The organism is Agromyces cerinus subsp. cerinus, from assembly GCF_900142065.1.
Classification (GTDB): domain Bacteria; phylum Actinomycetota; class Actinomycetes; order Actinomycetales; family Microbacteriaceae; genus Agromyces; species Agromyces cerinus.
The window spans coordinates 912,762-1,310,032 of sequence record NZ_FSRJ01000001.1 but is presented as its reverse complement, the minus strand read 5'-3'; the positions used below and the strand labels follow the sequence as shown (position 1 = coordinate 1,310,032).

Sequence of the window (397,271 nt, the reverse complement as noted above, 5' to 3'; positions counted from 1 at the left end):
AACGCCCGGACACATTCCGAACCCGGAAGCTAAGACTCGCAGCGCCGATGGTACTGCAGGGGGGACCCTGTGGGAGAGTAGGACACCGCCGGACAAACATTGAGGAGAGTGGCCACCCGAAGACGGGTGGCCATTCTTCGTTAACGGGGTACTTCACAAGGTGCCCCATTACGGTTGAGTCTCATGAGGACTCCACACACGACGGGACTATCGTGAGCGACTCCAAGAAGGACTCGGCAGACCAGGGACGACCTGAGCGGAGCGAACACCGCAGCGGCGGCAACGGGGCCGGCCGTCCAGCAGGCGCCCGCTCCGGTTCCGCTCCTGGAGATGGCGCTCCCGCCAAGAAGCCGTATGGTGACCGTGACGCGAAGAAGCCGTATGGTGACCGCGGTGCGTCGAAGCCCTATGGCGACCGCGACAACCGGAAGCCGTACGGTGACCGTGACGCGAAGAAGCCCTATGGCGACCGCGACAACCGCAAGCCGTACGGCGACCGTGACGCGAAGAAGCCCTATGGCGACCGCGACAACCGCAAGCCGTACGGCGACCGTGACGCGAAGCCGTATGGTGACCGCGGTGCGTCGAAGCCCTATGGCGACCGTGACGCGAAGAAGCCCTATGGCGACCGTGACAACCGCAAGCCGTACGGCGACCGTGACGCGAAGCCGTACGGTGACCGCGCTGCGTCGAAGCCCTATGGCGACCGCGATAACCGCAAGCCGTACGGTGACCGTGACGCGAAGAAGCCCTATGGCGACCGTGACAACCGGAAGCCGTACGGTGACCGTGACGCGAAGAAGCCCTATGGCGACCGCGACAACCGCAAGCCCTACGGCGACCGTGACGCGAAGAAGCCCTATGGCGACCGCGACAACCGCAAACCCTACGGCGATGCGCCGCGTGGCGGCCGCCCCGGTGGACGTGACGACCAGCCTGAAGCTCCCCGTGAGGTCCATGGAGCGCCCGACCTGCAGGTGCGGCCGCGCCACGACGACCCGTTCATCCCCGAGTCGATCGAGGCACGCGATCTCGACAAGGGCGCACGCGCCGAGCTGAAGACGCTGAGCAAGGAGAACGCCGACTGGGTCGCGCGGCACCTGGTGGCGGCATCCGAACTGCTCGACGACGACCCCGAGCTCGCGCACCAGCACGCGCTCTCGGCAGGACGTCGCGCCGGTCGCATCGCGGTCGTGCGCGAGACGCTGGCGATCACCGCCTACGCGACCGGCGACTTCGCGCTCGCGCTTCGCGAGCTGCGCACGTACCGCCGCATCTCGGGCAGCAACGACCAGCTGCCGCTCCTGGTCGACAGCGAGCGCGGCGTCGGCCGGCCCGACCGCGCCCTCGAGGTCGGCCGTGCGGTCGATCGCTCGACGCTTCCGCCGGCGGTGCAGGTCGGACTCGCGATCGCGATGTCGGGCGCCCGCCTCGACCTCGGTCAGCCCGAGATCGCCCTCGCCGAGCTCGAGATCCCGCAGCTCGACCCCGACCGTGCGTTCTCATACAGCCCCGCGCTCTTCTCGGCGTACGCCGAAGTGCTCGAGGAGCTGGGACGCGCCGACGAGGCCTCGAAGTGGCGGGCCCGTGCCGACCGCGCGGAAGCCGCACTCGGCGGCCCCGCGGAGGCGGAGTCGATCGAGATCTTCGAGGTGGAGCTCGAGGAGTCCGCTGACGAGGTCGACGAGACTGCGACGCCCGACGAGGTCGTCGAGAGCGAGTCCGTCGACGAGGTCGACGAGTCCGAGGCATCCGACGAGCCTGAAGCAGCGGATGCCACGGCGCAGGACGACATCGAGGTCGAGACCGAAGCTGCGGCAGGGACAGGGGCAGGGGCCGAAGCCGACTTCGACGGCGACCCGGGCGACGTGCTCGAGGACGACGTGCGCGAGGTGCTCGCTGCGCTCGAGGCCGACGAGAGCGAGGGCACGTCCGGTGGGACTGTTCCGCGCGAAGACTGAGCACACGACACCGCTCGACGGCGTCGACGCGGTGCTCGCCGACCTCGACGGCGTCGTCTACGCCGGCGCCCACGCGATTCCGCGCGCGGTCGAGAGCCTGAACCTCGCGAAGCGCGATCGGGCCGTCGGGTACATCACGAACAACGCGTCGCGAAGCGATGCATCCGTCGCCGGTCACCTGGCCGAACTCGGCCTCGAGGTCGTGCCGGCCGACGTCGTGACGTCGCCGCAGGCCGCCATGGCGCTGCTCGCCGAACAGGTGGCGCCGGGTGCGCTCGTGTTCGTCGTCGGGGGCGAGGGCATCACGACCGAGCTCGAGAAGCGCGGCTACCGCATCACCCGTTCCGCCGACGATGCGCCCGAGGCCGTCGTGCAGGGCTTCACGCCCGAGATCGGATGGCGCGAGCTCGCCGAGGCGTCCTTCGCGCTGACCGCTGGCGGCGCGGATGCCGCGACCCCGGGGATCCCGTGGATCGCGACCAACATGGACTGGACGATCCCCGTCGCACGCGGCATCGCGCCGGGCAACGGGACGCTCGTCTCCGCAGTCCACACGGCGGTCGGGCGATTCCCGCTCGTCGCGGGCAAGCCCGAGACGCCCATCTTCGACGAGGCCCGACGCCGGTTCGGCGCCGAACGACCGCTCATGGTCGGCGACCGGCTCGACACCGACATCCTCGGTGCCCGGCGCGCCGGCATGCTGAGCGCCCTCGTGCTCACCGGCATCGATCGGGCGAAGCAGGTGCTCGCTGCTCCCGAATCGAGCCGGCCCGACTTCATCCTCGCCGACCTCGACGGCCTCCACGCCTCGTACCCGGTGACGGAGCAGGTGCGCGGCGGGGTCACTCGGGTCGGCGCCGCCCGGGTGCGCGTCGCAGGCAACCGGGTCGAGATCGTCGACGACGGCGACGACCGGCTCGACCTGCTCCGTGCCGCGTGTGCGGCGATCTGGGGCTCGGGCATGGGCATCCACGTGCTCGACGTTCCGGCGCGGCTCTACAGCTGACCGGTCGGTCGTCGGCCTGCCGTCAGCGGCTCGGGGTAGCGTTGACCCGTGAGTACTGAACCCGATCGATCAGCAGCGGCCGAGACGACCCCGCCCGCATCCGATGGGGCTTCCTCGTCGGTGTCGGCCGTGCTCGCCGAGGTCGAGTCACGACCGCTCGCCGAGCGTGCAGCGGCGTATCAGTCCCTCGCCGACGACTTGCGCACTCAGCTCGAGCAGTCCGACCCGTCATTGCGCACCTGACGCATGACCGAACAACGCCTCGACGCGGCCCTCGCGGCGCGCGGACTCGCTCGCTCCCGAACCCATGCTGCAACGCTCATCGCCGCAGGTGTGGTGACGGTCGACGGCCGCCCCGTCGTCAAGTCCTCGGCGAAGGTGGGCGATGACGCGGTGCTCGCGGTCGCGGCATCCGATCACTATGTGAGTCGGGCGGCGCACAAGCTCATCGCCGGTCTCGACGGCTTCGGCGTCGACGTCGCCGGACGCATCGCGCTCGACGCGGGTGCCTCGACGGGCGGGTTCAGTCAGGTGCTGCTCGAGCGGGGCGCTCGAGCAGTGCTCGCCGTCGACGTCGGGCACGGTCAGCTCGCGCCCGAACTCGCCGACGTGCCGGGCCTCGTGCTCGTCGAGGGCTGCAACGTGCGCCACCTCGATGCTGCGCGCCTCGCGGAACTCACCGGGATCGCCGAGCAGCCGTCGCTCGTCGTCGCCGATCTCTCGTTCATCTCGCTCACGGTGGTGCTGCCCGCGCTGCGCGCCAGCGCGACCGACGACGCCGACTTCGTGCTGCTCGTCAAGCCGCAGTTCGAGGTGGGCCGCGGGGGAGTGCGCGAGGGCGTCGTGCGCGACGCCGGTCTCCGCTCCGAGGCGGTCTCGAACGTGCTCTGGGCGGCGTTCGACGCCGGGCTGGGCACGGCCGGGGTCCTGTCCTCCCCAATCGCCGGGGGACACGGAAACCTCGAATACCTCGTACATCTCAGCGCCGCGCGCGGGGTGAATCCGACAGAATGGTCACGTCGGGTCGACGAAGTGACGGGGAGGGCGAAGGCGTGAGTGACGCACGGCGCTTCCTGGTGGTCTCCCACACCGGTCGGCAGTCCGCCCTCGAGGCGACGAGCGAGGTCTGCACGCAGTTGCTCGCCGCCGGCGCGGTGCCGGTCATCGCGGCCGAGCACTGGGACGAGGTGCACGACTTCGTGCCCGAGCTCAACGGCTCGGTCGAACGATTCGAAGAGACCGACCCCACCGCCATCGAGCTCGTCATCGTGCTCGGCGGCGACGGCACGATCCTTCGGGCCGCCGAGATCATGCGCGACTATCCGGTGCCACTGCTCGGGGTGAACCTCGGGCATGTGGGCTTCCTCGCCGAGAGCGAGCGCGACGACCTCGGCTACACGATCGGTCGTGCACTGGCGCGCGACTACACGGTCGAAGAGCGCATGACGCTCGCCGTGCGCGCGAAGGTCGGCGACGCGGTCGTCTACGAGAGCTGGGCGCTCAACGAGGTCACCGTCGAGAAGGCCGAACGCGAGCGAATGCTCGAGGTCGTCATCGAGGTCGACCGTCGACCGCTCTCGTCGTTCGGCTGCGACGGCGTCGTGATGTCGACCCCGACCGGGTCGACGGCATACTCGTTCTCCGCCGGCGGGCCGATCGTCTGGCCGAGCCTCGAGGCCCTGCTGCTCGTGCCGCTCAGCGCGCACGCACTCTTCGCCCGCCCGCTCGTCGTCGGCCCCGAGTCGTCGCTCGCGGTCGAGATCCTGCAGCGCACCGAGGCATCCGCGGTCATCTGGTGCGACGGGCGGCGCACGTTCGACCTCCCGCCCGGTGCGCGCGTGATCGTGCGCAGGTCGACCGTTCCGGTGCGGCTCGCACGATTGCACGAGGCGCCGTTCACCGATCGCCTCGTCAACAAGTTCCAGCTCCCGGTCACCGGGTGGAGGGGCCCGGTCGGGCGTGAGTGAGGCAGAGAGTGATCGAGGGCTGCAGTGATTGAGGAGCTAGGCATTCGCGATCTCGGCGTCATCGCCGAGGCGACGCTTCCGCTCGGGGCCGGCTTCACAGCGGTGACGGGTGAGACCGGCGCCGGCAAGACGATGGTCGTGACCGCGCTCGGGCTGCTGCTCGGCTCGCGTTCCGACGCCGGCGCCGTGCGCGCCGGGGCGAAGCAGGCGTGGGTCGAAGGCCGCTGGCTCGTTCCCGACGACGGTGTCGTCGCCGAGCGCGTGGCGGAGACGGGCGGCGAGATCGAGGCGGGCGAGCTGCTGCTCGGCCGGTCGGTCTCGGCTGAGGGACGCAGTCGCGCAGTCGTCGGCGGCCGAAGCGCTCCCGTCGGGGTGCTCTCCGACCTCGGCGACGAACTCGTGGTCGTGCACGGCCAGGCCGACCAGCAGCGGCTCCGCTCGGCGGTCGCGCAGCGCGAGGCGCTCGATCGCTTCGCCGGGGCGAAGCTGCAGGCCGTGCTCGACGAGTACCGCGTGGCGTTCCACGCCTGGCGAACGGATGCCGCGGAGCTCGAGCGACTGCGAGCCGATCATGATACGCGCCTGCGTGAGGCCGAAGAGCTTCGCGCCGCGCTCGACGAGGTCGAAGCCGCCGACCCGCAACCAGGTGAAGACGTCGAGCTGCAGGAGCGCGCCGACAAACTCTCGAACCTCGAAGAGCTGCGGCTCGCCGCCGCGCAGGCCCGCGCGCTGATCTCGGCCGAAGACGTCGTCGACGACGTTCCCGACGCGGTCGCGCTCGTCGACGGGGCGCGCAGACAGCTCGAACGGGTCGCCGAACACGATGCCGCGCTGCAGCCGATCGGCGAGATGCTGACCAACGCGGGCTTCCTGCTCGCCGATGCGGCCGCCGAGCTCTCGGGATATCTCGCCGGCCTCGACGCCGACGGCGCGCGCGAGCTCGAGATCGTGCAGGAGCGTCGGGCCGTGCTCGGCGGCCTCGTGCGCCGTCACGGCGGCGGCCTCGACGAGGTGCTCGAGTTCCGGCGCACCGGCGGTCTGCGACTCGTCGAACTCGACAGCGACGACGAGCGCATCGAAGAGCTCGAGGCATCCGTCTCCGCGCTCGAGAACGACGTCGACCGACTCGCCGGCTCGCTCACCGAGCTGCGCACCGATGCGGCCGGCCGGCTCGCGACCGCGGTGACCGCCGAACTCTCGGCGCTCGCGATGCCCGACGCCCAGCTCGCGGTCGTCGTCGAGCCGACGGCCGAGGCGACGGCGCACGGCCGCGACGCCGTGTCGATCCTGCTGCGACCCCACCCGGGCGCCGAACCACGACCGGTGTCGCGCGGGGCCTCCGGCGGCGAGCTCTCACGAGTCATGCTGGCGATCGAGGTCGTCATCGCGGGCAGCGACCCGGTGCCGACGTTCGTCTTCGACGAGGTCGACGCCGGCGTCGGCGGCGCCGCCGCGATCGAGATCGGGCGACGACTCGCGCGTCTTGCCGAACGCTCGCAGGTCATCGTCGTGACCCACCTCGCACAGGTCGCCGCGTTCGCGACGAACCACTTGAGCGTGGTCAAGGGCACCGACGGCCAGGTGACCTCGTCGAGCGTGCGCCAGCTCGCGGGAGCCGAGCGAGAGGCCGAGATGGCCCGACTGCTGTCCGGGCTCGCCGATTCGGAGAGCGGACTCGCGCACGCGCGGGAGTTGTTGGAGATCGCCGCCGATCGCGCGGCGTGAGGCGAGGTCGACGACCGTGAACGAGCGGGATCGAAGCGATCCCGAGAAAAAGATGGGGGACCGCGTGGGGCATGTCGGGTCGAATGATCAGGAACGTGAGTTAGGCTATAAGCCCGTGGTGGATGAACGCGGAACAGCTCGTACGAGCACAGACAATCAGAACGACACGACCAAGCACATCTTCGTGACCGGTGGTGTCGTTTCTTCGTTGGGCAAGGGACTCACGGCGGCGAGTCTCGGCAATCTCCTGACTGCCAGGGGCCTCAGAGTCGTCATGCAGAAGCTCGATCCATATCTGAACGTGGATCCGGGCACGATGAACCCCTTCCAGCACGGCGAGGTCTTCGTGACCGACGACGGCGCTGAGACCGACCTCGACATCGGTCACTACGAGCGGTTCCTCGACATCAACCTGAGCCAGGCGGCGAACGTCACCACCGGCCAGATCTACTCGACGGTGATCGCCAAGGAGCGCCGCGGCGAGTACCTCGGCGACACGGTGCAGGTCATCCCGCACATCACCGACGAGATCAAGCGCCGCATGCGGCTGCAGGCCTCGGAGTCGCCGAAGCCCGATGTCATCATCACCGAGATCGGCGGCACCGTCGGCGACATCGAGTCGCAGCCGTTCATCGAGTCCGCCCGTCAGGTGCGGCACGAGCTCGGTCGCAAGAACGTCTTCTTCGTGCACGTCTCGCTCGTGCCCTTCATGGGCGCGTCGGGCGAGCAGAAGACGAAGCCCACACAGCACTCCGTCGCGGCCCTGCGCTCCATCGGCATCCAGCCCGACGCGCTCGTGCTGCGCAGCGACCGGCCCGTGACCGAGTCGAACAAGCGCAAGATCGCGCTCATGTGCGACGTCGACGAGCAGGCCGTCGTGAACGCGGTCGACGTGCCGTCGATCTACGACATCCCCACGATGCTGCACGACCAGGGTCTCGACGCCTACATCATCGACACCCTCGGTCTCGGCGAGAAGGCCGACGACGTCGACTGGTCGGGGTGGAGCGGCCTGCTCGACGTCGTGCACGACCCCAAGCACGAGGTCACGATCGGGCTCGTCGGCAAGTACATCGACCTGCCCGACGCCTACCTCTCGGTCACCGAGGCCCTGCGCGCCGGCGGATTCGCGAACGATGCCAAGGTCAACATCGAGTGGATCCCGTCCGACGAGTGCCAGACGCCCGAAGGAGCGCAGAAGCACCTCGCGCACCTCGACGGCATCTGCGTTCCCGGCGGCTTCGGCGTGCGCGGCATCGAGGGCAAGCTCGGCGCGCTGCTGTTCGCACGCGAGAACGCCATCCCGGTGCTCGGCCTCTGCCTCGGACTGCAGTGCATGGTCATCGAGTACTCGCGCAACGTCGCCGGGCTGCCCGGCGCGTCGTCGAGCGAGTTCGACCCCGACACGCAGTACCCGGTCATCGCGACCATGGAGGAGCAGGTCGAGATCATCGCCGGTGGCGACCTGGGCGGCACCATGCGCCTGGGCCTCTACCCGGCGAAGCTCGCCGAGGGCTCGATCGCGGCCGAGCTCTACGGCTCGACCGAGGTCTCCGAGCGTCACCGTCACCGATACGAGGTCAACAACTCCTACCGTGACCGCATCGCCGAAGCAGGTCTCTCGTTCTCGGGCATGTCGCCCGACCGGCACCTCGTCGAGTTCGTCGAGCTGCCGCGCGACGTGCACCCGTTCTACGTCGGCACGCAGGCGCACCCCGAGCTGCGCAGCCGCCCGAACGACGCCCACCCGCTGTTCCGCGGCCTCGTCGGTGCGGCGCTCGAGCGCCAGCAGGCGAGCAAGCTGTTCGACGACGTCAGCAATGGCTGACACTCACGACACCGGCATCGGCGGGCGGCGCGAGCCGCTCGCCGATGAACGGGTCGAGGTGCCCGTCGTCTCGAGCGAGCGGGTCTTCGAGGGTCGCGTGTGGGACGTCCGCCGCGACGCGTTCGAATTCGGCGGCGAGACCATCGTGCGCGAGTACATGGACCACACCGGCGCCGTCGGCGTGCTCGCACTCGACGACCACGATCGCGTGCTGCTGATCAAGCAGTACCGTCACCCCGTGCGCTCGCGCGACTGGGAGATCCCCGCCGGGCTCCTCGACATCGACGGCGAGCCGCCCCTGGCCGCCGCGAAGCGGGAGCTCGCAGAGGAGGCCGACCTCGAGGCATCCGACTGGGCGGTGCTCAGCGACTTCGCGACCTCGCCCGGCGGCAGCGACGAGCTGATCCGGGTGTACCTCGCGCGCGGGCTGACCGCGACGGCAGAGGCGTTCGCCCGAGAGGGCGAGGAGGCCGACATGGAGACCCGCTGGGTGCCGCTCGACGAGTGCGTCGACGCGGTGCTCGATCGTCGCATCCGCAACGCTCCGTTGGCGATCGCAGTGCTCGCCGCCGCAGCGGCACGTGCACGCGACTGGTCGAGCCTCGGTGCAGCGGATGCCCCGTGGCCCGGGCAGTCCATCGGCCGCACGGAACCTCCGCGACGATGACCAGAACCCCCGTCGACGACTACCTGCGGCATCTCGCCGTGGAACGGGGGCTCGCGCAGAACACGATCTCGTCGTATCGACGCGACCTCGCGATCTACGCCGACTGGCTCGCATCGCGCGGCATCGCCGGGCCGTCGGCGGCGACCGAGCAGGACCTCGGCGACTTCGTGCGCTTCCTCGGCGCCGACCGGGTGCCGCCGCTCGCGACCTCGTCGATCGCTCGCGTGCTGTCGTCCGTTCGCGGCCTGCACCGCTTCCTCGCCGAGGAGGGGCTGGTGGCGGCGGATGTCTCGCGCGACCTTCGCCCGCCGAAGCTGCCCATGCGGCTGCCCAAGGCGATCCCGGTCGACGACGTCGAAGCGCTGATCGCGGCCGCCGGCGGCGACGAGCCGACCGACCTGCGCGACACCGCCCTGCTCGAGGTGCTCTACGCGACCGGCGCACGCGTCTCGGAGGCCGTGTCGCTGAACGTCGACGACCTCGTCGATCAGGAGGTGGTGCGGCTCTTCGGCAAGGGCGGCAAGCAGCGCATCGTGCCGCTCGGCAGCTATGCACGGCGAGCGGTCGACGCCTACCTCGTGCGCGCCCGTCCGCTGCTCTCCGCTCGCGGCTCGGCGACGCCGGCGCTCTTCCTCGGCGTGCGCGGCAAAAGGATGTCGCGGCAGGCCGCCTGGGAGGCGATCCACGATGCCGCCGAGACGGCGGGGCTCGCGACATCCGTCTCGCCGCACACACTGCGGCACTCGTTCGCGACCCATCTGCTCGAAGGCGGCGCCGACGTGCGCGTCGTGCAGGAGCTCCTCGGCCACTCTTCAGTCGCCACCACGCAGATCTACACGCTCGTCACGGCGGACACACTCCGGGAGATGTACACCGCAGCCCACCCGCGTGCTCGCTAGAATCGACCAAGCACCCGCCCGGCCTCAGGAGAGAAGACGACACGTGACGCACCAGACGAACCACTCAGCGGACGGAATCGCAACGCCGCCAGAGCTCGGTCCCACTGGTCGTCCCTCTCGCGAGTTCCCCGAGCCCGCGACGCTCACCTCGCACGGCCCGGCACGCATCATCGCGCTCTGCAACCAGAAGGGCGGCGTCGGCAAGACGACCACGACGATCAACCTCGGCGCGACCCTCGCCGAGTACGGCCGCCGGGTGCTCGCGATCGACTTCGACCCGCAGGGCGCGCTCTCGGCCGGGCTCGGCGTGCCGACGCACGACGTGCCGACGATCTACGACCTGCTGCTCTCGCGCACGCTCGATCCCTCCGAGGTGATCCAGAAGACGAGTGTCGACGGTCTCGACGTGATCCCCGCGAACATCGACCTCTCGGCCGCCGAGGTGCACCTCGTCACGGAGGTCGCCCGTGAGCAGATCCTCGCGAGCGTGCTCCGCCGCGTCTCGGCCGACTACGACGTCATCCTCATCGACTGCCAGCCGTCGCTCGGCCTGCTCACCGTGAACGCGCTGACGGCCAGCCACGGCGTCGTCATCCCGCTCGAGTGCGAGTACTTCGCGCTGCGCGGCGTCGCGCTCCTGATCGAGACGATCGACAAGGTGCGCGACCGCCTGAATCCGGCGATCAAGCTCGACGGCATCCTCGCGACGATGTACGACTCCCGCACGCTGCACTCCCGTGAGGTGCTCGAGCGCGTCGTCGACGCGTTCGGCGACGAGGTGCTCGAGACGGTCATCACCCGCACCGTGAAGTTCCCCGACGCGAGCGTGGCCGGCACGCCGATCACCGAGTTCGCACCCGAGCACCAGGCGTCGCGGGCGTACCGTCAGCTCGCCAGGGAGCTGGTCTTCCGTGGCGCGGTCGCCTGAGGCGGCTTCGGCCCCCGAACAGCACGCGCCCGACGCGACGGTGTCGGCCGAAGACCATCACGCGCACGCGCGGTCGGATGACTCGGGCGCGACGGTGTCGGCCGAAGAGGGTCACGCGCACGCGCGGTCGGATGACTCGGACGCGACGGTGTCGGCCGAAGACCATCACGCGCACGCGCGGTCGGATGACTCGGGCGCGACGCCGGAAGCCATCGAGCCCGACGCGCCTGCGAACGAGGAACGCGGCTTCCGCGTCGCCCTCACGAACTTCGAGGGCCCGTTCGACCTGCTGCTCTCGCTCATCACCAAGCACGAGCTCGACATCACCGAGGTCTCGCTGTCGGCCGTGACCGACGAGTTCATCTCCTACCTGCGCGGCCTCGACTCCGAAGAGGAGCTCGATCGCGCCTCCGAGTTCCTCGTCGTGGCGGCGACGCTGCTCGACCTGAAGGTCGCCGGACTTCTTCCGCAGGGCGAGCTCGTCGACGCCGAGGACGTCGCACTGCTCGAGGCCCGCGACCTGCTGTTCGCCCGCCTGCTGCAGTACCGCGCCTTCAAGGAGGCGGCGCGCTGGTTCTCGGGCAACCTCGAGCGCGAGTCGCTGCGGCACGCCCGCAACGTGCGCCTCGAAGAGAAGTTCCGCCGGCGCGCACCCGAGCTCGTCTGGACCCTGTCGGCCGAAGACTTCGCCGCACTCGCGACCCTGGCGCTGACCCCGCGTGAGATCCCGGTCGTCGGCCTCGACCACCTGCACGCACCGCTCGTCTCGATCCGCGAGCAGGCCGCGCATGTCGTCGCCGTGCTCCGCCGTGGCGACCCCGTGACCTTCCGCCAGCTCATCGCCGGCGTCGGCCAGTCGGGAGTCGTCGTCGCACGATTCCTCGCCGTGCTCGAGCTCTATCGCCACGCCGCGATCGGCTTCGAGCAGCTCGAGCCGCTCGGCGAGCTGACACTGCGCTGGTCGGCCGAGAACTGGTCGGACGAGAACCTCGAGAGCCTGGGGGCTGACTATGACGAATGAGACGGATGTCGCGGCGACGGACGTGCCCGACGAGCAGGTCGCCGACGCGGCCAACGAGCCTGCGGTGAACGAGTCCGACGAGGCGAACGAGTCGGAGACGGGCGGCCCGGAGCTCTCGATCGTGACCCCGCTCGACGTGCCGGGCCAACCCCGCCTCGACCTCGACCGCGCCCTCGAGGCGATCCTCTTCATCGCCGACGAGCCGCAGAGCGTCGTGTCGCTCGCGGCAGCCGTCGCGCGCCCGGTCGCCGAGGTGCGCGCCGCGATCGCGCGGCTCCGAACCGACTACGACGGCGCCGGCGCGTCGGGCGAGCCGCGAACGGACGTTGCGGGGGAGGCCGAGCCGCGAAGCATCCGCCGCGGGTTCGAACTCCGCGAGGTCGGTGGCGGCTGGCGCTTCTACGTGCGCGCCGAGTACGACACCCTCGTGGCCGACTTCGTGCTCACGCAGTCGTCGACCAGGCTCTCGCAGGCGGCGCTCGAGACGCTGTCCGTGATCGCCTACAAGCAGCCGATCTCACGCTCCCAGGTCGCGTCGATCCGCGCGGTGAACGTCGACTCCGTCGTGCGCACGCTGCTCGGGCGCGGCCTCGTCACCGAGGTCGACACCGACCCCGAGACCGGTGCGATCCTCTACGGCACGACCGAGCTCCTGCTCACGAACCTCGGCATCAACTCGCTCGACGAGCTGCCACACATCTCGCCGTTGCTCGACGACGGCCAGGAAGGATTCGATTTTGACTGACGCAACCGGCTGGGGCGGCGAACCCGCCCCTGAGGGCGTACGACTGCAGAAGGTGCTCGCCGCTGCGGGCGTCGCGAGCCGACGAGTCTCGGAGCAGTACATCGCCGAGGGCCGCGTCGAGGTGAACGGCGAGATCGTCACCGAGCTCGGCCGCCGCATCGACCCCGAGACCGACCTCGTCGCGGTCGACGGCGTCGCCGTGCAGCTCGACCCCGCGAAGCGCTACTACATGCTGAACAAGCCGCGCGGCGTCGTTTCGTCGATGCGCGACGAGCAGGGCCGCCCCGACCTCACCCGCTTCACCGACGACCTCGAGGAACGGGTGTTCAACGTCGGCCGCCTCGACGCCGAGACGAGCGGCCTGCTGTTGCTCACGAACGACGGCGACCTCGCACACGTGCTCGCGCACCCGTCGTTCGGCGTCTCGAAGACGTACATCGCGAAGGTCACGGGCCGCGTCACTCCGCAGGTCATCCAGCAGCTGAAGAACGGCATCGAGCTCGACGACGGCCCCATCAAGGCCGACAAGGCGCGCATCCTGCAGCAGCAGGGCGACGACCGGCACTCGATGGTCGAGCTCACGCTCCACTCGGGCCGCAACCGCATCGTGCGCCGCATGCTCGACGCGGTGGGGCATCCGGTCGTCGACCTCGTGCGCCGCAGCTTCGGCCCGCTCAACCTCGGCACGCTCCGCTCGGGGCAGATGCGCGAGTTGACGAAGGTGGAGCGGGGCCAGCTGCTCACCATCTCCCGCGCCGCGGACGCTGGCCGGGAGGACGGCGCCGACCTGAACGAAGGTGAGTCGTGACCGAATCACGTCTGACGGGCCCGGTTCGCGTCGTCGGTGTGGGCCTGCTCGGTGCGAGCATCGGTCTCGGGCTGCGCGCCAAGGGCGTCGACGTGATCCTCGCCGACGCCTCGCCCACGCACCTCGCGATCGCGGTCGACTACGGCGCCGGCCGAGTCGCCGCCGTGGGTGATCGCCCGCAGCTCGTCGTCGTGTGCGTTCCGCCCGATGTCACGGCCGATGTCGTGGCGGCCGAACTCGACGCGTACCCCGAGGCGATCGTCACGGATGTCGCGAGCGTGAAGCTCGCGGTCTACGAGAACCTGAAGGCCCGTGGCGCCGACCTCTCGCGCTACATCGGCACGCACCCCATGGCCGGGCGCGAGCGCGGCGGCCCCATGTCGGGCCGCGCCGACCTCTTCGTCGGGCGCCCGTGGGTCGTGGCCGCCCACGGCGGCATCTCGTATCAAGACGGCTCGGCGATCGATGACCTGATCCTCGACCTCGGCGCCACGCTCGTCGAGCTCACGCCCGAGCAGCACGACGCCGCCGTCGCCCTCGTCTCGCACGTGCCGCAGGTCGTCTCGAGCCTCATGGCGCGGCGGCTCATCGACGCCCCGCACGCCTCGGTCAACCTCGCCGGTCAGGGCGTGCGCGACGTCACGCGGGTGGCTGCGAGCGACCCCGAACTCTGGGTGCAGATCCTCGGGCAGAACGCCGCGCCGGTCGCCGAGATCCTCCGCGGATACCGCGACGACCTCGACCGCTTCATCGACGCGCTCGACAACATGGACGCCCCGGGCGCCCGTCGCCGCATCGCCGAAGAGCTCTTCGGCGGCAACACCGGCGTCGAACGCCTGCCCGGCAAGCACGGCGTCGACCGTCGCTACTCGAGCCTCATCGTCATGATCGACGACCGGCCCGGGCAGCTCGCCCGGCTCTTCAACGACGTCGGCGAGGCCGGCGCCAACATCGAAGACCTGCGGCTCGAGCACTCGCCGGGCGCGCAGATCGGCCTCGCCGAGATCTCGGTGCTCCCCGAGGTGCAGCAGCACCTCACCGATGAGCTGGCCGCACGCGGCTGGCGGATTGCAGGTTGAACGTGTCACTGGTCATCCCGTTCGTCGTGGCCGTCGACGGCCCGGCAGGCAGCGGAAAGTCGAGCGTCTCGAAAGAGGTCGCACGCCGACTCGACTTCGGCTTCCTCGACACGGGCGCCGCGTACCGTGCGTTGGCGTGGCACGTCGAGGCATCCGGCATCGACACCGACGACGCGGCATCCGTCATCTCGTGCCTCGAGTCCTTCGACTACCGCATCGGCACCGACCCGACCGGCTACTCCGTGCACGTCGGCGAAGTCGACGTGACCGAGGCGATCCGCGACCCGCAGATCTCCGCCGTCGTGAGCGCCGTCGCCCGAGTGCCCGAGGTGCGTCGACACCTCATCGAGTTGTTCCGGTCGATCATGGCCGCGGTCGAGGCACCCGGCATCGTCGTCGAGGGCCGCGACATCACGACCGTCGTGGCGCCCGACGCCCCCGTTCGCATACTCCTCACAGCATCCGAAGCGGTTAGAATGAGCAGGCGCTCCGCCGAGCTGACCGGATCGTCGGTCGAAGCTGTGGGGGAGCAGCTGCGGAAGCGCGACGCGGCGGACTCCAAGGTCGTGGACTTCATGACCGCGGCAGACGGCGTCACCACCGTCGATTCCACGGAACTCGACTTCGACCAGACGGTCGATGCGGTGATCGGCGTGATCCGCGCAGCGCAACCCGCGCTCGCCCAGCGGCACGATGCCAGGGGCGCACAGATTTCAGAGGAGACACCATGACCGACCAGAGCGAAGAGTTCGACGCTCCCGACGACGACCTCGTCGAGCGTCTCGCCGGCGTCGACGACGAGCTCGCCGAGCAGCGCGCAGCCACGCTGCGCTCGGGGCTCGCCGACTACGCGCTCGACGACGACGACCTCGATGTGCTCGAGCTCTCGGAGGAGGGCGAGGAGGGCATCCGCTACCTCCCTGCGCTGCCCGTCATCGCGATCGTCGGTCGACCGAACGTCGGCAAGTCCGCGCTCGTCAACCGCATCCTCGGCCGGCGCGAAGCGGTCGTCGAAGACACCCCCGGTGTCACGCGCGACCGCGTCTCGTACAAGGGCGAGTACCTCGACCGTCGCTTCACGCTCGTCGACACCGGCGGCTGGGAGCCCGACGCGAAGGGCATCGACGCCTCGGTCGCCTTGCAGGCCGAGGTCGCCATCGAGCTCTGCGACGTCGTGCTCTTCGTCGTCGACGCGACGGTCGGCGCGACCTCGACCGACGAGCACGTCGTTCGGCTGCTCCGCAAGACCAAGAAGCCCGTCTTCCTGCTGGCCAACAAGGTCGACGATGCACGCCAGGAGCCCGAGGCCGCAGCGCTCTGGAACCTCGGCCTCGGCGAGCCCTACCCGGTCTCGGCACTGCACGGTCGCGGCGTCGCCGACATGCTCGAATCCGTCTTCAAGGTGCTGCCGCAGGTCTCGGCCGTCGCGAAGGACGAGTTCGGCGGCCCGCGCCGCGTCGCGATCCTCGGTCGCCCGAACGTCGGCAAGTCGAGCCTGCTGAACAAGTCGGCCGGCGAAGAGCGCGTCGTCGTGAACGAGCTGGCCGGCACCACGCGCGACCCGGTCGACGAGCAGATCGAACTCGGCGGCAAGATCTGGCGCTTCGTCGACACCGCCGGCATCCGTCGTCGCGTGCACCTGCAGCAGGGTGCCGACTTCTACGCCTCGCTCCGCACGCAGGCCGCGCTCGAGAAGGCCGAGGTCGCCGTCGTGCTGCTCGACGTCTCGGTGCCGATCTCCGAGCAGGATGTGCGCATCATCGACCTCGTGCTCGAGTCGGGCCGTGCGCTCGTGCTCGCGTACAACAAGTGGGATCTGCTCGACGACGAACGCCGCCGGTACCTCGAGCGCGAGATCGAGCAGGACCTGCACCACGTGGCGTGGGCGCCCCGCGTCAACATCTCGGCGAAGACCGGTCGTCACCTCGAGAAGCTCGTGCCCGCCCTCGAGACGGCGCTCGAGTCGTGGGACACCCGCATTCCCACGGGCAAGTTCAACGCGTTCCTCACGGAGCTCACGCAGGAGCACCCACACCCCGTGCGCGGCGGCAAGCAGCCCCGCGTGCTGTTCGGCACCCAGGCGGCCAGCCGCCCGCCGACATTCGTGCTCTTCACGACCGGGTTCCTCGACCCGGGCTACCGCCGGTTCATCCAGCGGCGCCTGCGCGAGATCTACGGCTTCGAGGGCTCGCCGATCGTCATCAACATGCGGGTGCGCGAGAAGCGCGACCGCTCGAAGTAGGTCACGGATGTCGCAGCGCCCGAGTCGCTCCCACGAGGGGAGCGGCTCGGGCGTTCGTCGTTCCTCCGAAGGTACGAGCGCGTGATGTACGTCACGATCCGAGTGAAGCCCGGCAGCCGCAAGGGGCCGCTCGTCGAGGAAGTCGAAGGCGACCCTGCAGCCTCCCTCATCGTGTTCGTACGTGAGCGGGCGGTCGACGGTGCCGCGAATGCCGGCGTCGTCGCGGCTCTCGCGACCCATTTCGCTGTGCCGCGGAGTCGCGTGCATATTCTGCGCGGGGAGTCGTCGCGTGTGAAGCGCGTGCGCATCGATTCGGACTGAACCGCACCGATCGCGGGGCGCCTACGATGGCCCCATGGCACACGTCGACGCGGACGATGACGTCGGTGCAGCCGTGCTGGCCGCACTTCGCGCGATCGCCGACCGCCTCGATGAGATCGAGCCGGCGGCCCTGGCCGACGAGGCCGATGCGGTGCATCGCCTGCGCACGACGGTGCGACGGCTTCGCAGCGTGCTGGTCGTCTACCGGCCGCTGTTGGAGGCCTCCTCGGTCGACGAGGTACGTCGTCGATATCGCACGCTCGGCCGGCGGCTCGGCTCGGTGCGCGACGTCGAGGTGCGGCTGCTCGTGGCCGAGGAGGCGCTGCAGGATGCCGCGAGTTCGGGGTTCTTCGACCCGGTCGTGCTCGTGCGGGTCACGGCCGGAATCGTTGCAGAGACGACCGAGTCGCACCAGCTGGCGCTCCGCAGGTTCGTGCAGCACGAGCGACTGCCGGGAGCTGCCCGGCGCCGTGCTGCGCTCGACGATCTGCTCGCGCAGCCGTTCGGGACCAGGCGGGAGGCGGCGGCTCGTCCGCCGCTCCCACCGCTCTCGCCGCTCCTCGCACGCGAGGCACGTCGCACCGCGACATGCGCATCCGGCGTGGATGCGAGCAGCGCTCCGGCGAGACTGCACGCGATGCGGAAGGCTGCTCGGCGGCTCCGGTACGCCGCGGAGGCGCTTGCCGAAGGCACCGGGGTGAACCTCGGTGGGTCGGCGCAGCGACTCGCGGCTGCAGGCGAGCGGATTCAGGATGTGCTCGGCGACCACCGAGACCAACTGCTGTTCGCCGAGTATCTGCGACGTGCGGCTTCGGTTGCGGCCCGACCTGACGAGGAGCGCAGCGTGCTCCAGGGACTCGCGGTCGCCGCCGAGCGGCGTGCGGCCCAGCGGGTCGCCGATCTGGAGCCCGCCGTGCGTGAGCTCCGCGGCGCCGAGCGCGGCCGGCTCGCGCTCTGACGCGCACCGCCTCGGAGCGCCCGGTCAGCCGGCCAGTTCGACCTGCATGATCGCGCGGTCGGGCCGGGGGCGCGCAACCTCGGTGAAGCCCGCATAGGTGAACATCGAGACCGTGCCGTGGAAGAGCGCATCGGGCGACACCTTGGCGCGGATCTTCGGGTCGACGGCGTAGGCCTCGACGACGCGGGCGCCGCCGTCGCGGGCGAAGTCGACCGCCGCTTCGGCGAGGGCGCGAGCGACGCCGCGACCTCGATGGTTTCGCGGCACGACGAAGCAGGAGACCGCCCACACGGCGTCGTCGTCGAAGTCGGGATGCTCGGTGCCGCCCTTGACGATGGTGCTCAGGCGAACCCTGGGGAGGTCGGTGCGAGGTTCGACGGCGCACCAGCCGACCGGTGTCTCGCCGTCGTAGGCGATGAGCCCGCGCCCGATGCCTGACGCGTTCAGCTGCTCTCGCAGCCGGTCGCGCAGCCCGTCGTCGCCGAACCGGCGCCAGTCGCTGCCCGGGATCTTGTACCACTGGCACCAGCAGTGCGCAGGATCGCCACGAGTGCCGAAGACGGCTTCGACATCGGTGAACGGGACTTCGCTCGCAGGGGCGACCCGGAGCCGGAGCGGCTCGAGGTCTTCGGTCACGTCGGTGATCACGATTCGAATGTAACGCCGACCACCGACATCCGCACCGGGGTTCTGTGCACTCGCTCCTGATCAATCGTGAACATAGGTAACAATGCAGTACCATCATGATATGACTCCCGAGATCACCGTGCTCGACCGGCTGCTCGAGGTCAGCGAGCTCTTCCAGAAGGACATGGCCAACGCGTTCGCCGGCACCCCGCTGACGCCGTCGCGCACCCGGCTGCTCTGGGAACTTGCCGCCACCGGCCCGTCGACGCAGCACGCACTCGCGACCCGGCTCGAGGTGAGCCCGCGCAACATCACGGGCCTCGTCGACGCGCTCGAGGCGGGCGGCTACGTCATGCGCTCGCCCCACCCGAGCGATCGGCGGGCGATCATCGTGTCGCTCGCGGCATCCGCTGAAGAATTCGTGCGCGACATGCAGCGCGACCACGCCGAGCTCTCGGCCGAACTGCTCGGCGCCGTCGCGCCCGCCGATCGCGATGCGCTGCTGCGGGGCGTCGAGGCGATCGCCGGGCGCCTGCGCGAGCTCATCGAAGCCGACGAGCAGCGCCGGGCGGCCGGCGAATCACGGGCGGCGGTGGGGGAGTGAGCACCGCGACCTCGGCGCGCGCCGAGGCATCCGTCTGGCAGCGCATCGGTTGGTTCCTGAAGCGCGCCCTGCTCATGGAGCTCAGCATCTATGCGAGCATCGGGCGGTTCGTCGCGCGACGGCCGGCGATCGGCCCCGGCGCCAGGGGGTTCGGGTTCCACAGACCGGTGATGACGATCCTGATGATCTTCATCGTGCTGTCGGCGGTCGAGATCCCGATCTTCGACCTCATCGTGCATCGCTGGCCCGCGGTGCGCATCACGCTGCTCGTGCTCGGCATCTGGGGGCTCACCTGGATGTTCGGGCTGCTGTGCTCGTACCTCATGCGTCCGCACACGGTCGGCCCCGATGGCATCCGCGTGCGCGCCGGACTCGAGACCGACATCGCGCTGAGCTGGGACGACATCGCCTCGGTCGCGCGGGGCCTGCGGGTCGACGAATCCAAGTCACCGAAGATCGTCGAGACGGATGCCTCGCGAACCCTCATGCTGCGCGTCAACAACGAGACCGATCTCGAGATCGAACTCGAACGCCCGACCATCGTGCGGCTGCCCGGGCACGGCGCCGCGGGCGGCGAGCAGGCCGTGACCGCGGTGCGCATCTGGGTCGACGACCCGGTCGCGTTCATGGACGAGGTGCGGAAGTACATCTGAGCCGGGCCTGCTCGATGCATCCGTCGGTCGAATTCGTACCCAATGGATGCCTCGCAGGCGCCCGTGTGTCACGAGCACCCCTTCGGATGCCGCTATGATGGTCAAGTTGTCTTCGGAGAAATCCGGTGGCATCGGGCTGTGGCGCAGCTTGGTAGCGCACTTGACTGGGGGTCAAGGGGTCGCAGGTTCAAATCCTGTCAGCCCGACCAGAAAGTCCCGGAAACCCTAGGGTTTCCGGGACTTCTGCGGTTTTTCCGGGACTTCTGCGGTTAAGGAGATCTGAGCCTCCCATGCCGAGCGTCGATCTCGCAGTGTTCGGGTCCGCGCAGCGATCCAATGGGCGCGCTGACGCAGTACGCCGATCTCCGCACAAGGCCGGCGCGGTCCGTCGGTGTGGGATCCTGCCACGCCTGTTAGCGACCGACTTCGGCTGTTGACTTCGCCGGCTCTCTTCGCAAGTATTCGCGCATGAGTGACAAGTCCGATTCCGAGCAGATCGACGACATCATCGCGCAGCAGAGCGGCTGGAAACAGGACGCGCTCGTCGCGCTTCGAGCTGCGATCATGGCCGCCGACCCCGCTGCCGTCGAGGTGGTCAAGTACAAGAAGCCCTCCAAACCGGAGGGAGTTCCGTTTTGGACGCATGACGGAGACGTCTGCTTCGTCGACGTGCTCAAGAGCGCGGTAAGGCTGACGTTCGCGAAGGGTGCCCGCATGGAAGGCAGCGATCTCTTCAACACCCGGCTGGACAGCAAAGTCGTCCGAGCCATCGACTACTTCGATGGAGACCGCGTGGACGAAGCGGCGGTCAAGGCGCTCGTGGCTGAGGCCGTGGAACTCAACGTCGCAGCCAGGTGACAGTGGTGACGGAAGAGCCGAACAGGTCACCCACGTCAGGCAATCGATCGCGACCTTCGCATTGCCTGACCCATTTGCACCGGCACGCGCCTGAATTCTCCATGGGTCGCAGGTTCAAATCCTGTCGGCCCGACCAGAAAAGTCCCGGAAACCTGAAGGTTTCCGGGACTTCTGCGGTTAAGCAGGTCTCGGTGAGCGGCGATTTCTTGCCGGGCCATTCTCCACTTGACCCCAGAAAGGGTGACACGGACACGAGCCACTCGATACCATCCGCGGATACGGTCACAATGGCCGGCGTGCGACAAGGAGGTCGACATGACACACGGAATCGGCAGGAGGTCGTTGATTACGGCCGCCGCCGTCATGGGCATGCTGGGATTCGCGGTGACTCCGGCCGCGGTTGCAGGCCCGGGGAACTCGGACGACGCTCCGTTCCGCGGGCGCATCGTGAGCATGCTCCAGCATATGAGCGTCGAAGAGAAGGTGGGTCAGCTCTTCGTCGTCGAGGTGTACGGGCGCGACGCCACGACTGTGACTGCCACCGCTGCCGCGAACAACCGGCGGCTGTACGGCGTCGATACTCCAGCGCAGGTCATCGACAAGTACAGGCCCGGCGGCGTCATCTACTTCACGACCCGCGGGCCCGACAACTTCGGCACTCCGACCCAGGTCGCGACCCTCTCGAACGGGCTGCAGACGGCGGCGACCGACCAGCCGGCCGGCATCCCCCTGCTCATCTCGACCGACCAGGAGGGCGGCGCCCTCGTCGCCCGGTTCGGCGCTCCGGCGACGCAGATGCCCGGGCAGATGCCGCTCGGCGCGAGCCGCTCGGCGGATCACGCGCACCGCTCGGCCGAAGTGATCGGTACCGAGCTCGCCGCGGTCGGCATCAACCAGGACTACGCGCCGGTCGCCGACGTCAACGTCAACCCGGCCAACCCGGTCATCGGCATCCGCTCGATCGGCGAAGACCCGCAGCTCGTCGCCGAGCTCGTCGCCGCCGAGGTCGACGGCTTCCACGACGGCGGCGTCGCGGCCGCCGCGAAGCATTTCCCGGGCCACGGCGACACGGCGACCGACAGCCACTTCGGACTCCCCGAGGTGACGCACACGCGCGAGCAGCTCGAGGCCATCGACCTGCCGCCGTTCCGGGCCGCGATCGCCGAAGGCGTCGACACGATCATGACCGCCCATGTGGTGCTGCGCTCGATCGACCCGAGCGGCGCCCCCGCCACGATGTCGGAGCCGATCCTCACGGGCCTCTTGCGTGAAGAGCTCGGCTACGACGGCCTCATCGTCACCGACGCGCTCGACATGCAGGGTGCCACGAGCACCTATCCGCCGAACGTCGCGCCCGTCGAGGCGTTCAAGGCGGGCGCCGACATGCTCGTGCTCCCACCCCAGATGGATGTCGCCTACGACGCCGTGCTCGACGCGGTGCTGAGCGGTGAGATCTCCGAGAAGCGACTCGACGAGTCGGTGTACCGCATCCTGCGGCTCAAGATGCAGCGCGGCCTCTTCGCGGACCCGTTCGTCGATGCCGCAGCCGCGGCCGCGATCGTCGGCGCACCCGCTCATGTCGCCGACGCGCAGACGATCACCGACGACACGACCACGCTCCTCAAGAACGACGCCGGCGTGCTGCCGCTCTCGAGCGAGCCGCGCGACGTGCTCGTCACCGGCTGGGGCGTCGCGACGACGTCGACCCTCGGAGGCACGATCGCCGCCCGTGGGCAGAGCGTCACGGTGCGCGAAACGGGGCTCACGCCGAGTGCGGCCGTGATTGCCGAGGTCGTTGCGGCGGCTGCGAACCACGACCTCGTCGTGGTCTCGACGAACAACGCGTCGAACGTCTCGGCGACGACCGGGCTGCCGACCGCGTCGGCCGCAGCCCAGCAGGCCTTCGTGCAGGCGCTCCTGGCAAGCGGCACGCCGGTAGTCGTGTCGGCGATGCGCAACCCGTATGACATCTCGGTCATGACGAACGTGCCGACGGCACTCGCGACCTACGGCTACACGGCGGCGTCGCTCGAGTCGCTCACGCGTGTGCTCTTCGGCGAGAACGACCCGGTCGGCAAGTTGCCCGTCACGATCCCGACGGCGGACCGTACCGGCGTGCTGTACCCGTTCGGCCACGGGCTCGGGTTCGACTGACGCGCTGACGCGCTGACGCGCGAGGGGTGAGTGGATGCCGCGTGGCATCCACTCACTCAGCGACGGGGCGACGCCGTCGGTCGGAGAGCGACGGGCCCGGGGCATCCGGTCTGTTCCACCTGATGACGACCTCGTAGGCTCTCTTCATGCGCAGCGTCCCGAACGGCCGCCTCCAGGTGGTCTGCGGCCCGATGTTCGCCGGTAAGTCCGAGGAGTTGCTGCGGCGCGTGCGCCGCGCGCAACTCGCCGGACTCGCCGTCGAGGTCGTCAACCACGCGCTTGACGATCGGCACGCCGCGGGCCGAGTGGCCTCGCATTCGGGGCTCAGCATCGCGTCCCGATCAGTGCCCGACGTCGGCTCGCTGGTAAAGCTGGTCGGCGATCGCGAGCTGGACCTGCTCGCGATCGATGAGGCGCAGTTCTTCGGGACGGAGCTCGTCCCGGCGGTGAGCAGACTGGTGCTCACCGGGATGTCGGTGGTCGTCGCCGGCCTCTGCGTGACGTTCGACGGCCGCCCATTCGAACCGCTTCCGGCGCTCATGGCGCTCGCCGAGGACGTCACGAAGCTCACGGCGGTGTGCACTGTCTGCGGGCAGGATGCCGCGTTCCATCAGCGGGTTCTCGCCGCCGACGTCGCGGACGCTCGCGTCGCGACCGCCGAGCATGTGGGCGGGATCGAGTCGTACCAGGCACGCTGTCGGCAGCACTTCGGCGAACGAGGCCGTCGCCCAGTGTGAAGAGTCACCCGAGTGCTGAACGCGGGAGCGTCAACGCGAGTCGCGATCTTCGTGCCCCATTTGATTCGACGGTGATCGAGGGGAAGGCGGTGGCGTTGCGTCGGGCCGGTCACGCCACTCGGTCTCGGCCAGTGCGTAGACCTCCGTGTCGGCCCAGCGGCCCTTGAACCAGATGTTCCCGACCAGGTGCGCCTCCTTGCGCATTCCGAGTCGACGGCAGAGCGCGACGGATGCCACATTCAGGGGATCCACCTCGGCGACGATGCGATGCAGGCCGATCGAGTCGAATCCCAGCCGAAGCACCTGCATCGCAGCCTCGGTGGCGTACCCCTGACCGGAATACCCGGGGTGGAATGCCCAGCCGATCGCGGCGCAGCCATGTTCGGCACGCTCGAGCATGAAGTAGAGGTCGCCGATCACGCGCGCATCACTCCGGTGTTCGACCGCGAGTTCGAGGAAGTCGCCATCGGATGCGAGGGTCGACTGCTCCGACCATTTCGCGATCCTGGCGGCGAGGGTCTCGCGATCGCGAGGCTCGTAGAGGAGGTACTCGCAGACGTCGGCGCGGGACTGGTAGGCGAGGATGTCACCGAGGTCCGCCTCACGCATGGTGCGGAGCCGGAGACGTTCGGTGAGAGATTCCTCGAACTTGAACGGGAGGCGGAAGACGGGACGCTCGCTCACCTCGCCGAGTCTAGATGGCACTCGCGGCGGACGACCGTGCACGCGGACGGAGGGCCAAGGAGTCGCAGGTTCAGATCCTGTCGGCCCGCCAGAGAGTCCCGGAACTCATGGGCTTCCGGGACTTCTGCATGTCCGCGATCGGGCGCTCCATCTCGCGCGCCGCCAGTTTCGTCGATCGATTCAGGACGCAGGTCGATGGCGGCCTTCGCTGCGGTGTCGCTATCGGTCGACGGCTTCGTACCGATCCAGCCAGAGCAGGGCACTCTGTTCGTCGTGGATGACGCCGTCGTCCTGCGCCCCGAGCGCTGCCGCGAGGATCGGCTTGAACCCCGGACCGGGCGTATACCCGCGCTCGATGAGGTGCTGACCGGTCAGGATGCCGGTTCGCGGCACCTCGCCGATGGTGGTGTCGGCCGCGACCTGCAACCACAGGTGTGCCGGGCTCGTTTTCGCTGATGGGCCGCGGCCGGCGCAGTCGGCGTCGACGACGCGCGCCCAGTCGCGGATGCTCGCACCCGCGCCGTTGGAGTCCAGACGGCGGATCAGGCGGCGCACCTGCGATGGTGAGGGCCGGTCGATGCCGACGTGCGACATGTGCTCACGCACGATCGGGAGGATTCGCATGACGAGCTGGTGCGGCGCCCCGATGCTGCGGAGGAATGCCGACGCGGGGGCGACGCCGGCGGCGGCGTGCCCGCGACTCGTGATGCGCCCGCCGGTGAGCTGCGTGTGCGTCACCTTGCCGAGATCGTGCACGAGTGCGCCGAGCACCGCCACCTCTCGGTCGGACGCGCTGAGGTCGTCTCGCTCCGCGTTCCGTGCGGCCTGCTCCGCCGCAAGGGCAAGGTGCGTCCAGACATCGCCCTCAGCATGCCAGCCCGGGTCCTGCTGGACTCCGCGGGTCGCGGCCAGTTCAGGGGAGAACCGGATCATGCCGGTGTCGGCGAGGGCCTGCATGGCGTTCGGCCAGTGCGTCCCTCGTCGGGCGAGCTTGCGCCATTCCTCCCAGACGCGCTCGGTCGAGACCACCATCCGGAGTCCGCCGGCACTCGCGATCGAGTCGGTCACGTCCTGGCACTCGGCGACCGTCTCGGGGGCGAGCCCGAAGCCGAAACGGCCCGCGAACTGGACAGCGCGAAGCACCCGCAACGGATCCTCGCGGAACGCCGAGGTCGTGTGACGCAGGATGCCGGCCTCGAGGTCGTCGGCGCCCCCGTACAGGTCGATGAGTTCGCCGTTGATCGGATCCCAGCCCATCGCGTTGATCGTGAAGTCGCGGCGGCCGAACGCCTCCTCGAGGCTGAGGCTCGAGTCGACGTGGATGTCGAACCCGCGGTGGCCCGCACCCGTCAGAGAGTCCCGGCGGGGGAATGACACGTCGAAGTCCTCACCGTCGACCTTGAGGGCGAGCACACCGAACGCCTGCCCGCGGTGGTCGACGGAGCCGAGCTTCGAGAGCCGAGCAGTGAGCTTCCGGATGTCGGTGAGCCCGTGGACTTCGATGTCCACGTCCTTGCCGGGACGGCCGAGGAGGGCGTCGCGCACGCAGCCGCCGACGAGGAGGGGCCGGCCGCCGGCATCCGCTATCGCGACGACGACGGCAGCGGCTGCCGGCGTCTGAGACACGAGGTCGATGCTGGTCACGGTTCTCCTGATCGGTGCGGCTTCTCGCCGGAGGTTCGCAGGCGAGGCACCTGTTCGGGATCGGCCAAGTGCGCCAGCTTAGAGCCGCCGGATGCCGCGCGTCGAGTGCGTACTCCGGCGATATCCCGTCATTCAGAAGGGCTCGGAACCCGGTTGAGCGACGAGCGCTGCTGTTCCGCGTACTGCGTGCCCCAGCGTGTCAACTCGCCGAGCAGCGGCGTCGCGCTGACTCCGAGTTCGCTCAGCCGGTACTCGACCTTCGGCGGCACCTGTCGGTACACCGTGCGCGTGATGAGGCCGTCCTCCTCGAGCTCGCGCAGCTGGCGGGTGAGCACGCGTGACGTCGGATCCTGCAGGAGTCGGCCGAGTTCCCCGAACCGCAGCACCTCGTGCTCGCCGAGGAGGGTGAGGATGCTCGGCTTCCAGGCCCCGCCGAGCACGGCGATCGACACCTCGGCGTCACACGAATCGGACCACTCGCGGACGATCCGTTCCGTCTTCTCCCTCATGGAGAGCTCCCTCCTGTCGGCCTCTGACAGTATCCAAAAGGTAAGTACGTGACAACTCTGTCGGTACTTGCACCTTCTGTCTGTACTTTACAGACTCGTGATGTGACTTCACCCACCGCCATCATCGATTCGCGCTCGACCCTTCGCCTCTGGCTCGCGATGGTTCCGCTGCTCCTGGGAATTCTCATCGGCGCGCTCGCGATCAGCAGCGTCTCCACCGCTCTTCCCCGAATACGTGCCGACCTGACCTTCACCGACACCGAGGGGCTCTGGTTCGTCGACATCTACTCCCTTTCGCTGGCCGCAACCCTCATCGTCGCCGCGCGGATCGGAGACGCGTTCGGTCGTAAGCGGATCGTCCTCATCGGCCTCGCGGGATTCGCGGTGCTCAACGCGGTCGGGGGCCTCGCGGACAGTGGGACCCTGCTCATCGTCATCCGCGGGCTGCTCGGTGTCGCCGAAGCATTCGTCGTCGCCGGAGTGGTCGCCACCATCGGCGCCAACTACCGGGCCAGGGAGCGCGTGCTGGCCTACGGGCTGTGGACGGCGACGTTCGGCGTGGGCAGCGCACTCGGTCCCGTCCTCGGCGGGCTGCTCTCGGACGGACCGGGGTGGCGCTGGCTGTTGCTGGGGAGCGTGCCGCTAGCGGTGCTCGCCGGGGTTCTCGCGTTCTGGCTGGTCCCGGACTCGCGCAGTTCCCGACCGCAGTCCTGGGACATCCCGAGCATCGTCTCCTCGATCGTCGCACTCGGCGCCCTCACGTTTGCGCTGCACGAGGCGCTCGCGGCGCCGGTGTCCGCCGCGGTAGCCGGTGCGATCGCCGTCGTGAGTCTCGTCTTCTTCATCGCGAGGCAACGACGGCTGAGCGAACCGCTCATCGATCTGCGACTGTTCGGGCTGCAGGGGTTCAGCCCCGCCATCGTCCGAGTCCTCGTCGCCAGCGGCGTCGCGTCCGGGTCCGTGCTGCTCGTGAGCCTGCATCTGCAGGACACGAGGGGCCAGAGCGCCGCGGATGCCGGACTCGCGATCCTGCCGCAGGCGGCGGCCATCGCGATCGGCGGGGTGGTCGCCCCGATCGCGCTTCGTTGGATGCGCGCACAGACACTCACGGTCGTAGCGCTTCTCCTGCAGGCCGCCGGCATGGGATGGCTCGTCATGGACCCGGAGCTCGTCGCGGTGCCACTGGCGTGCGTCGGCCTCGGATTCGGCATCGCTGGAACGCTTGCGGCGACCGCGTTGTTCGATGCGACCACAGACGACGACGCCGGCCAGGTCGGCGCGATCCAGGAGGTCGGCTTCGCGCTCGGCGGTGGGCTCGGCATCGCCATCCTCGGGACGATCGCTGCGGTCTCAGCCGGCGGATTCGCCACCGCCGTTCTCGTCGCGGCGATCGCGCTCGTCGCCGCGGCGATCCTCCCACTCGTGCGCCGGCGGACGGCGAGCGGTGCTCGAGCAACGCTCACGCCAGAAGCTCCTGACCACACGCCGATCGGCCCTGTGCAGCAAGTTCCTCAAGACTGAGTGCGGTTCCTCCCTCGGCCGCGTTCGGCCAGCGCAGGGGTTGAGCCGGCGAGCCGGATGTGGTCGGCTGGGTTCGGGGAAAGGGGTGCGACATGAACGACGACCCGTCTTGGACCAAAGTCGTGCAGGCAGTCGAGCCGGAGCCCGAGCTCAAGCGGGTACTCGGGCCCGGGCTGCTGCTCCTGTTCATCGTCGGGGACATCCTCGGCACGGGCATCTATGCGCTCACCGGCCAGGTCGCCGCCGAGGTCGGCGGCGCCGCCTGGCTGCCCTTCCTCCTCGCGTTCGCGGTGGCGACCGTGACCGCGTTCTCGTATCTCGAGCTCGTTACGAAGTACCCGCAGGCCGCCGGAGCGGCGCTGTACACGCACAAGGCGTTCGGCATCCACTTCTTCACCTTCATCGTGTGCTTCATCGTGATGACCTCGGGGATCACCTCGGCGTCGACGGCATCGCGTGCGTTCGCCGCGAACCTGCTCGTCGCCTTCGGAATCCCGGATGCCACGGTGTCGACGATGCTCATCGCGCTCGCGTTCATCGTGCTCATCATGCTCGTGAACCTGCGGGGCGTGAGTGAGAGCGTATGGCTGAACGTCTTCCTGACCCTCGTCGAGTTGTCGGGTCTGCTGCTCGTCATCCTCATCGGCATGTGGGCGATCGCCGGGGGCAACGCGGACTGGTCGCGGGTCGTTGCCTTCGACACGCCTGAAGACAAGGGCGTGCTGCTCGCGGTCAGCACGGCGACGTCACTGGCGTTCTTCGCCATGGTCGGCTTCGAGGACTCGGTCAACATGGCCGAGGAGACGAAGGACCCGAGCCGCATCTTCCCGAAGATGATGCTGAGCGGGCTCGGCATCGCGGCGGTGATCTACGTGCTGGTATCGATCACCGTGGTGGCGCTCGTGCCGATCGGGCAACTCGTCGGCAGCGAGACGCCGCTCGTGACCGCGGTCGAGGCCGCGGCGCCCGGCTTCCCGATCAACGACCTGCTCCCGTTCATCTCGATGTTCGCCGTCGCCAACACGGCCCTGATCAACATGATGATGGCGAGCCGCCTGCTGTACGGCATGAGTCGGCAGCAGGTGCTGCCGCCGTTCCTCGGCAAGGTCGCGCCGAGGCGCCAGACGCCCTGGGCTGCGATCCTGTTCACGAGCGCGCTCGCCGCGGGACTCATCGTCTACGTCTCACTCGACGCCGAGGGCTCGATCGTCGCCCTCCTCGGCGGCACGACGTCGCTGCTGCTGCTCACCGTGTTCGCGATCGTCAACGTGACCGTGCTGGTGCTGCGGCGGCAGCCTGTCGACCACAAGCACTTCCGCACGCCCTCGGCACTGCCGGTGATCGGGGCGATCACGTGCCTCTACCTGGTGTTCCCGTGGACCTCCGGCCGCCCGGCAGGGCAGTACGGAATCGCGCTCGGGCTCCTGGCGATCGGCGTCGTGCTGTGGATCGTCGAGCGCCTGTACACGGCCGCGCGTCGCCGTCGCGCTGAGGCGCCGACGCGGTCGACGTTCTGACGGAGTCGTGGCCTCATCGGTCGGATGAGAGAGCGCCGCCCGGATCCCGCGTTGCCGCAGGGGCTGCCCCGACGATCATCGGGGCAGCCCCTGCGAGTGGAGGCGTCCGAACTCACATCACGTGAATGAATGATCCCCAGCCGTTGCCGATCTGGATCGGCGCCGACAGGCCCGACCCGTTGTGCGGGTAGTACATGAGGTTGCCTGCCGCGTTGACACCCAGGACGTCGGCCTTGCCGTCGCCGCTGAAATCCGAGGCCCAGACGTGCTTGAACGTGCCCCAGCCGTTGCCGATCTGGATCGGGGCCGAGAGGCCCGTCCCGTTGTGCGGGTAGTACATGAGGTTTCCCTCGGCGTTGACACCGAGGACGTCGGCTGCGCCGTCACCGCTGAAGTCGGCCGCCATCACGTGCTTGAACGTGCCCCACCCGTTGCCGATCTGGATCGGGGCCGAGAGGCCCGTCCCGTTGTGCGGGTAGTACATGAGGTTTCCCTCGGCGTTGACACCGAGGACGTCGGCCTTGCCGTCGCCGCTGAAGTCGGCCGCCATCACGTGCTTGAACGCGCCCCACCCGTTGCCGATCTGAACGGGTGCCGACAGGCCCGTGCCGTTGTGCGGGTAGTACATGAGGTTTCCCTCGGCGTTGACACCGAGGACGTCGGCCTTGCCGTCGCCGCTGAAGTCGGCCGCCATCACGTGCTTGAACGTGCCCCAACCGTTGCCGATCTGAACGGGTGCCGACAGGCCCGATCCGTTGTGCGCGTAGTACATGAGGTTTCCCGCCGCGTTGACACCTAGGACGTCGGCTGCGCCATCGCCGCTGAAGTCCGAGACATTCACGCGAGGGGACTTCTCGCCTTCGTAGTCGACTCCAGCCGGGGTCCCTCCCCACTGCCAATGCCAGGGCTCGCTCGACCAGGTCTGGCTGAAACCGAAGCGACCGGCATTCGCCCGCATCCAGTCCATGTCGCGCGCCCAGATGTCGATCGCGGAGCCCCAGCCGTGAGACGACCTGCCCAGACCTGCGATCGGGACCGGCCCCTGCGGATCATCGATAAGCGCCTGCTGCATGGCCAGGTCGCGATACCCGCCGTCCGGCGAGGTGACGACCATGTTGAGCCCGATGTCTTGGCGACAGGCCGCGACCATACTCAACCAAGCACTCGCGCACGCCTTCTCGAGCGGGACGGAGCCACTGCTTCCCGGTACCCACGTGAGCGCAGAGGCAGGCAACTGTCCGTTCGGCCAATCGGCGAGTGCGGCAGGCGCCGCGAGTTGTTCGATCATTGCCGCCGCGCCCACCGCGATGGCACCGGCCAGCAGCGTCCGTCGTCCGATTCCGCCCTGAGTCTCCTGCATGACAGGCTCCCTTTCCACGGCGGAGGGTCCGCCGTAGTGCCACATCATGGCTTTCGCTCGACATCAAATAATCAGGATCAATGCTGATGCGATGTGCCGGATGCCGGGAGTAGTATCCGTTTTTCGGCCCGTTGAGGGTCTGTGCACAGCTTTCGAACCATGACCCGTTCAGTGCCCTATGGTCGTCTCCATGGGTTCGACAGCGACGGCGTATCTCACGGGTTTCGGCCGGTATCTTCCGGGAGAACCCGTCGACAACGACGGCATCGCATCGCGGCTCGGTGGCGACGATCCGGTCACCGAGCGGATCCGTCGTCGCATCCTCGACGCGAACGGCATCCGGCAGCGGCACTACGCACTCGACGAACACGGCGAACCCACCGAGCTCAATGAGGAGCTTGCCGTCAAGGCGCTCCGCGCGGCCTTCGACGACCGGGGCATCGACGCGGCCGACGTGCGAATGCTGGCCTGCGCGACGACGATGGGCGACGTGCTCGTGCCGGGCTTCGCATCGATGGTGCACGGGCGCCTCGGCGGTGGTCCGATGCAGCTGCTGTCGGCGTCGGGCGTCTGCGCGTCCGGACTCGCTGCGCTCGACGCGGCCGTCAGCAAGGTCAGGCTCGGCGACCATCCGCTCGTCGCGGTCGTGGGTTCCGAACTGTCCAGTCGCAGCCTGCGGCAGCGCCGCTTCGACGACATCCGTGCCGGCATGGACTCCCATTTCCTCCGCTGGATGCTCTCCGACGGCGCCGGCGCCGTCGTCGTCGAGTTCCAGCCGCACCCGAGCAAGCCGTCGCTGCGCGTCGACTGGGTGCGCCAGGTCTCGCTCGCGCATGAGCACGACGTGTGCATGCGGGCGGGCATGGACGGCATCGAGCCCGGCGTCGGCCACACCTGGCAGGATGTCGGCGTCGCCGAAGCCGAGGCAGGCGGCATGTTCGTGCTGCGGCAGGATGTCACGGTGCTCGACGAGCTCGCCGAGGCAGGAATCGAGCAGTTCGAGCAACTCGTCGACATCGGCCTCGTCGATGTGCATCATCTCGACCATGTGGTCTGCCACTACAGCACGAACGCGTTCCGCGATGCGGCGTTCGACGGGTTGCGCCGGCGCATCCCGTCACTCGACACCGAGAAGTGGTACTCGAACCTCGAGACCCGCGGCAACACCGGTTCGGCGAGCATCTTCATCGCCCTCGAGGAGGCCTGGAGCACCGGGCGCTTCCGCCCCGGGGAGACGATCCTGCTCGCCGTGCCCGAGTCGGGCCGATTCTCGTTCGCCTTCGCCCACCTCACCGTGGTCGCCCCACCCGATCAGCAAGGAGCACCGACATGACGACCGACACGACGACCGCCCCCACCGGCATGCCGTCCACCGACGAGGGCACGCTCTTCGAGCGGCTCGCCGAGGTGTGGGTCGAGCTCGAGGAGCACCTCGCGCGCGTGCCGGTGCTCATCCGCCTCGACGACGGCACGGTCACGATCGACGACTACCGGCGGCTGCTCTTCAACCTCCGACAGCAGGTCGTCGACGGGTCGCCGTGGATCTCACGTGCCGCATCGAACTTCGATATCGAGCACTTCGAGCTGCGTGCTGCGGCGATCCGCCACGCCGAGGAGGAGCACCGCGACTACCTCATGCTCGAACGCGACTACGTCGCGATCGGCGGCTCGCTCGCCGAACTGCGCGCCGGCCGCAAGAACATCGGCTCCGAAGCACTCTCGGGCTACATGTTCCACTACGCGGATCAGCCGAACCCGGTGGGCCTGCTCGGCGCGATGTTCATCATCGAAGGACTCGGCGCGAGGCGTGCCGCAGGGTGGGCCGGCAGGTTCCAGGAGGTGCTCGGGTTGGCAGACAGCCAGGTGCACTTCATGCAGTACCACCAGGAGGCCGACAGCGAGCACACCGGCGCTCTCGAGGCCATCCTCACCTCCGAGATGATCGATGACGCCGCGGCCGACGAGATCGTGCGCTGTGCACAGGTGGTCGCCCGGCTCTACGCACTGCAGCTGGAAGAACTGGACAGCTGAGATGACCGAGTCCGTGCGATCCGACCCGAGCATGTGGGAGGCGGTGGCGGTGGACCCCGCCGTGCCACTCGACCGAGCGGTCGTGCGGAAGATCATCGACGATCAGCGGCGCCTCTCGCGACGCTGGCTCTACCCGATCGCGCGGCCACTGTCGCGCATCCTGGTCGCCCTCATCTCGATCGTCAAGCGCGTGCTGCCGTTCCGCTGGATGCCGCTGACGACGATGGATCGACTGTGCATCTGGTATCTGAGGCGGTTCGTCTCACCCGACGCCGTCGAGCTGCTCATCCGGCACTTCGTCATCGAGACGAACCTCGTGAACTTCGTGCTCCGCAACACGGATGCCTCGATCCCACCGGTCACGCTGCGCCCGGTGAGTCTCGCCGAGCTCGGCGACCACGCGGTCGTCGAGCACGACGTCAATGTCTACGACGTGCTCATCGCCATCGACGGTGCACCGCTGGAGCCTCAGGAGCACCTCGACTTCGCGGAGCTCGACATCCCGCCGATCGATGCCGAACGGCGACGTCGCCGCCTGCTGCGACTCGACATCCAGACCGCGCTGTGCTTCATGAACATCCCGTTCTCCATGGCGCTCACGATGGAGGAGTACCGCCGGGCCGTGCACTCGATGCGCTTCGACGACTCGTTCCTCGAGATCCTCGCGGTGCTCTGCGACGACGACACGTTCCGCCACTGGAAGGTCGGCGAGCTGAGCCTCTGGATGGATTCCAACGTCGACGTGCCGCGCATGGTCTACCGGCACGCGCTCGTCTGCGAATACGCGCACGCGCACCTCGTCAAACTGGCCGGGGGAGCGTATCCGCGCCAGACCAGCGTGGAGTTCGACTGACATGTGGACCGGGTACTCGGCATTCGGTGAAGCAGATCGTTCCGGTCTTCCGGTCGGGCAGCAGCGCCTGTACGCAGTCCTCGATCTGAGGCAGGAAGTGAACTCGGGCGGATTCGACTCCTACTTCCGGTACTGGGGCGGCGACACGGCTGAGATCGCGCTGGACGCGCTGCCGGGACTGCTCGGCGACGAGTGGGCAGGGCTGCTGCGCGACGCGATGAGCCTGATGGGGACTCCGTATCCGCGCGCGTCGGACGATCGCGCTGCGATGCTCGACGCGGGAGACTTCGACGACGCGTTCGCAGCACTCGACGACCGGCTGTATCGACTCGAGGCCGTCGACGACGTCGACGGGAGACTCACCGCTCACTCGTACTGACGGTCGGCTTGGCGGGTACCTTCCCGAAGAGTCGGTCGGGTCGTATCGTCGAACTCGTCACACAGAGGAGGAATTCCGATGCGCAAGGTGACGTACTCGATGAGTGCCTCGCTCGACGGCTACATCGTCGGGCCCGACGGCGGGTTCGACTGGAGCGTCCCCGATGAGGACGTGTTCCGACTCTCCTTCGACGAGATACGAGGTGTCGGCGTCCACCTGATGGGTCGCAAGCTGTACGAGACGATGCTGTACTGGGAGACCGTCGATCCGGGCGACCTCGACGACTCGGAGCGCGAGTGGACCACGCTCTGGAACCCGCTCCCGAAGGTGGTGTTCTCCACGACGCTCACGGAGGTGCAGGGCAACTCACGTCTGGCTACTGGCAGCGTCGCGGAGGAGATCGAGCGGCTGCGAGCCGAGCCGGGAGACGGTGAGATCGCCATCGGCGGGGCGACCCTCGCCGCCGAGGTCGCCGCCCTCGGGCTGATCGACGAATACCGGGTCAGGGTCTATCCGGTGCTGGTCGGGGGTGGTATCCCGTTCTTCGAACAGCAGGAACGCCATGTGGATCTCGAGCTCCTCGAGAGTCGCGCATTCGACTCGGGGGTCGTCTACCTGCGGCATCGCGTCGTGCGCTAACACTGCAGGTCGCGCACCTCACGATCGATCCGCTCGCCGTCACCGCTGCGCATCCCAGGACCCGTTCCCTGTGAGCCCGGCATGGAGACCAAGACATCCCGCTGGGGCGCGAAGCTCACTGGCGACGCGATGAACGCTGCGGTCGCGATCAGGGCGAGCACCGTCAGGCCCGAACAGAATCGCGTCATGGCCGTGCCGGTTCGCTCGCCCAGCCGGCGGCGCACAACGGCGAGGAGGATGAGCCCGATCAGGCCGCCCGCGGTGTTGGTGATCAGATCGGTGACATCGGAACTGCCGACGGACAGTGCGTACTGGGCGACCTCGAGCGCGAGGCTCGCCCCGGCGATCGCGCAAGCGGCCTTCCACCACGGCCACGTCGGCGCGAGCAGACCGAGGTAGAGGCCGAATGGGATGAAGAGCACGATGTTCGCTATGACCTCGGATGGTGCGCTCGCCCCGTTGCAGTCGTCGGAGACGAACGGGACGAGCTTCACCTGGCCCAGCCCGCCGATGCCGATGTAGGGCACCTCGAGCTTCCACATGACGACCCAGACGAGCAGCGCGAGATACAGCGCGAAGAGCCCGGGCAGCAGGATGCCTCGACCTGCGCGCCTCGGCGCGCCTCGGGCGCTCGTCGGGCGCGGGGAACGGGGGAGCTGCTCGACGCTCACGGGGCGGAGCCCGACGGCATCGCGGGCAGCCGCACCGTCACGCGCATCCCGCCCTCGGGCCGGGCGACGATGGTGAGCGTGCCGTCGTGCGCCTGGGTGATGCTCTTGACGATCGCGAGGCCGAGCCCCACGCCGCCGTGGTCGCCGCGAATGCGTTCGGTGCCCCGTTGGAACGGTTCGGTGAGCGTGGTGATCAGCTGCGACGGCAGCTCGTCGCCGGTGTTCTCGACCGTGAGGGCGGCGAACCCGCCCTCGACGGACGTCGTGACCTTCGCGGTGCCGTGCTCGAGGAGGTTGTGCACGATGGCGTTGTGCAAAAGGTTGGTGGTCAACTGCAGCAGCAGCGCGCGGGAGCCGAGCGTGAGCGCGATGTCTCCGGATGTCTCGACCACGACGCTGCGCCGCTCGGCGATCGGCAGCAGCGTCTCGACGGCCTCCTCGGCGAGGAGCGAGAGGTCGACGGCCGTTCGGGTGAACGACCGCTGATCGGCCCGGCTGAGCAGGAGCAGTGCCTCGGTGAGGTCGATCGCCCGGGAGTTCACCGCGCTGAGACGGTCGATGAGTGCGGGGCTGACGTGATCGGGATCGCTGCGCGCGACCTCGAGCATGGTCTGCGTGATCGCGAGCGGGGTGCGCAGCTCGTGGGAGGCGTTGGCCGCGAATCGCTGCTGTTCGGCGACATGCGCCTCGAGCCGTGCGAGCATCGCGTCGAAGCTGTCGGCGAGTTCGCGGAACTCGTCGTTCCGGCCCTCCAAGTCGATGCGGTACGAGAGGGACCCGTCGGCCGCCTTGCGCGTGGCCTCCGTGATGCGATCCAGCGGCACCAGCATGCGGCCCGCGAGGAACCAGCCCCCGACCAGCCCGACGACCAGCAGGAACAGCAGCACCACGGTCACCACCGGACCGAATGCCCGGATGAGATCGCCCTGGCCGGGCACGAAACCGCCGATCGTCTGGACCGCATGAGTGGGCACGTAGCGCAGGATGTACAGCCATACCGCGGCCAACAGCAGCACGCTCGCGACCATCAGGAAGCCCGCGTAGCTGAGGGTCAGCTTGAGTCGGACGCTCATTCCCGGAGCCCTACTCATGCCGACCGGCCTCGCCCTGAGCGGCCGGCCCGATGTCGATGCGGTAGCCGACGCCAGGTACCGTGGCGATGACCCAAGGCTCGCCGAGTCGTTTCCGCAACGCCGAGACGGTGATGCGCACGGCGTTCGTGAAGGGGTCGGCGTTCTCGTCCCACGCCCGCTCCAACAGCTCTTCGGCGCTGATCACACCGCCCTCCGCGGCGACGAGGACCTCGAGCACGGCGAACTGCTTCCGTGTCAACGCGACGTATCGGCCGTCGCGGTAGACCTCGCGTCGGAATGGGTCGAGGCGCAGCCCGGCGATCTCGCGCACCGGCGGGCGGTTGTGCGCACGCCGGCGATCGAGCGCACGAAGCCTGAGCACGAGCTCCTGGAGTTCGAACGGCTTGGTCAGGTAGTCGTCAGCGCCGAGGCCGAACCCGGACGCCTTGTCGTCGAGGCGATCGGCGGCCGTCAACATCAGGATCGGCATGCCGCTGCCCGAGGCGACGATGCGCTCGGCGATCTCGTCGCCGGACGGGCCCGGGATGTCGCGGTCGAGCACGGCGATGTCGTAGGAGTTGATGCTCAACAGCTCGAGCGCGGTGTCCCCGTCGCCGGCGATGTCTGCCGCGATCGCCTCCAGGCGCAGACCATCGCGAATGGCCTCCGCCATGAACGGTTCGTCCTCGACCACCAGTACACGCATGCTGGCAATGCTAGGAGGCGCCGCATATCGCCGGCGTATCCGAAACCGGATACGGGCGGGCAACACGGGGCTGCGTTGACTGGCGGCATGAGTCACCATGCAACATCTCGCATTCGGTACCGCAGGATCCTCTGGGCTGCTGTGGTCCTCATCGCGATCGTCGTCGCGGTCACGATGATGGTCGGATCCCTCGCCAGATCGTTGGCCGCGACATCCGCCGGCCCAGCTGACACGCAGCCGCAGGGTGGCGTGGCGATGGCCGCTGCCGACGGGGCCGTCACCGAGGCCGACGGGGCGATGCCCGCCGGGGTGTCCGCCTTCGATGAGCAGCATCCCGGGATCGTCAACCTCGACCCCGACCTGCTGCAGGCCCTGCGCGATGCGGCGTCGGATGCGCGCGAGGACGGGATCGAGTTCGTCGTCAACAGCGGCTGGCGCTCGCCGGAGTACCAGGAGCAACTCCTCCGCGATGCCGTGGCCGACTACGGGTCCGAGCAGGAGGCCGCTCGATGGGTCGCGACCGCGGAGACCTCCGCTCACGTCGCCGGAGGCGCAGTGGACGTCGGGTCCTATGACGCGACCGACTGGCTGGCGGAACACGGCGCCCGATACGGACTGTGTCCGATCTACGACAACGAGCCGTGGCACTTCGAACTGCACCCGGAGGCGATCGATGAAGGTTGCCCGGCGAAGTACTTCGATCCCACGGAGGATCCGAGGATGCAGCAGTGACCGTCGGTCAGTCGGCCCACACCTCGTCGATCGGGATCCCGCGCCCGAGGATGTTCGATGCCGCCCGGTGCCCGGAGTACAGTGCCGCGGGCACTGTCGCCGGGTCGTCCGTCCAGGTCGCCTCGCCGGCGAGGTGGAGGACACCGCCGACGGGAGTCGCGAGATCGTCGTGGTCGGCCGTCGTGGAGCCGAGCGTCATGTAGGCGTACGAGCCGCGGGCGAACGGGTCGTCCTGCCACGCCGTGACATGCACCGTGCTCGGCCGGGTCACGCGCTCGCCGTAGAGCCTGCGCAGCTGCGCGAGCACGGACTCGACGACCCGCTCCTGGTCCCAGTCGCGCGTCGCCCGGGCTGCGGGCCCCGCGGCGAAGGTCAGGAGCGTGGGCGTGCCGTGCAGATCGGTGAGGTCGTACCAGGAGTGCCACCAGCGGCTCTCGGGCCCCTGCTGACGGATGGCGTAGACCTCGTCGTCCCAGAACTTCGTCGGGAACCGCAGGAAGACCTTCTCGAACGCGTTCATCTCGAGCCGGCCGAGTGCGCCCGCCACGGCGTCGGGCAGCGGCGGCTCGACGACGAACTCGGGCGACTGCAGCACGCCCACCGGCACCGTCACCACGGCGGTGTCGGCGCTGAACGCACCCTGGTCGGTCGTGACGACGACCCCGTCGGCCGACCACTGCACGAGGGAGACGATGTGCTCGAGGCGGACGTCGAGTCCGGCGGCGAGGCGCGCGGGGAGCCGGTCGTACCCGTCGGGGAACACGACCTCGACACCGTCGATGGAGTCGTCGTCGAGGCCGTGCGCGGCGAGATCCTCGATCCACGCCCCGTACTGCTCCTCGGCCCGGTGCTCGAGGAACTCGCGCACGCGCTGGACGCGCTCGACATCCCAGGCCTGCGCTGCAAGTGCCGCCTCGGTCACGTCGCGGTACGAGGCATCCGGTTCGGATGCCGCCACCACTCCGGCGAGCGCGGCGTCCACGGCGCGGATGTCGTCGGCGAAACGCCGAGCCGCGGCATCCGAGAGCCGCACGCCGTCGGGGTCGAAGTACGCGATGGGGCGGCTGTCGGGCTGGTACCCGCCGACCGTGAACTCGACCATCGGCATGCCGTACGCTTCGGCCGCCGCGGCGACCGGGCTGTCGGTGACGCCGTGGATCCACGAGGCGCCGAGGTCGGTGACGAGTCCGTCGCCGCGATCGGTCCAGACCCTGCCGCCCACGCGGTCGCGGGCCTCGAGCACCACGACCCGCCGGCCTGCCTTCGCCAGCAGCCGAGCGGCGGTGAGTCCCGCCACCCCCGCACCGATCACGATCGTGTCGACCTGGTCTCTCACCGATTCTCCTTCGAGCGGATGCCGCATACCTCCGACGCTATCGGTCGACGACGTCGCGCGTGACATGCGATCGACGTCTGGCATGTCCCCAGGTGAGGATGGAGGCATGGACTTCATGGAGATCCGCTTCGACCGGCAGCTCCCGGTGGATCGGGACGATGTCGAGGACGAGCTGAACGAGGCGCTGGACGGCATCGGCGAGGTGAGCGGCGCCGGATCCGGCGCATTCGGGGCGCACCTCGACGTCGACATCGATCCCGCGGCAGACCGCGACGAGGTGGTGAGACGAGTGCTGGACGTCCTCGTCGGACTCGGGCTGACGGGGTTGGCACGGATCCGCCCGGGCGACGGCACGGAGTGGATCGACGCCTGATGACCGACGAGGCGAACGTCGCATGGGTCGGAACGGGAGGCGGGCCGCTGATCGCCGTGCCCGAGTCGGTGCTCGAAGCCTGGACCGGGGCGGTCGATGAGGACGAGGATCTCGACGACGACGACGTCGAAGAGGAAGCCGGCGACTACGGGCGAGCCTGCGCGGTCACCGGGTATGCCGGGGTGATCGACGTCGGCGGTGCGTCCGTCCTCGTGCTCGGCGACGACCCGGCCCCCACGACGTTCGTCGCGGAGCACTCCCTGTTCCTCCGCAGGCTGGCCGCCGACAGCGAGGGAGCCGCGGTGGGTGCACTCGCGCGGGCGATGGAGGTTGCGAGGTGGGAGGAAGCGACGCCCTGGGAGGTATCGGGCCCCGTCGTGGTCTTCGACTCCGCCTACTCGGCGGTGGATCTCGGCAGCACCTCGTCGCTGCGCGTCGATCTCGCGCCCGGCCGCTACCGGGTGGACTCCGCCTCCGTCGAGCCCGACGACGACACCTGGCTCCTGCTGGTCAGGCTGTCTCCCGTGGCGTCGGTGTGACAGGGTGAAACGCATGATCATCGACGTTGTTCCCTCCGAAGGCGTGGGCCCGGTCCGAATCGGCATGACCATGGAGGAGGCGGAGCGTGCGCTCGCCACCATCGACGGGCACGATCCGCAGTCTGGGTTGCCGGCTCTCTACGACAGCGGCATGTCCATCGGACTCGAACCCGTACCCGGTGGAACGGTGGGCGCGATCGAGGTATCCCGTCCCTACGGCCCGGTGCGCGTCGAGTACCGCGGCATCGACCTGCTGGGCACGCCGGCCGCGCGAGTCGTGGAGCAGCTCTCCGAGCTCACGGAGCTCGAGGAGGACGAGGGCGGTCGCAGCTACACGGCTCCCGCGCTCCTGCTGTCGCTGTGGCGACCGTTCGTCGACGACGAGAACCCTGACGAAGAGCAGGGACACTACTTCCAGTCGGTTCTGGTCGCGCCGCCGGGCTACTACGACGGACCGAATGACTGAGCACCGACGGCGGGGGCTGCCCGGATGACGGCCGCCCGGCGATCTCCTGCCCGTGCTGCTGCTCAGTGGCGTTCTGACGATGTGGTGTGGCTGGATCATGTCCGGCTCCAGCCCGCAGATGCCGAGTGGCTCTCCGAGGTTCGGCGCCTGACGCTCTGGGCGGTGAAGGTCCCGCCGGGCCTCCTGGCAGCGCTGCCTCGACTGCAGTGGCTGGACATTCGCGGGGGCTCGGGGGTATCGATCGAGGTGGTCGACGAGTGCGCGAATCTGACGTACCTCGCCGTGAACCAGATACGCGGAGTGCATGATCTCTCCGCCCTCGGCCGTCAATCGAACCTTCGGTTGTTGAGCCTCTACGGGCTGCCGCAGGTGCATGAGCTTCCCTCGCTGGCCGAACTCGTGCACCTGCGACGCGTCGAGATCGGTTCGATGAAGGGGCTCTCCGGTTTGGGGCCGGTTCTCGAGGCTCCGTTCCTCGAGGAGGTGCTGCTCATGAAGGCCGTGGGCCTGTCGGACACGGACCCTGAAGCGATCGCGGCGCATCCGTCGATGCGGGCGTTCGAGTGGTCAGCTCTGGGCGGTGTGCCGGATGCCACGTGGGTGCCGGTGATGGATCGAGTGGGGCTGCCGTCGGCCACGGTCATGCACGCGTCGGACTGGTTCGATCGGAATCCGTGATCTGCCCGCCCCTCGGCCGCGGCCTGCGTCGGATCGGGCGATCGCAGGCCAGCGGCAGGGAGCGCGTTCAGTCGACGAGCCGCCGCGCAGCGTCGAGGCTGCCGAGCGCCGCGTCGGCGTCGACACGGGTGAGCGCGAACGTCGCGACGAGGAGGGCCGTGCAGGTCTCGGCGAGCCGATCGACCTCGTCGGCCGGTCGTCCGGGGTGTCTGGCCTCGATACCGTTGCGGACCGCTGCCTGCAGTTCGGCTCGATAGGCGGCGACCGACTCGCGCACGGCGTCGTCGTGGGCGATCGGCCCGCCGGCGGCGTTGATCAGCAGGCAGCCGTTCTCGGCGGTGAAGGAGTCGGCCAGTTCGAGTGCCGCACGCAGGCCGGAGAAGTACTCGACGATCGCATCGGGGGAGACCTGCGCGACCGTGAGCGGTCGCAGTCTCGGGCGGACGACCTCGTCGAGGTAGCTGCTCACTGCGGCGTCGAAGAGGCCGCGCTTGCTGTCGAAGGCGTTGTAGATGCTCGACCGCTTGAGCCCGGTCGCGGCTTCGAGGTCGGGAATCGAGGCGTCTTCGTACCCGTGCTGCCAGAAGACGGTGCGAGCGGCACGAACGACCTCTGCGGTGTCGAACGTCTGCTGGCGACCCATGTGCCGACTCCCTTTTTGTGTAACGGTCAGTCCAGTATATATTAGAACGGTCGGTACAAAATACGACCGTCAATGAACGCGCCCACCGGGCAGCAGGGAAACACAAATGGTCATCGCAGCACTCGTGCTCGCGGGCGTCGCAGCGCTCATCCACGTCTACATCTTCTCCCTGGAGTCGATCGCCTGGACGGGAGAGCGCGCCCGATCCACGTTCGGATTCACCGCGGACGAGGCGGCCACGATGAAGCTCCTCGCGTTCAACCAGGGGTTCTACAACCTGTTCCTCGCGATCGTCACGATCGCTGGCATCGTCTTCCTCGCAGCGGGGGCGGCATCGATCGGCGCGACCCTCGTCTTCGTCGGCGTCGGCTCCATGACGGCCGCCGCACTCGTGCTGCTCCTCTCCGCGCCGACGAAGCGCGCGGCGGCCCTCAAGCAGGGCACCGTGCCGCTGCTCGCCGTGATCGCGCTCGTCATCGGCCTGTCGATCTGACCGCGCACCGCGCCATCCGCTCACCCCTCAATCGAATCGGCTCCTGCAGCCGAGAAAGCGAAGCAAACCTTGTCGAACACCACCAGCACGCACATCCAGCTCATCGCCCGCCCCGAGGGATGGCCGACCCCGGCCGACTTCCGCGTCGCCACCGTCGCATACGGTGATCTGCAGCCCGGACAGATCCGCGTGCGGAACGAGTTCGTCTCGGTCGACCCGTACATGCGCGGTCGCATGAACGACGTGCGCAGCTACGTTGCGCCGTACGTACTCGGCGAGACCATCGCCGGTGGAGCGATCGGCCGAGTCGTGGCATCAGAGGCTGCAGCAATCCCCGTCGGCAGCGTCGTGCTGCACCAGCACGGCTGGTCCGACATCGTGCAGCACGACGCGACGACCTTCCGCGTCGTGCCAGAGCTCCCGGGAGTGCCGCTGTCGCTGTACCTCGGCACCCTCGGTATGACGGGCCTGACGGGCTACGTCGGCCTCACCGCGATCGCGGGCATGAAGCCGGGCGACACCGTCTTCATCTCGGGAGCCGCCGGTGCCGTCGGCACCGCCGCCGGGCAGATCGCGAAGCTCCTCGGAGCGGGCCGGGTCATCGGTTCGGCCGGCTCAGCCGAGAAGGTGCGCCTGTTGACCGAGAAGTACGGCTACGACGCCGCGTTCAACTACAAGGATGCCCCGGTGCGCGAGCAGCTCGCCGAGCTCGCCCCCGACGGGATCGACGTGTTCTTCGACAACGTCGGCGGCGACCACCTCGAGGCGGCCCTCGATGTCATGAACGACGGAGGCAGGATCGCCCTGTGCGGAGCGATCACGAGCTACAACACCACGGAGAAGGCGGTCGGCCCCGACAACCTGGCGAACATCATCACGCGGGGGCTGTCGGTCACGGGGTTCACCCTCGCGGCGTACCTCCACCTCGCGCCCGAGTTCAACGCCAAGATGACCGGATGGTTCTCGGAGGGCCGCATCGCCTACGACGAGACCATCGTCGACGGCATCGGCAACACCGTCGACGCGTTCCTCGACATGATGCGGGGCGCCAACACCGGCAAGATGCTCGTTCGCGTGGGCGGCGGTTCGGCGCAGAGTTGAGCCGAGCGAGCCCGACCTTCGGGCTCGCTCACACCCGTCAGAGCAAGAGGGCGACCCCGGTCACGGCGAGCCAGAGCGACCAGGCGATGTACGTGAACGGGGTGAGCACTGCGGCGAGTCTCCAGCCGTGCGGTTCGAACGGGCCGACGAACTCGAGCGAGCACACCGTGAGGACGGCGCCGATCACGATGCCGGCGATGCCGATGACCGGGTGCACCGCGTGGCTCTGCAGCAGAGCCACGCCCGACAGGATGCTCCAGAGACCGGTCAGGAGGAATCCCAAGTGCTCTCCGACGGCGACGCCGAGATATCGGTTGAACGACTGGAAGGCGACGTCGATCGCCGCACGCCGCGCGTCGGACGCGTCGGGCTCGGCATCGGCACGTGCCAGGTACGGCACGAGGAACGGCCACCGGATGAGACCGAGGAACTGCACGATCGCTGCGAGCACGCCGGCCGTGGCACCGGCCGCGAGAAGCGCAGGATCGGCGCCGTCCAGCCGAAATGCGAGCAGCACCGCGAGTGGCGCGAAGAGCACAGCCGTCAGTGCGAACCCCCACCAGAGGAGCACGAGGCTGGATCCGCCCGCGCGGAAGCGCGCGAGGATCTCCCGTGTCGGTCGGCGAAGGATGTCGGGGTAGTCGAAGATCTTCGCGAGAGCGGCGAACGCGAGGTTGAACGCGATCGGCAGCACGATCAGAAGAGTGCTCACGAGCTGCGACGTCGTCATCGATGCGCTCCCTCCGTGCGAACACCCTCAGTATGGTCCGGATGCCTCGCGTCCGCCCCGGTGCAGCGTCCGCCCGGTCACCGCGACCGAGTCGCGGTCAGCCGAACGATCGCTCCAGGCGGCTGAGTCCCTCGCGGATCGTGGCCGGTTCGTAGGTCGTGAACGAGAGGCGCAACGTCGCGGGATCGGGGCGCTCCGCGTAGAACGGCGCCCCGGGTACATAGGCGACCGACTGCCCGATCGCCGCCGAGAGGTGGCGAGTGCTGTCGTGCCCGGTCGGCAAAGTCACCCACACGAACATGCCGCCGTGCGGGGTGCTCCATGTGCTGCCCGTCGGGAGCGTCTGCGGCAGGGCGGCGAGCATCGCATCGCGGCGCTCGCCGTAGGCGGCGCGGATCCGCTCGAGCGAGGTCTCGAGTCCGCCGCCGGTCACGTAGTGCGCCGCGGCGGCCTGGTCGACGGTCGACGTGTGCAGGTCCGCGGCCTGCTTCGTCACGACGACGGTGGAGTGGATGTCGGTGCGGGTCCGGATCCAGCCGAGCCGGAGACCCGGGGCGAGCACCTTCGAGAAGCTGCCGACCGTGATGACGTGCTCGTTGGCGAAGCAGGCCAGATAGGGCAGCGGATCGCCCGAATAGCGCAGTTCTCGGTACGGCTCGTCTTCGATGATGCGGAACCCGTGCCGGGAGGCGAGTGCAGCGAGACCCTCGCGCGTCGTGATGCCGAGGCTGGTGCCGGTGGGGTTCTGGAACGTCGGCACCGTGTACATGAGCTTCGGGCGGTGCTGCTCGGCCAAGCGGTCCAGCGCGTCGAGGTCGATGCCGTCGGCGGTCGTGGGCACGCCGACGACTCGAGCCCCGGCGAGCGTGAAGGCCTGGAGTGCGGCGAGATAGCTCGGGCGCTCGACGAACACCGTGTCACCCGGGTCGAGCAATGACATCGCCAGCAGGCTGAGCGCCTGTTGCGAACCGGTCGTGACGAGGATCTCGTCGCGCGTCGTCGGCAGGCCCTGGGAGGTGTAGCGATCAGCGATGAACTCCCGAAGCGCCGGGTTGCCTTCGCTGGTCGAGTACTGCAGCCCGCCGGGTTGCCGCAGTGCCGCGTCGAAGGAGCGTCGGAGCCCGTCGAGGTCGAAGTGCTCGGGAGCCGGAAGGCCGCCGGCGAACGAGATGACGTCGGGGTTCTCGGTGAGCGCGAGGAGATCGCGCACCGGCGACCGCGTCGTGCCGCCGGAACGCTGCGACGGGCGGGGGAGTGCGGCTGAAACGGGCATGAGCACCTAACCGGCAGAGTGGGGGAACATCGGGATCTGGTGGCCGTCTCGATCGTGTCCCCGGCCGGGCGAGGCCGCCATCGTGGTCGGATGGAGTGCTCGTAGCTTTACGGTACAGAATGTATCGTATGGCGGCAACGGTGTTGGGGCGACCACGGCACGAGAGCATCGACCGGGCGATCCTCGACGCGGCGGCGCGGATCATCGAGGTCGAGAACTATCGGGCGCTCACCATCGGGCGGGTGGCGCAGGACGCCGCGACCACGCGTGCCGCCGTGTATCGGCGGTTCCGCACGACGGCCGAGCTCGCGATCGCGGTGCTGGGCGATCGCTTCGGCACCGATCCGGGCGTCGACACCGGCGATCTCGAAACCGATCTGCGGATGATCCAGCAGCATCGCCTCGAGCTGTTCACTCATCCCCTCATCGTGCGCGGGCTCCCGGGGTTGATCGACGACCTCTCGCTGCAGCCAGAAGCCGCCCGGCACTTCTCCGCTGACTTCCTCGGCCCTCGGCGCACGGCCACGACACGTGCCGTGCAGCGTGCGATGGATCGCGGGGCCGTCGATGCATCCGTCGACGTGGAGTGGATCAGCGATCTCCTGACCGGCCCGCTCCTGATGCGAGCGCTGCTTCCCGGCCTGCAGACGATCGACACGGCGCTGATCGAGCACACCATCAGCGCCGCCATGACCGAACTGGGCCGTCGGACGACGGGTTCAGGTGACGATGTCCTCGATGATCGAGGCCACGCCGATGAGGAACACCAATAGCCCGGCGACGATCCAGAGCCACTCGACTCGAGGCGTGAGACGCCTGCCCTGCTTCGCGACGCCGGGTGGTGGACGGTGGATCACCGGAGCCTCGCCGATGGCCTGCGTCACGTGAGTGGCGCCGAGCCGCTCGTCGCGCCAGCGCTCCCATCGCACCACCTGCTCGATCAGCGCATCGACGACGGAGAACAGCCAGCGCCATGTCGCCGGATCGAGGGTCGACAGGTCCTTGCGCGAGTACAGGAACAGGTGATCGTCGACGATCTCGACGTCGAGTTCCGCCACCGAGTCGATGAATCCGGCCATCACCTCGGGCGTGAACAGGGAGAGCGCGTCGGTCTCGTACCCGTCGGGGCAGTAGAGCTCGAAGTACTGGTCGAAATCGCCTTCGAGACGCAGCCTCTGGCTGCGCGCGAACTCGACGGGCAGGTTCCGGCGACCGAGCGCATTGTTGCCCTTCGCGTCGAGCACGATGTGCGGCAGCGACACCGGCAGCCGGACCGCGACGTATCCCCACCTGTGGCGTTCTCGGCTCTTGCCCTCGCCCGTCGTGGAGCGATGGTTGGCGATCGAGACCGGATGTCTCCCGCCCCGCGCCAGCACGTCGGAGGCGAGAGCCGTGCCGCTCGGCGTGAAGATCATTCCCGGCAGCGCGGGGCCCGGCTGCACCGGTGCATACGTCATGCCGTTCGCCGCAGCGAACCGGTGGAGACGGTACTGGCGCCGACCGGTGCGCCGGACGAGCGCGCGGACGACGAGCACCGCCGACACCGCGACGAACCCGAGATACGGCAGGAGCAGGAACCATGCGGCGAAGCCTTCGCCCGGGTCGGAGGGGGACAGCAGATCATCACCGAGCAACGACGTCCAGAAGACGAGCAGCACGAGGGCCGCCACGAGCAGCAGGCCGGTCGGCCAGAAGATCGCAGCGACGTTCGGCCGGATCGAGGGCGGCAAGCGATTCCGGAAGGCCGTCAGTGCTGCCCGGTCGATGCGCTCCTCGAGCGCCGTCGTGTCCAGGCGCGTCGCCGTGGACGCCGTCCCGCGCTCAACCATGGGTGCATTCTGTCGTCTCGGGCCGTCTCGGGCGGGCGGGAGCGCCGGGGCATCCGCTATTTGGTGCCCGTGAACGAGATTCCGCCGACGATGTGCTTCTGGGCGAAGAAGAACACGAGGATGCAGGGCAGGACGACGACGATCGAAGTCGCCATCAGCAGGCTCGTGTCGGTGCTGTTCGCATTCGAGAAGCCGGCGAGCGCCAGCGGGAACGTCTTCCACCGCTCCGTGTTCACGTAGATCGCCGGCGCCAGGAAGTTGTTCCATGAGGTCATGAACTGCAGCACGGCGGCGGCGACGATGATGGGCTGCGACAGCGGCAGGTAGATCGACCACCAGGTGCGGAACCAGCCCGCGCCATCGATCATGGCCGCGTCGGCGAGCGACTGCGGAAGTCGGAGATAGAACTGCCGGAACAAGAATATGAAGAAGGGCGAGCCGAACGCGGCCGGCAGGATGATCGGGTACAGCGAGTCCATCATGTCGAGTTCCCGGAAGAGGATGAACTGAGGCACGAGGGTCACCTCGCCGGGCAGGAGCATCGTCGCGAGTACGATGGCGAAGATGATGCCCGAGCCCGGAGCGGGGATGCGCGCGAAGGCGAAGCCGACCGCCGAGGAGGCGAGCACCGTGAAGAGCACCGGTAGCAGCGTCGCCAACAACGTGTTGCCGAGGTACTGCCAGAACGGGAATGACGAGAGCCCGTCGAGGTAATTGGACCACTCCCACTGCACGGGCCAGATCGTGATGCCGCCCTCGGCGACGCCCTGTCGGGTGCGGAGAGAGGTCGCGATCATCCAGAGAAATGGATATGCGAAGAGGAACGATCCGCCGACGAGCACGACGAACGCGATCGCCTTCGACGCCGGGCTCGCTTCGGTGGGACCGCCGCGCCGGCGCCTCGAACGCCGTGCTTCGGGTTCCTTCGATGCGATCGTGGTCTCGAGGATCTCATCGGGCATCGTGGTCACTTGCGCGCCCGCTTTCTCGCCTTGGCGTTGGTCGATTCGTAGTAGACCCAGAACGCGCTGCCTCGGAACACCAGCACCGTGATGAGCAGGATCATGACGAGCAGGATCCACGCGAGCGCAGACGCGTAGCCCATCTGGAAGAACTTGAATGCGTTGTTGTAGAGGTACAGCACGAAGAACAGCAGTGAGTCGTTGGGTCCGCCGCCCGACTGCGTGACGATGTACCCCTGCGTGAACGTCTGCATCGCTGCGATGAGACCGGTGATCGCGCCGAAGAAGATCACAGGGCTCATCTGCGGCAGCGTGATGTGCCAGAACCGGCGCATCGTGCTCGCGCCGTCGAGATGAGCCGCTTCGTACAGCTCGGTCGGAACGTCCTGCAGCCCGGCGAGATAGATCACCATGTTGCCGCCGACGGTCCAGAGGCTCATGATCACGACCGCCGGAAGCGCCCAGTTCGGGTCGGCGAACCAAGCCGGGCCGTCGATGCCCAGCACCGCGAGCACACCGTTGATGAGGCCGTAGTTGGGGTTGAACACCCAGAGGAAGAGCACGACGAGTGCGACGCCCGTGACGAGGCTCGGGAGGTACCAGACCGTGCGGAACACGTTGATGCCCGCGACTCGGAGGTTGAGGAGCAGTGCCACCGCGAGCGAGATGATCACCCCGAGCGGCACGCTCACCACGGCGTACGTCAGCGTCACCTGGATGGCTCGGTAGACCTTCGGGTCCTGCGCCGCCCTCACGTAGTTGTCGCCGCCCACGAACACGGGGTCGGAGATCAGGTCCCAGCTGTAGAACGAGAGCACCAACGAGTAGACCATCGGGCCCACGGTGAAGAAGAGGAATCCGAACACCCACGGCGAGATGAAGCACCAGAAGGCGGCGGTGGATCGTGCGACCCACCGCCGCCGAACGGCGATCCAGAGCGGAACGAGGAACACCGCGTACACGCACAGGAGGATGACGAGGAACGCGCCGATCGGGCGCAGCCCCTCAGGAAGCCCGACGGCGCCGAGCGCCTCCTCGATGGACGTGACGATGTCGTTCACGGATTTCGCTCCTCGCCCTGACTATTCGCCGTCGAGGATCGACTGGCACGTCTCGTTGAACTCGGCGAGCACGACGGCGGGGTCCTCGGATCCCGACCCCAGCGCGGTCCGCGAGTAGATCGCGTCGTCGAACTCGGCGCGGATCTGCGGATCCTTCGCCACGGCCGCCGAGATCGTCGACTGGTCGGTACCGACGATGAAGGCGTTGAGGTTCAACTCGGGCGCAGCGGCGAGGAAGCTGTCGATCGACTCCTCGACGACCGGAACGCCGAGCGAGGACTCGGCCGACGTCAGCAGGTCCTGCGCCTCGGGCGCGGTGCTCACGAACTCGGCGAAGGTGAGCGCCGCCTCGAGCTCGGCGCCGCTCGCGTCGGCGGAGATGCCGAGGCCGTTGATCTCCATCGGAGCGCCGCCGCCCGGCACCGGCACGAGTTCGATGTCCGCATCGTCCAACGCAGCGAGCTTGGCGATGTCCCAGGGGCCGAAGTCCGGCTGCATCGCCAGGCGCCCGATGCTGAGCCAGTCGAACATGTCCTGTCCTTCGGCGTCGAGCTGCGTCGGGGCGTATCCGTCTGGCGCCTGCGCGTCGATGATGAAGTCGGCGGTGTCAGCGGCGACGGGCTCATCGAGCAGGCAGCTGGTGCCGTCTGCGCTGTAGAACGAGCCGCCCATGGCGTTGAGCCATCCGTTGTACCAGAGGCGAGCGGAACCATAGATCTTGTCGGGCGCTGCTCCCTCGGTCAGCTTCTCGGCCGTCGCCGCGAACTCGTCCGTCGTCATCGGCGCGTCGGCGGCCGGGCGTTCGAGGCCCTTCGCATCGAAGAGGGCACCGTTGACGGCCATCACCTTGGGCTTGGCCACGAAGGGAATCGCCTTGTACTCACCGTCATACTTCATGCTGGCCGCGAAGTTCTCGGAGTAGTAGTCGGAGGGGTCGACTTCGACGGTCTGGTACGCGGCGGCGAAGCCGGGAAGCGAGGTATTCGACATCTGCGAGATCGTGGGTGCCTGCCCGCCCGCGATGGACGTCTGCAGTTTCTGCTCGTAGTCGCTCTGGATCCAGTTGAGCTCGACGTCGATGTCGGGATGTTCGTCCTCGAATGCCGCGACCATGGCCTTGAGCGTGGCCGCCTCCTGGTTGTTCCCCCAGTGGGCGAACGTGATGTTCGTGGTGCCGCTGGAATCCTCGGCGGCGCATCCGGTGGCGGCGACGGCAATCGTCGCGATGCAGGCCAGCGCCAGTGCTGATCTCTTCATGTCTTCCTCGACTCTCGGTTCATGTGTGCAGGGATGGTGCTGCGGGACGATCAGGTCCCGACACTCGCGGTCTCGCCGGGCGAGACGATTCGTTCGTGCACGTCGTGAGCAACTCGCGCCCGCCAGACGAGCGGAGCGGTGCCGCCGTGCACCGTGAGGGTCGAGCGCGTGCCGCCCTCGTGACGGATGTCGAGCCGATGATCCCGGTACGGCACGCCCCGTGCTTCGACATCGCCGTCGGGCAAGTGCGACCGCGTCTCGAGTACGCGCGGCGCGACGGCTCGGAGCCCGGTCAGCCCGCCGAGCAGGTGGGCGATGACCGAGAACGAGACCTCGGGGTAGTCGTCGCGCGAGTCGATCAGGTGACGGATCCACCTGATCGCCTCGGCATCGCGCCCGTAGGCGAAGAACGCTTCGGGAAGGTAGGTGAATGCCTCGATGTTCGGCGGAGGCGTCTCACGGAGGTTCGCGGCGACGAAGTCCAGATGACGCTGCGCGCGATCCGGAGCCATGAGCGACTTGACCGCGGGGAACCATGACGGCTCGAAGGCGAATTCGTGCGATGCCCCGCGGGCGGTGAACCCGGTGGCGTAGTGGCCCCGCGCCGAGTCCCACCACGAGTCCTCGAAGCGGGCCTGGATGTGCTCGGCTTCGCGCAACGCTGCGAGGCCGAGCGCTGAGCCATCGAACACGGTCGCGGCGCGGGCCAGTGCGGCCCACTGCGAGGCGATGCCGTCGCCGGCCACGCGCAGCCCCGGCCCTTTCGGGCCCTCGTTGTACGTCGCGGTTCCGGTGAAGATGTCACGGGTGCCGGATGCCCCTGCGATTCTCCAGCCGAACGGATCGTGCAATTCGGTGAACCGGGTCAGGGTGTTCTCATAGAAGGCCTGCATGGCCGGGTCGTCGAGGTATCGATCGTCGCCCGTCCACAGGTACATGTCGAGCGAACGCTCGACGAGTTCGAAGACCACGGGGGTCTCACGGACGAACCTGCGATCCGTCCGGTAGTCGATGCGGGCGGGCCGGCCGTCGAAGTGGAAGGACCAGAGCGGGAAGTACCGGCGCGCGGGCGTCGCCGAGGCGGCGAAGTGGCGCAGCATCGTGAAGTTCTCTTCATCGAGTCCGATGAAGTGCGCCCCGAGCGCCTGATGGGCGACGTCTCGGGAGTAGAACATCGGCCGATCGGTCAGCCCCGCCCAATACGACGGGAGCACGCCCGGGCGATCGGACTGTACCCAGTTCAGTGCGCGTTGCACCGCCCATTCGTACCCTTCGGCGAACCCGTCGATCGAGGAACTGAAGGTCGGTGCGAGTGCAGCGAGGGAAGGGGGCGTCGATGCCATGCAGTGAAACTAGCATCTACTGTGACATTGCTGCAAGAACTTACATCAATCAGTCATCAACCCTGTCAGAAGGAACTGCGGTCGAGCCGCGGACGATGAGCTCGGGTTCGAAAAGGAGTTCGCCGCGGTGCACGGTTCGGTGCTTCAGCAGGCGCGTCAGCACCGGCACGACGGCTTCCGCCAGTCGCTCGACCGGCTGCCGCACCGAGGTCAGCGGCGGGTCGGTGTAGTCGAGCGGGTAGACGTCGTCGTAGCCGACGATCGAGAGGTCCTCCGGAACGCGCAGTCCGCGTCGTCGAACGGCCCTGACGGCTCCCAGCGCGATCTCATCGCTCGCCCCGACGATCGCGGTCAGCGGTGAATCGTCGAGCAGCGCGTTCGTCGCGGAGATGCCGCCCTCGATGCTGTACTCATGGCGCACGACGTGGAACGGACCGTCGTCACCGCGCATCCGCAACGCGGCGATGAAGCCCTCCACGCGCAGCTCGCTGGGGCGGTTGCCGATCGGCCCGGCCGCCAGTCCGATGCGGCGGTGCCCGAGGCGCCAGAGGTGGTCGACCGCGAGCTCCGACGCCATCAGGTCGTTGGTCGACAGCGCAGGCGCCGGCACGCCGGGGAAGTTGCCGTTGATGCACACGAACGGGATGCCTCGGCTCGTGAGCAAGCGATGAACCGCCGGCTCCGCCTCTTCGAGGGTGTTGCTTGCGGAGACGAACACCACCCCGACCGCCCCGGCGTCGACCATCGCGCCGACGAAATCGAGCTCCTGGGTTCCGCCGACCGGCGCGGAGCAGATGACCGCACGCAGTCCTTGAAGCCCCAGGGCGGCGGCGATCCGATCGGCCAGGTGCGCGAAGAACGGATCCCGGAGGCCGGGGGTCACGAGCAGCACCAGGCTGCCGTGCGTCGCTCGTGTGTAGCCGACGCGGCGCATCGCCTCCTCGACCACGCGCCGGGTCTCCGAGGCGACGACCGAGGGGTTGTTGACCACTCTGCTCACCGTCGCCTCGCTGACTCCGGCCGCCTCAGCGACGGCACTCAGCCCGACCTTGGCCATTCGGCTCCCTTTCCACACGACAATCTTGTTCACTCGCGCTCGAGGTGGACGAGCACGGTCGTTTCCGGACGCAACGCCGGAATCTCCACACCCGATGCCATCAGGATGCTACCCGGCAGTGTCACGGGAACGGGGGAGAAGAGACCATACGCGCCGATGCCGTCGACCTCCGCCAGCTCGACCTCCGTGATTCCAGGCATCTCGGCGCGCACCCGGTACCGCGAGGTCGCATCGAGTCCCGGGAGTCGCAAGCGCAGCGTCGAGTCGGGCCCGTGCTCTGCGGCGACGATCGTGTAGAACGCCTCGGATCCGTCGGCGGCGACCACGCCGCGCACGACGGCGTCCTGGCCGGCACGGTCGCCGTTGACGACCTCGCCCGTGTGCAGCAGTTGCCGCAGGCCGACGTAGCGCTCGATCCATCCGCGGAGTTCGGCGAGCTCCTCGGGCGATGTTGTCGTGAGGTCCCATTCGATCCCGAGATGGCCGATGAGGGCCACTGCGGCACGGAACGGCAGCGAATGCGTTCTGCCGGTCGTGTGCGACGTCGGCGAGGCGATGTGCGATCCGATGAGTTCCGGGGGCAGCAGCAGGCCGGTGCCGGTCATGATCCGCATCCGATCGAGCGGGTCCATGTTGTCGGAGGCCCACACGCGATCGGTGTGCTCGATGACCCCGCGATCGACCCGGCCGCCGCCCGAGCTGCAGCTCTCGATCTCCAGGCCGGGGTGCGCGGCCCGGAGCTCGTCCATCAGTCGATACGTCGCCAAGGTCTGACGATGCACCGCGGGCGTGAGGTCGCGCCCGCTGCCGGCCTCGACGAGATCGCGGTTGTGGTCCCACTTGAGGTAGCCGATGCGCGAATCCGAGAGCAGCGTCGACAAGCGGTCCCTGAGGTACTCGTACGCCGCCGGATTGGTGAGGTCGAGCAGCTGCTGGTTGCGCCCCTCGATCGGCAGCGTGTCGCGTGCCCGCATGATCCAGTCGGGGTGTGCGCGCGCAACGTCGGAATCGACGTTGACCATCTCGGGCTCGACCCAGATGCCGAACTGCATGCCCAGTTCGGTGACGAGCGAGACGAGCGGGTCGAGGCCGTTCGGCCACACGGCGGGATCGGGGATCCAGTCGCCGAGGCCCGCGCGATCGTCGCGTCGACCGAGGAACCAGCCGTCGTCGAGCACGAACCGCTCGACCCCGAGGTCGGCTGCGACCGTGGCGAGCCGGGCGAGCTTGTCGAAGTCGTGGTCGAAGTAGACGGCCTCCCAGACGTTGAGGGTGACGGGACGCGGCGATCGCGGATGGTGCGGCCGGGCGCGCAGCGAGGCGTGGTGACGGGCTGCGACGCCGTCGAGACCCGTGCCGTAGGAGGCGTAGACGAGCGGCGATCGATACTCCTCGCCGGTCGCGAGCACGACCTCTCCGGGGAGGAGGAGTTCGCCGCCGCCGAGCACCGCGGCGCTCGACGTGCGCTCGAGGTAGTGCTCGTGATTGCCGCTGAAGCCGACATGCATCGACCAGACCTCGCCGTGGCGGAAGGTGAAGCCGGGGGTGCCGGCGCAGAGCAGCAGCGCCGCATCGAAGCCGGTGCGACCACGACGGGATTCACGCGAGTGCACGCCGTGGCCGACGGTGAACCGCTGCGGCCACCGCTCGTTGCCCCAGCGTCCGGTGAAGTCGAGCCCCTCGCTCGCATACGTCGGCACGGGGAGCACGAGTCGCAGCGCGTCGAGACGGTACGGGGCCGCCGAGGTGTTGCGGATCGTGGCCTGCATGGTCACGATTCCGGATGCCTCCATCTCAATGCAAAGGTCGAACTCGAGCGCCGCCCAGTCGTCGCGGGCGCGGATGTCGACCCGACCCGCTCCGCTCGAGACCGTGTCGTCGGCTGCGAGCACCCGGCCGTCGAGGGCGGTCTCGACCACGGTGAATCGCGGAGACCATGCGCCGCCGTCGCGGCTGCCGACCACGCCGGGCCTGCCGAACCATCCGTCGCCGTGCTCCGGAACGATGGTGAGTGCGTGTCGCGCGGCGGGGCCGCTCGTTGTGGCCACCTGCTCGGCGACGATGCACGCGATCTGGAGTTCGTCGGGCGTCAACTCGCCGAGCGCTCGGCCCCAGTGCGTCACCTCCGGCAGACCTGTGGAATGGATGCGCAGGAGCAACGAGACGCCGGCGGATGTCAGATGCACTACCGAAAGAGACATACTGCAAGTATCAAGCAAGATCCTGCATTGTTCCAGCAGGGGTTCAGCCTTTCACGCGGTCATGAATCCTCATGAGGCGCAATGGCCCTCAGCGCCGGGCGCGTGCCGCGAGCCTCGCGGCGAGGGCGGCGACGTCGGGCACGAACCACGCGGCATCGCCTCGGTTCGCATCCCGCACGAACGCGTCGAAGGCATCGTTCGCCGCCGTGTGCTCGGTCACGTCGCCCACGATCGCGACGCGCAGGCGGTAATCGCCGAACTTGCCGAGCACCTCGTCGGCGAAGCCGCTCGAGAGGTCGAAGAACCGTTCGTCGAGTCGTTCGACCGGGATCGCGATGAGGTTCGCCCGGTTCGACCAGGCGCCGCCGACCAGGTCGGAGGTGTCGTCATCGGTCGCGATCGTCGGGCCGTCGATGTCGAGACGATCGACGCGCACTCCATGGAGCTCTTCGATGGGCATGACCCCACGCTAGACCCGGCGTGCACGAAACGGCGCAGGAAACGGCGCAGCAGACGAGCGGATGCCGCGGGTGGCGTGCACCCGCGGCATCCGCTCGATTCTCGTTCGATCAGCCGAACGGCACCGCTTCGAGCACCGTGACCTGCACGGCGCGGTTCGGCGCCTGGTAGGTGACGGCGTCGCCGACGTAGTGCCCGGTGATCGCCGCGCCGAGCGGCGAGGTCGGCGAGTAGACGTCGAGGTCGACGGTCGAGTCGAGGTCGGCGAGCTCGCGGCTGCCGAGCAGGAAGCTCGTGGGCTCCGCGTCGTCGTCGAACCGCACCGTGATGCGCATGCCGGGCTCGACGAGCCCGTCGTCGGGCTTCAGGCCGACCTCGGCGTTGCGCACCATCGCACGAAGCTCGGTGGCTCGCGCCTGCTCGGTGTCGGTCAGCGTTCGGCCGGGCCGCGAGAGCTCGACGAGTTCCGCCTCGAGCCGCTCGAGCGCGGCCGGGGTCATCCACACGGATTCCGTGGTCATCGCGGAATTCCTCCCTTTCGGCGACCCCGCGGGGTCGTCTGGAACAGAACTTCCCAGCCTAGTCGAGTCGGCTCGAGAGGGATACCGCCTACTGGCTCAACCAGGCGATCAACGTGCCGATCGCGGTGAGGAGGATCAACGCGAGCAGTCCATAGCGCCGGAGCTGCACCGCGAGGAGCGCGACCGACGGGCGCCGGCGCGGTCTGCGCCGGCGCCGTGGCGCGCGAGGGGGTTCGGGCGGAGTGCTCAGCTGGCCCTCGGCACGATAAGGCCGTTGGTGGCGGTGCTGGCGGCCGCGAACCGCGCCTGCACGTCGGCCCAGTTCACGATCTCCCAGAAGGCCTTCACGTAGTCGGCGCGGACGTTCCGGTAGTCGAGGTAGTACGCGTGCTCCCAGACGTCGAGCTGCAGCAGCGGGGTGACGCCGAGCGGTGCGTTGCCCTGCTGGTCGAAGAGCTGGAAGATCACGGGGCGGGCGCCCACGCTGTCCCAGGCGAGCACCGCCCAGCCGGAGCCCTGCACGCCGAGCGCCGTCGCGGTGAAGTGCGCGCGGAACGCGTCGAACGAGCCGAAGCCGTCGTCGATCGCGGCAGCCAGCTCGCCCTCGGGGGAGCCGCCGCCGTCGGGCGACATGTTCTGCCAGAACACGCTGTGGTTGATGTGACCGCCGAGGTTGAACGCGAGGTCCTTCTCGAGCTTGTTCACGTTGGCGAGGTTGCCGCTCTCACGGGCCTCGGCGAGCTGCTCGAGCGCAGTGTTCGCGCCCGTGACATAGGCCTGGTGGTGCTTCGAGTGGTGCAGCTCCATGATCGTGGCCGAGATGTGCGGCTCGAGCGCCGAGTAGTCGTACGGCAGTTCTGGCAGTGAGTAGGCGGGCATCCGGATGCTTCCTTTCGGTGTGCCGATCGCGTGTGCGGTGCGGCGGGTGGCGGGAGTCAGAGTTCGGGGGCGGCGTGATCGAGGCGGTGGAAGCGGCGATCACGGTAGACGAGCGAGGGTGCCTGCTCGCCGAGGAACACGTCGAGCACTTCGGCGACGACGAGTGAGGACCCGCCGACCGGCACCACGTGCAGCGTACGACAGCGGAGCGCTGCCGGGGAGTCGGCGAGCCACGGCTCACCGGTCTCGAGACGCGACCAGCCCTGCTCGGGAGTGAAGCGGGGTTGGCCTGAGCGGGCGAAGGCGCGGGCGACGTCGACGTGGTGCGCGCCGAGGAAGTGCACGACGATGCTGTCGGCGGCGAGCAGTGCGCCGGCCGAGCCCGTGGCCCGGGTCACCGAGAACGACAGGGCGGCCGGCTCGGCCGAGACCGACGCGACGCTCGACGCGGTGAGGCCGACCGGGCCGTCGGGCGTCATACCGGTGATGAGCGCGACGCCGGCCGGGTGATCGCGGAACGCGGCCTTGAACGCGATGGCGGTGGCGACGTCGTCGCGCGTGGTCGCGGCATCCGTCATGCGTGCGCCTCCTGAGGTGGCAGCGCGGAGATGATCGGGTGGTCGAACGCCAGCAGCCCGGTCTTCGCCGCACCGCCGGGGGAACCGAGCGGCGACCGCGCCCCGACCGACACCTCGAAGAACTCGACGTTGGCCTTGTAGTAGTCGGCCCACACGTCGGGCAGGTCGTCTTCGTAGTAGATGGCCTCGACCGGGCACACGGGTTCGCACGCACCGCAGTCGACGCATTCGTCAGGATGGATGTAGAGCGAGCGCTCGCCCTCGTAGATGCAGTCGACGGGACACTCGTCGATGCATGCCTTGTCTTTCACGTCGACGCATGGCAGCGCGATCACATACGTCACCTGGCGGTCACCGACTTCACGAATCGCATGCCTCTACCGTAAAACCTCAAGTACCCTTGAAGTCAAAACGAGGGGGTCGGATGTCGCAGCATGACGCAGTCGAGGCCGAACCGGCAGCAGTCGGCAAGCACGCGCCCGACGAGCTGCTCACCGTCGGCGAGATGAGCCGGCGCACCGGGGTGGCGCCGTCAGCGCTGCGCTACTACGAGGACCTCGGGCTCATCGCCTCGCACCGCACCGACGGCAATCAACGGCGCTACCCGCGCCACATGCTGCGCCGGGTCTCGCTCATCTCGGTCGCGAAGCGACTCGGCATCCCGCTCTCCGACGTGCAGACCGCCTTCGAGAACGTGCCCCTCGACACGACCCCGAGCCACGAGGACTGGCAGCAGGCGTCGCGACGGTGGAAGCGGCAGCTCGAGCTGCGCCGGCAGGGCATCGAACAGCTCGAACGCGAGCTCACCGGATGCATCGGCTGCGGCTGCCTCTCGATGAAGGCGTGCCGACTGCTGAACCCCGACGACGAGCTCGGCGAGCACGGGTCGGGGCCGCAGCGGCTCTGACAGAGGTGGATTCGAGCGGGTCGTCGATGGTTCAGGCTCGTCGCCGAGATTCGGGATCGAGTAGGAACGCGCGCCGACCCGTCAGGCCGCGACGATGAGCCGCGTGACGTCGGCGAGCACATCGTGGTTGCTCGGAGCGTCGGCGCGGTCGGTGCGGGTCAGGATCGCGAGCGTCAGGGCCTCCTCGCCCGGACGCCAGATCACCCCGGCGTCGTTGACGACGCCGTAGCCGCCGAGACCGGTCTTGTCGGCGAGTTCGAACGGGGGCGTCAGGCCAGCGAGAATGCGCTTGCCCGAGGTCGTGTTCCGCAGCATCCACTCCTGGAGCCGCGCGGTGGTGAGGGCGCCGGCACCCTGGTCGATGAGCAGGAGTTGCAGGAGGAACGCGATGTCGTCGGGTGTCGACGTATCGCGCTCGTCGCCCGGCGTCGCCTCGTTGACCTGGGGTTCCGGACGGTCGAGTCGGGTTCGGTTCGCGCCGAGGGAGCGGGCGAAGGCCGTCACAGCCTGCGGGCCGCCGAGCTCCCGCAGCAGCAGGTTGCCGGCGGTGTTGTCGCTGTAGCGGATGGCGGCGTCGGCCATCTCCTCAGGGGTGGCCAGCCACGTGTCGCGATTCAGCCTCGTGTCCTTGCCGACGACGTCGGCCAGGGTGAACGGGATCGGCTTCGCCCAGTAGACGTCGTCGTAGCCCCGCGCCTGCACGAGGGCGCCCGCGGCGAGGGTCTTGAACACCGAGCACATCGGGAAGAGCTCGTCGCCGCGATACCTGAAGGCCCGCCGCGAGTCGTGCCACAGTGCGGTGACGCCGATGGTGACGGAGGTCGCCCGCTCCAGCTCAGCGATGGCCTCGGTCAGCCGCCGGTGGCCGCCGACCGCAGGCGCTGACGGCGCCGCGAACGCGGGCGTCGCCGAGAACGCCGCGGCTGCCGCGCCCGCCGTGGTGAGACCGCCGATGGCGAGCAGGGATCGTCGGGAGAGCTGGTTGGAGTTCGGTCGATTCGTCATGTCCGGGAGTCTGTCCGCGACCCGTTGATGCAGGCAAAGGCCGTATCGCCGTGATCGATGCGAGAATCGCATGCATGGCGCGACACCTCGATCTGCGGGCGGCGTGCGAGGCATTCGTGTCGGTCGCCGAGCGCGAGAGTTTCACGGCCGGTGCCATCGGTGCCGGCGTCACCCAATCCGTTGCCAGCCGGCGCATCGCGGCCCTCGAGCAGCACCTCGGCGCACGCCTCTTCGAACGCACCTCGCGCCGTGTGGTGCTGACGGAGTTCGGCCGGGGGGTGCTGCCGAGTGCGATCAAACTCGTCGACGCCGCGCTCGAACTCTCCGAGGACGCCGAGCGGTCGCATCGGCTTCCCGTGACGGTCGGCGTGCCGCACGCCTTCGAACCCGCCGTGGCCGCGGGGATCGCCGCTGCCGCAACGCGCCGGACGATGACCGTCGAGTTCGTGCCCGGCCTTCCGGCGGATCGCGAGGCGGCGTTCGCGGCCGGGCGCAGCTCGCTCAACCTCGAACCCGTCGCGCCCGATCGAGCCCGATGGGCGGCGGCACTCGGAGTCGGGGTCGGGGCGGACGTGCCGATCCGATCGGACGGTGACTTCTTCTTCTCCGAGCTCCGGCCGCGCCGCGGCATCCGCTCGCTCGTCAGAGTCTGGCTGGCGCCCGAAGACGACGTGCCGCACGTTCGCGACCGGCTCGAACGGGTGCGGAACGGCGCGGGACTCGCACCGGCCCAGCTGCGAACGGCGCCGTCGCTCATCACGGCGATGTCGGCGGGGCTGGGCGGAGGCGACCTGGTGCTCTGCACGAGCGCCGAGGCGCTCGCGTTCGGACTCCGCTGGCGAGCACTCGGTGATCTGCGTCTCGTGCGCGGGTACGCCCTCGCCGCACGCGAACGGGAACTCGGGTCGCGGTTCCTCGAGTTCGCCGGCCCGAGTCTCGCAGAGCTGCTGCAGTCCGCCCCGGTCGCCGTCGGCCGGGCCGAGACCCTGCCGACGCGGAGCGGAACGCATGAAGACTGATCGCGCCGTGCTCCGCGACGCCGCAGAGGTACTGAGCTCGGCAGGCCTCCGCGCATCGATCGTCGTGCGCGACCTCGGCAGCGGCCGGCAGCTGTCGATCGCGGCCGACGACCCCTACCCGCTCGCCTCCGTCGTGAAGCTGCCGCTCGCGCTCGCCGTGCTGCAGGGCATCGACGAGGGCCGGCTCGACCCGGCTCGGCCGGTGACCCTCGAACCGGCGGAGCGAACGCCCGGGCAGACGGGCTACTCCCGGTTCCAGCACCCGACCACCGTCTCGATCGAGGACCTGCTCTACATGGCCGTGTGCCTGAGCGACAACACGGCGGCGGACGCCCTGTTCGACCTCTGCCCTCCCGCTGAGGTCACGGCGTCACTCCGGGAGACGGGCATCGCCGGCATCACCGTGCGGCACTCGATCCTCGAACTGCACCGCACCCTCGCGAGCGTGCTGCCACCCGAGCAGATGCCGCAGGCGCTTGCGCTCGCCATCCGGGCATCGACTCGCGGCGGCGGGCACCTGATTCCCCAACTCGACGTGTCGAGCGCGAATGCGGGCACGGCGAGCGCCTGCGTCGACCTTCTCGATCGCATCTGGCGGTCGCCCTCGCTCGGCGGTCAGAAGAACCGGCTGCGCAGTCTGCTCGCGATGAACGTCATGCGGCAGCGACTCGCTCCCGACCTGGAGTCGGACGACGCGGCCTGGCATTCGAAGACCGGCACGTTCCTGCACCTGCGCCATGAGGTGGGCGTGCTCGAACACGCCGATGGCCGTGCGCTCGCCATCGCGGTGCTCAGCGAGTCATCCGTGCCGGCGCAGCGCCAACCCGCCGCCGAGCAGGCGCTGGGGCTCGCGGCGAAGCTGCTGCACGATCGGGTCCGCTCGGCCGCGGCCTGACGGCCGAGCGAACCCGCGCCGCATCAGCCTCCGAGCTCCTGCAGCTCGTCGAGACGCGGTGCCGGCACGACCGGGTCACCGGCGCCGTCGAAGACGCGCACCGGGCGCTCGGCGTTCCACTGCGGCCATCCGGGTTCGCCGGCGGTCGCGAAGGCGACCCACGCCGCGTGCATGGCCGAGGCGAGCGACTGCGGCGCGGATGCCCCGGCGAGCGCCACCGAGTCGGGCGCGGCGAGCCCGTCGAAGACGAACCCGAGCTCCACGGCGTGCGCCGCGCCGAGGTCGCGCACCGGGCTGCGCCACGCGAACTCGTAGACCCACGTCGGTGCGCCGGCCGTTGCCCGCGCATCCGCCACCCGGTACTCGGAACGTCGCAGCAGCACGTCCGTGAGGATCGCGCCGAACACCTCGCCGTGCTTCGCCCCGGGCCGGTTGGCGCGGTATCGGCGCACTGCGGTCGCGGAGATCTTCGCAGCGCGCCGGCCGATGGCCAGATGCAGGCGGGTGATCTTGTCCACAGCGCCGCTCGGTACGAGCCAGAGGCGGTACTCCTCCGTGGTCGTCCCGATGAGGAGCGGCACGTTCGACGAGGCGCCGGCCGCGAGGCGGTCGGCGGGGGATGCGGGCACGAGGTCGTCGTCGGCCGCGATGGTGAAGGCCGGACCGCCGCCGAGTGGCGAGCTGCCCGCGAGCACCTTGGCCTGCGCCGCCACGAGTCGATCGGGATCGATCGCCGCGAAGGCGTCGCGGGTGGCGGGAACGCCGAGTTCGCGGGCGATGAGCCCGGTGATCCTGCCGGCGTCGGCGGGGGACTTCACCTCGAGCGGACCGCTCATGACGATCGCCCGCTGCATCACCTCGCTCGCGACGGGCGACGCGGCAAGGGCCGCGACGGTCGCTCCGCCGGCGGACTGGCCGAAGACCGTGACACGGGCGGGGTCGCCGCCGAACGCGGCGATCTCGCGCTGCACCCAGCGGAGCGCGGCGAGCTGGTCGTGCAGGCCCAGGTTCAGGGGAGCGCCCTCGAGCACGGAGAATCCCTCGGTGCCGAGCCGGTAGTTGACCGAGACGAACACCACGCCGTCGCGGGCGAACGTCGTGCCGTCGTATCCGGGCAGCGCGTTCGACCCGTGCTTCAACGAGCCGCCGTGCATCCAGACCATGACGGGCAGCTGGGGGCCCGCGGCATCCGACGGCGCCCAGATGTTGACGTTCAGGATCTCGTCGCCCGGGATCGCGACGGTCGGCAGCAGCTCGCCGAGCGCACCGGCATAGGGCGCTTGCGGAGCGGTCGGTCCGAAGGCCGTCGCGTCGCGGACTCCCTGCCACGGCTCGACCGGTGCCGGCAGGCGGAACCGGCGCTCGCCGAAGGGCGCTGCGGCGTACGGAACACCGAGGTACCGGGCGATGCCGTCGGTGGTCTCGCCGCGGAGGGCGCCGATGGTGGTCTCGATGACACCCTCGAGGGGTGCCCGCTCGTCGCTGAGTGGTTGCACCAGCTCATCCTGCCGGTCGGGCGCCGGTTCGCGCTAGACGCAGTCGGCGGTTGCCGTCGCCGGATGAAGTCGAGCCCCGACGATCGATCGATCGCCGGGGCTCGAGTGGTGGGACGACTACGCCGCGGGCTCGCTGTCGCGCTTCGGCAGCTTCCATCCCGGCCGAACGAAGTGGCACGTGTAGCCGTTCGGGTACTTCTCCAGGTAGTCCTGGTGCTCGGGCTCGGCCTCCCAGAACGGGCCGGCGGGTGCGACCTCGGTCGTGGCCGGGCCCGGCCAGAGGCCCGAGGCGTCGACATCCGCGATGGTGTCGAGGGCGACGGCCTGCTGCTCGCCGCTCGTCGGGAAGATCGCCGAGCGGTAGCTCGTGCCGATGTCGTTGCCCTGGCGGTTCAGCGTCGACGGGTCGTGGATCTGGAAGAAGAACTCGAGGAGGTCGCGGTACGACTCGACCTCGGGGTCGAAGACGATCTCGATCGCCTCGGCATGGGTGCCGTGGTTGCGATAGGTCGCGTTCGGCACGTCGCCACCCGTGTAGCCGACGCGGGTGCTGATGACCCCGGGGCGCTTGCGGATCAGATCCTCCATGCCCCAGAAACAGCCGCCGGCGAGGATCGCGGTCTCGGTTCGTGCAGTCATCGTGCGTTCTCCTGGTTCTCGAACAGTGCGCGGTATCGACCGTAGCCCGCCTCGTCCAGCTCGGCGAGCGGAACGAAACGCAGGGCCGCGGAGTTCATGCAGTAGCGGAGCCCGCCGGCGTCGGCCGGGCCGTCGTCGAAGACGTGGCCGAGGTGGCTGTCGGCCCCGCTCGACCGCACCTCGACGCGCTTCATGAAGAGCGAGCGGTCGGTCTTCTCGGTGACGGCGTCGGGCTCGATCGGCTTCGTGAAGCTCGGCCAGCCCGATCGACTGTCGTACTTGTCGGTCGAGGCGAAGAGCGGCTGCCCCGAGACGACGTCGACGTAGATGCCGGGCTCGTGGTTGTTCCAGTACTCGTTGCGGAACGCCGGCTCGGTGCCGTCCTCCTGCGTGACCGAGTACTGCTTCGAGGTGAGGCGGGCGATGGCCTCGGGAGTCTTCCGGTAGTCCTGTGACACGTGGTCCTCCTGGTTCGGCGCCGCCGGCTGCGACGCTCACTGGAGAGAACAGCAGGGGGCGCGAGGCTGTTCCGGTTCGAGGGCCTGCCCGCTGTGGGTTTCCTGTGAGCGGATGCCGCGTCCAACGCCCATGACGACTGTGGGCCTCACGGTGACGGCGTCTCAGCCGCGGGGATCGTGAACGCTGCCGACGAAGAGCACAGCGCCGGTCTGACGGTCGCTGACGGTGAATGCGAACGGCCGGTCGACCCGGAGAGGCGGAGGTCCTGCGGACTCCGCCACGACCCCGCCCGTGACGGCCGCGGCCTCGGTGCCCCTCTCGTCGACCCGGATGTAGGTCTTCTGCACGACGGTGTCGAGGAACGGGTCGGCCGGCGACATCGGGGTGAAGTCCCCTCCTTCGAAAGCAGACACCATCCCGAGCGATTGAAGAACGGCTGTGAGGTTCGCGTCCCACTCGAGCTCGAAGCGCGGCAGTGCGATCTCGGAGAACGTGGCCGCCTCGAGGCCGTCGACCGCGTTCCGCCAGACCTCGGCGTCGAGGTCGTCGAGAAGCTCGTCGAGTGCCACGTCCTCGTCGGGCAGCAGCACCTCCATGCCGAAGCGCTCGTTGTCGCCATAGGGAAGCCGGAGCATCTGGAAGCCATCACCGAAGGAGGTCTCCACCTCGGCGGCGCTGCGATGCATGGTCGGCACCGCGACCGCATCGCCGCCGGCCAGGTCGAATGGCGCTTCCCTGGTGTCGTTCTCGTCGAATGCGGTGGTCCAGGTGCCCTGGAAGTACACGGTATTGAGCAACACGAGCACCGCCTGCGGATTGGGCAGACCGAGGTCCGCGGCGATCTCATCGATCAGCCCCTCGGTGCGTTCGTCGACCCAGTCGTCGATGGCGTCGGAGGCATCCTGCGAGCCGAGGTCGACCTCATCGAGCGTCGCCCCGTAGGTGGCCTGTACGAACGAGACATAGTCGTCCTCGAACGGATAGCCTTCGGCCGCCCACAGCGAGTTCGCGATCGCCAACGTGACGTCATCGGTACCGACCAGATCGGCGAGCAGAGCCGCGTACCGTGTGTCCCGGGGGCTGTCGAGGCCCAGTAGTTTGACCATCTCCTCGGCGTTGTCCCCACCGGCACCGGCGGCCACCATCGCCAGCAGCACCGACGCCGACAGCGGTGAGGTGACGGTGTTGGCACCATCATCTGCGACTGCGGTGTGCAGAGCGAAGCCGAAGGCGTTGACGCCACCGGCCGCCGCGGTAGCGTCTTCGGCCGAGAGGTTGCTCGCGAGATCGGCGTCCATGGTGTCGCCCGCGCCGCCGTCCGGCTGGCCAGCGACCCCGCCACAGGCGGCGAGGACGAGCGTGAGAGCCACAACGAGTCCGGCCCGCGACGCTGGCCTGTGTCCAGATACGCGGGACTCTGCAGCAGACGGAGCATGTCGGGTCATACCCAGACTCTGTCCAAGAGTTGGTGTTTCTTGCATGCTCCTGTCCACAGCGCGGTGGAACCTGCGTCGCAGATGACGCGGCGGCCGTCACACGCGGGGCGGCCCGCAACCGGATCGTTACGATTGCCGGGTGACTCAGGCCTCAGCGCAGACGGACCCCGCCTCGACCGACATCGAGGGTGCGGTGCGACCCGAGCGCTCGGTGCACCTGCTCGAAGCGCTCGCGCAGCGCGTCGTCATCGCCGACGGGGCGATGGGCACGATGCTGCAGGAACACGACCCGAGTCTCGACGACTACCAGCAGCTCGAGGGCTGCAACGAGATCCTGAACGTCAGCCGCCCCGACATCATCGGGCGGATCCACGACGCCTACTTCGAGACCGGCATCGACGCCGTCGAGACGAACACCTTCGGCGCGAACTGGTCGAACCTCTCCGACTACGGCATCGACGACCGCATCGAGGAGCTCGCCGCCGCGGGTGCCGCGATCGCGCGGGAGCGCGCAGAGGCCTGGCAGGCGCGCGACGGCCGCGAACGATGGGTCCTCGGGTCCATGGGGCCGGGCACGAAGCTGCCGAGCCTCGGGCACACGAGCTACGCGCACCTCAAGTCGACGTTCGCGCTGCAGGCCGAGGGCCTCATCCGCGGGGGCGCCGACGCCTTCCTCGTCGAGACCTCTCAAGACCTGCTGCAGACCAAGAGCGCCGTGAACGGCTGCAAGCAGGCGATCGCCGCGACCGGCGTGCGGCTGCCGATCTTCGTCGCGGTGACCGTCGAGACGACCGGCACCATGCTCATGGGCTCCGAGATCGGCGCGGCGCTCACGGCGCTCGAACCGCTCGGCGTCGATGCGATCGGCCTGAACTGCGCGACTGGGCCCGACGAGATGAGCGAGCACCTGCGCCACCTCTCGAAGTTCTCGAACGTGCCCGTCATGTGCATGCCGAACGCGGGCCTTCCCGTGCTCGGCGCGAACGGGGCGAGCTACCCGCTCACTCCAGAGGAGCTCGCGACCGCGCACGAGCAGTTCGTGCGCGAGTTCGGCCTGGGCCTCGTCGGCGGATGCTGCGGCACCACGCCGGCGCACATGAGCGCCGTCGTCGCGAGGCTGCGGGGCGCCGAGGCATCCGCTCGCCGCATCGAGGCCGACCCCGGCGTCGCGAGCCTCTACCAGCACGTCAGCTTCGAGCAGGAGAGCTCGTACCTCGCGATCGGCGAGCGCACGAACGCCAACGGGTCGAAGGCGTTCCGCGAGGCGATGCTCGACGAGCGGTGGGACGACTGCGTCGACATCGCCCGCAACCAGGTGCGCGACGGCGCGAACCTGCTCGACGTGTGCGTCGACTACGTGGGGCGCGACGGCGTCGCCGACATCCGCGAGGTCGTCTCCCGGCTCGCGAGCGCCTCGACGCTGCCGCTCGTGGTCGACTCGACCGAGCCGGCCGTGCTGCAGGCGGGGCTCGAGCTCATCGGAGGCCGACCCGTCGTCAACTCCGTGAACTTCGAGGACGGCGAGGGCGGCACGAGCCGCTTCGCCCGCATCATGCCGCTCGTGAAGGAGCACGGCGCCGCGGTGATCGCACTCACGATCGACGAGGAGGGCCAGGCGCGCACCGCCGAGAACAAGGTGCGGATCGCCTCACGGCTCGTCGACACGCTCGTGGGCGAGTGGGGCATGCGCGTCGACGACATCATCGTCGACGCCCTGACGTTCCCGATCGCGACGGGGCAGGAGGAGACGCGGCGCGACGCCATCGAGACGATCGATGCGATCCGGCAGATCACCGCGAAGTACCCGGGCATCAACACGACGCTCGGTGTCTCGAACGTGTCGTTCGGCCTGAACCCGGCGGCGCGATCAGTGCTGAACTCGGTGTTCCTGCACGAGGCGGTCGAGGCCGGCCTCACGAGCGCGATCGTCGACGCGGCCAAGATCGTGCCGCTCGCCTCGGTGCCCGAGGACCGCCGCAAGGTCGCCCTCGACCTCGTGTGGGACCGGCGCGAGTACGACGCCGACGGCACCCTCACCTACGACCCCCTCGTCGCGATGCTCGACCTCTTCGCGGGGGTCGACATGGCTGCGATCCGCGATGCTCGCGCCGCTGAGCTCGCCGCGCTGCCCGTGGGCGAGCGACTCGAGCGTCGCATCATCGACGGCGAGGCGAAGGGGCTCGACCTCGACCTCGACCTCGCCCGTGCCGGCGGGCTCACCGCGATCGACATCATCAACGTGCACCTGCTCGAGGGCATGAAGGTCGTCGGCGAGCGCTTCGGCTCGGGCGAGATGCAGTTGCCGTTCGTGTTGCAGTCGGCCGAGGTGATGAAGAGCGCCGTGGCCCTGCTCGAGCCGCACATGGAGAAGTCGTCCGCCGGCGGCAAGGGGAAGATGGTCATCGCCACCGTGCGCGGCGACGTGCACGACATCGGCAAGAACCTCGTCGACATCATCCTCTCGAACAACGGCTACGAGGTGATCAACCTCGGCATCAAGCAGCCCATCGCCGACATCATCAAGGCGGCCGAAGAGCACGACGCCGACGTGATCGGCATGTCGGGCCTGCTCGTGAAGTCGACCGTGGTGATGAAGGAGAACCTCGAGGAGCTGAACGCCAGGGGGCTCGCGAAGCGCTGGCCCGTCATCCTCGGCGGCGCCGCCCTGACCCGCACCTATGTCGAAGACGACCTCGCGGGTATCTTCGACGGCGAGGTGCGCTACGCCCGCGACGCCTTCGAGGGGCTCGCGCTCATGGAGCCGCTCGTCGCGATCGCCCGCGGCGCCGACCCGGCGACGGTCGGCCTGCCCGCCCTCAAGAAGCGCATCCACCGACCGGGACTGCTCACCGTCACCGAGCCCGAGGACATGCCGGCACGATCGGATGTCGCAGCCGACAACCCCGTGCCGACGCCGCCGTTCTGGGGCACCCGCATCGTGAAGGGCATCGCGCTCGCCGAATACTCCGCGTTCCTCGACGAACGCGCGACCTTCATGGGGCAGTGGGGACTGAAGCCGAGCCGAGCCGACGACGGCGCGAGCTACGACGAGCTCGTCGAGACCGAGGGGCGACCGCGACTTCGCTACTGGCTCGACCGCATCCTCGCCGAGGGGCTGCTCGACGCCTCGGTCGCCTACGGCTACTTCCCGGTCGTCGCCGACGGCGACGACATGGTCGTGCTGCACCACGGCGACGACCCCGACGGTCGGCTCGGCGCTGCGGGCCTGCTCGCCCCCGACGGCGGATCGGGCGGTGCGATCGGCAGCGACCGGCTGCGATTCCACTTCCCGCGCCAGCGCCGCGATCGGCACCTCTGTCTCGCCGACTTCGTTCGCTCGCGCGACGCCGGGCAGGTCGACGTCGTCGCCGTGCAGCTCGTGACCGCCGGGCAGCGGGTCAGCGAGGCGACCGCGACGATCTTCGCCGAGAACCGCTACCGCGACTACCTCGAGCTCAACGGCCTCGCCATGCAGCTCACCGAGGCGCTCGCCGAGTACTGGCACTCGCGGGTTCGCGACGAGCTCGGCCTCGGCGGCGAGGACCCCGATGACGTCGCAGGTCTCTTCAAGCTGCACTATCGCGGGGCGCGCTTCTCGCTCGGCTATCCTGCGTGCCCCGACATGGAGGACCGCCGCAAGGTCGTCGAGCTGCTGAAGCCCGAACGCATGGGCGTCGTGCTCTCGGAGGAGCTGCAGCTGCACCCCGAGCAGTCGACCGACGCGTTCGTCTTCCACCACCCCGAGGCGAAGTACTTCTCCGTCTGAGGTCGAGGTCGGCGGCGGAGGTCTACGGCCGCCGAGTCGCCCTGCGCTGCGAAGGCAGTTTCGCCCGCCGGAGCGAGGCGAGCACGGCGGGGCCGATCAGTGCGATGCCGATCACGGTCGTCACCGCGCGCACCGTGTCCCAGGTGAGCGTCGACGTCACGAGCGAGTAGAGCGCGAACGACGCGAGGTTCTCGCCGATCGGCGCCGCGCCGTCGTAGGAGATGTCGGTGCCCATGCCGAGGGCGAACGGCCAGAACCAGAGGTTCATCACGAGCCCGAACGCATAGGCGGCCACGACCCCGTATCCGGCGAGCATGGCGATCTCGAGGGCGGTCGCGCGGCGCACGGCCGCAACGGTCGCCGCCCGCGGGCGGATCGCCGGTAGCAGTCCGGCCCCCGCGGCCACCCAGGCGCACGCGAACATCTGGAACGGCGTCCATGGACCGATGCCGCCCCACAGCACCGACGACACGGCGATCGTGAGCATGCCGAGCAGGAACCCGAATCGGGCGCCGAACGCCCTCCCGGCCAGGATCAGCAGGACGAAGACGGCCTCGATGCCGCCGACGCCGGCTCCGGCGATGCGGATGCCGGCGCCGATGGCCGCGAGCACGCCGAGCAGCGCCACCGCCTTCGCCGAGTGCATCTGCCGATCGAGGGCGGCGAGCACGACGGCGATGACCGCGGGCAGCACCGCGAAGGCCACGAAGGGCGCAGCACGCTGGGCGTCGGCCGGCACCGCCGTCGCGACGAGCGGCCAGCCGAACGCGGCGAGGGCGAGCGTGCTGCCGGCGAGGAGCGCCACGGTGGTGGCGCGTTCGCGACGAACGGCGGCACGGTCTCCGCGGGCGCGGTCGTCGACGGCGACGTGCTGATCGGATCGCGGCGAGACGACGGTCACGCGATCACCTCCGCCGTGGTGCGCGGGGCCGGTGCCACCGCGCCCCGCACGATGGTGAGCTCGCGGCTCGCGAACCGGGCCGCGAACTCGCGGTCGTGCGTCGCGAACAGCACGACCCTGCCGTCTCGGGCGACCGTGACGAGTGCATCGCCCACGAGACGCCGAGCCGATGCGTCGAGCCCGCGCGCCGGTTCGTCGACGAGCAGCGCGGCAGGCGACGGGGCGAGCTGGATGGCGATCGCGAGGCACAACCGCTCGCCGGCGGAGAGGTCGCGAGGATGCCGCAGGAGCAGGCCCTCGCCGAGGTCGCGGCCGAGCAGCGCAGCGAGCGTCTGGGCGGTCGGCGTCGACGGCCGGTTCCGGCGGTCGGCACGGTGGCACTCGGCGGCGACGGTCGTGCTGAAGAAGAGGTCGTCGAACTGCTCGGGCACGAGCGTGATCGCACGTCGTCGGGCTGCCGGGTCGAGCGAAGCGACATCGACGCCGTCGATCGTGATGCCGCTCGGGGCATCCGGCACCGCCATCGCACTCAGCAGGCTGCTCTTGCCCGCGCCGTTCGCTCCGGTGATCGCGACGAGTTCGCCGGCCCGCAGCGTGAAACGGGCATCGCGCACTGCGACGGTGTCGCCATGCCGCGCGTCGAGTCCCTGCACCGAGACGAGCGGATGGCTCCGCTCCGTCACCGCCCGATCATCGCCGGCTGCAGTGCTCGCCGATGTCGAAGCGGGCGTCGGCGGGAGCATCGGCGCGTCGCCGATCGTGACCCGCCCACCGTCGATCTCGAGCCAGGTATCGGCGATGCGCTGCCACTCCGCGGTGCGATGCTCGGCCACGACGACGCAGGTGCCCGACTCGTGCGCGACCCGGTCGAGTACCTCGCAGACGAGCTCTCGCGCCGCCGTGTCGAGCTCGGCGAGGGGTTCGTCGACGAGCAGGAGGGCGGGGCGGGAGACGAGCGCCGCGGCGATCGCGACGAGCGTCGCCTCACCGGCGGAGAGCGCGGTGACCTGCCGGTCGAGGAGCCGCGCGATGCCGAGGTCGTCGGCCGTCTGCCGCACGCGCTCGTCGATGTGCGCGGCGTCGACGCCCTGCGTCGTCAGCGCGAAGCCGATCTCGTCATGCACCGTCTCCGCCACGAACGAGAGGCGAACCTGCTGGGCGACGACGCCGACGAAGCCGGCCGTCTCACGGGGCGGGAAGCGGCGACGATCGAGCCCGCCGATCTCCATGCTTCCGTCCTGCCGTCCACCCTCGAAGTGCTGGAAGAGACCGCTCATCGCGTCGAGCAGGCTCGACTTGCCCGAGCCCGTCGCGCCCGACACGATGGTCAGGCTGCCAGGGGCGAGCTCGAAGTCCACGTCGTCGAGGCGCCAGGCGCCGCCCTGGTCGAGCGAGGCCGCGGCGCACCGCACCGGTCGCTCGACGTCGGCGGTCGGCCGAGCGGATGCCGCGAACCCGCGCACCTCCATCGAGGCGGCGAGGGCGAGGGCCCGTTCGACCGTGTGCTCGAAGACCGGCACGAGGAGGGCCGCCGGCCCGCGTTCCCCGCGAAGGGCGGCAGCCCGACGCATCCGTCGCACCGACTGCGCGAGCGCCGGAGCGGTGGCCCAGGCGATGACGAGTGCCCGGGAGACGGCCCGGATCGGGCCGCGGGTCGCGCCGAGCACGAAGAGGCGCTGCACGTCGATGAGTGCGTTCAGCACGCCGAAGGCGAGGATGACGGCCGCGAACGGCAGCGCGCTGACGGCGGCGTTCCAGATGCCGCCGCTCGTGATCGGTCCGAAGAGCGCGATGTGGGCGAACGGGCCCTCGAGCGGAACGCGCGGCACGTCGAGGAGGAGCACTCCGCCGCCGGCTGCCCCGCCGAACACCATGCGATAGGCGACGCGCGACACCACGAACACCGCTGCGACGATCGCCGCCGCCCGCAGAGGTGCCGCGCGGTACCGCATCAGCCGGCCGGGGTCGGAGTCTCCGTGCCGGTCGTGTAGACGAGGCCGACCGTCTGTCCGGGCTCCAGTTCGAGGGTGCCGAGGCCTTCCTGTGCGTACTCCCACTCCGCCTCGGCCGACGGCTTCACCCAGAGCGCCCAGTAGGCGTAGGCGGGCGGCATCGACTGGCAGGACTCGACGAACGAGGCCTCGCCTGCGACCTCGACGGTCTCGTCGGGACCGGGCCGGTCGTTCACCCGGCAGACGATCGCGTCGCCCCACTCGACCGAACCCTCGGTCGTGACGCCGGCCTCGTCGAGCGCCGCGGTCGCGGCGATCGCGGATGCCGCGTCGACGCACTCCGATGCGCCCTCGGCGTCGAGCGTGCCGAAGTCGACGACCACGCCGACGCCCGCGCAGTCGGCGCCGGCTTCGGCGCTCGCCTCGGCGGTCGCCGCAGCGGTCGGATCGGTGGTCGTGGCGGGGGTCGCGGCGGCGCAGCCGCTCAACGCGAAGACGCCGACGAGGAGGAGGGAGATGAGGGGGGATCGCACGTCGACCACCCTACCGACGCCCGGTTCGCCGACCTCGCCGCGTGAAACACCCCGACATGAACGGGCGTGACACCTGTCACGAAGGGGTTGCGAACCCGAGGAACCCTTCGGTTAGTCTGTGCGGATTGGCTACTTCCCGCGGGCGGAAGGCGCTCGCGGATCGTCGCACGATGGGGGATCGGCCGGTGAGTCGCGTCCCCCGCTGGGGAGAAGCATGAGCGAAGCGTCCGGAGTCTCGACCACCGCACGGCCCACGACGGGCGGACCGACCGGACCATCGGCTCCACGCAGGCGCACACGACCCGGGCGCTGGCGTGCGGTGGCATCCGGAGCCTCCGTGCTCGCGCTGGCTGCCGTGGCGGGCACCGGTGTCATCACGAACGACACCGTCGCCGAACGCGCGGAGCAGGCGGCGGAACAGGTCGCCGAGACGGCGCAGCTCTCGGCGGCGACCGACCTCGACGCGAGCCAGTTGGACACCCACGGGGGCATTCTCACGGCGCGGGCCGCTCAGGACGCGGTCGATGCGCTGATCGCGGCGGACGCGGTGATCGCGGCAGCCGACGGCAAATCGGATGCCTCGGATCTCGAGGCATCCGTCGCCGCATTGAAGTCGTACGAACTCCTCGCGCCCGAGCGCGTCTTCGAGCTCGCCGACGCAGCTCGCGCCCACGCGGTCACCGTGCAGGCCGCGGTCGTCGAATTCGATCGCGTCGCGGCGGAGCAGGCAGCCGCGGCCAGACAGGCCGCAGCGGAGCAGGCGGCCGCCGAACGTGCAGCGGCCGAGCGCGAGGCGGCGACACCACCGGCGGGCGGCGGACCTGCGCCGGCGGCGCCCGCGAACCCGAGCGAGGCGCAGGTGATCGCCCGCGACATGATGGCTGCTCGCTACGGCTGGGGCGACGATCAGTTCGGCTGCATCGTCGAGCTCTGGAATCGGGAATCCGGCTGGAACGTCACCGCAGGCAGCCCGGCCGGCGCCTATGGGATCCCGCAGGCCCTGCCCGGGAGCAAGATGGCGTCGGCGGGCGCGGACTGGCAGACGAGCGCGGCCACGCAGATCAGTTGGGGGCTCGGTTACGTGGCCGGACGATACGGCACTCCGTGCGGTGCGTGGGCGCATTTCCAGGCGAACAACTGGTACTGATCCCTTCGTTGGGTCGATACATCAGCGTCCGGACCCGCCCCTCGATTTGGATGACTTTCACAGGGGAAGCTGAGGTTCTGTCCAGAAGGCCTCGGCAGACTGGCCACTTCGCCCGGGCGCCCCCGCTCGTGGAACGTCGACCAAGGGTCGTCCAGCGCTCTGCGCCGTGCCGATCCGCCTTGTGAAAGTCATGCAGAACCAGTCATCCACTTCTGAAAACAACCAGCCCGAAGCCCGCGAGACCGGAGCCCTCCGACCCAGGTCGCGTAGAAACCGCCCCGTCTGGAGGAGCGGTCCCATGCTCGCAGCGGGCGCCGTCGTCGCCGTCGGCGCCATGGTCGGCACCGGTTTCGCCGTGCAGTCCGCCGTCGCCGCGACGACCGACAGCATCGCCGAGACCGACGCCCTGCGCGACGCCGCGAACCTCGATGTGGAGCAGCTCGGCTCGCACGCCGGCATCCTCGAGGCGCGGGCCGTCAAGGCCGCGAACGACACCATCGCCGCTGCGAACGACACGATCGCGGCGGCGAAGGGCAAGGCCGACGCCACCGAGCTCGCCTCGTCCGTTGCGGCGCTCGGCAACTACCGGCTCCTCGCCCCCGAGCGCGTCTTCGAACTCGCCGACCGCACGGAAGCCCATGTCGCGCCGGTGCAGGCCGCTGTGGCGCAGGCCGACAAGATCGCCGCCGCGAAGCAGGCGGAGGCCGCGGCTGCCGCTGCTGCTGCGGCCGCAGCCGCCGCCGAGGCGGAGGCCGAAACGGAGTCGTCGGAGTCCTCGACCGGCTCGCGCCCGAGCGGCCCGGCGAACCCCAGCGGCGCCCAGGCGATCGCGCGCGACCTCATGGCCGCGCAGTACGGGTGGGGTGCCGACCAGTTCGGTTGCCTCGTGTCGCTCTGGGATCGCGAGTCCGGCTGGAACGTCTACGCCGAGAACTCCTCGAGCGGTGCGTACGGCATTCCGCAGGCCCTGCCCGGCAGCAAGATGGGCACGGCCGGCAGCGACTGGCAGACCAACCCCGCCACCCAGATCACCTGGGGCCTCGGCTACATCGCCGGCCGGTACGGCACGCCGTGCGGCGCGTGGGACCACTCGGAGTCTGCCGGCTGGTACTGATACCGAACGGATGATCGAACGGCGGCGACGTCGGGCCTCGAGCCCGTCGTCGTCGCCGTTCGGCGTTTCCGGCCGAATCGGCGGCACCGGCGTGGATCGTCGGCCCGCGGCAGCCGCGCATCGATAGCCTGACGGCATGAGCGAGCCCGGGGGAGACGGTCCGAACGCCGCGAAGCGGGGCGCGTTCGCCGGAATCATCGCGTTCGGCACGCGTGTCACGGCGTGGGCGCTCGAGCTGAAGCCGGCGCGCGCGTTCCTCCTCTACTTCGAACGCCACGGCCCCATGCTCGCCGACAGCGTGACGTACCGGGTGCTCTTCTCGATCTTCGCGGGCGTCTTCCTCGGCTTCGCGATCGCGGGCATCTGGCTCGCCGGAAATCCCGACGCCCTCGCCGCGCTCGTCGAGACGGTCGACGCCGCGATTCCCGGCCTCTTCGGCGAGGACGGACTGATCGCGGCCGGCGATCTCGTGCAGCCGCTCACGCTCAGCATCGCCGGCCTCCTCGCGCTCGTGGGTCTCGTCGGCGCCGCGATCGGCGCGATCGGGTCGCTCCGCACCGCCTTCCGTCGCCTCGGCTCCCAACCGGACGACCAGACCTTCTTCATCTGGGTCATGCTTCGCGATCTGCTCCTCGCGATCGGATTCGGCGCAGCCTTCGCCGCGGCCGCGGCCGTCACGGTCTTCAGCACGACGGCGCTCGGCACCATGCTCGGCTGGCTCGGCATCTCGAGTCACGACGCGGTCTTGGACGCCTCCTCCCGGTTCGTCACGATCGCGGTGACGTTCGTGATCGACGCGCTCCTGATCGCGGTCATGTTCCGCGTGCTCTCCGGCATGCGGCCGAGCGCCCGCTCGCTCTGGAGCGGATCGCTCCTCGGCGCCGTCGGTCTCTCGGTGCTGCAGGTGCTCTCCGGCCTCTTCGTCGGCGGGGCGACGAGCAATCCGCTGCTCGCCTCGTTCGGCTCGCTGATCGCCCTGCTCATCTGGCTGAACCTCTCGAGCCAGGCCATCCTCATCGCCGCGGCGTACATCGTGACCGGCGTCGACGACGAGCACGATCGCGTGCAGGCGCGGTACGGCGCTCCGACGCTGGCGATACGCCGGATGCAGCGGGCGGAGCGTCGGGCGACGGATGCCGCGGCCGAACTCGTCGCGGCTCGCGAAGCCGTCGAGAAGGAGCGTGCGGGCGGCTCGTGACGTGGGGCCTCCCGCCCGACAGAATGGGTGGATGCCGACCGTGCTGCAGTCCGTCCGCTCCGTGGTGTCGCCGTTGACCCGCACCCGGCTCTTCCGCTGGTGCGCACCTCGCGTGCTTCCGCCCATCGAGCGGGTGATCGCGGCGGTCTCGGGCGGGCGAGTGCAGCTCAGCGCATTGCTCGTGCCGTCGCTCGTGCTGCACACCACCGGTGCGAAGTCGGGCGAGCCCCGCGACTCCGCGCTCATGTACACACCCGACGGGCACGGCCGTGCGATCGTCGCCGGCACGAGTTTCGCCCGTGACCGGCACCCCGGCTGGACGTACAACCTGATCGCGCACCCCGACGCCGCGATCACGGTACGAGGGCGACGGATGCCGGTGCGCGCGAGTCGCATCGCCGATGACGAGCGAGACGCCGCATGGGCGCGCATCGAGGCGCAGTGGCCGGGGTACCGCGCCTACGAGCGGGAGTCGGGCCGGGTCGTGCGGCTCTTCCGCCTCCAGCCGGTCGCCGACCTGCGTCACGAGTCGATGTGACGCGCTGACGGGCGCGTGAACGCAGGCCGCGCTCAGCGCCACGCCGTACGCTTGGATCATGACGCGACGCCCGAGTGACCCGATCTACAGCACGGCGATCGTCGCCGGGCGTGCGCTGTTCGGCTTCTGGGGCTTGAAGCGCAGCGTGACCGGTGCCGAGCACGTGCCGACGACCGGCGGCGCGGTGCTCGCGATGACGCACTTCGGCTACTTCGAGTTCGCGCTCGTCGAGTGGGCGACGTGGCTCGCCAATCGCCGCCGCATCCGGTTCATGGGCAAGCAGAGCGTGTTCGACAAGCCGATCGTCGGGTCGATGCTGCGCAGCATGAAGCACATCCCGGTCGACATGAAGGCCGGCGCCGCCGCCTATGCCAAGGCCGTGACCGCGCTCCGCGACGGCGAGCTCCTCGGCGTCTTCCCCGAGGCGGGCGTCAGCGCCTCCTTCACCGTGCGCCAGCTCAAGACCGGCGCGGCACGACTCGCGGCCGAGGCCGGCGTGCCGATCATCCCGGTCGCCGTCTGGGGCGGCCACCGGCTGATGACCAAGGGCCACAAGGTGCGATTCTTCGAGCGGTTCGGGGTGCCGGTGAGCTTCGCGTTCGGCGAGCCGATCGCGGTCACGACCGACGAGGACCCGCACGCCGTGACCGAGCGACTGCGCGCGACCCTGCAGCGCATGGTCGACCGGTTGCAGGCCGAGTACCCGGTCGACGGCACCGGCAAGTGGTGGCAGCCGCGTTCACTCGGCGGCACCGCGCCGACGCCCGAAGCCGCGGCGGCCGCAGATGCGGCACGGGATGCCGCCCGCGAGGCGGCTCGCGCCGCGCGCCGCGAGCAGAGCTGAGCTGAGCTGAGCTGAGCTGAGCCGAGACATCCTCGACGCCGCGAGTTAGGCTCGAGGCATGTGCAGGAACATCCACACCCTCCACAATTTCGAGCCGGCGACCACCGACGACGAGGTGCACGCCGCGGCGCTGCAGTTCGTGCGCAAGGTGAGCGGTTCGACGAAGCCGTCGAAGGCGAACGCCGAGGCGTTCGATCGCGCCGTGGCTGAGATCGCGCACGTGACCCGCCACCTGCTCGACGACCTCGTGACCGCCGCACCGCCGAAGAACCGCGAAGAGGAGGCGGCCAAGGCCCGGGAGCGGGCGGCGCGCCGGTACGCGACGCAGGCGACGGCCCAGATCGCGTGACGCGCCGGGGCGCGGGAGCGCGGCACTCGCACGGGGAGTAGCGTCGCCTTCATGGCCGATGCCGTCACTCTCTCCGTCCCGGGTCCGCACGGCGATCGCGACGTGCGGATCTCGAGTCCGTCTCGTGTGCTCTGGCCCGAGGCGGGCATCACCAAACTCGACCTCGCCGAGTACTTCATCGCGGTGGGCGTGCCGTTCGTCGAGGCGAACGGCGACCGGCCGGTGTCGTTGCAGCGGTTCCCGGGCGGCGTCGACGGCGAGCAGTTCTTCTCGAAGAATCCGCCGAAGGGCGCGCCCGAGTGGGTGCGGTCGGTGCCGGTCACCTACCCCAGCGGGCGCACGCATCCGCAACTCGTCATCGACGAGCCGGCCGCAGCGGTCTGGGCGGCGCAGATGAACACGATCGTCTTCCACCCGTGGGCGTCCCGGGCCGAGAACCCCGACAACCCCGACCAGTTGCGCATCGACCTCGACCCGCAGCCCGGCACCGGGTTCGCCGAGGCGGTGCCCGTTGCAGTGGAGCTTCGGAAGCTGCTCGGCGAGGTCGGGCTCACGGCGTTCGTGAAGAGCTCGGGCAGTCGCGGCATCCACGTCTTCGCGCCCATCGAGCCCGAGCACGAGTTCCTCGACGTGCGGCACGCCGTCATCGCGCTCGGGCGCGAGCTCGAACGCCGCATGCCCGACGAGGTCACCACCAACTGGTGGAAGGAGGAGCGCGGCGACCGCATCTTCATCGACTACAACCAGGCGAACCGCGACCGCACGATGGCGGGCGCGTACTGCCCGCGCCCGCTGCCGACGGCCTCGGTGTCGTGCCCGCTCGACTGGGACGAGCTCGATTCGACCGATCCGGGCGACCACACGGTGCGCAGCGTGCCGGAGCGACTTCGCACCGTCGGCGACCCCTGGCACGGCATGCACGACTCGCCCGGGCGCATCGACACGCTGCTCGAGTGGTGGCAGCGCGATCTCGACGACGGTCTCGGCGAGCTGCCGTTCCCGCCCGACTTCCCGAAGATGCCGGGTGAACCGATGCGTGTGCAGCCGAGCCGGGCCAAGCAGCAGCCCTGACTCAGGTCCGCGCGAGCGGCAGTCCGGCGACCTCGGCGTACGACGGTGCCGCGGGCAGCGGGTTCGACGGCCGGTCGGCGGTGATCGCCTGGACTGCGGCGGAGACGGATCCGAGCGCCGTGCGGAACAGCAGCGAGCCGGTGCTGACGCGGGCGACGCCGAGTCGCCCGAGGTCGGCCGGGCGGAGCTCGGGCTGCACGAGCACGTTGAGCGGTGCCTCGATCGCGCCGCAGAGTGCGGCGATCGTCTGCGGCGCGAGCACGCCGGGCACGAAGATCCCGGATGCTCCTGCCGCCAGATATCGCCGGGCCCGGGCCACCGCGTCGTCGAAGCGGCCGGCGCCATCGTCCCCGTTCGACACCCAGTACCCGTCCGTGCGGGCGTTCAGGTAGAGCCCGGGCGCCGCGGAGGCGATCGCGGCGATCTTCGCCGCGGCGAGCTTCAGGTCGACGAGGTCGCCGTGTTCGGTCGAGTCCTCGATGTTCACGCCGACGCATCCGATCGCCGCGAGCTCGGCGGCGTATCGGCCGACCTGTTCGGGGTCGTCCGAGAAGCCGGCCTCGAGGTCGATGCTGAGCGAGATGCCGTGCGCTGCAGCAGCCCGCGCGAGCGCGAGCGTCTCGGCGGCGATCTCGCCGGCACCGTCGCGCTTTCCGGCGCCGATGGCAAGACCGAGGCTCGTCGTGCCGATCGCGCGATGACCGTCCGCGTGGAGCCAGCGCGCGGAGGCGAGGTCCCAGGCGTTCGGCAGCAGGAACGGGGCTCCCGGCCGGTGGAGGGCGCGGAACTCAGCGGGTGTCAGCATGGCGGACGGTCTCCTCGTCTCGGTCCGCGTCGGCGCGGAGGGTGTCGACGATCGCGGCGGCGATCGCGAGGGCGTGATGCGGCGCCGGGCAGGCTCTCGGACCAGCGCCGAAGGCCAGGATGCGGGCGGGTCGGTCGGCAGCGGCCTCGCAGTCGGCGCCGTCGAGGTGCAGCACGACGAGGGTCTCGCCCCCGCGTTCCGCGGGCACGAGTCGGCGCGTGACGGGCACGGGGGAGTCGTCGCGGAGCACGGATTCCAGCAGGGTCCGGGTCGAGACGGCCCCGTCCTGCGATCGAGCCAGTGCGAGAGCCCGCTCGACGAGCGTCGCCGTCGCGGCGTACGCCTGCACGAGGAGTTGCACGCGCAGGGCCCGCTCGTCGGGGTCGGTGCGCCCGGATGCCTCGAACAGCGCGATCACGGCCGCATCCGCCGCATCCGGGTCCGTCGTCTCACCGGTGGGGTAGGCGGACGCGACCGTGGCCACGAGTGTCGGCAGTGCGCTCGCTTCGGTGAAGCCGAGCGCCTCCGCGAGCACGGTGACGGGGATGCGCCCGGCAGGCGTACCCGCCAGGGCGTGCCGAACGGCGGCGGCCGCGAGGGCGTTCGGGTCGAGTCCGTCGAGCAGCGCATCGAGGCGAACCCGCCGGGCGTCGTGCTCGGCGCCGTTCACGAAGCGCGAGACCTCGGCGCGGAAGACGGTCAGCGGCGATGCCGAGTCGCGTGCTGCGACGGAGGCCTCGGGAACACGCGATGCGGGGTCGACGAGGATGCGTTCGACCGCGGCCCGTTCGATGATGTCGATCATGGTTCGACGCTATGCCCGGGACGCTTCGATGCCAGCCGAAGTGTCACCGACGTATCGTGGGGGCATGCACGGAGACGCCGATCTCGCCGAACCCGCCCGCCTCATGGGAGAGCCCGCCCGCGCCGCGATGCTCGTCGCGCTGCTGGACGGCCGATCGCTGCCGGCGAGCGAACTCGCCGGAATCGCGGGGGTCTCCGCATCGACTGCGAGCACCCACCTCGCCCAACTGCTCGCCGGCGGACTCGTGAGTGATCGCCGACTCGGCAGGCATCGGTACTTCACGCTCGCCGGCGCCGACGTCGCGAATGCCGTCGAAGCGCTGCAGCTGATCGCGCCGCGCCGGGCCGTCAGCTCGTACGCGCAGTCAGCCTCCGCGGAGCGGCTCGCCCTCGCGCGGTCGTGCTACGACCATTTCGCGGGACGGCTGGCGCTCGACCTCGCCGACGCGCTCGTGCGCGAAGGAGCGATCGCGCCGCTCGTCGCAGGGGAACCGGGCCGAGTGCTCGACCCGGGTGCGCCGCTCGCGGAGCGGCTCGGCCTCGCCGAGGGAGTCGGCGTCGCAGGCTCCTCCCGGCGACCCGCGCTGCGCGGATGCCTCGACTGGACCGAGCGCCGCCCGCACCTCGCCGGACGGCTCGGTGCCCACGTGCTCAGGCGCCTGATCGACGATGGCTGGGTGGGGCGCCGTCCGGGCGATCGTTCGCTGCGGGTGACCGACGAGGGCGAGCGGGAGTTCGCTGCGCTCGCTCGGGGCTGAGTTGGCAGCTCAGACCCGGGTGCGGCTCAGACCGGGTTGCCGGGCCGCCCGGCCACCGGGTGCATGTCGGCACCGATCGGCGACCGCGGTGCTCCGTGTACCTCGCGGTGCAGTCGTTCCATGCGTGCGTCGAGCTCGGCGGCCGTGTGCGCGGCATCCGTCAGCCCGTCGAGCAGTTCCTGGGGCACCCTGCGGTCGTACTTGTAGTAGATCTTGTGCTCGAGGCTCGCCCAGAAGTCCATGGCGATCGTGCGGATCTGCACCTCGACGGCCACGGGGTGCGCCCCGGTCGAGAGGAACACCGGCACCTCGACGATGACGTGCAGGCTCTGGTAGCCGTTGGACTTCGGCTCCTTGATGTAGTCCTTGACCCGCAGCACCCGGATGTCGCGCTGCGCGGTGAGCAGCTCGAAGATGCGGTACACGTCGGAGACGAAGCTGCAGGTCACCCGCACCCCGGCGATGTCGGTGATCGTGTCGCGGATCGTCTCGAACGTCGGGTCGATGCCCTTGCGCTGCATCTTGTCGATCACGCTGTCGAGGCTCTTCAACCGGCTCGAGATGTGTTCGATCGGGTTGTAGTCGTGCGTCTGGTTGAACTCCTCTCGCAGGATGGAGAGCTTCGTGATGACCTCGTCCATGCCGAACTTGTAGCGCAGCATGAAACGCTCGGTCTCGTCGCGGAGCGCCCGCATCTCATCGAGCGTCTGGCCGTCGATGGTCTCGAGCGTGCGCTGCGCGCGTGCCGTGAGCATTGGCGGGGCTGAGTGCCGGGTGGGCGGGGTGCCGTCGAGCGGGGTCACGGATGCCACGCTACGACGCGAATCTCTGCGTTTCCTTTGATCTGCGCCTGATCGGCAGTGCGTTCGCCGCTGGCGCACGCGTGGGCTCTCGGCGCGTCGCTACGCTCGGGAACATGACAGCTTGGCTCACCGTGGCTCCCGGCATCCATCAGCGACGGTACGACCCGTTCGACATCTCGATCGTCGTGATCGAGGGCGCCGACGGGCTGATGCTCGTCGACACCCGCGTGCAGCCCGGCGAGGCCGTCGAACTCGCGGCCGATGTCGCAGCGCGGTTCGACCGTCCGGTGCGCTGGGTCGTGAACACCCACGCGCATTTCGACCACACCTTCGGCAACCAGGTCTTCGGGCCGGGTACGGCCACCGATGCCGCGATCTACGGCCATTCGAACATCGCCGCCCATTTCGCCGAGTATGAGGGGCCGCGTCTCGCGGCGTGGCGTGCCGATCCGACGCGGGAGCCCGAGCGGCAGTGGGCCGACGTGGTGCTGACGCCCCCGACGCATCCGCTCGTCGAGCCCCTGATGCTGAACCTGGGCGACCGACTCGTCGAGCTGCGCCCGCAGCCGCCCGCGCACACCGACACCGATCTCGTGCTGTTCGTGCCCGACGAGCGGGTCTGGATCCTCGGCGACCTGATCGAGGAGTCCGGCCCGGTGATGTACGGCTCGGGCAGCTACCCGCTCGGCTGGCCGGGCGTGCTCGACGGCCTCGCCGCAGCGATGCGACCGAGTGACCGAGTGGTACCCGGGCACGGCCGGGTGGTCGATCGCGCGTTCGTGGAGCGGCAGGCTGCCGAGCTGCGGCTCATCGCCGATCGATTCCGCGCCGCTCACGACGCGGGGCTCACGCCGGCCGAGGCCCTCGCGGCGCACGACGACTGGTCGATCCCCGTCGATGCGCTCGGCGGCGCCGTCGAGCGCGCGTACCGGGCGCTCGACGCGCAGGGGGAGGCGCGGGCATGAACTCCGACGGTGATCCGTTCACGATCCACCTCTCCGACGTCGAGCTCGACGACCTCCGGGAACGACTCCGTCGCACCCGATTCGTCCACGCCAGCAGCAGCCGCCCATGGGCGGGCGGCGTCGATCCCGGCGCTCTCTCGGGCCTCGTCTCCGAGTGGGCAGAGGAGTTCGACTGGCGTTCGGTCGAGACGCGCCTGAACCGGCTCGACCACCGGCAGGCACTGGTGCAGGGCACCCGGGTGCACTTCGTTCGTGCGAGCGTCGGCGCGGCCGACGGCGAGACCGTCCCGCTGCTCGTCATGCACGGCTGGCCGTCGAGTTTCCTCGAGATGCTGCCGCTCGCCGATGCGCTCCAGGCGGCAGGCGAGAGGCACGGTCTCCGATTCGACCTCGTGATCCCGTCGATGCCCGGCTTCCTCTTCTCGGAGCTGCCCGATGCGCCGCTGACACGGGAGATCATGGCCGACCTGATGTCCGAGCTGATGCGCCAGCTCGTCGGCGAGGCGCGGTTCGGCGTCTTCGGCGGGGACATCGGCGGCACCGTTGCCGCGTGGATCGCCGCGAAGCACCCCGAACGAGTGCTCGGCCTCTACATGATCCATCCGCCCTTCCCATCGGAGTTCGCGGAGCCGTTGACGCCGGCGGAACGTGCGGTGCTCGAGGCAGAAGCCGAGTTCGACGAGGGCGATGGAGGCTACAGCGCCATCATGGGCACGCGGCCCGACACGGTCGGGGCGGCGCTCATCGACTCGCCGGCGGGGCTGCTCGCATGGATCATCGACAAGTTGCGCGACTGGAGCGACGCCGGCGGCGACCTCGAGCGTCGATTCGATCGAGCCACGCTCCTCACCCTCGCGACCTTGTACTGGTCGACCGGATCGATCGGCACCTCGTTCCGCCAGTACTTCGACTTCCCGGCGAACGCGCCGCGACCCGTGATCACCGTGCCGGCGGGGTTCACGCTCAGCGCCGAGGCGATCATCCGGGACATCCCCAAGAGCATCGCCGAACGGGCCTGCAGCGACATCAGGGTCTGGCATCCGGCGACTGCCGGCGGTCACTTCATGGCCCACGAAGAGCCCGAACTGCTCGCCGGCCATCTCGCGGCGTTCTTCGACGAGCACAGTCGTCCGCGCGGGAACTGACCGAACACGAAGGTGCGCCCTCGAGGCGTTCCCTCAGGGGCGATCGACCGCCGTCGACATCTCGAGTTCCGCACGGATCGCGGCGATCGCACGGTCGAGGGCCGCTTCGAAGCGATGGGGAGCCGGTGCTCCGTAACCCACGACCATGGCAGGCGCCCGCAGCACCGACGGGGCGCCGAGCCGGAAGGAGCCGAGTCCGTCGAACCGGACGCCGAGCCGCAGGGCGGCGGCTGCGACGCGGCGCTCGTCGACGTCGGTCGGCAACTCGATGAGGCAATGCAGGCCGGCGCGCATGCCGCTCACCCGGCATCCGCGGAGTTCTGCCGCGACGCGTACTTCGACGACCTCGCGGCGTGAACGATACTCGGCGCGACGCCGCCGTACGGTCCGGTCGTACTCGTGCGCCTGCATGAAGGCGTCGAGCGTCGACTGGTTCAGGAGGTCCGCGATGCCGTTCGCCGCGACGAGCTGCTCGTCGAACGCCCCGGCCAGACGGCCGGGCACGACCGCCCATCCGAGGCCCACCGCCGGCGCGAGGCTCTTCGACGCCGTGCCGAGGTAGGCGACCAGCTCGGGCGCGAGTGCCTGCAGCGCGCCGATCGCCCGCCGGTCGTAGCGGAACTCGCCGTCGTAGTCGTCTTCGATGACGAGGGCGCCGGTGCGTTCCGCCCAGGCGACGACGTCGAGCCGTCTGGACGCCGAGAGCGCGACCCCGGTCGGGAACTGGTGCGCCGGAGTCAGGAGCACGGCATCGACGGCCAGGCCGTCCAGGCCGTCGACGACGGCGCCGTCGGCATCGACGGGAACGGCCACGACCTCGAGTCCGGCCGCACGGAGGATCCCGCGGTGCGCCTCGTGGCCGTACTGCTCGACGGCGATGCGCCGGGCACCCTCGGCGACGAGGGTGCGCGCGACCACCGCCAACGCTGCGCCGAAGCCCCGGGTGACGGCGATCCGACCGCGCTCCGCCGCGACCCCGCGCGTCCGCGCGAGGTATTCGGCAAGCGTGTCCCTGAGCGCGGGGGAGCCTCGCGGCGGGCCGTACCCGAACGCGGATGCCGGCAGGTCGAGCGTCGCTCGCCGAGCGGCGGTCGCCCATTCGCGCCGTGGGAACGACGAGGAATCCGGAATGCCGCCGCGCAGGTCGAGACCGAGCTGCCGGACCGCGGGCGAGGGTTCGGCACCCGCTGCCGTCGCACCCCGGTCGCCGAAGCGCTCGGCGACCCAGGTGCCGGCGCCGACACGGGCCTCGAGCCATCCCTCTGCGACGAGCCGGCCGTAGACCTCGGCCACGACATTGCGGGCGATGCCGAGATCGGCGGCGAGGGTGCGGCTCGCGGGGAGCCGGGTTCCGCCGTCGAGGCGCCCGTCGCGCACGGCGGCGCGGAGCGTTTCCTCGAGCGATGCTGCCTTTCTGCGCCGATCGAGATCGAGGTGCAGATCGAGGCCTCGAATGGCCCATGATTCACCCATGGAAATGGACTGTAGCAGTGGGCCGTTCGCTTCGTAGCGTGGAGCCATGACCATCACAGACGCACTCGTCGACATCCCCGTCCGCCTCGACTTCGACGCGATCGTTCCGCGCTTCTCCCGGGCGGTCGCCTCGCTCGATCACGCCGCCACCGCCGAACTCGACCGGGTCGACTTCGACCCGCAGCTGCGCGAGATGGTGCGGCTCCGCGCCTCGCAGATCAACGGATGCGTCTACTGCGTCGACCTGCACGCGAAGGATGCGCGCACCGCCGGCGTATCGGAGCAGAAGCTGCACGCCGTCGCGGTCTGGCGCGATTCCGGGCTGTTCACCGCGGCGGAACGTGCAGCCCTTCACCTCACCGAGTCGATCACCCGGCTCTCGGAGACGCACGTGCCCGAGGAGGATCTCAGCGCCGCGACCGCCGTCTTCGGTGAGGATCGGACTGCCGCGCTCATCTCGCTCATCATCGTCATCAACGTCTGGGATGCCATCGGGGTGACCACGCGGTGCTGGCCCGTCGCTCGCGACGCGGCCTGACCCGGCACGACCCGATCTGGGATGATGCCGACATGACGGATGCCGCGCAGCCACCGGTCCTGCAACTCCGAGTCGTGATCGAGGCGGAGGACTACGAACGGGCGGTGGAGTTCTACCGCGACGCGCTCGGCATGCCGGAGCTCATGGCGTACGCCGAGGGCGGCGACGATCGGGTGACCATCCTCGAAGCGGGACGGGCGACCATCGAGATCGCGAACCCGACGCACAAGCGCGTGATCGACGAACTCGAGGCGGGCGGCCGGCCGAGCCAGCGGGTCCGGCTCGCCTTCGAGGTGGCCGATGGCGCCGGCACCACCAGGCGACTCGCCGATGCAGGGGCGACCGTCGTCGCCGAACCCGTCGAGACGCCGTGGCGCTCGCTCAACGCTCGGCTCGACGCGCCGGCCGGGCTGCAGATCACGGTCTTCGAAGAGCTCGAGGGCTCCGAGGAGCGGGCGCTGCGCGATGGCTTCGGCACGGACGCTGAGCGCGACTGAGCGGACCGACCCGCGTCAGAGCTCGCCGTCGACGTAGAACCAGCGTCCGCCCTCGCGGGTGAAGCGGCTGCGCTCGTGGAGCACGCCGCGCTCCTCGTCGGATCGGTACGAAGCGCGGAACTCGACCGTGCCGTGCCGGTCGAACGGGCCACCGCCCTCGGTGCCCAGGATGTCGAGTCGAACCCACCGGGTCTCGTCGTCGAGCTCGAGGTCTTCGGGTCGGGTGTCGGGGTGCCAACTCGCGCTGAGGTACGCGACGTCGCCGACCGCGAAGGCGGTGTAGCGGGAGCGCATGAGCCGTACCGCGGTCGGCGCGACGGAGTCGCCCGCGAGCAGGGGGCCGCAGCAGCTCCCGAAGACCTCGCCGCTGAGGCACGGGCACCGTTCGTCGGCGGCTGGACGGGGCGGGGGAGCGACGTTCGGCATCCTCCCAGTATCGCGGCCGCGGGGGGCCGTGCTCATGCTCTGCACAGGAAGAAATGAGGAACCCTTCAGAAACTCGGGGCAGAGTGTCTGACTTGTGCCCTCGCTCGGGGGCGTCCCCCAACCTGATCCGAGCAACCCAGAACCTATGCGCAACGAAACCACCACGCCCGAAACCGACACCGCCCCCGAAGCACGACACCCCCGCCGCAGCATCCGCAAGCGCCGCATCAGTCGCAAGCGGCTCATCGGCGCCGGCGCCGTCATCGCCGCCGGCCTCATCGTCGGCACCGGATTCACGGTGGAGTCCGCGATCAGCACCCAGGCGAGCATCGCCGAGACGACGGCGCTCTCGGAATCGACCGGCGTCCGTTCCGAACAGCTCGGCGCCTACAGCGCGATCGCCGAGGCCCGCACCCGCCACAGCGCGCAGGACACGCTGACGGCCGCCAACGCCACGCTCGCCGCGGTCGACGGCAAGGTCGACGCCAGCAGCCTCGCGGCATCCGTCGCCTCGCTCGGCGAGTACGAGCGCCTGCCGATCGACTCGATCGTCGACCTGACGAAGCAGACCCGCTCCGAGACCGAGAAGGCAGCTGCCGCGGCTGCCGCGTACGACCGCGCCCAGGCCGAGCGGGCCGCTGCCGCCGCCGAGGCGCTCGCCCGGGCGAACACGCCCGACGGCGCCCGAGCCACGGCTCGCTCGCTCGCCGCGTCGAAGTACGGCTGGGACGAATCGCAGTTCCAGTGCCTCGACCAGCTGTGGCAGAAGGAGTCGGGCTGGTCGTACACCGCCTACAACGCGTCGAGCGGCGCCACCGGCATCCCGCAGTCGCTGCCCGGCAGCAAGATGGCCACCGCCGGCTCCGACTGGCAGACCAACGCCGCGACCCAGATCAGCTGGGGGCTCGACTACATCGCCCGCGGCTACGGCAGCCCGTGCAGCGCGTGGTCGCACTCGCAGTCGATGAACTGGTACTGACCCCCGGGGATGTCGCGTAGGGTTGCCCGCACGGGGCCGCCCAGGCCTCCGATCAAAGGGCGTCATCCATGTCAGACAAGTCGCCGAAGAAGTCGTCATCCAAGACGGCTGCCAGCAAGTCCCTCAAAGAGAAGCGCGCCGACAAGAAGGCCAAGGTTGAGAACCGGTCCAACAGCGACGCTGTGACCGAGGCGACGCACCGCAAGCGCTGAACCGCAGCGGCGCCCGAGCGGGGCGACGGAATCCCCGTCGCATCGCACGGGCGTCGCGATGCAGCCCGGTGCCGCCGTTCAGGCCGTGCGAGGGTCGAGCAGGCCCGCCCGGTCGGGGTGCCGGTCGAACCATTCGCCCACGTACCAGCAACTCGGCACGATGCGCCGGGTCGAGTTCGCCTCGACGTCGTCGACCGCGAACTCGACGAGCTCGCCGGCCAGTCCGCTGCCGCGGTACGGAGGATTCGTGAACGTGCGGGTGAACGCGACCGAGTCGCCGAGCTCCCGATACTCGAGCACGCTCGCGATGTCGCCGTCGACCCGCAGCACGTATCGGCGGGCGTCGGGTTCGTGAGCGAGTTCGGTATGCACGTCGATCAGGCTACGCCGCGTGCGCTCACCGGCCGCGGAGGCGCTCGAGGTCTCGCCGTTCCCGTTTCGTGGGGCGTCCGGCACCGCGATCGCGCGTCGCGACGATCGCCACCGTCTCGCGCGGTGGCGGGGGAGGTGTGCGGTCGTCCACCGCCGTGGCCGCGACGGCCGCCGACACGCGCTTGACGAGCGTCTGCCGCACGACGAGCATTCGATCGAAGCCGTCGATGCGCACGCGCACCTCGTCGCCGGGCCGCACCGACTGGGCGGCCTTCGCGCGTTCGCCGTTCACCCGCACATGCCCGGCCCGGCACGCCGCCGTGGCCGAGGATCGCGTCTTGAACTGCCGCACCGCCCAGAGCCAGGCATCGACGCGCACGGGGGACTCGCCGTTCATGCCAACAGCCTACGGCGACCCGGCTCGGGATGATCGTGCGGCATGCTGGACTCATGAGCGGAGCGAGCGGCGACGAATGGGTCGTGGGCCCCGATGGAGCGAAGTACTGGGGCAGGTACGGGGCCGCGGGCCTGCTGGTCGTGAGCCCCGAGCGCGAGGTCCTGCTGCAGCATCGGGCGCTGTGGAGCCACTTCGGCGGCACTTGGGGCATGCCCGGGGGTGCGCGGCACGAGCACGAGAGCGCCGTCGAGGCGGCCGTCCGTGAGGCGGGTGAGGAGGCGGGTGTGCCACCGACGCTCCTCGAGGTGCGGTTCAGCACGGTGCTCGACCTCGGGTACTGGTCGTACACGACCGTCGTCGCCGATGCCGCTGAACGGTTCGCCCCGGTCGTCAGCGACCCCGAGAGCATCGAGCTGCGGTGGATCGCGATCGATCGGGTCACCGAGGTGCCGCTGCATCCGCGGTTCGCCGAAGCCTGGTCGGGCCTCGCGGCCCGCCTCTGAAGCCCCGTGTCAGGCGGTGCGCTCGTCGGCCGGTGACGCGGGCCGACGCGGAGGCCACGGCACGATCGGCGAGGTGCGGGCGCGATAGTCGTCGTAGTCGGGGTACTTCGACCGCGAGATCGACTCGGTGAAGATCGTCGACCCGATGAAGAGCGTCGTGAGCAGCACGGCGCCCGCGACGGACCAGTGCAGCCAGACGCCGGTCGCCGCGACCGCGAACCCGTAGAAGACCCACCACTGGGCCTGCTCGAAGAAGAAGTTGGGGTGCCGCGAGAAGCGGAACAGCCCGCTCTGCAGGAACCCGGGCTGCGGCGTGCGGCCGGCCGCACGCTCGGCTGCCTTCCACCGGTGGAACGCCCATTGCTGCTGGTCGGCCACCGTCTCCCCGGCGAGGAGGGCGAGGAACGCGATGGAGAGCACCACGTCGGCCCCACCGAGCGGAGCGCCGCCGGCGGCGAACACCGTGGCAGCCGGGAGGCAGAACAGCAGGATCACGGCGTTCTGGTAGATCGAGATGAACAGCAGGTTGAATGCGGCGAACCCGGCACGCGACATCCGACCGCGCAGCACCGCCCAGCGGTAGTCCTCCCCGCCGGGGCGGTACCCGCCCTTGCGAGCGAAATTGAAGGTCAAGCGGATGCCCCATGCCGAGACGAGCGCCGCCATGAGCACGAGTCGCCCGTCGAACCCCGACCAGACGGCGAACACCCACACGTAGACGATCGGTGCGATCGACCAGATGCGATCGACCCACGAGTACTCGCGGGTGGCGATCGAGGCGACCCACGTCGCGAGCGTGATCGCGGCGCAGATGACGAGACACACGACGAGCGGACCCATGGCGGCATTCTACGGATCGATAGGATCGGAACGTGGCTGGGGAACGCTCGGGGGAGGTCGGTTCGGAGATCTGGACGATCCCGAACATCCTCAGCATGCTCCGGCTGGCACTCGTTCCGGTCTTCCTGATCTTCATCGTGCGCGGCGACTACATGGTCTCGCTCGTCGTGCTCGTCGTCGCGAGCCTCTCCGACCTGCTCGACGGCTACCTCGCCCGCCGACTCGGCCAGGTGACCCGTCTCGGGCAGTTGCTCGATCCCGCCGCCGACCGGCTGTACATCTTCGCCGCGCTCGTGGGCCTCGCAGCCCAGGGACTCGTGCCCTGGTTCATCGTCATCGTCATCGTCGCCCGTGACGTCTTCCTGCTCGCCCTCGGCGTAGTGCTCGCCAACCACGGATTCGGGCCGCTGCCCGTGCATCAGCTCGGCAAGGTCGCGACGTTCGCGCTGTTCTTCGGCTTGCCGGTGATCATGCTCGGACTCGCATTCCCCGCCGTCGCCGCCATCAGTCAGCCGATCGGCTGGGCGATCACCCTCTGGGGTGCATTCCTGTACTGGTGGGCGGGTGTCATCTACGCGATCGAGACCGCCCGCGTCATCCGCATTCCGCGGGTGGCAGACGAGCCTCGATCGGATACGCTGGAACAGGGAGGTCAATGTGGCGGATAGCGACAACACTCAGGCCGGCAGTGCCGAGACCGGGAGCGAGCCTTCGACGACCACGTCGACGCACGCTGCGGTCGACGGGGCGACCGATACGACCATCGGCTTCAGCCGAGAGGCGGCCGCACAGCTGAGCGCGCTCGACGCCGACGTCACGGCCGAAGAGCAGGAGGCGATCGCCGCTCTGCCATCGGGTTCCGCGTTGCTCATCGTGCGTCGTGGGCCGAACAGCGGGGCGCGTTTCCTGCTCGACACCGACGTGACCGTCGTGGGTCGTCATCCCGACGCCGACATCTTCCTCGACGACGTGACGGTCTCCCGCAAGCATGCGGAGTTCGTGCGGCACCGCTCGGCGTTCGAGGTCCGCGACCTCAGCTCGCTGAACGGCACCTACTTCGACGGAGTGCGCATCGAGAAGGCGCTCCTGAGCGATGGTGCAGAGGTGCAGATCGGCAAGTTCCGACTCACGTTCTACGCCTCGCGGCGCGACCTGGCTCCGGTGGCGAGCGAATAGTGGCAGCTCCCGCTGCGTCCACGCGCGCGAGCGGCCAGGCGCCACTGCTGGGCATCGGTCAGGTGCTGGCACGGCTTCAGCCAGAGTTCCCCGAGCTCACGCCTTCGAAGCTGCGGTTCCTCGAAGAACAACGTCTCGTCGCCCCCGCCCGTACCGCGGCCGGCTACCGGAAGTTCTCGACGGCCGATGTCGAGCGCATCACGGTCGTGCTCTCCATGCAGCGCGACCAGTATCTGCCGCTCAAGGTGATCCGCACGCACCTCGAGGCGATCGACGCGGGTGAGACCCCGGCATTGCCCGGCGCCACCAGCGCTGCCGCGTTCCTCGCGGGCGCGCGCAGGTTCCGGCGCGATGAACTCATCGCGGAGGCCAAGGCGACGGCCGCACTGCTCGACGATGCGGTGTCGGCGTCGCTGCTGCCGGCGGCCGAGTACTACGGCGACGAGGCGCTCGGGGTGCTCCGCTCGCTCGTCGCCCTCCGGGCCGTGGGCATCGAACCGCGCCACCTCCGCGGCGTACGCGCAGCGGCCGAACGCGAAGCCGCGCTCGTGGAGCGGGCGATCGCGCCGTCACGACGAGCGGATGCCGCCGACAAGGCTCGAGCCGCGGAGCGCGGCCTCGAGCTCGCGGAGCATCTCGAGGCCGTGCATGCGAGTGTCGTTCGGGCCTCGCTCGGCCGTCTCACGCGATGATCTCGCGACACGCCGTGACGTTCGGCCGGATGTGTTCGACAGAGCCTGCCGCCCTCGGTAGCGTGGGACTCGCGCCGACGAGGTGCCGACGCGAGAGTGAGGGGCGGAACGGATGAGTGAGCTCGACCGGACTCCACGCTCGCGGTACGATCTCGGGTTGCTGTTCACCGATGGCATGCCCGAGCACGACGATGCAACGGGGTATCGCGGTGCGGTCGCGGCGCGTGCCGCGGGCATCAGCTACCGCCAGCTCGACTACTGGGCGCGCACGCAGCTCGTCGAGCCCACCGTGCGCAGCGCGGCCGGCTCCGGCTCGCAGCGGCTCTACGGATTCCGCGACATCCTCGTCTTGAAGCTCGTGAAGCGACTGCTCGACACCGGCATCTCCCTGCAGCAGATCCGTACCGCGGTGACCCAGTTGCGCGAAGCCGGCATCGACGACCTCGCCCAGACGACGCTCATGAGCGACGGCGCGAGTGTCTACCTCTGCACGTCCGACGACGAGGTCATCGACCTCGTCAACCGAGGTCAGGGCGTGTTCGGCATCGCAGTGGGCAAGGTGCTTCGCGAGGTGGAGTCGACGCTCGTCGAGATCGGTACGCAACCGGCCGACCCCATGGACGAACTCGCCGCGCGCCGCGGCGTGCGCTCGCGCAAGATCTCCTGAGTCCCGCCCCGCGCGGCTGACGCGTCGGCAGGATCAGTCATTGTCGTGCGTGGACGACCGGCGCCGCCCTCGTGTCCGGCTCGGAGGGTTCGGATCGTTCGGTCGTTGCCGTCGCGCCGTCTCCGCGCGCGTGGGCTGCGATCGCCGACCGCCCGCTGCGGTCAGGCGGTCGGAGTCGGAGCCTCGAGCGGCAAGCCGGCGAACTCGCCGATGCGGGCCGTGCGCAGCACTCGCTCGAGCAGCTGGTCGAAGTTCGACGACATCTCTTCGGCGCTCTCGCCGGGCCACATGTGCAGCGGCTTCGCGGCGCCCTGCGCCTGCTGGAGCGACGTGCGCTCGGGCAGTTGCGGGGAGAGCACGAGCGGGCCGAACATGTCGCGCAGCTCCTTGATGCGGAACTGGTGCTCGAGCGACTGCACTCGAGCACGGTTCACGATGATGCCGAGCGGCTGGAGTCGCGGCGAGAGGCCGCGCCGGATCTCCTCGATGGCGCGGAGTGCGCGGTCGGCCGCCGCGACGGAGAACAGCCCCGGCTCGGTCACGACGGCGACGCGGTCGCTCGCGGCCCATGCCGTGCGGGTCAGCGCGTTCAGCGACGGCGCGCAGTCGATGAGCACGAGCTCGTAGTCGGCCTCGACGTTGGCGAGCGCCTCTTCGAGCTTCCAGATGTCGCGGATCGACGGATGCGGTCCGTCGAAGTTGATCGCCGACGGGCTGCCGATCATGACATCGATCGTCGACTGCGGGTTCGAACGCGCCCAGCCGCTCGGAGCGATCGCCGAGCGCACGATCTTCTCCTTGGGGGAGGCGAGCACGTCGGCGACGTTGAGATGGCCGGCGACCTGGATGTCCATGCCGGTCGAGACGTCGGACTGGGGATCGAGATCGACCACGAGGGTGCGGACGCCGCGCGCGAACGCAGCCGACGCCAGCCCGAGGGTGACGGTGGTCTTGCCGACACCGCCCTTGAGAGAACTGACGCTGAGTACGTGCACGAACAGATACGTTACCTTTACTACTCGGGCGATACCTAAACGTTCGCTGTGGGGAATCCAGTCTGAAAGGTCTGCATGTTCACGAAGATCCTGGTTGCCAATCGCGGCGAGATCGCCATTCGAGCGTTCCGAGCCGCCGTCGAACTCGGTGCGAAGACGGTCGCGGTGTATCCGTTCGAAGACCGCAACTCCCTGCACCGGCTGAAGGCCGACGAGGCGTACCAGATCGGTGAGCCCGGGCACCCCGTGCGCGCCTACCTCGATGTCACCGAGATCATCCGCGTGGCGAAGCTGTCGGGCGCCGACGCGATCTACCCGGGCTACGGATTCCTCTCCGAGAACCCTGAGCTCGCACAGGCCGCGGAGGCCGCGGGCATCACCTTCATCGGCCCGCCCAAGCGCGTGCTCGAGATGGCGGGCAACAAGGTCACGGCGAAGGAGCACGCGATCGCAGCGGGCGTGCCCGTGCTGAAGTCGACGCCGCCGTCGCGCGACATCGACGAGCTCGTGGCCCAGGCCGACGAGGTCGGCTTCCCGATCTTCGCCAAGGCCGTCGCGGGCGGCGGCGGTCGCGGCATGCGCCGCGTGGCGACGAAGGACGACCTGCGCGCGGCGCTCGAAGAGGCCATGCGCGAGGCCGACAGCGCGTTCGGCGACCCGACCATGTTCCTCGAGCAAGCGGTGCTGCGGCCCCGCCACATCGAGGTCCAGGTGCTGGCGGATGCCTCGGGCGAGACCGTGCACCTGTTCGAGCGCGACTGCTCGGTGCAGCGCCGCCACCAGAAGGTCATCGAGATCGCTCCGGCCCCGAACCTCTCCGACGAGGTGCGGCAGTCGCTCTACCGCGACGCGATCGCGTTCGCGAAGTCGATCGGCTACGTCAACGCCGGCACCGTCGAGTTCCTGCTCGACACCGCCGGCGAGCGGGCCGGCGAGCACGTGTTCATCGAGATGAACCCGCGCATCCAGGTCGAGCACACGGTCACCGAAGAGGTCACCGACGTCGACCTCGTCGTCTCCCAGATCCGCATCGCCGCCGGGGAGTCGCTCGCCGACCTCGGCCTGCATCAGGACTCGATCCGGCTCCGCGGCGCCGCCCTCCAGTGCCGCATCACGACCGAGGACCCGACGGCCGGGTTCCGCCCCGACACGGGCAAGATCACCACCTATCGCTCGCCGGGCGGCGCCGGCATCCGCCTCGACGGCGGCACGATCAACCCGGGCGCCCAGATCAGCCCGCACTTCGATTCGATGCTCGCCAAGCTCACCTGCCGTGGGCGCGACTATCCGGCTGCGGTCGCCCGCGCGAAGCGCGCCCTCGCCGAGTTCCGCATCCGCGGCGTCTCGACGAACATCCCGTTCCTGCAGGCCGTGCTCGAAGACCCCGCGTTCGTCGCCGGCGACCTCAGCACCTCGTTCATCGACGAGCGTCCGCAGCTGCTGCGCGGCCGCGTCTCGAAGGACCGCGGCACCAAGATCCTCAACTGGCTCGCGGATGTCACGGTGAACCAGCCGAACGGACCGGCGCCGACGACCGTCAGCCCCGCCGAGAAGCTGCCCGCCATCGACCTCTCGTCGCCGGCGCCGGCGGGCTCGCGTCAGCGCCTCCTCGAACTCGGCCCGAAGGGCTTCGCCACCGCGCTGCGTGCGCAGACGCCGCTCGCCGTGACCGAGACCACGTTCCGCGACGCGCACCAGTCGCTGCTCGCGACCCGCGTGCGCACCCGCGACCTCGTGGCCGTCGCGCCCTACGTGGCCCGGATGACTCCCGAACTGCTCTCGGTCGAGGCGTGGGGCGGTGCGACGTACGACGTCGCTCTCCGCTTCCTCGGCGAAGACCCGTGGGAGCGCCTCGCTGCCCTTCGTGAGGCCCTGCCGAACATCAACATCCAGATGCTGCTCCGCGGACGCAACACGGTCGGCTACACGCCGTACCCGACCGAGGTGACCGACGCGTTCGTGCGCGAGGCCGCCTCGACCGGCGTCGACATCTTCCGCATCTTCGACGCGCTCAACGACGTCTCGCAGATGCGTCCGGCCATCGATTCGGTGCTCTCGACCGGCCACGCGGTGGCCGAGGTTGCGTTGTGTTACACGGGCGATCTGCTCGATCCGGCCGAAGATCTGTACACGCTCGACTACTACCTGTCGCTCGCCGAGCAGATCGTCGACGCCGGGGCGCACGTGCTCGCCATCAAGGACATGGCCGGCCTCCTGCGTCCTACGGCCGCTGAGAAGCTCGTCGGGGCGCTCCGGGAGCGATTCGACGTTCCCGTGCACCTGCACACGCACGACACCGCAGGCGGCCAGCTGGCGACGCTCCTGGCCGCGAGCCGCGCCGGCGTCGACGCCGTCGACGTCGCGAGCGCGCCCATGGCAGGCACCACCAGCCAGCCCTCGGCGTCGTCGCTCGTCGCCGCCCTCGCGCACACCGAGCGCGACACAGGGATCTCGCTCGACGCGGTCACCGACCTCGAGCCGTACTGGGAGGCCGTGCGCCGCCTGTACCGTCCGTTCGAGTCGGGCCTGCCCGGCCCCACGGGCCGCGTGTACCACCACGAGATCCCCGGTGGTCAGCTCTCGAACCTCCGTCAGCAGGCGATCGCGCTCGGCCTCGCCGACGACTTCGAGCTCATCGAGGACATGTACGCCGCGGCCGACCGGATCCTCGGCCGGGTGCCGAAGGTCACGCCGTCGTCGAAGGTGGTCGGCGACCTCGCCCTGCACCTCGCCGCCGTCAAGGCCGACCCCGACGACTTCGCGGCGAACCCCGAGAAGTACGACGTGCCCGACTCGGTGATCGGCTTCATGGCCGGTGAGCTGGGCGATCTGCCCGGCGGATGGCCCGAGCCGTTCCGCACGAAGGTGCTGGCGGGCAAGGACATCCGCATCGGCGTGACCGAGCTCACCGTCGAGCAGCGCGAGGCCCTCGAGGCCGACAGCGCGACCCGGCGGGCGACGCTGAACGCGTTGCTCTTCCCGGCCCCGACCCGCCAGTACGAGCAGATCCGCGAGCTGTTCGGCGACCTCTCGGTCGTCGACACCGCCGACTACCTGTACGGCCTGCGTCAGGGCGCCGAGCACGTCGTGGAGATCGCGACGGGCGTGCGGCTCTACGCCGGCCTCGAGGCGATCGGCGAGGCCGACGACAAGGGCATGCGCACGGTCATGACGATCCTGAACGGGCAGCTCCGTCCGGTCTTCGTGCGCGATCGCTCGATCGTCGTCGAGACCCGCGCGGCCGAGAAGGCGGATGCCTCGCAGCCCGGTCAGATCGCGGCGCCGTTCTCCGGCGTCGTGACCCTCCAGGTCGAGGCCGGTGCCGAGATCTCCGCAGGCCAGAGCGTCGCCTCCATCGAGGCGATGAAGATGGAGGCCGCCATCACCTCGCCGATCGCCGGTGTGGTCGAGCGCGTCGCGATCCCCAAGACGCAGCAGGTCGAGGCGGGTGACCTGCTCGTCGTGGTACGCCCGCGATAACGGGTGCGCCCGCGTTCGAAGGCGCGCCCGCGATAGGCTGGGAGCGGTTGGCACTGATGAGGAGGGGTATCGGTGACTGAAGACAAGTTCGATGATGACGCGGCGTCGCGCTTGGGGGCGGGCGCACGCACGTCCGCACTCGACCGCGGGCGCCGATCGACGGCACCCGGCGCGCATTCGGCCGACGACGCCGCGGCGAACCCGAGCGTTCGGGTCGACCTGCCACCGGCGCCGGTGCACGAGATGCCCGACGACGAGGTCGCCGTGGCGATCGACGACATCGCGGTGAACCCCGGCAGCCTCGTCGGCGGCGGCAGCAGCACGACCTCGGTCGAGGTCATCACCCCGGCTCTGGCCGGTGCCGGCTACCGGGGCGGTTCGCGCCGTGAGCCGTCGCCCTACAGTGCGCTGCTCGCCTCCGACGCGTCGAAGACCCGGCGCGAGCGCGTGAGCACCGACACCGGCAGCCATGTCGCCATCGTCGACGTCCCCGGCGACCCTGCGCTGCCGGCCGAGGTTCCCGAGACCGCGGACTCGCTCACCGCCGACCGGCTCATCGACCTGAACCGCACGACCCGGCCGGCGCCGCAGGGCGGCTTCAACCGGCTCGTCTACGAGGCCTCACTGCACCTCGTGAACCTCGGCGACTCGCCGAAGGTGCAGGCCTACAAGGCGATGAGCCAGCGCATCCAGCGGCGATTCGAGGGCGGCGCACGATTCGTGCCCGTGCTCACGCGCAAGGGCGGCGTCGGCAAGACGACGATCACCGCGCTCCTCGGCATGGCTCTCGCCGATGCCCGCGACGACCGCATCATCGCGATCGACGCCAACCCCGACCGCGGCACCCTCGCCGAGCGCGTCGACCGGCAGACCCGCGAGACGGTGCGCGACGTCGTGGCGAAGGCATCGTCGATCGGCGGCTACACCGACTTCTCGCGCTTCGTCTCGCGCGATGAGACGCGACTCGACATCCTCGCGTCCGACACCGATCCGACCCTCTCCGAGGCGTTCGACGACAACGACTACAACGTCGTCGCCGGCCTCGCGGCGCGGTACTACTCGATCGTGCTTACCGACTGCGGCACGGGCATCGTGCACTCGGTCATGCGGGCGACGCTGCAGCGCGCCGACTCCGTCGTGATCGTGTCGGGCGGCAGTGTCGACGAGGCGCGCCTGGCGTCCGAGACGCTGACGTGGCTCGAGGCCAACGGCTACGGCGAGCTCGTGCGCAACGCGGTCGTCGCGATCAACCTGGCCACGCAGGGCACGCACCTCGTGAAGGTCGACGAGATCGAAGCGCACTTCCAATCGAGGGTGCGCGAGATCGTTCGCATTCCCTACGACCCCCAGCTCGCCGCAGGTTCCGTCGTGAACTGGCACGAGCTGCGACCCGTCACCCAGCACGCGGCTCGAGAGCTCGCCGCGCTCGTGGTGGAAGGCATGCCCGCCGAGCGCGAGCACTGAAACGGAGAACCCTTGCCCGAACGCCCCATTCGCCTGTTCGGCGACCCCGTCTTGAAGACCGTCTCCGCCCCCGTCGAACAGGTCGACGATCGCGTGCGCGGGCTCGTCGCCGATCTGCTCGACAGCGTCAGGCTGCCCGGTCGTGCCGGCGTCGCGGCGTCCCAGATCGGCGTGAACCTGCGCGCGTTCAGCTACAACGTCGACGGCGAGGTCGGGTACATCCTGAACCCCGAGCTCGAGGTCTCAGGCGAGCAGGAACTCATCGACGAGGGATGCCTCTCGGTGCCGGGCCTCTGGCACAAGACGCCGCGGCATCCGTTCGCTCGAGTGCGGGGCATCGACCTCGACGGCAACGAGATCGAGCTGTCGGGCACCGGTCTCATGGCGCAGGCGCTGCAGCACGAGACCGACCACCTCGACGGACTCCTCTACCTCGACCGACTCGAGAAGGCGGAACGCCGCCTCGCGATGAAAGAGGTGCGCGAGTCGGACTGGTTCTGAGTCCCGACCGCATGACGAAAGGCCCCGCGGAATCCGCGGGGCCTTCGTTCATGTGCGAACGGCTCAGTGCACGATCGAGTGGCCCTCGGTCGCCGGGGCGCCGGAGTACATCGCCTCGATGTTCGGGCTGAAGTCCTCGAGGATGATGTTGCGCTTGATGCTGAGCTTCGGCGTCAGGTGGCCGCTGGCCTCGGTGAGCTCGGTCGAGAGGATGGTGAACTTGCGGATCGACTCCGCACGCGAGACCGTCTCGTTGGCGGCGTCGATGGCACGCTGCACCTCGGCGAGCACCGCCGGGTTGACGGTGGCCTCCTCGATCGTCATGCCGGCGTCTTCGCCGTTGTTGTTGAGCCACACCGGGAGCATCTCGGGGTCGAGCGTGACGAGCGCCGAGATGAACGGCTTCTTGTCGCCGACGACGACGACCTGACCGACGAGCGGGTTCGCGCGAATGGGGTCTTCGAGGGCGGCGGGGGAGACGTTCTTTCCACCGGCGGTGACGATGATCTCCTTCTTGCGGCCCGTGATGGTCAGGAACCCGTCGGCGTCGAAGGAGCCGATGTCACCCGTCTTGAACCATTCGCCGTCGAACGCCTCTGCCGTGGCCTCGGGGTTCTTCCAGTACTCCTTGAAGATGTCGATGCCCTTGATCTGCACCTCGCCGTCGTCGGCGAGTCGGACCGAGACGCCGGGAAGCGTGGGCCCGACGGTGCCGATCTTCGACTTGTTCGCCAGGTTCACCGTGGCGGGCGCGGTCGACTCGGTGAGGCCGTAGCCTTCGAGGATCGTGATGCCGAGCGCGTGGTAGAAGTGGCCGAGTCGCGGACCGAGCGGAGCGGAGCCCGACACGGCGTACTTGACGTTGCCGCCCATCGCAGCGCGGAGCTTCGACAGCACGAGCGTGTCGAGCACCTTGAACTTGAGCTTGAGGCCGAGGGGGACCGAGCCGGCCTCCTTCGCCATGGAGTAGGCGACGGCGGTCTCGGCGGCCGCGCGGAAGATCTTGCCCTTGCCGCCGGCTTCGGCCTTCTGCTCGGACGCGTTGTAGACCTTCTCGAACACGCGGGGCACGGCGAGGAGGAAGGTCGGCTTGAAGCTCGCGAGCGAGGGCAGCAGTTGCTTCGTGTCCGCCTGGTGGCCCACCCGCACTCCGGCGTGCACGGAGAGCACCGCGATGAATCGCGCGAACACGTGGGCCGTGGTGATGAAGAGGAGGGTCGACGCGCCGTTGGGGTCGAGCACGACCTCGTCGAGCGCGACCGCGGCATTGCGGGAGAGCTCGACGAAGTTCGAGTGCGTGAGCACGCAGCCCTTGGGCTTGCCGGTCGAGCCCGACGTGTAGATGAGCGTCGCGATGTCTGAGCCGACGGCGAGGTTGCGGCGTCGCTCGATCTCTTCATCGGCCACGTCGGTGCCGCCGGCGGCGAGCTTGTCGAGGTCGCCGAGGTCGATCTGCCAGACGTTGCGGATCGCGGGAAGGTCGGGGTGCACCTCGTCGAACCGGGCGAAGTGGTCGGGGGTCTCGACGATGACCGCGATCGAACCCGAGTCGCTGAGGTTCCAGCGCACCTGCGAGGGCGAGCTCGTCTCGTAGATCGGCACCAGCACGGCGCCCGCGAACCAGGTCGCGAAGTCGATCAGGGTCCACTCGTACCGGGTCTTGCACATCAGGCCGATCTTGTCGCCCGGCTGGATGCCGGCGGCGACGAGGCCCTTTGCGAGGGCGATCACCTGGTCGTAGAACTCCTTCGTCGTCACCGGCGACCAGCCGCCGTCGGCGGTGGGGAGTGAGAACAGCACGGAGTCGGGCGTCGCGGCGACGCGATCGACGAGCAGATCTGTGGTGTTCGCTTCAGGGTCGGCAGCGACCACTGGTGGGGTAGCGAATTCGATCACGGTAGCTCCTTCGGCACCGGGAGGGTTGCACGCGGCTCGGGCACCAGCGCGAACCTCGGCATTGGGGTCGATTACACTCTAGTCGTTGCTCGCGGCCGTCCCAGGTCTCAGCTCCATCACGCTTCGTCCCCCTTCTGAAAGGCAGCCTTCCGGTGCATGCGATCGGTATCGACATCGGTGGAACGAAGATCGCGGGCGCGATCGTCGACCAGCTCGGCAACATCGTCGCCAGCGACCGCGTCCCGACGCCCGCCGGTGATTCGGCGCTCCTCGAGGACGCGGTCGTGCAGATGATCGAGTCCCTCCGCGCTCGCGCAGAAGAGGAGATCGTCGCGATCGGCGTCGCCGCGGCAGGCTTCGTCGATGCGGCGCAGTCAACGGTCTACTACGCACCCAACATCGACTGGCGCAACGAACCGTTCCGCGAGAAGCTCGAGGCCAGGGTCGGCACCGCCGTAGTCGTCGACAACGACGCCAACGCTGCAGGCTGGGCGGAGTTCCGCTTCGGCGCCGGACGTCTCGTGAGCGACATGGTCATGCTCACCATCGGCACCGGCGTCGGCGGCGCGATCGTCGCGGGCGACCGCCTCTTCCGCGGCGGCTTCGGCGCGGGCGCCGAGCTCGGCCACCTGCGCGTCGTTCCCGACGGCCTCGCGTGCGGGTGCGGGCAGCGCGGATGCATCGAGCAGTACGGTTCCGGCCGTGCGCTGCTGCGCATGGCGAACGAGATCGCCGATGCCGGCGGCATCGGGCAGGGCCTCGCGCGCGTGCGATCCGAGCACGGCGAGCTCGACGGCCGGCTCGTCGGCGAGTTGATCGCCGCGGGCGACGCGGGCGCCATCGCGGCCGTGCGGCAGCTCGGGCACTGGCTGGGCCAGGCTGCGGCGAGCCTCTCGGCCGTGCTCGATCCGCAGCGCTTCGTCTTCGGCGGCGGCGTGGCCGTGGCGGGCGAGCTCCTGCTCGAACCGATCCGTGCCGCGTACCTCGACCACCTGCCGGCTCGCGGCTATCACCCCGAGCCCGACTTCGTGATCGCCGAACTCGTCAATGACGCCGGTGTGGTCGGCGCTGCCGACCTCGCCCGCGTGTGGGTCGCCGAGCACGCCTGAGTCCCGCGACGCTAGGCTGAGTCGGTGCTGAAGAGGGAAGGGGGGTTCCGTTGTTCTACTGGATCATGAAGAACCTCGTGATCGGTCCGATCCTCCTCTCGATCTTCCGGCCGTGGGTCGTCGGCCTCGAGAACGTGCCGAAAGAGGGCGCGGTCGTGCTCGCCTCGAACCACCTGTCGTTCATCGACTCGATCTTCCTGCCGCTCATCGTCGACCGCCCGGTCGTCTTCCTCGCCAAGAGCGAGTACTTCACGGGCAAGGGCCTCAAGGGCTGGGCGACGAAGGTCTTCTTCCAGGCGGCCGGCCAGCTGCCGATCGACCGTTCGGGCGGCAAGGCCTCCGAGGCGTCGCTCGAGACCGGTCTCCGGGTGCTCGGCGAGGGCAAGATCCTCGGCATCTACCCCGAGGGCACTCGCAGCCCCGACGGCAAGCTCTACCGCGGGCGCACGGGCGTCGCGCGCATGGTGCTCGAAGCGGGCGTTCCGGTGATCCCCGTCGCGATGATCGGCACCGAGCACGTCATGCCGATCGGCTCGCGACTGCCCAAGGTGCGGCGCATCGGCATCGTCCTCGGCGAGCCGGTGGACTTCAGCCGGTTCGAGGGGCTCGAGGGCGACCGGTTCGTGTTGCGTTCCGTGACGGACGAACTCGTCTACGACCTGCGCGGTCTGAGCGGCCAGGAGTACGTCGATGTGTACGCCAGTTCGGTGAAGGAGAAGCGGGCCGCGCAATCGCGATAGGCTCGTTCCGCGGGGACGCGACGTGCGTCGCCGTTTCTCTTTTCGGCGCCAAGTGCGCCCCGAACCCTCAGGACGTTCCCCGTGGTACAGCTCGTCGAGCCGGTCGTGAATGCAGATCCCTCCGTGATTGCCGGCCTCGACTATTGGCGCACGCTCCCCATCAAGCAGCAGCCGACGTGGCCCGACGTCGAGGCCGCGCACGCGGCATCCGCTGAGCTCGCGACCCTGCCGCCGCTCGTCTTCGCCGGCGAGGTCGACATCCTGCGCGACCGTCTGGCCGCCGCGTCGCGCGGCGAGGCGTTCCTGCTGCAGGGCGGCGACTGCGCCGAGACGTTCGCGGGTGCCACGGCCGACCAGATCCGCAACCGGGTGAAGACGGTGCTGCAGATGGCGGTCGTGCTCACGTACGGCGCGTCGATGCCGGTCGTGAAGATGGGCCGCATGGCGGGCCAGTTCGCCAAGCCCCGTTCGAGCGACACCGAGACCCGCGGCGACGTCACGCTGCCCGCGTACCGCGGCGACATCGTGAACGGCTACGACTTCACCCCCGAGTCGCGTGCGGCCGACCCCGCGCGCCTCATCAAGGGCTACCACACGGCGGCGTCGACGCTGAACCTCATCCGCGCCTTCACGCAGGGCGGGTTCGCCGACCTCCGTCAGGTGCACTCGTGGAACCAGGGATTCGCGGCGAACCCCGCGAACGCCCGCTACGAGAACATGGCGCGCGAGATCGACCGCGCGATCAAGTTCATGGAGGCCTGCGGCGCCGACTTCGAGGCGATCAAGCACACCGAGTTCTACACCGGTCACGAGGGCCTGCTCATGGACTACGAGCGCCCCATGACCCGCATCGACTCGCGCACGGGCACCCCGTACGACACCTCGAGCCACTTCATCTGGATCGGCGAGCGCACCCGTGAGCTCGACGGCGCGCACGTCGACTTCCTCTCGCGTGTGCGCAACCCGATCGGCGTGAAGCTCGGCCCGACGACGACGCCCGAGACGATGCTCGAACTCGTCGAGAAGCTCGACCCGCAGCGCGAGCCGGGTCGACTCACCTTCATCACCCGCATGGGCGCCGGCAAGATCCGCGATGCGCTGCCGCCCCTGCTCGAGGCGATCAAGGCGAGCGACGCCAACCCGCTGTGGGTCACCGACCCCATGCACGGCAACGGCATCACGACCCCAAACGGCTACAAGACGCGTCGCTTCGACGATGTCGTCGACGAGGTCAAGGGCTTCTTCGAGGCCCACCGCGACGCGGGCACGCACCCGGGCGGCATCCACGTGGAGCTCACGGGCGACGACGTCACCGAGTGCCTCGGCGGTTCCGAGCACATCGACGAGGAGACGTTGGCCACCCGGTACGAGTCGCTCTGCGACCCGCGGCTGAACCACATGCAGTCGCTCGAGCTCGCGTTCCTCGTGGCCGAGGAGCTCGCGGCGCGCTGACGCCCGGCACGATCGAGACGCGGAACGGCGGATGCCCCGAGGCATCCGCCGTTCTGCATATGTCCATCCGCCGTCCTGCATATGCATGGACGTGCAGGCAGAGACGGCCTGATCAGAGCGTGAGCTGACCGACGATCGTGATGGTCGATCCGCGCACGATCTTCTCTCCGGCGGGAGGATCCGACGAGGTCACCGTCGCCAGGTCGAGGAAGAGGTCGGGCAGGCTGTAGCTGACCTTGAACTCGGCCTTCTCGAGTTCGGCCTTCGCCTCGGACATGCTCTTGCCGACGATGTTCGGCACCTCGACGAGGTCTTGCCCCTTCGAGAGAGTCAGGTTGATCGTGTCGCCCTGGCGCACGACCTCGGTCGTCGGCTCTGCTGCGATGACGCTGCCGTCGGCGATCTCACCCGAGTTGTCGAACACGGGGTCGAGGTAGTCGAACTGCAGCCCGGCCTGGGTGAGCGCGGCCTCGGCATCGGCGCTGGGCATCGCGATCACATCGGGAATCGGGCCGGCCGAGACCACGAGCGTCAGTTCGCCGAGCTCGGGATACTCGGCGCCGACGGAGGTGCCTTCGGCATCGAGCACGTCGATGACGGTGTCGGCGGGCACGTCATCGGAGAACTGCAGCACGTTCGGCTCCACGACCGTGAAGTCCTTCAGCGTCGTGCGCGCGTCGGCCGACGGCGTGCCTCGAACCTCGGGGACGGGGAGTATCTGCGGGCCCAGTGAGACGAAGAGCGTGACGGTCGAGCCGCGCTGCGCCTGCTCGCCGCCCTCGGGGTCGGTGCCCGACACCTGTCCCTTCGGGATGACGGGGTCGTTGCGTTCGGCCGGCTCGACCGTGAATCCGGCCTTCTCGAGCACGTCGGTCGCGACGGCGGGCGCGAGCTTCGCCGTCTCGGGCACGGGGGCGAGGGCGCCGGGACCCGCGCCGAAGTACCAGCCGGTGCCGGCGGCGAGGCCGGTCAGCAGGAGCACCAGGGCGATGATCCAGTAGCCGCGACGCTTGCGGCGGTCGGCGCTCTTCGCGAGCGCCTCGGTGTCGTCGCCGTCGGATGCCTCGAGGGTCGCCGTCGCCGCGACCGGTGCCGCGCCGGCGCCGAGCACGCGGGTCTCCGCGGTCGCCGCAGCGGCGGGCAGTGCACCGGGCAGCACCATCGTCGCCTGCGTCTGCAGGGGGCGGTGCGACGAGCGGATCCCCGGTTCGACCTCGCGCAGGCGCTCGAGCATCTCGCGGGCATCGTTCGGGCGCGCCTCGGGGTCTCGGTTCGTGGCCCACAGCACGAGCTCGTCGAGCTCCACGGGCACCGCGGGATTCTTCGAGCTCGGCGTCGGTACCTGGTCGTTCGCGTGCTGGTAGGCGATCGCCATCGGCGCCTCGCCGACGTAGGGCTGCTCACCGGTGAGCATCTCGTACATCATGATGCCGACCGCGTAGATGTCGCTGCGGGCATCTGCCACGCCGCGGGTCACGAGCTCGGGGGAGAGGTAGGCGATCGTGCCGAGCAGCGCCTGGCCGGTGGCCGTGTTGGCGCTCGCGGCACGGGCGAGCCCGAAGTCGCCGAGCTTGATGCGGCCGTCGTCGGCGAGCAGCACGTTCTCGGGCTTCAGGTCGCGGTGCACGATGCCCGCCTTGTGCGCGGCGGCGAGACCGGCGAGCACGGCGTCCATGATGTCGACCGTCTGCTCGGGGGTGAGCTTCTTGTAGTCCTTGAGCAGTTCGCGCAGCGTGATGCCGGGCAGGTACTCCATGACGAGGTAGGCCATGTCGGCGTCTTGACCCTGGTCGAACACGTTCACGACGTTCGGGTGCGCGAGGCGTGCTGCCGAACGGGCCTCTTGCACGAAGCGGGTCTTGAAGGTGTTGTCGTCGGCGAGGTGGCCGTGCATGATCTTGATCGCGACGCGGCGCTCGAGGCGCAGGTCGGTCGCGAGGTAGACCGTGGCCATTCCGCCGCGGGCGATCCGGGAGCGCACCTGATAGCGGCCGTCGATGAGACGGCCGATCATGGGGTCGACAGGTGCAGTGGTCACTCTGAGAGTCTACGAAGAGGTATATGCCGGAACCGTTGCAAACGCCGACGGCGCGCCGATCGCAACCCCATCGTTAGCTCGGAGGCCCGGTCAGCCGAGTTCGGAGAGCCAGGCGCGCGCCGAGGCCTCCCACTTCGCGTAGTGGTCGGGGTGCGCGCTCTCCTGCACCGCCTGCGCCGCTTGCGTCACGGTGAGCGATTCCCATCCGGGGATGTCGAGCAGGCCGCGGGTGCGTCCGGCGTTGGGGTTGGCGGCGCCGCCGTAGAACGCCGTCGCGGCTCGCACGGGGTCGAGCACCTCGTCGACGGTGCCCCAGCCCTGGCTCGGTCGTTGCTGGAACAGGCCGAGGGAGTCGAGATCGCCGTACTCGGGATTCTTCAGGCCCGATTCCTGCGCCGCGGCTGCGAGGGCGATGACGATTCCCTGGTCGGGCACACCGAGTGAGCGCCCGACGTCGACGATGATGCGGGCGTTGCCGCGCATCTCGTCCGTGAGGGCGACGCTGACCGAGGCGACGCTGACGACGGCGACCGGTCGAGCGACCCGCAGCACCTGGCCGGCGCGGATCACCGCTGCGGTGTCGAGGCCGTTGATCGCGATGAGTTCCGCGACGTCGAGGTCGTGCCGTGCAGCGATGTCCCAGAGGGTGTCGCCATCGACGACGGTATACGTGTCAGCACTCGACGGCGCCGGCGAAACGGGTGCGGGCGCGGCGGGCGCCGGTGTCGCAGGGGCGGGAGCCGGGGCATCCGTGCCGCCCGGAGGCAGCACGATGGACTGCCCCGGGAAGATCAGGCTCTGCCGGCCGAGCCCGTTGGCGCTCAGCATCTCGTCGAGCGAGACGCCGTGGGCGGCGGCGATGCCGCTCATGGTGTCGCCGGCGACGACCGTGTGCCTGGGGAGTTCGGCGGCGACGGGCTCCGGTGCCGGGGCCGCGGTGCCGCTGCCGGGCAGCGCCAGGCGTTGACCGGGGAAGATCAGGCTCGACCAGCCGAGCCCGTTGAGCGCGAGGATGTCGGCGGTCGCCACGCCGTACCGTTCGGCGATGCTGCTGACCGTGTCGCCATCGCCCACGGTCACTTCGGATGGCACGGACGCGGCGGAGACGGTCGCCGATGCGGCGGCGTGGCGGGCGGGTCCGTCGTTCGAGGCCTTCGCCTTGGGCATGCGCTTGGCCGATTGCGGCGCCGCCTCTGCGGGCTGCGCGATGCCGAGCGTGACCGCGATGGTCGACACGACGGCGAGCGGCAGGGTGATCAGGCGACGGATGCCTCGGCGACGGTCGTCCACGTCGCGTGGACGCCGGCGCGGAAGGTCGATCGGGCCGTTCACGGTCTCGGCCTCATGCGTCATCGTTGCCCCCTTGCGCCCGACTCGGTACTCCCGGGCCCCCGCGGCCACCGTCGCATAGCGTGATGGGGGAGTCAAACACCTCGACGCGAGTCTCCGGAAGCGGGCGGAGGCGGCGCGCGCAGGCGCGTGTCGCGATCGATGGTTCCGCAAGATGCCCGGCTCGTGGCAGTCTTGGTACGTGACCGATGCTGCCGAAACCGACTGGCTGACCGTTCCCGACCTCGTCGAGATGCTCGGGCAGAGCCCGAGCCGCATTCGTCGACTCATCGACGACCGGCACCTGCTCGCCGCGCGCATCGACGGCGTGCTCAAGGTGCCGTCGGTGTTCCTGCGCGACGACGCTCCGCTGCCCGAACTGTACGGAACGGCGAACGTGCTCGCCGACAACGGCTTCACCGATGCCGAGGCGCTCGAGTGGATGCTCGCCGAAGAGGACAGCCTCGGCACGTCGCCGATCGCAGCGCTCCTCGCCGGGCGCAAGGCCGAGGTTCGCCGCGTGGCGCAGGCGCTCGCCTGAACTTCTGAGTCGCTGACCCCTGAGTCGCTGAGCGGCGTCAGCTCGTGCGGCGGGTGACCGCCCGTGCGAGCGAGCCGAGTTCTGCGCGCGCGTCCCTGCTGATCGGTGCGGCTTCGAGTGCCGCCACGGCCGTGGCGACATTCGAGGTGATGAGCGCCTCGACCTCGTCGACGGCGCCGCACTCGCGGATCGTCTGCTGCAGCATCCTGACCTGTTCGGGCGCGAGCTCGGGATCGCCGAGGAGCTCGTCGAGCAGGCGGCGCTGGCCGGGCGCGAGTCGCTCGCGGGCGATCGCGATGAGCATGGTGCGCTTGCCCTCGCGGAGGTCGTCGCCGCTCGGCTTGCCCGTGACCTCGGGGTCGCCGAACACGCCGAGCAGGTCGTCGCGCAACTGGTAGGCGATGCCGAGCGGCAGTCCGAATGCGCGGAGGGAGTCGAACTGCGCGGGGGAGGCGCCGGCGATGGCGCCGCCGATCACGAGCGGCGCCTCGACGCTGTACTTGGCCGACTTGTAGACGATGACTCGTTCGGCGCGGAGGCGCTGCTCGGATTCGGCCTGGCTCCGCCAGGCGCGCTCCTCGAGGATGTCGAGGTACTGACCGGCCGTGACCTCGGTGCGCATGCGCATGAACTCCGAGCGCGCCAGGCGTGCGGCGTCGCGGTCGGGGAGCGCCATGAGTCCCTCGTCGAGCAGTTCGTCGCTCCATCCGAGCAGCAGGTCGCCGAGGAGGATCGCCGATGCGCGACCGAATTCGGGCGACGATCCCGCCCAGCCCGAATCCGCGTGCAGTTGCTCGAAGAGGCGATGCCCCGACGGGGCGCCTCGCCGGGTGTCGGAGTTGTCGATGATGTCGTCGTGCAGCAGGGCCGCGGCGTGGAAGAGCTCGAGTGCGGATGCGGCGGAGACGACGGGGAACCTGTCGCGCCCGCCCTCGGCGGCGAACGGGTCGAACCCGCGCCCTCCGATCGCTTCCCAGCCCCAGTAGCAGAACAGAGCACGGAAGCGCTTGCCTCCGCTGAGAAACCGCCTTGAGAACGCGTCGAGCGGTTCGAGGTCGGGGCTGATCTCGCGGAGAATGGAAGTGCGTTCGGCGAGGAAATCCTCGATGCGTTCGTGCACCAAATCGACCAGTCGGGAACCGTGAGCCACCCGCCTAGCCTAGCGAGGCTGAGCGGGGCTAGAATGGACTCGGATGCGTCGATCCCGAGCCTGAGGGGAATGAGATGCCGCTTTCAGAGCAGGAGCAACGTCTTCTCGAGGAGATGGAGCGCAACCTCTATCGCAATGACGCCGACTTCGTGCAAGCGGTCGGCGGTGTTCGTGGTCGACGACCGAACTACCGGGCCATCGTGCTCGGAGTGCTGCTCGCCGTCGGCGGTGCCGGCGCGCTCATCGCCGGCGTGGCCTCGCAACTCCTCATCATCGGGGTCATCGGCTTCGCCCTCATGTTCGCCGGAGTGCTCGTCGCGATCACCCCGTCCAAGCGCGGCGCTGCAACCGCTGCCCCCGCAGAAGCGCCGGCCGCGAGCCGACGCGGTCGCGGCAGCTCGGGCGGCAGCTTCATGGATCGCATGAACGAGCGTTGGGATCGCCGCCAAGACGGCCAGGGCTGATCCCTCCACTTCACACCACCTGAACGGGTCGATCTTCGGATCGGCCCGTTTTTCGCGTCCCCGGGCGGCTCTCCGCCGTCATGGTCCGGCGCGGCACGCGGCATCCGCTGCCTGAGGCGCTGAATCGCGGCCGCGGTTCGGTGATTTCTGCCCCGATCCCTCCACTCCACTCCACCTGCTGCATCCCTGCATTCACGGCACTTTCGCATGCTCCGACACGCTGAAACGAGCGAATGTCGTTGATCAGTGGATGAGAGTGGAGTAAAGTGGGGTTACCTGGATTCTGGCCGGAGGAAAGGGGGTGGTGCGGTGTTCCTCGGTAGCTATGAACCAAAGCTCGATGAGAAGGGCCGCGTCATTCTTCCGGCGAAATTCCGGGAGGAGCTCTCGAGCGGCCTCGTGCTCACGCGCGGGCAGGAGCACTGCATCTATGTGTTCAGTGCGCGGGAGTTCGAGAGCATGAGCGACAAGATCCGCCAAGCCCCGGTAACGAGCAAGCAGGCGCGCGACTACATGCGCGTCTTCCTCTCGGGGGCTTCCGCGGAGACCCCCGACAAGCAGCATCGCGTCACCATCCCCGCCACGCTCCGCGCCTACGCGGGCCTCGACCGCGACCTCACGGTCATCGGAACGGGCAGCCGGGTGGAGATCTGGGACGCGACGGCATGGGCGAGCTACCTCGCCGAGCAAGAGGCGGCCTTCGCGGACACGGCGGAGGAGGTGATCCCCGGACTCTTCTAGTCCTCGGGCTCCGACCCCCAGCCGGCCGCGCCTGGTGCACTTCCCCGCATCAGGACGAACGGATGGGGATCGGAACCCGAGGCCACGAAGGCAAGGCGGAATCATGGACATCGAACGCATTCACACCCCGGTCATGCTCGAGCGCACGCTCGAGCTCCTGGCACCCGCCCTCGAGGCCGACGGCGCCGTGATGGTCGACGCGACCCTCGGCATGGGCGGCCACACCGCCGCGTTCCTCGAGCGGTTCCCGAAACTCACCGTCATCGGACTCGATCGCGACACCGACGCGCTCGGCATCGCCCGCGAGCGACTCGCGAAGTTCGGCGACCGCGCCCGCTTCGTGCACACGGTCTACGACGGCATCGTCGAGGCCGTTCGCAGCGAGGGGTTCCGCGAGGTGCAGGGCGTGCTCTTCGACCTCGGCGTCTCATCCCTGCAGCTCGACCGCGCCGAGCGCGGCTTCGCCTACTCGAAGGATGCGCCGCTCGACATGCGCATGGACTTCACGAGCGGCCGCACGGCGGCCGACGTGATCGCAGAGGAGAGCGAAGAGGAGCTGCGACGCATCTTCCTCGACTACGGCGAGGAGAAGCTCGCGGCGCGGTACGCCCGGGCGATCGTCCGAGCCAGGGCCGAAGCGCCGATCACGCGCTCGGCCGAACTCGTCGCGGTCATCCAGGCGGCGACGCCGGTGGCCGTGCAGCGTCAGGGGCACCCCGCCAAGCGGGTCTTCCAAGCGCTGCGCATCGAGGTCAACGAAGAGCTCTCCGTGCTCGAGCGGGCGATGCCCGCCGCACTCGACACGATCGCCGTCGGCGGCCGCATCGTCGTGCTGGCGTACCAGTCGCTCGAGGACCGGATCGTCAAGCGATCGCTCGCCGCAGCGTCGAGCTCGTCGGCTCCGGCCGGCCTGCCGATGGAGCTGCCCGAGCACCGCCCCGAGTTCAAGCTCCTCGTGCGAGGCGCCGAACTCGCGAGCGAAGACGAGCAGGCGGAGAACCCGCGGGCCAAGCCCGTGCGGCTTCGAGCCGCTGAGCGGGTTCGGAGGCCGGCATGAGCGCCGTGCAGGCCCAGTCCCTTCCCGCGCCCCGGCGGGTCGGGCCCGAGCGCCCGCAGCGTCGGCTCCGCCCCGCACCCGAGCGGGCTGCCCGGTCGAAGCCGCGGCTCGCCTACGCGGTCATCGCGCTCGGCGGCGTCGCGGTCATCATCGTCGCGCAGCTGCTGCTCTCGATCGCGGTGACGCAGGGCGCATACGAGATCGATGCGCTGCAGATGCAGCAGACCGTGCTCACCCGCGACGAGCAGAAGCTCTCCGAAGACCTCGACCGCGTCGAATCGCCCCAGTTCCTCGCCACGAAGGCCGAGGGGCTCGGCATGGTGCCGAACTCCGACCCGGTCTACCTCCGACTCTCCGACGGTGCCGTGCTCGGCGAGCCGACGGCGGCCGAGGGCGGCGCACGGGCATCCGCTCCGCTCGTCCCGAATGCGCTGATCGACGGCGTGCCGTCGAACGGCAAGGCACAGGCGGGGGAGACTCCGATCGGGGGAACTCCCGGTCAGGCTGAAGGCGCAGCATCCGAGGCTCCTGCAGGGGCTCCGGCGGCGCCCGTCGACGGCGGACTGCCGACGCCCGCCACGCACTGACCGTTCGACCGCTTGCGAGGACCCACTCGATGAACCGCACCAGCCGCCACCCGATGCGGCGGATCCTGCTCTCCGCTGCAGTGCTCCTGGCCCTGGTCGGCGTCTTCGTCGTCCGCCTCGTCGACATCCAGATCGTGCGCGCGGCCGAGCTCAACGAGCAGGCGCAGGACGCGCGTTCGGAGCCGGTCACCGTCTACGGCGCGCGCGGCGACATCGTCGACACGAACGGAAAGGTGCTCGCCGACAGCGTGATGCGCTACGACATCGCGCTCTCGCCCAAGCAGGCGACCAAGGGAGACGTGGTGCGCGAGGTGCCGGATCCCGACGATCCCACGAAGTCGAAAGAGGTCGACGTTCCGCTCGAGCAGATCGCGGCCGAACTCGGCGCGGTGGTCGGGCTCACGGGCGACCAGGTGCAGGGGATCATCAGCGCCGCACTCGCCGACGACCCGAACTCGGACTTCGCCTATGTGGCGAAGCTCGTCGACACCGAGACGTACGAGCAGGTGAAGGCGCTCGACATCCCCTGGGTCGAGCCGTACCAGCATCCGAGCCGGCGATACCCGAACGGTGCCGTCGCCGGCAACCTCGTGGGCTTCATCGACCCGGACGGCGTTCCCGTCGCAGGCCTCGAGCTCTCGGAGGACAAGTGCCTCGCGAGCGAGGACGGCAAGGTCAGCTACCTGCACAGCCTGCAGGACTGGGTGCGGATCCCCGGCACCGAGATCGTGCACAAGCAGGCGCACGACGGCGGCACGCTGAAGCTGACGATCGACACCGACCTCCAGTGGGCCGTGCAGCGCATCGCCGAGGCGCGGGTGCAGGAGACCGGCGCCGAGTGGGCGACCGTGACCGTGATGGAGGCGAAGACCGGGCGTCTGCTCGCCGTGGCGGACGTGCCGACCGTCGATCCGAACAATCCGTCCGCGACCGACGAGGACGATCGAGGATCCCGCTCGTTCACCGCGCCGTTCGAGCCGGGCTCGACGTTCAAGGCGCTCACCGCGGCATCCGTGATCAACGCGGGCCTCGCCGATCCCTTCAGCAAGATCACCGCGCCGTACCGCATCGTGTTCCCCAACGGGGCCAACATCAATGACAGTTCGAGCCACGAGGACCTGCGGCTGACGCTCACCGGTGTGCTGATCGAGTCCTCGAACACGGGGATGTCGCAGTTCGGCGAGCTGATGACCGACCGGGCGCGCTACGACGACATGCTGAAGTTCGGCCTCGGTGCTGAGACCGAGGTCGGCTTCCTCGCCGAGGAGCCCGGCGACCTGCACGGCGACCCCGACGAGGACTGGGACAACCAGACCAAGTACGCCACGATGTTCGGGCAGGGACTCACCACGACGGCGGTGCAGATCGCGAGCGTGTACCAGACCATCGCCAACGACGGTGTGCGCATGCCGGTCACCCTCGTCGACGGTTGCGTCAGCGACGACGGCACCGAGGAGACGACCCCGTCGAAGGGCGAGCGGGTGATCTCCTCCGAAGCCGCACGCGAGACGAGCGAGATGCTCGAGCGCGTCTACCAGGAGGCATGGCTCTCCGACGAATGGAACATCTCGGGCTACCGGGTCGCCGCGAAGACCGGCACGGCCCAGTTCCCCGACGGCGAAGGCGGGTACCGCAAGGAGTACCTCGTGTCGGTCTCGGGGTTCGCCCCGGCCGACGATCCGCAGTTCGTCGTTTCGGTGAGCATCATGAATCCCGTTAAGATGAATTCGTCCGCCGCATCCGCTCCCGTCTTCCAAGAGGTGATGAGCCAGGTGCTGAAGAAGTACCGGACTGTTCCATCCGGCGCCCCGGCGCCCGAGCTGCCAGCCACCTGGTGAGAAAGTTGGGTTCGTGACCGGAACGCCTCTCACGGCTCTCCGGCCGAAGCACCCGAGTCCCCGATCGCTTCCCGGCCTCGCCGAAGCGTTCGGATTCGCCGTGCTCGGCGAGATCGACGGTCTCGAGGTGACCGGAGCCGGCCTCTCCTCGAAGAGCGTCCAGCCCGGCGACCTGTACGTCGGGGTGCCCGGGCGCAACGCCCATGGCGCCGACTTCGCGGCATCCGCTCGTGAGGCGGGCGCCGTCGCGCTGCTCACCGATGCCGCGGGTGCGGAGCGCGCGGCCGATGCCGGCCTCCCGATCCTCGTGACCGACGACGTGCGCGCGGCGCTCGGCGAGGTCGCGGCGTGGATCCACCGCACCGCCGAGAACCCGGCGACGTTCTTCGCCGTCACCGGCACCAACGGCAAGACCAGCGTCGTCTACCTGCTGTACGGCATGCTCCGCCAGCTCGGCATCATGGCCGGCCTCACCTCCACGGCGGAGCGACGCATCGGCGATGAGGCCGTGACGAGCTCCCTCACGACTCCCGAGGCGAGCGAACTGCACGCACTGCTCGCCCGCATGCGCGAGGTCGACGTGCGCGCCGTCGGCATCGAGGTCTCCGCACAGGCGCTCTCGCGCCACCGCGTCGACGGGCTCGTCTTCGACGTCGTCGGGTTCACGAACCTGACGCACGACCACCTCGACGACTACACGTCGATGGACGAGTACTTCGAGGCGAAGCGCGAGCTGTTCCAGCCCGAGCGATCGCGACGCGGCGTGGTCACGGTCGACTCCGAGTGGGGCCGTCGCCTCGTCGCCGAGTCGCGCATTCCCGTGACGACCCTCACCACGGTCGACGGCGTCGAAGCCGACTGGCGCATCACGGTGCTCGAAGAGGGCGCCGACCACACCTCCTTCCGACTCGAGGGGCCCGGCGGTCGCCGGATCGAGACCCAGGTGCCGCTGCTCGGCTGGTACATGGCCGCCAACGCCGCCCTCGCGATCGTCATGCTCACCGAGGCCGGATACGACCTCGACCTCATCGGAGCCGCGCTCGAGCGCGACGGCGGCGTGCAGGCGTACATCCCGGGGCGTGCGGAGCGCATCTCGGGCGACCGCGGCCCGGTGGTCTACATCGACTACGGTCACAGCCCCGACGCGTTCCTGCAGACCCTCGGCGCGATCCGTCGTTCGACGGCGGGCCGGGTGGTCATGGTCTTCGGCGCCGACGGCGACCGCGACACCACGAAGCGCGCAGAGATGGGCGCGATCGCCGCCCGCGGCGCCGACGTGGTCGTCATCACCGATTTCCATCCGCGGTTCGAAGACCCTGCCTCCATCCGCGCCGCGCTCATCGCCGGCGCGCGCGAGGCGGTTCCCGAGCGCGAGATCCACGAGATCGCCGATCCGCGCGAGGCGTTCCGCGCTGCGCTCGCCCTGGCGGGCGAGGGCGATGCGATCCTCTACGCCGGACCCGGTCACGAGGACTACCACGAAGTGAAGGGCGTCAAGATCCCGTATTCCGCCAGAGATGATTCCCGCCAGGCGCTGCGCGATGCGGGGTGGCTCGCATGATCGCCATGACCTTGGCCGAGATCGCCTCGGCCGCCGCCGGCGTGCTCCGACTCGACGGCGCCCCTGCCACGCCCGACACCGTCATCGACGGCGTCGTGACGACCGATTCCCGAGAGGTCGGCGCAGGCGGCGTGTTCGTCGCCAAGCGCGGCGAGTTCGACGACGGCCACCGATTCGCCCCGGCCGCGGCCGAGCAGGGCGCCGCCCTGCTCATCGTCGAACACGCCCTCGACCTGCCGGTGCCGCAGATCGTCGTCGCCGATTCGGTCGACGCCCTCGGCGCGCTCGCGACCGAGGTCGTCCGCCGGGTGCGCGCCCTCGGGCGACTGCGCATCGTCGGCGTGACCGGCTCGAACGGCAAGACGACCACCAAGAACCTCCTGCGCACCGTGCTCGAGCGCGTCGGCCCGACCGTCGCGGCCCGGGCCTCGTTCAACAACGAGGTCGGCGCGCCGATCACGATGCTCGAGCTCACGAACGAGACCGAGTTCCTCGTCGCCGAGATGGGCGCCTCGGGCGTCGGCGAGATCGCGCGTCTGGTGCGCATGGCTCGGCCCGACGTCGGCATCGTGCTGAAGGTCGGCCTCGCCCACGCCGGCGAGTTCGGCGGCATCGAGCAGACCGTGCTGGCCAAGTCCGAGATGGTCACCGACCTCATCGAGACGGATGTCGCGGTGCTGAACGCCGACGACCCGCGCGTGGTGCCCATGGCGGGCCTCACCGCGGCGCGCGTCGTCTGGTTCGGATTCGGCGAGTCGGCTGACGTCCGGGCGACCGAGATCCGCGCCCACGCGCGCGGCACCGACTTCACCGTGACGATTCCGGGCGGCGAGTCCGCACGCGTGCAGTTCTCGGTGCTGGGGGAGCACCACGTCATGAACGCACTCGCGGCGATCGCGGCATCCGTCGAACTCGGAGTGCCGCTCGCCGCGGTCGTCACCGCGCTCGAGCAGGTGACCCTCGCCGAGCGCTGGCGCATGCAGGTCATGGGCGGTCGCGACGGCGTCACGATCATCAACGACGCCTACAACGCGAGCCCCGACTCGATGTCGGCCGCGCTGAAGACGCTCGCCCAGGTGAAGAACCCCGAGGCGCGCACGATCGCGGTGCTCGGAGAGATGAGCGAGCTCGGCGAGTTCTCGGGCGAGGAGCACGATCGCATCGGCCTGCTCGCGGTGCGGCTCGGCATCTCGCAACTCGTCGTGGTGGGAGCGGGCGCGCGACGCCTGCACATCACGGCGATCAACGAGGGCTCGTGGGACGGCGAATCCGCCTTCGTCGAGTCCGCAGACGAGGCATTCGACCTCGTCACGTCGTCCGTGCGCCCCGGCGACACGGTTTTGGTGAAATCGTCCAACTCGGCGGGTCTCCGCCTGCTGGGCGACCGACTGGGAGAATGGTTCGCGTGAGCGCTGTGCTGGAAATCGGCGAAGTCGGGCAGATGTCCGACCTGCCTCACGACCGACTGGGAGAATGGTTCGCGTGAGAGCACTGCTGACCGCTGGGGCGTTGTCGCTCGCCTTCACGCTGTTCCTGACCCCGCTGTTCATCCGGCTGTTCACACGGCTCGGGTGGGGGCAGTTCATCCGCGACGACGGGCCGCAGAGCCACCACGTCAAGCGCGGCACGCCCACCATGGGCGGCATCATCTTCATCCTGGGCACCCTGTTCGGGTACTTCGTGGCGACGCTGCTCGTCAGTGACGAGAAGCCGACGGCCACGGGACTGCTCGTGCTGTTCATGATGGTCGGGCTCGGCGTGGTCGGCTTCATCGACGACTTCCTGAAGACCCGCAAGAAGCAGAGCCTCGGACTCGGCGGCTGGGCGAAGGTCGCAGGGCAGGTGGTCATCGCCGGTGCCTTCGCACTGCTGGCTCTCCAGTTCCCGAACGATCGCGGCGTCACCCCCGCGGACACCAAGATCTCCTTCATCAGGGATCTGCCGCTCGACTTCATGGTGTTCGGCGCGGTCGTCGGCGTGATCCTCTACGTCGTCTGGATCTGCCTTCTCGCGGTCGGCACCTCGAACGCGGTCAACGTCACCGACGGGCTCGACGGGCTCGCCGGCGGCGCCTCGATCCTCGCGATCGGCTCGTTCGTCATCATCGGCTTCTGGCAGTTCAACCAGTCGTGCGCGTCGGTCGGCCTGAACCCGTCCGACGAGTACCGCTGCTACGACGTGCGCGACCCGCTCGACATCGCGATCGTGGCGACCGCGATCGTCGGCGGTCTCATCGGATTCCTCTGGTGGAACACGAACCCCGCGAAGATCTACATGGGCGACACCGGCTCGCTGGCGCTGGGCGGTGCGCTCGCGGCACTCGCGATCGTCAGCCGCACCGAGCTCCTCCTCCTGCTCATCGGCGGCCTCTTCGTGATCGAGACCGGTTCGGTCATCCTGCAGCGGGCGTACTTCAAGCTCTCGCACGGCAAGCGCATCTTCCTGATGAGTCCGATCCACCATCACTTCGAATTGAAGGGATGGGCGGAGGTCACGATCGTCGTGCGCTTCTGGATCATCGGCGGTCTGCTCGTGGCAGCGGGCGTCGGCGCCTTCTACTTCGAGTGGCTGCAGAGCTGATGACGGATGCCGCTTCGCCCGCCTCCGATCGTCTCGACTCGCTGACCAGCTGGAACGCCGACTGGCGCGGCCTCCGCGTCGTCGTCATGGGCCTCGGCGTCACGGGCTTCGCCGTCGCCGACACGCTGACCGAGCTCGGCGCGACCGTGCTCGTGGTCGCCCCGGAGGTCGACGACGACCGTGCGCGCATCCTCGAGGTGATCGGGGCCGGTCTGCTGCGGCATCCGCTCGACGCCGTGCCCGACGAGGTCGTCGACTTCGCACCCGAGCTGCTCGTGGCCTCGCCCGGTTTCCACCCCGATCACCCCGTGCTCACGTGGGCGGCCGACTCGTCGATCGCGGTCTGGGGCGACATCGAACTCGCCTGGCGGGTGCGCGACAAGGTCAACACCGCCGAGTGGATCCTCGTCACCGGCACCAACGGCAAGACGACGACCGTGCAGATGGCGGCGACGTTCCTCGCGGCCAACGGCCTGCGTGCGGCGCCGTGCGGCAACATCGGCGTGCCGGTGCTCGATGCCGTGCGCGATCCCGGCGGCTTCGACGTGCTCGTCGTCGAGCTCTCGAGTTACCAGCTGCACCATCTGCCGACGTCCGGCCCGGGTGCGCTGCACCCGTGGGCGAGCACGGTGCTGAACATCGCCGACGACCATCTCGACTGGCACGGCTCGTTCGAGGCGTACCGCGATGCCAAGGCGACCGTCTACGAGAACACGAAGGTCGCGTGCGTGTACAACCGCGCCGACGAGGCGACCCGACGCATGGTCGAGGACGCCGAGGTCGAAGAGGGCGCGCGCGCCATCGGCTTCGGGCTCGACGTGCCGGGGCCGAGCGACTTCGGCGTCGTCGAGGGCATCCTCTGCGACCGCGCCTTCCTCGACGACCGTCGCTCGGCGGCGCTCGAGATCATCACGCTCGACGAGCTGGAGCCCAGGGGACTCAGCGCGCCGCACGTGGTCGCCAACATCCTCGCGGCCTCCGCCCTCGCGCGCTCGTTCGGCGTGCCGGTCGGCGTGATCCACGACGCGCTCGGCTCGTTCCGTCTCGATGCGCACCGCATCGAGACGGTGGCGGTCTCCGGCGGCGTCCGTTGGGTCGACGACTCGAAGGCGACGAATCCGCACGCGGCCGAGGCGTCATTGCGTGCGTTCGGCACGGTCGTCTGGATCGTGGGCGGCCTGCTCAAGGGCGTGGATGCGGATGCGCTCGTGGCAGCCCATGTCGCACGCCTTCGCGCCGCGATCGTGATCGGCGTCGATCGCGCGGCGCTCGTCGCGGCGTTCCGCCGACACGCGCCCGAGGTGCCGCTCTTCGAAGTGGTCACGGATGACACTGAGACCGTGATGCCCGACGCGGTCGCGCTGGCTGCGGCGGTCGCTGAAGAGGGCGACACCGTACTCCTCGCGCCCGCTGCGGCGTCGATGGACCAGTTCGCCGACTACGGCGATCGCGGACGGCGGTTCCACGACGCGGTCGGATCGATGCTGGGAGGTGAGGCGGATGGCGACACCGCCCCGCGCGAACCGCTCCCCGGCGCCTGAGCGCACCGGCGTCTCGGCCTCCAGGATCCGTCTCGGTCGCGTCTTCCGCGTCGAGTCGGCCGACTACTTCCTGCTGCTCGGCACGACGCTCTTCCTGGTCGTCTTCGGGCTCGTGATGGTGCTCTCGGCCTCCGTCGTGCAGTCGCACCTCGAAGACGAGAGCTTCTATGCGCAGGCGTTGCGCCAGGGCCTCTTCGCGGTGTTCGGCATCCCGATCATGCTCATCGCGAGCCGCATGCCCGAGACGTTCTGGATGCGGATCGCCTGGCCGGCGCTGATCCTCTCCTGCATTCCGCAGCTCCTCGTCGTCGCGACGCCCCTCGGCGTCGAGAAGGGCGGCAACACGAACTGGCTCGAGATCGGCTCGGTGCAGTTCCAGCCTTCGGAGTTCATCAAGGTGGCCCTCGTGCTGTGGCTGGGCCTCATCGTCACCAAGAAAGAGGCGCAGCTCGGCGACTTCGTGCACGGGGTGCTGCCGATCGTGCTCGTCGGGGGCGGCGCGATCGGCCTCGTGCTGCTCGGCGGCGACCTGGGCACCGTCATGATCATGGGCGCGATGCTGCTCGGCGCACTCTTCCTCATCGGCGTGCGGCTGCGGCTGCTGCTGCCGCCGATCATCGCGGCCGGCGTGCTGTTCGCGATCGTCGCGGTCTCCAGCGAGAGTCGTATGCGCCGGATCACCTCCTTCCTCGACGCCGACTGCGCGAGTGGTGGCAGTGGCGACTCCGTCAGCGACTGCTGGCAGATCCAGCACGGTTCGTTCGCCCTCGCGAACGGCGGGGTCTTCGGGGTGGGCCTCGGCAACTCGGCCGCGAAGTGGTCGTGGCTGCCCGCGGCCGACAACGACTTCATCTTCGCGATCATCGGCGAGGAGCTCGGGCTGATCGGCGCGATCGTGGTCATCGCGATGTTCGTCGTGCTCGCGGTCGCGCTGGGGCGCGTGCTGCGCGGCGCGCGCACGCCGTTCGGTCGTGCGGCCACCGCTGCCGTGCTCGTGTGGATCATCGGGCAGGCGTGTGTCAATATCGGTGTCGTGCTCGGCGTCTTCCCCATCCTCGGTGTGCCGTTGCCGCTCGTCTCCGCGGGTGGCACGGCCTTGCTCACCACGCTCTTCGCGATCGGCATCGTGCTGTCGGTGGCACGCGATCCCGAAGCCCCGGCACGCGCCGCGGCACGTGCTGCGGCACGCAAGAGCGGTCGCGCCGCAGCATCGAGGGCTGCCCGATGACGACCTACCTCCTCGCCGGCGGCGGCACCGCCGGTCACGTGAACCCGCTGCTCGCGGTCGCCGACCGGTTGCGCGAGCGCGACCCCGAGGCATCCGTGCTCGTGCTCGGCACGGCCGAAGGCCTCGAGGCCCGGCTCGTGCCGGCCCGTGGCTACGAGCTCCTGACGATCGCGAAGGTGCCGTTCCCGCGCCGGCCGAACCGTGCGGCGGTGGCCTTCCCGGCGCGCTTCCGCGAATCGATCGCCGCGGTTCGCCGCATCATCGGCGACCGCGGCGTCGACGTCGTCGTGGGCTTCGGCGGCTACGTGTCGACCCCGGCGTACCTGGCCGCGCGACGCGCCGGTGTTCCGGTCGCGATCCACGAGGCGAACGCGCGCCCCGGGCTCGCGAACCGGCTGGGCGCCCGCTTCGCCGCGACCGTCGGCGTCGCCTTCGACGGCACGCCGCTGCCCGGCGCCCGGCTCGTCGGCATGCCGCTGCGCCGTGAGATCGAGACGCTCGATCCGGCCGCTCGCCGGGGCGAGGCGGCCGCCCATTTCGGCCTCGACGCCTCGCGACCCGTGCTCCTCGCCACCGGCGGGTCGCTCGGCGCCCGGCGCATCAACCGCACGATGGTCGACTCCGCAGACGCGATCACGGCAGCGGGATGGCAGGTGCTGCACGTCACCGGCGCGAAGTCCGAGGTCGTCGACCCCGACGTGGCCGACTACCGCATGGTCGAGTACGCCGACCGCATGGATCTCGCCCTCGCCGTCGCCGACGCCGCGGTCTCGCGGGCCGGAGCCGCCACGGTGTGCGAGCTCTCGGCGCTCGGCATCCCCGCCGCCTTCGTGCCGTACCCCGTCGGCAACGGCGAGCAGCGCTTCAACGCAGGCGGCGTGGTCTCCGCGGGCGGCGCGGTGCTCGTCGACGACGCCGACTTCGTGCCCGAGTGGGTCGACGCGACCCTGCTGCCGATGCTCTCCGACGCCGGGCGGCTCCGGGCCATGGGGGAGGCCGCGACGTCCGTCGGATTCCGCGACGGAACCGACCGCATGGTCGCCCTCGTCGACGAGGCACTCGGCGAGCCAGGCGGCACCGCCCCGTCGGGCGCGTAACGTTGAGTGAGCGGATGCCGCGACATCCGCTCGCACGAACCGGCGCCTTCGGCGTCCGCACCCCGTCCGCATCCCGACCGCAGCCAGGAAGAACGCAGCACCGTGACGATCAAGCCCGACCTCTCCGCCCAGATCCCCGCCGAACTCGGCGCCGTGCACTTCGTCGGCATCGGCGGTTCCGGCATGAGCGGCATCGCCCGGCTCATGCTCGGCGACGGGCACCGGGTCACCGGATCCGACGTTCGCGACTCCGCCAACATCGCAGCGCTCCGCGACCTCGGCGCCGAGATCGCGATCGGCCACGACGCCGCGAACCTCGCCGACGACATCGACACCGTGGTCGTGACCGGCGCGCTCTGGGAGGACAACCCCGAGTACCGACTCGCACTCGAGCGCGGCCTGCCGGTGCTGCACCGCTCGCTCGCCCTCGCCGCGCTCATCGCCGGTCGTCGACTCGTCTCGGTCGCGGGCGCACACGGCAAGACCACCTCGACCGGCATGATCGTCACCGGGCTCCTCGCGCTCGGCGAGGACCCCAACTTCGTCAACGGCGGCGTCATCGAGGGGCTCGGCGTCTCGTCGGCCGCGGGCGACGGCGAGCTGTTCGTCGTCGAGGCCGACGAGTCCGACGGCTCCTTCCTGCTCTACGACACCTCGGTCGCGCTCATCACGAACGTCGACCCCGACCACCTCGACCACTACGGCTCGCGCGAGGCCTTCGAGCAGGCGTTCGTGACGTTCGCCGACGGGGCGCGGGAGCTCGTCGTCGTCTCGTCCGACGACGCAGGCGCCAAGCGGATCACCGAGAAGCTCTCGCACGAGCACGTGGTCACGTTCGGCCAGGCGGCGGATGCCACGGTGCGCGTGCACTCGGTCGAGACCGACGGCCCCGTCTCCTTCGCCGTGGACTACGCGGGCGAGACCTACCGCGCCACGCTCCGCATCCCCGGCCTGCACAACGCGATCAACGCGGCGGGCGCCTTCGCGGTGCTCGTCGGCCTCGGCTTCGACCCCGAGGCATCCCTTGCGGGCATCGCCCGGTTCGCCGGCACCGGCCGGCGGTTCGAGCTGCACGGCACGGTCGGCGGCGTCAGCGTCTACGACGACTACGCGCACCACCCCACCGAGGTCGCGGCCGCGCTGGCCGCCGCCCGCACGGTGGTCGGCGAGGGCCGGATCATCGCGGTGCACCAACCCCACACCTACAGTCGCACGCAGACCTTCGCCAAGGAGTTCGCCGAGGTGCTCGAGCAGTACGCCGACGAGACGGTCGTGCTCGACGTCTACGGCGCGCGTGAAGACCCCGTGCCGGGTGTCACGGGCGCGCTCGTGAGCGAGCGGTTCGCCGACCCGGCGCACGTCGCCTTCGTACCCGACTGGCAGCAGGCCGCCGACTACACGGCGAGCATCGCCCGCGACGGCGACTTCGTGATCACGCTCGGCTGCGGCGACGTCTACCGCATCGTGCCCCAGCTGCTCGGCTCGCTCGAGCGCGAGCGCGGATGACACCGGAGCCCGCGTGAAACGGCCTCAGGGGTTCGACGGTCCGGCCGCACGTGCGCCGCGCGCACCTCTGCCGGCACCCGATGCCGTGCGATCGTCGGCGCCGGTCGCGCGTGCACCGCGCCCGGCACGGCCGACGCCCGATGCCGACCGCACCTCGACGGAGCCGATCGCGATCGTGGTCTCGACTCCGGTGACTCCGCTCGTGCCTGGCACGGTTCCGACCGTGCAGGCGGGCGGCGCATCGACGCGGCCGCCCGGTTCCGAGCGCGGCGACGCACCTGCCGCTCCCGCGCCTCCGAAGAGCGAGCGGGCGGCCAAGCGCGAGCTCGCCGCAGCGGGCCGTGAGCGTCGGAAGTACGAGCGCCAGGAGGTGCGGCGGTTCACGAAGCGCTCCCGTCGACGCCGAATCGTGTGGTCGGTGGTGCTCGGCGCGATCGCGGCGCTCGTCGTCGTCGTCGCGGTCGGCGCCTACTCGCCGCTCATGGCATTGCGCGAGGTTCGGGTCGAGGGCACCGCGCGCATCCCGGTCGCCGACGTGCAGGCGGCCTTCGACGATCAGCTCGGCACTCCGCTGCCGCTGATCGCGAGTGCCGACGTGCTCGCCGCACTCTCGGACTTCCCGCTCATCGAGACCTATTCGACCGAGACGATCCCGCCCGGCACCCTCGTCGTGCGCATCGTCGAGCGGGTGCCGGTCGGCGTCGTCGACACGGGCGAGGGGCTCGAGCTCGTCGACGCAGCAGGCGTCGTCATCGAGCGGCCGACGGAGCGACCCGACGGGCAACCGCTGATCGTCGCGGAGGGCGGCGTCGCCGGCGAGGGCTTCCGTGCCGCGGCCGCGGTCATCAGGAGCCTGCCGCCCGAGGTGCGCGGGCAACTCGTCGGTGCATCCGCGGCGACGGCCGACGACGTGCAGCTCGAGCTGTCGACCGGGGCCACCGTCGTCTGGGGGAGTGCCGAGCAGTCCGCCGCGAAGGCGGCCGTGCTCGCGAGACTCATGGTCGCGGCACCGCCCGACACGGTCGGCGAGTACGACGTGTCGTCGCCTGCGAGCGCCGTGACCCGGTAGTCGCAGCAGGAAATCGGGCGGTTCGCCGCTGATCCGCCCGGCGGTTCGCGACACGCGGGCGAGCCTTTCGCGGCGGAGGCCGTCGGGAGCCTACCGTCATCACAGGAATTGCATACTCAGCAAAACTTTAACCTTCGACTAGAGGTTCAGGGTTCAGAGTTCGCACGGAAGGCCGGTCATGTCGACAAACCAGAACTACCTCGCCGTCATCAAGGTCGTCGGTATCGGCGGCGGCGGTGTCAACGCCGTCAATCGCATGATCGAGCTCGGCCTGCGCGGCGTCGAGTTCATCGCGATCAACACCGATGCGCAGGCGCTGCTCATGTCGGACGCCGATGTGAAGCTCGACGTGGGGCGCGATCTCACTCGCGGCCTCGGCGCCGGCGCCGACCCCGAGGTCGGCCGTCGTGCCGCCGAAGACCACGCGGAGGAGATCGAGGAGGCGCTCGCGGGCGCCGACATGGTCTTCGTCACCGCAGGCGAGGGAGGCGGCACGGGCACCGGCGGCGCTCCGGTCGTCGCACGCATCGCGAAGTCGATCGGCGCGCTCACCATCGGTGTCGTCACGAAGCCGTTCGGCTTCGAGGGCAAGCGGCGCCAGACCCAGGCCGAACAGGGCGTCGCGCGCCTGAAGGAAGAGGTCGACACCCTCATCGTGGTGCCGAACGACCGCCTGCTCGAGATCAGCGACCGCGGCATCTCGATGCTCGAGGCCTTCGCCACGGCCGACCAGGTGCTGCTCGCCGGTGTCCAGGGCATCACGGACCTCATCACCACCCCAGGCCTCATCAACCTCGACTTCGCCGACGTGAAGTCGGTCATGCAGGGAGCGGGCTCCGCGCTCATGGGCATCGGGTCGTCGCGGGGGGCCGATCGTGCGATTAAGGCCGCAGAGCTCGCCGTCGCGAGCCCACTGCTCGAAGCCTCGATCGACGGCGCCCACGGCGTGCTGCTCTCGATCCAGGGCGGATCGAACCTCGGCATCTTCGAGATCAACGACGCCGCCCGGCTCGTGCAGGAGGCCGTGCACCCCGAGGCGAACATCATCTTCGGTGCCGTCATCGACGACACGCTCGGCGACGAGGTGCGCGTCACGGTCATCGCGGCCGGCTTCGACGGCGGCGAGCCGAACGCGAAGCCCGTCGAGGCGCGACGCACGAACTTCGTGCCCGCTGCCGTCGGCGCGGCGGTCGGAGGCGGGGCCATCTCGAGCGAGGCCGCCGATGTGATCGCCGAGATCGACATCGACGAGCTCGTCGAGACCGCGAACTGGGGCGAGGTCGAGACGGCTACGGCCGACCAGATCGTCTCGGACCCGGCGTTCGACACCGACGACGACGACCTCGACATCCCCGACTTCCTGAAGTGAGCGACGCGAGGCCGGCCGCCGACTCGCTGGCCGGGCGCCTCGCCGAGGTGACCGGTCAGGTGTCGGATGCCGCGCGCGACGCGGGTCGCGACCCCGGCGGGATCACGACGATCGTCGTCACCAAGTTCCATCCCGCATCGCTCGTGGAGCAGCTTGCGGCGCTGGGCGTGCGTGACGTGGGCGAGAACCGGCACCAGGAGGCGCAGGCGAAGGCGGCGGAGCTCGCTGCGCTCGACCTGCGCTGGCACTTCGTCGGGCAGCTGCAGAGCAAGAAGGCCCGTCAGGCGCGCGCCTACGCCGCGGCGATCCACTCGGTCGATCGTGCGGCCCTCGTGGATGCGCTGCGATCCGACGAGACATCCGTCGACTGCTTCGTGCAGGTGAACCTCACTGACGACGCCGGCAGGGGCGGGGTGGCCCCCGACGCGCTGGAGGCGCTCGTCGAGCACGTGCTCGAGACGCCCGGTCTCCGCCTGCGCGGGCTCATGGCGGTCGCACCGCTCGGCGAACCCGCGCGGCCCGCGTTCGCCCGCGTGCGCGCGATGTCCGAGCTGGTGCAGAAACTGGAGCCCAGCGCACGCGATCTGTCCATGGGGATGTCGCACGATTTTCGCGACGCGATCATGGAGGGTGCGACACACCTGAGAATCGGAACGGCAATCACCGGGAATCGGCCGGTCGCCGGTTAACCTCGAAGAGACGGAACACAGACGGAGGCAGCGATGTCGAACCCGCTCAAGAAGACGATGGTCTATCTCGGACTCGCCGATGAAGAGCTCGAAGAGGAGACCACGCAGGCACACGCGCCCGCACCGGTGACCCCGGTCGCGAACGCGGCGCCTGCACCGAGGACCGGTGCATCGGTCACACCGCTGCGCAAGAACCATGTCCAACCGAGCACACCGCAGGCGGAGATGAACGAGATCCTGACCGTCCACCCGCGTCAGTACCGTGACGCGCAGGTGATCGCCGAGTCCTTCCGTGAGGGAGTCCCCGTGATCATCAACCTCTCGCAGATGTCCGATGCCGACGCGCGGCGTCTCATCGACTTCGCGAGCGGCCTCTCGCAGGGGCTCTACGGAAAGATCGAGCGTGTGACGAGCAAGGTGTTCCTGCTCTCGCCCGCCCATGTGGTCGTCTCGGGGGAGACCGGCGAGAGTGAGGGCGACGTGGACGCGTCGTTCTTCACGCACGCGTAGCCCGTCGTGGGCGCGCTGGCCATCGTCTGGAACATCCTCTACATCCTGCTGCTCATCTACTTCTTCGTGATGTGGGGGCGGTTCGTATTGGACCTCGTACGCACCTTCAACCGCTCCTGGCGCCCTCGTGGCGCCTGGCTCGTGGTCGTCGAGGCGGTTTTCAGCCTCACCGATCCGCCGGTGCGCTTCTTCCGGCGGGTCGTTCCCCCGATCCGCATCGGCCAAGTCGCATTGGACCTGGGGTGGAGTCTGGCCATGCTCGTCGTGATCGTTGCGATGACCGTGGTGTCCCTATTGGCACAGGCGGCGACCGCGCCCGCCTGATGATCTCCTGCGAGGGATGAGGTCGAGACGATCGGCACTCACGACTCTGAGGATGTCTTTGCTACCGTTAGCTGAACGTGATCGAACAGTTCGACAGATTTGAGGGTGGAAAGCCATGGCGCTAACTCCGGAAGATGTGGTCAACAAGCGCTTCCAAGCGACGAAGTTCCGGGAAGGGTATGACCAAGACGAGGTCGACGACTTCCTCGACGAGGTCGTCGTAGAGCTTCGTCGACTGAACGGGGAGAATGAGGAGCTGCGTCAGCGGCTGTCCGCGGCCGAGGCCCGTGCTGCGGAGGCCGCCAAGGCTCCCGCCGCCGCTGCGCCGGCAGCTGCCGCGGTCTACACGGAGCCGGCGGCTCCGCCGCCCACGGTCGCCGTGCCGATGCAGCAGCCCGTCTCGCAGCAGTCGGACTTCGACGAGCAGGCGAGCACGACGAACCTCCTGCAGCTCGCTCGTCGTCTGCACGAGGAGCACGTCCGCGAGGGCGTCGAGAAGCGCGATGCGCTCATCGCCGAGGGCCACGCCACCGCGGCGCGAGTCGTCGCCGAGGCCGAGGCCAAGCAGCGCGCCCAGATCGGTGTGCTCGACCAGGAGCGCGTCGCGCTCGAGAAGCGCGTCGACGAGCTCCGCGTGTTCGAGCGCGACTACCGCGCGAAGCTCAAGAACTACATCGAGGGTCAGCTCCGCGAGCTCGACACTGCAGCGCCGGTGCAGGTCACCGGCAACCAGGGCTTCTCGTCGCCCGTGGGCATGTCCGCCGAACAGCCGGCACCGACGTTCCAGGGCTTTGGAGGCTGAGCGGGCCGCGAAGGTCGGCTCCACCACCGCCCTCCTGGTCGTGGCCGGCGCCGCATTCGCGGCGTACGGCCTCGACCAGCTGAGCAAGTTCCTCGTCGTCACGAACCTCTCCGAGGGTGAGGTCGTGCCGGTGCTCGGCTCGGTCCTCCAATGGCAGTTCGTTCGCAATCCCGGTGCGGCGTTCTCGCTCGCGAGCGGGATGACCTGGATCTTCACGATCCTCGCCGCGGGCGTGATCACCTTCATCGTGTGGTTCGCACGTCGCATCCGCTCGATCGCCTGGTCCGTCGTCTTCGGGCTGCTGCTCGGCGGCGTGCTGGGCAATCTCACCGACCGGCTCTTCCGGGAGCCGTCGTTCGGCCTCGGACACGTGGTCGACTACATCTCGACACCGTGGCTCATCCCTGCGATCTACAACGTCGCCGACATCGCGATCGTGTCGAGCATGGTGCTCTTCATGATCCTCACCATCCGCGGCATCGGCCTCGACGGTTCGCGAGAGCTGCGACCCGCCAAGCGCGACGCGGCCCAGACCGTGCAGAACGAGACGCCCGCCGCCACGGCGGAGGGCGACGTCCCGCTCCGCGAAGCCGCGACCGGAGCCTGATGGAACACCGTTCCTTCCCCGTTCCCGACGGGCTCGAGGGCGCGCGCGTCGACGCCGGCCTCGCGAAGCTCCTCGGCTTCTCGCGCACCCTCGCGGCCGACATCGCCTCGGCCGGCGGTGTCTCGCTCGACGGTGCATCCGTCGACAAGTCCGACCGGCTGCGCGCCGGCGCCTGGCTCGAGGTGAGCTGGGAGGAGCCGCGGGGCCTCACGATCGACCCGATCGCGGTGCCCGACCTCGGCATCATCCACGACGACGACGACCTCGTGGTCGTCGACAAGCCCGCCGGCGTCGCCGCGCATCCTTCGGTCGGCTGGAACGGGCCGACCGTCGTGGGTGCGCTCGCAGCCGCGGGCTTCCGCATCTCGACCTCCGGTGCTTCGGAGCGCCAGGGTGTCGTGCATCGACTCGACGCGGGCACCAGCGGCCTCATGGTCGTCGCGAAGTCGGAGCGCGCGTACACGGAGCTGAAGCGCCAGTTCCACGACCGCGAGGTGGAGAAGATCTACCACACGGTCGTGCAGGGCCACCCGGATCCGCTCGCCGGAACGATCGACGCGCCGGTCGGCCGCCACCCCCGTTCCGAGTGGAAGTTCGCGGTGACCGCCGAGGGCAAGCACGCCGTGACCCACTACGAGACCATCGAGGCGTTCCCCTACGCTTCGCTCCTCGAGGTGCACCTCGAGACCGGGCGCACGCACCAGATCCGGGTGCACATGGCTGCGCAGCGGCATCCGTGCGCGGGGGACTCGATGTACGGCGCCGACCCGACGCTCTCGTCGAAGCTCGGCCTCGAACGGCAGTGGCTCCACGCCAAGCAGCTCGCCTTCGCCCACCCCGCCGACGGCAGCTGGACGACGTTCGTGTCGGAGTATCCGGCCGACCTCGCGCACGCGCTCGGCGTGCTCCGCGGCGACTGAAACACCGTCTGCCGCGACCCCGACGTGGGAGGTCGCACGTAGACTTCGAAGACCCCCGAAACACACTCGCCGTACCCGATGAGGAGCCCAGTGGCCACCGATTCCTTCGTCCACCTGCACGTGCACAGCGAGTACTCGATGCTCGACGGCGCAGCGAGGGTGGGGGAGCTCATCCAGGCTGCGAAGGGCGAGGGAATGCCCGCGGTCGCGATCACCGACCACGGCAACGTGTTCGGCGCGTACGACTTCTGGAAGCAGGCGACCGACGCCGGTATCAAGCCGATCATCGGCACCGAGGCCTACATCACCCCGGGCACGGCGCGCGGCGACAAGACCAGGATCCGCTGGGGCAACGGCGGCGGCGACGACGTCTCGGGCTCGGGCGCGTACACGCACATGACGCTGCTCTCCGAGACCACCGAGGGCATGCACAACCTCTTCCGGCTCTCGAGCCGTGCGTCGATCGAGGGCTACTACTTCAAGCCGCGCATGGACCGCGAACTGCTGTCGATGTACTCGAATGGGCTCATCGCCACGACCGGCTGCCCGTCGGGCGAGGTGCAGACGCGCCTCAGGCTCGGGCAGTACGACGAAGCGGTGAAGGCGGCATCCGACTTCCGCGACATCTTCGGCAAAGAGAACTACTTCGCCGAGATCATGGACCACGGGCTCGGCATCGAGCGCCGCATCATGGAGGATCTGCACCGGCTGGCGAAGGACCTCGCGCTGCCGTTGGTGGCCACGAACGACCTGCACTACACGCACGCCGCCGATGCCAAGAGTCATGCCGCCCTGCTCTGCGTACAATCAGGCTCGACACTCGACGACCCCAACCGCTTCAAGTTCGATGCCGACGAGTTCTACCTGAAGACCGCCGCCGAGATGCGCCATGTCTTCCGCGACTACCCCGAGGCCTGCGACAACACCCTGCTCATCGCCGAGCGCGCCGACGTGAAGTTCAACACGAGCGCCAACTACATGCCGCGCTTCCCCGTGCCCGAGGGCGAGAGCGAAGACACCTGGTTCGTCAAGGAGGTCGACCGCGGCCTCGAGGTGCGCTACCCGAACGGCATCCCGGCCGAGGTGCGCAAGCAGGCCGACTACGAGGTCGGCGTCATCCTGCAGATGGGCTTCCCCGGCTACTTCCTCGTCGTCGCCGACTTCATCAACTGGTCGAAGAACAACGGCATCCGGGTCGGCCCCGGCCGTGGCTCCGGCGCCGGCTCGATGGCGGCGTACGCCATGCGCATCACCGACCTCGACCCGCTGCAGCACGGCCTCATCTTCGAGCGGTTCCTGAACCCCGACCGCGTCTCGATGCCCGACTTCGACGTCGACTTCGACGAGCGTCGGCGCGGCGAGGTCATCAGGTACGTCACCGAGAAGTACGGCGACGAGCGCGTCGCGCAGATCGTGACCTACGGCACGATCAAGGCGAAGCAGGCGCTCAAGGACTCGGGCCGCGTGCTCGGCTTCCCGTTCTCGATGGGCGAGAAGCTCACGAAGGCGATGCCGCCGGCGGTCATGGGCAAGGACATCCCGCTCACCGGCATCTTCGACACGAAGCATCCGCGGTACAAAGAGGCCTCCGACATCCGGGCGATCGTCGAGACCGATCCCGAGGCGAAGACCGTCTTCGAGACGGCGCTCGGCCTCGAGAACCTGAAGCGCCAGTGGGGCGTGCACGCGGCCGGCGTGATCATGTCGAGCGACCCGCTCGTCGACATCATCCCGATCATGAAGCGCGAACAAGACGGCCAGATCGTCACGCAGTTCGACTACCCGGCGTGCGAGTCGCTCGGCCTCATCAAGATGGACTTCCTGGGGCTGCGCAACCTCACCATCATCGACGACGCACTCGACAACATCGAGGCCAACCGCGGCCACCGTCCGGTGCTCGAAGACCTCGCGCTCGACGACCAGGGCGCCTACGACCTGCTCGCGAGAGGCGACACGCTCGGCGTGTTCCAGCTCGACGGCGGGCCGATGCGATCGCTGCTGCGTCAGATGAAGCCCGACAACTTCGAAGACATCTCGGCCGTCATCGCGCTCTACCGTCCGGGCCCCATGGGTGCGAACTCGCACATCAACTACGCGCTTCGCAAGAACGGCCTGCAGGAGATCACCCCGATCCACCCCGAGTTCGCTGAGTCGCTCCGGGAGATCCTCGACACGAGCTACGGCCTGATCATCTATCAGGAGCAGGTCATGGCGATCGCGCAGAAGGTCGCCGGGTTCTCGCTCGGCCAGGCCGACATCCTGCGCCGCGCGATGGGCAAGAAGAAGAAGTCCGAGCTCGACAAGCAGTACGAGGGCTTCTCCGGAGGCATGAAGGCCAACGGCTACTCCGATGCGGCGATCCAGAAGCTCTGGGAGATCCTGCTCCCGTTCTCGGACTACGCGTTCAACAAGGCGCACTCCGCCGCCTACGGCGTGCTGAGCTACTGGACCGCGTATCTCAAGGCGCACTATCCGGCCGAGTACATGGCGGCGCTGCTCACGAGTGTCGGCGACGCGCGTGACAAGCTCGCGCTCTATCTCAACGAATGCCGTCGCATGGGCATCAAGGTGCTGCCGCCCGACGTGAACGAGTCGATCGGCTACTTCGCCGCGGTCGGTGAAGACATCCGATTCGGACTCGGCGCCGTGCGCAACGTCGGCTTCAACGTGGTCGACGCGATCCGCGGTGCACGCGACTCAAAGGGCCGATTCGAGTCCTTCCACGACTTCCTGAAGAAGTCGCCGCTCCCGGTCGCGAACAAGCGCACGGTCGAGTCGCTCGTGAAGGCGGGCGCGTTCGACTCGCTCGGCCACACGCGTCGCTCGCTCGTCGAGATCCACGAGGGCGCGGTCGAGTCGGTCGTGAAGGAGAAGCGCGCCGAGGAGGTCGGCGACTTCGGCTTCGACTTCGACAGCCTCTTCGACGACGACGAACGGGATGCCGCGCCGTCGCTCGTGCCTGCGCGTCCGGAGTGGCCGAAGAAGCAGAAGCTGGCGTTCGAACGCGAGATGCTGGGACTCTACGTGTCCGAGCATCCGCTCGACGGACTCGAAGTGCCGCTCGCGAAGCACGCGTCGACGTCGATCCTCGATCTCACCACTTCGGATTCGACGCAGGATGCCGACACCGTCACGGTCGCGGGTCTCGTCACGAGCGTTCAGCACCGCATCGCGAAGGCCTCGGGCAACCAGTACGGCATGATCACGGTCGAGGACTTCTCGGGCGAGATCACGGTGATGTTCATGGGCAAGGCCTACCAGGAGTTCGCACCCGGCCTGCAGGCCGACTCGATCGTGGTCGTGCGCGGGCGGGTCAGCATGCGCGACGACGGCATGAACCTGCACGCCTACAGCGTGTTCACGCCCGAACTCGGCCAAGACGAGGAATCGGGCATCGTGAAGATCACGCTGCCCGACCAACGGGCGACGCAGGAGACGACCGAGGCGCTCCGAGAGGTGCTCGTACGCCACCACGGGGAGACCGAGGTTCGGATCACGCTGACGAAGGGCCGCGTCGGCCGCGTCTTCGAGGTCGGGCAGTACCCGGTCAAGGTGACCGCCGATCTCTACGGAGAGCTGAAGAGCCTGCTCGGGCCGAACTGCCTCGTGTGACGACGGCCCGGTACGCGGCGTGACACGTCGGTAGGCTGGAATCATCATGCTGCGCACCATCGATCTCCGTGGAACCCGCCCCTCGACGGCAGGGCTCCTCGCCCTCGTGCCCCGGGCGGCGACCGACGTCTCCGCGGCACTCGACGCCGCCCGCTCGATCATCGACGAGGTGCGCGAGCACGGTGAGACGGCGCTGCTCGACCAGGCCGAGCGCTTCGACGGAGTCCGTCCTTCGGCGGTGCGCGTTCCGGCCGACGAACTGGCGGCGGCGCTCGAGGGCCTCGCGCCCGAGATCCGCGCAGCGGCGCTCCAGACGATCGAGCGCGTCCGTGCGGCGAGCGAGGCCCAGGTGCCCGCTCCGCAGACGACCGTGCTCGCCGCCGGCGCCGTCGTCGAGCAGCGGTGGCAGCCCGTCGCCCGCGTCGGCCTCTACGTGCCGGGCGGCAAGGCGGTCTACCCGTCGAGCGTGATCATGAACGTCGTGCCCGCCCAGGTGGCGGGGGTGCGCTCGATCGCGCTCGCGTCACCGGCGCAGTCGGAGTTCGGCGGCCGCATCCACCCGACGATCGCGGGCATCGCAGCCCTCCTCGGCATCACCGAGGTCTACGCCATGGGCGGTGCCGGGGCGATCGGCGCCTTCGCGTACGGCGTCGAGGGCATCGGCCTCGAACCGGTGCAGCGCGTGACCGGCCCGGGCAACGTCTTCGTCGCAGCGGCCAAGCGCGTCGTGCAGAGCGTGACCGGCATCGATGCGGAGGCCGGACCGACCGACATCCTCGTCATCGCCGACGACAGCGCCGATCCCGACTTCGTCGCGGCCGACCTCGTGAGCCAGGCCGAGCACGACGAACTCGCCGCCGCGGTGCTCGTCACCGACTCGCCCGAGCTCGCGGCCCGGGTGGCCGAGCGCCTCGAGGCGCGCGTCACGGCCACCAAACACAGCGCACGGGTGCGCGAGGCGATCGACGGCGTGCAGTCGGCCGTCGTGCTCGTCGACGACCTCGAGCAGGCCGCCGACTTCGCGAACGCCTTCGGCCCCGAGCACCTCGAGATCCAGGTGCGCGACGTCGACGCCACGCTCGCCCGCATCGAGAACGCCGGTGCCATCTTCGTGGGCTCCTTCTCGCCGGTCAGCCTCGGCGACTACGCGGCGGGCTCGAACCACGTGCTGCCGACGGGCGGCCAGGCGCGCCATGCATCCGGGCTCTCGGCCGCCACATTCCTGCGTCCGCAGCAGGTCGTGCGCTACGACGAGCAGGCGCTGCGCGAGGTCGCCCCGGTGATCGCCGCGCTCTCGACGGAAGAAGACCTGCCCGCGCACGGCGAGGCCGTCACCGCCCGTTTCCCACGCTGACCACGATCCGATCCGTTCCGGGGAGACCTTCCCGTCGTCGTCGCGGCGGTCGGCGGGGCCCCGATCGCCGCCGCTAGGCTGGGAGCACCATGTACTGTCCCTTCTGCCGCCACCCCGACTCCCGAGTCATCGACTCCCGCACGAGCGATGACGGGCTCTCGATCCGGCGCCGTCGCCAGTGCCCCGAGTGCGGGCGCCGGTTCTCGACGACCGAGACGGCGAGTCTCGTCGTCATCAAGCGGTCCGGCGTGGTCGAGCCGTTCAGCCGCGAGAAGGTCGTGCTCGGCGTCAGGAAGGCGTGCCAGGGCCGCCCGGTGACCGACTCCGACCTCGCGGTGCTCGCGCAGAAGGTCGAGGAGACGATCCGCTCGACGGGTGCATCGCAGATCGAGGCGAACGACATCGGCCTCGCGATCCTGCCGCCGCTCCGTGAGCTCGACGAGGTCGCCTATCTCCGCTTCGCGAGCGTCTACCAGGCGTTCGATTCGCTCGACGATTTCGAATCCGCGATCGATCAGCTCCGTGAAGAGCACGGCCGTCTGCCGGCACGGCCGGTGGAGTGACGTCGGCCCGGCCGCTCCCACTCCGGTAGCCTGAGGCGCGATGTATCGACTTCTCTTCACCGCCTTCCTCTCCCACATGGACCCGGAAGACGCGCACCACCTCGCGTTCCGCGTCATCCGTGCGCTCCCGACGCTCGGGTTCGGCAAGCTCGTCGAGCGGTTCACCGCGCCCGACCCGTCGCTCGCGGTCGAGACGCTCGGCCTGCGCTTCCCGTCGCCCTTCGGCGTCGCCGCAGGCTTCGACAAGGACGGCTTCGCAGTGCGCGGGCTCGGCAACCTCGGATTCGGGCACGTCGAGGTCGGCACGATCACGGCGATCGCGCAACCCGGCAACCCGCGGCCGCGGCTCTTCCGCCTCGTGAGCGACCGCGCGCTCGTGAACCGCATGGGCTTCAACAACGGCGGTGCGGATGCCGCAGCCGGCCGTCTCTCGCGGCTGTCGCGTCGCACCGACCGTCCGGTGCTCGGCGTCAACATCGGCAAGAGCCGGGTCACCGCCGTCGAGGACGCGGTCGCCGACTACGAGCGGAGCGCGCGCGTGCTGGCGCCCTTCGCCGACTACCTCGTAGTCAACGTCAGCTCGCCCAACACCCCGGGACTGCGCGGCCTGCAGGAGATCGACTCCCTCGCACCGCTGCTCGAAACGGTGCGCGCCGCGGCCGGCGACACCCCGTTGCTCGTGAAGATCGCACCTGACCTCGACGACGCCGAGATCGTGCGCATCTGCGAGCTCGTCGAGCGGCTCGGCCTCGACGGCATCATCGCGACGAACACGACGATCTCCCGCGAGGGACTCCAGGCCGAGGCATCCGTCGTCGAAGCCATCGGCGCAGGCGGACTCTCGGGTGCGCCGCTCGCTGCACGGTCACTGGACGTGCTGCGACTCATCCGTGCGCAGGTGCCGGCCGAACTCTGCGTCGTCTCGGTCGGCGGCGTCGAGACCGCCGCCGACGTGCAGAACCGGCTCGATGCGGGAGCCACGCTCGTGCAGGGGTACTCGGCGTTCATCTACCGGGGGCCGTTCTGGGCGCGGCACGTCAATCGGGGCCTTGCGAAGTTCGCGCGGAGCCGCCGTTCGGCCGTCGCGGCGTAACCTCACCCGCCGCGCGCTGCCCGTCGCAGACGCCGGTGGTCAGAGCACGCGGGCGTTCAGAGCACGCCGAGGTCGGCGAGTCGGTCGGCGATCGTCGATCCGTCGTTCGCCGACACCCACGGCACGCCCGCGGCGTGCTGCTCGGTCCGGGTGCGGCCTCCGGCGAGCACGGCCTCGCCCTTCGACAGGCGGCGGATCGCGACGGCGGCGACCTTGTCGGGGTGCTCGAGCGCGAATCGCTCGTAGTGCTCCTCGTCGTGCTGGCCGTCATCGCCGATGAGCAGCCAGCGCACGTCGGGGAACTCCTCGGCGAGGCGCCGGAGGTTCTCCTGCTTGTGCTCCCGGCCGCTCCGGAACCAGCGGTCGTGCGTCGGCCCCCAGTCGGTGAGCAGGAGCGGACCCGCCGGGTAGAGGTTGCGGGAGAGGAATCGCGTGAGCGTCGGAGCGACGTTCCAGGCGCCCGTCGACAGATAGATGACGGGGGAGGCGGGATGCGAGCGAACGAGGCGTTCGAACAGCACGGCCATGCCCGGCGTCGGGATGCGCGCATGCTCGTCGAGCACGAAGGTGTTCCAGAAGGCCACGAGCGGCCGGGGGAGCGCCGTGACCATCACGGTGTCGTCGACGTCGGAGATGATGCCGAATCGCACCTCGGGTCCGACGATCCAGATCGGCGCCTCGACGGGCTCCGCCCCTTCGGTGTGCAGCGTCACGCGGTGCCAGCCGGGCTCGAGCGAGACCGGCACCTTCGTGTCGACGACCCCGCCGCGGTCGGCCAGCACCTCGATGCGCGTGCCGCCGACCTCGATCACCACGGGAACACCGCCCACGGGCACGCTCGTGAAGCTGCGCCATCCGCGAATGCCCTGCTCGCCTCTACGGCGACGGCGCTTCGAGGTCTCGTGTGGGTCGACCGGCTTGCTGAGCAGTACTCGGCAGAGGACGCGCACCCATTCGGTGGACCCGTAGCCGGTGTAGGGCACGATGGTCGGCCGGTGCCCGCGGCGCCGCGCCCAGCGCTCGCGGATCTCGTGCACGCGGTCTTCGAGGCGCGCGGCACGATGCCGGACCTGGCGCTCTCGTTGTCCGGCCGGAGGGGGGGAGCTCGCCGGCATCCACTCAGTCTGTCATGCGTCGACACCGCGTCGCGAAACGAGGGAGGCAGTGGTCGAACGGCCCGCGCCGCTCCGGGTAGAGTGGACGGGCAACTGAGGAGGTTCCGTGCCGAATGTCGACCTGATCCTGGGGGCCGATCCGAGCCGGAGACGCTCGATCCGCACCGAGCCGACCCAGCGACGCAGTACACAGCGCCTCGACGCGCTGCTCGATGCGGCGGCGGAGATCGTCGACGAGTCCGGGTTCGAGCGTCTGACCACGCAGATGGTCGCCGAGCGCGCCGGCGCCTCGATCGGCACGGTGTACCGCTACTTCCCCGACCGCGTCGCCGTGCTGTACGCACTTCGCGAGCGCTCGGTGCGGCGTTTCCGCGAGCGCATCGCCGACGACCTCGTCGACATCGACCTCGCCAACTGGTGGCACCTCATGGACGTGGCGATCGACGCCTGCGCCGCGATGTACCGCGACGAACCGGGCTTCAGCGTCGTGCACGCCGCGCGTCGTGAGACGCCCGAGGGCGACATCGAGCCCGAGCTCGCCCACCGACTGGCACGCCTCATCGAGGCGGAGTTCGGCGGCGACGACCTCGACCTCGCGGAGCTGCGCTTCCGCCTCGGCGTCTCGATCGAACTCGGAGACGCGCTCATCAGCCGCGCGTTCGAGCGCGACGAGGCCGGCGACGACCGCTACCTCGCCGAGGCGAAGCGCCTCGTGCACGACTACCTCGCCGAGCACCTCGGTGAGGCGCGAAGCGCCAGCAACGCGGCCTGACACTCCGGTCGGCGGCCGACGCGCCGCGTCGCGCTCGTTGCCTCTGCATGCGATTGGTGTTTGGCTGGAATCCTGTCCCGGTGAGCACCGGGCGTGGAATGAGGCAGCATGATCGAGTTCCGTGGCGTCACCAAGCAGTTCCCCGACGGCACCGTCGCGGTGGCGGGTGTCGACATCGTCGTCCCGCCGCGCAAGACGACCGTCTTCGTCGGCTCGTCGGGCTCCGGGAAGACGACGCTCCTGCGCATGATCAACCGCATGGTCGATCCGACCGCAGGGCAGGTGCTGATCGACGGCACGGATGTCGCGACGCTCGAGCCGGTGGGGCTGCGACGCGGCATCGGGTACGTGATGCAGAACTCGGGACTGCTGCCGCACCGGAAGGTGATCGACAACGTCGCGACGGTGCCGCTGCTCCGCGGTGAGAAGAAGGCCGTCGCCCACGCTCGCGCACTCGAGCTGCTCGACACGGTGGGGCTCGACCGCTCGCTCGCCGACAAGTACCCGAGCCAGCTCTCGGGCGGTCAACAGCAACGGGTGGGCGTCGCCCGCGGCCTCGCCGTCGACCCCAACATCCTGCTGATGGACGAACCGTTCGGCGCCGTCGACCCGATCGTGCGGGCTGAGCTGCAGCAGGAGCTCCTCCGCCTGCAGGGCGAGCTCGGCAAGACGGTCGTCTTCGTCACGCACGACATCGACGAGGCGTTCCTGCTGGGCGACCAGGTCGTGATCATGCAGCACGGCGGGCAGATCTCCCAGGCCGCGTCTCCGGCCGAGATCCTCGCGAATCCCGCCGACGACTTCGTCGCCGACTTCGTCGGGGCGAATCGCGGCAAGCGGGCGCTGCACCTGACCGAGGTCGACGGCCGCCGCATCGTCGTCGACGACGACGGACGGCCGGCGGGAGTGCTCGCCTCGTGAACTGGCTCTGGTCGAATCTCGACCTGGTCGGCGAACTGATGCTGACGCATCTGGCATTGTCGGTGCCCGCGATCATACTGAGCTTCGTGATCTCGGTTCCGATCGGATGGATCGCGCACCGGTACCGGTGGTCGCGAGGGGTGCTGCTCTCGCTCTGCGGCCTGCTCTACGCGATCCCGTCGCTCGCGCTGCTCATCGCGCTGCCGATCGTCACCGGGCAGCGCACCACCTCCCCGATCAACCTCGTGATCGCGCTGACGTTGTACGGCATCGCGGTGATCGTGCGCACCGCCGCCGACGCCTTCGACGCGGTGGAGCCCGATGTGCGCCAGTCGGCGACGGCCATCGGTTATTCGGCGGCGGGTCGGTTCTGGGGCGTCGAGCTGCCGCTCGCGGGGCCGGTGCTGCTGTCCGGCCTCCGGGTCGTGATCGTGAGCACGGTGAGTCTCGCCACCATCGGCGCCGTCATCGGCGTGCAGAGCCTCGGAAGCCTCTTCACCGATGGCCTGCAGCGGGGCATCCAGGCCGAGATCATCACGGGCATCGTGGCCACCATGGTGCTCGCCATCGGGCTCGATTGGGCGAGCGTGGCGATCGGCCGCATGCTGATGCCGTGGTGGCGGCCGAGCGCCGCGGAGCGTCGCCGCACCCTCGACCGCGTCGAGCGGGTGGACGCCGCATGAACCTCCTGCTCGACGGCATCGCCTGGATCCTCGACCCGGCCAACTGGACCGGGGTGGGGTCGATCCCCGAGCGCATCGCCCAGCATCTCGCGATCTCGGCGACCGTGCTCGTGATCTCAGCACTCATCGCCCTGCCGATCGGCACGCTGGTCGGGCACACCGGCCGCGGCAAGGAACTCGTCGTGACGGTCTCCGGCGGGTTGCGCGCGCTGCCGACACTGGGCCTGCTCACGCTCCTCGCGCTGTGGCTCGGCATCGGCCTGCAGGCACCGATCATCGCACTGGTCGTGCTCGCACTGCCGCCGCTGCTCGCCGGCGCCTACTCGGGGCTCGAGTCCGTCGATCGACGCACGGTCGACGCTGCGAGGGCGATGGGCATGCGCGAGGGGCAGATCATCGGCAAGGTCGAGGTGCCGCTCGGCATGCCGATCATCGTCGGCGGCATCCGCTCGGCCACGCTCCAGATCATCGCGACCGCGACGCTCGCCGCCTACATCGCCGACGACGGGCTCGGCCGCTTCATCTTCGCCGGACTGAAGACCCGCGACTACGCCGAGATGCTCGGCGGCTCGATCCTCGTGATCCTGCTCGCCCTCGCCATCGACGGCCTCTTCGCGATCATCCAGCGACTCGTCGTGCCCGCCGGTGTGCGGGCGACCAGAACCAGAGAGCTCCGCTCGCGGCCGCCCCGGCCACGAGCGGTCGTGGGGCGACCCATCACCGAAGGGAATCCAGAATGAACACCGCAGGAAAAGGCCGGCTCGTTGCACTCGCAGCGGTCGCGGTCGGGGCGACAGTGGCCCTGGCAGGGTGCGCGTCGGGCGATCCGCTGGACAGCGGATCGAGCACCGACGGCGCGTCGTCGGAGACGATCGTCGTCGGTTCGCAGGACTACTACTCCAACGAGATCATCGCCGAGATCTACGCGCAGGCGCTCGAGGAGAACGGCTTCACGGTCGATCGGCAGTTCCGCATCGGCCAGCGGGAGGTCTACATCCCCGAGATCGAAGCGGGCGAGATCGACGTGTTCCCCGAGTACACGGGCAATCTGCTCCAGTACTACGTGCCCGACACGACGGCGACGACGAGCGACGACGTCTACGCCGAACTCGAGACCTCGCTGCCCGAGGGCCTGCGTGTGCTCGACCAGTCGTCGGCGACCGATCAGGACTCGTACAACGTCACGAAGGAGTTCTCGGACGCCAACGGCGTGACGAGCCTCGCCGACCTCGCGAAGGTCACGACTCCGCTGACCCTCGGCGGCAACTCCGAGCTCGAGACGCGCCCGTACGGTCCCGAAGGGCTGAAGTCGGTCTACGGGGTCGACGTGGCCTTCACGCCGATCGAGGACAGCGGCGGCCCGCTCACCCTCAAGGCGCTCGTGGACGACCAGGTGCAGCTCGTGAACATCTACAGCGCCGACCCGAACATCAAGGCCAACGATCTCGTGACGCTCGAAGACCCCGAGGGGCTCTTCCTGGCATCGCATGTCGTGCCGGTCGTGAGCGAGAAGGTCACCGATGAGATCGCCGAGGTCATCAACACCGTGAGCGACGCGCTCACCGCCGAAGACCTCGTCGCGCTCAACGCGCTCAGCGTCGACGAGCAGCAGTCCGCCGACCAGATCGCGAAGGACTGGCTCGCCGAGAAGTCGCTGTTCTAGCGGTTCGCGTCGAGGTTCGAGGGGTCGGATGCCGCGGCATCCGGCCCTTCGCCGTCTTCGAGCGCCTCGTCGCCCGCCTCTGAGGGCGCCGGCGCCGGGGCATCCGTCGCCGTCATGTGCTTGGCCTCTGTGCGGACGAGCAGCTTCTTCACGCCCCAGGCGGCGGCGAGGAAGAGGGCGATGATGCCGACGAACAGGTACCCCGCCCAGTGCAGCTCGCGGCTCAGCTCGCGGTAGCTGCCGGCGGCGAGCCAGCCGACGGTCACGTACGAGAACGCCCAGATGACGCAGGCGGGGATCGTCCAGGCCATGAACTTGCGGTACCGCATCGAGCTCATGCCGACCGTGAGCGGGATGAGCGAATGCAGCACGGGCAGGAACCGTGAGATGAAGACCGCGGGACCGCCGCGGCGATCGAGGTAGCGTTCGGCCCGAGCCCAGTTCTCGTCGCCGATCTTGCGCCCGACCCACGAGCGGTGGATGTGCGGACCGAACCAACGGCCCAGCGCGAATCCGATGCTCTCGCCGATCAGTGCGCCGACGATGACGGTGATCGTGAGTGCGAAGTACTCGCCCACTCCGTCGACGGCCGTCGAGGCGACGATCACGATCGTGTCGCCCGGCACGACGAGGCCGATCAGCACCGACGTCTCGAGCAGCATGCCGAGCCCGGCGAGCAGGGTGCGGGCGATCGGGTCGACAGCCTGGACGGTGTCGAGGATCCAGTCGAGGATCTCGTTCATCGTTCGAGCGTACCGAGGAGCGCTGAACGACGGCATCAGACTGCGGACTGATTCGCCAGCGCAGCGGCTCGTACCGTGGTCGGGGTCAGGCGAGTGCGCCGAGTGTGGCGAGCAGCGCGACGATCGGCACGGCGACGATGATCGCTGCGCTCCACACGACGGCGGAGCCGGTGACCGGCCCCGAGAGCTGCTGCGGCTCGTCGAGGCGTGCGAGCCGCGCCTCGAGCATCGTGACGTCGGGAACGACCCCGCCGGAGTCGGCGTAGGCGCCGGGCTCTCCGCCGCTGCCGACCTGCAGCATCGCACGACGGAGTGCGTCGTCGTCGGACTCGCGACGGGCGCGATCGTCGGCGAGCATCTCGGCGAGGAGCGCGACCGACCGCTCGGCGCGGTTTGCGATCGGGAACCAGGGCAGGGCGCTGTGCCAGGCCCGGAACGCGAGCAGCACCAGGTGGTGCAGCTGGTCGAGGTGCGCGCGCTCGTGTGCGATGACGGCCCGGAGCTCGGCGTCGTCGAGCGCGTCGATGAGGCCGTCGGTGAGCACCGTCGCGGTGCGGATGCCCGGCACGCAGTAGGCGAGGGGCACCGGATGCGCGAGCACGCGGGTTCTCGGCTGACCCGGCATGGGGTCGCTGAGCAGGTCGATGAGCTGGTGCTGGCGGCGGCGTTCGCGTTCGGCGCGTACCGCCGTCAGCGCCAGGTTGAGCGCGAGGTGCAGCGCGAGTCCGGCGGCGAGCGTGAGGGCGGCGAGATGTACGACGCCGAACTCGGGCGGGATCGGGCCGGTGAAGAGATGGGGGAGCAGCGCACCGGCCGCGCCCAGGAGCGACCCGGCCGGCGACGCGCCGAAGACGAGCAGGCAGCCGATCATCGAGAGGCCGCCGCCGAGTGCGATCGCCTGCCAGAGTGCGAGGGCGATCGCGGGGGAGCGCGTGGGCCATGCCGCTCGCGACAGCACGAGGGGGATCGGCCAGGCGAGCAGCAGGGCGAACCCGCCGAGCAGCACGGCGACGGCGAGCATCGTCAGGAGCGCGAGAGATCGTCGAGCAGGCGCCGCAGCGTGGCGGCCTCGCCGGCGCTGACGGTGCCGACGAATCTGGCGAGCGCGGCATCGCGGTCGCTTGCGCGGTCGAGCACCTCGTGCATGAGCTCTGCGGTGTGCTCTTCGCGAGTGAGCAGCGCCCGGTAGCGGTGCGGGCGGGTGTCACGAGCTCGCGACACGAAGCCCTTGCGCTCGAGGCGCGACAGCACGGTCAACACGGTCGTCGTCGCGACGGCGCGGCCGGGCTCGCCTTCGCTGATGGCGAGGGCGTCGCGAAGTTCGTTCGCGGTGAGCGCGGCGTCGCGCGACCACAACACCTCCATCACGGAGCGTTCCAGTTCGCCGAGACTCGCCATACCTCCAGACTACCGTCGTCGGGCGATTTGTTCTACGCTTCGTAGAAGAAGGTTCTACCGCGTGTAGAACGTAGCGACATCACGACGCGATCCGCGTGTGAAAGGGGCATCCGTGAACGAGCTGCTGGATCCGCTGCTGCTCGCCCGATGGCAATTCGGGCTCACCACCGTCTACCACTTCCTGTTCGTCCCGATCACCATCGGCCTCGCCACCTCCACCGCCGTCTTCCAGACCGCGTGGTACCGCACCGGCAAGCTCGAGTACCTGAAGATCACGAAGTTCTTCGGCACGATCTTCCTCATCAACTTCGCCATGGGCGTCGTGACGGGCATCGTGCAGGAGTTCCAGTTCGGCATGAACTGGTCGGAGTACTCGCGCTTCGTCGGCGACGTCTTCGGCGCCCCGCTCGCGATGGAGGGCCTGCTCGCCTTCTTCTTCGAGGCCACGTTCATCGGACTCTGGATCTTCGGCTGGGACAAGCTGCCCCGCGGGCTCCACCTCGCGACGATCTGGTGCACGGCCATCGGCTCCATCGCATCGGCGTACTTCATCATCGCGGCGAACGCGTTCATGCAGAACCCGGTCGGGTACGAGATGAACGCCGAACGCGGTCGTGCGGAGCTCGTCGACATCGGTGCGCTACTCGCGAATCCGGTGGCGCTCGCGGCCTTCCCGCATACGATCGCGGCGAGCTTCATGGTCGCGGCCGGCCTCATCATCAGCGCCGCGGCCTGGCACCTCGCCCGCAACCAGCACCTCGACTCGATGCGTCCCGCGCTGAAGTTCGGCCTCTGGGTCATGGTCGGCTCCGGCATCCTCACGACCCTCTTCGGCGACCAGCTGAGCCTCGCCATGGTGGCGACCCAGCCGATGAAGATGGCCGCTGCCGAGGCGATGTACGACACCGCCTGCGGGGCGGATGCCTCGTTCTCGCTCTTCACCCTCGGCACACCCGACGGCACGAGCGAGCTCTTCTCCATCCGCGTGCCGTACCTGCTCTCGTTCCTCTCGACGCACACCTTCGACGGCTGCGTCGAGGGCATCAACGACCTCCAGGCGCAGTACACGGATCTCTACGGACCCGGCGACTACACGCCCATCATCTGGATCACCTACTGGGCGTTCCGCTGGATGATCGGCCTCGGTCTGCTCCACGTGCTCGTCGCCGTGGTCGGCCTCTGGGTCACCCGCAAGGGCCGCATGCCCAAGCAGGCATGGGTCTGGAAGGTCGCGATCTGGAGCTTCCCCCTCTCGCTCGCCGCCATGATCGTCGGCTGGATCTTCACCGAGATGGGCAGGCAACCCTGGATCGTGTTCAGCCTGCTGCCGACGGAATCCGCTGTCTCGCCGAACGTGACCGGACTCGACGTGCTCATCTCGCTCGTGGCGTTCACCCTGATCTACGGCATCCTCGCCGTCGTCGAGGTGCGCCTCATCATCCGGGCCATCAAGAAGGGCCCACCGGAGCTCGGCGAACCCGATCCCGAAACCGGCCGCGTCGAACCCGCCTCGACGGTCTACTAGGAGGACACACCATGGATCTCACAGTGCTCTGGTTCTGGATCGTCGCCTTCATGTTCGTCGGCTACTTCGTGCTCGACGGCTTCGACTTCGGCATCGGCATGTCCCTTCCGTTCCTCGGGAAGGACGACACCGACCGCCGTGTGCTCATCAACACGATCGGCCCGGTCTGGGACCTGAACGAGACGTGGGTGATCGTCGCGGGAGCGGCGCTCTTCGCCGCGTTCCCCGAGTGGTACGCCACGCTCTTCTCCGGCTTCTACCTCGCGTTGCTGCTCATCCTGCTCGCGCTCATCGCTCGCGGCGTCTCGTTCGAGTACCGCCACCAGCGACCGGAGTCGCGCTGGAAGAAGTGGTTCGACGGCATGATCGTCGTCGGGTCGGCGGTGCCGGCCCTCCTCTGGGGCGTCGCGTTCGCCAACATCGTGCAGGGCGTGCCGCTCGACGCCGACCACAACTACACGGGAACGCTCTTCGACCTGCTGAACCCGTACGCGCTGCTCGGCGGCGTCACGACCCTGCTGCTGTTCTTCACCCACGGCGTGGTGTTCGCCTCGCTGAAGACCGAGGGAGACCTGCGCGAGCGAGCGCGACGGCTCGCCACCAAGTCGGGTCTCATCACGATCGTCGTCGCCGCCTCGTTCCTCCTCTGGACCGGACTCGCCTTCGGCACGCTCTGGTTCTGGATCCTCGCGGCCGTCGCCGCGGTGGCACTCATCGGCGGGTGGATCGCGAACCTGCGCGGGGCGGAGGGCATCGCCTTCACCCTGCTCGCCGTCACGGTCGCCACCGCGGTGCTCGCCCTCTTCGCGGCGCTGTTCCCCGACGTGATGCCGGCGTCGAACGATCCGGCGAACAGCCTCACGATCGAGAACGCCTCGAGCACGACGTACACGCTCACCGTCATGAGTTGGGTCGCCGTGTTCTGCCTCCCGTTGGTGCTGTTGTACCAGGGCTGGACCTACTGGGTGTTCCGCAAGCGCGTCTCGCGTGCTTCGATCGAGGCGGCAGCGCACTAGGTGAGACCGCTCGATCCGCGGCTCCTCCGCCGCTCCCGCGCCGCCCGCGGCTTCCTCGCCGCGGGCGGCGCGCTCGCCCTCGTCCAGAGCGCCGCCATCGTGGCGTTCGCGTGGTCGCTCGCGTCCCTCGTGACCGGCTTCATCGACGGCATGTCGATGGCCGATGGCGTGCCGTTCCTCGTGCTGCTCGTCGCCGCGGCATCCGTTCGCGCCGTCGCGGCCTGGGTCTGGGACGTGGTGGGCTCCGCCGGCGCCACCCGGGTGAAGGCCGAGCTCCGGAGCGAACTGCTCACGGCGCTCGAGGCCGAGCCCGAGGGGCTTCCCGACTTCCCGACGGCGCGCATCGCGACCCTGCTCGGTCCGGGGCTCGACGCCCTCGACGCGTACTTCGGCCAGTACCTGCCGCAGCTCGTGTCGACGATCGTCGTCACTCCGATCCTCATCGCGATGGCGTGGATCGCCGACCCGCTGTCGGGGCTCGTGCTCGTGATCGTGCTGCCGCTCATCCCCGTCTTCATGGCGCTCATCGGCATGGCCACCCAGGTCGTGCAGCGGCGCCAGTGGGAGAGTCTCGCGTCGCTGTCGCGCGGGTTCCTCGAGGTCGTCGGAGGGCTGTCGACGCTGCTGCTCTTCCGCCGTGCCGAGCGCCAGACCGCACGGATCAGGGCGGTCACCGACGAGTACCGCTCGCACACCATGAAGGTGCTGCGCATCACCTTCCTCTCCGGGTTCACGCTCGAGTTCGCCGCCAGCCTCTCGGTCGCGCTCGTCGCCGTCTCGATCGGGCTCCGCCTCGTCGCGGGCGACATGATGCTGATCGCCGGGCTCTTCGTGCTGGTGCTCGCACCCGAGGTCTTCCTGCCGCTCCGCAACGTCGGCGCCGCCTTCCACGCGTCGACCGAGGGCGTCGCCGCGTCGGTCGACGCCTTCGACCTGCTCGACGCGGCCGAGCAGGCGGGCCGGGCTCCGGTTCGCGACACGGCTGCCGCCGCCGAGATTCCGGATGCCGGTTCGGGCCTGCAGCTCCGCGGCATCCGGGTCGTGCGGGGTGATCGGGTCGTGCTCGACGGCCTCGACCTCGAAGCAGGTCGCGGCGAACTCGTCGCGGTGACCGGGGAGAGCGGTTCGGGCAAGTCGAGCCTGTTCGCGGCGCTCCTCGGCTTCGTGCCGATCGAGGGCGCTGCGCAGCTCGACGGCTGGCGGCTCGGCGCCGGCGCCGGCGCTGACGCACGTTCGAAGGTCGCGTGGTCGGGGCAGGCTCCGGCGCTCCTCGCCGGAACGATCGCCTCGAACGTGCGCCTCGGCGACGAAGACGCCGACCCCGCGCTCTGCATGCGCGCATGCCGGCTCGCCGGCGTCGAGCTCGACCCCGAGCTGCGGCTCGGACCCGGCGGCTCGGGCCTGTCGGGCGGCCAGGCGCAGCGCGTCGCGACCGCCCGGGCGATCCATCGGCTGCTCGCCCGAGACGCTCCGCTGCTGCTGCTCGACGAGCCGAGCTCCGCGCAGGACGCCGACCGCGAGGCCGCCCTCGGCGACGCGCTTCGCGAACTCGCCGCCGAGGGGCGGATCGTCGTCGTCTCGACGCACCGCACCGCTTTCGCCGCCCGTGCCGATCGCATCGTCGAACTGGAGCCTGCGCATGTCTGATCCCGCGCGCGCCTTGCTGCGCCGCTCCATCCCGAGCCCGCGCCGGCTCCTGCCCGCCGTGCTGTTCGGCATCGGCTCCGCCGGGTCGACGATCGTGCTGCTCGCGTGCTCGGCCTGGCTGATCGCCCGTGCCGACGAACAGCCGCCCGTCCTGTACCTCTCGATGGCGATCGTCGGCGTGCGCGCGTTCGCGCTCGGCCGCTCGGTGTTCCGGTACCTCGAGCGGCTCACGGGCCATGACGCCTCGTTCCGGCAGCTCGCCACGATTCGTGCGGACGTGTTCGCGCGCATGCCGCCGATCGCCCCCGACGGCATCGCGGCGACGCGACGCGGTGATCTGCTCGATCGCTTCGTGAGCGATGTCGACGAGCTGCAGAACGTGCCGCTGCGGGCCGTGCAGCCGCTCGTGAGCGCGGCGATCGTGCTCGTGGCCGCCGTCATCGGCATCGGGTTCCTGGCCCCGGAGTCTGCTGTCGCCGTGCTGATCTGCCTCGTCGTTGGCATCGGTGCAGCGCTGCTCGTGCAGCAGCGAGCGGTCGCCCGCGCCGAGCGCACCACGGCACCGCTCCGCGGCGATCTCCAGGCGGCGATCGTCGAACACGTGCAGGCGCTCGACGTGCTCGTGGCCTTCGATGCCGCGGGCGCCGGGCGTCGACGCATCGACGAGCTCGGAGCCGAGTACGCCGGGGCGACCCGGACGCGCGCAGCGGCGACCGGCGTCGCGGCGGCGGCGATGAGCGCGATCGGCGGATTCGCCGTGGCCGCGAGCCTCGCTGCGGCGGTGCCCCTCCTGCAGGACGGCCGCATCGACGGGCCCACCTTCGCCGTGCTCTGCCTCGTGCCGCTCGCGATCGCCGAGATCGCGACTGCGGTGCCGCTCGCGGCGTCGTCGCTCCGGCTCGCGCGGGCGAGCGCTTCCCGGGTCGCCGGAGCGGTGCCCGACACCGTGCCTGCGGGCATCCCCGTCGTGCCGGAGTCTCCGGCGGCACCGCCGACGGGCGATGCGCCGCCGATGATCGAGCTGCGCGGCGTGCAGGCGAGCTGGCCGGAGCTCGCGAACCCCGAAGGCGCCGATCCCAGCGGCTCCGACGACGGCAGGGGAGCGGCCCTCACCCGGGTCGATCTCGCGATCGCGCCCGGCGAACGGCTCCTCGTGCGCGGCGGCTCAGGGGCGGGCAAGACCACGCTCGCCCACGTGCTCGTGCGCTTCCTCGACTATGCGGGCTCCTACCGACTCGGCGGTGTCGAAGCGTCGACCCTCGATCCCGCCGAGGTGCGCGGCATCGTCGGACTGGTCGAGCAACGGCCGTGGCTCTTCGATGAAGACGTGCGGCAGAACCTGATCTTCGCCCGCGACACCGCGAGCGACGAGGAGCTGCTCGAGGTGCTCGACCGCGTCGGGCTGCGCGGGTGGGTCGAGGAGCGCGGCGGACTCGACGCGAAGGTCGGCGAACGCGGCGCCCTCGTCTCGGGCGGGCAGGCGCAGCGACTCGCCCTGGCCAGGGCGATGCTCGCCCGATTCCCCGTGCTCGTGCTCGACGAGCCGACGGCGAGCGTCGACCCGGCGCGCGCCGTCGCGCTCCTTCGCGACCTGACCGACGCCGCGAGTCGCTCGGGCAGCAGCGTCGTGCTCATCTCGCACGCCCCGGTCGACCCCGCACTCGTCGATCGCGTCGTGACGATCGAAGACGGCCGCCTCCCGGCGATCTAGGCTGAGAGGATGCCGCGCCGCATCCGTCAGCTCACCCTGCCGGTGTGGCGCGACCCCGAAGCGGTCTTCCGCGCGTGCTTCGCTGAGTCGGAGCATGTCGTGTGGCTCGACGGGGGTGCGGATGCCACGTCGGGCTCGAGCGTCATCGCCGCGGCGCACCCCGGCACCGAGTTCGTCACGGCGGATGTGCGTCGCGGCACGGTCTCGAGGTCGCGGCCGGCGGCGTCGGATGCCTCGGCGCGGCTGTCGACCACGACGGCCGGCTCGATCTTCGACGTGCTCGGCGAGGTGCTCGCCGAGTACCGACCGGCACCGGGCGACGACGCCACCGAGGCCACCGAGGCCACCGAGGCCGGCGGCCCGATCGGCTGGTTCGGCTGGTTCAGCTACGAGCTCGGCGCGCAGCTGAACGAGGTCCCGGCGGCCGAAGCCGCAACGGCCGACGCCGCGTTCCTCTTCGTCGACCGCGCGATCGTCTTCGACCATTCCGCACGATCGATGCGGCTCGTCTGGCTGCACGATGACGCCGTCGAATCGTCGCCCGCCGACGCCTGGGTCGAGCAGCTCGCACGTGCGATCGACGGGCTCGACGCGGCATCCGTGCCACTGGCCTCGGCGGTTCCGCCGTCGACGAGTGCCGGCGCCGACCGCGCGCCGACGCGCTGGCGTCATGATCCGCAGCGCTACGAGCAGCTCATCGCCGAATGCCAGGCCGCGATCATCCGCGGCGACGCGTACCAGCTCTGCCTCACGAACCGGGTCGACGTCGACGTGCACCCTGATCCGGCCACCGCCTACCTGGCGCTCCGCGCCTCGAGCCCGAGCCATCACGGCGGGTACCTGCGCTTCGGGGACACCGCGCTGCTGAGCGCCTCGCCCGAGCAGTTCCTCCACGTCGAACCCGGAGGCATCGTCTCGACGAAGCCGATGAAGGGCACTCGGCCGCGAAGCGACGACCCCGAGGCCGACGCCGCCCTCCGCCGGGAGCTGCTCGCCAGCGAGAAGGAGCGCGCCGAGAACCTCATGATCGTCGACCTCATGCGCAACGACCTCGGCCGCATCGCCGAGCTCGGCACCGTCGAGGTGCCGAGCCTCCTCGACGTCGAGGAATACGCCCACGTGCACCAGCTGGTCTCGACGGTGACCGCGCGGCTGCGGCATCCGCTCACCGCGCTCGACGCCGTGCAGTCGGCGTTCCCGGCGGGCTCGATGACGGGCGCGCCGAAGCACAGCGCCATGACGATCCTGCACGGGCTCGAGCAGGGGCCGCGGGGGATCTACTCCGGGGCGTTCGGCTACCTCGGCGTCGACGGCGGCGCCGACCTCGCGATGGTGATCCGGTCGATCGTGCTCACACCCGATGGCGCCTCCATCGGCACCGGCGGCGGCATCACGGCGCTCTCGGTCGCCGCCGAGGAGGTCGAGGAGACCCGCATCAAGGCGCGCGCCCTGCTCGCGGTGCTCGGCGCGGAGATGCCCGCCTCGGAGTGAGTAGGCTTGATACCCGAGTGCGCCGTGATCCGGCGCGCCCGGAAGCCCTCCCCGAGCGATACACGATTGAGAGTCACGTGGCACACGACCAGGACCCAGCGCACGCCGACGCCGGCGCGTACGACTTCGCCGCAATCCAGGCGAAGTGGCTTCCCGTCTGGGATGAGTCCGAGCCGTTCCGTGCCGGGCTCCCCGGTGACACGAGGCCGCGCAAGTACATCCTCGACATGTTCCCCTACCCCTCGGGCGACCTGCACATGGGGCACGCCGAGGCGTTCGGCTACGGCGACACCGTGGCGCGCTACTGGCGCCACCAGGGCTTCGACGTGCTCCACCCGGTCGGCTGGGACTCTTTCGGGCTGCCCGCCGAGAACGCCGCCATCAAGCGCGGCATCGACCCGCGCGGTTGGACCTACGAGAACATCGAGCAGCAGAAGCGCTCGTTCCGCCAGTACGCGCCGTCGTTCGACTGGTCGCGTGAGCTCCACACCAGCGACCCCGAGTACTACAAGTGGAACCAGTGGCTGTTCCTGAAGCTCTACGAGCAGGGCATCGCCTACCGCAAGGCGGGCCAGGTCAACTGGTGCCCCAACGACCAGACGGTGCTCGCCAACGAGCAGGTCATCGACGGGCACTGCGAGCGCTGCGGCGCGGTCGTGACGAAGAAGGCCCTCACGCAGTGGTACTTCCGCGTCACCGACTACGCCGACCGGCTGCTCGACGACCTGAACCAGCTCGAGGGCGCCTGGCCCTCGAAGGTGCTGTCGATGCAGCGCAACTGGATCGGCCGCTCCTCCGGTGCCGACGTCGAGTTCGAGATCGAGGGGCGCGAGGAGCGCATCCCGGTCTTCACGACGCGCCCCGACACCCTGTTCGGAGCGACCTTCATGGTCGTCGCGCCCGATTCCGACCTCGCGGCAGAGCTCGCGAGCGGCGCGTCCGCCGAGGTGCGCATGCGCTTCCAGGACTACGTCGACTCGGTGCGCGCCGAGAGCGACATCGACCGTCTCGCGACCGACCGCCCGAAGACGGGCGTCTTCCTCGAGCGCTACGCGATCAACCCGGTCAACGGCGAGCGCCTGCCGATCTGGGCCGCCGACTACGTGCTCGCCGACTACGGCCACGGCGCGATCATGGCCGTGCCGGCGCACGACCAGCGCGACCTCGACTTCGCGCGCGCGTTCGACCTGCCCGTGCGTGTCGTCGTCGACACGAACGCTCCCGTCACGGGCGTGATCCCGGTGATCCCGCTCGACGAGAACGGCGACCCGTACCTGCCCGACGACCTCCCGCTCGAAGACCCGGCGTCGACGGGCGTCGCCCTCGCGGGCGAGGGCCGCCTCATCAACTCCGGCCCGCTCGACGGACTCTCGAAGTCCAACGCGATCCGCCGCGTGATCGAGCTCCTCGCCGAGCGCGGCCTCGGCCGCTCGTCGAAGAACTACCGCCTGCGCGACTGGCTGATCTCGCGCCAGCGCTATTGGGGCACGCCGATCCCGATCATCCACTGCCCCGATTGCGGCGAGGTGCCGGTTCCCGAGGCCGAGCTGCCGGTGCGACTGCCGGATGCCGCGGGGCTCGACCTGAAGCCGAAGGGCGCGAGCCCGCTCGGCGCCGCAGAAGACTGGGTCAACGTCGCGTGCCCGAACTGCGGGGGAGCGGCCCGCCGCGACTCCGACACGATGGACACCTTCGTGGACTCGTCGTGGTACTACCTGCGCTACCTCGACCCCAACAGCGACGAGCGTGCCTTCGACCCGGCCGAGGCCGAGAAGTGGGCGCCCGTCGACCAGTACGTCGGCGGCGTCGAGCACGCCATCCTGCACCTGCTGTACTCGCGCTTCATCACGAAGGTGCTCTTCGACCTCGGCTACCTGAGCTTCACCGAGCCGTTCACGTCGCTGCTCAACCAGGGCATGGTCATCATGGACGGCACCAAGATGTCGAAGTCCAAGGGCAACCTGGTGGAGTTCGCGAGCGAGCTGCGGGCGCACGGTGCCGACGCGCTGCGCGTCACGCTGGCGTTCGCGGGCCCGCCCGAAGACGACATCGACTGGGCCGATGTCTCTCCGGTCGGCGCATCGAAGTTCCTGGCCCGCGCCTGGCGCATCTCGGGTGAGGTCACGTCGAGCCCCGATGTCGAATGGAAGACGGGCGATGCGTCGCTCCGGCGGATCACGCACCGCCTGCTCGCCGATGCCCCTGGCCTCGTCGAGGCCTTCAAGTTCAACGTCGTCGTCGCGCGGCTCATGGAGCTCGTGAACGCGACGCGCAAGGCGATCGACTCCGGCGCGGGCGCCGGTGACGCCGCGGTGCGCGAGGCGGCAGAGGTCACCGCGATGATCCTCGACCTCTTCGCCCCGTTCACGGCCGAAGACATGTGGCAGCGCCTCGGCTACGAGCCGACCGTGGCACTCGTGCCGTGGCGCAAGGCCGACCCGGCACTCCTCGTCGAGGAGTCGGTGACCGCGGTCGTGCAGGTCGACGGCAAGGTGCGCGATCGACTCGAGGTGTCGCCGAAGATCTCGGGCGACGAGCTCGAGGCGATGGCGCGTGCGTCTGCAGCGGTCGTCCGCTCGATCGGCGAGCGTGAGATCGTCAACGTGATCGTGCGCGCGCCGCGTCTCGTGAACATCGCGACCCGGGGCTGATCGTGCGAACCCTCCCCGAGACGGGGAGGGTTCGACTCCCGGGTGCTCGCCGGCGATCAGCGCCGGACTGACAGCTGCCCGGTCACGACGGCAGGGCGAGTTCGAAGGCGCGGTGCATCTGCTCCGGTCGAGCGATCATGCACCGCATTCCGAGAGCCGCCGCACCGCCGTCGTCGTGCCACGAGTCGCCGATCATGACGCAGTGCCTCGGGTCGGCGCCGAGCGAGTCCGAGGCGAGTCGGAAGATCCGCGGATCGGGCTTCGCATACCCGACCTCATACGACAGGATCACCGCGTCGAACGCGGACGCGAGCCCCCAGCGATTCAAGGCGGGCCGGACATCCAGCGCGATGTTCGACACGACGGCCAGGGGCATCCCGATGGCGGAGGCGCGAGCGATGAATGCAGCGGCACCGGCGTTCAGCACCCACTGCTGAGGCATCGTCTCGTACAGGGATTCCGCGAGCTCGAGCGACGCACGATCGTCGCGGGAGATCGTCGACACGAATGCGTGCCGATGCGAGGTGGGGTCGAGGTCCCAGTCCAGTGTCGGGAACCGCTGCCTCGCGTCCACCCATACGTTCCGAATCCGATCGGAGAGCCCCGCGGACGGGTCGACGTCGTGGGGCACCCGCGTGCGCGCATCGGCGATCCACTCGTCGACCGATCGAGCGACGGCCAGGGTGCCGTGGAAATCGAGGAGCACCGCGCGCGGGTGACGGTGAGGTGGACGCGCTTCGGGACTCATGCCGCTCATTCTCCCGCGCTGCACGGCGGTCGGACATCCAGCGCGATCGGGATGTGAGCGAGGTCAGGCCCAGGACTGCTTCTGCGAGTCGACCAGGTGGATCACGTCTGACGGCGACGATATCCAGAACCCGTCGAACCCGGTGCCGAGGTCTTCGATCTCGTCGCGTCGCGCGATCCCGGCGTTCTCCAGCACCTCCGCTGCCGATCCGGTGTCGGAAGCCACCAGCTCGAGCCACACTTCGGCCTGCGAGAGCCCTGGACAATTGTCGATCCAGAGGTTGCAGGGGCCGAATTCGAATCCCGTGGCATCGCCGTCCGGTCCGGAGACCGCTGGGAGCTGCAGGATGTCGCGATAGAACCTGACCGTCGCCTCGTAGCGGTGCGGCGGCACCTTCAGGGCGACGTTGCGTCCGCCTGAGAACGCGGGATGCTGATCGGTCACGGTGTGCTCCTCGATACGAGTTGGTCTGACAGGTTGATGCAACCTTAGGGTTGCACCATCGCGAGTGCAACATTTGAGTTGCACCAAGGCGACGGAGGCTCGGGTTCCTCGCTGCGGGCGCGCGGCGAACGCCCATGCCCAGTTCGCGACGATCCATCCCTTCATCGACGGCAACGGCGGTACCGGCCGGGCGCGCTGCGAGCATTGGCGCTGCATCGAGGCCTGCGGAGAGAGGGGGCTTCTGAGCGACACTCCTCCTCGACAGCGGAGGAACCCCGGTCCGCTTGCACTGAGCTCTGCTGACCACAGCTCGAATGATGACGATCGTCGTAACGTGCGAGCATGCCCGCTCGCGATGCCGTCGACCCGTTGGCGGCGCTCGATCCCTCCGCCCGCCGCGCGAGCCCGCGCGTGCGTGTCGGCGTCGGCGCCGCCGTGGTGCTGTTCGTGCTGGCGGTGGCGGTGGCCGCGCTCATGTCGTTCGGTGCGGGTGGGGGTGGCGAGCAGGCGCGCATCGAGGCATCCGGGGACGGGCGAGCGGATGCCTCGGTCGACCCGTCGTCGACCGTGGGCGCGCCGTCGGTGCTCGTGCACGTGCTCGGCGCCGTCGTGCGGCCCGGGCTCGTCGAGCTCGACGCGGGTGCTCGGGTCGTCGATGCCATCGCGGCGGCGGGCGGTCTGACGCCCGACGCCGATCCCGCCGGGGTGAACCTCGCGCGTCCGCTCGTCGACGGCGAGCAACTCGCGGTGCCGGTGGTCGGCCAGGTGCCGCCGCCTGCTGCCGCGGGGGCGTCGGTGCCGGGCGCCGGCCCGGCCGACGGCCTCGTGCATCTGAACACCGCGGACCTCACCGAGCTCGACACGCTCCCGCGCATCGGACCGGCGCTCGCGCAACGCATCATCGACTGGCGCGACGCCAACGGTCCGTTCACGTCCATCGACCAACTGCTCGACGTCGCGGGCATCGGCGACGCCGTGTTCGCGGGCCTCGAGCCAGTCGTGGCACTCTGAGTGCGCGACCTCCGCCTGCTCCTGCCCGCGATGTTCGCGTGGCTGGCCGGATGGTGCGCCCTCGGCATCACCGGAGGCGCCTCGAGCGCCGCGCTCGTCGCCTGGGCGCTGTGGGCGGCGGCGTTCCTCGCTGTCGGCCTCGCCGTCATGGGAGTGCTGCGGGAGCGCCGACGACCCGCAGCGGGCGGCGCTGGCGCCGTCGGCGCACCGTTCGTTCGCGCGGCGGCGACGGCGCTCGTCGTGATTTCGGGCGGCGCCCTCGTGGCGAGCTCCGTGGCGCTCGGGCTCGGCGCGCGAGAGTCCTCTCCACTCGCCGACGCAGCCCAGGAGCATCGCACTGCCGAGGTCACGATCGAACTCACCGGTGCACCCCGGGTCATGCGCACGAACTGGTTCGCCGAGGGCGAGGCCCCGCCGCTCCGGGTCGACGGCAGGCTCGTCGGCATCGACGGTGCCGCGGCGCACGCGGTACCCGTGACGACGGCGCTCTCACTGCCCGCGGGCGAGCTGCAGCTCGGCGCCCGGGTCACGTTCTCGGCTCGTGTAACGGCATTGCCGGCCGAAGAGGGGGCGGCGTTCCGATTGGCGCCCGTGGGAGACATCCGCTCGGTGACGCTGCCGCCGCCGTGGCTCGCCTGGACCGTCGGCCTGCGCACCGGCTTCGCCGAGACCGCCGGCGCGCTCGGCGGCGACGGCGGCGCGCTCGTGCCCGGGCTCGCGATCGGCGACACGAGTGCGGTCGACGAGGGCCTCGACACAGCAATGAAGGCGGCGTCGCTCAGCCACCTGACGGCGGTCTCGGGGGCGAACTGCGCCATCGTGACCGCAGCGGCATTCGCCCTCGCCGCGCTGCTCGGCCTGCCTCGGCTGCTGCGTGTCGTCGTCGCCCTCGCGGCCCTCGCGGGGTTCGTGGTGCTCGTCACGCCCGAGGCGAGTGTCGTTCGCGCAGCGACGATGGCCGTCGTCGTGCTCGTGGCCGTCGCGGCGGGTCGACCGGGTGGCGGCACCGCCGCGCTCTCGCTCGCGGTCGTCGTGTTGCTGGTGGCCGACCCCTGGTACGCCCGCGACTACGGGTTCGCGCTGTCGGTGTTCGCGACGGCGGGGCTCCTGCTGCTCGCGCGGCCGCTCACCGTTGCGCTCGCACGCTGGATGCCGTTGCCCGTCGCCGCGGTCATCGGCGTGCCGCTCGCCGCCCAGCTGGCCTGCCAGCCGGTGCTCGTGCTGCTCGACCCGGCGCTCGCCCTCTACGGGGTGCCGGCGAATCTGCTCGCGGCGCCGGCGGCGCCCGTCGGCACGGTGGTCGGCCTCATCGGCTGCCTGCTCCTGCCGGTGCTGCCCTCGGTCGGGTTCGCGTGCCTGCAGCTCGCGTGGTTGCCCGCCTCGTGGATCGCGTTGCTCGCTCGGGCCTCATCGGCCATGCCCGCTGCCCGCCTCGAATGGCTGCCGGATGCCCCGGGCGCACTGCTCCTCGCGGCGTGCACGGCGATCGCGCTCTGGCTGCTCCTCGGGTCGCGGCGCCGGCGGCGAGTGCGTGGTGTCGCGGCCGCCGTGCTCATCGTGGCGATCGCCGTGCCCGTCGGACTCTTCGCGGGACGGCCGCTCATCGGTGCGGCGACGCGGCCGTTGGACTGGGATGTCGCTGCGTGCGACATCGGGCAGGGCGATGCGGTCCTCCTCCGCTCGGCCGAGGCGACGGCGCTGATCGACACCGGGCCGGATCCGGCCGCGCTCTCGCGGTGCCTGACGCTGCTGGGCATCACGCGCATCGATCTGCTCGTGTTGACGCACTGGGATGCCGATCATGCCGGGGGAGTGTCGGCGGTCGCCGGGCTCGTCGACACCGTGCTGCACGGGCCGCTCGACGGCGACCGGTCGACGCGTGCACTGGATCCGCTCGTCGCGGCGGGTGCTGAGTCGGTCGAGGTCGTCGCCGGCTTCGGCGGCACCCTCGGCGACGCACGCTGGCGCGTGGTGTGGCCTCGGCCCGACGCGCCGCCCGGCAACGATGCCAGCGTGGTGCTCGACGTCTCGACACCCGAGTACCGCGGCCTCTTCCTCGGCGACCTCGGTGAGGAGGCGCAGGCCCGGATGCTGCGCTCTGCGACGCTCGGCCCCGTCGATCTCGTGAAGGTCGCGCATCACGGCTCGGCCGACCAGAGTGAGCGCCTCTACGACGAACTCGGCGCGACGGTCGGCGTGATCGGGGTCGGCGCCGACAACGGCTACGGCCACCCGACCGACCGGCTCCTCGACCTGCTGCGTGCGAACGGCACGGCGGTGGTGCGCACCGACACGTCGGGCACCGCGCTGCTGACGACGGACGGCGGCGGATTCGATCTCTGGACCGAGCGGAGCGCCGTCGAGCAGTGAACCGCGAGTCGAATCTCAGTGGTGTCCCTGATGCGTTCCGAGGCGGCTTCATCGCCGGCCTCGAGTGCGCAGGAAATGCGGTCGTGGCCTGTGGAATCGCGGCTTCCGGGGGTCGGAGTTGTCGTAGGCTCGATCCCAGTTGTTCGGCGCGATGACCGCCGAGCGTCGAAGAATGGGGAACGCGCACATGGCGAACATGAACGTCACTTTCGGTGAACTGAACGCGAAGGCGGACCAGTTGGCTGTCGGCCGCGATGAGATCAATGCCACCCTCACGAAACTGCAGGGGCAGATCAACGCCCTCGTCGCCCAGGGATTCACCACCGACAAGGCATCGGGCGCGTTCGCAGAGGCGTACAACCGGTTCACCTCGGGTGCGACGAACACCATCGGCGGGCTCGACGACCTCGCGCTGTTCCTCCGCACGACGGCGACCACGCTCGGCGACGTCGACGCGCAGATCGCCTCGCGCATCGCACGCTGACGACTGGTACGTGCAGTGGTGATCCCTGAGCTTCGGGTATCGGACTCGCAGGTGCGGTCCGTTGCGGCGTGGCTCACGACGGCGCGCGAGGCGCTCGACTCGGTCTCGGAGACCGCGCCGAACACCGTATGGTTCGGAACGCCGGGCATCGCGTCCGTCGCGGCGGAGAACGACCGACTGCGAGCCGGGCACGCGGCGACCGTCGCCGCATCCCTTCGGGCCCTCGCCGGCACGACCCGCGACGGGCTGGACAGTCTCGACCTCGCGGAGGCGTCGCTCGTCAGGGCGCTCGCATGACCGGGCAGACCTGGTCCGATGACGATCCGGGTGCAGGCAGCGTCGCCGATATCCGAGCGTACGCGTGGTCGCTCTGGGCCCTGGTGATCGTGCTCCGAACCGGCGGTGCGACCGCGCTGAACAGCGCCATCCAACTCGCCGCCGACGGTTGGAACGGAAAGACCGCAGACGCTGTTCGGGGTGCGATGGCCACCCTGCAACCGGAGCCCGACCTGCTCGCCTCCCGTCTCGAGCACGAGACCAATGTCCTGCAGCGGTATGCGACCGACCTCGAAGAGATCCAGGCGCGCGTGCGGAGCGTGCGTGCCCGGCGCGACGAGGCTCAGGCGAAGGTGTGGTTCCTTGACTCGCAGGTGAGCTCGCTCCCCACGCCGACCGTGCTGCTCACGCCTGGCGAGGGAGCCGAGCAGGAGCGGCTCCGCGCCGACCTCTCCGAGGCCGAGGATTCACTCAGTACCGCGACGCGCGAATGGGCGGCCATCGTCGAAGCGCGGCTCATTGCGGACACCGTGTGCCGGTCCGGTCTGAGTGGTGCGGCCGCACGTGGCGGCGTCGCTGCGTCCACCGGCACCGCCGGCGGGAGTACTCCGCTCCTGCAGAGGCTCGCCCAGCTGACTCCGATGGAGCTCCTCACTCTCGCACGCACGCATCCTGAGCTCCTCGAGCAGCTGAGGACCAGCCCTCCCGAGGCGTCCGACGTCGCGGAATGGTGGGCGGGTCTCGGCGGCGAATACGACGATGCCGGTTCGTACATCCCCTCCGCGTTGCAGTCCGCGCTGATCGCCGCCGCTCCGGGAGTCATCGGCAACCTCGGCGGGGTCGCGTACGGTGCCCGTGACCAAGCCAACCGAATCTGGCTCGCCGCCCAGATTGCGGAGGCCGAAGCCGCAGTCGATCTCGCTGGCGCACTCGATCCGGGGCCGGGAGCAGCGGGGCAGCCGATGAACCAGTTCCACCTCGCCGCCGAGGGCGCACGAACGCGTCTCACGGCGCTCGAGAACATCGATGCCGCAGTGAACGGAACCCGAGACGAGGTGCAGCGACAGCTGATCGGCCTGACAGCGGATGTCCCTCCGCTCGCCCAGGTCTCGATCGGCAATCTTGACCTCGCCGAGAACGTCAGTTTCCTCGTCCCGGGCATGGGCACGACCACGACCGACGGCGTGGTCGGATGGGCGCGAGCGGGGCAGAACCTGTACGACATGCAGCTGTCCGTGGAGAGCGGCACACGGCATGCGGTGATCGCGTGGATCGGATACGAGACGCCGCCGGTGCCGGACACCGAGAACATGAACTTCGGAGTGCTGATGGGCGACTACGCACGAGCGGGCGGGGAGCGGCTCAATGTCGACATCGACGCATACAACGCCGTCTCGGGTACGCGCGAGACGCAGCTGAATGTGGTCGCGCACTCCTACGGGACCACCACGGCCGCCGACGCTCTGGCAGCCGCCGACCAGGGCGTCGATGCGTTCGTGATGATCGGCTCGGCAGGCATCGAACCATCGATCGAGTCGGTGCATGATCTGCATGCCGAGCTTGTCTTCGCGGGGCAGGCACGAGATGTCGCTCCGAAGCTCGAGGCGGGGCTCGGCGACGAATGGGCCTGGACCGGACGTGAGGGAAGCCACCGACTGAACCCGATGGACGAGAGCTTCGGGGCGACCCGGTTCGGCACCAACGGCGTTCCGGGAAGCCCTGACCTCAACGCGACCACCGCGCACGACCCGATGGTCCGCGGCGACGGCTACGGTTACCTCGAGAGCAACTCGGAGTCGCTGATGAACATCGCGCTTGCGACGACCCAGCAGTCCGCGGACCTGACGCTGCACGTTCCTCCGGAGTTGACGCCGTTCCAGCGCGGGCTCGTCACGCCGGCGTTCCCCGGTGGTGTGCCGATCCTGGTTTCTCCAACCGAGCTTGGTGGTGCGAAGTGACTCGTCTTCGAACAGGTCGTGCCGTGGTTTCCGCTGCCGCGATCATGCTGCTGCTCAGCGGGTGCGGCAGCGGCGACCGACCTGACCCGACATCGAGCGCGGAGGAACAGATGAGCCCTGAAGAGACACACGAGGCGCTCCGCGAGACCATGGAATCGACGATCGCATTCCTCGGCGGTCCCACAGGGTGGTCCCAGTATGTCGACAACCCTCCCGAGCAGTGCACGCTTCCCGACGGCACCGACGGGGTGACCTTCACCGCTCGACAGACCGGTCCTGGAGTCACCGATGCCGAAGCAACCGTCACCGGGCTCGAAACGCACTGGGAGAGCCTCGGGCTCTCGCCGGAACGGGTCGATTCGGCCCGAACGCAGATCGTGCTGTTCGGCTACGGCGGCCCGGTCAAGAGCATGGGCGCGTTCGTCGACGCGGAGCTGATCACCGTCTCCGGCGAAGCTCATTGCGTGCCCGGCGATTTCGCACAACTCCTCGACGAGCACCTCGACGCGAACTGACGGCGTGCGGAGGAGCGCGGCGTCGTCGGTGTCGGCGCCGGCCCGTAGACTCGAAGCGACGAATGGGAGGTGCGGTGGCATCGCGCGCAGGGGCATCGCCCAAGACGAAGGCGGCGATCCCGCAACTCGCCTGGCACGCGATCCGGCCGGCACCGGTGGTGCTCGTGACGGGCGCAGAAGACGTGCTCGCCGAGCGATCGATCACGATGCTGCGCGACTTCCTGCGTACCGAAGACCCGGCCCTCGAAGTGAGCGATCTCGAAGCCGACGGCTACCGGCGCGGCGAACTCATGACGCTCGCGAGCCCCTCGCTCTTCGGTGAGCCGCGCCTCATCCGGGTCAGCGCCGTCGAACGCGCGAGCGACGACTTCCTGCTCGATGCGCTCGACTACCTCTCCCAGACGGCCGAGTCCACGACCCTCGTGCTCCGCCACCGCAACGGCGTTCGCGGCAAGAAGCTCCTCGACGCGATTCGCGCCGGCGGCGGAGGCGGCATCGAGATCGTCTGCGCCGAACTCAAGAAAGACGCAGAGAAGCAGGACTTCGCCGCCGCCGAATTCCGCGCAGCGGGCCGCAAGATCAGCCCCGGCGCGTTGCGGGCGCTCGTCGGCGCGTTCAGCGACGATCTGCGCGAACTCTCAGCGGCCTGCCGGCAGCTGCTCGCCGATGCGCCATCCGACATCACCGAATCCGTCGTCGCGCGCTACTACGGTGGCCGCGTCGAGACCAACGCATTCGCGGTGGCCGACGCGGCGATCGCTGGACGGCACGGCGAGGCGCTCATCGCGCTCCGGCACGCGCTCGACAGCGGCGCCGACCCGGTGCCCATGGTCGCGGCGTTCGCCATGAAGGTACGCACGATGGCGAAGGTGTCGGGCACTCGAGGCGGCGGTGCCCAGCTCGCAGGTTCGCTGGGTCTCGCGCCATGGCAGGTCGACCGTGCGCGACGCGATCTCGCCGGCTGGACCGATGAAGGGCTCGGCAGGGCGATCGAGGCTCTCGCCGCCACTGATGCCGCGGTCAAGGGCGCCGAGCGAGACCCCGTGTTCGCTCTCGAACGGCTCGTCGGCGTCATCGCCTCGCGCGGCCGCGCGTGACGACTGCGGAGTTCGCGCGACCGCTGCTGCTGCGTACGGCTCCCATTTCCGTCGTCGAGTTCGTCACGTCGGTGCTCGGCGGCGGAATCGCGCGGGAGACGCCCGCCGCGGCGGGTTTCACTCCGTCCGTGGCATCCGTCGTCAGTGCGGCCTCGGGACGGCATGTATTCGTCAAGGCCGGCGCGGTCGGTGACGCTGGCGGTGACGCAGTGCGCGTCGGCGCTGAACTCGCCTCGACCATCGGTGATCTGGGGCCGCCGCTGCTGTCGTGGAGCGAGTCCGACGGGTGGGTGGTGGCCGTCTACGAACGCGTGCACGGCGCTGCGATCGCCGAGTGGAACCATGCCGACCTCGGGTCCCTCGCCGCTCTGTCGCATCATCTGCGCGAACGTCTGGATCCGAGTCCGGTTCGCGCCACCGAGCCGTACGCGCACGCGTTCGCGCCGCTCTTGGGCGCGTGGGAGGCGCTGCAACGACCTGCGACGGCGGCAACGGCATCCGTCGCCCATGTGCGACACCTGGACCTGCCCTACGGGCTCCGTGTCGAGACGCTCGCAGAGCTCGAGGCCGAATGGTTCGAGACGCTCGCTTCGGGCACGGCATTCCAACACGGCGACATCCGCCGCGACAACGTCATGCGCGAGCCTTCGGGCAGGCTCCGTCTGGTCGACTGGACGCATCGGTGGACGGCGCCGGGGTGGGCTGATTGGATCCGGCTCATTCCCGACATCGCCGCTGACGGATTCGACCCCGAGGCTGTGCTCGCAGCTTCGGCCTGGTCTGATGCCGATCCGCATGGCGTCGACGTGATGCTCGCGGGCCTCGCCGGGCGCTGCTGGCGCGACGGGCACGCGCCCGCCGTGCCGGGACTCCCGCAGCTCAGGCCGATGCAGTTGCTGCAGGGCGACATGACGCTGCGCTGGCTGGCGCGTCGCCTGTAGCGCCCCGCGCATGACGAAGGCCCCGACACATCCGTGCCGGGGCCTTCATCGAGTGCGTGTTCGCGTCAGAGCGCTGCGACCTGCTTCGCGAGAGCCGACTTGCGGTTCGCGGCCTGGTTCTTGTGGATGACGCCCTTGCTCGAAGCCTTGTCGAGCTTGCGCGTCGCGGCACGGAGGGCGGTCGTCGCCTTCTCCTTGTCGCCCGTGGAGATCGCGTCCTTCGCAGTGCGGATGACGGTCTTCAGCTCGCTCTTGACGGCCTTGTTGCGCTCCTGCGCCTTGAGGTTCGTGCGGTTGCGCTTGATCTGCGACTTGATGTTTGCCACGTGGAGTTCGTCTTTCGTTCTTGTGCGGGTACCGGATGTGCCGGGAAAGGTAGAGGGGCCTCACCGGCGAATCGTGCGGGGTGGGACCCACACGCAAGCCAACAGGCAACGATACCAGCTATGCGGGTGCGTCACCAACGTCCGCGCCTGCGAGTTGCCCGGGGAAACTCGGCGACCCTTCCGGCGGCGTGCCGGCCGGGCTGCGCCGCCGACGCTCGGCGGCGGCGCGCCGATCGAGTTCGGCGACGGCGCCGAGCACGGTCGCAGCGAAATCGTCGGGTCGGATGAGGCTCACGAGGTGCGTCGCGCGGGGAATGATGACGAGGTGGCCGTCTCTGGCGGCGCGCAGCATCCGGCGCTCCTCGAGACGGAAGTGGTCGAACCGGCCGTTCACGAGCCAGACCGGCACGTCGATCGCCGAGAGCGCTCCGACGGGGTCGAGATCACCGACGGCGCCGAGCACGGGTGCCATGACGTCGAGGGCGACGCCGCCCGCGAGCACGTCGTCGGCGGCCTCGGGGGAGAGGAAGAGCCGTGCCATCGCGTCGTTGAGGCCGCGACCGCGGTCGGGCATGCGGCCGATGATCGCTGCCAGTCGCCGGTAGCCGCCGAGCGGCGCACCCCGCGGGCGCGTGCTGCACGACGCCGCGACGAGCCCATCGAGGCGATCGGGGTTCCGAGCAGCGAACTCCAATGCGAGATATCCGCCGAGACTGAGCCCGACGAGCAGCCGGGGGATTGCGCGGTCGGTCGCGCCCGCAGCGACAGAGGGGTTCAGTGCAGCATCGATCGTCTGCAGCGCCGCTTCGATCGAGAAGGGCTCGCCGATCCTCGCGCCGTGTCCGGGCAGATCGATGGCGACGACATCGAGGTCGTGCGCACCGAGCAGCTCGAGCTGCCTGCGCCACATCGACGATGAGGTGCGGAGTCCGTGCACGAGCACGACGCGAGCGCGAGGCATCCGTCAGCCCGCCCTGATCGCACCCAGTTCGCGTGCCCTGGCGACCGCTGCGGTGCGCGAACCGACCCCGAGCTTGGTGAAGATGTGCACGAGGTGCGACTTGACAGTCGCCTCGCTGAGGAAGAGGGCGCGGCCGATCTCGCGATTGGTGCGGCCCTCCGCAACGAGCGAGAGCACTTCGGCCTCGCGCACCGTCAGCCGTTCGCCGCTCGCAAGCGACGCATCGAGTCGCGACGAGACTCCCGGGGCGAGCGCGGCGTCGCCGACCGCCGCGGCGTGCACGGCTGCGATGAGCTCGGCCGGCGGGGCATCCTTCAGCAGGTAGCCGCTCGCCCCGGCCTCGATCGCTCCGAGGATGTCGGCATCCGTGTCGTAGTTCGTCAGCACGAGCACTCGTGGCGAGCCCTTCCGCGAGCGGATGCGGCGGGTCGCCTCTGCACCCTGCATGGCGCCCGGGTACTGCAGGTCCATGAGCACGAGGTCGACAGCGGATGCCTCGGCCAGCCGCACCGCGTCTTCGGCCGTCGTGGCCTCGCCCACGACCTCGAGGTCGGGTTCGCTCTCGAGCATCGCGCGGATGCCGGCGCGCACGACGGGATGGTCGTCGCTGAGGAGGATGCGGATCATGGCCTCACCACCGGGATGCGGACGGAGATCGCCGTGCCGTCGCCGGGAGCCGACTCGATGTCGACGCTGCCGCCGAGGGCCGCAGCGCGCTGGCGGATGGCGCGGAGACCGAACCCGCCGGGACCTGCGTCGCCGGGCTGCGAGGCGTCGGCGTCGAGCGTTGACGACGTGCGGAACCCGACCCCGTCGTCGACGACGTCGAGCGCGATCTCGTCGCCGAGGTAGCTGAGCGTGACCGAGGCATGCGTGGCACCGGCGTGCTGCAGCACGTTCGCGAGCGACCCCTGCGCGATGCGGAGGAGGGCTGCGTCAGCCGCCATCGACAGCATCACGGGGTCGCCGCTCGTGGAGAACTCGACCCGGAGCGGCGTGCCGGACTGCATCGACTGCTCAGTGGTCGACTCGGTGAGGCGCCGGAGCGCCGACGGCAGGGTCTGCGCGTCGAGCGAGGGCGGCGCGAGCTCGCGGATGAAGCGGCGCGTCTCGCCGAGGTTCTGGGCGGCGGTCTCGCGGGCCAGCTTCAGCTTCTGCTGCGTGGGCTCGTCTGCGACATCGCGCTCCGCGGCGTGCAGCAGCATCTGGATGCTCGACAGGCCCTGCGCCACGGTGTCGTGGATCTCCTTCGCGAGGCGTTCACGCTCGGCGAGGGTGCCCGCCTCGCGGCTCGCGGCCGCGAGCTCCTCGCGTGTCGCCATGAGGTCGAGGATCAGAGCCTGACGCTCCTGCGTCTCCTGCGCCATGGCGCGATACCCGAGGCCGATCACGATGGCGACGCCGGCGCTGATCAGCGGGCCGAGGATCGAGCCGACCTCGAACCCGAGGTGGGTCGCCGTGCCCCAGACCGAGAGGCCGAAGGTCACGACGACGAGCGGCACCGCGATCGGCGCCGCGAGCACATGCAGCTCGAGGAAGAAGAGCGGGAAGGCGAGGAACGCCGCGTCGGGAGTCATGGCCGACATGCCGACCCACAGCACGAGCAGGCTGACGAGCCAGATCACCCGCGCCCAGGTCGGCAGGCTGCGGTGGGCGGTCGCGACGCCGGCTCCGTAGCAGGCGAGGAACGCGACGGCCAGCACCGTCACCCCGATCTCGTCGGGTGCGTCGTCGAGCAGCGCGCGCACGACCACGAAGAGCGTGAGGCCCACGACGAGCACGTGCAGGCCGAGTCGGAGCGCCGTGAACACCGGCCGCAGGGCCGATGGAGCGACGCGTTCGCTCGGGATCTGGATGACCGCCATGATGCTCCGAGCGTAGCCCGGGGGCGCGCCGCGGGGCATCCGTCGAAAGTCTGAAGCGAAGTCATGGGAGAATCGTCAGGATGTCCCCGAGAGCCACGAACCCGCCGGTGCCTGCTGCCACCGACCCCGCGCTGATCCGCAACTTCTGCATCATCGCGCACATCGACCACGGCAAGTCGACGCTCGCCGACCGCATGCTCGGTATCACGGGCGTCGTGAGCGATCGAGACATGCGCGCGCAGTACCTCGACCGCATGGACATCGAGCGTGAGCGCGGCATCACGATCAAGAGCCAAGCGGTGCGCATGCCGTGGCAGGTCGAGGGTTCCTCGTACGCGCTGAACATGATCGACACCCCCGGTCACGTCGACTTCAGCTACGAGGTCTCCCGCTCGCTCGCGGCGTGCGAGGGCGCGATCCTCCTCGTCGACGCGGCGCAGGGCATCGAGGCCCAGACGCTCGCGAACCTCTACCTCGCACTCGAGAACGACCTCGAGATCATCCCAGTGCTGAACAAGATCGACCTCCCGGCCGCCGAGCCCGAGAAGTACGCGAAGGAGCTCGCCGACCTCATCGGCGGTTCGCCCGACGACGTGCTCAAGGTCTCGGGCAAGACCGGCGTCGGCGTCGAAGCGCTGCTCGACCGTGTCGTCGAGCGCATTCCCGCCCCGGTCGGCGATGCGGATGCCCCGGCGCGCGCGATGATCTTCGATTCCGTCTACGACAGCTACCGCGGCGTCGTCACCTACGTGCGCATGATCGACGGCCACCTGAAGCCGCGCGAGCGCATTCAGATGATGTCCACGAGGGCGACCCACGAGATCCTCGAGATCGGCGTCAGCTCGCCCGAACCGACTCCCTCGAAGGGTCTCGGCATCGGCGAGGTCGGCTACCTGATCACCGGTGTGAAGGACGTGCGCCAGTCGAAGGTCGGTGACACGGTCACGACCGCCGCGAAGCCGGCGACCGAGGCGCTGCCCGGCTACACCGAGCCGCTGCCGATGGTCTTCTCGGGTCTCTACCCGATCGACGGCAGCGACTACCCCGAGCTCCGCGAGGCGCTCGACAAGCTGAAGCTCTCCGACGCCGCGCTCGTCTACGAGCCCGAGACCTCCGTCGCGCTGGGCTTCGGCTTCCGCTGCGGCTTCCTCGGCCTGCTGCACCTCGAGATCGTGACCGAGCGCCTCGAGCGCGAGTTCGGCCTCGACCTCATCGCCACCGCACCGTCGGTGATCTACGAGGTGACGACCGAAGACAAGAAGACGGTCACGGTCACGAACCCGAGCGAGTTCCCGACGGGGGCGAAGATCGTCGAGGTGCGCGAGCCCATGGTGCGCGCCGCGATCCTCGCGCCGAAGGACTACGTCGGCACGATCATGGAGCTCTGCCAGTCGCGTCGCGGCTCGCTCATCGGCATGGAGTACCTCGGTGAAGACCGGGTCGAGATCCGCTACAACATGCCGCTCGGCGAGATCGTGTTCGACTTCTTCGACCAGCTGAAGTCGAAGACCGCCGGCTACGCCTCGCTCGACTACGAGCCCACGGGCGACCAGGCCGCCGACCTCGTGAAGGTCGACATCCTGCTCCAGGGCGAGCAGGTCGACGCGTTCAGTGCGATCGTGCACCGCGACAAGGCATACGCCTACGGCGTGCTCATGACCGGACGCCTGCGCGAACTCATCCCGCGCCAGCAGTTCGAGGTGCCCATCCAGGCCGCGATCGGCGCCCGCATCATCGCGCGCGAGTCGATCCGCGCGATGCGGAAAGACGTGCTCGCCAAGTGCTACGGCGGTGACATCAGCCGGAAGCGCAAGCTCCTCGAGAAGCAGAAGGAGGGCAAGAAGCGCATGAAGATGGTCGGCCGCGTCGAGGTCCCTCAAGAGGCGTTCATCGCCGCGCTCTCGGGCGACGTCGAGAAGAAGGACAAGAAGTAGCCTCGGCCTCTACTTCCGAGGCGCTCCCGGCGCATATGCGCTGAGCCGCTCGCGGAGCGATCCGGTGTGCAGCTCGAAGAGATGCGCGTCGTCGTCGTAGAAGTAGATCGACTCGCCCTCGCCCGCGACGCGCGAGCGCGGCGGACGCTGCTCGAGGCCGAGCGCGTCGATCACGCGACGCAGCTCGTCGAGCGCGCCCGCGTCGACCTGGAACGCGACGTGATTGTACGAACGCGGCAACCCTCCGTCGCCCTGCATGATCGCGACCCACGTCGCCACCGGCTCTTCGCCGACGAGGAAGAAGCGCTCCTCAGAAAGGGAGAACCTCTCGGCGCCGCTGTCGTACACCCGTACCGCTCCGAGCACGCGCGTGAGGATCGTCTCCATGCGGTCGAGGTCGCTGACGATGAAGGTCACGTGGCTGAGGCCTGAACTGCCGATGAGAGGGGTGCTGTCTGCCATGCCTCCATTCTCGGAGACCTTGGCCCGAGCCATCGACGCCGACGGCGCCGAGCGCTAGCGTGGTCGCCGTCAGCGGGTGAAGCGTCGGACTGCATCGGGCGGTCGAGCGCACCCAGAAGGGGGCTGAGCATGGTCCGGATGCTGCGTCCGAGCGTGTTGCGGCCAGGCGACACCGTCGCCGTGGCGGCGCTCTCAGGCGGCCTCGACGCCGACGAGGTGGCGCTCTTCAGACGCGGCATCGCCGAACTCGAGGGACTCGGCTTCGTCGTGCAGGTCTCGCCGCTCGTCGAGATCGGGCGTCACTGGTGGTGGGGCGCGGCCCAACCCGCCGAGCTCGCGCGGGAGTTCAACCGACTGCTCCGCGACCCGCAGGTGCGCGCGATCTTCGCGCTCTCGGGCGGTCGCATGACGCTCGGCTACCTCGACCTGATCGACTACGCGGCCGTCGAGGCCGACCCCAAGCCGGTGATCGGGTTCAGCGACATCGATGTCGTGCTGCTCGCGCTGCACTCCCGCACGGGTCTCGTGGGCGTGCACGGCGATCTCGTGACCTTCGGGTACGGCGAATGGCAGGAGGCCGGTGCCGAACGGCGGCAGGAACTCGCCGACGTCTCGACCCGTCTGCTCACGAGCACGGCGCCCGTCGGCATGCTTCCTTCGGGCGGCGAGTGGGAGCGCTGGCACGGCGGGCGTGCGGTGGGCCCGCTGATCGGCGGCCTCCTGAACCGCCTCGTGCGCCTGCAGGCGACGCCGTTCGCGCTGCCGCCTGAACGCTTCGACGGCGCGATCCTGTTCTGGGAGGAAGTCGGCACCGCCACGTCGGCGGCCTGGAACGACCTGCACGTGCTCCGCCACGCCGGCATCCTCGATCGCATCGCGGGCATGCTCGTCGGCCCGATCGCCGACGTCGAGGTCACCGAAGGCGGCCCCGGGCTGCGCGAGATCGTGCTCGACGTGCTCGGCGACCGCGACATCCCCGTGCTCGCGAATCTCGAGATCGGCCACACCCCGCCGAACCTGCCGTTGCCGCTCGGCGTTCGGGCCCAGCTCGACGCGGATGCCACGACCCTCTCGCTGCTCGAATCGGCCGGCGTCGATCGCTGAGCCCCCGCCGAGGCACGTCATCACCAGAACGGACTCAGGCGACGTCCGTAGAATCGACTGTGCCTGTCGAGCCCGCATCGCATCAGACGCGTGCGCCCGGCAGGTGCCGCACCACAGGAAAGGCCCACGGATGACCCGCCGAAGCACCTTCACCGACCAATCGGTCACGTACGGCGCCATCGGGGCGACCCTCGCACCCGATCTGCTGCGCTACCCGCCTACCGGCTACCGCCCGTCCGAAGACGTGGTTCGCCTCGGCTCGGGCATCGAGCGGTTCGAGCGCGCCGCCGAGTCGCTCATGACGTGGGGCATCCAGCGCGGCTCGGGCTTCGAGATCGCCGACATCTCGACGGGCACGGGCGCCCAGTACCCGGGCATCGTCTACGACGTCGAAGGCGCCCCGCTCGCCGAACAGCCGGCCCCGCGCATCGAGGAGCGGTTCGGTGCCGACGGCATGCCCTATATCGCCGCCGGGATGACCGCGACACTCGAGCGCAAGAAGCGGATCGGCACGGAACAGATCCCCGTGCTCATCGTCTACGTGATCGACGAGCCCGAACGCATCGGCTTCGCCTACGGCACCACGGCTGAGGGCCCCGAGAGCGGCGAGGAGTCCTTCATCGTCGAGCACCGCGACGACGACACCGTATGGCTCACGATCCGGTCGATCTTCGCGACGACCGGCGTCACCGCGCCGATGCAGCGCAAGCGTCGTCGCGAGCTCACTCGCCTCGAGCTGCGGGCCCTGCACCCCGCCGGCGGCGTCTAGTCGTGGCATCCGCTCTGCCGCTCGGCGACCCGGCGCCCGCTGACGGGCTCCTGCCGGCGTCTGCCGCGGTCGGCGCCGCCGACCGCGCCTTCGGCGTGTACGTGCACGTGCCGTTCTGCCGGGTGCGCTGCGGGTACTGCGACTTCAACACCTACACTTCCGACGAGCTCCGAGGCGCGCGGCAGGTCGACTACGCCGACCACGCGATCGCCGAGATCCGGATGTCGCGGCAGATGCTCGAGGCATCCGCTGTGCCCGCTCGGCCCGCGATGACCGTCTTCTTCGGCGGCGGCACGCCGACCCTGCTGCCGGCCGCCGACCTCGTGCGCATGCTCGCTGCGGTTCGCGACGAGTTCGGCTTCGAGCCGGGCGCCGAGGTCACGACCGAGGCGAACCCCGACTCGGTCGGACCCGAAGACCTCGTGCGTCTCGCCGAGGGCGGCTTCACCCGCGTCTCGTTCGGCATGCAGTCGGCTGTGCCGCACGTGCTGGCCGCGCTCGACCGGACGCACGATCCGGCGCGAGTGCCGCTCGTCGTACGCTGGGCGCGCGACGCCGGGCTCGACGTCAGCCTCGACCTGATCTACGGCACGCCGGGGGAGTCGATCGACGACTGGCGTCGGAGCGTCGAGGCCGTCGTCGCCGAGCGACCCGACCATGTGAGCGCCTACGCGCTCATCGTCGAAGAGGGCACGAAGCTGGCCCGGCAGATCCGGCGCGGCGAGCTTGCCCAGCCCGACGACGACCTCGAGGCCGACATGTACGAGTTGGCCGACGACCTGCTCGCCTCGGCGGGCTACGAGTGGTACGAGGTCAGCAACTGGGCGACGGATGCCTCGCACCGATCGCGGCACAACCTCGGATACTGGCGCGGGGACGACTGGTGGGGTGTGGGTCCGGGTGCGCACAGCCACGTCGGCGGCGTGCGCTGGTGGAATGCGAAGCACCCCTCGGCCTATGCCGATCGAGTCACAGCCGGCGTCTCACCCGCGGTCGGCCGCGAGACGCTCGACGGCCCGACCCGAGAGGTCGAGCGCGTGCTGCTGCTCACCCGCATCCGCGAGGGCATCTCGGTCGGCTCATTGCACGCGGGAGGCCGTCATGCGGTCGCAGGCCTCATCGCCGACGGCCTCGTGGACGCGAAAGCCGCCCTCTCGGGAGTGGTGACACTCACCAGGAGAGGGCGGCTGCTCGCGGACGCCGTGGTGCGGCGCCTGCTCGACGATTCGTCGGAGCTCAGCTCACGAACTTGATCGAGAGCGGGTACGTGTAGGGCTGGCCCTGGTTGGCCTTCACCGCGGCGATGATGCTGAAGACGATCACGACGACGCCGATGGCGATGCTCAGGAAGATACCGATGATGAGGAACCAGAGGATCCCAGCGACGACTGACGCGATCGCCATGGTGATCTGGAAGTTCAGGGCGGTCGCGGTGTGCTCGCGCACGAACGGGCCCTTGTCCTTCAGCACCAGGTAGCCGATCAGGGCGGGGATGAAGCTGAAGAAGATGCCGCCGATGTGCACGAGCGTCGCCCAGAGCTTCTCGTCGGCCGGGCTGAGCTGCTGGCTCGGCTGCTCGTAGGGGTTGCCGGGAGGCGGGGGAGGCGGGGTTGCACCGGACATGATGTCTCCTTGGTCGGCTCGCCGTGAGGCGAGGTTCGGTCTCGTCGCCCGATGGGCGAAGTTCGAGGCACTCTCATGCTGGCACAGCAGAGCGCGCCGGGTGAAGACCCAGCCCGGCGCGCTCGGTGCCGGCCTGCTACTTGATGAGGCGGATGGCGAACGGGTAGCGGTAGTGCTGGCCGTCCTTCGCCTTGAGGAAGGCGATGATCGAGAAGACGACGCTCACGATCCAGGCGGCCCAGACGATGAAGACGCCGATGAGGATGACCGTGAGGATCGAGCCCACGACGTAGGCGATGAGGATCGTGATCTGGAAGTTCAGCGCCTCCTTCGCCTCGGTGTTCGTGAACGGGCCGCGATCCTTGAAGATCAGCCAGATGATGAGCGACGGGAGGAACCCGACCACGCCGCCGAGATGGGCGAAGGCACCCCACTGCACGTCCTGCTCCTGGGAGAGGGGTGCTGCTGCGGCCGCCTGCGGTGCGCCTGCAGGCGCCCCCTGCGGCGCGGCGGGCGGCGGAGTCGGCTGGGCGTCGGGATCGGGGGCAGGGGTGTTGGAATCGGTCATGGGGTGCGTGCCTTTCGGGGGCTCTCAGATGAACCGCATCTCGCGCGACGGGGGATCGCAGCCAGGGGGTGACTCGCGGGGGATACCCATAAGCTAGCGCCGCGCCCAGCGGCTGGCAACGGCCGTGTCACGGGATGGCGCGATATGATTAGCACTCACTCAGAACGAGTGCTAAACGATGGAGGGAAGCGAGGAAATGGTCTCCGAACGCAGCCTCGCGGTTCTGCGCGCGATCGTGCAGGACTATGTCGCGTCGCGCGAACCCGTCGGCTCGAAGTCGATCGTCGAGCGGCACGCCTTCGGCGTCTCCGCCGCGACGATCCGCAACGATATGGCACTGCTCGAAGAAGAAGAGCTGATCGCGGCCCCGCACACCTCGTCGGGCCGCATCCCGACCGACAAGGGCTACCGCGTCTTCGTCGACCAGCTCACCGACGTGCGGCCGCTCAGCGGCGCCCAACGGCAGGCCATCGAGACGTTCCTCGGCGAATCGAGCGACCTCGACGAACTGCTCGCGCGCACGGTGCGACTCATCGCCCAGCTCACCAATCAGCTCGCGGTCGTGCAGTATCCGAGCTTCGGCAGCGCGCGCGTGCGTCACGTCGAGCTCATCGCGCTGGCCCCCGAGCGGGTGCTGTGCATCCTCATCACCGACTCCGGGCAGGTCGAGCAGCGTCTCGCCGAACTCGAGGAGCCCGTCGACGAGCAGACGCTCGGCGACCTTCGCGTGCGACTCAACGAGATCGCCGGCGGCCGGGCGATGGCGGATGCCGCGGATGCGCTGTCGGGCGAGATCGACAACGTCGACCCGCGCCACGCGGCCGTGCTGCACACCCTCGCGGCGACGCTCGCCGAACAGGCCCGCGCGCAGCGGCAGGATCGCCTCGTGGTCGCCGGAGCGGCGAACCTCGTGCGCACCGAGCAGGACTTCGCCGGCTCCATCCTCGGCGTGATCGAGGCGATCGAAGAGCAGGTGGTGCTGCTGAAGCTCTTCGGCGAGATGGCGACCGACGAGCACGCCGTGACGGTGCGCATCGGGCGCGAGAACGCCTCGTTCGGCCTGGGCGAGACCTCGGTCGTCTCGAGCGCGTTCGCGATCCCGGGACGCGACATCTCGCGCCTCGGCATCGTCGGACCCACCCGCATGGACTACTCCCACAGCATGGCGGCCGTCCGCGCCGTCGCCCGTTACCTCTCCCGAACGCTCGGCGAGAACTGAACCCGCCGCCCGTCGCTTGCGACCGGCATCCGGCAATCGAAAGGACAAGCCCTCCGTGGCCGACCACTACGAGGTCCTCGGCGTCTCCCACGACGCAACCCCCGACGAGATCAAGAAGGCCTACCGCCGTCTCGCGCGCGAACTCCACCCCGACGTCAACCCGGGCGCCGAGGCATCCGAGCGCTTCAAATCGGTCACGCACGCGTACGACGTGCTCTCAGACCCGAAACAGCGCCAGCAGTACGACCTCGGCGACCAGGGCGGCTTCGGCGGCGGCCAGAACTTCGGCGGCTTCGGGGACATCTTCGAGACGTTCTTCGGGGCCGGCCAGCAGAGCCGCGGACCCCGCTCACGGCGTGAACGCGGTCAGGACGCGCTGCTGCGGGTCGAGGTGGGCCTCGACGAGGTCATCTTCGGCACGCACCGCGACATCGAGGTCGACACCGCGGTGACCTGCGAGACGTGTCACGGCTCGTGCTGCCAGCCGGGCACCTCGCCCGTCACGTGCGACATCTGCCACGGCACCGGGTCGATCCAGCGCTCGGTGCGCTCGCTCCTCGGCAATGTCATGACCTCGAGCCCCTGCGGCACCTGCCGCGGCTACGGCACCGTCATCGCGACGCCCTGCGTGACCTGCCAGGGTCAGGGCCGCGTGCGCGCCCGCCGCACCGTGCCGGTCGACATCCCCGCCGGCGTCGACACGGGCGTGCGCCTGCAGATGCCCGGCTCGGGTGAGGCCGGCCCCGCCGGCGGCCCCAACGGCGACCTCTACCTCGAGATCAAGGTCAAGAACCACGACGTCTTCAGCCGCAACGGCGATGACCTCCTCTGCACCCTCGAGGTCTCGATGACCGACGCGATCCTCGGCACGCACGCCAAGGTCGCCGCACTCGACGGCGATGTCGACGTCGAGCTCAAGCCCGGCCTCCAGAGCGGCGAGATCCTCACGGTGAAAGACCGGGGAGTCTCGCGGCTGCGCGGTTCCGGCCGCGGCGACCTCAAGGTCGGCATCCAGGTGGTCACGCCGACCAAGCTCTCGTCGAAGGAGCGCGACCTCATGCAGCAGTTCGCCGCATCGAAGAAGGCGCCCGCGCCCGAGCTCAGCCACTTCCAGCAGGGCATCTTCGCCCGCCTGCGCGACCGGTTCCTCGGTTAGGCGGATGCTGCGGTGAGCCACCTCTACCTCGACGAGTCGCTCGATCTCGCCGCCGTCGCGCCCGGCGCGACCGTGGCCCTCACGGGCGACGAGGCACGTCATGCCGTCACGGTCTCGCGAGTGCGGGCGGGTGAGCGCATCGCGATCGGCGACGGCCGCGGCACGCTCGTGCACGGCGCCGTGGCGTCGACCGGCGCCCGCGAGCTCGAGCTCGAGGTCGACGAGGTGCTCGTCGAAGAGGCGGCATCGCCGCGCATCACCCTCGTGCAGGCGCTTGCGAAGGGGGACCGCGACGAACTCGCCGTGCAGGCCGCGACCGAGCTCGGCGTCGACGCCATCGTGCCCTGGGCGGCGAGCCGCTCGGTCTCCCGCTGGGAGGGTCCGAAGGCCGAGAAGGGCCGTCAGCGATGGGCGACCATCGTGCGCGAAGCGGTCAAGCAGTCGATCCGCGCCTGGCTGCCGGCCGTCGCACCGGTCACGACGACCGGGCAGCTCGCCGAGCGCCTCGAGGGCCAGCGGATGCTGCTGCTCGAGCCGACCGCGACGGCGCTGCTCACCGACATCCGACCCGACGGGCGTGATCTCGCACTCGTCGTCGGCCCCGAGGGCGGCATCTCGCCGGCCGAGATCGAGCGGCTCGTCGCCGCCGGAGCCGAGCCCGTGCGGCTCGGGGCATCCGTGCTGCGCACCTCGACCGCGGGGCCGGCGGCGATCGCGGTGCTCAACGCCGCGCTCGGGCGGTGGTGAGGCATCCGTCGCTACGATGGAGTCATGACCGAGTCACGCGCAGAACCGACCCTCTTCGAGCGCATCGCCGCCCGTGAGATCCCCGCGCGCGTGGTCGCAGAGACCGATCGCGTCATCGCGTTCCACGACATCGCGCCGAAGGCGCCCGTGCACGTCGTCGTCACCCCGAAGTCGGGGGACTACCGTGACGTCGTCGAGCTCGCCGCGGGCGACCCGGGGTTGCTCGCCGAACTCGTCGAGGTCGCCAACGGCATCGCCGTCGAGCTCGCCGACGGCCAGTTCCGCCTCGTCTTCAACACCGGCGCCGCCGCGGGCCAGACGATCTTCCACGTGCACGCGCACGTCCTGGCCGGCGGCCTCGAGGAGGCCACGCTTGCCGGAGAGTGACCCGAACGGCGAATTCGCCGAAGCAGCGGCCCCGACGCCAGACGAGGAGCGGCTCGGCGTCGACTCGGACGAGGAGCGGCTCAGCATCGACGGCATCGCCATGGTGCGACTGCTCGGTCCGCAGGACCGCCTGCTCACCCAGGTGCAGCGCGAATATCCGGGCGTGCAGGTGCACGTGCGCGGCAATGAGATCGCCATTCGCGGCGACGACGAAGGGCGCATGCACGTGCGCCGACTCATCGAGGAACTGCTCGAGCTCGTGCGCAGCGGGCAGGACCCCACCCCCACCGAAGTGAGGAGCTCGGCCCGAATGCTCGACGCCGATCCCAATGCCAAGCCGTCCGAGCTGCTCGGGCAGGTCATCGTCTCGAGCCGGGGCAAGACCATCCGGCCGAAGACCGAGGGCCAGCGCCGCTACGTCGACGCCATCGATGAGCACACCATCGTCTTCGGCATCGGCCCCGCCGGCACCGGCAAGACGTATCTCGCGATGGCCAAGGCGGTGCAGGCGCTGCAACGCAAGGAGGTCAGCCGCATCATCCTGACGCGCCCGGCGGTCGAGGCCGGCGAGCGACTGGGCTTCCTGCCCGGCACGCTCACCGACAAGATCGACCCCTACCTGCGCCCGCTCTACGATGCCCTGAACGAAATGATGGACCCCGAGCTCGTGCCGAAGCTGCTCGCCTCGGGAACCATCGAGGTCGCCCCGCTGGCCTACATGCGCGGCCGCACCCTCAACGACTCGTTCGTCGTGCTCGACGAGGCGCAGAACACCTCGCCCGAGCAGATGAAGATGTTCCTCACCCGCCTCGGGTTCGGCTCGCGCATGGTCGTCACGGGCGACATCACCCAGGTCGACCTGCCGACGGGTTCCAGCGGCCTCCGGCTCGTCACGCGCATCCTCGACCACGTCGACGACATCGAGTTCGTGCGGCTCACGAGCGACGACGTCGTGCGGCACACCCTCGTCGGCCGCATCGTCGACGCCTACACCGAGTACGACCAGCGCCAGCAGGCGCAGCGCTTCGAGCGCGATCAGGCGCGCGAGTTCGCCAACCGCGCCGAGCGGCGCGGCGGCGGCCCCCGCGACCACCTGCCGAGGAAGGGCAAGGCATGAGCATCGAGATCAACAACGAGTCCGCGATCGAGGTCGACGAGGCCGCCATCCAACGGCTCGCCGTCTACGCGCTCGACGCCATGCACGTGCATCCCGACGCCGAGATCGCCATCGTGCTCGTCGACGAGGGCGCCATGGAACAGCTGCACGTGCAGTGGATGGACGAGCCCGGCCCGACCGACGTGCTGAGCTTCCCGATGGACGAGCTGCGCCCGGGCACCGATGACGCGCCGACCCCCGCCGGGCTGCTCGGCGACATCGTGCTGTGCCCGCAGGTCGCCGAGTCGCAGGCGCGCGCGGCGGGTCATCAGCTCATCGACGAGCTGCTGCTGCTGACGACCCACGGCATCCTCCACCTGCTCGGCTTCGACCACGCCGAGCCGGCAGAGGAGAAGGAGATGTTCGGCGTGCAGCGCGACATCCTCGTCGGATTCTCCATGCAGGAGCGGCGCCGCTGACCATGCAGCCCTGGCTCTTCCTCGGCGCGGCCTTCGTGCTCGTCGCGTTCGGCGGTCTCATGGCCGCCGTCGACTCGGCGATCGCGTCGAGCTCCCGCGCCGACGTGACGGAGCTCGCGCTCGAGTCGCGTGCGAAGCGATCGTTGCTCGCGATCGCCGACGACACCGGGGCGCACGTCAACGCGGTGAACTTCATGCGCATCATCGCGGAGACGACCGCGGCGGTGCTCGTGACCCTCGCCTTCGCGTCGTTCCTCGACAACGTGTGGCTCGTGCTGCTCTACTCGGCGCTCATCATGACCGCCGTCTCGTTCGTGCTCGTCGGCGCGAGTCCTCGCAGCGTCGGCCGTGTGAACGCCGAGACGGTGCTGCGATTGACGGCACCGCTCGTGCACTTCTTGCGGGTGCTGCTCGGCCCGCTCGCGGGCGCGCTCGTCTCGCTCGGCAATCGCGTGACGCCCGGCCGAATCCGCTTCGCGGGCGTCTCGAGCGAAGAGCAGCTGCTCAGCATGGTCGACGAGGCCACCGAGCTCGACGTGCTCGAAGAGGGCGATCGCGAGCTCATCCACTCGATCTTCGAGTTCAACGACACCGTCGTGCGCGAGGTCATGGTGCCCCGCACCGACATGGTCACGATCGAGGCCGCGGCGCATCTGCCGCACGCGATGGCCCTGTTCCTGAAGGCCGGGTACTCGCGCATCCCCGTGATCGAGCGCGATGCCGATGACGTCACGGGCGTGCTCTACCTGCGCGATCTCGCCCGACTCGGCTTCGAACGCCCGCTCGACGCCGAGGGGCTGACGGTCGGCGAGCTGGTGCGTCCGGCACTGTTCGTGCCCGAGTCGATGAAGGCCGACGCGCTGCTGCGCCGGATGCAGCTCGAGTCGAACCACCTCGCGATGGTGGTCGACGAGTACGGCGGCATCGCCGGCCTCGTCACCCTCGAAGACGTGATCGAGGAGCTCGTGGGCGACATCGCCGACGAGTACGACCGCGAGGCCGCCCAGGTCGAAGACCTCGGCGGTGGGCGGTTCCGCGTGAACGCGCGACTCCCGATCGACGAGCTCGGCGAACTCTTCGGGCTCGACATCGAAGACGACGACGTCGACTCGGTGGGCGGGCTGCTCGCGAAGGAGCTCGGGCGCCTCGCCCAGCCCGGCGAGCGGGTCACGGTCTCGGGGCTCGTGCTCGAGGCCGAGCGCACCGAAGGCAGACGCAAGCGCATCTCGACGATCCTCGTCGAGCGCGACCAGGCGCTCATCGACGTGCAGAGCGCGTTCGAGTCGAGCGACACCGATGGAAGGAACTCCCGTGGCTGAGTATCATGCCGGATTCGTCTCGTTCGTTGGACGGCCGAACGTCGGCAAGTCCACGCTCACCAACGCCCTCGTCGGTGAGAAGGTCGCGATCACCAGTTCGAAGCCGCAGACGACGCGCCGCGCCATCCGCGGCATCGTGCACCGCGAGCACGGCCAGATCATCCTCGTCGACACGCCGGGCCTGCACCGGCCGCGCACGCTGCTCGGCGAGCGGCTCAACGCGCTCGTGCAGTCGACCCTCGGCGACGTCGACGTCATCGCGTTCTGCGTGCCGGCGAACGAGCCGATCGGCCCGGGCGACCGCTTCATCAACGAGCAGCTCGACCAGTACCCGCGGGCCAAGAAGGTCGCGATCGTCACGAAGACGGATGCCGCGTCGAAGTCGAAGATCGCCGAGCACCTGCTCGCCGTCTCCGAGCTCCGCGAGTGGGCCGCGATCATCCCGGTCTCCGCCCCGCAGGGCGACCAGCTCGACGTGCTGGTCGACGAACTGCTCGCGCTCCTGCCCGAGTCCGACCAGCCGCTGTACCCGGCCGAGACGCTGACCGACGAGGACACGAGCGAGCGCATCGCCGAGTTCATCCGCGAGGCGGCACTCGAAGGCGTCTCCGACGAGCTTCCGCACTCGATCGCGGTCACGGTCGACGACATGGTCGAGCGCGAAGACAAGGACCTGCTCGAGATCTACGCGAACCTCTACGTCGAGCGCGACAGCCAGAAGGGCATCATCATCGGCAAGGGCGGTTCGCGACTGCGAGAGGTCGGCACCACCGCCCGCGCGCAGATCGAGGGGCTGCTCGGCCGCAAGGTGCACCTGGCGCTGCACGTGAAGGTCGCCAAAGAATGGCAGCGCGACCCGAAGCAGCTCGGCCGCCTCGGTTTCTGAGGCGTTCGACGTTCGACGCGGCCGTGAGGAGCCGGTCGTCCGGTTAACGCCGTGTACGACTCGAGGATGATTCCGGTCGCTCGCTGCGGTGCGCCGGCGCACGAGCGCGTACGGTGGATCGGTGCCCATGAGGATCAGCCGCGCGAAGCTCACGACCGACATCGTGCTCGCCGTCGTGTTCGGGTTCGTGTGCATGCCGTTCGCCGTGCTCGGCGAGTGGGCCGACATCGTCGCGCTGCTCGCGTTCTCGGCCGCCCTCGCGGTGCGCCGCGCTTCGCCCGCCTGGTCGCTCGGCCTCGCATGGGGTGGGGCGCTCATGCAGATGCTGTGGCTGCGGGACCTGCAGTTGTACGACGTCGCGGTGCTCGGGGTGCTGTACTCCACGGCCGCGCACGGCGGGCGCCTGGTGAAGTGGCTGGGCCTCGTCTCGGCCGGCGTCGGCGCCGTGTTCGCAACCGGCTACCTCGCGGTCGCGAAGCCGCTCATCGACAACGCCGGGTTCATCGGTCCGCAGGACACCGTCAGCATGGTCGTCCTGACGCTCGTGCTGTTCGTCGCATCCATCGCGGTGCTGGTGCTCTCGTGGACGGCAGGGCTCCTCGTGCGATCCGTGCGCGACACCCGCGAGGTGCGTCGCCGCGAGGAGGCCGCGAATCGCGAACGCGAACTCGTCGAGTACCGCTACGTGGTCGAGCAGGAGCGCAACCGCATCGCACGTGACATGCACGATGTCGTGGCGCATTCCCTCGCCGTCGTCATCGCTCAGGCCGACGGCGCCCGGTTCGCCGCACCGACCCGGCCCGAAGCGGCGGTCGACGCGCTCGGCACGATCGCCGGGGTCGCGCGCGGGGCGCTCGGCGACGTGCGCCTGCTCCTCGCCGAACTCCGTCATGACGAGGCCGGTGCCCCGCAGCCTGTGCTCGACGACCTCGACGGCCTGCTCGCCCAGGTGCGGGCGGCCGGGCTCGACCTCCGCTTCTCCGAGACCGGTCAGCGGTTGCCGCTCGGCACCGGTCATCAGATCGCGGTCTACCGCATCGCACAGGAAGGCCTCACCAATGCACTCCGTCACGGCGACGTCAGCGCACCCGTGCACCTCGGACTTGCCTGGGATGCCGACGGCGTCACGGTCTCGCTCGTGAACGCCAGGCGAGCGGATGCCGCGGCACCCGAGTCGCACGCCTTCCGGCACGGGATCCCGGGCATGCGCGAGCGTGCGCAGCTCACCGGCGGCACGCTGCTCGTCGAGGCCGGCGCCGACGCCATGTTCCGGGTCACCGCGCGCATCCCTGCGCAGGCGGGGCGACCCGCATGAGCGGCATCCGTGTGGCCCTCGTCGACGATCAGGCGCTGTTCCGCGCCGGGGTGCGCATGCTCATCGAGTCGCAGCCCGACCTCGAGGTCGTGGGCGAGGCGAGCGATGGCGGGGCCGCAGTCGAGCTCGCGCGTCGCGAGCGGCCCGACGTGGTGCTCATGGACGTGCGGATGCCGGTGCAGGACGGCATCGCCGCGACCGAGCAGATCCTCGCGGCGGCCGAGCGCGACGGCGTGGCGCCGCCGCGCATCCTCGTGCTGACGACCTTCGACCTCGACGAGAACGCGGCACGCGCGATTCGCGCCGGTGCGAGCGGCTTCGTGCTGAAGGACGCGGATCCCGAGTTCCTGCTCGCGGCGGTCCGCACGGTGCACCAGGGCAACCAGGTCATCGCGGCCGCCGCGACCCGGGCGCTGTTCGCGCACGTGGGAAGGGGGAGCGGCCGGCGGCCGGCGCCCGCCGCCTGGTCGGAGCTCACCCCCCGCGAACGCGAGATCTTCGCCCTCGCCGCGCGCGGGCTCAGCAACGGCGAGATCGCGGCATCCGAGTTCCTGTCGGAGGCGACGGTCAAGACGCACGTCAGCCGCATCCTCGCCAAGCTCGGACTGCGCGACCGCGTGCAGCTCGTCGTGTTCGCCTACGAGCACGAGCTGCCCGGCGCGCCCTGAGTCGTCCCCGAGCCCGACCCGGTCGCGGCCGGGTCATCCTGCAGGATGACCGCGAACCATCCGAGCGCCGGATGCCTCGCCCCATGGGCCATCCGTAGCGTCGAAGACATGCAGATCCAACCCTCTGACCTCGGCCTGATCGCCCGCGTCGCCGAACTCGGCAAGCGCTACGGAACCGGTGCGAGCACCGTCACCGCCCTCGACGACGTCTCGCTCGGTCTCCGCCGCGGCGAGTTCACCGCCATCATGGGCCCGTCGGGTTCGGGCAAGTCGACGCTCATGCACATCATGGCGGGGCTCGACTCGCCGTCGGCCGGTCAGGTGTGGCTCGGCGACACCGACATCACCGAGCTGTCCGACTCCGCGCTCACGGTGCTCCGTCGCCGCCGGATCGGCTTCATCTTCCAGTCGTTCAACCTCGTGCCGACGCTCGACGTACGCGGCAACGTGATGCTGCCGTTCGACCTCGACGGCCGCCGCCCGACGCGCGACGAGCAGGCGTGGATCGACGAGCTCTTCGACACGCTGGGCCTGCGACCTCGCATCGGCCACCGGCCGCATGAGCTCTCGGGCGGCCAGCAGCAGCGCGTGGCGATCGCCCGTGCCCTCGCCACCCGGCCCGACCTGGTCTTCGCCGACGAACCGACCGGCAACCTCGACTCGCGCACCGGGCGCGAGGTGCTCGGCCTGCTCGCCGCGGCGAGCGCGCGCTACGGCCAGTCGATCGCGATGGTCACGCACGACCCGGTCGCCGCGAGTCACGCCGACCGCATCCTGTACCTCGCCGACGGCCGCATCGTGCGGGACTCGGGTCGTTCGAGCGCCGAGGAGATCTCGTCGTTCATGCTCTCGATGGAGGTCGCGGCCTGATGCACACGCGACTGAAGGACCAGTGGCCGACGCTCCTCGTCGCCGCCCTCGCGGGCACCTTCGGGGTCGCGCTGCTGCACATCACGGGGCTGCTCGCAGCTGCGATCGCCGCCGACGACGTGACCGGCGAGAGCGCGACCGTCGCGCTGATGCTCGGCATCGTCGCCGTCGTCTTCATCGTGATCGCGGTCTACGTGAGCGCGATCGTGACGGCCAACACGGTCTCGACCGTCGTGGCCGGTCGCACACGGCTCATCGCGCTGCTGCGCCTGATCGGCTCGAGCGCCCGGGCTCAGCGCGCGCAGATCGCGCGTGAAGGGCTCCTGATCGGCCTCATCGGGGCGGTGATCGGCGTCGTCGCCGGCACCGCGATCGCCTTCGGCATCGAGCAGGTCGCCGTCGCGAACGACCTCATGCCCGCCACCGACTACGGCTACCTGAACGCGATGGTCGTGCTGCCGGCGATCGCCGTCGTGATCACCACGTGGCTCGCCTCGTGGGTCGGCTCGCGGCGGGTGCTGCGCGTGCGGCCGATCCAGGCCATCGGCAACGCCAACGAGCAGGACCGCGAGGAGCTCGGCCGTCGTCGCGGGCGCAACATCACCGCCCTCGTGCTGTTCGTCGTGGGCATCGGCCTACTGGTCGCCGGCGTGGTCTGGGGTCTGACCGAGCCGTACGGGGTGCTCGTCGGCATGATCGGCGGTCTCGTCTCGTTCACGGGCATCGTGCTCGGCGCCCACGTCGTGATGCCGCCGGTGCTGCGCCTCGTCGGCCGCCTCTTCGGTTCGTCGCCCGCCGCGCGACTCGCCGCGGAGAACGCGGTGCGTCACCCCGAGCGGAGCTCGCGCATGACCATCGGCCTCGTGATCGGCGTCACCCTCGTCACCACGTTCTCGGTGACGATGGAGTCGTACCGGGCGATGCTGGTCGCCGCGCAGCGCGCACAGCCCGAGATGTACGCGGGCATCGACGAGATGCTGAACGTCACCGTCGCGGTCTTCACGGTGCTCATCGGCTTCAGCGCCCTGATCGCCGCGATCGGCATGGTGAACACCCTGTCGCTCAGCGTCATGCAGCGCACGCGAGAGCTCGGCCTGCTGCGCGCGCTCGGCTTCGATCGCCGGCAGCTGCGCCACATGATCGTCGTCGAGAGCGCTGCGCTGACGCTCGCGGCCACCGTCACCGGCATCGCGCTCGGCTTCGGCTACGGCTGGGCGGGTGCGCAGGCGCTGCTCGGCGGCGCGCAGGGGGAGCCGACCTTCGTGCTCCCGGGCATCCCGTGGGCGCTGTTCGGCGGACTGCTCGTGGCGGCGGGCGTGTTGACGCTCGTGGCCTCCGTCGCCCCGGCACGGCGCGCCATGCGCGTCTCGCCGGTGGTCGCCCTCGCGGTCGACTAGGGAGCTGCATCGCGAGGTGCTGAGGGGAGCGGAACGAGCGGATGCGTCGGGGGAGGCATCCGCTCGTTCCGTCACATGTTGCGCGCCCGAACAGTGGTGGTGTTAGCCTTGGCGTGTGCTTCACGGCCTGCTTCTCCTTAGCTGCCGCAGCGAGTCCTAGTCTCAGGCCTCCCTCGCTGCGGAGTTCGTCGTCGGCTGAAACCCATCCGTAAGCGAGAAGAGCACCCCATGCAGAACACCCAGCAGCCGTCGTCGATGCCCGTGCATCGCTACCGACCGTTCCACGAGCAGATCCGCGTCGATCTGCCCGATCGCACTTGGCCGTCCAAGCGCATCGAGCAGGCACCGCGTTGGTGCGCCGTCGACCTGCGCGACGGCAACCAGGCCCTCATCGACCCGATGAGCCCCGAGCGCAAGCGCATCATGTTCGACCTCCTGGTCAAGATGGGCTACAAGGAGATCGAGGTCGGCTTCCCCTCGGCCAGCCAGACCGACTTCGACTTCGTGCGCAGCCTGATCGAAGGCAACGCGATTCCCGACGACGTCACCATCCAGGTGCTGACGCAGGCTCGCGACCACCTCATCGAGCGCACCTACGAGTCGATCGCCGGCGCGAAGCAGGCCATCGTGCACCTCTACAACTCGACGAGCATCCTGCAGCGCGAGGTCGTCTTCCGCACCGACCAGCAGGGCATCATCGACATCGCCCTGCACGGCGCGCGCAAGTGCCGCGAGATGGAAGCGACGATTCCGGGCACCACGGTCTACTACGAGTACTCGCCCGAGAGCTACACGGGCACCGAACTCGAGTTCGCGGTCGACGTCTGCAACCAGGTCATCGAGATCTTCGAGCCGACGCCCGAGCGCAAGGTCATCATCAACCTGCCCGCGACCGTCGAGATGGCCACGCCCAACGTCTACGCCGACTCGATCGAGTGGATGTCGCGGCACCTCGCGCACCGCGAGAACGTCATCCTCTCGCTGCACCCCCACAACGACCGCGGCACCGCGGTGGCCGCGGCCGAGCTCGGCTACCTGGCGGGCGCCGACCGCATCGAGGGCTGCCTCTTCGGCAACGGCGAGCGCACCGGCAACGTCGACCTTGTCGCCCTCGGCATCAACCTGTTCACGCAGGGCATCGACCCGCAGATCGACTTCTCCGACGTCGACGAGGTCAAGCGCACCGTCGAGTACTGCAACCAGCTGCCCGTACCCGAGCGTCACCCGTGGGCCGGCGACCTCGTCTACACGGCGTTCTCGGGCTCGCACCAGGACGCGATCAAGAAGGGCTTCGAGGCCATGGACGCAGAGGCGGACCGCCGCGGCGTGGGCCTCGGCGACCTCGAGTGGGCCGTGCCGTACCTGCCCGTCGACCCGCGCGACCTCGGCCGCAGCTACGAGGCCGTCATCCGCGTGAACTCGCAGTCGGGCAAGGGCGGCGTCGCCTACCTGCTGAAGACCGACCACGCGCTCGACCTGCCGCGCCGCCTCCAGATCGAGTTCTCGGGCGTCGTGCAGGCCAAGACCGATGCCGAGGGCGGCGAGGTCTCGAGCGACGAGATCTGGCGCGTCTTCAACGACGAGTACCTGCCCGCGCCGCAGGAGCGCCCCGACGAGAAGTGGGGCCGGTTCGAGTTGCTGTCGCTGCGCACCGAGAGCGCACTCGACGGCGTCGTCAACGTGCGGGTGGGCCTCCGCGACGGCGACGAGCGCGTCGAGGCCGACGCGAGCGGCAACGGCCCGATCTCCGCGTTCCTCGCGGTCATGGGCGCCGAGGGCGTCTCGGTGCAGCTGCGCGACTACGTCGAGCACACGCTCGCGGCGAGCGGCAACTCGCTGGCCGCGGCCTACGTCGAACTCGAGGTCGAGGGCCGCGTGCTCTGGGGCGTCGGCATCGACGCCGACATCTCGACCGCCTCGCTGAAGGCGGTCGTCTCGGCCGTCAACCGCGCGCTCCGCAGTGCGGTCGCCACCGAGGCCGAGCGCGAGGTCGTCGGGGTCTGAACGAATCGGATGCCGCGTGCACGGGCGTGCACGCGGCATCCGCTCGTTTCCGGGCGCGAGGGTCAGGCTCGGCGCCAGACCTTCCACGAGCCGAGCGCACGCTGCTCGGGCAGGCTCCAGCCGAAGCGCACGGAACCCAACCTGATCAAGGTGGTCACGACCACGCACGCGCTGCCTGCGATGACGACGTTCACGCCGAGCTCGACGAGCACGACGAGGAGCCCGGCACCGACGGTCGCAGCGATCGCGTAGAGCGAGCCGACGTGCATGAGCGCGATCGGCAGGTTGAGGGCGACGTCGCGCAGGATCGAGCCGCCGACGGCGGAGAGCACGCCGACGAACACGGCCGGCACCACTGGCGCTCCGAACGCGAGCGCCTTGGTCGTGCCGATCGCGCCGAAGAGCCCGATGGTGACGGCGTCGAGGGCGATGATGAGCCCATTGAGCCGGGTGAACACCCGCAGCAGCAGCATGCCGAGCAGGGCAGCCGCGGTCGCGACGGGGATGTACCAGTTGTCGAAGATCGCCGCGGGAGGCTGATTCAACAGCACGTCGCGCAGCAGACCGCCGCCGAGTCCGACGAGCACGCCGATCAGTGCGACGCCGAGCAGGTCGATGCGGCGCTCGGTGAGGCGGGCCGCGAACATCGCACCCTGGATGGCTCCGATCGCCACAGCCGTGAGGTCGAGCCAGAGGGGGATGACGAAGAGTGCGGAGCTCACGGCACCAGTGAATCACGCGCCGCGAGGAACTGCTCGAAGGTGACGGTCGTGGTCTGCGCTGCTGGCACGAGGGCGGCGCCCGAGCGGAATGCCCGGAACGTCGCACCGGGCAGGCGCAGCGGCATGATCGGGCGACGAGAGCCCCGGGCGGTGCGATACGCCTCGGCGAGCGAGCGGACCGTGCGCACCTCGGGGCCGCCGATGTCGGGCGCACGGCCGGACGGCGCTGTGTCGATGAGCTCGACGAGGCGGTCGACGAGTTCGCCGACGTCGATCGGCTGCAGGCTGATCGACGGTGCGACGAGTACGGGGGAGTACCGCTGCGCGTCGAGGAGCGACGTCACGAAGCTGTGGAACTGGGTCGCTCGGAGGATCGTGTGCGGCACCCCCGAGCCGGTCACGACCGACTCGGTCGCCAGCTTGCCGCGGTAGTACGGCAGCGGGTTGCGGTCGATGCCGACGATGGAGAGCAGCACGAGGTGCGCGCGTCGCTCTGGGCCGATCGCCTCGACGAGCGTCCGCGCGATCCCCGAGTCGTCGTGGTTCGTCGTCGCGAGGTGCACGATCGTGTCGACGCCGTCGACCGCTGCCTCGATGCCCGCTCCCGTCGCGAGGTCGCCGGTCACGAGGCCCGGTCCGCTGCGGCGACTCAGCGCCCGCACGATGTCGCCGCGATCGCGGAGCCGCTCGACGAGCCGGCGCCCGACCGTGCCGGTCGCTCCCGTGACGAGGATCTCTGCCATGCGCCCAGTCAAGCATGCAGGATCTGGTCGCCGCGGCATCCGCGGTGTGTGTGGACGGGTGTGGTTCGCGGATGGGTATTCGGGTCGCCGCGGCATCCGCGGTGTGTGTGGACGGGTGTGGTTCGCGGATGGGTAATCGGGTCGCCGCGGCATCCGCGGTGTGTGTGGACGGGTGTGGTTCGCGGATGGGTATTCGAGTCGCCGCGGCATCCGCTTCGGGTGGTTCGACCGCGCGGGGTGGGAGAATGAAGGGTGCCCGTGTACCGAGATGAAGCCGTCGTGCTCCGCACCCACAAGCTGGGCGAGGCCGACCGCATCGTCACCCTGCTGACCCGGCAGCACGGCAAGATCCGCGCCGTCGCCAAGGGCGTGCGGCGAACAGGGTCGAAGTTCGGGTCTCGGCTCGAGCCGTTCATGGTCGCCGACCTGCAGCTCTACGAGGGCCGGAGCCTCGACGTCGTGACGCAGGCCGAGTCGCTCGGCTCGTACGGCGCCCTCATCACGCAGGACTACTCGGCCTACACCGCCGCGAACGCCATGGTCGAGGCCGCCGACAAGCTCACCGAGGCCGAGGGCTCGCTGCAGCAGTACCTGCTGCTCGTCGGTGCACTGCGCTCGCTCTCACGACACGAGCACGGGGCGAGCCTCACGCTCGACTCCTACCTGCTGCGTGCCCTCGCCCTCGCGGGATGGGCGCCGAGCTTCCAGGACTGTGCACGCTGCGGCAAGGTCGGCGAGCACACGGCGGTCGTCGTGCAGCTCGGCGGCGTCGTCTGCGACGAGTGCGCCCCTCCGGGCACGCCGCGCATCGCCGGCTCGACCGTGGCGCTCCTCGGCGCACTGCTCGCCGGCGACTGGGCGTTCGCGAAGGCGTCGAGCGACCGCGATCGCGGCCAGGCCAGCGGCATCATCGCCGCCTACACCCAGTGGCACCTCGAGCGGGGCCTCCGCTCGCTGCCGCACGTATCCAGAGAGACGACCGCCCAGTGAGCCCGAAGCCCTACACCCACCGCGACGCCGTGCCCTACCGGCCGCTCGACTGGACGGGCATCTACCCGCCCGCGCTGCCGAAGGGGGCCGTGCCCGAGCACGTCGCCATCGTCATGGACGGCAACGGGCGCTGGGCGAACCGTCGCGGACTCACCCGCATCGAAGGGCACAAGGCCGGCGAGATCGCGCTGCTCGACGTCGTCGCCGGAGCCATTCAGGCGGGCGTGAAGCACCTCTCGGTGTACGCGTTCTCGACCGAGAACTGGAAGCGCTCGCCCGAGGAGGTGCGCTTCCTCATGGGCTACAACCGCGACGTGCTGCACAGACGGCGCGACCAGCTCAACGAGTGGGGCGTGCGCATCCGCTGGGCCGGGCGGCGCCCGCGTCTCTGGGCCTCGGTCATCAAGGAGCTGCAGGTCGCCGAGCAGCTGACGGCCGGCAACGACACACTGACCCTCACGATGTGCGTCAACTACGGCGGGCGCACCGAGATCGCCGACGCCGTGCGGTCGATCGCCGACGACGTGGCATCCGGTCGCCTGCGTCCTTCTGCCGTCTCGGAGAAGCTCATCGCGAAGCGGCTCTACGTGCCCGATCTGCCCGACGTGGACCTCTTCGTGCGCAGCTCGGGGGAGCAGCGCACCTCGAACTTCATGCTGTGGCAGTCGGCGTACGCCGAGATGGTGTTCCTCGACACGCTGTGGCCCGACTTCTCCCGGGTCGACCTGTGGCAGGCGATCGAGCTGTACGCGGGTCGCAACCGCCGCTTCGGCGGCGCGGTCGACGCGCCGACCGCCGGCTGACGCGCCTGAGGATCGCCGGCATCAGCCGAGGCCGAGCTCGATCACCAGCTTCCGTGCCTTGGTGAGCACCGCGCTCGAGCCAGGCCGGGCTGCGAGTTCCGCGAGCCCCGGCCACGAGGCGTCCTCTGCCGGGATCCGGCCCGCCGTTGCTGCGGCGCGCAGCAACGGTGCTCGAAGCAGCGAGACATCGAGCACACGGTTCAGCCACGACGGCGGCTTCGACTGGGACGCCGCGAAGCGGACGGATTCGGTGAGCAGCGGCCACAGCACCGGCAGCGCGCGCAGCTCGCGTTCGATCGACCCCATCATGCGCGCAGGGGAGATGTCAGGCAGCGGCAGCAGACGCGACGCGGCCAGGCGCACCGAATCGGCTGAGAACCGACGGCCCGCGACCATCGCGTCGACGCTGTAGCGCGACTCGACGTCGGAGCACAGGGACGCCAGCACGACCGCCACCATGAGCGTCGTCAGCGGAGGGACCGAGTCGCTGCTCGACGGGCCGTTCTTGGCGGCGCCGCGATCGCGGAACTCCGACGGGATGATCCGGCCGAGTGCGCCGTCCCACTGCAGCCATCGTCGTTCGTCACCCGCGATGGTGTCGGCGTCGAGCTGACCCTCGCGGTCGAGTGCGTACGACCAGGCCATGAGTGCCCGATACCGCACCTCGGGTGCTTCAGGCAGGCTGAACTCGATCGGCACGAAGCGTTTCGATCCGCGCATGTGCCATGACGAAGCGAGGTGCACGCCGTCGTCGATTGCGGGTCCCTCCCCGTCTCCGGCGGGCCAGACGGCATCGAGATCGACGGCGGGCTCCGGCGCAGCAGCGTCGATCTCGGCGTGCGCACTCAGTTCGGGGAGCTCGCCGACGAGCGCCTTCGCGGCGGCGACGGCACGCGAGGAGCCGGGACGGGCGGCGAGGGCACGGGTGTGCGGCAGGTCGAGCGTCGTCGGGTCGCCGATGCCCGAGGAGACGGCATCCTTCGCGGCGGGCAGCAGGGTGCCGATCGCCTCGACGACCTCCGCGGTGCCCGCCGTCATGCGAACCGCATCGAGCGACTCGCCGACGAAGCCGTCGAGCAGCGGCCAGACCACCGAGCCGAGCCCGGCCTCGCTCAGCTCCAGCGCGACGCGGGCGAGTTGCACGCCACCCGGGCCGCTCCGGCCGAGCAGGCCGAGATCGGCCACCCCCGGCCGCAGCAGCCCGCGGTCCCACGCCTCCAGCACTGCCTCGAACATGTCGGTGGCGGCCTTCGGGTGCGGTGAGCACAGACCGCAGAGCAGTCGTGCGGCGAGGCGCGGGGTGAGCGGCGCGTTGCGGCGCGCGAGCTGTCGCCACTCGAACCCGCTGCCGGCCTCGAGTCCATCGCCCGAGTAGGCGCCATCGCCCCATATCGGCAATTCGAGCGGAGTGCCCCAGCCGTACCTCGTCGTGTCGATGCGCCGTGGGAACTGGGCGAGCGATGCCGGCAGCGCGGTGACGGCACGACGCCAGTCGCCGTCCTCGTCCTGCACGAACGACGGCTCGAGCAATGGATCGAGCGCATATGCGCGCGCTGCCGGTCCGGCCGCGACCGTGATCCGTTCGCCGGACTGGAGCACGATGGGCACGTCCAGCGCGGCGAGGGCATCGAGGTGCCGCTGCTCGACGAGCGTCAGGTCGAGGCGGAGCAGCGCGAGGAACAGGTCCGCCTCACTCGCGGTGGCGCCCGTGTCGCGGTATTCCTGCAGACGCTCGACGAGGTCGTCCGGCGCGATCCGAAGGTCGTCCCACGACGGTGTGGACAGCAGCGCGGGAACCTCGCCGAGCCGTTGGACGACCACAGCTTCGCGCGCCGGCATCGGACCGAAGACCACATCGCTCCGCCAGTCGTCGTCGCCGGGTTGTACGAGCCGGTCGAGCAATCGGATGCGGGTACGGGCGACCCAGTCCGCAGCGGCGCTCGCTCCCGCCCGCCAGTTCGGCCTCAGTCCGCGGAGCGCGGCGCGCGCTGCCTCCGCATCCGCACGCGCGACCGCGTTCGCGAGCTCCAGGAAGCGGTCGACCTCCAGGTCTTCGGCGCCGTCCGGGCGCGAATACAGCACACCTGCGGCCTCGGCGAGTGCGGAAGGCGAGACATCCGGCAGCTGGAATCGCGGTACCGTCCACACCTCGGGTACGGGTTGCCACGCGGTCGAAGCGGTCTCGGTCTCGGTCTCCGGCAGGGTCTCGGTGGCGACGCCCCATCGCTCCCGGAGCGCCCTCGCCGCCTTCGCGAGCGTCCCGTCTCGTCCGGACTCGATCGGCGACAGGGCGATCACGGCGGTCTCGGCCGCTTCACCCGTGAGTGGCATCGAGCGGCGCAGCGCTGCGTCGAGCACGCTGCGTCGAGCGGCCTTGGACTTCGCCGCGAGCGAGAGCGAGAGCACGTCGGCGGCCTGGTACTCGTCGCCGAACTCGATGATCGTGGGCGCGAGGGCCGTGATCACCGGGGCTTCCGCGTGGCTGAGGGCTCCGAGGAGTGCGTCGGCCTGAGCGAGGAGCTCTGCGCCGGTCAGTGCCAGGGAATCGGTGAGGACTCCGGCCCAGACCTTGCGATCGCCGGGACGCTGGGCGGCGTCGAGCGCGGACAGCACGAGCGACACCGCTTCGTCGCGGTCGACCCAGCCCTGCTCGACCCCGGCGGCGACCACTGCGCCGAACGGTCCTGTTGCCGGCGCTCCCACGGCGACACCGGCGCGCAGGTGATCGATGAAACGCGATCGGATGACCTCGGCATCGATCGGGCCGCGAGCGGCCGGGTACAGCTCCGCCTCCAGACCGAGGGCGATGGCCGCATAGACGGCCCAGTCCTTCAGATACTCCACGCTCTCGGGCACGGGCAGCCCGTGAAGATGCATCAGGCGCACCGCACGACCGGCGTGCACCGATGTCGCATGCTCCCAGGGGCGTCGGTTGGAGCGGCACGCGCGGGAGGTGAAGGCGACCGCGAAGTCCGGGCCGCGCGTCGCGAGCACCTCGGTGGCGAGCTGATCGGGCACGGAGCCCGGCCCGCCGAGGACCGCCTCAGCACGTCGGGCATCCGCACCAACGCGGATCGCGAACAGCGCGAGCATTCCGTGGTCGGCATCGCCGACCACCGACTCGCGGGTGAGGGTGTTCCCCTCGGTGACCCACACGTCCCAGTCGCCGCGCTGCAGGCCGACGCGAGCCTCGCGCCGTTGCGCCTCGGTCCCGACCGGGAGCTCGAGCGCGACCGCTTGCCGGGCGTCGGCCCAGCCGAGGTCGCGGAACAGCTCGAGCGAGCGTGCGAGGGCGTCGGTCATCGGATCTCCTTCATCATGATCTGCACGGCGAGCACGTGCTTGCACGGTCCTCGATCGCCGCCCCCGGTGAGCTGCCACGTGCACGTGCAGCGTGCGGCGCCATCGGCTCCGCGGACGCTGTAGTCGGCGGGATCGTCGCGGGTGCCGGCGTGCACGAGCCATTCCCCGGGCTGCACGCCGGGCACGACGAGGTGCTGCGCGACGAGCCGACGCGCGGCGCTCACGCGAGGGTTGCCGCGGGTGACGCGCTCAGGGTCGTCGGGAAGCTCGCGGTGGAAGTGGGCGCGAGCGTGCACGTCCCAGCCGACACGGCCGGAGGCGGCGAGCACGGCGAGACCCGACTCGACTTCTGCCGTCGTGAGTCCGGATTCGAGGCGCAGCCGTTCGACGTCGATCACCGGTTCGAACGCCAGGAGCGCCGAGACGAGTGCCGCGTGTCCGGTGGCGTCGGGTTCGGCCAGCGCACTCACCAGCGAACCCTCGCCGGAGAACCCGCGCCATGCCTCCTCGGTGATGCCGAGCAGCAGGCGAGCGTGTCGGAGCTCCACCTCGAACGCCGTGGTGCCCGGCTCGCCGTCGGCGGGGCCGTACACGGTGAGCCCGGTCACGTGGGGGAGCAGCCGTTTCAGGGCGCTCAGGCGATGCAGACCGTGCACGTGGACCGCGCCTGGGATGCGCCGCGGTGCCATACGGAACCCCGAAGCGGTCGGTGCGAGCCAAGCGGCCGATCCCGCGGCGGTCGCCGCAGGGATCGAGGTCAGCAGCGTGCGGGCGGCGGCCCGGTCGAGCGTGAAGGCCCGCTCGAGTCGGCGGTGCATCTCCGCGACGTTGCCGAGCGCGTGGACCCAGCGATCCGGCATCTCGACCGGCCGCTCGGTCGCCGCAGCGGAGAGCGTGGCCACGGTCAACCCGTGCCGGCCGACGTCGAGATGGAACAGCTCGTTCCGGCCGATCGAGGCGAGTGCTCGTCGCGTGGCCATCCCGATGTCGACGTTGGTGGTTCCGCGGGCCACCTCACCGCCGTCGAGGCCGGAGCCGAGCACGTCGAGACGCGCGTACACGCTGTTGCAGGCCGAGAACACCTCTGCGCGCAGTCGATCGCCGTGGGCGGTGAGCACCGGGTCGCGCTGCGTGGTGGGGGTGTACTTGAAGTACCGGGTGGCGGTGATGTCGGCGAGCGACAGCAGTCCGCGCGCCAGCACTTGCGGCTCGGTCGCGAACCCGTGGAAGAAGCTCGGACTGGCGACCGTACCGTCGGGCGTGAGCGCTGGGGCGAGCGCGAGTTCGAGCCGATCCTGAGTCGCCGATGACGCCGTCGTGAACCCGCGAACACCCATGGGGATGAGGCTAGCGGAGGCCACCCCCGCAACGAGGCGCGGGGCAAGCCGAGCGGACCGGGCTTCGGACAGGGGATCAGCGGCGTCCGCGGCGACCCAGCACTCCGGCGAACAACGCGTGCAGGAGCGGCAGCGCCGAAGCGATCATCAGCGTCGTTCCGAGCACGGGGTTCGGCGCGACGAGCACTGCTCCGCCGATCAGCAGGGCGGCGAACAGCACGGCCGACACGACGCGGCGGGCGACGCCCTCGACTCGGTCGAGACGCCGTTCGAGACGTGAGGTGTCGAACGAGAGCCGCCCCTCGTCGGCCTTCGTGATGAGCGCGTCGACGCGCTGGGGCAGCCGCCAGAGGAGTCCGGCGCTCTTCATCGCCTCTGCGGCGAGATCCCGCGCGAGATCGCCGCGCTCCTCATCGAGGAGTCGGGCCGCATAGGGTTCGACGGCGTCCCAGACGTTGAACTCGGGGTCGAGTCCGCTGCACATGCCCGAGGTGAGCGCCATCGACCGGATCAGCAGCAGCAGGTGCTCGGGCAGCTGGAAGGGGAGCGAGCGCATGACATCGCCGAACTCCTCGCCGAACTCGCGGAACTCGCGCGGGTCGACGTGCTTCAGTTGGGCGAATCCCATGCCGCCGAACCGTGCGAAGAGCTGGGAGAGCGCGCGCTCGAGCTCGCCCGTCTCCGCCGAGGGCATGAGCACGCCGATCTCACGGGCGGCCTCGATCATGGCGCGACCGTCGCGGGCGGCGACGGCGATGACGAGCGCGCGAAGCCCCGAGCGCAGCTCGGTCGGAACCTCGGCCATCATGCCGAAGTCGACGAAGGTGAGCCGCCACGGGAGAGCCGACCCGCCCGGCACGTCGTCTCGGTCGCTCGCGCGGGGCAACGGCGTGACGAAGATGTTGCCGGGGTGCGGATCGGCATGGACGAAGCCGTGCGTGAAGACCTGGTCGAACATGATCTCGGCGAAGACCCGCGCCACGTCGGCCGGCGGGATGCCGGCGGCACGCAATGCGTCGGTGTCGTTGATCTTGATCGCCGTCACGTCTTCGAGGGTCAGCACCCGGCGGGTCGTCCGCTCCCACACCACGGCCGGGGCGTACACGCGGGCGTCGTCGGCGAACGACTCCGCGAAGCGCTCGGCACTCGCGGCCTCGTGCAGGTAGTCGATCTCCTCGAGGCTCGTCTGCGCGAACTCCTCGACGAGGGCCGGGGCATCCACCCGGTCGGAGACGATGCGCACCCGCCGCAACCAACCGGCGACACGGCGGAGGGCGGCGAGGTCTACGGCGACGATCTGGTCGATGCCCGGTCGCTGCACCTTGACGACGACGTCGTGGAGCCCGGTCTCCGCAGCATCGCCGTCGGAGAGCCGGGCGCGGTGCACCTGCCCGAGCGAGGCCGCCGCCACGGGCACCTCGTCGAACCGGTCGAAGATCCGCTCGAGGCGTGCGCCCAGCTCGGCCTCTGCGAGTTCGCGGATCGCGGGGAACGGCACCGGCGGCACTTCGTCCTGCAGGCCCTCGAGCTCCGAGGTGATCTCGGGCGGCAGCACGTCGAGGCGTGAGGAGAGGAACTGCCCGACCTTGATCATGAGCCCGCCGAGCTCGACCGCGAGTACGCGGAAGTCCTCGGCGAGCTTTCGGATGCGCCGTTCGCGCGTGTTCTCGGCGACACGGGCGAGGCCCAGCTTCGGCAGAGCGAGCTCGAACCACCAGAGTTGGATCAGTCGCCGGGCCGCGAACGACAGGATGCGGCGCGAGCGCGCACGGCGTGCACGGTCGCTCATCGAGCCATCCGCTCGCCGGTTGCTCGCAGTGGTAGCAGGGGCCGCACGTGTCAGCTCTGGGCGAGGATCGTGTACAGCGCGCGACGAGCATCGTCGAGCACCGTCACGGCCTGCTTCACCTGGTCGGGCGTTCCGCTGCGGCCGAGCTGCGCGGCGGCGGCGGCGAGCTCGACCGCGGCCTTCGAGAGCGCACGGTGCTGCTCGCTGCCGAGGGGCGACGACGACTCCCAAGGGGCAGGGCGGTCGGCGGAGCCCTCGACCTCGGCGCGGCCGAGGTCGGTGAGCGAGTACGTCTTGCGACCGCGGAGCTCCTCGGCGACGATCAGCTCTTCATCGGCCAGCAGCTGCAGCGTCGGGTAGACCGATCCGGCGCTCGGCTTCCACGAGCCGCCGCTGCGCTCCTCGATCTCCTGGATGATCTGGTAGCCGTGCATCGGCTGCTCGGCGAGGAGGGCCAGCACGGCCGCGCGCACATCGCCGCGCGCCATCCGCTTCACGCCCGGTCTTGGGTCGAAGGTGGAGCGAAGCTGCTCCATCGCCTCCCAGATCGCCGCTCCCGGGCTGCCTGCCCCGAAGCCGCGCTCACCACCGAAACCTGCTCCACCGAATCCGCCTGTCGGGCGTTGACCGTTCATGATGACCTCCCGGTTCACGACTGAGCGATAGTCAACGATATATCGCTATCGCGATGGAGGGAAGGGGTACGTCGCGGTCAGCCACGCTTCGGCCTCACGCGGATGCCGCAGCCGCACGACCTCGAGATGCGGGCGTCGGCTCGCGGCGTCGTCGACGAGGTCGCCCCGGCTGGCATGCGTGCTCCACGCCCAGCGGATGATGTGCTCGGGGTCGCTGAAGATCGTGGTCAGTGGCGGCTCGAGGTTGCCGTTCCAGAGCTCCTCGCGCCGCGTGCGGCGCCGCAGCGTTCGCACGACGACCTGCCGCATCACGCGGGCTCGCGAGTAGTCGAGGAAGAGCAGCGTCGTCGCCCGGTCGGCGAGGAGCTCCCGAACCGGGTCGTACTGCCACTCGGTCACCCAGTCGGGCTGGGACGTGAACGCCTCGACGTCGGCGACGAAGCTCGGGCGCGGCGTCCAGTCGGGGCCGTGGAACAGCGCGTCGATCTCCTGGAACGGCAGTCCGGATGCCGCGGCGATCCGGCGTGCGAGGGTCGACTTGCCTGCTCCACTCGTGCCCGCGACGAGGATGCGCTGCGGGGAGCGGTCGCGTGGGGCATCGGCGGCGTGGGGCATCCGTTCACCCTAAACCGGGCCGGCACGCGACGTCGCGGTCGACGACCCGCGCCTGAGCGGGAATACGGAGACCGAACCATCCGTTCGCCTACGTCGTGAGTGAACCCATCAAGATCGACATCTGGTCCGACATCGCGTGCCCGTGGTGCTACATCGGCAAGCGCCACCTCGAGAGCGGCATCGCCTCGCTCGGCGACGACGCACCCGAGGTCGATATCACCTACCACTCCTTCGAACTCGCACCCGACACCCCGGTGGACTTCGAGGGCTCCGAGATCGACTTCCTCGCCAAGCACAAGGGCATGCCCGCAGAGCGCGTGCAGCAGATGCTCGAACACGTGACGGGCGTCGCCGCGACCGCCGGACTCGACTACGACTTCGACGCGCTGCAGCACACCAAGACGCTGAAGGCGCACGAACTGCTGCACTTCGCCAAGGAGCAGGGCCTCCAGCTCGAGCTGACTGAGCGCCTGCTGCGCGCGTACTTCACCGAGGGCCGCCACGTCGGCCGCGTCGACGAGCTCGTCGAGCTCGGCGCCGAGATCGGCCTCGACGCCGACGCGGCACGCGAGGCGCTCGAGTCCGGTCGGTACGCCGCAGCGGTGCAGGCCGACATCGCCCAGGCGCAGGCCTACGGCATCAACGGCGTGCCGTTCTTCGTGATCGAGGGCAAATACGGCATCTCGGGCGCACAGCCTGCGGAGGTCTTCGCGCAGGCGCTCACGCAGATCGCCGGCGAGCGCGAGGGTGCCGTCGCGTGAGCGAGGTCGACACCGCGACGACGGATGCCGCGGCGCCCGCGCCCTTCGCCATGATCACGGGCGACCCGTCGGCCATGGTCTGCGAGGGCGACGTCTGCTTCATCCCCCCTGCCGGTTGAGCCTGTCGAAACCTGCTGGTTGAGCCTGTCGAACCTGCTGGTTGAGCCTGTCGAACCTGCTGGTTGAGCCTGTCGAAACCTGCTGGTTGAGCCTGTCGAAACCTGCTGGTCGAGCCTGTCGAAACCCCGGTCCCGACAGGCTCGACCCGCAGAAGCGGGCTCGCGACGACCGGAGCCTGCGCTACTCGGGGTCCGAGATGTCGGCCACGGTCGCGCCGAACGCGTCGATGAGTCGATCGGCGTCGACGAAGAGGCTGCGGCCGTGTTCGCCGGCGCCCATCGAGACGCGCCGGCCCGCGATCGAGGCGTCGGCGACGACGGGCCACGCCGTGGTCGAGCCCAGCGGCGTGATCGTGCCGCGCTCGTATCCGGTCGCGGCGAGCGCGAGCGAGGCGTCGGGCAGCTGCAGCTTGTTGACGCCGACGACGGCGCGCAACTTCGACCACGAGATCTTGCGGCCGCCCGGCACGAGGGCGAAGACGTAGGTGTCGTCGCTGCGCTTGACGACGAGCGACTTCACGATGTCGGCGGGCGTGATGCCCATGAGCGCGGCGGCCTCCTCGAGGCTGTTCGCGGCAGGACGCTCGATGATCTCGACCTCGAGGCCGCGTGCCGCGGCATCCGCTCGCACCCGGTCCGCACCCGTGAGCTCCGACATGTCGTCCTCCCCAGCCTCGTCCTCCGAGAATCCTAGGCGCGCACGGCCGAAGCGGGCGAGCGCGCCCCGATCTCTGGGAGAATCGACGGTGATGTCCTCAACCACCACGCTTCCAACGGGCCCGCTCACGATCGGCGGGCTCGAACTCGACGTGCCCGTCGTGCTCGCCCCCATGGCCGGCATCACGAACACGGCCTTCCGTCGCCTCTGCCGTGAGTTCGGCGCGGGCCTCTACGTCAGCGAGATGATCACCTCGCGCGCGCTCGTCGAGCGCACGCCCGAGTCGATGCGCCTCATCACGCACCACGAGTCCGAGACGCCGCGCTCCATTCAGCTCTACGGCGTCGATCCGAAGACCGTCTCAGAGGCGGTCACCATGCTCGTCGCCGAAGACCGGGCCGATCACATCGACCTGAACTTCGGATGCCCCGTGCCGAAGGTCACCCGCAAGGGCGGCGGTGCAGCACTGCCGTGGAAGAGCGGGCTCTTCCGCGACATCGTCGAGGGTGCGGTGCGCGCAGCCGGCGACATCCCGCTCACCATCAAGATGCGCAAGGGCATCGACGCCGACCACCTCACCTACCTCGAGGCCGGTCGCATCGCCGAGGGCGCGGGCGTCGCCGCGGTCGCGCTGCACGCGCGCACCGCCTCCGAGTTCTACTCGGGCCAGGCCGACTGGTCGGCCATCGGGCGGCTCAAAGAGACGGTGACGAGCGTGCCGGTGCTCGGCAACGGCGACATCTGGTCGGCCGACGACGCCCTCCGCATGGTCGCCGAGACCGGGTGCGACGGCGTCGTCGTCGGGCGCGGATGCCTCGGCCGCCCGTGGCTCTTCGGCGACCTCGCCGCGGCGTTCCGCGGCGAGTCGGCGAGTTTCCACCCGTCGCTCGGGCAGGTGGCGCAGACGTTCCGCCGGCACGCCGAGCTCCTCACCGAGTTCTTCGACAGCGAAGAGCGAGGGTGCCGCGACATCCGCAAGCACGTCGCCTGGTACTTCAAGGGCTATCCAGTCGGCGGCGACCTCCGTGCGCGTCTCGCGACGGTGGAGTCGCTCGTGCAGCTCGACGAGCTGCTCGGCACGCTCGACTGGTCGATGCCCTACCCGGGCGAGGGCGCCGAGGGTCCGCGCGGCCGCGCCGGCACCCCGAAGAAGCCCGCTCTGCCCGACGGCTGGCTCGACTCGCAGGAGCTCGCCGGCCACGACCGTGTCACCCTCGTGGACGCCGAACTCGACACGAGCGGCGGCTGAGCATGCGCGAACCACTCTTCGGCGGCTACGGGGCCACCGACACCGAACGCTGGCTCCCCGAAGAGCACTCCTCGCGGCGCAGCGACTTCGCTCGTGACCGGGCGCGGCTGCTGCACTCGAGTGCGCTCCGCCGCCTCGCGGCGAAGACGCAGGTGCTGAGCCCCACGGCGGGCCTCGACTTCGCCCGCAATCGCCTCACGCACTCGCTCGAGGTCGCGCAGGTCGGCCGCGAGCTCGCCTCGAGTCTCGGGCTCGACCCCGACGTCGTCGACACGGCCTGCCTCGCGCACGACCTCGGGCACCCGCCCTTCGGTCACAACGGCGAGAAGGCGCTCAACACGTGGGCGGCCGACATCGGCGGCTTCGAGGGCAACGCGCAGACGCTGCGGCTGCTCACCCGGCTCGAGCCCAAGGTCTTCGGGCCCGATGGCCGAAGCTACGGGCTCAACCTCACCCGTGCGAGTCTCGACGCGAGCTGCAAGTACCCGTGGCCCGAGGCGACGAGCGTCGCCGACCCATCCGGCCGCGCCAAGTTCGGCTTCTACCAGAGCGACACCGAGGTGTTCCGCTGGCTCCGCGCCGGCGCCCCCGAGCGCCGGCTCTGCATCGAGGCGCAGGTCATGGACCTCAGCGACGACATCGCCTACTCGGTGCACGACTTCGAAGACGCGATCGTCAACGGCTACATCGACGTCGCAGCGCTCGGCGCCCGGGTCGACCACGAGAGCCTCGTCACGTCGATGTACGAGTGGGTCGGCGGTTCGATCACCCACGACGAGCTCATCGCCGCGTTCGATCGACTCGATTCCCTCGACGGCTGGCTCGACACGTGGAACGGCAGCCGCTTCGACCAGGGCCGTCTGAAGAACCTCACGAGCCAGCTCATCGGCCGGTTCGCGCACGCCGCGACCACGGCGACCCGATCGGCGTTCCCGCTCGCGAGCCTCATCAGGTTCGACGCCGACGTCATCGTGCCCCGCGAGATCCAGGCCGAGATCGCGGTGCTGAAGGGCATCGTGGCGGCATACGTCATGTCGAAGAACACGCGCCAGCCGATCTACCACCAGCAGCGCGAGGTGCTGACGTCGCTCGCCGACGTGCTCCTCGCGGGAGGCGAGCAGCACCTCGATGCCGGGTTCGCCGAAGACTGGCGTGCTGCGGGTGACGACGCCGCGCGCAAGCGGGTCGTCGTCGACCAGGTCGCGAGCCTCACCGACCAGTCTGCCCTCGCCTGGTACGAGCGCCTCGTGCAGCAGTGACGAATCGAGCCTTCGGCCGTCGACGCCCCGCGGCGAACTAGGATGAGAGCCATGGCGGGCCGAATTCGACAGAGCGATGTCGATGAGGTGAAGGCCCGCACGAACATCGCCGACATCGTGGGCGAGCACGTCAGCCTGAAGTCGGCCGGCGTGGGTTCGATGAAGGGCCTCTGCCCCTTCCACGACGAGCGCAGCCCGAGCTTCCACGTGCGGCCGGGTCTCGGCTACTACCACTGCTTCGGCTGCGGCGAGTCGGGTGACGCCTACACGTTCCTGCAGCGCATGGACCACGTCTCGTTCACCGAGGCGGTCGAGCGGCTCGCCGGCCGTATCGGCTTCGAGCTGCACTACGAAGACGGCGGTCAGGCCTCCGACCACGGCAACCGCGCACGGCTCCTGGCCGCGAACCAGGCGGCCTCCGAGTTCTTCGTCGAGCGCCTCAGCGCCCCCGATGCCGAGGTCGGCCGACGGTTCCTCGGCGAGCGCGGCTTCGACGCCGAGGCCGCTCGGCGGTTCGGGGTCGGCTTCGCGCCGAAGAGCTGGGACGCCCTGACCGATCACCTCAAGGGGCGCGGGTTCACGACCGAGGAGCTGTCGGCGTCGGGTCTCGTCTCCCAAGGCGACCGAGGCGTCTACGACCGCTTCCGCGGCCGGCTCGTCTGGCCGATCCGCGACGTCACCGGCCAGACCGTCGGTTTCGGTGCACGGCGCCTGCTCGACGACGACAAGGGTCCCAAGTACCTGAACACCCCCGAGACCGCGATCTACCACAAGTCGCAGGTGCTCTACGGGCTCGATCTGGCCAAGCGCGACATCTCGAAGACGCACCGTGTCGTGGTGGTCGAGGGCTACACCGACGTCATGGCATGCCACCTCGCCGGAGTCACGACGGCGATCGCGACGTGCGGCACCTCGTTCGGCGTCGACCACATCAAGGTGCTGCGCCGCGTGCTCGGCGATGCCTCGGGCGTCGGCGAGGTCGTCTTCACGTTCGACGGCGATGCGGCCGGCCAGCAGGCGGCGATCCGCGCCTTCGGCGAAGAGCAGCGCTTCGCCGCCCAGACGTTCGTGGCCGTCGCCCCAGACGGGCTCGACCCCTGCGACCTGCGCCTCGCCCGCGGCGATGGCGCGGTGCGAACCCTCATCGAGTCGCGCACGCCGATGTTCGAGTTCGTCATCAAGCACACGCTGGCCCAGTACGACCTCGAGACGGTCGAGGGCCGGGTGGCCGCGCTGCGGGCGGCGGCGCCCGTCGTCGCCGACATCCGCGACCCCGCGCTGCGGCCCGGGTACACCCGAGAGCTCGCCCGCATGCTGGGCGTCGAGCTCGGCGAGGTCACGCGCGCGGTGCGGTCTGCGGCGAGCCGACCGAAGTCGGGGGAGTCGGGCGGCGGCCAGTCCGCGGCATCCGGCGCCTCAGGCGCAAGCGAGGCGGCGGATGCCCCTGAGCGCCCGTTCTCGATCACGCAGCTGCCGAACGACCCCGCGACCCGTCTCGAGCGCGATGCCCTCCAGGCGATGGTGCAGCACCCCGACACCGTCGGCGCCGACCTGCTCCGGCACGCGGTCGACTGCCGGTTCGGCAATCCCTCGCTCACGGTGATCCGCGACGGCATCGCCTCGGTGCTCGCCTCCGCCGACCCGCAGGTGCGCGTCGACCGCGTCATCGCCGAGGTGCCGGCGCCGTTCGCCAGCCTCGTGCAGCAGCTTGCCGTCGCACCGATGCCCCATCGCAACGAGACCGAGCTCACCGTCTACGTGCAGGGCGTGGTGGGCGCTCTCGTCGATCGCGAACTGCTGCGCCAGAAGTCCGAGCTGCTCGGGCGCCTGCAGCGCACCGACCGCAGCGATGTCGCCGCGTTCGCGGCACTGCAGCGCGCCCTCGTCGAGATCGAGACCGAGCGTCGGGCCCTCAGGGCCGACTGAGGGCCATCCGCACGAAGAGGCCCGCCGACGCGCATCCGTTGCGTCCAATGTTGCAGATCGGTAAACATTCTGCCGTGGAGCCGTCGCTCCAAGCACCGTTCCGAGGCCGTGTGCTACGTCTTGGGGATACGAAAACGCGTCTGCGCGCAGCGCAGCGCGATTCAGTCCTGACAGGAAGAGGTAGACGGATATGACATCCGCATCCAAGAACGGGCGGCGCGGCCTCGTCGCAGTGGCCGGTCTTTCGGCCGCAGCCCTCGCTCTCGCCGGCTGCGCGGCCGGCCAACCGGGCGACGACGCCTCCGGCAGCTCGATCACCATCGGCACGACCGACAAGGTGACCACGCTCGACCCGGCCGGCTCGTATGACAACGGCTCGCTCGCCGTGCAGACGCAGGTCTTCCCGTACCTGCTGAACACCGACTACCAGAGCACCGACGTCGTGCCCGACCTCGCCGAGTCGGCCGAGTTCACCTCGCCGACCGAGTACACGGTCAAGCTTCCCGCGGGCCTGAAGTGGGCGAACGGCAACGACCTCACCGCCGACGACGTGAAGTTCTCGTTCGACCGTCAGGTCGCGATCGCCGACCCCAACGGCGCCTCGAGCCTGCTGTACAACCTCGACAGCACCGAGGTCGTCGACGACACCACGGTCGTCTTCCACCTCAAGGCCGAGAACGACCAGGTCTTCCCGCTCATCCTCACGAGCTTCCCGGGCGCCATCGTCGACGACGAGGTCTTCGCGGCCGACGCGCTCACCCCCGACGACGACATCGTCGCGGCGAACGCGTTCGCGGGCCCGTACACGATCACGAGCTACGACTTCAACACGCTCATCTCGTTCAAGAAGAACCCCGAGTACAAGGGCCTCCTCGCCGAGGCGAAGACCGACACGGTCAACCTGAAGTACTACGCCGAGTCGTCGAACCTGAAGCTCGACGTGCAGGAGGGCGGCATCGACGTCGCCTACCGCAGCCTCTCCGCGACCGACATCGACGACCTCAAGGGCAACGACAAGGTCAACGTGGTCGAGGGTCCCGGCGGCGAGATCCGCTACATCGTCTTCAACTTCGACACGCAGCCGTACGGCGCGAAGACGCCCGAGGCCGACCCGGCCAAGGCACTCGCAGTGCGCCAGGCCGTCGCCGATCTCATCGACCGCGATGAGCTGGCCGACCAGGTCTACAAGGGCACCTACACGCCGCTGTACTCCTACGTGCCTGCCGGCATCGCGGGTGCGGTCGAGCCGCTCGTCGAGATGTACGGCGACGGCCAGGGTGCGCCCGACGCCGACAAGGCCGCCGAGCGTCTCACGGCTGCGGGCGTGACCACGCCGGTCGAGCTGAACCTGCAGTACTCGAACGACCACTACGGCCCCTCGTCGGCCGACGAGTACGCGCTCATCAAGGACCAGCTCGAGTCGACGGGCCTGTTCACGGTCAACCTGCAGACCACCGAGTGGGTGCAGTACTCCGAAGACCGCACGTCCGACGTGTACCCGGCCTACCAGCTGGGTTGGTTCCCCGACTACTCGGACGCCGACAACTACGTCACGCCGTTCTTCCTGATCGAGAACTTCCTCGGGAACCACTACGTGAACCAGGAGGTCAACGACCTGATCATCAAGCAGGCCTCCGAGCCCGACCCCGCAACCCGCACCGCCGACATCGAGGCGATCCAGGAGAAGGTGGCGGCCGACCTGTCGACCGTGCCGTACCTGCAGGGCGCTCAGGTCGCCGTGACGGGCACCGACGTGGAGGGCGCCGACGAGACGCTCGACGCTTCGTTCAAGTTCCGCTACGCAGCGCTGTCGAAGGGCTGAGCCGGCTGAACGGCTAGAGTCACTTCTACGCAAGGAACGGATGGCCCGCTCTCCGGAGCGGGCCATCCGCATTCGAGCCTCACCCGATTGGCGAACATTGACCTCAACGACGACGGCGCCCGCCAGTAGCGCGTCCCCCGCAAAACGGAGACCACCGAAGTCCTCCGGTGGTGGCCTCGGCCGCTACATCATCGTGCGGGCCCTCCTCATCATCCCGACGGTGTTCATCCTCGTCACCCTCGTCTTCGTGCTCATGCGCTCGACGGGTGACCCGATCACCGCGAAGCTCGGCGGCCAGCTCCCGGCCGACCAGCTCGCCGAGCGCATCCACGCCGCCGGCTACGACCGCCCGATCATCGTGCAGTACCTCGAGTACCTCGGACAGATCGCGACCGGCAACTTCGGCACGACGCTGACCGACAACCGCCCGGTCACCGAGATCCTCGTCACCTACGGCGCCGCCACCCTCGAGCTCGCGTTCTACGCGCTCCTCGTGGCCTTCGTCGTGGGCATCCCGTTCGGTCTGATCGCCGCGTACTTCCGCGACAAGGGCCAGGATGCTTCGCTGCGCGTGTTCGCCATCCTCTGCTACGCCACTCCGGTCTTCTTCTCCGGCCTGCTGCTGAAGCTCATCTTCTCGGTGTGGCTCGGCTGGCTGCCGGTCGCCGGCCGAGCTTCGGTCAGTGCGCAGCTCCAGATGGAGCTGTTGCCGAACAAGACGGGCCTCTACACGATCGACGCGATCATGACGGGGAACCCGGCGGTGCTCGGCGACGTGCTCGCGCACGCGGTGCTGCCCGCCATCGCGCTCGGCCTGCTCACCGCCGGGGTGTTCCTCCGGCTCGTGCGCACCAACGTCATCGGCACGCTCTCGACCGACTACGTCGACGCCGCGCGTTCACGCGGCGTGAGCGAGTACCGGCTCGTGCGCAAGCACGCGTACCGCCCCGCGCTCATCCCGATCATCACGGTCATCGGCCTGCAGATCGCGCTGCTCCTCGGCGGCGCAGTGCTGACCGAGACGACCTTCGAGTGGAAGGGCCTCGGGTTCATGCTCTCCGAGTACCTCCAGGCACGCGACTTCGTCGCGGTGCAGGGCATCGTCGCCCTGCTCGCCGTGATCGTGGCGCTCACCAACTTCATCGTCGACATCATCGCGGCGCTCATCGACCCGAGGGTGAGGTACTGACATGTCGACCGACACCGTCATCCAGCCGCCGAAGCGGCGCCTGCGCGACCGTCTTCCCGTCGTGCACCAGGTGCGCCAGAGCGTCGGCCTCCAGCGCGGCATGCTCGTCGTGGGCCTCGTGCTCACCGGCCTCTTCGTGCTCGTCGCGATCTTCGCGCCGCTCATCGCCCCGTTCGGCTTCGCGCAGTTGCGCGACCTCGAGGGTCCCTTCGGCAGCCAGCAGCCGCCGTCGGCCGAACACCTCTTCGGCACGACGGTCGGCGGCTACGACGTGCTCTCGCGCGTGCTGTGGGGCGCGCAGACCGCCCTGTACGTCATCGTCATCGCGGTGATCCTGTCGCTCTTCGCGGGCGTGCTGCTCGGCCTCGTCTCCGGCTACTTCGGCGGTTGGCTCGACCGCGTGCTCGTCGTGGTGTGCGACGCGATCTACGCCTTCCCATCGCTGCTGCTCGCGATCGTCATGGCGATCGTCATCTCGGGCGGCCAGTCGAACCTGTGGGGCGGCGTCTTCGCCGCGGCGATCTCGATCACGGTCGTGTTCATCCCGCAGTACTTCCGGGTGATCCGCGCCGAGACGGTGCGCATCAAGGCCGAGGCGTACGTCGAGTCGGCCAAGGTGCTCGGCGCCTCGAACGGCCGGGTCATGTTCCGCCACGTGCTGCGCAACGCCACCCGCACCCTGCCGCTGATCTTCACGCTGAACGCGTCCGAGGCAATCCTGACCCTCGCGGGCCTCGGCTTCCTCGGCTTCGGCATCGAGCCGACGGCGGCGGCGGAGTGGGGCTACGACCTCAACAAGGCGCTCTCCGACGTCTCGAGCGGCATCTGGTGGACGGCGCTCTACCCGGGCCTCGCGATCGTGCTCGTGGTGCTCGGCATCACGCTCGTCGGCGAGAGCCTGAACGACCTCGCCGACCCGCGCCTGCGCGGCCGTCGGCGCGTCGCGCAGGCATCCGGCGAGGTCGCCGAGACCTCGGTCGTTCCCGGCGGCACGCTGATCGCGGGTCCCGGAGGGCTCGCGGGTCTCGAAGACGGCGAATCATTCGACGAACACGGAATCGAGGTCCGCTCATGAGCACGGTCGTCAACATCGAGCGGCTCGGCGTCTCGTTCGCCACCGACGCCGGCGCCGTCAAGGCCGTCGACGACGTCTCGCTGAAGGTCGAGCGCGGCGAGGTCCTCGCGATCGTCGGCGAGTCGGGGTCGGGCAAGACCGTCACCGCGAAGACGATCCTCGGCCTGCTGCCCGATACGGCCACCGCGAGCGGCGCCGTCATCCTCTCGAACAAGGCCGGCACCGCCGAGAGCGACGTCGTGTCGCTCTCGAAGAAGCAGCTGCGTGCCGTCAGGGGCACGGATGTCGCGATGGTGTTCCAGGAGCCCTCGAGCGCCCTGAATCCCGTGTACACCGTCGGCTGGCAGATCATCGAAGGCCTCCGCGCCCACTCGTCGATCTCGGCGAAGGACGCGCGGGCGAAGGCGATCGAGATCCTCGGTCGGGTCGGCATCCCCGACCCCGAGCACCGCGTCGATCACTACCCGCACCAGTTCTCGGGAGGCCAGAAGCAGCGCATCGTCATCGCCATGGCCCTCGTGCTCGACCCCGGGCTCATCGTCGCCGACGAGCCGACCACGGCGCTCGACGTGACGGTGCAGGCCGAGATCCTTGATCTGCTCCGCCGTTGCCGCGACGAGTTCGGCATGGGCATCGTGCTCATCACGCACAACATGGGCGTCGTCGCCGACCTCGCCGACCGCGTGGCCGTGATGTACCAGGGCAAGGTGGTCGAAGAGGCCGACGCCAAGACGCTCTTCGCCTCGCCCCAGGCCGAGTACACGAAGGCACTGCTCGCCGCGGTGCCGTACGTCGGCACCGGCACGGCGAGCGCCATCGAACGCGCGGCGAAGCGACCGGCCGACTGGGTGGAGCAGACGCCAGTCGTCGAGGCATCCGGTCTCGAGATCGTCTACCCGGGCCGCTTCGGGAAGCCAGGATTCCAGGCCGTCGGCGGTGTCGACTTCGTGATCCGTCCGGGCGAAGTGCTCGGGCTCGTGGGGGAGTCGGGCTCGGGCAAGACCACCATCGGCCGTGCGATCGCGGGGCTGACGAAGGTCACGGGCGGTTCGCTGCGCGTGCTCGGTCACGAGATGAACGGGGTGCGCGAGCGCGAGTTCCGGCCCCTTCGCAGCCGCATCGGCTTCGTCTTCCAAGACCCCGCGTCGAGCTTCAACCCGCTGCTGACGATCGCCGAGTGCGTCGCCGAGCCCCTCGTGATCCACGGCAGGGCATCGAACCCGGCCGCGGCGCGCAAGCGGGTCGACGAACTGCTCGAGGCGGTGCAGCTGCCGAAGGCCTACGGCGACCGCTATCCGCATGAGCTCTCGGGCGGACAGCGCCAGCGCGCGAGCCTCGCCCGCGCGCTCGCGCTCGAGCCCGAACTCCTGATCGCAGACGAGCCCACCTCGGCGCTCGACGTCTCGGTGCAGGCCCGCGTGCTCGAGCTCTTCGCCGAGCTGCAGCGCGAGTTCGGCTTCGCCTCGCTCTTCATCAGCCACGACCTCGCCGTCGTCGACATCCTCGCCGATCGCATCGCCGTGCTCTACCGCGGCTCGCTGGTCGAGGAGGGCACGGGTGCCGAGGTGCTCGGCGCACCGCGCGACCCGTACACGCAACGACTGCTCGCGTCGCTGCCGGTTCCCGATCCGGTCGCCCAGGCCGAGCGCCGCGAAGAGCTTCGCCGGCTCCGGGAGGCAGTGTGATGCGTGGCGCCGCCCACGGCTACCCGATCGTGTTCGACGACCTGTCGGTCGAGTATCCGGCGAGGGGTCCGAGTCCCGCGCACGTCGCGCTGCACGGGCTGAGCCTCACCGTCGCGCCGGGGGAGGTGCTCGGGCTGCTCGGCAGCGCCGGCAGCGGCAAGAGCACCCTCGCCAAGCTGCTCTCGGGCGTCGCGTTCGACACGCGTGCGGCCGACGGCCGGCCGCTCATCACCGGCGGCGACGTCACTGTGCTCGGGCAGTCGCTCCGCCGCATCCCGAAGCGCAAGGTGCCCGAGTACCAGTTCCACGTCGGCTACCTCCCGCAGGACGCCGCGTCGACACTGCCCGCCGACCGCACCGTGGCCGAGATCATCGGCGAGCCGATCCTCGAGCGCGACCACCGGTACAACGCGCGTGCGCTGGCGACCCGGGTCGCCACGATGCTCGACGGGGTGCGGCTCTCGCTCGGCAAGCTCGACCTGTACCCGTACGAGCTCTCGGGCGGCCAACGGCAGCGGGTCGCGCTGGCCCGCGCGCTCGTGCTGGGTCCGGCGGTGCTCATCGCCGACGAACCCACGGCCGGCATCGATCTCACGGTGCGCGACGTCGTGGCGCAGCTGATCGGCGAGCTCCGGCACGAGCACACCTTCTCGGCAGTCATCATCAGCCACGACCTGCCCGTGCTGCGAAGCACCGCCGAGCGCGTCGCGGTGCTCGACCGGGGCCGGCTCGTCGCCATCGGCACGATCGATGAGGTGCTCGACGACCCGAAGCACCCGTACGTGAAGGCCCTGGCCGGTGCGCTCGACGCCGGACATGCCGTGATCGACGACCTCGATCTGGGTCCTTCGGTATGACGGATGCCGCGGCATCCGTAACGCGCGCACGGCACCACGTCGTGCTCGGCGCCGCCGACGGTCGTCATGCCGCCTCGACTCCGGTCGAGGCGGGGCCGGTGGCGATCCTGCCCGACGCCGGGCCGGCATTCGTCGACGCGGTCGAGCGGGCCGGGGGAGTCGTCGCCCCGCTGACCGCGGCGACGCGCGGACTCGTGTGGACCGCGGCATCCGGAAGCGACGATCTCGCCCGGGTGCTCGACGAGCATCCCGCGATCGGCTGGCTGCAGCTGCCGTGGGCCGGCGTCGACGCGTTCGCCGGGCTCATCGAGCGCGCCGCGGGCGACGGTCGGGTCTGGACGAGCGCGAAGGGCGCGTATGCGCAGCCCGTCGCCGAGCACGCGCTCATGCTCGTGCTCGCAGTGCTGCGCGAGCTCCCGAGGCGTGTGCGGGCGACGTCGTGGCAGGTCGACGAACTCGGCCGCACGCTCTACGGCGCGAATGTCGTGATCGTGGGCGCCGGCGGCATCGCCGTCGAACTCCTGCGCCTGCTCGCGCCGTTCGGGGCGCGCGTGACGGTCGTACGACGCAGCGCGGAGCCCGTGGTCGGGGCTGATCTCACGCTCCCGACGGCACGACTCGGCGAGGCGCTCGACGGCGCCGACGTCGTCGTGCTCGCAGCAGCCCTCACCGGCGACTCCCGCGGCCTGATCGGCGCGGCAGAGCTGCAGCGGATGCCTCGTGGCGCCGTGCTCGTCAACGTGGCGCGCGGCGGTCTCGTCGACACCGACGCGCTCGTCGATGCCCTGGAGTCGGGCCACCTCGGGGGAGCCGGGCTCGATGTCACCGATCCCGAACCGCTGCCCGCGGGACATCCGCTCTGGCAGGCGCCGAACTGCATCGTGACGCCGCACGTCGCCGACACCGAGGAGATGACGGTGCCGCTCTTCGCCGAGCGCATCTCGCAGAACGTGCGCGCGTTCCTCGGCGACGGGGGCTTCGAGGGCAGGATCGATCCCGTCGCGGGCTACTGATCCGGTGTCGTCGGGCTCGGCATTGTCGAGGCCGCCTCGGATTGGGACTCGGGCGAACCTTTTGCTAGAGTATCCATCGCTGAACAAGCGATCCTCCATAGCTCAATTGGCAGAGCAATCGGCTGTTAACCGGTAGGTTCTTGGTTCGAGTCCAAGTGGGGGAGCGACAAGCCCCGCATTCCATGTGAATGCGGGGCTTTTCTGTTGTCGGGCGATGCTGAGCCGTCATCGCCGCGCCGACGGGCTCCGCAGGCGTGCGTTCCTCGTCCGGCCAGATTCCGTTCACCCGATTGTTGGAGCATCTGCGTTCTACGAAGGAGCCTGATGCCCATCCCTCTCGCTATTCGACGTGCCCTCCTCCCGGTCTTCGCGCTGGTGCTCGTCGTCGTGGCCGCCGTCGTGCCCGCGGCCTCGGGCGCGGCGCACGGATTCTCCACGGTCGTCTACGTCGATGCGACCCCATCGGGCACCGCCGCGGTTCGCACGGAGATCGGTCTCGAGTACGACCTGCTCGTCGCTTCGGTGGCGGAGAGCGAAGACGTGCCGCAGCTCGTCGAGGAGGGGACGGCAGCGTTGGAGGCGGGGGAGGCGCCCACGGTTCTCGACGCGCATGCCGACGCCATCGTCGGCTATGTGACCGACCGTTTCGAGGTGAGTGCTGACGGGCGAGCCTGCGAACCCGCGCAGGTCGGCGCGTTCGGGATGATCGAACGGCATGACGTTCCCTACGCGCTCCTCACGCTCGACTTCGCGTGCGAGCCGGCTGCCACGCACGAGTTCCGCAGCACCCTGTTCCCGGACGAGGAACAGTTCGTGCGGAGCGCCGTCACGATCGTCGAGTACCGACTCGATGGGCGCACGAGCACCGCGACGCTGAATCGAGAGGCACCCGAGTTCGACACGGAACAGCCGATGCTCGAGCGCTTCTCGCACTACTTCGTCCTGGGCGCCGAGCACCTGCTGTACGGCATCGATCATCTGCTCTTCCTGCTCGCACTCATCGTCGGATCGCGGCGGCTTCGGGACGTGGTGTTCGCCGCGACGGCGTTCACGATCGCTCATTCGGTGACGTTCACGTGTGCAGCGCTCGGCGTCATCTCGGTTCCCGGGGCGATCGTCGAGCCGGTCATCGCGCTGTCGATCGCCGTGGTCGCGTCGTGGTACCTCTGGCGTGCACGTCGCGATCGGGCTGCGTCACTCGTCGTGCAGTCGGGCTGGAGGAACCTCGACACCGCCGACTGGGCCAGGCTCGCCGTGGTGTTCGGTTTCGGCCTCATGCACGGACTCGGGTTCGCCGGTGCGCTCGGTATCGACGAACCGTTCTCGTGGCCGCTCCTCTGGTCCTTGCTGGTGTTCAACCTGGGCATCGAAGCGGTGCAGGTCGGGATCATCGTCGTGCTGTTCCCGCTGCTCATGCTGTGGCGCCGTCAGGCGGCGACGGGTTCGATCGTCGGCAGCGCCATCGTCGCGGCAGGGGTCGCCGTCACGGGTCTCGTGTGGTTCGTGCAGCGCCTGCTCGGCATCGAGTGACCCTCTTGCGGTCCAGAGTGCGCCCCGATCGCGGCACGGCGCGGTGCGGCGGAGAGAGCCGGTTCTGCGCCGGTGAACTCCTGACGAACACTCAGTCAGCACGGGCCTTCAGCGCTCGTGCTGCCCATAACCTCACGTCTGTGAAAACTCGATTGCGGCTCACGGCCGCTTCCCTACTCGTTGCGCTCGCAACAGCGCTGGTCCCCGTACCGGCTTCCGCTCACGTCGGTGAGCATCAGGCAGAACTCGTGGTTCGCACGGGTTCGACATCGATGGCGGTGCTGACGTTGCCCGAGGGCATCGCCGGCGTCGACGTCGCTGCGGACTTCGTCGGGACTCGGGTGGCCGCACCCTGTCCGGCCGACGCGGTCGCGTATCCGGGCTCCGAGGTCGGCGCGCCCGGTGGCGTCGTCGTCGAGCTCAACTGGGCCTGCCGGGTGTCGGCGCTCGATCTCTCGTCGCTCGTCGATTCGGCTGGGCTGACTCGAGTGGTCACGGACTTCGACGGCATGACGGTGAATGCCGAGCCCTCGACGCCCGTGGTCGACGCCGGGGGCGCGCATCCGGTTGCACCGTCCATTCCGTTCCTCCTGGTGCTGCTCGCGGGCCTCGTGGCTGCGGCCGCCGTGGCGTTCGGAGTGTGGATGATGCGGTCTCGGAAGGTCCGAGCCGATGTGAGCACACGTCCGAACGCCCGTGGTTCGACGAGCGGACGCCCATGGCGCGCTCGTCGGGTCCGCGGCGTCGCCGGCGTACTGGTCGGCGCGCTCGTTCTGGCGTTGGTGCCGGGCTATGCCGCCACTGCGACCGAGGTGCCGGACGAACTGGTGCTCGTGACGCAGAATCCCAAGGAGGGCGATCCGCTGACGTTCAGCTACAAGACGGACACGCCGTCGTCGAAGAACTGGGTGGGGCTCTACCGGCCGGCTGACGTGCCCGGTCCCGTGGCCGCGACCATGTGGAAGTACACGGCCGGCCCATCCGGCACGGTCACCTTCGACAGCGGCGGCCTCTCGGCCGGCACCTGGAAGGCGCACTTCCTCGCCAACGACGGGTACGACCCGATCGTCGCTCCCATCACCTTCACCCTCGCGCCACGATCCACCGCCACCAAAGTGCCGGTCAGCGGAATCGTCTACACCGACCAGGACGCCGACGGCACACGTGACGACGGCGAGCCCGGCATGGCGGGGCTCTCGGTGACGGACGGCCAAGTCTGGGCCACGACCGATGAGAGCGGTCGGTACCAGATCGACATCGATCCCGCCCGCCGCGCGACCGACCTGGTCAGCGTCGTCTCGCCCGACGGCTTCACGCCGACCCTGCGCGACGACTTCGTGCCGCAGTTCTTCGCGAAGGTCGACACGAGCGGCTCCGCCGCCGAGGGCGTCGACCTCGGTCTCGTCCCCGACGAGCGCGCCTCCGACCCGACCGAGACGTGGCTGATGGTCTCCGACACCGAGGTCGTCGGATTCACCGACGAGGCAGCGGAGGGCTCTCTCGCGCAGTGGACAGAACGGGTCCGCACACTCTCCGAGGTGGACGACGCGAGCTTCACGATCACGACCGGTGACCTCACCGTGACCGACTACGCAGCGACGGAGCGACGGCAGAAGGGCTACGACGTTCTGCGCAACGGTCTGCGCGATGGAGGCCTCGGGCATCCGTTCTATCCCGTGATGGGCAATCACGACGTCGGCGGGCCGGCCGGCTCTTCGGGATACGGCGGCAGCATGGAGTTCTGGCGGCAGAACATGGGACCCGAGTGGTACTCGTTCGACCGCAACGGCCGCCATGTCGTGGTGCTCGAGGACAACTACGACGCACGCGGCCTCGCGCCGCAGCTCGCGTGGCTCAAGGAGGATCTCAAGCGTCACGCGGTCGGCAAGCAGGTGCTCGTCTTCGCGCACCGTTCCCTGTTCACGAAGTGGGGTCCGGGCGCCGGGATGCAGCCGATCGTCGATGAGCTCGCCCGATACGACACACGCATGTTCGCTGCCGGGCACAATCAGCAGGCGGAGTACCGGCGGGGTGCATTCGCCCGTTCGGTCGAGATCAACAACCAGGGCACGTATGGAATCGATGGTTCCCGCCCCGACTACAAGATCCTGGACTTCTCGGCCATCACCGATGACGAGTCGACGCCGGAGAATGAGGACCGCGGGCTCGTGTTCGGCACGCACCGGCAGTTCGAGATCGATGACGATGCCGCACTCGTGAGCCCGGGAGAGGGAGGTCGATTCGACGCGGGCAGTCCCGTTCCGGTGCAGGTCTACGCAGAGGACGACGGACGCACACCCGCTGCGGCCACGGTCACGGTGCATGACGCCAGAGGGCGGGTCGTCTGGACCGAGGAACTGGAGTTCGGCGGGGACCCAGCCGCACTCGGTCGCGAGAACTGCTATGCGGAGCCTGGCGGTGACGGGCCCGAACCATGCCCGCCGGCACGAATCTCCTGGACGCGCGCGGTGAGCGAGATCCCGTCACTCCGCGCCGGCGAGTACACCGCTGACGTCTCGGTGGTCGGCACCGACGGAAACGGATGGCCCGAGCGATCGACCTCGTTCAGCGTCACGAAGGCGGCAGACGAGCAACCTGCGTTCGACGGGGACTGGGTACGGCAGGGCGGAACGGAGGCTGGGCGCTCGTCGGCAGCGACGGATCCGGGCGCCGAACTCGACCTGCAGTGGGTCCAGAACACGGGTGAGCAGTTCAACCTCAATGGCTCGGTCATCGCCGACGGGCGAGTCATCGTCGCGTCGGAGGCATTCGATTCGCCCTACAGCATGATGCTGGCGTACGACGCCCGCACCGGTGCCGAGCTCTGGCGCACCTATCTGGATGGCGATGCGGAGTCGGCGCCTTCCCTGCACGAGGGCAAGGTGTACATCACGACGTCGAACGCACGGCTCTACGCGCTCGACGCCGAAACGGGAGCCGTCGTGTGGGAGACCATCGACGACGAGCACCGCCAGGAGACATCCGTGCGAAGGTACGGACGCGCCGGCGGACCCGTGAGCGTCTTCGACCTCCCTGCCGAGGGGCGCGCCGTCGCGGTGTACCAGGAATGGGGCAGTGTGATCTGCCGCGATGCGGCGGACGGCAGCAAGCTCCCCGGTGGGTTCTCCGCTCCGGGGGCATGGGGCGAGTTCCACAGCACGGCGGTGCGCGTGCCCGGGAGCAACCGTGCCTGGATGCACAGCGGGTCGAGCGAGACGCTCATCGGGTTCGACCTGTCGACCTGTCAGCGGACGAGCTCCACGGGCACGAACGGCGGCCTGCAGAGCATGTCGTCACCGGCGCTCACGGATCCCGAACAGGGCGAACCGAAGGTCGTGACGGTCACGAAGGACGGCGTCCGTGCGCATGATCCCGGTGACGGGCACGTGCTGTGGCACGCCGCCCTCTCCGGCGAGAAGTGCGAGCCCGGCCCGCCGCCGGTCACGAGTCCCGCGGTTCGCGGCGAGATCGCCTACGTCGCGGCGATCGACGGAGTCATCAGGGCATACGACACCGCGTCGGAGACCCCGAGCACCCCGATCTGGGCGACGGAGGTCGGGTACCTGCCTGGCGAGGCACCGTCGGACGACCCCGGACGGGCGGGATGCGGTGCCGGCGCGGTCGGGTCGCCTGCGATGCATCCGCTCGTCACCGAGTCCGTGGTCTACGCCGGGACGTGGGACGGCCGCCTGCTCGCCCTCGACCGGGCGAACGGTTCGCTGGTCGCCTCGTACGACCTCGGCGGCGGCGTCGCCTCGGCGCTCTCGGTGAGTGGCGACTGGCTATACGCGCTGACCGACGACGGATCGATCCATGCGTTCACCAAGAGGGCCGAACCTGCGCGGGAGCTCGCCATGGACGTGACAGCCGAGAGCCGTTGTGCCGGGCCGAAGGCGAAGCTGTCCGTCAAGGTGGTCAACGCCGAGGAGGTTCCGATCGACGTCTCGATCGCCACCGAGTTCGGCGACAAGTCGTTCGACGGCGTGGCGCCCGGAGAGAAGGCGTTCCACCCGTTCTCGACTCGGAAGCAGGTGCTTCCGGCCGGTGAGGTGACGGTGACGGCGACCGCGGAGATCGACGGGGAGGACGTCACCACCACCAGGTACGTGGAGTACGAGCGGAGGTCCTGCGGATAGATCCCGCTCTGTCGGGCGGTCGGCGCGGATGCGCCGACCGCCCGACGGTTCTTCACCCGTTGCAGCTCACTCGAGCTCGACGAGATCCTTCGCCATCCAGTGGTCGGCGTAGGGCGCGTCGCTGAACGCCGGCACTTCGCGGTATCCCGCGCGACCATACAGGCGTCTCGCTTCGACCAGATCACCCCGCACGTCGAGTCGCATCCGGCTTCGGCCTGCTCGCATCGCGACCCGCTCGACCTCGCCGATCAGGACCGCGCCGAGCCCGCGGCCCCGTGCCTCCGACGTGACGAAGACGCGTGTCAGTTCACCCGTCGCAGCATCGATGTAGCGCACCCCGGCGCATCCGAGCACTTCCTCGCCCTCGCGCGCGACGACGAACGCTCCGGTCTCGCCGCGCAGGTCGTCGCTCGGTTCCTCGGCGAGCGTCTCCTCGATCTCGGCTGCAGTTGCAGGACGCCCGTTGTAGCGGCCGATGATGTCGTCGTAGTACCGGCGGAGGATCTGGAGCGAGGCTTCGGTCGTCGGGTCGACCTGGACGAAGGTGAGCACCCGCCAACGCTAGCGGAGACCACTCGCGCCGCGTCCTGGGTGGCGACGTCCCGATATTCTGGAGGACGGAACAGGAGGGTCTGTGAACGAGCGCACCGCTGCCGACGCGACTGCCGCCGGCGACGGCGACGGCGAGGGCGACGGCGCTGAAGAGCGTTCGACGGCGGTCCGCGACAGTCTTGCCGTGGGACTCGCGACCGCGATCTACGGCGTCTCGTTCGGAGCGCTCTCGGTGGCCGCCGGCCTCGATATCTGGCAGACCTGTTTCCTCAGCCTCGTGATGTTCACGGGCGGATCGCAGTTCGCGCTCGTGGGCGTGCTCGCGAGCGGGGGAGTCGCAGCGGGCGGTTCCGCGATCGCGACAGCGGCGATGCTCGGCATCCGCAACGTCGTCTACGGCATGCGCATGAAGCCGATCGTCGACGATGTCGACCCGACCACCGGGCGCGGCAGCATCTGGCGGCGGATCGCCGCGGCCTGGGTCACCATCGACGAGTCGACGGCGGTGGCGCTGGCACAGCCGAACGATCGCGCGGCTCGCGTCGGCTTCTGGGTGACGGGCATCACGATCTTCGTCGGCTGGAACCTCACCACGCTCGCCGGTGCACTCATCGGCGATGCGATCGGCGACACGCGGGCATGGGGGCTGGATGCCGCGGCGGCCGCAGCATTCCTCGGCCTCCTGTGGCCTCGCCTCAAGCGGTTCCAGGCCGGTGCCGTCGCCGTGGCGGCGGCCGTCGTCGCGACCCTCACCACGCCGGTGCTCATGCCCGGCCTTCCGGTGCTGGTGGCCGCCGTGGTCGCGATCGTCGTCGGCTGGTTCAACCTCTTCGATCGGCGGCGGACGTCGTGACCACCTGGCACATCATCCTCATCGCGAGCGCCGCGACACTCGCGCTCAAGCTCGTCGGGCATCTTGTTCCCGCCGGATTCCTCGAGCGCGAGCGCCCTGCGCGCATCGCCGACCTCCTGACCGTTGCCCTGCTCGCCGCGCTCATCGCGGTGCAGACCCTCGGGGTCGGCCAGGAGATCGTGGTCGACGCGCGGGTGCCCGCGTTGATCGTCGCCGCGGCGCTCTACGCGCTCAGGGTGCCGTTCATCGTGGTCGTGGCGGTCGCCGCACTCGTCGCCGCCGGCATCCGCGCACTCGGATGAACCGGAGCCGCGCGGCATCCGCCGGCTTGTCGCTGCTCAGGCCTCGAGGTCGTCGACGCCCGGCATCCACTGCGCGCCGGGCTTGCCCCAGCCGAGCTTGCGGGTGATCTTCGCGACGATGCGCTGATCGCGCTCACCGAGACGGTCGGTGTAGAGCGTGCCGTCGAGGTGGTCGTACTCGTGCTGGAAGATGCGTGCGAGCCATCCCTCGGCCTCGATCTCGAATCGCTCGCCGTCGAGGTCGGTCGCGCGGAGGATCGCGCGGTCGGCGCGGCGCAGCCCGAATCGCTCGCCGGGGAAGGAGAGGCAGCCCTCCTCCTCGTCGATGTCGGGCTCGCCGGCGGGCGGCGGGGAGATCCAGAGCTCGGGGTTGATCGCCACACCTCGCCACCGCGTGCCGTCCTCGTCGACCCATCCGTAGGTGAAGAGTCGCAGCCCGACGCCGACCTGCGGGCCGGCGAGCCCGACGCCGGGCGCGGCGTCCATCGTCTCGAACATGTCGGCGACGAGGGTGCGGATCTCGTCGTCGATCTCCTCGATGGGGAGGGCGGGGGAATGCAGCACCGGGTCACCGGTGATTCGAATGGGGAGGACGGCCATTCGGCAAGGATATCCGGCACGGAACGGGTAGGGTCGATGCGTGGAACCGGACCTGAGCGACCTCACCGAGCAGATCGCACTCGACCCCACCCAGTTCATCGGGATCCCGCTCGCCCTCGTCGGCGCGGTGTTCCTCTCCCTCGGAGCGCAGTTCCAGCACCGAGGCGTGGTCAAGGTCGAGGCGCGCACCGTCGACAGCTTCGGCAAGGGGCTGAACTTCAAGCAACTGACGCTGCTGCTCGCCCGGCCCTCGTGGGTCCTCGGCACGGTCATGCTCGGGCTCGCGATCGTCTTCCAGCTCTCGAGCCTCTACTTCGCCCCGCTCATCGTGGTGCAGCCGCTCGGGGCCATCGCCCTCGTCATCACGTCGATCCTCAACTCGCGCATCAACCACGTGAAGCTGAATCGCAAGTCGATCACGGCGATCGTGATGTGCGTTGGCGGCGTGTTCCTCTTCGTCGGCGTCGCCGCGTTCACCGCGGTCGACAAGCCGGTCACCGAGAAGCAGCTCATCACGATCCTCATCATCCTCGCCGTCGTGCTCGCGGCCGCCGGCGTCACGTTCGCGCTGTTCCGCCAGCACATCCGTGCGATCTACTACGTGATCATGGCGGGCGTGCTCTACGGTTTCGTGGCCACCCTCGCCAAGGTCGTGATCGGCCGGGTGGAGCAGGGCGAGTTCGAGTGGCTCACCGCGCTCTGTCTGATCGGTCTGCTCGGCGCCGCCGCACTCGGTGCGTACTTCGTGCAGAACGCCTACGCGTCGGGCCCGCCCGACCTGGTCATCGCGGGGCTGACGGTCGTCGACCCGATGGTCGCCGTGGCGATCGGCATCGCGGTGCTCGGTGAGGCGTCGCAAGCGCCGCTCTGGGCGATCGGCGTGTTCATCGTGGCCGGCGTCATCGCGGTGTGGGGTGTCTTCCAACTGGCCCGCAATCATCCACAGACCCGCCTGTGAACTGAGCGGCCGCTGCTCCGACGACATGCGTGCACAGGGGAGCATCCGGTGCGCTGCGTAGACTATCGTCGGATTCAGTCCGCGCGTCGAGCCGCCTATCGCAGCGCCCCGATGCCCCGACGAGGGCCGATCGCCCTCGATCCCTTGAAATGGTGAGGAACAACCCCACGTGTCAGACACCCCCGGTGCGAGTACCCCCGGCACCGCCGGAGCCGAGAACGAGCGACCGCTCACGGTTCTGATCGGCGCCGACACCTTCGCGCCCAACGTCAACGGCGCCGCGCGTTTCGCCGAGCGCCTCGCCGCAGGCCTCGCCGAACGCGGTCACGACGTGCACGTCATGGCCCCCGCGGGCAACCGCAAGCACGGCACCTGGAAAGAGGTGCACGAGGGTCAGGAGATCACGGCGCACCGTCTGCGCAGCTGGCGCTGGTATCCGCACGACTGGCTGCGGTTCGCGCTCCCGTGGCGCATCCGGCAGAACAGCGCCAAGGTCATCGACCAGGTCAAGCCCGACGTCGTGCACTTCCAGTCGCACATCATCACGGGCCGCGGCCTCTCGGTCGAAGCGCAGAAGCGCGGCATCCGCATCATCGGCACCAACCACTTCATGCCCGAGAACATGCTCGAGTTCACGCTGCTGCCCGCGGCGTGGCAGGAGTGGGCCGTCGGCCTCGCCTGGAAGGCCGCGCGACGCACCTTCGGTCGCGCCGAGTCCGTGACGACGCCGACCCGCAAGGCCGCGCAGTTCCTCGAGAAGCACACCGGCCTGGTCGGCGTGCACGCGATCTCATGCGGCATCGACGCGCACAAGTACTCGCCCAACTGGGAGCCGCGCACGGAGAACCGCATCCTCTTCGTCGGTCGAGTCACCGGCGAGAAGCAGATCGACGTGCTCCTGCGAGCGCTCACCCTCCTTCCGAAGGAACTCGACGCCAAGGTCGAGATCGTCGGCGGCGGCGACCAGAAGAAGAACCTCGAACACCTCGCCGTCGAGCTCGGCATCGCCGACCGCGTCAAGTTCACCGGTTATGTGACCGACGACGAGCTCCGTGAGTCCTACCACCGCGCGTCGGTGCTCGCGATGCCCTCGATCGCCGAGCTGCAGAGCATCGTGACGATGGAGGCCATGGCCTCGGCACTGCCCGTCGTCGCAGCGAACGCGATGGCCCTTCCTCACCTCGTGCACGACGGCGAGAACGGGTACCTCTTCGAGCCCAGCAATGCCGAGGACCTCGCTGCGAAGCTCCGCATCGTGCTCGAGGCCTCGCCGGCCGAGTACCGAAGACTGAAGGAAGAGTCGATCCGGCTGATCGCCGCACACGACATCCAGCGCACGATCTCGACCTTCGAGAGTCTGTATCGTGGGAGGCCGGTGACCGATCCGGTCACCGACGTCGCGCCGGCCGCCACTCCCGAGTGACCCGGCGCGCGGGGCGGTAGCTCAGCTGGTCAGAGCAGTGGACTCATAATCCATCGGTCACGGGTTCAAGTCCCGTCCGCCCTACCGTAACAAGAACACCGTCTGGTCATGTGTTTTATCCTGACATGACGCACGCCTCGACGGTGGCGTCGGTCGATTCTCGATCCGAGTTCGCGTATATCCATCGTTTCTCCAACGTCTATTCACACGGGGCGGGCGAGGAGCGCCGTCGGTCCCCGGTGTCTGATAGCGATCGTTCATCGGTCCTCTGTGGCGAAGCAGTTCGAGTGGAACAATGCTTGGCGAGCTCGGCGGTAATTCGAGGACTGTGACCCGATGGACCCGTTCTCGCTAATCGCCGCAGTCGAAGCAGCCGGGTACTTCGCTGAGGTCGTCTATGCGATCGTCCAGGTCATCCGATCGATGGCGCTGAGCAATCTGGAGCGAGGATATTTCTGCTGAACGCAGCACGACTCCTTTGCACCTTCTCAAACAGCCCCACGACGCCGCAGAGCTGACCGTGGCACGACAGAAGGCTCCTCGCGTGACGCTCCGGAGGCGCCCTGTCGTGCAGCTAGCTCTGGTTGTCGATCGCCCACTTGATGAAGATGATGAGGGCTTGCACAGCCACCTTCACCCATCGCGTGGAACGCGCGCCACGAGCCACCTTCTTCTCCTTCTTGCTGGCCGTGCCATGTCTCTCACGACCGCTCTGTGAGAGAACAACGCGGGCTCGACGGCGGGCCTGACCATCTTGCGATGGATCCGATGCGAGCCTGTCTGACAACCAATTCGTCTTCGCCGGAGTGCAGCTTCGAATCCGCTGCAGATCCCTCGTGGTCCCTGCGGCGCCAGCCTGGAAGCATTTCGGCGTATTGTTGGCGCACCTGCTCGGACTTTCTACGTCGACGCAGCTAGGCTTCCCGACCATGAGACGACGGAACCCTCGCGCACGGGCGAGCGCACGTGCCTGGGCAGTGGCGCTCGGGCTCGCGGCCGCGTTCGTCTTCTCCAGCTGTAGCCTCCTCAACTCTCCGCCCCAGTCCGTGCGGTGGGCGGCCGACTCGATGGTCGATCAGTTCAACGCCCTCGATGGGGTCACAGAGGTGTCGACGGAGTACAGCTCGTTCGAGAAAGGCCCGACCGAAATGACGCCGCGTCGCGAGCGCGTGTGGTCAGTGCGGATCACCGTCGACGTCGAAGAAGACCTACCGGTGGCAGCCGAGGCGGGTGAGCACGGTGCACTCAGCGCGATCGCCACCGAGATCGAGCGGGCGATCGAGGAGGGAGCTGACCTGACAGCGGCAGTCACGCTCCAGATCCCCGCCGACGATGACGGCGCGCCAGCGTCGCTCGTGCTCGAGGGCATGGAGGACTGCCTCGAGTTCAGCACCCCGGCCGAGATGGCCGGGGCGGTCTCGCAGCTTCGCGGCGTCGACGGGGTCGGCGTGCTCGTCAGTTCAGAATCAGTGAGCACCGCCAGCGCTGTGACTCTAAGCCAGAGCGACCCGACCGCGGTCGTCGACGTCACGGATTCGTCCGAGGTGGATGAGGTGGTCGCTCGGATTGAGGAGCTCCCAGGCTTCGGCACAGGCCCCTTGAGCACAGTCGAGGTCCGTACTCGGTCCTCTGCGGAGGCCCCGGTCGCATTGAAGAGAATCAACGGCGAGAACGTGGTGTTCCCCATCACGACAGACTGCACGGGCGAAGCGCCCGAAGGCGATGATGCAGGTCTCGACGCTGCGCCAGCTGCACCGTTGGTGCTCGATGCCGCGTCGGCTGACGGCCGTGTCGCTGAGGATCGCGCGGCGGTAACGAGCTTCCTGGATGACGCCGGAGATGCTGCAGGCATACGCGGGGTCACCGACGTCGGGATCGCCATGTGCGAGACGGGAGTCGGCGAACAAGTCCAGGGCACCGCGGTCATCCCGATCTTCGAGATCGCCGACAGCGCCGACGACGGGTACGAAGCGGTCACCGCAGTGTGGACCGCAGCCGGCTTCACGCGAACCGACCGCGCCTCGGGGACAGACTTCTTCGCAGCGGCCGATCCGCAGGCGCTCGGCGCGGTCGAAGTCACCATCCGAGGCACGGCCGACGGCATCGTGATCCGCGCTTCCTCGGCGTGCGTGGTCACCGGCTGAGCAGCGCGCTCAGACCGGCGTTCGGCCGGCGCCAGGATCAAGCGAGACCCCCGCCGCCAGGGGAGGCACCTTCGGTTGACTCCTCGATCTGTCGTGCGGCGCTCCGCGATTGTGCAGACTGCCAGAGTTGGGACGCGGACGTGAGGTCGAGTTGCAGGTGCATGGTCGGCATTCGAACCGTTCACGTTTATCCAACGCTTATTCGATTCGAGCCTGGTCGAGCCTGGTCGAGCCTGGTCGAGTCGGTCCGAGGCATCCCGAGTAGTCTGAAAGGTGCAGTTTCAGGATCGGCGAGAAATCCCCGGTCATGTCGAGATCGGTCGAGCGGTTCGATGGACTCGGAGTCCGGGGGAGTAGTCCCGGGAGAGTCCATCGGTCACGGGTTCAAGTCCCGTCCGCCCTACTCGTTCGGAAACCACGTCTGATCAGGTATTTACTACTGCTTCCGTGAGTGGCACGTACTTGGATCGGGCACGGTTCGGCTGATCCTGAAATCGGGAGATCTTCATCGTGCAGCACCGGTGACTCGCCGACGCGATCGACCCGCATATCGCGGCACCCGCCCGCCGTAGCGCGCGTACTCGGCACCGAACCGGCGTCGGAGCTCGCGTTCCTCAACGACTGAGCCGCCGAAGTGCTCGACGAGGACTGCCGCAGGCAGCGTCGCAGCCACCCACGCGGATCCGCGCACCAAGCCGACACCGAGGTGGATGAGCCACCATCCTGCGTACATGGGGTGACGGCTGAAAGCGTACGGACCGGTGGTGACGAGAGCTTCAGGCTGCTCGAGTTGGAACTCCCCGGAAGTGCGGTGGCGACGCTCGACGAGCGCCCACACGTTCAGCGCGCACCCCGCGGCGAGCGCGGCGGCACCCGCAGCACGTCGGGGTGCGCGCGGGCCGGGCAACGGAACGGGGCGAACGTGGTCGAGCAGGAGGAGCGCGACGATGCCGATGGCCGACCCGGCCGGCAGCGGGAGATTCTGATAGATCGCTGTGGCGTGCTGGGCGATGTTGGACATCATCACACCCGCTCCGGATGCACAGGGCGTGGACCCTGCCGTTCCTGGGGCAGGATGCTCATGCCGAAGAGACCGGTCGACATGACGCCGGCGAACGCTGCGCCGTCCACGTATCCGACGCTACGGACTGCGCTTGGCCGCCGCAACGGATCGCCAGCCGCGAGGCGCACGAAATCCTCACCGAAGGACCCCGGAGGGGAATGTTTTGGCTCCCGCTGGCGGAACGGGTGGAAACAGGGGTAGCCTTTCGCACGAGATCCGCGGGGGCGGAATCTCGATTGTCGCCAGGTACGGGGGTGCCTGATGGACCTACGTGTAGCACGGCCTTTTGGCACGTCCGGTGGATCAAGACGCCCCATGTCGTCGAGCGAGGCTGCATGTGGCGCGACGGTGCGCGATGCACGTGTGTCGGCTGAAGCCGTTGCGACGGCCGAGGCGGTGCCACTGTTCGTGTCGTCGCACATCCTCCGGCGATCCCTCCAAAAGATCGAAAGGGAGAACCATGTGGGTTGGCTCGATACGACTTGGCGTAACGACGGCAGATCGTGCTGAAGCGGGAACTGATTCCCTCGTGACCGCAGACGTTCTTCGAAACGGAGTGCAACTCGTCCGGCTGCGGTTGGACTATGAGTACGAGGATGACTTGGAGCCGGGTGCATTCCGGAGCTATACCTATTCTCAACTGCCCCGGCGCAATGATCAGACCCCCGAGCTACCGGATGGCATCGGTCGGATTCCGATGCCATATCCGGATTATGGGTTGGAGTTCTCCGGTGGGCTAACCGGTCATATGAAGCTGCGGCTTCACATCCACGGTGATGACCTGTGGATCAAAGACAACGTCAGCATGGACATCCTTGAAGTCCGTCAGGTCGCGACGAGTTTCGACAGCATTGCTTGGCGTCAAGACAGCACCTGGAGCTATGTCGGCGACTGGACACAGGATGTGTCGATTTCCCAGGATCCCAGTGAGGGACCGAGCGTCTGGGTTCTCGCTCTCTAGCGCGGCCACACCGAACTAGGAGTTCACCCGGGCGGACGAGTAGAAGGGTGGGGCCATGTCCGCGTCCGAACGTATCGAGTACCTGTTGTTGCTACGGCGGCCGTCAGAATCCTCGCGGCGGGAGGTGTCCGGGCGAATTCGTGAAACTGGTGGCCGTGTGCTCGCGGAGTACGGGAACGTCGCCGTGGAAGCGCTCCTCACACGAGACCAGGTTGCGGCCGCGAATGACAGCGGCGCATTCCTAGCTCAGCTCAGTGGGCCGATGAGTCAGGAGCATCTCGCGAAGCTCAGCGACGAACAGCGCCGCGTGGTGGATCTCTGGAATGCGCGCCACACGAACCGCTTTCACCGGCTCGTCAAAGACAGGACCCTGCAGGGGCGCTCTTGGGCGTCCGAAGAACTGCAGCCGCCGCTTCCGTACAGCGTCATCGGCCCCGAGGACTTCCTCGATCTCGTGCACCGGTTCGAGCGGGAAGTCGGGGAGGCTGTTCTGCCGACTGATGCCGACAACGACGACCGCCAAGGACATCGCACGAACGCGGAGGGCTCGTTCGACGCTGAGAGCTTCCGTGAGTACGAGTCGCTGCTCGTGAAGCAGTACGGCGACGAGCGATTGGGGTATGAACTGGCGCGCCTCGCGGCTCGCCTCGGCCCTGCCTACTACGACGTCATCTTGCGGTTGCCCGAGGGCCTGATCCAGTTGATCATCGACCGGTTCTTTCGAGAAGCCGCCTGCTGGCGGATGACAGGCGAGATGGCGGTCGGTCTCGTATTCGTGGAATCGAGCCGAAGGGACGGTCCCAAGTTCACCACGGCCGAACGGAACGACATCTGCAACGAGGTGCTCACCGGCCTCAACTGGCTGGCGGCCGAACATCCCGGCGGCAACCTCACCTGGGTCTACGATTTCCAGTTCGTGAAGATCGACGTCGCCAACGGCAACGACGACTCGCTCGAGGGGTACTGGCGAGATCCTGCGATGGGCGAGGTGAGCTACAACGGCAACACGTACGCAGCCTCCTGGTCGGGCGTCGGCGACTACCGGGAAGACATGCGGTTGAGCAACCTCGCAGCTCATGCCTTGGTCATATTCATCACGCCCTACGGCAACGAATGGCACGCATACGCGTCGAGCGGTCGGATCACGCTTGCGCGACGAGACAACTGGGGCGGTTGGGGTCGCGGGAGCATCGACATGATCACTGCCCACGAAGCGAGCCATCTCTTCGGTGCCGCCGACGAGTACACCGGCAGCGGCACGCCATGCTCATCGTGTTCGACAACCCACGGGTGCGACCGCGTTCCGAACGGGAACTGCGGCGCGTGCGCCTCGCCACGACAGAGCTGCGCGATGGACGGCAACTCTCGTCGACTGTGCGGCTACACTCGCGGCCAAATCGGCTGGGGGCACCTGTTCGTAGAGTTGACGACCGCCGATGAGTTGTGGGCCGGCACTGATGACGACGTCTGGGTCGACATCGGCGATCATGTCTTCACGCTCGACACCTCCGATCACGACGATCGAGAACGCGGCAACCGTGAAGGATACCCGGTGTGGGCGCCATGGCTTCGCAGACAAGACGTCAGGCGGGTTCTCATTCGCAAGGGACCCGATGGCTCCGCTGGGGGTTGGAAGCTGTTGCGGGTACGCGTATGGACGGGTGGGCAGATCATCTGCGATTCGCGGCCGAATCGGTGGCTGGAAGACGATCACCGTTTCTGGCTCGGCTGTGTCACCGACCGAAACGTCCTGAACAGCCTCGTCGTGCGCGTGACAACTGCGGACGTCTCCTGGGCTGGAACCGACGACGACGTCACGCTCACGCTCGCCGGGCGCAGCTGGAACCTCGACAATGATGGTCGGAACGACTTCGAGCGCGGGAACACGGACACCTTCACCCTCGACCCCGGCACGGGGCTCCGAGTTTCGAGCCTTGCCTCCGTGCGGCTCCACAAGTCACCGGACGGCGTTGCAGGCGGCTGGAGGCTGCGGGGCGTCGAGATCGTGGCGAACGGGGCAACGATCTACAACAATCAGTCGATCAACCGCTGGCTGGAAGACGACACTCGCACCTGGTCCGCGGCCATCTAGTCCTGACCGACTCCGCGCCTCATTCGTGAGGTGGGCGACGCAGTCGCTTGGCGTCGGTGGGCGACTTCTTCGCTTCCAAGCGCCGTTCCTTGGCACCGCGACCCGGATTCGTCGACCGTCGCGACGGTGACGGCGGCCGGAGAGGGTCGGACACGACGGCGGCGAGCCGGGCGCGCCAGCATCCCTGTTGCGCAATTACGCACGGAGCTCGGATGCCGTGATCGTCAGTACTCCGTCGACGATGCGACTGCTCAGACGCTCGAGGAGTCGTTCTCGCAGGAGCGAGGAGAGGGTGGTCGAGCCTGCCACATTCCACACGGGTTCCGCTCGGGAGTCGGCAGTGTTCACTCCTTGCCCGCCGGGACCGGATGACCGCGAGAACCGCCAAGACAGCTCAGACCCGGGGATCGTGAGTCCTGAGTCCTGAGTCGATCCGAAGACCGGGACGGTGGGTTTCGGGCATGGATCCATCATCCTCGTTGCGCTCGAGATGCACGTGCAGACGGATCGGCCAACGCACGGCGTCCCCGCCCGTCGGCAACCTCGTCCGCTGTCACCCACGCACGGACATTCGGCCGGGGTACTTGAATCCCGGCTGCGGCGGGCGCACAGTGGAAGGAGCGAAAGCAGGAGGTCCGATGCGCGACTGGATTTCTCACCCCGATGTCATGCCGATTCTGTCCCCGGGGCGGCATCACTCGCCACGGCGTGGGGCCTGCTTCATGGAGTTCGCGTCGTACCTCGCGGGGGAGCGTTGGAGCGACCATCCTGCATGTACGCACCGCACCCTCGCGCATCTCGCGCGGATGGTGAACGACCGGGCGAGCGAAGCCGGCCGCGCCCGACTCACGCCGCTCATCCCGATGGTCATCGGCCTGACGAGCGATGACCCGCAGCTCGACGTCCTGCTCGCCGTGCGAGCCGCCAGCGCCGCCCTGCCCATCGCCGCCGAGGAGCGACAGCGTCCGCAGGCGGTCGGGGTGCGCGTCGCCCTCGGGGCCCTTGCGGAGCGTAACAACGAGCTCGCCGCGGAGTTTCGCGAACTGGCGCATGCCGCCCTCCGCGCCGCCCCAGCAGCCGATGCCTGGGCCGTCCAGTTCATGGAGGACGTCGGTCCGGGCAGCCCGGGCATGACGGTGCGGCAGTGCTGGGCTCTCATGAACAGCGCCGTCGACGGGATCGCGCAGGCGTGCGTCGCGGATCCCGATGATCGTCTCGTCGCCCTGCTCAGCGCTGCCGTGAACGATACAGTGCGCTTCGTGGGTGCCGATCGAGGTCGAACTCTGCAACGAGTGCATTCAGATCGCTTCGCCGGCACGGCGGTCGATCTCGCTTCGGTGAGTTGATTCGCGCACGCTCTTCAACCCAGGTGTGCATCCCGCTTCGGCTCAACTGTGGTGGCCCGGAGCAGCTTCCTCCTTCCGCAGTCGGTCGAAGGATTCTCGACCATCGTGCCGATTCAGGTGCCACGCCAGTGGCATATGGTCGCGCATTAGGATCACCCTTATGCGGCACGGATGGATCACGACGCTACGCCGTGACGGAAGCCCTCGAACGTCGCGAGTCTGGTTCGTCGAGAGTGGTGGCGGCATCTGGCTCGCAACGGCTGAAGCGAATCGCAAGGTTGCCGATATCCGCCGCGATGCCCGGTCGACGTTCGCGATCGAGGGGTGCCACGGGGCGCAGGCGATGACGGCGAGCATTGAACCGATCGACTCCGAGCTGGGGGTCCTGGCGTCGTTCAAGCGGGACTACGACGGATGGGATGCCGCCGACTCTGCAGTCGACGGACCGCGTGTGTTGATTCGGCTGACGCCTGCATCGCACGTCAGCCTCTAGCGATACGACGTTGGTCGAGCGGTCGCCAGCAGCGGTGTCGGTGCAGTCACGTGCGGCTGTCAGGTCCGTCGAAGAGGACAGCCTGCCTCGCCAAGGCCGCCGCGGCTCGCGTCGCACCCGGTTCGTTCGTCGCCACGTGTTCACTCGTGTTCGGACAGCTGCGGCGGCGACCATCCCGGATCGCGACCGAGTTGCGCAGCCCGCGAAACGGATGCTGCGCCGAAGCGATCGCGTACCGCGTCGAGCGCCGTGTCGAGGCGCACCCCGTCGTCCCAATCGATCGGCAGCTCCAGCTGGACGCTGTCGGTGCGCGCCACCTGCGACAGCGAGACACCGATCAGGGTGATGCCGCGCTCGGCGATCTCGGGCTGCGCGCCGGCCAGCAGCGCTCGGGCGACGGCGAGCAGCACTGCGGTGCGATCGGTCGGGGAGCGGAGCGTGCGCGATCGGGATGCCTTCACGAAGTCGCCGTAGCGAAGACGCAGCACGACCGTGCGGCACACCCGGTCTCCATCGCGGAGGCGGCGGGCGATCCGATCGACGATCTGGGTGAGGATGACGTCCAGTTCGTCGGCGGAGCGCAGGCGACTGCCGAGTGCACGCTGAGAGCCGATGGCGCTGCGGCGGCGCGTGGTGTCGACCGGGCGGGGATCCCGTAGCCGAGCCAGCGCGTGCAGATGCGCGCCGGTCGCCTTGCCGAGCAGCCTCTCTGCGGTCGCCGATTCGAGCTCCGCCAGTTGCCCGACCGTGCGAATGCCGAGCCGATGCAGCTTCTCGGCAGTCACTGCGCCGACTCCCCACAGTCGTTCCACCGGCAAGGGCAGCAGGAACGCCTCCTCCCGTTCGGGTTCGACGACCAGCAGCCCGTCGGGCTTGCTGACCGCGCTGGCGACCTTCGCGAGAAACTTGGTCCGCGCGATCCCGACCGAGATGGCCAACCCGACCTCGGCACGAACCCGCTCACGCAGTCGCATCGCGATCTGCTCGGGCGTGCCCGCGATGCGTCGGAGCCCCCCGACCTCCAGGAACGCCTCGTCGATGGAAAGCCCCTCCACAAGCGGCGTCGTGTCGCGGAAGATCGCGAACACGGCCCGGCTGGCCGCCGAGTATGCGTCCATCCGTGGCGGGACGACCACGACATCCGGGCAGAGGTCGCGCGCCTGCCGGCCGCCCATCGCCGTGCGCACACCACGAGCCTTCGCCTCGTAGCTCGCGGCCAGTACGACACCGCCGCCGACGACGACAGGCCGGCCGCGCAGCTCAGGCGCGTCGCGCTGCTCGACCGAGGCGTAGAACGCATCGAGATCCGCGTGCAGCACGGTCGCCTCGCCCCGCATCTCGTCCTCCAAACCGTTCGTCCGTACTGCGGATCGTCGCACGTACCGGCGACACGGGGCCCGGCTGCACCTCGAACCGGTGCGTGCCGTTCCCGCCGCGTCGGGAACGGTCGTGGAGCTCACCTGCTTCGGACCAATGCGCTACCTGATCGTTATCGTTCCGGCCGCGGAGGGCATCGCACGTCGCAATAGGCTTTCGGGATGCCTCGATTCATCGCGCCCGTCGCCCTGGCCGTTGCGGCCTCACTCGCCCTCGCAGGTTGCTCGAGCAACCCGGGGAACGATTCGCCGTCGGCGAGTGAAGCGCAGGAGCCGACTGCGGCCCCCGCCACCGGGGTGACCATCGAGGGGAGCGGGTACGCGTTCGTCGCGCCTGAGGGTTGGGAAGTGCCTGCCGACTTCTCGTTGCCCGGTGCCGACGTCATCGTCGCCGATCTGACGGACTCCGACGGATTCGCCGACAACGTCAACGTCTTCCTCTCGCCTGCAGGTGAGCTCACACCCGAGCGGGTCGAGTCGATGGGCGTCGTCGAACTCGAGGGGGCAGGTGCCACGGAGGTAACGGTCCGGGAGCGCATCGCGGTTTCGGGGTCGGAGTCTCCGCACATCTCGGCCGGGCTCTCGTCGAACGACGCGGACTACCTGATCGAGCAGTACTACGTGACTCAGGACGGGCAGACGTACGTCGTCACGTTCTCGTTCAGCCCGACCGTGTCGCAGCCCGACCGCGACGAGCTGTCCGAGTCCGTGCTCGCAACGTGGGACTGGGCGTAGAGCGCCCCAGTCCGTCTCCTTCGCGCCGACGCCCGCGCGGGGCATGTGCGCCCCGTGCAGGGCTACGCGGTCGGTGGCGCGTCATAGGCTTTCGCTGTGGCCAACCTCGATGATCTCCGCCGCACCGCTGCCGGGCTGCCCGGGAGCGAAGAGCGCGCGACGACGGGCGGCGCCGCCTGGTTCGTGCGCGGCAAGCTCTACGCCTGGGAGTGTCACCCGTGGCCGAGCATCCCCGACGAGATGCGTGCGATCATCGCGGCCGAACTCGTGGTCGGGGTGAAGGTCGCCGACCCCATCGACGCACTCGCCCTCGTCGAGATGGCTCCTGATGTGTTCCTGCGAACGACGACGCCCTGGGGCGAGCCGAAGGTCGCCTTCCGCATGGCCGATGTCGACGAGCAGCATCTCACCGAACTCGTGACCGAGGCGTGGAGAGTGCAGGCTCCGAAATACCTGCGGGCGCGATTCGACGAGGTCGGCCCTGAGAACGCCGGTCTGCCGTCACGAGGAGACTGATCCAGCCGGGCCATCGCTGATCGCCGCTGCGTTGTTCGGCGGCCCGGAGCATGGTGGGCGCGTCGACGCCGGCGGCACGTGTCAGCCTACGCAGGCTCCTCCTCGGGGATGCCGAGACCGCGAGGGAAGACGCTGTGGCGGAGCTGGGTCTCCATCGCCCCGATGATGTCCGCCATGTCGACCGCTGCGAGATCTGCGGGTTGCCACTCGGGCAGCACGTCCTGGTGGAGCGAGTCGGTGTTCTGCGCCACCAGTGCCTGCACGCCGGTGAACATGTCGGGCTGCGTTGTGAACCAGCGTGCCAGGCGCAGTTCGCGCTCGAGCGCCTCGCGGAGCGTTTCACCGTCTCGCGCTGCGCGCACCGAGCGCAGGGTCGCCGCGAGCGCCGTCGGCGAGAGCCGGAGCAGGGTGTCGGCAGCTGCGGCCGCATTCGCGGCAGCCTCGGGGTCGTTCGAATCGGCGGCGCGCAAGCCGGCAACCGCTTCGTCGTTCGAGAACGCCCAGAGGCGCTCGAGGATCGCACTGACGGAGTCCACGGCATAGCAGGCGTCGATCCAGTCACGACGGACGAGCACCGTCGATTCGCCGGGGTCGGCCGCGAATCGCCGGACCTTCTCATCGGGTGCGGTCACGTCATCGGCATCCTCCAGCGCCGCGGTCAACTCGCCGATCCACTCAGCGGGCACCATCACGTCGGCGAAGCCGAGGGCGATCGCGTCCGCCGCAGTCAGATCGACGGAGTTCAACGCCAGATACGTTCCGATCTCGCCCGGGGTGCGAGCGAGCCGCCAGGTCGCGCCTCCATCAGGCGCGAAGCCGTAGCCAGTCTCGGGCTGCCCGAGCTTCACCCGGTCGGTCACGACGCGGGTGGAGACGTGGCCGGCGAGCGAGATGCCGCCGCCCATCGTCATCCCGTGCATGATCGACACGATCGGCTTGGGGTACTCGGCGAGCTTCGCGATCAGACGGTACTCGTCGCGGAAGAAGACCGAGCCGATCGTCATGCCCTCGGCCGCACGAGCCAGGATCTCGCGGAAGTCGCCTCCCGCGCAGAATCCGTAGTCGCCGACACCGTCGAGCAGGATCGTCGAGACGGCGGGATCCTCTGCCCATCCGTCGAGCGCCTCGGTCATGGTTCGCATCATCTCGAGGTCGATCGCGTTGATCGACTCCGGACGGTTGAGACTCAGGTGGCCGAGATGGCCGACGATGACGGCGTAGACAGGCGTATGCACCTGCACAACGCTAACGGGCGTGAGCCTCCGGTGACGACTCGACGTGCCGGTCGAATGACTCGCTCGAACGTCTCGGTCGCGCTCGGTCGATCAGCGCGACCCGATCAGCGCGCTCGATCGCGATTCGCTCCGGTGCGCGCCCCGCGTCACTCGGGGATGTCCTTCAGCGTCTTCTCGACCGCACCCAAGCGTCCGTCGATGGTGTCGAGCTTGGCGAGGAGCTTCTCGTTGACCGCGGTGCTCTGCTCAACGGCCTTCGTCAGTTCGGTGTTCTTGCGGCCGAACATTCCGGCGATCGCCGTGATGCCCCATACGACGATTCCGGCGATCGCGATCCACGCGAACCAGGGAATGTATGCCAATCCGTCCATTTCAGGTCTCCGCCTCAGGGTCGTTCGCGACTGCCGCGGCGAGTGCGGCAGCGTCGATGGTGATGGCGAACGGCACGAGTTCGAAGAACTTGAGCGCTTTCCCGCCGTCGGACATCTCGAGGTGGCCGACGACGAAGCCCGCCTCCTCGAGTTTGGTGAGGTGCATGTACAGCAGCGCACGGCTCATACCGAGCCGACGCGCGAGCTCGCTCACATGGAGTGATTCCGCGTACAGCACGGCGATGATGCGCATGCGCTGCGGGCTGGCGATCGCCGCCAGTCGCGCGCTCAAGGACTCGGCGGTCGAAGCCGGGTTCACCGCCGCACCTTGCACATGTCAGAATTCTATTACACGTGCAAGGCTGCAGCCCAATTCGGATGTCGCGGAGCGCGTGCAACTCTTCGATGCGGGGTGGTCTGGCTCAGCCGAGAGGCTCGAACTCGTTGATACGCCAAGTCTGATCGAACCAGGGCTCGAGCGGGCCGTAGAGCCGGAGCAGCGGGAACCAGGCCTTACCGGGCACCGTCTCGATCCAGTTCGACTCCTTGCCTTCCGGAGCGGTCGGGCCGAAGTAGAGGTCGAACGACCCATCGTCGTTGGCCTGGAGCGTGCCGTCGTTGCTCGCGAGCGCGGGATACGGCGTCGACGGTACGACCAGCAGCGAACGCGTCTGCGTGTCGTAGATGTCGACGGCCCAGAAGTTCTTCGCCGGGGGATTCGCGTCGACGTGCAGGCGATAGCTGCGTGCGCCATCGAGCAACTGACCTTCGGCGTCGTGCACGGTGTAGGCGTATGCCGAGCCGGCCCCGATCTGCGCGTGCGCCATCGCCGGGGTGATGACGGTCGCGAGGTAGTGGAACTGCGTGCGCGCATCGAGCAATCGCGCGCCGTTCCTGACGAATTCGTAGCTGCCGCCGACGAAGCCGTTGCGCCACGAACCGTAGAGCACGGCGTCGGGGTCGCGCGGTTGATAGCCGACGGTTCGAGCGAGGCCGGCGGCGATCGGCGCCGCCAGCTCGAGGATGGCGCGCAGACGCGCATCGGGCGCGAAGGGCTGACCGCTCACGATGCCGATCGCGGCGAGCTGACCGGCACGTTCTGCGTCGAGAGCATCTGCCGGCTCCTCCTGAACCAGCTCGGCAACCTCTTCGTAGAACGAGTAGTCGTTCGCGTGCACGGTGTTGAACGGCGTCTCCGAGAGATTGACGAACTCGTTCTCTGCGGGGTTCGCCGCATCCGCGAGCGGGTAGATGCGCGTCTGCTTCATCGCGGGCACGCCGCCCAGAGCGCGCAGCACCACGAAGTTCGTGTACGTCGGTGTGCGGTAGACGAAGTAGCCGTCGGGCACCTCACCGTCATAGCCCGGCGGCAGGAACAGGTACTTGCCGCCGGCGCCGTGGTCGGGTCCGGCGATGCCCATGTCGGCGACGTACCGGAACCAGAAGTCGTCGACCACGCACAGCGACTGCGGCGGCGCCTCGATGACGGTCGGCCCCCACGCCTTCAGGTCGAGCATGGTCACGCCGTAGGTCGTCTCGGTGTTCGGCGTCAGGAACAAGGCCTTCGAGGTCGCCCGGGGCTCGGTGATGCCGATCTGCCGGGCCGAGGTGACGCCGGCGACGCGGAGGCCTGCGCGGAACGCAACGAGCGATGCTCCGGGAACGGCGTTCAGGAACACATCGATGGCTCGGATGAGGTCGAGTGCGTTGTACGCGGTCTCGACGGTCTCGGGCAGCGGCACCCCATCGAAGAAGTGCAGGTCGCCGAACGGCGACGCGACAGTGTCGGGTGTGCTCACCGAGGCCACGGCCTCCGCCATCTGGGCCGCGGTGAGTCCTGGACGCGTGTGCTCTGACATGTTCCCCCTTGATCGAACGTCTTCTCACCTTGGCAGTGGTGAGGGTCGAAGTCGGCCAAGGGGGCGGCGCGTCAGTCCGCCGTGGTGTCGGCTGCCTTCACGAGTTGCCCACCGGCGAGTCCGGCGAGGATCGAGCCGACGTCGAGCCCGGTCAGCGACTTGACGACCTCGGTGCCTTCGCCGAGCACCTGCCCGACCGTCTTCGTGATGGCGCTCGCGCCGTCGGTCGACACGACGGTGAGCGTCTTGATGTTCGAGATCGGCTCGGCTGCGGCGCGCACGATCTCGGGCAGGCGCGAGATGATCTCCTGCGCGAGGGCGGCCTCGCCGTACTTCTTCAGCGCCATGGCCTTGGCGTCGGTGGCCGCGGCCTCGGCGAGACCTTCGGCCTGGATCGCGGCCGCGCGGGCTTCACCATCGGCACGGATACCGGCGGCGAGCGCCACCTGACGGTCGCGCTCGGCTTCACCGGCGAAGCGCACCGAGGTGGCGGATGCCTCGGCGTCCTGCACCGCTGCGACCTTGTTCGCCTCGGCGATCTTCGTGCGCTTGTACGCCTCGGCCTCGGTGCTCGCGTTGGCGGCGTCGCGGAGGGCGGTGGCGCGCTGCACCTCGGCGTAGGCCTCGGCCTCGGCGGGCTTGCGGATCTCGATGTCGAGTCGCTCCTGCGTCACGAGCGCCTGCTCCGAGAGCGCGTCGCGCTCCTGCACGGCGACCAGCTTGTCCTGCTCGGCCTTCGCGAGCTGTCCGGATGCCTCGGCCTCGGCGTTGGCCCGATCGGTCTCGGCCTTGATCGTGGCCTGCTTCAGGCTGAGCGCCTTCTGCCGCTCTGCGACCTGCTCGGCGGCCTCGATGCGCGCGAACTCGCTGACCCGGGCGGCTTCGGCCTCGCTCACCTCGGCGACCTGGCGTGCGCGAGCGGCTTCGGCCCGGCCGAGGTTCGCGAGGTATTCGCTACCCGGCGTCGAGATGTCGGAGATGTTCAGCAGGTCGACCTGCAGGCCCTGTTCGACGAGGTCGGTCTTCGTCTCGGCGACCACGCGGTCGGAGAGGCTCTTGCGGTCGGAGATGATCTGTTCGATCGTCATGTCGCCGACGATCGAGCGCAGCGAGCCCTCGAGGGATTCCTTGATGATCTCGGTCAGCAGGCTCTGCTGCGAGAGGAATCGCTGGGCCGCCCGACGGACGCCGTCTTCGGTGCCGCTGACCTTGAAGTTGATCGACGCCTTGATGGCGATCTTGATGCGGTTCTTGTCGACGCCCTCGACGGTGATGCCGATCTGGCGCTGCTCGAGCGAGATCGCGAAGCCCTGCTGCAGGATCGGCCAGACGAAGGTGCGGCCGCCGATGACCACGCGCTGCGCCGACGACTGCTCGGGTGCGGCACGGCCGGCTCCGCGACCGACGATGACGAGCGCCTCGTTCGGCGGCACGCGGCGGATGCGGCGGGCGATGAACGTCAGCAGTGCGAGCAGCGCGATGACGATCGCGATGACCGAGATGACCTGGATCAGCAAGGGGGAGAGCATCGGGTTCCTTTCGGGAGGAGACGCAGGACGGGTGGTGCAGGGGGCTTCGGGTGGAGCAGGGGAGACGTGGGGGACGCGAGCGGAGGGCCGAGGTCAGCCCGCGACGACCTTGACGCGGCTGCCGGCGTGCTCGACGACGCGCACTCGGGCGCCTTCCGCGATCGGCTCGTCGGAGTACGCGAGGCGGCGCTCGAGCTCACCGGGGCCGTCGAGGCTGACCTCGCCGCCGGCGGTCGTGACATCCGATCGCGCGACGCCCGAGAGCCCCACCGCCGTGGCAGGCACCCCGTCGGAGCTCCGGGTGAGGTTGCGGATCGCGAGCACGCAGAGCAGGTATGCGGCCGCGGCCAGGACGATCGAGAGCACGTACACCCAGACGATCTCGAGTCCCATGCTGGCGACGAGGGCGCCGGAGGCGCCGAAGACGACCATGCCGACGGCGAGCGCCGTGCCCGACAGCGCGCCGTCGCCGATCTCGAGGTGGTCGAAGATGTCGCCGAGCACGAGCGAGATGACGAGGAGTACGAGGCCGATGCCTCCGACGATGAGGAACGGAAGGAGCATCGGGTGCCTCTCTGCGCGCGAAAACCCGGGCGAAGGGGGTGCTCGGGTCGACTCACCCTATCGGTCGTGCGCGCTCCGTGCAGCGCGGTCTCCACAGGGCGTCGGTGCGAGACGCCTGCACGGCGTCGTCGACGGTCACACGGCGTGCTGCTGCGGGATGAGGAGACGCTCGACCGCAGCATCGCCCCGGATGCGGCGCATGAGCGAGACGACCTCGTCGACGACGGCGACCGTGAGGCCGCGGCACACGATGCTGTGCGGCCCGAGGGCTTCGAGCCCGCCGGCCCTGATGCGGATGACCTCCCAGCCGACCTCGCGCAGCGCCTCGTCTTTCTCGAGGTCGGACGCCTCTTTCATGCCGAGGTGCGCCCGTCTCGAGCGACCGGGGTCGTCGTACTCGATGGCGATGCGCAACTGCGGCACGAGGATGTCGGGCCAGACCTCCTGCTTGCCGTAGAACATGCGCGCGATGCGCACGGCGTTGACACGATGGTGGAGGCGGATGCGTTCGCCGAGCAGCATGCGCAGCCGCTGCTCGACCTGGGAGGTGCCGAGTCGCAGCCCCGGTTTCATGAAGGCGATGCCCGCCTCGCGCCTCGCGCCGGGTGCTGCGGCGTTCGCCCGGCATTTCGCGCAGCTCGGGCCGGTGAGCACCTCGCCGACCGTGGCGGGGTATCGATCGTGACCGCGGGCGCAGCGCCATTCGTAGCTCGCTCCGATGCGCGTCTCTCGGGCGAGTGCGGCACGCTGCGGCGGTGCGACGCGCGAGAGCAGCTCGGCGCGCGAGCGCTGAGTCTCGTGCAGCAGCATGCAGAGGGGGCACACGCGGGCGAGTGCGACGGCCCCGGCGGCGCCCGGCTCGGCGCCGTGCCCGCACCGGAAGCTCACCGCGACCATCGGCGCCGCTCGCATTCGTTCATGGCTCCGATCATCGCCGCTGCCACCGACATGGTGCGGCTCGCCATGTCGGATGGACGGGCGAGAATGGGAGCATGCGGATCGTGGTCGGTGCGATGGGGCCCGGCCGGGTCGCACTGGTCGACCCCTCCGTCTCGAGCGCGCCGTTCGAGACGCTCGCACTGCACGAGTTCCCGAGCGTCGTGCGAGCCCTGGAGTCGGCCCACCGTCCCCGTTGGATCTGGGCGGACACGCGCCGCTGGTACCCCCGCCTCCTCGCCGACGGCGTGCGCGTCGAGCGCTGCCACGACCTCGTGCTCGCCTCCGCGATCGTTGACCATTCGACGGCGACGACGGCGGCTCGCGCCAGCGGAGTGCATCCCCGACCCGAGTGGCTGCCCATGGGGCCGGCAGAGGCGGGGCAGCCGGTGCCGGTCCTGCCCGCGGCATCCGCTGCGCACTCGGCGCTGTTCGACCTCGGCGACTTCGACGGCGAGGCGGATGCCGCGGCGCTCGAGCCGGCCACAGGCCCGCGCGACGTGCTCGGGGTGCCGGTCGACGACGTGCTCGCCGAGCACGCACGACAACTCGCCCTCGTCGCGGAGTCCGACCGGCCCGGTGCACTCCGCCTGCTGCTCGCGGCGGAATCCGCGGGCGCGCTCATCGGCGCCGAACTGCACGCCGCCGGGTTGCCGTGGCACCGCGGCGTGCACGAGCGTGTGCTCGAGACCGAGCTCGGCCCGAAGCCCGCGCCCGGTCGCAAACCCGCCCGCATGGAGGAGCTCGCGGCCGAGGTGCGCACCCTGCTCGGCGCCTCGGCGGTGAACCTCGACTCGCAGGTCGACCTGCTGAAGGCGCTGCGCCGCGCCGGAATCCCGGTCGAGTCGACGAGCCGCTGGGAGCTGCGCGAGCACGAGCACCCGGCGATCGAACCGCTCGTCGCCTACAAGAAGCTCGCCCGGCTGCTCAGCGCGAACGCGTGGTCGTGGCTCGACGAGTGGGTCGTCGACGGCCGGTTCCGACCCGACTACGTGCCCGGCGGCACAGCGACCGGGCGGTGGGCGACATCGGGCGGTGGGGCCCTGCAACTGCCGAAGAACGTGCGCAGCGCGGTCGTCGCCGACCCCGGATGGACGCTCGTCGTCGCCGACGCGGCGCAGCTCGAGCCGCGCGTGCTGGCCGGCCTGGCGCACGACGAGGCGATGGCCGCCGCGGGCCGGGGGCGCGACTTCTACAGCGGCATCGTCGGTGCGGGTGTCGTCGAGACCCGCGATCAGGCGAAGGTCGCGATCCTCGGCGCGATGTACGGGGCCACGACCGGCGAGAGCGGTCGGCTCGTGCCGCGCCTCGCCCGCGCCTACCCGCGCGCGATGGCGCTCGTCGACCGCGCGGCGGCCGAGGGGGAGCGCGGCGCCAGCGTCACCACCCTGCTCGGCAGGTCGTCGCCGCCTCCGGGCGCCGAATGGCGCGCGATCCAGTCCTTGGCGTCCCAGCCCGAGGCGACCTCGGCCGACGAACGACGTGCCCGCTCGCGCGCGCGCGACTGGGGTCGGTTCACCCGCAACTTCGTCGTGCAGGGCACCGCGGCCGAATGGGCGCTCTGCTGGATGGCTGGCCTGCGCTCGAGGCTCGCGGCGATCGCGGGCGATGCCGAGCCCGGTGCGATGGCGTCCCGCTCGGGTGCGGCATTCGAGCGGATGCCGCACCTCGTCTACTACCTCCACGACGAGATCATCGTGCACACCCCGGTCGAGCACGCTGATGCCGTCGCCGCCGCGGTCATGCAGTCCGCGACCGAGGCCGGCAGGCTGCTCTTCGTCGACTTCCCCGTGGAGTTCCCGCTCGACCTCGCGATCGTCGAGAGCTACGCCTCGGCCGACGCCTGAGCTTCGCCGGACTCGGCGGCGAGCGACTCGGGCTCGGCGGGCCGTGCCGACGGTCGCCTCCCTCGACGAGGCCGCTCCATGCGGGGGGCGAAGGCGAGATCGTGCCGGCCGGTGATCGCAGCGACTTCGTCGAGCCAGGCGAGCGCCGCGTGCGCACGTGCGGCCTCGGCAGCGGCCGCCAGCGCTGCAAGCCGAACGGAGGCACCTGCAGCGGGGTCGTGCTCACCGTCGACCACGGCGCGAGCGGATGCCTCGACCGCACGCTCCTGCCAGCGCAGACGCTCGGCCGCGACGACCGGGCCGACCTCGACGCTCGGCAGCGACGCCGCCACGAGCACCCGATCGACGGTCTCGTCCCACGCGTCGCTGCCCGAGGCATCCGTGCCGGCGAACCAGGCCGACGTCGCAGCGGTGCCCGCCTTCGTCGCACGATAGAGCGGGAGGCCGTCGTCGGTGGCACCCGCCGATTCGACGAGGCCCTGCTTGCCGAGGCGCTCGAGCGTCGCGTAGCTCTGGCCGACGTTGACGTCGCGCCGTCCACCGGTGCGCTCGGCGAGGTCGCCGTGCAACTGGAACCCGTACCCCGGCCCCGCGGCGAGCAGGGCCAGCAGTGCATCGCGAACAGCCATTCGTACTCCGATCGAAGTCAACGTTTCACCGAGTATATGGTTTCGCGTCTTGTCAATGAGGCTGATGCGGGGCATAATCGGCGATGACGGCTCGCTCGTCGACAACCGAATACCGTCATCTGTCCGTTGAGGTCGTTGGGGAAGACGCACCTCGAGAACGGAGTATGAGATGACGAAGAATGCCACGCGGGCAGTGCGCACCGCGCGAGGCGTGCTGTTCGTGCACTCCTCGCCGAGGGCGCTGTGTCCGCATGTCGAATGGGCCGCCGGCACCGCCCTCGGTGTCGCCGTGAACTTCGACTGGAACGAGCAGCCGGTGCTTCGCGGTGCAATGCGCGCGGAGTTCTACTGGGAGGGCGAGGCCGGCAGCGGCGCGAAGCTCGCTTCGGCACTGCGCGGCTGGGAGCAGCTGCGCTTCGAGGTGAGCGAGGACCCGACGCCCGGGTCCGACGGTGCGCGCTGGATGCACACGCCGGAGCTCGGCGTGTTCTTCGCCCAGACCGACACCGCGGGCAACACCGTGGTGCCCGAGGACCGCATCCGCTACGCGATGGACGTCGGCGGCACCGACCCCATCGAGTTGCACCGCGAGCTGCGCCTCGCCCTCGGCCAGGCCTGGGACGACGAACTCGAGCCCTTCCGTCATGCGAGCGACTTCGCCCCGGTCGTCTGGTTGCACCAGGTGGGCTGAGCGAACCTCGGTCCGCCGGCGGCGTGACGCGAAGTCGGATGACTCTTCCCGGCGGCGCATGAGCGAAACCCTCGGACCGTTCACGAGAAGACCCCGGCGCAGGGACTGCGACCGGGGTCTTCTCATGCGTGCGCCGGACGAGCCCGGAGCACGTCTACGGCGTGCGGATCGCGACGACGGCGTTGTGACCGCCGAAGCCGAACGAGTTGCTGATCGCGAGCTGCGGCCCGTCGCCGAGCGGCTGCGGCTCGCCGGAGACGCGCAGCGGGATCTCGGGATCCTGCGTGGTCAGGTTGATCGTCGGCGGCGCGAGGCGGTTCTGGAGCGCGAGAACGGTGAACACCGCTTCGAGCGCCCCGGTGCCGCCGAGCAGGTGCCCGGTGGACGCCTTCGTGGCGGAGACGGGGATCTCGTGCACGCGATCGCCGAAGACGTTGCGCAGCGCCGTGTACTCGGCGATGTCGCCGACGGGCGTGCTCGTCGCGTGGGCGTTGATGTGCGTCACGTCGTCGACCGTCGCACCGGCCTGCGCGAGTGCGTCGAGCACTGCTCGGCTCGCGCCGCGACCCTCGGGGTCGTTGGCCGTGATGTGGTACGAATCGGCGCTCACGGCGCCGCCCGCGAGCTCGGCGTAGATGCGTGCACCGCGCGCGAGGGCGTGCTCCTCGGTCTCGAGCACGAGGCTCGCGGCACCCTCGCCCATGACGAAGCCGTCGCGGTCGACGCTGTACGGGCGCGAGGCGTGCGCGGGGTCGTCGTTGCGCCGCGAGAGCGCCTGCATCGACGAGAACGACGCGAGGGTGATGGGGTGCACGGCGGACTCGGAACCGCCGGCGATGACGACGTCGGCATAGCCGAGCTGCAGGTGCTCGTAGGCGTTGGCGAGCGACTCGGTGCTCGACGCGCAGGCCGAGGCCACCGTGCGTGCGAACGCGCGCGCCTCGAAGTGCATCGAGATCGCAGCCGATGCGGCGTTCGGCATGAGCATCGGCACGGTCATGGGCAGCACTCGGCGGGGGCCGCGCTCGCGCAGCGTGTCCCAGGCGTCGAGCAGCGTCCAGATGCCGCCGATGCCGGTGGCGTAATCGACGCCGAGGCGTTCAGGGGCGACATCGGGTGAGCCGGCGTCGGCCCACGCCTCCTTCGCGGAGATCAGGGCGAACTGGCTCGACGGGTCGAGGCGCTTCGCGACCGGGCGCTCGAGCACCTCTTCAGGTCGAACCTTCGCCTCGGCGGCGAAGGTGACGGGCAGCTCGTACTTCGCGACCCAGTCGTGTTCGAGGGAGCGCGCACCGGACTCACCGGCGAGCAGGGCATTCCAGCTCTCAGGGGCGGTGCCGCCGAGCGGCGAGGTCGCACCGATGCCGGTGATGACGATCTTCTTGGTCATTCGAGAAACACTCCGATGGAGGGATTGGTCACACTGATCGAGCGGGCCGGGCGATCGCGCCGGCCCGCTCCACGCAGCTGCTAGGCCTGAGCCTTGACGATGAAGGTGACGGCGTCGCCGACGGTCTTCAGGTTCTTGACCTCTTCGTCGGGGATCTTCACGTCGAACTTCTCTTCGGCGTTGACGACGATCGTCATCATGGAGATCGAGTCGATGTCGAGGTCGTCGGTGAACGACTTGTCCAGCTCAACCGTGTCGGTCGCAATGCCGGTCTCGTCGTTGATGAGCTCGGCCAGGCCGGCAAGCACTTCTTCGGTGGACAATGCCATTGTTCTTCTCCTTGGGGGTGTCTCGTTTGACCGAGAGACAGTCTAGATGGACAGGGGGAGGTGGTTCAGGGAAGAACCACCACTTGGGCGCCGAACACGAGTCCGGCGCCGAAGCCGATCTGGAGGGCGAGGCCTCCGGAAAGTTCAGGGTGCTCCTCGAGCAGGCGGTGCGTCGCGAGCGGGATCGAGGCGGCGGAGGTGTTGCCCGTCGTCGCGATGTCGCGGGCGATCACGACGGTCTCGGGCAGCTTCAACTGCTTGGCGAACTCGTCGATGATGCGCATGTTCGCCTGGTGCGGGATGAAGGCGGCGAGGTCGTCGGACGTCACGCCCGCGGCATCCAGTGCCTGCTTCGCGACCTTCGCCATGTCCCACACGGCCCAGCGGAAGACCGTCTGGCCCTCTTGACGGAGCGTCGGCCATTCGGCCGCGCCGTCGCGGAACTCGGTGAGGGTGCCGTTCATGCCGACCGCGCCCGCCTTGGATCCGTCGGAGCCCCAGATCGTGCGCGCGATGCCGGGCGTCTCGCTCGGCCCGACGACGACGGCGCCGGCGCCGTCGCCGAGGAGGAACGAGATCGAGCGGTCGGTCGGGTCGACGACGTCGGAGAGCTTCTCGGCCCCGATGACGAGGGCGTAGGTCGCGGCACCCGAGCGGATCAGCGCATCGGCCTGCGCGACCGCGTACGCGTAGCCCGCGCAGGCGGCGTTCATGTCGTACGCCGCGGCAGGGTTCGCGCCGACGCGATCGGCGACGACAGCCGCCATCGACGGCGTCTGCTGCACATTGGAGATGGTCGCGATGATGACGAGATCGATGAGCTCGGGGGCGATTCCGGACTTCTCGATCGCCTCGCGCGCAGCGGTCGTGGCGAGGTCGGTCGCCGAGACGTCGGCGCCCGCACGCGTGCGGGTCACGATGCCCGTGCGCTGCTGGATCCACTCGTCGGACGAATCGATCGGGCCGATCAGGTCGGCGTTGGGCACCGCGTTCTCACCGCGGGCTGCGCCGACGGAGTAGAGGCGCGTGAAGGCAGGCCCGTGCGACTGCTGGAGGGTGGGATTCGTCATGCTCGGCTTTCTCAATTCGTCGCCGGCTCAGGCGTGCTGCTCGATGAGCTCGATCGCCGCCGACAGGTCTTCGGGAGTCTTGACGGCGATGGTGGGCACGCCCTTCAGGGCGCGCTTCGCCAGACCGACGAGCGCGCCGGCCGGGGCGAGCTCGATGATGCCGGTGACTCCTGCCGCCTGGAAGGACTCCATGCAGCGATCCCAGCGTACGGGGGAGGACACCTGGCCGACGAGCAGGTCGAGGAATGCGGCACCGGATGTCACGGCTGCGCCATCGCGGTTCGTCCAGAGGGGGAGCGTCGGATCGGCCGGTGCGAGGTCGGCCGCGACCGCTGCGAGACGGTCGACCGCCGGGCGCATGTAGCGCGTGTGGAAGGCGCCGGCGACCTGCAGCGGAATGACCCGCGAACCGGCCGGCGGCTCGGCCTTCAGCGCCTCGAGGGCGTCGAGCGCGCCGGCCACGACGATCTGGCCGCCGCCGTTGAAGTTGGCGGGCTCGAGGCCGAGCTCGTCGAGACGGGGGAGCAGGGCCGCCTCGTCGGCGCCGATGACCGCGCTCATGCCGGTCGGCACGAGCGCAGCGGCATCCGCCATGGCCCGGCCGCGCTCGGCGACGAAGCGGATCGCGTCGGTCTCGCTGAGCACGCCCGACCCGGCGGCAGCGGTGATCTCGCCGACCGAGTGGCCTGCGATGCCGCCGATGCGAGCAGCACGGCCGTCGGCCAGGAGTGAACCGAGCGTCAGGATGCCCGCCGCGACGATGAGCGGCTGCGCGATCGCGGTGTCGCGGATCGTGTCGGCATCAGCTTCGGTGCCGAAGTGCGCGAGATCGAGCCCCGCGGCATCGGACAGCACCGACAGCCGTTCGGCGTAGGCCGAATCGGCCAGCCAGGGAGCGAGGAATCCGGGGGTCTGAGAGCCCTGTCCAGGGCAGACGACGACGATCACCACCCCAGTCTGCCAACCGGCGCGCGACCCGGGGTGTGCACACGCGACAAGCTCTCGGCGGAAGCCTTGTACGAACGGTACAGAAGTGGGGTCAGTTGGTGGGTCGTCGGCGCGGGGCGAGCTCGTGATCGCTCATCGAGCCGATGATGAGGGCCGACTGCAGGATCAGCGCTTCGCGCGCACCCGTCGCGTCCCATCCGATCACGTCGGAGACGCGCTTCAGTCGATAGCGCACCGTGTTGGGGTGCACGAAGAGCTCACGTGCCGTCGCCTCGAGCGAGCGCCCGTTGTCGAGGTAGCTCCACAGCGTGGTGAGGAGTTCGGTCGAGTGGGCTTGCAACGGCCGATAGATGCGGTGCACGAGCGTCGCACGGGCGAGCGGGTCGCCGGCGAGCGCGCGCTCGGGAAGCAGGTCGTCGGCGTGCACCGGTCGGGGCGCGTGCCGCCAGGAGCGGGCGACGGCGAACCCGGCGAGTGCCGCCTTCGCGCTCTTCGAGGCGTCCACGAGGTTCGGCACGGCGTGGCCGAGCACGAGATGCCCAGGGCCGAAGTGCGGCTCGAGCTGGCTCGCGATCTCCATGAAGGTGAGCGCCGGGGCGGTGCCGATCGCGTCCTCGGCCTCGCGCGCGAGGGGGTCGGCACGACCGATCACGAGCACGAGGCGATTGCCCTGCACGCCGATCAGCACGTCGGCGTGCATGTGCCGAGCCGCCCGGCGCACGTGGTCGACGTCGAGCTGCTTCGGCGCCGTGCCCACGAGCACCGACACCTCGCCGTGGCCATGCCAGCCGAGGGCCGCGATGCGGCTCGGCAGTTCGTCGTCGGCCTCGCCCGAGAGGATCGAGTCGACGACGAGGGCTTCGAGACGGGCGTCCCAGAGGCCGCGCGCCTCGGCGGCGCGTGCGTAGACGTCGGCGGCCGCGAAGGCGATCTCCCGCGAATACAGGAGGATCGCCTCGCGCAGCGGCTCGCCGCCGTCTTTCACACGGTCTTCGACGACCTCGACCGTCACCCGGATGAGCTGCAGCGTCTGCTGCAGGCTCACCGAGCGGAGCAGCTCACGCGGAGCCGCTCCGAAGACGTCGGCAGCGATCCACGGCGTGGACCGCGGGTCGTCGAACCAGGCGACGAACGAGGAGATGCCGGCTTGGGCGACGAGGCCCACGGCGGAGCGGCGACTGGGTGGCATGTCGCCGTACCACGGCAACGTGTCTTCGAGACGCTTGAGCGTCGCCGTCGCGAGTTCGCCCGCGATGGTGCGCAACCATGCGAGCGTCTCCGCCTTCGTCTTGGGCCTCGTCGCCACCTCGTCGCCTGCTAGCTCTCTCCGCCGGCCGATCCGGTGGTGCCGGCGTTCACGTCGTGCAGGCGGTACTTCTCGATCGCCTGGGCGGGCAGTGAACGGTCGACCTCACCGCGGTCTGCGAGGAGTTCGAGCGTGCGGACGACGACCGACGGACCGTCGATCTTGAAGAAGCGACGCGCGGCGGGGCGCGTGTCGGAGAACCCGAAGTCGTCGGCGCCGAGCGTGGCGTACTCGCCCGGCACGTAGGCGCGGATCTGGTCGGGCACCGCGTGCATGAAGTCCGAGACGGCGACGAACGGGCCGTTCGCCCCCCCGAGCTTCTGCGTGAGGTACGGAACCCGGCGCTCGGCGTCGGGGTTCAGGAAGTTGTGCTCGTCGGCGGCGAGGCCGTCGCGGCGCAGCTCCGACCAGCTCGTGACCGACCAGACATCCGCCGACACGCCCCAGTCCTGTGCGAGGAGCTGCTGCGCCTCGAGGATCCACGGCACCGAGACGCCGGAGGCGAGGAGCTGGGCCTTGGGGCCGGCGACATCCGACGTGTTCAGGCGGTGGATGCCGCGGATGATGCCGTCGACGTCGACGCCCTCGGGCTCGACGGGCTGCACGAGCGGCTCGTTGTAGACCGTGAGGTAGTACATGACGTTCGGGTCGGCGTGCGAGCCGCCGTACATGCGCTCGAGTCCGGAGCGCATGATGTGCCCGATCTCGTAGCCGTAGGCCGCGTCGTACGAGACGACCGCCGGGTTGGTCGACGCGAGCAGTGGCGAGTGGCCGTCGGCGTGCTGGAGGCCCTCGCCGGTGAGCGTCGTGCGGCCGGCCGTGGCGCCGATGATGAACCCGCGGGCCATCTGGTCGCCGGCAGCCCACATCGCGTCGCCCGTGCGCTGGAAGCCGAACATCGAGTAGAAGACGTAGACCGGGATGAGCGGCTCGCCCTGCGTCGAGTACGAGGTGCCGACGTTCGTGAAGGCCGCCATGGCGCCGGCCTCGTTGATGCCGACGTGGATGATCTGGCCCTGCGGGCTCTCCTTGTAGGCGAGGAGGAGCTCGCGGTCGACCGAGGTGTAGTGCTGGCCGTTCGGGTTGTAGATCTTCGCGGTCGGGAAGAACGCGTCGATGCCGAAGGTGCGCGCCTCGTCGGGGATGATCGGCACGATGCGGTGGCCGAAGTCCTTCGAGCGGATCAGGTCCTTCAGCAGTCGCACGAACGCCATGGTCGTGGCGATCTCCTGCGTGCCGGAGCCCTTCTTGGCGATCGCGTACGCCGAGTCGTCGGGCAGCGAGATCGCCGTGTGGTTCGCACGGCGCTCGGGCAGGTAGCCGCCGAGCTCGCGACGACGCTCGTGCAGGTACTGGATCGCCTCGTCCTGGTCGCCGGGCGTGTAGTACGGCGGCAGGTAGGGGTTCTCCTCGAGCTGTGCGTCCGTGATCGGGATGCGCATCTGGTCGCGGAACGTCTTGAGGTTGTCGAGGGTCATCTTCTTCATCTGGTGGGTCGCGTTGCGCCCCTCGAAGGCCGGACCCAGGCCGTAGCCCTTGATCGTCTTCGCCAGGATGACCGTCGGCTGGCCCTTGTGCTCGCTCGCCGCTTTGAACGCGGCGTAGACCTTGCGGTAGTCGTGGCCACCGCGCTTCAGGCCCCACACCTCGTCGTCGGACAGGTGCGAGACGAGCTCGAGGGCGCGCGGGTCGCGGCCGAAGAAGTTCTCGCGCACATAGGCGCCCGACTCCGCCTTGTAGGTCTGGTAGTCGCCGTCGGGGGTGACGTTCATCAGGTTGCGGAGCGCACCGTCGTGGTCGCGGGCGAGCAGGTCGTCCCACTCGCGGCCCCAGACGACCTTGATGACGTTCCAGCCGGCACCGCGGAAGAAGCTTTCGAGCTCCTGGATGATCTTGCCGTTGCCGCGCACCGGGCCGTCGAGACGCTGCAGGTTGCAGTTGATCACGAAGTTCAGGTTGTCGAGACCCTCGTTCGCGGCGACCTGGAGCTGGCCGCGGCTCTCGACCTCGTCCATCTCGCCGTCGCCGAGGAACGCCCAGACCTGCTGGTCGCTGGCGTCCTTGATGCCGCGGTTCGTCAGGTACTTGTTGAGCTGCGCCTGGTAGATCGCGTTGATCGGTCCGAGACCCATCGACACGGTCGGGAACTGCCAGAACTCCGGCATGAGGCGCGGGTGCGGGTACGACGAGAGGCCGTTGGGCGCGTGCGACTTCTCTTGACGGAAGCCGTCGAGCTGGTCGGCCGACAGGCGGCCCTCGAGGAACGCGCGGGCGTAGGTGCCGGGGGAGGCGTGGCCCTGCACGAAGATCTGGTCGCCGCCGCCGGGGTGGTCCTGGCCGCGGAAGAAGTGGTTGAAGCCGACCTCGTAGAGGGCGGCCGACGAGGCGTACGTCGAGATGTGGCCGCCGACGGCGATGCCGGGGCGCTGCGCGCGGTGCACGAGCACTGCGGCGTTCCACCGGATCCAGGCGCGGTACCGGCGCTCGATCTCCTCATCGCCAGGGAACTCGGGCTCGTTCTCGGGAGCGATCGTGTTCAGGTAGTCGGTGGTCGGAACCATCGGCACGCCGAGGTGCAGTTCCTTGGAGCGCTTCAGCAGGCTCAGCATGATCTCTCGCGCGCGCTGGTGTCCCTTCTCTGCGACAAGCGCGTCAAGGGATTCAGCCCATTCGGAAGTCTCTTCCGGATCGGCGTCCATCGCCTCGACCGAGTAGGGATCCTGGTCGTTGACAGTCACACTCGACCTCTCTCTTCAGCAGATCGTGCCTGCGGGGTGTGGGATGTGCGCACGCCGAATGGGCCGGGTTCTCGGCCGGGTGGCACCACGCCATCCTAGTGATTCTATGCCTGCGAGGTGGGGGCTAGGCTGAGGCCTCGGTTCGACCGAACGTCCTGTGGAAGGAAGCCGCCCAGTGATCCTCGCCCCCGGCGCCGCTGCGCCCGACTTCACGCTCGTGAACCAGTTCGGCCAGCCCGTGCAGCTCTCGGAGCTCAGGGGCCGCGCCGTGGCGCTCGTGTTCTTCCCTCTGGCGTTCTCGGGCATCTGCCACGGCGAGCTCTGCGAACTTCGCGACAACATCGCCATGTTCGAGGGCCCGGATGTCGCGCTGCACGCGATCTCCGTCGACTCGAAGCACACCCTGCGCGCCTGGGCGGAGCGCGAGGGCTACGACTTCCCGCTGCTCGCCGACTTCTGGCCGCACGGCGCGGTCGCCGACTCGTACGGCGCGTTCGACGCGCGCACGGGGCTCGCCGACCGCGCGACGTTCCTGATCGACGCCGACGGGGTCGTCGCGGCGAGCTTCGCGACGCCCCGCGGTGAGGCCCGGTCGCTCGAGCAGTACCGAGCAGCGCTCGCGGCGCTCTGAGCGCGCCCCTGCGGCATCCGATCGCTCGTCTCGTGCGAGTCAGCCGAGGATGTTGACCGATCGTGCGATGACGAGCGCCAGGATCAGGAACCCGCCGAACGCCTGCAGCGCCATCAGGAGCTTGAACCGCGGCGACAGCGGCATCGCGTCGGTTGCGCTGAACGCCATCGAGTTCGAGAGCGCCGAATAGAAGTAGTCGACGAAGCGCGGCATCCAGTCGCGCACCGCCGACGAGCGTGCCGCGACCTCGGTGACCGCGTCGTCGTCCTCGTCCTGCGGGAACCGGAAGTCCGCGGGCGGCAGGTCGGCTCGCGCCGCCATCGTGCGCATGACCGGACCGCCCCGGTCGAGCTCCCAGTACAGCAACGTGAATCCGATCACGTTCGCGACCCAGACCTGCAACGCCGAGAGGAGCAGGCCGTGCGCGTCGTCCGCCCGGCCGACGGCCAGGGCCACGAGCAGGAACACGAGCGTGACCTGGTTCGCGACGACGAGGCCGCCCGCGAGGATGATCGACGTCCACTTCGTGAACGGGGTGAGCCGGGTGAGCCGGTGCGGATTCGCGATCACGAGCGGCACGAGCAGCGCCAGGCCGAAGACGACGACGACGAAACGCAGCGGGCCGAGGAACGCGTTCGGAAGCGCGGCGTAGAGCGCCAGCGCGATCACGAGCGCGACGACCGACGGCCATCGATGCTCCGACGGCGTGCTTCGGCTCGGATGCTGCTGCATCGGCTGCTCCATGGCCGTGAGTCTAGGCAGCTCGCGATAGCATGAGCGTGCGCCGCGCGCGGTCGCGGGCCTTTAGCTCAGTTGGTAGAGCGCCACGTTTACACCGTGGATGTCGTCGGTTCGAGCCCGGCAGGGCCCACTGAAGTCGAGGGGTCGTCGAAGCCCCTCGGCCGTCAGCCCGGTTGCAGTTCGTGAGGGTCAGCGCGGCGGCAGTTCGGCGATCGCGGCCCTGAGCTGCCCGGGATCGAGGCCGAGCGCCCACTCGGTGGCGTCGGTGACGAAGCGGGTGTACGCGTCGTGCTCGAACGCGCCGACGTCGTTGACGTACGCTCCGTAGCCATCGACGGCGACGAATATTCGAATGCACGCGTCGAACGGGTTCGCTCTGAATTCACCCGTCGAGACGCCGGCCTCGATGAGTTCGAGCAATCGCGCCCTGTCGAGCGCCTCCTGCTCGACGAGCGCGACGGCCAGAGCGGGAGTGAACCGGCAGAGGTGACGCGCGTTCAGCCAGAGTCGGGCGATGTCGCGACCCTCGGCGCTTTCGACGTGCTCGACCATTCGCGCGAGTCGTTCGAGCGGCGCACCGTGCTCGGGCACCAAGGCGTCGCGCTCATCTGCGACGGCCTGCACGAACGCGGCGATGACGAGGTCTTCGGCGACCGGGAAGTAGTGGGTGATCAGGCCGGGCCGAACGCCGAGTCGCTCGGCGACGGCGCGCAGGGTGATGCGCTCGAGCCCGTCGGCCAGCGCAACGCCGGCGGCTTCGCGCACGATTTCGGCTCGGCGCTCGCTCGGTGGCTTTCGCGAGCGCACGACCGGAGCACTTGACACCATGCGATTCATGTTATTGGATGAGCGACCAATAGCCAATTGGTCGCTCGACCAATAGTGGTGCCGCCTCGGCAGGTCGACGGCACTGGCTCCAGAACTCCGAGAGGATCCTCGTGCCAACCAGCACCGACCCGGCAACGTCGCCGGCCTTCGTCGACACCGCACGCCGCCCCGAGACGAGAGGCATCGAGCTGGTCAGCCCGTCCGACCGGCACGGCCGGGCTCGCGACCTGTTCTGGGTATGGGCCGCGCCCAATGTCAGCGTGTTGAACTTCACCATCGGCGCGACGATGATCCTGCTCGGCCTCGAGCTCTGGCAGGCGATCCTCGTGATCGTCGCCGGCTCGCTGCCGTGGGTGTTCCCGGGCATCCTCGCGATCGCCGGTCCCGCCGCCGGAACCTCCGGCTCGGTGATCACCCGCGCGCTGTACGGCGTCATCGGCAACAAGCTCGTCGTCGCGTTCACGGGCTGGCTCATCTCGGCGGTCTTCCTCGCCCTCAACTGGCTGGCGTCCTCGTTCATGGGGGCCGACCTGGTCGCCCAGGCGGGGCTCACCGACCCGGTCCTGGGGCCGGTGCTCGTCACGGTCGTCGTGTCGACGATCACGGTGCTCGTCGCGGTCTACGGGCATGCGCTCATCATCAAGAGCTACTCGGTGATCACCATCGTGCTGCTCGCGGTCTTCCTCGCCGTGACCGCGTTCATCCTGCCCCATGTCGACTGGAGCTACCGGGCGACGCAGCCGCTCGACGGCGTACCGCTCTGGTCGGCGATGACGATCGGCTTCACGATCCTCGCCTCGACGCCGCTCTCGTATGCCAACAGCCCAGACATCGCCCGCTACCTGCCGCGCGCGACGAGGCCCTCGCATATCATCGCCGCGACCGCTCTCGGCGGCGCCCTGCCCTGCATCTTCTTCACGATCGTCGGCGCCCTGCTGGCGACCGCCGTCAGCGATACGGCGATGGCCGCCGGCATCGAGACGGCCCTGCTCGACCTCCTGCCGGGGTGGCTCGGTCCGATCTTCGTCCTCGGTGTCATCGTGAACACCGTCGCCCTGAACGGCATGACCACCTACACGTCCAGCATGGCGCTGCAGGCGGTCGGCGTGCCGATCCGCCGCATCCCCTCCGCCATCGTCGTGGGCGCCATCGGCACGGCCCTCACGCTCTACCTGGTGATGTCGACGAACCTGCTCGACGCCGTGAACCTCATGCTGCAGTTCCTCGTGATCGTCTCCGCCCCGGCGATGGCGGTCTTCACGACCGACATCATCCTGCGCCGAAACCGCTACGACGGCGCCGCGCTCTTCGATGGGGATCGCGGCGGGCCGTTCTGGTACACGGGCGGCTGGAGCATCCCCGGCATCGGCGCGGTCGCCATCGGCGGGCTCGCGGCCGCGCTCTGCCTGTCGACCGACGTCTGGTCGGGTCCGATCTCCGAGGCGATGGGATACATCGACCTCTCGGTGCCGGCGGGCATGATCGTGGCGGCCGGCGTCTACTTCGGTCTCTCGAAGACCTCGCTCGGGCGGAGCGCGCTCCGATGAGCGTCGCGGATGCCGCCGACCACCCTGACGCCGCGAACGACGCGATCCGAACGGCCAGCGTGACCGGCCCCCACCCAAGCCGCTATCCCGGTGGGGCGGCCGGTCGGCCGCGCCTCGCCACCTGGCAGGAAGCGCCGGACAATCGCTGGGCATTCGCTCACCTCGGTGAGCTGGTGCCGACCGCGACGGTTGCCCGCAACCTGCCGGCCGCCCCGACCGACGCCACGGTGCGGCTCGACGCGCTGACCCCCGCGCTGCCCGAGCTGGAGGAGCGGCTCGAGCGGAGTTTCACCGATGCGTTCCTCGTGCTGCGCGGCGACGAGGTGCTCGCGGAGTACTACCGGCCGGGCTTCGCGCCCGACGGCCTCCACCTGTTGATGAGCGTCTCGAAGTCGCTCTGCGGGCTCGTCGTGGGCGCACTCATCGACGAAGACCGCATCGACGCCGAGCGGCCGGTGACCGCCTACGTGCCCGAGCTCGCCGGCTCGGTCTACGACGGGCCGAGTATCCGGCACGTGCTCGACATGCAGATCGCCATCGACTACGACGAGGACTACACGAATCCGGCCGCCGAGGTGCAGGCGCACGACCGCGCGGCGGGTTGGCGCGACCGAGGCGCCGGTGATCCCGATGACACGTACGCGTTTCTCACCACGCTCCGCGGCAGCGGTTCGCTCGGGGAGTTCCAGTATTGCTCGGCGAACACCGATGTGCTCGCTTGGGTCGTCGAGCGGGTCACGGGTCTGCGCTACAGCGACGCGCTGTCGGTGCACCTCTGGTCGAAGCTCGATGCGGATCATGACGCCACCATCACCGTGGACGCCGCCGGCTTCGGTTTCGCGAACGGCGGGGTCTCGTGCACGGCGCGGGACCTCGCACGGGTCGGTCGGCTCCTGCTCGATGGCGGACTCGCCCCGGGTGGCCGGGTCGTGTCGAAGGAGTGGACGAGTGCGATCCTCGACGGCGGCGACCGCGAGGCGATGACGTACGAGGGCTTCACCACGGCGTTCCCCGATGGTTCGTACACGAGCCAGTGGTGGTGCACGGGCAACGAACGCGGCAACGTCAGCGGCGTCGGCATCCACGGCCAGAACCTGTGGCTCGATCCACGGACGGATTCCGTGATCGTGAAGCTCTCAACCTGGCCCGAACCCGATACGGCGTACCGGCACGGGGTGCAGAACGAGTTGCTGCTCGACGTGAGCACGGCGCTCGACTCAATCGCCTGAGGTCTCGGTCGCCACGGAGGACCTGCCGACCGGCGAGAACCCGATCCTCGCCGCGTCCTTCGAGAAGGAGAGCGAGAAAGGTCACGTCGCGACGGGAACGCTCACGCTCTTCCACGGGGAGCGAGAGGTCGGCAGTGGCCCGATCCGGACCCAGCCCGGCACGTTCTCGCCGGCCGGCGAAGGACTCACGGTGGGCCGCGACAGCGGTGCGCCCGTGACCCACGACTATCCCGGCATCGCTCCCTGGCCGTTCATCGGTGGCGTCATCCAGAGAGTCCGAGTCGACGTCAGCGGCGAGCCGTTCATCGACCTCGAGCGCGAGGCGCAGGCCATGCTCATGCGCGAGTGACGCCGTCTTCCCGCGAGCTGACCGGGCCTTCCGGTCGGGTCGCCACCAATCGCACGCAGCAGTATCCGTCGCGCGGCGCGAGCACGGCTTCGCATTCGGAATCTCCGAGTCCCTCGACGGCCCCGCCCAGCAGCGCTGCGTTCGCCGCGCAGATCGTCGAGGTGTGGTTCTGCGCGACACGGTGGAACGGGCAGTTCGTGAGCAGCAGGCCGTCGGCACCGTCGTCGACGGGTGCGTAGCCGAGCCGATCCAGTACCTCGGTCATCGAGTCGGAGGCATTACCGAGTGCTCGACCGAGCCGCGCCGACACCCGCTCGAGCGTCGGACGGATGGGGGCGCCGCTGCGGTCGGATTCCTCGACGGCACGGCTCAACAGTTCCGCTGCGAGGTCGTAGTGCCGATCGGGGACCGACACCGAGATCTCGCCGGCGACGGTGCTGTAGAGCTTCGCGGGGCGACCGGCGCCGGGTCCGGACCGCCCGTTGCGCCGTTGGAACTCCGTGACGAGCAGTCCCGCCTCCACGAGGCGGTCGAGGTGGAAGGCCGCGGTTCCCCGTGCCATGCCGAGTGATCGGGCCGCCTCATCGCGCCCGACGGACTCGGGATGACGCGCCACGAACTCGTACAGGGCGCGTCGCTGCGGGTCTGCGATCGAGGCGACGGCCGCGAGATCGTTCTGGCGTGCCGAGTCGTCCATACGTGACAGCGTAGCTCTAAAACAGCATTCTTCTGCGAAAGAGATCAATCTAAAACAAGATTCGTTGACTTAAGAAATATCCGCTCGTACAGTCGAGAACATGAGATGCGATCGAGTCGCATCGAGAGGCGGGAGATCGTGACCAAGGCGCCGAGATTCGTCATCGTCGGCGGAGGACTCGCCGGCGCCACCGCGGCGAAGACACTCCGCGACGAGGGATTCAGCGGCGGCATCCACCTGATCGCGGCCGAGTCGCACCACCCGTACATCCGGCCGCCGTTGTCGAAGGACTACCTCGCTGGCACCGCCGAACGCGACTCGGTCTTCGTGGAGACTCCCGAGTGGTACCGCCGGCGCGACATCGACCTGCAGCTCGGTACCTCGGTGACGGCGCTCGACTCCGGCGCACAACGCGTGTCGCTCGACTCGGGTGGGTCGATCGAGTACGACGCACTGCTGCTCGCGACCGGGTCGACCGCCCGACGTCTCACGATTCCGGGCGCCGAGCTGCACGGGGTTCGCACCCTCCGCACGCTCGATGACTCCGAAGCGCTGCACGATGAGCTCGCGGGCGGCGGCCGACGACTCGTGCTGATCGGCTCGGGCTGGATCGGCATGGAGGTCGCCGCGACCGCGCGCACCCTCGGCAACGAGGTGACGATCCTCGAGCGCGACCCGGTGCCGCTCGCGAACGCGCTGGGCGACGAGCTCGGCGGCATGTTCGCCGAGCTGCACGTCGAGCACGGCGTGGAGCTGCGAACCTCCGTCGTCGTCACCGAGATCACGGGGGAGCAGGGTCGAGCCACCGGTGTCCGGCTCGACACCGGCGAGCGATTCGACGCCGACCTCGTGCTGGTCGGCGTCGGAGCGGTTCCGAACCTCGACCTGGCCCGCAACGCCGGCGCCGCGATCGGCTCGGGCGTGCTGACCGACGCGGCGCTCCGCACCGATCTGCCGAACGTGTACGCGGCGGGCGACATCACCGAGGCGTACCATCCGCTCGCAGAGATGAGGCTGCGGAGCGAGCACTGGGCCAACGCGCTGCACGGCGGTGCGGCCGCCGCCCGCTCGATGCTCGGGCTCGCGGTCACTTACGACGACATCCCGTACTTCTACACCGACCAGTACGACCTGGGCATGGAGTACTCGGGCTTCGGCCCGCTGAGCCGCGGCGCCGAGATCGTGTACCGCGGCGACCCGGCCGCCCGGGAGTTCATCTCGTTCTGGGTCTCCGGCGGCCGAGTGGTCGCGGGAATGAACGTCAACGTGTGGGACGTGAACGAGGCGGTGCAGGGCGTCATCCGGCGCGGCAACCCGGTCGACCCGGCGCGTCTCGCCGACGAGCGGATTCCGCTGGAGGAGCTGTGAGTCCCGCGATCGCACTCGAGCACACACGTACCGGAAGGCGATGACGGATGCCGCAGCAGACCGAGACCATCGAGGAGCCGAGGCTCGTGGCCGCAGCGGCCCTGGTCGCCGAGCGCGTCGCCTTCGAGGTCGAGACCGAGATCCCGACCGCCCACGGGCGCTTCCGGTTCCGCGCCTATCGCGACCTCGTCACGGGCGACGAGCACCTCGCGATCGTCTCGCTCGCGCCCGTGGTGCAGGGCGCCCTCGTCCGGGTGCACTCCGAGTGCCTGACGGGCGAGGTGTTCTCCTCCGAGAAGTGCGAATGCGGGCCGCAGCTCGATGCCGCCCTCGAGCGGATTGCCGACGGCGGAGTCGTCGTCTACCTGCGCGGGCACGAAGGTCGGGGCATCGGCCTCGTCGCCAAGCTCAAGGCCTATCGCCTGCAGCAGTCGGGCCTCGACACGCTCGACGCGAACCTCGCACTCGGCCTGCCGGCCGACGATCGCGAGTACGTGGCCGCCGCGGCGATCCTCGGCGATCTCGGCCTCCACTCCGTGCGGCTGCTCACGAACAACCCCGACAAGATCGCCCAGCTGACCGGTCACGGCATCGAGGTCGTCGAGCGCGTGCCGCTCGTGACGGGTGCAGCGCCCGCGAACCTCGCGTACCTCCGGGCGAAGCGCGACCGCATGGGACACCTGATTCCCGCCGACACGTGAGCGACCCCGGCACGCGCCGTGCCGTGCCGTGCCGCGCCGAGCCGCGGCGCCGCGCACGGCGAAGGTAGGCTGAGCGGGTGACCGCAACCCTCGCCGACCTCCTGACGACGATCGAACGTCTCTGGCCGATCGCGGGCGCTGAGTCGTGGGATTCCCCAGGACTCGTGACCGGCGATCCGGCCGCCCCGGTGCGGCGCGTGCTCTTCACGGTCGACACCGTCGTCGAGACCGTCGACGAGGCGATCGCCGAGGGCGCTGATCTCGTCATCGCCCACCACCCGTTGCTCCTGCGCGGAGTCACCTCGGTCGCCGAGGACCGCTACAAGGGCTCCCTGATCGCTCGGTTGATCCGCGCCGACTGCGCGCTGGTCACCGCCCATACGAACGCGGATGTCGTCGCCGACGGCACTTCAGCGGTGCTCGCCGACCGGCTCGGGCTCGTCGAGACGAAGCCCATCCAGCCGTCGACCGACCCCTCGCTCGGTCTCGGCCGCGTCGGTCGCCTGCCCGAACCCACGACCGTCGGCCGGCTCGCCCGGGTGCTCGCAGAGATCCTCCCCGCGACCGCGACCGGCGTTCGCGTCGCCGGCGGCTTCGACGACCCGGTCGAGACGGTCGCAGTCTGCGGCGGCGCCGGAGACTCGCTGCTCGGCGACCCCGCGGTTCGCGTCGCCGACGCGTACATCACGGCCGACCTCCGCCACCACCCTGCGTCCGAGGCGCGCGAGCAGGCGAAGCTCACGGGCGGCCCCGCGCTGCTCGACGTCTCCCATTGGGCGAGCGAATGGCTCTGGCTCGACGTCGCGGCCGCGCAGTTGCGCGCAGCCCACCCCGAGCTCACCGTCGTCGTCTCCGAGCTCCGCACCGATCCCTGGGATTTCCAGATCGTGCAGTGAACAGCAACCCCCGACCACCGTCCTCACCGACGACCCGATCCCACGAGGAGCACCACGTGAAGGCCAGCCCCGCCGAACAAGAACAGCTGTTGCGGCTCCAGTCGCTCGACACCCGCCTCGCGCAGCTCGCGCACAAGCTCGGGTCGCTGCCGCAGGCCGGCCGACTCGCCGAGTTCGCCGCCCGTGACCAGGCCGTGCGCGGCACGCGCGCCGAGGCGCTCGGCACCCTTGAAGACGCACGCGTCGAGCTGAAGCGCCTCGAGTCCGATGTCGCCGTCGTCGAAGCGCGCATCGCGCGTGACAGCGAGCGCCTGCAGCACACCTCATCGGTGAAGGACGTGTCGGCGCTCGAGGCCGAGCTGGTCTCACTCCGGCGCAGGCTGAACGACCTCGAAGAGCAGGAGCTCGTCGTCATGGAGCGCGTCGAGGAGGCCGACGTGGCCCTCTCCAGCATCGACCTGCAGCGCGACGCGATCGTCACCGAGGTCGCAGCCCTCGAGGCCGAGCGCGACGAGGCCGCCGGCGGTCTCGGCGTCGAGCGCGAGCAGACGGAGCGCGATCGCGCCGTCGTCGCCGAGGGTGTGGCCGAGCCGCTGCTCGCGTTCTACGAGCAGCGCCGTGTGCGCGGCGGGGGAGTCGGAGCAGCCCTCCTTCGCGCCCGCACGTGCGGCGGCTGCGGCATCACGCTCACGGGTTCCGACCTCGAGTCGGTGCGCCGTGCGGCCCCCGACGAGGTCGTGCTGTGCCCCGAGTGCGACCGCATCCTGGTGCGCACCGACGAGTCGGGCCTCTGAGCCGCGCTCCGATCCGACCATCGGCGGCCCGCCCGGATGCCGCGGCGATCCGGGCTCGGCCGCGACGGTAGACTCGAACCGCGAGTGGGTCGGCAAGACGGTCGCGTCGCACGGTCTCGATCGTGCGCCGAGGAACGTCCGGGCTCCACAGGGCAGGACGGTGGGTAACTCCCACCCGGGGCAACCCGCGAGACAGTGCCACAGAAAGCAGACCGCCCGGTGCGCAAGCGCCGGGTAAGGGTGAAACGGTGGGGTAAGAGCCCACCAGCGACCGCGGTGACGCGGTCGGCTCGGTAAACCTCGTCCGGAGCAAGGTCAGACAGGGAACGATGGGGCTGCCCGTCCCGTTCCCGGGTAGACCGCTGGAGGGCTGCGGCAACGTAGTCCCGAGAGAGATGGCCGTCCAGCCGGTGTCGCGAAAGCGCCCGGTGAACAGAACCCGGCGTATCAGCCGGCCCATTCGCACCCTTCCGCACACCGACCGGCCGCACCACCTCCCGTGCAGCGGGTTCGCCGGATCAGCGCCAGAAGTCGGCGAGCCGCGCGGCGAGTGCCAGGCCCTGATCGTGGCCTCCTCGCGCTGCAGGCAGGCGCGTCGCGGGATCCAGCGCATTGGCATTGAACACGTCACCCGCGCCGGCATCGGGGAAGACGGTCTCGACCTCGCTGCCCCCTGCGCGCAGTTCGTCGACCTGCGTCGCGAGATCCATGCCCCACTCGAGTGGGGTCCGCGACCGGCCGCCGAACGGCTCAAGCACCACGACTCGGTCGTATCCGGCCGCCAGATCGGTGTTGGAGCTGCGTCGATAGCCGCCGTTGAGGTAACGGCGCTCACCGATGCGGTACGGGATCATCGCCGAGGTGCTGGCGGCGACGGCGTCGACCAGGTCGATCCCGCTGCGACGGTCGAACACCACCGGCTGCCCGGTTCGGGCGTCGACGGCCGTGATGAACACGGGCTGCCGTGGCCAGTCATGGATGGGAAGCCGGGCCGCGACGATCTCGCGCCATCGAGCGGCGTCCGAGCCGTCGGACGCGTCCCGTTCGAGCGCCGCAGCGCCCATCCTGCGGCGCATGTCGGATGCATCCGCGGAGGACGCGATGATCTGGTCCGACCACTCCATGTAGCTCGGACCCGAGAGGCCCGGTGCGCGTCTCGCGCCGGAACCGACGGCGCCGGCCCGTGTTGGAGGCGTCTCGGCGAGGATGGCGGCATACAGCTCGTTCGGCCGTGCGCCGCTGGTGATCTGGGCAGCCACTGTCGACCCTGCCGAGGTGCCGATGATGAGGTCGGCATCGGTGAGATCGACGCCGGCCGCGGAAAAGCCTGCGATGAGCCCGAGTTGCCAGGCATTGCCTGCCGCCCCGGCGCCGGCGAGCACCAGGGCTCGAGTGTTCGTGGTGCTCGGTGAAGGTGTCGTGTTCATGGGAGTCGCCTTTCGCGATTGCGTGCGGGGGCGCTCCCATTGCGACTACGTCAGTCGCGCGATCGCGGACTGCGGGGGAGCACCCGTGCGGATACTGCGTACATGGGTCTCACCTCCAATCAGTCGATCACGATCACCGGCACGCTAGCACGGCGAGCGGCGAACCGCTCGAACGCGACTACACCGCGAGCGATGCCGCCCCGAGGATGCCGGCGTTGTTGCGGTGCACCGCCGGCACGATCGGCGTCTTCAGGTCGAGCAGGGGCAGGAACTGCGCGTGATGCTTCGACACGCCGCCGCCGACCACGAAGAGGTCGGGGGAGAAGATGAACTCGACGTGCGCATAGAACCGCTGCAGCCTGGCCGCCCACTCCGGCCACTCGAGCGAATCCCGTTCCATCGCCGAGTACGCGGCGTTCTTCTCGGCTTCGCGCCCGTCGAGCTCGATGTGCCCGAGCTCGGTGTTGGGTACGAGCACACCGTCGTAGAGGAACGCCGAGCCGATGCCGGTGCCGAGCGTCGTGAGGATGACGAGACCGTCGGCGTCGACCGCGGCGCCGTAGCGGGCCTCGGCGTAGCCGGCGGCATCCGCGTCGTTGATGAAGTGGATCTCGCGACCGAAGGCGTCTTCGAAGAGCTCCTCGGCGGGCAGGCCGATCCACTCCTTGGAGATGTTGGCCGCCGAGAGCGTGCGGCCGTGCTTGACGATCGCCGGGAAGCACACGCCGAGCGGGAGGTCGTCGCCGAACTCGTCGGAGAGGCCGGCGAGCAGTTCACCGGTCGCCGTCAGGATGTCGGCCGGGCGGCCGCCTTCGGGCGTCGCGACCTTGCGTCGTTCGGAGACGAGCTGCCCGGTGCCGAGGTCGACGACCGCGCCCTTGATGCCCGTGCCGCCGATGTCGATCCCGATCGCGTGCTGTGTCGCCATAGCGGCCACACTATCGCGGGGCCGTTCGGGTGCCGTTCAGGGAAGGGTCAGGATGTCGGCGCCTCGCTCGGTGACCACCAGCGTGTGCTCGAACTGGGCCGTGAGCGAACGATCACGCGTCACGACCGTCCAGTCGTCGGCCCACACATCCCATTCGATGCCGCCGAGGGTGAGCATCGGCTCGATCGTGAAGATCATTCCCGGCTCCATGACGGTGTCGAACTCGGGGGCGTCGTAATGGGGGATGATCAGCCCCGAGTGGAACGCGCGGCCGACCCCGTGGCCCGTGTAGTCGCGCACGACCCCGTATCCGAAGCGCTTCGCGTACGCCTCGATCGCCCGGCCGATCACGTTGACCTTGCGGCCGGGTGCGACGGCGCGGATGCCGCGGCGCAGCGCCTCACGGGTGCGCTCGACGAGCTGGACGGCCGCTTCGGTCGCCTCGCCCACCAGGAAGGTATGGTTGAGGTCGCCGTGGTACCCGTCGAGGTAGGCCGTGACGTCGATGTTCACGAGGTCGCCGTCGGCGAGCACGGTGTCGTCGGGGATGCCGTGGCAGATGACCTCGTTGACCGAGGTGCACGAGGACTTCGGGAAGCCGCGATAGCCGAGCGTCGACGGGTAGGCGCCATGCTCGACGACGTACTCGTGCGCGATGCGGTCGAGCTCATCGGTCGTGACGCCGGGGCGGATCGCCGCGGACGCCGCCTCGATCGCGCCCGCCGCGACACGCCCGGCCGCACGGACGCGCTCGACTTCTTCGGGCGTGTAGCGATCGCCGCCCGAGTACGCGACCGGCGCGCGCTTGCCCACGTACTCCGGTCGCGGGATCGAGGCGGGCACCGCGCGAAGCGGCGACAGACGGCCGGGGATCAGGTGGCCTGTGGCGTCCTTGGGCATAGGATCAGCCTATGGCCGAGGATGTCGAGCACATGTTCTGGTACAACCTGAACACCGGTGAGGTGGAGCAGGGATTCGTGTCGCCGTCGGTCGATCGGGTGGGGCCCTTCGAGACCCGCGCCGAGGCCGAACGGGCCCTCGAGATCCTGCGTGCGAACAGCGCGAAGTGGGCCGAGGAAGAGGCCGCCGAAGACTGAGCCCCTGCCGGTCGAGACAGAGGCTTCGACACGCTCAGCCGGCATCGCGGCTACTCGTACGAGTGCTCGGAGTTCGGGTACACGCCGGCTTCGACGTCGGTGCGCCATTCCTTCGCGGCAGCGCTCAGAATGCCCGAGAGATCGGCGTACTGCTTCACGAACTTCGGCACGCGACCGATCGTGAGGCCTGCCCAGTCGGTCCAGACGAGCAGTTGGCCGTCGGTGTGCGGGCCCGCCCCGACGCTGATCGTCGGGATGTCGAGGAGTTCCGTGACCTGCCGCGCGGCATCCGCCGGCACCATCTCGAGCACGACGGCGAACGCACCGGCGTCCTGCACGGCCTTGGCATCGGCGAGCAACCGCTTGACACCCTCGCCGCGGCCCTGGATGACGTGGCCGCCGAGGCCGTGCTCGCTCTGCGGCGTGTAGCCGATGTGCGCCATGACCGGGATGCCCGCACCCACGATGCGGCGGATCTGCTTGTGGCTGCGCTCACCGCCCTCGAGCTTCACGGCGTGCGCCCCGGTCTCCTTCATGAAGCGCACCGCGGTGTGCAGCGCGTCTTCAGGGCCGTTCTCGTACGAGCCGAACGGCATGTCGGCGACGACGAAGGCCCGCTTGACCGCACCGGCGACCGCGCGCGTGAGGGGGATCAGCTCGTCGATCGTGACGGGCAGCGTGGTCTCGTAGCCGAAGACGTTGTTGCCGGCCGAGTCGCCGACGAGCAGGAAGTCGATGCCGGCCTCGTCGAAGATGCGAGCGGTGAGCTGGTCGTAGCTCGTGAGCCCCGTGATCTTGATGCCGTCGCGCTTGGCGTTCTGGAAATGCCGGGTGCGCACGCGCTTCGGCCCTCCGGTCGCGGCGGCACCGCCGTAGGGGTTCTGCTCGGTGCCGGCCGACGTGTCGGATGCTGCGTTCTGGGGCTCGCCTGACATGGGGCAAGTCTGGCACACGCGACATCCGTCACCGCCTCGCGGGCGCGCGCGAGGCAGGACCGCGAGCCAGTACGCTGAGAAGTGCGAGAGAGGGTGTGGATGGATAAGCAGCGCGACTTCGTTCTTCGCACGATCGAGGAGCGAGGGGTCAAGTTCGTCAGACTCTGGTTCACCGACGTGGTCGGAACCCTGAAGTCGGTGGCGATCGCCCCCGCCGAGGTCGAGGGCGCCTTCACCGAGGGCATCGGATTCGACGGCTCGGCGATCGAGGGCCTCAGCCGCACCTTCGAGTCCGATCTGCTCGCCTATCCCGACCCGACGACGTTCCAGACGTTGCCGTGGCGCGGAGACATCGACCCCACCGCGCGCATGTTCTGCGACATCACGACGCCCGACGGCGAGCCCGCGGTCTCCGATCCGCGCAACGTGCTGAAGCGCACCCTCGCGCGTGCTGCCGATCGAGGCTTCACCTTCTACACGCACCCCGAGATCGAGTTCTACCTGCTCAAGTCGTCGAAGTACGGTGCCTCGGGCCCCGAGCCCGTCGACTCCGCCGGCTACTTCGACAACGTTCCCGGCGGCACCGCCCACGACTTCCGTCGTCGTTCGGTGCGCATGCTCGAAGACCTCGGCATCTCGGTCGAGTTCAGCCACCATGAGGCCGGGCCCGGTCAGAACGAGATCGACCTGCGCTACGCCGACGCGCTGACGACGGCCGACAACATCATGACCTTCCGCACCGTGATCAAAGAGGTCGCGATCGAGCAGGGCGTCTACGCGACGTTCATGCCGAAGCCCTTCTCCGGTCAGCCCGGTAGCGGCATGCACACCCACATGTCGCTCTTCGAAGGCGATGCCAACGCCTTCTACGAGGCCGGCGCGCAGTACCAGCTCTCCAAGGTCGGCCGGCAGTTCATCGCCGGTCTGCTGACCCACGCTCCCGAGATCACGGCCGTCACCAACCAGTTCGTGAACTCGTACAAGCGACTGTGGGGCGGTGTCGGTCCCGACAAGCTCGCCGAGGCGCCGAGCTTCGTGTGCTGGGGCCACAACAACCGCTCGGCGCTCGTGCGCGTGCCGTTGTACAAGCCCGGCAAGGGGCAGAGCGCTCGCGTCGAGTATCGAGCGATCGATTCGGCGGCGAACCCCTACCTCGCGTTCTCGCTGCTCCTCGCTGCGGGCATGAAGGGCATCGAAGAGGGCTACGAGCTCCCGCCCGAGGCCGAAGACGACGTGTGGGCGCTGACCGATCGCGAGCGACGGGCCCTCGGCTACGACCCGCTGCCCGCAAGCCTCGATCACGCGGTCCAGCTCATGGAGGAGTCGGAGCTCGTCGCCGAGACGCTCGGCGAGCAGGTGTTCAACTACGTGCTCGCGAACAAACGTGCCGAGTGGCGCGACTACCGCTCGGAGGTCACTCCGTTCGAGCTGAAGCGCAACCTCGAGATCCTCTGACGCATCGGATGTCTCGTCAGGCCCCCACGCTCGGAAGAGTCGCTCGTGCGGGCTTCGTCGAGCTGAGCGGCGCCGCAGCGGCGCTCGAATCGCTGTCGGCGTCCACCGGTGTCGCCGCGGACTCGCTGCTCGAGGTGTTCGCGCAGGCCGCCGACCCCGACGAGGCGCTCGCGGTCGTCGCGCGACTCCACGAACAGGCGCCGACCGAGCTCGCCGGCGTCCTCGATCATGAGAACGCCGCGGCGCGCCTGGTGCGACTCGTCGGAGCCTCGCGCGGATTCGCCGACTTCCTGCTGCGGCATCCGTCGGACCTCGCATCGTTCGCGCAGGTGCCGGTCGCTCCGCCGAGCGTCGCAGAGGCACGAGCATCGCTGCTCGCCGCGCTTGACGCGGTCACCGCCCCGCCGGCGGACCTCCCCGAAGCGGCGGCGAGGGCGATCCGCATCCGGTACCGACGGCTCCTCGCGGACATCGCGGTGTACGACCTCACCCGCGCCGACGCGGTCGACGTGGTCGACGTCGTGGCAGCCGGCCTCGCCGATCTGGCCGGCGCCACGCTCGATGCAGCGCTTGCGGCCGCTCGTCGCGTGATCGGGCGGGCACCGGGGGAGCCCGCAGCACCTGGACGGTACCCGGCCGCCGAGGTCGAGGCCACGCGGCTCGCCGTCATCGGCATGGGCAAGGCCGGGGCCCGTGAGCTCAACTACGTGAGCGACGTCGACGTCATCTTCGTCGCCGAATCCGCCGACGAAGACGTGGTCTCGACCGCGCGAGCGCTCGACATCGCCACCCGCCTCGCCATGCTGACGATGCGCATCATCGGCGAGCCCGGCATCGAGCCGCCGCTGTGGGAGGTCGACCCGAACCTCCGCCCCGAGGGCAAGGACGGCGCACTCGTGCGCACGCTCGAGTCGCACCTGCAGTACTACGACCGGTGGGCGAAGAGCTGGGAGTTCCAGGCACTCCTCAAGGCCCGCCCGCTCGCCGGCGACCTCGAGCTCGGCGGCCGATACATCGAGGGCGTCGCGCCGAAGGTGTGGTCGAGTTCGAGCCGAGAGGGCTTCGTCGAGTCAGTTCAGGCGATGCGCGAGCGCGTCACCGAGCACATCCCCGCCGACGAGGTCGACGTGCAGATCAAGCTCGGCCCGGGCGGCATCCGCGACATCGAGTTCACGGTGCAGCTGCTGCAGCTCGTGCACGGCGCCTCCGACGACGGCATCCACCAGCGCGGCACACTGCCCGCCCTCGCGGCACTCGCCGAGCTCGGCTATGTGGGCCGCGAGGAGGCGGCCGAGTTCGCGCGCGACTACCGGGTGCTGCGAGTGCTCGAGCACCGGGTGCAGCTCGAGCGGTTGCGCCGCACGCACCTCATGCCGCGCGACGAGCACCGACTTCGCGTGCTCGCCCGTGCCTCGGGGCTCGGCCGCACGGCCGATGAACTCATGGCGGTGTGGCACGCCACTCGCCAGCGCGTGCGCGGCCTGCACGAACGACTCTTCTACCGGCCGCTGCTGTCGGCGGTGGCATCGCTGCCCGCATCCGGTCTCGGACTCACGAGCGTGCAGGCCGAGGCCCGCCTCGCGGCGATCGGGTTCCGCGACCCGCGCGGTGCGCTCGCGCACATCGCGGCGCTCACCACCGGTGTGTCGCGGCGCGCGCAGATCCAGCGCAACCTCATGCCGGTGCTCATCTCCTGGTTCGCCGACGGCACCGACCCCGACTTCGGGCTGCTGTCGTTCCGGCGCCTCAGCGACACCCTCGGCACCACCCACTGGTATCTGCGGCTGCTCCGCGACTCCTCCGACGCGGCGCTGCGGCTCACGCGGGTGCTCTCGGGCTCCCGCTTCGCCGCCGAGTTGCTCGAGCGCAGCCCCGAATCGGTGGCCTGGCTCGAAGACCTCGACGAGCTGCGGCCGCGATCGATCGCCGCGCTCGAAGACGAAGGCCGGGCGGTGCTCCGTCGGCACGAGGAACCCGACGTCGCGGCCAAGATCTTCCGCGCCATCCGCCGCCGCGAGGTGCTGCGGCTCGCGCTCTCCGGAATCCTCGACGTCTGCACCGTCGAAGAACTCGGCCACGCCCTCAGCGACGTCACCGAGAACCACATCGCCGCCCTCGTCGCCGCGATCCGCGGCGGCGAGCCCGACGGTATCGAGTTCGCCGTGATCGGCATGGGCCGCTTCGGCGGCCGCGAGCTCGGCATCGGTTCCGACGCCGACATCATCTACGTCTACCGGGCGACGGATGCCGCGGCTGACGCCGCACATTCGCGGGCGCTGCGCATCGTCGCCGAACTCGTGCGTCTCAGCGAAGACGCGCGGCTGCCCTTCGACCTCGACGCCGACCTCCGCCCCGAGGGACGCAACGGCGTCGTCGCCCGCTCGCTCGACGCCTACCGTGCGTACTACGCGAGGTGGTCGCTGACGTGGGAGGCGCAGGCGCTGCTGCGAGCCCGCGGGGTGGCGGGCAACCTGCCGCTCATCGAGGAGTTCACCGACCTCGCTGACACCGTGCGCTATCCCGAGTCGATCAGCGAACGCGACGTGCGAGAGGTCAAGCGCATCAAGGCTCGCGTCGAGAACGAACGACTGCCGCAGGGAGCCGATCCGAACCGGCACCTGAAGCTCGGGCGCGGATCGCTCTCCGATGTCGAATGGTTCGTGCAGCTCATCCAACTGCAGCACGCCGCCGCCGTTCCCGCGCTGCGCACGACGTCGACGCTCGACGCCCTCGCCGCAGCGGTCGAGCACGGGCTCGTCGAGGCATCCGATGCCGAAACGCTGCGCGCCGCGTGGGTGTTCGCCTCGCGCGCCCGTTCGGCGCTCACCCTCTGGCTCGACCGCACCACCGACGTGCTGCCCGTCGAGCGATCGCAGCTCGAGGGCGTCGCCCGCATCATGGGCTACCCGCCTGGATCGGCGACACAGCTCGAACAGGACTATCTGCATGTCACCCGGCGCGCCCGCGCCGTCTTCGATCGCGGCTTCTACGGGGTCGAGCCCCGGCGTGAGCCGTCCATCGGCTGAGCGGCACCCGGATCTCGAGAGCGGCGACATGGTCGACCGGTCGTCGCGTCGCAACGTCGCCGGGAAACGACGAATGGGCCCGCCCCGCCGAAGCGGTGCGGGCCCATCCAGGCCGGATCCTTACGATTGCAGGGGGGATGCAGGTTCGGATCCTGGGGACTGCAGAGGGGGCTGCAGGATCAGACGCCGTAGTAGAGCTCGAACTCGAACGGGTGAGGACGCAGAGCCAGCGGCTTCAGCTCCTTCTCGCGCTTGAAGTCGATCCACGTCTCGATGAGCTCCTTGGTGAACACGCCGCCCTCGAGGAGGAAGTCGTGGTCGGCCTCGAGCGCCGCGAGGGCCTCGCCGAGCGAGCCGGGGACCTGCGGGATCGCCTTGGCCTCCTCGGGCGGGAGCTCGTAGAGGTCCTTGTCGACGGGCTCGTGCGGCTCGATGCGGTTCTTGATGCCGTCGAGGCCGGCCATGAGCTGCGCGGCGAACGCGAGGTAGGGGTTGCCCGAGGCATCCGGAGCGCGGAACTCGATGCGCTTGGCCTTCGGGTTGGTGCCGGTGATCGGGATGCGGATGGACGCCGAACGGTTGCCCGCCGAGTACACCAGGTTCACGGGCGCCTCGAAGCCGGGCACCAGACGGTGGTACGAGTTCACCGTCGGGTTCGTGAAGGCGAGCACCGCGGGGGCGTGCTTCAGCAGGCCGCCGATGTACCAGCGCGCGAGGTCGGAGAGACCGCCGTAGCCGGCCTCGTCGTAGAAGAGCGGCTTGCCCTCGCTCCAGAGCGACTGGTGGGTGTGCATGCCCGAGCCGTTGTCGCCGAAGATCGGCTTCGGCATGAACGTCGCCGTCTTGCCCCACTGCTCGGCGGTGTTCTTGACGATGTACTTGAACTTCAGGATGTCGTCGGCCGCGGCGACCATCGTGTCGAAGCGGTAGTTGATCTCCGCCTGGCCGCCGGTGCCCACCTCGTGGTGCGAGCGCTCGAGGATGAGGCCGGCGTCGATGAGCTTGAGGCAGATGTCGTCGCGCAGGTCGGCCTGCTTGTCGACGGGGGAGACGGGGAAGTAGCCGCCCTTGTAGGGGGTCTTGTTACCGAGGTTGCCGCCCTCTTCGACGCGGCCCGAGTTCCAGGCGCCCTCTTCGGAGTCGACCGAGTAGAAGCTCGAGTGCTGGTTGACCTCGTAGCGCACGTCGTCGAAGATGTAGAACTCGGCCTCGGGGGCGAAGAACGCGGTGTCGGCGATGCCGGTCGACGCGAGGTACTTCTCGGCCTTCTTGGCGACCTGACGCGGGTCCTTGGCGTAGATCTCGCCGTTGCGCGGGTTGTAGATGTCGAAGACCATGATGAGCGTGCGCTCGGCGCGGAACGCGTCGATGTACGCGGTCGTCACGTCGGGGATGAGCTGCATGTCGGACTCGTGGATGTTCGCGAAGCCGCGGATCGAGGAGCCGTCGAACAGCTGGCCGACGGTGAAGAACTCCTCATCGACGGTGGAAGCCGGGATGTTGAAGTGCTGCTGCACGCCCGGAAGATCGGTGAAGCGGATGTCGAGGAACTTGACATCCGTCTCCTTGATGAACTTGAGAACTTCGGACGAATCGCTGAACATGTTTGCGCAGTCTCCAAGAGGACTAGAACCGGACGGACTTTCACAGCCGGTAGCGACGCTAGCCGGGTGCCGTTTCCCTGCCGTGACCGGAATGTTTCGGCCATGTTACGCCCAGTTCGGCTCGGTAGACTCTTCTGGTGCCTGACTCGAAACCCCAGACCTTCGGAGACCTCGAGCCGAGTGGGTGGCCGGGGGAGCGGCTCGGACTGCCGAACGAGGGCCGCGGTTCCGTGGCTCGCGCCGGTCGCCGCATCGCCGCATTGCTCGTCGACTGGGCGAGCGCGATGCTGATCTCGCTGCTCTTCACCCCCTACGAGTCCGCCGCCTACACGTGGGTCACGCCGCTCGTGTTCGCCGTGCTGCAGATCGTCTTCATCCCGACCATCGGGGGCAGCCTCGGGCACCGTCTGCTGGGCATGCGGGTCATTCCGCTCGATGGCGGATGGATCGGCCTCAAGCGCCCGGTCGTGCGGACCGCGCTGCTCCTGCTCGTCATCCCCGCGCTCGTCTGGGACTCCGACCAGCGGGGCTTCCACGACAAGGTCGCGGGCACGGTGCTCATCCGGTACTAGAGGCGTTACGCTCCCCGCGGGCTCCGCAATCCGAGGACGGCCGCGAGTGGTTTCACCAGTGCGAGCTCACCGAACCGGTGGTCCTCGGCGCGGACGAGTCGCCCCGCGAGATCGGGCCGCAGCTTCCACAGGAAGGCTCGCCCCTTCTCGGCATGGAGCGAGTTGGACACGATCTTGATCGTGTCTGCATCCTCGATCAGCGGGATCGCGTTCCGGATGTTCTCCCACGTGGTGGCGCTGTCGCGGTCCAGCCGCATTGGACCCGTGTATCCGCGTCGGCGTGCGTAACTTGCCATCAGCTCGGCCTCCGGGGTGGCGCTGGCGACCCCACCGCCGCACAGCACGAGGACGCTTTCTCGGGCGCGCGGGTCTTGGGAGCGGAGTCCGGCGCGCACCCGATACCGATTCAGGGAGTTCGCGCGCCCGCCGCGATTCCGGTAGCCGAGCACGACGACCGCCTCCGTGGTGCCCGACCGCGCGTCGGAGCCGAGTCGCCGGCCGCTCGACCGCCGATGCACGAGCTCCGCCCATGCGACGAGGCCGATGACGGCAGCGATCGGAACAGCGAGAGGAAGCAGACGCACTCTGCGAGAGTACCGCCGCCACACGAACGAGAACGCGGCATCCGTCATGACGGATGCCGCGTTCGCTTCGTTCAGCGCCGGGTGATCAGCGCATCTTGCCGCGCTGGGGCCGAGCCTTCATCGGGTCGATGCCCTTCGGGATCGGCAGGGAGGTCTGGAGCGAGTTGAGCCGGTTGGAGACGGCAAGCACCTCGGGCTTGGTGAGCGCCTTCTTCGTCTTGCGGAGCGCCGCAGGGAGCTTGTGAAGGGCGATGGATCCCTCGTCATCGCCGACCGAGATCTGCATGACGGGAACGTTCGGCAGGATGCGGGTGACCTTGCGCTGCTCGTCGTCGAGCATGCGCTTCGTGCGCGAGACGGGACCCTCGCTGATGAGGGCGACGCCGCCACGGCCGACGGCACGGTACACGGCGTCCTGCGTCTTGCCGTTGACGGCGACGGGCATCTCGTTGCCGACCCATCCGCCGCGAAGGCCGCTGCGGAGCACCGCGCCGACCGCGCCGGGCTGGCCCTCGATCTGCGAGTAGGCGGCACGCTCGGCGCGACGGCCGAGGATGACGAGCGCGATGAGGAGGCCGGCGAGCACGCCCGCGACGACCCAGAGGGCGATCGTGAAGCCGTTGCCCTCGCTCAGCCAGAGCGCCAGGCCCAGGCCCACCAGCACGGGGGCGAGGAATCCGAGGAGCATCAGCCACTGCGCGGTGGAATCGTAGCGGCGGGTCATCTGGAAGACCTGCCACATCTGCTTCATGCGGCCGGGCTCCTTCTGAGCCTTCGATGCGTCCTTGGTGCGTGCCATGTTCTCAAGGATACCGGCGCGGAGGCCCGTCTCGGACCGCGATCTGCTCGCGGTCCGAGACGGCGGATGCCGCTAGCCGACCGCCTGCGCGAAGCCGAGCGACGCGTCGGCGAGATGCGAGAGCTCGGCGGGCAGTTCCCGCCCCTTCGCATGCATCGACTGCGCCCAGAGGCGACCCGCACGATACGAGGATCGAACGAGGGGACCGGCGAGCACGCCGAGGAAGCCGATCGCCTCGGCCTCCTCCTTGATCTCGACGAACTCCTCGGGACGCACCCAGCGCGCGACCGGTAGATGCCGGGGGCTCGGCCGCAGGTACTGGGTCACCGTGATGATGTCGGTGCCCGCATCGTGCAGGTCCTGCAGGGCCTGCGAGATCTCTCCCCGTTCCTCGCCCATGCCGAGGATGAGGTTCGACTTCGTGATGAGCCCGGCGTCGCGGCCCTGCGTGATCACGTCGAGCGACCGCTCGTAGCGGAAGGCAGGCCGGATGCGCTTGAAGATGCGCGGCACCGTCTCGACGTTGTGCGCGAAGACCTCGGGGCGTGCGTCGAACACCTGCTGCAGCAGTTCGGGCACTCCGTTGAAGTCGGGCACGAGGATCTCCACCCCGGTGCCGGGCGACTGGCGGTGGATCTCGCGGATCGTCTCGGCGTACAGCCAGGCGCCTCCGTCGGGCAGGTCGTCGCGGGCCACGCCCGTGACGGTCGAATACCGCAGTTGCATGCGCACCACGGACTCGCCGACGCGGCGAGGTTCGTCGGCGTCGAAGTCGGCCGGCCTGCCCGTGTCGATCTGGCAGAAGTCGCAGCGCCGGGTGCACTGCGAACCGCCGATGAGGAACGTCGCTTCACGGTCCTCCCAGCACTCGTAGATGTTGGGGCAGCCGGCCTCCTGGCACACGGTGTGCAGGTCCTCGCTCTTCACGAGCGACTGCAGTGCCCGGTACTCGGGCCCCATCTTCGCTCGCGTCTTGATCCACTCGGGCTTGCGTTCGATCGGCGTCTGGGCGTTGCGGACTTCGAGGCGCAGCATCTTGCGCCCCTCGGGTACCGTGCTCACGCGGCGATCGCCGCCTCGGCACGGAACCGCGCGGAGATCGGTTCGACGAGATCGGCCGGGGTCACGGTGCGACCCAGTTCGCGGCTGATCGTGGTCACTCCGGCATCGCGGATGCCGCAGGCGACGATGCGGTCGTAGGCGTCGAGCTCGTTGCTCGCGTTCAGGGCGAAGCCGTGCATGGTGACGCCGCTCTCGACGCGGATGCCGATGGCGGCGATCTTGTTCTCGCGTCCGGGCGGGCCGACCCAGACACCGGACCTGCCGTCGACGCGGTGCGACTCGAGGCCGATGTCGGCGAGCACGTCGATGAGGATGCCTTCGAGCCGCCGGACGTATCCGACGACGTCGATGGGCTCCGGCAGGCGCAGGATCGGATACCCGACGAGTTGGCCGGGGCCGTGCCAGGTGATCTTGCCGCCGCGGTCGACGTCGATGACGGGAGTCCCGTCGGTCGGCCGTTCCTCGGGCGCAGTGCGCTTGCCGGCGGTGTAGACGGAGGGGTGCTCCAGAAGGAGTACGGTGTCGGGGCGTTCGCCCCCGACAACCGCGCGATGGACGGCGCGCTGAAGGTCGAGACCCTCGATGTACGGCACGGAGTTGGCGCTTAGCCCCGTGACGACGATGTCGAGCATGGGAATCAGCTTAGGTCACTCCTCCTCGACAGCGGTCGTCGACGGCCTGGGCTCCCCAGCCGCCGGTGGGGCCCGGCCGGCGCGACGCCTCGCGAGCAAGCTGGTCGGCATGGTTCGATCCAGTAGGCGACGCCCCGACCATCGCTCCGGCTCCGGCTCGGAGGCTGCGACTCGCGACCCGCAGCCGCCAGCCCCATCGACCCTGGCCGGCTACCGCTTGCTCCGGCGCATCGCGTCGGGCGAGCGTGCCGACGTGTTCCTCGCCGCGGTCGACGGCACGGCCGACGACCCGGGGCCGCTCGTGGTCGTGCGGGTCTACGAGGCCACGGCGAACGGAGCGGCGATCGCCGTCGAGATCGCGGCGATGTCGACGGATGCCTCGGGGTCGCTGCCTGCGCTCCTCGACGTCGCGACCCTCGACGACGGGCGATGCGCACTCGCGGTCGAACGGCTGGCGGGCGGGCCGATCGCGCGGATCCTCGCGGATCGGCGCATCACCCCTGGCGAAGCGGTCACGATCCTCGCGCCGATAGCGGTCGCAGTCGGCGAACTCGCGCGCCGAGGGTTCGTGCACACCCGGCTGTCACCCGGCGACGTGCTGCTCGACGGGCGCGGGCGTCCGCGGCTCATCGGCCTCGGCGGACTCGAGCGGCTTCCCGCGGCGCCGCACGAGCGCAATCAGCTCCTTCGAACGGGTCACGTCGCCCTCGCCGACCTGGTCGGCGAGGTCATCGCAGCGACAGAGCGGCCCGCGGTGTTCGCTGCCGTCGACGAACTCATGCAGTCACGTCTCACGACACGGCCATTCACGCCGTGCGACGCCGAGCTCGAACGAGCACTCTTCGCCGCGGCAGAGCCCGCACCCGTCCGCGGCGTCGTCGTCGCCGCTCCACGGACGGGCCTGCCCTCACGGGCGACCGTGCCGCTCGAAGCCGTCCCGCAGGCCGTGCACGGCCACGACTCAGGCGAACTCGGTGCACCCGAACCGCTGGCACGCAGTAGGTTCTCCACCCTGCTCGACCTCGCGCAGTGGCCCGCGTTCCTGGCCGACGGGCGTCGCAGCGCCGAAGGCGCACCGACCGCCGCGACACCCGACCCGCCCGTCGGCGTCGGGAACCGAGTGCGTTCGGTTCTGCGCCGGCGCCGACCCGCCCTCATCGTCGGTTCCCTGGTCGGCGGGGGAGCGCTCGTGCTGCTCCTGACCCTGGTGCCTCCTCAGGCCGGCGGTGCCGTCTCCTCGAATGCCACGCCCGAGGCCGCTGTGAACACGACCGAGGTTCCCGAGGTGGTTCCGTCGGAGACGGCGGCCGCGCCCGACGATGCAACCGACGATGCGACTGCAGGCGATGACGTCGTGGCCGCAGTGCAGGCCCTGCTCGCCCGCCGCACGGAGTGCTTCGACCGGCTCGACCTGGCATGTCTGGAGGCGATCGTGCAGCCCGGCTCCGCCGCCGAAGCCGGCGAGGTCGCGGCGATGGGTGTCGCACGCGATGGGGGCGACGCGCCGCCGGCCTTCGATCCGGCCGGCATCGCCGTGGCGGCCGAGATGGGCTCGGCGGTACTCGTCACCGTCCCCTACGCGACCGCGGAACGGGAACCGGCCTCGCTCCTCGTGATGAGGGGCGAGGCCGGTTGGCGACTTCGAGAGATCTTCGGCTAGATGCCGAGGTCCGCCTCGAACGCACCCTCTTCGAGCCGCTGCTTGACGGCGGTGAGGAAGCGGGCGGCGTCGGCGCCGTCGATGATGCGGTGGTCGTACGAGAGCGCCAGGTAGACCATCGAGCGCACGGCGATCGCGTCGGCGCCGTCGGTCGAGACGACCACGGGCCGCTTCACGACGGTGCCGGTGCCGAGGATCGCCGACTGGGGCAGGAACACGACCGGGGTGTCGAACAGCGCGCCGCGCGAGCCGGTGTTCGTCAGGGTGAAGGTGCCCCCCGACAGCTCGTCGGGCTTCAGCTGGTTGTTGCGCGTGCGCTCGGCGAGATCGGCGATCTGCGCGGCGAGGCCGGCGATGTCGAGTTCGGCCGAATCGCGGATCACCGGGGTGAGCAGGCCGCGCTCTGTGTCGACCGCGATGCTCATGTTCTCTTGCGCCGGGTAGACGATGCTGTCGCCGTCGACGGTCGAGTTGATGATCGGGTAGGCGCGAAGGGCTTCGGCCGCTGCCATCGCGAAGAACGGCAGGAACGAGAGCTTGTTGCCGGTCTTGGCGAGGAAGTCGCCCTTGACCTTGTCGCGCAGACGCGCAACCCGGGTCACATCGACCTCGACGACCGTCGTGAGCTGAGCGGTCGACGTCATGGAGACGACGGCGCGCTCGGCGACGACCTTGCGCAGGCGCGTCATCGGCACGGTGGTGCCGCGCAACGGCGAGACCTCGAGCTCCTGGCGTGCCGGGGCGGCCTCAGCGGATGCCGCGGGCGCAGCGTTGGCCGAGATGACGTCCTGCTTGCGGATGCGACCGCCGACACCGGTGCCGGTGACGCTCGCGAGGTCGACGCCCTGCTCGTTCGCCAGCTTGCGGACGATCGGCGTGACGTAGCCCGCGGGGCCGGCGTGCGAGCCGCCGGTCGGCGCCGAGGGCGCTGCCGGCGCTGCGGGAGCGACCGGCTCGGCGACCGGAGCCGCCGGTGCCGCCGGGGCTGCGGGAGCGACCGGTGCTGCGGGAGCGACCGGTGCTGCCGGGGCGACGGGCTCTGCGACCGGAGCCGCCGGAGCAACCGGGGCCGCCGGGGCGACCGGCTCGGCGACCGGTGCCGCGGGGGCGACCGGAGCTGCAGGTGCGACCGGCTCGGCGACGGGCGCCGCCGGCGCCTGAACGACGGGCTCGGCGACCGGAGCCGCGGGTGCCACGGGCTCGGCAGGAGCTGCCGGAGCAGCCTCCGCCACGGGCGCTGCGGCCTCGGGAGCGGCCGGAGCAGCAGCAGCTGCACCCGAACCATCGCCGATCGTCACGAGCGCGGTGCCGACCTCGACGGTCTCGTCCTCCTGGACGAGAATCGCCTCGATGACACCCGCGACGGGCGACGGGATCTCGGTGTCGACCTTGTCGGTCGAGACCTCGAGCAGCGGCTCGTCGACCTCGACACGGTCGCCGACATTCTTCAGCCAGCGGGTGACCGTGCCCTCAGTGACACTCTCTCCGAGTGCCGGGAGGCTGACGGATTCGCTCATGCGCTTGTCTCCTTCACAGCGTGGGAACGCTTTCTAGCTTATTGCAGTCGTGGATGGGAACGCCGGGATCAGATGGCGTGGAGCGGCTTGCCGGCCAGCTTCAGCACGGCCTCGCCGAACGCCTCGCCCTGGGTCGGGTGAGCGTGGATGAACGGGGCGATGTCTTCGGGGTACGCCTCCCAGTTCACGGCGAGCTGCGCCTCGGCGATGAGTTCGCCGACACGGCCGCCGATCATGTGGACGCCGACGATCGGGCCCTCGTTCACGCGGACCACCTTGATCGAGCCGGAGGTGCCGAGGATCGAGCTCTTGCCGTTGCCGGCGAGGTTGTACTCGAACGAGGACACCTGGTCGGCGCCGAACTTCTCGGCGGCCTTCGCCTCGGTGTAGCCGACGGAGGCGACCTCGGGCTCGCAATAGGTGATCTTCGGGATGTTCACGTCTTCGACGACGATCGGGGCGAGGCCCGCGATCTCCTCGGCGATGAAGATGCCCTGCTGGTAGCTGCGGTGCGCGAGCTGCAGGCCGGGAACGATGTCGCCCGCGGCGTAGACGCCGGGGACGCTCGTCTCGAGGCGGTCGTTCGTGATGACGAAGCCGCGATCGATCGTGATGCCGGCCTCTTCGTAGCCGAGGTTCTGCGTGACCGGGCCACGGCCCACGGCGACGAGCAGGAGCTCGGCCTCGTAGGTGGTGCCGTTCTCGAGCGTCACCACGACGCCCTCGTCGTTCTGGGTCACGTTCTGGAAGCGCACGCCGAGCGAGTACTCGATGCCGCGCTTGCGGAACGCGCGCTCGAGCTGCTTCGAGATCGTCTCCTCCTCGTTGGGCACGAGGTGAGGCAGTGCCTCGATGATGGTGACGTCGGCGCCGAAGGAGTTCCAGACGCTCGCGAACTCGACGCCGATGACGCCGCCGCCGAGCACGGCGACCTTCTTGGGGATGAAGTCGAGCTCGAGGGCCTGCTCGCTCGTGATGACGCGGCCGCCGATCTCGAGGCCGGGGAGCGAGCGCGAGTAGGAACCCGTCGCGAGCACGACGTTCTTGCCGACGTAGCGGTCGTCGCCGACGGCCACGGTGTTCGCGCCGACGAGTCGGCCCTCACCGGCGACCACGGGGATGCCGCGCGCCTTCAGCAGGCCCTGCAGGCCCTTCCATTTGCTCGCGACGATGCCTTCGCGGTACGCCGAGACGCCCGCGATGTCGATGCCCTCGAAGGAGGTCTTGACGCCGTACTTCGCAGATTCGCGGGCCACCTCGGCCACCTCTGCCGAGTGCAGCAGGGCCTTCGTGGGGATGCACCCGCGGTGGAGACACGTGCCGCCGAGCTTGTCCTTCTCGATCACCACGGCGGTCATGCCGAGTTCGACGGCGCGGATCGCAGCGGCGTAACCGGCGCTGCCTCCGCCCAGGACGACAATGTCAAAGTTCTGCTCGGACAAACGCTCTCTCCCTTGCGCACCAGATCTGCGACACGGACTGCCCCCGGTTCGTTGCCGGGGCAGGGTGTATGGGCGAGGATCTCGCCCATACGACCTTACTACTCTGCGGCGAGCTGCTCGCCCAGGCGGACGAGCGTGCGAACCGCGACGCCGGTGGCGCCCGAACCGGTGAAGCCGTGGCCGGCCGCGGTGTTGTGCGAGGGGCCCGCGATGTCGAGGTGCGCCCAGGGGATGCGCGTCTCGGCGTCGTCGCGGCGGCCGACGAACTCCTGCAGGAAGACGCCCGCGAGGAGCATGCCGGGCACGGTCATGCCGAGCTTGGTGTTCGCGAGGTCGGCGACATCCGACTTCAGGTACGGCATGAGGTCGCGGGGGAGCGGCATCGGCCAGGTCGACTCGTCGACCGAGTCGGCGGCTGCGCGCACCTGCCCGACGAGGTCCTCATCGCCCATCAGACCCGCGATGCGGTGGCCGAGGGCGACCATCTGCGCGCCGGTGAGGGTCGCGACGTCGACGATCGCGTCGGGCTGCTCCTCGCTCGCCGCGACCAGGCCGTCGGCGAGCACGAGCCGGCCCTCCGCGTCGGTGTTGATCACCTCGACGGTCTTGCCGCCGCGGATCCGCAGCACGTCGTTCGGGCGCACGGCGGTCGAGGAGGGCAGGTTCTCGGCGATGCAGAGCCATCCGGTGACTCGGATGGGCACCTCGAGCTCGGCCAGGGCGACCATCGCCGAGAGCACCGCAGCAGCGCCGGCCATGTCGGTCTTCATGCCGACGAGTGCCGTCATGGGCTTCAGGGAGATTCCGCCCGAGTCGTACGTGATGCCCTTTCCGACGAGCGCGAGGTGAGCGGATGCCCCGGCCGGCGTGTAGTCGAGGCGCACGAGGCGCGGGCCGCGGCTCGACCCCTGGCCGACGGCGAGGATGCCGCCGAAGCCGTCGGCGGCGAGCGCCTGCTCGTCCCACACCTTCGAACCGATGCCGACGGCAGCAGCCGTCTCGACCGCGATCTCCGCGAGTCGCTCGGGGAACAGGTCGGCGGGCGGCATGTTGACGAGGTCCTTGGTGCGTGCCACGGCCGTGACGACCGCGCGAACCCGGTCGACGCCGATCGCGGACCCGTCGAACACGGAGTGCACCATGATGCTCGACGGCCGCGGCTTCGGGTCGGAACGGAATCCGTCGTAGCCGTACGCGCCGAGACCGGCACCTTCGAGGAGCGCGGCGGCCGCGTCGGCGTCGTCGGTCGGAACGGCGATCGCCACCGCGAGCTCGCCCTTCAGCTGGCGGAGCGCGCTGCCCGCAGCGAGGCGGAGGCTCGCGGCATCCGCTCGCTCTCCGACGCCGACGAGCGCGACGACGCGCGGGCCACCGGGGACGCCGGGGACGCGGATGAGTTCTTCGGCCGCACCGCTCACGTCGAGCGTGTCGAGCACGGGGGCAACCCAGTCGAAGCCGGCCTCGGCCAGGAGTTCCGGGCCGTCGGCACCCTTTCGGACGGCGAGCAGCACGACGTCGGCGTCGGAGACGGAAGCGGGGGAGTCGGTCACGGAGAGGGTGGGAACAGCCATGCGATCGATCGTACGTGTTCGCTCTCGGCATCACGTGGACGGGCGGCGATCCGGAGGAGCGTGCAACCGGCCTCAGTAGGCTGGGAGCATGCGAGACCCCCGCTCCCTGTACGAGCTGAACCCCGACGTGATCGTTCCCGCCGGGCTTCCGCTGGTCGCGGGCCTCACCGGCTACGCCGATGCGGGCGGAGCCGTCGCTCAGACCACCGAATACCTGCTCTCGACCCTCGACAGCACGGTCGTGGCATCCTTCGAGGCCGACGAGCTGCTCGACTACCGAGCGCGCCGACCGATCATCCTCTTCGAGGGCGACCACCTCGCCGACTACACGCCCCCGAGGCTGAGCCTCGACCTCGCGGTCGACGAGCTGGGCCAGCAGTTCCTGCTCCTCACCGGATTCGAGCCCGACTACCAGTGGCAGCGATTCAGTTCGGCCGTGCTCGACCTGATCGATCGACTCGGGGTGTCGTCGACCACCTGGATCAACTCGATCCCCATGCCCGTGCCGCACACGCGGCCCGTGGGCGTGACCGTGAGCGGCAACCGCTCCGAGCTCATCGATGCGATGTCGATCTGGCGTCCGACGACGCAGGTGCCCGCCAACGTGCTGCACCTCGTCGAGTTCCGGCTGCAGGAGCTCGACCACCCGACGACGGGTTTCGTACTGCTGATCCCGCACTACCTCTCCGACGCCGAGTACCCCTCGGCCGCGATCTCCGCGCTCGAGGCGATCAGCGCCGCGACCGGTCGCATCTTCCCGACCGACGCACTGCGCGAGCAGGGGCGGGACTTCATCGCCCGCATCGACGAGCAGGTGTCCGAGAATGCCGAGCTCGCGAAGCTCGTCGGCACGCTCGAGCAGCGGCACGACTCCTACATGGAGGGCACCACGCTCCGGTCGCCCCTGACCGACGAAGACGGCGAGCTGCCGTCGGCCGACGAGATCGCAGCCGAGCTCGAGAAGTTCCTCGCGTTCCGCCGCTCGAACGACGACGACACGCCGCGCGGACTCTGAGCAGGCGGGGAATGCCCCCGGTCGCCTCGATGTTGTAGCAACGGGAGAGCGGAGTCGGCCTCGAACGGGCGTGATGCGGTGCACAGGTCTGTATAATGGGGGCAGGACCCGTTCTGGCCCGCTGGCGTGGTGAAAGACCATGCCGATGCAGCGGACTTGACATGGGTCCTCATAGTGTCCGAAAACGACCGGACCGAGTGCATGAGCCGAGTCCGCGAGGGCACGCGGGCACAACGGTAGGAGAGGTTCAACGAATGGCAACGACGAAAGCCGCGACGGCTGCGAGCGAGGCGGAGAAGCCCGCTGCGAAGCGCGCGACCGCCGCGAAGTCGGCCGCCGCGAAGACGCCGGCGAAGGCCGCGGCCACCCCCGCGGCGAAGACGCCTCGCGCTACCACCGCGAAGACCGCGACCAAGCCCCGAGCCAAGGCGAAGGCGAAGAGCGACGACGATGAAGGCGAAGAGGTCGTCGACCTCGAGATCGCCGAGGGTGCCGAGGACTCGGCTGCCGACGGCGATGACGACGACACGAAGACCGTCGCAGTCGAGCCGCACCCCACCGGTGCCCTCGTGCTGCGCGCCGTCGACGACGAAGACGAGGTTCCGGTCTACTCGAGCGCCATCACCGGCGCGACGGCCGACCCCGTCAAGGACTACCTGAAGCAGATCGGAAAGGTCGCGCTCCTGAACGCGGCCGAAGAGGTCGAGCTCGCGATGCGCATCGAGGCGGGCCTGTTCGCCGAAGAGAAGCTCTCGCACATGACCGACGCCGAGAAGCGCTCGCAGCTCGGTCGTGAGCTGCAGTGGGTCGCGAAAGACGGCCAGCGCGCCAAGAGCCACCTGCTCGGCGCCAACCTCCGCCTCGTGGTCTCGCTCGCCAAGCGCTACACGGGTCGCGGCATGCAGTTCCTCGACCTCATCCAAGAGGGCAACCTCGGTCTCATCCGCGCCGTCGAGAAGTTCGACTACACCAAGGGCTTCAAGTTCTCGACGTACGCGACGTGGTGGATCCGTCAGGCGATCACCCGCGCCATGGCCGACCAGGCGCGCACCATCCGCATCCCGGTGCACATGGTCGAGGTCATCAACAAGCTCGCCCGCGTGCAGCGTCAGATGCTGCAGGACCTGGGCCGCGAGCCCACGCCCGAAGAGCTGAGCCGCGAGCTCGACATGACCCCCGAGAAGGTCATCGAGGTGCAGAAGTACGGCCGCGAGCCCATCTCGCTGCACACGCCCCTCGGTGAAGACGGCGACAGCGAGTTCGGCGACCTCATCGAGGACACCGAGGCGGTCGTACCGGCCGACGCGGTGGGCTTCACGATGCTGCAGAAGCAGCTCGAGTCGCTCCTCGACTCGCTGAGCGAGCGCGAGGCGGGCGTGATCCGCATGCGCTTCGGCCTCGGCGACGGCATGCCGAAGACCCTCGATCAGATCGGCGACACCTTCGGGGTCACGCGTGAGCGCATCCGCCAGATCGAGTCGAAGACGATGGCGAAGCTGCGTCACCCCTCGCGTTCGCAGTCGCTCCGCGACTACCTCGAGTAGGCCGCGAGTGCGCTACGCGCCGGCGATCCTCGTCGGCAGGCTCACCCGATTCGCCGCCCGGCTGCGCAAGCCCGGCGGCGGATCGGCTGTTCCCGGCCTCGTCGTCAACCGAATCGCCCCGAAATACCTGAAGCGCACGCTCTCGGGCTTCCCGCAGGGACTCGTCGTCGTCTCCGGATCGAGCGGCAAGTCGACGACGACCAAGATGCTCGTCGCGATCCTTCGCGCCCACGGCGTCGACGTGTTCACCAACCCGTCGACGGCGAACATCAGCCAGGGTCTGACCTCGGCACTGCTCGAGCAGGCCGATTGGCAGGGTCGCGTGCCCGGCGACGTCGCGGTGCTCGAGATGGACGAGGGCCACGGCGCCCTCGTCATGCAGGGCGTCGATGCGCGCGTCGTGTGCCTGACGAACGTCATGGTCGACCAGATCGACCGATTCCACGACTCCGAGATGGTCGCCTCCATGCTCGCGCGCATCGCGGCGCGCGCCGGCGAGTCGATCGTCGTGAACGCCGACGACGCCTACCTCGAGCGGCTCGCCGCCCGGGTGCAGCCCGGAGTCGCCGTGCACCGGTTCGGCGTCACCGACGCGGTGCTCGCGGCATCCCCGCGAGGCCTCGGGTACACCGAGACGAGCGACGTCCGCCTCTCGAGCGGCACCGACGTGCTCGTCGAGACGGTCGACGGCGCCTCCGCGGTGCTCGACGATGCCGGGGCATCCGTCTCGATCGGCCTGCCGGCACGCGGCGTGCACTACGCCGTGGACGCGGCGGCCGCGTACGCCACCGCGAAGGCGGTGCTCGGCGACCGCTTCTCGAGCTCGACCGCGGCCGACGCGCTGAGCGCGATCCCCGCCGTGTTCGGTCGTGGCGAGCGCACCACCGTTCGCGGCCATGACGTCGAGTTCGTGCTCGTGCAGAACCCGGCGAGCTACCAGCTCAACGTCGACAGCATCGCGCCGGGCACCGAGCAGATCATGTTCGCGATCGGTTCCGACGTGCGCGACCCCTCCTATTTCTGGCCGACGGATGCCGGTTCACTCGGCCGCGTCTCGATCGTGAGCGGCTCGAAGTCGGCCGAGGCCGCGCTCATGCTCGCCTACGACGGCGTCGAGATCGACCGCGTCGAGCCCGACCTCGGCACCGCCGTCGACGCGTTCCTGGCGATGCCGGCGCCCGCCTCCGGCGTCAAGACGATCGTCTTCACCGCCGACGCCATGCGCCGCACACGTGCCCACCTCGGACTCGCTGGAGCAGAATGACCCTCACGATCGTCTCGTTGCTTCCCCGACTCCAGAACACGAACGGCGACGCCGAGAACGCCCGGGTGCTCGCGACGCGTGCACGATGGGCCGGCCTCGACGCCACGGTCGTGGAGGCGGAGACGGCCGCGCAACTGCCGCCCCGCGTCGACGCGATCGTGCTCGGCTCGGGCAGCGACTCGTCGCTCGACGAGAGCCGCGAACTGCTCCTCACGATGCACGACGAGTTCCGCCGTTGGGGCACCGAGGGCGTTCCGATCCTCTCCATCGGCACCGGCTGGGAACTGCTCAGCTGGGGCATCGAACTCGCAAGCGGCCGGAGCATCGAGGGCCTCGGCATCCTGCCCGGCCGCTCGGTGCCTCGCGCGAACCGCGTGACCGGCGACGTCGTCGTGAAGAGTCCGCGCTTCGGCATGCTCGTCGGATTCGAGAACCACGCCCGCGACTACGTGGGCGCCGAGGCATCCCCGCTCGGCCGCATCCGTGCCGGGCACGGCAACGGCCGCGACTCCGGTCAGGAGGGCGCGGTCATGGGCGACGTCCACGGCACCCACCTCCACGGCCCGGTGCTCGCCAAGAACCCCGTGTTCGCCGATCGCCTGCTCGAGACCATGGCCGCTCGTGCCGGGCTCGAGTACGTCGTCGGCGAGCGTGCGCAGACCGTCGATGCCTACGCGTCGGCCGCTCGTGCCGCGCAGCTGGCCGCCGCAGGCGTCTCCGAGTCCTGACCGACCCGACGAGGTCGACGCGCGAGCCGGCAGATCGACGACGGCGAGCCGCGGCATCCGCTCGGCCCGCGCCGGCTCAGCGCCCGGAGACGACGAACGCCCCGGACGAGCCGGGGCGTTCGCGAAGTCGGTCGGTCAGCTGCGGTCGGCGAGCAGCTTGCTCGACTCGTCGTGCCAGCTGTGCGCGATCTGCGAGAGCTTCTCCTGGTGCTTGCGGCCGTGGTGGGCGCAGAACAGCAGTTCGCCGCTCGCGACGACGACGCGGATGTACGCCTGCGCGCCGCAGGCATCGCATCGATCGAGCGCGGTGAGCTCGTAAGGGGTCTCGAGTTCATCGACCGCACCGGTGGTCTCGGTGTACTGGGTCATGGCTCCTCCTTCGTCGCTCATGCGTGGTGTTCCGTTCATCAATGAAAACACGACTCCGGGCAGGTTCCTTCCGTTGGGCCGGGCATTTCGCTCAGCGCGTAGTGGCTGACCGGATGTGTCGGTGCAGCTCAGTAGGCTTGATCGACGTGAGCTCCGACTATTCCGCCCGCCATCTCTCCGTGCTCGAGGGCCTCGAGGCCGTGCGCAAGCGACCCGGCATGTACATCGGTTCGACCGACTCCCGGGGCCTCATGCACTGCCTCTGGGAGATCATCGACAACTCGGTCGACGAGTCGCTCGCGGGCCATGGCACCGAGATCGGCGTGACCCTCCACCCCGACGGCAGCGTCGAGGTGCGCGACCGTGCGCGCGGCATCCCGGTCGACATCGAGCCGAAGACCGGCCTGTCGGGCGTCGAGGTCGTGTTCACCAAGCTGCACGCGGGCGGCAAGTTCGGTTCCGGCTCCTACGCGGCCTCCGGCGGCCTCCACGGTGTCGGCGCATCCGTCGTCAATGCGCTCTCCGAACGTCTCGACGTCGAGGTCGACCGCGACGGCAAGACGTGGGCCATGTCGTTCCACCGGGGCGAGCCCGGCAACTTCGCCGATTCGGGCGCGCCGTCTCCCGACGCGCCGTTCACGCCGTTCGAGCAGCGCAGCGAGCTCCGGGTCGTCGGCAAGGTGGCCAAGGGCGTCACCGGCACGCGCATCCGCTACTGGGCCGATCGCCAGATCTTCACGAAGGGCGCCGAGTTCCAGACCGAAGAGCTGCTGGGTCGCGCGCGGCAGACGGCGTTCCTCGTTCCCGGGCTCGCAATCGACGTCAACGACGAGCGCGGCGAGACCCCGCACACGACCTCGTTCCAGTTCGATGGCGGCATCTCCGAGTTCGTCGAGCACCTCGCGACCGACGCCCCGCTCACCGATGTGTGGCGTCTGACCGGCACCGGCCACTTCACCGAGACCGTGCCCGTGCTCACCGAGGGCGGTGCGATGGTGCCGACGGAACTGAAGCGCGAGTGCGTGGTCGACATCGCCCTGCGTTGGGGCACCGGCTATGACACGGTCATCCGCTCGTTCGTGAACATCATCGCGACGCCCAAGGGCGGCACGCACCAGGCCGGCTTCGACCAGGGGCTCCTCAAGTTCCTGCGCCAGCAGGTCGAGCTGAACGCTCGACGCCTCAAGGCCGGCAACGACAAGCTCGAGAAGGACGACGTGCTCGCGGGACTCACCGCGGTGGTCACGGTGCGCCTGCCCGAGCCGCAGTTCGAGGGCCAGACGAAAGAGGTGCTCGGCACGCCCGCGGCGCGCTCCATCGTCTCGACCGTGCTGACGAAGGAGCTCGGAGCCCGCTTCACCTCCACGAAGCGCGACGACAAGAACCAGGCGGCCCTGCTGCTCGACAAGGTCGTCGCCGAGATGAAGTCGCGGATCTCCGCCCGTGCGCACAAAGAGACGCAGCGGCGCAAGAACGCGCTCGAGAGCTCGTCGCTGCCTGCGAAGCTCGTCGACTGCCGCTCGAACGACGTCTCGCACAGTGAGCTGTTCATCGTCGAGGGCGACTCCGCGCTCGGCACCGCCAAGCTCGCGCGCGACAGCGAGCACCAGGCGCTGCTGCCGATTCGCGGCAAGATCCTCAACGTGCAGAAGGCCAGCGTCGCCGACATGCTCGCGAACGCCGAGTGCGCGTCGATCATCCAGGTGATCGGTGCCGGCTCGGGCCGGAGCTTCGACCTCGAGGCCGCTCGCTACGGCAAGGTCATCCTCATGGCCGACGCCGACGTCGACGGCGCGCACATCCGCACACTGCTGCTCACCCTGTTCTTCCGCTACATGCGGCCGATGATCGAGCACGGCCGGGTGTTCGCCGCCGTGCCGCCGCTGCACCGGGTCGTCGTGATCAACCCCGGTTCGAAGCCGAACGAGACGATCTACACCTATTCGGAGGCCGAGCTCAAGGGGGTCCTCGCGACGCTCGACCGGCAGAAGAAGCGCTACCAGGACCCGATCCAGCGATACAAGGGCCTCGGCGAGATGGATGCCGATCAGCTCGCGACCACGACCATGGATCGCCGGCACCGCACACTGCGCCGGGTCGGCATCGGCGATGCCGAGAACGCCGGGCGCGTGTTCGAGCTGCTCATGGGCACGGATGTCGCGCCGCGCAAGGAGTTCATCATCGAGAGTTCCGACTCGCTCGAGCGCGACCGCATCGACGCGTGACCTTCGGCCGGCGGTCGGCCGGATGCTCTCGCCCCGCTTCATGACGAACCGCTGGGCCCAGTCGAATACGACCGAGCCCAGCGGACACTGATGATGCTCAGACGAGAGCGGTGACTCAGTTGCCGTAGAGGGCGACGGCCCCCGTACGGTCAGCGTTCGTCATCGACAGGTCGTCGGACGAACCGTTGCACTGCGGGTAGTGCATGATCGATGACGAGTCGTACGGCGTCAGCGGGCGCCAGTTGTTGTCTTCGAAGCAGGTGCCCGATTCGGGGCGCGTGTGCTCGTGCCGGAACCCGAGGGTGTGGCCGAGTTCGTGACCGAGGATGTTGGCCGGCGTCCAGGAGCCCGAGCTCCAGATCGAGTCGTCGATGAGCACGTTCTGCTGACGGTCGGGCGTGCTCGGGAAGAACGCACGGGCGATGTACTGCGAGGTCTGCACCGGCTCGACCGAGAACAGGACCGACTTGTTGCGCGTCGTGCACTGGCCGTCGGCGCTGCTCACGTACACGAAGTCGATCTTCGATGACGCGGACTCCCAGAGGGCCGCGCCGCTCGCCATCGCGTTGACGACGTCGGCGTGACGCGTGCCGAACTTCGTGCTGACGCAATAGGTGAGGTTGCCGATCTGCGAGGCCGACCACTTGTCGTCGGCGCCGTTGACCGTGTTGACGATGAGACCGTCGGTCGGCGTCTCGGGACCGACGAGCAGGTCGTAGAACTTCCGCAGGTCGCCCTTGTCCGAGATCACCTCGTCTCCGTTGACGATGTAGCTGCCATCGACGTCTCGGAAGGTCGATGACGCGAACTCCTGGTAGGAGGGAACGTCGGAGTCATCGAGCGGGGTTGCACCGGCGGCCGGGATTGCCGTGCCGACAGCGAGCGCGGCGGCCGCGGTGGCGGCCAGCGCGAGTGTTCTCGTGATTCGCATGCAGTGTGCTCCTTCTGAAATGAGCGATCTCCGTTCGCCTGGTCGGCGAGCGGCTTCGGATCCATGGCCGGCGTCGTTGCCTGCCCCCCGAAGTGGGGTCAACGTATCCTCTGCGATTCGAGCGTGTCAAGGATTTCCGGGCGCGCCGTGCGTCCGGCGCGGCGGACATCGGACGCCGCAGGGATGCGCCGCTCCGCAGCCGCGCCAGGAGTTCATCATCGAGCGCTCCGACTCGCAGCAGCGCGACCGCATGGACGCGTGTCGTATCACCGAGTCGTCGGTCGGATGTTCTGGTTCAGGTGGAAGACATTGCCGGGATCGTACGTGTCCTTGACGGCGGTCAATCGTGTCAGCTGATCGGCCGAGTACGCGCGCCGGAGCCCGGCGTCTCCATCGTCGCCGAGCACGTTGACGTACGCGCCGCTCGAGTAGTCGTCCATCGTGCTGGCGTAGCGTCGTGCGGCCGCCATCCGTGCCGTATCCTCGTCGGGCGAGCGCCAGCGGGAGGCGGCCACGAATTCGAACGCCGTGTCGCGTCTCGAGAACGCGGTGGCGTCGCCGGGTACGTCTGCGATGGCCCCGCCGTATGCCTGCAGACTCACGTCGGGCGAGAGTTCGTCATCGCGTTCGAGCAGCGCATCGATCAGGTCGTCGCCCAGCTCACGGAAGTAGTGTCCCTTCCAGTACCGACGCCATGCGTGGCCCTCGACGTCGTCTTCGCGCGTCTGCAACTCCAGGTAGCTGAGCGGATCGACCGAGCTCGAAGCGGGGGAGGCCGCCTGGTCGAGGCGCTGCTCGAGCTCGACGATGCGTGCACGCGCGTCGAGCGTGTCACCGACCCACACGAACCCGAGCGCCACCGTTCCGCCTGAGATCGTCGCAGTGAAGGTCGATTCGCGTGGCGCGTCGATGCTGAGGTCGCGCCAGGCGCGCATCGCCGTCGCGGCCGCCTCAGCGTCCGCGACATCCTCGATCGGATAGTGGAACTCGACGGCGATCGCGTCGCCGGGTTCTGGGTGAAGCGCGAACTCGAACGCGGTGACGACGCCGAAGTTGCCGCCGCCGCCGCGCAGCGCCCAGTCGAGTTCGCGGTGGGAGTCGCGGTCGACCCGCAGCAGCTCACCATCGGCCGTGACGAGCTCGAACGCGAGCACGTTGTCGCAGGCGAGCCCGAGCCGCCTCGCGAGCCAGCCCATTCCGCCACCGAGGGTGAGCCCGCCGACGCCGGTGTGCGAGACGTTCCCGGCCGTCGTGGCGAGGCCGTGCCGCTGCGTCGCCCGGTCGAGCGCGCCGAGGAGGGCGCCGCCCTGCACCCGTGCTCGGCGCCCGATCGCATCGACCTGCACGTCGCCCATCGGGCGCAGATCGAGCATGAGCCCGTCGTCGGGAACCGCGTGTCCGACGATGCCGTGTCCACCGCAGCGCACGCCGATGTCGAGATCGTTCTGCGTGCCGAACCGAATGGCTGTCGCGACGTCGGTCGCGTCGGCACAGCGCACGACGTAGCGCGGATGCCGGTCGATCATGCCGTTCCAGACCGTGCGGGCCTCGTCGTAGCCGTCGTCACCCGGTTCCATCACCGTGCCGGCGATGTCGTGCAGCGTCGCGCGCGCCATGAGGGCCCTCCCGTTCGCCCGAGAGCCGGCGCGAACGAGTGCGAGGTTCATCGGCCGGCACGGCCGAATATGCCCCTCGACGGTGCCCGCGTCAACCCCGACGAGCGCGGTCAGCCGATGCGCGTGCCGATCGCGCCGACGACGGCCTCGAGCGGCTGGCCCGAGGCGTCGCGCTTGGCGCCGCTGTCGGGCAGGATGCGAGCCGTGCCGTCCGGCCCGACGGCGAGGGCGGGGGAGCGACCGACCCAGGCGAGGTGCAATGCGTCTTCGCCCTTCAGGAAGCGTTGTGCGCGCACACCGCCGGTCGCGCGGCCCTTCGCGGGGAACTCCGCGAAATCGCTGACCTTGGCGCTGCCGGGGTCGGTGCCGAGCAGGGTGTCGGTCGTCGCGGCGATCGTGACGACGACCGCCTCGGGCACGTCGTCTGCGGCGATGCTGGTGAAGTGCACGACATGCGCACCGCTGCCGAGGTTGATACCGGCCATGCCGCCGGCGGGGCAGCCCTGGGGGCGCACCGTCGCAGCGGGGAACCGCAGCAGCTGGGCATCGCTCGCCACGAACACGAGTTCGTCGGTCTCATCGCCCTGCACGGCCCCGACGACCTCATCGCCGGCCTTCAGTCCGATGACCTCGAACTCGGGCTTGTTCGGGTAGGCGCCGGTGGCGACGCGCTTGACCACACCCTGCTTCGTGCCGAGGGCGATCGATCGATCGGCGTCGAGCGAGACGATCGCGAGCACCTTCTCGTCGCGGTTCGGCAGCGCGAGGTAGTCGCCGATCTTGACGCCGGCACCGAGCTGCACCGAGGTCGGCGGCAGCATCGGCAGGTCGACCGGCGTGAACCGGATGAGCCGGCCGAGGCTCGTGACGGCGCCGATCTCGGCCCGGCTCGTCGTGTCGAGCGTCGAGCGGATGGCGTCGTGCTTGCTGCGGCGAGCGGGCACGGTGATGACCGGCGCCCCCTCGTCGCCGACGGGCAGGTCGACGCGCGCGATGCGACCCGTGGCCGAGAGGAAGACCCGGCAGGGCACGTCGGCGACCTCGAGGATCGCAGCGGCGCGCTTTGCGGCAGCGCCGGCGATGCTCGGGCGGGCGTCCGTGAGGAGGGTGCGGCGCGGAGTGCCGAAGCGCTCGGCGATCTCGGCGAGCTCGTCGGAGACGAGCGCCTCGATGCGGTGCCGGCTCGAGAGCAGCGCCTCGAGCTCGGCGATCTCGGCGCGGAGCTTGTCGCGCTCGGCCTCGAGCTCGATGCGCGAGAACTTCGTGAGCCGGCGCAGCTGCAGTTCGAGGATGTAGTCGGCCTGCACCTGGCTGAGATCGAAGACCTCGATCAGGCGGGCACGGGCGGCGGCGGTGTCATCGCTGCCGCGGATGAGCTGGATGACCTCGTCGATGTCGAGGATCGCGATGAGCAGGCCGTCGACGAGGTGCAGGCGTTCGCGCCGGCGGGCGAGGCGGTATTCGGAGCGGCGGGTGACGACCGAGATGCGGTGCGCCACGTAGACCTGGAGGAGTTCGCGCAGGCCCAGCGTCTGGGGGCCGCCGTCGACGAGGGCGACGTTGTTGATGTTGAACGAGTCCTCGAGCGGCGTGAGCCGGTAGAGCTGCTCGAGCACCGCGTCGGGGCTGAAGCCCGTCTTGATGCCGATGACCAGTCGCAGCCCGTTGGTGCGGTCGGTGAGGTCCGTGACATCGGAGATGCCGTTGATCTTCTTGGCGTTGACGCCGTCCTTGATCTTCTCGATGACCTTCTCGGGGCCGACGAGATAGGGCAGCTCGGTGACGACGAGGCCGGTCTTGCGGGCCGTGATCGACTCGACGCTGACCTTGGCGCGGGTCTTGAAGCTGCCGCGACCGGTGGCGTACGCGTCTTTGATGCCCGAGAGACCCACGATGGTGCCGCCCGTGGGCAGGTCGGGGCCGGGCACGTACTCCATGAGCTCGTCGAGCGTGGCGTTCGGGTGCGCGATGAGGTGCCGCGCGGCGCCGACGACCTCGATGAGGTTGTGGGGGGCCATGTTGGTGGCCATGCCGACCGCGATGCCGCTCGCGCCGTTGACGAGCAGGTTCGGGTACGCCGCAGGAAGCACCTCGGGCTGGGTGAGCTGATTGTCGTAGTTCGGCACGAAGTCGACGACGTTCTCGTCGAGACCCTCGGTCATCGCGAGGGCGGGGGAGGCGAGGCGTGCCTCGGTGTAGCGCGATGCGGCGGGACCGTCGTCGAGCGAGCCGAAGTTGCCGTGACCGTCGATGAGCGGCACGCGCAGGGTGAAGGCCTGCGCCATGCGCACGAGGGTGTCGTAGATCGCCGTGTCGCCGTGCGGGTGGAGCTTTCCCATGACCTCGCCGACGACGCGCGCCGACTTCACGTGGCCGCGATCGGGCCGCAGGCCCATCTCGGTCATCTGGTACAGGATGCGCCGCTGCACGGGCTTCAGACCGTCGCGGGCGTCGGGAAGCGCTCGCGAGTAGATGACGGAATACGCGTACTCGAGGAACGAGCCCTGCATCTCAGCGGCGACGTCGACGTCTTCGATGCGCTCGACGATCGGGTCTTCGGCGGGCTGATTCTTTGCTCGGGTCATCCGTCGTCTCTGGGGCGGGCGTGGCATGCACGCGGGAAACAGGGGAGCGCCCGGCCTGTGCCAGACTGGGCGCGATGTCTGCCATGCTACCGGTGCCCGCCGACACCGCCCCGCGCCTTGCCGGGGTGCTCGGCAGTTCGATGTCGGCCCTGCAGGGCCTCCCGAACGATCTCGGCCTTCCGCGGGCGACAGCCGTCGTCGTCGTGCTCGTCGACGGGCTCGGCGCATCGAACATCCAGTCGCGAGCCGGGCACGCCAGGTTCCTCGCCTCCCGCATGGCCAAGCGCGACGTGCTCCGCACCGTGTTCCCGTCGACGACGGCGGCCTCGATCGCGACGTTCGCGACGGGCCGGTCTCCCGGTGAGCACGGCCTCGTGGGATACCGCGTGCTCGACGCAGCCCACGATCGCGTCGTCAACCAGCTGAGCGGATGGGACGCGGGCATGCCGCCCGAGACCTGGCAACGCCTGCCGACGCTCTTCGAGACGATGCGCGATGCCGGCATCCCGAGCTACGCGATCGGCGCCGCCCGATACTCCGACTCGGGCTTCACCCACGCGGTGCTCCGCGGGGCCGAGTACCGGCCCGGAGGTTCCATCGCCGACCGCTTCGCGGAAGCCGACCGCATCCTCGCGACCGGCGAGCGCGCGGTCGTCTACCTGTACGTGCCCGAGCTCGACCAGGCCGCGCACGCGCATGGCTGGGAATCCGACAGGTGGCTCGGCCAGCTCGAGACGCTCGACGCCGAACTGGCGGCATTCGAACGACGGATGCCCCGTGGCGCCGGCCTCCTCGTCACCGCCGACCACGGCGTGGTCGATGTGCCCGCGCATCGCCACGTCTTCATCGACGACCGGCCCGAACTCCTCGTCGGGGTGCGTCACGTCGGGGGAGAGCCGCGATGCGTCGCGCTGTACTTCGAACCGGGGCTCGAGGCATCCGCTCGCACCGCCCTGGTCGAGGGGTGGCGCGCCGCCGAGGGACACCGCTCGTGGGTGGTGAGCCGTGACGAGGCGATCGAGGCCGGACTGTACGGCGAGGTCGCCGACGAGGTGCGCGATCGCATCGGCGACATCATCATCGCGGCGCGCGCCGGCATCGCGTACTACGACCGCAGGGAGCCGAACCGTCAGGCCGAGGCGATGATCGGCCAGCACGGGTCGCTCAGCGACGAGGAGACCAGGGTTCCGCTCATCCGCGGGGGAGTGTTCAGCCGCGACTGATGCAGCGGCGGTTCACGGAACCTCGGGGCGGGCGATCGCGACGCCCCGAGGCATCCGTTCACTGGAGGTGCTGCCGGATCACTCGGGGTAGTTCCAGCGCTTGACCTGCGGCTTCGGCAGGCGCAGCGGGCGCAGCTGCAGTGCGCGCATCGCGGCGTACCAGCGCACGCGCTCGACCTTGTCGGCGCCGAACTTCGCGGCGAGCTTCTTCGTGAGGATGAAGCCCAGCACGATGACGTCGATGACCGCGACGAGGAAGAACGCCCACAGCGCCAGGATGCCGATTGACTGCACCTGGGCGCTCGGCACGAACGTCAGCAGGATGACCGCGAACATCACGGGGATGAGGATCTCGCCGATGCTGAACCGCGCGTCGACGTAGTCGCGCACGTACTTCTTCTGGGGGCCGCGGTCGCGGGCGGGCAAGTAGCGCTCGTCGCCGACCGCCATGCCGATGCGGGCGCGCTCGCGCGACTCCGCAGCCTTGGCGCGTGCCTGCTTCGCCGCCTCCTTGCGGTCGTTCGGCACGAGCGGCCGCTTGCGTGCCGCCTCCTGCTGCGCCCGGCTCGGCGTGGGCGCACCCTTGCCGGCCTTCAGGCGAGCCTGGGTCTCTTCGAGCGTCTCGGCGCTCGGTTCTTCGGTGTTGTTCGGGTTCTTGGCCACGGGATTCCTCGAATCGGTTCCCCTTAAGATTACCGGCATGACCGAGTCTCTTCCCGCCGCCGGCGGAACTTCCGACCCCACCTCCACGAGCGATGCGCTGCGCAGCGCCGTCGAAGCCGCCTTCCCCGCCACGATCGCCGATCTCACGCGCCTCGTGAAGATCCCCTCGGTGTCCTGGGCCGCGTTCGACGACGCCCACGTCGAGGCGAGTGCCGAGGCGGTCGCCGAACTCGTGCGCGGCCTCGGCGTCTTCGACCTCGTCGAGATCCGTCGCGCTGCGATCGGCGAGGGCGAGGGCGAGGGCGAGGGCGAGGATGCCCCGCTCGGCAAGCCGGCCGTCGTGGCGCGCCGTGCTGCGCGGAACGGCCGGCCCACGGTCCTCCTTTACGCGCACCACGACGTGCAGCCGCCCGGGGAGGACTCCGACTGGGAGTCGGCGCCGTTCGAGCCGACCCTCCGCGGCGATCGCCTGTACGGCCGCGGCGCCGCCGACGACAAGGCCGGGGTCATGGCGCACATCGGCGCCATCCGTGCACTCACCGAGGTGCTCGGCGCCGACTTCGACCTCGGCATCGCGCTCTTCATCGAGGGCGAGGAGGAGTCCGGCTCGCTCTCGTTCGCCAACTTCCTGCACGAGAACCGCGAACTGCTCGAAGCGGACGCGATCGTCGTCGCCGACTCCGGCAACTGGGACCTCGAGACGCCGGCGCTGACCGTCGCACTTCGCGGCGCGGTGGCCTTCCGCATGCGGGTGTCGACGCTCGGGCACGCCTCGCACTCGGGCATGTTCGGGGGAGCGGTCCCCGATGCCATGCTCGCCGCGATCCAGCTGCTCGCGACCCTCCACGACGCCGACGGTTCCGTCGCGGTCGACGGGCTGACCTCGGCCGACCTCGAGACGCCCGCCTACGACGAGGCGAAGCTCCGGGCGGAGACCGGCCTCCTCGACGGCGTCACGCCGATCGGTCGCGGTGAGATCCTCTCGCGCATCTGGGCGCAGCCGGCGATCACGGTGACGGGCATCGATGCGCCCACGGTGGCCAACGCCTCGAACACGCTCGTTCCGAGCGTCGCCGTGCGCGTGAGCGCCCGCGTCGCGCCGGGTCAGCGCGACGTCGACGCCCTCGCGGCGATCCGCTCCCACCTCGAGGCGCACGTTCCGTTCGGCGCGAAGCTCGAGTTCGACGCGGTCGAACTCGGCAATCCCTTCCTCGTCGACACCTCGGGCTGGGCGGTCGCGGAGTCGAACGCGGCCATGGCCGAGGCCTGGGGCAAGGAGCCCGTCGAGATCGGCGTGGGCGGCTCGATCCCCTTCATCGCCGAGCTCGTCGCGGAGTTCCCCGCCGCGCAGATCCTCGTGACCGGCGTCGAGGACCCCGACTCGCGTGCGCACAGCCCGAACGAGTCGCTGCACCTCGGCGTCTTCCAGCGCGCGCTGCTGAGCGAGGCCCTCTTCCTCGCGCGTCTCGACGCGCGGAGCGAGGATTCCTGAGAGCGGAGCCGGGATTCCTGAGAGAACGAGGATTCCTGAGAGCGGGCCGCCCCCGGGTGCCGTTCCTGCGGTTACCATGGAAGCAGGTTCCGCGTTCCCTGACGCACCGAGGAGAGACATGAGCGACACGATCACCGAGACCGCGCACGGCGTGAAGCTGAGCGACCCCGCCGCCGACAAGGTGCGCAGCCTCCTCGAGCAGGAGGGTCGCGACGACCTTCGACTGCGCGTCGCGGTGCAGCCGGGCGGCTGCTCGGGCCTCATCTACCAGCTCTACTTCGACGAGCGCCTGCTCGACGGCGATGCCGTCGTCGACTACGAGGGCGTCGAGGTCGTCGTCGACAAGATGAGCGTGCCGTACCTCGATGGCGCGTCGATCGACTTCGAGGACACGATCCAGAAGCAGGGCTTCACGATCGACAATCCGAACGCCGAAGGCAGCTGCGCGTGCGGTGACTCGTTCCACTGACGCACTCTGAACTGCTCCGAAGGGAGGTCGCGGAAAGCGACCTCCCTTCGGTGTTTTCACAGGTGGAGCCCGAAATCCGTGGTTCGACGCGCCCGACACCACGCCTGAGTGCACACCCCGGGGGTCGAGTCGGAGTAGGCTAGACAACGATCACCGCGCTTCACTGTGAAGCGCCTTCGAGTCTCCCGAAAGGTCACCGGTGCGCAACAACCGCCGTCTCCGATGGGCTGCAATCCCGATCGCAGCGTCGCTCAGTCTCGTCCTCGCAGGGTGCACGCAAGCCCAGCTGAACGGATTCCTCCCCGGATTCGTCGAGGGTGAGGCGCCGGTAACGAACCACACCGAGCGTGTCTCAGGCCTCTGGGTCACCTCGTGGATCGTGCTGCTGATCGTGGGTGTCATCACCTGGGGTCTGACGATCTGGGCCGTCATCGCCTACCGTCGCCGCAAGGGCCAGACCGGCCTCCCGGTGCAGCTGCGATACAACATGCCGATCGAGATCTTCTACACGGTCATCCCGCTGATCCTGGTGCTGGGCTTCTTCGCCTTCACCGCACGCGATCAGGCCGCGATCGAGCAGCGCTTCGCCGAAGAGGACATCGACGTCAAGGTCGAGGTCATCGCCAAGCAGTGGGCGTGGGACTTCAACTACGTCAATGAAGACGTCTACTCGCCCGGCATCCAGGGCCAGCTCTCCGAAGAGGGGCCCAAGGGCTCGCTCGTCCAGGAGGAGCTGCCGACCCTGTACCTGCCCGTCGGCGCCAACGTCGAGATCGAGCTCGAATCTCGCGACGTCATCCACTCGTTCTGGGTCGTGGACTTCCTCTACAAGAAGGACATGTACCCGGGTAAGACCAACTACATGTCGTTCGTGCCCGAGCGCGAAGGCACGTACGCCGGCAAGTGCGCCGAGCTCTGCGGTGAGTACCACTCGCTCATGCTCTTCAACGTCGAGGTCGTCTCGCAGGCCGAGTACGACGACTACATCGAGTCGCTTCGCGACGCCGGCCAGGAAGGCCAGCTGTCGAACGAGTACGACCGCAACCAGAACCTGCCCGGGACGGGCGCGCCCGAATTGAAAGAGGAGCACTAAGCCGCGATGAGCACTACGACCGCACCGGCTCGCCCCTCTGCGAGCACGCTTCCGTTCGGCGCCTCCAAGGTCGAACGCAAGGGCAACATCCTCGTCCGGTGGATCACGTCCACCGACCACAAGGTCATCGGGTACATGTACCTGATCACCGCGTTCATCTACTTCTGCATCGGCGGCGTCATGGCGCTGATCATCCGGGCGCAGCTCTTCGAGCCGGGCCTCGAGATCATCCAGACGCGTGAGCAGTACAACCAGCTCTTCACGATGCACGGCACGATCATGCTGCTGATGTTCGCGACCCCGCTGTTCGCGGGTTTCGCGAACGTGCTCATGCCGCTCCAGATCGGCGCGCCCGACGTGGCGTTCCCGCGTCTGAACGCCTTCGCGTACTGGCTCTTCAACTTCGGCTCGCTGATCGCCGTCGCCGGCTTCTTCACCCCGCAGGGTGCGGCGTCGTTCGGATGGTTCGCCTATCAGCCACTCGCATCGACGACGTTCTCGCCGGGTGTCGGCGGAAACCTCTGGATGGTCGGCCTCGGCCTCTCCGGCTTCGGTACCATTCTCGGCGCGGTGAACTTCATCACCACGATCATCACGATGCGGGCGCCCGGCATGACCATGTTCCGCATGCCGATCTTCACGTGGAACACCCTCGTGACCTCGATCCTCGTGCTCATGGCCTTCCCGGTACTCGCCGCGGCGATCCTCGCTGCAGCCGCAGACCGCATCTTCGGTGCCCATGTGTTCGACCCCGCAAACGGCGGCGTCATCCTGTGGCAGCACCTCTTCTGGTTCTTCGGCCACCCCGAGGTGTACATCATCGCGCTGCCGTTCTTCGGCATCGTCTCCGAGATCTTCCCGGTGTTCAGCCGTAAGCCGATCTTCGGCTACAAGACGCTGATCTACGCGACCATCGCGATCGCCGCGCTCTCGGTCACGGTGTGGGCTCACCACATGTACGTCACCGGTTCCGTGCTGCTGCCGTTCTTCGCCCTCATGACGATGCTCATCGCCGTGCCGACGGGCGTGAAGATCTTCAACTGGATCGGCACGATGTGGCGAGGCTCGATCACCTTCGAGACGCCGCTGATCTGGTCGCTCGGCTTCCTCATCACCTTCGTGTTCGGTGGCCTCACGGGCGTCATCCTCGCGTCGCCGCCCCTCGACTTCCACGTGTCCGACACGTACTTCGTCGTCGCGCACTTCCACTACGTGGTGTTCGGCACCGTCGTCTTCGCGATGTTCGCCGGCTTCTACTTCTGGTGGCCGAAGTGGACCGGCAAGATGCTGAACGAGACGCTCGGCAAGTGGCACTTCTGGCTGCTCTTCATCGGCTTCCACACGACATTCCTCATCCAGCACTGGCTCGGAGTCGTGGCGATGCCTCGCCGGTACTACTCGTACCTGCCTGAAGACAATATCACGTGGATGAACCAGCTGTCCACCATCGGTGCCGGCATCCTGGCGATCTCGATGATCCCGTTCTTCCTGAACGTGTACATCACCGCTCGTCGGGCTCCCAAGGTCACGGTCAACGACCCGTGGGGCTACGGCGGATCGCTCGAGTGGGCGACCAGCTGCCCGCCGCCGCGCCACAACTTCACGTCGATTCCGCGCATCCGTTCGGAGCGTCCCGCGTTCGACCTCAACCACCCCGAGGCCGGCATCCCGGTCGGCATCGGTCCGGCGAAGGACGCACCGCAGTCGCCAACGTATGACGCCGCTTCGGAGGAGATCAAGTAATGCGCGCCAACGTCAACCTCTTCTGGATCCTGACGGTCTTCCTCGCGATCGTCGCCGGCGTCTACATCGGCTGGAGCTGGGCCGACAACGCGTCGCACGGCCTCGATCACCCCGAGTGGGCAGGCACGGTTGCGATCACGCTGACGGCCGTGCTGAGCGCGTTCATCGCGTTCTACCTCGGTCGTGTGCACAAGGCGCAGGGTGCTGAGCTGCCCGAGGACCGTCTCGACGCGAACATCGACGACGGCGACGCCGAGCTCGGGTTCTTCAGCCCGTGGAGCTGGTGGCCGATCGTGCTCGCCGCTGCGGCAGCGCTGATGTTCCTCGGGCTCGCGGTCGGGTTCTGGATCTCCTTCATCGCCGTCGGACTCGGCGTGATCGCCCTCGTCGGCTGGGTCTACGAGTACTACCGCGGAAACTTCGCCCGCTGATCTCAGCTGGTCGACTGAACGGCCCCGTGCGCCTCGCGCACGGGGCCGTTTCGTGTCTCGGATGCGGCGGGCCCGGGTAGGAAGGCCGATGGCCGGAAGCCCAGGTCAGTCAGTGTCCATTCCGACAGACGGGAACGGCGAAGCGCGCGCGGGGGACGGACGGACCGACGACGCCCGCGCAGGGCCGGTCAGCGCGACGGCGCGGAGCCGTTCGACGCCGCCGTGCGGACGAACGCGACGACATCGACCGAGACGGTCACGGAGAGCTCGCCGGATGCATCGGCATCCACCGCGGCAGCACGGTGATGCGCGGCCGGCCCCATGTCCACGAGCAGCTCGCGCATCCGGGCATCGGTGACGAGGGGGTACTCCACCCGCGTCGAACCTGCCGCCGTGAAGCCCTCGGCCGTGAACTGGGCGGTGACGAGCTCGGCCTTGCCCTCGGGAACGTCGAGCGCCGCCCCCAGGCGTCGAAGCTCGAGGAAGTGATCGCCGCTCGGCACGACGACGAGCAGGAGCCCGCCTGTGCGCACGATGCGAGCGAATTCTGGAGGATTGCGCGGCGCGAAGACGTTGATGGCGACGTCTGCGCTGGCGTCGCGGATCGGGAGCGGTCTCCAGAGGTCGAGCACGACACCGGTGGATTCGGGCACGCCTCGCATGGCCATCCGGACGGCCGTCGGTGACCGGTCGGCGAGGAGGACCGAGTCGCCATCCACCGATGCCGACAGCCTGCGGGCGTAGTAGCCGGTGCCGCAGCCGAGATCCGCGATCCTCAGCCCGAGTCGGTCGCCGGGAACATCACCGGGCGACGGGAGGTGCGGGGGAGGAGCGCCCGGTACGCCGAGCTGCGTCGAGCCGCGCACGGATGCGGCGAGGGCGTCGACGATCGGGGCGTACGCTCCGGAGTCGAGGAGTTGGGAGCGCGCCTCGAGCATCTGCCGATCATCGCCGACGGTGCGAGGCGCTTTCGGGGGGAGCAGCGTGACGCTGCCGTGCTTGGCCAGGTCGAACCGATGACCCACCGCGCAGCCGAGCACGCGGTCGGTGACCGGTTCGAGGTCGTGAAAGCAGTTCGGGCACCGCAACCACGTCGAATCGATCGACATGGCGCGGTGCCCGAATCCGTCTGACGGGATCGTCAGTGGTGGGTGTCGTGGCCGGACTCGAGCTCGCCCTTCGAGACCGGCGCGATGCGGTCTTCGAAGAACCAACGCGAGAACGATGCGCGCAGACGCTGTCCGACGGTGATCTTGCCACGCGCGTTCGGACGGATCATGAGCGGTGCGTAGCTCTCGTAGCTGACGAGCTTCCAGCGGTCATACTCGTCGAGGGGCTGGTGCACCTCGATGAACTCGCCGCCGGGCAGCTTCACGATGCGCCCGGACTCGTAGCCGTGCAGCACGATCTCGCGGTCCTTCTTCTGCAGTGCGATGCAGACGCGCTTCGTGATGAAGTACGCGACGAACGGGCCGAGGATGACGACCGCCTGGAGTGCGTGGATGACGCCCTCCATGGTGAGCGAGAAGTGCGTCGCCAGGATGTCGGAGCTCGCTGCCGCCCAGAGGCCGGCGTAGAACGTGACACCTGCTGCACCGATCGCCGTGCGGGTCGGAGCGTTGCGAGGACGGTCGGCGATGTGGTGCTCGCGCTTGTCGCCCTTGACCCAGGCCTCGATGAACGGGTAGATCAGCACGGTCACGATGAAGATGCCGATCACGATCAGCGGCACGAGGATGTTGAACGACCACGTGCGGTCGAGCCAGACGAACTCCCAGCCCGGCGGGATCAGTCGCAGGGCGCCGTCGGCGAAGCCGATGTACCAGTCGGGCTGGGTACCGGCGGAGACGGGGGAGGGGTCGTACGGACCGTAGTTCCAGATCGGGTTGATCGTGAACATCGACGCGATGAGCGCGAGCACACCGAAGACGATGAAGAAGAACCCGCCGGCCTTTGCCGCGTAGATCGGGAGGATGGGCGGGCCGACCGCATTCTGCTGGGTCTTGCCCGGACCGGCGTACTGCGTGTGCTTGTGCACCACGACGAACACGAGGTGGAGCGCGACGAGCGCGACGACGAGAGCCGGCAGCAGCAGGATGTGCAGCGTGTAGAGACGGCCCACGATCTGGGTGCCGGGGAACTCGCCGCCGAAGAGCAGGAACGAGGTCCAGGTTCCGATCAGCGGGATGCCCTTGACCATGCCGTCGATGATGCGGAGGCCGTTGCCCGAGAGCAGGTCGTCGGGGAGCGAGTAGCCGGTGAAGCCCTCTGCCATCGCGAGGATGAAGAGGATGAAGCCGATCACCCAGTTCAGCTCGCGCGGCTTGCGGAACGCACCCGTGAAGAAGATGCGCAGCATGTGCAGGCCGATGGCGGCGACGAAGAGCAGCGCAGCCCAGTGGTGCATCTGGCGCACGAACAGGCCGCCACGGATGTCGAAGGAGATGTCGAGCGTGGACGCCATGGCGACCGACATCTCGACGCCCTTGAGCGGCACGTACGAGCCGTCGTAGTGCACCTCGACCATCGAGGCCTGGAAGAAGAACGTCAGGAAGGTGCCCGAGATGAGCACGACGACGAAGCTGAAGAGCGCGACCTCGCCGAGCAGGAACGACCAGTGGTCGGGGAAGGCCTTACGGCCGAGTTCCTTGACGAATCCCGCGATACTCGTGCGCTCGTTGACGTACACGGACGCAGCTGACGTGAACGACCGCTTCTGCGGCGCGGTTGCGGACGGTGCGGTGGTCAATTGCGCTCCCAGAAGCTCGGGCCGACGGGTTCGGTGAAGTCGTGCTGCGCGACGAGGTAGCCCTCGTCGTCAACCTCGATCGCAAGCTGCGGCAGGGGACGCGCTGCCGGGCCGAAGATGACTTCGCAGTTGTTCGCGACGTCGAACTGCGACTGGTGGCACGGGCACAGCAGGTGATGCGTGTGCTGCTCGTACAGTGCCACGGGGCATCCGACGTGCGTACAGATCTTGGAGTAGGCGACGATGCCCTCGTACGCCCAGTTCTCCTTGCCGGGCGCAGGGTTGAGCTCACTCGGCTCGAGGCGCATGAGCAGCACCGCTGCCTTGGCCTTCTCTTCGAGCTTGCCGTGCTCGAGGTCCTGCAGACCCTCGGGGATGACGTGGAACGCACTGCCGATGGTGACGTCGGCGGCCTTGATCGGCACGCCCGAAGGGTCGAGCGCGAGGCGCGTTCCCTTCTTCCACATCGTGTGGCTGAGCAGCTCGACGGGCATCTGGTCTTGAGGAGCGAAACCTCGGAAGAGCACGATGGCGGGAAGCGGGAAGACGAGCAGCGCACCGATGAGGCTGTTGCGGATCGCCGCGCGGCGGGTGAAGCCCGACTCGCGGTCGGCGTCGGCGAACACCTTGACGGCCGCCGCCTGCGTCTCGGGGGAGCCGCCGATGGGGTGGCGCTCGTCGACGAGTTCGACGTCGGCCATGATCGCCTTGCCCCAGTGCACCACGCCGAAGCCGATGGCGAGCAGGGCCAGGGTCGCACCGAGACCGAAGAACATGTTGTTCAGGCGGACCGCCCCGACGTCGTTCGACTCCATCGGGAACAGCATGTACGCAGCGATCGCCCAGACGCTTCCGAGGATCGACAGGTAGAACAGGGTGTAGACGGTGCGCTGGGCACGCTTCTCACGCTTGGGGTTCTCGTCGGTGACCCGAGGCCGGTGCGGCGGGAAGCCGGGGTTCTCGAACGAGTCGGCGGTGATGACCGCGGTTCCCGGCGAGACGGCAGTGTCGTGCGCGGCGTGCGACGAGTCGGCAGCGGCGAGCTCTGCGCCGCTGTGGTCGTCCTGTGCCATGGTTCTCCTTCTTCAGCTACTTCTGTGCCGGGGCGTGCGCTAGTTGGACTTCGCCGTGATCCACACGGTGATCGCGACGATTGCGCCGAGACCGAAGATCCAGATGAACAGACCCTCTGCGACCGGCCCGAGGGAGCCGAGTTCGATGCCGCCGGGCGAGCGGTTGTCCTGCAGATACTTGAGGTACGTGATGACGTCGCGCTTGTCTTCGGGCGAGATGTTGAGGTCGTTGAAGACGGGCATGTTCTGCGGGCCCGTGACCATGGCCTCGTAGATGTGCACGCCCGAGACATCCGTCAGCGGGGGAGCGAACTTGCCCTCGGTGAGCGCGCCGCCGGCGCCGGCCACGTTGTGGCACATCGCGCAGTTGATGCGGAAGAGCTCCGCGCCGTTCGCGGCGTCTCCGCCGCCGTTGACGAGGTGGTCGCTGGGGATGTCGGGGCCGGGGCCGAGCGAGGCGACGTAGTAAGCCAGCTGCTGGATCTGCTCGTCGGTGAACTGGACGGGCTTCTGCTGCGCCTGGGGGCCCTGCATCTGCATCGGCATGCGGCCGGTGCCGACCTGGAAGTCGACGGCCGCTGCGCCGACGCCGATGAGGCTGGGACCCTCGTCCGTGCCCTGGGCCGAAAGCCCGTGGCACGTGGCGCAGTTCGCCTGGAAGAGCTTCTTGCCCTCTTCGATGGTCTGCTGCGAGTTCGGGTCCACTTCGGCCTGCGCGGTGGTGCCGTTGCTCAGCGCGGCGTATGCACCGCCGGTGAAGACGAGGCCGAGCGCGAGGAGCGCGACGGTGGCGAGCGGGTGCCGGCGTCCGGTGCGTCGCTTCTGGCGAGTCATGGGTATCTTCCTGTTCACGGACATGCTGTGGTGACGCTCCTGATGCGACTTACTTGAGGACGTAGATGACGAAGAACAGTCCGATCCAGACCACGTCGACGAAGTGCCAGTAGTACGAGATGGCGATCGCGCTGGTCGCCTCACGGTGACCGAAGTTCTTGACCGCGAAGACGCGGCCGATCACGAAGAGGAACGCGATCAGACCACCGGTGACGTGCAGGGCGTGGAAGCCCGTCGTGAGGTAGAAGGCCGAGCCGTAGGCGTTGGAGTCGAGCGCGATGCCCTCGGACACCAGCGTCGCGTACTCCCAGACCTGGCCGGCGACGAAGACGCCACCCATGGCGTAGGTGAGGAAGAACCACTCCACCACGCCCCACTGGGTCGGCTTCCATCCGGTCGCGTACGGCTGCAGGCGCTCCGCTGCGAAGACGCCGAACTGGCACGTGACCGACGACAGCACGAGGATCAGCGTGTTCACCGCCGCGAACGGTACGTTCAGCCGCCCGGCCTCGAAGGTCCAGAGCTCGGGTGATGTCGACCGCAGCGTGAAGTAGATCGCGAAGAGTCCCGCGAAGAACATGACCTCGCTGCCGAGCCAGACGATCGTTCCCACCGCTACGGTGTTCGGTCGTTTGATCAGGGGCGCGCTCGCCTGATAAGTGATTGAGGTGCTCGTCACCCTCCCATTATGGCTGAAACGAGGGCTGAGTTTTCGTCATCCGGAGGAGTCGTGTCGCTCCTGTCGGGTAAGGCGAACCTAAGTTGCGCTGTGCAAAGGCCGCGAATCCGCCGTGAATCCCGCAGATAGGATCGACGCATGCCCGCAGGACAGAACTGGCCAGACATCTTGAATTCCCTTCTCGAAGGGTCCGATCTGAGTGTTTCGGATGCCGCGTGGTGCATGGAACAGGTCATGACGGGCGCGATCAGCGAGGCCCAGCTCGCCGGATTCCTCATCGCCCTCCGCGTGAAGGGGGAGACCGTCGACGAGATCGTGGGCTTCCGCGACGCGATCCTCGACCACGCCGTCGCCCTCCCGGTCGATCCGATGGCGCTCGACATCGTCGGCACCGGTGGCGATCGCTTCGGCACCGTCAACGTCTCGACGATGGCCTCGATCGTCGCCGCGGCATCCGGTGTGCCCGTGATCAAGCACGGCAATCGTGCCGCGAGCTCGTCGTCGGGCTCGTCGGACGTGCTCGCCGCACTCGGGCTCGACCTCGAGCTGCCGGCCGAGCGTGTCGCCGAGGTGCTCGGCCGGGCCGGCATCACCTTCGCGTACGCGGCGGCGTTCCACCCGGGATTCCGTCACGCCGGTCGCGTGCGCTCCGAGCTCGGTGTGCCCACCGTCTTCAACTTCCTCGGCCCGCTCGTGAACCCCGCCCGCCCCGAGGCATCCGCGGTCGGCGTGGCCCAGCTCGACCGGGTGCCGCTCATCGTCGGCGTCTTCCAGACCCGCGGCGCGACCGCGCTGGTCTTCCGTGGCGACGACGGCCTCGACGAGCTCACGACCACCGGCCACAGCCACGTCTGGGAGGTGTCCCTCGGCACCGTCAAAGAGCACGACCTCGACCCGCGCGACCTCGGGATCGCGCGCGCGACGATCGATCAGCTCGCGGGCGGCGACGCGCAGCACAACGCCGCCGTCGTGCACGACGTGCTCGCGGGCGCCCGCGGCCCGGTGCGCGACATCGTCGTGCTGAACGCCGCGGCCGGTCTCGTCTCCTTCGAGCTGGCGAAGGACCCGAGCCAGTTCCAGCGCGCCATCCTCGATCGGTTCACCGAGAAGATCGCCATCGCCGAGTCCGCGATCGACAGCGGTGCGGCCGCGCGCAAGCTCGAGCAGTGGATCGCGGCCACGAAGGCCTGATGACTCCTGCGCCCTGAGCCTGTCGAAGGGGGCCTTCCCGCTTCGACAGGCTCAGCGAGCACAGAACGTCACTTCACGTCGGCGTCGACCCAGTCGAAGGTCTTCGTGACGGCCTTCTTCCAGAGCCGGAGCTGACGGTCTCGCTCGGCGGGATCCATCGACGGCACCCAGCGGGAGTCCTCCTGCCAGTTCGCCCGCAGCTCGTCGAGGCTCGACCAGAACCCGACCGCGAGGCCCGCCGCGTAGGCCGCACCGAGTGCGGTGGTCTCTGCGACGACCGGGCGCACGACGGGCACGCCGAGGATGTCGGCCTGGAACTGCATGAGGGTGTTGTTGGCGATCATGCCGCCGTCCACCTTGAGCTCCGTCAGGTCGACGCCCGAGTCGGCGTTGACGGCGTCGAGCACCTCGCGCGTCTGGAACGCCGTCGCCTCGAGGGCCGCGCGGGCGATGTGGCCCTTGTTCACGAACCTCGTGAGGCCGACGAGCGCACCGCGGGCGTCAGGACGCCAGTACGGTGCGAACAGACCTGAGAACGCGGGCACGAAGTACGCCCCGCCGTTGTCCTCCACCGTCTTGGCGAGCGCCTCGACTTCGGGAGCGCTCGAGAACAGGCCGAGGTTGTCGCGGAGCCACTGGATGAGCGAACCCGTGACGGCGATCGAACCCTCGAGCGCGTAATGGGGAGCGGCGTCGCCGAGCTTGTACCCGAGCGTCGTGAGCAGTCCGTTCTTCGAGTGGACGATCTCCTCGCCCGTGTTGAAGATCAGGAAGTTGCCCGTGCCGTAGGTGTTCTTCGATTCGCCGGCGTCGAACGCGGCCTGGCCGAACGTGGCGGCCTGCTGGTCGCCGAGGATGCCGGCGACCGGGACCTCGCGGAGCAGGCTCGACGAGTGGGCGGTGCCGTAGACCTCGGAGGAGGACTTGATCTCGGGGAGCATCGACTTCGGCACGCCGAAGGCGGCGAGGATGTCGTCGTCCCAGGCGAGGGTCTCGAGGTCCATGAACATCGTGCGGCTGGCATTGGTGACGTCGGTCGCGTGCACGCCGCCGTCGACACCGCCCGTGAGGTTCCACAGCACCCAGGTGTCGGTCGTGCCGAACAGCAGGTCGCCGGCCTCGGCCTTCTCGCGTGCGCCGGGCACGTTCTCGAGGATCCAGACGATCTTCGTGCCCGAGAAGTAGGTCGCGAGTGGCAGGCCGACCTGCTGCTTGAACCGCTCGACGCCGCCGTCGGCAGCGAGGCGGTCGACGATCGGCTGCGTGCGGGTGTCCTGCCAGACGATCGCGTTGTAGACGGGGCGCCCGGTGTTCTTGTCCCAGACGACGGCGGTCTCGCGCTGGTTGGTGATGCCCACCGCGGCGATGTCGTGCCGGGTGAGATTGGCCTTGCCGAGGGCCTGGCCGATCACCTCACGCGTGTTGTCCCAGATCTGGGTGGCGTTGTGTTCGACCCAGCCGGCCTGCGGGAAGATCTGCTCGTGCTCGAGTTGTCCGGTCGAGATGATCGATCCGGCCTTGTCGAAGATGATCGCGCGCGACGAGGTCGTGCCCTGGTCGATCGCGAGGATGTAGTCGGCCATTCGGTTTCTCTCTCAATCTGCTCAGCCGGCCGAGACCGGCGGTCGTGCTGCGGATGACGCGGGGCCGGCCCGACGGACCGGCCCCGACGTCATCAGGTGATGATGGGCAGCAGCGGGATCGCCAGCCACCCGGCGAGCAAGCCGCCGATGACCGGGCCGACCACCGGCACCCACGAGTACGACCAGTCGCTGCCGCCCTTGCCGTGGATCGGCAGGATCGCATGGGCGATGCGCGGACCGAGGTCACGGGCCGGGTTGATCGCATAGCCCGTCGGGCCACCCAGCGAGACGCCGATACCGATCACCAGCAGCGCAACGGGCAGCGCACCGAGGGCCGCGAGGCCGCCGTCGCCCTGCCTGCCGCCGCCGAAGCCGATCACGACGAACACCAGCACGAAGGTGCCGATGATCTCGGTCACGAGGTTCCAGGCGTAGTTGCGGATGCCGGGGCCCGTCGAGAAGACGCCGAGCTTCGAGGCTGCCTGGGGCTCCTGATCGAAGTGCTGCTTGTAGGCGAGCCACACGATCACGGCGCCGATGATCGCTCCGATGAACTGCGCGCCGATGTAGGCGCTCACGGAGACGGGGTCGACCGGCACGGTGAGGCCGAGCGCAGCGTTGCCGAACTCGGTGGCGCCGTTGGCGACGAGACCGAGGGTGACGGCCGGGTTGATGTGCGCGCCCGACGCGTAGGCGACGATCACACCGGCGAAGACCGCGAGGCCCCAGCCGATCGTCACCATGAGGAATCCGCCGTTGAAGCCCTTCGTCTTGGCGAGGGCCACGTTGGCCACGACACCACAGCCGAGGAGCACGAGCATCGCGGTACCGACGAGCTCGCTGAGGAACAACACTCCGAGATTGTCCACGTTGACCATCCATCCTTTTCGCTAGCCCGAGGGCTTCGCCCAGGGGCGGAACACTGCCCACGATACTCAGACCGGGTACAGCGGGGAATGGGGTGAGTGAGATTTCGTGCTGCCCCTTACGGTTGGCAGCCTGTCGGGCGTAGGTTGGCGAGGGAAATGCTGCGTCGACGTCGCTGCACAGCTGCACGGCGCCCGGTGGCTGAGGGAAAGGGATGTCGTGAAGAAAATCATCAACGATCCCAAGCGGGTCGTCGACGAGTCGGTCGCCGGATTCGGCCTCGCCCATGCCGACATCGTTCGCGTCGAGTTCGATCCGATCCATGTCGTCCGCGCCGACGCGCCGATCTCCGGCAAGGTCGGCATCGTGAGCGGCGGCGGCAGCGGGCACGAGCCGCTGCACGCCGGCTACGTCGGCTTCGGCATGCTCGACGCCGCGGTGCCGGGAGCGGTGTTCACCTCGCCGACCCCTGATCCGATCGTCGCGGCGACGAAGGCGGTCGACGGCGGGGCGGGCGTGCTCCACATCGTGAAGAACTACACCGGCGACGTGCTCAACTTCGAGACGGCAGCGGACCTCGCGGCCGCAGACGGCATCGAAGTCCGGGCCGTCATCACGAATGACGACGTCGCGGTCAAGGACTCGCTCTACACCGCCGGCCGACGAGGCGTCGCCGGCACCGTGCTCGTCGAGAAGATCGCCGGTGCGGCAGCCGAACGGGGCGACTCGCTCGACGCGGTGGTCGCGGTGGCCGAGCGGGTGAACGCCAACGCCCGGTCGATGGGACTCGCCCTGACGCCGTGCATCGTGCCGCACGCAGGCGAGCCCAGCTTCACCCTCGCCGAGGACGAGATCGAGATCGGCATCGGCATCCACGGCGAACCCGGTCGCGAACGCGTCAAGCTCGAACCCGCAGATCGTCTCGTCGACCGGCTCCTCGAGCCGATCCTCGACGACCTGCCGTACGAGCGCGGCGAGCGCGCCCTGCTCTTCGTGAACGGCATGGGCGGCACGCCCCAGGTCGAGTTGTATCTCGCGTACCGCAGGGCCGCTGAGGTGCTGGAGGAACGCGGCATCCAGATCACCCGATCGCTCGTGGGCAACTTCATCACCGCCCTCGAGATGCAGGGCATGTCGATCACGTTGCTGAAGCTCGACGACGAGATGGTCGAATTGTGGGATGCCCCGGTGCAGACGGCTGCACTGCGGTGGGGCAGATAGAGAAGGATCGAAGGGGGAATCTCGGTGGGATTGGACATCACCTGGGCAGTGGACTGGGTCAGACGGAGCGCACAGGTGATCTCGGAGCACCGAGTCGAGTTGATCACGCTCGATCGTGAGATCGGCGACGGCGACCATGGCGAGAACATGGACCGGGGATTCCAGGCCGTGCTGCCGAAGCTCGACGACCTCGCTGCTGGTTCGACGCCCGGCGATGTGCTGAAACTCGTCGCGACGACGCTCATCTCCACGGTCGGCGGCGCGGCCGGTCCGCTCTACGGAACCGCATACCTGAAGGCCGCCGCCGCCGCAGGCAGCGCGGTGTCGCTCGACGGCCCGGCGATCGCCGCGATCCTCACGGCCGCGCGCGACGGCGTCGTGGCGCGCGGGAAGGCGGAGACCGGCGACAAGACGATGATCGACGCGTTGACTCCCGCCGTCGACGCAGCGGATGCCGCGGCCGCCGCGGGAGTCGACGCTGCAGGCGTCTTCGCCGCGGCCGCCGATGCGGCCGAGGCCGGTGCCCTCGCCACCGAGCCGCTCGTGGCGCGCAAGGGCCGCGCGAGCTATCTCGGCGAACGATCGGCCGGGCATCGCGACCCGGGGGCTGAGTCGAGTGCCTTGCTGCTCCGAGCGGCCGCTGATGCGGCGGCGGCATCAGCAGGTGCGTGACATGGCCACTCCGGAGAAGGTCGGCGTGCTCTTCGTCTCGCACTCGGCGGCGATCGCTGCAGGGCTCGTCGAGCTGGCGAGGCAGATGGCGCCGACGGCTGCGCTCGTCGCCGCGGGCGGCACCGATGACGGCCGCATCGGCACGAGCTTCGATCTCGTGACCGCCGGCATCGCCGAGGCCGACTCAGGACGTGGCGTGGTGGTGCTGTGCGATCTCGGCTCTGCGATCCTCACGGCCGAGACGGCCCTCGACTTCCTCGACGACGAGGTGCGCGAGCGGGTGCGCATCGTCGACGCGCCGCTCGTCGAAGGCGGGGTCGCCGCTGCGGTCGCGGCCGAAGCGGGGGATCCGCTGGACGTGGTCGTGGCGGCCGCCGAATCGGCACGAGGGCCGGCGATCGCGGCGAGCGCGGGTGCGACCACCGGAGCAGCGCCGGCGGATGTGGCGCCGACCGCCGCGGCGGCACCCGGCTACACCCGGAGCATTCGTCTGGTGAACTCCGACGGGCTGCACGCTCGGCCCGCCGCCGAGCTCGTGAAACTCGCGAGCACGTTCCCGCAGAAGGTCACCGTGAACGGCACCGATGCGAAGAGCCTGCTCGGCATCATGTCGCTCGGCCTCACGAAAGGCGCACAGGTCGACATCACGAGCAGGGACCTGAGCGGGCGCGAAGCGGTCGACGCCTTGGCGGCACTCGCGGAGTCGGGCTTCGGCGAAGCCTGAACGCCGTCGGTCAGTTGCCCCCGGCGACGCGGATGTCGGCGCCCGAGGTGTACGAGGCATCCGCTGAGAAGAGGTAGGCGACTGCACCGGCGATCTCGTGCGGCTCGCCTGCACGACGCATCGGGATGTTCGGAGCGCGCTCTTCAGGAGCGTTCGGCCGACCGGCCGCCGCATGGATCTCGGTGTGCGTCGTACCGGGGGAGACCGTGTTGACCCGCACGCCGACGGGGCCGAACTCCTTCGACGCGCCCGTCGTGAGCGCGTTCAGCGCAGCCTTGCTCATGGCGTAGGGGATGTACGTGTTCGGTGCGCCGCTGCGGGCCGCACCCGAGGAGATGTTCACGATACTGCCGCCTGCACCGCCTCGGTCGGTCGCCATGTGCGCGATCGCGGCCCGCGTGAGCACGATGGGTGCGAGCACGTTCACGCGGAAGAGCCCATCGCTCTCTTCGAGACTCGCGTCGAGGAAGCTCCCGATGCGCCCCGTGATGCCGGCGTTGTTGACGAGGCCGGTGATCCGCCCGAACTCGGCGATCGCCGCGGGAACGACCGTGGCCGTCGCCTCGAGGTCGGCGAGGTCGACCTGCAGCAGCAGCACCCGAGCACCGGATGACGCGCACCGGCGCGCGATCGCATCGGCTTCGTCACGTCGCTCGCGGTAGGTGAGCACGAGGTCGTGCCCGTCGGCCGCGAGGCGTTCGGCGATCGCTGCGCCGATTCCGCGGCTCGCGCCCGTGATGATCGTGACCTGGCGTGTGTCAGTGGCATCCGTCATGTGCCAAGCCTATTCGCGGTTGCCGTGCCGGATGCCGGGAATCGGCGCACTGGCAAGCCTCGGGCGGGCACTGGCGGAGCGGTGCGCAGCGGGCGTACCATCAGGCGCATGATGGCACGTGACGACGCGAGCCGAGATGACGGCAACGCATTCACCCACTTCTTCGACAAGGTCGACCGGGTGCTGGAGCCCGTGTTCAGCAACCCGCCGACTCCAGCGGATGAGGCGCCGCTCGAGCCGACCGACGGGAAGGCGTGTCCGATCTGCGGCCATCCCATGTTCGAGCACTTCATCGATCATTCGACGCCCAACACGGTGCTGGTCTGCCCGACCGCCGAGCGATTGCCCGAACACGAGGTCGACGGGCCCTACAACGAGCTCGGCATGCCGGCCACCGGCCGCCGGCTCGAGAAGTACGCCGAGCGTCACGCGAACGAGTAGGTGCACGCAGCGGCATCCAAGGCCTGAACGCCACCTGTTGCGGTTCCACGTGTCGCCGAAGGGACTGGCGGAGCGGTTCGTACTCGGATGCGCGCTCGAAGGTCGGTGAGGAGGCCAAACCGCAGGGCGCCTGATCGCCCACGGCGTCCGCCGTCACCAGGGCCGGGTGTCCTTGCCGTCGAGCCAGAGCCGGCCGATGCTGATCGGCGGCTCGGATGTCGTCTCGATGTTCTTGATGTCGACGGTCTCCCGGTGCTTGATGACTTGGGCGATCGCCATCGCGTGGCCGTGCCCGAGTGCGTACTCGGTCTTCAGCCATGCGACGACCTCGCCGGTCTTGGTGCCGGCGGCTCCGAATCCGCGTTCGTCGGCAAGCTCGATGAATCGGCGAGGCGTGAGGCCCGTCGAGGTCTCCACGTTGTCGAGATAGGTCTGCCCTTGCGACATGCTCGTGCTCCTTGTCAGTGTTTCGTGCTCAGTGTTCGTGCTTCGTATTCGTGCTTCGTGTTCGGTGCTTCAGTGCCGCGCGCTCGGGCGGTGCACGCTGAGCTGCACGCCGCGTTCGAGGGTGCGGGATTCGACGAGCTCGAGGTCGGCACGTGGCCCGTCGTAGGTGTCGAACAGTCGTCGACCCTCGCCGAGCACCACCGGGTGGGTGAGCAGGCGAAGCTCGTCGAGCAGGCCGTGGGCGATCAGGGATTCGACGAGGCGGATGCTCCCGGCCACGGTGATGCGCCCTTCACCAGTCGCCTTCAGCGCTGCGAGCTCGTCGAACCGGGTCACCTCGGTGTTGCGCCAGGTCGGCGAGTCGAGCGTGCTCGAGACGACGACCTTCGGCATCGCGTTCAGCTGGCGGGCGAGTGGCACGTCGTCGCTGCGATTCGGCCACGAGTCGGCGAACACCTCGTACGTGCGGCGCCCGAGCAGCAGAGCGGTTGCCTCGCCCTGTTCGCGTTGCACCTCGGCGAGCATCTCCTCACCCACCCAGGGGAAGTGCCAGGTCTCCGGCGCTTCGACGACGAGGTCGAGGCTCGCGAAGAGTTCGGCGGTGATCATCCTGTTCATGTCACGCACTCACAGCCATGGCGCGGAGCACGGGAGCGACCGCATCTGCAGGAAGCTGGTGGTCGCCCCCGGGCACGATGACGAGCTCACTGCCGGGCACGACATCGGCGAAGGCTGCAGCGCCGGTCCTGATGGACGGGAACGTCGATTCGCCGACCAGGACCGTGACGGGAACCGGGATCGGCACGAAGCGGTCGAGTGCGGCGAGATCGCCGGCCATGGTGCCGCCCATGATGCGCGCGTCGTATCGAAGCGTACCGGCGAACGGCTCCACCGCCGCGATGAACGGTGATGCCATCATCTGATCGACCATCTCCGAGGGCAGCCCGACCGCCTTCAGGGAGAAGTAGCGGAGCGCGCCGAGTCGATCGCCGTCCGCGGCGAAGGCATCGAGCCTCGCGATGTAGTCGGCCGGGATCGGCGGACGGGCGTCGTCGACGATGAACGGCGGCTCGAAGGCGGCGACCGCAGCTACCGGCACACCGGCGAGGGCGGCCTCGAGGGCGAGGACGGCGCCAGAGGACTCGCCGAGCAGGATCGCGGTGCCGCCGGCATGCTCGAGGAGCGCGGCGATGTCGTCGATCTCACGTTGGACGGCATATGTGTGGGCGTCGCCGCTTTCGCCACGACCGCGACGGTCGTAGGTGATGACGCGAAGCCCGCCGGTCGCGGCGAGGGCTGCGGCGCTGGGGGAGATGGCGCGGTACGCGGTCGCACCGTGCACGAGGATCACCGCCGGGGCATCGGTCGGGCCGAGGTCGTCGAATGCGATCTGCGTGCCATCTGCCGAGTGGACGAACTGGGTCATGAGAATCTTCCTCCTGTGAACGGTACCGTTCAGTACGGTACTGAGTGGTACAGTACTGACAGGTACCGGAGGAGTCAAGCCATGAACACCAATCCACGGGTCGAGGCGACTCGCGCTCGCATCTTGAACGCCGCGTTGGACGCATTCGTCCTCGACGGATACACGGGCGCGAGCACCGATGTGATCGCCGCAACGGCAGCAGCATCGAAGCAGACCGTCTACAAGTACTTCGGCGACAAGGAGGGGCTGTTCCGGGCGCTGATCTCCGATGTCGTCGACCGGGTGCACGACTCGATCGTGCGCCTCGACATCGACGCCTACGACGACGGGGAAGCGGTCGTGCGGGCACTTGCCCGACTCCTGAGCGCCTCGGTGCTCGATCGTCGGGTGCAACGATTCCGCCGACTCGTCATCGCCGAAGCTGCACGCTTCCCCGACATCGGCCGCGCCTACTACGAAGGGGCGTTCGAGCTCACCCTCGGCCACATGGCCGATCTGCTCGCCAGCGCGAGCGAGCGCGGCTGGCTGCACGTCGACGATCCGCGAATCGCGGCGAATCACCTGGCCGGTCTGCTGCTCTGGATCCCGAGCAACCGCATCATGATGACCGGGCGGTTCGACGCGATCACCGAAGCTGAGGTCGAGTCAGGGTTGGAATCCGGCGTCCGCGTCTTCTTGGCGGCGTATCGGGACTGACCTCGTGCGGGGAGCGCTGGCGGGGCCTGGTGTTCTTCCGCGCTACGAGGGCCGTCGCCTGAGTCGGTCCCGACATTTCGCGGCTGCTTCATCGACCGGTGGCGACCGAGCCGCACCGCATCGCTATCGGGTGCGACCGAGACTCACTCGTTCGACGACCTGCCAAGATCCTGGTTCCCTCGATCCCGCCATGAGGCTGAGAGACGCGACTCTCGTCGTGAGCGGAAGCCGAGGACGAATCGCATTCGCCGCAGCACGCATGAGTTCCGGATCGCCTCCATCGCCGATGGTCACATGAGGGATCACGTCGTCGTGTGCCCCGCCGTATGGGGAGCACTCGGGAAACGCGTCGACCACCTGGCGGATAAGGCGCTCGAACTTCTCCGGTTGCGACGGTGCGAGCCAGACCACCTGATCGGCGAACCAACCGAAATCGTCGAAGACGGCATCGAACGGGCTCACCTTCATCGCCAGGTCTTCGAGCCTCGACAGCGTGGTGTGATTCACCTCAGCCGGTCGCACGAACGGGTAGAGCATGGTGAGATGCGCCGGCATTCCCCACGCCCGGGAGGGGTCGAGCGCCTTCCGGTGGTCATCGAGGACCTCGTCGAACTCCGAGAGCTCGACAACGATCGCACTTTCGCGCTCGGCTGCCATGCACCAATCATCGCCTATGCCGTCGCTCGAGCAGGCTGCGGCCGAGGGGGGTCACGCGAAGTCGAACATCGGCGGGAAGGCGAACACCAGGATCGCCGCCCAGGCGAGGTAGACCGGGAGGTACGCGGTCTGCCACGACTCGACACGACCGAATGGCACGCGCCGACGCACGAAGCCGATCTGCAGCCAAGTGGCCCACGCGAGGTTGGCGAGAAGGATGAGGTTCAGCCCGAGTGACGCCGTCTTGTTCGCGCTGAATCCGAACTCGCCCGTGCGGGCGATCATCGCGACGAGCACGATGACATCGACGACGAGCGCTGCCACGAGCATGAGCACCTGCAGGCGATCGAACCAGCCGGGGGCAAGCGCGGGGTCGCGCGCCGAGATCGCGTACACGAGGAGCGCGACGACCACGACGAGCACGAGGTCGAAGGCGATGAGCAGCTCACGGCTGCCGCCGACGAGGTTCCACTGCATGACGGATGCCACGATGAGTGCAAGCATCATGAGCGTGAAGAGCGGAGTGAACACCTTCGTGAGCACCGGGGCGATGTTCTCGATGACGCGTTGCTTCGCGCCGACGAGCCAGGCGGAGACGAGCACCGCGCCCGCAGCCCCGCACGGCAGCACCCACTCGACGATGAACGGCGCGATGTCGACCTGGATCGACGCGAACACCGCGACGGTGAGCCCGCTCAGGGCGCCGCCCACGATCGCGATGAGCACGTAGTAGACGAGCCACTCACCGCTGAAACGCAGGAAGTCCATCCGAGTACGGTCGCTCCGCCAGGCACCGCCTGCGTCGACGATGCCCGTGACGAGCCAGAGTGCGACGATCGAGCCGATGGTCGCGAGCACCGCGGTGGCGGAGTTCTGCGTCGCGACCGTGACGGTCGAGGATCCTCCGTCGAACGGGTAGAGGTTCAGTGCGAGCGCCACGAGCGCGAAGGTCGCGGCGACGCCGAGCAGCGTGCCGATCGGCGGTCGCCGCCGCCAGGCGAACCATGCGGCCAGGAATGGCAGTACGAGGACGGCGATGTTCCGGAAGACGAGTTCCGGATCGCCGGTGAGCAGCTCGGTCGCCTTCACCGCGATCCCGGCGCCGACACCGAGCAGGAGGGCGATCGTGAGCCCGTTTGCGCGCCGCACGAACGGCATCGTGCCGTCCGAGGCATCCGTGCCCTCGGAGTCCGACGAGTCGTGGAGCACGAGCTGCTTCCACAGCCGACCCGAATGCTCGGCTGCATACTCGCGCGAGAGCTCGTCCATGCTGCCGAGGCGCTTGACCGCGATGAGGAACGCCTCGTCGTCGGTGAGCCCTGCTGCTGAGAGGGCGTCGACGCGATCGCGCAGGTGCGATTCGAGTTCGTCGACGTCACGGATGCTCAGGGCGTCGCGCCGCTCGATCCAGTCGCGCCACGAGGCGATGAGCTCGTCGAGGTGCGGGGCGTCTTCGGTGGTCATCGTTCAGCCCAACCCGAGTGCGAGGCGCGGCTGTCGGTTGTCGCCGTCGCCGGGCCAGACCTGGTCGAGCACGCCACCGACGATCGACCACTGCCGACGATGGTCGGCCAGCGTCGACGCGCCCTGGGCGCTCAGGCGATAGTGCTTGCGCGGCCGGCCGCCGGATGACTGACGCCACTCGGATTCGACGTGCCCGAGTCGCTCGAGCCGATGCAGCAGGGGATAGAGCATGCCGTCGCTCCACTCGAGCTCACCGGCCGAAAGCTCGGTGATCCGCTGCAGGATGGCGTACCCGTACGACTCGCCCTCGGCGAGGATCCCGAGGACCACCGGGGTGGCGGCTGCGGCCACCAGGTCTTTGCCGATACGCACGCGTGCTCCGATCGCGGCTCAGGGGATACCTTGAACATCTAGATACCTAGAGCTGCAAGGTATCACCCCAAGGCGCTCAACGCCACTGTGCGGATCGGCCCGTCTCGGGCTCCGCCGAGCTCAGTTCTGCATGTGCACCTGCTGGCCTTTGATCAGCGGGTATGAAGCAAGCGCGTTTCCGTCGAGGTCCTCCTTGTGCATGTCGACACCGCTCACTTGGCTGTTCTCGTAGGTCGTGTAGTAGTAGATGCCCTTGTCGGTGTTGCAGCACGACGAGTAGATCGTGATCTCGAACTTCCCGGGGGAGACCTCGACGCATCCCCGCTGCTGCGCAACCGACCCCAGGATCTGGAGGAACTGACTGATCGACTCCGACTCGGAGTCGCCCGACACCGAGTTCATCTTCGTGAAGGCCGCCTTGACGAAGCGAGATGCCGAAGACAGGTCTCCGGGGAGGCCGATCGCGCCCATTCCCCGGCTGTAGACGTCGAATTGCAGTTCGTCCGAGAAGTTCGTTTCGGGCGGGTTCTTCGACAGGTGCATGTAGTTGTTCAAGTTGAAGGACTGGATGTCGAAGGTCGGGTTGTTGGTGAGCACCCCGACGGGGTTGTCGTAGACCTTCAGCCCGTCCCTCACGCTCTCGACCGTGATGGATGTCGTTCTGTCGGAGATGATCCAGTGCAAGGGGGAGAGCGGGAAGGCGTCGCTGAAATCGATCTTCACGAGGTTCAGCGCCGAGAGGGCCGTCCTCACCTCGTCCACGGTCTCGAACTGCCCGAGGATCCAAGGGATGAACTCGAACGGAGTGATGTTCGTCTTGCCGTCCGCTTCGGGCTTGTAGTCGGCGTTCTCCGGGAAGTTGAGCCCTGCCATACTGAGGCCCTTCTCGTTCGTCGCGTCGTAATACAGCGGATAGCCGTCCGCGATGGTCGCCATCCCGATGATCGCGTGATGCGTCACGAGCGCAGGCGCCTTGCGGAACTCGAACGGGAAGTTCCGGGGTGTGATGGTGACCGTCTCGTTGTATGAGAACTCGAGGTCGAGATTTCGTCCGAAGTAGTGATCCCGCGTGGTGTAGCTCAGTCCGGTGCACATGAAAGCCCCCGCTCTCTGTGTTGTCGATCCGTTGATCGGTGGGCGCAACGCTAACCGGGGGAGCGATGCGCGGCCACCCCTTGCGCATTCGCCTGACCCGTGGGCACGCAACCGTGTTCGGGCAAGCTCGCATCCACCGGGTCCGCTAACATTCGGGCATGACGAACCCGGCTCCGATCGAAGACGTCCCCATCGGCGGTGAGGTCATCCGCCTTGGGCAGTTCGTGAAGTTCGCTGGGCTCCTCGACTCCGGTGGAGACGTGAAAGAGGCGATCATCGACGGCGAAGTGGCCGTGAACGGCGAGGTCGATCGACGACGCGGGCGGCAGTTGCAGCTCGGCGACATCGTCAGCTTCGACGGACGCAGGGTTCGCGTGTGCCCGTGAGGATGCCGCGGCGAAACGGCGGGGTCAGCTGACACGACCCAGTACCCATCCACGCATGCTCGCGGGGGAGCGGCATCGTTTTGCTCATGTGGGCCGGTATCGCATGGCGACCGCCCCCGACCGGAACTCATGGCGATCCACGAGCTCGAGCTGGATGCGCTCGCGCAGGCCGGCGAGCAACGTCGGCCCGCGTCCGGCAAGGACCGGCTGCACGAGGAACTCGTACTCGTCGATCAGTCCAAGATCAGCCAGCGCCAGGGGGAGCGTCACGCCACCGACCCACAGGCCCTCGCCTGGCTCCTGCTTGAGCCGCTGAACCGCCTGCCCCAAGTCGCCTCGTACCAGCTCGGCATTCCAATCGACTCCGCTCAGCGTGCTCGACACGACGTACTTCCTCGCCCGGTCGATGGTCTCGGCGAACGGCATCTGCCACTCATCCATCCAGTCAGGCCACCTGTCCATGGCAGGCTTCCGCCACGCCGACTCCATCATCTTGTAGGTCACCCGGCCGAACATTAGGGCATCGGCTCGCTCCATCTCAGCGGTCCAGTAGCGCATCGACTCCTCGTCCGGAGGGAGCCCTGCCTCGTGATGGCAGCACCCGTCGAGCGTGACGTTGATCGAGTAGCGAAGTGGTCTCATCTCAGTGCTCTCCCTTGATGCGCAGCGCGTTCTCGCCGGACCGACGGTCAGCCAGACCGCCTCTTCGTTGAACCGCTCATGGGCCGAGGATAGTCAGCCTCGCCGTCTCACGGCAGTGTCGGCGCACGAATCCGGATGCACACACCCGCCGAGTGTGTGTGCACGAGATCGCCTGTCGTCGGTTGTCACACGGACGGGTCCCAGGCTGCGAGCCGATCGAAGATACGACGGTCGCCTTCGAACTCAAGCGAATCCAGCGGTATGCGGCCGTAGAAGAACAGGACCAGGTCGCTGGCCGTGCCCCGGGCGGAGGCGTCGGCCGTGTCGGGGTCCTCGCCGGCAGCGGGCGCGAGGTGGGCGACTTGTGCTCCGTTGTGGGACAGCCGGAGGCGCCAGGATTGGCCCTCGGTGGCGTGGTAATCGACGATGGCGGGTTCGTATGGCCAGGCGACCGTCGTCGCGCAGAGGGTGAACTGGCAGTCGTCGAAGCCGTCGAGGGCGATCCGCTCCGGTACCGGCTGCGGGACACCCCCAGTGAGCTGGACGTCGTAGGTGTGCACCGCGATCTCGTGGAGCTGCCGCCGCGCCCAAGCCCCGGAGGTCTGCGGTGCCGGCGAATCCGCCCACCAGGTCCAGCAACCGCGATCCGGACCCGCCTCGCGCAGCACATTCGCCAGGTGTTCGACGGACTCGACCCACCAGGCCAGGAGGGCCTCGCGCTCCCGAGGTGCACCCGTGCCGCCTCCCCATACGGACTCCTCCGGCGGACCGTCCGCGGGCCCGGCGGCGACGATGGCGGCTGCCTTGCGGCGACCCATGCCCACGTGCTCCACGTGATCGAACAGCGTCCGCGCAGGATGGGTCGCCATCCGAACGTCGAGGCTGGGTGCCGCGGCCACCGCAGCGCGGAAGGCGGCCGACCTTTCGTCGATCAGCCGCAGCTGATCATGGAACGTGAGAATCTTGTGCACCCCGCCGTTCTACCACCGTGCTGTGAGAACCGGACAGCGATTGTCGCAGCCGACGTGGTGAGCTCGGCCGCGCCAGATCCCGTCTCGCGCCGACGGGGGAGCGGTGTGCGGTCGCGAGATTGCCGACGGGAGTCGCAATTGCGCTTCGGGCGGGACCTGGAGCGCGTGGCCCTCGCGAAACTCAGGCCGTCGACGCCGACGGTCGGGCCGTGGGGATCTCGGAGCCTTCCGCACCGTCTTGCCAGATGATGGCACTGATCCGCCAACCAGCTACCGTACGCACGAAGTGAGCTGCTTTTCGGCCCCAGCCGTCGGCCGACCGGCCATCCAGGGTGCCTGATTTGCTGTACAGGCTCCAACGCTGCGCGATGTCTCCGAAGATCCGCATCTCAGCGGTGACTTCCCGTTCGGAGAATCCCAGCAGACGCCCGCTGTTCAAGAGTGCCTCCCGCGGTTCGATGAAGCTCTCGACGTCATACCGATTGGCCACACCGTTCGCAGCAACCGCAATGATGGTGGCGCCGGGAAGGAACAGCTCTCGCAGCTCTGCGAGGTCGACCGGCTTCAGATCGGATGAGGAGAACGCGGCGAAGAAGGCGTATGCGATCGAGTCAAGCTCCATCTCGTCCCGTGCCAGTTGAGTAGTGGGCATTCGACCTCCAACCTGTAGCGGGTGACATGTTACCAACTTCGGGGTCGTGTGATATCTGCTCGGCGATCCCATCTGCAGAACCCGGCCAATCCTCTGACTGCACCCCAACCCGCGGGCATGCGGAACGACCCCGCCATCGGTGACCTCCCACCGACAAGGAACTCCACGATGGCGAGCTCGAGCGAGCCAGATCCCGCATTCCTGCAGATAGGGGATACACTTTCCGACATAATGTGCATTATCGGCTACCTCACCGGAGCTCCATCGAACGCTCAACCAATGCGACAGCATGTTCCCCGGAGAAGCACCATCAAACGCAAACCGACCGCACCTGCTGTCCCATGCGATCCGCTGCGTCGTTGCGTCAGTGAGAATGAGCCTAGGGAAAGATACGAATACCTCAGTTTCCGGCTCGGGCGCTAGATACTCGAGACGCTTCGTCGACACGTCGTCGAGATGGCCGGCTTGCCGAGGGTCTCGCCATTCAGTGTTACGAGCTGGAGCGCTCCTGGTTCACCCCAGGAAGCGGACTGCATTATCCGTTTTCGTGCGCTGAGCAGACGCTGCATCTACGCTCGAATCGTGATCGACTTCCTGATTGTTGTGAACGGCGTTCCGGGTGCGGGCAAGACGACACTGGCCGGTTCGCTCGCTCGAGAACTCGCGGTTCCTCTGATCGCGAAGGATGCGATCAAGGAGGCCCTCAGCGACGCGATGAACGTCTCGCTGCCGACATCGCAGCTGGGAGCGGTCGCCGCTGAGAACCTCTGGGCGATCGCAAGGATGCTCAGCGGAACGGTGATCGTCGAATCCTTCTGGGCGGCAGGTCGAGACGACTCGCATTTTCGTCGCGGCTTCGAGGCCCTGGGGGCACCGCGCGGCGTCGAGATCTGGTGCCATACATCGCTGGATATTGCACGGGAGCGATTCCTCACGCGTGATCGCCACGCTGCGCATGCCGATGCTGGGCGCCTTCCAGAGTGGGAGCTGCTCAGCTCATCCGCAGCTCCCATCACAGGCCTGCCCGTGATATCGGTCGAGACGACCACGGCGGTGGACGTGCCGCCATTGGCGGGGACACTGAGGGAGTACATCGCGCCCGGGGCGTTGAGTTGATCACAGATGTGGCGATTGATCATCTCTCGCTTCAGAAACGGTCGGACGTAGTCCAGGACGTCAATTGTCGATGAACAGGACGCCGCCGAGGTAAGCCCACTCCCGGAGAAACGCAGTTGCAAGCGCGAAGCCGAGTTGCTCGCCGTCGTCGCTGAAACTGATCCGAACAGCGAGGTCGACGCCTTCCGTCGGAAGTGCGATCGACTGATCCTTTGCTGCATGCGCGACGGATTCCAGCAGGCGATCGTGTTCGTGCTGTCGAACCCGCCAGTCCTCTCCCGGCACCCGGATCGCGTCGGCGAGATGGAGTATCCGATGGGTGTGCCCGCTTCGAGGCCGATCGAGTCGGCCGGTCACACCGAGTTCTCTTGCTCGGGCCTCGCTCTCGAACGTGTACGTGGCCGAGACGAGCAGACAGGGCCCTCGTTCGCCCATCACGACTTTTCCGAAGGCCAGATCAGCCGTTGGAAGGTTGCCGGAATGTCGAAGTGGTGAACGGCAATCGCCATCACGATGAAGATCACGTCGAGGAATCCGCAGACGGCCACGATCCCCCACAAGAACGGATGCATCGTCAGCGCGAACACGATCCCGACGACTACGAGCGCAGAGCAGAACACGACGTTGATCACCGAGCCGCGACGTCCGAGGGGACCGAGCAGGAAGTCTCTGCGAACCTCGGTCGTGATCATGGTTCTGGCGAGTTTGAACTCGGTCTCCGACCAGTTGCTTCCGTCCCACCATCGCAGCATGTCGCCGGCCAGCGGGTCGACGTACCAACCCGGCGCGGCTGAGTCGTGCGGCGGTGGAAGCGGATGCATGAACGAGATGATGGCAGATCGGCGTGGCCCGCGGAAGCACTGAGGCCGCTGAGAGCACTCCCCGCGCGGTGTCCTCCTTCGGGACGAGATTGCCGGTTCGTCTGGAGGACATCGCGTTGTGGTTGATTCCGGAGCCGCGACCGGGCCATACGTTTGCCCTGTGGATCTGAAATCGTCGCGACCGAGCTGGCTCCTTCTCCTTGCACCTGCTGCCGGAGTGGCCTACATCGTCCTGTGGTGGATCGCGGAGGCCGGACGCCTCGGGAATGCCCCGCTGGGGCCGATCGTGACCGTGCTGCCGTTCATCGCGTTCGGTCTCGCGATCGCGATCTCGCAGAGGTGGCCGGCCGTGGCCTTGGGCCTGATCGGTGCGGTTCTCGTGCTGCAACTGCTGGTGGAGAGCGCGAGATTCGGCAGCACCAGTTGGCCGGCGTATCTGCCGCTGCTGTACGCGATGTTCAACATCAGCGCCTTCGGCAGCGTCATCGTGCATTGGGTCTCGCTGCCCGTCGCCGTCGTCTACGCGGTGACCGTGACCCTGCTCCTGACCCTCCGTAGCTTCGGCGCAGCCGAGTGGCCGGTGCTGTACTCGCCGCAGTCCGCCCGCGACTATCAGCTCGGCGGCGAGTTCGAGGTCGTCGGAATGTTCGCTGCGGTTTGCGTGATCGCGGTCGGGCTCGCTGTCGGCGCGTGGTGCGCCGGGCTTGCCATGCGCATGGCCAGGCAGGCGATCGCCGTGCGCCGACATGCGCAGGCACTCGAACGCGATCTCGCGGTGGTCGAAGTCGAGTTGGTCGCCCTGTCGGAACGCGAGCAACTCGCCCAGGAGGTGCACGATGTGATGGCGCATTCGCTCGCTGTGATCGCCGCCCAGGCCGACGGCACGCGAATGACGGATGACTCGCTCTCGACGAGCTCGCGGAACGCGCTGAGCACGATCGCGGACACGGCCCGCGATGGGTTGACCGAACTCCGCCAGCTCCTGGACTCGGGCCCCGTACTCGGAGAAGCGGAACGTCCGAAGATCACCGATCTGCAAGCACTGCTGGATCGAGTACGTGCCGCGGGGATCGCCTGCGTGCACGCCGAGTTCGGCGAGAGCAAGCCGCTGTCCCCCATCCAACAGCTGAGCGTCTTCCGGATCGTGCAGGAGGCACTCACGAACGCGGTCCGGCACGCCGACACCGACGGCTCCACGACGGTCACGTTGGACTGGAGGGGGCCCGGTCTGGCGCTCATGATCGCGACACCGGCCTCCATGACGGGTGCGACTCGCCCGGGGCGCGGAATCCGTGGCATGCAGGAACGCGCGCAGATCGCCGGCGGCTGGCTCACCGCCTCCGTCGACGAGGGGGACGCGTTCATCGTCAACGCGTTCATCCCGGTCGACGAGCCCGCGAGGCCCACGAGACCTGAGATCGAGGCCGCCGTATGAGTGAACGCATCCGCGTCGCCATCGCAGACGACCATGTGCTGTTCTGCGCGGGCATCGAGATGATCATCCGGTCTCAACCGGACCTCGAGTTCGCCGGCACCGCGCACGACGGTGACGACGTCGTCACCCTTGCCGCGGAGGTGCACCCCGACGTCATCCTCATGGACATCCGCATGCCGAAGACCGACGGCATCACCGCCACCCGGAGAGTGCTGGTCGACTCCCCCGACTCACGAGTCATCGTGCTCACGACGCACCAGCGTCAGGAGGCGGTCGCGCACGCGATCGACGCCGGCGCTCACGGCTTCCTCATGAAGGACGCCAGGCCCGAACTGCTTCTGGCGGCGATTCGCACCGTGCACGAGGGGAACTCCGTCTACGCGCCCTCCACCACGCTCGCGCTCATCCGCGATCTGGCCCCCGCGGTGCGCGTCGAGCCGGACCAGCAGGCGATCGCCGCGCTGACGGCCCGAGAACGAGAGGTCTACCTCCTCGCGGCACGCGGCCTGTCGAACGCCGAGATCGCCGAATCCGCGTACATCGGCGAGACCACCGTCAAGTCGCACATCTCCAGCATCCTCGCGAAGCTCGACCTCGCCTCTCGGCTGCAGGTCGTCGCCCACGCCTACAATCACCACCTCGTCCAGTGAGGAGTCCGTCATGACCGATCCTGCGAGCGACCTGCCGCCGACCGAACCGATCGACATCAGCGCCTACCTGCCCGACCCGTACGACGAACCCTCCGGGTGATCCTCGAGACGTTGCCGATCGGAAGGGCTGGAGCAGGCCTAGACTGCCGCCATGAGCGACCTTCCTCCCGACATGGATGCGAGCGGATGGCTGACGCTCGGCATTCTCGCGGTCGTGCTCGTCGGTGGTGGCTTCATCGCAAGCTGGCTGAAGCGGCGACGCAGCACGACCTCGAGCCGGATGACCAAGCAGACCGACGCCGAAGTCGCTCGCCAGCACGCAATCGATGACGCAGAGCGACTCACGCGCAACCCGCGGGAGCGCTACTAACGCTCGACCGCCGGCTGGGGCCGAGCCCTCGGGTCAGTACGTTCGTTCGTTCAGAACGCTCGGCGAGCGGCACCGGCGGTGTGGGCCGCGGCAGTCGCTTCGCTGTGCGACCGTTCGCCGGGGATCGATGCGTCATGATCACCCGGGAGCCGTCGCGCACGTCGCGCTCGCACGACGAGGAAGACCGTGGCGCACGCGATCATGACGCCGAAACCCGCCAACCAGAACAGCAGTTCCATGCCGTTCGCCTCTCGTTGTCGTGAGCCTATTCCGTCGTCGGGCGGCACCGGAAGGTGATTTCTCGGAGGCTCAGCCGTATGGCACGGCACGGCAGGCGCCTTCGCGAGTCAGCCGTCGCTGCGCGCGCGATCGTAGGTGAGCGCGATGACGCCGTGCTCGCCGGTCACGTTGCTGCTGAGTTCCCACGTCGTGGCGGGCAGGCCCGCATCGAACAGACGCTCGCCACCCCCGAGGATCTCGGGGAACACCATGAACGAAAGCCGATCGACCCGGTCAGCGAGGAGCAGCGCCTTGATCACGCTCGCGCTTGCGAACACGACGATGTCGCCGCCCTCTTCGGCCTTCAACCGGTCGACGACGTTCTCGGCAGGCTCGTCGAAGACGCGGGTCCGGTCCCACGGCGCCTCGGTGAGCGTGCTCGACAGCACGACCTTCTCGGCGTCGCGCAGCCAGGCACCGTATGCCCGGTCACGCGGGTCCGCGTCATCCTGATCCGCGACGGCCGGCCAGTAGCTCATGAAGCCCTCGGCGTTCGTGCGGCCGAGCAGTGCCGTCGTGGCGGGCTCCCACAGCCGGGTCAGATGATCGCGCGAGACGTCGAGTGTCACGTACGGCATCGCCCAGCCGAAGTCCTGCGGACCGCCAGGACCGATGTAGGACCCGTCGATGCTGAGGCTGGTGTTGACGACGACTCGGCGTTGAGTGGAATTCATGCTTCTTCCTCACTGGTGTTCGCGTTCACCGCGACGATCGCGGCGAGATTGTCCACGCACTGGTCCCACCCGAGGCGGATGCCCGCGATGAACTCCGCTGATGGAATCGTGCTGTCGGTGATGCGCAGGCGCACCTCCAAGTCGGTCCACTCCCCCGCGTCGGCGAGCGTGTAGGTGTAGTGCGCGGTGAACGCCGAGCTGCCATCGGGCAGCAACGGGGAAAGCTCGAACTCGAGACGCTCGCTCGGCCTGACGGATTCGACGACGCCCTCGGCGCGGCCGATCGCCCCCTCTGCGCCCGTCGGATCATCGATGTCGGCGTACTCCTGCAGCAGGCGGTCACCGGGCCGCGCACCGAACTCGATGCGTGCGAGCCGAAGGTCCCTGGTCGTCCACCATTCGGCGATCAGTGCCGGGTCGGTGAGGTGGCTCCAGACCACCTCGCGGGAAGCCCGAAGCACACGACGGAACACGTATTCGCGTTCGTCCGCCCAGCCTTCGGCGGAAGCCGCTGCCGTCTCCGCGCCGATCGAGGCGATGTACTGATCGAAGGCATCGCGACCTGCTCGGTTGGTTTCAGCGTGGGCGGCCACCCTCCCCAGTTCGGCGACGACCGCGTGAAGCACCTCGGTCTGCAGCGCGTAGATGCGCCGCTGGCCCGACTTGCGCGAGATGACGAGCCCTGCGCGCTCCAACGTCTGCAAGTGCTTGCTGGCCTGAGGCTGGCGCAACCCGGTGAGCTCCCCCACGACGCCCACCGAGCGGGGGCGTTCCGCGAGGAGCTCGATGATGCGCCATCGGGCGGCGTCTGCGAGTGCCGCGAGCTGTTCGTACATGATCGCAAGTATTCACTACAACGAATATTCACGTCAAGGACTATTTTGGCCCCGACTCCCCCGTCGGGACGATCCCTGCTCAGGCGTCGTCGACCCGAGCGGCCGGCGCCGCGGCATCCGCTGTCGCAGACCAACTCGCCAGCATCTTCAGTGCGTCGGCCGAAACCGAGTTCGGCTCTGCCGTGAAGATCGAGAGCTTCAGCCCCGGATCAGCGGGGAGGTCCATCGCCTCGAAGCTCAGCTCCAGGTCACCGACGACGGGATGGTGGAGGCGCTTGACCCCGGTGCGATGGTGGCGCACGTTGTGGGCAGCCCAGAGCGTTCGGAACCGTTCACTACGGGTGGAGAGCTCGCCCACGAGGTCGGTGAGCCGCTTGTCGTACGGGTTGCGGCCGGCCTCGCCGCGGAGGGCCGCGACGACGTCCTGCGTCACGCGATCCCAGTCGGGGTAGAACTCCTGCGCGGCCGGGTCGAGGAACGCGAACCGCGCGCCGTTCGGCTGCGGCGCGGCGAAGACCACGGAATAGAGGGCCCGGCCGAGCGGATTCGCGGCGAGGTAGTCGGTGCGCGTGGTGCTGATGATGGCAGGCGCCTCGGTGATCGCATCGATGACGCGCTGCAGGCTCGGGCGCAGCTCCCCCGTCTTCGCGCGCGGGCGGCGCACGGTCGGCGACGCGTTGGCGGCACGGGCGAGGTCGAACAGGTGGGCGGACTCCGCATCGTCGAGCTGCAACGCCCTGGCGAGCGATTCGAGCACCGTGTCGGATGCCCCGGCGAGGGTGCCGCGCTCGAGGCGGGTGTAGTAGTCGACACTCACTCCGGCGAGCATCGCCACCTCTTCGCGGCGCAGTCCGGGCACCCGGCGATTGCCGCCGTACGCGGGCAGCCCGGCCTCATCGGGGGTGATGCGGGCGCGTCTCGTGCGAAGGAACTCGCGCACCTCGCTTCTGTTGTCCATGTCTCGAGGGTAGGCCGCCGCGCCGCGGGAAGGGAGGTACTGCCAGTACTCGGCACATCGTGAACTCCCACGCGAGCAGCGCCTGGTGTCTGATGGTGACATGGCTTCCATTCCTCTCACCCTCAACAACGGCGTCACGATGCCGGCGCTCGGCTTCGGCGTGTTCCAGACGCCGCCAGAGGTCACCACGCAGGCGGTCGAGACCGCCCTCGCAACGGGCTACCGACTCATCGACACGGCGGCCGCGTACGGGAACGAACGCGGCGTCGGCGCCGCCATCCGCAACTCCGGCCTCGACCGCGACGACGTCTTCATCGAGACCAAGGTCTGGATCAGCGACTACGGCTACGACGAGACGCTGCACGCATTCGAGAAGAGCGCCCGCAAGCTCGGGGTCGACACGATCGATCTGTTCATCCTCCACCAGGCGCTGCCGGGTGCGTTCGAGAGGACCGTCGACGCGTACCGCGCGCTCGAACGACTGCTCGCCGAGGGCCGGGTGCGCGCGATCGGTGTCAGCAACTTCATGCCCCGGCACCTCACGACGCTGCTCGAGCGCACCGAGGTCGTGCCGGCCGTCAACCAGGTCGAGGTGCACCCGTACTTCAGCCAGCCCGACGTGCAGGCGGCGGACGCCGAGCACGGCATCATCACCCAGGCGTGGTCCCCCATCGGCGGCATCACGTCGTATCGCGGCGACGCGGCCCGCAGCACCTTCAACGACCCGGTCATCGTCGGCATCGGCGAGCAGCACGGCAAGACGGCGGCGCAGGTGATGCTGCGGTGGCACCTGCAGCAGGGCCGCTCCGCGATCCCCAAGTCGGTGCGCCCCGAGCGCATCGCCGAGAACTTCGACGTCTTCGACTTCGAGCTCACCGATGAACAGCTCGCCGCCATCGACGCGCTCGACACCGGCGTGCGCGGCGGCCCCGAGCCCGAGGTCATCACGCTCGAGACCTTCGGGCGAGCCATCCCCGAAGACTGAGAACGCCTCGAAGGCGCCTCCCGTACGCTGTATCGGAGACCACGGATGCCTCGGAGATCACGATCTCCGAGGCATCCGCCCTGCGACAGCACGAGAGGCCCTCCCCCGTGGCGATGAAGAACAGCACGAAGATCCAGCTCGCGGTGATCGGAGGACTCGTGATCGCCGCCGTCGGGATCGTCTTCGCCGTCACCGCGAACCAGCCGCCTGCAGCGGCACCGGGAGCCGCAGCGCCGGCCACGCCGGTCGTGGCCGAGAACAGCCACCGCCTCGACGTCGCCGAGGACGGCAGCGTGACGTTCACCGAGTTCCTCGACTTCGAGTGCGAGGTGTGCGGCGCGGTCCACCCGTTCGTCGAAGAGCTCCGCGCGGACTACGCGGGCGAGGTGACCTTCGTGACGCGGTACTTCCCGATGCCCGGGCACACGAACTCCCGCACGGCCGCCATCGCCGTCGAGGCCGCCGCCCAGCAGGGCAAGTTCGAGGAGATGTACGACCGCATGTTCGAGACCCAGGCCGAGTGGGGCGAGCAGCAGGTGTCGAAGGCCGACGTCTTCCGCCAGTACGCCGCCGACCTCGGGCTCAACATGGCCGCCTACGACGAGGCGGTCGCCGACCCCGCCACCGAGGCGCGGGTGCAGTTCGACTTCGACGCGGCCGTGGCGCTCGGGGCCGAGGGAACGCCGACCATCTTCATCAACGACGAGCTCGTTCCGTTGACGTCTCCCGACGACATCCGCGCGGCCCTCGATCGCGCGGTCGCAGCGGCGGAGTAGTTCCGGGAGACGCGGGTCAGCGCGCCTCCTGGATGCGGATCATGTTGCCCGCGGGGTCACGCACCGCGCAGTCGCGAACGCCCCACCCCTGATCGGCGGGCGCCTGGACGATCTCGGCGTCCGCTTCGCGCAGCCGTGCGAACACGGCATCGAGATCATCGGTGGCGAGGAGAATGCCTGCGTAGGTGCCCTTCGCCATCATCTCGACGATGAGTTCCCGCTCATCGTCGGTGATGCCGGGGTCGGCCGCAGGCGGTTCGAGCACGATCGAGGTGCCGGGCTGCCCGACCGGCCCGACGGTGACCCAGCGCATCCCTTCGAACTCCACATCGCTGCGGACCTCGAATCCGAGGGCGTCGCGGTAGAAGGCCACGGATGCATCGGGGTCCGCGTGCGGCAGGAAACTCGAGTGAATCGTGATGTCCATGGCGTCACGCTAGCCGTCCGGTGTCGCCGCCGCTTCTCGATTCCTGCGCAGATGCCACGCGGATCAGGCGACCGGCTCCACGATCGACCGCTCGCCGGGGATGCCTGCCTCGACGAGCAGCGGTTGCGTCGATCCCGGCCGCCGCTCGCGGTAGCGGCCGAACGTCATCGGGAGCCCTTCGGCGATCGACGGGTCGGCCGCGTTCATCACCTGCAGGTGCACGTGCGGCTCGGTCGAGTTGCCGGAGTTGCCGCACTCGGCGATCGGCTGCCCGCTCGCGACCCTGTCGCCCACGGCGACGCGGATCGACCCGAGACGCAGGTGCGCCAGCGAGACGAAGGCTCCGCCGCCGGGAATCGCGATGGTCACGGTGTTGCCCGCGATCGCGTTCACGCCTTGTCGCAACCGCCCCGCCTGGCCGAGCGCATACGGCACGAGGGCGAGCTGCGACCGCCTGCCGTCGTGATCGAGCTCGCCGTCATGGACGGCGGCGACCACGCCGTCGACCGGCGCGAGGATGGGCTGCCCGAATCCGAGGAACCGCTCCGCCGGCTCCGTCGAGAGGAACGTGCGCCAGTCGCGCCGGTCCGACGAGCGTCCCTTCAGATCGACCGCGACGAAGTCGATGGCATACCGCTCGCCGAAGAGGTCGACCCCGTGGCTCGGCACCCTTCGTGCCGGGCTGTTCTGCGTCATCCACGTCCCGGTGAACGGCAGGGCAAGCAGCTTTTCGGCCATGGTCAGATCCTGTCAGTCACCCCGGGTCGCGGACGAGAGCTCGAAGATTCGGGCGTCAAGGACAGCACACCGTCGTCCTGCGACATCCGAAGACTCGCGGATTCACATCCGACACTCAGGCGGCAGACGGCCATAGCCTGATCCCTGCACGGCACCCGCCGCCCCCAGAAAGGACACAACAATGTCTACGTCGCAACCCACCGGGGTCTTCGCGTCATTCTCGCTCGACGCATCGTCACTCACGAAGTCGGCGATCAACACCATCCGCGCGACGCTCGGCATCAGCGGCGCCGTCGCGCTCATCTTCGGCATCCTCATCACCTTCTGGCCGAAGGACTCCGCCGTCGTGATCACGGTGCTGTTCGGCATCTACTTCCTGATCGCCGGCATCGCCTACCTCGGTCTCGGCATCTTCTCGAAGGGCATCTCGGGCGGCGCGAGAACACTCGACATCATCCTGGGCCTGCTCTTCGTGATCGGCGGCATCATCGTGCTCGCCAACCCGAGCGAGTCGGCCGTCTTCTTCGGCATCTTCCTCGGCATCCTCGTCGGCATCCTCTGGATCGTCGAGGGAATCGTCGCGCTGGCCCAGTCGAGTGACGCAGGCTCGCGAGGATGGGCGATCTTCTTCGGCATCCTGAGCATCGTGGCCGGCATCGTGGTGCTGTTCTCGCCGCTGTGGGGAATCGCGATCCTCTTCGTGATCGCCGGCATCAGCCTCATCGTGCTCGGCATCGTGCAGATCGTGCGCGCGTTCACCTTCGGACGCGGCGTCACCCCCGCTGCCGAATAGTCCGAACGTACGCGAAAGCCCGCCGAAGCTATTGCTTCGGCGGGCTTTCGCCGTCTCAGGCGCGCTCGCTCAGGCGAGTTGCCTCACGGCGCCTGTGCTCAGGCGTCGCCCTCGCGGGCGAAGCCCGAGGTGTCGCCGACGTAGCGGGTGTTGCCTGCGGGCACCGGCTCGACCGCGGCCGAGGCGACCTCGGCGGCGAACTCGGCGACGTTGAACAGCCGGCCCGCGTCCTGCTTGCGGGCCTCGATCGCTCCGGGGTTCGCGCGCTCGAGCAGGGTCGCCGTGATGGTGCCCTCGATCATGTCTCCCGAGACGACGACGAATTCGAACCCGGCGGCCTCGAGCTCGGGCAGCTTCGCGCGAAGCGCGTCTTCGCCGGCGCGCTTCGAGAGCGCGACGGCCTCGTACTCGGGCATCGTCGGCGTCGTACGGATGAAGTGCGCCTGGTGGCTCGTGACGAACACGATGCGGGCACCGGGCGCGAGGTGCGGAAGCGCGCCCTCGACGACGTTGACCTGCGCGTCGCGGTTCAGGCGCATCGCGTAGTCCTCGCCCATTCCCGTCTCCATGCCGCCCGAGGCGTTGAGCACGAGGACGTCGATCGGGCCGAGCTCTGCGACGGCCCGTTCGAACATCGAGGCGACGGATGCCGCGTCGGTGAGGTCTGCACCGACGGCGATGGCGGTGCCGCCCGCCTCGGTGATCTCGGCGACGACCTTCTCTGCGCGGGGGGCCTTGCTGCGGTAGTTGATGACAACGGATGCCCCGGCAGCTGCGAGGTAGCGGGCGGTGTCGGCGCCGATTCCGCGCGAGGAGCCGGTGACGAGAGCGACGCGGCCGTCGAGAGATTCGGGGGCGAGCGGGTTGGTCACAGGGAACTCCTCGGGGCTTGACGGACGTGGTCCGCGCGAAAGACGCGAACCGAGACTATCAACTCCGGAGGCGCGACCCACTGGGTCAACCGCCCTGATAGTTTCGGTACAGACCGTGCGAAGGAGAACGAATTGGATGTGCTGACCCAGTACGCGTGGATCGTGTGGCTCGTGTTGATCCTCGCGTTCGCGACCATCGAGGTGTTCACGCTCGAGATGACGTTCCTCATGCTCGCACTCGGCAGCGTCGCCGGTCTGCTCTCCGGTCTGTTCGGCATCCCCTGGTGGGCCCAGTTCATCATCGCCGCGCTCGTCGCGGTCGCACTGATCCTGCTGCTCCGGCCACCGCTGCTGCGGATGCTTCGTCGTGGCGGCGATCCGACGCGCAGCAACATCGACGCACTCATCGGAGCCGATGGCCAGGTCGTGCGCACCGTGACGCCCGCCGGCGGTCAGGTGCGCCTGCAGAACGGCGACGTGTGGACGGCTCGGCTGTCGCCCATCACGGAGCAAGCGGATGTCGCGGTCGGCGAGCGGGTGCTCGTGACCGGTATCGACGGAGCGACGGCGGTCGTCGTTCCGGTGGAGAGGAGCACTGGGGCTTGATGGACGTTTCCGGCATCATCGCGACGATCGTCGTCGTCGCGATCGTCATCTTCGTCATCGTCGTGTTGGCGAAGTCGATCCGCATCATCCCCCAGGCGTACTCGGGCGTGGTCGAGCGGCTCGGCCGCTACCACAAGACCCTCAGCCCGGGGCTCAACATCCTGGTGCCGTTCATCGATCGCCTGCGCCCCCTCGTCGACATGCGCGAGACCGTCGTCTCCTTCCCCCCGCAGCCGGTCATCACCGAAGACAACCTCGTCGTCTCGATCGACACGGTGGTCTACTTCCAGGTCACCGACGCCCGGGCCGCGACGTACGAGATCGCGAACTACCTCGGCGCCGTCGAGCAGCTCACGACCACGACGCTGCGAAACGTGGTCGGCGGCCTGAACCTCGAAGAGGCGCTCACCTCCCGCGACAACATCAACGGGCAGCTCCGCATCGTGCTCGATGAGGCGACCGGCAAGTGGGGCATCCGCGTCGGACGCGTCGAGCTCAAGGCGATCGACCCGCCCCACTCCATCCAGGACTCGATGGAGAAGCAGATGCGCGCCGAGCGCGACCGCCGTGCCCTCATCCTCACCGCCGAGGGCACCAAGCAGTCCGCGATCCTCACGGCGGAGGGCGCCCGACAGGCCGCCATCCTCGAAGCCGAGGGCGATGCGAAGGCCGCGGTGCTGCGCGCCCAGGGTGAAGCCGAGGCGATCCTCACCGTCTTCGACGCCATCCACAAGGGCGACGCCGACCCGAAGCTGCTCGGGTACCAGTACCTGCAGATGCTCCCCCAGATCGCGCAGGGCGAGTCGAACAAGCTCTGGATCGTGCCGAGCGAACTGACCGAGGCGCTGAAGGGCATCGGCAAGGCGTTCACCCCGACTGCGCCCCCACAGGCGACGGAAGCCCCCGGGGCGACCGGCCCGCGTCTCTGACGGCAGGTCCGTGGCCACCACCTACTTCGAGCCGACGAGGCCGCGAGTGCTCGCGCACCGCGGCCTCGCGCTCGACGCACCCGAGAACACCCTCCTCGCCTTCGCCAAGGCCGTCGCGATCGGAGCCGAGTACGTCGAGACCGACGTGCACGTGAGCGCCGACGGCGTCGCGGTCGTGGCACACGATCCGACGCTCGAACGCGTCGCCGATCGCGCCGTCGAGGTCTCCCAGCTCACCATGGCCGAGCTGCGGCGCATCGACCTCGGGCACGGCCAGGGCTTCTGCACCCTCGAGGAGGCGCTCGACGCCTTCCCACAGACCCGGTTCAACATCGACGTGAAGATCGAGGGCGCGGTCGAGGCGACCGTCGCGTCGGTCTCGAAGGTGCGCGCCGGTTCCCGGGTGCTGCTCACGAGCTTCTCGGAGAGCCGTCGCCGGCGACTCGCCGCGCTCGTGCCCGATGCCGCGACCTCGGCCGGCGGCGCCGGAGTCATCCGCACCCGACTGGCATCGCTCACCGGCTCGACGCGGGCTGTGACCCGCGCGCTGCGGGGCGCGCGCGCCCTGCAGGTGCCCGAGAAGATCGGCCCGCTGCCGCTCGTGACCCCGCGATTCGTCGCCGCCGCGCACCGCGCGAACGCCGAGGTCCACGTCTGGACCATCAACGACTCCGCCGACATGGCACGGCTGCTCGACCTCGGCGTCGACGGTCTCGTGACCGACCGCGCCGACCTCGCGCTCCCTCTCATCGCAGCAAGAAGCTGAGAATTCCCCGGTAAACCTCAGGCTCCGGAAAGGGAATGCCCAGCTTGATCGTTTAGACATGGAGACGAGCGAGAGGAGTACGCCATGGCGGACAGGAGCCTTCGAGGCATGCGCATCGGCGCACAGAGCCTGCAGAGTGAAGACGGCGTGGTGTTCGCAGACCGTGCGGAGTACACCTATCGCTGCGAGACCTGCGGACGCGAGACCGTGATGACGTTCTCGACCGAGGCCGAGCTGCCCGAGTCGTGGGAGTGCAAGCACTGCGGAGCATCCGCTGTGCTGCTCGTGGACTCGAAGCCGGTCGAGATCGACCGCTCGGGCGAGAAGGTCGCCCGCACCCACTGGGACATGCTGCTCGAGCGACGCACGCGCGCCGAGCTCGAAGAGCTGCTCGAGGAGCGGCTCAGCTATCTTCGCGCCCGTCGCGGCCAGAAGATCGGCGCCTAGGCGGCATCCGCAGCGATGGCGTCGTCATCGCCGCCGCGGTCGCGAGACCGTCGGCGTGCGATGACCCCGGCGGCGATCAGTGCCGCCAGTGAACCGATCACGATCACCATCGGCACGCTCGAGCCGAGCACGACCGACGGCGTGAGTCCGTCGCGCAGTTCGACGTCGGTGACCATCGCACCCTGCTCGTAGGCGGGCAGCGAGTCGATCGTGCGACCCGAGGGGTCGATCACCTGGCTCGTGCCGACGGTCGAGATGTTCACGACCGAGCGACCCGTCTCGATCGCCCGGAGCCGAGCGATCGCGAGTTGCTGCTCGTTCTCATCGGTGCCCCGGAAGTCGGCGTTGTTCGTCTGGAACATGTAGAGCTGCGCGCCGTCGCGTGCGCCCTCCCAGATGACGTCGTCGTAGATGACGTCGAAGCAGATCGCGAGCCCGGTGACGGCGTCGCCGAGGTCGAACACCGGGGCGTTCGTGCCCGGGGTGTAGCCGCGCTGCACGAGGCCGATCAGGTCGGGTGCGAGCGAGTACCAGAAGTCACGATCGGGGATGTACTCGCCGAAGGGCACCGGGTGCCGCTTGTCGTACATCTCGACGGCGCCCTCCCCCGCACGCCACAGCATCGAGGTGTTGAAGTACTCGTCGTCGCGCATGGTCACCGTGTTGAGCACGACCGGCGCATCGAGTTCTTCGCTCAACCGATCGAAGATGCCGGCGACCGACTCGCTGCGCGTCGGGTCGATGTCGGAACCGCCCTCGGGCCAGAGCAGCACGTCGATGCCGGGCTCGTCGAGGATCGGCTCGGTCGCGGCAAGCTGCGCGGCGAGCACGTCGCCGGGTTCGCGCTCGTCGAAGTACCCGGCCGGTCCGTCGCCCTGCACGCTCGCGACGCGGAGGTCCCCCGCCGGCGCCGTCTGCCAAGCGGGCACCAGCATCGCGACGGCGAGCAGCCCGACGACCGGCAGCACGGTGACCGGCCGGCGCCAACCCGCGAGCCGCACCCACTCGATGATTCCGGCCACGATGGCGACCATCACGAAGCTCAGCCCCGTCGAACCTGCCCACGACACGACTTGGGCGAACGGGCTCTCGGACTGGCTGAGTGCCGCCCGGCCCCACGGGAATCCGCCGTAGGGCATGGTGCCGCTCGCAGCCTCGCGCACGCACCAGAGACCTGCGACCAGCAGCGGCAGCGCGACCAGGCGTATCCACCGCGAGTCGCTCACACGCGGCAACCACCGGTACGCGAGCGCGATCAGCACGCCCCCGCCCGCGACGAAGAGGGACTCGAGGATCGAGAGCGCGAGCCACGGCACCGGACCGAGGTAGAGCGAGGTCCACGAGACCTGCAGCATGTAGAACGAGAGCCCGAAGACCAGACCCACGAGGGCGGCTCCCCAGGACGACCGCCCGACGAGGCTGATCAGTGCGAGCGCGATGCCGACGAACGCGAGCGGCCAGATGCTCGCACCCGGAAAGCCGAGGTCGTAAGCGAACCCGCCTGCAGCCGCGGCGAGCACCGCGCCCCAGAGCGGCAGCATGGGTCGATGGGTCTTCTCGGGCACCAGATCAGCCTAAGCGACCGATGGGCGCGCTCACGCGGGTGCGCCGTACGCGACGACCCCGCGCCGCACGGCGTCGATCGCGGACCGTGCCGTCGCCCCGAGTTCGGCATCGGCGACGATCGACACCTGGTCGAGCAGATCGACCACCTGCTTCGACAGGCGCACGAAGTCGCCCGCCGCGAGCTCGGTGTCGGCGAGCACCGTTCCGAGACTCGTGCCGCGAGCCCACGCGTGCATCGCCGACGCCAGCGCAGGCGAGGGCACCTCGCTGCCGGGAAGTCGATGGTCGCGCTCGACGTCGTCGAGCACCGCCCAGGTGTCGGCCGTGCGTTCGAACGCCTCACGGAACCGGCCACGGGGCAGCCGGTACTCGACGTTGCTGTCGTCGCGGCGCGGCTCGTAGACGAGCGATGCCGCCATCGCGGCGATGCCGGCCTCGTCGAGGCCGTCCCAGAGGCCCCGCCGCAGGCACTCGGCCACGAGCAGGTCGCGTTCACCGTAGATGCGCTTCAGGATGCGCCCCGACGAGGTGGAGACGAGGGCCCCGGATGCGTCGCGGTCGAGGTAGCCGAGCGACTCGAGCACCTCGGTGACCCGGTCGAAGCGCTTCGCGACCTGGCCGGTTCGGGTGCGGATCTGACGGGAGAGCTGCTCGTGCTCGGTCTTCAGCCGCCACCAGCGCTCGGCCCAGCGGGCGTGCGATTCGCGCTCGGCGCAGCCGTGGCAGGGATGGGCGCGCATCGCCTTGCGCGCGTCCGTGAGGTCGCGCTGCATGCGATCGCGCTGCGCATGCGTCGGGTTGCCCTTCGACGACTGCCGCTCGATCTCGCCGATGCGGCGCCGGAGGGCGGCGTACTCGCCGAAGTCGCCGAGGTGGCAGCGCATCGCCTGCTCGAAGCCCGCCATCGACTCCTCCTGCTTGCGGAGGGTGCGGGCGAGGTCGACCACGGCACGGTCGGCCTGGAACTGCGCGAACGAGAGCTCGAGGATCTGGCGGGTGCGCTCACGGCCGAACTGGTCGATGAGGTTGACGGCCATGTTGTACGTGGGCCGGAAGCTCGAGTTGAGCGGGTAGCTGCGCCGTGAGGCGAGCGCGGCGACGGCTTCGGGATCGAGGCCGTCGACCCACTGGATGACCGAATGGCCCTCGACGTCGATGCCGCGGCGACCGGCGCGACCGGTGAGCTGGGTGTACTCCCCCGGCGTGATCGGCACCCTCGCCTCGCCGTTGAACTTCTCGAGCTTCTCGAGCACCACCGAACGAGCCGGCATGTTGACGCCGAGGGCGAGCGTCTCGGTCGCGAAGACGACCTTCAGGAGCTTCAGCTGGAACAGCTCCTCGACGATCTCCTTGAACGCCGGGAGCATGCCCGCATGGTGGGCGGCGACGCCGCGCTCGAGACCCTCGAGCCACTCCCAGTAGCCGAGCACCGCGAGATCCTCGTCGCGGAGCATCCGGGCCCGGGACTCCACGATCTGCCGGATCTCAGCGCGCTCCGCGGATTCGGTGAGACGGATGCCGCTGCGCAGCACTTGGCGCACCGCCTGATCGCACCCGGCGCGCGAGAAGATGAACACGATCGCGGGCAGCAGGTTCTTGCCCTGCAGCATCGCGACGACCTCGGGGCGGTCCGCCCGACCGTTGCCCGCCCGGACGTCGCGGTGATACCTGCCCCGGTCGCCACCGCGTTGCCCGCGAGTCGAGCGACCGGAGATCGATCGCCCGCCCGCCCGCGCGAGCTGCTTGAGCTCCGGGTTCACCCGATTCGTCGATGCCTGTCCCGAGGAGTCGAAGAGGTCGAGCATCTTCGACTTCACGATCACGTGCTGTTCGAGCGGCACGGGCCGCTCCTCGGAGACGATGACGTCGGTGTCGCCGCGCACGGCCTGCAGCCAGTCGCCGAACTCCTCGGCGTTCGAGACCGTGGCCGACAGGGAGACGAGGCGCACCGCCTCGGGGAGGTGGATGATGACCTCCTCCCAGACGGCCCCGCGGAAGCGATCGGCGAGGTAGTGCACCTCGTCCATCACCACGTACGCGAGACGATCGAGCAGCGGCGAGTCGGCGTACAGCATGTTGCGCAGCACCTCGGTCGTCATCACGACGATGCGCGCACCCGAGTTGACGTTCGTGTCTCCGGTGAGAAGGCCGACCGACTCGGCGCCCCAGGTGTCGACGAACTCCTGGTACTTCTGGTTCGAGAGCGCCTTGATCGGGGTCGTGTAGAAGACCTTCGCGCCCTGCTCCTGCATGGCGAGGAACACCGCGAACTCGGCGATGATCGTCTTGCCCGCGCCGGTCGGCGCGGCGACGAGCACGCTGCGCCCATCGTCCAGCGCGCCGCAGGCGGCGAGCTGGAACGGATCGAGGTCGAATCGCTGACCCGCGACGAAGTCGGCGAGACGCGGCTGGCTGCGTTGCTGACGGGAGAGCGCGTAACGCTCGGCCGGCGAGAGGCTCATCACCCCTCCAGCCTAGACAGGCTCCCCGAATTCGAGCAGGTTGCGGCGCGCGACACGACGATCATGCAGGTGCGCGAGGAACCAAGCCGCGAAGTAGAGCACGATCATCGGAATGGCGAGCATGAACATCGAGACGACATCGGCCGACGGCGTCGCGATCGCGGTGAACAGCACGATCACGAGGATCGCCACTCGCCACGACTTGATGATCGACGCGGCACTGATCACACCGGCGAAGTTCAGCAGCACGATGAACACCGGCACCACGAAGGCGACGCCGATCGCGACGACGAGCTTCAGCACGAAGTCGATGTACTCCTTCGCCGTGAGCAGCGACAGCGCGTCACCCGGCACGAAGCTCGTCATGAGCTTCACGATGTTCGGCAGCACGAACCATCCGGCTGCGCAGCCCGCGAAGAACAACGGGATCGCGGTCGCGAAGAAGGCGAGCGTGAACCGCCGTTCCTTCTTGTTGAGCCCCGGAACGAGGAACGCGAAGATCTGGTACAGCCAGACCGGACTCGAGATCACCAGGCCGATCGTGAAGGCGATCTGCAGTCGCAGGTCGAACGCGCTCGAGATCGTCGGGAAGACGATCGCCGTCTCGGTGCCCTGGGCCTCGGCGACGTTGTGCACGGGGGCCTGAATCGCTTCCCAGACGAGGACGTCGGTCAGCCACCAGCCGAGCACACCGCCCACCACAATCGCGATCGCGGAGATGAAGAGGCGCTTGCGGAGCTCGATCAGATGCTGACCGAGCGACATCCGCTTCTCGCGGTCCTTCTCACCGCGATCTTTCACCGCGGTCACCGTGGTCAGGAGTTCTTGCCGGAATCCGGGGCGTCGGCCTTCGGCGTCTCGTCGGTCGCGTCGGGATCGGTCTTGTCGGAACGAACCTCGGTCTTGAGGATCTTCATCGACTGTCCGAGGCTACGGGCGAGCGCGGGAAGCTTGGGAGCTCCGAAGAGCAACAGGATGACCACGAGGATGATCAGCGCGTGCCAACCAGTGAAGCCTTGCCACATGGGGGTTCGTCCGTTTCGTCAGTGAGGGTGACGACAGTCTACCTGTCGTCGATGTCAGGCTGGTCCCGCCCGACATCGGAGGGTACGGGTTCAGCGTAGCCTGCCAAGCCCGCTGCCGCCCACTCCGCGACGACGGCTCGAGCCTCGGCCGGCGACACGACGGTCACGAGGCCGGGAAGTCCGGCGACGAGGCGCTTGAGACCGTGCACGTGCGCCAGGCGCAACGTCACCCGCAGACGCCCGTCGACCTGTTCGGTGCGAGCGTCGGCGAGGTAGTCGGCGAGCAGCGGCAACGTCTCGGGGGCGACGTCGACGACCACGTCGAGGTCGGAGTCCGAGCTCTGGAAGAGCGTGTCGGGCACCGTGCGGTCGGAGTGGTCTTCGATCGCAGTGTCGGAGACGAGTAGTTCGCTCATGCGGTCGACCCGGAAGTTCCGCACGTCTTCGCGCGTGTGGCAATAGGCCTGCAGGTACCAGTCGGCGTCCTGCGAGAGGATGCGCAGCGGGTCGACGCGTCGACGCCCCGCGACGCCGAGCGCGTTGCGGTAGTCGAACTCGAGCTGACGGCCGCCCGTCACGGCCTCGCGGATCAGGGCCAGCGAGGCATCCGCTTCGGTCTCCGCGACCGCCAGACGGCTGGGTGCAGCGGATGCCCCGGCCGTGAGCTTGGCCATGAGCGAGGCGAGCGAGGCCCTGCCGGCGTTCTCGGGCGATGCCGAGAGGTACTGCAGACCGGCGATGAGCGCCGCCGCCTCACGGGCCGACAGTCGCGGTGCATCGTCGATCGCGACGTGATGCACGATGACGATCACGTCGTCTTCCTCGAAGGCGTCCCAGTCGATGTCGAACAGGTCGTTCGGCTGGTACGTGCCGGTCTCGCCGGGCAGCCCGGACGTCGCGATGAGTCGCACGGCGTGGCGGATCTCGTCTTCGGTGAGCCCGAAGTGGGCCGCCGCCTCGTCGACGTCGACGACGCGCTGTTCGAGTAGATACGGCACGAAGGAAAGCAGGAAGACGAGCTTGTCGGGCGCCTTCAACGGCTTCGAGCGCTTGGCCATCAGGACTGCCCCTCCCCTGCTGTTTCGTCCGAGACGTCGCGGTGTGCGGCTGCGACGGCGCGGAGCCGGTCGCGAACGGCATCGCGCAGCATCACCGGCGACAGCACGCGGACCTCGGGACCGTATGCGGCGAGTTCGTCGGCGAACACCGCGGCATCCGTGTAGTGCAGGCGGATGACCCCGGCATCTTCATCGCCCTCGATCGCGCGCTTGCCGAGCCGCACCTCTGCGTCGCTGCCGCCGGTGACCGCGAGGTCGGCGACGTTGCGCTCGTGCAGCTCCTGCAGCTCGGCGATGATGCGGTCTTGAACGCCGAGCGGCGGCGCCTCGAAACTCGAGCCGGGCACCGGCGTCACGTCGCCAATGATGCGCGAGAGCAGGAAGGTGCGGGGGCCGGCGGCGTCGTGATCGTACGCATGCAGGTGCCACCGGCCGTCGTGGAGCACGACGGCGAGCGGGTCGACCGTGCGCCGGCGCGGCTCGGCCTCACCGGGCTTGAAGTAACCGAACCGCACCGACTGGCGACGGTCGAGCGCCTGTCGCAGCGGCTCGAACGCCGTGTCGCGCACGCGCAGTCGCGGTGCATAGCCGATCACCGGTTCACGTGGCTCGATGCCGAGGGAACGGAGCTTCGTGAGCGCGCGCTGCGAGTCGGCCGAGAGCGACGCTTCGCGCCAGACCTCGGCGGCGAGCCCGAGGAGCGCGAGCTCGTCGGGCGTGAACCGCACCTCATCGGGCAGGTCGTACTGGCCCTTGGGGATCCGGTAGCGCAGCGCCTGGTTGTCGCCGGGGCGATCGGGCGATTCGACGGTCTCGAGCGGGATGCCGAGCTCGCGGATGTCGTCTTTGTCACGCTCGAACTGGCGCTCGAGATTCGCATTCTGACCGGCGGAATCGAATCGCTCGGCGTAGCCGCGCACCGTCGACAGGATCTCGGACTTCAGCAGACCCGTCTCGGTTGCGAGCAATGCGAGCACGAGGCTGAACAAGCGGTCCTCGACCGGGATCTTCGACTCGCCCTTGTTCACTCCGCCGCTCGCCACACGTGCGATCTTACTGAACCGCGGTGACGGCGAGGGCCGCCTCGACGGGCTCAGATCACGCCCAGGATGTCGATGACGTAAAAGAGCGTGGAACCTGCGGGAACCGAGGCGTTCCCTTGGTCGCCGAAGCCGGCACTCGGCGGCACCACGACCGCGACCTGCGAACCGACCTTCTGCCCGATGACCGCTTCCGAGAAGCCCGCGGGCATCTGGCCGCCCTCGCCGTCGGTGACGGTGACGATGGTCGGGGCGCCCTTCTCCCAGGTCGAGTCGAACACGTCGCTCTCGTCCCAGGTGACGCTGGTGTAGTGCACGACCACGGCGTCACCGGATTCCACGACCTCGCCCGAACCCTCTTTCAGGACCTCCACCTGGGTGGTCTCGAAGGGAGCGGCCTTCGGCACCGTGATGCCGGGGCGGCCGTCGGGTGCGAGCACCACGGCGGGGAAGCCGTCGCGGCTGAGCCGCACCGCACCGTCGGCGCGCGGCATGAATGCGCGCTGCACGTCGAAGACCGCCACGACGCTGTCGCCGCCTTCTGCGCTCGTGGGGTCGTCCGACGGCCGGATGGCCTCTTCGGACGGCGCAACCACGACGACCCGAGATCCTTCGCGGGCGCAGCTCAGCCCCTTCGTGAAGGCCGTCAACGTGTCGCCGCCGACCGCGAGCGGGACGGGCTCACCGTCGTAGCCGACGGACTGCACCGATTCACCGGTCGTACCGTTGAAGAGCGACGCGCCGAGCAGCACGATCTGACCCTCCTGGAGGAGCTCGCCGTCGCCCTCGATGACCTCGGTGCACTGCGTCTCGTCGGGCTCGAGCGGCGTCGGGAACGTGACGCGAGGCGTGTCGCCGAAGTCGCCCTTCACCGTGACTGCGTCGGAGGAATCACCGGATCCCGCCTCGGGGGCGGGCGCCGAAGCGCAACCCGACAACGTCAGGGCGATGATGCCGGCCGTGGCGATGAGCGCGAATGACGAGCGCACTGATCCTCGATTCTTGGGTGATCGGTGATGGGCGTTGAAAGCCTACCCGCCCTGACCGGCGGGTTCCGTCTCGGGCGAGTCGTCGGTCGTCGACGTCGGCGCGGACTCGTCGCCGGCGCGCGAGCGGGTGGCCGCGGCATCCGCCTGCCTGACGCGCTTGCGCAGGCTCTTGTCGCTCACGTTGCGCTCGCCGAGCGCGCCGGGGGTCCAGGCCTCGACGTCTTCATCGCTGAACTCGGTCTTCGAGGCGCGACGCTTCAGCTCGGGCAGGATCGTGTCGGGCGCCAGTCGCCGGGCGGTGATGAGGAAGCCCGTGTGCGCGATCATGCGGTGGTCGGGGCGCACGGCGAGACCCTGCACGTGCCAGCCGCGCACCATCGTCTCGGACGACTGCGGCTCGGTGTACTCCCCCGTGGCGCGGATCGCCTCGGCGACCCGCGAGAGCTGAGTGGCCGTGGCGATGTAGCAGAGCAGCACGCCGCCGGGCTTCAGCGCGGCGGAGACGGACTCGAGGCACTCCCACGGGGCGAGCATGTCGAGCACGACACGGTCGACGGATGCCTCGTCGACCGTCTCGGGCAGCACCTCCGCCAGGTCGCCGAGGGTGATCGACCAATTCTCGGGGTCGGCGCCGTGGAAGGTGGCGACGTTGCCGCGTGCGACGCTCGCGAAGTCGTCGCGTCGCTCGAAGGAGTACAGATGACCGGCCGGGCCGATGGCGCGAAGCAGCCAGAGCGAGAGCGCGCCGGAGCCGACGCCGGCCTCGACCACGCGTGCGCCCGGGAAGATGTCGGCCTGCGCGAGGATCTGCGCGGCGTCCTTCGGGTAGACGATCGCCGCGCCGCGCGGCATCGACATCACGAAGTCGGTGAGCAGCGGGCGAAGGGCCAGGTACTCGACGCCGGCCTGGTTCGCGACGACGGAGCCGTCGGGTCGGCCGATCAGGTCGTCGTGCGCGAGCAACCCCTTGTGCGAGTGGAAGTGCTGGCCCGGCTGGAGCGTGATCGTGTGCAGGCGCCCCTTGGGCCCCGTCAGTTGCACGCGGTCGCCGACCCGGAACGGGCCGCTCTGCTCGCCTCTGCTCTCGATCATGCCGTGACCTCGCGAATCGTCAGGAGTGCGGCGACGTCGTCGACGGTCGTGCCGTCGAGCGTCGGCCACAGTGCGGCGGCCGGCAGGCCGTCGAGCGGGATGAAGTTCGGCACGGCGAGGGCGATCGCCCCCGACGCGTGCGCCGAGGCGAGGCCCGTGGGCGAGTCCTCGATGGCGACGCAGTCGACGATGTCGACGCCGAGCTGCGTTGCGGCGGTGAGGTACGGCTCGGGGTGCGGCTTCGCGTTCTCGACGCTGTCGCCGGAGACGATCAGGTCGAACGCCTCGAACGGGATGGCCGCGACGATGTCGTCGGCCATCGACCGGACCGACATGGTCACGAGTGCGGTGGGCACGGATGCCTCGCGCAGCGCCTGCAGCAGCTCGCGCGCCCCGGGTCGCCACGGCACGCCGTGCTCCTCGAGTTGCTCGCGCACCCGTTCGGTGAGGCGGTTCACGATCGTGTCGGCGTCGAGGTCGACGCCCTTCGCCTGGAAGTAGGCCGCGCCGTCCCAGAGGCCGCTGCCGACGAGTTCGAGCGCGTCGTCGTGACTCCACGGGAGTCCGAAGGCCTCCATCAGTTCCGTCTCTGCGGCCATCCAGTACTGCTCGGTGTCGACAAGGGTGCCGTCCATGTCCCAGAGGACTGCGGCGGGGAGGCGAGTGGTCACAACCGACAAGTCTACGGGCACGGCCTATTGTGGAGGTGAACCCGGAGATCCGGGGCGGGAAGCGGGGCACCAGGAGTGAATCAGCCGGCCGGTTTCGAGGGCGGAAGGCTGCTCGTCGTCGCATTCGAAGGATGGAACGACGCCGGAGAGGCGGCGACCGGGGCGGCCAAGCTCCTCGTCGAGCGCCTCGGTCTGGTCGAGATCGCCGCGGTCGACCCCGAGCTCTACTTCGACTACCAGTTCACCCGCCCCACGATCGTGCTCGGTGACGACGGCACACGCCGACTCGAGTGGCCGGGTGCCGCGGTCATGGGCCCGGGCGGCCTCCCGGCATCCGATGAGGACGACGACCGGGTCACGGGCCCCGGCGCTGAAACCCTGCACGTGCTGCTCGGCGCCGAGCCCGCCCGCAGCTGGAAGGGATTCGCCGCCGAGCTCGTCGATGCCGCCCTCGCCGCCGACATCGAGGGCATCGTGCTGCTCGGCGCGATGCTCGCCGACGCGCCGCACACCCGGCCACTGTCGGTCTTCGCCTCGAGCGAGAACCCCGAGGTGCGTTCGGCACTCGGCGTCGAACGCTCGACCTACGAGGGCCCCGTCGGCATTCTCAGCGTCATCGCCGACCAGGCCGAGCGCGCCGGCATCCCCACGGTCTCGCTCTGGGCGTCGGTGCCGCACTACGTGCACAACGCGCCGTCGCCGAAGGCGGTCCTGGCCCTGCTCGGCAAGGTCGAGGAGCTCACCGGGCTCTCCATCCCCCGCGGCAGCCTCGAGGTCGACGCGAAGGCCTGGGAGGCCGGCGTCGACGCCCTCGCCGCCGAAGACGACGAGATGGCCGGCTACATCACCCAGCTCGAGCAGGCGCGCGACGCGGTCGACGCGCCCGAGGCGAGCGGCGAGGCCATCGCGCAGGAGTTCGAGCGCTACCTCCGCCGTCGCGGCGAGGAGCCGGGCGGCCGCGCCGACGGACGCGGCGAGGGGCCGCGCTGAGCGCACGCGCGGCCGCGAGTCGCTGCTGCCACGCGGCATCCGCTCGTTCGCGCTGAGCGGGCAGGCGGTCGACGACTAGGCGCTGATCGCACCGGTGCTCAGCAGCACCAGGATCGTCGTGCCGAGCAGCACTCGGTAGATCACGAACGGCAGGAAGCTGCGCTTGGAGATGTAGCTCATGAAGAACGCGATCACGAGCAGGCCGACGACGAACGCGACGAGCGTGGCCGCCGCCGTCTCGAGCGGTCCGTAGACGCTCGGCTCGTCGAGGCTCTTGACGAGCTGGAAGAACCCGCTGCCGAAGACCGCGGGGATCGCCAGCAGGAAGGCGTAACGCGCCGCTGCGGCACGCTCGTAGCCCAGGAAGAGCCCCATCGTGATGGTGCCGCCCGAACGCGAGACACCGGGAATGAGCGAGAGCGACTGCGCGAGGCCGAAGAAGATGCCGTGCGGCACCGTGAGGTCTTCGAGCTTGCGGCGCTTCGCACCCGCCCAGTCGGCGAGTCCGAGGATGAGGCCGAACACGATGAGCATCGTTCCGACGATCCAGAGCGAGCGCAGGCTCGTCTCGATCTGATCCTGGAACAGGATGCCGAGCACGACGATCGGCACCGAGCCGATGATGATGAGCCAGCCCATGCGCGCATCGGGGTCATTGCGCGGAACTCGGCCGGTGAACGAGCCGAACCAGTGCGAGACGATGCGCACGATGTCGCGCCAGAAGAAGACCACGACCGCGGTCTCGGTGCCGAGCTGCGTGATCGCGGTGAACGCTGCCCCTGGGTCCTGCGCTCCCGGCAGGAACTCCCCCAGGATGCGCAGGTGCGCGCTCGAGGAGATCGGCAGGAACTCGGTGAGCCCCTGAACCAGGCCGAGGATGAGCGCTTCGATCACGTGGTGCATCCGCCTTCCGCCCCCGCACAAGCAGGAGGACTGAGTTCGGTCGATAGTCGATGAGGAGGTCGCGCAGTGCCCGCCTGCCGAAGACCGACCCGTTCGGTCAGTAGTCGAGCAGGAGGTCGCGCAAGACCTGCCTACCGAAGACTAATGCGTCGAGCGGGACCCGCTCGTCAACACCGTGGAACATCGCCGGGAAGTCCAAGCCTTCTGGCAGCCTCAGCGGCGCGAAGCCGTAGCCGGCGATGCCGAGCCGACTGAGCGCCTTGTTGTCGGTGCCGCCCGAGAGCAGGTACGGGAAGACGGGGGCACCGGGATCGTGCACCCCGAGCGTGTGCTTCACTGCGTCGACGAGGGCACCGGATGTCGCGGCCTCGAGCCCGACGTCTCGGTGCACGATCTCGACCTCGACCTCTTCGCCGACGAGCGCACGCACCTCGGCGAGCACCGCCTCCTCCTCGCCGGGCAGGGTGCGGATGTCGACGAGCGCCTCGGCGCGGTCGGGGATGACGTTGTGCTTGTAGCCCGCGGTGAGGAGCGTGGGGTTCGTCGTCGTGCGCAGGGTCGCGGTGATGAAGCCCGACGCCGAACCGGTGGCGAGTGCGAGCTCGTCGGGCGAGACCTGCTCGGGGTCGACGCCGAGCACGCCCGCGATCTCGCCGAGGAGCTCGCGGGTGGTGTCGGTGAGCCGCACCGGCCACTCGGTGCGGCCGAGCGTGGCGATCGCCTCGGCGAGCTTCGTGATCGCGTTGTCGCGGATGAGCCGCGACCCGTGGGCGGCGGTGCCCTTCGCGACGAGGCGCACCCAGAGCAGCGACTTCTCGCCGGTCTGCAGCAGGTAGGCGCGACGGCCGTCGACGGTGATCGAGTAGCCGCCGACCTCGCTGATCGCCTCGGTGGCGCCCTCGAAGAGCTCGGGGTGGTGGTCGACGAGCCAGCCCGATCCCGCGCCTCCCCCGGCCTCCTCATCGGCGAAGAAGGCGACGACGAGGTCGCGCGCCGGCTGCGAGCCCGAGCCGATGATGTCGCCGAGGGCGGTCAGCATCATCGCGTCCATGTCCTTCATGTCGACGGCGCCGCGGCCCCACAGCATGCCGTCGCGCACCTCGCCCGCGAACGGGTCGACGCTCCAGTTGCGCGCGTCGGCCGGCACGACGTCGAGGTGGCCGTGCACGACCAGGGCGGGCTTGGACGAATCGCGGCCGGGCACGCGGGCGACGACGCTCGTGCGACGCGGCTCGGGTTCGAAGAGCTGCGGGGCGAGTCCGAGCGCCGCCAGTCGCGCCTCGACGTACTCGGCGGCCTCGCGCTCGCCGTTGGCCCTGCCTTCGCCGTAGTTCGAGGTGTCGAAGCGGATCAGGTCGCGCGCGACGATCGCGGTCTCGTCGAGTTCTGTATCGGAAGGGGTGCCAGGGGGAGACGGGGCCATGCCCTTCACGGTAGCCGGGGCACCCGTGGTTGGCCACCGTGGTCGAAGGCACCTCTGAAACCGTGCTAATGTCTTCTCTCGGGCCACCGAGTGATCGGAACGGCCTGACACGAGCGCGGGTGGCGGAAATGGCAGACGCGCTAGCTTGAGGTGCTAGTGCCCTAACGGGCGTGGGGGTTCAAGTCCCCCCTCGCGCACGCTTGTGTCGAGAAGGCCGGATCAGTTTACTGATTCGGCCTTTTCGCATTTCCGGGCCTGGTTTCCGGAGTCGGTGCGAAATTTTCTTTTTCTCTTTTTCACCCTCATCCGATGTCTGTCACGAGATCGTCCGATGTTCTGGACGGTCGGCACTGCCGACTTGCCGTATTCGAACATGTGTTCGAAACTGTGAGGGTGACCATGACCGCTCCCCTCGCTCCGGCCGATGCGCCATCGCGCGTCGAGGAGCTGCAGGCGCGCATCCGGGGCATGCAGGCGACGCGGCTCGATTCGAAGACGGTGCCCACGCATCCGGCATTCGAGCAGGTGCTGCCCGGCGGCAGCCTCCGCGAGGGCACGGTCGTCTCGGTCGAGGGGTCGACGACCCTGCTCATGGCACTGCTCGCCGGTCCCTCGGCGAGCGGCCGCTGGGTCGCGGTGGCCGGCATGCCCGAGTTCGGCGTCGAGGCGGCATCGCGGTTCGGCATCGACCTCGAGCGACTCGCGCTCGTGCCCGACCCCGGGCGGCAATGGCTCGCCGTGGTCGCGGCGCTCGCCGACGTCATCCCCGTGGTCGCCGTGCGGCCGGTCGGCCGGGTCTCCCCAGCCGAGGCGTCGCGGCTGACCGCACGCCTCAGGCAGCGCGGCACCGTGCTGCTCGTCGCCGGCCAGTGGCCGGGCAGCGACGCGAGCCTCGGCGTCGAGACGAGCGACTGGCACGGGCTCGAACTCGGACACGGGCACCTCAGCGACCGCGACGTCGTCGTCTCGGCAGGCGGGCGCGGAGAGTTCGGCCGCCGAGGCCGTTCACGACTCCGACTGCCCGGGCGCTCACTCGAGTTCGGCGTCGCGCCAGATGCGGCGCCGCCCTCCGGCGAATCCACGCCGTTGGGCGAACCGGTGCGCCTCGACGAGTACGTTCGGCGGGCCGTCTGATGGCGGTCGACCTCGTGCACGTCGATCCCACCCGCACGATCGTGCTCTGGTGCCCCGACTGGCCGGTGTTCGCGGCCTGCCGCGAATCGGGGCTCGATCCCGATGCATCCGTCGCCCTCACCGAGGGCGGGCAGATCTACGCCTGTTCCGCCGCAGCCCGCCGCGACGGCGTGGTGCGGGGCCTGAAGCTCCGCGAGGCGCAGTACCGCTCCCCCGGGCTCGCCCTGCTCGACTACGACGCCTCGCTCGACGTGCGCGTCTTCGAGCCGGTCGTGCGGCGGGTCGAAGAGACCGTGCCCGGAGTGCAGCTCATCCGCCCGGGCACGCTCGCCATGCGGGCCCGCGGCCCGGCGCGGTACTACGGCGGTGAGGATGCCGCGGCGCGGGCACTGCTCGACACCGTCGCCGCACTCGACGTGGTGGGCGCGCGGGTGGGCATCGCCGACGGGCCGTTCGCGGCCGAGCAGGCTGCTCGGGCGGCGAGCGGGTCCCCCGTGGGCATCGTCGAGCCCGGGGCATCCGCTGCCTTCATCGCACCGCTGCCGGTGCGCCTCGTCGTCGACGCCCGCATCGGCACCCTGCTGAACCGCCTCGGGGTGCGCACCCTCGGCGAGTTCGCGGCCCTGCCAGAGGCCGACGTGCGTCGCAGGTTCGGCGCGGCGGGCGCCTTCGCGCACGATCGCGCTGCCGGGCGGGAGCACACCAGGGTGCTCGCCCGCACCCCGCCGCCCGAGTTCGAGGTCGCGCAGGAGTTCGAGCCGCCGCTCGACCGCATCGACCAGCTCGCCTTCGTCTTCCGGGTGAAGGCCGACGAGTTCATCGATCGCATGCGTACGAGACGACTCGTGTGCACCGGCATCCGCGTCGAGATCGACGACGAGGCCGGCGGGCACTCCAGCCGCAGCTGGCTGCACCCGCGCTGGTTCACCCCGGCCGACGTCGTCGACCGCGTGCGCTGGCAGTTGCAGGGCGCCGGCACCGCCGACAGCGCGCTCACCTCGCCGATCGTGCGCCTGCGCGTCGTACCCGAGCGCATCGACTCGACCGGCAACCACGAAGAGGGGCTCTGGGGCGGCGGGCCCGACGAGCGCGTGCATCACGGGCTCACGCGCGTGCAGAGCATGCTCGGCCACGACGCGGTCGTCACGGCCGCGATCGGCGGCGGCCGCATGCTCGCCGACCGGCAGGTGCTCGTGCCCTGGGGCGATCGGGCTCCCGAACGCGCCGGGGCGGGTCCCGGTGCGGGCGCACCGTGGCCCGGCAGCCTGCCGGCGCTCGCCCCGGCGAGCGTGTTCCGCGAGCGACTGCCGATCGGACTGTTCGACGGCGGTGGTGCGGTCGTCGAGATCGACGCCCGCGGAGTGATCTCGGCCAAGCCCGAGCGTTTCGCGCTCGCCGGCGCCGCACCCGCACCCGTGCGGGCCTGGGCCGGCCCCTGGCCGGTCGTCGAACGCTGGTGGGACGCCGAACACGCACGGCGCGTGCACCGGTTCCAGATCGTCGACGACGACGGCTGCGCGTGGCTGCTCGTGCGCGACGACGCGGGCTGGTGGGCCGAGGCGAGGTACGACTGAGCCCGGCGGGCAGTGAGGGCGAACGGGCGGAACGAGGGGGTGACTGATGGGATGGAACAATCCGGGCATTCCGTGGTCGGAGCTCGAGCGCAAGCTCTCCGACGAGCGCCGGCCGAGTGCGCCGGGTGCGCCCAAGACCATCGGCGACGGCGGCGACTCGCCCGCGTGGAGCCGCAAACGACACCCGTACCGTCCATCGGAGGGGCTCGCGGCCCCGACCGGGCCGGTCGTGCCCTACGCCGAGCTGCACGCGCACTCGAACTTCAGCTTCCTCGACGGCGCCTCATCGCCCGAGCAGCTCGTCGAGGAGGCGCAGCGCCTGGGGCTCACGGGGCTCGCCATGACCGACCACGACGGCTTCTACGGCATCGTGCACTTCGCCGAGGCCGCCGAGAGCTTCCCCGAGTTGCAGACGGTCTTCGGCGCCGAGCTCTCGCTCGGGCTGCAGGGGCCGCAGAACGGCTTCGCCGACCCCGAGGGCGAGCACCTGCTCGTGCTCGCCCGGCGCGAGACGGGCTACCACCGGCTCGCCGGCGCGATCACCGACGCCCAGCTCGCCGGCGGAGAGAAGGGGCGGCCGGTGTACTCCCTCGAAGCACTCGCCGAACGCGCTGACGGCGAGTGGGTCGTGCCGACCGGGTGCCGCAAGGGCGCCGTGCGCCGTGCGCTCGCCGAGGGTGGGGCCGATTCCGCGGCGCGCGAGCTCGACCGCCTCATCGCGCTCTTCGGGCGTGACAACGTCGTCGTCGAGCTCTTCGACCACGGACATCCCTTCGACCAGGACGCCAACGACGCGCTCGCCGGCCTCGCCGAGCGAGCCGGCCTGCCGCTCCTCGCGACGAACGCCGTGCACTACGCGACGCCGCCCGAGCATCGCCTCGCGGCCGCCCTCGCCGCGGTGCGTGCCCGGCGCAGCCTCGACGAGCTCGACGGGTGGCTGCCGGCCTCCGACCAGCTGCACCTGCGCAGCGGCGCCGAGATGGCCGCCAGGTTCGCCCGCTACCCCGGCGCCGTCGCGCGCTCGGTGACGCTCGCGAACGACCTCGCCTTCACCCTGCGCAGCGCCCGCCCGAAGCTGCCGAAGCAGGACGTGCCCGAGGGGCACACGCCGATGAGCTGGCTGCGGGTGCTCGTCTGGCAGGGCGCCGAAGAGCTCTACCCCGGCGTGCCGCAGCACGTGCGCGAGCGGCTCGAACGCGAGCTCGACGTCATCGAGCTGAAGGACTTCTCGGGCTATTTCCTGATCGTGCACGACATCGTGGCCGAGGCGCGTCGCCGCGGCATCCTCTGCCAGGGTCGCGGCTCTGCGGCGAACTCGGCGGTCTGCTACGCCCTGCGCATCACCGCGGTCGACTCGATCGGGTACCGGCTGCCCTTCGAACGGTTCCTCTCCGCGCTCCGCGACGAGGAGCCCGACATCGACGTCGACTTCGATTCCGACCGCCGCGAGGAGATCATCCAGTACGTCTACGCGAAGTACGGCAGGCAGAACGCGGCGCAGGTCGCGAACGTCATCAGCTACCGGCCGAAGGTCGCCGTGCGCGACATGGCGAAGGCGCTCGGCTACTCCACCGGTCAACAGGACGCCTGGTCGCGGCAGGTCGAGCGCTGGGGCGCCGTCGTCGAGACCGACGATCACGACATCCCCGACGCCGTGGTGGAGCTCGCGGGGCAGGTGCTCACCTTCCCGCGCCACCTCGGCATCCACTCGGGCGGCATGGTGCTCACCGATCGCCCCGTCGGCGAGGTGGTGCCGATCGAGCACGCCCGCAAGGAGAATCGCACCGTGGTGCAGTGGGACAAAGACGACTGCGCCTGGATGGGCCTCGTGAAGTTCGACCTGCTCGGCCTCGGCATGCTCGCGGCCCTGCAGTACACCTTCGACCTCGTTCGCGAGTCGACGGGCGAGGTGTGGGAGCTCGCGAGCCTGCCGAAAGAAGAGGGGGCGGTCTACGACATGCTCTGCCGCGCCGACTCGATCGGCGTGTTCCAGGTCGAGAGCCGAGCGCAGATGGGCACGCTCCCCCGGCTGAAGCCCCGGTGCTTCTACGATCTCGTGGTCGAAATCGCGCTCATCCGACCCGGTCCGGTGCAGGGCGGTGCGGTGCATCCGTACATCCGTCGGCGCACCGGCGAAGAGACCGTCACCTACCTGCATCCGAAGCTCGAGCCCGTGCTCGAACGCACGCTGGGCGTGCCGCTCTTCCAGGAACAGCTCATGCAGATGGCGGTGGCGGTCGGCAACTGCAGCGCCGCCGACGCCGACCTGCTGCGGCGCGCCATGGGCTCCAAGCGCGGGGTCGAGAAGATCGAGCGACTGAAGGCGAAGCTCTACGCCGGCATGGCCGAGAACGGCATCGAGCCCGAGGTTGCCGACTCGATCTACGAGAAGATCGAGGCCTTCGCGAACTTCGGCTTCGCCGAGAGCCACGCGCTGAGCTTCGGGCTGCTCGTCTACGCGAGCTCGTGGCTGAAGCTGCACTACCCGGCCGCGTTCCTCGCGGCGCTGCTCCGCGCCCAGCCCATGGGCTTCTACTCGCCGCAGACGCTCACCGCCGACGCGCGGCGGCACGGGGTGGCGGTGCTGCGGCCCGACATCCTGCGGTCGGGGGTGCACGCCGGGCTCGAGGCCGCAGGCGAGTCCGGCGATGCCGACTCCGGCCTCGGCGACGGATGCCGCGCGCCCACCGGTCTCGACACGTGCAGCGAAGCCGTGCAACCGCCCGTCGGCCCCTTCGAGCGGCGCGCCCCCGATCGCGGCGCCGAGCATCGCCGTGACGGCGCATTCGCGGTGCGACTCGGTCTCGCCGACGTCTCCTCGATCGGGCAGGCCGTTGCCGAACGGCTCGTCGCCGAACGCGAGGCCCGCGGCCCCTACCGCGACATGGCCGACGTCTCACGTCGGGGCGCGCTCGACGCCGCGCAACTCGAGGCGCTCGCCGCGGCCGGGGCGTTCGACGGCTTCGGACTCGAGCGGCGCGAGGCGCTCTGGATGGCCGGCGAGGCTGCGCTCGACCGCGAGGAGTACCTCGCGGGCTCCGTCGTCGTCGTGCAGCCACCGCTGCTGCCGATGCTGAGCCCGGCCGAGCAGGTCGTCTACGACCTCTGGGCAACGGGCATCTCTCCCGACGACCACCCCATCAGGCATGTGCGCGAACGGCTCGACGAGCGCGGGGTCATCCGCATCGACCTGCTGCAACAGGCGGAGTCGGGGCGACGCATCGAGGTGGGCGGGGTGGTCACGCACCGGCAGCGGCCCGCGACGGCCAGCGGCATCACCTTCCTCAACCTGGAAGACGAGTCGGGCACGCTGAACGTCATCGCGGGCGTCGGAGTGTGGAACCGCTACCGGCGCATCGCCCGCGAGGCGCCCGCGATGATCGTGCGCGGCATGCTCGAACGCTCGCACGAGGGCGTCACCAACCTCGTCGCCGATCGATTCGAGCCCCTCACCGTGTCGGCGCCGCATCGGTCGCGCGACTTCCGCTGATCCCGTGACACTCCAGCAGGAATACCCTGAGGTCGTGGACAGACGCGATCCACGGCGATCGACGCGAGGCGGCGGCAGATGACCGGCCGGCCGGCACGGACCCGACTGTTCACGCGCGCATTCATCGCACTGGGGATCGCGGAGCTCTGCTACTTCACGGCCGCGGGCATCGCGATCTTCGCGCTTCCGCTCTACGTCACCGGCCCGATCGGCGGCGACGAGGCGTGGGCGGGGCTGGCGTTCGGCGCATTCGCCCTGACGGCGCTCATCCTGCGCCCGCTCGCCGGACGACTCGCGGACAATTACGGGCGACTCCCGCTGCTCGTGGGCGGCGCGCTGATCGCCGCGACGAGCCTCGGGCTGATCGCCCTGGCCGACGACCTCGTGACGGTCATCGCACTGCGGCTCCTCGCTGGTGTCGCCGAGGCGGCGTTCTTCGTGGCGGGGTTCGCCGCGCTCGCCGACCTCGCACCCGAGGAACGCCTCGGCGAGGCGCTGTCGTACAACTCGCTCGGGCTCTACCTCGGCATCGCGCTCGGGCCGCCGCTCGGGCAGGCGCTCGTCTCGCTCGGCGGGTACCCGTTCGCCTGGGCGGGCGGCGCAGCACTCGCTGCGCTCGCGGCCGGGCTCTCGCTGCTCGTGGGTGAGACCAGGGAGGACGCTGCGCCCGCAGAATCCGACCGTCGGCTGATCCATCGTCCGGCCCTGCCGATCGCGCTCGGCTTCCTGGCCTCGCTCGTCGCGATGGGCGGCTTCCTGGCCTTCGCCTCCCTCCACGCCGTGCAGGTGGGGCTCGAGAACCCGAGTCTCGCGTTGTTCAGCTACGGCGGCGTCGTCGTGGTGTGCCGCATCGCCTTCGCGCGGGTTCCCGATCGGCTGCCGCCGCTCGCGCTCGGTGCTGCGGCGCTCGTCACGATCGGTCTCGGTCTCGTGCTCGTGGCGTCGTGGCCATCGCCGGCAGGACTCATCGCCGGCGCGGGAGTCGTAGCCGTCGGGGTCGCGTTCAGTACTCCGGCGTTCTTCGCCGCGATCTTCGCGACGGCGTCGCCGGCGCAGCGCGGCGTGGCATCCGGCACCGCGAGTGCGGCGATCGATCTGGGACTCGGGATCGGACCGATCGCGTTGGGCCTCGTCGCCGACGCGGGCGGCATCCCATGGGCGTTCGGCGTCGGAGCGGTCGTCGCCGTCGCCGGGGCGTTCTGGACGCTCGCGCTCCGGCGTCGCGGTGCCGGATCCGCTCGCGTGGCGGCGTCCTGACGCGTCGCCGAGTCGCTCGACGGGCCGACCGCGGCCCGGGTCGCCGCGACGCCGTGTGTCGACGCCGGGCTCGCCCCGCGGCATCCGCTAGCCTCGATCGGTGCCCGCGACGCCTCCTGATTCCTTCCGCAGCGATCCCCACGACCGATACGGCGGCGATGTGCTCGCCGGCGACTGGAAGGCACGCGGGCGCAAGGTGATCCCGACCGTCGAGGCCGAACGCGACCTCGTCGTCGAACTCGCCGAGAACGGGTTCTGCGGTGCCGTCATCGGCATCGAGAAGGACATCGTCGTGCTCGAGGACCGATTCGGCGCGAAGCGCATGTTCCCGCTCGGCCACGGCTTCCTCGTCGACGGCGAGGCAGTGCAGCTCGTCGCGCCGAAGCCGAAGGCACCCGTCGGGCGACTTCGGACGGCATCGGGCTCGTTCGCCGTCGAATCCTCGCCCGCACGAGTCGCCCTGCCGAGCCGCATCTTCGTCGAGGGACGCCACGATGCCGAACTCGTCGAGAAGGTCTGGGGTGCCGACCTCCGCATCGAAGGCGTCGTCGTCGAATACCTCGAGGGCGTCGACGTGCTCGCCGACGTGCTCGCCGAGTTCCGCCCCGGCCCCGCCCGCAAGGCCGGTGTGCTCGTCGACCACCTCGTGCCCGGCTCGAAGGAGCAGCGCATCGCCGACGCCGTCATGCGCGGCCCGCACGGGGCGAACGTGCTCGTGGTCGGGCATCCGTTCATCGACATCTGGCAGGGCGTGAAGCCGGCCCGTCTCGGCAAGGAGTCGTGGCCCGTCATCCCGCGGGGCACGGAGTGGAAGCACGGCGTCTGCGACGCGTTCGGCTGGCCGCACGCCGAGCAGGCCGACATCGCGCGGGCCTGGCAGCACATCCTCGGCCGGGTGCGCGGCTACGGCGACCTCGAGCCCGCCCTGCTCGGCCGGGTCGAGGAACTCATCGACTTCGTGACCGCACCCGCCGGCTGACGACGAGGCCGGCCCCTCCGCTGGCGACCGGTCGGTCGCGACGACTCAGATCGAGAAGCCGCCGTCGCTCATGATCAGCTGGCCCGTGATCCAGCGGGCCTCGTCGGAGACCAGGAAACGCACGAGGCGCGCGGCGTCGTCGGGCGTGCCGAGCCGGCCGCTCGGCTGCGCGGCGGTGAGCGCCGTGCGCGTCTCATCGTCCATCCAGCCGGTGTCGACCGGGCCGGGGTTCACGAGGTTCGCCGTGATGCCCAGCGGAGCGAGCTCCCGCCCGGCCGCGATCACGATGCGATCGAGCGCGCCCTTGCTCGCGCCGTAAGGCACGTTGCCGACGACGTGATCGCTCGTGAGCGCGACGACCCGGCCGCCGGCGCTCGGCACCTGCGCGGCGAACGCCCGCAGCAGTAACCACGACGCACGGGCGTTGACCGCGAGGTGCCGGTCGAAGCTCTCGAGCGTGGTGTCGAGGATCCCCGAGTCCACGCTCTCCGCGTGCGAGAGCACGAGCGCGCTGATCGGTCCGAGTTCAGCGGATGCCTCGGCCACGAGCCGTGCGGGCACCGACGGGTCGGCGAGGTCGGCGTCGAGGGCGATCGTGCGCGCACCGAGACCGTGGAGCTCGGCCACGAGTGCCGCGGGATCGCGATCGGGGTCGCCGCCCAGCGACATTCGCCGGTCGTAGTCGCCGAAGTGACTGAACGCGACGTCCCAGCCGTCGGCGGCGAGCGTGGTGGCGATCGCCCAGGCGATGCCGTTGCTGCGGCCGGCGCCGGTGAGCAGCGCGACGGGTCGTGACATGGAACTCCTACGCGATGGTGGTGCCGAAGGCGAGGCCGAGGACGTACGTGACCGCCGCGGCGCCGAGGCCGATGCCGAGCTGGCGGAGTGCCCGCTTCAGCGGCGAGGCCCCCGAGAGCAGGCCGACGATCGCACCGGTCGCGAGCAGGGCGATGCTCACGAGCACCGTCGCCGTCAGGATCGCCGGGAGGCCCGTCATGCCGAAGAGGTACGGCAGCACGGGGATCAGCGCGCCCGAGGCGAAGAAGCAGAAGCTCGAGATCGCGGCCGAGAGGCCGGTGCCGACGGCCTCGTCGTCGTGTTCGACGACGCTGAGCGCGTCGGTCGGCGCCTGCACCTGTTCGGCCGCATGCACGCGGGCGACGACGAGTGCGGCGTGGTCGACGGCCTCCTGCTCGTCCATGCCGCGCGCGCGGTAGACGAGGGCGAGCTCATTGGCGCCGATGTCGAGGTCGGGCAGCGCCTCACGGGCGGACGGGTCGGGGGCGGATGCCTCCAGCAGCTCACGCTGCGACCGCACCGAGACGTACTCCCCCGCGCCCATCGACAGGGCGCCGGCGAGCAGGCCGGCGACGCCGGTGAAGAGCACGACCGCTGCCGGCACACCGGTGGCCCCGATGCCGAGCACGAGTGCGAGGTTCGAGACGAGCCCGTCGTTGGCGCCGAACACCGCGGCGCGGAACGTGCCGGCGAGACGGCGGCGGCCACGTGAGGCGAGCCCGCGCACGACCTCGCCGTGGATGCGCTCGTCGGCCGCCATCGCCGGGGTGGCGTCGGGGTCGGTGGCGTACGGGGAACGGGCCTCGGCGCGCTGCGCGAGCGCGAGCACGAAGATCGAGCCGAATCGGCGGGCGAGCGCCCCGAGCAGGCGGGTGCGCACATCGGCGCGAGGCATGCCGCTGTCGTCGCCGCCGAGCAGGCCGAGCCAGTGCGCCTCGTGACGGCCCTCTGCTGCGGCGAGGGCGAGGAGGATGTCGCGCTCCTCGCCGTCGCGCCGTGCCGCGAGTTCGCGGTAGACGGCGGCCTCCGCCCGTTCATCGGCGAGGTAGCGCCGCCATCTCGCCCGGTCGGCGGCAGTGCCCGCCGGCTGCTCGTCGTTCATGGTGCTCCCGTCCATCGCGGGCGCCCGGCTGTCGCGGCCTGAGCTCGTCCCGCGCCATCGCATGCGGCCGCTCCGGCGGCCTCAGCCACGCTATCGGGCAGGGCGGGCACGATCGCCGGATTCGCCCCGATTGGCAGGTTTTCGGAGCGCCGAACCGGGGTCAGCCGACGAGCTTGTTCCAACCGTCGCCGTCGGCGTGCTCGAAGATCAGGTTCGTCTCGGTGTGCGCGACGGCAGGGTGCCCGGTGAGGTAGTTGAGCACGAACTCGCGCAGCTCTTCGGCATCGCGCGCCGCGACGTGGATCAGGTAGTCCTCGGCGCCGGCCATGTGGAAGACGCCGATCACGCCCGGCAGGTGCGGCACGGCTTGGCGGAACGCGTCGATCTCGCTGCGGTCGTGCTTGACGAGACGGATCGCGATGAGGGCCTGCAGCGAGACGCCGAGCGAGGCGAGGTCGACGTCGACCCGGTACCCGCGCACCGTGCCGAGGGTCTGCAGCCGCCGGAGGCGGAGCGATACGGTGGATTCGGCGACTCCGACCTCGGCGGCGAGGGCGGCACCCGAGGCACGGGCATTGGTCGAGAGCGCCTGGAGCAGTGCCCGGTCGACGCGGTCGAGTTCCGGCTTCTGCGCCACGGTGGTCTCCTCAAGGGTCGAGAATGCAGAATATTCGAGATTTCGAGCGTATCGCATCGAACCTTCACGTTGGTTTGCTGTATGTCACAGATTCTGCTTGATTCGAGCCATGCAGACATCGTCGTCGCACCTCGAGACCCGCGCCGTCCACGGCGGAATGACGGGCGTTCGAGAGAGCGGATCCCATGTGCCAGTGATCGACTTCTCCACCACGAACCCGCTCGGCGACGTCGAGACCGGCGGCGCCTCCTACGAGGAGCTCGCGACGGGCCACGACCTCGGCGAAGGCCGATCGGCGGTGTACCAGCGACTCTGGCAGCCGGGTGTCGCTCGCTTCGAGGAGTCGCTCGCCGGGCTCGAGGGCACGGAAGGCGCGGTGGCGTTCGCGAGCGGCATGGCCGCGCTCGCCGCGACGCTCATCGCCACGGCGTCCGCCGGTCGACCGCACATCGTCGCGGTGCGCCCGCTCTACGGCGGCACCGACCACGTGCTCGCGAGCGGACTGCTCGGCACCGAGGTGACCTGGACGGATGCCGCCGGCATCGCAGGAGCCATCCGGCCCGACACCGGGCTCGTCGTTATCGAGACGCCCGCGAACCCGACGCTCGAACTCCTCGACATCCGGGCGGTGGCGGATGCCGCAGGCGACGTGCCGGTGCTCGTCGACAACACCTTCGCGACCCCGGTGCTGCAGCGCCCGGTCGAACACGGCGCGACCCTCGTGCTGCACAGCGCGACCAAGTACCTCGGCGGCCACGGCGACGTGATGGGCGGCGTCGTCGCGGCCGATGCGAACTGGGTCGAGCGGCTGCGCCAGGTGCGTGCGCTGACCGGCGGCCTGCTGCACCCGATGGGCGCGTACCTCCTGCACCGAGGGCTCCGCACCCTTCCGCTCCGCGTCCGCGCACAGCAGGCGACCGCGGCAGTGCTCGCCGAGCGCCTGCTGAGCCACCCCGCGGTCGCGAGCGTGCACTATCCGGGCCTGCCGGGCCAGGATCCTTCCGGTCTGATCGGCCGCCAGCTCGAGGGACCCGGCTCGATCATCGCGCTCGACCTCGTCGGCGGATACGACGCCGCCGCGAGATTCACCGAGTCCTGCGAGCTCGTCACGCACGCCGTGTCGCTCGGCGGCGTCGACTCGCTCGTGCAGCACCCGGCGTCATTGACCCACCGACCCGTCGCCGGCGAGGCGAAGCCGGGCGCGGGCATCGTGCGCCTCGCGATCGGGCTCGAGCATGTGGACGACCTCACGGACGACCTCATGGCGGCGCTCGACCGGGCGGCGGAGCTCGGCGGGCTCGACGATGCCGTCACCGGCGACGCCTCCCCCGACCGGGAAGCGGTGAACGCGCACTGAGCGACTCCCGTTCCGGCGCGCACTGAGCGAGTCCCGGCTCAGTCGCGCGCCGGCTCGGGTGCCGGCGTCGAGGCCGTGTGCACGGGGTTCCTGATGCCGATCCACGACACGATGCCGCCGATCACGAGGAAGCCCGCGGTCGCGATCGCGGCGCGGTGGAACCCGGTGACGTCGAGCTGCGTGCCGACGATCACGCCGATCGAGGCGATCGCGACGAGACCCGCGATGCGCGCGACGGCGTTGTTGACGGCGGAGCCGATGCCGGCGCGGGCCGGATCGACCGCGCCCAGGATCGCCGCGGTGAGCGGCGCGACGGTCATCGCCATGCCGAGCCCCATCACGATGATGCCGGGCAGCAGCTGCGTCCAGTACGACACCTCGGTCGTGACGGTGAGGGTGAGCAGGTATCCGAGCGCCACGGTGATCGGGCCGAGCGTCATGAAGATGCGCGGCCCGAATCGGGTGGACAGCCCGCCGAACCAGGAGCCCAGGAGGACGATCATGATCGTCGGCGGCAATGTCGCGAGCCCGGCGGCCGTCGCTGAGAAGCCCGCGTACTCCTGCAGGAAGATCGTGATCGCGAACGGTCCGAGCGAGAACGCGGCGTAGATGAAGAGCGTGGCGAGGTTGCCCGCGGCGAAGTTGCGTGCTCGGAAGAGGCTGAGCGGCAGCATCGGTTGCGGCGCCCGGTTCTCCCACCAGACGAACGCGATCAGTGCGACCAGACCCACGACGAGCGGAATGTAGACGACCGGCGACGACCAGCCGAACCGGCCCTGCTCGATGAGCGCGAAGACCGTGCCGCCGAGGCCGACCACGCCGAGCGAGGCACCCAGCCAGTCGATGCGCTCCTTCGCGGGGTTCGGGGCGTCGCGACCGAGCGCGTGCATGAAGACGAGTGCGAAGGCGATCGGCAGCAGGTTGATCCAGAAGACGAGGCGCCACGAGACGAGGTCGACGAGCAGGCCGCCGAGGAGCGGTCCGACGAGGAACGCGACGGTGGTCCACGCCGTCCAGCGCCCGATCGCCTTGCCCTGCTGGGCGGCCGGGAAGGTCGCGATGATGAGTGCGAGCGAGCTCGGCACGAGCAGGGCACCCGCAGCTCCTTGCAGCCCTCGACCGATGACGAAGACGAGCCCGTCGGGTGCGACGGCGCAGAGCACCGACGTGGCGGCGAAGCCGTAGAGACCGATGCGGATGATGCGCAGCCGCCCGTAGGAGTCGGACAGCGAGCCCGCGAGCAGGATGAGCGAACCGAGGGTCAGCAGGTAGGCGTCGACCGCCCACTGCTGCAGGGCGAGCCCGCCGCCGAGCTCCGCCTCGATCGCGGGGAGCGCGACGTTGATCACTGCACCGTCGAGGAACGCGATGAAGGCGACGACGATGGCGACGACGAGCACCCGGGAGCGGCGTTCCATACCCGTCATGCTAGACCCGCGCCGGAGGGCGACAGCGGCCGGCACTCGGCCGCCGCCGCCCGAGCAGCGGACTCGTCAGGCGGCCAGCCAGACGTCCGGCCCGAACACCTCGTAGTGGATGTCGGTGGCCGGGATGCCGGCGCTGATGGCCTGCGAGCGGATGGAACGCATGAAGGGCAGCGGTCCGCAGAGGTACACCTTCGCGCCGGCCGGCAGTTCGATGCCGTTCAGGTCCATGAAGCCGGTCTCGGCGTCCACGCCCGTCGCGGCCTCTTCCAGCCAGAGCTGCAGTTCCGCGTTGGGAAGCCGGTCCACGGCCGAGCGCATCTGCCCTTCGAGGGCCCAGTTCTCGGCGCGCTGCTCGGCGTGCAGCACGAGGACCCGGCGGCCGGAGACCTGCTGCGCGAGGGACTGCAGGATGGACGCGCTCGGGGTGCAGCCGATGCCCGCGGTGGCGAGCACGATCGGGGCATCGGAGTCGTCGAGCTCGATGTCGCCGTAGGGGTTGGACAGCTCGACGACGTCACCGACGTTCACCGAGCCGTGCAGGAACGGCGACACCTCCCCGCCCTCGTCGAGCTTGGTCGTGAACACCCGCTCGGTGAGCGAGTCCACACTGTCGGACAGCGAATACTGGCGGGCCTGACGCAGGCCGTCGGCGAGGCGCACGCGCACGGAGACGTACTGGCCGGGGGTGGCGCGAGTGACGGGAGTGCTGTCGGCCGGCGTCAGCCGGAACGTGACCGATCCCGCACCGGCGGCCTCCTTCGCAGTGACGCGCCACTTCGTCCACATCTCGCCGTTCGCCTGCTGGGCGTAGAGGCCCTTCTCGAGCTTGATCAGCGCATCGGCCATGAGCCAGTAGACCTCGGTCCAGGCGTCCGCCACCTCGGGTGTGACGGCCTCGCCCAGATCTTCGGCGATGGCGGCGAAGAGGTGCTCGTAGACGATCGGGTAGCCCGACTCGGGGATGCCGAGCGAGGTGTGCTTGTTCGCGATGCGCGCGAGCACGGCCTCCGGCAGCGTGCCCGGGTGGGCGAGGAGATGTGTGGCGAAAGCGGCGATGCTGCCGGCGAGTGCTCGCTGCTGCGTGCCGTTCTGCTGGTTGGCGCGGCTGAACATGCCGTCCATCAGTTCGGGATGGGCGGCGAACAGCCGGCGGTAGAACTTCGGCGTGATCTCGTCGATGCGTCCCGCGATGACGGGCAGTGTGGCCTCGATGACGGGGCGGGACTTCTCAGACAGCATCGTTTCTCCTTCGAGCGTCGAACCGGTACGTGATGGCCGGCTTCCGCTCTATTTCTACACGCTGTAGAAAACATGTCCAAATCGCTTCCGCCCACCCGCGGCGGGCGGGATCAGCGACTGGCGAGCCGCTTGCGCAGGAACTCGATGCGCGCCTGCAGCTGCGTCACCGTGGCCTGCGCGACCGCGGGACCGCCGCAGACCCGGCGGAGCTCGTTGTGCACCTGCGAGTGCGCGTCGCCCGTGTGGCGCGCCCAGAGCCCGACGAGACTGTTGAGCAGCGACCGCTGCTCTTTGAGCGTGCGGAAGAGCGCGACCGGTTCGGGAGTCTCGTCGGCGACGACGTGCTTCCGCCGCTCCCCCGCGCGTCGCGCCTGACGCGCCTGACGGTGCCGCAGCAGCTCGGAGACCTGCTCGGGCTCGAGGATGCCGGGGATGCCGATGAAGTCGAACTCCTCGTCGCTGCCGGGCTCGGCCAGCGTGCCGAACTCGGTGCCGTCGTAGAGCACGCGGTCGAACGAGGCATCCGAACCGATCGCCTCCCAGGTGCCGAACTCCAACTGCTCTTCGGAGGCGCGCTCCTCGCGGTTGGCCGACTCGAGCAGGCTGTCGTCGAGGCCGTCGTCGTCATCATCGCCGCCGCGCCGATCGAGGGCGTGATCGCGCTCGAGCTCCATCTGCGACGCGAGGTTCATCAGGGTGGGCACGTTGGGCAGGAAGACCGAGGCCGTCTCACCGCGGCGACGGGCCCGCACGAAGCGGCCGATCGCCTGGGCGAAGAAGAGCGGCGTCGACGCGCTCGTGGCGTAGACGCCGACCGCGAGCCGCGGCACGTCGACGCCCTCGGACACCATGCGCACGGCGACCATCCACCGGCTGGTGTTCGCCGAGAACTCCTCGATGCGCGAGCTCGCCTCCTTCTCGTCGGAGAGCACGATCGTCACCTTCTCGCCGCAGATCTGTTCGAGGATCTGCGCGTAGGCGCGGGCGACGGTCTGGTCGGTCGCGATGACGAGGCCGCCCGCGTCGGGGATGCCGTGGCGCACCTCGGTGAGGCGGCGATCGGCGGCGGCGAGCACGGCGGGAATCCACTCGCCGCTCGGTTCGAGCGCCGTACGCCACGCCGACGAGGTGATGTCCTTCGTGTTGTCCTCGCCGAGCTTGGCCTCCATCTCGTCGCCGGCCTTCGTGCGCCAGCGCATGTGGCCCGCGTAGACCATGAAGAGCACCGGGCGCACGACGCCGTCGGCGAGGGCGCGGCCGTATCCGTAGTTGTAGTCGGACCTCGAGAGACGCACCCCCTGGGCGTCGGGAACGTAGTCCACGAACGGAATGGGAGCGGTGTCGGAGCGGAACGGCGTGCCGGTCAGGGACAGCCGCTTCTCGGCGCGTTCGAAGGCCTCGCGGATCGCATCGCCCCACGAGAGCGTGTCGCCGCCGTGATGCACCTCGTCGAGGATGACGAGGGTCTTGCCCGACATCGTCACCTCGCGGTGCAGCCCCGGCCGCATCGCGACCTGCGCGTACGTGACGGCGACCCCGTGGTAGTGGCGGGCGGTGCGACCGTGGGCGTTGCGGAAGTCGGGGTCGAGCCGGATCCCGGCACGCGCCGCGGCATCCGCCCACTGCCGTTTCAGGTGGTCGGTCGGCGCCACCACGGTGATGCGGTCGATGATGCGCCGCGCCCGCAGCTCGGCCGCGAGTCGCAGGGCGAACGTCGTCTTGCCGGCGCCCGGCGTCGCAGCGGCGAGGAAGTCGCGAGGCAGTTCGTTGAGATACTGCTCGAGGGCCTCGGCCTGCCATGCACGGAGCTTCGATGCCGTTCCCCACGCGGCGCGTTCGGGGAAGGATGGTGAGAGGTGCTCGGCGGCTGACGTGCCCGGTTGGGGGCCGAAAGGGATCGCAGTACTCACTGGATCCGAGCGTAGCGGAGCCACCCGACATCCCCGAACCGGGATCGAGTTGGCACAATGGAGGAATGGTCACGCAGCAGCATCCCTGGTCGCGCTACGTCGCCCTCGGCGACTCGTTCACGGAAGGCATCGGCGACCCCGAGCCGGGCGCGCCCGGCGGTCACCGCGGCTGGGCCGACCGAGTCGCCGAAGAACTGGCCCAGGGCACCGAGGACTTCGCGTACGCGAACCTCGCCGTGCGCGGCAAGCTCATCCAGCAGATCATCGACGAGCAGATCGAGCCCGCACTCGCGCTGCGCCCCGACCTCATCACGATCTCGGCGGGCGGCAACGACGTCATCCGCCCGCGCACCGACCCCGACGAGATCGCAGCGCGTTTCGAGTACGCGATCGAGCGGCTCTCCCGCGACCACGCCACGATCGTCATCTTCACCGGCGTCGACGTCGGCTTCTCCCCCGTGTTCCGCGGCATCCGCGGCAAGGTCGCGATCTACAACGAGAACCTGCGCACGATCGCCGCGAGGTACGACTGCATCGTCGCCGACCAGTGGGCGCTCACCGCCATTCAGGACCAGCGGATGTGGGCTCCCGACCGCCTGCACCTGAACTCGCTCGGCCACCACACCGTCGCACGCATGGTCATCGACGCGCTGAACGTCGAGCACGAACTCGAGCCGCTGCGACCCGAGCCCCTGCCGTCGAGCACGTGGCGTCAGGCGCGCGTCGACGACCTCTCGTGGGCACGCGAGTACCTCGTGCCGTGGGTGGTGCGACGCATCCGCCACCAGTCGTCGGGCGACCTCATCAGCGCCAAGCGACCGGATGCCGCGCCGTACGCGTCGCCCGAGTAGACCAGCCGCCGCCCGGCGGGCACTGTCGAGGGGCAGGGCTCAGTCGAGCGCGCCCGGATTCGAGAGGCGCCACCACGTCCCGGGGTCGTCGATCCCGGCATCGAGCACGAGCGGCACGCTGATCTCCTGCGTGCCGGCGCGAACGATCGCGGTGCCGACCTGCTCGCCCCGCTCGGCGAGCGTGACGGGTTCGGCCTGCACCTCGACGTCGACGGGCGTGTCGCTCCACACGACGACGGTGGCGCCGTCGGCGGTGCGGGCCCGGGCGGTCTCGCCCCACGGCGTCGTGTACTCCGCGAGCACCTGATTCGCCTCGAGCGGCGCGACCTCGTGGAATCCCGGGGCGACGGAGTCGAGCAGTGCGGCGATGGCCTCGTCGAGCACGGAGTGGTTCTCGCCGCCGAGGAGCACGCCGACCACGGTCACCGTCGAGGCGCCGACGGCGTAATCGGCCGTGAAGAGCAGGTTCGCCGCGTCATCCGTCGTGCCGGTCTTCATGCCGTCGACGCCGTGCGTGCCGAGCAGCTTGTTCGAGTTCTTCAGGGTGCCGATCTCGGGGATATCGACGCTCTTCGACGCGACGATGGCCGCGATCGTCGGGTCGCGAAGCGCGATCTCGCCGAGGAGCACCATGTCGGCCGCCGTGCCGAGGTTGTCGTCGGAGATGCCGCTCGAGTCGACCACGTGCGTGTTCGCGAGGCCGTTCGCGGCGAGCCATGCGTTGGCCTTCTCGACGAGCGCCTGCTCGGAGCCGAAGGCCCAGTTCGCGATGGAGATGCCGTAGTTGTTGCCCGAGGGGATGAGGAGCGCCTCGAGGCTCTCCTTGAGGCTCAGGGTCGCGCCCGCCTCGACGGGGGCCACCGAGCCGTTCTGGGCGACCATGTCCCAGTAGATGTCGACATCGGCGTCGGTGTACTCGATGTCGGGCCCGCTCTCACCCGCGGGGATCGGGTGCTCGGCGAGCACCGTGAGCGCGGTGATGACCTTCGTGATGCTCGCCATCGGCATGGGGGTCGACTCGTTGCCCGTGGCCAGGAGTCCGTCGAACCCGACGGCGCCGACGGCGTAGGCGCCGAAGCCGGGCAGCGAGAGCTGCTGCGGGGCCGCGGCGACCGGCTCGGGGTCGGTGACCTGCGGGGCGGCGGCGGGCACGGCGGCACCGAGCGCATTGGCCGTGTACACGCCGCCCGTGGTGAGGAGGGCGATGACGACCGCGAGCGTGCTGAAGACGACGATGCGCCGGCGTCGATACACCTTCGCCTTCGCCGCCTGAGCTTCGAGGTCGGTCATGACCGGACCTCGCCGGAGGGCGCGACCGCTTCCGGCAGCGCGACCGCGTAGAGCACGACCGCGGCGGCGGCCGCGACGTTCAGCGAGTCGACGCCGTGGCGCATGGGAATCGTCACGACGGAGTCGGCGGCCTCGAGCGCCGTTCGGCTGAGGCCGTCTCCCTCGGCGCCGAAGACGAGTGCGAGCCGCTCGGGCGCGTCGGCCGCGAGATCGGGCAGCGAGACGGCCTCGTCGGCGAGGGCGAGGGCCGCGATGGTGAAGCCGTGCGCGTGCAGCAGCTCGGCCGCCTCGGGCCATTCGGGCAGGCGGGTCCACGGCACCTGGAACACGGTGCCCATGCTCACCCGCACGCTCCGCCGGTAGAGCGGGTCTGCGCAGCGCGGGCTGACCAGCACCGCGTCCGCGCCCAGGGCGGCGACGCTCCTGAAAATGGCTCCGACATTCGTGTGGTCGACGATGTCCTCGAGCACGACGACCCGCCGCGCCCCCGCGAGGAGCTCGGCCGGATCGGCGAGCACCGGGCGCTCGAAGGCCGCCAGGGCGCCGCGGTGCACCCGGTATCCGGTGATCGCCTCGAGCTGGTCGGGGTCGGCGAGGTGCACGGGGATGTCGAACGGCGCGAGCACCGGCTCGAGGCCCGCGAGCCACTTCTCCTCCATCAGCACCGAGCGCGGGCGATGGCCCGCGCCGATCGCCCGGCGGATGACCTTCGCCGATTCGGCGATGTACAGGCCCTGTTCGGGCTCGTGGGCGCTGCGCAGCGCGACGTCGGTGAGCCGGGCGTAATCGGCCACCGCATCGGATGCCGCGTCGCGGACTCGTTCGATGTGCATGCGTCTCCTCACCCTCCAGCCTGCCAGTGCCGGAAACATTCCGGAAAACGGACACGTCTAGACTCGGCAGCATCGTGGAAGGGAGAGTCGCGTGAGCACTGATACCGAGGCTCCGGTCGAAGCCGAACCGCAGCTCGCCGAGGCGATCGAACTCCTCCGCGGCGCGCGCATCGCGGCGCTCACCGGGGCAGGGGTCAGCACCGATTCGGGCATCCCCGACTATCGCGGCGAAGGGGCGCCGGTGCGCACGCCGATGACGGTGCAGACCTTCCTCGCCTCCGAGCAGGCGCGCAAGCGCTACTGGGCGGGCAGCCACCTCGGCTGGCGCAGCTTCGGCAGCGCGGTGCCGAACCGGGGCCACCTCGCCCTCGCCGACCTCGAGGCGCGCGGCAACGTCAGCGGCGTGATCACGCAGAACGTCGACGGGCTGCACCGCCGCGCCGGCAACCGGCACGTCATCGAACTGCACGGCAGCATGGACCGCGTGCTCTGCCTCACCTGCGGCCAGCACTACGCTCGGCAGGCGGTCGCTGCACGGCTCGAGGAGCTGAATCCCGAGATCGACCTCGAGACCGCGATCCGACCGGCCCCCGACGGCGATGTCGAGGTCGACGACGTCGATGCGATGGTGATCCCCGCGTGCACCGTGTGCGGCGGCATCCTGAAACCCGATGTGGTCTTCTTCGGCGAGTTCGTGCCGTCCGACCGATTCCAGGCCGCCGCCTCGCTCGTGCAGGGCGCCGACGTGCTGCTCGTCGCCGGCTCGTCGCTCGTCGTGAACTCGGGCATGCGACTCATCGAGCAGGCGCGGCGCAAGCGCCTGCCGATCGTCATCATCAACCGCGGACTCACGAAGGGCGACGGCCGCGCAGCCGTCAAGGTCGAGGCGGGCGCGAGCGAGACCCTCGTCGCGATCGCCGCCGCCCTCGATTCGTGAGCGCTGCGGTCGTTCTGGAAGAGTTGACGACATGACGGATGCCGCCACCGACGCCACTCGCCCCGACGCGGTGCTCATCGCCCTCGTACGCCACGGCGAGACCGAGTGGAACCGTCAGCGGCGCATCCAGGGCACGACCGACATCCCGTTGAACGACACCGGTCGGCTCCAGGCTGCGCAGACCGGCGAGCAGCTCGCGAGCGAGCGATGGGACGCCGTCTACGGCACGACGCTCTCGCGCGCAGCGGAGACGGCTCAGATCATCGCTCGCCGGCTCGAGCTGCCCGAGCCCCGGCTCGTCGCCGCCCTCGCCGAACGCGCCCACGGCGCACTCGAAGGTCTCGACCACGCCGGCAGAGCCGCGGTCGAGGCGCAGGCGGCGACCATCGAGGGACTCGAACCGCGCTCGACCGTGATCGCGCGCTCGACCGCAGCCCTCGCCGAGATCGCGGCGGAGCACCCCGGCGGCTCGGTCGTCGTGGTCTCCCACGGCGGCGTGATCCACTCGCTCATGCTGCACCTCAGCGACTGGACGCTGCCGGGCGCCGGCTACGCGGTCGCCAACGGCTCGGTGCACCTCGTGCGATTCGAGGCCGGCGAGCTGCAGCTCGTCGAGCCCGAGGCGCTCACGGGCACCGACGCGTAGCGGATCCGCACACGGCACGGCCACGCCGAGATGCTCGGGCGCGCGCCGCATGCGGTGCCGCGACATCGGCGGAAGACGGCGTCAGCCGACCCGTCGGCGCCGACGCCGGCGGTTGCCGGCGACGGTCGACTGCATGAGCGCGAGCAGGCGGTCGGCCGACGCCGACCAGTTGTACCGGGCGGCCACGCCCACGCCTGCCTCGGATCGTCGTTCCCACTCCCCCTGGCGTTCGAGCGACCAGAGCGCTGCGACGAGCGACTCGGGGTTCTCGGGGTCGAAGTAGACGGCGGCGTCGCCGCCGATCTCACGGAAGATCGGGATGTCGCTGACGACCACGGGCGTGCCGAGCCGCATCGCCTCGACGAGCGGGATGCCGAAGCCCTCGGCCTTCGACGCGTGCACGAGTGCGGTCGCACCCGAGAGCAACTCGGCGTACGCGGAATCGGTCACGCCGTCGTGGAAGACGAGCCGAGCCTGCGGTGCGAGGCGCGTGAGGCGCGACCGTTCGTCGGCGCTGATGCGGCTGAGCAGGTGCAGTTCGTGGTCGGGGAGCGCGGCGACGGCGCGCACGAGCGTGTCGACGTTCTTGTAGGGCATGTACGAGCCCATGTAGACGAGCCGGTGACCCTCGGGACGCATGCGCGGCAGGGCGGGAGTGCCGAGGTCGTCGGCGGCGTTCGGCACGACGGTGACGGGCCGGTCGGTCAGGTGGTGCTCGTGGATCAGCCCCGCCGTGGTCTCGGAGACGGTGACGACCTGGTCGGCGCGGTTCAGCAGCATGCGCTGCGGCCACCAGGCGAGGTGGTACAGACGCCAGAGCAGGCGCACCGGAGCCGGCAGGTCGCGCGGCGGCGTGCGGTTCTCGTAGTAGATCAGGTCGTGCAGGGTCAGCAGCAGCTTGTAGTCGCGACCCCACGAGCCCATCGTCTGCATCGGCGTGAAGACGACGTCGGGCCGCAGTCGCTTGACCTGCAGGGCGACGAGCGGCTCGCGGATGCTCGTGGGCGAGCTCACGAGCTGCCACGGCAGCTCGGGCAGCATGGCGAGCTGGCGGTGGTCGCTCACGAGCATGGTGATCGGATGCCGCCTGCCGAGCTCGGTCACGATGCCCGCCGTGAACCGGCTGATGCCGTCGTGCTGCCCGATGCGGGTGTAACGGCAGTCGACGACGATCCTCACGCGCGCGCCCCGGCGCCGAGGAACGTCAGGATGCGTGACGCCGCGTCGCCGGGCGTCTCGTAGTGGATCAGGTGGCCGACCTCGGGGATCACCTCGAGCGTCGCGTCGGGGAAGAGCGTGACGAGTCGGTGCTGCGCCGCGATGGGGGTGACGTCGTCGCGTTCGGCGGCGACGAGGAGCGTCGGCACCGCGATGTCGGCGGCGTACTCGCTGACGTCGTTGCTGACGGAGGCCTGGAACGCCTCGAGCACGGCGTCGCGGTCGCCGAACGCCGAGAAGTACTGGTCGTGCTGGTCGTGGATGAAGCGGCGGAGCGACTTCGACCGGGTCTTGGCCATCGTCACGCTCATCACGCGCACGACGACGCCGTTGCGCAGCAGTGCGAAGCCGGCGCGCTCGGGCAGCGCGGCCGCGGTGCGGTAGTAGAGGACCGCGAGCCGGGTCATGATGCCTCGGGGGCCCTCGAGCGCCGGGGCGCCGATCGGGTTGACGAGCACGAGGCGCTCGGGTGCGAGACCACGGGCGACCGCGGCCGACGAGACGATCGAGCCGAACGAGTGGCCGAGCAGGGCGTACGGCCCCGTGATGCCCACGGCGTCGATGAACGCGCCGAGCCAGTCGGCGTACGCCTCGATGTCGTGCGGGCGACCGGCGAAGGTCGCCGACTCGCCGAAGCCCGGCAGGTCGGGCGAGATGATGCGGAAGCCGGGCAGTTGGGCGACGACGGGCTCGAGGCCGTGGTGATCGCCGCGGAAGCCGTGCACGAGCACGAGCACGGGGGCGTCGGCCTCGCCGTACTCCCACCAGGCCGTCTCGGTGCCGTCGACGTCGACGCGGTGCGCTCGCACGGGGATGCGAGCGAGTTGCTCGGCGTACGGAGAGGTGATCATCCCTGCCATTCTATGGCGCGGTGCTGGGCGCCTCCCGCTCACTGTGGAGAGCCGATACGCCTCGGATGCCGCCGACACGCGCCACTGCGCGACCCCGATGACGGAGGCCGACCATAGCCTGACGACATGGATCTTCTGGGTGGCCACTGGGCCGACACGCTCGCCGTCTTCGACCTCGAGACGACGGGCATCGACGTCGACACGTGCCGCATCGTGACGGCCCACGTCGGCGTGATCGGTGCCTCGGGCGAGGTGCTCGAGCAGCACGAGTGGCTCGTCGACCCTGGCGTGGAGATCCCGACCGCGGCCTCCCTCATCCACGGCGTCAGCACCGAACGTGCCCGGCTCGAGGGGCAGTCGGCCGTCAGTGCGGTCGCCGAGATCATCGGCGCCCTGACGGATGCCGCGGCGCGGGGACTGCCGATCGTGGCCTACAACGCCGCCTACGACCTCACGATCCTCGACCGCGAGGCGTCGCGCTACGGCATCGATCCCCTGCCCGTCCCCGGCGCCGTGATCGACCCGCTCGTCATCGACAAGGCGGTCGACAAGTACCGGCGCGGCAAGCGCACGCTCTCCGCGACCGCCGAGCACTACGGCGTCGTGCTCGACGACGCCCACGACGCCGGTGCCGACGCCGTGGCCGCCGGCCGCGTCGCCCAGGCCATCGCCCGCACCTTCCCCGAGCTCGCCGCGACCGCCGTCGCCGAACTGCACGCTCGACAGGTCGACTGGAGCCGCGAGCAGGCCGAGAGCTACCAGGCGTGGCGCCGCAAGAACGGCGAGCCCAAGTTCACGACGTCAGGCGTCTGGCCGGTGCGCTGACCCGACGTTCGGCTCTTCCTGCTCACGAATCCTCGAGTAGACGAACAGGTCGCGCCGCTCCGAGCGGATCACCCGCCACGATCTGAGCAACCCCTCGCGCTCGAAGCCGGCCGCCTCCGCGGCCTTCCAGGAGCTCGTGTTCCAGGGCTCGACGAACAGCTCGAGACGCTCGAACGATGGCAGGCTCCATGCCCACTCGCCGAGCGCGCGTAGCGCGGCGCTCGCGCGACCGTGTCCGCGGGCCGACTCGACGATCCAGTAGCCGATACTGGCGCGCCCCGGGTCGTCGCGCACGGGCCAGAGTCCGATCTGGCCGATGGCGCGATCGTCGGCGTCGGCGATCGCGAACGAGTAGCCCGTGCCCGAGCGCAGACGTCGATGCTGGCGTGCGATGTACGCGAGGGCGCCGCGGCGGTCGGCGTTCCGCGGCACGGTCGTGAGGTCGGGAATGAGCGGGTCGCGCGACGCCTCGCGCACCGTCTCGACGTCATCGTCACGGAACGCGCGGAGCACGACTCCCGTGCCGGTCACCGCAGCGGGCAGCGTGAGCGCCCGTGGCATGCTCCTGCGTCGGCGCGATGGTCCCGGCATCCGGCGACGCTAACACGATGCCCGCTGCGGCCGCTCGCCGAACCCTGGGCGTACGACGAAGGCCCCGCCATCGGCGGGGCCTTCGCGGTACGACAGTGCTTACGCGCCGAAGTTCTTGAAGCGCTGGTTGAACTTCTCGACGCGACCGGCCGAGTCCATGATGCGCTGCTTGCCCGTGTAGAACGGGTGCGACTCCGACGAGATCTCGACGTCGATGACCGGGTAGGTCTCACCGTCGAGCTCGATCGTCTTGTCGCTCGTCGCCGTCGAGCGGGTGAGGAACGTGGCGCCCGAAGCGAGGTCGCGGAAGACGATCGCGTTGTACTCGGGGTGGATGTCGGTCTTCATGGAGACTTCCTTGGATTTCAGCTGGTGAAGCATTCGGACGGTGGATACGAAACCTGCGCTCACGCAGGGAAGAAAGGCGGCCCACGGGCCAGCTATCGATCTTAGCAGAGTCGACAGCGAAGTGCGGTCACACGGCGCGAGCCGCGTATCGACCGTCGGTCTCGGTCAGTTCGATCTTCATGTCGAACGTCTTCGAGAGGTTCTCGGCGGTGAGCGCCTCCGCGAGCGGACCCGCGGTGACGATGCCGCCCTTCTGCAGCAGCAGGGCGTGCGTGAAGCCGACGGGGATCTCTTCGACGTGGTGAGTGACCATCACGATCGCGGGAGAGGCCGACGATGCGGCATAGCCGCCGAGCAGCGCGACGAGCTCTTCGCGGGCACCGAGGTCGAGGCTCGCGGCCGGCTCGTCGAGGAGCAGCAGTTCGGGGTCGGTCATGACCGATCGAGCGATCTGCACGCGCTTCTGCTCGCCGTCGGAGAGGCTGCCGAACCGGCGGTCGGCGAAGCCTTCGAGGCCCCACTCCGAGAGCACGCGCTGCGCACGACGCAGGTCGATCGCCTCGTACTCCTCGTTCCAGCGGCCGGTGACCGAGTACGCCGCGGTGAGCACGACGTCGATCACGGTCTCGTTGCGCGGGATCTTGCGGGCCATCGCCGTCGAGGCGAAGCCGATCATGGGGCGCAGCTCGAAGACGTCGACCTTGCCGAGCGCCTCCTGCAGCACATCGGCCGTGCCCGAGGTCGGGTGCATCGCCGCGGCTGCGATCTGCAGCAGCGTCGTCTTGCCCGCGCCGTTCGGCCCGAGGATGACCCAGCGTTCGTCGGAGGCGACGCTCCAGTTGACGGAGTCGAGGATCGTGTTGCCATCGCGGACCACCGACACATCGTGGAACTGCAGAACCGTGCTCGCCATGCGTCCAATGCTATCGGCAGCGCGGAGGTCACTCGGCGCACCCGACTCGCCGCGCGCGTCGACGCGGGTCACCGAGCGAGCACCCGGCTGTACAGCTCGAGCGTGCGTTCGGCGATCGCCGCCCAGCCGAACTCGGTCTCGGCGCGGCGGCGCCCGGCCGCCCCCATCTCGGCCGCCCGCACCGGGTCGCTCACCACGGTCGTGAGCGCCGCCGCCAGATCGGCGACGAACCGATCGGGATCGACGGGCGTGCCGGTGCCGTCGTCGAGCTGCTCGATCGGCACGAGCATTCCCGTGACACCGTCGGCGACGACTTCGGGAATGCCGCCCGTCGCGGTGCCGACGACCGGAGCACCACAGGCCATCGCCTCGAGGTTCACGATGCCGAGGGGCTCGTAGACCGAAGGGCACACGAAGGTCGTGGCTGCCGTGAGGAGGGCGGAGAGCTCGCTGCGCGGCAGATGCCGGTCGATCCACACGACGCCGTCGCGTTCGGTGCGCAACTCGTCGACGAGCGAGGTGACCTCCGCCATGATCTCCTCGGTGTCCGGCGCGCCGGCGCAGAGCACGAGCTGCACGTCATCGGGCAGCAACCGCGCCGCCCGCAGCAGGTAGGGCAGCCCCTTCTGCCGGGTGATGCGGCCGACGAAGATCACCGAAGGTCGATCGGGGTCGACGCCCAGCGACCGCACGACGTCGTGGTCGCGGTGCGGAGCCCAGTCGTCGAGGTCGATGCCGTTGTACACGACCTCGACCCTGCTCGGGTCGATCGAGGGGTAGGAGCGAAGGATGTCGCGGCGCATGCCCTTGCTCACCGCGATGACCGCATCGGCGTCTTCGAAGGCGGCGCGCTCGACCCAAGACGAGAGCCGGTAGCCGCCACCGAGTTGCTCGGCCTTCCACGGCCGCAGCGGCTCGAGGCTGTGCGCCGTCACGACGTGCGGCACGCCGTGCAGGCGCTTCGCCGTGAAGCCCGCGAAGTTCGCGTACCAGGTGTGCGAGTGCACGAGATCGGCCCCGGCCGCGTCGCCGGCCATGAGCAGGTCGACGCCCATCGTGCCGAGCGCAGCGTTCGCCGCAGCGAACTCGGGCGGCGTCGGATAGCCGAAGGTTCCCGCTTCGTCGCGCGGCGCACCGAAGCACCGCACCTGCACGTCGATGCTCGAGCGCAGCGCTCGAACGAGCTCGGCGACGTGCACACCGGCACCGCCGTAGACCTCGGGTGGGTACTCGCGGGTGAGCAGGTCGACGCGCATGCTGCAAACGTAGCGCAGCAGCATCCGTCACGTCCCGACTCGACGGCCCACCGGCGGCCCGCGCTGACTACAGTTGTGGCATGGCGACGCGCAAGGTATTCGGCATCGTCCTCGCCGGCGGCGAGGGCAAGCGACTCATGCCCCTGACGGAGGACCGCGCGAAGCCGGCGGTGCCGTTCGGCGGGCAATACCGACTGATCGACTTCGCGCTCTCGAATCTGCTGAATTCGGGGCTGCGACAGATCGTCGTGCTCACCCAGTACAAGTCGCACAGCCTCGACCGGCACGTGTCGCAGACCTGGCGGATGAGCGGGCTCCTGAACTCCTACGTCGCGTCGGTGCCGGCGCAGCAGCGCCTCGGCAAGCGCTGGTTCTCGGGATCGGCCGACGCCATCCTGCAGAGCCTCAACCTCATCTACGACGAGCAGCCCGACATCATCGTGGTCGTCGGTGCCGACCACGTGTACCGCATGGACTTCAGCCAGATGATCGACGCGCACATCGAGTCGGGCGCCGCGGCGACCGTCGCCGCGATCCGCCAGCCGATCGGACTCGCCGACCAGTTCGGCGTCATCGAGGTCGATGCCGCCCATCCCGGCCGCATCCACCGGTTCCTCGAGAAGCCCGCCGATCCGGTCGGACTCCCCGACTCCCCCGGTGAGGTGCTGGCCTCGATGGGCAACTACGTGTTCGACGCCGATGCCCTCATCGACGCCGTGCTGCGCGACGGAGAGCGCACGGACTCGAGCCACGACATGGGCGGCGACATCATCCCGGCCTTCGTGGCGCAGGGCGCCGCGGGCGTCTACGACCTGCAGCGCAACGAGGTGCCCGGGTCGACCGATCGCGACCGGTACTACTGGCGCGACGTCGGAACCATCGACTCGTTCTTCGAGGCGCATCAAGACCTCATCTCGGTGCTGCCCGTCTTCAACCTCTACAACCGGGAGTGGCCCATCTTCAGCCAGCAGCTGAACTCGCCGCCGGCGAAGTTCACCCGCGACGCCCGCGGCACCCTCGGCACGGTCATCGACTCGATCGTCTCGCTCGGCTCCGTCATCTCGGGCGCCCACGTCGAACGCAGCGTCATCGGGCCGTGGGCGAAGGTCGGCTCCGGCGCGCACGTCTCCGACTCGATCCTCTTCGACCGGGCGCGCATCGACGCCCGAGCGACCGTGCAACGGGCGATCCTCGACAAGGAGGTCATCGTCGAGGCGGGAGCGCGCATCGGAGTCGACCGGGCCGAAGACATCGCCAGGGGGTTCATCGTGACCGACAGCGGGATCACCGTCGTGGGCAAGGGCTCGCGCGTCCGGGCCACCGCGTGAGCGCCGGCACCACCGGCCGCGCGAGCGGCCCCCTCGTCGTGCTCGACGCCGACTCGACCCTCATCCGCGAAGAGGCGATCGAACTGCTGGCCGAGGCCGCGGGCACCCTCGAACACGTCGCCGCCGTCACCGAGCGAGCCATGCGCGGGGAGCTCGACTTCGCCGAGAGCCTGCGCGAGCGGGTCGCGACCCTCGCGGGCCTCGACGTCTCGGTGCTCGCGGCTGCACGCGAGCGGATGACGCCCACTCCCGGCGTGCAGGAGCTCATCGACGGCGTGCATGCGGCCGGCGGGCGCGTCGGCGTCGTCTCCGGCGGCTTCCACGAGCTGCTCGCCCCGCTCGCCGAACGTCTCGGCCTCGACTTCTGCCGGGCGAACCGACTCGAGATCACGGGCGGCCGGCTCACCGGCCGGGTCGACGGCCCGATCATCGATGCCGCCGCCAAGGCCGTCGCGCTCGCCGAGTGGGCGGAGGCCGGCGGCATCCCGATCGGGCGCACCGTCGCGGTGGGCGACGGCGCGAACGACCTGCAGATGCTCGACCGAGCCGCGCTCGGCATCGCCTTCTGCGCGAAGCCGATCGTGCGAGCGCAGGCGGACCTGGTGATCGACCGTCCCGACCTGTCGTCGGTGCTCTCGGTGCTCGGCCTTCGCGGGTGAGCCGCGGGGTGCCGCTCGTTGACCCCTGTGCGCGCCGCGGCGTAGCATCGCGGCATGGCTGAGGTCGAGGGTGCGCGCTCAGCGCAGCCGGTGATCGTCGGCGTGGTACCCGGTCAGCCCGCCGACGTCGTGAAGCAGGCCGCCATCTTCGCGAGTCGGTTCGGAACCGAGTTGGTCTGCGCATACGTCAACCCCGCGCGCTATCCGGTCGAGGAGGCCGCGGACGGATCGGTCGAGAGCGCCTCGCTCGATCCCGACTTCGCCGACGACCATGAGACGGTGTTCGACGAATCGCTGGCCCGTACGCTGCGGGATCTCCTCGCGACGACCGCCGTGCCCTGGCGCACGCTCGCGCTCGCCGGCGATGTCGCCGGCGCTCTCGGGCACCTCGCCGAGACGCTCGATGCCGCCATGATCGTCGTGGGCGCGCACGATCACTCACTCGGCGGGAGCCTGCGCGAATTCTTCAGTCGTTCGGTCGGCGCGCAACTGGCGCACCGCCAACCGCGACCGATCGTCATCGTTCCCGTATCGCATCGCGCAGCGTCCGAGCCCGGCCGCGGAACCGACTCGTGACGGATGCACTGCCGCCCCACCTCCGGTGGACCGCCATCGCACTCGTCGTGACCGGAGGCATGGCCGGGTCTGCAGCACGCGCAGGGCTCGCGCTGGCGATCCCCACGGTCGCAGAGGTGCCGATCGCCATCGCGCTCGTCAACATCGTCGGTGCCTTCCTGCTCGGCTGCCTCTCTTCCATGCTCGAGCGCCGGGGCCCCGCGGACGCATCGGCCGCGCAGCTCCGCCTCCTCCTCGGCACGGGGTTCTGCGGCGGGTTCACCACGTACAGCGCGCTCGCCAACGACACCGTCGTGCTCGCGGTGAACGGTGGGGTCGGCGCAGCAATGCTCTACGCGCTCGGCACCCTGCTGGTCGGCGGGCTCGCCACCTGGGCCGGGATCGTGGTCGGAATCGGACTCGGCGGAAGCCGGCGCCCCGGTCGGGGTGGTGAACCCGCATGACGCTTCCGCTCTTCCTCCTGGTCGTCGTCGGGGGCGGGCTCGGCGCCGGCGTGCGCTTCGTGCTCGACGGTCTCATCCGGTCACGGGTCCGCACCGCGTTCCCCTGGGCGACGACGGTCATCAACGTGTCGGGTTCCTTCGCGCTCGGCCTCATCATCGGCGCAACCCTCACGAACCTGCTGTCCCCCGAGCTCGCGCTCGTGCTCGGAACCGGGTTCCTCGGCGGCTACACGACCTTCAGCACCGCGAGTTACGAGACGGTGCAGCTCGTCCGACAGCGACGATTCGCCGCCTCGTTCGTCAGCGGGGTGCTGATGCTCGTGCTCTCGCTCGCGGCCGCAGGCCTCGGGCTCTGGCTCGGCAGCGCCTTCTGACCGCTCCGGAGCGTTGAGTGGTTCGGTGCGAACCGACGATGGTGTCGTACGCCACGAACAGGACCTTCTCCACGAACAGCGGGTGGTTGGCGGGCTTGACTCGTGCCGAACCGGCCCATGTATTCTTGTCCGCACATAGTTGTCGAGCAAAGGAGCGAGACGAAGATATGCGGCACATGCAGAGCACGTGGAAGGTGATCATCGGCGCAGCTGCGGGCGCGTTGATGATCGGAACGACGACGATATCGGCGCAGGCGGCACCGCCCGATGGCGCGCACAGGCCCCCGCAGGTGCAAGCGCAGTCCGACAGCTCTCGTCATCACGCCGCGGCGTCGGTGGCTGCGCTGGTGGACTTCTACAACCCGGGGAACGGACGGTTCGATCCGGGCCCCTCATGGTGGCAGACCGGGAACTCGCTGCAGGTGGTGCTGGACTTCGAGCAGCGAGCGAACGACACGTCCTATCTCCCGCTGGTCGAAGAGGCCGTGACGAAACTGCGGGCTCCGCAGGACTGGTGGCCGCAGGGCGGCGGTGAGTTCCGGACCGACTCCACCGACGACACGGGATGGTACGCGTTGGCGATGGTGCGCCTGTACGAACTCACGGGGAAGACCGAGTACCTCGACATCGCCAAGCTCGATGAGGCGTACATGCGCGACTACTGGGACGACCGCTGCGGTGGCGGGATCGTCTGGGACATCCCATCGAACAGCTACAAGAACGCCATCAGCAACTCGCTGTACCTCAAGTTGACGGCTTCCCTCCACAACGCCATCCCCGGGGACACGTTCTACCTCTCCCGTGCGGTCGAGGAATGGGAGTGGTTCAAGGCGAGCGGCATGATCAATTCGGAGCATCTGGTCAACGATGGACTCCGAGACGACTGCACGAGCAACGGCGGTACGACCTGGACCTACAACCAGGGCTCGCTGATCGGTGGTCTGGTCGAGCTCGCTGAGGCAACGGGTGACCGCAGTCTGCTCACCGAGGCGCGGGCGATCGCAGATGCCACGCTCTCGAGCCCCGCGTTGGCGCCGGGAGGCGTGCTGACGGAGCCGTGCGAGCCGACCCGGTGCAACACGGACCAGTCGGCGTTCAAGGGAATCTTCGCGCGCAACCTCGCGGAACTGGACGACGTGCTGCCGGGCCATCCGTACAAGAAGTGGCTGAAGAACCAGGCCGAGCTCGCCTACTCCGTCGACCGGAATGCTGCGAACCAGTTCGGTCTGTCGTGGGGTGGACCGTTCGATCGTGCCGATATCGGCCGGCAGGACTCCGGGACCTCGCTGATGGTCGCCGCGCTCTGACGGACGGGATGGGCGGCCGGTTCGTGATGACCGGTCGCCCATGCGCTCAGCGCGTTCTGGCCTCCGCGGCGCCCGGTCAGCCCTGCGGCGCTTCCTGCAGGGTCACGGTCGTGGTCGATGGAGTGCCGTCGCGGAGGTACCCGATCTCGACCTCGTCGCCGATCTGAGCCTGCAGCGTGATCGCCGTCAGCGCCTCGGTGTCGGTCGCCGGTTCGCCATTGACCGTCAGGATGATGTCGCCGGCCTTGATCCCCGCTTCGTCAGCCGGCCCGCCCGCGACGACCGAGGCGACGTACAGGCCGCCGTCGACTCCGAAGTCCGCGGCAGCATTCTCGGGGATCGCGACGACGGACACTCCGAAGTACGGGTAGGTCGCGCTGCCGGTCGAGATGAGCTGGTCGACGATCGACATCGCGCGATCGACCGGCACCGCGAATCCGATGCCCACGCTGCCGCCGCCCGCTTCGCCCGCCTCGTTCGGCACGGTGGCGATCGCGGTGTTGATGCCGATCAGGCGCCCGTCGCAGTCGACGAGCGGCCCGCCCGAGTTGCCCGGGTTGATCGCGGCATCCGTCTGGATGGCCCCGGTCAGGATCGTCGTCTCGTCACCGTCGCCCGGCACCGTCACCTCGCGCCCGAGTGCGCTGACGATGCCCGCGGTCACCGACCCCGAGAGGCCGAGCGGGGCGCCGAGTGCGACGACCGGCTGCCCCACGACGACGTTCGCCGAGCTGCCCACCTCGATCGTCGGCAATGCAGACGGGTGGTCGACCTTGAGCACGGCGATGTCGGCCCGCGGATCCCGGCCGATGAGTGTCGCGGGTGCGGTCTCGCCGCTGCTGTACAGCACGGCGATCTCGCCGCCGTCGGCGGCGACGGAGATCACGTGGTTGTTCGTGACGATGTACCCGTCTTCGCTGATGATCTCGCCGGTGCCCACGCCGCCCTCGGAGCCATCGCTCGCAGAGATGGTCACGACGGCAGGCAGCACCGACTCCGAGACCTGTGTCGCATCGCAGACGCCGCCATCGGCGACGGGCGCAGATGCAACCTCAGGCGCCGCAGAGGGCTCAGGACTCGCGAGGTTCCGACCGAGCAGGCCGCCGAGGAATCCCGCGATCAGCCCGAGGACGACCGCGATCACCACGACGATCCAGATCCATCCGCGACCCGGCTTGGCGGCCGGCTGCTTCGGCGGTTCGACGTGCTCCGACATGGCTCCCCCTCGCGCATGCTCGCCGCTGCAGCACCGGGAGGCGTCTCGCAATGCGATTCATCGTTCCCCCGAACTGAATCTGCATCGGATGTCGAATCTCGACCCGAGTGAGCCCCAGTCTGCCCCCCGCGCCTCGCAGAGGTCAATGGCGGGGGTCGTGACCGATCGGCGCGCTAGTGCCCCATGCCGAGTCCGCCGTCGACGGGGATGACGGCACCCGAGATGTACCCGGCGTCGTCGCTCGCGAGCCAGGTCACGACCTTCGCGACCTCTTCGGGTGCTGCGAAACGACCGAGCGGGATGCTCTTCTTGTACTCGGCCTGCTGCGCCTCGGGCAGTTCATCGGTCATGTCGGTCTCGATGAATCCCGGCGCCACGACGTTGGCGGTGATGTTGCGCGCGCCGAGCTCACGGGTGAGCGAGCGGGCCATGCCGACGAGTCCCGCCTTCGACGCCGAGTAGTTGACCTGGCCGGCCGAGCCGTAGAGGCCGACGACGCTCGAGATGAGCACGATGCGACCGAAGCGCGCCTTCAGCATGCCCTTGGATGCGCGCTTGACGACGCGGAAGGCGCCGGTCAGGTTGGTGTCGATGACGCTCGTGAAATCGTCTTCGCTCATGCGGAGCAGCAGCATGTCGCGCGTGATGCCGGCGTTCGCGACGACGACCTCGACCGGGCCGAGGGCCGCTTCGACCTCGGTGAAGGCGGCGTCGACGGATGCCGCGTCGGTGACGTCGGCCCGAACGGTGAGCGAGCCCTCGGGCCCCTCTCCCGAGCGGGCGGTCACGGCCACACGGTGGCCCTGGGCGATGAACTCGCGGGCGATCGCGAAACCGATTCCCCGGTTGCCACCGGTCACGAGAACGGTGCGGCTCGTCGTCATGCGTTGCTTCTCCTTCTGGCATCGGGCCGATCGGCCCGTTTCAGCTTAGAGGCTCGTGTATTCGAGGCATCCGTTGCCCGCCGACCGACGTAGGCTTGATGCAAGAGGAGTGCCGCAGGACCACGGCGACCATCATGAAGCAGCAGCAGTCGATCACCACGCTGCCGCCTTCGCCCGAAGCGGAGCGGCGGGCGCGCATGATCAAGTACTCGATCGCGATGTCGATCCGTGTGCTCTGCGTCATCGGACTGCTCTTCGCTCGCGGCTGGTGGCTCGCGGTGTTCGCCGCAGGCGCGATCTTCCTCCCGTACTTCGCGGTGGTGATCGCGAACGTGCAGGGCTCGGGCAGGCAGCGCGCGGTGCTCCGCCCCGGTGGCCTGCTGCGTCGCACTCCCCCGCCTGCAGCCTCGTCTGCGGCCTCATCTGCAGCCTCGTCTGCGGCCGATCCGACGGACTCGGCGAACGCGGAACCGCGATCGACGCCGCACGACGATCAGGCCCGTCACGACGAACGCGGCGCCGCATGATCGGTGGACTGGGCGCGTCGCCCGACCACGGCACCTGCTCGCGCGCGCAATGCCGGCAACCCGCGCTGTGGCGCATCGACTGGCGCAACCCTCGCATCCACACCGGCGACCGCGGCAAGACCTGGCTCGCGTGCGACGAGCACGTCGACTACCTGCGCGGGTTCCTCGAGGCGCGCTCGTTCCCGGTCGCGGTCGCCGCCTTCGCAGACATCCACGAGCCGCGGCCCGACGCCGCAGACGGAGACGACGAGTGAACGACTGGCGATTCCTGTTGCACCGGCGTTGGGCGGGCTACCTGCTGCTCACCGTCGTCTTCGCGATCGTCTGCTCGGCGCTCGGCTCCTGGCAGTTCAACCGGCGCACCGAGGCGCTCGCCGAAGTCGCGCGCATCGACGCCAACTACGACGCGGCGGCCGTGCCGGTCGCCGAAGCGCTGCCCGACCCCGAGGCCTTCGACATCGATCAGCGCTGGCAGGTGGTCGCACTGTCCGGCGAGTACCTCGCCGATGAGGAGGTCGTCGTGCGGAACCGTCCGTTCGAGGGCAGCTCGGGCTTCCAGGTGATCACGCCGTTCCGGCTCGATGACGGCACGGTGTTCATGGTCGATCGCGGCTGGATCGCGCAGAACTCGGAGGGCCGGCCGAGCGAGGTGCCTGCGCCGCCGAGCGGGCACGTCGAGATCGAGGCCCGCCTGAAGGCCGGCGAAGGGCGCATCGACGGGCGCACGTCGACGGGCAGCGAGTTCGCGACGATCGACCTCGAAGAGCTCTCGGAGCGGGTCGGCGAACCGAGTTACACCGCGGCGTACGGCGTGCTCGTGCAGTCGGGCTCCGACGCCGACGAACCGCCGCTGGCGGCGGCACGCCCCGAACGCGACGAAGGTCCGCACCTCTCGTACGCATTGCAGTGGTACGTCTTCGCCATCATGGGCTTCGTCGGCCTCGCCTGGGCGGCGAACCAGGAGCGCAAGGCGCTCGCAGAGACATCCGGTTCGACGGATGCCGCGACTCGCGCGGCCCGAAAGCCGAAGCAGAAGCGGCGAGACGCCGACGCAGACCTCGAGGACGGCGTGCTCGACCGGCGCTGACCGAGCCGAGCACGCTCGCGGCTAGGCCAGCTCGATGAGCTCCTGGTACTCGCGGCTCCAATGGTCTTCGGTGCCGTCGGGCATGATGAGCACGCGCTCGGGGTTCAGCGCCTCGACGGCGCCCGGGTCGTGCGAGACGAGCACGACCGAACCCTCGTAGTGCGCGAGGGCGTCGAGGATCTCGGCGCGGCTCGCGGGGTCGAGGTTGTTCGTCGGTTCGTCGAGGAGCAGCACGTTGGCACCCGAGACGACGATCATCGCGAGCGCGAGACGCGTCTTCTCGCCGCCGGAGAGCACGCCGGCCGCCTTGTGCACGTCGTCGCCCGTGAAGAGGAACGAACCGAGCACCTTGCGCGCCTCGGTCTCGGTGAGGTTCGGCGATGCGCTGACCATGTTCTGGAGCACCGAGCGCTTGACGTCGATCGTCTCGTGCTCCTGCGCGTAGTAGCCGACGCGCAGGCCGTGGCCCGCATCGACGACGCCGGTGTCGGGCTTGTCGACGCCCGCGAGGATGCGGAGGAGCGTCGTCTTGCCGGCACCGTTCAGGCCGATGATGACGACCTTCGAACCGCGGTCGATCGCGAGATCGACCGCCGTGAAGATCTCGAGCGAGCCGTAGCTCTTCGAGAGGTCGGACGCCGTGATGGGCGTGCGACCGCAGGGCGCCGGGGTCGGGAAGCGGAGCTTGGCGACGCGGTCGACGGTGCGCACCTCTTCGAGACCGGCCAGCAGCTTCTCGGCACGGGCGACCATCTGGTGCGCCGCTGCCGCCTTCGAGGCCTTCGCACCGAACTTGGCCGCCTGGAGCTGCAGCACACCGGCCTTCTTCTCGGCGTTCATGCGCTCTTTCTTGCGACGCTCCTCGTCGGCGGCGCGCTGGCGCTGGTAGTGCTTCCAGCCCATGTTGTAGATGTCGATCGCGGAGCGGTTCGCGTCGAGGTAGAACACCCGGTTCACGACCTCGCCGACGAGCACGACATCGTGGGAGATCACGATGACGCCGCCCCGGTAGTTCTTCAGGAACTCGCGGAGCCAGACGACGGAGTCGGCGTCGAGGTGGTTCGTCGGTTCGTCGAGGATCATCGTCTCGGCGTCGGAGAAGAGGATGCGAGCGAGCTCGATACGGCGTCGCTGGCCGCCGGAGAGCGTCTTCAGCGGCTGGTCGAGGATGCGGTCGGGCAGGTTCAGGTTCGAGGCGATCGAGGCTGCCTCGGCCTCGGCGGCGTACCCGCCGAGTGCGTTGAAGCGGTCGGTGAGATTGCCGTACTTCTTCATGGCGCGTTCGGCGACTGCCGGGTCCGCGTCGCCCATGCTCAGGGACGCCTCATGCATGCCGAGCGCGATCTGGCCGAGTCCGCGTGCATCGAGGATGCGCGTGCGGGCGAGCATCTCGGGGTCGCCGGAGCGCGGGTCCTGCGGCAGGTAGCCGATCTCGCCGCTGCGCTCGATCCGGCCGCCGGTGGGCAGCGTCTCGCCCGCGAGCGTCTTCGTGAGAGTGGTCTTTCCGGCGCCGTTCCGGCCGACGAGGCCGATCTTGTCGCCGTCGGAGACGCGGAAGTCGACGTGCTCCATCAGCACGCGCGCACCGATGCGGATCTCGAGATCATGGACGGCGAGCACGGGGGTTCCTCCGAAACGAACGGGGTGGGATGGCGTGCCGAGCGGCACAGCCTCCCAGTCTATCCCGCCCGGCGTGGCTCCGTGGCGGCATGGCCGCACCACAGCGGATGTCTCAGGCTTCCGCCAGACTCGGAGCATGCCGAATCTCGCCAGCGACGCGCGCGTTCGCGCTGCCCGACTCGACTCGCACGGGCTCGCATCGGGCCTGCCCTCGATCGCTGCAGCGGTGCGACGCCTCGGCGCCGTGCAGGCGCAGGACTTCGCCGCCGCGAAGTGGGTGCTCGGCGCGCGGGTGCGCGGCTCGGTCGCCGCCGACGTCGATGCCGCCATCGAGTCGCGCGAGGTGCTCCGGTCGTGGCCGATGCGCGGCACGCTCCACCTCGTGCCCGCCGAGGCACTGCGCGACATCCTCGTGATCACGGGCCCGCGCATCCTGCAGAAGGCCACGGCGACCCACCGGGAGCTCGAGCTCGACGCCGAGGTCTACTCGGCCGCCCGCGGCATCGCGGAGCGCGAACTCGAGGGCGGCCGCTCGCTCTCCCGCGACGAACTGCAGGTCGCCTGGCAGGCTGCCGGCATCTCGACGGCCGGGCAGCGCGGCTACCACCTCATCTGGTGGCTCGCTCACGATGGGGTGCTCTGCTGCGGGCCGGCGGAGGGACGCGGTGGTCAGCGATTCGTGCTGCTCGACGAGTGGTCGCCCCGCGTCGCACCGCCGAAGACGCGCGAGGAGACGCTGACCGCCCTGTTCGTCGACTATGTGAGGGGGCACGGACCGGCGACCGTGCAGGACTTCGCGTGGTGGAGCGGACTCACGCTGACCGATGCGCGTGCCGCCCTCGCCGATGCGGGCGACGGAGTCGTCGCGTTCGATGACGAGCGGTTCGTCGTCGCCGAGCCGTCGTCGGGCTCGCGGGCGACGCGCGCCTCGGGCCGTCATGCGCTCGCGGCGTTCGACGAGTACTACCTCGGGTATCGCGATCGCGGCCCGGTCTGCGACCCGGCGCATGCGCCGCGGGTGGTCCCCGGCGGCAACGGCGTGTTCCAGCCGACCCTCGTGCAGAACGGCCGGGTCGTCGGTCTGTGGCGAAAGGTGGAGCGGGCGCGGGCGACCTCCGTGACGATCGACGGGTTCGACGGCCCGCTCGACCCCGACTCGTTCACGCCCCGCCTTCGCGAGTGGGCGCGGTTCTGGGGCAGAGAGCTCGGCGAGGTGACCGCGCTCGACTGAGACGAGCGCCGCGTCATCCGCGGTGTCGGCACGCACGCCGCTGTGCCCATGCACGCGAACGGCGGCCGTGCAGAGTGCACGGCCGCCGTTCAGAGGAGCGTCGGGACTACTGCTCGAGTGCGGCCTGCAGCTCGAGGGTGATCGTCACCTGGTCGCCGAGCAGCACGCCGCCGGTCTCGAGCGCTGCGTTGTACTGCAGGCCGAAGTCCTCGCGGTTGACGACGGTCTTCGCCGTGGCGCCGCCCTTGTAGTTGCCGTAGGGGTCGCCGCCGAAGCCGCCGAAGTCGAAGTCGAAGGTGACCGGCTTCGTGATGCCGCGAATCGTGAGGTCGCCGTCGACCTTGAAGTCGCCCTTCTCGACACGCACGCCGGTCGAGACGAAGTCGATCGTCGGGTAGGTCTCGGCCTCGAAGAAGTCGCCGGTGCGCAGGTGCGCGTCGCGGTTCGGCTCGTTCGTGGTGACCGAGGCGACCTCGGCCGACGCGGTGACGCTCGAGTCGAGCGGGTTCTCGGCCGTGACGAACGTCGCGGTGAAGCGCTCGAACTTGCCCTTGACCTTGCTGATCATGATGTGGCGGATGCTGAAGCCGACCTCGCTGTGAGTGGGGTCGATGTTCCAGGTGCCAGCGCGGTAGCCGGGGATCTCGATCGTCGGTGCAGTCGTCGTCATGTTGGGCGGTCTCCCGTGTTCGGTGTCGTGGCGGCCGTTCGGCCACGACTATGCAAACGCATGGAGCGACGCGGTATTCCCGCCGGGCGGAGATCTTTCAGAGAATTCTCGGGTTCAGTTCGCGAGCGTCCGGCGCAGGGTAAGCACCCGCTCGGCCGCGTCGTCGAGCTGCGCCTCGGTGATGCGCCCCGAGTGCACGGCTCCGACGATCGACCCGACGAGGCCGTCGATCGAGATGCCCATCGACGCAGGATCCGACGGGAGCACGTAGAGCAGCAGATCGGCTCCGGCCGCCACGGCGCGCACGGCGTTCTCCCCCGGATCCGCGTACTCGGGAAGGCCGTTGTGCTGCAGCATCAGCATGTCGTCGGTCACGACGACGCCGTCGAAGCCGAGTTCGTCACGCAGCACGCGGTGCCACTCGGGCGAGAGCGATGCCGGGGCCGCGTCCACCGCGGGGTAGCTGAGGTGACCCGTCATGATCAGTTCGGCGCCGGCATCGATGCCGCTCGCGAACGGCAGCGCCGGGCCGGCACGCCATTCGTCGATCGTCAACGGCGCGGTCGGCACGCTCGAATGCGAATCGCCCGGCGCCGCCCCGTGACCCGGGAAGTGCTTGAGCGTGCTCGCGACGACGCCCTGCTCCCCGGTGACGGCACCGGCCACCCGATCGGCCGAGCCACCGGGGTCGGTGCCGAGCACACGCCCGAAGATGAACGAGTCGGGATCGGCGGTGACGTCGGCGACGATGCCGAAGTTCACGTTCACGCCGCTCTGGGCGAGCACCGCAGCCCGGGCCGCGAATGCCGCCTGTGCGGCTGCAGGCGCCTCGGCTCGCAGGCTGTCCGCGGCCGCGGCGCCGTCCCAGGGCAGTCGCTGCACCTCGCCGCCCTCCTCGTCGATGCCGATCAGCACGGGAGCCTCCGCATCCGTCTGCACGGCCGCGGTGAGCGCGCCGAGCTCGGTCGGCCCCGACGGCACGTTGTCGCCCATGAGGATGAGTCCGGAGACCCCGGCGTCGACGTACGCGCGCAGTGGTGCCGGGTCGGTGCCCGGTGCGTGCACCATGAGCAGCGCCGCCGCCTTCTGTTCGACGGTGAGCTGCGACATCCGCTCGTCGACCCACTCGGCGATCGGATCGGTCGGGGTCGGGGTCGGGGTCGACGTCGGTTCCGCCGGAGACGCCGTCTCACCGCTGCCCGAAGGGCCCGCGCACGCCGTCAGCGCGAACAGCGCCGCCGTCATGAGGAGCGGCAGTCGTGCAGTTCGGATGGCGCGCATTCGAACGACTCTACGGCGCGTGTCCGAACGAGCGCCGAGAGCCGCGGTGGGTAGACTCGCCGCCTCGAAGGGGGTCTCGTGCGAACTCGACCGAGGTGCGCGGCGGCGGCGGCACTCCTCGCCGCAGCACTCATGCTGCCCGTAGCCCCTGCGTTCGGCGAGGACTACCCCAGTTGGGACGAGGTGGTCGCCGCCAAGCAGGACGTGGCGGCGCGCGAGGCCGAGGCCACGCGGATCAGCGGTCTCGTCGCCTCGCTCGAGACGACCGCCGCGACCCTCGGCGACGCCGCCGTGGCGGCGGCCGGCGCATCCGCCGCAGCAACGGCGGCGCACGCAGCGGCCGAGCAGCGCGCCGAGTCCCTCGCAACGGCGGCAGCGGCAGCCGAGGCGGAGGCCATCGCCTCGGGCGAACGACTCGGGCGGGTCGGCGCCGTGCTCGCCCGCTCGGGCGGAGCGGATGTCACGCTGCGGCTGCTGTTCGACGACGACGCCTCGACCGATCTCCTGCAGGGACTCTCCCGCGCGGCGCAGCTCACGAACGTCTACGGCGGCATCGCCGATCGCGCCGAAGCGGCGAAGGCGGAGTCGGCATCGCTCTCGGCGCAGGCGGACGTCGCCGAGCAGGAGCGATCGCGGCTGGCGGAGGCGGCGGCCGAGGCCGCCGCAGCAGCCGAGTCTGCGCATGCGGCCGCCGAGGCCGAGCTCGCCGAGCAGCGGGTCGTGGTCGACACGCTGTATGCGCAGCTCGCGAGCCTGCGCGACAGCACGGCGGCGATCGAGCGGCGGTACCGCACCGGCGAGCAGCTTCGACTGGCGGAGGAGGAACGGCAGCGCGCCGCCGAGGCGGCGAGCGGCGAATCGGTCGACGTGGGCAGCGCACCACCGCCGGGAGTCGTCGTCGACACCTCCGGCGCGAAGGCCTATGCGGCAGGCGCCGTAGCACGCTACGGCTGGGGTTCAGGCGAGTACCAGTGCCTCCTGAACCTGTGGACCCGCGAGTCGAGTTGGCGGGCCGACGCCTACAACGCCTCGAGCGGCGCGTACGGCATTCCGCAGTCACTGCCGGGCAGCAAGATGGCCAGCGCGGGTGCGGATTGGCGCACGAACGCCGCCACGCAGATCGAGTGGGGTCTCTCGTACATCGCCGATCGCTACGGTGCACCGTGCGGCGCCTGGGCGCACTCGGAGCGGTTCAACTGGTACTAGCGCTACAACTGGTAGTGATGCATGCCGACACCAACGACCACGAACTCGCAGTGTTCCGGCGCCACGGCGCCGAGGGCGTGCTGCTCCTCGGCGGCGGCGCCGCGATCCTGCTGCAGCTCGCCGACCCCCGCGTCGCGCGCGGTGTGGCCCAGCACAGCGGATTCCGCGAACGCCCGCTCGAGCGTCTGATCGGCACCCTCGACTACGTCTACGCGATCGGCTTCGGCGACGAGCAGCTCGCCGCTGAAGCGGTGCGCGCCGTGAACCGTCGTCACGCGCCGGTGCGCGGCGACGCCCAGGGCGGACAGCCGGCCTACAACGCATTCGACGCCGACGCCCAGCGGTGGGTCGCCTCGACGCTCCTGGCCGTCGCGCTCGAGCTGCACGAGCGTCTCGAGGGCCCCCTGCCCGCAGCAACCGCCGACATCATCGTTCGGGGATACGCGCCGCTCGGCACGCGGCTCCAGTCCGCGGGCGAGGGGTGGCCCGAGAGCCGCGTCGAGTTCGACGCCTGGTGGACGGAACGACTGGGCGCGCTCGAGGTCGGCGACGAGGCCCGCACGGTCGCGAGGAGCCTGTTGACCGGCGCATCCGCTCTGCCCCCCGGCGCCGGACTGCTGCTGCCGCCCGTGCGCCTCATGACGGCCGCCCTGCTGCCGGCATCCGTCCGGGCGGCCTACGGGTTCCGCTGGACACCACGGGTCGAACGCGTCGCCAACGGATGGCTCGACGCGATCGCCGCCGTCTGGCCGTTGCTGCCCAGGGTGGTCAGGCACGCGCCGATGCACGCATCCCTCCGCCGCGCGACGCGTCGCAGCCGGTACGCTGGAACCGAGCAACGAGGACGAGGATGACCCAGTCAGTACCGCACCGCAATGATGCGCTCGACAGTATCGACCGCAGCATCGTCGCCGAGCTGAGCCGCGACGGCCGGCTCTCGGTGCGAACCCTCGCTGAACGCGTGCACATCTCACGCACCGCCGCCCACAACCGGGTGCAGCAATTGCAGCAGCGCGGCGTCATCACGGGCTTCGGCGCCCACATCGACCGCAAGGCGATCGGCCTGAACATCTCGGCACTCGTCGTGGTGCGCATCGGCGAGGTCTCGTGGGAGGAGATCGCGGCGAAGCTCGCGACGCTGCCGTTCGTCGAGAAGGTCCAGGCCGTCTCGGGCGACATCGACATCATCCTCACGGTGAGCGCGCCCGACCACGAGCAGTTGAGCCAGGCGATCCTCCGCGACATCCACGACATGCCGGGTGTCGTGTCGACCCGGTCGCACCTGATCCTCGCCGAGATCGAGGGTCATCCCCCGGCGCAGACGCTGGACATCTGGCGCACCTGACGCCCTCCGCGGCGGACGAACGGCCTCGCTTTCGAGCCCGCCGAGCCGTTCGTTCACGGTTGCTCGGGCGTTCCTCCGCGGCGCGCCAGAGTGTCCGACGATGAGGTCATGAGCCTCAATGTCGAGCATGCGTCCGTCCGCACCCTGCCGAGCGAGAAACCCCTGCGCCTCCTCGACAACGCCGGTCATGCGGTCACCGGTTCCGCGACCGGCGGGTTCGGTCTGCCCGACACCGAGACGCTGCTCGAGCTGTACCGCAAGATGGTCGTCGCCCGTCGATTCGACGTGCAGGTCACCGCACTCACGAAGCAGGGACGCCTCGCCACCTACCCCTCGGCCTACGGCCAGGAGGCCTGCGAGATCGGGGCCGTGGCGGCGCTGACCACCGAGGACTGGCTGTTCCCGACGTACCGCGACAGCATCGCGCTGCTCACCCGCGGCATCGAGCCCGCCGACATCCTGCAGTCGTTCCGAGGCGATTGGCACAACGGCTAGGACCAGCACGCGCACCGCACCGCCGCGCAGGCCACGCCGCTGGCGACGCAGGCGCTGCACGCCGTCGGCCTCTCGCACGCGGCGCGCCTCCGGCACGACCCGATCGTTGCGCTGACCTTCCTCGGTGACGGCGCCACGAGCGAGGGCGACGCGCACGAGGCCTTCAACTTCGCGGCGGTCTGGCAGACCCCGACGGTCTTCGTCGTGCAGAACAACCAGTTCGCGATCAGCGTGCCCCTCGAGCGGCAGACCCGCGCGGCGACGCTCGCCGACAAGGCGGTCGGCTACGGCATGCCCGGCTACCACGTCGACGGCAACGACATCGCCGCGATGTACGCCGTCACCACTGCCGCGGTCGAACGGGCCCGGAACGGCGGCGGCCCGACGCTCATCGAGGGCGTGACCTATCGCATCGAGGCGCACACGAACTCCGACGACCCCAGCCGCTACCGCGCTGCACGCGACGTCGAGCACTGGAAGCGCCGCGACCCGATCGAGCGCCTCGAGAAGTTCCTCGTCTCCGAGGGCGCGCTCACCGAGGCCATGCGCACCGAGATCACGGATGCCGCCGAGGCCCTCGCCGCCCGCACGCGCGACGTCATGACGACCGAGGCCGAGCTCGACCCGCTCGAACTCTTCGACCACGTCTACGGGCGCGACCGCACTGCGCTCCTCGAGCAGCGTGCATCGCTCGAGGCCGAGATCGCCGCCGGCGCGTTCGCGAGCCACGAGGGGGCGGCACGATGACCGCGACCGCGACGAGCACCCACGCCGCCGAGGCATCCGCTGCACCGACGCAGCTGACGATGGCCGGCGCCCTGAACGCCGCGCTTCGCGACGCCATGGCGGCCGACGACCGCGTCATCGTCTACGGCGAGGACGTGGGACCCCTCGGCGGCGTGTTCCGCGTCACCGACGGCTTGCAGGCCGAGTTCGGCGAGGATCGCATCTGGGACTCACCGCTCGCCGAGTCGGGCATCATCGGCACCGCGGTGGGCATGGCGATGTACGGCATGCGCCCCGTCGTCGAGATGCAGTTCGACGCCTTCAGCTACCCGGCGTTCGAACAGATGGTCTCGCACGTCGCGAAGATGCGGAACCGCACCAAGGGCCGCGTCACGCTGCCCATGGTCGTCCGCATCCCCTGTGCCGGAGCGATCGGCGGCGTCGAGCACCACTCCGACTCCTCCGAGTCGTATTGGGCGTCGACGCCCGGCCTGACCGTCGTGATGCCCTCGAACCCCGCCGATGCCTACTCGATGCTGCGCGAGGCGATCGAGAGCGACGACCCCGTCGTCTTCATGGAGCCGAAGAGCCGCTACTGGTCGAAGGCGCCGCTCGCCCTGCCCGTCACGACCGCGCCGATGGACCGCGCCGAGGTCGTGCGCGAGGGCACCGACGTGACGCTCATCGGCTACGGCCCGACGGTGCGCACCGCACTCGAGGCCGCCGAGGCGGCCGCCGCCGAAGGCCTCTCGATCGAGGTCGTCGACCTCCGCAGCCTCTCCCCCTTCGACGACGAGACCGTCGGCGCCTCCGTGCGCAAGACCTCGCGTGCCGCCGTCATCCACGAGGCCGCGCAGTTCGGCGGCTACGGCGCCGAGGTCGCCGCACGGGTGACCGAACGCAACTTCCATCACCTCGCTGCGCCGGTGCTGCGCATCGCGGGCTTCGACATCCCGTTCCCCTCGCCGAAGCTCGAGGAGTACCACCTGCCGACCGCCGACCGCGTGCTCGCCGCGCTCGACACCTGGGAGTGGGACGCATGAGCCGCGAGTTCATCCTCCCCGACCTCGGCGAGGGCCTCACCGAGGCCGAGATCGTCGCCTGGCTCGTCGCCCCGGGCGACGAGGTGGCGATCGACCAGGTCGTCGTCGAGCTCGAATCGGCCAAGTCGGTCGTGCAGCTACCGACGCCGTTCGCCGGTGTCGTCGAGTCCCTCGGCGGCGAGGTCGGCGAGGTGCTGCACGCCGGCACCGTGTTGCTGACGCTCGGCGGCGGTGCCGAGGTTCCGGATGTCGCGGAGCCCGCCGAACCCGGCATCGTGACGAGCGAGACCGCGCTCGCCGAGGAGTCGGGCGCCGTGCTGATCGGCTACGGCACCCGGCAGTCGACCGTCACCAAGCGGGCGGCCTCGGCGCCGGCGCGCTTCGGTCGACGCGGTGGCGGAGTCGGTGCCAGCGGTGGCGGTGCTGCTGCTTCGTCCGGTCCCCGTTCGAACGGCACGGCCAGGCTCGACGCCGCACGCCGCTCCCCCGTCGTCTCCCCGATCGTGCGCCGCCTCGCCCGCGAGCACGGCTTCGACGCGAGCCAGCTGCTCGGCTCGGGCCACGACCATCTCGTGATGCGACGCGACGTCGAGTCGTTCATCGCCGAGCAGGAGGCTCCGACCTCGGCAGCTGCTGCTGCGGCATCCGCTGCACCATCGGCCCCGACACCCGCTGCCGCGCCCATCCCCGAGCGCGACGGCGACCGCCGCGTGCCGCTCGACCGAATGGCCCGCGCCGCCGCCGCCCACTTCTCCCGCTCACGCCGGGAGATCCCCGAGGCGACCGTCTGGATGGACGTCGACGCGACCGGCCTGCTGGCCGCACGCCGACAGCTCCAGGAGGCGACCGGCGAACGGTTCGGCTTCACCGCCCTCATCGCCCGGTTCGTCGTCGCAGGGCTCGCGAAGCACCCGGCGCTCAACGCGAGCTACAACGCCGAGCGTGAAGAGCTGGTCTACCACTCGGCAGTAAACCTCGGCCTCGCCGCACAGACCCCGCGAGGACTCCTCGTGCCCGTCGTGCATGGTGCCGAGCGGATGCCGCTGCGCTCGCTGCGCGACGCGATCACGGCCCGTACCGAGGAGGCCGCCACCGGTGTCTTCCCGCCATCGGCGCTGACCGGCGGCACCTTCACGCTCAACAACTACGGCACGCTCGGCGTCGACGGTTCGGCAGCGATCATCAATCACCCCGAGGCGGCGATGCTCGGTGTCGGCCGGTTCATCGAGCGCCCATGGGTCGTCGACGGCGCCCTGGCCGTGCGCACCGTGACGGAACTGACGCTCTCATTCGACCACCGTGTGTGCGACGGCGCCGAGGCCGCGGCCTTCCTCACCTTCGTGGCGCGATGCGTCGAGCGCCCCGTGTCGGTGCTCGCCGAACTCTGAATCCGGAGCGGCGTCGCCCGGTGCGACGTCGCGATCGCCTCGGGATCAGAAGAAGTCGTCGGGAGTGCCCGCGGCGCGCTCGACGTCGCGGGTGTCCTGCGCCCCGGCCTTGAGCTTCGCGACCGCGACACGGAGTCCGGACTCCATCTGCGCCGCCCATGCGTCGGACTCGCGAGCGGTCTGCTCGGCGGCACGGGCGCGAGCCTCGCTCGCCTCGGCGGCGTTGCGCGCGTCCTTCACCTGTCGGAGCGCGAGCGAGATGCCGTAGTACGCCGCGACCATGGTGGCGATCGGCGCTGCGATGATCGCGAGCGCGCTGATCGCGGGACCGGTGGGGCTGAAGGCGATCAGCAGCGCGAAGGCGAGGAAGAGCGCGACGATCGCGGCGAGCACAACGAGCATGAAGCGCAGGTCGCCGCTCCACTTGCCTCGTTCGGCCGGTTCCTTCTGCGCTGGTGCCGACGACGGCTCGTCATCGAGCGCCGGCGCGAAGTTCGGCAGCACCGGAGTACCGGCTGCCCTGTCATCGGTCGGACGTGTGTACGCGTCGGACATTCGTGCTCCGCTCCCCTAGGCATTCGGATCAACCCCCCAATTGTGGGCCGGGTCCGCGTACGGGTCAAGGTGCCGCGCGGCACGCCTCGGAAGCCGGTCGTCCGGAGTTCAGGCGGCCTGGGCCTCCGCGAGCCCCGCTTCGATCGCGGCGATCACGGCAGGGTCGTCGGGCTGCGTCGTCGGCCGGAAGCGCTGCACCCCACCGCCCGGCTGCACCACGAACTTCTCGAAGTTCCACTTCACGCGACCGGCCTTGCCGTTCGCGTCTGCCACCGAGGTCAGTTCGGCGTAGAGCGGATGCCGGTTGCGCCCGTTGACCTTGACCTTCTCCATCAGCGGGAAGCTGACCCCGTACGTCATGGAGCAGAACTCCTTGATGTCGTCGCCGCTGCCGGGCTCCTGCCCGGCGAACTGGTTGCACGGGAAGCCGAGCACCGTGAACCCGCGATCCCCGTACTCGCGCTGCAACGCCTCGAGCTTCTCGTACTGAGGCGTGAGGCCGCATTTCGATGCGACGTTGACGATCATCACGACCTGATCGGCGTACTCCGCGAGGGAGGTGGGTTCGCCATCGATCGTCGTGAGGGGAATGTCTCTGATGTCCACACCCTGATCGTATGTCCGGCGCC

At 69.4% G+C, this 397,271-nt stretch carries 385 protein-coding genes, 5 tRNA genes, 1 rRNA gene, 1 other RNA gene and 4 pseudogenes; 233 read left to right on the top strand and 163 right to left on the bottom strand.

The window, feature by feature from the left end; translation table 11 throughout:
- The 19 genes from rrf to BUR99_RS05980 all read left to right on the top strand — a co-directional run.
- Positions 1-94, top strand: a 5S ribosomal RNA gene (rrf, locus tag BUR99_RS06065); the annotation flags it as partial.
- A gap of 118 nt (positions 95-212) precedes the next feature.
- The gene (locus tag BUR99_RS20505) at positions 213-1,961 is read left to right on the top strand and encodes a primosomal protein (protein ID WP_234980746.1); all 1,749 of its coding nucleotides are present in this window, start codon (positions 213-215) and stop codon (positions 1,959-1,961) included.
- Positions 1,936-2,967 carry an HAD-IIA family hydrolase gene (locus tag BUR99_RS06055; RefSeq protein WP_074259356.1) on the top strand — a complete coding sequence of 344 codons (1,032 nt, stop codon included), beginning with the start codon at positions 1,936-1,938 and terminating at the stop codon, positions 2,965-2,967. Before BUR99_RS20505 ends, BUR99_RS06055 begins: the two co-directional genes overlap by 26 nt.
- 48 nt (positions 2,968-3,015) lie before the next feature.
- Positions 3,016-3,210: a hypothetical protein gene (locus BUR99_RS19885; RefSeq protein WP_143231471.1), complete on the top strand. Its 195-nt coding sequence runs from the start codon at positions 3,016-3,018 to the stop codon at positions 3,208-3,210.
- Positions 3,211-3,213: 3 nt separating this feature from the next.
- The gene (locus BUR99_RS06050) at positions 3,214-4,023 is read left to right on the top strand and encodes a TlyA family RNA methyltransferase (RefSeq protein WP_074259355.1); all 810 of its coding nucleotides are present in this window, start codon (positions 3,214-3,216) and stop codon (positions 4,021-4,023) included.
- A complete protein-coding gene (locus BUR99_RS06045) occupies positions 3,978-4,934 on the top strand; it encodes an NAD kinase (RefSeq protein WP_074259354.1) in 957 nt (318 codons plus the stop codon). The genes BUR99_RS06050 and BUR99_RS06045 overlap by 46 nt, the downstream gene beginning before the upstream one ends.
- Positions 4,935-4,958: 24 nt before the next feature.
- On the top strand, positions 4,959-6,659 hold the full coding sequence (gene recN, locus BUR99_RS06040; RefSeq protein ID WP_074259353.1) for a DNA repair protein RecN: 1,701 nt from the start codon (positions 4,959-4,961) through the stop codon (positions 6,657-6,659).
- A gap of 52 nt (positions 6,660-6,711) precedes the next feature.
- Positions 6,712-8,487, top strand: coding sequence for a CTP synthase (locus BUR99_RS06035; RefSeq protein ID WP_084183635.1), 1,776 nt, complete (start codon positions 6,712-6,714; stop codon positions 8,485-8,487).
- Complete coding sequence (locus BUR99_RS06030; protein ID WP_074259351.1) at positions 8,480-9,154, top strand: NUDIX domain-containing protein; 675 nt, start codon at positions 8,480-8,482, stop codon at positions 9,152-9,154. Before BUR99_RS06035 ends, BUR99_RS06030 begins: the two co-directional genes overlap by 8 nt.
- The gene (xerD, locus tag BUR99_RS06025) at positions 9,151-10,053 is read left to right on the top strand and encodes a site-specific tyrosine recombinase XerD (protein ID WP_074259350.1); all 903 of its coding nucleotides are present in this window, start codon (positions 9,151-9,153) and stop codon (positions 10,051-10,053) included. Before BUR99_RS06030 ends, xerD begins: the two co-directional genes overlap by 4 nt.
- Positions 10,054-10,096: 43 nt before the next feature.
- Complete coding sequence (locus tag BUR99_RS06020) at positions 10,097-10,981, top strand: ParA family protein (RefSeq protein ID WP_074259349.1); 885 nt, start codon at positions 10,097-10,099, stop codon at positions 10,979-10,981.
- Positions 10,982-11,192: 211 nt separating this feature from the next.
- Positions 11,193-12,002, top strand: a complete 810-nt coding sequence (locus tag BUR99_RS06015; protein ID WP_074259520.1) for a segregation and condensation protein A — start codon at positions 11,193-11,195, stop codon at positions 12,000-12,002.
- On the top strand, positions 11,992-12,747 hold the full coding sequence (scpB, locus tag BUR99_RS06010) for an SMC-Scp complex subunit ScpB (protein ID WP_084183633.1): 756 nt from the start codon (positions 11,992-11,994) through the stop codon (positions 12,745-12,747). The genes BUR99_RS06015 and scpB overlap by 11 nt, the downstream gene beginning before the upstream one ends.
- A complete protein-coding gene (locus BUR99_RS06005) occupies positions 12,740-13,555 on the top strand; it encodes a pseudouridine synthase (protein WP_074259348.1) in 816 nt (271 codons plus the stop codon). The genes scpB and BUR99_RS06005 overlap by 8 nt, the downstream gene beginning before the upstream one ends.
- Complete coding sequence (locus BUR99_RS06000; RefSeq protein WP_074259347.1) at positions 13,552-14,634, top strand: prephenate dehydrogenase; 1,083 nt, start codon at positions 13,552-13,554, stop codon at positions 14,632-14,634. Before BUR99_RS06005 ends, BUR99_RS06000 begins: the two co-directional genes overlap by 4 nt.
- Complete coding sequence (gene cmk / locus BUR99_RS05995) at positions 14,631-15,365, top strand: (d)CMP kinase (RefSeq protein WP_234980745.1); 735 nt, start codon at positions 14,631-14,633, stop codon at positions 15,363-15,365. Before BUR99_RS06000 ends, cmk begins: the two co-directional genes overlap by 4 nt.
- Positions 15,362-16,876, top strand: coding sequence for a ribosome biogenesis GTPase Der (gene der / locus BUR99_RS05990; protein WP_074259346.1), 1,515 nt, complete (start codon positions 15,362-15,364; stop codon positions 16,874-16,876). Before cmk ends, der begins: the two co-directional genes overlap by 4 nt.
- 84 nt (positions 16,877-16,960) lie before the next feature.
- Positions 16,961-17,197: a DUF167 domain-containing protein gene (locus tag BUR99_RS05985; RefSeq protein WP_074259345.1), complete on the top strand. Its 237-nt coding sequence runs from the start codon at positions 16,961-16,963 to the stop codon at positions 17,195-17,197.
- Between the two features lie 34 nt (positions 17,198-17,231).
- On the top strand, positions 17,232-18,155 hold the full coding sequence (locus tag BUR99_RS05980) for a CHAD domain-containing protein (protein ID WP_074259344.1): 924 nt from the start codon (positions 17,232-17,234) through the stop codon (positions 18,153-18,155).
- Between the two features lie 24 nt (positions 18,156-18,179).
- On the opposite strand, the gene BUR99_RS05975 is transcribed toward BUR99_RS05980, so the two are convergent.
- Positions 18,180-18,803, bottom strand: a complete 624-nt coding sequence (locus BUR99_RS05975; RefSeq protein ID WP_159440954.1) for a GNAT family N-acetyltransferase — start codon at positions 18,801-18,803, stop codon at positions 18,180-18,182.
- A gap of 100 nt (positions 18,804-18,903) precedes the next feature.
- Between BUR99_RS05975 and BUR99_RS05970 the strand changes: the two genes are divergently transcribed.
- From BUR99_RS05970 to BUR99_RS05945, 6 genes are all read left to right on the top strand, one after another.
- Positions 18,904-19,386 (top strand): MarR family winged helix-turn-helix transcriptional regulator, encoded by a 483-nt coding sequence (locus BUR99_RS05970; protein WP_074259343.1) that lies wholly within the window; start codon positions 18,904-18,906, stop codon positions 19,384-19,386.
- Positions 19,383-20,039 carry a hypothetical protein gene (locus BUR99_RS05965; protein WP_084183629.1) on the top strand — a complete coding sequence of 219 codons (657 nt, stop codon included), beginning with the start codon at positions 19,383-19,385 and terminating at the stop codon, positions 20,037-20,039. Before BUR99_RS05970 ends, BUR99_RS05965 begins: the two co-directional genes overlap by 4 nt.
- Before the next feature lie 132 nt (positions 20,040-20,171).
- Positions 20,172-20,248: transfer RNA gene (locus BUR99_RS05960), tRNA-Pro, on the top strand.
- A gap of 259 nt (positions 20,249-20,507) precedes the next feature.
- Complete coding sequence (locus tag BUR99_RS05955; RefSeq protein ID WP_074259342.1) at positions 20,508-20,897, top strand: DUF1801 domain-containing protein; 390 nt, start codon at positions 20,508-20,510, stop codon at positions 20,895-20,897.
- A 465-nt stretch (positions 20,898-21,362) separates the two neighbouring features.
- Positions 21,363-23,051 carry a glycoside hydrolase family 3 protein gene (locus BUR99_RS05950; protein ID WP_234980744.1) on the top strand — a complete coding sequence of 563 codons (1,689 nt, stop codon included), beginning with the start codon at positions 21,363-21,365 and terminating at the stop codon, positions 23,049-23,051.
- Between the two features lie 146 nt (positions 23,052-23,197).
- Entirely contained in the window at positions 23,198-23,788 is a 591-nt protein-coding gene (locus BUR99_RS05945; RefSeq protein ID WP_074259340.1) for a thymidine kinase, read from the top strand.
- Positions 23,789-23,818: 30 nt separating this feature from the next.
- On the opposite strand, the gene BUR99_RS05940 is transcribed toward BUR99_RS05945, so the two are convergent.
- The 3 genes from BUR99_RS05940 to BUR99_RS05930 form a co-directional block, all read right to left on the bottom strand.
- Complete coding sequence (locus BUR99_RS05940) at positions 23,819-24,472, bottom strand: GNAT family N-acetyltransferase (RefSeq protein ID WP_074259339.1); 654 nt, start codon at positions 24,470-24,472, stop codon at positions 23,819-23,821.
- 219 nt (positions 24,473-24,691) lie between these two features.
- Positions 24,692-26,116 (bottom strand): CCA tRNA nucleotidyltransferase, encoded by a 1,425-nt coding sequence (locus BUR99_RS05935; protein WP_084183627.1) that lies wholly within the window; start codon positions 26,114-26,116, stop codon positions 24,692-24,694.
- 128 nt (positions 26,117-26,244) lie between these two features.
- Entirely contained in the window at positions 26,245-26,625 is a 381-nt protein-coding gene (locus BUR99_RS05930; protein ID WP_074259338.1) for a winged helix-turn-helix transcriptional regulator, read from the bottom strand.
- A gap of 102 nt (positions 26,626-26,727) precedes the next feature.
- Between BUR99_RS05930 and BUR99_RS05925 the strand changes: the two genes are divergently transcribed.
- Positions 26,728-28,146: an MFS transporter gene (locus BUR99_RS05925; protein ID WP_074259337.1), complete on the top strand. Its 1,419-nt coding sequence runs from the start codon at positions 26,728-26,730 to the stop codon at positions 28,144-28,146.
- A 92-nt stretch (positions 28,147-28,238) separates the two neighbouring features.
- Positions 28,239-29,663 (top strand): APC family permease, encoded by a 1,425-nt coding sequence (locus BUR99_RS05920; protein WP_074259336.1) that lies wholly within the window; start codon positions 28,239-28,241, stop codon positions 29,661-29,663.
- A 112-nt stretch (positions 29,664-29,775) separates the two neighbouring features.
- Here the strand turns inward: BUR99_RS05920 and BUR99_RS05915 are convergent, their stop codons facing one another.
- Entirely contained in the window at positions 29,776-31,023 is a 1,248-nt protein-coding gene (locus BUR99_RS05915) for an FG-GAP-like repeat-containing protein (RefSeq protein ID WP_074259335.1), read from the bottom strand.
- A 190-nt stretch (positions 31,024-31,213) separates the two neighbouring features.
- Here BUR99_RS05915 and BUR99_RS20405 point away from each other — a divergent pair, with 190 nt between their 5' ends.
- The 5 genes from BUR99_RS20405 to BUR99_RS05890 all read left to right on the top strand — a co-directional run bounded on the left by BUR99_RS20405 (position 31,214) and on the right by BUR99_RS05890 (position 34,925).
- The gene (locus tag BUR99_RS20405) at positions 31,214-32,356 is read left to right on the top strand and encodes a 3-oxoacyl-[acyl-carrier-protein] synthase III C-terminal domain-containing protein (protein ID WP_074259514.1); all 1,143 of its coding nucleotides are present in this window, start codon (positions 31,214-31,216) and stop codon (positions 32,354-32,356) included.
- Positions 32,353-33,054, top strand: a complete 702-nt coding sequence (locus tag BUR99_RS20400) for an iron-containing redox enzyme family protein (RefSeq protein WP_074259334.1) — start codon at positions 32,353-32,355, stop codon at positions 33,052-33,054. Before BUR99_RS20405 ends, BUR99_RS20400 begins: the two co-directional genes overlap by 4 nt.
- Position 33,055: 1 nt before the next feature.
- Entirely contained in the window at positions 33,056-33,907 is an 852-nt protein-coding gene (locus tag BUR99_RS05900) for a DUF6999 family protein (RefSeq protein WP_074259333.1), read from the top strand.
- 1 nt (position 33,908) lies between these two features.
- Complete coding sequence (locus BUR99_RS05895) at positions 33,909-34,286, top strand: DMP19 family protein (RefSeq protein WP_074259332.1); 378 nt, start codon at positions 33,909-33,911, stop codon at positions 34,284-34,286.
- Positions 34,287-34,364: 78 nt separating this feature from the next.
- Positions 34,365-34,925: a dihydrofolate reductase family protein gene (locus BUR99_RS05890; protein ID WP_074259331.1), complete on the top strand. Its 561-nt coding sequence runs from the start codon at positions 34,365-34,367 to the stop codon at positions 34,923-34,925.
- Here the strand turns inward: BUR99_RS05890 and BUR99_RS05885 are convergent.
- The 3 genes from BUR99_RS05885 to BUR99_RS05875 are packed head-to-tail and all read right to left on the bottom strand — an operon-like array spanning position 34,922 to position 37,375.
- Entirely contained in the window at positions 34,922-35,596 is a 675-nt protein-coding gene (locus tag BUR99_RS05885) for a VanZ family protein (RefSeq protein WP_074259330.1), read from the bottom strand. The genes BUR99_RS05890 and BUR99_RS05885 overlap by 4 nt on opposite strands.
- The gene (locus BUR99_RS05880) at positions 35,593-36,669 is read right to left on the bottom strand and encodes a sensor histidine kinase (RefSeq protein ID WP_327077884.1); all 1,077 of its coding nucleotides are present in this window, start codon (positions 36,667-36,669) and stop codon (positions 35,593-35,595) included. Before BUR99_RS05880 ends, BUR99_RS05885 begins: the two co-directional genes overlap by 4 nt.
- 10 nt (positions 36,670-36,679) lie before the next feature.
- Positions 36,680-37,375 (bottom strand): response regulator transcription factor, encoded by a 696-nt coding sequence (locus BUR99_RS05875; protein ID WP_074259328.1) that lies wholly within the window; start codon positions 37,373-37,375, stop codon positions 36,680-36,682.
- An 87-nt stretch (positions 37,376-37,462) separates the two neighbouring features.
- Between BUR99_RS05875 and BUR99_RS05870 the strand changes: the two genes are divergently transcribed.
- Positions 37,463-38,107 carry a M15 family metallopeptidase gene (locus tag BUR99_RS05870; protein ID WP_074259327.1) on the top strand — a complete coding sequence of 215 codons (645 nt, stop codon included), beginning with the start codon at positions 37,463-37,465 and terminating at the stop codon, positions 38,105-38,107.
- 7 nt (positions 38,108-38,114) lie between these two features.
- Here BUR99_RS05870 and BUR99_RS05865 read toward each other — a convergent pair whose 3' ends face one another.
- On the bottom strand, positions 38,115-39,470 hold the full coding sequence (locus tag BUR99_RS05865) for a flavin monoamine oxidase family protein (protein WP_074259326.1): 1,356 nt from the start codon (positions 39,468-39,470) through the stop codon (positions 38,115-38,117).
- 88 nt (positions 39,471-39,558) lie between these two features.
- Between BUR99_RS05865 and BUR99_RS05860 the strand changes: the two genes are divergently transcribed.
- The 4 genes from BUR99_RS05860 to BUR99_RS05845 are packed head-to-tail and all read left to right on the top strand — an operon-like array spanning position 39,559 to position 41,499.
- Positions 39,559-39,816, top strand: coding sequence for a hypothetical protein (locus BUR99_RS05860; protein WP_200802671.1), 258 nt, complete (start codon positions 39,559-39,561; stop codon positions 39,814-39,816).
- Entirely contained in the window at positions 39,816-40,355 is a 540-nt protein-coding gene (locus BUR99_RS05855; RefSeq protein WP_074259324.1) for an Imm21 family immunity protein, read from the top strand. The genes BUR99_RS05860 and BUR99_RS05855 overlap by 1 nt, the downstream gene beginning before the upstream one ends.
- A gap of 13 nt (positions 40,356-40,368) precedes the next feature.
- Positions 40,369-40,821, top strand: coding sequence for a hypothetical protein (locus BUR99_RS05850; RefSeq protein ID WP_074259323.1), 453 nt, complete (start codon positions 40,369-40,371; stop codon positions 40,819-40,821).
- A gap of 24 nt (positions 40,822-40,845) precedes the next feature.
- Entirely contained in the window at positions 40,846-41,499 is a 654-nt protein-coding gene (locus BUR99_RS05845) for a leucine-rich repeat domain-containing protein (RefSeq protein WP_074259322.1), read from the top strand.
- Between the two features lie 67 nt (positions 41,500-41,566).
- On the opposite strand, the gene BUR99_RS05840 is transcribed toward BUR99_RS05845, so the two are convergent.
- Positions 41,567-42,142: a TetR/AcrR family transcriptional regulator gene (locus tag BUR99_RS05840; protein WP_074259321.1), complete on the bottom strand. Its 576-nt coding sequence runs from the start codon at positions 42,140-42,142 to the stop codon at positions 41,567-41,569.
- Positions 42,143-42,248: 106 nt separating this feature from the next.
- Between BUR99_RS05840 and BUR99_RS05835 the strand changes: the two genes are divergently transcribed.
- Positions 42,249-42,635 (top strand): DUF1304 domain-containing protein, encoded by a 387-nt coding sequence (locus BUR99_RS05835; protein WP_074259320.1) that lies wholly within the window; start codon positions 42,249-42,251, stop codon positions 42,633-42,635.
- A 69-nt stretch (positions 42,636-42,704) separates the two neighbouring features.
- On the top strand, positions 42,705-43,736 hold the full coding sequence (locus BUR99_RS05830) for an NADP-dependent oxidoreductase (RefSeq protein ID WP_074259319.1): 1,032 nt from the start codon (positions 42,705-42,707) through the stop codon (positions 43,734-43,736).
- A gap of 37 nt (positions 43,737-43,773) precedes the next feature.
- Here BUR99_RS05830 and BUR99_RS05825 read toward each other — a convergent pair whose 3' ends face one another.
- Positions 43,774-44,466 (bottom strand): DUF4386 domain-containing protein, encoded by a 693-nt coding sequence (locus BUR99_RS05825; protein WP_074259318.1) that lies wholly within the window; start codon positions 44,464-44,466, stop codon positions 43,774-43,776.
- Positions 44,467-44,563: 97 nt separating this feature from the next.
- Entirely contained in the window at positions 44,564-45,739 is a 1,176-nt protein-coding gene (locus BUR99_RS05820; protein WP_074259317.1) for an aminotransferase-like domain-containing protein, read from the bottom strand.
- Between the two features lie 128 nt (positions 45,740-45,867).
- Here BUR99_RS05820 and BUR99_RS05815 point away from each other — a divergent pair, with 128 nt between their 5' ends.
- Entirely contained in the window at positions 45,868-46,512 is a 645-nt protein-coding gene (locus BUR99_RS05815; protein WP_074259316.1) for a TetR/AcrR family transcriptional regulator, read from the top strand.
- On the opposite strand, the gene BUR99_RS05810 is transcribed toward BUR99_RS05815, so the two are convergent.
- From BUR99_RS05810 to fdxA, 12 genes are all read right to left on the bottom strand, one after another.
- On the bottom strand, positions 46,459-47,568 hold the full coding sequence (locus BUR99_RS05810; protein WP_074259315.1) for a hypothetical protein: 1,110 nt from the start codon (positions 47,566-47,568) through the stop codon (positions 46,459-46,461). The genes BUR99_RS05815 and BUR99_RS05810 overlap by 54 nt on opposite strands.
- 56 nt (positions 47,569-47,624) lie before the next feature.
- Positions 47,625-48,530 (bottom strand): carbohydrate ABC transporter permease, encoded by a 906-nt coding sequence (locus tag BUR99_RS05805; RefSeq protein WP_234980763.1) that lies wholly within the window; start codon positions 48,528-48,530, stop codon positions 47,625-47,627.
- 5 nt (positions 48,531-48,535) lie between these two features.
- Positions 48,536-49,591 (bottom strand): carbohydrate ABC transporter permease, encoded by a 1,056-nt coding sequence (locus BUR99_RS05800; RefSeq protein ID WP_200802670.1) that lies wholly within the window; start codon positions 49,589-49,591, stop codon positions 48,536-48,538.
- Between the two features lie 21 nt (positions 49,592-49,612).
- Positions 49,613-50,848, bottom strand: a complete 1,236-nt coding sequence (locus BUR99_RS05795; protein WP_074259313.1) for an extracellular solute-binding protein — start codon at positions 50,846-50,848, stop codon at positions 49,613-49,615.
- A gap of 50 nt (positions 50,849-50,898) precedes the next feature.
- Positions 50,899-52,191, bottom strand: a complete 1,293-nt coding sequence (locus tag BUR99_RS05790) for a hypothetical protein (protein ID WP_074259312.1) — start codon at positions 52,189-52,191, stop codon at positions 50,899-50,901.
- A gap of 49 nt (positions 52,192-52,240) precedes the next feature.
- Positions 52,241-53,248 carry a LacI family DNA-binding transcriptional regulator gene (locus BUR99_RS05785; protein ID WP_074259311.1) on the bottom strand — a complete coding sequence of 336 codons (1,008 nt, stop codon included), beginning with the start codon at positions 53,246-53,248 and terminating at the stop codon, positions 52,241-52,243.
- Positions 53,249-53,277: 29 nt separating this feature from the next.
- Positions 53,278-55,449 carry an alpha-galactosidase gene (locus tag BUR99_RS05780; RefSeq protein ID WP_143231467.1) on the bottom strand — a complete coding sequence of 724 codons (2,172 nt, stop codon included), beginning with the start codon at positions 55,447-55,449 and terminating at the stop codon, positions 53,278-53,280.
- Between the two features lie 88 nt (positions 55,450-55,537).
- Positions 55,538-55,909, bottom strand: coding sequence for a DUF4180 domain-containing protein (locus BUR99_RS05775; protein ID WP_074259309.1), 372 nt, complete (start codon positions 55,907-55,909; stop codon positions 55,538-55,540).
- A 109-nt stretch (positions 55,910-56,018) separates the two neighbouring features.
- Positions 56,019-56,429: a GreA/GreB family elongation factor gene (locus BUR99_RS05770; RefSeq protein ID WP_074259308.1), complete on the bottom strand. Its 411-nt coding sequence runs from the start codon at positions 56,427-56,429 to the stop codon at positions 56,019-56,021.
- A gap of 246 nt (positions 56,430-56,675) precedes the next feature.
- On the bottom strand, positions 56,676-57,308 hold the full coding sequence (locus BUR99_RS05765) for a superoxide dismutase (protein ID WP_074259307.1): 633 nt from the start codon (positions 57,306-57,308) through the stop codon (positions 56,676-56,678).
- A 56-nt stretch (positions 57,309-57,364) separates the two neighbouring features.
- Positions 57,365-57,886, bottom strand: a complete 522-nt coding sequence (locus BUR99_RS05760) for a flavin reductase family protein (protein ID WP_074259306.1) — start codon at positions 57,884-57,886, stop codon at positions 57,365-57,367.
- Positions 57,883-58,230 carry a ferredoxin gene (gene fdxA, locus BUR99_RS05755; RefSeq protein ID WP_074259305.1) on the bottom strand — a complete coding sequence of 116 codons (348 nt, stop codon included), beginning with the start codon at positions 58,228-58,230 and terminating at the stop codon, positions 57,883-57,885. Before fdxA ends, BUR99_RS05760 begins: the two co-directional genes overlap by 4 nt.
- Before the next feature lie 80 nt (positions 58,231-58,310).
- Here fdxA and soxR point away from each other — a divergent pair, with 80 nt between their 5' ends.
- On the top strand, positions 58,311-58,793 hold the full coding sequence (gene soxR / locus BUR99_RS05750) for a redox-sensitive transcriptional activator SoxR (RefSeq protein ID WP_074259304.1): 483 nt from the start codon (positions 58,311-58,313) through the stop codon (positions 58,791-58,793).
- Positions 58,794-58,874: 81 nt separating this feature from the next.
- Here soxR and bla read toward each other — a convergent pair whose 3' ends face one another.
- On the bottom strand, positions 58,875-59,798 hold the full coding sequence (gene bla, locus BUR99_RS05745) for a class A beta-lactamase (RefSeq protein WP_074259303.1): 924 nt from the start codon (positions 59,796-59,798) through the stop codon (positions 58,875-58,877).
- A 74-nt stretch (positions 59,799-59,872) separates the two neighbouring features.
- Between bla and BUR99_RS19880 the strand changes: the two genes are divergently transcribed.
- Entirely contained in the window at positions 59,873-60,817 is a 945-nt protein-coding gene (locus tag BUR99_RS19880) for a LysR family transcriptional regulator (protein WP_074259302.1), read from the top strand.
- Positions 60,807-61,712, top strand: a complete 906-nt coding sequence (locus BUR99_RS05735; protein WP_074259301.1) for a serine hydrolase — start codon at positions 60,807-60,809, stop codon at positions 61,710-61,712. Before BUR99_RS19880 ends, BUR99_RS05735 begins: the two co-directional genes overlap by 11 nt.
- 23 nt (positions 61,713-61,735) lie before the next feature.
- Here BUR99_RS05735 and BUR99_RS05730 read toward each other — a convergent pair whose 3' ends face one another.
- The 4 genes from BUR99_RS05730 to BUR99_RS05715 form a co-directional block, all read right to left on the bottom strand.
- Positions 61,736-63,208: a carboxylesterase/lipase family protein gene (locus BUR99_RS05730; protein ID WP_143231465.1), complete on the bottom strand. Its 1,473-nt coding sequence runs from the start codon at positions 63,206-63,208 to the stop codon at positions 61,736-61,738.
- 117 nt (positions 63,209-63,325) lie between these two features.
- Complete coding sequence (msrA, locus tag BUR99_RS05725) at positions 63,326-63,847, bottom strand: peptide-methionine (S)-S-oxide reductase MsrA (protein WP_074259300.1); 522 nt, start codon at positions 63,845-63,847, stop codon at positions 63,326-63,328.
- Complete coding sequence (gene msrB, locus BUR99_RS05720; RefSeq protein ID WP_074259299.1) at positions 63,844-64,305, bottom strand: peptide-methionine (R)-S-oxide reductase MsrB; 462 nt, start codon at positions 64,303-64,305, stop codon at positions 63,844-63,846. The genes msrA and msrB overlap by 4 nt, the downstream gene beginning before the upstream one ends.
- 162 nt (positions 64,306-64,467) lie before the next feature.
- Positions 64,468-65,676, bottom strand: a complete 1,209-nt coding sequence (locus BUR99_RS05715; RefSeq protein WP_074259298.1) for a serpin family protein — start codon at positions 65,674-65,676, stop codon at positions 64,468-64,470.
- Between the two features lie 259 nt (positions 65,677-65,935).
- Here BUR99_RS05715 and metH point away from each other — a divergent pair, with 259 nt between their 5' ends.
- On the top strand, positions 65,936-69,508 hold the full coding sequence (metH, locus tag BUR99_RS05710; protein WP_394327832.1) for a methionine synthase: 3,573 nt from the start codon (positions 65,936-65,938) through the stop codon (positions 69,506-69,508).
- 22 nt (positions 69,509-69,530) lie between these two features.
- Here the strand turns inward: metH and BUR99_RS05705 are convergent, their stop codons facing one another.
- Genes BUR99_RS05705 through BUR99_RS05695 form a run of 3 tightly spaced genes read right to left on the bottom strand, consistent with a single transcriptional unit; the run spans position 69,531 to position 72,894 of the window.
- A complete protein-coding gene (locus BUR99_RS05705) occupies positions 69,531-70,409 on the bottom strand; it encodes a hypothetical protein (RefSeq protein ID WP_074259296.1) in 879 nt (292 codons plus the stop codon).
- Positions 70,406-72,361 (bottom strand): ATP-binding cassette domain-containing protein, encoded by a 1,956-nt coding sequence (locus BUR99_RS05700; RefSeq protein ID WP_074259295.1) that lies wholly within the window; start codon positions 72,359-72,361, stop codon positions 70,406-70,408. The genes BUR99_RS05705 and BUR99_RS05700 overlap by 4 nt, the downstream gene beginning before the upstream one ends.
- Entirely contained in the window at positions 72,361-72,894 is a 534-nt protein-coding gene (locus BUR99_RS05695; protein ID WP_143231463.1) for a hypothetical protein, read from the bottom strand. The genes BUR99_RS05700 and BUR99_RS05695 overlap by 1 nt, the downstream gene beginning before the upstream one ends.
- Before the next feature lie 214 nt (positions 72,895-73,108).
- Between BUR99_RS05695 and BUR99_RS20395 the strand changes: the two genes are divergently transcribed.
- From BUR99_RS20395 to ligD, 7 genes are all read left to right on the top strand, one after another.
- Positions 73,109-74,041, top strand: coding sequence for an aggregation-promoting factor C-terminal-like domain-containing protein (locus tag BUR99_RS20395; protein ID WP_200802669.1), 933 nt, complete (start codon positions 73,109-73,111; stop codon positions 74,039-74,041).
- A gap of 298 nt (positions 74,042-74,339) precedes the next feature.
- Positions 74,340-75,155, top strand: a complete 816-nt coding sequence (locus BUR99_RS20500; RefSeq protein WP_074259292.1) for an aggregation-promoting factor C-terminal-like domain-containing protein — start codon at positions 74,340-74,342, stop codon at positions 75,153-75,155.
- Positions 75,156-75,291: 136 nt separating this feature from the next.
- Positions 75,292-76,353, top strand: coding sequence for a YihY/virulence factor BrkB family protein (locus BUR99_RS05680; protein ID WP_084183615.1), 1,062 nt, complete (start codon positions 75,292-75,294; stop codon positions 76,351-76,353).
- A 31-nt stretch (positions 76,354-76,384) separates the two neighbouring features.
- Positions 76,385-76,891 carry a nitroreductase family deazaflavin-dependent oxidoreductase gene (locus BUR99_RS05675; protein ID WP_074259291.1) on the top strand — a complete coding sequence of 169 codons (507 nt, stop codon included), beginning with the start codon at positions 76,385-76,387 and terminating at the stop codon, positions 76,889-76,891.
- Positions 76,892-76,949: 58 nt separating this feature from the next.
- Positions 76,950-77,735 carry a lysophospholipid acyltransferase family protein gene (locus BUR99_RS05670; protein ID WP_074259290.1) on the top strand — a complete coding sequence of 262 codons (786 nt, stop codon included), beginning with the start codon at positions 76,950-76,952 and terminating at the stop codon, positions 77,733-77,735.
- A 58-nt stretch (positions 77,736-77,793) separates the two neighbouring features.
- Positions 77,794-78,084 carry a DUF2277 domain-containing protein gene (locus BUR99_RS05665; protein ID WP_074259289.1) on the top strand — a complete coding sequence of 97 codons (291 nt, stop codon included), beginning with the start codon at positions 77,794-77,796 and terminating at the stop codon, positions 78,082-78,084.
- A gap of 51 nt (positions 78,085-78,135) precedes the next feature.
- A complete protein-coding gene (ligD, locus tag BUR99_RS05660; RefSeq protein ID WP_200802668.1) occupies positions 78,136-79,155 on the top strand; it encodes a non-homologous end-joining DNA ligase in 1,020 nt (339 codons plus the stop codon).
- Position 79,156: 1 nt separating this feature from the next.
- Here the strand turns inward: ligD and BUR99_RS05655 are convergent, their stop codons facing one another.
- Together BUR99_RS05655 and BUR99_RS05650 are read right to left on the bottom strand one after the other, a co-directional pair.
- On the bottom strand, positions 79,157-79,960 hold the full coding sequence (locus BUR99_RS05655; protein ID WP_074259288.1) for an isocitrate lyase/PEP mutase family protein: 804 nt from the start codon (positions 79,958-79,960) through the stop codon (positions 79,157-79,159).
- On the bottom strand, positions 79,944-80,765 hold the full coding sequence (locus BUR99_RS05650; RefSeq protein ID WP_074259287.1) for a hypothetical protein: 822 nt from the start codon (positions 80,763-80,765) through the stop codon (positions 79,944-79,946). Before BUR99_RS05650 ends, BUR99_RS05655 begins: the two co-directional genes overlap by 17 nt.
- Before the next feature lie 64 nt (positions 80,766-80,829).
- On the opposite strand from BUR99_RS05650, the gene BUR99_RS05645 reads away from it, so the two are divergent.
- Positions 80,830-81,522: an ArsR/SmtB family transcription factor gene (locus BUR99_RS05645; RefSeq protein ID WP_074259286.1), complete on the top strand. Its 693-nt coding sequence runs from the start codon at positions 80,830-80,832 to the stop codon at positions 81,520-81,522.
- A 26-nt stretch (positions 81,523-81,548) separates the two neighbouring features.
- Here the strand turns inward: BUR99_RS05645 and BUR99_RS05640 are convergent, their stop codons facing one another.
- A complete protein-coding gene (locus tag BUR99_RS05640; RefSeq protein ID WP_074259285.1) occupies positions 81,549-82,277 on the bottom strand; it encodes a GTP pyrophosphokinase in 729 nt (242 codons plus the stop codon).
- Positions 82,278-82,438: 161 nt separating this feature from the next.
- Between BUR99_RS05640 and BUR99_RS05635 the strand changes: the two genes are divergently transcribed.
- Together BUR99_RS05635 and BUR99_RS05630 are read left to right on the top strand one after the other, a co-directional pair.
- Positions 82,439-83,290 (top strand): MBL fold metallo-hydrolase, encoded by an 852-nt coding sequence (locus BUR99_RS05635; RefSeq protein WP_074259284.1) that lies wholly within the window; start codon positions 82,439-82,441, stop codon positions 83,288-83,290.
- Positions 83,287-84,435, top strand: a complete 1,149-nt coding sequence (locus tag BUR99_RS05630) for an epoxide hydrolase family protein (protein WP_074259283.1) — start codon at positions 83,287-83,289, stop codon at positions 84,433-84,435. Before BUR99_RS05635 ends, BUR99_RS05630 begins: the two co-directional genes overlap by 4 nt.
- 33 nt (positions 84,436-84,468) lie before the next feature.
- Here BUR99_RS05630 and pdxR read toward each other — a convergent pair whose 3' ends face one another.
- Positions 84,469-85,908 carry a MocR-like pyridoxine biosynthesis transcription factor PdxR gene (pdxR, locus tag BUR99_RS05625; RefSeq protein WP_074259282.1) on the bottom strand — a complete coding sequence of 480 codons (1,440 nt, stop codon included), beginning with the start codon at positions 85,906-85,908 and terminating at the stop codon, positions 84,469-84,471.
- Between the two features lie 46 nt (positions 85,909-85,954).
- Here pdxR and BUR99_RS05620 point away from each other — a divergent pair, with 46 nt between their 5' ends.
- On the top strand, positions 85,955-86,446 hold the full coding sequence (locus BUR99_RS05620; RefSeq protein WP_074259281.1) for a carboxymuconolactone decarboxylase family protein: 492 nt from the start codon (positions 85,955-85,957) through the stop codon (positions 86,444-86,446).
- Positions 86,447-86,478: 32 nt separating this feature from the next.
- Entirely contained in the window at positions 86,479-86,943 is a 465-nt protein-coding gene (locus tag BUR99_RS05615) for a VOC family protein (protein ID WP_074259509.1), read from the top strand.
- Positions 86,944-86,958: 15 nt separating this feature from the next.
- Here BUR99_RS05615 and BUR99_RS05610 read toward each other — a convergent pair whose 3' ends face one another.
- Complete coding sequence (locus BUR99_RS05610; RefSeq protein ID WP_074259280.1) at positions 86,959-87,369, bottom strand: YchJ family protein; 411 nt, start codon at positions 87,367-87,369, stop codon at positions 86,959-86,961.
- A gap of 145 nt (positions 87,370-87,514) precedes the next feature.
- Between BUR99_RS05610 and BUR99_RS05605 the strand changes: the two genes are divergently transcribed.
- The gene (locus BUR99_RS05605; protein ID WP_143231458.1) at positions 87,515-88,348 is read left to right on the top strand and encodes an aggregation-promoting factor C-terminal-like domain-containing protein; all 834 of its coding nucleotides are present in this window, start codon (positions 87,515-87,517) and stop codon (positions 88,346-88,348) included.
- Positions 88,349-88,416: 68 nt separating this feature from the next.
- Positions 88,417-88,560 carry a hypothetical protein gene (locus tag BUR99_RS20390; RefSeq protein WP_200802667.1) on the top strand — a complete coding sequence of 48 codons (144 nt, stop codon included), beginning with the start codon at positions 88,417-88,419 and terminating at the stop codon, positions 88,558-88,560.
- 78 nt (positions 88,561-88,638) lie between these two features.
- Here BUR99_RS20390 and BUR99_RS05600 read toward each other — a convergent pair whose 3' ends face one another.
- Entirely contained in the window at positions 88,639-88,932 is a 294-nt protein-coding gene (locus BUR99_RS05600) for a GNAT family N-acetyltransferase (RefSeq protein WP_074259279.1), read from the bottom strand.
- A gap of 25 nt (positions 88,933-88,957) precedes the next feature.
- Positions 88,958-89,329 carry an RNA-binding S4 domain-containing protein gene (locus BUR99_RS05595; protein ID WP_074259278.1) on the bottom strand — a complete coding sequence of 124 codons (372 nt, stop codon included), beginning with the start codon at positions 89,327-89,329 and terminating at the stop codon, positions 88,958-88,960.
- A 53-nt stretch (positions 89,330-89,382) separates the two neighbouring features.
- On the opposite strand from BUR99_RS05595, the gene BUR99_RS05590 reads away from it, so the two are divergent.
- Positions 89,383-89,832 carry an NUDIX domain-containing protein gene (locus BUR99_RS05590; RefSeq protein WP_074259507.1) on the top strand — a complete coding sequence of 150 codons (450 nt, stop codon included), beginning with the start codon at positions 89,383-89,385 and terminating at the stop codon, positions 89,830-89,832.
- A 9-nt stretch (positions 89,833-89,841) separates the two neighbouring features.
- Here BUR99_RS05590 and BUR99_RS05585 read toward each other — a convergent pair whose 3' ends face one another.
- Positions 89,842-90,672, bottom strand: a complete 831-nt coding sequence (locus tag BUR99_RS05585; RefSeq protein WP_074259277.1) for a DUF1295 domain-containing protein — start codon at positions 90,670-90,672, stop codon at positions 89,842-89,844.
- 32 nt (positions 90,673-90,704) lie between these two features.
- Here BUR99_RS05585 and BUR99_RS05580 point away from each other — a divergent pair, with 32 nt between their 5' ends.
- From BUR99_RS05580 to BUR99_RS05565, 4 genes are all read left to right on the top strand, one after another.
- The gene (locus tag BUR99_RS05580) at positions 90,705-91,340 is read left to right on the top strand and encodes a CDP-alcohol phosphatidyltransferase family protein (protein WP_074259276.1); all 636 of its coding nucleotides are present in this window, start codon (positions 90,705-90,707) and stop codon (positions 91,338-91,340) included.
- Positions 91,330-91,848, top strand: a complete 519-nt coding sequence (locus BUR99_RS05575; protein WP_074259275.1) for an FHA domain-containing protein — start codon at positions 91,330-91,332, stop codon at positions 91,846-91,848. Before BUR99_RS05580 ends, BUR99_RS05575 begins: the two co-directional genes overlap by 11 nt.
- A complete protein-coding gene (gene ftsR / locus BUR99_RS05570) occupies positions 91,845-92,540 on the top strand; it encodes a transcriptional regulator FtsR (protein ID WP_074259274.1) in 696 nt (231 codons plus the stop codon). Before BUR99_RS05575 ends, ftsR begins: the two co-directional genes overlap by 4 nt.
- Before the next feature lie 112 nt (positions 92,541-92,652).
- Positions 92,653-93,207: a MerR family transcriptional regulator gene (locus tag BUR99_RS05565; protein ID WP_074259273.1), complete on the top strand. Its 555-nt coding sequence runs from the start codon at positions 92,653-92,655 to the stop codon at positions 93,205-93,207.
- A gap of 161 nt (positions 93,208-93,368) precedes the next feature.
- On the opposite strand, the gene BUR99_RS05560 is transcribed toward BUR99_RS05565, so the two are convergent.
- Positions 93,369-94,202, bottom strand: a complete 834-nt coding sequence (locus BUR99_RS05560; RefSeq protein ID WP_074259272.1) for a ParA family protein — start codon at positions 94,200-94,202, stop codon at positions 93,369-93,371.
- A gap of 75 nt (positions 94,203-94,277) precedes the next feature.
- On the opposite strand from BUR99_RS05560, the gene BUR99_RS05555 reads away from it, so the two are divergent.
- The 3 genes from BUR99_RS05555 (at position 94,278) to def (BUR99_RS05545) (ending at position 99,647) form a co-directional block, all read left to right on the top strand.
- On the top strand, positions 94,278-97,682 hold the full coding sequence (locus BUR99_RS05555) for a pyruvate carboxylase (protein ID WP_074259271.1): 3,405 nt from the start codon (positions 94,278-94,280) through the stop codon (positions 97,680-97,682).
- Positions 97,683-97,754: 72 nt separating this feature from the next.
- Entirely contained in the window at positions 97,755-99,146 is a 1,392-nt protein-coding gene (locus BUR99_RS05550; RefSeq protein ID WP_234980740.1) for a MinD/ParA family ATP-binding protein, read from the top strand.
- 12 nt (positions 99,147-99,158) lie between these two features.
- Positions 99,159-99,647, top strand: coding sequence for a peptide deformylase (def, locus tag BUR99_RS05545; protein ID WP_074259270.1), 489 nt, complete (start codon positions 99,159-99,161; stop codon positions 99,645-99,647).
- Between the two features lie 63 nt (positions 99,648-99,710).
- Here the strand turns inward: def (BUR99_RS05545) and BUR99_RS05540 are convergent, their stop codons facing one another.
- A complete protein-coding gene (locus BUR99_RS05540) occupies positions 99,711-101,543 on the bottom strand; it encodes an AMP-dependent synthetase/ligase (RefSeq protein WP_074259269.1) in 1,833 nt (610 codons plus the stop codon).
- Between the two features lie 152 nt (positions 101,544-101,695).
- On the opposite strand from BUR99_RS05540, the gene BUR99_RS05535 reads away from it, so the two are divergent.
- The 3 genes from BUR99_RS05535 (at position 101,696) to BUR99_RS05525 (ending at position 104,844) form a co-directional block, all read left to right on the top strand.
- On the top strand, positions 101,696-102,652 hold the full coding sequence (locus BUR99_RS05535; RefSeq protein ID WP_074259268.1) for an ROK family glucokinase: 957 nt from the start codon (positions 101,696-101,698) through the stop codon (positions 102,650-102,652).
- A gap of 50 nt (positions 102,653-102,702) precedes the next feature.
- Complete coding sequence (locus tag BUR99_RS05530; RefSeq protein WP_074259267.1) at positions 102,703-103,392, top strand: lysophospholipid acyltransferase family protein; 690 nt, start codon at positions 102,703-102,705, stop codon at positions 103,390-103,392.
- A gap of 123 nt (positions 103,393-103,515) precedes the next feature.
- Entirely contained in the window at positions 103,516-104,844 is a 1,329-nt protein-coding gene (locus tag BUR99_RS05525; RefSeq protein WP_143231514.1) for a class II 3-deoxy-7-phosphoheptulonate synthase, read from the top strand.
- A 112-nt stretch (positions 104,845-104,956) separates the two neighbouring features.
- On the opposite strand, the gene pknB is transcribed toward BUR99_RS05525, so the two are convergent.
- On the bottom strand, positions 104,957-106,882 hold the full coding sequence (pknB, locus tag BUR99_RS05520) for a Stk1 family PASTA domain-containing Ser/Thr kinase (protein ID WP_074259265.1): 1,926 nt from the start codon (positions 106,880-106,882) through the stop codon (positions 104,957-104,959).
- A gap of 90 nt (positions 106,883-106,972) precedes the next feature.
- The gene (locus BUR99_RS05515; RefSeq protein ID WP_234980739.1) at positions 106,973-108,235 is read right to left on the bottom strand and encodes a muramidase family protein; all 1,263 of its coding nucleotides are present in this window, start codon (positions 108,233-108,235) and stop codon (positions 106,973-106,975) included.
- Positions 108,236-108,413: 178 nt separating this feature from the next.
- Between BUR99_RS05515 and BUR99_RS05510 the strand changes: the two genes are divergently transcribed.
- Positions 108,414-108,752: an Rv2175c family DNA-binding protein gene (locus BUR99_RS05510; RefSeq protein ID WP_074259504.1), complete on the top strand. Its 339-nt coding sequence runs from the start codon at positions 108,414-108,416 to the stop codon at positions 108,750-108,752.
- A gap of 37 nt (positions 108,753-108,789) precedes the next feature.
- Here BUR99_RS05510 and BUR99_RS05505 read toward each other — a convergent pair whose 3' ends face one another.
- Positions 108,790-109,902, bottom strand: a complete 1,113-nt coding sequence (locus tag BUR99_RS05505; protein ID WP_074259264.1) for a polyprenyl synthetase family protein — start codon at positions 109,900-109,902, stop codon at positions 108,790-108,792.
- A gap of 74 nt (positions 109,903-109,976) precedes the next feature.
- Between BUR99_RS05505 and BUR99_RS05500 the strand changes: the two genes are divergently transcribed.
- From BUR99_RS05500 to BUR99_RS05380, 24 genes are all read left to right on the top strand, one after another.
- Complete coding sequence (locus BUR99_RS05500) at positions 109,977-110,366, top strand: DUF3040 domain-containing protein (protein WP_074259263.1); 390 nt, start codon at positions 109,977-109,979, stop codon at positions 110,364-110,366.
- 309 nt (positions 110,367-110,675) lie between these two features.
- Positions 110,676-111,107 (top strand): division/cell wall cluster transcriptional repressor MraZ, encoded by a 432-nt coding sequence (gene mraZ / locus BUR99_RS05495; protein ID WP_056651561.1) that lies wholly within the window; start codon positions 110,676-110,678, stop codon positions 111,105-111,107.
- Positions 111,108-111,210: 103 nt separating this feature from the next.
- The gene (gene rsmH, locus BUR99_RS05490) at positions 111,211-112,164 is read left to right on the top strand and encodes a 16S rRNA (cytosine(1402)-N(4))-methyltransferase RsmH (RefSeq protein WP_074259262.1); all 954 of its coding nucleotides are present in this window, start codon (positions 111,211-111,213) and stop codon (positions 112,162-112,164) included.
- Positions 112,161-112,751 carry a cell division protein FtsL gene (locus BUR99_RS05485; protein ID WP_074259261.1) on the top strand — a complete coding sequence of 197 codons (591 nt, stop codon included), beginning with the start codon at positions 112,161-112,163 and terminating at the stop codon, positions 112,749-112,751. Before rsmH ends, BUR99_RS05485 begins: the two co-directional genes overlap by 4 nt.
- 29 nt (positions 112,752-112,780) lie before the next feature.
- The gene (locus BUR99_RS05480; protein WP_074259260.1) at positions 112,781-114,589 is read left to right on the top strand and encodes a peptidoglycan D,D-transpeptidase FtsI family protein; all 1,809 of its coding nucleotides are present in this window, start codon (positions 112,781-112,783) and stop codon (positions 114,587-114,589) included.
- 13 nt (positions 114,590-114,602) lie between these two features.
- Entirely contained in the window at positions 114,603-116,150 is a 1,548-nt protein-coding gene (locus BUR99_RS05475; RefSeq protein ID WP_074259259.1) for a Mur ligase family protein, read from the top strand.
- Positions 116,147-117,559: a UDP-N-acetylmuramoyl-tripeptide--D-alanyl-D-alanine ligase gene (locus tag BUR99_RS05470; RefSeq protein ID WP_074259258.1), complete on the top strand. Its 1,413-nt coding sequence runs from the start codon at positions 116,147-116,149 to the stop codon at positions 117,557-117,559. Before BUR99_RS05475 ends, BUR99_RS05470 begins: the two co-directional genes overlap by 4 nt.
- Positions 117,560-117,632: 73 nt before the next feature.
- Complete coding sequence (mraY, locus tag BUR99_RS05465) at positions 117,633-118,730, top strand: phospho-N-acetylmuramoyl-pentapeptide-transferase (protein WP_074259503.1); 1,098 nt, start codon at positions 117,633-117,635, stop codon at positions 118,728-118,730.
- Positions 118,730-120,271, top strand: coding sequence for a UDP-N-acetylmuramoyl-L-alanine--D-glutamate ligase (murD, locus tag BUR99_RS05460; RefSeq protein ID WP_074259257.1), 1,542 nt, complete (start codon positions 118,730-118,732; stop codon positions 120,269-120,271). The genes mraY and murD overlap by 1 nt, the downstream gene beginning before the upstream one ends.
- Positions 120,231-121,499: a putative lipid II flippase FtsW gene (gene ftsW / locus BUR99_RS05455; RefSeq protein ID WP_074259256.1), complete on the top strand. Its 1,269-nt coding sequence runs from the start codon at positions 120,231-120,233 to the stop codon at positions 121,497-121,499. Before murD ends, ftsW begins: the two co-directional genes overlap by 41 nt.
- A complete protein-coding gene (locus BUR99_RS05450) occupies positions 121,496-122,596 on the top strand; it encodes a UDP-N-acetylglucosamine--N-acetylmuramyl-(pentapeptide) pyrophosphoryl-undecaprenol N-acetylglucosamine transferase (RefSeq protein ID WP_074259255.1) in 1,101 nt (366 codons plus the stop codon). The genes ftsW and BUR99_RS05450 overlap by 4 nt, the downstream gene beginning before the upstream one ends.
- Positions 122,597-122,698: 102 nt before the next feature.
- Positions 122,699-124,102 (top strand): UDP-N-acetylmuramate--L-alanine ligase, encoded by a 1,404-nt coding sequence (gene murC / locus BUR99_RS05445; RefSeq protein ID WP_074259254.1) that lies wholly within the window; start codon positions 122,699-122,701, stop codon positions 124,100-124,102.
- Positions 124,103-124,115: 13 nt separating this feature from the next.
- Positions 124,116-125,171: a cell division protein FtsQ/DivIB gene (locus BUR99_RS05435; protein WP_234980738.1), complete on the top strand. Its 1,056-nt coding sequence runs from the start codon at positions 124,116-124,118 to the stop codon at positions 125,169-125,171.
- 178 nt (positions 125,172-125,349) lie between these two features.
- Positions 125,350-126,540 carry a cell division protein FtsZ gene (gene ftsZ / locus BUR99_RS05430; protein WP_074259252.1) on the top strand — a complete coding sequence of 397 codons (1,191 nt, stop codon included), beginning with the start codon at positions 125,350-125,352 and terminating at the stop codon, positions 126,538-126,540.
- 47 nt (positions 126,541-126,587) lie between these two features.
- Positions 126,588-127,229 (top strand): YggS family pyridoxal phosphate-dependent enzyme, encoded by a 642-nt coding sequence (locus BUR99_RS05425; RefSeq protein WP_143231456.1) that lies wholly within the window; start codon positions 126,588-126,590, stop codon positions 127,227-127,229.
- Between the two features lie 33 nt (positions 127,230-127,262).
- Entirely contained in the window at positions 127,263-127,739 is a 477-nt protein-coding gene (locus BUR99_RS05420) for a cell division protein SepF (protein WP_074259250.1), read from the top strand.
- Positions 127,740-127,745: 6 nt separating this feature from the next.
- Positions 127,746-128,063: a YggT family protein gene (locus BUR99_RS05415; RefSeq protein WP_143231454.1), complete on the top strand. Its 318-nt coding sequence runs from the start codon at positions 127,746-127,748 to the stop codon at positions 128,061-128,063.
- A 115-nt stretch (positions 128,064-128,178) separates the two neighbouring features.
- Positions 128,179-128,865, top strand: a complete 687-nt coding sequence (locus BUR99_RS05410; RefSeq protein WP_074259249.1) for a DivIVA domain-containing protein — start codon at positions 128,179-128,181, stop codon at positions 128,863-128,865.
- On the top strand, positions 128,855-129,472 hold the full coding sequence (lspA, locus tag BUR99_RS19870) for a signal peptidase II (RefSeq protein WP_074259248.1): 618 nt from the start codon (positions 128,855-128,857) through the stop codon (positions 129,470-129,472). The genes BUR99_RS05410 and lspA overlap by 11 nt, the downstream gene beginning before the upstream one ends.
- The gene (locus BUR99_RS05400) at positions 129,472-130,392 is read left to right on the top strand and encodes an RluA family pseudouridine synthase (protein WP_074259247.1); all 921 of its coding nucleotides are present in this window, start codon (positions 129,472-129,474) and stop codon (positions 130,390-130,392) included. The genes lspA and BUR99_RS05400 overlap by 1 nt, the downstream gene beginning before the upstream one ends.
- A 78-nt stretch (positions 130,393-130,470) precedes the next feature.
- The gene (gene dnaE / locus BUR99_RS05395; RefSeq protein WP_074259246.1) at positions 130,471-134,004 is read left to right on the top strand and encodes a DNA polymerase III subunit alpha; all 3,534 of its coding nucleotides are present in this window, start codon (positions 130,471-130,473) and stop codon (positions 134,002-134,004) included.
- A 46-nt stretch (positions 134,005-134,050) separates the two neighbouring features.
- Positions 134,051-135,358: a histidinol dehydrogenase gene (hisD, locus tag BUR99_RS05390; protein WP_074259245.1), complete on the top strand. Its 1,308-nt coding sequence runs from the start codon at positions 134,051-134,053 to the stop codon at positions 135,356-135,358.
- An 89-nt stretch (positions 135,359-135,447) separates the two neighbouring features.
- Complete coding sequence (gene nrdR, locus BUR99_RS05385; RefSeq protein ID WP_056008298.1) at positions 135,448-135,921, top strand: transcriptional regulator NrdR; 474 nt, start codon at positions 135,448-135,450, stop codon at positions 135,919-135,921.
- A 40-nt stretch (positions 135,922-135,961) separates the two neighbouring features.
- The gene (locus BUR99_RS05380) at positions 135,962-137,014 is read left to right on the top strand and encodes a quinone-dependent dihydroorotate dehydrogenase (protein WP_074259244.1); all 1,053 of its coding nucleotides are present in this window, start codon (positions 135,962-135,964) and stop codon (positions 137,012-137,014) included.
- Positions 137,015-137,070: 56 nt separating this feature from the next.
- Here BUR99_RS05380 and BUR99_RS05375 read toward each other — a convergent pair whose 3' ends face one another.
- Positions 137,071-138,129, bottom strand: coding sequence for an App1 family protein (locus BUR99_RS05375; RefSeq protein ID WP_074259243.1), 1,059 nt, complete (start codon positions 138,127-138,129; stop codon positions 137,071-137,073).
- A gap of 106 nt (positions 138,130-138,235) precedes the next feature.
- Between BUR99_RS05375 and BUR99_RS05370 the strand changes: the two genes are divergently transcribed.
- From BUR99_RS05370 to BUR99_RS05350, 5 genes are all read left to right on the top strand, one after another.
- A complete protein-coding gene (locus tag BUR99_RS05370) occupies positions 138,236-138,901 on the top strand; it encodes a TetR/AcrR family transcriptional regulator (RefSeq protein WP_074259242.1) in 666 nt (221 codons plus the stop codon).
- A 108-nt stretch (positions 138,902-139,009) separates the two neighbouring features.
- Complete coding sequence (locus tag BUR99_RS05365; RefSeq protein WP_074259241.1) at positions 139,010-139,822, top strand: ABC transporter ATP-binding protein; 813 nt, start codon at positions 139,010-139,012, stop codon at positions 139,820-139,822.
- On the top strand, positions 139,819-140,505 hold the full coding sequence (locus BUR99_RS05360) for an ABC transporter permease (RefSeq protein WP_074259240.1): 687 nt from the start codon (positions 139,819-139,821) through the stop codon (positions 140,503-140,505). The genes BUR99_RS05365 and BUR99_RS05360 overlap by 4 nt, the downstream gene beginning before the upstream one ends.
- Positions 140,502-141,245, top strand: a complete 744-nt coding sequence (locus BUR99_RS05355) for an ABC transporter permease (protein WP_074259239.1) — start codon at positions 140,502-140,504, stop codon at positions 141,243-141,245. The genes BUR99_RS05360 and BUR99_RS05355 overlap by 4 nt, the downstream gene beginning before the upstream one ends.
- Positions 141,242-142,168, top strand: coding sequence for an ABC transporter substrate-binding protein (locus tag BUR99_RS05350; protein ID WP_074259238.1), 927 nt, complete (start codon positions 141,242-141,244; stop codon positions 142,166-142,168). The genes BUR99_RS05355 and BUR99_RS05350 overlap by 4 nt, the downstream gene beginning before the upstream one ends.
- On the opposite strand, the gene BUR99_RS05345 is transcribed toward BUR99_RS05350, so the two are convergent.
- The 3 genes from BUR99_RS05345 to BUR99_RS05335 form a co-directional block, all read right to left on the bottom strand.
- Positions 142,165-142,911, bottom strand: a complete 747-nt coding sequence (locus BUR99_RS05345) for a DedA family protein (RefSeq protein ID WP_074259237.1) — start codon at positions 142,909-142,911, stop codon at positions 142,165-142,167. The genes BUR99_RS05350 and BUR99_RS05345 overlap by 4 nt on opposite strands.
- Before the next feature lie 85 nt (positions 142,912-142,996).
- On the bottom strand, positions 142,997-143,932 hold the full coding sequence (locus BUR99_RS05340) for a M56 family metallopeptidase (RefSeq protein ID WP_074259236.1): 936 nt from the start codon (positions 143,930-143,932) through the stop codon (positions 142,997-142,999).
- Positions 143,933-143,934: 2 nt separating this feature from the next.
- The gene (locus BUR99_RS05335; protein WP_074259235.1) at positions 143,935-144,309 is read right to left on the bottom strand and encodes a BlaI/MecI/CopY family transcriptional regulator; all 375 of its coding nucleotides are present in this window, start codon (positions 144,307-144,309) and stop codon (positions 143,935-143,937) included.
- A 112-nt stretch (positions 144,310-144,421) separates the two neighbouring features.
- Here BUR99_RS05335 and BUR99_RS05330 point away from each other — a divergent pair, with 112 nt between their 5' ends.
- The 6 genes from BUR99_RS05330 (at position 144,422) to leuS (ending at position 154,350) form a co-directional block, all read left to right on the top strand.
- On the top strand, positions 144,422-145,834 hold the full coding sequence (locus BUR99_RS05330) for a cytochrome ubiquinol oxidase subunit I (RefSeq protein ID WP_074259234.1): 1,413 nt from the start codon (positions 144,422-144,424) through the stop codon (positions 145,832-145,834).
- An 11-nt stretch (positions 145,835-145,845) separates the two neighbouring features.
- The gene (cydB, locus tag BUR99_RS05325; RefSeq protein WP_074259233.1) at positions 145,846-146,850 is read left to right on the top strand and encodes a cytochrome d ubiquinol oxidase subunit II; all 1,005 of its coding nucleotides are present in this window, start codon (positions 145,846-145,848) and stop codon (positions 146,848-146,850) included.
- Entirely contained in the window at positions 146,851-148,497 is a 1,647-nt protein-coding gene (gene cydD, locus BUR99_RS05320) for a thiol reductant ABC exporter subunit CydD (RefSeq protein WP_074259232.1), read from the top strand.
- A complete protein-coding gene (cydC, locus tag BUR99_RS05315; protein WP_074259500.1) occupies positions 148,490-150,208 on the top strand; it encodes a thiol reductant ABC exporter subunit CydC in 1,719 nt (572 codons plus the stop codon). Before cydD ends, cydC begins: the two co-directional genes overlap by 8 nt.
- Positions 150,209-150,217: 9 nt before the next feature.
- Positions 150,218-151,699 (top strand): aminodeoxychorismate synthase component I, encoded by a 1,482-nt coding sequence (gene pabB, locus BUR99_RS05310; RefSeq protein WP_074259231.1) that lies wholly within the window; start codon positions 150,218-150,220, stop codon positions 151,697-151,699.
- Positions 151,700-151,776: 77 nt separating this feature from the next.
- Positions 151,777-154,350 (top strand): leucine--tRNA ligase, encoded by a 2,574-nt coding sequence (gene leuS, locus BUR99_RS05305; RefSeq protein ID WP_074259230.1) that lies wholly within the window; start codon positions 151,777-151,779, stop codon positions 154,348-154,350.
- An 82-nt stretch (positions 154,351-154,432) separates the two neighbouring features.
- Here the strand turns inward: leuS and BUR99_RS05300 are convergent, their stop codons facing one another.
- Together BUR99_RS05300 and BUR99_RS05295 are read right to left on the bottom strand one after the other, a co-directional pair.
- Complete coding sequence (locus tag BUR99_RS05300) at positions 154,433-155,098, bottom strand: HAD family hydrolase (protein ID WP_159440953.1); 666 nt, start codon at positions 155,096-155,098, stop codon at positions 154,433-154,435.
- A 63-nt stretch (positions 155,099-155,161) separates the two neighbouring features.
- Complete coding sequence (locus BUR99_RS05295) at positions 155,162-155,542, bottom strand: VOC family protein (RefSeq protein WP_074259228.1); 381 nt, start codon at positions 155,540-155,542, stop codon at positions 155,162-155,164.
- A 64-nt stretch (positions 155,543-155,606) separates the two neighbouring features.
- On the opposite strand from BUR99_RS05295, the pseudogene BUR99_RS20610 reads away from it, so the two are divergent.
- The 9 genes and pseudogenes from BUR99_RS20610 to BUR99_RS05250 form a co-directional block, all read left to right on the top strand.
- Positions 155,607-155,726: pseudogene (locus BUR99_RS20610) on the top strand (Fic family protein); the annotation flags it as partial.
- A 158-nt stretch (positions 155,727-155,884) separates the two neighbouring features.
- Positions 155,885-156,553, top strand: a complete 669-nt coding sequence (locus tag BUR99_RS05285; RefSeq protein WP_074259227.1) for a ComEA family DNA-binding protein — start codon at positions 155,885-155,887, stop codon at positions 156,551-156,553.
- The gene (locus tag BUR99_RS05280; RefSeq protein WP_084183605.1) at positions 156,554-158,923 is read left to right on the top strand and encodes a ComEC/Rec2 family competence protein; all 2,370 of its coding nucleotides are present in this window, start codon (positions 156,554-156,556) and stop codon (positions 158,921-158,923) included.
- 196 nt (positions 158,924-159,119) lie between these two features.
- Complete coding sequence (locus tag BUR99_RS05275) at positions 159,120-159,407, top strand: WXG100 family type VII secretion target (RefSeq protein ID WP_234980737.1); 288 nt, start codon at positions 159,120-159,122, stop codon at positions 159,405-159,407.
- 51 nt (positions 159,408-159,458) lie between these two features.
- Positions 159,459-159,704, top strand: coding sequence for a hypothetical protein (locus tag BUR99_RS20215; RefSeq protein WP_159440952.1), 246 nt, complete (start codon positions 159,459-159,461; stop codon positions 159,702-159,704).
- A complete protein-coding gene (locus tag BUR99_RS05265; RefSeq protein WP_074259225.1) occupies positions 159,701-161,641 on the top strand; it encodes an alpha/beta hydrolase in 1,941 nt (646 codons plus the stop codon). Before BUR99_RS20215 ends, BUR99_RS05265 begins: the two co-directional genes overlap by 4 nt.
- A gap of 110 nt (positions 161,642-161,751) precedes the next feature.
- Positions 161,752-162,156 carry a hypothetical protein gene (locus tag BUR99_RS05260; RefSeq protein ID WP_143231451.1) on the top strand — a complete coding sequence of 135 codons (405 nt, stop codon included), beginning with the start codon at positions 161,752-161,754 and terminating at the stop codon, positions 162,154-162,156.
- A gap of 62 nt (positions 162,157-162,218) precedes the next feature.
- On the top strand, positions 162,219-163,253 hold the full coding sequence (holA, locus tag BUR99_RS05255; protein ID WP_074259223.1) for a DNA polymerase III subunit delta: 1,035 nt from the start codon (positions 162,219-162,221) through the stop codon (positions 163,251-163,253).
- Positions 163,250-164,194: an aminoglycoside phosphotransferase family protein gene (locus tag BUR99_RS05250; RefSeq protein ID WP_074259222.1), complete on the top strand. Its 945-nt coding sequence runs from the start codon at positions 163,250-163,252 to the stop codon at positions 164,192-164,194. The genes holA and BUR99_RS05250 overlap by 4 nt, the downstream gene beginning before the upstream one ends.
- 65 nt (positions 164,195-164,259) lie before the next feature.
- Here the strand turns inward: BUR99_RS05250 and rpsT are convergent, their stop codons facing one another.
- The 4 genes from rpsT to BUR99_RS05230 form a co-directional block, all read right to left on the bottom strand.
- Positions 164,260-164,520: a 30S ribosomal protein S20 gene (rpsT, locus tag BUR99_RS05245; RefSeq protein WP_074259221.1), complete on the bottom strand. Its 261-nt coding sequence runs from the start codon at positions 164,518-164,520 to the stop codon at positions 164,260-164,262.
- 118 nt (positions 164,521-164,638) lie between these two features.
- Positions 164,639-165,481, bottom strand: coding sequence for an alpha/beta fold hydrolase (locus BUR99_RS05240; protein ID WP_074259220.1), 843 nt, complete (start codon positions 165,479-165,481; stop codon positions 164,639-164,641).
- A gap of 3 nt (positions 165,482-165,484) precedes the next feature.
- Complete coding sequence (locus BUR99_RS05235) at positions 165,485-166,108, bottom strand: response regulator (RefSeq protein WP_074259219.1); 624 nt, start codon at positions 166,106-166,108, stop codon at positions 165,485-165,487.
- Positions 166,105-167,346 (bottom strand): sensor histidine kinase, encoded by a 1,242-nt coding sequence (locus BUR99_RS05230; protein ID WP_074259497.1) that lies wholly within the window; start codon positions 167,344-167,346, stop codon positions 166,105-166,107. The genes BUR99_RS05235 and BUR99_RS05230 overlap by 4 nt, the downstream gene beginning before the upstream one ends.
- 80 nt (positions 167,347-167,426) lie before the next feature.
- Here BUR99_RS05230 and lepA point away from each other — a divergent pair, with 80 nt between their 5' ends.
- Positions 167,427-169,280 (top strand): translation elongation factor 4, encoded by a 1,854-nt coding sequence (lepA, locus tag BUR99_RS05225; RefSeq protein ID WP_074259218.1) that lies wholly within the window; start codon positions 167,427-167,429, stop codon positions 169,278-169,280.
- 9 nt (positions 169,281-169,289) lie between these two features.
- On the opposite strand, the gene fosX is transcribed toward lepA, so the two are convergent.
- On the bottom strand, positions 169,290-169,742 hold the full coding sequence (fosX, locus tag BUR99_RS05220; RefSeq protein ID WP_074259217.1) for a FosX/FosE/FosI family fosfomycin resistance hydrolase: 453 nt from the start codon (positions 169,740-169,742) through the stop codon (positions 169,290-169,292).
- A 138-nt stretch (positions 169,743-169,880) separates the two neighbouring features.
- On the opposite strand from fosX, the gene BUR99_RS05215 reads away from it, so the two are divergent.
- The 3 genes from BUR99_RS05215 to hemW all read left to right on the top strand — a co-directional run bounded on the left by BUR99_RS05215 (position 169,881) and on the right by hemW (position 172,868).
- Complete coding sequence (locus BUR99_RS05215; protein ID WP_200802664.1) at positions 169,881-170,846, top strand: S66 peptidase family protein; 966 nt, start codon at positions 169,881-169,883, stop codon at positions 170,844-170,846.
- Between the two features lie 130 nt (positions 170,847-170,976).
- Positions 170,977-171,615 (top strand): DUF1990 family protein, encoded by a 639-nt coding sequence (locus tag BUR99_RS05210; RefSeq protein ID WP_074259215.1) that lies wholly within the window; start codon positions 170,977-170,979, stop codon positions 171,613-171,615.
- A 2-nt stretch (positions 171,616-171,617) separates the two neighbouring features.
- A complete protein-coding gene (hemW, locus tag BUR99_RS05205; protein WP_074259214.1) occupies positions 171,618-172,868 on the top strand; it encodes a radical SAM family heme chaperone HemW in 1,251 nt (416 codons plus the stop codon).
- Here hemW and BUR99_RS05200 read toward each other — a convergent pair.
- Entirely contained in the window at positions 172,852-173,238 is a 387-nt protein-coding gene (locus BUR99_RS05200) for a DUF4870 domain-containing protein (RefSeq protein ID WP_074259213.1), read from the bottom strand. The two genes, hemW and BUR99_RS05200, sit on opposite strands and share 17 nt — an antisense overlap.
- Positions 173,239-173,374: 136 nt before the next feature.
- Positions 173,375-173,806, bottom strand: a complete 432-nt coding sequence (locus BUR99_RS05195) for a DUF4870 domain-containing protein (protein ID WP_074259212.1) — start codon at positions 173,804-173,806, stop codon at positions 173,375-173,377.
- Positions 173,807-174,002: 196 nt separating this feature from the next.
- Between BUR99_RS05195 and hrcA the strand changes: the two genes are divergently transcribed.
- The 13 genes from hrcA to leuA all read left to right on the top strand — a co-directional run bounded on the left by hrcA (position 174,003) and on the right by leuA (position 187,349).
- Positions 174,003-175,025, top strand: coding sequence for a heat-inducible transcriptional repressor HrcA (gene hrcA / locus BUR99_RS05190; protein ID WP_074259211.1), 1,023 nt, complete (start codon positions 174,003-174,005; stop codon positions 175,023-175,025).
- Positions 175,026-175,080: 55 nt separating this feature from the next.
- On the top strand, positions 175,081-176,181 hold the full coding sequence (gene dnaJ, locus BUR99_RS05185; protein ID WP_074259210.1) for a molecular chaperone DnaJ: 1,101 nt from the start codon (positions 175,081-175,083) through the stop codon (positions 176,179-176,181).
- Positions 176,182-176,193: 12 nt separating this feature from the next.
- A complete protein-coding gene (locus BUR99_RS05180) occupies positions 176,194-176,928 on the top strand; it encodes a 16S rRNA (uracil(1498)-N(3))-methyltransferase (protein ID WP_074259209.1) in 735 nt (244 codons plus the stop codon).
- 24 nt (positions 176,929-176,952) lie between these two features.
- A complete protein-coding gene (locus BUR99_RS05175) occupies positions 176,953-177,315 on the top strand; it encodes an HIT domain-containing protein (protein WP_074259208.1) in 363 nt (120 codons plus the stop codon).
- 100 nt (positions 177,316-177,415) lie between these two features.
- Positions 177,416-178,432, top strand: coding sequence for a PhoH family protein (locus BUR99_RS05170; RefSeq protein ID WP_074259496.1), 1,017 nt, complete (start codon positions 177,416-177,418; stop codon positions 178,430-178,432).
- Positions 178,429-178,890, top strand: a complete 462-nt coding sequence (gene ybeY / locus BUR99_RS05165; protein ID WP_074259207.1) for an rRNA maturation RNase YbeY — start codon at positions 178,429-178,431, stop codon at positions 178,888-178,890. The genes BUR99_RS05170 and ybeY overlap by 4 nt, the downstream gene beginning before the upstream one ends.
- Before the next feature lie 2 nt (positions 178,891-178,892).
- On the top strand, positions 178,893-180,209 hold the full coding sequence (locus BUR99_RS05160) for a hemolysin family protein (RefSeq protein WP_074259206.1): 1,317 nt from the start codon (positions 178,893-178,895) through the stop codon (positions 180,207-180,209).
- Positions 180,202-181,095, top strand: a complete 894-nt coding sequence (gene era, locus BUR99_RS05155) for a GTPase Era (RefSeq protein WP_234980735.1) — start codon at positions 180,202-180,204, stop codon at positions 181,093-181,095. The genes BUR99_RS05160 and era overlap by 8 nt, the downstream gene beginning before the upstream one ends.
- Before the next feature lie 127 nt (positions 181,096-181,222).
- The gene (locus BUR99_RS05150) at positions 181,223-182,410 is read left to right on the top strand and encodes a sensor histidine kinase (protein ID WP_074259495.1); all 1,188 of its coding nucleotides are present in this window, start codon (positions 181,223-181,225) and stop codon (positions 182,408-182,410) included.
- Positions 182,407-183,078 carry a response regulator gene (locus BUR99_RS05145; RefSeq protein ID WP_074259204.1) on the top strand — a complete coding sequence of 224 codons (672 nt, stop codon included), beginning with the start codon at positions 182,407-182,409 and terminating at the stop codon, positions 183,076-183,078. Before BUR99_RS05150 ends, BUR99_RS05145 begins: the two co-directional genes overlap by 4 nt.
- A 108-nt stretch (positions 183,079-183,186) precedes the next feature.
- On the top strand, positions 183,187-183,948 hold the full coding sequence (locus tag BUR99_RS05140; RefSeq protein WP_056649635.1) for an ABC transporter ATP-binding protein: 762 nt from the start codon (positions 183,187-183,189) through the stop codon (positions 183,946-183,948).
- Positions 183,948-185,345, top strand: a complete 1,398-nt coding sequence (locus BUR99_RS05135; RefSeq protein ID WP_074259203.1) for an ABC transporter permease — start codon at positions 183,948-183,950, stop codon at positions 185,343-185,345. The genes BUR99_RS05140 and BUR99_RS05135 overlap by 1 nt, the downstream gene beginning before the upstream one ends.
- Before the next feature lie 228 nt (positions 185,346-185,573).
- The gene (gene leuA, locus BUR99_RS05130) at positions 185,574-187,349 is read left to right on the top strand and encodes a 2-isopropylmalate synthase (RefSeq protein WP_074259202.1); all 1,776 of its coding nucleotides are present in this window, start codon (positions 185,574-185,576) and stop codon (positions 187,347-187,349) included.
- Between the two features lie 62 nt (positions 187,350-187,411).
- Here leuA and BUR99_RS05125 read toward each other — a convergent pair whose 3' ends face one another.
- Both BUR99_RS05125 and BUR99_RS05120 read right to left on the bottom strand, forming a co-directional pair.
- Entirely contained in the window at positions 187,412-188,071 is a 660-nt protein-coding gene (locus BUR99_RS05125) for a trimeric intracellular cation channel family protein (protein WP_074259201.1), read from the bottom strand.
- Positions 188,068-188,814, bottom strand: a complete 747-nt coding sequence (locus BUR99_RS05120) for an SDR family oxidoreductase (RefSeq protein WP_074259200.1) — start codon at positions 188,812-188,814, stop codon at positions 188,068-188,070. Before BUR99_RS05120 ends, BUR99_RS05125 begins: the two co-directional genes overlap by 4 nt.
- Before the next feature lie 252 nt (positions 188,815-189,066).
- On the opposite strand from BUR99_RS05120, the gene recO reads away from it, so the two are divergent.
- Together recO and BUR99_RS05110 are read left to right on the top strand one after the other, a co-directional pair.
- Entirely contained in the window at positions 189,067-189,804 is a 738-nt protein-coding gene (gene recO / locus BUR99_RS05115; RefSeq protein ID WP_074259199.1) for a DNA repair protein RecO, read from the top strand.
- Positions 189,801-190,607, top strand: a complete 807-nt coding sequence (locus BUR99_RS05110) for an isoprenyl transferase (protein ID WP_074259198.1) — start codon at positions 189,801-189,803, stop codon at positions 190,605-190,607. The genes recO and BUR99_RS05110 overlap by 4 nt, the downstream gene beginning before the upstream one ends.
- Positions 190,608-190,628: 21 nt before the next feature.
- On the opposite strand, the gene BUR99_RS05105 is transcribed toward BUR99_RS05110, so the two are convergent.
- The 5 genes from BUR99_RS05105 to BUR99_RS05085 form a co-directional block, all read right to left on the bottom strand.
- Positions 190,629-193,910: a DUF7824 domain-containing protein gene (locus tag BUR99_RS05105; protein ID WP_074259197.1), complete on the bottom strand. Its 3,282-nt coding sequence runs from the start codon at positions 193,908-193,910 to the stop codon at positions 190,629-190,631.
- A complete protein-coding gene (locus BUR99_RS05100; RefSeq protein ID WP_074259196.1) occupies positions 193,907-195,247 on the bottom strand; it encodes an SWIM zinc finger family protein in 1,341 nt (446 codons plus the stop codon). Before BUR99_RS05100 ends, BUR99_RS05105 begins: the two co-directional genes overlap by 4 nt.
- A 76-nt stretch (positions 195,248-195,323) precedes the next feature.
- Positions 195,324-197,036, bottom strand: coding sequence for an ABC1 kinase family protein (locus BUR99_RS05095; RefSeq protein WP_074259195.1), 1,713 nt, complete (start codon positions 197,034-197,036; stop codon positions 195,324-195,326).
- Between the two features lie 50 nt (positions 197,037-197,086).
- Positions 197,087-197,671 (bottom strand): PadR family transcriptional regulator, encoded by a 585-nt coding sequence (locus BUR99_RS05090; protein WP_074259494.1) that lies wholly within the window; start codon positions 197,669-197,671, stop codon positions 197,087-197,089.
- Between the two features lie 45 nt (positions 197,672-197,716).
- Positions 197,717-198,286: a P-loop NTPase family protein gene (locus tag BUR99_RS05085; RefSeq protein WP_074259194.1), complete on the bottom strand. Its 570-nt coding sequence runs from the start codon at positions 198,284-198,286 to the stop codon at positions 197,717-197,719.
- 95 nt (positions 198,287-198,381) lie between these two features.
- Here BUR99_RS05085 and BUR99_RS05080 point away from each other — a divergent pair, with 95 nt between their 5' ends.
- Both BUR99_RS05080 and BUR99_RS20605 read left to right on the top strand, forming a co-directional pair.
- Positions 198,382-199,047 carry a DsbA family oxidoreductase gene (locus BUR99_RS05080; protein WP_074259193.1) on the top strand — a complete coding sequence of 222 codons (666 nt, stop codon included), beginning with the start codon at positions 198,382-198,384 and terminating at the stop codon, positions 199,045-199,047.
- Positions 199,044-199,166, top strand: coding sequence for a hypothetical protein (locus BUR99_RS20605; protein ID WP_268754819.1), 123 nt, complete (start codon positions 199,044-199,046; stop codon positions 199,164-199,166). Before BUR99_RS05080 ends, BUR99_RS20605 begins: the two co-directional genes overlap by 4 nt.
- 181 nt (positions 199,167-199,347) lie before the next feature.
- On the opposite strand, the gene BUR99_RS05075 is transcribed toward BUR99_RS20605, so the two are convergent.
- Positions 199,348-199,824, bottom strand: a complete 477-nt coding sequence (locus BUR99_RS05075) for an aminoacyl-tRNA deacylase (protein WP_074259192.1) — start codon at positions 199,822-199,824, stop codon at positions 199,348-199,350.
- 91 nt (positions 199,825-199,915) lie between these two features.
- Between BUR99_RS05075 and dusB the strand changes: the two genes are divergently transcribed.
- From dusB to BUR99_RS05015, 12 genes are all read left to right on the top strand, one after another.
- Complete coding sequence (dusB, locus tag BUR99_RS05070) at positions 199,916-201,073, top strand: tRNA dihydrouridine synthase DusB (RefSeq protein ID WP_074259191.1); 1,158 nt, start codon at positions 199,916-199,918, stop codon at positions 201,071-201,073.
- A gap of 2 nt (positions 201,074-201,075) precedes the next feature.
- Positions 201,076-202,332, top strand: coding sequence for a deoxyguanosinetriphosphate triphosphohydrolase (locus tag BUR99_RS05065; RefSeq protein ID WP_074259190.1), 1,257 nt, complete (start codon positions 201,076-201,078; stop codon positions 202,330-202,332).
- 51 nt (positions 202,333-202,383) lie between these two features.
- Positions 202,384-204,258, top strand: a complete 1,875-nt coding sequence (gene dnaG / locus BUR99_RS05060) for a DNA primase (RefSeq protein ID WP_074259189.1) — start codon at positions 202,384-202,386, stop codon at positions 204,256-204,258.
- A gap of 190 nt (positions 204,259-204,448) precedes the next feature.
- Entirely contained in the window at positions 204,449-206,080 is a 1,632-nt protein-coding gene (locus BUR99_RS05055; protein ID WP_074259188.1) for an ABC transporter substrate-binding protein, read from the top strand.
- 97 nt (positions 206,081-206,177) lie between these two features.
- Positions 206,178-207,269, top strand: a complete 1,092-nt coding sequence (locus BUR99_RS05050; RefSeq protein ID WP_074259187.1) for an ABC transporter permease — start codon at positions 206,178-206,180, stop codon at positions 207,267-207,269.
- Between the two features lies 1 nt (position 207,270).
- The gene (locus tag BUR99_RS05045; protein WP_074259186.1) at positions 207,271-208,344 is read left to right on the top strand and encodes an ABC transporter permease; all 1,074 of its coding nucleotides are present in this window, start codon (positions 207,271-207,273) and stop codon (positions 208,342-208,344) included.
- The gene (locus tag BUR99_RS05040) at positions 208,341-210,029 is read left to right on the top strand and encodes an ABC transporter ATP-binding protein (protein WP_074259185.1); all 1,689 of its coding nucleotides are present in this window, start codon (positions 208,341-208,343) and stop codon (positions 210,027-210,029) included. The genes BUR99_RS05045 and BUR99_RS05040 overlap by 4 nt, the downstream gene beginning before the upstream one ends.
- The gene (locus BUR99_RS05035) at positions 210,029-210,886 is read left to right on the top strand and encodes an ATP-binding cassette domain-containing protein (RefSeq protein WP_074259184.1); all 858 of its coding nucleotides are present in this window, start codon (positions 210,029-210,031) and stop codon (positions 210,884-210,886) included. Before BUR99_RS05040 ends, BUR99_RS05035 begins: the two co-directional genes overlap by 1 nt.
- Positions 210,883-211,899, top strand: a complete 1,017-nt coding sequence (locus tag BUR99_RS05030) for a D-isomer specific 2-hydroxyacid dehydrogenase family protein (protein WP_084183599.1) — start codon at positions 210,883-210,885, stop codon at positions 211,897-211,899. The genes BUR99_RS05035 and BUR99_RS05030 overlap by 4 nt, the downstream gene beginning before the upstream one ends.
- A 91-nt stretch (positions 211,900-211,990) precedes the next feature.
- Positions 211,991-212,063: transfer RNA gene (locus tag BUR99_RS05025), tRNA-Asn, on the top strand.
- 160 nt (positions 212,064-212,223) lie between these two features.
- Positions 212,224-213,429, top strand: a complete 1,206-nt coding sequence (locus BUR99_RS05020; RefSeq protein WP_074259183.1) for a HupE/UreJ family protein — start codon at positions 212,224-212,226, stop codon at positions 213,427-213,429.
- Positions 213,430-213,677: 248 nt separating this feature from the next.
- Positions 213,678-217,565, top strand: coding sequence for an outer membrane protein assembly factor BamB family protein (locus tag BUR99_RS05015; RefSeq protein WP_200802663.1), 3,888 nt, complete (start codon positions 213,678-213,680; stop codon positions 217,563-217,565).
- A 66-nt stretch (positions 217,566-217,631) separates the two neighbouring features.
- Here the strand turns inward: BUR99_RS05015 and BUR99_RS05010 are convergent, their stop codons facing one another.
- Entirely contained in the window at positions 217,632-218,117 is a 486-nt protein-coding gene (locus BUR99_RS05010) for a GNAT family N-acetyltransferase (RefSeq protein ID WP_074259181.1), read from the bottom strand.
- A gap of 184 nt (positions 218,118-218,301) precedes the next feature.
- Here BUR99_RS05010 and BUR99_RS05005 point away from each other — a divergent pair, with 184 nt between their 5' ends.
- Positions 218,302-218,970, top strand: coding sequence for an AzlC family ABC transporter permease (locus tag BUR99_RS05005; protein ID WP_074259492.1), 669 nt, complete (start codon positions 218,302-218,304; stop codon positions 218,968-218,970).
- Entirely contained in the window at positions 218,967-219,272 is a 306-nt protein-coding gene (locus tag BUR99_RS05000) for an AzlD domain-containing protein (protein WP_074259180.1), read from the top strand. Before BUR99_RS05005 ends, BUR99_RS05000 begins: the two co-directional genes overlap by 4 nt.
- A gap of 36 nt (positions 219,273-219,308) precedes the next feature.
- Here the strand turns inward: BUR99_RS05000 and def (BUR99_RS04995) are convergent, their stop codons facing one another.
- Entirely contained in the window at positions 219,309-219,872 is a 564-nt protein-coding gene (gene def, locus BUR99_RS04995; RefSeq protein WP_074259179.1) for a peptide deformylase, read from the bottom strand.
- Between the two features lie 40 nt (positions 219,873-219,912).
- Here def (BUR99_RS04995) and BUR99_RS04990 point away from each other — a divergent pair, with 40 nt between their 5' ends.
- The 4 genes from BUR99_RS04990 (at position 219,913) to BUR99_RS04975 (ending at position 224,397) form a co-directional block, all read left to right on the top strand.
- Positions 219,913-220,830, top strand: coding sequence for a DMT family transporter (locus BUR99_RS04990; protein ID WP_074259178.1), 918 nt, complete (start codon positions 219,913-219,915; stop codon positions 220,828-220,830).
- A 169-nt stretch (positions 220,831-220,999) separates the two neighbouring features.
- Positions 221,000-222,253, top strand: a complete 1,254-nt coding sequence (locus BUR99_RS04985) for a glycosyltransferase (RefSeq protein ID WP_074259177.1) — start codon at positions 221,000-221,002, stop codon at positions 222,251-222,253.
- Positions 222,254-222,263: 10 nt separating this feature from the next.
- Positions 222,264-222,337: transfer RNA gene (locus tag BUR99_RS04980), tRNA-Ile, on the top strand.
- Positions 222,338-223,230: 893 nt separating this feature from the next.
- Positions 223,231-224,397: a hypothetical protein gene (locus tag BUR99_RS04975; protein WP_074259176.1), complete on the top strand. Its 1,167-nt coding sequence runs from the start codon at positions 223,231-223,233 to the stop codon at positions 224,395-224,397.
- Between the two features lie 505 nt (positions 224,398-224,902).
- On the opposite strand, the gene BUR99_RS04970 is transcribed toward BUR99_RS04975, so the two are convergent.
- A complete protein-coding gene (locus tag BUR99_RS04970) occupies positions 224,903-225,418 on the bottom strand; it encodes a methyltransferase family protein (protein ID WP_234980734.1) in 516 nt (171 codons plus the stop codon).
- Between the two features lie 571 nt (positions 225,419-225,989).
- Between BUR99_RS04970 and BUR99_RS04965 the strand changes: the two genes are divergently transcribed.
- The 4 genes from BUR99_RS04965 (at position 225,990) to BUR99_RS04945 (ending at position 230,352) form a co-directional block, all read left to right on the top strand.
- A complete protein-coding gene (locus BUR99_RS04965) occupies positions 225,990-226,421 on the top strand; it encodes a hypothetical protein (protein WP_143231447.1) in 432 nt (143 codons plus the stop codon).
- A gap of 55 nt (positions 226,422-226,476) precedes the next feature.
- On the top strand, positions 226,477-228,513 hold the full coding sequence (locus BUR99_RS04960) for a PLAT/LH2 domain-containing protein (protein ID WP_084183595.1): 2,037 nt from the start codon (positions 226,477-226,479) through the stop codon (positions 228,511-228,513).
- A 638-nt stretch (positions 228,514-229,151) separates the two neighbouring features.
- Entirely contained in the window at positions 229,152-229,859 is a 708-nt protein-coding gene (locus BUR99_RS04950; protein ID WP_143231445.1) for a hypothetical protein, read from the top strand.
- A 160-nt stretch (positions 229,860-230,019) separates the two neighbouring features.
- Positions 230,020-230,352, top strand: coding sequence for a pyridoxamine 5'-phosphate oxidase family protein (locus BUR99_RS04945; protein ID WP_074259173.1), 333 nt, complete (start codon positions 230,020-230,022; stop codon positions 230,350-230,352).
- 140 nt (positions 230,353-230,492) lie between these two features.
- Here the strand turns inward: BUR99_RS04945 and dinB are convergent, their stop codons facing one another.
- The gene (gene dinB, locus BUR99_RS04940) at positions 230,493-231,689 is read right to left on the bottom strand and encodes a DNA polymerase IV (protein WP_074259489.1); all 1,197 of its coding nucleotides are present in this window, start codon (positions 231,687-231,689) and stop codon (positions 230,493-230,495) included.
- Positions 231,690-231,890: 201 nt separating this feature from the next.
- Here dinB and BUR99_RS04935 point away from each other — a divergent pair, with 201 nt between their 5' ends.
- The gene (locus BUR99_RS04935) at positions 231,891-232,463 is read left to right on the top strand and encodes a hypothetical protein (RefSeq protein WP_074259172.1); all 573 of its coding nucleotides are present in this window, start codon (positions 231,891-231,893) and stop codon (positions 232,461-232,463) included.
- A 96-nt stretch (positions 232,464-232,559) separates the two neighbouring features.
- Complete coding sequence (locus tag BUR99_RS04930; protein WP_074259171.1) at positions 232,560-232,979, top strand: MmcQ/YjbR family DNA-binding protein; 420 nt, start codon at positions 232,560-232,562, stop codon at positions 232,977-232,979.
- Between the two features lie 86 nt (positions 232,980-233,065).
- Here the strand turns inward: BUR99_RS04930 and BUR99_RS04925 are convergent, their stop codons facing one another.
- The 7 genes from BUR99_RS04925 to BUR99_RS04895 form a co-directional block, all read right to left on the bottom strand.
- Positions 233,066-234,214 (bottom strand): enoyl-CoA hydratase/isomerase family protein, encoded by a 1,149-nt coding sequence (locus BUR99_RS04925; RefSeq protein WP_234980733.1) that lies wholly within the window; start codon positions 234,212-234,214, stop codon positions 233,066-233,068.
- 146 nt (positions 234,215-234,360) lie between these two features.
- Entirely contained in the window at positions 234,361-234,585 is a 225-nt protein-coding gene (locus BUR99_RS04920; RefSeq protein WP_074259169.1) for a hypothetical protein, read from the bottom strand.
- Between the two features lies 1 nt (position 234,586).
- Positions 234,587-234,904 (bottom strand): ArsR/SmtB family transcription factor, encoded by a 318-nt coding sequence (locus tag BUR99_RS04915; protein WP_074259168.1) that lies wholly within the window; start codon positions 234,902-234,904, stop codon positions 234,587-234,589.
- A 103-nt stretch (positions 234,905-235,007) separates the two neighbouring features.
- Positions 235,008-236,444, bottom strand: a complete 1,437-nt coding sequence (locus BUR99_RS04910; protein WP_084183589.1) for a DUF1254 domain-containing protein — start codon at positions 236,442-236,444, stop codon at positions 235,008-235,010.
- A 71-nt stretch (positions 236,445-236,515) separates the two neighbouring features.
- A complete protein-coding gene (locus BUR99_RS04905) occupies positions 236,516-237,973 on the bottom strand; it encodes a flotillin family protein (RefSeq protein ID WP_074259167.1) in 1,458 nt (485 codons plus the stop codon).
- Positions 237,974-238,066: 93 nt separating this feature from the next.
- The gene (locus BUR99_RS04900; RefSeq protein WP_074259166.1) at positions 238,067-238,537 is read right to left on the bottom strand and encodes an NfeD family protein; all 471 of its coding nucleotides are present in this window, start codon (positions 238,535-238,537) and stop codon (positions 238,067-238,069) included.
- 135 nt (positions 238,538-238,672) lie between these two features.
- Positions 238,673-239,449 (bottom strand): hypothetical protein, encoded by a 777-nt coding sequence (locus tag BUR99_RS04895; RefSeq protein ID WP_143231443.1) that lies wholly within the window; start codon positions 239,447-239,449, stop codon positions 238,673-238,675.
- An 80-nt stretch (positions 239,450-239,529) separates the two neighbouring features.
- Here BUR99_RS04895 and BUR99_RS04890 point away from each other — a divergent pair, with 80 nt between their 5' ends.
- A complete protein-coding gene (locus BUR99_RS04890; RefSeq protein ID WP_074259164.1) occupies positions 239,530-241,320 on the top strand; it encodes a bifunctional 3'-5' exonuclease/DNA polymerase in 1,791 nt (596 codons plus the stop codon).
- Here BUR99_RS04890 and BUR99_RS04885 read toward each other — a convergent pair.
- Entirely contained in the window at positions 241,299-241,949 is a 651-nt protein-coding gene (locus BUR99_RS04885) for a PadR family transcriptional regulator (RefSeq protein WP_074259163.1), read from the bottom strand. The two genes, BUR99_RS04890 and BUR99_RS04885, sit on opposite strands and share 22 nt — an antisense overlap.
- Before the next feature lie 169 nt (positions 241,950-242,118).
- Between BUR99_RS04885 and BUR99_RS04880 the strand changes: the two genes are divergently transcribed.
- On the top strand, positions 242,119-242,640 hold the full coding sequence (locus BUR99_RS04880; protein WP_074259162.1) for a DUF3145 domain-containing protein: 522 nt from the start codon (positions 242,119-242,121) through the stop codon (positions 242,638-242,640).
- Positions 242,641-242,794: 154 nt separating this feature from the next.
- Here BUR99_RS04880 and BUR99_RS04875 read toward each other — a convergent pair whose 3' ends face one another.
- The 6 genes from BUR99_RS04875 to aceE all read right to left on the bottom strand — a co-directional run bounded on the left by BUR99_RS04875 (position 242,795) and on the right by aceE (position 250,421).
- Positions 242,795-244,030 carry a beta-ketoacyl-[acyl-carrier-protein] synthase family protein gene (locus BUR99_RS04875; RefSeq protein WP_074259161.1) on the bottom strand — a complete coding sequence of 412 codons (1,236 nt, stop codon included), beginning with the start codon at positions 244,028-244,030 and terminating at the stop codon, positions 242,795-242,797.
- Positions 244,031-244,110: 80 nt separating this feature from the next.
- Entirely contained in the window at positions 244,111-244,359 is a 249-nt protein-coding gene (locus BUR99_RS04870; RefSeq protein WP_056008597.1) for an acyl carrier protein, read from the bottom strand.
- A 65-nt stretch (positions 244,360-244,424) separates the two neighbouring features.
- Positions 244,425-245,429, bottom strand: coding sequence for a beta-ketoacyl-ACP synthase III (locus BUR99_RS04865; protein ID WP_074259160.1), 1,005 nt, complete (start codon positions 245,427-245,429; stop codon positions 244,425-244,427).
- A 27-nt stretch (positions 245,430-245,456) separates the two neighbouring features.
- Entirely contained in the window at positions 245,457-246,377 is a 921-nt protein-coding gene (locus tag BUR99_RS04860) for an ACP S-malonyltransferase (protein WP_074259487.1), read from the bottom strand.
- A 91-nt stretch (positions 246,378-246,468) separates the two neighbouring features.
- Positions 246,469-247,683, bottom strand: coding sequence for a PucR family transcriptional regulator (locus BUR99_RS04855; protein WP_074259159.1), 1,215 nt, complete (start codon positions 247,681-247,683; stop codon positions 246,469-246,471).
- Between the two features lie 11 nt (positions 247,684-247,694).
- Positions 247,695-250,421: a pyruvate dehydrogenase (acetyl-transferring), homodimeric type gene (gene aceE, locus BUR99_RS04850; RefSeq protein ID WP_074259158.1), complete on the bottom strand. Its 2,727-nt coding sequence runs from the start codon at positions 250,419-250,421 to the stop codon at positions 247,695-247,697.
- A gap of 175 nt (positions 250,422-250,596) precedes the next feature.
- Here aceE and BUR99_RS04845 point away from each other — a divergent pair, with 175 nt between their 5' ends.
- Positions 250,597-251,052, top strand: a complete 456-nt coding sequence (locus tag BUR99_RS04845) for a peroxiredoxin (protein ID WP_394327829.1) — start codon at positions 250,597-250,599, stop codon at positions 251,050-251,052.
- Between the two features lie 39 nt (positions 251,053-251,091).
- Here BUR99_RS04845 and BUR99_RS04840 read toward each other — a convergent pair whose 3' ends face one another.
- Positions 251,092-251,796, bottom strand: a complete 705-nt coding sequence (locus BUR99_RS04840) for a hypothetical protein (protein ID WP_234980732.1) — start codon at positions 251,794-251,796, stop codon at positions 251,092-251,094.
- 54 nt (positions 251,797-251,850) lie between these two features.
- Here BUR99_RS04840 and BUR99_RS04835 point away from each other — a divergent pair.
- Positions 251,851-251,923: transfer RNA gene (locus BUR99_RS04835), tRNA-Val, on the top strand.
- 59 nt (positions 251,924-251,982) lie between these two features.
- Here the strand turns inward: BUR99_RS04835 and BUR99_RS04830 are convergent.
- Positions 251,983-252,558, bottom strand: coding sequence for a TetR family transcriptional regulator (locus tag BUR99_RS04830; RefSeq protein ID WP_327077883.1), 576 nt, complete (start codon positions 252,556-252,558; stop codon positions 251,983-251,985).
- A gap of 173 nt (positions 252,559-252,731) precedes the next feature.
- Here BUR99_RS04830 and BUR99_RS04825 point away from each other — a divergent pair, with 173 nt between their 5' ends.
- The 3 genes from BUR99_RS04825 (at position 252,732) to BUR99_RS20210 (ending at position 255,746) form a co-directional block, all read left to right on the top strand.
- Positions 252,732-254,168, top strand: a complete 1,437-nt coding sequence (locus BUR99_RS04825; protein WP_074259156.1) for a purine-cytosine permease family protein — start codon at positions 252,732-252,734, stop codon at positions 254,166-254,168.
- Positions 254,165-255,397 carry a serine hydrolase domain-containing protein gene (locus BUR99_RS04820; RefSeq protein WP_084183585.1) on the top strand — a complete coding sequence of 411 codons (1,233 nt, stop codon included), beginning with the start codon at positions 254,165-254,167 and terminating at the stop codon, positions 255,395-255,397. The genes BUR99_RS04825 and BUR99_RS04820 overlap by 4 nt, the downstream gene beginning before the upstream one ends.
- Before the next feature lie 190 nt (positions 255,398-255,587).
- A complete protein-coding gene (locus BUR99_RS20210; RefSeq protein WP_159440951.1) occupies positions 255,588-255,746 on the top strand; it encodes a hypothetical protein in 159 nt (52 codons plus the stop codon).
- Here BUR99_RS20210 and BUR99_RS04815 read toward each other — a convergent pair.
- Positions 255,733-256,443: a helix-turn-helix transcriptional regulator gene (locus BUR99_RS04815; protein ID WP_074259155.1), complete on the bottom strand. Its 711-nt coding sequence runs from the start codon at positions 256,441-256,443 to the stop codon at positions 255,733-255,735. The genes BUR99_RS20210 and BUR99_RS04815 overlap by 14 nt on opposite strands.
- Positions 256,444-256,581: 138 nt before the next feature.
- Here BUR99_RS04815 and BUR99_RS04810 point away from each other — a divergent pair, with 138 nt between their 5' ends.
- From BUR99_RS04810 to rnpB, 5 genes and pseudogenes are all read left to right on the top strand, one after another.
- Positions 256,582-257,811, top strand: coding sequence for an NAD(P)/FAD-dependent oxidoreductase (locus tag BUR99_RS04810; RefSeq protein ID WP_234980731.1), 1,230 nt, complete (start codon positions 256,582-256,584; stop codon positions 257,809-257,811).
- A 71-nt stretch (positions 257,812-257,882) separates the two neighbouring features.
- Positions 257,883-258,512: pseudogene (gene ribA, locus BUR99_RS04805) on the top strand (GTP cyclohydrolase II); the annotation flags it as partial.
- A 77-nt stretch (positions 258,513-258,589) separates the two neighbouring features.
- Positions 258,590-259,408 (top strand): Nif3-like dinuclear metal center hexameric protein, encoded by an 819-nt coding sequence (locus tag BUR99_RS04800; protein ID WP_074259153.1) that lies wholly within the window; start codon positions 258,590-258,592, stop codon positions 259,406-259,408.
- A 56-nt stretch (positions 259,409-259,464) separates the two neighbouring features.
- Positions 259,465-260,202, top strand: a complete 738-nt coding sequence (locus BUR99_RS04795; protein WP_074259152.1) for a zinc ribbon domain-containing protein — start codon at positions 259,465-259,467, stop codon at positions 260,200-260,202.
- A gap of 85 nt (positions 260,203-260,287) precedes the next feature.
- An RNA gene (gene rnpB / locus BUR99_RS04790) (RNase P RNA component class A) lies at positions 260,288-260,665 on the top strand.
- 55 nt (positions 260,666-260,720) lie between these two features.
- Here rnpB and BUR99_RS04785 read toward each other — a convergent pair.
- The 3 genes from BUR99_RS04785 to map all read right to left on the bottom strand — a co-directional run bounded on the left by BUR99_RS04785 (position 260,721) and on the right by map (position 263,457).
- On the bottom strand, positions 260,721-261,629 hold the full coding sequence (locus BUR99_RS04785; RefSeq protein WP_074259151.1) for a patatin-like phospholipase family protein: 909 nt from the start codon (positions 261,627-261,629) through the stop codon (positions 260,721-260,723).
- A 178-nt stretch (positions 261,630-261,807) separates the two neighbouring features.
- Positions 261,808-262,557 carry a polyphosphate--glucose phosphotransferase gene (gene ppgK / locus BUR99_RS04780; RefSeq protein ID WP_074259150.1) on the bottom strand — a complete coding sequence of 250 codons (750 nt, stop codon included), beginning with the start codon at positions 262,555-262,557 and terminating at the stop codon, positions 261,808-261,810.
- 36 nt (positions 262,558-262,593) lie between these two features.
- Entirely contained in the window at positions 262,594-263,457 is an 864-nt protein-coding gene (gene map / locus BUR99_RS04775; protein ID WP_074259149.1) for a type I methionyl aminopeptidase, read from the bottom strand.
- Between the two features lie 11 nt (positions 263,458-263,468).
- Between map and BUR99_RS04770 the strand changes: the two genes are divergently transcribed.
- Positions 263,469-263,654 (top strand): SPOR domain-containing protein, encoded by a 186-nt coding sequence (locus tag BUR99_RS04770; protein WP_056008634.1) that lies wholly within the window; start codon positions 263,469-263,471, stop codon positions 263,652-263,654.
- Positions 263,655-263,704: 50 nt separating this feature from the next.
- On the opposite strand, the gene panB is transcribed toward BUR99_RS04770, so the two are convergent.
- Entirely contained in the window at positions 263,705-264,589 is an 885-nt protein-coding gene (panB, locus tag BUR99_RS04765) for a 3-methyl-2-oxobutanoate hydroxymethyltransferase (RefSeq protein WP_074259148.1), read from the bottom strand.
- Positions 264,590-264,688: 99 nt separating this feature from the next.
- Between panB and BUR99_RS04760 the strand changes: the two genes are divergently transcribed.
- A complete protein-coding gene (locus BUR99_RS04760) occupies positions 264,689-266,044 on the top strand; it encodes a glutamine synthetase family protein (protein WP_074259147.1) in 1,356 nt (451 codons plus the stop codon).
- Positions 266,045-266,052: 8 nt separating this feature from the next.
- Positions 266,053-269,070 (top strand): bifunctional [glutamine synthetase] adenylyltransferase/[glutamine synthetase]-adenylyl-L-tyrosine phosphorylase, encoded by a 3,018-nt coding sequence (locus BUR99_RS04755; protein WP_074259146.1) that lies wholly within the window; start codon positions 266,053-266,055, stop codon positions 269,068-269,070.
- A gap of 179 nt (positions 269,071-269,249) precedes the next feature.
- Here the strand turns inward: BUR99_RS04755 and glnA are convergent, their stop codons facing one another.
- On the bottom strand, positions 269,250-270,674 hold the full coding sequence (glnA, locus tag BUR99_RS04750; protein ID WP_074259145.1) for a type I glutamate--ammonia ligase: 1,425 nt from the start codon (positions 270,672-270,674) through the stop codon (positions 269,250-269,252).
- Positions 270,675-270,811: 137 nt separating this feature from the next.
- Here glnA and BUR99_RS04745 point away from each other — a divergent pair, with 137 nt between their 5' ends.
- Positions 270,812-271,246 (top strand): RDD family protein, encoded by a 435-nt coding sequence (locus tag BUR99_RS04745; protein ID WP_074259144.1) that lies wholly within the window; start codon positions 270,812-270,814, stop codon positions 271,244-271,246.
- 5 nt (positions 271,247-271,251) lie between these two features.
- Here the strand turns inward: BUR99_RS04745 and BUR99_RS04740 are convergent, their stop codons facing one another.
- The 4 genes from BUR99_RS04740 to lipB form a co-directional block, all read right to left on the bottom strand.
- Positions 271,252-271,695 carry an ElyC/SanA/YdcF family protein gene (locus BUR99_RS04740; RefSeq protein ID WP_074259482.1) on the bottom strand — a complete coding sequence of 148 codons (444 nt, stop codon included), beginning with the start codon at positions 271,693-271,695 and terminating at the stop codon, positions 271,252-271,254.
- A 220-nt stretch (positions 271,696-271,915) separates the two neighbouring features.
- Complete coding sequence (locus BUR99_RS04735; RefSeq protein WP_074259143.1) at positions 271,916-272,629, bottom strand: DUF4191 domain-containing protein; 714 nt, start codon at positions 272,627-272,629, stop codon at positions 271,916-271,918.
- 72 nt (positions 272,630-272,701) lie between these two features.
- On the bottom strand, positions 272,702-273,691 hold the full coding sequence (gene lipA / locus BUR99_RS04730; RefSeq protein WP_074259142.1) for a lipoyl synthase: 990 nt from the start codon (positions 273,689-273,691) through the stop codon (positions 272,702-272,704).
- Positions 273,688-274,323, bottom strand: coding sequence for a lipoyl(octanoyl) transferase LipB (gene lipB / locus BUR99_RS04725; RefSeq protein ID WP_074259141.1), 636 nt, complete (start codon positions 274,321-274,323; stop codon positions 273,688-273,690). Before lipB ends, lipA begins: the two co-directional genes overlap by 4 nt.
- Positions 274,324-274,540: 217 nt before the next feature.
- Here lipB and BUR99_RS04720 point away from each other — a divergent pair, with 217 nt between their 5' ends.
- Positions 274,541-275,983, top strand: a complete 1,443-nt coding sequence (locus BUR99_RS04720; RefSeq protein ID WP_074259140.1) for a serine/threonine-protein kinase — start codon at positions 274,541-274,543, stop codon at positions 275,981-275,983.
- On the opposite strand, the gene BUR99_RS04715 is transcribed toward BUR99_RS04720, so the two are convergent.
- The 3 genes from BUR99_RS04715 to BUR99_RS04705 form a co-directional block, all read right to left on the bottom strand.
- The gene (locus BUR99_RS04715; protein WP_074259139.1) at positions 275,980-277,500 is read right to left on the bottom strand and encodes a 2-oxo acid dehydrogenase subunit E2; all 1,521 of its coding nucleotides are present in this window, start codon (positions 277,498-277,500) and stop codon (positions 275,980-275,982) included. The genes BUR99_RS04720 and BUR99_RS04715 overlap by 4 nt on opposite strands.
- Positions 277,501-277,568: 68 nt before the next feature.
- Positions 277,569-278,942: a dihydrolipoyl dehydrogenase gene (gene lpdA, locus BUR99_RS04710; RefSeq protein ID WP_074259138.1), complete on the bottom strand. Its 1,374-nt coding sequence runs from the start codon at positions 278,940-278,942 to the stop codon at positions 277,569-277,571.
- 98 nt (positions 278,943-279,040) lie between these two features.
- Positions 279,041-280,513 (bottom strand): leucyl aminopeptidase, encoded by a 1,473-nt coding sequence (locus BUR99_RS04705; protein ID WP_074259137.1) that lies wholly within the window; start codon positions 280,511-280,513, stop codon positions 279,041-279,043.
- Positions 280,514-280,601: 88 nt separating this feature from the next.
- Between BUR99_RS04705 and BUR99_RS04700 the strand changes: the two genes are divergently transcribed.
- The 4 genes from BUR99_RS04700 to BUR99_RS04685 all read left to right on the top strand — a co-directional run bounded on the left by BUR99_RS04700 (position 280,602) and on the right by BUR99_RS04685 (position 285,064).
- On the top strand, positions 280,602-281,528 hold the full coding sequence (locus BUR99_RS04700) for a proteasome assembly chaperone family protein (RefSeq protein ID WP_074259136.1): 927 nt from the start codon (positions 280,602-280,604) through the stop codon (positions 281,526-281,528).
- A gap of 254 nt (positions 281,529-281,782) precedes the next feature.
- Entirely contained in the window at positions 281,783-283,072 is a 1,290-nt protein-coding gene (locus BUR99_RS04695; protein ID WP_074259135.1) for an RNA polymerase sigma factor, read from the top strand.
- 7 nt (positions 283,073-283,079) lie between these two features.
- On the top strand, positions 283,080-284,336 hold the full coding sequence (locus tag BUR99_RS04690; RefSeq protein WP_074259134.1) for a Mur ligase family protein: 1,257 nt from the start codon (positions 283,080-283,082) through the stop codon (positions 284,334-284,336).
- A complete protein-coding gene (locus tag BUR99_RS04685; RefSeq protein ID WP_074259133.1) occupies positions 284,333-285,064 on the top strand; it encodes a type 1 glutamine amidotransferase in 732 nt (243 codons plus the stop codon). The genes BUR99_RS04690 and BUR99_RS04685 overlap by 4 nt, the downstream gene beginning before the upstream one ends.
- A 135-nt stretch (positions 285,065-285,199) precedes the next feature.
- On the opposite strand, the gene BUR99_RS04680 is transcribed toward BUR99_RS04685, so the two are convergent.
- Positions 285,200-285,433, bottom strand: a complete 234-nt coding sequence (locus BUR99_RS04680) for a DUF7455 domain-containing protein (protein ID WP_056008697.1) — start codon at positions 285,431-285,433, stop codon at positions 285,200-285,202.
- A 146-nt stretch (positions 285,434-285,579) separates the two neighbouring features.
- Here BUR99_RS04680 and BUR99_RS04675 point away from each other — a divergent pair, with 146 nt between their 5' ends.
- Positions 285,580-287,658 carry a DNA gyrase/topoisomerase IV subunit B gene (locus tag BUR99_RS04675; RefSeq protein WP_234980729.1) on the top strand — a complete coding sequence of 693 codons (2,079 nt, stop codon included), beginning with the start codon at positions 285,580-285,582 and terminating at the stop codon, positions 287,656-287,658.
- Positions 287,659-287,773: 115 nt separating this feature from the next.
- Here BUR99_RS04675 and BUR99_RS04670 read toward each other — a convergent pair whose 3' ends face one another.
- The 3 genes from BUR99_RS04670 to BUR99_RS04660 form a co-directional block, all read right to left on the bottom strand.
- On the bottom strand, positions 287,774-288,589 hold the full coding sequence (locus tag BUR99_RS04670; RefSeq protein ID WP_074259131.1) for a M57 family metalloprotease: 816 nt from the start codon (positions 288,587-288,589) through the stop codon (positions 287,774-287,776).
- A 266-nt stretch (positions 288,590-288,855) separates the two neighbouring features.
- The gene (locus BUR99_RS04665; protein ID WP_074259481.1) at positions 288,856-290,205 is read right to left on the bottom strand and encodes an FAD-binding oxidoreductase; all 1,350 of its coding nucleotides are present in this window, start codon (positions 290,203-290,205) and stop codon (positions 288,856-288,858) included.
- A gap of 110 nt (positions 290,206-290,315) precedes the next feature.
- The gene (locus BUR99_RS04660; protein WP_074259130.1) at positions 290,316-292,790 is read right to left on the bottom strand and encodes a DNA gyrase/topoisomerase IV subunit A; all 2,475 of its coding nucleotides are present in this window, start codon (positions 292,788-292,790) and stop codon (positions 290,316-290,318) included.
- Between the two features lie 74 nt (positions 292,791-292,864).
- Here BUR99_RS04660 and BUR99_RS04655 point away from each other — a divergent pair, with 74 nt between their 5' ends.
- Complete coding sequence (locus BUR99_RS04655) at positions 292,865-294,013, top strand: alkaline phosphatase family protein (protein WP_074259129.1); 1,149 nt, start codon at positions 292,865-292,867, stop codon at positions 294,011-294,013.
- Between the two features lie 78 nt (positions 294,014-294,091).
- Here BUR99_RS04655 and BUR99_RS04650 read toward each other — a convergent pair whose 3' ends face one another.
- Positions 294,092-294,676 (bottom strand): DUF3043 domain-containing protein, encoded by a 585-nt coding sequence (locus BUR99_RS04650; RefSeq protein ID WP_074259128.1) that lies wholly within the window; start codon positions 294,674-294,676, stop codon positions 294,092-294,094.
- Positions 294,677-294,713: 37 nt separating this feature from the next.
- Between BUR99_RS04650 and BUR99_RS04645 the strand changes: the two genes are divergently transcribed.
- The 5 genes from BUR99_RS04645 to BUR99_RS04625 all read left to right on the top strand — a co-directional run bounded on the left by BUR99_RS04645 (position 294,714) and on the right by BUR99_RS04625 (position 299,904).
- A complete protein-coding gene (locus BUR99_RS04645; RefSeq protein WP_074259127.1) occupies positions 294,714-296,168 on the top strand; it encodes a dipeptidase in 1,455 nt (484 codons plus the stop codon).
- A 118-nt stretch (positions 296,169-296,286) separates the two neighbouring features.
- Complete coding sequence (erpA, locus tag BUR99_RS04640; RefSeq protein ID WP_074259126.1) at positions 296,287-296,637, top strand: iron-sulfur cluster insertion protein ErpA; 351 nt, start codon at positions 296,287-296,289, stop codon at positions 296,635-296,637.
- A gap of 199 nt (positions 296,638-296,836) precedes the next feature.
- Complete coding sequence (gene ctaC / locus BUR99_RS04635) at positions 296,837-297,730, top strand: aa3-type cytochrome oxidase subunit II (RefSeq protein ID WP_074259125.1); 894 nt, start codon at positions 296,837-296,839, stop codon at positions 297,728-297,730.
- 6 nt (positions 297,731-297,736) lie between these two features.
- Positions 297,737-299,473 carry an aa3-type cytochrome oxidase subunit I gene (gene ctaD / locus BUR99_RS04630; RefSeq protein WP_074259124.1) on the top strand — a complete coding sequence of 579 codons (1,737 nt, stop codon included), beginning with the start codon at positions 297,737-297,739 and terminating at the stop codon, positions 299,471-299,473.
- Entirely contained in the window at positions 299,473-299,904 is a 432-nt protein-coding gene (locus BUR99_RS04625) for a cytochrome c oxidase subunit 4 (RefSeq protein WP_074259123.1), read from the top strand. Before ctaD ends, BUR99_RS04625 begins: the two co-directional genes overlap by 1 nt.
- 188 nt (positions 299,905-300,092) lie before the next feature.
- On the opposite strand, the gene BUR99_RS04620 is transcribed toward BUR99_RS04625, so the two are convergent.
- The 6 genes and pseudogenes from BUR99_RS04620 to ctaE form a co-directional block, all read right to left on the bottom strand.
- Positions 300,093-300,842, bottom strand: coding sequence for a methyltransferase domain-containing protein (locus BUR99_RS04620; protein WP_159440950.1), 750 nt, complete (start codon positions 300,840-300,842; stop codon positions 300,093-300,095).
- Positions 300,843-300,887: 45 nt separating this feature from the next.
- Positions 300,888-301,013 (bottom strand): annotated as a pseudogene (locus BUR99_RS20665) (putative RNA methyltransferase); the annotation flags it as partial.
- Between the two features lie 32 nt (positions 301,014-301,045).
- Entirely contained in the window at positions 301,046-302,653 is a 1,608-nt protein-coding gene (qcrB, locus tag BUR99_RS04615) for a cytochrome bc1 complex cytochrome b subunit (RefSeq protein WP_074259121.1), read from the bottom strand.
- Positions 302,650-303,726, bottom strand: coding sequence for a cytochrome bc1 complex Rieske iron-sulfur subunit (qcrA, locus tag BUR99_RS04610; RefSeq protein ID WP_074259120.1), 1,077 nt, complete (start codon positions 303,724-303,726; stop codon positions 302,650-302,652). The genes qcrB and qcrA overlap by 4 nt, the downstream gene beginning before the upstream one ends.
- A 39-nt stretch (positions 303,727-303,765) precedes the next feature.
- Positions 303,766-304,560, bottom strand: a complete 795-nt coding sequence (gene qcrC, locus BUR99_RS04605; RefSeq protein WP_074259119.1) for a cytochrome bc1 complex diheme cytochrome c subunit — start codon at positions 304,558-304,560, stop codon at positions 303,766-303,768.
- A 49-nt stretch (positions 304,561-304,609) separates the two neighbouring features.
- Complete coding sequence (gene ctaE, locus BUR99_RS04600; protein WP_074259118.1) at positions 304,610-305,239, bottom strand: aa3-type cytochrome oxidase subunit III; 630 nt, start codon at positions 305,237-305,239, stop codon at positions 304,610-304,612.
- A gap of 138 nt (positions 305,240-305,377) precedes the next feature.
- On the opposite strand from ctaE, the gene trpD reads away from it, so the two are divergent.
- Positions 305,378-306,430: an anthranilate phosphoribosyltransferase gene (gene trpD, locus BUR99_RS04595; protein ID WP_074259117.1), complete on the top strand. Its 1,053-nt coding sequence runs from the start codon at positions 305,378-305,380 to the stop codon at positions 306,428-306,430.
- Positions 306,431-306,498: 68 nt separating this feature from the next.
- Here trpD and glpK read toward each other — a convergent pair whose 3' ends face one another.
- A complete protein-coding gene (gene glpK / locus BUR99_RS04590) occupies positions 306,499-308,013 on the bottom strand; it encodes a glycerol kinase GlpK (RefSeq protein ID WP_074259116.1) in 1,515 nt (504 codons plus the stop codon).
- Positions 308,014-308,105: 92 nt separating this feature from the next.
- Positions 308,106-308,834: an MIP/aquaporin family protein gene (locus tag BUR99_RS04585; RefSeq protein WP_394327831.1), complete on the bottom strand. Its 729-nt coding sequence runs from the start codon at positions 308,832-308,834 to the stop codon at positions 308,106-308,108.
- A gap of 265 nt (positions 308,835-309,099) precedes the next feature.
- Between BUR99_RS04585 and dhaK the strand changes: the two genes are divergently transcribed.
- The 3 genes from dhaK to dhaM are packed head-to-tail and all read left to right on the top strand — an operon-like array spanning position 309,100 to position 311,497.
- Entirely contained in the window at positions 309,100-310,101 is a 1,002-nt protein-coding gene (gene dhaK / locus BUR99_RS04580) for a dihydroxyacetone kinase subunit DhaK (RefSeq protein ID WP_074259114.1), read from the top strand.
- Positions 310,102-310,125: 24 nt separating this feature from the next.
- Positions 310,126-310,773, top strand: coding sequence for a dihydroxyacetone kinase subunit DhaL (gene dhaL, locus BUR99_RS04575; protein ID WP_074259113.1), 648 nt, complete (start codon positions 310,126-310,128; stop codon positions 310,771-310,773).
- 1 nt (position 310,774) lies between these two features.
- Complete coding sequence (gene dhaM / locus BUR99_RS04570; protein ID WP_074259480.1) at positions 310,775-311,497, top strand: dihydroxyacetone kinase phosphoryl donor subunit DhaM; 723 nt, start codon at positions 310,775-310,777, stop codon at positions 311,495-311,497.
- A 10-nt stretch (positions 311,498-311,507) separates the two neighbouring features.
- Here dhaM and BUR99_RS04565 read toward each other — a convergent pair whose 3' ends face one another.
- Positions 311,508-312,272, bottom strand: a complete 765-nt coding sequence (locus BUR99_RS04565; protein ID WP_074259112.1) for an SDR family NAD(P)-dependent oxidoreductase — start codon at positions 312,270-312,272, stop codon at positions 311,508-311,510.
- Positions 312,273-312,380: 108 nt separating this feature from the next.
- Between BUR99_RS04565 and BUR99_RS04560 the strand changes: the two genes are divergently transcribed.
- Positions 312,381-312,713 (top strand): hypothetical protein, encoded by a 333-nt coding sequence (locus BUR99_RS04560; protein ID WP_074259111.1) that lies wholly within the window; start codon positions 312,381-312,383, stop codon positions 312,711-312,713.
- A gap of 153 nt (positions 312,714-312,866) precedes the next feature.
- Here the strand turns inward: BUR99_RS04560 and BUR99_RS04555 are convergent, their stop codons facing one another.
- From BUR99_RS04555 to BUR99_RS04545, 3 genes are all read right to left on the bottom strand, one after another.
- A complete protein-coding gene (locus BUR99_RS04555; RefSeq protein ID WP_074259110.1) occupies positions 312,867-313,160 on the bottom strand; it encodes a DUF4287 domain-containing protein in 294 nt (97 codons plus the stop codon).
- A gap of 69 nt (positions 313,161-313,229) precedes the next feature.
- Complete coding sequence (locus BUR99_RS04550) at positions 313,230-313,769, bottom strand: dihydrofolate reductase family protein (RefSeq protein ID WP_159440949.1); 540 nt, start codon at positions 313,767-313,769, stop codon at positions 313,230-313,232.
- Between the two features lie 10 nt (positions 313,770-313,779).
- Complete coding sequence (locus BUR99_RS04545) at positions 313,780-314,586, bottom strand: alpha/beta fold hydrolase (RefSeq protein ID WP_074259108.1); 807 nt, start codon at positions 314,584-314,586, stop codon at positions 313,780-313,782.
- An 81-nt stretch (positions 314,587-314,667) separates the two neighbouring features.
- On the opposite strand from BUR99_RS04545, the gene BUR99_RS04540 reads away from it, so the two are divergent.
- Positions 314,668-315,282 carry a TetR/AcrR family transcriptional regulator gene (locus BUR99_RS04540; protein WP_074259107.1) on the top strand — a complete coding sequence of 205 codons (615 nt, stop codon included), beginning with the start codon at positions 314,668-314,670 and terminating at the stop codon, positions 315,280-315,282.
- 123 nt (positions 315,283-315,405) lie between these two features.
- Here the strand turns inward: BUR99_RS04540 and BUR99_RS04535 are convergent, their stop codons facing one another.
- From BUR99_RS04535 to bsh, 4 genes are all read right to left on the bottom strand, one after another.
- Complete coding sequence (locus BUR99_RS04535; RefSeq protein ID WP_074259106.1) at positions 315,406-315,939, bottom strand: 2'-5' RNA ligase family protein; 534 nt, start codon at positions 315,937-315,939, stop codon at positions 315,406-315,408.
- 51 nt (positions 315,940-315,990) lie between these two features.
- On the bottom strand, positions 315,991-317,403 hold the full coding sequence (locus tag BUR99_RS04530) for a permease prefix domain 1-containing protein (RefSeq protein ID WP_074259105.1): 1,413 nt from the start codon (positions 317,401-317,403) through the stop codon (positions 315,991-315,993).
- Between the two features lie 3 nt (positions 317,404-317,406).
- The gene (locus tag BUR99_RS04525; protein ID WP_074259104.1) at positions 317,407-317,775 is read right to left on the bottom strand and encodes a PadR family transcriptional regulator; all 369 of its coding nucleotides are present in this window, start codon (positions 317,773-317,775) and stop codon (positions 317,407-317,409) included.
- A gap of 120 nt (positions 317,776-317,895) precedes the next feature.
- Positions 317,896-318,981 carry a choloylglycine hydrolase gene (gene bsh / locus BUR99_RS04520; RefSeq protein ID WP_327077881.1) on the bottom strand — a complete coding sequence of 362 codons (1,086 nt, stop codon included), beginning with the start codon at positions 318,979-318,981 and terminating at the stop codon, positions 317,896-317,898.
- 47 nt (positions 318,982-319,028) lie between these two features.
- Between bsh and BUR99_RS04515 the strand changes: the two genes are divergently transcribed.
- Entirely contained in the window at positions 319,029-319,256 is a 228-nt protein-coding gene (locus BUR99_RS04515; RefSeq protein WP_074259102.1) for an RNA-binding S4 domain-containing protein, read from the top strand.
- A gap of 84 nt (positions 319,257-319,340) precedes the next feature.
- Here the strand turns inward: BUR99_RS04515 and BUR99_RS04510 are convergent, their stop codons facing one another.
- The 3 genes from BUR99_RS04510 to BUR99_RS04500 all read right to left on the bottom strand — a co-directional run bounded on the left by BUR99_RS04510 (position 319,341) and on the right by BUR99_RS04500 (position 321,521).
- Positions 319,341-319,898, bottom strand: a complete 558-nt coding sequence (locus tag BUR99_RS04510) for a dihydrofolate reductase family protein (protein ID WP_074259101.1) — start codon at positions 319,896-319,898, stop codon at positions 319,341-319,343.
- Between the two features lie 185 nt (positions 319,899-320,083).
- Positions 320,084-320,869, bottom strand: a complete 786-nt coding sequence (locus tag BUR99_RS04505) for a maleylpyruvate isomerase N-terminal domain-containing protein (protein ID WP_074259100.1) — start codon at positions 320,867-320,869, stop codon at positions 320,084-320,086.
- 181 nt (positions 320,870-321,050) lie between these two features.
- Positions 321,051-321,521 (bottom strand): nuclear transport factor 2 family protein, encoded by a 471-nt coding sequence (locus BUR99_RS04500; RefSeq protein ID WP_074259099.1) that lies wholly within the window; start codon positions 321,519-321,521, stop codon positions 321,051-321,053.
- Between the two features lie 582 nt (positions 321,522-322,103).
- Here BUR99_RS04500 and BUR99_RS04495 point away from each other — a divergent pair.
- Entirely contained in the window at positions 322,104-322,637 is a 534-nt protein-coding gene (locus BUR99_RS04495) for a P-loop nucleotide/nucleoside kinase family protein (RefSeq protein ID WP_159440948.1), read from the top strand.
- 60 nt (positions 322,638-322,697) lie between these two features.
- Here BUR99_RS04495 and BUR99_RS04490 read toward each other — a convergent pair whose 3' ends face one another.
- Together BUR99_RS04490 and BUR99_RS04485 are read right to left on the bottom strand one after the other, a co-directional pair.
- Complete coding sequence (locus BUR99_RS04490; RefSeq protein ID WP_143231437.1) at positions 322,698-322,994, bottom strand: hypothetical protein; 297 nt, start codon at positions 322,992-322,994, stop codon at positions 322,698-322,700.
- A gap of 77 nt (positions 322,995-323,071) precedes the next feature.
- Positions 323,072-323,458 (bottom strand): DUF2510 domain-containing protein, encoded by a 387-nt coding sequence (locus BUR99_RS04485; RefSeq protein ID WP_074259097.1) that lies wholly within the window; start codon positions 323,456-323,458, stop codon positions 323,072-323,074.
- A gap of 217 nt (positions 323,459-323,675) precedes the next feature.
- Between BUR99_RS04485 and BUR99_RS04480 the strand changes: the two genes are divergently transcribed.
- The 3 genes from BUR99_RS04480 (at position 323,676) to BUR99_RS04470 (ending at position 325,913) form a co-directional block, all read left to right on the top strand.
- Positions 323,676-324,893 (top strand): sensor histidine kinase, encoded by a 1,218-nt coding sequence (locus tag BUR99_RS04480; RefSeq protein WP_074259096.1) that lies wholly within the window; start codon positions 323,676-323,678, stop codon positions 324,891-324,893.
- Positions 324,890-325,543: a response regulator gene (locus tag BUR99_RS04475; RefSeq protein WP_074259095.1), complete on the top strand. Its 654-nt coding sequence runs from the start codon at positions 324,890-324,892 to the stop codon at positions 325,541-325,543. The genes BUR99_RS04480 and BUR99_RS04475 overlap by 4 nt, the downstream gene beginning before the upstream one ends.
- 151 nt (positions 325,544-325,694) lie before the next feature.
- Positions 325,695-325,913, top strand: a complete 219-nt coding sequence (locus BUR99_RS04470) for a hypothetical protein (protein ID WP_074259094.1) — start codon at positions 325,695-325,697, stop codon at positions 325,911-325,913.
- Positions 325,914-326,260: 347 nt separating this feature from the next.
- Here BUR99_RS04470 and BUR99_RS04460 read toward each other — a convergent pair whose 3' ends face one another.
- From BUR99_RS04460 to BUR99_RS04450, 3 genes are all read right to left on the bottom strand, one after another.
- Complete coding sequence (locus BUR99_RS04460) at positions 326,261-326,866, bottom strand: dihydrofolate reductase family protein (protein WP_074259092.1); 606 nt, start codon at positions 326,864-326,866, stop codon at positions 326,261-326,263.
- Positions 326,863-327,702 carry a metalloregulator ArsR/SmtB family transcription factor gene (locus BUR99_RS04455; protein ID WP_074259091.1) on the bottom strand — a complete coding sequence of 280 codons (840 nt, stop codon included), beginning with the start codon at positions 327,700-327,702 and terminating at the stop codon, positions 326,863-326,865. Before BUR99_RS04455 ends, BUR99_RS04460 begins: the two co-directional genes overlap by 4 nt.
- Positions 327,703-327,781: 79 nt before the next feature.
- Complete coding sequence (locus tag BUR99_RS04450; protein ID WP_074259090.1) at positions 327,782-328,660, bottom strand: helix-turn-helix transcriptional regulator; 879 nt, start codon at positions 328,658-328,660, stop codon at positions 327,782-327,784.
- Positions 328,661-328,760: 100 nt separating this feature from the next.
- Between BUR99_RS04450 and BUR99_RS04445 the strand changes: the two genes are divergently transcribed.
- The gene (locus BUR99_RS04445; protein ID WP_074259089.1) at positions 328,761-329,645 is read left to right on the top strand and encodes an aldo/keto reductase; all 885 of its coding nucleotides are present in this window, start codon (positions 328,761-328,763) and stop codon (positions 329,643-329,645) included.
- A gap of 113 nt (positions 329,646-329,758) precedes the next feature.
- The gene (locus BUR99_RS04440) at positions 329,759-330,421 is read left to right on the top strand and encodes a DsbA family protein (RefSeq protein WP_074259478.1); all 663 of its coding nucleotides are present in this window, start codon (positions 329,759-329,761) and stop codon (positions 330,419-330,421) included.
- A gap of 16 nt (positions 330,422-330,437) precedes the next feature.
- Here BUR99_RS04440 and BUR99_RS04435 read toward each other — a convergent pair whose 3' ends face one another.
- Positions 330,438-330,848 carry a VOC family protein gene (locus BUR99_RS04435; RefSeq protein ID WP_074259088.1) on the bottom strand — a complete coding sequence of 137 codons (411 nt, stop codon included), beginning with the start codon at positions 330,846-330,848 and terminating at the stop codon, positions 330,438-330,440.
- Between the two features lie 63 nt (positions 330,849-330,911).
- Entirely contained in the window at positions 330,912-331,586 is a 675-nt protein-coding gene (locus BUR99_RS04430) for a M23 family metallopeptidase (RefSeq protein ID WP_074259087.1), read from the bottom strand.
- A 181-nt stretch (positions 331,587-331,767) separates the two neighbouring features.
- On the opposite strand from BUR99_RS04430, the gene BUR99_RS04425 reads away from it, so the two are divergent.
- Positions 331,768-332,379: an HdeD family acid-resistance protein gene (locus BUR99_RS04425; protein ID WP_074259086.1), complete on the top strand. Its 612-nt coding sequence runs from the start codon at positions 331,768-331,770 to the stop codon at positions 332,377-332,379.
- A 98-nt stretch (positions 332,380-332,477) separates the two neighbouring features.
- Here the strand turns inward: BUR99_RS04425 and BUR99_RS04420 are convergent, their stop codons facing one another.
- Entirely contained in the window at positions 332,478-333,251 is a 774-nt protein-coding gene (locus tag BUR99_RS04420; protein WP_074259085.1) for an SDR family oxidoreductase, read from the bottom strand.
- 138 nt (positions 333,252-333,389) lie between these two features.
- Here BUR99_RS04420 and BUR99_RS04415 point away from each other — a divergent pair, with 138 nt between their 5' ends.
- The 4 genes from BUR99_RS04415 (at position 333,390) to BUR99_RS04400 (ending at position 335,999) form a co-directional block, all read left to right on the top strand.
- Positions 333,390-333,857 (top strand): NfeD family protein, encoded by a 468-nt coding sequence (locus BUR99_RS04415; RefSeq protein WP_234980758.1) that lies wholly within the window; start codon positions 333,390-333,392, stop codon positions 333,855-333,857.
- Entirely contained in the window at positions 333,857-334,786 is a 930-nt protein-coding gene (locus BUR99_RS04410) for an SPFH domain-containing protein (protein ID WP_200802688.1), read from the top strand. Before BUR99_RS04415 ends, BUR99_RS04410 begins: the two co-directional genes overlap by 1 nt.
- Before the next feature lie 10 nt (positions 334,787-334,796).
- Positions 334,797-335,552, top strand: a complete 756-nt coding sequence (locus tag BUR99_RS04405; protein ID WP_074259082.1) for a glycerophosphodiester phosphodiesterase family protein — start codon at positions 334,797-334,799, stop codon at positions 335,550-335,552.
- 84 nt (positions 335,553-335,636) lie between these two features.
- Positions 335,637-335,999 (top strand): RNA polymerase-binding protein RbpA, encoded by a 363-nt coding sequence (locus BUR99_RS04400; RefSeq protein ID WP_074259081.1) that lies wholly within the window; start codon positions 335,637-335,639, stop codon positions 335,997-335,999.
- Here BUR99_RS04400 and lnt read toward each other — a convergent pair.
- The 9 genes from lnt to BUR99_RS04355 are packed head-to-tail and all read right to left on the bottom strand — an operon-like array spanning position 335,996 to position 345,902.
- Positions 335,996-337,564, bottom strand: a complete 1,569-nt coding sequence (gene lnt / locus BUR99_RS04395; protein ID WP_074259080.1) for an apolipoprotein N-acyltransferase — start codon at positions 337,562-337,564, stop codon at positions 335,996-335,998. The two genes, BUR99_RS04400 and lnt, sit on opposite strands and share 4 nt — an antisense overlap.
- A gap of 30 nt (positions 337,565-337,594) precedes the next feature.
- Positions 337,595-340,027: a DEAD/DEAH box helicase gene (locus BUR99_RS04390; RefSeq protein ID WP_074259079.1), complete on the bottom strand. Its 2,433-nt coding sequence runs from the start codon at positions 340,025-340,027 to the stop codon at positions 337,595-337,597.
- A gap of 12 nt (positions 340,028-340,039) precedes the next feature.
- Complete coding sequence (gene tatC, locus BUR99_RS04385) at positions 340,040-340,792, bottom strand: twin-arginine translocase subunit TatC (RefSeq protein WP_074259477.1); 753 nt, start codon at positions 340,790-340,792, stop codon at positions 340,040-340,042.
- A 50-nt stretch (positions 340,793-340,842) separates the two neighbouring features.
- Positions 340,843-341,052: a twin-arginine translocase TatA/TatE family subunit gene (tatA, locus tag BUR99_RS04380; RefSeq protein WP_074259078.1), complete on the bottom strand. Its 210-nt coding sequence runs from the start codon at positions 341,050-341,052 to the stop codon at positions 340,843-340,845.
- Positions 341,053-341,090: 38 nt separating this feature from the next.
- Entirely contained in the window at positions 341,091-342,110 is a 1,020-nt protein-coding gene (locus BUR99_RS04375) for a helix-turn-helix transcriptional regulator (protein ID WP_074259077.1), read from the bottom strand.
- Positions 342,110-343,153, bottom strand: coding sequence for a helix-turn-helix transcriptional regulator (locus BUR99_RS04370; protein WP_234980728.1), 1,044 nt, complete (start codon positions 343,151-343,153; stop codon positions 342,110-342,112). Before BUR99_RS04370 ends, BUR99_RS04375 begins: the two co-directional genes overlap by 1 nt.
- 50 nt (positions 343,154-343,203) lie before the next feature.
- Positions 343,204-344,139, bottom strand: coding sequence for an FKBP-type peptidyl-prolyl cis-trans isomerase (locus BUR99_RS04365; protein WP_074259076.1), 936 nt, complete (start codon positions 344,137-344,139; stop codon positions 343,204-343,206).
- A 42-nt stretch (positions 344,140-344,181) separates the two neighbouring features.
- A complete protein-coding gene (locus BUR99_RS04360; RefSeq protein ID WP_074259075.1) occupies positions 344,182-345,231 on the bottom strand; it encodes a tRNA (adenine-N1)-methyltransferase in 1,050 nt (349 codons plus the stop codon).
- On the bottom strand, positions 345,228-345,902 hold the full coding sequence (locus BUR99_RS04355) for an HAD family hydrolase (RefSeq protein ID WP_074259074.1): 675 nt from the start codon (positions 345,900-345,902) through the stop codon (positions 345,228-345,230). Before BUR99_RS04355 ends, BUR99_RS04360 begins: the two co-directional genes overlap by 4 nt.
- A 75-nt stretch (positions 345,903-345,977) precedes the next feature.
- Between BUR99_RS04355 and BUR99_RS04350 the strand changes: the two genes are divergently transcribed.
- Positions 345,978-346,892, top strand: coding sequence for a PAC2 family protein (locus BUR99_RS04350; RefSeq protein WP_074259073.1), 915 nt, complete (start codon positions 345,978-345,980; stop codon positions 346,890-346,892).
- 75 nt (positions 346,893-346,967) lie between these two features.
- Here BUR99_RS04350 and BUR99_RS04345 read toward each other — a convergent pair whose 3' ends face one another.
- Both BUR99_RS04345 and BUR99_RS04340 read right to left on the bottom strand, forming a co-directional pair.
- Complete coding sequence (locus BUR99_RS04345) at positions 346,968-347,795, bottom strand: undecaprenyl-diphosphate phosphatase (protein ID WP_074259072.1); 828 nt, start codon at positions 347,793-347,795, stop codon at positions 346,968-346,970.
- 97 nt (positions 347,796-347,892) lie between these two features.
- Positions 347,893-349,218 carry a M20/M25/M40 family metallo-hydrolase gene (locus tag BUR99_RS04340; protein WP_074259475.1) on the bottom strand — a complete coding sequence of 442 codons (1,326 nt, stop codon included), beginning with the start codon at positions 349,216-349,218 and terminating at the stop codon, positions 347,893-347,895.
- A 113-nt stretch (positions 349,219-349,331) separates the two neighbouring features.
- Here BUR99_RS04340 and BUR99_RS04335 point away from each other — a divergent pair.
- The 6 genes from BUR99_RS04335 to BUR99_RS04310 all read left to right on the top strand — a co-directional run bounded on the left by BUR99_RS04335 (position 349,332) and on the right by BUR99_RS04310 (position 357,652).
- Positions 349,332-349,415, top strand: a tRNA-Leu gene (locus BUR99_RS04335).
- A 202-nt stretch (positions 349,416-349,617) separates the two neighbouring features.
- Entirely contained in the window at positions 349,618-350,352 is a 735-nt protein-coding gene (locus BUR99_RS04330; RefSeq protein WP_074259071.1) for a hypothetical protein, read from the top strand.
- A complete protein-coding gene (locus tag BUR99_RS04325) occupies positions 350,352-351,926 on the top strand; it encodes a DNA polymerase Y family protein (RefSeq protein ID WP_074259070.1) in 1,575 nt (524 codons plus the stop codon). Before BUR99_RS04330 ends, BUR99_RS04325 begins: the two co-directional genes overlap by 1 nt.
- Positions 351,927-351,972: 46 nt before the next feature.
- On the top strand, positions 351,973-355,416 hold the full coding sequence (locus BUR99_RS04320) for an error-prone DNA polymerase (protein WP_074259069.1): 3,444 nt from the start codon (positions 351,973-351,975) through the stop codon (positions 355,414-355,416).
- A gap of 78 nt (positions 355,417-355,494) precedes the next feature.
- Positions 355,495-356,673 carry an MFS transporter gene (locus BUR99_RS04315; protein ID WP_074259068.1) on the top strand — a complete coding sequence of 393 codons (1,179 nt, stop codon included), beginning with the start codon at positions 355,495-355,497 and terminating at the stop codon, positions 356,671-356,673.
- A gap of 100 nt (positions 356,674-356,773) precedes the next feature.
- Positions 356,774-357,652, top strand: a complete 879-nt coding sequence (locus BUR99_RS04310) for a DUF3097 domain-containing protein (RefSeq protein ID WP_074259067.1) — start codon at positions 356,774-356,776, stop codon at positions 357,650-357,652.
- Between the two features lie 45 nt (positions 357,653-357,697).
- On the opposite strand, the gene BUR99_RS04305 is transcribed toward BUR99_RS04310, so the two are convergent.
- The 3 genes from BUR99_RS04305 to BUR99_RS04295 all read right to left on the bottom strand — a co-directional run bounded on the left by BUR99_RS04305 (position 357,698) and on the right by BUR99_RS04295 (position 360,189).
- On the bottom strand, positions 357,698-358,450 hold the full coding sequence (locus BUR99_RS04305; protein ID WP_074259066.1) for an SDR family oxidoreductase: 753 nt from the start codon (positions 358,448-358,450) through the stop codon (positions 357,698-357,700).
- A gap of 7 nt (positions 358,451-358,457) precedes the next feature.
- Positions 358,458-359,552: a VIT1/CCC1 transporter family protein gene (locus BUR99_RS04300; protein ID WP_084183685.1), complete on the bottom strand. Its 1,095-nt coding sequence runs from the start codon at positions 359,550-359,552 to the stop codon at positions 358,458-358,460.
- Positions 359,553-359,712: 160 nt separating this feature from the next.
- A complete protein-coding gene (locus tag BUR99_RS04295) occupies positions 359,713-360,189 on the bottom strand; it encodes an Lrp/AsnC family transcriptional regulator (RefSeq protein ID WP_179550138.1) in 477 nt (158 codons plus the stop codon).
- 109 nt (positions 360,190-360,298) lie between these two features.
- On the opposite strand from BUR99_RS04295, the gene BUR99_RS04290 reads away from it, so the two are divergent.
- Positions 360,299-361,546, top strand: coding sequence for a trans-sulfuration enzyme family protein (locus BUR99_RS04290; RefSeq protein ID WP_074259063.1), 1,248 nt, complete (start codon positions 360,299-360,301; stop codon positions 361,544-361,546).
- Positions 361,547-361,584: 38 nt separating this feature from the next.
- On the opposite strand, the gene BUR99_RS04285 is transcribed toward BUR99_RS04290, so the two are convergent.
- The 3 genes from BUR99_RS04285 to BUR99_RS04275 form a co-directional block, all read right to left on the bottom strand.
- A complete protein-coding gene (locus BUR99_RS04285) occupies positions 361,585-362,964 on the bottom strand; it encodes a DHA2 family efflux MFS transporter permease subunit (protein WP_327077878.1) in 1,380 nt (459 codons plus the stop codon).
- A 75-nt stretch (positions 362,965-363,039) separates the two neighbouring features.
- Positions 363,040-364,212 carry a globin domain-containing protein gene (locus BUR99_RS04280; protein WP_074259061.1) on the bottom strand — a complete coding sequence of 391 codons (1,173 nt, stop codon included), beginning with the start codon at positions 364,210-364,212 and terminating at the stop codon, positions 363,040-363,042.
- Positions 364,213-364,322: 110 nt separating this feature from the next.
- Positions 364,323-366,122 carry a DEAD/DEAH box helicase gene (locus tag BUR99_RS04275; protein WP_074259060.1) on the bottom strand — a complete coding sequence of 600 codons (1,800 nt, stop codon included), beginning with the start codon at positions 366,120-366,122 and terminating at the stop codon, positions 364,323-364,325.
- Between the two features lie 65 nt (positions 366,123-366,187).
- Here BUR99_RS04275 and BUR99_RS04270 point away from each other — a divergent pair, with 65 nt between their 5' ends.
- Positions 366,188-366,973, top strand: coding sequence for an SGNH/GDSL hydrolase family protein (locus tag BUR99_RS04270; protein WP_074259059.1), 786 nt, complete (start codon positions 366,188-366,190; stop codon positions 366,971-366,973).
- Between the two features lie 39 nt (positions 366,974-367,012).
- Here the strand turns inward: BUR99_RS04270 and BUR99_RS04265 are convergent, their stop codons facing one another.
- Both BUR99_RS04265 and BUR99_RS04260 read right to left on the bottom strand, forming a co-directional pair.
- On the bottom strand, positions 367,013-368,263 hold the full coding sequence (locus BUR99_RS04265) for a D-alanyl-D-alanine carboxypeptidase family protein (RefSeq protein ID WP_084183571.1): 1,251 nt from the start codon (positions 368,261-368,263) through the stop codon (positions 367,013-367,015).
- Positions 368,260-369,096, bottom strand: a complete 837-nt coding sequence (locus BUR99_RS04260) for a TrmH family RNA methyltransferase (RefSeq protein WP_074259058.1) — start codon at positions 369,094-369,096, stop codon at positions 368,260-368,262. Before BUR99_RS04260 ends, BUR99_RS04265 begins: the two co-directional genes overlap by 4 nt.
- Positions 369,097-369,187: 91 nt before the next feature.
- On the opposite strand from BUR99_RS04260, the gene BUR99_RS04255 reads away from it, so the two are divergent.
- Positions 369,188-370,033, top strand: coding sequence for an NAD-dependent protein deacetylase (locus BUR99_RS04255; RefSeq protein ID WP_074259057.1), 846 nt, complete (start codon positions 369,188-369,190; stop codon positions 370,031-370,033).
- A 31-nt stretch (positions 370,034-370,064) separates the two neighbouring features.
- Positions 370,065-370,679, top strand: coding sequence for a histidine phosphatase family protein (locus BUR99_RS04250; protein ID WP_074259056.1), 615 nt, complete (start codon positions 370,065-370,067; stop codon positions 370,677-370,679).
- Positions 370,680-370,760: 81 nt separating this feature from the next.
- Here BUR99_RS04250 and BUR99_RS04245 read toward each other — a convergent pair whose 3' ends face one another.
- Together BUR99_RS04245 and BUR99_RS04240 are read right to left on the bottom strand one after the other, a co-directional pair.
- Positions 370,761-371,858, bottom strand: a complete 1,098-nt coding sequence (locus BUR99_RS04245; RefSeq protein WP_074259055.1) for a glycosyltransferase family 4 protein — start codon at positions 371,856-371,858, stop codon at positions 370,761-370,763.
- Positions 371,855-372,748, bottom strand: a complete 894-nt coding sequence (locus BUR99_RS04240; RefSeq protein ID WP_074259054.1) for an alpha/beta fold hydrolase — start codon at positions 372,746-372,748, stop codon at positions 371,855-371,857. Before BUR99_RS04240 ends, BUR99_RS04245 begins: the two co-directional genes overlap by 4 nt.
- A 126-nt stretch (positions 372,749-372,874) precedes the next feature.
- On the opposite strand from BUR99_RS04240, the gene BUR99_RS04235 reads away from it, so the two are divergent.
- Positions 372,875-373,573 carry an exonuclease domain-containing protein gene (locus BUR99_RS04235; RefSeq protein ID WP_074259053.1) on the top strand — a complete coding sequence of 233 codons (699 nt, stop codon included), beginning with the start codon at positions 372,875-372,877 and terminating at the stop codon, positions 373,571-373,573.
- Here BUR99_RS04235 and BUR99_RS04230 read toward each other — a convergent pair.
- The 4 genes from BUR99_RS04230 to glgA all read right to left on the bottom strand — a co-directional run bounded on the left by BUR99_RS04230 (position 373,550) and on the right by glgA (position 376,681).
- Complete coding sequence (locus tag BUR99_RS04230; protein WP_074259052.1) at positions 373,550-374,134, bottom strand: GNAT family N-acetyltransferase; 585 nt, start codon at positions 374,132-374,134, stop codon at positions 373,550-373,552. The two genes, BUR99_RS04235 and BUR99_RS04230, sit on opposite strands and share 24 nt — an antisense overlap.
- A gap of 129 nt (positions 374,135-374,263) precedes the next feature.
- On the bottom strand, positions 374,264-374,512 hold the full coding sequence (locus BUR99_RS04225; RefSeq protein WP_056650308.1) for a type B 50S ribosomal protein L31: 249 nt from the start codon (positions 374,510-374,512) through the stop codon (positions 374,264-374,266).
- Between the two features lie 127 nt (positions 374,513-374,639).
- A complete protein-coding gene (locus BUR99_RS04220; protein ID WP_056651661.1) occupies positions 374,640-375,425 on the bottom strand; it encodes an ABC transporter ATP-binding protein in 786 nt (261 codons plus the stop codon).
- 68 nt (positions 375,426-375,493) lie between these two features.
- Entirely contained in the window at positions 375,494-376,681 is a 1,188-nt protein-coding gene (gene glgA / locus BUR99_RS04215; RefSeq protein WP_074259473.1) for a glycogen synthase, read from the bottom strand.
- Positions 376,682-376,761: 80 nt separating this feature from the next.
- Here glgA and glgC point away from each other — a divergent pair, with 80 nt between their 5' ends.
- The 6 genes from glgC (at position 376,762) to BUR99_RS04185 (ending at position 381,368) form a co-directional block, all read left to right on the top strand.
- Entirely contained in the window at positions 376,762-378,009 is a 1,248-nt protein-coding gene (gene glgC / locus BUR99_RS04210; protein ID WP_074259051.1) for a glucose-1-phosphate adenylyltransferase, read from the top strand.
- Positions 378,006-378,668, top strand: a complete 663-nt coding sequence (serB, locus tag BUR99_RS04205) for a phosphoserine phosphatase SerB (protein WP_074259050.1) — start codon at positions 378,006-378,008, stop codon at positions 378,666-378,668. The genes glgC and serB overlap by 4 nt, the downstream gene beginning before the upstream one ends.
- 54 nt (positions 378,669-378,722) lie before the next feature.
- Positions 378,723-379,244, top strand: coding sequence for a universal stress protein (locus BUR99_RS04200; RefSeq protein ID WP_074259049.1), 522 nt, complete (start codon positions 378,723-378,725; stop codon positions 379,242-379,244).
- Entirely contained in the window at positions 379,241-379,687 is a 447-nt protein-coding gene (locus BUR99_RS04195; RefSeq protein WP_234980727.1) for a fluoride efflux transporter FluC, read from the top strand. Before BUR99_RS04200 ends, BUR99_RS04195 begins: the two co-directional genes overlap by 4 nt.
- Positions 379,684-380,061, top strand: a complete 378-nt coding sequence (gene crcB, locus BUR99_RS04190; protein WP_074259047.1) for a fluoride efflux transporter CrcB — start codon at positions 379,684-379,686, stop codon at positions 380,059-380,061. The genes BUR99_RS04195 and crcB overlap by 4 nt, the downstream gene beginning before the upstream one ends.
- Positions 380,062-380,237: 176 nt before the next feature.
- On the top strand, positions 380,238-381,368 hold the full coding sequence (locus BUR99_RS04185; protein WP_200802660.1) for a glycoside hydrolase family 76 protein: 1,131 nt from the start codon (positions 380,238-380,240) through the stop codon (positions 381,366-381,368).
- Positions 381,369-381,444: 76 nt separating this feature from the next.
- Here the strand turns inward: BUR99_RS04185 and BUR99_RS04180 are convergent, their stop codons facing one another.
- Complete coding sequence (locus tag BUR99_RS04180) at positions 381,445-382,584, bottom strand: S1C family serine protease (protein ID WP_074259045.1); 1,140 nt, start codon at positions 382,582-382,584, stop codon at positions 381,445-381,447.
- Positions 382,585-382,757: 173 nt separating this feature from the next.
- Positions 382,758-383,468 carry a 3-oxoacyl-[acyl-carrier-protein] reductase gene (gene fabG, locus BUR99_RS04175; protein ID WP_074259044.1) on the bottom strand — a complete coding sequence of 237 codons (711 nt, stop codon included), beginning with the start codon at positions 383,466-383,468 and terminating at the stop codon, positions 382,758-382,760.
- A gap of 134 nt (positions 383,469-383,602) precedes the next feature.
- Between fabG and BUR99_RS04170 the strand changes: the two genes are divergently transcribed.
- From BUR99_RS04170 to BUR99_RS04160, 3 genes are read left to right on the top strand one after another with little or no spacing between them, the layout of a single operon-like run.
- Positions 383,603-383,995, top strand: a complete 393-nt coding sequence (locus BUR99_RS04170; RefSeq protein ID WP_074259043.1) for a DUF3099 domain-containing protein — start codon at positions 383,603-383,605, stop codon at positions 383,993-383,995.
- On the top strand, positions 383,992-384,249 hold the full coding sequence (locus BUR99_RS04165) for a hypothetical protein (protein WP_074259042.1): 258 nt from the start codon (positions 383,992-383,994) through the stop codon (positions 384,247-384,249). The genes BUR99_RS04170 and BUR99_RS04165 overlap by 4 nt, the downstream gene beginning before the upstream one ends.
- Positions 384,246-385,082 (top strand): SURF1 family cytochrome oxidase biogenesis protein, encoded by an 837-nt coding sequence (locus tag BUR99_RS04160; RefSeq protein ID WP_074259041.1) that lies wholly within the window; start codon positions 384,246-384,248, stop codon positions 385,080-385,082. Before BUR99_RS04165 ends, BUR99_RS04160 begins: the two co-directional genes overlap by 4 nt.
- Positions 385,083-385,103: 21 nt before the next feature.
- On the opposite strand, the gene BUR99_RS04155 is transcribed toward BUR99_RS04160, so the two are convergent.
- Positions 385,104-386,702, bottom strand: a complete 1,599-nt coding sequence (locus tag BUR99_RS04155; RefSeq protein WP_074259040.1) for an ABC-F family ATP-binding cassette domain-containing protein — start codon at positions 386,700-386,702, stop codon at positions 385,104-385,106.
- A 136-nt stretch (positions 386,703-386,838) separates the two neighbouring features.
- Between BUR99_RS04155 and BUR99_RS04150 the strand changes: the two genes are divergently transcribed.
- Complete coding sequence (locus BUR99_RS04150) at positions 386,839-387,933, top strand: winged helix DNA-binding domain-containing protein (protein ID WP_074259039.1); 1,095 nt, start codon at positions 386,839-386,841, stop codon at positions 387,931-387,933.
- Positions 387,934-388,039: 106 nt separating this feature from the next.
- On the opposite strand, the gene BUR99_RS04145 is transcribed toward BUR99_RS04150, so the two are convergent.
- Positions 388,040-388,603, bottom strand: a complete 564-nt coding sequence (locus BUR99_RS04145; protein ID WP_074259038.1) for a YceI family protein — start codon at positions 388,601-388,603, stop codon at positions 388,040-388,042.
- 114 nt (positions 388,604-388,717) lie between these two features.
- Entirely contained in the window at positions 388,718-389,884 is a 1,167-nt protein-coding gene (locus BUR99_RS04140; RefSeq protein WP_074259037.1) for a glycoside hydrolase family 3 N-terminal domain-containing protein, read from the bottom strand.
- A 78-nt stretch (positions 389,885-389,962) separates the two neighbouring features.
- On the opposite strand from BUR99_RS04140, the gene BUR99_RS20385 reads away from it, so the two are divergent.
- From BUR99_RS20385 to BUR99_RS04110, 6 genes and pseudogenes are all read left to right on the top strand, one after another.
- Positions 389,963-391,090: an aggregation-promoting factor C-terminal-like domain-containing protein gene (locus tag BUR99_RS20385; protein ID WP_074259036.1), complete on the top strand. Its 1,128-nt coding sequence runs from the start codon at positions 389,963-389,965 to the stop codon at positions 391,088-391,090.
- Positions 391,091-391,107: 17 nt separating this feature from the next.
- The gene (locus BUR99_RS04130) at positions 391,108-391,944 is read left to right on the top strand and encodes an oxygenase MpaB family protein (protein ID WP_074259035.1); all 837 of its coding nucleotides are present in this window, start codon (positions 391,108-391,110) and stop codon (positions 391,942-391,944) included.
- Complete coding sequence (locus tag BUR99_RS04125) at positions 391,941-392,435, top strand: Lrp/AsnC family transcriptional regulator (RefSeq protein WP_056008950.1); 495 nt, start codon at positions 391,941-391,943, stop codon at positions 392,433-392,435. The genes BUR99_RS04130 and BUR99_RS04125 overlap by 4 nt, the downstream gene beginning before the upstream one ends.
- A 108-nt stretch (positions 392,436-392,543) precedes the next feature.
- Positions 392,544-393,677, top strand: a pseudogene (gene pdhA, locus BUR99_RS04120) (pyruvate dehydrogenase (acetyl-transferring) E1 component subunit alpha).
- Complete coding sequence (locus BUR99_RS04115; protein WP_143231433.1) at positions 393,674-394,699, top strand: alpha-ketoacid dehydrogenase subunit beta; 1,026 nt, start codon at positions 393,674-393,676, stop codon at positions 394,697-394,699. The pseudogene pdhA and the gene BUR99_RS04115 overlap by 4 nt, the downstream one beginning before the upstream one ends.
- A complete protein-coding gene (locus BUR99_RS04110) occupies positions 394,696-396,087 on the top strand; it encodes a dihydrolipoamide acetyltransferase family protein (RefSeq protein ID WP_074259034.1) in 1,392 nt (463 codons plus the stop codon). Before BUR99_RS04115 ends, BUR99_RS04110 begins: the two co-directional genes overlap by 4 nt.
- Positions 396,088-396,132: 45 nt before the next feature.
- On the opposite strand, the gene BUR99_RS04105 is transcribed toward BUR99_RS04110, so the two are convergent.
- Both BUR99_RS04105 and BUR99_RS04100 read right to left on the bottom strand, forming a co-directional pair.
- Complete coding sequence (locus BUR99_RS04105) at positions 396,133-396,642, bottom strand: hypothetical protein (protein ID WP_074259033.1); 510 nt, start codon at positions 396,640-396,642, stop codon at positions 396,133-396,135.
- Positions 396,643-396,750: 108 nt separating this feature from the next.
- Positions 396,751-397,248 (bottom strand): glutathione peroxidase, encoded by a 498-nt coding sequence (locus BUR99_RS04100; protein ID WP_074259032.1) that lies wholly within the window; start codon positions 397,246-397,248, stop codon positions 396,751-396,753.
- Positions 397,249-397,271 lie beyond the last annotated feature (23 nt).

Excerpts from the sequence above, each read along its gene's own strand:
- BUR99_RS05470 (WP_074259258.1), top strand. The coding sequence starts at position 116,147 with ATGATCGCCATGACCTTGGCCGAGATCGCCTCGGCCGCCGCCGGCGTG.
- BUR99_RS05285 (WP_074259227.1), top strand. The coding sequence starts at position 155,885 with ATGCCCGCTCGCGATGCCGTCGACCCGTTGGCGGCGCTCGATCCCTCC.
- BUR99_RS05675 (WP_074259291.1), top strand. The coding sequence starts at position 76,385 with ATGCCGACCGTGCTGCAGTCCGTCCGCTCCGTGGTGTCGCCGTTGACC.
- BUR99_RS05565 (WP_074259273.1), top strand. The coding sequence starts at position 92,653 with ATGAGTGAGCTCGACCGGACTCCACGCTCGCGGTACGATCTCGGGTTG.
- BUR99_RS04425 (WP_074259086.1), top strand. The coding sequence starts at position 331,768 with ATGTCTACGTCGCAACCCACCGGGGTCTTCGCGTCATTCTCGCTCGAC.
- hrcA (WP_074259211.1), top strand. The coding sequence starts at position 174,003 with ATGGTCTCCGAACGCAGCCTCGCGGTTCTGCGCGCGATCGTGCAGGAC.
- BUR99_RS05790 (WP_074259312.1), bottom strand. The coding sequence starts at position 52,191 with ATGGCATCGACGCCCCCTTCCCTCGCTGCACTCGCACCGACCTTCAGT.
- BUR99_RS05350 (WP_074259238.1), top strand. The coding sequence starts at position 141,242 with ATGAACACCGCAGGAAAAGGCCGGCTCGTTGCACTCGCAGCGGTCGCG.
- BUR99_RS05785 (WP_074259311.1), bottom strand. The coding sequence starts at position 53,248 with ATGGCCAAGGTCGGGCTGAGTGCCGTCGCTGAGGCGGCCGGAGTCAGC.
- BUR99_RS05340 (WP_074259236.1), bottom strand. The coding sequence starts at position 143,932 with ATGCTCGCCGTCGCCGTGCTGCTCGGCGGGTTCGCCCTGCTGCTCGCC.
- BUR99_RS04555 (WP_074259110.1), bottom strand. The coding sequence starts at position 313,160 with ATGTCGCAAGGGCAGACCTATCTCGACAACGTGGAGACCTCGACGGGC.
- BUR99_RS05105 (WP_074259197.1), bottom strand. The coding sequence starts at position 193,910 with ATGACCGACGCCCTCGCACGCTCGCTCGAGCTGTTCCGCGACCTCGGC.
- BUR99_RS05780 (WP_143231467.1), bottom strand. The coding sequence starts at position 55,449 with ATGTCTCTTTCGGTAGTGCATCTGACATCCGCCGGCGTCTCGTTGCTC.
- BUR99_RS05950 (WP_234980744.1), top strand. The coding sequence starts at position 21,363 with ATGAGCGTCGAAGAGAAGGTGGGTCAGCTCTTCGTCGTCGAGGTGTAC.
- BUR99_RS04970 (WP_234980734.1), bottom strand. The coding sequence starts at position 225,418 with ATGTCCAACATCGCCCAGCACGCCACAGCGATCTATCAGAATCTCCCG.
- BUR99_RS04950 (WP_143231445.1), top strand. The coding sequence starts at position 229,152 with ATGCGCGACTGGATTTCTCACCCCGATGTCATGCCGATTCTGTCCCCG.
- dnaE (WP_074259246.1), top strand. The coding sequence starts at position 130,471 with ATGAGGAGCCCAGTGGCCACCGATTCCTTCGTCCACCTGCACGTGCAC.
- def (WP_074259179.1), bottom strand. The coding sequence starts at position 219,872 with ATGGCCGTCCTCCCCATTCGAATCACCGGTGACCCGGTGCTGCATTCC.
- BUR99_RS04305 (WP_074259066.1), bottom strand. The coding sequence starts at position 358,450 with ATGTCACGACCCGTCGCGCTGCTCACCGGCGCCGGCCGCAGCAACGGC.
- BUR99_RS05380 (WP_074259244.1), top strand. The coding sequence starts at position 135,962 with ATGTATCGACTTCTCTTCACCGCCTTCCTCTCCCACATGGACCCGGAA.
- BUR99_RS04670 (WP_074259131.1), bottom strand. The coding sequence starts at position 288,589 with ATGCGAATCACGAGAACACTCGCGCTGGCCGCCACCGCGGCCGCCGCG.
- BUR99_RS05970 (WP_074259343.1), top strand. The coding sequence starts at position 18,904 with ATGACTCCCGAGATCACCGTGCTCGACCGGCTGCTCGAGGTCAGCGAG.
- pabB (WP_074259231.1), top strand. The coding sequence starts at position 150,218 with ATGCCGCGCCGCATCCGTCAGCTCACCCTGCCGGTGTGGCGCGACCCC.
- BUR99_RS05055 (WP_074259188.1), top strand. The coding sequence starts at position 204,449 with ATGACATCCGCATCCAAGAACGGGCGGCGCGGCCTCGTCGCAGTGGCC.
- cydB (WP_074259233.1), top strand. The coding sequence starts at position 145,846 with ATGGATCTCACAGTGCTCTGGTTCTGGATCGTCGCCTTCATGTTCGTC.
- hisD (WP_074259245.1), top strand. The coding sequence starts at position 134,051 with ATGCTGCGCACCATCGATCTCCGTGGAACCCGCCCCTCGACGGCAGGG.
- BUR99_RS04530 (WP_074259105.1), bottom strand. The coding sequence starts at position 317,403 with ATGACCACCGAAGACGCCCCGCACCTCGACGAGCTCATCGCCTCGTGG.
- BUR99_RS05240 (WP_074259220.1), bottom strand. The coding sequence starts at position 165,481 with ATGCCTCGCGCTCGCGTCGTGCTCGTGCACGGACTCCGCACCTCATCG.
- BUR99_RS05150 (WP_074259495.1), top strand. The coding sequence starts at position 181,223 with ATGAGGATCAGCCGCGCGAAGCTCACGACCGACATCGTGCTCGCCGTC.
- BUR99_RS04585 (WP_394327831.1), bottom strand. The coding sequence starts at position 308,834 with ATGCTCGTGCTCCTCGGCTGTGGTGTCGTGGCCAACGTGGCCCTCGCC.
- BUR99_RS04900 (WP_074259166.1), bottom strand. The coding sequence starts at position 238,537 with ATGCTCCTTCCGTTCCTCATCGTCGGAGGCATCGGCCTCGTACTCCTC.
- BUR99_RS04315 (WP_074259068.1), top strand. The coding sequence starts at position 355,495 with ATGACCGGCCGGCCGGCACGGACCCGACTGTTCACGCGCGCATTCATC.
- BUR99_RS04220 (WP_056651661.1), bottom strand. The coding sequence starts at position 375,425 with ATGGCGAGCACGGTTCTGCAGTTCCACGATGTGTCGGTGGTCCGCGAT.
- BUR99_RS04905 (WP_074259167.1), bottom strand. The coding sequence starts at position 237,973 with ATGCTCTCCCCCTTGCTGATCCAGGTCATCTCGGTCATCGCGATCGTC.
- BUR99_RS04715 (WP_074259139.1), bottom strand. The coding sequence starts at position 277,500 with ATGAGCGAATCCGTCAGCCTCCCGGCACTCGGAGAGAGTGTCACTGAG.
- qcrA (WP_074259120.1), bottom strand. The coding sequence starts at position 303,726 with ATGGCACAGGACGACCACAGCGGCGCAGAGCTCGCCGCTGCCGACTCG.
- msrA (WP_074259300.1), bottom strand. The coding sequence starts at position 63,847 with ATGACTGCACGAACCGAGACCGCGATCCTCGCCGGCGGCTGTTTCTGG.
- glgA (WP_074259473.1), bottom strand. The coding sequence starts at position 376,681 with ATGCGCGTCGACCTGCTCACCCGCGAGTACCCACCCGAGGTCTACGGC.
- BUR99_RS04230 (WP_074259052.1), bottom strand. The coding sequence starts at position 374,134 with ATGCCACGGGCGCTCACGCTGCCCGCTGCGGTGACCGGCACGGGAGTC.
- leuA (WP_074259202.1), top strand. The coding sequence starts at position 185,574 with ATGCAGAACACCCAGCAGCCGTCGTCGATGCCCGTGCATCGCTACCGA.
- BUR99_RS05355 (WP_074259239.1), top strand. The coding sequence starts at position 140,502 with ATGAACCTCCTGCTCGACGGCATCGCCTGGATCCTCGACCCGGCCAAC.
- tatA (WP_074259078.1), bottom strand. The coding sequence starts at position 341,052 with ATGTGGCAAGGCTTCACTGGTTGGCACGCGCTGATCATCCTCGTGGTC.
- BUR99_RS05515 (WP_234980739.1), bottom strand. The coding sequence starts at position 108,235 with ATGACGCATGAGGCCGAGACCGTGAACGGCCCGATCGACCTTCCGCGC.
- BUR99_RS04185 (WP_200802660.1), top strand. The coding sequence starts at position 380,238 with ATGCAGAGCACGTGGAAGGTGATCATCGGCGCAGCTGCGGGCGCGTTG.
- BUR99_RS04240 (WP_074259054.1), bottom strand. The coding sequence starts at position 372,748 with ATGATCACCTCTCCGTACGCCGAGCAACTCGCTCGCATCCCCGTGCGA.
- BUR99_RS04130 (WP_074259035.1), top strand. The coding sequence starts at position 391,108 with ATGCATGCCGACACCAACGACCACGAACTCGCAGTGTTCCGGCGCCAC.
- BUR99_RS05200 (WP_074259213.1), bottom strand. The coding sequence starts at position 173,238 with ATGTCCGGTGCAACCCCGCCTCCCCCGCCTCCCGGCAACCCCTACGAG.
- BUR99_RS05590 (WP_074259507.1), top strand. The coding sequence starts at position 89,383 with ATGAGCGGAGCGAGCGGCGACGAATGGGTCGTGGGCCCCGATGGAGCG.
- BUR99_RS04345 (WP_074259072.1), bottom strand. The coding sequence starts at position 347,795 with ATGCACCACGTGATCGAAGCGCTCATCCTCGGCCTGGTTCAGGGGCTC.
- BUR99_RS05760 (WP_074259306.1), bottom strand. The coding sequence starts at position 57,886 with ATGACGGATGCCGCGACCACGCGCGACGACGTCGCCACCGCCATCGCG.
- BUR99_RS05845 (WP_074259322.1), top strand. The coding sequence starts at position 40,846 with ATGACGGCCGCCCGGCGATCTCCTGCCCGTGCTGCTGCTCAGTGGCGT.
- BUR99_RS04535 (WP_074259106.1), bottom strand. The coding sequence starts at position 315,939 with ATGGCAGCCGAGCGCGAAAGTGCGATCGTTGTCGAGCTCTCGGAGTTC.
- BUR99_RS05035 (WP_074259184.1), top strand. The coding sequence starts at position 210,029 with ATGCGTGGCGCCGCCCACGGCTACCCGATCGTGTTCGACGACCTGTCG.
- BUR99_RS04435 (WP_074259088.1), bottom strand. The coding sequence starts at position 330,848 with ATGGACATCACGATTCACTCGAGTTTCCTGCCGCACGCGGACCCCGAT.
- BUR99_RS05265 (WP_074259225.1), top strand. The coding sequence starts at position 159,701 with ATGACCGGGCAGACCTGGTCCGATGACGATCCGGGTGCAGGCAGCGTC.
- BUR99_RS05095 (WP_074259195.1), bottom strand. The coding sequence starts at position 197,036 with ATGAGCGACCGTGCACGCCGTGCGCGCTCGCGCCGCATCCTGTCGTTC.
- BUR99_RS05065 (WP_074259190.1), top strand. The coding sequence starts at position 201,076 with ATGCGCGAACCACTCTTCGGCGGCTACGGGGCCACCGACACCGAACGC.
- crcB (WP_074259047.1), top strand. The coding sequence starts at position 379,684 with ATGACGCTTCCGCTCTTCCTCCTGGTCGTCGTCGGGGGCGGGCTCGGC.
- BUR99_RS05120 (WP_074259200.1), bottom strand. The coding sequence starts at position 188,814 with ATGGCAGAGATCCTCGTCACGGGAGCGACCGGCACGGTCGGGCGCCGG.
- ppgK (WP_074259150.1), bottom strand. The coding sequence starts at position 262,557 with ATGGCGACACAGCACGCGATCGGGATCGACATCGGCGGCACGGGCATC.
- BUR99_RS05595 (WP_074259278.1), bottom strand. The coding sequence starts at position 89,329 with ATGAACGGCGAGTCCCCCGTGCGCGTCGATGCCTGGCTCTGGGCGGTG.
- BUR99_RS05895 (WP_074259332.1), top strand. The coding sequence starts at position 33,909 with ATGTGGACCGGGTACTCGGCATTCGGTGAAGCAGATCGTTCCGGTCTT.
- BUR99_RS04920 (WP_074259169.1), bottom strand. The coding sequence starts at position 234,585 with ATGGACGGATTGGCATACATTCCCTGGTTCGCGTGGATCGCGATCGCC.
- BUR99_RS04550 (WP_159440949.1), bottom strand. The coding sequence starts at position 313,769 with ATGATCACCGCCGAACTCTTCGCGAGCCTCGACCTCGTCGTCGAAGCG.
- BUR99_RS05805 (WP_234980763.1), bottom strand. The coding sequence starts at position 48,530 with ATGCCCGATGAGATCCTCGAGACCACGATCGCATCGAAGGAACCCGAA.
- BUR99_RS05335 (WP_074259235.1), bottom strand. The coding sequence starts at position 144,309 with ATGGCGAGTCTCGGCGAACTGGAACGCTCCGTGATGGAGGTGTTGTGG.
- BUR99_RS05030 (WP_084183599.1), top strand. The coding sequence starts at position 210,883 with ATGACGGATGCCGCGGCATCCGTAACGCGCGCACGGCACCACGTCGTG.
- BUR99_RS05230 (WP_074259497.1), bottom strand. The coding sequence starts at position 167,346 with ATGGCGGTCATCCAGATCCCGAGCGAACGCGTCGCTCCATCGGCCCTG.
- BUR99_RS05420 (WP_074259250.1), top strand. The coding sequence starts at position 127,263 with ATGTCGAACCCGCTCAAGAAGACGATGGTCTATCTCGGACTCGCCGAT.
- BUR99_RS04485 (WP_074259097.1), bottom strand. The coding sequence starts at position 323,458 with ATGCATCCGCTTCCACCGCCGCACGACTCAGCCGCGCCGGGTTGGTAC.
- BUR99_RS04265 (WP_084183571.1), bottom strand. The coding sequence starts at position 368,263 with ATGACCGACCTCGAAGCTCAGGCGGCGAAGGCGAAGGTGTATCGACGC.
- ybeY (WP_074259207.1), top strand. The coding sequence starts at position 178,429 with ATGAGCATCGAGATCAACAACGAGTCCGCGATCGAGGTCGACGAGGCC.
- BUR99_RS05810 (WP_074259315.1), bottom strand. The coding sequence starts at position 47,568 with ATGGTTGAGCGCGGGACGGCGTCCACGGCGACGCGCCTGGACACGACG.
- BUR99_RS05820 (WP_074259317.1), bottom strand. The coding sequence starts at position 45,739 with ATGCCCGTTTCAGCCGCACTCCCCCGCCCGTCGCAGCGTTCCGGCGGC.
- BUR99_RS05915 (WP_074259335.1), bottom strand. The coding sequence starts at position 31,023 with ATGCAGGAGACTCAGGGCGGAATCGGACGACGGACGCTGCTGGCCGGT.
- BUR99_RS04870 (WP_056008597.1), bottom strand. The coding sequence starts at position 244,359 with ATGGCATTGTCCACCGAAGAAGTGCTTGCCGGCCTGGCCGAGCTCATC.
- BUR99_RS04440 (WP_074259478.1), top strand. The coding sequence starts at position 329,759 with ATGAAGAACAGCACGAAGATCCAGCTCGCGGTGATCGGAGGACTCGTG.
- BUR99_RS05865 (WP_074259326.1), bottom strand. The coding sequence starts at position 39,470 with ATGCGGCATCCGCTCGAAGGAGAATCGGTGAGAGACCAGGTCGACACG.
- BUR99_RS05985 (WP_074259345.1), top strand. The coding sequence starts at position 16,961 with ATGTACGTCACGATCCGAGTGAAGCCCGGCAGCCGCAAGGGGCCGCTC.
- BUR99_RS04660 (WP_074259130.1), bottom strand. The coding sequence starts at position 292,790 with ATGACCCGAGCAAAGAATCAGCCCGCCGAAGACCCGATCGTCGAGCGC.
- BUR99_RS05145 (WP_074259204.1), top strand. The coding sequence starts at position 182,407 with ATGAGCGGCATCCGTGTGGCCCTCGTCGACGATCAGGCGCTGTTCCGC.
- BUR99_RS05635 (WP_074259284.1), top strand. The coding sequence starts at position 82,439 with ATGACAGCTTGGCTCACCGTGGCTCCCGGCATCCATCAGCGACGGTAC.
- murD (WP_074259257.1), top strand. The coding sequence starts at position 118,730 with ATGACGGATGCCGCTTCGCCCGCCTCCGATCGTCTCGACTCGCTGACC.
- BUR99_RS05875 (WP_074259328.1), bottom strand. The coding sequence starts at position 37,375 with ATGCGTGTACTGGTGGTCGAGGACGAACCGTTCATGGCGGAGGCCATT.
- BUR99_RS05075 (WP_074259192.1), bottom strand. The coding sequence starts at position 199,824 with ATGTCGGAGCTCACGGGTGCGGACCGGGTGCGAGCGGATGCCGCGGCA.
- BUR99_RS04110 (WP_074259034.1), top strand. The coding sequence starts at position 394,696 with ATGAGCCGCGAGTTCATCCTCCCCGACCTCGGCGAGGGCCTCACCGAG.
- BUR99_RS05665 (WP_074259289.1), top strand. The coding sequence starts at position 77,794 with ATGTGCAGGAACATCCACACCCTCCACAATTTCGAGCCGGCGACCACC.
- ftsZ (WP_074259252.1), top strand. The coding sequence starts at position 125,350 with ATGTCGACAAACCAGAACTACCTCGCCGTCATCAAGGTCGTCGGTATC.
- BUR99_RS04680 (WP_056008697.1), bottom strand. The coding sequence starts at position 285,433 with ATGACCCAGTACACCGAGACCACCGGTGCGGTCGATGAACTCGAGACC.
- BUR99_RS05735 (WP_074259301.1), top strand. The coding sequence starts at position 60,807 with ATGAAGACTGATCGCGCCGTGCTCCGCGACGCCGCAGAGGTACTGAGC.
- BUR99_RS06035 (WP_084183635.1), top strand. The coding sequence starts at position 6,712 with ATGGGGGACCGCGTGGGGCATGTCGGGTCGAATGATCAGGAACGTGAG.
- BUR99_RS05160 (WP_074259206.1), top strand. The coding sequence starts at position 178,893 with ATGCAGCCCTGGCTCTTCCTCGGCGCGGCCTTCGTGCTCGTCGCGTTC.
- BUR99_RS04820 (WP_084183585.1), top strand. The coding sequence starts at position 254,165 with ATGAGCGTCGCGGATGCCGCCGACCACCCTGACGCCGCGAACGACGCG.
- BUR99_RS19880 (WP_074259302.1), top strand. The coding sequence starts at position 59,873 with ATGGCGCGACACCTCGATCTGCGGGCGGCGTGCGAGGCATTCGTGTCG.
- BUR99_RS05235 (WP_074259219.1), bottom strand. The coding sequence starts at position 166,108 with ATGATCCGCATCCTCCTCAGCGACGACCATCCCGTCGTGCGCGCCGGC.
- BUR99_RS05605 (WP_143231458.1), top strand. The coding sequence starts at position 87,515 with ATGCGCAACGAAACCACCACGCCCGAAACCGACACCGCCCCCGAAGCA.
- BUR99_RS05955 (WP_074259342.1), top strand. The coding sequence starts at position 20,508 with ATGAGTGACAAGTCCGATTCCGAGCAGATCGACGACATCATCGCGCAG.
- cydC (WP_074259500.1), top strand. The coding sequence starts at position 148,490 with ATGTCTGATCCCGCGCGCGCCTTGCTGCGCCGCTCCATCCCGAGCCCG.
- BUR99_RS04235 (WP_074259053.1), top strand. The coding sequence starts at position 372,875 with ATGGATCTTCTGGGTGGCCACTGGGCCGACACGCTCGCCGTCTTCGAC.
- BUR99_RS04430 (WP_074259087.1), bottom strand. The coding sequence starts at position 331,586 with ATGGCCGAAAAGCTGCTTGCCCTGCCGTTCACCGGGACGTGGATGACG.
- BUR99_RS04945 (WP_074259173.1), top strand. The coding sequence starts at position 230,020 with ATGCGGCACGGATGGATCACGACGCTACGCCGTGACGGAAGCCCTCGA.
- pdxR (WP_074259282.1), bottom strand. The coding sequence starts at position 85,908 with ATGGGTGAATCATGGGCCATTCGAGGCCTCGATCTGCACCTCGATCTC.
- dusB (WP_074259191.1), top strand. The coding sequence starts at position 199,916 with ATGTCCTCAACCACCACGCTTCCAACGGGCCCGCTCACGATCGGCGGG.
- BUR99_RS05880 (WP_327077884.1), bottom strand. The coding sequence starts at position 36,669 with ATGAGCGTCCGACTCAAGCTGACCCTCAGCTACGCGGGCTTCCTGATG.
- BUR99_RS05630 (WP_074259283.1), top strand. The coding sequence starts at position 83,287 with ATGAACTCCGACGGTGATCCGTTCACGATCCACCTCTCCGACGTCGAG.
- BUR99_RS05835 (WP_074259320.1), top strand. The coding sequence starts at position 42,249 with ATGGTCATCGCAGCACTCGTGCTCGCGGGCGTCGCAGCGCTCATCCAC.
- BUR99_RS04200 (WP_074259049.1), top strand. The coding sequence starts at position 378,723 with ATGGCTGAGGTCGAGGGTGCGCGCTCAGCGCAGCCGGTGATCGTCGGC.
- BUR99_RS04895 (WP_143231443.1), bottom strand. The coding sequence starts at position 239,449 with ATGCGAGCGGCGCCGATGGTCGCGGTGAGCTTCCGGTGCGGGCACGGC.
- BUR99_RS04450 (WP_074259090.1), bottom strand. The coding sequence starts at position 328,660 with ATGGACAACAGAAGCGAGGTGCGCGAGTTCCTTCGCACGAGACGCGCC.
- xerD (WP_074259350.1), top strand. The coding sequence starts at position 9,151 with ATGACCAGAACCCCCGTCGACGACTACCTGCGGCATCTCGCCGTGGAA.
- BUR99_RS04935 (WP_074259172.1), top strand. The coding sequence starts at position 231,891 with ATGCCTCGATTCATCGCGCCCGTCGCCCTGGCCGTTGCGGCCTCACTC.
- BUR99_RS04735 (WP_074259143.1), bottom strand. The coding sequence starts at position 272,629 with ATGGCACGCACCAAGGACGCATCGAAGGCTCAGAAGGAGCCCGGCCGC.
- BUR99_RS05215 (WP_200802664.1), top strand. The coding sequence starts at position 169,881 with ATGCTGCGTCCGAGCGTGTTGCGGCCAGGCGACACCGTCGCCGTGGCG.
- BUR99_RS04770 (WP_056008634.1), top strand. The coding sequence starts at position 263,469 with ATGGCCGAGGATGTCGAGCACATGTTCTGGTACAACCTGAACACCGGT.
- lepA (WP_074259218.1), top strand. The coding sequence starts at position 167,427 with ATGTCCCCGAGAGCCACGAACCCGCCGGTGCCTGCTGCCACCGACCCC.
- BUR99_RS05450 (WP_074259255.1), top strand. The coding sequence starts at position 121,496 with ATGACGACCTACCTCCTCGCCGGCGGCGGCACCGCCGGTCACGTGAAC.
- BUR99_RS04545 (WP_074259108.1), bottom strand. The coding sequence starts at position 314,586 with ATGACCCAGTTCGTCCACTCGGCAGATGGCACGCAGATCGCATTCGAC.
- dinB (WP_074259489.1), bottom strand. The coding sequence starts at position 231,689 with ATGCGGGGCGAGGCGACCGTGCTGCACGCGGATCTCGATGCGTTCTAC.
- BUR99_RS04410 (WP_200802688.1), top strand. The coding sequence starts at position 333,857 with ATGGACGTTTCCGGCATCATCGCGACGATCGTCGTCGTCGCGATCGTC.
- BUR99_RS05135 (WP_074259203.1), top strand. The coding sequence starts at position 183,948 with ATGCACACGCGACTGAAGGACCAGTGGCCGACGCTCCTCGTCGCCGCC.
- BUR99_RS05650 (WP_074259287.1), bottom strand. The coding sequence starts at position 80,765 with ATGATCGACATCATCGAACGGGCCGCGGTCGAACGCATCCTCGTCGAC.
- BUR99_RS04180 (WP_074259045.1), bottom strand. The coding sequence starts at position 382,584 with ATGTCGGAGCACGTCGAACCGCCGAAGCAGCCGGCCGCCAAGCCGGGT.
- BUR99_RS05930 (WP_074259338.1), bottom strand. The coding sequence starts at position 26,625 with ATGAGGGAGAAGACGGAACGGATCGTCCGCGAGTGGTCCGATTCGTGT.
- BUR99_RS05840 (WP_074259321.1), bottom strand. The coding sequence starts at position 42,142 with ATGGGTCGCCAGCAGACGTTCGACACCGCAGAGGTCGTTCGTGCCGCT.
- BUR99_RS05615 (WP_074259509.1), top strand. The coding sequence starts at position 86,479 with ATGACGGATGCCGCGCAGCCACCGGTCCTGCAACTCCGAGTCGTGATC.
- BUR99_RS04880 (WP_074259162.1), top strand. The coding sequence starts at position 242,119 with ATGACGAAGAATGCCACGCGGGCAGTGCGCACCGCGCGAGGCGTGCTG.
- BUR99_RS04815 (WP_074259155.1), bottom strand. The coding sequence starts at position 256,443 with ATGGACGACTCGGCACGCCAGAACGATCTCGCGGCCGTCGCCTCGATC.
- BUR99_RS05085 (WP_074259194.1), bottom strand. The coding sequence starts at position 198,286 with ATGCCCCACGCCGCCGATGCCCCACGCGACCGCTCCCCGCAGCGCATC.
- BUR99_RS05680 (WP_084183615.1), top strand. The coding sequence starts at position 75,292 with ATGAGCGAGCCCGGGGGAGACGGTCCGAACGCCGCGAAGCGGGGCGCG.
- BUR99_RS05555 (WP_074259271.1), top strand. The coding sequence starts at position 94,278 with ATGTTCACGAAGATCCTGGTTGCCAATCGCGGCGAGATCGCCATTCGA.
- BUR99_RS04140 (WP_074259037.1), bottom strand. The coding sequence starts at position 389,884 with ATGCGCGCCATCCGAACTGCACGACTGCCGCTCCTCATGACGGCGGCG.
- BUR99_RS05855 (WP_074259324.1), top strand. The coding sequence starts at position 39,816 with ATGACCGACGAGGCGAACGTCGCATGGGTCGGAACGGGAGGCGGGCCG.
- BUR99_RS05090 (WP_074259494.1), bottom strand. The coding sequence starts at position 197,671 with ATGAACGGTCAACGCCCGACAGGCGGATTCGGTGGAGCAGGTTTCGGT.
- BUR99_RS04685 (WP_074259133.1), top strand. The coding sequence starts at position 284,333 with ATGACCCTCACGATCGTCTCGTTGCTTCCCCGACTCCAGAACACGAAC.
- BUR99_RS04475 (WP_074259095.1), top strand. The coding sequence starts at position 324,890 with ATGAGTGAACGCATCCGCGTCGCCATCGCAGACGACCATGTGCTGTTC.
- BUR99_RS04360 (WP_074259075.1), bottom strand. The coding sequence starts at position 345,231 with ATGATCGAGAGCAGAGGCGAGCAGAGCGGCCCGTTCCGGGTCGGCGAC.
- BUR99_RS04280 (WP_074259061.1), bottom strand. The coding sequence starts at position 364,212 with ATGCTGTCTGAGAAGTCCCGCCCCGTCATCGAGGCCACACTGCCCGTC.
- BUR99_RS04400 (WP_074259081.1), top strand. The coding sequence starts at position 335,637 with ATGGCGGACAGGAGCCTTCGAGGCATGCGCATCGGCGCACAGAGCCTG.
- BUR99_RS04885 (WP_074259163.1), bottom strand. The coding sequence starts at position 241,949 with ATGGCTGTTCGCGATGCACTGCTGGCCCTGCTCGCCGCGGGGCCGGGG.
- BUR99_RS04620 (WP_159440950.1), bottom strand. The coding sequence starts at position 300,842 with ATGCTCGAGGCGCGCTCCCAACTCCTCGACTCCGGAGCGTACGCCCCG.
- BUR99_RS05610 (WP_074259280.1), bottom strand. The coding sequence starts at position 87,369 with ATGCCGAACGTCGCTCCCCCGCCCCGTCCAGCCGCCGACGAACGGTGC.
- scpB (WP_084183633.1), top strand. The coding sequence starts at position 11,992 with ATGACGAATGAGACGGATGTCGCGGCGACGGACGTGCCCGACGAGCAG.
- BUR99_RS06030 (WP_074259351.1), top strand. The coding sequence starts at position 8,480 with ATGGCTGACACTCACGACACCGGCATCGGCGGGCGGCGCGAGCCGCTC.
- dnaG (WP_074259189.1), top strand. The coding sequence starts at position 202,384 with ATGGCGGGCCGAATTCGACAGAGCGATGTCGATGAGGTGAAGGCCCGC.
- BUR99_RS04560 (WP_074259111.1), top strand. The coding sequence starts at position 312,381 with ATGATGGCACGTGACGACGCGAGCCGAGATGACGGCAACGCATTCACC.
- BUR99_RS05640 (WP_074259285.1), bottom strand. The coding sequence starts at position 82,277 with ATGCTCACGGCACGCGCGCAGCGCACGCTCGAGACCATCGACGGCCAG.
- BUR99_RS04390 (WP_074259079.1), bottom strand. The coding sequence starts at position 340,027 with ATGAGCCTCTCGCCGGCCGAGCGTTACGCGCTCTCCCGTCAGCAACGC.
- BUR99_RS05345 (WP_074259237.1), bottom strand. The coding sequence starts at position 142,911 with ATGAACGAGATCCTCGACTGGATCCTCGACACCGTCCAGGCTGTCGAC.
- BUR99_RS06050 (WP_074259355.1), top strand. The coding sequence starts at position 3,214 with ATGACCGAACAACGCCTCGACGCGGCCCTCGCGGCGCGCGGACTCGCT.
- BUR99_RS04145 (WP_074259038.1), bottom strand. The coding sequence starts at position 388,603 with ATGACGACGACTGCACCGACGATCGAGATCCCCGGCTACCGCGCTGGC.
- BUR99_RS04455 (WP_074259091.1), bottom strand. The coding sequence starts at position 327,702 with ATGTACGAACAGCTCGCGGCACTCGCAGACGCCGCCCGATGGCGCATC.
- BUR99_RS05020 (WP_074259183.1), top strand. The coding sequence starts at position 212,224 with ATGCCCATCCCTCTCGCTATTCGACGTGCCCTCCTCCCGGTCTTCGCG.
- BUR99_RS05655 (WP_074259288.1), bottom strand. The coding sequence starts at position 79,960 with ATGCTGACACCCGCTGAGTTCCGCGCCCTCCACCGGCCGGGAGCCCCG.
- BUR99_RS05920 (WP_074259336.1), top strand. The coding sequence starts at position 28,239 with ATGAACGACGACCCGTCTTGGACCAAAGTCGTGCAGGCAGTCGAGCCG.
- BUR99_RS05945 (WP_074259340.1), top strand. The coding sequence starts at position 23,198 with ATGCGCAGCGTCCCGAACGGCCGCCTCCAGGTGGTCTGCGGCCCGATG.
- BUR99_RS05775 (WP_074259309.1), bottom strand. The coding sequence starts at position 55,909 with ATGCCCATCGAAGAGCTCCATGGAGTGCGCGTCGATCGTCTCGACATC.
- BUR99_RS05645 (WP_074259286.1), top strand. The coding sequence starts at position 80,830 with ATGCACGGAGACGCCGATCTCGCCGAACCCGCCCGCCTCATGGGAGAG.
- BUR99_RS04300 (WP_084183685.1), bottom strand. The coding sequence starts at position 359,552 with ATGAACGACGAGCAGCCGGCGGGCACTGCCGCCGACCGGGCGAGATGG.
- BUR99_RS04655 (WP_074259129.1), top strand. The coding sequence starts at position 292,865 with ATGTCTGCCATGCTACCGGTGCCCGCCGACACCGCCCCGCGCCTTGCC.
- soxR (WP_074259304.1), top strand. The coding sequence starts at position 58,311 with ATGTCGCAGCATGACGCAGTCGAGGCCGAACCGGCAGCAGTCGGCAAG.
- erpA (WP_074259126.1), top strand. The coding sequence starts at position 296,287 with ATGAGCGACACGATCACCGAGACCGCGCACGGCGTGAAGCTGAGCGAC.
- BUR99_RS05140 (WP_056649635.1), top strand. The coding sequence starts at position 183,187 with ATGCAGATCCAACCCTCTGACCTCGGCCTGATCGCCCGCGTCGCCGAA.
- BUR99_RS04840 (WP_234980732.1), bottom strand. The coding sequence starts at position 251,796 with ATGGAGCAGCCGATGCAGCAGCATCCGAGCCGAAGCACGCCGTCGGAG.
- panB (WP_074259148.1), bottom strand. The coding sequence starts at position 264,589 with ATGTCAGGCGAGCCCCAGAACGCAGCATCCGACACGTCGGCCGGCACC.
- BUR99_RS04115 (WP_143231433.1), top strand. The coding sequence starts at position 393,674 with ATGACCGCGACCGCGACGAGCACCCACGCCGCCGAGGCATCCGCTGCA.
- BUR99_RS04320 (WP_074259069.1), top strand. The coding sequence starts at position 351,973 with ATGGGATGGAACAATCCGGGCATTCCGTGGTCGGAGCTCGAGCGCAAG.
- BUR99_RS04510 (WP_074259101.1), bottom strand. The coding sequence starts at position 319,898 with ATGAGACCACTTCGCTACTCGATCAACGTCACGCTCGACGGGTGCTGC.
- BUR99_RS04665 (WP_074259481.1), bottom strand. The coding sequence starts at position 290,205 with ATGGCGCGCGCGACGCTGCACGACATCGCCGGCACGGTGATGGAACCG.
- BUR99_RS05500 (WP_074259263.1), top strand. The coding sequence starts at position 109,977 with ATGCCGCTTTCAGAGCAGGAGCAACGTCTTCTCGAGGAGATGGAGCGC.
- BUR99_RS04890 (WP_074259164.1), top strand. The coding sequence starts at position 239,530 with ATGCGGATCGTGGTCGGTGCGATGGGGCCCGGCCGGGTCGCACTGGTC.
- BUR99_RS04910 (WP_084183589.1), bottom strand. The coding sequence starts at position 236,444 with ATGTCAGAGCACACGCGTCCAGGACTCACCGCGGCCCAGATGGCGGAG.
- BUR99_RS04625 (WP_074259123.1), top strand. The coding sequence starts at position 299,473 with ATGCGCGCCAACGTCAACCTCTTCTGGATCCTGACGGTCTTCCTCGCG.
- BUR99_RS05260 (WP_143231451.1), top strand. The coding sequence starts at position 161,752 with ATGAGCCCTGAAGAGACACACGAGGCGCTCCGCGAGACCATGGAATCG.
- BUR99_RS04875 (WP_074259161.1), bottom strand. The coding sequence starts at position 244,030 with ATGACCAAGAAGATCGTCATCACCGGCATCGGTGCGACCTCGCCGCTC.
- BUR99_RS04695 (WP_074259135.1), top strand. The coding sequence starts at position 281,783 with ATGGCAACGACGAAAGCCGCGACGGCTGCGAGCGAGGCGGAGAAGCCC.
- ligD (WP_200802668.1), top strand. The coding sequence starts at position 78,136 with ATGGCCGATGCCGTCACTCTCTCCGTCCCGGGTCCGCACGGCGATCGC.
- BUR99_RS04150 (WP_074259039.1), top strand. The coding sequence starts at position 386,839 with ATGCCGAATCTCGCCAGCGACGCGCGCGTTCGCGCTGCCCGACTCGAC.
- BUR99_RS05980 (WP_074259344.1), top strand. The coding sequence starts at position 17,232 with ATGGCACACGTCGACGCGGACGATGACGTCGGTGCAGCCGTGCTGGCC.
- glgC (WP_074259051.1), top strand. The coding sequence starts at position 376,762 with ATGGCGACGCGCAAGGTATTCGGCATCGTCCTCGCCGGCGGCGAGGGC.
- BUR99_RS04500 (WP_074259099.1), bottom strand. The coding sequence starts at position 321,521 with ATGCCCACTACTCAACTGGCACGGGACGAGATGGAGCTTGACTCGATC.
- tatC (WP_074259477.1), bottom strand. The coding sequence starts at position 340,792 with ATGTCGCTCGGTCAGCATCTGATCGAGCTCCGCAAGCGCCTCTTCATC.
- BUR99_RS04565 (WP_074259112.1), bottom strand. The coding sequence starts at position 312,272 with ATGACGGATGCCACTGACACACGCCAGGTCACGATCATCACGGGCGCG.
- BUR99_RS20405 (WP_074259514.1), top strand. The coding sequence starts at position 31,214 with ATGGGTTCGACAGCGACGGCGTATCTCACGGGTTTCGGCCGGTATCTT.
- BUR99_RS05795 (WP_074259313.1), bottom strand. The coding sequence starts at position 50,848 with ATGAAGAGATCAGCACTGGCGCTGGCCTGCATCGCGACGATTGCCGTC.
- dhaM (WP_074259480.1), top strand. The coding sequence starts at position 310,775 with ATGGCCACTCCGGAGAAGGTCGGCGTGCTCTTCGTCTCGCACTCGGCG.
- BUR99_RS04285 (WP_327077878.1), bottom strand. The coding sequence starts at position 362,964 with ATGGAACGCCGCTCCCGGGTGCTCGTCGTCGCCATCGTCGTCGCCTTC.
- map (WP_074259149.1), bottom strand. The coding sequence starts at position 263,457 with ATGCCCAAGGACGCCACAGGCCACCTGATCCCCGGCCGTCTGTCGCCG.
- BUR99_RS05700 (WP_074259295.1), bottom strand. The coding sequence starts at position 72,361 with ATGCGGTACCGCGCGGCACCTCTGCGGGCGGCGGCGATCGTCGCAGCG.
- BUR99_RS05300 (WP_159440953.1), bottom strand. The coding sequence starts at position 155,098 with ATGAGTCCCGAAGCGCGTCCACCTCACCGTCACCCGCGCGCGGTGCTC.
- ftsW (WP_074259256.1), top strand. The coding sequence starts at position 120,231 with ATGGCGACACCGCCCCGCGCGAACCGCTCCCCGGCGCCTGAGCGCACC.
- holA (WP_074259223.1), top strand. The coding sequence starts at position 162,219 with ATGGGAGGTGCGGTGGCATCGCGCGCAGGGGCATCGCCCAAGACGAAG.
- BUR99_RS05900 (WP_074259333.1), top strand. The coding sequence starts at position 33,056 with ATGACCGAGTCCGTGCGATCCGACCCGAGCATGTGGGAGGCGGTGGCG.
- nrdR (WP_056008298.1), top strand. The coding sequence starts at position 135,448 with ATGTACTGTCCCTTCTGCCGCCACCCCGACTCCCGAGTCATCGACTCC.
- BUR99_RS04760 (WP_074259147.1), top strand. The coding sequence starts at position 264,689 with ATGGATAAGCAGCGCGACTTCGTTCTTCGCACGATCGAGGAGCGAGGG.
- BUR99_RS05890 (WP_074259331.1), top strand. The coding sequence starts at position 34,365 with ATGCGCAAGGTGACGTACTCGATGAGTGCCTCGCTCGACGGCTACATC.
- BUR99_RS05585 (WP_074259277.1), bottom strand. The coding sequence starts at position 90,672 with ATGGGTCCGCTCGTCGTGTGTCTCGTCATCTGCGCCGCGATCACGCTC.
- BUR99_RS05870 (WP_074259327.1), top strand. The coding sequence starts at position 37,463 with ATGAGTCACCATGCAACATCTCGCATTCGGTACCGCAGGATCCTCTGG.
- BUR99_RS06045 (WP_074259354.1), top strand. The coding sequence starts at position 3,978 with ATGGTCACGTCGGGTCGACGAAGTGACGGGGAGGGCGAAGGCGTGAGT.
- BUR99_RS04225 (WP_056650308.1), bottom strand. The coding sequence starts at position 374,512 with ATGAAGACCGACATCCACCCCGAGTACAACGCGATCGTCTTCCGCGAC.
- BUR99_RS05485 (WP_074259261.1), top strand. The coding sequence starts at position 112,161 with ATGAGCGCCGTGCAGGCCCAGTCCCTTCCCGCGCCCCGGCGGGTCGGG.
- BUR99_RS04165 (WP_074259042.1), top strand. The coding sequence starts at position 383,992 with ATGATCGGTGGACTGGGCGCGTCGCCCGACCACGGCACCTGCTCGCGC.
- BUR99_RS04340 (WP_074259475.1), bottom strand. The coding sequence starts at position 349,218 with ATGGCCCCGTCTCCCCCTGGCACCCCTTCCGATACAGAACTCGACGAG.
- BUR99_RS04105 (WP_074259033.1), bottom strand. The coding sequence starts at position 396,642 with ATGTCCGACGCGTACACACGTCCGACCGATGACAGGGCAGCCGGTACT.
- BUR99_RS04125 (WP_056008950.1), top strand. The coding sequence starts at position 391,941 with ATGACCCAGTCAGTACCGCACCGCAATGATGCGCTCGACAGTATCGAC.
- BUR99_RS04250 (WP_074259056.1), top strand. The coding sequence starts at position 370,065 with ATGACGGATGCCGCCACCGACGCCACTCGCCCCGACGCGGTGCTCATC.
- BUR99_RS04540 (WP_074259107.1), top strand. The coding sequence starts at position 314,668 with ATGAACACCAATCCACGGGTCGAGGCGACTCGCGCTCGCATCTTGAAC.
- BUR99_RS04470 (WP_074259094.1), top strand. The coding sequence starts at position 325,695 with ATGAGCGACCTTCCTCCCGACATGGATGCGAGCGGATGGCTGACGCTC.
- BUR99_RS05860 (WP_200802671.1), top strand. The coding sequence starts at position 39,559 with ATGGAGATCCGCTTCGACCGGCAGCTCCCGGTGGATCGGGACGATGTC.
- BUR99_RS04460 (WP_074259092.1), bottom strand. The coding sequence starts at position 326,866 with ATGAATTCCACTCAACGCCGAGTCGTCGTCAACACCAGCCTCAGCATC.
- BUR99_RS05365 (WP_074259241.1), top strand. The coding sequence starts at position 139,010 with ATGATCGAGTTCCGTGGCGTCACCAAGCAGTTCCCCGACGGCACCGTC.
- BUR99_RS04445 (WP_074259089.1), top strand. The coding sequence starts at position 328,761 with ATGGCTTCCATTCCTCTCACCCTCAACAACGGCGTCACGATGCCGGCG.
- BUR99_RS04700 (WP_074259136.1), top strand. The coding sequence starts at position 280,602 with ATGCGAGACCCCCGCTCCCTGTACGAGCTGAACCCCGACGTGATCGTT.
- BUR99_RS04515 (WP_074259102.1), top strand. The coding sequence starts at position 319,029 with ATGACGAACCCGGCTCCGATCGAAGACGTCCCCATCGGCGGTGAGGTC.
- fabG (WP_074259044.1), bottom strand. The coding sequence starts at position 383,468 with ATGACGACGAGCCGCACCGTTCTCGTGACCGGTGGCAACCGGGGAATC.
- BUR99_RS04960 (WP_084183595.1), top strand. The coding sequence starts at position 226,477 with ATGTCCGCGTCCGAACGTATCGAGTACCTGTTGTTGCTACGGCGGCCG.
- BUR99_RS05765 (WP_074259307.1), bottom strand. The coding sequence starts at position 57,308 with ATGCCCGCCTACTCACTGCCAGAACTGCCGTACGACTACTCGGCGCTC.
- rsmH (WP_074259262.1), top strand. The coding sequence starts at position 111,211 with ATGGACATCGAACGCATTCACACCCCGGTCATGCTCGAGCGCACGCTC.
- BUR99_RS05175 (WP_074259208.1), top strand. The coding sequence starts at position 176,953 with ATGACCGAGTCACGCGCAGAACCGACCCTCTTCGAGCGCATCGCCGCC.
- ctaD (WP_074259124.1), top strand. The coding sequence starts at position 297,737 with ATGAGCACTACGACCGCACCGGCTCGCCCCTCTGCGAGCACGCTTCCG.
- BUR99_RS05670 (WP_074259290.1), top strand. The coding sequence starts at position 76,950 with ATGACGCGACGCCCGAGTGACCCGATCTACAGCACGGCGATCGTCGCC.
- lipB (WP_074259141.1), bottom strand. The coding sequence starts at position 274,323 with ATGCTCGACATCGTCGTCACGGGGCTAAGCGCCAACTCCGTGCCGTAC.
- BUR99_RS04705 (WP_074259137.1), bottom strand. The coding sequence starts at position 280,513 with ATGGCTGTTCCCACCCTCTCCGTGACCGACTCCCCCGCTTCCGTCTCC.
- glpK (WP_074259116.1), bottom strand. The coding sequence starts at position 308,013 with ATGGCCGACTACATCCTCGCGATCGACCAGGGCACGACCTCGTCGCGC.
- BUR99_RS20500 (WP_074259292.1), top strand. The coding sequence starts at position 74,340 with ATGCTCGCAGCGGGCGCCGTCGTCGCCGTCGGCGCCATGGTCGGCACC.
- BUR99_RS05045 (WP_074259186.1), top strand. The coding sequence starts at position 207,271 with ATGTCGACCGACACCGTCATCCAGCCGCCGAAGCGGCGCCTGCGCGAC.
- glnA (WP_074259145.1), bottom strand. The coding sequence starts at position 270,674 with ATGTTCAGCGATTCGTCCGAAGTTCTCAAGTTCATCAAGGAGACGGAT.
- BUR99_RS04785 (WP_074259151.1), bottom strand. The coding sequence starts at position 261,629 with ATGAACACGACACCTTCACCGAGCACCACGAACACTCGAGCCCTGGTG.
- BUR99_RS04270 (WP_074259059.1), top strand. The coding sequence starts at position 366,188 with ATGGTCACGCAGCAGCATCCCTGGTCGCGCTACGTCGCCCTCGGCGAC.
- qcrC (WP_074259119.1), bottom strand. The coding sequence starts at position 304,560 with ATGACTCGCCAGAAGCGACGCACCGGACGCCGGCACCCGCTCGCCACC.
- BUR99_RS05400 (WP_074259247.1), top strand. The coding sequence starts at position 129,472 with ATGGAACACCGTTCCTTCCCCGTTCCCGACGGGCTCGAGGGCGCGCGC.
- BUR99_RS05480 (WP_074259260.1), top strand. The coding sequence starts at position 112,781 with ATGAACCGCACCAGCCGCCACCCGATGCGGCGGATCCTGCTCTCCGCT.
- BUR99_RS05195 (WP_074259212.1), bottom strand. The coding sequence starts at position 173,806 with ATGACCGATTCCAACACCCCTGCCCCCGATCCCGACGCCCAGCCGACT.
- BUR99_RS04755 (WP_074259146.1), top strand. The coding sequence starts at position 266,053 with ATGTCTCGTCAGGCCCCCACGCTCGGAAGAGTCGCTCGTGCGGGCTTC.
- BUR99_RS05410 (WP_074259249.1), top strand. The coding sequence starts at position 128,179 with ATGGCGCTAACTCCGGAAGATGTGGTCAACAAGCGCTTCCAAGCGACG.
- BUR99_RS05170 (WP_074259496.1), top strand. The coding sequence starts at position 177,416 with ATGGTGCGACTGCTCGGTCCGCAGGACCGCCTGCTCACCCAGGTGCAG.
- BUR99_RS05275 (WP_234980737.1), top strand. The coding sequence starts at position 159,120 with ATGAACGTCACTTTCGGTGAACTGAACGCGAAGGCGGACCAGTTGGCT.
- BUR99_RS05815 (WP_074259316.1), top strand. The coding sequence starts at position 45,868 with ATGGCGGCAACGGTGTTGGGGCGACCACGGCACGAGAGCATCGACCGG.
- BUR99_RS04170 (WP_074259043.1), top strand. The coding sequence starts at position 383,603 with ATGAAGCAGCAGCAGTCGATCACCACGCTGCCGCCTTCGCCCGAAGCG.
- BUR99_RS04330 (WP_074259071.1), top strand. The coding sequence starts at position 349,618 with ATGACCGCTCCCCTCGCTCCGGCCGATGCGCCATCGCGCGTCGAGGAG.
- BUR99_RS05040 (WP_074259185.1), top strand. The coding sequence starts at position 208,341 with ATGAGCACGGTCGTCAACATCGAGCGGCTCGGCGTCTCGTTCGCCACC.
- fosX (WP_074259217.1), bottom strand. The coding sequence starts at position 169,742 with ATGGCAGACAGCACCCCTCTCATCGGCAGTTCAGGCCTCAGCCACGTG.
- BUR99_RS05770 (WP_074259308.1), bottom strand. The coding sequence starts at position 56,429 with ATGACCACGGAATCCGTGTGGATGACCCCGGCCGCGCTCGAGCGGCTC.
- bla (WP_074259303.1), bottom strand. The coding sequence starts at position 59,798 with ATGACGAATCGACCGAACTCCAACCAGCTCTCCCGACGATCCCTGCTC.
- BUR99_RS20400 (WP_074259334.1), top strand. The coding sequence starts at position 32,353 with ATGACGACCGACACGACGACCGCCCCCACCGGCATGCCGTCCACCGAC.
- BUR99_RS05825 (WP_074259318.1), bottom strand. The coding sequence starts at position 44,466 with ATGACGACGTCGCAGCTCGTGAGCACTCTTCTGATCGTGCTGCCGATC.
- BUR99_RS04865 (WP_074259160.1), bottom strand. The coding sequence starts at position 245,429 with ATGACGAATCCCACCCTCCAGCAGTCGCACGGGCCTGCCTTCACGCGC.
- BUR99_RS05850 (WP_074259323.1), top strand. The coding sequence starts at position 40,369 with ATGATCATCGACGTTGTTCCCTCCGAAGGCGTGGGCCCGGTCCGAATC.
- BUR99_RS04645 (WP_074259127.1), top strand. The coding sequence starts at position 294,714 with ATGACCGAGTCTCTTCCCGCCGCCGGCGGAACTTCCGACCCCACCTCC.
- BUR99_RS20390 (WP_200802667.1), top strand. The coding sequence starts at position 88,417 with ATGTCAGACAAGTCGCCGAAGAAGTCGTCATCCAAGACGGCTGCCAGC.
- BUR99_RS04290 (WP_074259063.1), top strand. The coding sequence starts at position 360,299 with ATGCAGACATCGTCGTCGCACCTCGAGACCCGCGCCGTCCACGGCGGA.
- BUR99_RS05620 (WP_074259281.1), top strand. The coding sequence starts at position 85,955 with ATGACCATCACAGACGCACTCGTCGACATCCCCGTCCGCCTCGACTTC.
- der (WP_074259346.1), top strand. The coding sequence starts at position 15,362 with ATGACCGACCAGAGCGAAGAGTTCGACGCTCCCGACGACGACCTCGTC.
- BUR99_RS05210 (WP_074259215.1), top strand. The coding sequence starts at position 170,977 with ATGACCCGCCGAAGCACCTTCACCGACCAATCGGTCACGTACGGCGCC.
- BUR99_RS05375 (WP_074259243.1), bottom strand. The coding sequence starts at position 138,129 with ATGCCGGCGAGCTCCCCCCCTCCGGCCGGACAACGAGAGCGCCAGGTC.
- BUR99_RS04325 (WP_074259070.1), top strand. The coding sequence starts at position 350,352 with ATGGCGGTCGACCTCGTGCACGTCGATCCCACCCGCACGATCGTGCTC.
- BUR99_RS05100 (WP_074259196.1), bottom strand. The coding sequence starts at position 195,247 with ATGGGTGTTCGCGGGTTCACGACGGCGTCATCGGCGACTCAGGATCGG.
- BUR99_RS04260 (WP_074259058.1), bottom strand. The coding sequence starts at position 369,096 with ATGCACATCGAACGAGTCCGCGACGCGGCATCCGATGCGGTGGCCGAT.
- trpD (WP_074259117.1), top strand. The coding sequence starts at position 305,378 with ATGCCCGCAGGACAGAACTGGCCAGACATCTTGAATTCCCTTCTCGAA.
- BUR99_RS20395 (WP_200802669.1), top strand. The coding sequence starts at position 73,109 with ATGAGCGAAGCGTCCGGAGTCTCGACCACCGCACGGCCCACGACGGGC.
- BUR99_RS04375 (WP_074259077.1), bottom strand. The coding sequence starts at position 342,110 with ATGGCCAAGCGCTCGAAGCCGTTGAAGGCGCCCGACAAGCTCGTCTTC.